The organism is Pseudomonas sp. Mb7 (assembly GCF_054790525.1).
The window spans coordinates 2802030-3263402 of sequence record NZ_CP186501.1; the positions used below are offsets into that span (position 1 = coordinate 2802030).

Annotated in this window: 377 protein-coding genes, 3 pseudogenes and 2 riboswitches (2 of these 382 running past the window's edge); of the genes and pseudogenes, 198 read left to right on the forward strand and 182 right to left on the reverse strand. The window is 60.0% G+C overall.

What is annotated here, in order from left to right; genetic code table 11:
* The 8 genes from ACOYXH_RS12795 to ACOYXH_RS12830 all read left to right on the forward strand — a co-directional run.
* Window positions 1–831, forward strand: partial view of an extracellular solute-binding protein gene (locus ACOYXH_RS12795; RefSeq protein WP_460064804.1) — the 3' portion only. 1038 nt of this gene lie to the left of the window's left edge; 831 of the gene's 1869 nt are visible here — the last part of the coding sequence; its start codon lies off the left edge, out of view; the stop codon is at window positions 829–831.
* The gene (locus ACOYXH_RS12800) at window positions 831–1892 is read left to right on the forward strand and encodes a microcin C ABC transporter permease YejB (RefSeq protein ID WP_034154280.1); all 1062 of its coding nucleotides are present in this window, start codon (window positions 831–833) and stop codon (window positions 1890–1892) included. Before ACOYXH_RS12795 ends, ACOYXH_RS12800 begins: the two co-directional genes overlap by 1 nt.
* Entirely contained in the window at window positions 1892–2914 is a 1023-nt protein-coding gene (locus tag ACOYXH_RS12805) for an ABC transporter permease (protein ID WP_095047801.1), read from the forward strand. The genes ACOYXH_RS12800 and ACOYXH_RS12805 overlap by 1 nt, the downstream gene beginning before the upstream one ends.
* Window positions 2915–2923: 9 nt before the next feature.
* Window positions 2924–4498: an ABC transporter ATP-binding protein gene (locus ACOYXH_RS12810; RefSeq protein ID WP_460064808.1), complete on the forward strand. Its 1575-nt coding sequence runs from the start codon at window positions 2924–2926 to the stop codon at window positions 4496–4498.
* A 169-nt stretch (window positions 4499–4667) separates the two neighbouring features.
* A complete protein-coding gene (locus ACOYXH_RS12815) occupies window positions 4668–6074 on the forward strand; it encodes a sigma-54 interaction domain-containing protein (protein ID WP_258708328.1) in 1407 nt (468 codons plus the stop codon).
* 296 nt (window positions 6075–6370) lie between these two features.
* Window positions 6371–7762 (forward strand): GntP family permease, encoded by a 1392-nt coding sequence (locus tag ACOYXH_RS12820; protein ID WP_007912313.1) that lies wholly within the window; start codon window positions 6371–6373, stop codon window positions 7760–7762.
* A 7-nt stretch (window positions 7763–7769) separates the two neighbouring features.
* A complete protein-coding gene (gene hbdH / locus ACOYXH_RS12825; protein ID WP_220556342.1) occupies window positions 7770–8543 on the forward strand; it encodes a 3-hydroxybutyrate dehydrogenase in 774 nt (257 codons plus the stop codon).
* 151 nt (window positions 8544–8694) lie between these two features.
* Window positions 8695–10650, forward strand: coding sequence for an acetoacetate--CoA ligase (locus ACOYXH_RS12830; protein ID WP_460064812.1), 1956 nt, complete (start codon window positions 8695–8697; stop codon window positions 10648–10650).
* Between the two features lie 48 nt (window positions 10651–10698).
* Here ACOYXH_RS12830 and ACOYXH_RS12835 read toward each other — a convergent pair whose 3' ends face one another.
* On the reverse strand, window positions 10699–14466 hold the full coding sequence (locus tag ACOYXH_RS12835) for a hypothetical protein (RefSeq protein WP_460064815.1): 3768 nt from the start codon (window positions 14464–14466) through the stop codon (window positions 10699–10701).
* 127 nt (window positions 14467–14593) lie between these two features.
* The gene (locus tag ACOYXH_RS12840) at window positions 14594–15703 is read right to left on the reverse strand and encodes a PilT/PilU family type 4a pilus ATPase (RefSeq protein ID WP_460064817.1); all 1110 of its coding nucleotides are present in this window, start codon (window positions 15701–15703) and stop codon (window positions 14594–14596) included.
* 113 nt (window positions 15704–15816) lie between these two features.
* On the opposite strand from ACOYXH_RS12840, the gene ACOYXH_RS12845 reads away from it, so the two are divergent.
* Both ACOYXH_RS12845 and ACOYXH_RS12850 read left to right on the forward strand, forming a co-directional pair.
* Window positions 15817–18354, forward strand: a complete 2538-nt coding sequence (locus ACOYXH_RS12845) for a PAS domain-containing hybrid sensor histidine kinase/response regulator (protein ID WP_095047808.1) — start codon at window positions 15817–15819, stop codon at window positions 18352–18354.
* A gap of 51 nt (window positions 18355–18405) precedes the next feature.
* On the forward strand, window positions 18406–18681 hold the full coding sequence (locus ACOYXH_RS12850) for a peptidylprolyl isomerase (RefSeq protein WP_007912322.1): 276 nt from the start codon (window positions 18406–18408) through the stop codon (window positions 18679–18681).
* A gap of 130 nt (window positions 18682–18811) precedes the next feature.
* Here the strand turns inward: ACOYXH_RS12850 and ACOYXH_RS12855 are convergent, their stop codons facing one another.
* The 8 genes from ACOYXH_RS12855 to ACOYXH_RS12890 form a co-directional block, all read right to left on the reverse strand.
* Complete coding sequence (locus tag ACOYXH_RS12855) at window positions 18812–19747, reverse strand: sugar kinase (RefSeq protein ID WP_258708330.1); 936 nt, start codon at window positions 19745–19747, stop codon at window positions 18812–18814.
* A 157-nt stretch (window positions 19748–19904) separates the two neighbouring features.
* Window positions 19905–21119 (reverse strand): amino acid deaminase, encoded by a 1215-nt coding sequence (locus ACOYXH_RS12860; RefSeq protein WP_095126362.1) that lies wholly within the window; start codon window positions 21117–21119, stop codon window positions 19905–19907.
* Window positions 21120–21158: 39 nt separating this feature from the next.
* On the reverse strand, window positions 21159–21923 hold the full coding sequence (locus ACOYXH_RS12865; RefSeq protein ID WP_095047811.1) for an IclR family transcriptional regulator: 765 nt from the start codon (window positions 21921–21923) through the stop codon (window positions 21159–21161).
* A gap of 129 nt (window positions 21924–22052) precedes the next feature.
* On the reverse strand, window positions 22053–22442 hold the full coding sequence (locus ACOYXH_RS12870) for a RidA family protein (protein WP_007912330.1): 390 nt from the start codon (window positions 22440–22442) through the stop codon (window positions 22053–22055).
* 30 nt (window positions 22443–22472) lie between these two features.
* Entirely contained in the window at window positions 22473–23264 is a 792-nt protein-coding gene (locus ACOYXH_RS12875; RefSeq protein ID WP_095047812.1) for an amino acid ABC transporter ATP-binding protein, read from the reverse strand.
* Window positions 23261–23923 (reverse strand): amino acid ABC transporter permease, encoded by a 663-nt coding sequence (locus ACOYXH_RS12880; RefSeq protein ID WP_095047813.1) that lies wholly within the window; start codon window positions 23921–23923, stop codon window positions 23261–23263. The genes ACOYXH_RS12875 and ACOYXH_RS12880 overlap by 4 nt, the downstream gene beginning before the upstream one ends.
* A 9-nt stretch (window positions 23924–23932) precedes the next feature.
* Window positions 23933–24595 (reverse strand): amino acid ABC transporter permease, encoded by a 663-nt coding sequence (locus ACOYXH_RS12885; RefSeq protein WP_003225455.1) that lies wholly within the window; start codon window positions 24593–24595, stop codon window positions 23933–23935.
* A gap of 51 nt (window positions 24596–24646) precedes the next feature.
* Entirely contained in the window at window positions 24647–25495 is an 849-nt protein-coding gene (locus tag ACOYXH_RS12890; protein ID WP_258708333.1) for a transporter substrate-binding domain-containing protein, read from the reverse strand.
* Window positions 25496–25919: 424 nt separating this feature from the next.
* Here ACOYXH_RS12890 and ACOYXH_RS12895 point away from each other — a divergent pair, with 424 nt between their 5' ends.
* Both ACOYXH_RS12895 and ACOYXH_RS12900 read left to right on the forward strand, forming a co-directional pair.
* A complete protein-coding gene (locus ACOYXH_RS12895; RefSeq protein WP_258708334.1) occupies window positions 25920–26327 on the forward strand; it encodes a hypothetical protein in 408 nt (135 codons plus the stop codon).
* 92 nt (window positions 26328–26419) lie between these two features.
* Complete coding sequence (locus ACOYXH_RS12900) at window positions 26420–26851, forward strand: thioredoxin family protein (RefSeq protein ID WP_258708335.1); 432 nt, start codon at window positions 26420–26422, stop codon at window positions 26849–26851.
* A 28-nt stretch (window positions 26852–26879) separates the two neighbouring features.
* Here the strand turns inward: ACOYXH_RS12900 and ACOYXH_RS12905 are convergent, their stop codons facing one another.
* The 8 genes from ACOYXH_RS12905 to cobW form a co-directional block, all read right to left on the reverse strand.
* Complete coding sequence (locus ACOYXH_RS12905; protein ID WP_150692275.1) at window positions 26880–27161, reverse strand: type II toxin-antitoxin system RelE family toxin; 282 nt, start codon at window positions 27159–27161, stop codon at window positions 26880–26882.
* Window positions 27151–27399, reverse strand: a complete 249-nt coding sequence (locus ACOYXH_RS12910; protein WP_038368375.1) for a type II toxin-antitoxin system Phd/YefM family antitoxin — start codon at window positions 27397–27399, stop codon at window positions 27151–27153. The genes ACOYXH_RS12905 and ACOYXH_RS12910 overlap by 11 nt, the downstream gene beginning before the upstream one ends.
* 295 nt (window positions 27400–27694) lie before the next feature.
* On the reverse strand, window positions 27695–29254 hold the full coding sequence (locus tag ACOYXH_RS12915; RefSeq protein WP_320413059.1) for a TerC family protein: 1560 nt from the start codon (window positions 29252–29254) through the stop codon (window positions 27695–27697).
* A gap of 391 nt (window positions 29255–29645) precedes the next feature.
* Window positions 29646–31292: a phospholipase D-like domain-containing protein gene (locus ACOYXH_RS12920; protein ID WP_460410780.1), complete on the reverse strand. Its 1647-nt coding sequence runs from the start codon at window positions 31290–31292 to the stop codon at window positions 29646–29648.
* A gap of 175 nt (window positions 31293–31467) precedes the next feature.
* A complete protein-coding gene (locus tag ACOYXH_RS12925; protein ID WP_408980844.1) occupies window positions 31468–32079 on the reverse strand; it encodes a vWA domain-containing protein in 612 nt (203 codons plus the stop codon).
* 53 nt (window positions 32080–32132) lie between these two features.
* The gene (locus ACOYXH_RS12930) at window positions 32133–33134 is read right to left on the reverse strand and encodes an ATP-binding protein (RefSeq protein WP_258708338.1); all 1002 of its coding nucleotides are present in this window, start codon (window positions 33132–33134) and stop codon (window positions 32133–32135) included.
* Between the two features lie 340 nt (window positions 33135–33474).
* Complete coding sequence (cobN, locus tag ACOYXH_RS12935) at window positions 33475–37323, reverse strand: cobaltochelatase subunit CobN (protein ID WP_460410781.1); 3849 nt, start codon at window positions 37321–37323, stop codon at window positions 33475–33477.
* 3 nt (window positions 37324–37326) lie between these two features.
* Entirely contained in the window at window positions 37327–38400 is a 1074-nt protein-coding gene (gene cobW / locus ACOYXH_RS12940; RefSeq protein WP_095126368.1) for a cobalamin biosynthesis protein CobW, read from the reverse strand.
* A gap of 99 nt (window positions 38401–38499) precedes the next feature.
* Window positions 38500–38711, reverse strand: a riboswitch (cobalamin riboswitch).
* A gap of 349 nt (window positions 38712–39060) precedes the next feature.
* On the opposite strand from cobW, the gene ACOYXH_RS12945 reads away from it, so the two are divergent.
* The 10 genes from ACOYXH_RS12945 to cobM all read left to right on the forward strand — a co-directional run bounded on the left by ACOYXH_RS12945 (window position 39061) and on the right by cobM (window position 47950).
* Window positions 39061–39813, forward strand: coding sequence for a 2OG-Fe dioxygenase family protein (locus tag ACOYXH_RS12945; RefSeq protein ID WP_176471339.1), 753 nt, complete (start codon window positions 39061–39063; stop codon window positions 39811–39813).
* On the forward strand, window positions 39813–41090 hold the full coding sequence (locus ACOYXH_RS12950; protein ID WP_095047823.1) for a hypothetical protein: 1278 nt from the start codon (window positions 39813–39815) through the stop codon (window positions 41088–41090). Before ACOYXH_RS12945 ends, ACOYXH_RS12950 begins: the two co-directional genes overlap by 1 nt.
* On the forward strand, window positions 41090–43510 hold the full coding sequence (locus tag ACOYXH_RS12955) for an ATP-grasp domain-containing protein (RefSeq protein WP_460410782.1): 2421 nt from the start codon (window positions 41090–41092) through the stop codon (window positions 43508–43510). Before ACOYXH_RS12950 ends, ACOYXH_RS12955 begins: the two co-directional genes overlap by 1 nt.
* Window positions 43507–44424 (forward strand): sugar phosphate isomerase/epimerase family protein, encoded by a 918-nt coding sequence (locus ACOYXH_RS12960; protein ID WP_095047825.1) that lies wholly within the window; start codon window positions 43507–43509, stop codon window positions 44422–44424. The genes ACOYXH_RS12955 and ACOYXH_RS12960 overlap by 4 nt, the downstream gene beginning before the upstream one ends.
* A complete protein-coding gene (locus ACOYXH_RS12965; RefSeq protein WP_093430896.1) occupies window positions 44414–45106 on the forward strand; it encodes an AzlC family ABC transporter permease in 693 nt (230 codons plus the stop codon). Before ACOYXH_RS12960 ends, ACOYXH_RS12965 begins: the two co-directional genes overlap by 11 nt.
* On the forward strand, window positions 45099–45425 hold the full coding sequence (locus ACOYXH_RS12970; protein WP_093430893.1) for a hypothetical protein: 327 nt from the start codon (window positions 45099–45101) through the stop codon (window positions 45423–45425). The genes ACOYXH_RS12965 and ACOYXH_RS12970 overlap by 8 nt, the downstream gene beginning before the upstream one ends.
* A 34-nt stretch (window positions 45426–45459) precedes the next feature.
* A riboswitch (cobalamin riboswitch) is annotated at window positions 45460–45681 on the forward strand.
* 123 nt (window positions 45682–45804) lie between these two features.
* Window positions 45805–46002, forward strand: coding sequence for a CbtB domain-containing protein (locus tag ACOYXH_RS12975; RefSeq protein WP_093430890.1), 198 nt, complete (start codon window positions 45805–45807; stop codon window positions 46000–46002).
* An 11-nt stretch (window positions 46003–46013) separates the two neighbouring features.
* Window positions 46014–46712, forward strand: coding sequence for a CbtA family protein (locus ACOYXH_RS12980; protein WP_095047826.1), 699 nt, complete (start codon window positions 46014–46016; stop codon window positions 46710–46712).
* Complete coding sequence (locus ACOYXH_RS12985) at window positions 46709–47122, forward strand: cobalamin biosynthesis protein (protein ID WP_003225490.1); 414 nt, start codon at window positions 46709–46711, stop codon at window positions 47120–47122. Before ACOYXH_RS12980 ends, ACOYXH_RS12985 begins: the two co-directional genes overlap by 4 nt.
* Before the next feature lie 81 nt (window positions 47123–47203).
* The gene (gene cobM, locus ACOYXH_RS12990; protein ID WP_095047827.1) at window positions 47204–47950 is read left to right on the forward strand and encodes a precorrin-4 C(11)-methyltransferase; all 747 of its coding nucleotides are present in this window, start codon (window positions 47204–47206) and stop codon (window positions 47948–47950) included.
* 200 nt (window positions 47951–48150) lie between these two features.
* On the opposite strand, the gene nfuA is transcribed toward cobM, so the two are convergent.
* The 3 genes from nfuA to ACOYXH_RS13005 all read right to left on the reverse strand — a co-directional run bounded on the left by nfuA (window position 48151) and on the right by ACOYXH_RS13005 (window position 52267).
* Window positions 48151–48735: a Fe-S biogenesis protein NfuA gene (nfuA, locus tag ACOYXH_RS12995; protein ID WP_007912592.1), complete on the reverse strand. Its 585-nt coding sequence runs from the start codon at window positions 48733–48735 to the stop codon at window positions 48151–48153.
* A 57-nt stretch (window positions 48736–48792) separates the two neighbouring features.
* Window positions 48793–49815, reverse strand: a complete 1023-nt coding sequence (locus ACOYXH_RS13000) for an acyltransferase family protein (protein WP_095047828.1) — start codon at window positions 49813–49815, stop codon at window positions 48793–48795.
* A gap of 169 nt (window positions 49816–49984) precedes the next feature.
* Window positions 49985–52267, reverse strand: coding sequence for a fatty acid cis/trans isomerase (locus tag ACOYXH_RS13005; protein WP_460410783.1), 2283 nt, complete (start codon window positions 52265–52267; stop codon window positions 49985–49987).
* Between the two features lie 155 nt (window positions 52268–52422).
* Here ACOYXH_RS13005 and metH point away from each other — a divergent pair, with 155 nt between their 5' ends.
* Window positions 52423–56133 (forward strand): methionine synthase, encoded by a 3711-nt coding sequence (gene metH / locus ACOYXH_RS13010; protein ID WP_095047830.1) that lies wholly within the window; start codon window positions 52423–52425, stop codon window positions 56131–56133.
* A gap of 45 nt (window positions 56134–56178) precedes the next feature.
* On the opposite strand, the gene ACOYXH_RS13015 is transcribed toward metH, so the two are convergent.
* The 3 genes from ACOYXH_RS13015 to ACOYXH_RS13025 all read right to left on the reverse strand — a co-directional run bounded on the left by ACOYXH_RS13015 (window position 56179) and on the right by ACOYXH_RS13025 (window position 70874).
* Window positions 56179–63525, reverse strand: a complete 7347-nt coding sequence (locus ACOYXH_RS13015; RefSeq protein ID WP_460410784.1) for an NEL-type E3 ubiquitin ligase domain-containing protein — start codon at window positions 63523–63525, stop codon at window positions 56179–56181.
* 138 nt (window positions 63526–63663) lie between these two features.
* A complete protein-coding gene (locus ACOYXH_RS13020) occupies window positions 63664–69615 on the reverse strand; it encodes an NEL-type E3 ubiquitin ligase domain-containing protein (RefSeq protein WP_460413255.1) in 5952 nt (1983 codons plus the stop codon).
* A gap of 8 nt (window positions 69616–69623) precedes the next feature.
* Window positions 69624–70874, reverse strand: coding sequence for a dermonecrotic toxin domain-containing protein (locus ACOYXH_RS13025; RefSeq protein ID WP_460413256.1), 1251 nt, complete (start codon window positions 70872–70874; stop codon window positions 69624–69626).
* 148 nt (window positions 70875–71022) lie between these two features.
* Between ACOYXH_RS13025 and ACOYXH_RS13030 the strand changes: the two genes are divergently transcribed.
* A complete protein-coding gene (locus ACOYXH_RS13030; protein ID WP_016983294.1) occupies window positions 71023–71241 on the forward strand; it encodes a DUF2970 domain-containing protein in 219 nt (72 codons plus the stop codon).
* 5 nt (window positions 71242–71246) lie between these two features.
* Here ACOYXH_RS13030 and ACOYXH_RS13035 read toward each other — a convergent pair whose 3' ends face one another.
* Complete coding sequence (locus ACOYXH_RS13035; RefSeq protein WP_095047833.1) at window positions 71247–72320, reverse strand: ABC transporter substrate-binding protein; 1074 nt, start codon at window positions 72318–72320, stop codon at window positions 71247–71249.
* 525 nt (window positions 72321–72845) lie between these two features.
* Between ACOYXH_RS13035 and ACOYXH_RS13040 the strand changes: the two genes are divergently transcribed.
* Complete coding sequence (locus ACOYXH_RS13040) at window positions 72846–74504, forward strand: nitrite/sulfite reductase (RefSeq protein WP_095126375.1); 1659 nt, start codon at window positions 72846–72848, stop codon at window positions 74502–74504.
* A complete protein-coding gene (locus ACOYXH_RS13045) occupies window positions 74488–74982 on the forward strand; it encodes a DUF934 domain-containing protein (RefSeq protein WP_093430863.1) in 495 nt (164 codons plus the stop codon). Before ACOYXH_RS13040 ends, ACOYXH_RS13045 begins: the two co-directional genes overlap by 17 nt.
* A gap of 62 nt (window positions 74983–75044) precedes the next feature.
* Here ACOYXH_RS13045 and sohB read toward each other — a convergent pair whose 3' ends face one another.
* Window positions 75045–76076, reverse strand: a complete 1032-nt coding sequence (sohB, locus tag ACOYXH_RS13050) for a protease SohB (RefSeq protein WP_095047835.1) — start codon at window positions 76074–76076, stop codon at window positions 75045–75047.
* A gap of 204 nt (window positions 76077–76280) precedes the next feature.
* Between sohB and ACOYXH_RS13055 the strand changes: the two genes are divergently transcribed.
* On the forward strand, window positions 76281–76991 hold the full coding sequence (locus tag ACOYXH_RS13055) for a histidine phosphatase family protein (RefSeq protein WP_095047836.1): 711 nt from the start codon (window positions 76281–76283) through the stop codon (window positions 76989–76991).
* 49 nt (window positions 76992–77040) lie between these two features.
* A complete protein-coding gene (locus ACOYXH_RS13060; protein ID WP_095126376.1) occupies window positions 77041–77358 on the forward strand; it encodes an SCP2 sterol-binding domain-containing protein in 318 nt (105 codons plus the stop codon).
* 157 nt (window positions 77359–77515) lie between these two features.
* Here the strand turns inward: ACOYXH_RS13060 and ACOYXH_RS13065 are convergent, their stop codons facing one another.
* From ACOYXH_RS13065 to ACOYXH_RS13110, 10 genes are all read right to left on the reverse strand, one after another.
* Entirely contained in the window at window positions 77516–79090 is a 1575-nt protein-coding gene (locus ACOYXH_RS13065; protein ID WP_320413069.1) for an ABC transporter ATP-binding protein, read from the reverse strand.
* Window position 79091: 1 nt separating this feature from the next.
* Entirely contained in the window at window positions 79092–80114 is a 1023-nt protein-coding gene (locus ACOYXH_RS13070; RefSeq protein WP_460064850.1) for an ABC transporter permease, read from the reverse strand.
* Window positions 80114–81178: a microcin C ABC transporter permease YejB gene (locus ACOYXH_RS13075; RefSeq protein WP_095047839.1), complete on the reverse strand. Its 1065-nt coding sequence runs from the start codon at window positions 81176–81178 to the stop codon at window positions 80114–80116. Before ACOYXH_RS13075 ends, ACOYXH_RS13070 begins: the two co-directional genes overlap by 1 nt.
* Entirely contained in the window at window positions 81165–83006 is a 1842-nt protein-coding gene (locus tag ACOYXH_RS13080; protein WP_095047840.1) for an extracellular solute-binding protein, read from the reverse strand. The genes ACOYXH_RS13075 and ACOYXH_RS13080 overlap by 14 nt, the downstream gene beginning before the upstream one ends.
* A 314-nt stretch (window positions 83007–83320) precedes the next feature.
* A complete protein-coding gene (locus ACOYXH_RS13085; RefSeq protein ID WP_095047841.1) occupies window positions 83321–85975 on the reverse strand; it encodes a TonB-dependent receptor in 2655 nt (884 codons plus the stop codon).
* Between the two features lie 119 nt (window positions 85976–86094).
* Window positions 86095–86598: an RES family NAD+ phosphorylase gene (locus ACOYXH_RS13090; protein ID WP_460064853.1), complete on the reverse strand. Its 504-nt coding sequence runs from the start codon at window positions 86596–86598 to the stop codon at window positions 86095–86097.
* Window positions 86595–87071 (reverse strand): antitoxin Xre/MbcA/ParS toxin-binding domain-containing protein, encoded by a 477-nt coding sequence (locus tag ACOYXH_RS13095; protein WP_460410875.1) that lies wholly within the window; start codon window positions 87069–87071, stop codon window positions 86595–86597. The genes ACOYXH_RS13090 and ACOYXH_RS13095 overlap by 4 nt, the downstream gene beginning before the upstream one ends.
* Before the next feature lie 270 nt (window positions 87072–87341).
* Window positions 87342–90251 (reverse strand): TonB-dependent receptor domain-containing protein, encoded by a 2910-nt coding sequence (locus ACOYXH_RS13100; protein ID WP_405123481.1) that lies wholly within the window; start codon window positions 90249–90251, stop codon window positions 87342–87344.
* Between the two features lie 91 nt (window positions 90252–90342).
* Window positions 90343–91290 (reverse strand): FecR domain-containing protein, encoded by a 948-nt coding sequence (locus tag ACOYXH_RS13105; RefSeq protein WP_460410785.1) that lies wholly within the window; start codon window positions 91288–91290, stop codon window positions 90343–90345.
* Window positions 91287–91793 (reverse strand): sigma-70 family RNA polymerase sigma factor, encoded by a 507-nt coding sequence (locus ACOYXH_RS13110; protein WP_034152323.1) that lies wholly within the window; start codon window positions 91791–91793, stop codon window positions 91287–91289. The genes ACOYXH_RS13105 and ACOYXH_RS13110 overlap by 4 nt, the downstream gene beginning before the upstream one ends.
* 297 nt (window positions 91794–92090) lie before the next feature.
* On the opposite strand from ACOYXH_RS13110, the gene ACOYXH_RS13115 reads away from it, so the two are divergent.
* From ACOYXH_RS13115 to ACOYXH_RS13140, 6 genes are all read left to right on the forward strand, one after another.
* Complete coding sequence (locus ACOYXH_RS13115) at window positions 92091–93809, forward strand: hydrogenase maturation protein (RefSeq protein ID WP_460064856.1); 1719 nt, start codon at window positions 92091–92093, stop codon at window positions 93807–93809.
* A 372-nt stretch (window positions 93810–94181) separates the two neighbouring features.
* A protein-coding gene (locus tag ACOYXH_RS13120) for an IS3 family transposase (protein WP_460063762.1) occupies window positions 94182–95335 on the forward strand; the annotation gives its coding sequence in 2 pieces (ribosomal slippage) (window positions 94182–94455 and window positions 94455–95335; 1155 coding nt in all).
* A gap of 119 nt (window positions 95336–95454) precedes the next feature.
* Entirely contained in the window at window positions 95455–96318 is an 864-nt protein-coding gene (locus ACOYXH_RS13125) for a LysR family transcriptional regulator (protein WP_095121024.1), read from the forward strand.
* 110 nt (window positions 96319–96428) lie between these two features.
* Window positions 96429–97574 carry a sterol desaturase/SRPBCC family protein gene (locus ACOYXH_RS13130; RefSeq protein ID WP_460410786.1) on the forward strand — a complete coding sequence of 382 codons (1146 nt, stop codon included), beginning with the start codon at window positions 96429–96431 and terminating at the stop codon, window positions 97572–97574.
* A complete protein-coding gene (locus ACOYXH_RS13135) occupies window positions 97571–98647 on the forward strand; it encodes an SMP-30/gluconolactonase/LRE family protein (RefSeq protein ID WP_095047848.1) in 1077 nt (358 codons plus the stop codon). The genes ACOYXH_RS13130 and ACOYXH_RS13135 overlap by 4 nt, the downstream gene beginning before the upstream one ends.
* A gap of 273 nt (window positions 98648–98920) precedes the next feature.
* Entirely contained in the window at window positions 98921–99862 is a 942-nt protein-coding gene (locus ACOYXH_RS13140; protein WP_220558825.1) for an IS110 family transposase, read from the forward strand.
* A gap of 121 nt (window positions 99863–99983) precedes the next feature.
* Here ACOYXH_RS13140 and ACOYXH_RS13145 read toward each other — a convergent pair whose 3' ends face one another.
* Together ACOYXH_RS13145 and ACOYXH_RS13150 are read right to left on the reverse strand one after the other, a co-directional pair.
* Window positions 99984–100148, reverse strand: a complete 165-nt coding sequence (locus ACOYXH_RS13145) for a hypothetical protein (RefSeq protein ID WP_007912545.1) — start codon at window positions 100146–100148, stop codon at window positions 99984–99986.
* 107 nt (window positions 100149–100255) lie between these two features.
* A complete protein-coding gene (locus ACOYXH_RS13150) occupies window positions 100256–100498 on the reverse strand; it encodes a YdcH family protein (protein WP_095047849.1) in 243 nt (80 codons plus the stop codon).
* On the opposite strand from ACOYXH_RS13150, the gene ACOYXH_RS13155 reads away from it, so the two are divergent.
* Both ACOYXH_RS13155 and ACOYXH_RS13160 read left to right on the forward strand, forming a co-directional pair.
* Window positions 100497–100673 carry a hypothetical protein gene (locus ACOYXH_RS13155; RefSeq protein WP_258708350.1) on the forward strand — a complete coding sequence of 59 codons (177 nt, stop codon included), beginning with the start codon at window positions 100497–100499 and terminating at the stop codon, window positions 100671–100673. The genes ACOYXH_RS13150 and ACOYXH_RS13155 overlap by 2 nt on opposite strands.
* Window positions 100674–100703: 30 nt before the next feature.
* On the forward strand, window positions 100704–101225 hold the full coding sequence (locus tag ACOYXH_RS13160) for a DUF4142 domain-containing protein (RefSeq protein WP_095047850.1): 522 nt from the start codon (window positions 100704–100706) through the stop codon (window positions 101223–101225).
* 383 nt (window positions 101226–101608) lie between these two features.
* Here ACOYXH_RS13160 and ACOYXH_RS13165 read toward each other — a convergent pair whose 3' ends face one another.
* The 12 genes from ACOYXH_RS13165 to ACOYXH_RS13220 form a co-directional block, all read right to left on the reverse strand.
* Window positions 101609–101875 carry a hypothetical protein gene (locus tag ACOYXH_RS13165; RefSeq protein ID WP_095047851.1) on the reverse strand — a complete coding sequence of 89 codons (267 nt, stop codon included), beginning with the start codon at window positions 101873–101875 and terminating at the stop codon, window positions 101609–101611.
* A gap of 123 nt (window positions 101876–101998) precedes the next feature.
* Window positions 101999–104632 (reverse strand): excinuclease ABC subunit UvrA, encoded by a 2634-nt coding sequence (locus tag ACOYXH_RS13170; protein WP_095126638.1) that lies wholly within the window; start codon window positions 104630–104632, stop codon window positions 101999–102001.
* Window positions 104633–104663: 31 nt separating this feature from the next.
* Complete coding sequence (locus ACOYXH_RS13175) at window positions 104664–106775, reverse strand: hybrid sensor histidine kinase/response regulator (RefSeq protein WP_258708352.1); 2112 nt, start codon at window positions 106773–106775, stop codon at window positions 104664–104666.
* A gap of 134 nt (window positions 106776–106909) precedes the next feature.
* Entirely contained in the window at window positions 106910–107599 is a 690-nt protein-coding gene (locus ACOYXH_RS13180) for a GntR family transcriptional regulator (RefSeq protein WP_095047854.1), read from the reverse strand.
* 229 nt (window positions 107600–107828) lie between these two features.
* Window positions 107829–108488: a DUF799 domain-containing protein gene (locus tag ACOYXH_RS13185; protein WP_460410787.1), complete on the reverse strand. Its 660-nt coding sequence runs from the start codon at window positions 108486–108488 to the stop codon at window positions 107829–107831.
* On the reverse strand, window positions 108485–108856 hold the full coding sequence (locus ACOYXH_RS13190) for a DUF4810 domain-containing protein (protein WP_093430820.1): 372 nt from the start codon (window positions 108854–108856) through the stop codon (window positions 108485–108487). Before ACOYXH_RS13190 ends, ACOYXH_RS13185 begins: the two co-directional genes overlap by 4 nt.
* Window positions 108857–108884: 28 nt before the next feature.
* Window positions 108885–109571 carry a CsgG/HfaB family protein gene (locus tag ACOYXH_RS13195; RefSeq protein ID WP_162483052.1) on the reverse strand — a complete coding sequence of 229 codons (687 nt, stop codon included), beginning with the start codon at window positions 109569–109571 and terminating at the stop codon, window positions 108885–108887.
* 259 nt (window positions 109572–109830) lie between these two features.
* Entirely contained in the window at window positions 109831–112929 is a 3099-nt protein-coding gene (locus ACOYXH_RS13200) for an error-prone DNA polymerase (protein WP_460410788.1), read from the reverse strand.
* Entirely contained in the window at window positions 112905–114320 is a 1416-nt protein-coding gene (locus tag ACOYXH_RS13205; protein WP_220556363.1) for a Y-family DNA polymerase, read from the reverse strand. The genes ACOYXH_RS13200 and ACOYXH_RS13205 overlap by 25 nt, the downstream gene beginning before the upstream one ends.
* 7 nt (window positions 114321–114327) lie before the next feature.
* Window positions 114328–114945 carry a translesion DNA synthesis-associated protein ImuA gene (gene imuA, locus ACOYXH_RS13210; RefSeq protein WP_093430813.1) on the reverse strand — a complete coding sequence of 206 codons (618 nt, stop codon included), beginning with the start codon at window positions 114943–114945 and terminating at the stop codon, window positions 114328–114330.
* Entirely contained in the window at window positions 114945–115562 is a 618-nt protein-coding gene (gene lexA, locus ACOYXH_RS13215; protein WP_093430810.1) for a transcriptional repressor LexA, read from the reverse strand. The genes imuA and lexA overlap by 1 nt, the downstream gene beginning before the upstream one ends.
* 108 nt (window positions 115563–115670) lie before the next feature.
* On the reverse strand, window positions 115671–116441 hold the full coding sequence (locus ACOYXH_RS13220) for a PAS domain-containing protein (RefSeq protein WP_460410789.1): 771 nt from the start codon (window positions 116439–116441) through the stop codon (window positions 115671–115673).
* 231 nt (window positions 116442–116672) lie between these two features.
* On the opposite strand from ACOYXH_RS13220, the gene ACOYXH_RS13225 reads away from it, so the two are divergent.
* From ACOYXH_RS13225 to ACOYXH_RS13255, 7 genes are all read left to right on the forward strand, one after another.
* Window positions 116673–118298 (forward strand): APC family permease, encoded by a 1626-nt coding sequence (locus ACOYXH_RS13225; protein ID WP_116254868.1) that lies wholly within the window; start codon window positions 116673–116675, stop codon window positions 118296–118298.
* Between the two features lie 22 nt (window positions 118299–118320).
* On the forward strand, window positions 118321–119247 hold the full coding sequence (locus tag ACOYXH_RS13230) for a 4-hydroxyproline epimerase (RefSeq protein WP_095048099.1): 927 nt from the start codon (window positions 118321–118323) through the stop codon (window positions 119245–119247).
* 55 nt (window positions 119248–119302) lie between these two features.
* A complete protein-coding gene (locus ACOYXH_RS13235; RefSeq protein ID WP_460410790.1) occupies window positions 119303–120250 on the forward strand; it encodes a dihydrodipicolinate synthase family protein in 948 nt (315 codons plus the stop codon).
* A 72-nt stretch (window positions 120251–120322) separates the two neighbouring features.
* Window positions 120323–121915: an aldehyde dehydrogenase (NADP(+)) gene (locus tag ACOYXH_RS13240; RefSeq protein WP_460410791.1), complete on the forward strand. Its 1593-nt coding sequence runs from the start codon at window positions 120323–120325 to the stop codon at window positions 121913–121915.
* Window positions 121905–123167 (forward strand): NAD(P)/FAD-dependent oxidoreductase, encoded by a 1263-nt coding sequence (locus tag ACOYXH_RS13245; RefSeq protein WP_095047861.1) that lies wholly within the window; start codon window positions 121905–121907, stop codon window positions 123165–123167. The genes ACOYXH_RS13240 and ACOYXH_RS13245 overlap by 11 nt, the downstream gene beginning before the upstream one ends.
* Window positions 123168–123339: 172 nt before the next feature.
* On the forward strand, window positions 123340–124173 hold the full coding sequence (locus tag ACOYXH_RS13250; RefSeq protein ID WP_460410792.1) for an oxidoreductase: 834 nt from the start codon (window positions 123340–123342) through the stop codon (window positions 124171–124173).
* An 11-nt stretch (window positions 124174–124184) separates the two neighbouring features.
* Window positions 124185–125123, forward strand: coding sequence for an AraC family transcriptional regulator (locus ACOYXH_RS13255; protein WP_095126633.1), 939 nt, complete (start codon window positions 124185–124187; stop codon window positions 125121–125123).
* 79 nt (window positions 125124–125202) lie between these two features.
* Here the strand turns inward: ACOYXH_RS13255 and ACOYXH_RS13260 are convergent, their stop codons facing one another.
* Window positions 125203–126129, reverse strand: a complete 927-nt coding sequence (locus ACOYXH_RS13260) for a Gfo/Idh/MocA family protein (protein WP_095047864.1) — start codon at window positions 126127–126129, stop codon at window positions 125203–125205.
* Between the two features lie 188 nt (window positions 126130–126317).
* On the opposite strand from ACOYXH_RS13260, the gene ACOYXH_RS13265 reads away from it, so the two are divergent.
* Window positions 126318–127367: an NAD(P)-dependent alcohol dehydrogenase gene (locus tag ACOYXH_RS13265; RefSeq protein WP_093431666.1), complete on the forward strand. Its 1050-nt coding sequence runs from the start codon at window positions 126318–126320 to the stop codon at window positions 127365–127367.
* 123 nt (window positions 127368–127490) lie between these two features.
* Window positions 127491–128186, forward strand: coding sequence for a tRNA (adenine(22)-N(1))-methyltransferase (locus ACOYXH_RS13270; RefSeq protein ID WP_460410876.1), 696 nt, complete (start codon window positions 127491–127493; stop codon window positions 128184–128186).
* A gap of 351 nt (window positions 128187–128537) precedes the next feature.
* On the opposite strand, the gene ACOYXH_RS13275 is transcribed toward ACOYXH_RS13270, so the two are convergent.
* The 5 genes from ACOYXH_RS13275 to ACOYXH_RS13295 all read right to left on the reverse strand — a co-directional run bounded on the left by ACOYXH_RS13275 (window position 128538) and on the right by ACOYXH_RS13295 (window position 137472).
* On the reverse strand, window positions 128538–128801 hold the full coding sequence (locus ACOYXH_RS13275) for a PAAR domain-containing protein (protein WP_011333757.1): 264 nt from the start codon (window positions 128799–128801) through the stop codon (window positions 128538–128540).
* Window positions 128802–128893: 92 nt separating this feature from the next.
* On the reverse strand, window positions 128894–129235 hold the full coding sequence (locus ACOYXH_RS13280) for an immunity protein Imm33 domain-containing protein (protein ID WP_095047867.1): 342 nt from the start codon (window positions 129233–129235) through the stop codon (window positions 128894–128896).
* 3 nt (window positions 129236–129238) lie between these two features.
* The gene (locus tag ACOYXH_RS13285; protein WP_160057527.1) at window positions 129239–133927 is read right to left on the reverse strand and encodes an RHS repeat-associated core domain-containing protein; all 4689 of its coding nucleotides are present in this window, start codon (window positions 133925–133927) and stop codon (window positions 129239–129241) included.
* On the reverse strand, window positions 133924–136830 hold the full coding sequence (locus tag ACOYXH_RS13290; protein ID WP_460410793.1) for a type VI secretion system Vgr family protein: 2907 nt from the start codon (window positions 136828–136830) through the stop codon (window positions 133924–133926). The genes ACOYXH_RS13285 and ACOYXH_RS13290 overlap by 4 nt, the downstream gene beginning before the upstream one ends.
* A gap of 126 nt (window positions 136831–136956) precedes the next feature.
* Complete coding sequence (locus ACOYXH_RS13295) at window positions 136957–137472, reverse strand: Hcp family type VI secretion system effector (protein ID WP_008084998.1); 516 nt, start codon at window positions 137470–137472, stop codon at window positions 136957–136959.
* A gap of 434 nt (window positions 137473–137906) precedes the next feature.
* Here ACOYXH_RS13295 and ACOYXH_RS13300 point away from each other — a divergent pair, with 434 nt between their 5' ends.
* From ACOYXH_RS13300 to ACOYXH_RS13325, 6 genes are all read left to right on the forward strand, one after another.
* Complete coding sequence (locus ACOYXH_RS13300; RefSeq protein ID WP_095047868.1) at window positions 137907–138122, forward strand: tautomerase family protein; 216 nt, start codon at window positions 137907–137909, stop codon at window positions 138120–138122.
* Window positions 138119–138775: a DsbA family oxidoreductase gene (locus ACOYXH_RS13305; protein ID WP_449122999.1), complete on the forward strand. Its 657-nt coding sequence runs from the start codon at window positions 138119–138121 to the stop codon at window positions 138773–138775. Before ACOYXH_RS13300 ends, ACOYXH_RS13305 begins: the two co-directional genes overlap by 4 nt.
* A gap of 49 nt (window positions 138776–138824) precedes the next feature.
* Window positions 138825–139535: an SDR family NAD(P)-dependent oxidoreductase gene (locus ACOYXH_RS13310; protein ID WP_095047870.1), complete on the forward strand. Its 711-nt coding sequence runs from the start codon at window positions 138825–138827 to the stop codon at window positions 139533–139535.
* Window positions 139536–139628: 93 nt separating this feature from the next.
* Window positions 139629–140552 carry a LysR family transcriptional regulator gene (locus ACOYXH_RS13315; protein WP_095126630.1) on the forward strand — a complete coding sequence of 308 codons (924 nt, stop codon included), beginning with the start codon at window positions 139629–139631 and terminating at the stop codon, window positions 140550–140552.
* Window positions 140553–140693: 141 nt separating this feature from the next.
* On the forward strand, window positions 140694–140957 hold the full coding sequence (locus tag ACOYXH_RS13320; RefSeq protein ID WP_095126629.1) for a hypothetical protein: 264 nt from the start codon (window positions 140694–140696) through the stop codon (window positions 140955–140957).
* Window positions 140954–141691, forward strand: coding sequence for a Fic family protein (locus ACOYXH_RS13325; protein WP_095126628.1), 738 nt, complete (start codon window positions 140954–140956; stop codon window positions 141689–141691). The genes ACOYXH_RS13320 and ACOYXH_RS13325 overlap by 4 nt, the downstream gene beginning before the upstream one ends.
* A gap of 99 nt (window positions 141692–141790) precedes the next feature.
* Here the strand turns inward: ACOYXH_RS13325 and ycaC (ACOYXH_RS13330) are convergent, their stop codons facing one another.
* From ycaC (ACOYXH_RS13330) to ACOYXH_RS13340, 3 genes are all read right to left on the reverse strand, one after another.
* A complete protein-coding gene (gene ycaC / locus ACOYXH_RS13330) occupies window positions 141791–142423 on the reverse strand; it encodes an isochorismate family cysteine hydrolase YcaC (RefSeq protein WP_007916011.1) in 633 nt (210 codons plus the stop codon).
* 632 nt (window positions 142424–143055) lie between these two features.
* On the reverse strand, window positions 143056–145182 hold the full coding sequence (locus ACOYXH_RS13335) for a TonB-dependent siderophore receptor (protein WP_460410794.1): 2127 nt from the start codon (window positions 145180–145182) through the stop codon (window positions 143056–143058).
* 164 nt (window positions 145183–145346) lie between these two features.
* Window positions 145347–145931 carry a TetR/AcrR family transcriptional regulator gene (locus ACOYXH_RS13340; RefSeq protein WP_095047873.1) on the reverse strand — a complete coding sequence of 195 codons (585 nt, stop codon included), beginning with the start codon at window positions 145929–145931 and terminating at the stop codon, window positions 145347–145349.
* Window positions 145932–146143: 212 nt separating this feature from the next.
* Here ACOYXH_RS13340 and ACOYXH_RS13345 point away from each other — a divergent pair, with 212 nt between their 5' ends.
* The 4 genes from ACOYXH_RS13345 (at window position 146144) to ACOYXH_RS13360 (ending at window position 152467) form a co-directional block, all read left to right on the forward strand.
* The gene (locus ACOYXH_RS13345; RefSeq protein ID WP_095047874.1) at window positions 146144–146821 is read left to right on the forward strand and encodes a type 1 glutamine amidotransferase domain-containing protein; all 678 of its coding nucleotides are present in this window, start codon (window positions 146144–146146) and stop codon (window positions 146819–146821) included.
* A 103-nt stretch (window positions 146822–146924) separates the two neighbouring features.
* On the forward strand, window positions 146925–148049 hold the full coding sequence (locus ACOYXH_RS13350) for an alkene reductase (protein ID WP_460410795.1): 1125 nt from the start codon (window positions 146925–146927) through the stop codon (window positions 148047–148049).
* Window positions 148050–148329: 280 nt separating this feature from the next.
* Window positions 148330–149868: a cryptochrome/photolyase family protein gene (locus ACOYXH_RS13355; RefSeq protein ID WP_095047876.1), complete on the forward strand. Its 1539-nt coding sequence runs from the start codon at window positions 148330–148332 to the stop codon at window positions 149866–149868.
* 136 nt (window positions 149869–150004) lie between these two features.
* Window positions 150005–152467, forward strand: a complete 2463-nt coding sequence (locus ACOYXH_RS13360; RefSeq protein WP_460410796.1) for a PAS domain-containing protein — start codon at window positions 150005–150007, stop codon at window positions 152465–152467.
* Here the strand turns inward: ACOYXH_RS13360 and ACOYXH_RS13365 are convergent.
* A complete protein-coding gene (locus ACOYXH_RS13365) occupies window positions 152429–153976 on the reverse strand; it encodes a sensor domain-containing diguanylate cyclase (RefSeq protein WP_095047878.1) in 1548 nt (515 codons plus the stop codon). The genes ACOYXH_RS13360 and ACOYXH_RS13365 overlap by 39 nt on opposite strands.
* 265 nt (window positions 153977–154241) lie before the next feature.
* On the opposite strand from ACOYXH_RS13365, the gene ACOYXH_RS13370 reads away from it, so the two are divergent.
* Window positions 154242–155498 (forward strand): MFS transporter, encoded by a 1257-nt coding sequence (locus ACOYXH_RS13370; protein WP_460410797.1) that lies wholly within the window; start codon window positions 154242–154244, stop codon window positions 155496–155498.
* Window positions 155499–155730: 232 nt separating this feature from the next.
* Window positions 155731–156702 (forward strand): alpha/beta hydrolase, encoded by a 972-nt coding sequence (locus ACOYXH_RS13375; protein WP_220558876.1) that lies wholly within the window; start codon window positions 155731–155733, stop codon window positions 156700–156702.
* An 87-nt stretch (window positions 156703–156789) separates the two neighbouring features.
* Here the strand turns inward: ACOYXH_RS13375 and ycaC (ACOYXH_RS13380) are convergent, their stop codons facing one another.
* Window positions 156790–157422, reverse strand: a complete 633-nt coding sequence (ycaC, locus tag ACOYXH_RS13380; RefSeq protein ID WP_007915995.1) for an isochorismate family cysteine hydrolase YcaC — start codon at window positions 157420–157422, stop codon at window positions 156790–156792.
* Between the two features lie 320 nt (window positions 157423–157742).
* On the opposite strand from ycaC (ACOYXH_RS13380), the gene ACOYXH_RS13385 reads away from it, so the two are divergent.
* Window positions 157743–158489: a response regulator transcription factor gene (locus ACOYXH_RS13385; RefSeq protein WP_099756486.1), complete on the forward strand. Its 747-nt coding sequence runs from the start codon at window positions 157743–157745 to the stop codon at window positions 158487–158489.
* A 202-nt stretch (window positions 158490–158691) separates the two neighbouring features.
* Here ACOYXH_RS13385 and ACOYXH_RS13390 read toward each other — a convergent pair whose 3' ends face one another.
* From ACOYXH_RS13390 to ACOYXH_RS13425, 8 genes and pseudogenes are all read right to left on the reverse strand, one after another.
* Window positions 158692–158973: a DUF6124 family protein gene (locus tag ACOYXH_RS13390; protein WP_460410798.1), complete on the reverse strand. Its 282-nt coding sequence runs from the start codon at window positions 158971–158973 to the stop codon at window positions 158692–158694.
* Window positions 158974–159032: 59 nt separating this feature from the next.
* On the reverse strand, window positions 159033–159398 hold the full coding sequence (locus ACOYXH_RS13395; protein ID WP_095047882.1) for a DUF6124 family protein: 366 nt from the start codon (window positions 159396–159398) through the stop codon (window positions 159033–159035).
* A gap of 570 nt (window positions 159399–159968) precedes the next feature.
* Window positions 159969–160055 (reverse strand): annotated as a pseudogene (locus ACOYXH_RS13400) (DUF6124 family protein); the annotation flags it as partial.
* Window positions 160056–160074: 19 nt separating this feature from the next.
* Entirely contained in the window at window positions 160075–162033 is a 1959-nt protein-coding gene (locus ACOYXH_RS13405) for a MacB family efflux pump subunit (RefSeq protein ID WP_095047883.1), read from the reverse strand.
* Between the two features lie 2 nt (window positions 162034–162035).
* The gene (gene macA, locus ACOYXH_RS13410) at window positions 162036–163184 is read right to left on the reverse strand and encodes a macrolide transporter subunit MacA (protein WP_460410799.1); all 1149 of its coding nucleotides are present in this window, start codon (window positions 163182–163184) and stop codon (window positions 162036–162038) included.
* 66 nt (window positions 163185–163250) lie between these two features.
* Window positions 163251–181094: a non-ribosomal peptide synthase/polyketide synthase gene (locus ACOYXH_RS13415; protein ID WP_460410800.1), complete on the reverse strand. Its 17844-nt coding sequence runs from the start codon at window positions 181092–181094 to the stop codon at window positions 163251–163253.
* Window positions 181091–194107 carry an amino acid adenylation domain-containing protein gene (locus ACOYXH_RS13420; protein ID WP_460410801.1) on the reverse strand — a complete coding sequence of 4339 codons (13017 nt, stop codon included), beginning with the start codon at window positions 194105–194107 and terminating at the stop codon, window positions 181091–181093. The genes ACOYXH_RS13415 and ACOYXH_RS13420 overlap by 4 nt, the downstream gene beginning before the upstream one ends.
* A gap of 257 nt (window positions 194108–194364) precedes the next feature.
* Window positions 194365–200775, reverse strand: a complete 6411-nt coding sequence (locus tag ACOYXH_RS13425; RefSeq protein ID WP_460410802.1) for an amino acid adenylation domain-containing protein — start codon at window positions 200773–200775, stop codon at window positions 194365–194367.
* Between the two features lie 486 nt (window positions 200776–201261).
* Between ACOYXH_RS13425 and ACOYXH_RS13430 the strand changes: the two genes are divergently transcribed.
* The 4 genes from ACOYXH_RS13430 (at window position 201262) to ACOYXH_RS13445 (ending at window position 204725) form a co-directional block, all read left to right on the forward strand.
* On the forward strand, window positions 201262–202056 hold the full coding sequence (locus ACOYXH_RS13430) for a helix-turn-helix transcriptional regulator (RefSeq protein WP_095047888.1): 795 nt from the start codon (window positions 201262–201264) through the stop codon (window positions 202054–202056).
* 33 nt (window positions 202057–202089) lie between these two features.
* Window positions 202090–203484: an efflux transporter outer membrane subunit gene (locus ACOYXH_RS13435; protein ID WP_460410803.1), complete on the forward strand. Its 1395-nt coding sequence runs from the start codon at window positions 202090–202092 to the stop codon at window positions 203482–203484.
* Window positions 203485–203640: 156 nt separating this feature from the next.
* Window positions 203641–204246, forward strand: coding sequence for an SCO family protein (locus ACOYXH_RS13440; protein ID WP_007915980.1), 606 nt, complete (start codon window positions 203641–203643; stop codon window positions 204244–204246).
* Window positions 204246–204725 (forward strand): copper chaperone PCu(A)C, encoded by a 480-nt coding sequence (locus ACOYXH_RS13445; protein ID WP_460410804.1) that lies wholly within the window; start codon window positions 204246–204248, stop codon window positions 204723–204725. The genes ACOYXH_RS13440 and ACOYXH_RS13445 overlap by 1 nt, the downstream gene beginning before the upstream one ends.
* A 78-nt stretch (window positions 204726–204803) precedes the next feature.
* Here the strand turns inward: ACOYXH_RS13445 and ACOYXH_RS13450 are convergent, their stop codons facing one another.
* Entirely contained in the window at window positions 204804–205301 is a 498-nt protein-coding gene (locus tag ACOYXH_RS13450; protein ID WP_095047891.1) for a hypothetical protein, read from the reverse strand.
* Window positions 205302–205533: 232 nt separating this feature from the next.
* Here ACOYXH_RS13450 and ACOYXH_RS13455 point away from each other — a divergent pair, with 232 nt between their 5' ends.
* From ACOYXH_RS13455 to ACOYXH_RS13465, 3 genes are all read left to right on the forward strand, one after another.
* On the forward strand, window positions 205534–205908 hold the full coding sequence (locus ACOYXH_RS13455; protein WP_095047892.1) for a hypothetical protein: 375 nt from the start codon (window positions 205534–205536) through the stop codon (window positions 205906–205908).
* Complete coding sequence (locus ACOYXH_RS13460) at window positions 205905–206102, forward strand: helix-turn-helix transcriptional regulator (RefSeq protein WP_093430734.1); 198 nt, start codon at window positions 205905–205907, stop codon at window positions 206100–206102. Before ACOYXH_RS13455 ends, ACOYXH_RS13460 begins: the two co-directional genes overlap by 4 nt.
* A gap of 61 nt (window positions 206103–206163) precedes the next feature.
* Complete coding sequence (locus ACOYXH_RS13465) at window positions 206164–207747, forward strand: alkaline phosphatase D family protein (RefSeq protein WP_460410805.1); 1584 nt, start codon at window positions 206164–206166, stop codon at window positions 207745–207747.
* Window positions 207748–207780: 33 nt separating this feature from the next.
* Here the strand turns inward: ACOYXH_RS13465 and ACOYXH_RS13470 are convergent, their stop codons facing one another.
* Window positions 207781–208797 carry an ABC transporter substrate-binding protein gene (locus ACOYXH_RS13470; RefSeq protein WP_095047894.1) on the reverse strand — a complete coding sequence of 339 codons (1017 nt, stop codon included), beginning with the start codon at window positions 208795–208797 and terminating at the stop codon, window positions 207781–207783.
* Between the two features lie 419 nt (window positions 208798–209216).
* Here ACOYXH_RS13470 and ACOYXH_RS13475 point away from each other — a divergent pair, with 419 nt between their 5' ends.
* A complete protein-coding gene (locus ACOYXH_RS13475) occupies window positions 209217–211427 on the forward strand; it encodes an LTA synthase family protein (protein WP_460410806.1) in 2211 nt (736 codons plus the stop codon).
* Between the two features lie 115 nt (window positions 211428–211542).
* Here the strand turns inward: ACOYXH_RS13475 and ACOYXH_RS13480 are convergent, their stop codons facing one another.
* Window positions 211543–213579, reverse strand: coding sequence for a TonB-dependent receptor (locus tag ACOYXH_RS13480; protein WP_460410807.1), 2037 nt, complete (start codon window positions 213577–213579; stop codon window positions 211543–211545).
* 334 nt (window positions 213580–213913) lie between these two features.
* On the opposite strand from ACOYXH_RS13480, the gene katG reads away from it, so the two are divergent.
* Window positions 213914–216184 (forward strand): catalase/peroxidase HPI, encoded by a 2271-nt coding sequence (gene katG / locus ACOYXH_RS13485; protein ID WP_320413097.1) that lies wholly within the window; start codon window positions 213914–213916, stop codon window positions 216182–216184.
* A 396-nt stretch (window positions 216185–216580) separates the two neighbouring features.
* On the opposite strand, the gene pepN is transcribed toward katG, so the two are convergent.
* Genes pepN through ACOYXH_RS13515 form a run of 6 tightly spaced genes read right to left on the reverse strand, consistent with a single transcriptional unit; the run spans window position 216581 to window position 223096 of the window.
* Complete coding sequence (pepN, locus tag ACOYXH_RS13490) at window positions 216581–219238, reverse strand: aminopeptidase N (protein ID WP_320413098.1); 2658 nt, start codon at window positions 219236–219238, stop codon at window positions 216581–216583.
* Window positions 219239–219248: 10 nt separating this feature from the next.
* Window positions 219249–220079, reverse strand: coding sequence for a DUF2797 domain-containing protein (locus ACOYXH_RS13495; protein ID WP_093430729.1), 831 nt, complete (start codon window positions 220077–220079; stop codon window positions 219249–219251).
* Window positions 220076–220336, reverse strand: coding sequence for a YeaC family protein (locus tag ACOYXH_RS13500; RefSeq protein ID WP_007919229.1), 261 nt, complete (start codon window positions 220334–220336; stop codon window positions 220076–220078). The genes ACOYXH_RS13495 and ACOYXH_RS13500 overlap by 4 nt, the downstream gene beginning before the upstream one ends.
* 32 nt (window positions 220337–220368) lie before the next feature.
* Window positions 220369–221238 carry a rhomboid family intramembrane serine protease gene (locus tag ACOYXH_RS13505; protein ID WP_095047900.1) on the reverse strand — a complete coding sequence of 290 codons (870 nt, stop codon included), beginning with the start codon at window positions 221236–221238 and terminating at the stop codon, window positions 220369–220371.
* On the reverse strand, window positions 221235–222206 hold the full coding sequence (locus tag ACOYXH_RS13510; RefSeq protein ID WP_007919225.1) for a metallophosphoesterase: 972 nt from the start codon (window positions 222204–222206) through the stop codon (window positions 221235–221237). Before ACOYXH_RS13510 ends, ACOYXH_RS13505 begins: the two co-directional genes overlap by 4 nt.
* Complete coding sequence (locus ACOYXH_RS13515; protein WP_003224174.1) at window positions 222206–223096, reverse strand: NAD(+) kinase; 891 nt, start codon at window positions 223094–223096, stop codon at window positions 222206–222208. Before ACOYXH_RS13515 ends, ACOYXH_RS13510 begins: the two co-directional genes overlap by 1 nt.
* Window positions 223097–223211: 115 nt before the next feature.
* Here ACOYXH_RS13515 and ACOYXH_RS13520 point away from each other — a divergent pair, with 115 nt between their 5' ends.
* Window positions 223212–224162 (forward strand): DUF1853 family protein, encoded by a 951-nt coding sequence (locus tag ACOYXH_RS13520; protein ID WP_460410808.1) that lies wholly within the window; start codon window positions 223212–223214, stop codon window positions 224160–224162.
* Between the two features lie 185 nt (window positions 224163–224347).
* Here the strand turns inward: ACOYXH_RS13520 and ACOYXH_RS13525 are convergent, their stop codons facing one another.
* Window positions 224348–225631 carry an arsenic transporter gene (locus ACOYXH_RS13525; RefSeq protein WP_460064920.1) on the reverse strand — a complete coding sequence of 428 codons (1284 nt, stop codon included), beginning with the start codon at window positions 225629–225631 and terminating at the stop codon, window positions 224348–224350.
* Window positions 225632–225784: 153 nt separating this feature from the next.
* Entirely contained in the window at window positions 225785–226342 is a 558-nt protein-coding gene (locus ACOYXH_RS13530) for an NADPH-dependent FMN reductase (RefSeq protein WP_038366013.1), read from the reverse strand.
* 185 nt (window positions 226343–226527) lie between these two features.
* On the opposite strand from ACOYXH_RS13530, the gene ACOYXH_RS13535 reads away from it, so the two are divergent.
* Window positions 226528–226758: a hypothetical protein gene (locus tag ACOYXH_RS13535; protein WP_093430724.1), complete on the forward strand. Its 231-nt coding sequence runs from the start codon at window positions 226528–226530 to the stop codon at window positions 226756–226758.
* 85 nt (window positions 226759–226843) lie between these two features.
* Window positions 226844–227737, forward strand: coding sequence for a LysR family transcriptional regulator (locus ACOYXH_RS13540; RefSeq protein ID WP_095047903.1), 894 nt, complete (start codon window positions 226844–226846; stop codon window positions 227735–227737).
* Here the strand turns inward: ACOYXH_RS13540 and ACOYXH_RS13545 are convergent.
* The 5 genes from ACOYXH_RS13545 to ACOYXH_RS13565 form a co-directional block, all read right to left on the reverse strand.
* The gene (locus ACOYXH_RS13545) at window positions 227703–228317 is read right to left on the reverse strand and encodes a GNAT family N-acetyltransferase (protein ID WP_095047904.1); all 615 of its coding nucleotides are present in this window, start codon (window positions 228315–228317) and stop codon (window positions 227703–227705) included. The genes ACOYXH_RS13540 and ACOYXH_RS13545 overlap by 35 nt on opposite strands.
* Before the next feature lie 14 nt (window positions 228318–228331).
* A complete protein-coding gene (locus ACOYXH_RS13550; RefSeq protein ID WP_220556389.1) occupies window positions 228332–230587 on the reverse strand; it encodes an Orn/Lys/Arg family decarboxylase in 2256 nt (751 codons plus the stop codon).
* A 133-nt stretch (window positions 230588–230720) separates the two neighbouring features.
* Window positions 230721–231479, reverse strand: a complete 759-nt coding sequence (gene dnaQ, locus ACOYXH_RS13555) for a DNA polymerase III subunit epsilon (RefSeq protein ID WP_093430720.1) — start codon at window positions 231477–231479, stop codon at window positions 230721–230723.
* A 190-nt stretch (window positions 231480–231669) separates the two neighbouring features.
* On the reverse strand, window positions 231670–232140 hold the full coding sequence (gene rnhA / locus ACOYXH_RS13560; protein WP_093430719.1) for a ribonuclease HI: 471 nt from the start codon (window positions 232138–232140) through the stop codon (window positions 231670–231672).
* Between the two features lie 90 nt (window positions 232141–232230).
* Window positions 232231–232989 (reverse strand): class I SAM-dependent methyltransferase, encoded by a 759-nt coding sequence (locus tag ACOYXH_RS13565; RefSeq protein WP_460064924.1) that lies wholly within the window; start codon window positions 232987–232989, stop codon window positions 232231–232233.
* A 66-nt stretch (window positions 232990–233055) separates the two neighbouring features.
* On the opposite strand from ACOYXH_RS13565, the gene gloB reads away from it, so the two are divergent.
* The 8 genes from gloB (at window position 233056) to fabI (ending at window position 243894) form a co-directional block, all read left to right on the forward strand.
* The gene (gene gloB, locus ACOYXH_RS13570) at window positions 233056–233823 is read left to right on the forward strand and encodes a hydroxyacylglutathione hydrolase (RefSeq protein WP_460064926.1); all 768 of its coding nucleotides are present in this window, start codon (window positions 233056–233058) and stop codon (window positions 233821–233823) included.
* Window positions 233824–233922: 99 nt separating this feature from the next.
* Entirely contained in the window at window positions 233923–235386 is a 1464-nt protein-coding gene (locus ACOYXH_RS13575) for a transglycosylase SLT domain-containing protein (RefSeq protein ID WP_093430717.1), read from the forward strand.
* Window positions 235387–235698: 312 nt separating this feature from the next.
* A complete protein-coding gene (locus tag ACOYXH_RS13580) occupies window positions 235699–237531 on the forward strand; it encodes an extracellular solute-binding protein (RefSeq protein WP_095047907.1) in 1833 nt (610 codons plus the stop codon).
* The gene (locus ACOYXH_RS13585) at window positions 237528–239369 is read left to right on the forward strand and encodes an extracellular solute-binding protein (protein ID WP_095047908.1); all 1842 of its coding nucleotides are present in this window, start codon (window positions 237528–237530) and stop codon (window positions 239367–239369) included. Before ACOYXH_RS13580 ends, ACOYXH_RS13585 begins: the two co-directional genes overlap by 4 nt.
* Before the next feature lie 4 nt (window positions 239370–239373).
* Window positions 239374–240447 (forward strand): microcin C ABC transporter permease YejB, encoded by a 1074-nt coding sequence (locus tag ACOYXH_RS13590; RefSeq protein ID WP_007910584.1) that lies wholly within the window; start codon window positions 239374–239376, stop codon window positions 240445–240447.
* 1 nt (window position 240448) lies between these two features.
* Window positions 240449–241468 carry an ABC transporter permease gene (locus ACOYXH_RS13595; RefSeq protein ID WP_095047909.1) on the forward strand — a complete coding sequence of 340 codons (1020 nt, stop codon included), beginning with the start codon at window positions 240449–240451 and terminating at the stop codon, window positions 241466–241468.
* A 1-nt stretch (window position 241469) separates the two neighbouring features.
* On the forward strand, window positions 241470–243080 hold the full coding sequence (locus ACOYXH_RS13600; protein ID WP_095047910.1) for an ABC transporter ATP-binding protein: 1611 nt from the start codon (window positions 241470–241472) through the stop codon (window positions 243078–243080).
* A gap of 19 nt (window positions 243081–243099) precedes the next feature.
* A complete protein-coding gene (gene fabI / locus ACOYXH_RS13605) occupies window positions 243100–243894 on the forward strand; it encodes an enoyl-ACP reductase FabI (RefSeq protein WP_007910591.1) in 795 nt (264 codons plus the stop codon).
* Window positions 243895–244052: 158 nt separating this feature from the next.
* Here fabI and ACOYXH_RS13610 read toward each other — a convergent pair whose 3' ends face one another.
* The 4 genes from ACOYXH_RS13610 to ACOYXH_RS13625 are packed head-to-tail and all read right to left on the reverse strand — an operon-like array spanning window position 244053 to window position 248294.
* Entirely contained in the window at window positions 244053–245018 is a 966-nt protein-coding gene (locus tag ACOYXH_RS13610) for a GGDEF domain-containing protein (protein WP_099756513.1), read from the reverse strand.
* 55 nt (window positions 245019–245073) lie between these two features.
* Window positions 245074–245652: a hypothetical protein gene (locus ACOYXH_RS13615; RefSeq protein ID WP_095047912.1), complete on the reverse strand. Its 579-nt coding sequence runs from the start codon at window positions 245650–245652 to the stop codon at window positions 245074–245076.
* A 1-nt stretch (window position 245653) separates the two neighbouring features.
* Window positions 245654–247816 (reverse strand): xanthine dehydrogenase family protein molybdopterin-binding subunit, encoded by a 2163-nt coding sequence (locus ACOYXH_RS13620; protein ID WP_095047913.1) that lies wholly within the window; start codon window positions 247814–247816, stop codon window positions 245654–245656.
* Window positions 247817–247838: 22 nt separating this feature from the next.
* Window positions 247839–248294, reverse strand: a complete 456-nt coding sequence (locus ACOYXH_RS13625; RefSeq protein ID WP_003224136.1) for a (2Fe-2S)-binding protein — start codon at window positions 248292–248294, stop codon at window positions 247839–247841.
* A 266-nt stretch (window positions 248295–248560) separates the two neighbouring features.
* Between ACOYXH_RS13625 and ACOYXH_RS13630 the strand changes: the two genes are divergently transcribed.
* Window positions 248561–249391 (forward strand): alpha/beta fold hydrolase, encoded by an 831-nt coding sequence (locus tag ACOYXH_RS13630; protein ID WP_460410809.1) that lies wholly within the window; start codon window positions 248561–248563, stop codon window positions 249389–249391.
* Window positions 249392–249534: 143 nt separating this feature from the next.
* Here the strand turns inward: ACOYXH_RS13630 and ACOYXH_RS13635 are convergent, their stop codons facing one another.
* Window positions 249535–249927 (reverse strand): GFA family protein, encoded by a 393-nt coding sequence (locus tag ACOYXH_RS13635; protein WP_095124604.1) that lies wholly within the window; start codon window positions 249925–249927, stop codon window positions 249535–249537.
* Window positions 249928–250553: 626 nt separating this feature from the next.
* Here ACOYXH_RS13635 and ACOYXH_RS13640 point away from each other — a divergent pair.
* The 3 genes from ACOYXH_RS13640 to ACOYXH_RS13650 all read left to right on the forward strand — a co-directional run bounded on the left by ACOYXH_RS13640 (window position 250554) and on the right by ACOYXH_RS13650 (window position 252774).
* Window positions 250554–250919, forward strand: coding sequence for a DUF6124 family protein (locus ACOYXH_RS13640; RefSeq protein WP_064119307.1), 366 nt, complete (start codon window positions 250554–250556; stop codon window positions 250917–250919).
* Between the two features lie 283 nt (window positions 250920–251202).
* Window positions 251203–251976, forward strand: a complete 774-nt coding sequence (locus ACOYXH_RS13645) for a carboxymuconolactone decarboxylase family protein (protein WP_460410877.1) — start codon at window positions 251203–251205, stop codon at window positions 251974–251976.
* A 129-nt stretch (window positions 251977–252105) separates the two neighbouring features.
* Window positions 252106–252774, forward strand: a complete 669-nt coding sequence (locus tag ACOYXH_RS13650) for a class I SAM-dependent methyltransferase (RefSeq protein ID WP_460064936.1) — start codon at window positions 252106–252108, stop codon at window positions 252772–252774.
* 212 nt (window positions 252775–252986) lie between these two features.
* On the opposite strand, the gene ACOYXH_RS13655 is transcribed toward ACOYXH_RS13650, so the two are convergent.
* Window positions 252987–253256, reverse strand: a complete 270-nt coding sequence (locus tag ACOYXH_RS13655) for a transmembrane sensor/regulator PpyR (RefSeq protein WP_460410811.1) — start codon at window positions 253254–253256, stop codon at window positions 252987–252989.
* 312 nt (window positions 253257–253568) lie between these two features.
* Here ACOYXH_RS13655 and ACOYXH_RS13660 point away from each other — a divergent pair, with 312 nt between their 5' ends.
* The 5 genes from ACOYXH_RS13660 to ACOYXH_RS13680 all read left to right on the forward strand — a co-directional run bounded on the left by ACOYXH_RS13660 (window position 253569) and on the right by ACOYXH_RS13680 (window position 256837).
* Window positions 253569–254072 carry a VOC family protein gene (locus ACOYXH_RS13660; RefSeq protein ID WP_095124601.1) on the forward strand — a complete coding sequence of 168 codons (504 nt, stop codon included), beginning with the start codon at window positions 253569–253571 and terminating at the stop codon, window positions 254070–254072.
* 35 nt (window positions 254073–254107) lie between these two features.
* On the forward strand, window positions 254108–254941 hold the full coding sequence (locus ACOYXH_RS13665; RefSeq protein ID WP_095124600.1) for an AraC family transcriptional regulator: 834 nt from the start codon (window positions 254108–254110) through the stop codon (window positions 254939–254941).
* Window positions 254942–255159: 218 nt separating this feature from the next.
* On the forward strand, window positions 255160–255462 hold the full coding sequence (locus ACOYXH_RS13670) for an ArsR/SmtB family transcription factor (RefSeq protein ID WP_077572353.1): 303 nt from the start codon (window positions 255160–255162) through the stop codon (window positions 255460–255462).
* Between the two features lie 61 nt (window positions 255463–255523).
* Window positions 255524–256507 (forward strand): zinc-dependent alcohol dehydrogenase family protein, encoded by a 984-nt coding sequence (locus ACOYXH_RS13675; RefSeq protein ID WP_258708394.1) that lies wholly within the window; start codon window positions 255524–255526, stop codon window positions 256505–256507.
* Window positions 256508–256528: 21 nt separating this feature from the next.
* Entirely contained in the window at window positions 256529–256837 is a 309-nt protein-coding gene (locus ACOYXH_RS13680; RefSeq protein ID WP_258708395.1) for an antibiotic biosynthesis monooxygenase family protein, read from the forward strand.
* A gap of 121 nt (window positions 256838–256958) precedes the next feature.
* On the opposite strand, the gene ACOYXH_RS13685 is transcribed toward ACOYXH_RS13680, so the two are convergent.
* From ACOYXH_RS13685 to ACOYXH_RS13695, 3 genes are all read right to left on the reverse strand, one after another.
* Window positions 256959–257546, reverse strand: coding sequence for a LysE family translocator (locus ACOYXH_RS13685; protein WP_095047924.1), 588 nt, complete (start codon window positions 257544–257546; stop codon window positions 256959–256961).
* 331 nt (window positions 257547–257877) lie between these two features.
* Entirely contained in the window at window positions 257878–260115 is a 2238-nt protein-coding gene (locus tag ACOYXH_RS13690) for an ATP-binding protein (protein ID WP_258708396.1), read from the reverse strand.
* On the reverse strand, window positions 260112–260726 hold the full coding sequence (locus ACOYXH_RS13695; protein WP_095124597.1) for a biliverdin-producing heme oxygenase: 615 nt from the start codon (window positions 260724–260726) through the stop codon (window positions 260112–260114). The genes ACOYXH_RS13690 and ACOYXH_RS13695 overlap by 4 nt, the downstream gene beginning before the upstream one ends.
* Before the next feature lie 275 nt (window positions 260727–261001).
* Between ACOYXH_RS13695 and ACOYXH_RS13700 the strand changes: the two genes are divergently transcribed.
* Window positions 261002–261622, forward strand: coding sequence for a LysE family translocator (locus ACOYXH_RS13700; protein WP_095124596.1), 621 nt, complete (start codon window positions 261002–261004; stop codon window positions 261620–261622).
* Here ACOYXH_RS13700 and ACOYXH_RS13705 read toward each other — a convergent pair.
* The gene (locus ACOYXH_RS13705) at window positions 261619–262032 is read right to left on the reverse strand and encodes a VOC family protein (protein ID WP_095047928.1); all 414 of its coding nucleotides are present in this window, start codon (window positions 262030–262032) and stop codon (window positions 261619–261621) included. The genes ACOYXH_RS13700 and ACOYXH_RS13705 overlap by 4 nt on opposite strands.
* A gap of 210 nt (window positions 262033–262242) precedes the next feature.
* Here ACOYXH_RS13705 and ACOYXH_RS13710 point away from each other — a divergent pair, with 210 nt between their 5' ends.
* From ACOYXH_RS13710 to ACOYXH_RS13725, 4 genes are all read left to right on the forward strand, one after another.
* Entirely contained in the window at window positions 262243–263325 is a 1083-nt protein-coding gene (locus tag ACOYXH_RS13710) for a bifunctional transcriptional activator/DNA repair enzyme AdaA (RefSeq protein WP_460410812.1), read from the forward strand.
* Window positions 263326–263357: 32 nt separating this feature from the next.
* On the forward strand, window positions 263358–264155 hold the full coding sequence (locus ACOYXH_RS13715; RefSeq protein WP_220556401.1) for an isocitrate lyase/PEP mutase family protein: 798 nt from the start codon (window positions 263358–263360) through the stop codon (window positions 264153–264155).
* Window positions 264156–264785 (forward strand): DNA-3-methyladenine glycosylase family protein, encoded by a 630-nt coding sequence (locus ACOYXH_RS13720; RefSeq protein ID WP_258708398.1) that lies wholly within the window; start codon window positions 264156–264158, stop codon window positions 264783–264785.
* A gap of 449 nt (window positions 264786–265234) precedes the next feature.
* Window positions 265235–265750 (forward strand): HvfX family Cu-binding RiPP maturation protein, encoded by a 516-nt coding sequence (locus tag ACOYXH_RS13725; RefSeq protein WP_257355407.1) that lies wholly within the window; start codon window positions 265235–265237, stop codon window positions 265748–265750.
* 3 nt (window positions 265751–265753) lie between these two features.
* On the opposite strand, the gene ACOYXH_RS13730 is transcribed toward ACOYXH_RS13725, so the two are convergent.
* On the reverse strand, window positions 265754–267370 hold the full coding sequence (locus ACOYXH_RS13730) for a L,D-transpeptidase family protein (protein WP_258708399.1): 1617 nt from the start codon (window positions 267368–267370) through the stop codon (window positions 265754–265756).
* A 151-nt stretch (window positions 267371–267521) separates the two neighbouring features.
* On the opposite strand from ACOYXH_RS13730, the gene ACOYXH_RS13735 reads away from it, so the two are divergent.
* The 4 genes from ACOYXH_RS13735 to ACOYXH_RS13750 all read left to right on the forward strand — a co-directional run bounded on the left by ACOYXH_RS13735 (window position 267522) and on the right by ACOYXH_RS13750 (window position 270837).
* Complete coding sequence (locus ACOYXH_RS13735) at window positions 267522–268232, forward strand: murein L,D-transpeptidase catalytic domain family protein (RefSeq protein ID WP_095047934.1); 711 nt, start codon at window positions 267522–267524, stop codon at window positions 268230–268232.
* A gap of 254 nt (window positions 268233–268486) precedes the next feature.
* Window positions 268487–268744 carry a DUF2790 domain-containing protein gene (locus ACOYXH_RS13740; RefSeq protein ID WP_064389346.1) on the forward strand — a complete coding sequence of 86 codons (258 nt, stop codon included), beginning with the start codon at window positions 268487–268489 and terminating at the stop codon, window positions 268742–268744.
* Window positions 268745–268753: 9 nt separating this feature from the next.
* Window positions 268754–269425 carry a heavy metal response regulator transcription factor gene (locus ACOYXH_RS13745; RefSeq protein WP_007918415.1) on the forward strand — a complete coding sequence of 224 codons (672 nt, stop codon included), beginning with the start codon at window positions 268754–268756 and terminating at the stop codon, window positions 269423–269425.
* The gene (locus ACOYXH_RS13750; protein WP_460410813.1) at window positions 269422–270837 is read left to right on the forward strand and encodes a heavy metal sensor histidine kinase; all 1416 of its coding nucleotides are present in this window, start codon (window positions 269422–269424) and stop codon (window positions 270835–270837) included. The genes ACOYXH_RS13745 and ACOYXH_RS13750 overlap by 4 nt, the downstream gene beginning before the upstream one ends.
* A 28-nt stretch (window positions 270838–270865) precedes the next feature.
* Here the strand turns inward: ACOYXH_RS13750 and ACOYXH_RS13755 are convergent, their stop codons facing one another.
* Entirely contained in the window at window positions 270866–272218 is a 1353-nt protein-coding gene (locus ACOYXH_RS13755) for an MFS transporter (protein ID WP_460411467.1), read from the reverse strand.
* Window positions 272219–272380: 162 nt separating this feature from the next.
* Here ACOYXH_RS13755 and ACOYXH_RS13760 point away from each other — a divergent pair, with 162 nt between their 5' ends.
* Complete coding sequence (locus ACOYXH_RS13760) at window positions 272381–273268, forward strand: LysR family transcriptional regulator (RefSeq protein ID WP_095124588.1); 888 nt, start codon at window positions 272381–272383, stop codon at window positions 273266–273268.
* Here ACOYXH_RS13760 and ACOYXH_RS13765 read toward each other — a convergent pair.
* Window positions 273265–273885 carry a cell wall hydrolase gene (locus ACOYXH_RS13765; protein WP_034155563.1) on the reverse strand — a complete coding sequence of 207 codons (621 nt, stop codon included), beginning with the start codon at window positions 273883–273885 and terminating at the stop codon, window positions 273265–273267. The two genes, ACOYXH_RS13760 and ACOYXH_RS13765, sit on opposite strands and share 4 nt — an antisense overlap.
* Window positions 273886–274083: 198 nt before the next feature.
* Here ACOYXH_RS13765 and ACOYXH_RS13770 point away from each other — a divergent pair, with 198 nt between their 5' ends.
* From ACOYXH_RS13770 to ACOYXH_RS13780, 3 genes are all read left to right on the forward strand, one after another.
* On the forward strand, window positions 274084–274935 hold the full coding sequence (locus ACOYXH_RS13770) for a CAP domain-containing protein (protein ID WP_460410814.1): 852 nt from the start codon (window positions 274084–274086) through the stop codon (window positions 274933–274935).
* Between the two features lie 323 nt (window positions 274936–275258).
* Window positions 275259–276257 (forward strand): GTP 3',8-cyclase MoaA, encoded by a 999-nt coding sequence (gene moaA / locus ACOYXH_RS13775; RefSeq protein WP_095047940.1) that lies wholly within the window; start codon window positions 275259–275261, stop codon window positions 276255–276257.
* 36 nt (window positions 276258–276293) lie between these two features.
* A complete protein-coding gene (locus ACOYXH_RS13780) occupies window positions 276294–277190 on the forward strand; it encodes a bestrophin family protein (protein ID WP_460410815.1) in 897 nt (298 codons plus the stop codon).
* A 670-nt stretch (window positions 277191–277860) separates the two neighbouring features.
* Here ACOYXH_RS13780 and ACOYXH_RS13785 read toward each other — a convergent pair.
* Window positions 277861–279066: a molybdopterin molybdotransferase MoeA gene (locus tag ACOYXH_RS13785; RefSeq protein ID WP_095047942.1), complete on the reverse strand. Its 1206-nt coding sequence runs from the start codon at window positions 279064–279066 to the stop codon at window positions 277861–277863.
* Window positions 279063–279602, reverse strand: coding sequence for a molybdenum cofactor biosynthesis protein B (gene moaB, locus ACOYXH_RS13790; RefSeq protein ID WP_095047943.1), 540 nt, complete (start codon window positions 279600–279602; stop codon window positions 279063–279065). The genes ACOYXH_RS13785 and moaB overlap by 4 nt, the downstream gene beginning before the upstream one ends.
* A gap of 289 nt (window positions 279603–279891) precedes the next feature.
* Between moaB and ACOYXH_RS13795 the strand changes: the two genes are divergently transcribed.
* The 4 genes from ACOYXH_RS13795 to ACOYXH_RS13810 all read left to right on the forward strand — a co-directional run bounded on the left by ACOYXH_RS13795 (window position 279892) and on the right by ACOYXH_RS13810 (window position 285832).
* Complete coding sequence (locus ACOYXH_RS13795; RefSeq protein ID WP_460410817.1) at window positions 279892–280791, forward strand: LysR family transcriptional regulator; 900 nt, start codon at window positions 279892–279894, stop codon at window positions 280789–280791.
* Between the two features lie 493 nt (window positions 280792–281284).
* Window positions 281285–282628 carry a chromate efflux transporter gene (gene chrA / locus ACOYXH_RS13800; protein ID WP_460410818.1) on the forward strand — a complete coding sequence of 448 codons (1344 nt, stop codon included), beginning with the start codon at window positions 281285–281287 and terminating at the stop codon, window positions 282626–282628.
* Window positions 282629–283036: 408 nt separating this feature from the next.
* Entirely contained in the window at window positions 283037–284401 is a 1365-nt protein-coding gene (locus tag ACOYXH_RS13805) for a glutamine synthetase family protein (protein WP_095047946.1), read from the forward strand.
* 147 nt (window positions 284402–284548) lie between these two features.
* Window positions 284549–285832 carry an NAD(P)/FAD-dependent oxidoreductase gene (locus ACOYXH_RS13810; protein WP_460410819.1) on the forward strand — a complete coding sequence of 428 codons (1284 nt, stop codon included), beginning with the start codon at window positions 284549–284551 and terminating at the stop codon, window positions 285830–285832.
* 140 nt (window positions 285833–285972) lie between these two features.
* Here ACOYXH_RS13810 and ACOYXH_RS13815 read toward each other — a convergent pair whose 3' ends face one another.
* Both ACOYXH_RS13815 and ACOYXH_RS13820 read right to left on the reverse strand, forming a co-directional pair.
* The gene (locus tag ACOYXH_RS13815; protein ID WP_095047948.1) at window positions 285973–286758 is read right to left on the reverse strand and encodes a DeoR/GlpR family DNA-binding transcription regulator; all 786 of its coding nucleotides are present in this window, start codon (window positions 286756–286758) and stop codon (window positions 285973–285975) included.
* A gap of 251 nt (window positions 286759–287009) precedes the next feature.
* Window positions 287010–287903, reverse strand: a complete 894-nt coding sequence (locus ACOYXH_RS13820; protein WP_460410820.1) for a LysR family transcriptional regulator — start codon at window positions 287901–287903, stop codon at window positions 287010–287012.
* A gap of 85 nt (window positions 287904–287988) precedes the next feature.
* Between ACOYXH_RS13820 and ACOYXH_RS13825 the strand changes: the two genes are divergently transcribed.
* Window positions 287989–288765: an NAD(P)H-dependent oxidoreductase gene (locus tag ACOYXH_RS13825; RefSeq protein ID WP_095124571.1), complete on the forward strand. Its 777-nt coding sequence runs from the start codon at window positions 287989–287991 to the stop codon at window positions 288763–288765.
* Between the two features lie 199 nt (window positions 288766–288964).
* On the opposite strand, the gene ACOYXH_RS13830 is transcribed toward ACOYXH_RS13825, so the two are convergent.
* The 3 genes from ACOYXH_RS13830 to ACOYXH_RS13840 form a co-directional block, all read right to left on the reverse strand.
* On the reverse strand, window positions 288965–289987 hold the full coding sequence (locus ACOYXH_RS13830; RefSeq protein WP_460410821.1) for an AbrB family transcriptional regulator: 1023 nt from the start codon (window positions 289985–289987) through the stop codon (window positions 288965–288967).
* 141 nt (window positions 289988–290128) lie between these two features.
* A complete protein-coding gene (locus ACOYXH_RS13835) occupies window positions 290129–290551 on the reverse strand; it encodes an HD domain-containing protein (protein WP_095124569.1) in 423 nt (140 codons plus the stop codon).
* 15 nt (window positions 290552–290566) lie between these two features.
* Entirely contained in the window at window positions 290567–290956 is a 390-nt protein-coding gene (locus ACOYXH_RS13840; RefSeq protein WP_095047953.1) for a hypothetical protein, read from the reverse strand.
* A 164-nt stretch (window positions 290957–291120) separates the two neighbouring features.
* Here ACOYXH_RS13840 and ACOYXH_RS13845 point away from each other — a divergent pair, with 164 nt between their 5' ends.
* Window positions 291121–291552, forward strand: coding sequence for a hypothetical protein (locus tag ACOYXH_RS13845; RefSeq protein ID WP_095047954.1), 432 nt, complete (start codon window positions 291121–291123; stop codon window positions 291550–291552).
* Between the two features lie 77 nt (window positions 291553–291629).
* Here the strand turns inward: ACOYXH_RS13845 and ACOYXH_RS13850 are convergent, their stop codons facing one another.
* A complete protein-coding gene (locus ACOYXH_RS13850) occupies window positions 291630–291929 on the reverse strand; it encodes a hypothetical protein (RefSeq protein WP_460410822.1) in 300 nt (99 codons plus the stop codon).
* Between the two features lie 579 nt (window positions 291930–292508).
* On the opposite strand from ACOYXH_RS13850, the gene ACOYXH_RS13855 reads away from it, so the two are divergent.
* Entirely contained in the window at window positions 292509–292802 is a 294-nt protein-coding gene (locus ACOYXH_RS13855; RefSeq protein WP_116029572.1) for a fructose-bisphosphate aldolase, read from the forward strand.
* 121 nt (window positions 292803–292923) lie between these two features.
* On the opposite strand, the gene ACOYXH_RS13860 is transcribed toward ACOYXH_RS13855, so the two are convergent.
* The 5 genes from ACOYXH_RS13860 to ACOYXH_RS13880 form a co-directional block, all read right to left on the reverse strand.
* Window positions 292924–294042 carry a hypothetical protein gene (locus ACOYXH_RS13860; RefSeq protein ID WP_095124566.1) on the reverse strand — a complete coding sequence of 373 codons (1119 nt, stop codon included), beginning with the start codon at window positions 294040–294042 and terminating at the stop codon, window positions 292924–292926.
* 305 nt (window positions 294043–294347) lie between these two features.
* Window positions 294348–294896 (reverse strand): cupin domain-containing protein, encoded by a 549-nt coding sequence (locus tag ACOYXH_RS13865; RefSeq protein ID WP_007950154.1) that lies wholly within the window; start codon window positions 294894–294896, stop codon window positions 294348–294350.
* Window positions 294897–295311: 415 nt separating this feature from the next.
* Window positions 295312–296595 carry an NAD(P)/FAD-dependent oxidoreductase gene (locus tag ACOYXH_RS13870; RefSeq protein ID WP_016987688.1) on the reverse strand — a complete coding sequence of 428 codons (1284 nt, stop codon included), beginning with the start codon at window positions 296593–296595 and terminating at the stop codon, window positions 295312–295314.
* A 49-nt stretch (window positions 296596–296644) separates the two neighbouring features.
* On the reverse strand, window positions 296645–298135 hold the full coding sequence (locus ACOYXH_RS13875; protein ID WP_460410823.1) for an aldehyde dehydrogenase: 1491 nt from the start codon (window positions 298133–298135) through the stop codon (window positions 296645–296647).
* A gap of 284 nt (window positions 298136–298419) precedes the next feature.
* The gene (locus tag ACOYXH_RS13880) at window positions 298420–299796 is read right to left on the reverse strand and encodes a glutamine synthetase family protein (RefSeq protein ID WP_007918694.1); all 1377 of its coding nucleotides are present in this window, start codon (window positions 299794–299796) and stop codon (window positions 298420–298422) included.
* A 282-nt stretch (window positions 299797–300078) separates the two neighbouring features.
* On the opposite strand from ACOYXH_RS13880, the gene ACOYXH_RS13885 reads away from it, so the two are divergent.
* The 5 genes from ACOYXH_RS13885 to ACOYXH_RS13905 all read left to right on the forward strand — a co-directional run bounded on the left by ACOYXH_RS13885 (window position 300079) and on the right by ACOYXH_RS13905 (window position 305417).
* A complete protein-coding gene (locus ACOYXH_RS13885) occupies window positions 300079–300840 on the forward strand; it encodes a gamma-glutamyl-gamma-aminobutyrate hydrolase family protein (protein ID WP_095047961.1) in 762 nt (253 codons plus the stop codon).
* Window positions 300841–301204: 364 nt separating this feature from the next.
* Window positions 301205–302347 (forward strand): ABC transporter ATP-binding protein, encoded by a 1143-nt coding sequence (locus ACOYXH_RS13890; RefSeq protein ID WP_007919249.1) that lies wholly within the window; start codon window positions 301205–301207, stop codon window positions 302345–302347.
* Window positions 302348–302376: 29 nt separating this feature from the next.
* Window positions 302377–303258, forward strand: a complete 882-nt coding sequence (locus ACOYXH_RS13895) for an ABC transporter permease subunit (RefSeq protein WP_371857722.1) — start codon at window positions 302377–302379, stop codon at window positions 303256–303258.
* Complete coding sequence (locus tag ACOYXH_RS13900; RefSeq protein ID WP_460410824.1) at window positions 303255–304130, forward strand: ABC transporter permease subunit; 876 nt, start codon at window positions 303255–303257, stop codon at window positions 304128–304130. The genes ACOYXH_RS13895 and ACOYXH_RS13900 overlap by 4 nt, the downstream gene beginning before the upstream one ends.
* 189 nt (window positions 304131–304319) lie before the next feature.
* Complete coding sequence (locus tag ACOYXH_RS13905) at window positions 304320–305417, forward strand: polyamine ABC transporter substrate-binding protein (protein ID WP_093440814.1); 1098 nt, start codon at window positions 304320–304322, stop codon at window positions 305415–305417.
* Window positions 305418–305652: 235 nt separating this feature from the next.
* Here the strand turns inward: ACOYXH_RS13905 and thpR are convergent, their stop codons facing one another.
* On the reverse strand, window positions 305653–306174 hold the full coding sequence (gene thpR, locus ACOYXH_RS13910) for an RNA 2',3'-cyclic phosphodiesterase (RefSeq protein WP_220556423.1): 522 nt from the start codon (window positions 306172–306174) through the stop codon (window positions 305653–305655).
* Window positions 306175–306281: 107 nt separating this feature from the next.
* Between thpR and ACOYXH_RS13915 the strand changes: the two genes are divergently transcribed.
* Window positions 306282–306473: a hypothetical protein gene (locus ACOYXH_RS13915; protein ID WP_095047965.1), complete on the forward strand. Its 192-nt coding sequence runs from the start codon at window positions 306282–306284 to the stop codon at window positions 306471–306473.
* 116 nt (window positions 306474–306589) lie between these two features.
* On the opposite strand, the gene ACOYXH_RS13920 is transcribed toward ACOYXH_RS13915, so the two are convergent.
* Window positions 306590–306943, reverse strand: a complete 354-nt coding sequence (locus ACOYXH_RS13920) for a DUF1428 domain-containing protein (RefSeq protein ID WP_460410825.1) — start codon at window positions 306941–306943, stop codon at window positions 306590–306592.
* 2 nt (window positions 306944–306945) lie between these two features.
* Window positions 306946–308028 carry a hypothetical protein gene (locus ACOYXH_RS13925; protein ID WP_095124558.1) on the reverse strand — a complete coding sequence of 361 codons (1083 nt, stop codon included), beginning with the start codon at window positions 308026–308028 and terminating at the stop codon, window positions 306946–306948.
* A 306-nt stretch (window positions 308029–308334) separates the two neighbouring features.
* On the opposite strand from ACOYXH_RS13925, the gene ACOYXH_RS13930 reads away from it, so the two are divergent.
* A complete protein-coding gene (locus tag ACOYXH_RS13930) occupies window positions 308335–308610 on the forward strand; it encodes a hypothetical protein (RefSeq protein WP_099756559.1) in 276 nt (91 codons plus the stop codon).
* A gap of 71 nt (window positions 308611–308681) precedes the next feature.
* Here ACOYXH_RS13930 and ACOYXH_RS13935 read toward each other — a convergent pair whose 3' ends face one another.
* Both ACOYXH_RS13935 and ACOYXH_RS13940 read right to left on the reverse strand, forming a co-directional pair.
* The gene (locus ACOYXH_RS13935; protein ID WP_095047968.1) at window positions 308682–309746 is read right to left on the reverse strand and encodes a hypothetical protein; all 1065 of its coding nucleotides are present in this window, start codon (window positions 309744–309746) and stop codon (window positions 308682–308684) included.
* 115 nt (window positions 309747–309861) lie between these two features.
* Window positions 309862–310065, reverse strand: coding sequence for a hypothetical protein (locus tag ACOYXH_RS13940; protein WP_095124556.1), 204 nt, complete (start codon window positions 310063–310065; stop codon window positions 309862–309864).
* A 243-nt stretch (window positions 310066–310308) separates the two neighbouring features.
* On the opposite strand from ACOYXH_RS13940, the gene ACOYXH_RS13945 reads away from it, so the two are divergent.
* The 4 genes from ACOYXH_RS13945 (at window position 310309) to paoC (ending at window position 316125) form a co-directional block, all read left to right on the forward strand.
* Window positions 310309–312063, forward strand: coding sequence for an L-lactate permease (locus tag ACOYXH_RS13945; protein WP_095047969.1), 1755 nt, complete (start codon window positions 310309–310311; stop codon window positions 312061–312063).
* Between the two features lie 290 nt (window positions 312064–312353).
* On the forward strand, window positions 312354–312977 hold the full coding sequence (gene paoA / locus ACOYXH_RS13950; protein ID WP_093440843.1) for an aldehyde dehydrogenase iron-sulfur subunit PaoA: 624 nt from the start codon (window positions 312354–312356) through the stop codon (window positions 312975–312977).
* On the forward strand, window positions 312974–313930 hold the full coding sequence (locus ACOYXH_RS13955; RefSeq protein ID WP_460410826.1) for an FAD binding domain-containing protein: 957 nt from the start codon (window positions 312974–312976) through the stop codon (window positions 313928–313930). The genes paoA and ACOYXH_RS13955 overlap by 4 nt, the downstream gene beginning before the upstream one ends.
* A complete protein-coding gene (paoC, locus tag ACOYXH_RS13960) occupies window positions 313927–316125 on the forward strand; it encodes an aldehyde oxidoreductase molybdenum-binding subunit PaoC (protein WP_220556428.1) in 2199 nt (732 codons plus the stop codon). Before ACOYXH_RS13955 ends, paoC begins: the two co-directional genes overlap by 4 nt.
* Window positions 316126–316570: 445 nt before the next feature.
* On the opposite strand, the gene ACOYXH_RS13965 is transcribed toward paoC, so the two are convergent.
* Window positions 316571–317047: a (R)-mandelonitrile lyase gene (locus ACOYXH_RS13965; protein ID WP_460410828.1), complete on the reverse strand. Its 477-nt coding sequence runs from the start codon at window positions 317045–317047 to the stop codon at window positions 316571–316573.
* Between the two features lie 97 nt (window positions 317048–317144).
* Here ACOYXH_RS13965 and ACOYXH_RS13970 point away from each other — a divergent pair, with 97 nt between their 5' ends.
* Window positions 317145–318038 (forward strand): LysR family transcriptional regulator, encoded by an 894-nt coding sequence (locus tag ACOYXH_RS13970; RefSeq protein ID WP_460410830.1) that lies wholly within the window; start codon window positions 317145–317147, stop codon window positions 318036–318038.
* A 19-nt stretch (window positions 318039–318057) separates the two neighbouring features.
* On the opposite strand, the gene ACOYXH_RS13975 is transcribed toward ACOYXH_RS13970, so the two are convergent.
* Window positions 318058–319005: an aldo/keto reductase gene (locus ACOYXH_RS13975; protein WP_460410831.1), complete on the reverse strand. Its 948-nt coding sequence runs from the start codon at window positions 319003–319005 to the stop codon at window positions 318058–318060.
* 112 nt (window positions 319006–319117) lie between these two features.
* Between ACOYXH_RS13975 and ACOYXH_RS13980 the strand changes: the two genes are divergently transcribed.
* Window positions 319118–319888, forward strand: coding sequence for an alpha/beta hydrolase (locus ACOYXH_RS13980; protein ID WP_320413122.1), 771 nt, complete (start codon window positions 319118–319120; stop codon window positions 319886–319888).
* 302 nt (window positions 319889–320190) lie between these two features.
* Window positions 320191–321057, forward strand: a complete 867-nt coding sequence (locus ACOYXH_RS13985) for a CAP domain-containing protein (RefSeq protein WP_095047976.1) — start codon at window positions 320191–320193, stop codon at window positions 321055–321057.
* Here the strand turns inward: ACOYXH_RS13985 and ACOYXH_RS13990 are convergent.
* The 3 genes from ACOYXH_RS13990 to ACOYXH_RS14000 form a co-directional block, all read right to left on the reverse strand.
* Window positions 321027–321968, reverse strand: a complete 942-nt coding sequence (locus tag ACOYXH_RS13990; protein WP_095124551.1) for a DHH family phosphoesterase — start codon at window positions 321966–321968, stop codon at window positions 321027–321029. The genes ACOYXH_RS13985 and ACOYXH_RS13990 overlap by 31 nt on opposite strands.
* Window positions 321969–322095: 127 nt before the next feature.
* Window positions 322096–323379, reverse strand: coding sequence for a Zn-dependent hydrolase (locus ACOYXH_RS13995; protein ID WP_095047978.1), 1284 nt, complete (start codon window positions 323377–323379; stop codon window positions 322096–322098).
* A gap of 158 nt (window positions 323380–323537) precedes the next feature.
* Window positions 323538–325022 (reverse strand): NCS1 family nucleobase:cation symporter-1, encoded by a 1485-nt coding sequence (locus tag ACOYXH_RS14000; protein WP_095047979.1) that lies wholly within the window; start codon window positions 325020–325022, stop codon window positions 323538–323540.
* 625 nt (window positions 325023–325647) lie between these two features.
* Here ACOYXH_RS14000 and hydA point away from each other — a divergent pair.
* The 3 genes from hydA to preA all read left to right on the forward strand — a co-directional run bounded on the left by hydA (window position 325648) and on the right by preA (window position 329894).
* On the forward strand, window positions 325648–327087 hold the full coding sequence (hydA, locus tag ACOYXH_RS14005; RefSeq protein WP_460410832.1) for a dihydropyrimidinase: 1440 nt from the start codon (window positions 325648–325650) through the stop codon (window positions 327085–327087).
* A 164-nt stretch (window positions 327088–327251) separates the two neighbouring features.
* A complete protein-coding gene (locus ACOYXH_RS14010) occupies window positions 327252–328619 on the forward strand; it encodes an NAD(P)-dependent oxidoreductase (RefSeq protein WP_460410833.1) in 1368 nt (455 codons plus the stop codon).
* Window positions 328620–329894 (forward strand): NAD-dependent dihydropyrimidine dehydrogenase subunit PreA, encoded by a 1275-nt coding sequence (gene preA, locus ACOYXH_RS14015; RefSeq protein WP_093440896.1) that lies wholly within the window; start codon window positions 328620–328622, stop codon window positions 329892–329894. It abuts the gene before it with no gap.
* Window positions 329895–330117: 223 nt separating this feature from the next.
* On the opposite strand, the gene ACOYXH_RS14020 is transcribed toward preA, so the two are convergent.
* Complete coding sequence (locus ACOYXH_RS14020) at window positions 330118–330738, reverse strand: TetR/AcrR family transcriptional regulator (RefSeq protein ID WP_007919317.1); 621 nt, start codon at window positions 330736–330738, stop codon at window positions 330118–330120.
* A gap of 139 nt (window positions 330739–330877) precedes the next feature.
* Between ACOYXH_RS14020 and copC the strand changes: the two genes are divergently transcribed.
* Both copC and copD read left to right on the forward strand, forming a co-directional pair.
* Window positions 330878–331240 (forward strand): copper homeostasis periplasmic binding protein CopC, encoded by a 363-nt coding sequence (copC, locus tag ACOYXH_RS14025; protein WP_258708422.1) that lies wholly within the window; start codon window positions 330878–330880, stop codon window positions 331238–331240.
* Window positions 331241–331243: 3 nt separating this feature from the next.
* Window positions 331244–332101, forward strand: coding sequence for a copper homeostasis membrane protein CopD (gene copD / locus ACOYXH_RS14030; protein WP_460410834.1), 858 nt, complete (start codon window positions 331244–331246; stop codon window positions 332099–332101).
* A gap of 116 nt (window positions 332102–332217) precedes the next feature.
* Here copD and ACOYXH_RS14035 read toward each other — a convergent pair whose 3' ends face one another.
* Both ACOYXH_RS14035 and ACOYXH_RS14040 read right to left on the reverse strand, forming a co-directional pair.
* Entirely contained in the window at window positions 332218–333360 is a 1143-nt protein-coding gene (locus ACOYXH_RS14035) for an HlyD family secretion protein (RefSeq protein WP_095124546.1), read from the reverse strand.
* The gene (locus ACOYXH_RS14040; RefSeq protein ID WP_095047985.1) at window positions 333357–335012 is read right to left on the reverse strand and encodes an MFS transporter; all 1656 of its coding nucleotides are present in this window, start codon (window positions 335010–335012) and stop codon (window positions 333357–333359) included. Before ACOYXH_RS14040 ends, ACOYXH_RS14035 begins: the two co-directional genes overlap by 4 nt.
* 314 nt (window positions 335013–335326) lie before the next feature.
* Between ACOYXH_RS14040 and ACOYXH_RS14045 the strand changes: the two genes are divergently transcribed.
* The 6 genes from ACOYXH_RS14045 to ACOYXH_RS14070 all read left to right on the forward strand — a co-directional run bounded on the left by ACOYXH_RS14045 (window position 335327) and on the right by ACOYXH_RS14070 (window position 341700).
* Window positions 335327–336622: an OprD family porin gene (locus tag ACOYXH_RS14045; protein ID WP_258708424.1), complete on the forward strand. Its 1296-nt coding sequence runs from the start codon at window positions 335327–335329 to the stop codon at window positions 336620–336622.
* Between the two features lie 413 nt (window positions 336623–337035).
* Entirely contained in the window at window positions 337036–337860 is an 825-nt protein-coding gene (locus ACOYXH_RS14050) for an NAD-dependent epimerase/dehydratase family protein (protein WP_258708425.1), read from the forward strand.
* A 30-nt stretch (window positions 337861–337890) separates the two neighbouring features.
* Window positions 337891–338784 (forward strand): SMP-30/gluconolactonase/LRE family protein, encoded by an 894-nt coding sequence (locus tag ACOYXH_RS14055; protein ID WP_258708426.1) that lies wholly within the window; start codon window positions 337891–337893, stop codon window positions 338782–338784.
* Between the two features lie 60 nt (window positions 338785–338844).
* On the forward strand, window positions 338845–339816 hold the full coding sequence (locus ACOYXH_RS14060; RefSeq protein WP_258708427.1) for a TRAP transporter substrate-binding protein: 972 nt from the start codon (window positions 338845–338847) through the stop codon (window positions 339814–339816).
* Window positions 339817–339892: 76 nt separating this feature from the next.
* Window positions 339893–340420, forward strand: coding sequence for a TRAP transporter small permease (locus ACOYXH_RS14065; RefSeq protein WP_038365548.1), 528 nt, complete (start codon window positions 339893–339895; stop codon window positions 340418–340420).
* Window positions 340420–341700, forward strand: coding sequence for a TRAP transporter large permease (locus ACOYXH_RS14070; RefSeq protein WP_099756578.1), 1281 nt, complete (start codon window positions 340420–340422; stop codon window positions 341698–341700). Before ACOYXH_RS14065 ends, ACOYXH_RS14070 begins: the two co-directional genes overlap by 1 nt.
* A 42-nt stretch (window positions 341701–341742) precedes the next feature.
* On the opposite strand, the gene ACOYXH_RS14075 is transcribed toward ACOYXH_RS14070, so the two are convergent.
* The 3 genes from ACOYXH_RS14075 to ACOYXH_RS14085 form a co-directional block, all read right to left on the reverse strand.
* Window positions 341743–342543, reverse strand: a complete 801-nt coding sequence (locus tag ACOYXH_RS14075) for a sulfite exporter TauE/SafE family protein (protein WP_095047991.1) — start codon at window positions 342541–342543, stop codon at window positions 341743–341745.
* Between the two features lie 9 nt (window positions 342544–342552).
* Window positions 342553–343797: an NAD(P)/FAD-dependent oxidoreductase gene (locus tag ACOYXH_RS14080; protein WP_095047992.1), complete on the reverse strand. Its 1245-nt coding sequence runs from the start codon at window positions 343795–343797 to the stop codon at window positions 342553–342555.
* Window positions 343798–343961: 164 nt separating this feature from the next.
* Window positions 343962–344303 (reverse strand): ArsR/SmtB family transcription factor, encoded by a 342-nt coding sequence (locus tag ACOYXH_RS14085; RefSeq protein ID WP_007915092.1) that lies wholly within the window; start codon window positions 344301–344303, stop codon window positions 343962–343964.
* 91 nt (window positions 344304–344394) lie between these two features.
* On the opposite strand from ACOYXH_RS14085, the gene ACOYXH_RS14090 reads away from it, so the two are divergent.
* On the forward strand, window positions 344395–345258 hold the full coding sequence (locus ACOYXH_RS14090; RefSeq protein ID WP_258708428.1) for an MBL fold metallo-hydrolase: 864 nt from the start codon (window positions 344395–344397) through the stop codon (window positions 345256–345258).
* 87 nt (window positions 345259–345345) lie between these two features.
* Here the strand turns inward: ACOYXH_RS14090 and bkdR are convergent, their stop codons facing one another.
* On the reverse strand, window positions 345346–345834 hold the full coding sequence (bkdR, locus tag ACOYXH_RS14095) for a Bkd operon transcriptional regulator BkdR (RefSeq protein ID WP_008059350.1): 489 nt from the start codon (window positions 345832–345834) through the stop codon (window positions 345346–345348).
* Between the two features lie 185 nt (window positions 345835–346019).
* Here bkdR and ACOYXH_RS14100 point away from each other — a divergent pair, with 185 nt between their 5' ends.
* From ACOYXH_RS14100 to ACOYXH_RS14120, 5 genes are all read left to right on the forward strand, one after another.
* A complete protein-coding gene (locus ACOYXH_RS14100) occupies window positions 346020–347255 on the forward strand; it encodes a 3-methyl-2-oxobutanoate dehydrogenase (2-methylpropanoyl-transferring) subunit alpha (RefSeq protein ID WP_016985244.1) in 1236 nt (411 codons plus the stop codon).
* A gap of 1 nt (window position 347256) precedes the next feature.
* Window positions 347257–348315: an alpha-ketoacid dehydrogenase subunit beta gene (locus ACOYXH_RS14105; RefSeq protein ID WP_003224000.1), complete on the forward strand. Its 1059-nt coding sequence runs from the start codon at window positions 347257–347259 to the stop codon at window positions 348313–348315.
* Complete coding sequence (locus tag ACOYXH_RS14110; protein ID WP_258708429.1) at window positions 348316–349584, forward strand: dihydrolipoamide acetyltransferase family protein; 1269 nt, start codon at window positions 348316–348318, stop codon at window positions 349582–349584. It abuts the gene before it with no gap.
* A 7-nt stretch (window positions 349585–349591) separates the two neighbouring features.
* Window positions 349592–350965 (forward strand): dihydrolipoyl dehydrogenase, encoded by a 1374-nt coding sequence (lpdA, locus tag ACOYXH_RS14115; RefSeq protein WP_258708430.1) that lies wholly within the window; start codon window positions 349592–349594, stop codon window positions 350963–350965.
* Between the two features lie 245 nt (window positions 350966–351210).
* A complete protein-coding gene (locus tag ACOYXH_RS14120) occupies window positions 351211–352230 on the forward strand; it encodes a branched-chain amino acid aminotransferase (RefSeq protein WP_007915073.1) in 1020 nt (339 codons plus the stop codon).
* A gap of 284 nt (window positions 352231–352514) precedes the next feature.
* Here ACOYXH_RS14120 and ACOYXH_RS14125 read toward each other — a convergent pair whose 3' ends face one another.
* The 3 genes from ACOYXH_RS14125 to ACOYXH_RS14135 all read right to left on the reverse strand — a co-directional run bounded on the left by ACOYXH_RS14125 (window position 352515) and on the right by ACOYXH_RS14135 (window position 355451).
* Complete coding sequence (locus ACOYXH_RS14125) at window positions 352515–353339, reverse strand: TIGR03915 family putative DNA repair protein (RefSeq protein ID WP_258708431.1); 825 nt, start codon at window positions 353337–353339, stop codon at window positions 352515–352517.
* Entirely contained in the window at window positions 353336–354556 is a 1221-nt protein-coding gene (locus ACOYXH_RS14130; RefSeq protein WP_093440974.1) for a putative DNA modification/repair radical SAM protein, read from the reverse strand. The genes ACOYXH_RS14125 and ACOYXH_RS14130 overlap by 4 nt, the downstream gene beginning before the upstream one ends.
* A gap of 121 nt (window positions 354557–354677) precedes the next feature.
* Window positions 354678–355451 carry an ArsR/SmtB family transcription factor gene (locus ACOYXH_RS14135; RefSeq protein WP_460410835.1) on the reverse strand — a complete coding sequence of 258 codons (774 nt, stop codon included), beginning with the start codon at window positions 355449–355451 and terminating at the stop codon, window positions 354678–354680.
* A 79-nt stretch (window positions 355452–355530) separates the two neighbouring features.
* On the opposite strand from ACOYXH_RS14135, the gene ACOYXH_RS14140 reads away from it, so the two are divergent.
* Complete coding sequence (locus ACOYXH_RS14140; protein WP_258708433.1) at window positions 355531–356634, forward strand: cytochrome P450; 1104 nt, start codon at window positions 355531–355533, stop codon at window positions 356632–356634.
* A gap of 128 nt (window positions 356635–356762) precedes the next feature.
* Here the strand turns inward: ACOYXH_RS14140 and ACOYXH_RS14145 are convergent, their stop codons facing one another.
* Window positions 356763–358082, reverse strand: coding sequence for an Nramp family divalent metal transporter (locus ACOYXH_RS14145; protein ID WP_258708434.1), 1320 nt, complete (start codon window positions 358080–358082; stop codon window positions 356763–356765).
* A gap of 72 nt (window positions 358083–358154) precedes the next feature.
* Window positions 358155–358691, reverse strand: a complete 537-nt coding sequence (locus ACOYXH_RS14150; protein ID WP_095048000.1) for a chalcone isomerase family protein — start codon at window positions 358689–358691, stop codon at window positions 358155–358157.
* 147 nt (window positions 358692–358838) lie between these two features.
* Here ACOYXH_RS14150 and ACOYXH_RS14155 point away from each other — a divergent pair, with 147 nt between their 5' ends.
* Both ACOYXH_RS14155 and ACOYXH_RS14160 read left to right on the forward strand, forming a co-directional pair.
* Window positions 358839–359612, forward strand: coding sequence for a hypothetical protein (locus ACOYXH_RS14155; protein ID WP_460410836.1), 774 nt, complete (start codon window positions 358839–358841; stop codon window positions 359610–359612).
* An 84-nt stretch (window positions 359613–359696) separates the two neighbouring features.
* On the forward strand, window positions 359697–360254 hold the full coding sequence (locus ACOYXH_RS14160; protein ID WP_186624566.1) for a DcrB/PsbP domain-containing protein: 558 nt from the start codon (window positions 359697–359699) through the stop codon (window positions 360252–360254).
* Here the strand turns inward: ACOYXH_RS14160 and ACOYXH_RS14165 are convergent.
* The 4 genes from ACOYXH_RS14165 to ACOYXH_RS14180 all read right to left on the reverse strand — a co-directional run bounded on the left by ACOYXH_RS14165 (window position 360244) and on the right by ACOYXH_RS14180 (window position 364013).
* On the reverse strand, window positions 360244–360960 hold the full coding sequence (locus ACOYXH_RS14165) for an alpha/beta hydrolase (RefSeq protein WP_460410837.1): 717 nt from the start codon (window positions 360958–360960) through the stop codon (window positions 360244–360246). The two genes, ACOYXH_RS14160 and ACOYXH_RS14165, sit on opposite strands and share 11 nt — an antisense overlap.
* Before the next feature lie 182 nt (window positions 360961–361142).
* Window positions 361143–362255 (reverse strand): M14 family metallopeptidase, encoded by a 1113-nt coding sequence (locus tag ACOYXH_RS14170; protein ID WP_460410838.1) that lies wholly within the window; start codon window positions 362253–362255, stop codon window positions 361143–361145.
* Between the two features lie 198 nt (window positions 362256–362453).
* Window positions 362454–363233 carry an ABC transporter substrate-binding protein gene (locus tag ACOYXH_RS14175; protein WP_016984244.1) on the reverse strand — a complete coding sequence of 260 codons (780 nt, stop codon included), beginning with the start codon at window positions 363231–363233 and terminating at the stop codon, window positions 362454–362456.
* A 351-nt stretch (window positions 363234–363584) separates the two neighbouring features.
* Window positions 363585–364013 (reverse strand): rhodanese-like domain-containing protein, encoded by a 429-nt coding sequence (locus tag ACOYXH_RS14180; protein WP_460410839.1) that lies wholly within the window; start codon window positions 364011–364013, stop codon window positions 363585–363587.
* A gap of 101 nt (window positions 364014–364114) precedes the next feature.
* On the opposite strand from ACOYXH_RS14180, the gene ftrA reads away from it, so the two are divergent.
* The 3 genes from ftrA (at window position 364115) to ACOYXH_RS14195 (ending at window position 366177) form a co-directional block, all read left to right on the forward strand.
* Complete coding sequence (gene ftrA, locus ACOYXH_RS14185; RefSeq protein WP_460410840.1) at window positions 364115–365089, forward strand: transcriptional regulator FtrA; 975 nt, start codon at window positions 364115–364117, stop codon at window positions 365087–365089.
* Window positions 365090–365524: 435 nt separating this feature from the next.
* On the forward strand, window positions 365525–365905 hold the full coding sequence (locus tag ACOYXH_RS14190; protein ID WP_095124534.1) for a DUF6124 family protein: 381 nt from the start codon (window positions 365525–365527) through the stop codon (window positions 365903–365905).
* 2 nt (window positions 365906–365907) lie between these two features.
* Window positions 365908–366177 carry a hypothetical protein gene (locus tag ACOYXH_RS14195; RefSeq protein ID WP_095048008.1) on the forward strand — a complete coding sequence of 90 codons (270 nt, stop codon included), beginning with the start codon at window positions 365908–365910 and terminating at the stop codon, window positions 366175–366177.
* A 140-nt stretch (window positions 366178–366317) separates the two neighbouring features.
* Here the strand turns inward: ACOYXH_RS14195 and ACOYXH_RS14200 are convergent, their stop codons facing one another.
* Complete coding sequence (locus ACOYXH_RS14200) at window positions 366318–366731, reverse strand: hypothetical protein (RefSeq protein WP_258708438.1); 414 nt, start codon at window positions 366729–366731, stop codon at window positions 366318–366320.
* A 34-nt stretch (window positions 366732–366765) separates the two neighbouring features.
* Window positions 366766–367104, reverse strand: a complete 339-nt coding sequence (locus ACOYXH_RS14205; RefSeq protein ID WP_150650374.1) for an FKBP-type peptidyl-prolyl cis-trans isomerase — start codon at window positions 367102–367104, stop codon at window positions 366766–366768.
* A gap of 163 nt (window positions 367105–367267) precedes the next feature.
* Between ACOYXH_RS14205 and ACOYXH_RS14210 the strand changes: the two genes are divergently transcribed.
* Window positions 367268–368344 carry a diguanylate cyclase domain-containing protein gene (locus tag ACOYXH_RS14210; RefSeq protein ID WP_460410841.1) on the forward strand — a complete coding sequence of 359 codons (1077 nt, stop codon included), beginning with the start codon at window positions 367268–367270 and terminating at the stop codon, window positions 368342–368344.
* 5 nt (window positions 368345–368349) lie between these two features.
* Here ACOYXH_RS14210 and ACOYXH_RS14215 read toward each other — a convergent pair whose 3' ends face one another.
* Together ACOYXH_RS14215 and ACOYXH_RS14220 are read right to left on the reverse strand one after the other, a co-directional pair.
* Window positions 368350–368814: a hypothetical protein gene (locus tag ACOYXH_RS14215; RefSeq protein WP_095048012.1), complete on the reverse strand. Its 465-nt coding sequence runs from the start codon at window positions 368812–368814 to the stop codon at window positions 368350–368352.
* Window positions 368815–368915: 101 nt separating this feature from the next.
* On the reverse strand, window positions 368916–369221 hold the full coding sequence (locus ACOYXH_RS14220) for an RcnB family protein (protein ID WP_258708440.1): 306 nt from the start codon (window positions 369219–369221) through the stop codon (window positions 368916–368918).
* A gap of 433 nt (window positions 369222–369654) precedes the next feature.
* Here ACOYXH_RS14220 and tcuC point away from each other — a divergent pair, with 433 nt between their 5' ends.
* Both tcuC and ACOYXH_RS14230 read left to right on the forward strand, forming a co-directional pair.
* Window positions 369655–370947 (forward strand): MFS transporter, encoded by a 1293-nt coding sequence (tcuC, locus tag ACOYXH_RS14225; RefSeq protein WP_095048013.1) that lies wholly within the window; start codon window positions 369655–369657, stop codon window positions 370945–370947.
* Window positions 370948–370959: 12 nt separating this feature from the next.
* On the forward strand, window positions 370960–371730 hold the full coding sequence (locus ACOYXH_RS14230) for a substrate-binding domain-containing protein (RefSeq protein ID WP_095048014.1): 771 nt from the start codon (window positions 370960–370962) through the stop codon (window positions 371728–371730).
* On the opposite strand, the gene ACOYXH_RS14235 is transcribed toward ACOYXH_RS14230, so the two are convergent.
* Complete coding sequence (locus tag ACOYXH_RS14235; RefSeq protein ID WP_220556457.1) at window positions 371720–372634, reverse strand: LysR family transcriptional regulator; 915 nt, start codon at window positions 372632–372634, stop codon at window positions 371720–371722. The genes ACOYXH_RS14230 and ACOYXH_RS14235 overlap by 11 nt on opposite strands.
* 262 nt (window positions 372635–372896) lie before the next feature.
* Here ACOYXH_RS14235 and ACOYXH_RS14240 point away from each other — a divergent pair, with 262 nt between their 5' ends.
* Window positions 372897–374705, forward strand: coding sequence for a monovalent cation:proton antiporter-2 (CPA2) family protein (locus tag ACOYXH_RS14240; RefSeq protein WP_095048016.1), 1809 nt, complete (start codon window positions 372897–372899; stop codon window positions 374703–374705).
* A 135-nt stretch (window positions 374706–374840) separates the two neighbouring features.
* On the opposite strand, the gene hcnC is transcribed toward ACOYXH_RS14240, so the two are convergent.
* The 4 genes from hcnC to ACOYXH_RS14260 all read right to left on the reverse strand — a co-directional run bounded on the left by hcnC (window position 374841) and on the right by ACOYXH_RS14260 (window position 378596).
* Window positions 374841–376100, reverse strand: a complete 1260-nt coding sequence (gene hcnC / locus ACOYXH_RS14245; protein WP_095048017.1) for a cyanide-forming glycine dehydrogenase subunit HcnC — start codon at window positions 376098–376100, stop codon at window positions 374841–374843.
* Window positions 376093–377502 (reverse strand): cyanide-forming glycine dehydrogenase subunit HcnB, encoded by a 1410-nt coding sequence (gene hcnB / locus ACOYXH_RS14250; RefSeq protein ID WP_460065054.1) that lies wholly within the window; start codon window positions 377500–377502, stop codon window positions 376093–376095. The genes hcnC and hcnB overlap by 8 nt, the downstream gene beginning before the upstream one ends.
* Window positions 377499–377816 (reverse strand): cyanide-forming glycine dehydrogenase subunit HcnA, encoded by a 318-nt coding sequence (gene hcnA, locus ACOYXH_RS14255; protein WP_194936307.1) that lies wholly within the window; start codon window positions 377814–377816, stop codon window positions 377499–377501. Before hcnA ends, hcnB begins: the two co-directional genes overlap by 4 nt.
* 240 nt (window positions 377817–378056) lie before the next feature.
* The gene (locus tag ACOYXH_RS14260; protein WP_007915001.1) at window positions 378057–378596 is read right to left on the reverse strand and encodes a hypothetical protein; all 540 of its coding nucleotides are present in this window, start codon (window positions 378594–378596) and stop codon (window positions 378057–378059) included.
* Here ACOYXH_RS14260 and ACOYXH_RS14265 point away from each other — a divergent pair.
* Complete coding sequence (locus ACOYXH_RS14265) at window positions 378589–378798, forward strand: hypothetical protein (protein ID WP_141231768.1); 210 nt, start codon at window positions 378589–378591, stop codon at window positions 378796–378798. The two genes, ACOYXH_RS14260 and ACOYXH_RS14265, sit on opposite strands and share 8 nt — an antisense overlap.
* 24 nt (window positions 378799–378822) lie before the next feature.
* Here the strand turns inward: ACOYXH_RS14265 and ACOYXH_RS14270 are convergent, their stop codons facing one another.
* Entirely contained in the window at window positions 378823–379752 is a 930-nt protein-coding gene (locus tag ACOYXH_RS14270; RefSeq protein WP_095048019.1) for a hypothetical protein, read from the reverse strand.
* Window positions 379753–380059: 307 nt separating this feature from the next.
* Between ACOYXH_RS14270 and ACOYXH_RS14275 the strand changes: the two genes are divergently transcribed.
* A complete protein-coding gene (locus tag ACOYXH_RS14275; protein ID WP_007914996.1) occupies window positions 380060–380743 on the forward strand; it encodes a response regulator transcription factor in 684 nt (227 codons plus the stop codon).
* Entirely contained in the window at window positions 380721–382115 is a 1395-nt protein-coding gene (locus tag ACOYXH_RS14280; RefSeq protein WP_220556461.1) for a sensor histidine kinase, read from the forward strand. The genes ACOYXH_RS14275 and ACOYXH_RS14280 overlap by 23 nt, the downstream gene beginning before the upstream one ends.
* Window positions 382116–382254: 139 nt before the next feature.
* On the opposite strand, the gene ACOYXH_RS14285 is transcribed toward ACOYXH_RS14280, so the two are convergent.
* The 3 genes from ACOYXH_RS14285 to ACOYXH_RS14295 are packed head-to-tail and all read right to left on the reverse strand — an operon-like array spanning window position 382255 to window position 384503.
* Window positions 382255–382665 carry an SRPBCC family protein gene (locus tag ACOYXH_RS14285; RefSeq protein WP_250604307.1) on the reverse strand — a complete coding sequence of 137 codons (411 nt, stop codon included), beginning with the start codon at window positions 382663–382665 and terminating at the stop codon, window positions 382255–382257.
* A gap of 21 nt (window positions 382666–382686) precedes the next feature.
* Window positions 382687–383484, reverse strand: coding sequence for an SDR family NAD(P)-dependent oxidoreductase (locus tag ACOYXH_RS14290; RefSeq protein ID WP_095048022.1), 798 nt, complete (start codon window positions 383482–383484; stop codon window positions 382687–382689).
* A complete protein-coding gene (locus tag ACOYXH_RS14295; protein ID WP_095124525.1) occupies window positions 383481–384503 on the reverse strand; it encodes an aldo/keto reductase in 1023 nt (340 codons plus the stop codon). The genes ACOYXH_RS14290 and ACOYXH_RS14295 overlap by 4 nt, the downstream gene beginning before the upstream one ends.
* Before the next feature lie 112 nt (window positions 384504–384615).
* On the opposite strand from ACOYXH_RS14295, the gene ACOYXH_RS14300 reads away from it, so the two are divergent.
* Together ACOYXH_RS14300 and ACOYXH_RS14305 are read left to right on the forward strand one after the other, a co-directional pair.
* On the forward strand, window positions 384616–385512 hold the full coding sequence (locus tag ACOYXH_RS14300) for a LysR substrate-binding domain-containing protein (protein ID WP_220556462.1): 897 nt from the start codon (window positions 384616–384618) through the stop codon (window positions 385510–385512).
* A gap of 148 nt (window positions 385513–385660) precedes the next feature.
* Complete coding sequence (locus tag ACOYXH_RS14305) at window positions 385661–386320, forward strand: methyltransferase family protein (protein WP_095124524.1); 660 nt, start codon at window positions 385661–385663, stop codon at window positions 386318–386320.
* Between the two features lie 124 nt (window positions 386321–386444).
* Here ACOYXH_RS14305 and ACOYXH_RS14310 read toward each other — a convergent pair whose 3' ends face one another.
* Window positions 386445–387113, reverse strand: a complete 669-nt coding sequence (locus ACOYXH_RS14310) for an HAD family hydrolase (RefSeq protein ID WP_095124523.1) — start codon at window positions 387111–387113, stop codon at window positions 386445–386447.
* A gap of 78 nt (window positions 387114–387191) precedes the next feature.
* On the reverse strand, window positions 387192–387605 hold the full coding sequence (locus tag ACOYXH_RS14315) for a response regulator (protein WP_095048027.1): 414 nt from the start codon (window positions 387603–387605) through the stop codon (window positions 387192–387194).
* A gap of 199 nt (window positions 387606–387804) precedes the next feature.
* Between ACOYXH_RS14315 and ACOYXH_RS14320 the strand changes: the two genes are divergently transcribed.
* A complete protein-coding gene (locus ACOYXH_RS14320) occupies window positions 387805–388746 on the forward strand; it encodes a class I SAM-dependent methyltransferase (RefSeq protein ID WP_095124522.1) in 942 nt (313 codons plus the stop codon).
* A 121-nt stretch (window positions 388747–388867) separates the two neighbouring features.
* Here the strand turns inward: ACOYXH_RS14320 and ACOYXH_RS14325 are convergent, their stop codons facing one another.
* The gene (locus ACOYXH_RS14325) at window positions 388868–389647 is read right to left on the reverse strand and encodes a helix-turn-helix transcriptional regulator (RefSeq protein WP_460410842.1); all 780 of its coding nucleotides are present in this window, start codon (window positions 389645–389647) and stop codon (window positions 388868–388870) included.
* A gap of 110 nt (window positions 389648–389757) precedes the next feature.
* On the opposite strand from ACOYXH_RS14325, the gene ACOYXH_RS14330 reads away from it, so the two are divergent.
* Both ACOYXH_RS14330 and ACOYXH_RS14335 read left to right on the forward strand, forming a co-directional pair.
* A complete protein-coding gene (locus ACOYXH_RS14330) occupies window positions 389758–390873 on the forward strand; it encodes an extracellular solute-binding protein (RefSeq protein WP_258708445.1) in 1116 nt (371 codons plus the stop codon).
* Between the two features lie 158 nt (window positions 390874–391031).
* On the forward strand, window positions 391032–392150 hold the full coding sequence (locus tag ACOYXH_RS14335) for a DmpA family aminopeptidase (RefSeq protein ID WP_460410843.1): 1119 nt from the start codon (window positions 391032–391034) through the stop codon (window positions 392148–392150).
* Window positions 392151–392496: 346 nt separating this feature from the next.
* Here the strand turns inward: ACOYXH_RS14335 and ACOYXH_RS14340 are convergent, their stop codons facing one another.
* Complete coding sequence (locus ACOYXH_RS14340) at window positions 392497–393129, reverse strand: TetR/AcrR family transcriptional regulator (protein ID WP_007908165.1); 633 nt, start codon at window positions 393127–393129, stop codon at window positions 392497–392499.
* 163 nt (window positions 393130–393292) lie between these two features.
* Here ACOYXH_RS14340 and ACOYXH_RS14345 point away from each other — a divergent pair, with 163 nt between their 5' ends.
* Window positions 393293–393733: a hotdog fold domain-containing protein gene (locus ACOYXH_RS14345; protein WP_034156174.1), complete on the forward strand. Its 441-nt coding sequence runs from the start codon at window positions 393293–393295 to the stop codon at window positions 393731–393733.
* A 64-nt stretch (window positions 393734–393797) separates the two neighbouring features.
* Here ACOYXH_RS14345 and ACOYXH_RS14350 read toward each other — a convergent pair whose 3' ends face one another.
* Complete coding sequence (locus ACOYXH_RS14350; RefSeq protein ID WP_186625276.1) at window positions 393798–394484, reverse strand: GNAT family N-acetyltransferase; 687 nt, start codon at window positions 394482–394484, stop codon at window positions 393798–393800.
* Between the two features lie 151 nt (window positions 394485–394635).
* Between ACOYXH_RS14350 and ACOYXH_RS14355 the strand changes: the two genes are divergently transcribed.
* From ACOYXH_RS14355 to ACOYXH_RS14365, 3 genes are all read left to right on the forward strand, one after another.
* A complete protein-coding gene (locus ACOYXH_RS14355; protein ID WP_093441138.1) occupies window positions 394636–395121 on the forward strand; it encodes a DUF3592 domain-containing protein in 486 nt (161 codons plus the stop codon).
* Window positions 395122–395302: 181 nt separating this feature from the next.
* The gene (locus ACOYXH_RS14360; protein WP_095048035.1) at window positions 395303–395626 is read left to right on the forward strand and encodes a YXWGXW repeat-containing protein; all 324 of its coding nucleotides are present in this window, start codon (window positions 395303–395305) and stop codon (window positions 395624–395626) included.
* Window positions 395627–395668: 42 nt separating this feature from the next.
* Window positions 395669–395881 (forward strand): YXWGXW repeat-containing protein, encoded by a 213-nt coding sequence (locus tag ACOYXH_RS14365; protein WP_007908149.1) that lies wholly within the window; start codon window positions 395669–395671, stop codon window positions 395879–395881.
* 15 nt (window positions 395882–395896) lie between these two features.
* On the opposite strand, the gene ACOYXH_RS14370 is transcribed toward ACOYXH_RS14365, so the two are convergent.
* A complete protein-coding gene (locus ACOYXH_RS14370; RefSeq protein ID WP_095048036.1) occupies window positions 395897–396460 on the reverse strand; it encodes a YceI family protein in 564 nt (187 codons plus the stop codon).
* A 74-nt stretch (window positions 396461–396534) separates the two neighbouring features.
* Entirely contained in the window at window positions 396535–397890 is a 1356-nt protein-coding gene (locus ACOYXH_RS14375; RefSeq protein WP_220556469.1) for an MATE family efflux transporter, read from the reverse strand.
* A 199-nt stretch (window positions 397891–398089) separates the two neighbouring features.
* On the opposite strand from ACOYXH_RS14375, the gene ACOYXH_RS14380 reads away from it, so the two are divergent.
* From ACOYXH_RS14380 to ACOYXH_RS14390, 3 genes are all read left to right on the forward strand, one after another.
* A complete protein-coding gene (locus ACOYXH_RS14380; protein WP_095048038.1) occupies window positions 398090–398653 on the forward strand; it encodes a chorismate mutase in 564 nt (187 codons plus the stop codon).
* A 164-nt stretch (window positions 398654–398817) separates the two neighbouring features.
* A complete protein-coding gene (locus tag ACOYXH_RS14385; RefSeq protein WP_460410844.1) occupies window positions 398818–399219 on the forward strand; it encodes a hypothetical protein in 402 nt (133 codons plus the stop codon).
* 147 nt (window positions 399220–399366) lie between these two features.
* A complete protein-coding gene (locus ACOYXH_RS14390; protein ID WP_460410845.1) occupies window positions 399367–401007 on the forward strand; it encodes a sensor domain-containing diguanylate cyclase in 1641 nt (546 codons plus the stop codon).
* On the opposite strand, the gene ACOYXH_RS14395 is transcribed toward ACOYXH_RS14390, so the two are convergent.
* The 4 genes from ACOYXH_RS14395 to ACOYXH_RS14410 all read right to left on the reverse strand — a co-directional run bounded on the left by ACOYXH_RS14395 (window position 401008) and on the right by ACOYXH_RS14410 (window position 404076).
* A complete protein-coding gene (locus ACOYXH_RS14395) occupies window positions 401008–401301 on the reverse strand; it encodes a hypothetical protein (protein ID WP_095048041.1) in 294 nt (97 codons plus the stop codon).
* A 112-nt stretch (window positions 401302–401413) separates the two neighbouring features.
* Complete coding sequence (locus tag ACOYXH_RS14400) at window positions 401414–402109, reverse strand: hypothetical protein (RefSeq protein ID WP_093441166.1); 696 nt, start codon at window positions 402107–402109, stop codon at window positions 401414–401416.
* Between the two features lie 196 nt (window positions 402110–402305).
* On the reverse strand, window positions 402306–402692 hold the full coding sequence (locus ACOYXH_RS14405; protein ID WP_460410846.1) for a c-type cytochrome: 387 nt from the start codon (window positions 402690–402692) through the stop codon (window positions 402306–402308).
* Between the two features lie 52 nt (window positions 402693–402744).
* Window positions 402745–404076: an aminotransferase-like domain-containing protein gene (locus tag ACOYXH_RS14410; RefSeq protein WP_220558877.1), complete on the reverse strand. Its 1332-nt coding sequence runs from the start codon at window positions 404074–404076 to the stop codon at window positions 402745–402747.
* Window positions 404077–404165: 89 nt separating this feature from the next.
* Between ACOYXH_RS14410 and ACOYXH_RS14415 the strand changes: the two genes are divergently transcribed.
* Window positions 404166–405059 carry a DMT family transporter gene (locus ACOYXH_RS14415; protein WP_095124515.1) on the forward strand — a complete coding sequence of 298 codons (894 nt, stop codon included), beginning with the start codon at window positions 404166–404168 and terminating at the stop codon, window positions 405057–405059.
* Window positions 405060–405062: 3 nt separating this feature from the next.
* On the opposite strand, the gene ACOYXH_RS14420 is transcribed toward ACOYXH_RS14415, so the two are convergent.
* Window positions 405063–405878, reverse strand: a complete 816-nt coding sequence (locus ACOYXH_RS14420) for an AraC family transcriptional regulator (protein ID WP_095124514.1) — start codon at window positions 405876–405878, stop codon at window positions 405063–405065.
* Window positions 405879–406009: 131 nt separating this feature from the next.
* On the opposite strand from ACOYXH_RS14420, the gene ACOYXH_RS14425 reads away from it, so the two are divergent.
* On the forward strand, window positions 406010–406522 hold the full coding sequence (locus ACOYXH_RS14425) for a carboxymuconolactone decarboxylase family protein (protein ID WP_093441201.1): 513 nt from the start codon (window positions 406010–406012) through the stop codon (window positions 406520–406522).
* A gap of 588 nt (window positions 406523–407110) precedes the next feature.
* Here the strand turns inward: ACOYXH_RS14425 and ACOYXH_RS14430 are convergent.
* Complete coding sequence (locus ACOYXH_RS14430; protein ID WP_258708452.1) at window positions 407111–408556, reverse strand: SulP family inorganic anion transporter; 1446 nt, start codon at window positions 408554–408556, stop codon at window positions 407111–407113.
* 157 nt (window positions 408557–408713) lie between these two features.
* Between ACOYXH_RS14430 and ACOYXH_RS14435 the strand changes: the two genes are divergently transcribed.
* A complete protein-coding gene (locus ACOYXH_RS14435) occupies window positions 408714–409031 on the forward strand; it encodes a DUF7693 family protein (RefSeq protein WP_220556471.1) in 318 nt (105 codons plus the stop codon).
* 53 nt (window positions 409032–409084) lie between these two features.
* The gene (locus ACOYXH_RS14440; RefSeq protein ID WP_258708453.1) at window positions 409085–409630 is read left to right on the forward strand and encodes a hypothetical protein; all 546 of its coding nucleotides are present in this window, start codon (window positions 409085–409087) and stop codon (window positions 409628–409630) included.
* A 40-nt stretch (window positions 409631–409670) separates the two neighbouring features.
* Here the strand turns inward: ACOYXH_RS14440 and ACOYXH_RS14445 are convergent, their stop codons facing one another.
* Together ACOYXH_RS14445 and ACOYXH_RS14450 are read right to left on the reverse strand one after the other, a co-directional pair.
* Complete coding sequence (locus ACOYXH_RS14445) at window positions 409671–410306, reverse strand: hypothetical protein (RefSeq protein WP_258708454.1); 636 nt, start codon at window positions 410304–410306, stop codon at window positions 409671–409673.
* Between the two features lie 128 nt (window positions 410307–410434).
* Complete coding sequence (locus tag ACOYXH_RS14450) at window positions 410435–410893, reverse strand: GNAT family N-acetyltransferase (RefSeq protein WP_258708455.1); 459 nt, start codon at window positions 410891–410893, stop codon at window positions 410435–410437.
* A 143-nt stretch (window positions 410894–411036) separates the two neighbouring features.
* Here ACOYXH_RS14450 and ACOYXH_RS14455 point away from each other — a divergent pair, with 143 nt between their 5' ends.
* Window positions 411037–411681 (forward strand): TetR/AcrR family transcriptional regulator, encoded by a 645-nt coding sequence (locus tag ACOYXH_RS14455; protein WP_093441219.1) that lies wholly within the window; start codon window positions 411037–411039, stop codon window positions 411679–411681.
* Between the two features lie 19 nt (window positions 411682–411700).
* Here the strand turns inward: ACOYXH_RS14455 and ACOYXH_RS14460 are convergent, their stop codons facing one another.
* From ACOYXH_RS14460 to ggt, 3 genes are all read right to left on the reverse strand, one after another.
* Complete coding sequence (locus ACOYXH_RS14460) at window positions 411701–412714, reverse strand: lysozyme inhibitor LprI family protein (RefSeq protein ID WP_220556473.1); 1014 nt, start codon at window positions 412712–412714, stop codon at window positions 411701–411703.
* Window positions 412715–412910: 196 nt separating this feature from the next.
* Window positions 412911–413444 carry a cysteine hydrolase family protein gene (locus ACOYXH_RS14465; protein ID WP_095048053.1) on the reverse strand — a complete coding sequence of 178 codons (534 nt, stop codon included), beginning with the start codon at window positions 413442–413444 and terminating at the stop codon, window positions 412911–412913.
* 66 nt (window positions 413445–413510) lie between these two features.
* Window positions 413511–415238, reverse strand: coding sequence for a gamma-glutamyltransferase (gene ggt / locus ACOYXH_RS14470; protein ID WP_093441230.1), 1728 nt, complete (start codon window positions 415236–415238; stop codon window positions 413511–413513).
* A 153-nt stretch (window positions 415239–415391) separates the two neighbouring features.
* Here ggt and ACOYXH_RS14475 point away from each other — a divergent pair, with 153 nt between their 5' ends.
* Window positions 415392–415907, forward strand: coding sequence for a methylated-DNA--[protein]-cysteine S-methyltransferase (locus ACOYXH_RS14475; protein WP_460410848.1), 516 nt, complete (start codon window positions 415392–415394; stop codon window positions 415905–415907).
* A 98-nt stretch (window positions 415908–416005) separates the two neighbouring features.
* Here ACOYXH_RS14475 and ACOYXH_RS14480 read toward each other — a convergent pair whose 3' ends face one another.
* A complete protein-coding gene (locus ACOYXH_RS14480) occupies window positions 416006–416593 on the reverse strand; it encodes an NUDIX domain-containing protein (protein ID WP_460410849.1) in 588 nt (195 codons plus the stop codon).
* Window positions 416594–416782: 189 nt separating this feature from the next.
* Between ACOYXH_RS14480 and ACOYXH_RS14485 the strand changes: the two genes are divergently transcribed.
* Complete coding sequence (locus ACOYXH_RS14485) at window positions 416783–421561, forward strand: RHS repeat-associated core domain-containing protein (protein ID WP_460410850.1); 4779 nt, start codon at window positions 416783–416785, stop codon at window positions 421559–421561.
* The gene (locus ACOYXH_RS14490; RefSeq protein ID WP_460410851.1) at window positions 421558–421977 is read left to right on the forward strand and encodes a DUF6896 domain-containing protein; all 420 of its coding nucleotides are present in this window, start codon (window positions 421558–421560) and stop codon (window positions 421975–421977) included. Before ACOYXH_RS14485 ends, ACOYXH_RS14490 begins: the two co-directional genes overlap by 4 nt.
* Window positions 421978–422103: 126 nt before the next feature.
* On the opposite strand, the pseudogene ACOYXH_RS14495 reads toward ACOYXH_RS14490, so the two are convergent.
* From ACOYXH_RS14495 to ACOYXH_RS14505, 3 genes and pseudogenes are all read right to left on the reverse strand, one after another.
* Window positions 422104–423105: pseudogene (locus ACOYXH_RS14495) on the reverse strand (chitinase); the annotation flags it as partial.
* Window positions 423106–423148: 43 nt separating this feature from the next.
* Window positions 423149–423784 carry a lytic polysaccharide monooxygenase auxiliary activity family 9 protein gene (locus tag ACOYXH_RS14500; RefSeq protein WP_258708460.1) on the reverse strand — a complete coding sequence of 212 codons (636 nt, stop codon included), beginning with the start codon at window positions 423782–423784 and terminating at the stop codon, window positions 423149–423151.
* 221 nt (window positions 423785–424005) lie between these two features.
* Complete coding sequence (locus ACOYXH_RS14505; protein ID WP_093434348.1) at window positions 424006–424443, reverse strand: hemerythrin domain-containing protein; 438 nt, start codon at window positions 424441–424443, stop codon at window positions 424006–424008.
* A gap of 147 nt (window positions 424444–424590) precedes the next feature.
* Here ACOYXH_RS14505 and ACOYXH_RS14510 point away from each other — a divergent pair, with 147 nt between their 5' ends.
* A complete protein-coding gene (locus ACOYXH_RS14510; RefSeq protein WP_095048058.1) occupies window positions 424591–425016 on the forward strand; it encodes a GNAT family N-acetyltransferase in 426 nt (141 codons plus the stop codon).
* Window positions 425017–425132: 116 nt separating this feature from the next.
* Here the strand turns inward: ACOYXH_RS14510 and ACOYXH_RS14515 are convergent, their stop codons facing one another.
* Window positions 425133–425483 carry a hypothetical protein gene (locus tag ACOYXH_RS14515; protein WP_093434342.1) on the reverse strand — a complete coding sequence of 117 codons (351 nt, stop codon included), beginning with the start codon at window positions 425481–425483 and terminating at the stop codon, window positions 425133–425135.
* Window positions 425484–425617: 134 nt separating this feature from the next.
* Here ACOYXH_RS14515 and ACOYXH_RS14520 point away from each other — a divergent pair, with 134 nt between their 5' ends.
* The 8 genes from ACOYXH_RS14520 to ACOYXH_RS14555 all read left to right on the forward strand — a co-directional run bounded on the left by ACOYXH_RS14520 (window position 425618) and on the right by ACOYXH_RS14555 (window position 430254).
* Window positions 425618–425947 carry a DUF6388 family protein gene (locus tag ACOYXH_RS14520; protein WP_258708461.1) on the forward strand — a complete coding sequence of 110 codons (330 nt, stop codon included), beginning with the start codon at window positions 425618–425620 and terminating at the stop codon, window positions 425945–425947.
* A 25-nt stretch (window positions 425948–425972) separates the two neighbouring features.
* Window positions 425973–426677 carry a YoaK family protein gene (locus ACOYXH_RS14525; protein ID WP_258708462.1) on the forward strand — a complete coding sequence of 235 codons (705 nt, stop codon included), beginning with the start codon at window positions 425973–425975 and terminating at the stop codon, window positions 426675–426677.
* 110 nt (window positions 426678–426787) lie between these two features.
* A complete protein-coding gene (tusD, locus tag ACOYXH_RS14530) occupies window positions 426788–427180 on the forward strand; it encodes a sulfurtransferase complex subunit TusD (protein ID WP_258708463.1) in 393 nt (130 codons plus the stop codon).
* Between the two features lies 1 nt (window position 427181).
* A complete protein-coding gene (gene tusC / locus ACOYXH_RS14535) occupies window positions 427182–427538 on the forward strand; it encodes a sulfurtransferase complex subunit TusC (protein WP_258708464.1) in 357 nt (118 codons plus the stop codon).
* Entirely contained in the window at window positions 427538–427831 is a 294-nt protein-coding gene (gene tusB / locus ACOYXH_RS14540) for a sulfurtransferase complex subunit TusB (protein WP_099756634.1), read from the forward strand. The genes tusC and tusB overlap by 1 nt, the downstream gene beginning before the upstream one ends.
* The gene (locus ACOYXH_RS14545; RefSeq protein ID WP_095124503.1) at window positions 427828–428163 is read left to right on the forward strand and encodes a TusE/DsrC/DsvC family sulfur relay protein; all 336 of its coding nucleotides are present in this window, start codon (window positions 427828–427830) and stop codon (window positions 428161–428163) included. Before tusB ends, ACOYXH_RS14545 begins: the two co-directional genes overlap by 4 nt.
* On the forward strand, window positions 428160–429161 hold the full coding sequence (locus ACOYXH_RS14550) for a glycosyl transferase family protein (RefSeq protein ID WP_095124502.1): 1002 nt from the start codon (window positions 428160–428162) through the stop codon (window positions 429159–429161). The genes ACOYXH_RS14545 and ACOYXH_RS14550 overlap by 4 nt, the downstream gene beginning before the upstream one ends.
* A 91-nt stretch (window positions 429162–429252) precedes the next feature.
* Window positions 429253–430254 (forward strand): glutathione S-transferase family protein, encoded by a 1002-nt coding sequence (locus tag ACOYXH_RS14555; RefSeq protein WP_258708465.1) that lies wholly within the window; start codon window positions 429253–429255, stop codon window positions 430252–430254.
* A 132-nt stretch (window positions 430255–430386) separates the two neighbouring features.
* Here the strand turns inward: ACOYXH_RS14555 and cysG are convergent, their stop codons facing one another.
* The 6 genes and pseudogenes from cysG to ACOYXH_RS14585 form a co-directional block, all read right to left on the reverse strand.
* Complete coding sequence (gene cysG / locus ACOYXH_RS14560; protein WP_095124500.1) at window positions 430387–431781, reverse strand: siroheme synthase CysG; 1395 nt, start codon at window positions 431779–431781, stop codon at window positions 430387–430389.
* A complete protein-coding gene (serS, locus tag ACOYXH_RS14565; RefSeq protein WP_007908080.1) occupies window positions 431782–433062 on the reverse strand; it encodes a serine--tRNA ligase in 1281 nt (426 codons plus the stop codon). It lies immediately after the preceding gene.
* Window positions 433063–433077: 15 nt separating this feature from the next.
* Window positions 433078–433452: a fluoride efflux transporter CrcB gene (crcB, locus tag ACOYXH_RS14570; protein ID WP_095048067.1), complete on the reverse strand. Its 375-nt coding sequence runs from the start codon at window positions 433450–433452 to the stop codon at window positions 433078–433080.
* Entirely contained in the window at window positions 433452–434774 is a 1323-nt protein-coding gene (locus ACOYXH_RS14575) for a replication-associated recombination protein A (protein ID WP_034155144.1), read from the reverse strand. The genes crcB and ACOYXH_RS14575 overlap by 1 nt, the downstream gene beginning before the upstream one ends.
* A 147-nt stretch (window positions 434775–434921) precedes the next feature.
* Window positions 434922–435542 carry an outer membrane lipoprotein chaperone LolA gene (lolA, locus tag ACOYXH_RS14580; RefSeq protein WP_220556478.1) on the reverse strand — a complete coding sequence of 207 codons (621 nt, stop codon included), beginning with the start codon at window positions 435540–435542 and terminating at the stop codon, window positions 434922–434924.
* 67 nt (window positions 435543–435609) lie between these two features.
* Window positions 435610–438017 (reverse strand): annotated as a pseudogene (locus ACOYXH_RS14585) (DNA translocase FtsK).
* A 297-nt stretch (window positions 438018–438314) separates the two neighbouring features.
* Here ACOYXH_RS14585 and trxB point away from each other — a divergent pair.
* From trxB to infA, 4 genes are all read left to right on the forward strand, one after another.
* A complete protein-coding gene (trxB, locus tag ACOYXH_RS14590; RefSeq protein WP_095048069.1) occupies window positions 438315–439274 on the forward strand; it encodes a thioredoxin-disulfide reductase in 960 nt (319 codons plus the stop codon).
* A 61-nt stretch (window positions 439275–439335) separates the two neighbouring features.
* Window positions 439336–440016, forward strand: coding sequence for a leucyl/phenylalanyl-tRNA--protein transferase (gene aat / locus ACOYXH_RS14595; RefSeq protein WP_093434297.1), 681 nt, complete (start codon window positions 439336–439338; stop codon window positions 440014–440016).
* Between the two features lie 57 nt (window positions 440017–440073).
* Window positions 440074–440781, forward strand: coding sequence for an arginyltransferase (locus ACOYXH_RS14600; RefSeq protein ID WP_460065103.1), 708 nt, complete (start codon window positions 440074–440076; stop codon window positions 440779–440781).
* 112 nt (window positions 440782–440893) lie between these two features.
* Window positions 440894–441112, forward strand: coding sequence for a translation initiation factor IF-1 (gene infA, locus ACOYXH_RS14605; RefSeq protein ID WP_002553999.1), 219 nt, complete (start codon window positions 440894–440896; stop codon window positions 441110–441112).
* 950 nt (window positions 441113–442062) lie between these two features.
* On the opposite strand, the gene clpA is transcribed toward infA, so the two are convergent.
* Window positions 442063–444333, reverse strand: coding sequence for an ATP-dependent Clp protease ATP-binding subunit ClpA (clpA, locus tag ACOYXH_RS14610; RefSeq protein WP_016987404.1), 2271 nt, complete (start codon window positions 444331–444333; stop codon window positions 442063–442065).
* A 30-nt stretch (window positions 444334–444363) separates the two neighbouring features.
* Window positions 444364–444747, reverse strand: a complete 384-nt coding sequence (gene clpS / locus ACOYXH_RS14615; protein ID WP_011334948.1) for an ATP-dependent Clp protease adapter ClpS — start codon at window positions 444745–444747, stop codon at window positions 444364–444366.
* 224 nt (window positions 444748–444971) lie between these two features.
* Here clpS and ACOYXH_RS14620 point away from each other — a divergent pair, with 224 nt between their 5' ends.
* Window positions 444972–445277, forward strand: coding sequence for a cold shock domain-containing protein (locus ACOYXH_RS14620; RefSeq protein WP_095124702.1), 306 nt, complete (start codon window positions 444972–444974; stop codon window positions 445275–445277).
* Between the two features lie 86 nt (window positions 445278–445363).
* Here the strand turns inward: ACOYXH_RS14620 and icd are convergent, their stop codons facing one another.
* Entirely contained in the window at window positions 445364–446620 is a 1257-nt protein-coding gene (gene icd, locus ACOYXH_RS14625; protein WP_007920207.1) for an NADP-dependent isocitrate dehydrogenase, read from the reverse strand.
* Between the two features lie 481 nt (window positions 446621–447101).
* Here icd and ACOYXH_RS14630 point away from each other — a divergent pair, with 481 nt between their 5' ends.
* The 13 genes from ACOYXH_RS14630 to nuoE form a co-directional block, all read left to right on the forward strand.
* The gene (locus tag ACOYXH_RS14630) at window positions 447102–449327 is read left to right on the forward strand and encodes an NADP-dependent isocitrate dehydrogenase (protein ID WP_095124498.1); all 2226 of its coding nucleotides are present in this window, start codon (window positions 447102–447104) and stop codon (window positions 449325–449327) included.
* 203 nt (window positions 449328–449530) lie between these two features.
* Window positions 449531–449977: an NUDIX hydrolase gene (locus ACOYXH_RS14635; protein WP_258708466.1), complete on the forward strand. Its 447-nt coding sequence runs from the start codon at window positions 449531–449533 to the stop codon at window positions 449975–449977.
* A 59-nt stretch (window positions 449978–450036) separates the two neighbouring features.
* On the forward strand, window positions 450037–451161 hold the full coding sequence (gene mnmA / locus ACOYXH_RS14640; protein WP_258708467.1) for a tRNA 2-thiouridine(34) synthase MnmA: 1125 nt from the start codon (window positions 450037–450039) through the stop codon (window positions 451159–451161).
* Window positions 451158–451781, forward strand: a complete 624-nt coding sequence (hflD, locus tag ACOYXH_RS14645) for a high frequency lysogenization protein HflD (protein ID WP_095048074.1) — start codon at window positions 451158–451160, stop codon at window positions 451779–451781. Before mnmA ends, hflD begins: the two co-directional genes overlap by 4 nt.
* A 127-nt stretch (window positions 451782–451908) precedes the next feature.
* Complete coding sequence (gene purB / locus ACOYXH_RS14650; protein ID WP_460409725.1) at window positions 451909–453279, forward strand: adenylosuccinate lyase; 1371 nt, start codon at window positions 451909–451911, stop codon at window positions 453277–453279.
* Window positions 453280–453365: 86 nt separating this feature from the next.
* Window positions 453366–454535, forward strand: coding sequence for a ribosomal protein uL16 3-hydroxylase (locus ACOYXH_RS14655; protein WP_095124496.1), 1170 nt, complete (start codon window positions 453366–453368; stop codon window positions 454533–454535).
* Entirely contained in the window at window positions 454528–454953 is a 426-nt protein-coding gene (locus tag ACOYXH_RS14660) for a GNAT family N-acetyltransferase (RefSeq protein ID WP_034155132.1), read from the forward strand. The genes ACOYXH_RS14655 and ACOYXH_RS14660 overlap by 8 nt, the downstream gene beginning before the upstream one ends.
* Before the next feature lie 153 nt (window positions 454954–455106).
* Window positions 455107–455868, forward strand: a complete 762-nt coding sequence (locus tag ACOYXH_RS14665; RefSeq protein ID WP_095048076.1) for a secretin N-terminal domain-containing protein — start codon at window positions 455107–455109, stop codon at window positions 455866–455868.
* A 473-nt stretch (window positions 455869–456341) separates the two neighbouring features.
* Entirely contained in the window at window positions 456342–457667 is a 1326-nt protein-coding gene (gene aceA, locus ACOYXH_RS14670; protein WP_007920195.1) for an isocitrate lyase, read from the forward strand.
* A gap of 638 nt (window positions 457668–458305) precedes the next feature.
* Window positions 458306–458719, forward strand: a complete 414-nt coding sequence (locus ACOYXH_RS14675; RefSeq protein ID WP_003223812.1) for an NADH-quinone oxidoreductase subunit A — start codon at window positions 458306–458308, stop codon at window positions 458717–458719.
* A 10-nt stretch (window positions 458720–458729) separates the two neighbouring features.
* Entirely contained in the window at window positions 458730–459404 is a 675-nt protein-coding gene (locus ACOYXH_RS14680; protein WP_003223809.1) for a NuoB/complex I 20 kDa subunit family protein, read from the forward strand.
* Window positions 459405–459477: 73 nt separating this feature from the next.
* Window positions 459478–461262 carry an NADH-quinone oxidoreductase subunit C/D gene (gene nuoC, locus ACOYXH_RS14685; RefSeq protein WP_093434270.1) on the forward strand — a complete coding sequence of 595 codons (1785 nt, stop codon included), beginning with the start codon at window positions 459478–459480 and terminating at the stop codon, window positions 461260–461262.
* Window positions 461263–461264: 2 nt separating this feature from the next.
* Window positions 461265–461373 carry the 5' portion of an NADH-quinone oxidoreductase subunit NuoE gene (nuoE, locus tag ACOYXH_RS14690; protein ID WP_007920186.1) on the forward strand. Its footprint extends 389 nt past the window's final position, so the window shows 109 of its 498 coding nt (coding positions 1–109); its start codon is at window positions 461265–461267; its stop codon lies beyond the right edge, outside the window.

Here is a 461373-nt window from a genome sequence, read left to right on the forward strand (position 1 = left end):
AACCGGCAGATGATGCGCGGTATGTATATCCGCCAGCAGAGCTACTTTTCCAACACACAACTGGCGGCAAGCGAACTGCCCGATGCGCAGGAACTGAAAATCCTCGAACCGCTGCGCGGCCAGGTTCCCGAAGAGGTTTTCACTAAAGTCTTCGAAGCGCCGAAAACCGATGGCAGCGGTGTCATCCGTGACAAACAGTTGCAGGCCCTCGAACTGCTCGAACAGGCGGGCTGGAAACCGGATGGCGATCAGTTGGTGAACGCCCAGGGCGAACCACTGAGCTTCACCTTCCTGGTCAGCCAGAACGGCATGGATCGCTTGTTGCTGCCGTACAAGCGCACGCTGAAACAGATCGGCATCGATCTGAACATTCGCCGTATCGACTCCTCGCAATACGTCAATCGCCTGATGAGCCGCGACTACGACATGATCGTCACCGGCTACCCGGTCAGCACCTCGCCGGGGGGCGAATTGCTCAATTACTTCGCCTCCGCGTCGGCCAACGACCCAGGCGCGAACAACTATATGGTGTTGAAAAATCCTGCCGTGGATACGTTGATCAACGGCCTGATCCGCGCCTCCACCCAGTCCGACATGCTGCATTACGCGCACGCCTTGGACCGGGTCCTGCAATGGAATTACTACTGGATTCCCAACTACTATCCACCGGGCACCTCGACCGTGTGGTGGAACCGCTTCGGCATACCGTCGGTGCAAGCCAGCAATGACGAAGCCATCGAGAGCTGGTGGGAAATCAGCAGCACACCGCTGACCAATCAGCAGATGACCGCGGAAAAAATTGTCCGTGGCAGACCCGGAGGGCCGCACTGATGTGGGGTTACATACTGCGGCGCCTGCTGCTGATCATCCCGACGCTGGTGATCATCCTGCTGGTCAATTTCGTGATTATCCAGGCCGCGCCCGGCGGTCCGGTGGAACAGGCCATCGCCCACCTGCAAGGGATCGGCGGCGCCAGTGTCGGCGGCGGTGCCAGCGAAACCATGAGCGGTACTTCCCGCGCCAGTCGCGGCCTCGATCCGCAACTGATCAAGGACATCGAAAAACAGTACGGCTTCGACAAACCGGCCCATGAGCGCCTGTGGCTGATGCTGAAGAACTACGCACAACTGGATTTCGGCAAAAGCTTTTTCCGTGGCGCGACGGTCACCGATCTGATCCTGGAAAAAATGCCGGTGACCATTTCCCTCGGGTTGTGGGCGACGCTGATCACCTATCTGGTGTCGATCCCGCTGGGGATCCGCAAGGCCGTGCACCATGGCAGTCATTTCGATATCTGGAGCAGCACGGCGATCATCATCGGCTACGCGATGCCGGCGTTTCTGTTTGCGATGTTCCTGATCGTGGTGTTTGCCGGCGGCACGTCATTGAACTGGTTTCCGGTGCGTGGCCTGGTGTCGGATAACTTCGAATCGCTGTCGACCCTCGGCAAGATTGCCGACTATTTCTGGCACTTGGTGCTACCGGTGACGGCACTGGTGATCGGCGGTTTCGCCACGCTGACGATCCTGACCAAGAACTCGTTTCTCAATGAAATCACCCGCCAGTATGTGGTGACCGCTCGCGCCAAAGGCCTGAGCGAGCGTCGCGTGCTGTACGGCCATGTGTTCCGCAACGCGATGCTGCTGGTGGTGTCCGGCATCCCGCAGGCGTTCATCAGTGTGTTCTTCGCCGGTTCCTTGCTGATCGAAGTGATCTTCTCCCTCGATGGTCTTGGGCGCATGAGTTACGAAGCAGCAGTTTCGCGGGATTATCCGGTGGTGTTCGGTTCGCTGTTCATCTTTACCCTCTTCGGCCTGCTGATAAAACTGGTGGGTGACCTGTGCTACACGCTGGTCGACCCGCGTATCGACTTCGCCGCGAGGAACGCCTGATGTTCAAGCTCTCCCCTCTAGGGCGTCGGCGCTTCGAGCGCTTCAAGAAAAACCGCCGTGGCTGGTGGTCGTTATGGCTGTTTATCGGCCTGTTTGTGCTGACACTGGGTGGTGAGTTGATCGCCAACGACAAGCCTCTGGTCGTCAGCTATCAGGACCAGTGGTACTTCCCAGTATTCAAGCGCCACACCGAGCAGGAGTTCGGCGGACAACTGCCATTCCAGGCGGATTACCGCAGCGACTATGTGCAGAACCTGATTCGCAAGGACGGCGGCTGGCTGCTGTTCCCGCCGATTCCGTTCAGTGACGACACACCGAACTACGACCTCACCAAACCGGCGCCGAGCCCGCCGACGTCGGTCAACTGGTTAGGCACAGACGATCAATCGCGGGATGTGCTCGCACGGGTGATTTTCGGCGCACGGGTGTCGATTCTGTTTGCCTTGATGCTGACCTTTGTCAGCGCTCTGATCGGCATCGCCGCCGGGGCATTGCAGGGCTACTACGGTGGCTGGGTCGATTTGCTCGGGCAGCGCGTGCTGGAAGTCTGGTCAGGGCTGCCAGTGTTGTACCTGCTGATCATCCTCTCCGGTTTCGTCGAGCCGAATTTCTGGTGGCTGCTGGGGATCATGGCGCTGTTCTCATGGCTGGCGCTGGTGGATGTGGTGCGCGCCGAGTTCCTGCGCGGACGTAATCTGGAGTACGTCAAAGCCGCCCGCGCGCTGGGCCTGAGCGATCGCAAGGTGATCTTCCGGCACATTCTGCCCAACGCCATGAATGCAACATTGAGCTACTTGCCGTTCATTCTGACCGGGGCGATTTCCACCCTCACCGCGCTGGATTTTCTCGGTTTCGGCATGCCCGCCGGCAGCGCCTCGCTGGGTGAGTTGATCGGCCAGGGCAAACAGAATCTGCAAGCACCGTGGCTCGGGTTGACGGCGTTTTTCACCCTGGCGCTGATTCTTTCTTTATTGGTGTTCATCGGCGAAGCGTTACGTGACGCCTTCGACCCTCGATCCTGAAGCGTGGCCATGACTGACAACCTGATTGAACTCCGTAACCTCAACGTTGCCTTCCATGACCAGACCGTGGTGCGCGACCTGTGCCTGGACATTCGCCCCGGTGAGTGTCTGGCCCTGGTTGGCGAGTCGGGCTCGGGCAAATCGGTGACCGCCCATTCGATTCTGCAGTTGCTGCCCGAAAGCGAAGCGCAAACCACTGGCAGCATTCGCTATCGCGGACAGGAACTGATCGGCGCCGATCCCAAAGTCTTGCGCGAACTGCGTGGCAACCGCATCGCCATGATTTTTCAGGAGCCGATGACCTCGCTGAATCCGCTGCACACCATCGAAAAACAGATCGGCGAAACCCTGCTGCTGCACCGTGGCCTCGGCGGTAAAGCGGCGCAGGCGCGGATCCTCGAACTGCTCGGACTGGTGGGCATCCAGAAACCCAAGGAACGCCTCAAGGCTTACCCGCATCAACTCTCCGGTGGACAACGACAACGGGTGATGATCGCCATGGCCCTGGCCTGCGAACCGGAGCTGTTGATCGCCGATGAACCGACCACCGCGCTCGACGTGACCGTGCAGCGCAAGATCCTGCTGCTGCTCAAATCCCTGCAACAGCGCCTGGGCATGTCGCTGCTGCTGATCAGCCATGACCTCAATCTGGTGCGCAGCATCGCGCAACGGGTGTGCGTGATGAAGGCCGGGGAAATCGTCGAGCAGGCGCCCTGCGAAACCCTGTTCACCGAACCGAAGCATCCTTATAGCTGCGTGCTGCTCAACGCCGAGCCCGAAGGCGAAGCACTGCCTCGGGATGAGCGCGAAAACGTACTGGAGGTCGACGATCTCAAGGTTGAGTTTGTCGTCGGTGGCGGTCTGTTCCAGCGCAAGCAGTACCTGCGTGCGGTGGATGGCATCAGCCTAAGCATCCAGCGTGGCAAGACGCTGGGCATCGTCGGCGAGTCTGGTTCCGGCAAATCGACGCTGGGTCAGGCGATCCTGCGTCTGCTCGACTCCGAAGGCAGTATCCGCTTTCAGGGCGAGGCACTCGACGGTCTCAATCAGAAGCAAATGCGCCCATGGCGCCGACAGATGCAGGTGGTGTTTCAGGATCCGTTCGGCAGCCTCAGCCCGCGCATGTCAGTCGCGCAGATCATCAGCGAAGGCCTGGAAGTGCATTGCGAGTCAAGCGCTGACGAGTGCGATGAACAAGTCATCCGCGTACTCAAAGAGGTCGGTCTCGACCCGCAAAGTCGCCATCGCTATCCCCACGAATTCTCCGGTGGCCAGCGCCAACGCATCGCTATCGCGCGGGCTCTGGTGCTGAAACCGGCGCTGATCCTGCTCGACGAGCCGACGTCGGCGCTGGATCGCACGGTACAGAAACAAGTGGTCGCGCTGCTCCGCCAGCTTCAGGAAAAACACGGTCTGACTTATCTGTTCATCAGCCATGACCTGGCGGTGGTGCGCGCGCTGGCCCACGACATGATCGTGATCAAGGACGGCAAAGTGGTCGAGCGTGGCGCCAGCCATGAGGTGTTTGCTGCACCGCAGCATCCGTACACCAAAGAGCTGTTGGCGGCGGCGCATTCGGGGTAGGCATAATTTCCGATCGACTTGAAATCGAGTTGCGGCCATCGCTGGCAAGCCAGCTCCCACAGGGGGCTGCGGTGTACACAACAAGTGTGAACGACCCAGAACCCTGTGGGAGCTGGCTTGCCAGCGAAGAGGCCCGCATCAACAACCCAAATTCCGGATCAACCGTCAGATGAACACCACCGAAAGCCTCAAGGACTACCAACGGGTGCGCACCCTGGCGATCCGTTCGCTGTTCGAGATCATCGAGCAATCCAGCGAGGGCACGGTGATTGTCGACCGCGATGCCAGTATCGTCTGGATGAACGAGCGTTATGCTCGGCGTTTCGGTCTTGAATCGGCTGCAGGCGCGATCGGCAAACCCTGTGAAAGCGTAATTCCCGGCAGCCTGTTGCGCGAAGTCGTGCGCACCGGTCGCCCTATTCTTCTGGACATGCAGGACACGCCGAAAGAGCCTTTGGTGGTGATGCGCCTACCAATCCACGACGACGCCGGCACGGTCATCGGCGCGATCGGTTTTGCCCTGTTCGACGAGTTGCGCACGTTGTCACCGATGCTCAAACGTTACTTGAGCATGCAGGAAGAACTGGCCTCGACCCGTTCTCTGCTGCGCGCCCGACAAACCAAATACAACTTCGCCCATTTCATCGGCACCAGCGCTGCCAGCCTTGAAGTCAAGCGCCGCGCCCGGCGCAGTGCCAGCGCCGAGTCGCCAGTGTTGCTGCTCGGCGAAACCGGCACTGGTAAAGAGTTGCTGGCTCAAGCCATTCACAGCGCCTCGCCACGGGCGCACAAAGCATTCGTCAGCATCAACAGCGCGGCAATTCCCGAGGCACTGCTGGAGGCGGAATTTTTCGGCACGGCACCGGGCGCGTTCACCGGCGCCGACCGCAAGGGTCGCACCGGCAAGTTGCAGATCGCTCAGGGCGGCACGTTATTCCTCGACGAGATCGGCGACATGCCGCTGCCCTTGCAGAGCAAACTGCTGCGCGTGTTGCAGGAAAAGGAGTTCGAACCGGTCGGCTCCAACGAGGTGATTCAGAGCGACGTGCGCGTGATTGCTGCCACCTCGACCGATCTGCAAGCGGCGATCAAGCGCGGCGAGTTCCGCGCCGATTTGTACTATCGCCTGAATGTGTTGCCGATTCAGGTGCCGCCATTGCGTGAACGCCTTGATGATTTACCGGCACTCAGTGAAGCGATTCTGGAAGAACTGCGCAGCCAACACGAACTGCACCGGGATGCGCTGGCGTTGCTCGGCCAGCATGCCTGGCCGGGGAACATTCGCGAACTGCGTAATGTGCTCGAACGGGCGGCGTTGCTCAGTGATGACTTGATGCTGACTGAGCAGGATATTCGTGCGGCGATTGGCACCTTGACGCCAGTTGAGCGTGCCTCGGTGCCGACGATGGAGACGCTGGCTGAAGAGACTTTTGCTCAGGCGCGGGAGCGGTTTGATCGGCAGTTGATTCAGGCAGCTCTTGCGAAATGTGCGGGGAACGTGCCGGAAGCGGCGGTACGATTGGGGCTTGGGCGGTCGACGTTGTACAAGAAGATGGTGGCGTTGGGGATTGCCTGAGTCTCCAAATAGAGACAATGATCTCTTTCTGTAGATCGATTGTTTGAAGATCAAAAGATCGCAGCCTTCGGCAGCTCCTACAGGGGAAATTCGCGTCCGCACTGTAGGAGCTGCCGAAGGCTGCGATCTTTTCGGCTTAACCCAGTCTCCAAAATGAGACAAAATACCTGAAAACCCCTCAAGCAAATCAATAAAATTCTTATATTTCAATTAGTTAGACATCTGGCACAGATCTCGCTATAGCCTCTCCCACACCCGTTCTACCCACAAAAATAACAATTCTGGAGAGACACACCATGAGTGTGATCATTGCTTTGGCAGCCCTGGCGCTGCTGATGCTGGCCGCCTACCGTGGCTACAGCGTTATCCTCTTCGCCCCGATTGCCGCCCTCGGCGCAGTTCTGCTCACCGACCCTTCCGCCGTCGCCCCTGCGTTCACCGGGGTGTTCATGGAGAAAATGGTCGGCTTCATCAAACTGTATTTCCCTGTATTCCTGCTTGGTGCCGTGTTCGGCAAGTTGATCGAACTGTCGGGCTTCTCCCGTTCGATTGTCGCGGCGGCCATTCGCTTGCTCGGCACCAAGCAAGCGATGCTGGTGATCGTGCTGGTCTGCGCTCTGCTTACTTACGGCGGCGTGTCGCTGTTCGTGGTGGTCTTCGCGGTCTATCCGTTTGCTGCCGAGATGTTCCGCCAGAGCAATATCCCCAAGCGGCTGATCCCGGCCACCATCGCTCTCGGCGCTTTCTCGTTCACCATGGACGCCCTGCCCGGCACGCCGCAGATCCAGAACATCATCCCCAGCACCTTTTTCAACACCACCGCATGGGCGGCGCCGTGGCTGGGCGTGATCGGCACGATTTTCGTGTTCTGCGCCGGCATGCTGTTTCTGCAGCGGCAACGCAACAAGGCGCAACGTGCTGGCGAAGGCTACGGCACTGAATTGCGCAACGAGCCGGAAACCGCTGAAGATCTGAAACTGCCAAACCCATGGCTTGCCCTGTCGCCATTGCTGGCGGTGGGCATCATGAACCTGCTCTTCACCCAATGGATTCCGCAGTGGTACGGCAAGACCCACAGCCTCGCGCTGCCGGGCATGGCGGCACCGGTGACCACCGAGATCGCCAAATTGACGGCGATCTGGGCCGTGCAGGCGGCTTTGCTGGTCGGCATTCTGATGGTGCTGGCGTTTGGCTTTCAGGCGATTCGCAGCAAGCTCGCCGAAGGCAGCAAAAGTGCCGTGAGCGGCGCATTACTGGCGGCGATGAACACCGCCTCGGAGTATGGCTTCGGCGCGGTGATCGCGTCGCTGCCAGGCTTTTTGGTGCTGGCGGACTGGCTCAAACAGATTCCCAATCCGCTGGTCAACGAAGCCATCACCGTGACCCTTTTGGCCGGTATCACCGGCTCCGCGTCGGGCGGCATGAGCATTGCGCTGGCGGCGATGTCCGAGCAGTTCATCAGTGCGGCCCACGCCGCGAACATTCCGCTGGAAGTGCTGCACCGCGTCGCCGCGATGGCCAGTGGCGGCATGGACACCCTGCCGCACAACGGCGCGGTCATCACCTTGCTCGCGGTGACGGGCCTGACCCACCGCGAAGCCTACAAAGACATTTTCTGTATTACGCTGATCAAGACCCTGGCGGTTTTCGTAGTGATCGGCACTTTCTACGCCACTGGCATTGTGTGAGGTATTCATGACGACTCTTTCCGGCAAGACCGCGCTGGTGACTGGTTCCACCAGCGGTATTGGTCTGGGCATCGCACTGAGCCTGGCCAAGGCTGGCGCGAATCTGATTCTCAATGGTTTTGGCGATGCGTCGAAAGTCATCGCCGAAGTCGCCCGGTTCGGCGGCAAGGTCGGCCATCATCCGGCCGATGTCAGTGACCCGACGCAGATCGCCGACATGATCAATTACGCCGAGCGCGAATTCGGCGGTGTCGACATTCTGGTCAACAACGCCGGCATCCAGCACGTCGCCGCCGTGGAGGATTTTCCCGTCGAGCGCTGGGACTCAATCATTGCCATCAACCTGTCTTCGGTGTTTCACAGCACGCGTCTGAGCTTGCCGGGAATGCGCGCAAAAGGCTGGGGGCGAATCATCAATATCGCCTCCGTGCATGGCCAGGTCGGCTCGACCGGCAAAGCGGCGTATGTCGCCGCCAAGCACGGCGTTATCGGCTTGACCAAAGTGGTCGGCCTGGAAACCGCGACCAGCAATGTCACCTGCAACGCGATCTGCCCGGGCTGGGTGCTCACGCCACTGGTGCAGAAGCAGATCGACGACCGTGCGGCCAAGGGGGTCGATCCGCAGCAGGCGCAGCATGATTTGCTGGCCGAGAAGCAACCATCGCTGGAATTCGTGACGCCGCAGCATCTGGGCGAACTGGTGTTGTTTTTGTGCAGCGAGGCTGGCAGCCAGGTGCGCGGCGCGGCGTGGAATATTGATGGTGGGTGGTTGGCGCAGTAATGCTGCGTCCCGGTAGGAGTGAGCCTGCTCGCGATAGCTTTGTGTCAGTTAAATTTTACCGTTCTGGCACACCGCTATCGCGAGCAGGCTCGCTCCCACAGGTGCTATGTGTGCGCTCGATCTTGTGCATGAATAAAACAAGAGGCAAACAATGTCCGACATCCTCTGGCAACCCGACGCCAACCGTATCGCCCAGTCGCGCATGGACACCTTCCGTCGTGCGGTCAATCAACGCCATTCACTGAAACTCGACGATTACCCTGCCCTGCACCAATGGAGCGTCGAGCAGCGCGCGGAATTCTGGCAGGCGATTGTCGATTTCTTCGATATCCGCTTCCACACGCAACCCGATGCCGTGCTGCGCGAAGGCTCGAAGATGCCCGACGCCGAGTGGTTTCCCGGCGCCACGCTGAACTTCGCCGAACACTTGCTGCGGCGGCGTGACGATGCCGTGGCGGTGATCAGCGTGGCGGAGAACGGTCAAAGCGAGCAGTTGACCTGGGCCGAACTCGCCGAGCATGTCGCCGGATTTCAAGCCGGTTTGCGCGCCGCCGGTGTTGGTCTTGGCGATCGCGTCGCCGCCTGCATGCCCAATACCTGGGAGACCCTGGTGGCGATGCTCGCCACCACCAGCCTCGGTGCAATCTGGTCGTGCTCCTCGCCGGATTTCGGCACCCATGGGGTGATCGATCGCTTCGGCCAGATCGAACCCAAGGTGCTGCTCACCTGCGCCGGTTATCGCTATGCCGGCAAAGTCATCGAGCAGACCGACAAGATCAACGGAATACTTGAGCAACTGCCAACGCTGAAGCAATTGATCATCGTGCCTTACGCTCAGCCGCAGGCCCGTGTCGAGGCATACAAGACTCACGCCGAAGTGACTTTGTGGGATGACTTTTATCAGGTCGGCGGCGAACCGGATTTTGTCCCGATGCCGTTCCATCATCCGCTGTACGTGCTGTATTCCAGCGGCACCACCGGCGTGCCGAAATGCATCGTCCACAGCACCGGCGGCGTGTTGCTGCAACATGTCAAGGAACACGGCCTGCATTGCGATCTCGGCCCCGGCGATCGACTTTTCTACTACACCACCTGCGGCTGGATGATGTGGAACTGGCTGGTCTCGGCGCTCGCGGTCGGCAGCGCGGTGGTGCTGTACGACGGCTCGCCGTTTCACCCGGACAACCAGCGTTTGCTCGACTTGATCGACGACGAGCGCATCAGTGTGTTCGGCACCAGCCCCAAGTTTCTCGCCACCCTGGAAAGCAGCGGCGCCAAGCCCCGGGAAAGTCATGATCTGGGCAGCCTGAAGACGCTGCTGTGCACGGGCTCAGCGTTATCGCCGCAAAGCTATGACTTCGTCTATCGCGACTTGAAAGCGGATGTATGCCTGGCGTCGATGTCGGGCGGCACTGATATCGTTTCGTGCTTCGTCAACGCCAATCCGCTGTCCTCGGTGCGGCGCGGCGAGATCATGGGCAAGAGCCTGGGCATGGCGGTCGAAGTCTGGAATGACGCCGGCCAACCGGTGCTCGGTGAAAAAGGTGAACTGGTCTGCACCCGGCATTTCCCGGCCATGCCGATTGGCCTGTGGAATGACCCGGACGGCGCAAAATTGCGGCAATCGTATTTCAGCCTGTTTCCCGGGGTCTGGGCACAGGGCGATTACGCCGAGCAACGGCCTCACGGCGGGATGCTGATCCATGGCCGCTCTGATGCAGTGCTCAACCCGGGTGGCGTGCGCATTGGCACAGCGGAGATCTATCGGCAGGTCGAGAAAGTCAGCGAAGTACTGGACAGCGTCGCTATCGGTCAGCAGTGGCAGGATGACGTGCGGGTTGTGCTGTTTGTGAAGTTGCGCGAAGGGCTGGCACTGGATGACGCATTGGAGCAACGCATCCGTCAGGAGATCCGCGCCAATACCACCCCAAGGCATGTACCGGCGAAGATCGTTGCGGTGACGGACATTCCGCGCACCATCAGCGGCAAGATTGTCGAACTTGCAGTGCGCGAGGTGGTGCACGGCAGGCCGGTGAAAAACACCGATGCGTTGGCCAATCCCGAAGCGCTGGAGCAGTTTCGGGATCGGCTGGAACTGAGCGTTTGAACCCGGCGCTGATACGCTTACGGCAAGCGTTGACGACGGTGCATGGCGTCAGAGGGGTTTGTTCAGCGTAATCACAACCGGCTGACCAATCGCTCTACCGCCACTGGCATCGAGTGCCCTGCGAATGATCGTCATGTTGCGGTCGAATGTCGTTTTGTCCGTAGCCATTTGACTCAGTAACGAAGTGGCAATTGCCAGCGAGTCGGCATTCTCAAAGGCCTTGGATACCGCATGATTGCCAGCGATCGAGTCCGCGACAGGGAGGTTGCCGGACGCAAGATTCAGCAGCTGCGCTACATCCAGTCGCTGCCCGCTGTGGCTTGCATGCTCTGTGTCCGTGGCGTAGCCGACATCCACGGTCTGCGCACTGCCATGAAACAGTTCGTGGATCAGGTCATCGGCCACCACGTCATGGTTGAAGCCCAGATTGACGAAGTGTTTGTTCAGGTTTTGAGTATAAATCTCGATAAACGCAATACCCGATGCGTCGTTGGAGCTGGCACTTTTCCAACGCTTGTAGTTGTTCACATCAAAAGAAGCGAGTGTCTCGTTATGCTTCACTGCATCGAGAAGCGTGTTGCTCACTGAGAAGCCAGCGAAATCAAAGCGAATCAAGCGCAGATAATTCACCAGTCGATCAGTCGCTACCTGCGACGTGTTACCGAACAGTGCCTTCATCAGCAGATCGCCGTCTCGCTTGAACTCATGTCGGCTGATCACAGCAATAGCGTTGTCAATCTTCGCCCGAGCGCGAGGTAGACTTGTTTCGATGAAGTTGCACGTGTAGCTCGCGGGAAGTGTCTTGGTTGAATACGGCAACTGCAAGGGTGTTTGATAGGCGAAGCCGCTCAGCGGTTGACCCCACAACTTGCCACGCCGGTTCAAGGCGTACCATTGGTTGCCGCTGCGGGCCGCCAGAACAGCAACAACGTTGCCAGGCGTGCCGCGAGGTTGCCAGTGACCCAACCCCAAATGGGTACTTTGCGACGCACCGAGCAAATCATAGGACTGCCGACGGCCACTGAGTTTGTGCAATTGGCTGTTGGCCCTGGCAACCAGTTCATGGCTGTTTTTGCTAAAACGCAACAAGCCCTTATTCACCAATTTTCCGCCCGCCTGAATGCCAGAGGGCACCCCATCCAGCGGGTTGAGAAGGGAAACGGCCGAGGTGAATGCCAATCGGGTAAAACGCGCCGCCCTGGATGTGGTTGAAATAGCCTTCGCCGAAATGCTCAAGACTTTGGAGGTGGCTCCTGCCACCGTGCCCACCAGGCCGATGCCATCCATCAGACATCCGTAAACTCCGTCGACGACCTTGTCATGTTCACCCGAGGCAATATCCTCGATGCATTTTTTGAAAGGCACCACCAGGTCGATGAAATAAGTCAGCAATCGCTCGCCCTCCTCCCTGGAAAGTTCAAGCGGAGTCGGTACGCGCACCAGTTCTCTCAGTTCGCTCTTGTTCAGATAAGGTCGATTTTTAACCAGAAACGTGGCGATACGTTCGATATTCGCGTCGTTGAATTTTTGATAGAACCCTGACTTTGGCGTCGACGATGCTTGCGGCGCGTTGAGCATGCCAAAATTATCGATGATGGCCATGCTGCTGGTGAGCGAAGAGTCCTCGGCAGCCGCATGGGTATAGCGTTTTACATCGAGCGGCAGGAGTTGCGTCGCGGTGATGCTCAGTGGAAACGTTAGATCCGCGCTGGCACTCATTCTTGAACGTTGTCGCAGTTTTCGCTCTCGCTTGATGAAAGCCGCCAAGGCGTCATTTTTTCGAGTCTCTGCGCGCGATGTGAACAGTTCGTAGCAGATGTCCGCATTCTCGTGAGACGCATACATCACAATGCCAAAACGTCCCGTGGCGGCATCTCTGCTTTGCATTGTTTCCTGGTCAAGATCAATTTTCAGGGGCCCGCCCAGGCCGCGCGATTTAAAATAAATGGCGGACTCGCGTACGGTCAGGAAGTGAATATCGGCATTCATGAAGACTTGCAAATCCGCCTCTGGCATCTGCGCCAAAGCCAGTTTCACGCTAGACAACATGGCGCTGTTCAAATCATTGAAATGCACAGCCAACTGACGATCCATCTCCTCGTCACAGGATCCTAGCTTCAACAAGTTCGGGTAACGCGCGTAAAGGCTGACACCGGACGGGTTGTAGTTGATGGCCGGCCTGAGGACACCGTTAGTGACCAGGCGCACGGTACGTCTATCCCACTGGCCAGTGACCAGATCACCTGATTGATGCAAGTCGACCATCGACATGACTTGCTGTCCGCCTTTCTCGGACAGTGCTTTTTCGTCCAGGCTGTCGCAACCAGGCGCGGCGACTTGCAAAGCGGATCGGGCAATCTTCGCTCTGTCGGGTAACGGCGTCGAAAATGCCTTGGCGATTTGAGCGAACGTTTCCGAGTGGCGCTCGAATGCATCAATTGCACGTCGGGTAGTGGTTTGCTCGGCCTGCTCAAGTTCAGCGGCGGTCACAATCTGGTTGATCAATGCCCAATCAACGATTGGGTCAATCATGGCCAGGTCACGCTTGTGTTTCTGCGACTCACTGACCGGTTCAAGTTCGCCATACGCCATGACCTGCGCATAGGTCATGCCACGCGTCGCACCGGTTTTCAGTGTCTCGACCAGCATGACGGCGCGACAGAAATTGATCCATCCAATCGAACCCAAGGTAACCGACGAAGGAATCTCCCTGACCAGAAACTCGGGTGCGTTGCGTGCCAACAGCAAGTGGGCAACCAACGGCTCCAGACCAGCCTCAAGCCATTGTCGGGTTCGCAGCACAGCCGTCAGCGCCTCAAGTATGACCGAGGGGTGACGAGCAACATTTTTCGGCGCATACAGATCAAGTCCGACCACACGATTACGTTGTATGCCGTGACCAATCGATGGATCAAGGTCGAGCAATATCGCCGTCATCAGCAATTGCCGAAGAATGTCATCGGAAGCCTGCTGTCCCTCGTTCACACCGAACCAGCCCAGTTCTTTCAGGTAGTCACCGGCGAGATTAAGAGCAATCGGATGATTGACGAGTTCAATGACCCGTTGAGCCGCACTCTCATGTGTGACGGCGGCGCGACCGGTAACATTGTAGAGGGCCGTGAGAAGTTTTCTGTTGGGCATCAACTTGGCAGTCGCATTACGAATAGCTGAAAACTGCTCCTCACTTAATACGACAAATGCCGGATCTTCGGTTTGAAAATACTCCCAGTAGTTGCCCGGCTCTGGCACTGGCGGATCAAACTTGAACAAATCGATCAAATTCCTGACCTTCGCCTTGTTGTCCGGCAAGTTTATGTCATGAAAGCGAAACCATTGATCGAGAGTTATATCGTTATCAGGCCATATATAACCACCGGCCACTGTTGCTATATCCGAAATCAACGTCAGTGCAGATTGTGTCGGAACACTGTATTCAAAGTGCCGCGCCGCGACCAGATCCACCCACCCCCTGACCGCACGGACTTCCATCTTGCCGTCGGGCGTAACGCGCAGAAGTCCGTCATGATCGCTTGCGCCTTCCCTGGCAATCGCACCGAATACCGGGCCGGTAGCAAGTAACTCATTAAGCAAAAGGCTGCCGGGATTGTAGATCTCGAACAACGACGATCCGGCTTGCAACTCTATTTCATGCCCATACCAATTGATCTTTTGATCATCCGTGTATTGGCTTAACGCCGCCTCTAGTTGAGTCAAAACCAATTGACGCTCAACGGCATCGGCTTCATCCCTGCTCTTCCATTCGGAAAGAGCAACAGCCGAAGACCAGAACGTTTTATTCCGGGCCTTATCATTCACACTAGAACCTCACCAAGTAATTAGCTGACAACTTCAGCGCGATGACGTTCTACTTTCTTTGATACGACCAATCCATCTAAAAAACATAAATAACTGTTTCCGCCCCCCACAAACAATCAAGAAAACATTAATCGATCAACCCCCATTCTTCGGACATTGTATCGTTACCAGCATTTGCCTCTTCAGAAAGTTTCATCCGCAACTTCAAATTATTCACCGAATCAGCATTCTTTAAAGCTTCCTGCGCACTGATTGCACCTTCAGCGACTAATGCGTACAGCGCCGCATCAAATGTCTGCATACCCAGTTCGGTGGATTTTTCCATTATCGGTTTCAGCTCCTCGAACTGTCCGCGCCGAACCAGATCTGCGATGGTTGGCGTGCCCAACAGCACCTCGACAGCTGCCCTGCGTTGCCCATCGACGGTGCGGACTAAGCGTTGCGAGATAAATGCTTTCAGGTTGTTTCCCAGCGTATGCAACAACTGCGGTCGCCGTTCTTCCGGGAACATATTGATAATTCGGTCCAGTGCCTGATTGGCGTTGTGCGCGTGCAACGTCGAGAGCACCAGATGCCCGGTATCGGCGAACGCCAGGGCATGTTCCATGGTTTCGCGGTCACGGATTTCGCCGATCAGCACCACGTCCGGTGCCTGGCGCAGGGTGTTTTTCAGGGCCGCGTGGAAGCTGCGTGTATCGACCCCGACTTCCCGTTGATTGATGATCGAGCGCTGGTGGCGATGGATGTACTCGATCGGGTCCTCGATGGTGATGATGTGCCCGCTGCTATGGCGGTTGCGGTGGTCGATCAGCGCGGCCAGCGAGGTCGACTTGCCCGAATCGGTGGCCCCGACAAAGAGGATCAACCCCTGCTTGAGCATGACGGTGTCAAGCAGTACTGCCGGCAATTTCAGATCGGCAAAACGCGGGATGTCGAGTTTGACATTGCGAATGACGATCGATACATCATTGCGCTGCTTAAAGATATTGACGCGAAAACGCCCGATGCCCGCTCGCGAAATCGCCAGGTTCATTTCCAGATCCCGGTCGAACTCCCGTCGTTGCTCGGCGTCCATCAGGGAGGCGCCGATGGCCGCGGTTTCACCGTTTTTGAACGGGCGTTCGCTCAACACTGTGAGCACGCCGTCAATGCGCGCACTGGGCGGTGCTCCCGTGGAGAGGAACAGGTCCGAACCGTTTTTATTGGACAAAATTGACAACAGCGCATCGATTTCCATGGCAAAAAGCACCCGCGAAGCATTCAATGAACAGACAACGGCCTGCGCCTGGCGCAGATCAACTGCAACAATGATAGACGTCGCCTCAACGAACCACGCTCAGGATTGATGTAATGAATGCTGTACCGAACACCGACGACGCACAGGCACTGATCGCCCGTACCGACTGGAGCCGCAGCCCCCTGGGCGCTGCCGGCAACTGGCCGCAGAGCCTGCGCACCGCGGTGGACATCGTGATTCACTCGCCGATGCCGATGCTGTTGTTGTGGGGGCCGCAGCTCACGCAGATCTACAACAACGGTTTCGCCCTGCTTGCCGGCCACAAGCATCCGCACGCTTTCGGACAGCCTGCGCACCAGATCTGGCCGGAACTTCGCGACTTTACCGACCCTATTTACAGCGCCGTCCTACAGGGCCAGGTTCGCACCTACAGCGAAAGACGCTTCACCCTGCAACGAGACGGCAGAGAATCCGACTTCTGGCTGGATCTGACCTATAGCCCGATTCGTGATGAGACCGCGCAAGTCGCCGGAATCCTCGTCACCGCGATCGAAACCAACGAACGCCGCCGCATCGCTCTGGAACTGCAGCGACGCTCGGAAGAAAGCCTCAAAGCCCAACGGGAAACCGAGGAGCGCCTGCAACTGGCCCTGGCTGCGACCGATGCTGTCGGCACCTGGGATTGGGACATCGGCGAAGACCGCTTTATCGCCGATGCGCATTTCGCCCAATTGCATGGCGTCGACCCCAGCCTCGCCGGTCGGTTGCCGATCAGCGATTACTTGCAAGGCGTGCACCCGGAAGACCGCGCCATGATTGCGCGCAGCATCAAGCACTGCATCACCCACGGCACCGAATACGCTGAGGAATATCGCTTGCAGCAAGGCGATGGCGAGGTGCGCTGGGTATTCGCCCGCGGGCGCTGCTACAAGGATCATCATGGCCGGCCCATGCGTTTTCTCGGCGCGGCGCTGGACCTGACCGAGCGCAAACACACCGAACAGGCGTTGCGCCAGAGCCAGACCGAACTGCAACTGATCATCAACGCCATGCCGATCCTGATCAGTTATGTCGACTGTGAAGAGCGCTTTCGCCTCAACAACGCGGCCTATCTGGATTGGTACGGCCTCACGCCACAGGAACTCTACGGGCGCACGATTCGCGAAGTCATCGGTGAAGAAGCGTATTTCCTGCGCCTGCCCTACATTGCCGAGGCGCTGGCCGGCAGACCGTGCTCATTCAGCCTGTATACCCCGCACCGCGATGGCAGCAATCGCCACGCGCTGATGAATTACCTGCCGCGTTACGCCGCCGACGGCGCGATCAGTGGTTTCTATATCTTTGTGATCGATGAGACCGAGCGCAAGAAAACCGAAGAAGCCTTGCGCAATCTCAACGAAACCCTGGAAGAACGGGTCAGCGCCCGCACCGAACAGTTGGCCCAGGCCAACCAGCGTTTGCAGAACGAGATGTTCGAACGCGAGCGCGCCGAAGATGCCTTGCGCCACGCGCAGAAGATGGAGGCTGTCGGCCAGCTCACCGGCGGTATCGCCCACGACTTCAACAACATGCTCACCGGCATTATCGGCAGCCTCGATTTGATGCAGCGCTACATCGCCAACGGCCGGGCTGACGAAATTGGCCGTTTTACCGAAGCCGCCGTGTCATCGGCCAACCGTGCGGCAGCGCTGACCCATCGATTGCTGGCGTTCTCGCGGCGCCAGTCGCTGGATCGCAAAACCCTCGACGCCAATGAACTGGTGCATTCGCTGGAAGATCTGATCCGCCGTACCAAGGGCGATCCGATCGAACTGACCCTGCGTCTGGCCGAGAACGTGTGGCCGGTCAGCACCGACGTCAGCCAACTGGAAAACGCCCTGCTCAACCTGGTCATCAATGCCCGTGATGCGATGCCCGATGGCGGTGAACTGGTGATCGAAACGGCCAACGTCTATCTCGACGGCAGCGACATCACCACGCTCGAACCGGTCAAGGCCGGCGATTACCTGATGCTGGCGGTCAGCGATAACGGCACCGGCATGACGCCCTCGGTGCGTTCCAAGGCCTTCGATCCATTCTTCACCACCAAGCCCATCGGCCAGGGCACCGGGCTGGGGCTGTCGATGATTTATGGGTTTGCCCAGCAGTCGGGTGGTCATGTCAGCCTCGACAGCCTGCCGGGCCAGGGCACTTGCGTGCGCTTGTACCTGCCGCGCTTGTATGGCGTCGAACCGGAACGGCCGGCCATCGTCGCCGTTGAACAACCGTCGGCGACGGCGACCGGTGAAACCGTGATGGTGGTTGAGGATGACCCAGCGGTGCGCATGCTGGTGCTCGATCTGCTCAGGGAGTTGGGTTATCAGGCCCACGAAGCCGAAGACGCCAAGACCGCCCTGCCCCTGCTGGAGTCCGATCTACGCGTGGATCTGCTGGTCACCGACGTCGGCCTGCCAGGCATGAACGGCCGGCAACTGGCGGAGATCGCCCGCCAGCATCGGCCGGGCCTCAAGGTGTTGTTCATGACCGGTTATGCGCAGAAAGCCGCCGAGCGTCAGGGCTTTCTTGAGGACGGTATGGACATGGTTGCCAAACCGTTTGCCATTGAGCTGCTGGCCAGCAAGATCCACACGATGATCAGCCAAACCCCGTGACTTGAGGCATAATCCGCGCCCCGCCGTCACCCCGTTATCAGGTATCGCACGATGAAAGCCCAAGCCCGCCACATTCTGGTGAAAACCGCCGAAGAGGCCGAACAGCTCAAACAACGCATCGCCAAGGGTGAAGCGTTCGATGTGCTGGCGAAGAAATTCTCGACCTGCCCGTCCGGCAAGCGTGGTGGCGATCTGGGTGAAGTGCGGCCGGGGCAGATGGTCGGGGCGATTGATGCGGTGATTTTCAAAAAGCCGCTGCGCACCGTGCATGGGCCGATCAAGAGCAAGTTTGGTTATCACCTAGTGCAGGTGTTTTACCGCGATTAAACACTGCAGCCCTGTAGGAGCTGTCGAGTGAAACGAGGCTACGATCTTTTGATCTTGTTTTTTAACATCAAGATCAAAAGATCGTCCGATCGCGGCCCGAGCCTTCGGCAGCTCCTACAGGTGTTGCATTTCAGGTTCTGGGAATCAATGCCCCCGGCACCTGAATCACCTTGCTGGCCAGCAGATGCCCGGCCTCGGCAGCCTCCACCGGACTGCCGCCCAGCAATCGACTGGCCAGATACGCCGCACTGAACGAATCCCCCGCCGCCGTGGTGTCCACCACCTTCTCGACCTTCTGCGCCGGCACTTCGAACGCTTCACCATCACACTGAATCAAACAAGCTTCGGCGCCACGCTTGAGCACCACTTCCGGCGTGCCGAACTGCGCATAAGCGGCAAACACTGCCGCGCAATCGGCAAAACCGAACAGTGCCTGTTCGTCATCCACCGTCAACAACGCCAGATCAACGTACGGCAATACGTTGCGATAAGCCGCCCGCGCGTCTTCTACCGAGGCCCAAAGGCGTGGCCGGTAGTTGTTATCGAAGACGATGCGCGCATCCCGCTGCCGCGCTTCGATCAAAGTCTGGATAAGTTTTTCCCGGCCCAACGCACCGAGCACAGCCAGGGTAATGCCGCTGAAATACAGCACATCGTAATCCGGCAACGCCGCCAGAATCGGCGCGGCGGCCGGGGTGGTGAAACAGTCGCGAACTGCCGCTTCGTTGCGCCAGTAGAGAAAACGCCGCTCGCCGCTGGCATCGGTCTGGATGCAATACAGGCCCGGCAGGCGACCCGGCAGACGTTGCACCAGATCCAGGCCGATGCCTTCGCTGGTCCAGATCTGGCACATGGCGTCGCTGAAACTGTCATCGCCCAGTGCGGTGACGTAATCGACCTGCGCCTTCTCGCCCATGGCGCGGGACAGATACACCGCCGTGTTCAGGGTGTCGCCGCCGAAGCTTTGTTGCAGGCTACCGTCGGCGCGTTGCTGCAGTTCGATCATGCATTCGCCGATCAGGGCGATGCGTGGAATGTTCGGGCCCAGGGGGCTGAGGGTGTTCATCTTGTGGTGTCTCTGTTGATTCGCGGGTGTCTGGGCGGGCCTCATCGCTGGCAAGCCAGCTCCCACAAGGATTCATGTCGCTCACAGATTTTGTAATCAACACTGAACCCTGTGGGAGCTGGCTTGCCAGCGATTGACCGCAACTCGGTCTGAAGCCTTAGAAACAAGTCTCCATGCTCTCGATCACCGACAACTGCTCATCCACCAACAACCCCACACGCCACTTGTCGAACGTCAGGCACGGGTGCGACGTACCAAAGGAAATGATGTCGCCCACGCGCAACTCAACGCCCGGCGCCACCGTCATGAACGCGTGCTGATCCATCACCGCCGTGACCTTGCACGCACCGACATCCTCGCCCAGCGCCGGCACTACGCCCGCCTTGTAGCGCAGCAACGGCACCGGCAAACCGGCATCGAACGCAACATCACGCTTGCCCAGCGCGATCACCGCAAAACCCGGCTCGGGCAGCGACTGCACGTGCGCCCAGACTTCCAGCGCCGGACGCAAACCTTCGTGCAGATCGCTGCGACGGTCGAGTACGCAGCACTGCGCCTCTTTGTAGATGCCATGGTCGTGGGCCACGTAGCTGCCCGGGCGCAACACGCTGAGGAAACGCCCAGCGGCGTTTTGCGCTTCAAACGACTCGGCAATCAGGTCATACCAGGCCGAACCCGAGGCGGTGATGATCGGCTTGCCGATGGCGAATGCGCCGCTGTCCTGCAACTGCACCGCCAGGCGCACCAGCGACGCGGCAAATTCACGAATGCCGCTGACGGCGTGATCGCCGTGGATCACCCCTTCGTAACCTTCGATGCCGGTCAGGGCCAGCGCCGGTTGCGCGCTGATTGCCTTGGCCAGCTCAATGACTTCCTGCTCGCTGCGGCAACCGCAACGCCCGCCGACCACGCCGTACTCGATCATCACGTTGAGCTTCACCCCGCGCGAGGCGAAGTACGCGCCGAGATCAGCGACGTTGTCCGGGTGATCGACCATGCAATAGAAATCGAATGACGGATCGGCGAGCAGGTCGGCAATCAACGCCATGTTCGGCGTGCCGACCAATTGGTTGGCCATCAGCACCCGACGCACGCCATGGGCATAAGCCGCCCGGGTCTGGGTCGCGCTGGCGAGGGTGATGCCCCACGCGCCGGCGTCGAGCTGACGCTTGAACAGTGCCGGGGTCATGCTGGTTTTGCCGTGGGGCGCCAGTTCCGCGCCGCTGTCGCTGACAAATTTCTGCATCCAGTGGATGTTGTGCTCCAGCGCTGCACGATGCAGCACCAGCGCCGGCAGGCTGACGTCACGTACCAGGTGCGCGCCGATGGCAGCGTCGCCCTTTTCTCCAGCAGTATTGATGGCAGTGGTCATGGTCGAACTCCTCACATTCGCGGCTGCAGCCAGCCGCCGTTATTCGTTGATGCGCCGGGCGAGGCTGTTGGCGCTCTCGATCAGCACCCGGCGATAGTCGTTGTAATTGTTTTTCGCATCGGCCCGTGGCGCGACGATGCACAAGGTGCAAATGGCCACGCCTTGCGGGTCTTTGACCGGCGCGGCGAAGCAATGGGTAAAGGTGTCGGCAACACTGTCGAAGGAGAAGAAACCATCGATGCCGGCCTGACGGATTTCCGCCAGAAAACGCTCCAGCGGCAGGCGCTCGCCGTCGGGCAGGATGAAGTCGTTTTCGTCGATCAGGTCGATGATTTGTTGATCGCTTAAATGCGCAAGCAACAGGCGCCCGGAAGCGGTCCACGGGATGGGGGCGTTTTCACCGATGTCGGAGGAAATGCGGAAATGCCGCTCGCCCTCCTTCATCAGTGCCACGGTGTATTTACGCCCGTTGAGCAGACACATCTGCGCGGTTTCACGGGTCTGGCTGACGATCTCCTGCAAGGCATGATCGGCCTCGCGGCTGAGGTCGAAATGACGCAAATGTGCCTGACCGAGGAAGTATAACTGCCGGCCCAGGTAGACATGACCGTCCTTGCCCACCGGCTCCAGAATCCGTCGTTCGAGTAATGAAGCGACCAGTTCGTAAACCGTGGATTTCGGGCTGCCGATGCCGTTGGCGATGTCGTTGGGGCGCAGCGGCTGGCCGATTTCCTTGAGGAAATCGAGAATATCGAACGCCCGGTCCAGACCGCGGGCCCGGCGTTTGATGGTGTCTTCGGTCATGTCATTACTCACTCAATATTCCCTGTAGGAGCTGCCGCAGGCTGCGATCTTTTGATCTTGCCTTTCTGGCGCATCCAAAAATGCCAAAAGATCGCAGCCTTCGGCAGCTCCTACAAGAGCCGCGGTGTATCAGGCCTTTTTCTTGTACGCGATGCAATCGATCTCGACCTTGCAATCAACCATCATGCTCGCCTGCACACAGGCGCGCGCCGGTGCGTGCTCAGGCTTGAAGTACTCGCCAAAGACCTTGTTGAAACTGCTGAAATCCCGCGGATCATCCAGCCACACGCCTGCGCGCACCACGTCTTCCAGGCCATACCCGGCCTCTTCGAGAATCGCGATCAGGTTTTTCATGGTCTGATGGGTCTGCTCGACGATACCGCCCACAATAATCTCGCCATCCACCGCCGGTACCTGGCCGGACACATGCAGCCAGCCATCCGCTTCAACGGCGCGAGCGAAGGGACGTGGCTGGCCGCCAGCGGCGGTGCTGCCGGTGCCGTAACGCGTAATGCTCATGGGTGTTTCTCCTGATGTGAAAACGTAAGATTAAAACCGCGTATTTTTCAGAAACTCAGCCAGACGCGGCGATTGCGGGCGTTCGAACAGTTCCTTGGGAGGCCCCTGCTCTTCGATCCGCCCCTGATTCATGAAAACGATCTTGTCCGAGACCTCGAAGGCGAAACGCATCTCGTGCGTCACCAGCAGCATGGTCATGCCGTCTTCGGCCAGGCCCTTGATCACGTTGAGGACTTCGCCAACCAGCTCCGGGTCGAGAGCCGAAGTGACCTCATCGAAGAGCATCAGGCTCGGGTTCATCGCAATCGCCCGGGCAATCGCCACGCGCTGTTGCTGACCGCCGGACAACTGACCGGGAAAGTGATTGCGCCGCTCCAGCAAGCCGACGCGCTCCAGCCATTTCTCGGCGAGCGCCACAGCTTCATCCTTATGCATTTTCTTCACCTTGAGCAGGCCCAGGGTGACGTTCTGCAATGCGGTCAAATGCGGGAACAGGTTGAATTGCTGGAACGCCATGCCGGTCATCGCACGATGGCGGGCGATGAGTTTTTCCGCATGCCGCACACGCTTGCCGTTGACCTCGTCATAGCCGATGGATTCGCCATCGAGCAGGATCTGCCCGCCCTGGAATTCTTCGAGCATGTTCACGCAACGCAGCAGCGTGGTTTTACCCGAGCCGCTGGAGCCGATCAGCGTCACCACGTTGCCGCGCTGCATGCTCAGATCGACACCTTTGAGCACTTCGACTGCGCCGTACTGTTTGTGCAGGCCGCGGATGTCCAGCAACGCCTGAGTCTGAGGGGAAACTTGAGCTTGAGTCATGGCAAGGCCACCCGCTTTTCAATGTGCCGGCCGAGTAATTCGATGCCGTAGTTGATGACGAAGAACAGAAAACCGGCGAACAGGTAGAACTCCAGGGTCATGAAGTTCCGGGCGATGATCTGTTGGGTGCTGAGGAGCAATTCGGCGACGCCGATCACCGAGAGCAAGGTCGACGCCTTGACGATTTCCGTGGACGAGTTGACCCAGGTCGGCAGGATCTGCCGCAGCGCCTGAGGCAATAGCACGTAGCCGAGCGATTGGTAGAACGTCAGGCCGATGGCCTTGCTCGCTTCCATCTGCCCGCGCGGCAAAGCTTGCAATGCACCGCGAACAATCTCGGCGACGTGGGAACCGCAAAACAGCGTCAGGCCCAAGGCCCCGGCCTGAAATGCGCTGATCTGCCAACCGAGTGCCGGCGCCATGTAGAAACAGGCCAGCACCAACACAAACACCGGCGTGCCACGAATCAGGTCGACGTAAAAACGAAACGGCGCGCGCATCCAGAATTTGCCGTAGGTCAGCACCAGACCGGTGACCACGCCGAGCATCGTGCCGAGCAGAATCGCCAGTGCCGACACTTGCACGCTGGTCAGAAAGCCCTGCCACAACGGCTCACGCGCGACCCACAATTCATGTAACCAACTGGGAGATTCGTACATCGCAGCCTCCTATCGGCGGATCGCCAGACGCTGCTCCAGGTATCGCAGCAGCATGGCAATGAGGTAACAGGCCGCGACATACAACGCCGTGGTCACCAGCCAGGTTTCGATTACCCGGTAGCTTTCGACGTTGATCTTGCGCGCGTAATAGGTCAGCTCCGGCACCGCAATCGCGGCGGCCAGCGAGGTGTCCTTGAACAGCGAAATGAAATTGTTCGACAGCGCCGGCAGCACATTGCGCAGCATTACCGGCACGGTGACGTAGGCCTTGACCTGCCATTCACCGAGTCCGATGGCCAGCCCGGCCTCGCGCTGGCCTTTGGGGATACTCAGCAAGCCACCACGGAACACTTCGGTCAGGTACGCCCCGGCATACAACGACAGCGTGATGATGAACGACGGAATCTTGTCCAGACGAATCCCGAGACTCGGCAACGCAAAGTAGATCAACAGAATCAACACCAGAATCGGCGTGTTACGCACCACCGTGACGTACACCGAAGCCAGCACCCGCAAGGCGCGATGCTTGGAGAGCAAGGCAAACGCCATCAGCAGGCCGATCACGCAGCCGATGGCGATCGACACCAAGGCCAGTTCAAGGCCCAGACCGAGCCCCGCCAGCAAGGTGTCGAAATCGCGCCACACGGCGGCAAAGTTCAACTGATAGTTCATGGTCAGCAGTACCTTGAGCGGGGCGACTTTAATCGCCCCACTCTCACGGGATCATTTGAATTCGACAGGGAAACCGATGGCGGGCGACGGCAGATCAATACCGAACCATTGTTTGAACGAGGCGGCGTAGGTCGGGAATTCAACGCCGGTCATCGCTTCATGCAGTGCGGTGTTAACGAAGTTCAGCCAATCCTGATCGCCTCGTTTGACTGCGCACGCGTAAGTCTGTGGGCTCCACGCATAGGTCGGGCTGCGGTAGCGGCCAGGATTCTGCACCATCAGGTATTTGACCGAGGACTGGTCAGTGGCGGCGGCATCGGCGCGGCCGGAGTTCACGGCCTGGTACATCAGGTCGACGCTGTCGTACTGATCGACCTTGGCTTTTGGCAATGCTTGATGCACCAGCTCTTCGGCGTAGACGTTTTGCAGCACCGCCACGGTGACGCTGTCGCCGGCGGCTTGCAGGTCTTCGATTTCCTTGTACTTGCTGTTGTTCGGCAGCAGCAGGCCGACGCCTTCGCGGTAGTACGGCAGCGTGAACGCCACTTGCTGCGCGCGGCTGGCGGTGACGGTGATGAACTGGCAGCTCATGTCGACCTTGTCGGTGAGCAGATTGGGAATCCGCGCATCGGACGACTGCACGACGAATTCGACCTTGCTCGGGTCGTTGAACAGACCTTTGGCCACCATCCTGGCGATGTCGATATCAAACCCCTGCAACTTGCCGTCCGCGCCCTGAAAGTGCCACGGCGCATTGGTGCTGCCGGTGCCCACGATCAACTTGCCACGGGCCAGAACACTGTCGAGCTTGCTGTCGGCTGCCTGGGCCATACCCATGACAGCGGACGAAGCCGCAAGAACAAGAACACACGCTTTGAACAACGAAGGACGGCGATGCATGGCAAGCACTCCAGAATTGTGTTTATTCCGTTATACCGGAACACGGTTTGTTACTACGGAATAGACAGCAGAAAGTGTGCCATAGCTTTGGCAATAAAACCCAGGTCTTCGGAAACATTAATCGGTTCAACAAGTTAGCCCGCGGATCTGCGCGCGACTATTGCCAGTAGAGGTTTGACCATTGCTACTGAGGGCAAAAAATTGGGAAGTAACGTCACATTCAAGGGCATGTGCGCGACCAATTGATGCACACATAGAGCAATGAATCGGACTTGAAAAATGGACTGAGCACAGGTAACCGTTCATCGGATTTGCGGCTCGACCTGTCAGAGTTGACAGTTGTTGACCGGTGAATTGATAGGCCTACTGGTTTGGACCGAACGGGTCAGGAATCGAATTCAAAATCTCAATAAGGACTTTTGAAATGGCCAATCTGATTGAAAATGGTGATTTTGCGAATCAAGGCGATCACTGGACCGCAACCAATCCAACAAACGTCAGTTATGTGAATGGTCACTGCATTATCGCCACACCTGACTCCATCAGTCAGGACGTTAAGCTGGGTAACGAAGGTGGCGGGCTATTTATGGTGTTTGCAAGAATGAAAACACTACGTGGTTATGCTGGCCGCATCACTGTTCAGCCCATTCCGACAGGAGATCCGGTTTACCTTGAGGTCGGCGGGCAACAGCAGGAATGGACACTCAAATGGCAAATCTTCACTGCGCCGCTTGCGACTCTCGCGTTCAAAGTCACAGCTGAATCCAATGATGGCACATTTGATCAACTCGGCTCTTACTTCGGCGATATCACGCTATCCAAGTTGCTCTGAGCCAACGCTATTAAAAGCGAGCGTTCTTTCACATCGTGACAGCTCGCTTTTTACCGTGAACGCACCAGCGCTGTATTCCGAGAGGAGTTTCAATGAACTCGACAATCCCTTTCGCAACCTTGCCGGCCACCTATCAAAAAACACTGAAAACCTGGCGTCCGGTCATCCTGTATTTCGCCAACGAACATTGCCCCGCCTGCGAATGGGCCGGGCCGATTTTTCGCCAGACGGCCGAGCCATACCGGCATCGCGCCAATATCTACATGCTCAATACCCGCGAGTCCCCGCGCCATCCGCTGGTCACCGGCACGCCCACCGTGCTGTTTTACAAGAACGGTAGACTGGTGAAAAAACTCAAAGGCATCGGCACCGAAGAAACCCTCGCACGGGATTTCGCCGAACATATCGGCAAGACCAAAGCGCCCGCAGCTCCGCATAAACGCTTGCATGATCTGTCTTGGCTGCGTCAGACACTTCGCACTTTGCGCACCGTTGCACGTGCGCGCTTGCGGAGTCAGTGCTGAACAGGCTGTAGGTTCCGAAGCACGTATTTCAACGCTTGGCAGCCTCTGTATATATTTGGCTTCGCTCTCGCTTGCCTACGGCTATCACCGTGACAACCAACACTTCATCCTTGACGCGATACACCAAGCGATATCCGGCGCTTCGCAGCTTTATTTTGTATGCGTTACCCAGGCCTTTTAGCCGATCCGCCGGTACATGTGGATTAAGCAGCCGCTCCGCTAGTTTTTTCTTGAACTGATCTCGTAGACCTGCGCCCAGCTTCTCCCATTCTTTCCAGGCCTTTTCAGAAAACTCCAGCTCATAGGTCATCTATTGAGACCTTGATGGTGGGGTCGTTTTCTCGCTCCTTGCAAAGCGCGATCAACTCCAGATCATCAAGACGCGTCATCATTGCCTCGTACTCTTTGGCAGGTACGCAATAAAACGCTGGTTCATTTCGGTTGAGAATTGCTACAGAGCGTCCACCTCCTGCAGCTACGGTGCCCATCGGATTTTTTTTCAATTCGGAAATACTCGCTACTACGTGAGAAAGAACGATGTGTGCCATTAAGGTGCTCCCTGAAGTACTTTTAACAGCACCTAAAATAGCACCCCTGAAGTTCTTAACTTCGATCCATTTGACGATACCACGTGATTTCCAACGACGTTTCTGCGTTGTCCGTCAGATATTTCTCGCACTTGGGTGGGAACAGGAAGGATCGCTAGACTCTTCATCAGTGAATACTGCGGTGCCTGAACCCAAGCATTCGCGAGCAGGCTCGCTACCACATTTGAAACGCGTTCCAGTGTGGGAGCGAGCCTGCTCGCGAAGTGGCCAGTACAGTCGCCAGAGAACTCAAGTGTTACGCGGCAGCACGCACCAACAACACCCGCGTCACCCGCCGCTCTTCCACCGCTTTGACCGTCATCTGCCAGCCCTCCAGCTCCAGACGGTCACCGATCACCGGCAATCGATCCAGCAGGCTCATCACCAATCCGGCCATGGTCTGATAATCCTCGGTCGGCTGCGCACCAAACCCGGTACGTTGTCGCACACGCGCAAGGTTCAACGCGCCGCTGACCACAAACCCGCCCTGCTCCTCAACCACGTCCGGGCCTTCGATTTCGCTGGCGTCCGGCAGCTCACCGGCAATCGATTCGAGAATGTCGGTCATGGTCAATACGCCGACGAAATCACCGAATTCGTTGACCACGAAGGCAATGTGAGTCGAAGCGGCGCGCATCTGCTCCAGCGCATTGAGGATCGAATAGCTTTCAAGCAAATTGATGGTCTTGCGTGCCAGGTGTTCCAGGTTCGGCTCGGTGCCGGCCAGGTATTCCTTGAGCAGTTCCTTCTTGTGCACGAAGCCCAAGGGCTCATCTACCGCACCGTTGCGAATCAACGGCAGACGCGAGTAGGACGAGTGCATCAAGCGGGTACGAATCGCCTCGCGATCATCGGCCAGATCAATCGTGTCGACATCGGCGCGCACGGTCATCAGCCCGCGAATCGGGCGCTCGGCCAGTTGCAATACGCCGCTGATCATCACCCGCTCGCGACGGTCGAACAGTTCCGCGCTTGGCGCATCACCGTCGTCAAGCAGGTCAGAGATCTCCTCGCCAACCTCTTCCGCCGCCAGTTTGCGTCCGCCCAGCAGGCGCATCACCGCATGAGCGGTGCGCTCGCGTATCGGTCGCAGCCCCTGCATCGAGCGCTTGCGGCGAGCCCGGGCGATCTGGTTGAACACCTCGATCAGAATCGAGAAACCGATGGCGGCGTACAGATAACCTTTCGGAATGTGGAAGCCCAAACCTTCGGCCGTCAGGGCAAAACCAATCATCATCAGGAAGCCCAGACACAGCATGATCACCGTCGGGTGCGCGTTGACGAAGCGCGTCAGCGGTTTGCTGGCGACAATCATCAAGCCGATCGAGATGATCACCGCGATCATCATCACCGCCAGTTCATCGACCATGCCCACGGCGGTGATCACCGCATCGAGGGAGAACACTGCATCGAGCACCACAATCTGCGCGACGATCGGCCAGAACAAGGCGTAAGCGGCGTTGGTCGTGCGCTCACCGATGTGGCCTTCAAGGCGTTCGTGCAATTCCATGGTGGCCTTGAACAGCAGGAACACACCACCGAACAACATGATCAGGTCGCGACCAGAGAAACTCTTGTCGAACACCTCGAACAATGGCTGCGTGAGGGTGACCAGCCAGGAAATACTCGCCAACAGGCCAAGGCGCATGATCAGCGCCAGCGACAGGCCAATAATCCGCGCGCGGTCACGCTGATGCGGTGGCAGCTTGTCTGCCAGAATTGCAATGAACACCAGGTTGTCGATACCCAGCACCAGTTCCAGCACGATCAAAGTCAACAAGCCTAACCAGGCCGTGGGATCCGCTAACCATTCCATAAAACGTCTCTATCTCTCTCGATGAATTCAGGCTGCCGGACACGGCAAAGCGCAACGCGAAGGCTTTAGGGCCGCGTTAGCAACGATAGTCGGATGTCGGAAAACCGGATGCTGCGAGTGCGTCAAGACCGCGCCATGGCGCGAGGGGAAGGTGCGACTGGGAGGCTCCGAGAGGGTGTTCATGCAAATCCTGAATGAAAAATGGCCTTGGAGCGTACAGGCTTTGGGAACATTTCCTACAGCGGCAAATCATTTCAAAATCTGTAATCCACACCGAAACCCACTGTAGGAGCTGCCGAAGGTTCGGGCCGCGATCGGACGATCCTTTGATCATGTTTTCTAATTCGAAAGTCAAAAGATCGCAGCCTTCGGCAGCTTCTACAGTACGGTGTCAGCGTCCGGCAAAACGCAGCCGGGACAACTGCCGCAAATCCCCTTCGATGTAATAGTCATTCGTCCAACGGTCATCCACCGCCAACGGACTCACTTGCTTCAACGCCAGTTTTTTCGCGAAATAGCGAAAGCGGTAATGCTCATAAAACCGCAGCAGCTCCAGCCCGTAACGATCCGCCAGATCGGTGTCGCCACGAATGATCAGGTAGTTTTCGTCGTTGCCATTGCTCGCTGAAGCGCTGAGGTTGTGGCTGCCGCTGATGATCGTTGGTGTGTCCGTGGTGAAGTCGGTGACCACGGCTTTGGTGTGCACCAGCAGATTGCCTTTCTGGCCTTTCATGTTCTCGCGCAGCCAGCCTTCCAGCCCGGTGTTGAGCAATGCGGTGGCGGCGAATTCGGCGCTGCGGTCGGCGTGAAAACCGGTGATTCGGCTGGCAGTGTTCTGCAGGCCATAACGCAAAATGTCGTCGTGGGGCTGGCCGAGTAACGCGTTAAGAATCGCGTCCGGCAGCGAGAACGCGGTGACGAACAGCACGTCCTTTTTCGCCGCGCTGATGATCTGCACGAACGCCTGCAGATCGGCCCCGCCGGTGCGCGGCGAGAACCCGGCGAACAAAGGTTGCTGCGGATTCATCGGGTTGTGTTCGGTAATCCAGTCACGGGTAACGCCGATATCATCCGGCTGCGCCCAGATCTGCTCGAACGTCTGCAGATAACTGGCGGCAATCGATGCATCGTCCAGCACATGCACCACGTTGGCCTGACGATAAATTCCGTTGGCGGTGAAATTGGTGCTGCCACATAAAACCGCTTCAGGCTGATGAGTGCCGCTGGCATCAACGCGGCTGAGGACCATGAATTTGTTGTGAAAGATATTGTGGGTCACTCGCCCGCGTTTGCTCGCGGGAGGCAGTGCCGCCAGGCTCGCTTCGTTGATCGTGGTGTCTTCATCATCGGGCCGGGCGTGATACAGCACCCGCACCTTTACGCCACGCATGAACGCCGCGTTCACCGCATCGACGATTGCCTGCAACTGATACTCGTAAATCGCGATATCCAGCGCCCACTGACCATCGACCGCACGCTCGATAAACCCGAGCAATCGTGTGAGCAAGCCGTTTTCCAACCATTGCCGCGGCGCATCGGGCCAGGCTTCGATGGGCATGTTTTTGTTGGCGCTGATCTGCGCGTCGAGATCGGGAAACTTGCGCTGGAATGCCTGACTGGCGGCGACCGCACGGTTGAATATCACGCTTTGATTGCTCGGATGACCGTCATCGGAGGTGATCGTCAGTTCCAACGACTCTCCCAACTGCACGGCATCCGCGGTGCCGTAGGCCAGATGCACGCGATAGTGAAGGGTCATGCCCGGATTGACCGCGTAATCGGCCCAGCGAAATTTCTGCAGCGGGGCTTTATCGCTTGGGGTGGCGTGGAACTGGGGGAAGGTATGCGCCTTGCCAGGGAAGGTCAGGCTGTTGAACAGGAACAACCAGGGTTTGGCGCCCTGCTGCTTTTCGATGGCGAAACCCAACAGGCCTTTGCGCCGGGATTCGGCCAGATCCATGGCCAGCAGCACGCCGTTGGTGCCGGCGTAGGCCTTTACACGGAAATCGTTCTGAGGGTTTTTGACCACAACGCGCATCGCTCACTCCTTGTGATTGGGGCTGGGTGCAGCATAGAGCAGTGATGCGGGTTTTGAGTGTTCGGCTCTAGACCGGGTCGATGCAATCGCGAGCAGGCTCACTCCTACATTTGGAATGCGTTCCCCTGTAGGAGTGAGCCTGCTCGCGATGAGGCCCGACCATACACAGAAAGTATCAGAGGGAAATCAATTCATCGATATGTCGATACTGCGCATCCAGCGCCGTCGCCAAATCCTTGGCCCGGCCCAACCGGATCGGCCCACGCTCGATATCGATCAGCAACCCCGGACACCCCAGCGCCGGTAATCCCGCCCACTGTTTCAGACGCCCATCGGTCACCACCAGCAAGCGTTGCTGCTCGGCAGGAAAGCGCTTGCGCCGCACCGTCAGCCACTGCCCGGCCTGCTCCAGCGCCGCCAGCAACGGCGTGCCACCGCCTGCACCCAAAGCTTCCAGCCACACCCGCAAGCCGCTGGACGCCTTCAATCCCTGCACCTGCCATTTCGGCACCGAGCCACTGGCCGTCAACAATGCGAGTCGCGCCCGTTGCCGGTAAGCATCATCGAACAATTGCGCGAGCAAACCTTTGGCATCGCTCAAGGCCTGATGGCGGCGGGTCGAGGCGGAGGCATCGACGATCACCAGCCACAATTCATGCGGTGAGCGCGTGCGCAGTTGGAACAGCAGATCTTCGCGCGTTCGAGGACGCCCGTTGAGTAACGAACCCGGCCAATTCACCGTACCGCTGCGCGCCTTATGGCGCTTGCCTTGGCGTCCGTTGTCCAGCCGACCGGTGCGGGGTCTGGCATTCGCCCCCGCGTCGGATCGGGGGCGAATGCCTAAAGCTTTTTTGGCCAGCTCGGCACTTCACGGCGGGTGCCGGTGGCGAGCGCAGGCGCCGGCATGTCGCCCCACTGGCCCTGCCCTTCACTCGGTGATGCCTGAGTCGTGGCCGGCGACTGGGCCGGTTGCGGCGGATTCGATGGCGCTTGCTCACGGCGCCGATGGCGCAGGGCAAACTCGGCGACAGCGTCGATATCCTCTGCGTCAATCACCTCAGCTCCGCGCCACGCTGCGTGGGCACGTGCGGCGCGCAACCAGACCAGGTCGGCACGCAGACCATCAACCCCGGCGGCGAAACAACGCTCGGTGATCTGCGCCAGTGCGGCATCATCCAGCGGAATATCGGCCAGGGCACGACGAGCGTTTTCGCAACGCGCACGCAAGGCTTGCTGCTCGGCTTGCCACTGTGCGCAGAACGCTTGCGGGTCGCTGTCGAAATCCAGTCGCCGACGGATGATCTGTCCGCGTTCGGTCGGTGCCGTGTGGCCACTGAGGGCGACGTTCAGGCCAAAGCGGTCGAGCAGTTGCGGACGCAACTCGCCCTCTTCCGGGTTCATCGTGCCGATCAGCACGAACTTCGCCGAATGCCGATGGGAAATGCCGTCGCGCTCGATCAAATTGGTGCCGCTGGCGGCAACGTCGAGCAGCAGATCAACGAGGTGATCGGGCAGCAGATTGACTTCATCGACGTAGAGTACGCCGCCGTCAGCCTTGGCCAGCACACCTGGTGAGAATTGTGCGCGGCCCTCGCTGAGAGCAGCGTCAAGGTCGAGAGTACCGACCAGACGTTCTTCGGTGGCGCCCAGCGGCAAGGTGACGAATTGACCGCTGGCGAGCAGATCGGCCAGGCCCCGGGCCAGGGTGGATTTGGCCATGCCGCGCGGGCCTTCGATCAGCACGCCGCCGATTTTCGGGTCGATGGCGGTGAGGCACAGGGCGAGCTTGAGGTCATCGGCGCCGACCACGGCGGAGAGCGGGAAATGCGGGGTGTCGGTCATTTGGGTTTTCTCTGTCGTGGTCTTGGGTGTGCTTGAGTGTTGTGGTGTGTCAGTCGGGGTGGTGGCCCTCACCCTAGCCCTCACCCAGGGGGAGAGGGAACTGATTGCGGTGTTCTTGCAAGTTGCGCCGACCTGAATTATCGAGTTGAACTCAGCCTCCAAAGCCAACACAAATCGGCTCCCTTACCCCCTTACTCCCTTGGGGAGAGGGAACTGACCTAGGTGTTCTTTCGAATTCCGTCGACCTGATACGTCGGGCCGAACTCAGACTTCGACAGCAACGCAAATCGGCTCCCTCTCCCTTCGTGAGAGGGCTGGGGTGAAGGTAGCTTTTGGCCGGTTACATATCTTCCTCAATATCCAGCAGCAGATTCTCCAGCGCTCCCTTATAAGCCCCAGGCTCCTGCCACATCCCCCGCTGCTGTGCCTCAAGCATCCGCTCGGTCATGTCCCGCAACGCATGCGGATTGTGCTCGCGAACAAATTCCCGCGTTGCCGGATCCACCAGATAAGCATCGGCCAGCAAAGCGTACTGGTGATCATCGATCAACTGCGTCGTCGCATCGAACGCGAACAGGTTATCAACCGTCGCGGCCATTTCGAACGCGCCTTTATAGCCGTGGCGCTTGACCCCGTCGATCCATTTCGGATTGACCGCTCGTGAGCGAATCACCCGGTTCAGCTCTTCTTTCAAGGTGCGAATCTTCGGCAGATCCGGTTGACTGTGATCGCCGTGATAACTCGCCGCCGCTTCGCCGCGCAAGCTTTCCACGGCAGCGAGCATGCCGCCCTGGAACTGGTAGTAATCATTGGAATCGAGCAGGTCGTGCTCGCGGTTGTCCTGATTCTGCAGCACCGCTTGTACCTGACTCAGGCGCTGAACGAACTGCTCGCGTGCAGCGGTGCCCTCATCAGCACCACCATAGGCGTACGCGCCCCAGTTCAGATAAACCTCAGCGAGATCTTCACGGCTCTGCCACAAGCGACCGTCGATGGCGCCCTGCACGCCTGCGCCGTACGCGCCGGGTTTGGCGCCGAAGATCCGCCATCCGGCCTGACGCCGCGCGGTGTCCTCATCGAGGCCCGATTGCCGCAGCGCCTCGCGCTCGGCACGCACTTTCGCGGCCAGCGGGTTGAGGTCGTCCGGCTCGTCCAGCGCTGCCACTGCTTGCACGGCGGCGTCGAACAGGCGAATCAGATTGGCGAAGGCATCCCGAAAAAAACCGGAAACTCGCAGCGTGACATCGACGCGCGGACGATCAAGCAGGCTCAGCGGCAGAATCTCGAAATCATCAACGCGCTGACTGCCAGTGGCCCACACCGGACGCACGCCCATCAGTGCCATGGCCTGGGCGATGTCGTCGCCACCAGTGCGCATGGTCGCGGTGCCCCACACGGACAATCCGAGCTGGCGCAGGTGATCGCCGTGGTCTTGCAGGTGCCGTTCCAGAATCAACGTCGCCGACTGGAAACCGATGCGCCACGCGGTGGTGGTCGGCAGGTTGCGCACGTCGACCGAGTAGAAGTTGCGGCCGGTGGGCAGCACGTCAAGGCGACCACGGCTGGGTGCACCGCTGGGGCCGGCGGGGACGAAGCGACCGCTGAGGGCGTCGAGCAGGCCGCGCATTTCGGCGGGGCCGCAGGCATCGAGGCGTGGGGCGACGACTTCGCGCAGATGGTCAAGGATTGCACTGACCTCCACCCAACGCGGTCCTTGTAGGAGTGAGCCTGCTCGCGATAGCGGTGTGTCAGTGGACTCAATGTTGGCTGACACACCGCCATCGCGAGCAGGCTTGCTCCCACAAGGGATTTGCAGGGACTCGGAGATCAACGCAGTGGCAAACAGTTCGAGGCGTTCGCGGGTGTCGCCGGCGGTGCGCCAGACTTCGTCGCCGATCGATTGCAATTGATCGGGGCGCGGGCCAGTCCAAGGGTCGGCCAGCGCGCAATCGAGCGGGTCGAAACCCAGTTCGAACGCTTTGGCCAATGCCCGCAATAAACTCGACTGCGCGCCTTTGCCATCGCCACGCGGTATACGCAGCAAAGCCAACAACGTATCAATGCGCAAACGCCCGCTCGGCGATTCACCAAAAATGTGCAAGCCATCGCGAATCTGCGATTCCTTCAGATCACACAAATAGGTATCCAGACGTGGCAGCCAGATCGCCGCATCCGCATCGCTGTCCAGCGCGGCATCGAGTTGCAGTTCGCGGTCGATCTGCGTCTCGCGGACCAATAGCAGAATGTCGCGCTGCAGTTCACGGGCGCGGCGCGGATCAAGCAGCTGCGCTTCGTAATACTCGTCGGCCAGCAGCTCCAGATTGCGCAACGGGCCGTAGGTTTCGGCGCGGGTCAGCGGCGGCATCAGGTGATCGATAATCACCGCTTGCGTGCGCCGTTTGGCCTGCGCGCCCTCTCCCGGATCGTTAACGATAAACGGATAGATATTTGGCAGCGGCCCGAGCAACGCATCCGGCCAGCAGTTCTCCGAAAGACCGACGCCTTTGCCCGGCAGCCATTCGAGGTTGCCGTGTTTGCCAACGTGGATCACGCCGTGGGCGCCGTAGGTGTTGCGCAACCAGAAATAGAACGCCAGATAAGCGTGCGGCGGCACCAGATCGGGGTCGTGATAGACCGCGCTCGGATCGACCTGATAACCGCGCGCCGGCTGAATACCGACGAAGGTCATGCCGAAGCGCAGACCGGCGATCATCATCCTCCCGTCGCGGCACATCGGGTCGTTTTGCGGCGTGCCCCAGCGTTCGATCACAGCGCTGCGATTAGCCTCGGGCAGCGCGTTGAACATCGTCAGATAAGCGTCCATGGCCAGGCTTTGCTGGCACGGACGCAGATCAATGGTGTCGAGATCGTTGCTGACGCCACCGAGCAATTGCTCGATCAACTCGGTGCCGCTATTCGGCAGTTCAGCGGTGAGCGGATATCCCTCAGCCTGCAATGCACGCAGGATGTTCAGCGCCGCCGCCGGCGTGTCGAGACCGACACCGTTGCCGATGCGCCCATCACGGGTCGGATAGTTGGCGAGGATCAATGCGATGCGTTTTTCGCCATTCGGCACCCGCGCCAGATCAATCCAGCGCCGCGCCAGTTCAGCGACAAAATCCATGCGCTCGGGCTGCGCGCGATAGCAGACGACATCGGACTGACTGCGCTCACTGCGCCAGGCCAGATCCTTGAAGCTGATCGGTCGGCTGATGATGCGTCCGTCGAGTTCCGGCAAGGCAATATGCATCGCCAGATCGCGCGGGCCGAGGCCCTGCTCGCTGTCACGCCAGCCGGGCTCGTTGTCCTGCGCGCAGATCGCCTGGATCACCGGAATGTTGCGGCGAAACGGCCGCAAGTGCGGGGCCTCAGGGCTGGATTGAGCGAACCCGGTGGTGTTGAGAATCACCCCGGCCTCAACCTCGTCCAGCCAGTCCTCGACCACCGTCAGGCAGCCGGGTTCTTTCAGACTGGCCACCGCGATCGGCAGCGGATTCAGCCCCGCCGCTTGCAGGCGCTGGCAGAACACATCGATGAATGCGGTGTTCGCCGCTTGTAAATGCGAGCGGTAAAACAACACCGCCGCGACCGGGCGTGCAGGCAGCCAATCGGCTTGCCAGTCACTCAGTGCGGCGCTGGTTTTATTCGGGTGGTAAATCGCCGTGCGCGGCAGCGCCTGCGGTTCTTCCCAGACGTAATCACGAGCCAGCCAACGGTTGGCGAGGCAGCGGAAAAAGTCCAGCGCATTGCCCAGGCCGCCCTGGCGCAGGAATTGCCAGAGGCGATCACGATCCACAGCGTTGACGGTGCTCAGGTCGCTGAGTTCCGGATCAGGACGGTCATCGCCCGGCACCAGAATCACCTGCACACCGCGCTCGGACAGTTCGATCAGACGCTCGACGCCGTAGCGCCAATAGGCGATGCCGCCGTGCAGCGAGATCAGGATCACCTTGGCGTGGCGCAGCACTTCGTCGACGTACAGATCGACCGAAGCATGGTTCTGCACCTGCATCGGGTTGGCCAGACGCAGGCTCGGGTAATCTTCCGGCAACTGCTGCGCGGCTTCGGCGAGCAGCGCGAGACTGGAGTCGCCGCTGCACAGGATCACCAGCTCGGCGGGGGTTTGGCCAAGGTCGGCAATGTTGTCATCCGAGACGAAACCGCCGGGCTGAGTCCTGAGCAGGTGCATGGCTTAAACGCTGAGCGCAGCGCGCAGTTGCGCTTCGAGTTGCGCGGCGTCGAGCGCCTGACCAATCAACACCAGTCGCGTGACGCGCGCTTCATCAGCGCCCCACTGACGGTCGAAATGCTTGTCAAAACGCGTACCCACGCCTTGGATCAGCAGACGCATTGGCTTGTTCGGAATGGCGGCGAAACCTTTGACGCGCAGGATGCCGTGCTTGACCACCAGTTGCGTCAGGGCGTCGAGCAGCAGGCTTTCGTCGGCTTGTGGCAGTTCGATGGAGATCGAATCGAAGGCGTCGTGATCGTGGTCATCGTGGTCGTCATCGCCTTCACCGTGGTGGTGATCATGATGGCTGTGGCGGCTGTCGATGTGCTCCTCGGAACCGGCGCCGAGGCCGATCAGCACGTCCAGCGGCAGACGGCCGTTGCTGGCTTCGATGATTTTCACCGCTGGCGGCAGTTCTTCGGCGACTTCAGCGCGGACACGAGCGAGATCTTCCGGGCTGGTCTGGTCGGCCTTGTTGAGGATCACCAGGTCGGCGCTGGCCAGTTGATCGGCGAACAGTTCGTGCAGTGGCGATTCATGGTCGAGGTTCGGGTCGAGTTTGCGCTGGGCATCAACCTGATCCGGGAACGCGGCGAAAGTGCCGGCGGCGACGGCCGGGCTGTCGACCACGGTGATCACCGCATCAACGGTGCAGGCGCTGCGGATTTCCGGCCACTGGAAGGCTTGTACCAGCGGTTTTGGCAGGGCCAGGCCCGAGGTTTCGATAAGGATATGGTCGAGATCGCCGCGACGGGCAACCAGTTCGCGCATCACCGGGAAGAACTCTTCCTGAACGGTGCAGCACAGGCAGCCGTTGGCCAGCTCGTAAACGCGGCCGGTGGCTTCTTCTTCGGTGCAACCGATGGTGCATTGCTTGAGGATTTCACCGTCAATGCCCAACTCGCCAAACTCGTTGACGATCACCGCGATACGACGGCCCTGAGCGTTGTCGAGCATGTGGCGCAGCAGCGTGGTCTTGCCCGAGCCGAGGAAGCCGGTGACGATGGTGACGGGGAGTTTGGCCAGTGTTTTCATCGGTATGCCCTTTGGCAAGCGGCGGGCATACGGGACGAGAACCGGCAACGCGCGTGCGTGCCTGGAGAGTTCGCCACCGGATCACCCCGCCCGGTTGTAGTGAGAATCTGTGACGAGGCAGGTCTCCTGGCTGACGGCGTTCAGGCGCTGGGCCTGGCGTTGGCTGCGCCTTCCCGCGGGCTCATAAGTTGAGCTGGCAGTGGCATGGCAGCGAACATCACCGTTCACAGTTGCGGGGGCAGCCGCGGCATTGACCGCGTTCCCTTCTTAGCTCCGACATACGCCGGAGAACCTCGAATGCGCAAGGCTACGCATGCACGGCAGGCGGGTCAACGCCTGGATCATTGTGGTTATAAGGGCAGCAACTTTTTCATCTAATGATCGCGAACACTTCTCACTTAAAAAGTAGTTGTAAGTTATGTCTTACATGTCCTATCCGTTACATAAAAAACTACCACCGCGTTAAACCCTGAAATAGAGCGGCTGCGCGCATTCGATTACATATCTTTACAAAAACCAAATTGATAAATCAATACAAGATATGAACGATGAGTTCGCACAAGGACTATGAGTCTCTCAAGAAAGGATTTCTTGCATGGCTGATTATTATCAGTATTTGATCCTGCCTGTTTCTTTCCTGCACCCATGGGTATCCACAACATGAGTGCCGGTAACGCGTTACGGCTTTCAAGTGATGCCGGACTAAAGGAACTTTCCGAACTACTGCGCAATTGCCACTATGCGCACAGTGTTCACTATCCAGCATTGGATGTTGCGCTGCTGGGACGCGAAGCATGCCGGGCATTCAATGCGACCTGGGATCATTTGCATACCGATGCGTATCTCAGCGCAGAGAACGGTCTTCGCGAACGACGCATCTGCAAGTTCCAGTATCGCCAACAGGAACGCCAATGGACGGCGCTGCAAGACTGCCACTTTTTTCAAGCCGAGACCGACAACCCGCTGTTGGGCGGAGTGCAGCGCACCTACACCCGCTGCGAGGCGACGTTCATTGACTCCCCGATTCTGCAGACACTGCTGGCCGCCGACCTGGCACTGCTGGACATGGCGCTGGGCCCGCGCGACTGGCTCGTGACCTGCCATCAGTTCCGTATCCTCTGCGATCAAGGCAATGCTGGCCAGGCCACCCCTGAGGGCCGACATCGCGACGGGCACGATTTTGTCTTTCAACACCTGATTCAACGTCAGCATGTCATCGGTGGCGAAAGCCGGATATTTGATGAAGAAGGTGGCCAAGTATTCAGTGCAACTTTGACTGACTATCTGGAAACCGTCGTCTTGAATGACCGAATACTTCTGCATGAAGTTTCCCCACTGCAAACATCGAGCATTAATTCGGATCGCGGCAGTCGCGATATGTTGATTATCGACTTCGACCTGGCGGACTACTAATGAATCATTCGACTCATGCACTTTCAGTCAGTACCCCCCTCGCGCATAACTTCATCATTGAACAGTTTCAACAGGCGTGCGCACGAAGAACTTCCACACTATCGCTGACCGCTAATGAAAACATATTGTCCGAGACTGCACGCACGCTAGGACAGAATCGCCATTACGAGCGTTACTTGTTCAATGCACAGGCCATTGACGGTCAATGCTATGCCGCCGAATTCAATGGTATGCAGGTCGAACACTTCCCCGAAGTCGAAACATTAAAGGCTTTGGCGACCCAAGCCGTGCAGGCAATGTTTAACGCGCCGTTCGTCGAATACCGCGTGCTCTCCGGCGTGCACTGCACGCTGAGCGTGCTGGCCGCCCTGACCGAGCCGGGCGACTGCGTATTATCACTGGCGCCCGAAAGCGGCGGGCATTTCGCAACCGGGCCTCTGGTGCAGAAGATGGGCCGGCACAGCGTCTTTTTGAAACTGACGGCTGACGGACAAATTGATCTCGGGGATGTTGATCGGCAACTCCAGGCGTGCGGTGTACAACCGGCAGCCGTACTGCTCGACCATGGTCTGACCACACGGGCAATCGCCCTTAAACCACTGCGCGCGCTGCTGAACCGCCGGGGCTTTGAGCGGACACTGATCATCTACGATGCGTCGCACACTCTGGGCCTCATCGCCGGGAAGGCCTTTCCCAACCCGCTTGACGAGGGGGCGGATATTCTTCAAGGCAACACCCACAAATCCCTGGCAGGTCCGCACCGGGCACTGATCGTCTGCCGGCGTGCCGATCTGGCCCAGCGGATTGAGCAAACGCTCAGCGGTGCGCTGGTGTCCTCGCCCAATCTGCCCGGTCTGCTGCAACTGTTCGTCAGCCTGCTGGAAACCCAGCGCTACGGCCAGGCCTACGCTCAACGCATGTGCGCCAATACTCGCCAGTTGCACGACGCACTCGCCGACCTGCCGGGCTGGACGCTGCACCCCTCCGACACGCACCTGCTGTTGCTCGAAGGCGAACTGGCCCGGCAAGCGGCGCAGCAGCTCAATGAACTGGGGATCCGGATCAACAATAAACAGATCAATGGCCGCGACTGCCTGCGCTTCGGTCTGCAGGAAATTACTCGTCTGGGCATCAGCAGCGAAGACCTGGATGCCTTGGCGCACATCATTCGCAATGTCTTGAGTGGTGGCGCCAACGGCGTGGACCGGATTCGTCTGGCTCACATTTGCCAGCGCCTGAACCGGGTCCACTACAGCTTCGATCAGGAGGTTGACTAATGAGTGCAGCGGCCTGCCTGATCATCGGCAATATTCGTGACGGAGAATACGAGGGCCTGATTGCCGAGGGCATCACCCCTTTGCTGATTGCCGATAGTCGCAAAACCAGCAAGATCGCCGATGCGAAACAGATCTCGCCGGTGGCGCTGTACGACTTTTCCAGAGGGCTGACCCCGGATCTGATCCAGCTGACGCAACAGTTGCTGGACGAGCACGGCTTCACCAGTGTCCTGAATTTCCGTGAAGGCTATGTCGCGATCACGGGGCGGCTGTGTGCGGCGCTGCCGGCGCTGGCCCACCTGCACCGTAACGTGGAAAACACGCTGGACAAGGTGCTGCAACGCCAATGCTTCGAACAGTCGCGTAACCTGGATCTGCACGTGGTCTCTCGCCAGGTTCGTATCGACGACCTGCTGGCGCGCCCGGGCGAGCTGCCCTACCCGTTCATCCTGAAACCAGCGAACCTTTACAGCAGCCTGTTCGTACGCTGCATCGACGATCAGCAGGATCTGCTCGACTACGCCCGTCATGAATGGCCGGCGCTGCAGCGCTATGTGGCGGGCAAAAGCCGCGAAACCGATCAACTGCTGCTGGAGGAATTTCTCCAGGGTTCCAACCATTCCATCGATTGCACGATTGCCGCCGACGGCACGATCAGCAGTTTTCCGATCGTCGATGTGATTGCCGGCGTCGATATCGATCGCGGCGACTTTCACCATTTCGCCCGCTACACGCCGTCGCTGCTGGAGCCCGACGCAGCGCTGAAGGAGCGTTGCCATCGTCTGGCCCATGACGCCGTGAAAGCGTTAGCGCTCAAAGGCACGTTTGCCCATGTCGAGTTCATTCTCACCCCCCGCGGGCCAAGAGTTCTCGAAGTCGGCGCACGCCCCGGCGGCAGCCGGATTCATGTGATTCGTCAAGCCTGGGGGCTGGCGCTGGATGCCTGCTACCACCGCGCGCTGTCCGCCGAGCCTCTGCCCAGCGCCAGCGAAGCGCCGGATGCGTTCGGCATCGCCACCCCTTTCGCCCGCACAGAACGGCTCTATGACGGACTGCACGGCGCCGACCGGATCTGCCGCTTGCCAGGTTTCCAGCGTTGGTACGCCTACGTCACTCCGGGCGAAGCCATCGGGCCGGTCAGCAACGGTTTTCAGAACTACCTGTACATCGAGTTCAGGCAACCCGACACCGCCCGCCTGCGACAATCCTTGCTCGCCGTCAGCGACATTGATGTCTATGGCGAGCAGCCCACGGCGGCGAACACCAAACACATTCTGCTCATCGGCGGGCGTGATTCGGGACTGGATTGGGATACTGCGCGGCAGTTTCGATTTACTCTCGTCCAGCAACCCGGCGAGTTATCTGACTATCAGCGCGAGCGCGCAACGCTAGTGCTGACGCCTGACATCGCCGATCTGCCGGCCTACAGCACGATGGTAGAACGGCTGCACCGGCAATCACCATTCGATGCCGTGGTTTCGTTTTCGGAACTGGGCCTGCTGCCCGCGTCACGCTTGGGCGAACGTCTGGGCATCGTCCACAACAACCTGCGCAGTGTGGAAGTCAGTCGCGACAAACTGCTGTTTCGCCAATTGCTCAAAGGCAGTCGCTACGAGTTGCCCACTGCCGCTATCAACCATGGTGCCGAGGCTCGCGCTTTCGTGCTGCGCCATGGCCCGGCCATCGTCAAACCCGTCAACGGTTCGGGCAGTCAGGGCGTCTATGCCATAGACAGGCCCGAGGATGTCGAACACCTCTCGCTGGAGGGAAACAATCTGATCGAGGCCTTCGCCAGCGGCGACGAATACAGCGTTGAATCCCTCAGCCTGGATGGCCAGCACCGGATTCTCGGCATCACGCGCAAATACACCAGCGGTGCCCCCGGTTATGTCGAAACCGGGCATGACTTTCCTGCCGGGCTCGACGAGAAAACCGCCGCGCAGATCGAAGAAGCGGTGCTGTGGCTGCTCGGGCGAATGGGCAACCGCTGGGGCCCGGCCCACACGGAAATCAAGCTGGACGGTTCACGCCTGCAATTCATCGAAACCCAGACCCGCTTCGGCGGTGACCAGATCTGGGAAATGGTCTGGAAAACCACGGGGGTGCATTTGGCAGCCAGCACCATCGCCGCGATGGCCGGCACGTCACTGCCGACGCCCGAGAAAACCTACGCCAAAATGGCGATCCGCTACATCGAGGCGGCCCCGACCGCCGATCCGCAACAGCTCCAGGCACGCCTGCTGCAACACCCGTTTGCATTACGCGTGAACCTCAACCCCGACAAGTTCGGCCAGAGCATCAGCCGTTCCGCAGACCGCCACGGCTACACGCTGCTGGGCTGCAGCGACGCCGACGACCCGGCGGACTTCAACGCCGCGATCACCCACCCAGAGTTCACTACGCAAGGACCAGCGCAATGACCCGTAAAGACCCGCTATATCACATCGAAGGCCCGATCAGCGCTCACTTCCCGATGATCTCCTTTTCCACCAATGTCTACGACAACCCTGCAGACATCCTGGGTTCGATCACCGATCTGGCCAGACATTTCCAAGCGGTCGAGTTCGAGATCGGCGAAGACGCCGAAAAAACCTTCTGGTCGTTGACCGCCGAAGACCGGTCTGAGCTTGCCGGGAAAATCCGCAGCTTCGCCGAACACAATGGCATCACGCTGACCGTCCACGCCGGATGGTGGGGTCGCCAGTACAACCTGTGTTCCCCGGATTTGACCGAACGTGCCCAAGCGGTGGACTGCCTGAGTGCCGCCGTGGAGTTTTCCCACGAGGCCGGCGCCACCAGCGTCACTTTTCATCCCGGCTACAAAGATCAACTGGAAAACGGCGAACTGCTGGACAACCTGATAGTAGCGATCAACGAGGTAACCAAGCGCTGCAACACCGATGGCATCGCCCTGTGCCTGGAGAACATGGGCGGTCAGCGGCCGAAATTCCCGGTCTTCACCGTCGAGGAACACCTGCGCTTTCACAAGGAGACCGGGTGCTTCGTGACCATCGACGTGACGCATCTGTGCTCACTGCTGCCGTATGGTGAAAGCCTGTTCAAAGCCATTGCCGATCTGGCGCCGGTTACCCGGCATCTGCACATTGCCGACCTCAACAACACCCACCATCAACATCTGCCGATTGGCGAAGGCAACTTGCGCCTGAGCGATGTGCTCAATCGCTTCGCGGTCAACGGCTATCGGGGTGTGGCCGTGGTGGAAGAGTTCATTCCGCGCTTCTCCACCGAGTACTACCTGGAAAAAGCCCTGGCCTATAAGAACGGCGTAGAGCAATTGCTGGCCGGCTCGCGGCACAGCACTCATGCTGGTTGAGTCGAACCTGGCAAAACCGGCGTCGCGCAGCGAGATCGCGACCGGTATCCGCGATGCGCTACCGTTCGTCTTCTCTCTGCTGCTGACCTTCACCCTGATCGGCATGCTCGGGCGCCGCCATGGTCTGGATCTTCCGGCCATGGTGGTTTTCAGCGGTACGGTAATGGCCTCGCCGTTGCAACTGACGCTGCTGGAAACCCCCGCGCACCTGCTTAACGCCTTTGGCGTGCTGGTCTCGGCGCTGAGTATCAACTTGCGTTTTCTGGTCTTCACACTGAGCCTGAAATCCAGCCTCCAGGGCCCGGTCAAAGCGTTCGTCCCCGCCCTGGCGGTGATGGCAAATGCGGCTTTCACGTTGATGTCGATCCGCAAGGATCAGCAACCGATCAGCCGCCCGTATGCCAACACCGTGTGCTTTCTGCTGTACGCCGCCGCCCTGCTTGGCACCGTGGTCGGGTATTGCTTCGCCAGCGTGGCCGACAACGCAGTGATGGATCACGTCAGTGTGGTGATCGCGATTTTCATCAGCGCTTCGCTTGGCAAGATGGCCCGCGACCGTCACAGCTTCCATGCGCAATGGATTGCCGGCCTGGCCACCGCCGCGAGCTTGCTGTGGCTGGGCGAGGTCAGCTTGCTGCTGGTGCTAGCCATCACCGTTCTGACGAGCTATGTCTATGATTGAACCTGGTACTTTCTGGCTGTACGTACTGATTTGCGCGCTGGTTTCGATCGTCTGCCGCTTGCTGCCGCTGGCCGTCGATGTCGAACGGCTTTCGGCAACTGCCCGCGCTTTCATCGATCGTCTGGGAAAATACACATCGGTGGCGATGCTCGTCAGCCTGCTGGCGGTCTCACTCTATCCTTTGGCCAGCCAGCACCTGGCGGCCATGCCATGGATCCTGCCGGTGGCGTTGGCGTGGCTGCTGAGCCTGACGCGAATCAAATCCTATTATGCGTTCCTGATGGCGCTGGGGGTGTACGTCCTGCTGATCATGCGCTAGGCGCCGATTGACTCAAATCCCCCGCCCATGCTCTCCTACACAACTTGTTACGGGTGCCCTTCACAGGGTGAAACGGGAAACCGGTGAATCATGTGCTTTACTCAAGCCCATGTCAGTCCGGTGCTGCCCCCGCAACGGTAAGCGAGCGAAGCGTCAAAACCACTGTGCCGATACGGTATGGGAAGGTGACGCTTGCAGGTCGGCCTGACGCCAACCCCTCGTGAGCCCGGAGACCGGCCCGCAACACACAGCCCGCATTTGTGCGGCGCTGCACATAACAAACCCGCGGTGGGCGGGCGCTGTTCGAACCTCTGCGAGCCCGACCCGCAGGGGTTTTCATGCGCTCTATTCACCCGCTGACACTCCAGAGGGAAGCGCCATGTCGATCATCAGCAGCACCGGCAGCAACACGGACAAAATCGCCAGCACCACCACCCTGAGCCAACGCCTGACCGCCGCGATCTTTGCATCGATCCTCGGCGCCAGTCTGGTTTACTTTGCCGGCTTCTCGCACATCGAAGCGGTGCACAACGCCGCCCACGATACCCGCCACAGCGCCGCGTTCCCGTGCCATTGAGACCTGCCGACATGATCAAGCGTATCGCGCAAACTGCAGGATTCTCTGGTCTGCTGGCCGCCCTGCTCCTCACTCTGCTGCAAAGCTTCTGGGTTTCGCCGCTGATTCTGCAGGCGGAAACCTTCGAGAAGTCCGAGCCGGTGGCGGTTCACGAACACGCCGCTGGCGTGGCTGCGCACACCCATGATGCCGAGGCCTGGGAGCCGGAAGACGGCTGGCAGCGCGTAGTCTCGACCACTGGCGGTAATCTGGTCGTAGCCGTCGGTTTCGCCCTGATGCTCGCCGGCCTCTACACCCTGCGCGCGCCGACCAAAACTTCGCAGGGCCTGCTCTGGGGCCTGGCCGGTTACGCGACGTTCGTGCTTGCTCCGACCTTGGGCCTGCCACCAGAACTGCCGGGCACCGCTGCGGCCGATCTGGCTTCGCGGCAGACGTGGTGGATCGGCACGGCCGCTTCGACGGCTGTAGGTCTGTCGCTGATCGCGTTCAGCCGTCACTGGCTGATGAAGGTCCTCGGTGTGGCCATCCTCGCTGTGCCCCACGTGATCGGCGCACCGCAACCGGAAGTGCATTCGATGCTCGCCCCCGAAGCACTCGAAGCTCAGTTCAAAATCGCTTCGCAGTTGACCAACGTGGCGTTCTGGCTGGCCCTGGGCCTGATCAGCGCCTGGTTGTTCCGCCGCAACAGCGCTGGTCAATACCACGCATGACCGATGACCGCGCAGCGCCGACCTTCGTGGTCGGCCTGGGCTGCCAGCGCGGCTGCCCGGCCAGTACGCTGCGCGCGTTACTCGATCAAGCGTTACAGGCGCATCGCATTGAGCTTGAGGCGGTGAAAGCGTTGGCCAGTATCGACTTGAAGCGCGACGAGCCCGGCCTGCAAGAACTTGCTGCACAACTGGCTCTGCCCCTGCTGTACTTCAGCAGTGACGAACTGGCCAGCTACCAACAGCGGCTCAGTCACCATTCACAGATTGCTTACGAACGCACCGGTTGCTACGGCGTCGCCGAAAGTGCCGCGCTTGCGCTCGCTGAACAGCTGATTCAAGCGCCGGCAAAACTGCTGATCTCCCGGCAAAAATATGCTCAGGCAACGCTGGCATTGGCCGGCGCGGCGTAAAATCCCGATAATCCCCGCCATTGATCATGAGCGTTGTTCATCTGCAACGCAGTCGTGCCCTCTTTTACTCAGGATTCAACGATGACCGTCTACTTCATCGGCGCCGGCCCCGGCGACCCGGAATTGATCACTGTCAAAGGCCAGCGGCTGATTCGCAGTTGCCCGGTGATTATCTACGCAGGTTCGCTAGTGCCGGCGGCGGTACTCGACGGCCATCAAGCCGAAACGGTGGTGAACAGCGCCGAATTACATCTGGAACAGATCATCGAATTGATCAAGACCGCGCATGCCAAGGGTCAGGATGTGGCGCGGGTGCATTCCGGCGATCCGAGTCTGTATGGCGCGATTGGCGAGCAGATCCGTTATCTTCGTGAGCTGGATATTCCGTTCGAGATCATTCCCGGCGTGACGGCCACCGCAGCCTGTGCGGCGCTGCTTGGCGCGGAATTGACGCTGCCGGACGTGTCGCAAAGCGTGATTCTGACTCGCTATGCCGACAAAACCGCGATGCCGGCAGGCGAAGAGCTTGGCAGTCTGGCGCAGCATGGCGCGACCATGGCGATTCATCTGGGCGTTAACCATTTGCCGAAGATTCTGGTGGAACTGCTGCCGCATTACGGCGCGGATTGCCCGATTGCGGTGATTCACCGGGCGACGTGGCCTGATCAGGATTGGGTGCTGGGGACGCTAGCGGATATTGCCGAAAAGGTTGAGGCCAAAGGGTTTCGGCGTACGGCGTTGATTCTGGTGGGCCGGGTGCTGGGCAGTGAGGTGTTCAGCGAGTCATCGTTGTATCGCGCTGGGCATGCTCACCTCTACAGACCATGAATTGGAACGCGGAGCGTCCCGGGCTGCATTCCCACGCAGAGCATGGGAACGATCAAAGGCCCTTTCGCGAGCAGGCTCGCTCCCACATTTGATCGCATTTCAAATGTGGGAGCGAGCCTGCTCGCGAATGCGTTCCTGAATGTCACCCATAAAAAAACGGCGCTCACGGGGCGCCGTTTTTCATCTCCGCAGCGAACACCTTAGTAGTAGGCGTTTTCTTTCTGCGTGTGGTCGGTCACGTCGCGAACGCCCTTCAGCTCAGGAATACGCTCGAGCAAGGTGCGCTCGATGCCTTCCTTCAAGGTTACGTCCGCCTGGCCGCAGCCCTGGCAACCGCCACCGAACTGCAAAACGGCGATGCCGTCTTCAACCACATCGATCAGGCTGACCTGACCGCCGTGGCTGGCCAGCCCCGGGTTGATTTCGGTTTGCAAGTAGTAGTTGATGCGCTCGTTGACCGGGCTGTCGGCGTTGACCATCGGTACTTTGGCGTTCGGCGCCTTGATGGTCAGCTGGCCGCCCATGCGGTCGGTGGCGTAGTCGACAACGGCGTCATCGAGAAACGCTTCGCTGAAGTGATCGATATAAGCAGTGAAGCTTTTCAGCCCCAGCGCGGTGTCTTCAGGTTTTTCTTCGCCCGGCTTGCAGTAGGCAATGCAGGTTTCAGCGTACTGGGTGCCAGGCTGGGTGATGAAGACGCGGATGCCGATGCCCGGGGTGTTCTGCTTGGAGAGCAGATCAGCCAGGTAATCGTGGGCGGCGTCGGTAATGGTAATAGCGGTCATGGAAACTCCTCGCAGGCTTGGGCGCAGTTTACGCCAATCATTGCGCCGGACAAAGTCCTAGTATTTTTGTCGGGAAAGATTCTCGTCCGGCTCCATGTCAACCCGCGCCTTGAGCCAATGGTAGCTGCGCTTTTCCACCCATTCGTAGCTCAACCACGAGCCAACGCCAATCGCCAGCGCGCACAGGGCAAACATCAAATACGGGTTGATCGCGTAGCGTTGCGCGATAAATCCCCCCGCCGACAGCACCAGCACGTGCATGAGATATACCGAATATGAGCAATCACCGAGCAGTTTGAGCACGCGACTGCGCTCGACATAACGCTCAAGTGAGATACACGCCATGACCAGCAATGAGCTCGGCACGCCCCAGTTGAGCATCCTCGGCGCCGGTGCCAAGTGATAGATCGTCAGCAACGCCGCGACGATAGCCACCAGCGGCAGCCACAGTCCCGCACCGATCCAGCCCCGCCGATAGAGCATGCCAATGCCGATCCCCAGCAGAAACTCATAAACGATGTCCGAGCGATAGAACGCGCTGACCCAGCCAAACCCGGTCCAGGCCTGACACACTGCAAACAACAGCGCCGCGACCACCAGCAGGCGCACCTGCAAACGAAACAGCAGCGCCCAGGCAAACAGCACGTAGAAAAGCATTTCGTAATTCAGTGTCCAGCCGACATTCAACGTCGGATAGATACCGTAGCCGCCAGGATTCTCGGTAGGAATGAACAGCAACGACAGAAGCAGATGGCCCCAGTCCACTGTCTGATCCGGCAGCAAAGGTTGGGCGAACACCACCAGCAGCGCCATCAGCAGCGTGTACAGCCAGTACGCCGGGACGATGCGAAACAGCCGGTACAGCAGGAAACGCGCGGGCGGCAGCGGTTTGTTTTCGGTCGAGAGGAAAATCACCAACCCGCTGATGACAAAGAAAATGTCGACGCCCACCGCGCCTTTGTCGATAAAGAACTGGCCGACCGGCCCGCGTGCCTTGAAGTCAAAAAAAATCTGCATGAAGTGGTGGCACACCACTGTCCACGCGGCAAGCGCACGCAGGGCTTGCACTGAAATCAACATCACCTGCTCCCGATCACAATTCCAAAAACACCATTTCACCCTGTGGGAGCGAAAGCGACGGCACATTCAATGTATTCGGTGCCTGACACTCCGCCTTCGCGAGCAGGCTCGCTCCTACAGGGGATTTGTGTGTTACCTGAAGCTGTGACAGTCGGCCTGTTTCAAACGATCAAAGATTCTCGTAGCGGTTCATGTCCAGCACGCCCTCTTCCACCGGATCGGTTTCGTGCAGGTATTGGCTCAGATCGTGGAAATAGAACCAGAATTGCGGGTGACTGCGCCGAATTCCCCAGCGTTCGACGATTTTCTCGAAACGGTTGGCGTCCTTGGCATTTTCCATTGCATCAACAAACTCGGGCACTTGATCGGCCGGAATGTTGAACATGAAGTTCGGATAACTGCTGAGCACGCCCGGAAAAATGGTGATCGTGTCCAGCCCGGGCTGATAGCGCAGCGACTCTCCGAGCAGGAACGCCACGTTGCTGTGCGCACGGTTGCGCAACAGGCTGTAGACCTCGCGTTTGCCGTTGGCGGTTTCAATGCGCAGCATGGTGGCTTCCGGCAGTTGGTCGATGACCTTCAAGCCGGCCGCCGGACGCGAGGTCAGGCGGCTCAGCGCCTGCTCGGCATTTTGCAGGGCCGGGTCAATATTCGGCCGCGAGCAGTAAGCCCCATCGCAGCGGTTGATTGGATCCGGGTGCGCATTGAGATCACCGTAACGCGCCAGTAATTGCATGGCGAAGTCGTATTTAGGGTCTTTCTCATCAAGTTTCAGTGCCGTCGGCTTGTCGTCGTCGATCGCTTCGTAATCGAGCCACATCTTGAACTGGCCGCTGTTCTGATACCAATCGTTGAGGTAATCCTCTCGGGAGTCGGCCGGCATCAGGCGCAGGAAGTTTTGCTCGGCGCCATTGCGGATCAAATCGAAATACAGACGGGTTTGCGCCTGATGGGAGACGTTGCCGAACACATCGAAATTGACTGCCAACTGGTAATAGGTGCGCTCCAGCAGCGGATAGTCGAACAGCCACATCGTCTGCGGCACCTCGCCGATCAGGCCTTTGGTCACCGAGGCGCTGTCGAAGTGGCGGAAAATGCTCAACAGCGCGTTGTCGTTGCCGGCCCACAGGGTCGACCAACTGGGCGCCGGCAAATCAGCGTAGCTGTCACGGCGCAAGGCTTCGTATTCGTTTCGTTTGTCACGGTAGTTGCGCCACAGGCTCAGTACGCTGCCGACGTCATCGTTCTGCCCGGGCATGGCCAGCAACGGCGTGGCCTGGCCGCGATAGTTCGGGTCAGTGATATAGAGGTCATGTTCCGGCGCTTGGAACAGCGCCCAGAAGTTGTCACGGATCACGTCGGTGGCGATCTGACCACGGCACACCGGGCCGCGAATAAACGTGCGGACGAAGTATTCGGCGTTATCGAGCATGAACTGATAACGCGCCTGCGCCGGGATCGCTTCAAATGTGGCGAACGGGTTGGCGCGGCTCTGCGGGCCGTAGCCCGGCAAGGCATTAACCTGCCAGTTACCGCTATAGAACAGACTTTTGACCCGCGCCATTTTCGCCGCGCTCAACGGATAGGTGATGTGGGTCTTGTGCACGATCACCCCTTGCACCGGCCACAAGCGGTAATACACCTGAGTGCCCGGATCATCGTTGGGGCGACGGGTGGCGATCAGGTCGATTGGCTGCCCAGTCGGCGTGCGCGAACGTACCCACTGGAAATAATGGCCCGGCTCGCCGTCCTTGAAATAGATATGCGCAAGGTACCAATGCTCGTACAACCAGCGACCGACCAGGCTTTGCCGCGCGCCGGGAGTGTTGAGCAGGTTTTCCCACTGGACGATCTGCAGCGCCTCTTTGGTGCTTGGCGCCAGGCTTTGTTCGTCAATCGGCGCACCCGAGGCCAGCCAGCGCTGCAGCGTCTGATATTGCTGATCGGTCAGCCCGGTCACCGCCAGCGGCATGCCTTCTTTCGGATGCGCGCCGGCGTAGCCTTCGAACTCGGCGGGCATCGCGCACAGGTTTTCGCGGTTCAGACCCAGGACGATGTCTTCCGGGAGCTTGGCATTCGGCGTCAGTGGCGTCTTGTGCCCAAGTTCGAGCATGCGCGCCATCAGCGCAGCCTGGCTGCCTTGGGCATCGAGCACCGAATAGAAGTCTTTTTGCTGCCAGGCACGTTTACCGAAGGCATCGTAAAACAGTCGAGTGGTGGGTGCCGCTTGTGTGCGCTCGCCATCGTAGACCGGCATTTTGCTCGCACCACGGGCCGCGCCCTCACCGCTGCCCAGATTCAACTGGCAGGCCGAGTCGTAGCAGGCGTGGCAGGCCACGCACTTCTCGGTGAAGATCGGTTGGATATCACGGCTATATGAGATCGTGGGTTCCTGCGCAACGGCGCCCCAGCTTAAAAGCAGCAATAAAATGCTGATGACGCGGTACGACATGCCCTTGATCCCGATCCTGAAAAAAACGCCGCGATTCTACAGTATGACGCTCGTACCAACATGAGCGATATTCATGAAAAAGCCCCACATGCTCTAAAAGCGCACAGGTTTGCTATGATCCCGCTCCTTCGTAATGGTCTTTCCGAGTAGTCCAAATGTCCGATCGCAGCGTCCGCCTTCAAGCTCTCAAGCAAGCTCTCAAAGAGCGCATCCTGATACTCGACGGCGGCATGGGCACGATGATCCAGAGCTACAAGCTCGAAGAACAGGACTATCGCGGCAAACGCTTCGCGGACTGGCCGAGTGACGTCAAGGGCAACAACGACCTGCTGGTGATCACCCGTCCGGACGTGATCGGCGGCATCGAGAAAGCCTATCTGGATGCCGGCGCCGACATCCTCGAAACCAACACCTTCAACGCCACGCGCATTTCCATGGCCGACTACGGCATGGAAGAACTGGCGTACGAGCTAAACGTAGAAGGCGCACGTCTGGCGCGCAAGGTCGCTGACGCCAAGACCGCCGAGAACCCGGCCAAGCCGCGCTTCGTCGCCGGCGTGCTCGGCCCGACCAGCCGCACCTGCTCGCTGTCGCCCGACGTCAACAACCCCGGCTACCGCAACGTCACCTTTGATGAACTGGTGGAAAACTACACCGAAGCCACCAAAGGCCTGATCGAGGGCGGCGCTGATCTGATCCTGATCGAAACCATTTTCGACACCCTCAACGCCAAAGCGGCGATCTTCGCCGTGCAAGGCGTGTTCGAAGAGCTGCACATCGAACTGCCGATCATGATTTCCGGCACGATCACTGACGCCTCCGGCCGGACCCTGTCGGGGCAAACCACAGAAGCGTTCTGGAACTCCGTGGCGCACGCCAAGCCAATCTCCGTTGGTCTCAACTGTGCGCTCGGTGCCAGTGAGCTGCGTCCGTACCTGGAAGAGCTGTCGAACAAGGCCAGCACCCACGTATCCGCGCACCCGAACGCCGGCCTGCCGAACGAGTTTGGCGAGTACGACGAACTGCCGTCGGAAACCGCCAAAGTCATCGAAGAATTCGCCCAAAGCGGCTTCCTCAACATCGTCGGCGGTTGCTGCGGCACCACCCCGGGGCACATCGAAGCCATCGCCAAAGCCGTCGCCGGTTACGCGCCGCGTCAGATTCCGGACATTCCGAAGGCTTGCCGCCTCTCGGGTCTGGAACCGTTCACTATCGATCGCAACTCGCTGTTCGTTAACGTTGGCGAGCGTACCAACATCACCGGCTCGGCCAAGTTCGCCCGCCTGATCCGTGAAGACAACTACACCGAAGCCCTCGAAGTCGCCCTGCAACAGGTCGAGGCCGGCGCGCAGGTGATCGACATCAACATGGACGAAGGGATGCTCGATTCGAAGAAGGCCATGGTGACCTTCCTCAATCTGATCGCCGGTGAACCGGACATCTCCCGCGTGCCGATCATGATCGACTCGTCGAAATGGGAAGTGATCGAAGCGGGCCTGAAGTGCATTCAGGGCAAGGGCATCGTCAACTCGATCAGCATGAAAGAAGGCGTCGAGCAGTTCATCCACCACGCCAAACTGTGCAAGCGCTATGGCGCCGCCGTTGTGGTGATGGCGTTCGACGAAGCCGGCCAGGCCGACACCGAAGCGCGCAAGAAAGAAATCTGCAAACGCTCCTACGACATTCTGGTCAACGAAGTCGGCTTCCCGCCAGAAGACATCATCTTCGACCCGAACATCTTCGCCGTCGCCACCGGTATTGAAGAACACAACAACTACGCGGTGGACTTCATCAACGCCTGCGCCTACATCCGCGACGAACTGCCGTATGCGCTGACCTCGGGCGGCGTGTCCAACGTGTCGTTCTCGTTCCGTGGCAACAACCCGGTGCGTGAGGCGATCCACTCGGTGTTCTTGCTGTACGCGATCCGCGCGGGCCTGACCATGGGCATCGTCAACGCCGGGCAGTTGGAGATCTACGATCAGATCCCGCAGGAACTGCGCGACGCCGTTGAAGACGTGATTCTCAACCGCACGCCGGAAGGCACCGACGCCCTCCTCGCCATCGCCGACAAGTACAAGGGCGACGGCAGCGTCAAGGAAGCCGAGACCGAAGAGTGGCGCAGCTGGGAGGTCAACAAGCGTCTGGAACATGCGCTGGTCAAAGGCATCACCACGCACATCGTAGAAGACACCGAAGAATCGCGTCAGTCGTTCGCGCGCCCGATCGAAGTGATCGAAGGCCCGCTGATGTCTGGCATGAACATCGTCGGCGACCTGTTCGGCGCCGGCAAAATGTTCCTCCCGCAAGTGGTGAAATCCGCGCGAGTGATGAAGCAGGCGGTGGCGCACTTGATCCCGTTCATCGAACTGGAAAAAGGCGACAAGCCGGAAGCCAAAGGCAAGATCCTCATGGCAACCGTGAAAGGCGACGTGCATGACATCGGCAAGAACATTGTCGGTGTGGTACTCGGTTGCAACGGCTATGACATCGTCGACCTCGGCGTAATGGTGCCGGCGGAGAAGATTCTGCAGGTCGCCAAAGAACAGAAGTGCGACATCATCGGCCTCTCCGGCCTGATCACGCCGTCGCTGGACGAAATGGTTCACGTTGCCCGTGAAATGCAGCGCCAGGACTTCCACCTGCCGCTGATGATCGGTGGCGCGACCACTTCCAAAGCGCACACGGCGGTGAAGATCGAGCCGAAGTACAGCAACGATGCCGTGGTCTACGTGACCGACGCCTCCCGTGCAGTTGGCGTGGCGACGCAGTTGCTGTCGAAAGAATTGAAGGCTGGTTTCGTCGAAAAGACGCGTCTGGAATACATCGATGTGCGCGAACGTACCTCGAACCGCAGCGCCCGCACCGAGCGCCTGAGCTACGCCGCCGCCATCGCCAAGAAGCCACAGTTCGACTGGGCCAATTATCAGCCGGTCAAACCGACCTTCACCGGCAGCAAGGTACTGGACAACATCGACCTCAAGGTCTTGGCCGAATACATCGACTGGACGCCGTTCTTCATTTCGTGGGACCTGGCTGGCAAGTTCCCGCGCATCCTTGAAGACGAAGTGGTCGGTGAGGCCGCCACCGCGTTGTACAAGGACGCGCAGGAGATGCTCGCCAAGCTGATCGACGAGAAGCTGATCAGCGCCCGTGCGGTGTTCGGCTTCTGGCCGGCCAATCAAGTACATGACGACGATATCGAACTGTACGGCGATGACGGCAAGCCATTGGCCAAGCTGCATCACCTGCGCCAGCAGATCATCAAGACCGACGGCAAACCAAACTTCTCCCTGGCCGACTTCGTAGCGCCGAAGGACAGTGAAGTGACCGACTACGTCGGTGGTTTCATCACCACCGCCGGCATCGGCGCCGAAGAAGTGGCCAAGGCTTATCAAGACGCTGGCGATGACTACAACTCGATCATGGTCAAAGCCCTGGCCGACCGTTTGGCCGAGGCCTGCGCCGAGTGGCTGCACCAGCAAGTGCGTAAAGAGCACTGGGGTTATGCCAAGGACGAAGTGCTCGACAACGACGCGCTGATCAAAGAGCAATACAGCGGCATCCGCCCTGCTCCGGGTTACCCGGCGTGCCCGGATCACACCGAGAAAGCGGCGCTGTTCGCCTTGCTCGATCCGCAAGCCGAAGAAATGCGCGCCGGTCGCAGTGGTGTGTTCCTCACCGAACACTACGCGATGTTCCCGGCGGCTGCGGTCAGCGGCTGGTACTTCGCCCACCCGCAAGCGCAGTACTTCGCCGTGGGCAAGGTCGACAAGGATCAGGTGCAAAGCTACACCTCGCGCAAAGGCCAGGAGCTGAGCGTGACCGAGCGCTGGCTGGCGCCGAATCTGGGTTACGACAGTTAAGTTGCGCAATGGACCTGAGAGCGCCCTGCTCTCAGGTCCACTCAATTACCTGTCACGGCGCCAGGAAGGGCCGGGTTGTGGTGAGGATGGGCCGGGTTGCAGCTCCGCCTCGCGAACTGTCGTCAGCGCAGCCAACTCCGTACGCGTCATTGCCTTCAGTGCATCGATGCGAGCTTCTGCCAGTTCGATCTGAAGTGAATCCACTGCTTCCAGATAAGCGCTGCTGTGTATGTCGGCAAATGTATCCTCCACCTCCTCCTGCCGCCTCCTGGCGTTGAGTTCGAGCGTTTCGAACACCTCGATGTGGCGATCGCGCAGGTAGCGGATCCAGTAATCGCGTGAAATCAGATTTTCCAGAAACATTTCGGATGCTTCATCCCTGAGCACCGACGTGCGCGCGTCGATCAACTGCTGCCCGCGAATCGGTGCGGCGTACAGCATGTGTTCCGGTTGCGCCGGCAAATCCAGCCCGTCCGGCCAGCCTCGGGTCATGCCGATCCGGTATTGCAGACGGATTTCCGCCCGATCCTTGTTCTTCGCCGCGGCTTCTGCCAGCCGGTCGACCCTTTCCAGGCGGAACAGACGCCGCGTCAGCTCAAGCAAGGCCCTGCCGCGTTGCTCCGGGCGGTGTCGTGGAATATCGCGCAGGGCGTTGTATTCATAGACGCGGGTTTCCAGTTCGCTGAATGACAGGATCCGGCCATCGCCGCAGGTGCCGTGGGTCTCGGCGTTGAGAAATAACAGCTCTCGCAGCTCGGCGTTTTCCGTGGCGGCCTCGATGACTTGCCAGACCCGATGGGTCAAATCAGCGCCGGACAACCGGAATTCAAGGGTATCGGGCAAGGTCGAGAGCAAATGAAAGAACGATTCATGGTTGTCCTGATCAGCCAATTGCAGCCATAGCGCCTGCCGCGCGGCACGCGCATCTGCATGTGTGTACGTCATCCAGATTGCCATCGCTGGCACTGCCGCATCCTGCACCGGATCGGCAATCACTTCCGCTGCCTCCACAACGGCATGCGTATCAACCCGCCGGGAACCGCCACCCCCACTGGGGCCATCGCTGTCGGAACCCGAATCCGAATCCGATCCCTGACCGGAGCCAGCATCCGAATCGCTGTCGGTCTCCAATTCGCGTTCGGCAATTTCACGCTGCAGAAAAGCCTGGGAATAACCCATGACATCACGGTCTGCGTTGGCCGCACTGTATTCCCGCAGTTGCTGCAGGCAATTGAGCGACAGGGAGTTTTCGGACAGGTCGGTGCCGTCCACCAGCGCTTGATGGTTGCCGTCCAACAGTCGGTCAGGAAAGACCATGATGTTGTTGCCCGACAGGTCCAGTCGTTGCAAATGCGCCAGATCGAGCACGCCGTCAGGCCAGAATTCCAGACCGTTCTGGCTGAGATTGAGCGTCTCCAGACGGACGAAGGCGATGGCGCTGAACTCCTCCAGCTGATTGTGGCTGAGGTCGAGCCAGCGCAGTTGCGTCCCGCCCACGTGCTGATACACGGTTTGTGCCACGGCCAGCCGATTACCGCTCAACTCCAGACGTTCCAGACGGTTCAAACGACCGACAGCTTCCGGCAGCCGTTCCAGGGCATTGCCGTTGAGTCTCAGGGTGGTCAACTCAGGGAACGCCGGGCAAAAGAGGTTGAAGCTATCAACTGAAAACTTGATCCCTGTCAGATCCAGTGTCCGCACATGGGCAAACACGTTTGACAGCGCGGGCAGATCGCTCATGGCCCCCGCTGAAAGGCTCAGCGTCTGTCCGGCGGACTCGGAAAGCGCAGTGAGCCCGTCCCGCCAGCAAGTGCGGATCCTCGTCGCGTCGAAGAACCTTGTGGACGATGACACGCTTTCACCAGGCCCTTGCGTCGCACCGAAAATCCAGCCGTTCAACTCACGCGTCAGCGTCTCGTCACTTGCTCGCCACTGGGTCAGCCTGTCCGCCATTTGCTCCGGGGACAGGCCTTCATCGCGCAATCGGGCAACGCTGGCTTGCGCTTGTTCAAGCGTCAGCGAGGGAAATATCTCCAGTACACGGGCATTCATGTCGAAACCGTCGCCGGGTGCAGAGACAGGCGGGAGTGCTAACAACTGACCGGCGCGCTCCAGTGCACTTTCCGGCGGGGTCCCGCTTGAATTGGCCGGCAATGACGCCGATTGCGCGTCGAATCGTTGCAAGGCGCCTTCCGGCAATCCAATGGACATTTCAATCCGGCGCTGCGCCGCCCGCATGTCCGCCTCGCCTGTAGTACTGAAGCGGTTGTTCTGCAGGCGGGTCTTCAGCAGCACAGCGTCGTTGACAAGCACCTGTTCGGGGAGCGACCCGATGGTGTTATGACGTAAATCCAGCGTTCGCAAATGCGGCAGGCTTTCCGCCCCAGTCGGCCATTGATTGAATCCATTGACGCTGAGGTTCAGCGTCTTGAGCCCGCTCAGGCGAGAAACGTCCAGTGTGTCCAGGCGATTGAGCCGGGCATTGAGATGTTCCAGTTTGTTCAGGGCATTGAGCTGGCTCTGAACCTCAGGGGTAACGGCTATAAGGTTGAGAGACAAATCCAGTTGCGTCAGGTGGGTTGCATCGGCTGGCCGGATCGGCAGTTCCGTCAATCCGCAGGCGGTGACTTGCAGACTCGTGGTGCCACTGAATGCCCGGAGAAAATCGCGAATCTGGTCGATCGGCACATTCAACCGATCCAGCCGCACACTCTGTACGTGAGCAAACGCACCGGTTGGCAATTGCGGCAGTTCACTGACCGACTCTTCGCCCTGTACCCATGCGGTGTCCACCAGTTCAAACACGCCGGCATCGTCGAGTTCGGTGCTTGATGCCCAGTTCGTCCCATTGAAAGGACGAACGTCGTCATTCAAGCGATAGCGCCTGCGTATGGCTGCACGCCAGTTCTTTTCCAGAGCACGTACCACCCGTGCATTGGGCTGCGCTTGCCAGCGGGCGGCGGGAATTGCATTACGCAATCCATCAGATGCGGTGGGCTCGTAGAACTGGCGGAAAATTGCGGTGTGCTCCACACGTAGAATCTCCACTGCCTTGAGTCGGGTTTCCGGGGTATTCCAGAGTGTCATGATGCGCTCGGGCAACGGATTGAGGCGGCCGGCCTCGCCCGTCAGGAACTGCAGTTCTCCGGCACAGTAGCGGCGAACCATCAAGTCCAGATCAACCAGATGTCGCCACTGCCCCATGTAGTTTTTCACATAGTCGTAAGCGGGTTTGAACGCTTCATGAGAGAACCTGGACCAGTCCAGCGACAAGCCTGCCCAGAGTTTTTCGTGTCCGACATAGAGCGATTGTGGAATGGATGTGATGGCGGTCTGCGTCAGGTCCAGTCGTTCCAGTTCAGGCAGTTGCTGCACATAGGCCGGCCATTGCGTCAGGCCCGACGCTTCGATCCTGAGTTTCTTCAGGCGTTTGAGGGGCGTCAGATCCAGGCCAGCGGCATGGCTCCGACCGTCGAAAAAATCAAGATGAAGTTCCTCAAGGGCAGTCAACGTCCTCAATTTTGTCGAAAGATCAGAAGCCATCACCCTGACTGACGTCCTGAACTTGAGCTTCTTCAGTGCAGACATCCGGGTCACAGTCAAAGGCAAGGTCGTCAGTGCCTGCTCTTGCGCCATGTAGGCGCCAAACAGACTGCCACGCTCCCCCAGCGACAGCTTTTGCACGTTGGCAAATCGCGCCAGAAAGGCGTCCGCATTGGCGTCGGTGATGCCATTGCCGCCAATTGAAAGTTTACGCACATGGGCAAAGTCTGCATTCAGCTCTGGCAGGGGGTCATAAGTGAATATCGAGAGTTCATCGGCACCTGAAACTCCAGCGGACAAGGCGTTGCGCCAGCAGGTTTTCAGCGCTTGCGCGGCGCGAAACTTGTGATCCGTTGCGGAACGTTCCCAAGGCGCCGCCGTGGATGTGCCTGCCCATTCATCCAGCGTCGTATTCAACTGCTGCCATTCATGGCGGCGTGATTGCAACAGCTGGAAAATCGCGTTGTCGTCTTTACCCGTCCGGTACTGCTCGAGAATGAAACCATTAGCCTGTTCGTAGGTAAGCTGCGGATAGACATCGCACACATGAGCGGTCAGGTTCATTTGCAACCCGGCGCCGCGTCCGCTCGCGGGGTAACCGATCAACGTAGCGTTCACACGCACGGGCGGCTTGATCCATTTGACCTGTGGCGCAAGCAGCGCAGGCGTATCTGCCTGATGCCGATCGGCATGATCGATGATCTTTTTCTGTAACCGGGCGGACTGCCCCACCTCGGGCACACCGAGGCTGCGGCGCGCGTCATCAGGCAAGGCATACATGATCGATGAGTAAAAGTTGTCGCCGTTGCGAGGCAGGCTGTTGAGTGCAAGACCACGTTCGTCGAACGCCTGAAACTGAGCGCCTTTCTTGATCAGGTATTTCTTCTCGCTGGCTGTTTCACTGCCGATGCTGTCAAGCAGCATGCCGGCGTCATTGCCCTCGCGAACTTCAATGCGAACGCTGTCGGCCCAACCCGGCAACTGCTCCAGCGTGTGCAACGCCAAGCGCCGGCTGTCCGCCGAAGCGACATTTTCACTGCGCAGACCGACATAGGCCGCGACTTGTCGGCTTTGACGCGCGTACCAGCGTGCCTCCTCCAGCAGGCGTAGCGGCACTCGATGGCCTGAGTCAAGTCGCTCCAGATCATCGGAGCGTCCATGGGCCAGCACCGTTTGTGCCGCGGGTTCGCTGAGTCCAGGGCAGGCCTTCTGCAAACGCGCAACCCGGGAATCGATGGGGTCGGTTCCCTTGTAGAGGCTGTCGTAGATCGCCGGCTGACGAGTGTCGGCGTAATCGGCGATCTGCTTGCCGAACTCTGCCGGCCGGGCATCGCGCACGCGTGCACCTTGCTCGCCCAGGAGCCGGGTGAGTTCTGACTCGTCCAGCGCCGCGAGGATGTGTGCTGGCAGGCCACCGCTGAGGATATCGGCCCGCGATATCTGAATCGGTGCCTTGACGCCGACGTCGCGAAACCGCCGCACGGAACCATACCTGACCGACTTGCCGGACAGTTGCTCGCCGTCGAATACTTCCAGCACCCGGTTCGCCGGCCAGCGCGGCATTTCGGTGATCAGCGGCAACGCAAAGAGATACAGTTCGTCGATCGGTTTTGTCCCGCGCAACTGTTCAACCACCAGTGCCGCGTTGCTATCCGCCTGCATCACGCGCATGGCCTGCGTCAGTTCCGGTGGCGGTAGCGCAGAATCGACGTGCATCTTGCGCAGAGTGGCGTCAGTGACACCGCTGATATCGGCAGCCTTGATCAACTGCGCGTCGGTGAAGGCTTCGGTTGCGTGGCCGATGCGCCGCAGCAGGGTCAGACGATCCCAATCCCGCGGCCGCTCCAGCGTGTGCCGCCAGGCACCGCGTCCGTTGCTCTCCAGCACCGGCTGCCAGGCGCTGGCATCGGTAGGGTGCTTGATGCGCCATTTGCTGATCGACTCATCGTAAAACTGCTCGTAGACCTTGCCGTCCTGGCGTATGAAGGTTTGACCTTCCAGCACATGCTGGCCGGCAGAGTTCGGGCCGGGGCTGTCTGGCAGCGTGACAGCGGACTCGTAAGCTCTAAGGTCGGCTCTCCACAGGCGAGTTTCGCCATTGGGCAATTTCACCGACTGCAGCCGCTCGATGATCGGCACGGCTCTGGCGCCGGAGATTTTCTGCACCCCGGCCCCCACTCCCGCCATCAACGCAATCTGCGCCAGATTCTCCGCGACATCGATCAGGTGATCCTTCGCCGCCCGACGATCACCCTCACTCCATTCAATCGCGCCTTCCAGGGTTTCAGTCAGCAACTGCCCGGCCATCACCACCATCATGACCTCGCCCAGCACCGGCACGAACATCGAGACAAGGTTCAGGCCAAGCATGCCGATCTGCAGCAGATGAGCGAGCTTGGCGTCACGGGCCTTCGCATCGACATCTGCCGCTGGCACGGCATGGCTTCGTGCGTCGGCCAATACCTTGGCACGGCTCTGGGTGTAAAGGTATTGCCAGAGATCCTCATTGGGCGCCCAAATCCCCCGTCCGCTGCGACCGAACGTCGATGGCGCAATGTAAGGATCAGGCACAGGATCCCACCTGATCTCACGCTCGGGTGGCAGTTCACGGATCCGGGTAAACACCGAACCGCCCGCCAACACCTGCGCCACAGCCAGCCATGGCGAGCGCCATATTGCCCATGCATCGCCCGGTGAATCGGCCGCTTTTTGTCTGAACTGGCTGAAATAATACGCACGCTGGTCATACGGCAGAAACTGGCTCAAAAAACGCTGGTACGCGGTCGGTTCCGCGCCTGGCGCTTGTGCGGGATCGCGGGCGGTGAGCAAGCGCTTGAACTCATCGCGCACCTGTTGGACGGTATAGCGCTTGAGCGGGTGCTCCGGATCGTGAGGGATGTAAAGGATCAGCTCGTCGCTGTAGCGGTACTTCTGGCAAATGACAAACACCACGCAGCCGGTCAGCCTTTTTTTCATCACGCCCAGGTCACTGAACCAGACCTGTTTCTCGCCCATCCACGGGTGCATGTTGCCGTGGATCACCGACACAATCATTGCGTGATCCGCCGGTTCAATGTCTTTTTGCAACAGCGCCTGATCGGCTGCGGCGCGCATCGTCGCCTTCTGGCTGGCAATGAAGCGCTCGCTGAGCACCGCCTCTGCCACAGCATCGGCCGGGTGGAAGAATGTCGTCAAATAGGTCTGATACTGCTTGCCGACATCCAGTTCTCGGCAAAGCGTCAGGAACTGCATCACCGTCAGGCCGATGCTCACGTACTCGAATGTACCAGGGGTGGAGGTTGCTACAACGAAACCTGACGTCGAGTGATAAGCGCCCTGCTTGCATTCGTCAGCTTCGAAGTTGTGCAGCGCTGCGTCCAGCATCGAAAGTTTGAGGACCTCGAAGGACGCCAGCTCGATCTTTTCAACGCCCAGTTCGACGGGACGCCGCAGGCACAGGAGCGTCTTGTCGACATCGATTTGTAATTGATGTTGGTCCTCGAGCGCTTTGAGCAGCAATGGCCTGGCAAATGTCTCGACGTCCTGAAGGGTCGCCATGGTTCTATCAAGATCGTTTTGGGCGACAACGCTGGCCTTCATGCTGTCGGCCAGCGTCTTGCGTTGTGCCGGCGTCGCGTCGAGGTACCACGCTGGCAGCGCAGTCGGAACGGTTTTGAGCGCTTCGCGCCGTTGCGGCGAAGCGCTGGACAGCCACGGCGGGATCGACTTTTCGAGAAAATCGCGGTGCAGGCTTTGCGTTGTATTGAGCGTTGTCGGCTGGCTGTCAGCGGCAGCTCGAGCGAGCGGCGCAGCTTGCGTCGTCTCTGGGTTGGAAGGGATAGCGATCATGATCACTCCTAGTTGATGGAGCGATCAGCAGACCATATCCCGTCAGCGGATTTGCGGTATCCGGTTATTGCCGGTCCGGCCGTGAGTAACCTGATATGTATCACTCACGGCGCAATCTTCAACGCCAGTCTGCCCCCGTCAAGGGCGGCTCGATGGTCCCGGTTTCGGCGTGACTCGATCACCTTCTTCGGCCTCATCGGCAAAACTCTGCAGATCGATGATCTCCCGACGTGTCAGCTCGAGCCGTTTCTGGGTGAGCAGCCGTTCCATCGCCTTGCCCAAATCTTCCAGTTCCCGATCGTACTGTCGCGCATCGATTTCACCCCGAGAAAGTCGATCATCCAACACACTCCAGCGCTCTTGGCGTTGCTGATCAACCGCGGAGTCTATCGCCTGCATCTCCAGCGGAAGGCGTTCCTCCAGATAGGTGATCCAGTAATCGCGGGCGATCATGCTCAGTGGCAGTGCGTCAGTTCGTTCCGCCTCGAGGATCGAGGCCCGGGTCTGATTCAGCAGTTCACCGCTGAGGGGTACGTCATAGAGCATGTATGTCGGCTGCCCGGGCAGATCCACCCCATCGCCCCAACCGCCGGTCAGACCGATGCGATATTTCAGGCGCACCTCGGCACGATCCCTGCCCCGCCCTGCGGCGTCAGCCAGCGTCTCGATCCTGTCCAGACGAAACAATTGCCGGGACAGACGCAATAACGCCCGGCCCCTTAGCGCCATCCGATGCACCGGGATGTCGTGCAGTGCCCGATACACCGACACCCGCACTTCCAGATCGCTGAATGTCAGAATCCGCCCGTCCGGGCACGTGCCATGGCTTTCAGCGCCGAGAAACAGCAACTGGCGCAATTCGCTGTTCTCCGTGGCTGCTTGCATGACATCCCACATTCTGCGCGTCAGGTCGGCCGGTACCAGCCGGAAGTCGTCCGTGTCGCGCAACAAACGCAGCAGCTGAAAAAAACGCTGGTGATCGGGTTCTCGCGCCAGTTGCCCCCAAATGTCCGCTCTGCGAGCCGCGAGCGTCACATCGCTGTGCTGGAGCCACGGATCTCTTGATCTCGGTGCCACATCGTTGACCGGATCCAGGACCTCTTCGACAGGCAGCACAGCGGCGTCAGGATCGTCCAAGTCCACATTGCCGGCGGCGTCTTCGGGAATGCCGACCGGTTCTGCGCCACCGAACAGATCGCCGAAAAGGTGTGTGTCGATCATCGTCTCAATGTTTCGGCGTGACATTCCCAGCACGTGCAACGCCGACTGCTCACGCGCATAGCGGCGCATGTCCTGCAAAGCAGAAAGGGACAAGCGTCGATTCTCGGAGAGATTGGTCCCCTGGATCAGACGCTCGTGTTCGCCGTTGAACAATTCCCCGGGAATGTGGGTGAGTTCGTTGCCGCTCAGGTCCAAGCTGTGCAACTGCGGCGCCTCGAATACACGGCCAGGCCATGCGGTCAGGTGGTTATAGCGCAAGTCCAGAGTCTGGACGGCGCCAAAGTCGGGCGGGTTGAATACCCGAAGTTCGTTGTAGCCGACATCCAGCCTGCGAAGGCGCGCACGGGCCATCAACGGGTAAAGGTCCGTCGCGTCCGCGAGATCGCAATACTGCATCTCCAGGCGTTCAAGATGCTGCATCCGCAGGACCGGCCCAGGCACCGACACCAGGGGATTGCCACTGATATACAAGATTTCGACGTGGGGAAAAGCCCTGAGAAACCCGTCCGAACCCCGTGTGGTCATGCCCACACCGCTCAGATCCAGCGTTCTGACTGCAGGGATCGGAACTGCCAGCTCCGGCAAATCACCGGTTTGCAGGCCTTGGAAATCCAGGTCCAGCCGGGCTCTGTCGACATGCTCTGTGAGTCCGTCCAGCCAGGCTTCGAAGAGGCGCCTCGCCGCGACCGATCGGTCTCGCGCATTGATCCTGTACGTGTCCGTGCGCACTTCGCGGGTATACAGCCAGTCATTCGCTCGACGGACCAATGCCTCGCAAAGGTGCTGCCATTCGGTGATCCGTGCTTCGATCTGCGCATCGCTCGCCCCCGACGCCCGCAGATTCTGCAAGTGAAGTCGCGCTTGCTCGACCGGCATGATGCGAGTCAAACGTTGCAACTGCGCCGAGGGCCCCGTTTGCCCTTGAAGCACCGTCGCGGCTTCTGGAAGCGATAACATCAGGTCGATAAACGACCAGCCTGTTTCCGCAGGAGGGAAAAGCTCCGGCACCGGTTCTGCAGCGAATCGTGCCAGCGTGCCCGGCCCCAGGCCCCTTTGCTGCTCGATTCGCTGCAGCGCCCCGTGCAGGCTTGCTTCACCCTCAGGACTGAATACGTTACCGGCCAGGTTGGCTCTCATCAGCGCGTCGGGATGGGTCAACACCGACGGTGGCAGTGACGAGATCCGGTTGTCTCGCAGGTCGAGCCACGCCAACCGAGGCAGGTTTTCGGCACCGGCGGGCCAGGCACGCAACTGCGTCGATCTCAGGCCCAGGGCACGCAATCGGCTCAACAGGCTGACATCGATGTTGCCCAGCGGGTTGTTACTCAGATTCAACCTACTGAGACGCTGCAACCCGTTGATCTGCCGCTGCACAACAGGCGTTACCTCAATCCTGTTGCCCGATGCATCCAGATGCGTCAGCGCTGACAGCTCATCCGCCGCAAAGGGCAGCTCGGTGAAGGTATTACCGCTGAATTCAAGTGATTCGACATGACTGAATGCGCGGAGAAAGTGCCGAGCCTGTTCAATGGGGACGTCCAGCCTCCCCAGGCGCAGTGTACGCACGTGGGAGAAACTGCCTGCCGGCAGTGGCGGCAACTCGGTGATCAAGTCTGCAGCCGTCAATACGGCTTGGCCTGATCGGGTAACCGGCAGTTCAAATGTCGCCACGTTGGCGGTCAGGCCGTACCGTTGGCGAACCGTGCCATACCAGTTGGTCTTGAGCGCGTTCACAACGTCGGCGTTGGGCCCCATGGACCATTGCCGCCGAAGGGCAGCATAGCGTGTTCCATGCCGCAAGGCAGGTGTGTAGAACGCAGCGAAAATGGCTTCATGCTCCGCCCGAAGCTGTTCGATGGCGGTAACTCTTGCCTGCGGTGTCACCCAGGTCGCGTTGAACGCTTCGGATAACGGGTCAGTGAAACTCGGCATTGGCGCCATCGTATCGAGCTCGGCGCGGCAGAACTCGCCGACCATCTGATGCAGATCGAGCAGGTGGCCCAGTGGGCCGGAATATTGGCTGACGTATTCGTAAGCGCGCCGGAAGGTCGCCGGGGTCACCCTCGACCAGTCGAGCGCCAGCCCGGCCCAAAGTTGCTCGTGATCGTGATACAGCGATTCGGACAGCGTCTCTATCAACGTATGCGTCAAATCCAGACGCTCAAGATGCTCAAGGCGCTCGACGTACGCGGGCCATCGCCACAAGGCACGGGGCGCGTCAATGCGCAGGCTGCGCAGGCGGGTCAAGGGCGTCAGGTCAAGTTCATGCAGGGTGGCTGAGTCGACTCCTGAATAATCGATGCGCAGCGCTTCCAGCCTGACAAGCGAGCTGAGCCGTTGAGAAAAGCCTGGCGCCAGTAACGCCGCATCGGTGGAAAAACGCAGCCGGGTCAGTCCGGGCATCCGGCCGACCGCCTCCGGCAGGGTCGTCAGCGCGCCGGCCACAGACGTGGGGCGATCAGTCTGTTGCCCCAGCTCGCCGATCGACAAATCCGTGACATTCGGGAAGGCCACCAGAAAACCGTCCGCATGGGTATCCGTTATGCCCAGCCCCGCCACGGACAGTTCATTGATATGGGCAAAACGTGTGGAGAGCGCAGGCAACGGCGTATCGCATACCAGCGAGAGACGCCCGGCTTCCACCACTTGCCCGGCCAACGGGCCATTGCGCCAGGCATTTCTGAGTGCCTGAGCAACTTGCGCCCTGTGCAGCGCAGCCCGACTCCCGGTCGGGCCGGCCTGCCATTGCTCAAGGGTGGTATCGAGTCTTTCCCAATCCAACCGACGGAATTCCAGTTCGCGGAAGATCTGTGCATTACTTCTGCCGCGTTGCTGGGTGAGGAACGCCTCGGCCTGCCGTGCCTCCGGATAGAGATGCGCCACCCGTGACTCCAGCGATGGCGCAAGGCTTGGGCCACGGCCACTGGCATAATAGCCCTTGAGCCTTGCGCTCACCCGCACCGGTGGTTTGAACGCTTTGGCTTGCGGCGCGAGAACGTGCGCAGCTTGACGCCGATGAGCATGGGCCGAGCCGATAATTTTATGTTGCAGTTCGCTGCCAGGGCTTCCTTCCGGCAAGTCAATGGCCAGGCGTATGTCATCGGGCAGCGCCTGCAGGAGCGAATGATAGAAACTGTCCTCTGCACCCGACATCCTGCTGAGCGCTTCTGCGCGATCACCAAAGGCCTGATAAGCAGGCCCATTCTTGACCAGATAGCGTTTGACCGGTGCTGCTGGCTCACCGACGCTGTCGAGCACTGCGCCGGTTGTGCTGCCCTCGCGAATTTCCAGGCGCAATGTCTGCGGCCATCCTGGCAACTGTTCCAGAGCAAACAGTGCCAGCCTTCGGCTGTCTGCTGAAGCCAGGGTCTCGCTGTGCAAACCGGCGAACGCACGAACCTGGCGGCCTTGGCGAGCATGCCAGCGGGCCTCTTCGAGCATTTTCAAGGGGGATCGCCCGTTAGCGTCCATTCGGGCCAGTTCCGCCGCCGTTGCATGATCGAGCACATCCTGTGCGGCCGCATCGCTGAGTCCGGGACATTCACGCTGCAGCATGCGCCCACGTATGCCGAGCGGTTCGCTGCCTCTGTAAAGACTGTCGAAAATGGCCGACTGACGTGTATGGGCATAATCGGCGAGCCTGCGACTGAATGCGTCTGGCCTCGCTGGACGAAACTGCGCGTCGGCCGGGCCCAGTAGCTGGCCTACTTCGTTTTCCTGCAGCGCTGCCAGAATTCGCGCAGGCATTTCTCCGTTCAATACCTGCGCACGGCTGATACGGATGACCGGTTTGGGATCAAACCCGGGCAGGGTTGTCTGCGCACCGTACCGAGTCGACGATCCTTCGCCCTCGGCACCGACGAAAAACTCCAGTATCCGATCGGCCGGCCAGTGTGGCATTTCGGTGACCAACGGCAGTGCGTACAGATACCCCTCATCAATGGGCCTCGCTCCGCGCAGTTGCTCGATCATTTGCCTGGCTCCCCTATCGGCGCGAAACAGACGCATCGCGTCGTGCAATTCGGGAGGTGGCGGCAGATGATCCATGTGCATTTTGCGCAAGGCGTTGTCACTGACGGCGCTGATATCGGCCAGCATCAGCAGGGATTCATCGCTGAAGTCATCGGTGATGTGCCCCATGCGCCGCAGCAGTGTCAGTCGCTCCCAGTTCATCGGCTGTTCCAGCGCCAGCCGCCAGGCGCCCTGACCGTTATGACTCAGGACGGGCTGGTAAGCGTCGGCATCTGTGGGATGTTTGAGCCGCCATTGAGCGGTTGACTCGTCGAGTATCTGCTCGTAGAACCTTCCGCCGTGGCGAAAACAGATTTTGCCGTCGATCCGGTACTGCCCCTGTGCATTCGGCCGCACTGATCCACTCAACGTAAGGTGCTGTTCATAGCCAGTGAAGTCGGGCTTCCACAATCGGGTTTCGCCGCTGGGCAAAGTCACGGGGTGCAGTTGCTCCATCAGCGGCTCCGCTTTTACCGCCGTCAGCCATCTGAAACCCGCGCCGGCAGCCGCCATTACACCGATCTGCGCGAGGTTTTCCGCCACATCCACCAAGTGCGCCTTGGCGGCGTGCCTGTCACCCTCGCTCCATTCGACCACGCCCTCGATGGTTTCGAACAACAACTGGCCAGCCATCACCACGAGCATGATCTCGCCCAACACCGGCACAAACATCGACGCCACATTCAGCGCCAGGAGTCCGAATTGCAGCAGGCCTGACAGTTTGGCGTTTCGTGCACTGGCGTCCGCGTCGGCGGTTGGAACCGCGTGGCAGCGGGCATCCGCGAAGACCTTCTCGCGGTGCTTTTCGTAGAGATAGGTCCAAAGGTCGGAATTGGCAGCCCAGGGAAAAGCCTGCACGTGAGGCCTCAACGTGGCGGCAATATAAGGATCGGCTCCGGCACCCTCTTCTCGTATTTGGGTGAGGTTTTCCAGATCTCGACAGCGGTCAGTGTGACTTCCAGTATTTTGCGCCAGGGCGACGTCAGCCAATCGGCCGCAGAGTCGGCAACCTTCACGAACTGGCTGAAATAGTAAGGACGTTTTTCGTAGGGCAAGAACTGGCTCAAAAACCGCTGGTAAGGCGTCGGACCGATGTCTGGCGACTGCCCTTGAACGCGAGCGGTAAGCAGCCGCTTGAAGGTGCTCTGCATTTGCGTGCCGGTATAGCGCTTCAGCGGATGTACGGGATCATTCGGCACGTAAAGAATCACTGCCTCGGTGGGGCGATTCCTTTCGGCGATCTTGAACGCAACACACCCCACCAACCTGTGCCTCATCAGGCCCAGGTCCTGAAACCAGACCTGATTGCGACCGATTCTGGGATGTCGCTCACCTCTGATGACAGAAATGATCATCGCGTGGTCTTCCGGCAGAATGTCCTTGGTCAACAAAGCTCGATCAGCCGCCGCGCGCATGGCTGATTTTTGGCTGGCAATGAACCGCCGGCGCAACCTCGCCTCGGCCTTGGGGTTTTTGGGATGGAAAAACGAATCGAGATAGGCCTGATACTTCGCACCGATATCCAGTTCACGGCACAGGCCAAGAAAGTTTCTGACCGACACGTTTACCGGCACAGCCGTGTGGACCTCCGTGGCAGGGTTCTGGATTGCAAACCCGGAGCTGTGGTGAAACGCCCCGTACCGACATTCGTCACTTTCAAAGTTGTGCAGCGCAGCCTGCAGCAAAGGGAGCGTCAAGGATTCGTAAGTTCCGATTTCCTCGCCGAGGATACCGGCGCGTATGGGTCGCCGGAGGCATAACAGGGTTTTGTCGACATCAACCTCGACCTGAAAACGGCTTTTCAGCGCCTGCATCAGCATGGGTCGGGCGAACGCATCAATGTCCTTGAACGCCGCCATGGTCTGGTCCAATCGCGTTTGCGTGCTGAAACTGTGTCTGTAGGTTTCATGCAAAATACGACGTTGTGCCGGTGCCATCGCGCTATACCAGTGCGGCAGGACGGTCCTCGCCTGTTTGAACTCGGCCTTTCTGAGGGCAGAAGCACCGATCAGCCATGGCGGCACCGCAGCCTCCAGAAAAGGCCCGTGCAGGCTCTCGGTAGCAGGCGGTGGTGCAGGCTTGTCCGTGGCTTGAGGAATAAGGAAATCGGGGGACATACATTGCTCCTATAAATGGAGCGACAGCACATCACTTGTATCGGTGGGTTGAGCGGTACAGGGTTATAGCAGTTGTAACGACGTGTCTGCGAACAGCCGAGCGCTATTTGACTATGCTTGAGAGGCACAACTTTCAGCGGAGGGATTTATGGACGATCCAGTCGACAACAAACCGCCGACCTTCTGGCAGATGCTGCACAGCGTGATGGCGGCGGCGTTCGGGGTGCAGAGCGGCAAGAACCGGGCAAGGGACTTCACCCATGGCAAACCCAGCCATTTCGTGATGCTGGGCATTCTGTTCACGGCGGTGTTTGCGCTGACGCTGTTTGCCATCGTCAAACTGGTGCTGCATTTCGCCGGGGTCTGACGCGGTCAGCGCATCAGGGTCTGCAAGGTGAACGGGTAGCGATACGACGCCGGTTGCCCCTTGGCCGAGAGCTTGCGGAAATTCACGCCGTAGTCAGGCGACGTGCCCATGGCCAGCATTTGCCGGGCGTGCGCTTTGTCGATCAATTGCAATAAGGGAATCTGCCGGTCACGGCCGCCGTAGTGATTCAAATCGACGCCTTGCTCAACATCATGCAACTCGACCAACGCCCAGCCGCCCAGGGTGAAATGCCCGCCGACCAGCGCGCTCAAACGCCCGTCAACCAACGCCTGCAAGGCCGCCGGTGAGGTATTGATTGCACTGAACAAGGCATCTTTGCCGGGGACTTTGCCGGTCTCGGCGTAAGCGCGCATCGCGCCGAAGGCCATCTCATCATTGGCCGACCACACCAGCGACACCTTCGGGTAACGGGCAAACAGCTGTTTGGCCTGCTCATAGGCGCGCTCTTGGGTCCAGCCGCTGTAGACCAATTGCCGCAGACGCATCTGTGGGTGTTCGGCCAACGCCCGCTGCATGCCGCGCTCGCGCAATTGTGCCGAGGGGGTGACCTTCAACCCGGAGAACGCCAACACTTCAATCGGCTCAGCAGCGGGCGTCGGCGGGTGCAGACGGATCAGTTCCTTCATCATCAGGTAACCGCCCTCCTCGTCGTTCGGCACCAGGCTGCCGATGCGGTCGTTCCGCTCACCGACCAGCGCTTGCTGGTCAGGTGTCAGCGCCGCGTTGACCATAAACAGCTTCACGCCGCTGTTCTCGGCCAGGCGCAGAATTTGCGGGGCGACGTATTGTTCGTTGACGAACACCAGGTACTCGGGACGATTCGGCCCCTGCAACGCAATGCGCGCCTGAGCCAGGGTCAGTTCGGGTTGGCGTTGGGAATAGAGAATTTGCAGATCGATGCCCAGATCATGAGCGGCCGCCTGCATGAATTGCGAATAGCTGACCCAGAACGCTTCCTGCGTCGAGCCCGGATTCAAAAACAGCACAGACTCTGCCCGCGCGCCGGTCTGAAACAGCGCGGCGAACAACAGAAGACTGATGTGGACAAACTTGAACATGAAGCATCCAGGCCCAAGGAAAAATGGCCGCGCATTATAGCCCGCGTTCCACCGGCTATTGATGCCTGATCCCGTTTTTTGTCCGACAATCTGTCGGAAGCGGGCCCGGATGGGTCGTTTACTGATGACTGACCCAGAATACCGCTGTCCCTACTACGAGAATGATCAGGAACAAAATGGCCCACGCATCGACACTGTTGTCGCTTTTTCTTGCCTTGGTCGGATTGCTCATTGCATCGCCTCTTGTCGGTTTTGTCGGTGATTGCAGAAAGACTCGACCACAGTTAAGACGATGATTGTCCGCACGACAAATGTGGGTTAGTTGACAGCCATTCTCGTTAGGCGATTTGGTTCTTTACATATACTCAAACATCACTTTTGCGCATAACTGCAAACGGGTATATTGCCCCGGCTCCGTTAGGGAGTGCGCGGCCGTGCGCGCAGAATTGCAGAGGCACAATCGGACTCCAGCAAGCGAAAACGCAGTGCTACTCCGAATGGCCCAAGCCTGAGAACAGGACTTATATGTACGTATACGACGAGTACGATCAGCGGATCATCGAGGACCGCGTCAAGCAGTTCCGTGATCAGACCCGACGCTATCTGGCAGGTGAGCTGAGCGAAGAAGAATTCCGCCCCCTGCGCCTGCAAAATGGCCTGTACATCCAGCGCTTCGCGCCGATGTTGCGTGTGGCGGTGCCTTACGGCCAGCTGACTTCGCGTCAGACGCGCATGATGGCCAAGATTGCCCGCGACTACGACAAGGGCTACGCCCACATCAGTACGCGGCAGAACGTGCAGTTCAACTGGCCGGCGGTGGAAGACATCCCGGACATTCTGGCTGAACTGGCCACCGTGCAGATGCACGCGATCCAGACCAGCGGCAACTGCCTGCGCAACGTCACCACCGACCAGTTCGCCGGTGTCGCTGCCGACGAAGTGATCGACCCGCGCCCATGGTGCGAGATCGTTCGTCAGTGGACCACGTTCCACCCGGAATTCGCCTACCTGCCGCGTAAGTTCAAGATCGCCGTCAACGGTTCGACCGCTGACCGTGCGGCCATTGAAGTTCACGACATCGGCCTTGAGCCGGTGCACAACGCCGCTGGTGAGCTGGGTTTCCGTGTGCTGGTCGGTGGCGGCCTCGGTCGTACTCCGGTGGTCGGCGCGTTCATCAACGAATTCCTGCCGTGGCAGGACCTGTTGAGCTACCTCGACGCGATCCTGCGCGTGTACAACCGCTACGGCCGTCGCGACAACAAATACAAGGCGCGGATCAAGATTCTCGTCAAAGCGCTCACGCCGGAAGTGTTCGCACAGAAAGTCGATGCGGAAATGGAACACCTGCGCGGTGGCCAGACCACTTTGACCGAGGCTGAACTGCATCGCGTCGCCAAGCACTTCGTCGACCCGGACTACAAGGCGCTGGACAACCAGACCGCGCAACTGGCCGAGCTGGACAAAGAACATCCAGGCTTCGCTCGCTGGCGCACCCGCAACACCCTGGCGCACAAAAAGCCGGGTTACGTGGCCGTGACCCTGTCGCTGAAACCAACCGGCGTTGCCCCGGGCGATATCACTGACAAACAGCTCGACGCCGTCGCCGATCTGGCCGACCGCTACAGCTTTGGTCAACTGCGCACCTCGCACGAGCAGAACATCATTCTTGCCGACGTCGAGCAAAGCCAGTTGTTTGCCCTGTGGGGTGAGCTGCGTGAAGGCGGTTTCGCCACGCCTAACATCGGCTTGCTGACCGACATCATCTGCTGCCCTGGCGGTGATTTCTGCTCGCTGGCCAACGCCAAGTCGATCCCGATTGCCGAGTCGATCCAGCGTCGCTTCGACGACCTCGACTACCTGTTCGACATCGGTGAACTGGACCTGAACATCTCCGGTTGCATGAACGCTTGTGGTCACCACCACGTCGGCCACATCGGCATCCTCGGGGTGGACAAGAAAGGCGAAGAGTTCTATCAGGTCTCCCTCGGCGGCAGTGCCAGCCGTGATGCGAGCCTGGGCAAGATCCTCGGCCCGTCCTTCGCCCAGGAAGCCATGCCGGACGTGATCTCGAAGCTGATCGACGTGTACGTTGAACAACGTACCGAAGACGAGCGCTTCATCGACACCTACCAGCGTATTGGCATCGACCTCTTCAAGGAACGCGTCTATGCAGCGAATCATTAAGAATAACGCGGTCGTCGACGAAACCTGGCACTTGCTGCCCAAGGATTTCAACATCGACGAGATCAGCAACTGCGACGACCTGATCGTGCCGCTGCAACTGTGGCGTGAACACAGTCGCATGCTCAAGGCTCGCGACGGTGGTCTGGGTGTGTGGCTGGACGCCGACGAAGAAGCCGAGGAAATCGGTGAAGACGTCGCCGAGTTTCAGGTGATTGCCTTGAACTTCCCGGCGTTCACCGACGGCCGCAACTACTCCAACGCCCGCCTGCTGCGCGACCGTTACGGTTTCAAAGGTGAACTGCGGGCGATTGGTGACGTGCTGCGCGATCAACTGTTCTACATGCACCGCTGTGGTTTCGACGCCTTTGCCGTGCGTGCGGACAAAGACCCGTACGAAGCTTTGGAAGGTCTCAAGGACTTTTCGGTGACCTATCAGGCCGCCACCGACGAACCGCTGCCGCTGTTCCGTCGCCGCTGAAGGTTTGCTGCGGACAAAAAAACGCCGGTCATGTGACCGGCGTTTTTTTATGCCTGCTCGAATTACCAGAAGCGCTGCTGGGTCAGCCGACTCCACCAGCTCAGCAGTACGCGGTCGACCGAGCCGCTGGCGGCCATGCCAATACGTTCCTGCAAGCTTTTGCGCTCGGCGTAGTGCAGGTGGTAGACCTCAGCCTTTTTCGCCCGGTCGGCCAGGTACTCATCACTGGTCTTTAGTTCATCGACCAGTTGTTTATCCAGCGCCGCGACGCCGAGCCAGACTTCACCGGTGGCCACATCATCGATGGCCAGTTGCGGGCGATAACGCGCAACAAAGTTCTTGAACAGTTGATGGGTGATGTCCAGATCTTCCTGGAACTTCTCCCGGCCCTTCTCGGTGTTTTCGCCAAACACGGTCAGGGTGCGTTTGTACTCGCCGGCGGTCAGTACTTCAAAGTCGATGTCGTGCTTCTTCAGCAAGCGGTTGACGTTGGGCAACTGTGCAACCACGCCGATCGAACCAAGAATCGCAAACGGCGCGCTGATGATCTTCTCGCCGATGCACGCCATCATGTAGCCGCCGCTGGCCGCGACCTTGTCGATGCACACGGTCAACGGCACGCCGGCTTCACGGATCCGCGCCAATTGCGAGGATGCCAGACCGTAGCTGTGAACCATGCCGCCACCGCTTTCCAGCCTCAGGACCACTTCGTCTTTTGGCGTGGCGAGCGTCAGCAGTGCGGTGATTTCATGGCGCAGGCTTTCGGTGGCCGAGGCCTTGATGTCGCCGTCGAAATCCAGCACGAACACACGCGATTTGGTGTCGGGTTGTTTCTTCTGCTTCTTCGCGTTTTTCTCGGATTTGGCCTCGCCTTTGCGCAAAGCCTTGAGCTGATCCTTGTCGAGCAACGTCTGCTCCAGGCGCTCACGCAGGCCCTTGTAGAAATCATTGAGTTTGCTGACCTGCAACTGACCGGCCGATTTGCGCCGCCCCTTGCTGCGCAATGCGGCAAAACTGGCAAGCACCACCAGAATGGCGACTACCAGGGTGACGGTCTTGGCCAGGAAGCTGGCGTATTCGGTGAAAAACTCCACAAAGACTCCTTAAACGATGCGCGGATGTGAGACACACGCGGGATGGCTCCAGCATACCCATGCGTCGGCTTGTCGGCCAGCCGTGAAACCTCTGGCAACACCCCTGTAACGGGCATTTCAAACAAGCGTATGTTTTTTCATTGACAGCTACCCGTCATCCTCATAACCTCGCCACAACCTTCAACGTACCGGGATGACGCGGACGTGGGCAGCATCTACTTGATACGACATGGCCAGGCCTCCTTTGGTGCAGACGACTATGACGTCCTGTCGCCGACCGGTGTGCGTCAGGCAGAAATCCTCGGTCAGCACCTCGCTGAACTGGGCATCAGCTTCGATCGCTGCCTCGCCGGTGACCTGCGTCGCCAACAGCACACGGCCACCAGCGCGCTGGCGCAATACGCCGCCAAAGGCCTGCCGGTGCCGACCCTGGAAACCGATTCTGCGTTCAACGAATTCGATGCCGACGCGGTCATTCGTGCGCTGCTCCCGGACATGCTGGCGGACGAGCCGGAAGCCCTCGACATCCTGCGCAACGCCGCACAGAACCGTGGCGAATTCCAACGGATTTTCGCCTTGATCATCGAGCGCTGGCTGGCCGGCACTTTTGACACCCCGGGGCTGGAAAGCTGGCTGGGTTTCGTCGAACGGGTTCAGGCCGGGTTACACCGAATCCTTGAACAGGCCGGCGACAAACAGAAAATCGCCGTGTTCACCTCCGGCGGCACCATCACCGCCCTGCTCCACCTCATTACGCAAATGCCTGCCAGACAGGCCTTTGAATTGAACTGGCAAATCGTCAACACCTCGCTCAACCAGCTGAAGTTCCGCGGTCGCGAGGTGGCTTTGGCCTCCTTCAACAGTCATGCACACCTGCAGCTGTTGAAGGCACCGGAACTCATCACTTTCCGCTGAGTCCGGTTAACTGTGAACCTTGCTGTAATCAACCCATAAGGATCGAACCATGACCTCCGTAGCCGATGCCGTAAAAGAAATGCAAGCCAAGTTCAACCCAGCCGCTGCTGCCGGTCTGGATCTGGTCTTCGGTTTCAACATCACTGACGAAGACAAGCAGTACTCGCTGATCGTCAAAGACGGCACCTGCGATATCCAGGAAGGCGAGAACCCGGACGCCAACTGCACGCTGGTACTGGATAGCGAAACCCTGAAAGGTATCGTCAGCGGCGAAACCGACGGCATGCAGGCTTTCATGGGCGGCAAACTGCGCGTTGAAGGCGACATGATGCTGTCGATGAAACTGTCCGAGCTGTTCCCGTCGTAATAGCGCGTTCAGTGACACAAGAATCCCGCCCCCAGTGGCGGGATTTTTGCGTTTCGGCCCTGTAGGAACTGCGGCACGCTGCGATCTTTTGATCTGGCTTTTTAGAACGCAAAGTCAAAAGATCGCAGCCTCGTTTCACTCGACAGCTCCTACAGGGTTACCCGGTGAACGAAGCGGCCAGCAACTCTCGGGTATACGGATGCTGCGCGGCATGAAACAGCGCATTCGTCTCGCCACGCTCCACCACCTCACCGTCCTTCATCACAATCAAGTCATGGGCCAACGCGCGCACCACCGCCAGGTCGTGGCTGATGAACAGATAGGTCAAGCCGTGTTCCGCCTGCAAACGCCGCAATAACGCGACAATCTGTTTTTGCACCGTGCGATCCAGTGCCGAGGTCGGCTCATCCAGCAGGATCAAGTCAGGCTTGAGCACCAGCGCCCGGGCAATGGCGATGCGTTGCCGCTGACCACCGGAAAACTCGTGGGGATAGCGATGGCGGGTGGCCGGATCAAGACCGACTTCACGCAGCACATCGATCACCGCCCTCTCACGCTCATCGGCGTTCAAATCACTGTGCACCTGTAAACCTTCGGCGATGATCTGCTCCACGCACAAACGTGGACTGAGGCTGCCGAACGGATCCTGAAACACCACTTGCAGACGTTTGCGCAGCGGCCTGAGTTGCTTGCCGCTCAAGTGCTCCAGCGCCTCGCCCTGAAAGCGGATGCTGCCCCGAGCATCCAGCAAACGCAGAATCGCTTGGCCCAGCGTCGACTTGCCGGAACCGGACTCGCCAACAATGCCCAGGGTTTTGCCGCGCTGAAGATTCAAATCAATGCCGCTGACCGCGTGCAACCAAGACTTCGCGCGCAGCCAGCCACCGCCCAAACGGAAGCGCACATTGAGATCGCGCACCTCCAGCAAATCCTCAGCGGGTTCCCGACACAACGCCTCGCCACCCGGCTCGGCGTTGAGCAACTCAATGCTGTAAGGATGCTGCGGCGTGCTGAACAACTGTTCACAAGGCGCCTGCTCGACGATCAATCCTCCACGCATGACTGCCACCCGCTGAGCGATATTGCGCACCAGATTCAGATCATGACTGATGATCAACAGCGCCATTCCCAGGCGCTCCTGCAGTTCTTTGAGCAGCAACAAAATCTTGCGTTGCACGGTCACGTCCAGCGCAGTGGTCGGCTCGTCGGCAATCAACAACTGTGGCTCGCAGGCCAGCGCCATGGCGATCATCACCCGTTGTCGCTGACCGCCCGACAATTGATGCGGATAAGCCTTGAGCCGTTCGCGCGGACGTTGAATGCCCACCAGTTCGAGCAATTGCACAATTCGCTGACGCGCCGCCGCCCCGGCCAGCCCCTTGTGCAGCGCGAGGCTTTCGCCCAGTTGCCGCTCAATCGTGTGCAAAGGGTTCAGTGAGCTCATCGGCTCCTGAAAAATCATCGCGATGCGGTTGCCACGCAATTGGCGCAAGTAGCGCTCATGTACGCCAAGCAACTCCTCGCCAACATAGCGGATGCTGCCATCAATCTGCGTGATGGCCGGGTCAAGCAATTGCAGAATGCTGTGCGCCGTCACCGATTTACCGGAGCCGGATTCCCCGACCAGCGCAAGACATTCGCCGGGGCGGATATCAAGGTCGATGCCGTGCACCACAGACTGGCCATTGAAGGCGACGCGCAGGTCGCGTATTTCGATCAGATGTTCGGGCATATCAAGTCCTCGGATCAAACGCATCGCGGCAGGCTTCGCCGATGAATACCAGCAGTGAAAGGATCAGCGCCAAGGCAAAGAACGCGGTCAGGCCAAGCCACGGTGCTTGCAGATTGCTTTTGCCCTGACCGATCAACTCGCCCAGCGAAGCGCTGCCGGCCGGCATGCCGAAACCGAGAAAATCCAACGCCGATAACGTCGCGATCGCCCCGGTAAGAATGAACGGCAGGTAGGTCAGCGTCGCGCTCATGGCATTGGGCAGGATGTGCCGAACGATCACCTGCGCATCGCCCACCCCCAGCGCGCGTGCCGCTTTCACATATTCCAGGCCACGGCTGCGCAGAAACTCGGCCCGCACCACATCGACCAGGCTCAACCAGGAAAACAGCACCATGATCCCCAGCAACCACCAGAAATTCGGCTCGACGAACCCGGACAGAATGATCAGCAGGTACAACACCGGCAGCCCCGACCAGACCTCCAGCAAGCGCTGACCGATCAGGTCGACCCACCCACCGTAGTAGCCCTGCAATGCCCCGGCGGCGATGCCGATCAGCGCACTCGCCGCGGTCAGCGCCAAGGCAAACAGCAGCGATACACGTGTGCCGAAAATCACCCGCGCCAGCACGTCGCGCGCCTGATCATCAGTGCCCAGCCAGTTGTCGCCACTGGGCGGACTCGGTGCCGGCTCCGTGAGGTCGTAATTGACCGTGTCGAACGCGAACGGGATCGGCGCAAACCACAACCGCCCGCCCTGCCCCTCGATCAATTGCCGCACCTGCGCGCTACGATAGTCCGGTTGAAACGGCAACTCGCCGCCGAAATCCTGCTCGGTGTAACGCTTGAACGCCGGGAAATACCATTCGCCCTGATACGTCACCAGCAGCGGTTTGTCATTGGCCACCAACTCACCGCCGAGGCTCAGGCCGAACAGCGCGAGAAACAGCCACAACGACCACCAACCACGGCGATGCGCCTTGAAGCGCGCCCAGCGGCGCTGGCCGATGGGAGATAATGTCAGCATCAGGCAGCCCTCGCGGTGAAGTCGATGCGCGGGTCGACCAGCGTGTAGCAAAGGTCGCCGAGCAGTTTTATCAGCAGGCCAAACAGGGTGAAGATAAACAGCGAGCCGAACACCACCGGATAATCGCGCGCGACTGCCGCTTCGTAACTGAGGCGGCCGAGACCATCGAGGGAAAAGATCACTTCGATCAGCAACGAGCCGCCGAAGAACACCGTCACCAACGCTTGCGGCAAACCGGCGACGACCAGAAGCATCGCGTTGCGAAACACATGGCCGTACAACACCTGCCTTTGGCTCAGCCCTTTGGCGCGCGCGGTCACCACGTACAGTCGCGAGATCTCGTTGAGAAAGCTGTTCTTGGTCAGGATCGTCAACGTGGCGAACCCCCCAATGACCAAGGCAATCACCGGCAGCACCAAATGCCAGAAATAGTCGGCCACTTTGGCCCACGGCGACAGCTCGGCGAAGTTGTCCGAGACCAGCCCGCGCACCGGAAACCAGTCCAGCGCCGTGCCACCGGCAAACACCACGATCAGCAGCAGAGCGAAAAGGAATCCCGGCAACGCATAGCCGATGATGATCGCCACGCTGCTCCAGACATCGAACGCCGAGCCGTTATGCACAGCCTTGCGAATGCCCAGCGGAATTGACACCAGATAGGTGATCAACGTCGCCCACAGGCCCAGCGACAAAGTCACCGGCAGCTTCTGCCAGATCAGTTCCGTGACGCTGGCACCGCGAAAGAAACTCTGCCCGAAATCCAGTCGCGCATAGCTTTTGAGCATCAGCCACAAGCGCTCGCTGGCGGGTTTGTCGAAGCCGTACTGACGCTCGATATCGGCCACCAGTTTCGGGTCCAGCCCCCGGGTGGCACGAGACTCGCCACCAACAGTTTCGACATGGCTGGAACCCACCGCCGCGCCGACGCCAATGCCCTGCAAGCGCGCGATGGCCTGCTCGACCGGGCCACCGGGCGCGGCTTGCACGATAACGAAATTGACCAACAGGATCGCGAGCAAGGTCGGCACGATCAGCAGCAGACGCCGCAGGCTATAGCCCCACATGGCTGTACTCCTTGGGCATCTGCGCTGATGTCAGTGCAGTCGGGCTGATTTCCCACCAGGTGTCGAGACCGGCGTCGTAGAGCGGGGCAATCGCCGGTCGGCCGAAGCGGTTCCACCACACTGTGGAAATTCCCGGCGGGTAATAGTTGGGTACCCAGTAATAGCCCCACTGCAACACCCGATCCAGTGCATGAGCGTGGCGCAGCAGACTCTGGCGATTGTCGGCCTGCACCAGCCCTTCGAGCAGTGCATCGACTGCCGGATCGCACAGCACCATGTAATTGTTCGAGCCGGGGTCAGCGGCGCCATCGGAGCCGAAGTAATTGAACATCTCGCGCCCTGGCGCCTGACTCACCGGGTAACCGGCGACGATCATGTCGTAGTCGCGATTGCGCACGCGGTTGGTGTATTGCGCGGTGTCGACCTGGCGGATATCAAAGCCGATGCCGATCTGCGCCAGGTTGCGTTTGAACGGCAATAACAGCCGTTCGAAACCTTTCTGGCCATTGAGAAAGGTAAAGTGCAGAGGTTCGCCATTGACGTTCACCAACTGATCGCCCTGAGGTTTCCAGCCAGCGGCTTCGAGTAGCTTCAGTGCCTGCAACTGTTCGCTGCGGACGTTGCCGCTGCCGTCGGTTTTCGGTGCTTCAAACACCGTGGTGAACACTTCATCGGGAATCTGTCCGCGCAACGGTTCCAGAATCTTCAGCTCTTCGGCATCCGGCAATGCAGTGGCCGCCAGCGCGCTGTGGGAGAAGTAGCTGCGCTGACGCAGGTACATGTTGCGCATCATCTGCCGGTTGCTCCATTCGAAATCCCAGAGCATGGCGATTGCCTGGCGCACGCGACGATCCTGAAACGGCGGTTTCTGCAGGTTGAACACAAAGCCCTGCGCGCCTTGCGCAGCACCGGGTGCGAGGTGTTCACGAAGCAATTTGCCTTGCTCGAGTGCAGCGCCCGCGTAGCCGATGGTGAAACTGGTGGCGGAAAACTCGCGGTTGTAATCGAAGCCGCCGGCCTTGAGCACCTGCCGTGACACGTCGGTGTCGGCGAAGAACTCCACACTCAGTTGATCGAAGTTGTAGAGGCCGCGAGTGATCGGCAGATCCTTGGCCCACCAATCCTGTACCCGTTGAAATTTCACGCTGCGCCCGGCATCTACCGCGCTGATGCGATACGGGCCACTGCCCGGCGGAATCTCGAAACCGCCGCCCTCGGCGAAATCACGTGTCCGCCACCAATGTTCGGGCAGCACCGGCAGTGTCGCCAGGTCCAGCGGCAAGGTGCGGCTGTCGTTGTTCTTGAAGAGGAAGCGCACTTGCGTCGGCGACTCGACGATGACCTCGGCGACATCGCGAAACTGCTGGCGGTATTTGAGGCTGCCCTGGGTGATGAACAGGTTGAAGGTGTAGCGCACGTCTTCGGCGGTGATCGGTGTACCGTCGTCGAAACGTGCCTTTGGGTTCAGGTAAAAACGCAGCCAGCGGCGATCCGGATCGAGCTCCATCTGCTGCGCCACCAGACCATAGACGCTGTAGGGTTCGTCCTTGCTGCGATAGGCCAGTGGCGCGTAGAGCCAGCCATCGATGTCGGCCACACCAGTGCCTTTGTCGGTGTAAGGAATCAGGTGATCGAACGGGCCGCTTTCCAGGGAAGACCGGCGCAGGCTGCCGCCCTTCGGTGCGTCGGGGTTGGCGTAGGCCAGGTGCTGGAAGTCGGGGGCGTATTTGGCGGCTTCGCCGTAGACGGTCAACGCCACTTGCGGGGCGGCCAAACTGAACGGCGTTAAAAGCGCACATGCGCTGAACAAAATAAGCCTTGAGAACATGGGCAGATCCTTTTACACGGTGCTGCTACTGGCCTCTTCGCGAGCAGGCTCACTCCTACAGGGTCTGCGGTGAACACAAATCCAATGTAGGAGTGAGCCTGCTCGCGATAGCACCAGAACAGTCAACACACATCCTGCCTACCTGTGATGTGCAACAGGCCGGCGATTTTTATAGAGCAGGCTTTAGATCAATAACTGACTAAAATCCGCACCAACTGCGAAAACCTGGTCTGTAGGAGCTCCCGAAGGCTGCGATTTTTTGCCGTTGGAAGATCATCAGATCGCAGCCTTCGGCAGCTCCTACAGGGCTCGATTCAGAACTTGTAACTGACCCGCGTGTACAGCGTCCGCCCAAACGGATCGCCATATTTGGGGTCGTAGCCGCTCTGGAACGTGTAGGTCTGATTGCTGAACGGTGGTTCGCGGTCAAACAGGTTTTTCGCGCCGAGGGTCACGCTTAAGGTCTTGCGCCAGGTGTAGGTGCCAGCCAGATCCCAGACGTTGTACGAGCCGACGTAATCGTGAGTGTCGCGATCGGAGTCGTGGTAACCGCTGGTGTAGCGGTTGGTCAGGGCCGCGCCGAATGGGCCGTAATTCCAGCTGCCGGTGAGGCTGTGCCGCCAGCGCGCCACGGCGCCCGCCGAAGCAAAGTCGCCGCCACGGAAATCACCCAGCTTGTCGATGTAATCGCCCTTGAGTTGTTGCTGGTAGTCATAGCGGGTGACGTAAGTGCCTTGCAGGCCAATGCCGAAATTACCGTACGGCGTGCTCGGCAAGCGATAGTCGAAGCTGACATCGACGCCATTGGTCTTGATCTTGCCGAGGTTGGCCAGGCCGGTGACGATATGATCGATGGAGCCATCCGGCTTGCGCACCAGGCGATCGGGGTACAGCTCAGGATTCTCGAACACCGCCGATTCCGGGAACTCGGCAATCTGGTTGGCGATGTCGATCCACCAGAAATCCAGCCCGGCAGTCAGGCGTTCGAACGGCTGGTAAACAAACCCAAGGGTGACGTTGCGCGCGGTTTCCGGGCTCAGGTCGGTATTGCCGCCGCTGGTGCGATTGAACTGCTGTGCGCAGTCGCGGTTGGCAATGCCGCCATTGCTCGGATTACCGCCCGCGCACAAACGCGGATCGTTGTAGTTGGCGTTGGTAAAACTGGTAAAGGTCGGGTTGTACAACTCATACAACGACGGTGCGCGGAACCCTTCGCTGTAGGCACCGCGCACTACCAATTCCTTGAATGGCTGGAAGCGGAACGAGTATTTCGGGTTGGTGGTGCTGCCGAAGTCGCTGTACTTGTCATGGCGTACGGCCGCAGACAATTCGAGGCTGTCGAGCACCGGCACGTTGACCTCGGCGTACTCGGCCGAGACGCTGCGATCCCCGGCGACGCTGCCATTCGGATCAACGCCGAGGCTTTGCACATCGCCGGCAAATGCTGCGAAATCCTGATGGAAGTCTTCCTTGCGATACTCGCCGCCCAGCGCCAACGCCGAAGGGCCGGCACCGAACCAGTCGCCGATTTCACGACTGATGCGCCCGTCGATGGCCTTCACCCGCCCTACCGCCGTGGCGTAATCGCCGTCCACCGCGTTGGCCGCCAACAGCGCCGAACCGGCAGCCGTCTGCGGGCCGAACGGGTTGATTACGCCATTGGCAATACCGGTGCTGACGGCACGGTCATTGACGTAGCCGTCCTGAATGCTGTTGATCACTTTGTTCTGATTGTATGAGGCGCCGAGGTTGTAATCCCAGCCGACCAGCGTGCCGTCAAAATTCAGCAGCAAGCGCTGACTGGTGTTGTCGTCTTCGTGCTGACGCGCGCCGACGGCGGTTTCGCGCCAGTTCACGTCGACCGGTTGCGTCGGATCGAGGGCGAAACCGTTCGGCCCGGGGGTGATGCCGTTACCTGGATAGAACGCCGTGCCGGGGTTGACCTGATTGCCCATCAACGTGCCGGGGCCGATTTGCGTGCGGTTTTCGTTACGCGCCCAAAAGTATTCGAGACTGACATTGTGATCGTCGGACAGCTTGCCGGTGGCTTTGGCGAAGGCCGAAGTCTTCTCCGTTTCCGGCACCAGATCGAGGTAATTCCACAGGCTCTGCCGGCAGATGCCGTTGCGCGTCAGCAATCCCGGTGCGTTGCAGCCGGAGCCTGCCAAAGGATTGGTAGCGTTACTGCCCTGACTCCAGTTGGCCGGCGAGGCGGTGCCGGAGGTGTAATCGAGTCCGCGGTTCGGCTGATAGTTGTAGGTGTAACCCCGGTCTTCAGCGGCCAGGCGTTGCTGTTTGTCATAACTGACCACGCCGAACACGTTGAAACGATCATCCTGCAAATCACCGAAGCCCCAACTGCCGCTGAAGTTACGACTTTCACCGCCACCCGAATGGGTTGGCGTGTCGTAGTTGGTGCTGATCTGCCCTTCGGTCAGGCTGGTCTTGGTGATGAAGTTGATCACCCCGCCAATCGCATCGGTGCCGTACAGCGCCGAGGCGCCATCACGCAGCACTTCCACGCGGTCAATGGCGGCGAACGGAATGGTGTTGAGGTCGACACCGGAGCCGTTGATCGCATTGGTGGCGTTGTTGCTCAGACGCCGGCCGTTGAGCAGCACCAAGGTCTTGTTCGCGCCGATGCCACGCAGATCGGCATAGGACGCCCCGCCACTGCTCGACCCCACCGAACGCCCCGAGCCAACCGAAGACTGGTTGGCAGAAATGCGACTGACCAGCTCCTCGGTGGTGGTGACGCCCTGCTCGCGCAGCTCTTCGACGCGCAGGATGGTCACCGGCACCGCCGTTTCTGCATCGACCCGGCGGATTGCCGTACCCGTGACTTCGACACGCTGCAGTTGAGTGGTCGGTTCGGTTGCCGTGCTATCGGCGGCGATGGCCGGCAGCGTATTGATTGCCAGCAGCAAGGCCAGGCTCAAAGGTGATTTGACGGGTGAAAACTGAATCATGAACAGCCATCCCTGCGTTTTGGTTTATGCAGGGATGTGCGATGACGAATAAGGATTTATAGAGGGCGATTTAGACTGTTGGGTGCTGAGGTTATGCAAAAAAAAGCCATGCCTCGATATCAAGCCGATGCCATGTCCCTCAGCAACCGTGTATCCAGACCAAAACGTTCTTGAGAGACCATTTTGAACTGCCCCTCTGCGAGGTCGCAGCTCACCAGCAGATTCCACGAGTGGCGAGTTGCAGCCGAGGGAATCAGGACAAACGGATGTTCATCCAGTAATGCGTCGGCAAACCGCTGTTGATTGGGCGACGGCCACGCGGGACTCAACCAGTACGGATTCGGCACCTCTTCGGGCTGAACGACTTTCACCCGTGCATCGCCGATGACCTCAAAGCACGTCAGCACATAAGGCTCTCTGTCCAGTGCATCAAAACTGGTATTGGCTGCCACCTCCAGAATGGCCGAGGACGGGTCGACAGATGCATAGACGACTCGCCGGCCAGGCGCATTCCATCGACCGCCCTTCAGTTTTGGACCCATCCCGCTGTCCCACGTGTCTCCGTAGGCCTCCTGATCCAGGCGCCAGCCATACCAATGTCCTTCCCAGGGCAAGGGATTCATGGGTAACCCCCGTACAGGACCCGACACAAGTATTGCTCGACCATCTGGAAGCCCAGTGGATGACGGGTCAATTCCAACGGTACGTAGCCGTTCAGGTAAGGGGTGGACTTCTGCATCCATATTTCCGCCTGTGGCAGCCCCCCGAACGCCCGAGTGGCCATCTCCAGCACCAGCGCATATTGGTAGGCGACGACACTCTGTTGCGAGTCAAGCCGCACCGATTTGCCTTCCTTCAACAGCCGCTGCACGGTTCTGACAGATTTGCCGGTGATGCGTTTGACCATGTCCTCGCACAGGTACATTTCGGAAGTTGAAAGCATGTTGACGACGTCGCTCAGCTCAAAGCCCTCCTCGGTAAGGCGGACAATCAGCATGGCGTCGTCACCGAGGTCCTGGCCATGCACGAGCAAATCGACAGGCTTGCCCGCGACCTTCTTCAGCCCCGTCAGCCGGGGCACTTTTGCTGTGGGCATCGCGACATCCTCCATGGGGCATCTGGCGCGATCGTCGATCCAGAAGTTGCGCAGGGAATAAACAGAGGTTTCATGCTCGATGTGTGGGGTACGCATAATCGATCCTTTATCTGGGAGCCTGAGCGTTCAAGCCACTCAGCGACTTCAATGTCAGGTCCGATGCTATAGATCGCGCTTCCGACGACCAACCTGAAAAAGTCGTCGGAAATATCCGCTGCTTGCCGCAAAACCTGCCATTTTCCGTAGGACGTAAACGCGAGATTCCTGCCCTCAGCCGCCGAAGTGATAACTCACATCCAGCCACCACTGCCGTCCGTACGGGTCATAGTTGCCGGTCGGGTAATACGGCCACCCCGCCGAGTCATCGTGTTTGACCTGATTGAGCACGTTGTTCACGGTCAGCCCGACACTCGCCCGGTCATTGAGCTTGTAACGCGCGCTGGCGTTGAACACCGTCCACGGTGACAGGCGACCGTCCCCCGCGCCGTTGGTGACCGAACCGTAACGAATGCCCACCAGAGTCGCCGTGGCTTTCTGGTAATCCCAGGTCAGGCTGGCGTTGACCTTGCTGCGCCAGTCGTAGTTGGTGCGTGAGGTGCGCCAGTCTTGCGTGGGTGCCTCTTCCGACTCCTTGTAGTAATGCGACAACACCAGGGTGTAACCCAGCGCAGAACTGAACGCGCCGTATTGCCCGGCGCCCCAGCGGATATTGCTCTTGAAATCCAGACCACTGACCCGCTCGCTGGCGGCGTTGATCGCATTGACCCGCACGCGCTGCAACTGGTTGGGGTCGACCGCGGCATTGCCGGCGTTGCGATCGATGCGTGCCAGGGTCGCTTGGCAGTTGGCCGAATTGATGTCCTGCGTGCCGTTGCGGCATTCGTTTTCCTGTTGCAGCAAACGGTTTTCATCGACAGTGGTCAGCAAATCATCGATCTCGACGCGCCAGAAATCCGTGGAGAAATCGAAGTTGCGCGACGGCGACCAGACAAACCCGTACGTCCACGATTTGCCACGTTCGGACTCCAGATTCGCTGTACCGCTCTGGGTGTAATCGACCCGCCCACGATCACAGGCACCCTCCACGCCCTGGCTGCAACCGTAGTAATCGATCTGCGCCGGGTAGTAGCCGTTGCTGTCGGACTGATAGATGTAATTCAGATCCGGCGCGCGGAAACTGGTGCCGTAACTGCCGCGCAGCAACAGGCTGGTGACCGGGCGCCATTCCAGTCCCAGGTTGTAGGTTTTCTGCTGTTCGGTGCGGCCGCTGAATTTGTATTGATCCCAGCGTCCGGCGGCGGTCGCCAGCAGCGTGTCAGTCAGCGGAATGCTGAACTCGCCACCCGCCGCGTAGCGTTTGCGCGAGCCACCGGAACTCTGCTGTGGGCTCACGCCGTAAAAAATGCCGTCATTGAGGCCATCGTCCGGGTCAACGCGGTATTCCTGCTTGCCCGCTTCCAGCACCCCGGCGAAGCCCACCGGACCCGCCGGCAAGTCGAACAGGTCACCATTGACCGAGGCGTTGTAACTGGTCGACACCGACTTGCTGCTCTGGGTGAGGTTGCCGCGAAACTGCTGCCACTCCTGCGGCGTCAGCGGCCGGTCGAGCCGTGAAGCATCCGGGGCGAATACTGGATAACCGCCGCTGACACCGAGTTGCGGGCCAAGGTAGAAATCCTGAATCGATGACAGTGGCGTGTAGCGCGTGGTCCTGACGCTGCGATATTCCGAGCGATTGGCTGCCAGATCGTAACTCCAGCCGGTGTCGGCGATCTTGTCCGAGAGCCCCAGGGTGCCGGTCCATGAGGTGTCGCGCCACTTGCTGTTGTTGCTGGTGCGGCCACCGATTTCCTCTTCGCCGAAGCGTCGATACCAGCGCTCCAGATTGCCGCTGTTCTGGTTGATGAAATCCGGTGAGGTGAAGGTCGGCCCGCGCGTGTTGTTCTGGATATGGTCGAGGCCGTACATCAAATCGGCGAAGACCTGGCCGCTGTCGCTGAAATGCCAGGTGCCACGGGTATAGCCGTCGTAGTTTTCCTTCTGGGTCTGCACGGTCCAGTAATCGTTGTACATCTGATCGGTGCGGCAGCGCCCGCCGCTGTTGACCAGTTTGTTGTCGAAGGTGCCCTGATAAGCACCGCAACCCGGTCCCCGATAACGATTGTTGCTCAGGTCGCGGCGGTAACCGACATCTGCCAGCGGGCCGTTTTGCATAAAGCCACGGTCATCGGCCCAGATCGGATCGCGGTTAGTCAGCTCCAGACCGAACAAGCCGTCAAAATCCCCCCAACTGCCGCCGCCGCTGATCTGCAAGCGCTGGTTGTCACCGCCGCCGCGCTCGCTGGTGCCGCCCTTGAGATTGACGTCGACACCGTTGATCTTGTCCTTGAGGATGATGTTGACCACCCCGGCGATCGCGTCCGAGCCGTAAATCGCCGAGGCGCCGCTGCTGAGGATTTCGATGCGTTCGATGACCGCCGACGGAATGTTCGCCAGGTTGGTGAAATTGACCTTGCCGTCGTACGGCGTTGGGTAGTCGGCGACGCGACGGCCATTGATCAACACCAGCGTATGGTTCGGGCCGAGGCCGCGCAGGTTGAGTGCGCTGGCCGCCGGTTGCCAGGTGTTGCCGTAATCTTCGCCTTGGGTCATTCCGGTGTTTTGCGTCTGCGTCGCCAGGGCGTCGTAGACGTTTTTGTAGCCGCGCGCTTCCATTTCTTCGTGGGTAATGACGTTGACCGGTGTGGCGCCATCGCTCTGCGCGCGGGCAATGCGCGAACCGGTCACGGTGACTTTTTCCATACGGTAATCGGCGCTGGTGACCGGCGCCACAGCGGTGACTTTCGCCGGCACATCAGCCGCGCGAACCGTTAAACCCTGGGTGCTTTGTTCGACTTGCAGACCGCTGCCAAGCAAGGCCTTTTCCACCGCCTGACGACCGCCCAATGCCCCACGCACCGCCGCGCTGTGTTTGCCTTTCACCAGTTCTTGGCTGAAAGAAATCGGTACACCGCTCTGCCGCGAGATGTCCAGCAACACTTCGTCGAGCGGTCCGCTGGCGATGTCGAAGGTGAACACCGCCGCTGCCGATTCCTGGGCCACCGCCGCCCATGGACTGATGCCCATCGCCAATGCAGCAGCAAGAGTCAATCGAGGTAATTTTTGTTTGATTGAGAACATCGAAGGGTTTCCCTGTTGGAGGCATCTGCAGGGAATGAGCAGCGGGCCGGCGCTTTTTATAGGGCGGCGATTAGGCCAAGAAGTTATGGGTTTATAACCGCGCGTCGATGCTGACCCAGTACGGGTTGTGCCAGGTGATGCGGATCGGCAGCGAGCGTTCCAGCAGTTGCAACGTGCGATCGCTGTCGTCAAGCGGATAGAGGCCGCTGAGGCGCAGGTCGGCGATTTCCGGGCTTAGATGCAAGATGCCGCGACGGTAGCGGCGCAGGCTGTCGATGACCTCGCGCAGAGGCCGGTCGCGCACCTCCAGACGACCTTGCACCCATGCACTTTCCTGGCCGTTGCTACGTTCCAGCGACAGCACTCCAGCGCCGTTGAACAACAGACTTTCGCCGGCATGCACCGCTTGCCGCGCACCGCCTGCGGTGACCACTTCGACCTGCGAATGGAGCATCACCAAGCGCGTCGCCTCTTCGCTGTACTGCACGAGAAACTTCGTCCCCAGCGCCCGCATGCGCCCGTGCTCGGTCTCGACCACAAAGGGCCGCGCCGGCTCTTTCGCCACATCCACCAACAACTCACCGCTGCGCAAGGCGAGCAGGCGCTGTTGGCTATCGAACAAAGGCACCACACGACTGCGCGCGTTGAGGGTCAGCGCACTGCCGTCGGCCAGGGTGAAGTCACGTCGCTCGCCGGTCCCGGTCGACAACTCCCCCGCCTCCGGCAGCCAGCCGTAACGCCGCCCGAGCAGCCCGGCCAACAGCCCGATGCCGAGCACACTCAGACTGCCGCTGATAAAGCGTCGCCGACTCGATGGCGCGTTAAGGCTGTGCAGCAGACTGCTGCGCGGCAAGGTGCGCAGGGTCGGGTTGCGTAGCAGATTGAGGCCGCCGCCCATTTGCTCGATGACCTGCTGATGCCGTGGGTCGGCAACGCGCCAAGCCTCGAATGCGGCCCGCTCAGCCATGCCCGCCTCGCCCGACTGCAACAACGCCAGCCATTGCGCGGCCTCATCGATCACCGCTTCGTCCGGCCTCATGCCTGCATCGCCTGATAGCAACGCTTGAACGCTTCGACCATGTATTGCTGCACGCGGCTGGTGGACACCCCGAGGCGCTCGCCGATCTCGCTGTAGGTCAAGCCGTCGAGTTGATGGTATAGAAACGCCGCTTTCGCCTTGGCCGACAACCCGTTGAGCAAACGATCGACCGCCAGCAGCGCTTCGATCACCAGTGCCCGCTCTTCCGGAGACGGGTGCACCGGCTCCGGCGCCAGCGCCAGGCTTTCCAGATAGGCGCGCTCAAGGTCCTGACGGCGCCAGCCTTCGTACACCAGTCGGCGGGCGATGGTGGTCAGCAGCGCGCGTGGCTCGCGAATGGCCGTGGGGTCTGGCAGTGCCAGCACCCGCAGAAAGGTTTCCGAGGCAATGTCTTGCGCACTGTGCGGGCAACCCAGCGTGCGACCAACGGCAGCGCACAGCCAGCGATAGTCCTTTTGGAACATCTGCCCAATGATCTGGTAATGCGGGTTGTACCCACCCATGTCTTGCTCCCTGAAACGGGTCCCACCCGCTGCGAAAAACCATCGTTCTGCCGGGATCGTCCGGCTCTGATCAGGCGCGACTGTGCAATAGCCTCGAAGACATTTGAAGTAATAAAAAATCAGCACAAGCAAACCATTGAGCATAAGGCGCTTGGTCGCCGCAGAAACATTGGCTGACAGAACGTTGACCTCGATCACTGGCGCGTGGGTGGTCACTGATTAATCTCGCGGCTCAATCGAAGGCCAGGGACGGCTCAGCGAGAGCCCACGGCCGAATCCACTCAAGGAAGAGCAAGCATGCGACCACTCAACATCATTCTGCTGTCGTCGGCCTTCAACGGCCTGACCCAACGCGCCTGGCTGGAACTGCGCGAGGCCGGGCACTCGCCCAGCGTCGTGCTGTTTACCGATGAACAGGCCGTGTGCGAACAGATCGAACACAGCGGCGCGGATCTGGTGATCTGCCCGTTCCTCAAGGACCGCGTGCCGCAGGCGCTGTGGAGCAACACCGAACGGCCGGTGGTGATCATCCATCCGGGTATCGTCGGCGATCGAGGCGCCAGTGCCCTCGACTGGGCGATTACCAACGAGCTGCCGAACTGGGGCGTCACTGCGCTACAAGCGGTCGAAGAAATGGACGCCGGCCCGGTGTGGGCCACCTGCGAATTCAACCTGCCGGCGGGCCTGCGCAAATCCGAGCTGTACAACGGCCAGGTCAGTGATGCGGCGATTCGTTGTATTCGCGAAGTGGTGGAGAAATTCATCGAAGGGTTTGAACCGGTTGTCCTCGACTATGCCGATACGAAAGTACGCGGACGCTTGCAGCCGAACATGAAGCAGGTCGACCGCAGCTTCAGCTGGCACGATTGCGCACGCTTCATCAAACGCTGCATCGATGCTGCCGACGGCCAGCCCGGCGTGTTGGCGAGCCTCGCTGGCGGTCAGTATTACGTCTACGACGCGCACCTGGATTCGCGCAGCGGCGTGCCCGGCGAGATTCTCGCGGTGCATGACGATGCGGTGCTGGTCGCCGCCGGTGATCAAAGCCTGTGGATCGGCGCGCTACGGCGCAAACCGCAACCTGGCGAGGAGACCTTCAAGCAACCGGCGCGGCACGTGCTGGCCGGGCAACTGGCCGAGGTGCCTGTGCTGGACTGGTCGATCGCCACGCAGCCGTTCAGTAACGAAGCCTATCAACCGATCCGCTACCGGGAATCCGGCATCGTCGGTGAGCTGACCTTCGAGTTCTACAACGGCGCCATGAGTACCGAGCAGTGCCAGCGCATGGTCGCCGCGCTGCGCTGGGCCAAATCCCGTGATACCCAGGTGTTGTTGATCAAGGGTGGGCGCGGCAGTTTTTCCAACGGCGTGCATTTGAACTTGATTCAGGCCGCGCAGGATCCTGGCGCCGAAGCCTGGGCGAATATTCAGGCAATCGACGATGTCTGCGCAGAACTGCTGACGGCCCGGCAACTGGTGGTCAGTGGCGTTACTGGCAACGCCGGCGCCGGTGGCGTGATGCTCGCACTGGCGGCCGACATCGTCTTTGCCCGCGCCGATGTCGTGCTCAATCCGCATTACAAGAGCATGGGCTTGTACGGCTCCGAATACTGGACCTACAGCCTGCCCCGCGCCGTCGGCCCGGCAATGGCCGAGCAATTGACCCAGGCTTGCCTGCCGGTAAGCGCGGTGCAGGCGTGGCAACTGGGCATGGTTCAGGAAATCGGCCCGCGCTGCCCGGACGAGTTTGCCCTGTGGTTGCTGCAACGGGCCAACAGCGTGGTGAGCGATCCGACTTACGCGGCGGTACGCGAGCGCAAGGTGCGGGTTGATCAGGTGTTGATCCAGCAGTGCCGTGAAACCGAGTTGCAGGAGATGCAGGAAGACATGCTGTACAACCGTAATCAGTTTGCCGAGAAGTGCCGAAATTTTGTCTTCAAACGCAAGGTGTGTGGCACGCCGGCGCGGTTGATTGAAGATTGGGCGCGGGTGCGGTTGACCGAGTTGGCCAGTTGATTTTGGCGGTGACTGCTTTCCCCTCACCCTAGCCCTCTCCCAAGGGAGAGGGAACTGATTGGGGGATGCTGTAGAGGTTCGCCGACATGAACGATCTCTACTGAATCCATAATCGACGCGATCTTTCAGGTCGATATATGACACCAGACACCTCGGTCAGTCCCCTCTCCCAAGGGAGAGGGAACCGAGCCGGGGATATTGGCGATCTTCACCGACCTGAGGGTCTTGCTCTGAATCCATAATCGCCTCGATCTTTCAGGTCGATGCATGACGCAAGACACCTCGGTCAGTCCCCTCTCCCTCCGGGAGAGGGTTAGTGATCTGGCTTAATGATTCTGGACACCCCTAAAGGGCGTTAATCTACGCCCAACGATGAGGTGTGATTTGACCAGACGATATTTTTCAACAGATTTCAAACGGGATGCGGCTTGCCTGGTTTTGGATAAAGACTATTCGGTGAGTGAAGCCTGTGAAGCAATGGGCGTGGGCCCTACAGCTCTGCGCCGCTGGGTTGAACAACTGCGTGCGGAGCGCAGCGGCAAGACGCCTGAGAAGTCCAAGGCCATGACCGTTGACCAACAACGCATCCAAGAACTGGAAGCAACAATTCGACGGATTGAGCGCGAGAAGGAAATTTTAAAAAAGGCTACAGCTCTCTTGATGTCGGATTCCCTCGATCGGTAAGGCTGGTCGAGGAGTTAAGCGAGCAATATCCAAGATCCGAGTTGTGTGGCGTGTTTGGCATCAACCGCAGCAGTTATTACGAGCGTCTGAAACAGCGGGCGAAAGTGCATGTCGGGCGCGATCGCCTAAAGATCAAGGCTGCCGAATTACATGAGCAAAGTCGCGGCTCAATGGGCGCGCGCAGCCTGTCAAAAGCGCTGTGTAACGAAAAAGAGTCGGTAGGTCGTTACATGGCTCGTAGCCTGATGCGCGAGCTCGGTTTGAAGAGCCAGCAACGGCGCAGGCATCGGTACAAACCCAGCGGTGCGGAGGCGCAATACGCCCCCAATCATTTGGAGCGTAAATTCAAAGTCGAGGCCCCCAATCGAGTGTGGTGTGGCGACGTGACTTACATTTGGGCCGGTACTTACTGGGTTTATCTGGCTGCTGTACTTGATCTGCATGCCCGCCGCATCGTCGGCTGGGCCATGTCCAGAAGTCCGGATTCAGCTCTGACCTGTCGAGCGTTAAAGATGGCTTTCGAGTCGCGAGGACGCCCTGAAAACCTAATGTTCCATTCGGATCAGGGCTGTCATTACAGCAGTAAAGTGTTTCGTGAAACGCTGGCGGACATGCGCATAAAACAAAGCATGAGTCGACGAGGAAACTGCTGGGACAACGCCCCGATGGAGCGTTTCTTTGGCAGTTTGAAATCTGAATGGATACCCAAGGCTGGCTACCGAAACGAAGATGAGGCCAGTACCGATGTATTGCGCTACCTGACCCATTATTACAATCGGATCAGGCTGCACAGTTACAACGGATATCGGACTCCGGTAGCAATGGAAGCCTTGGCAGCATGAGAAATGACCTAAACCCTATAACCGTGTCCAGTATCGTTTGACCAGATCATAGGCGGGCGGCGATCCGATGAGGGGCTTTTGCCTTTACAATGCCCGTCACCTCAAACACCGGCCCGCCCATGGACATCGATCTCGCTCGCACCTTTCTGGAAATCGTCCGTCACGGCAGTCTCGCCGCTGCCGCGCAGAAGCTGTTCGTCACGCAAACGGCGATCACCGCTCGCGTGCAGAAACTCGAAAGCCAGCTGGGCAGCACGCTGTTCGTGCGCAACCGCGCCGGGGCGAAACTGACGCCCAATGGCGAGGCTTTTGTGGTCTACGCCAATCAACTGGTGCAAACCTGGGAAGCCGCGCGCCGCGACCTGCCGCTGCCCGAGGGCTATCACAACGTGCTGCACATCGGCGGCGAAGTCAGCCTGTGCAACCCATTGATGCTCAGTTGGGCGGCGGAACTGCGCGAGAAGATTCCGGGGCATGCCCTGCGCATGGAAATTCGCGACGGCGAAAACCTCCTGCGCCAGCTCGAACTCGGTGTGCTCGACGCCGCGCTGGTCTACCAGCCGGAATACTGGCCGGGCTTGCAGGTCGAGCAAGTGCTGGAAGAAAAACTGATTCTGGTGCGCGCGCCCGAGCGCCCCGATCCCTACGTCTACATCGATTGGGGCCCGGACTTCCGCCGCCAGCATGACGCCGCCCTGCCGGAAAAAGCCAAAGCGGCGCTGAGTTTCAACCTCGGCCCGTTGGCCCTGCAATACATTCTCGAACATGGCGGCAGCGGCTACTTCCGCACCCGCGTGGTCCGCACGTATCTGGAAAGCGGCGCCCTGGAAGCGGTGACCAAAGCCCCGGAGTTCGGCTATCCGACTTACCTCGTCTACTCACGTGATCGCGATTCGGCGACGCTGCAGCAAGCCTTCCATCTGCTGCGCGAAGTGATCCGCACCGATGATGACTGGTCGCAACGCTGGAACCCGCTGAGCTGAAGCGGCGGCTTCACAGCCGATCATGGCGCATGTGCCATTGAGGTCCGGCCTGCACATACGGCCGGATCGGCTAATCTGCCGGGTACAACAACAATCCCGCAGGTGATGCAGTGAGGCAGACCACCGAGGCATTTCGCAGCCGCTATCGTGCGGCCATTCATCCGCTGTACAACCCGTGGCTGCACGGCGCCTTCGTGCTGCTGTTCGGTGTGTTGGCCGTTGGTGGTTTCTGGAGCAGCGTGCAGCAGGTCAGCCTGCTGGAATGGCTGACGGTGCCGTTAACCCTGCTGTTTTTCAATTTCGCCGTGTACATGGTCCATCGTCATCTCGGCCACCACAAAAAGACCTTCGCGAAAATGTTCTACGCCCGGCATGCCGGCGATCATCACAGTTTCTTCACCCCCGGCCACATGACCTACGACAGCGCCCGCGACTGGCGAGTGATTCTGTTCCCCGCGTGGCTGCTCTTGCTGCACACACTGCTGATCACCCTGCCGTTGTGGTGGCTGATCGCACAGGTAAACGCCAACGTGGCCGGGTTGTTTGGCGGCTGCATGGTCCTCGGTTATCTGACTTACGAGATATTCCACGCCTGCGAACACCTGCCGCCACACAACCCGCTGACCCGCCTGCCGTGGATCCGCCAGATGCGCCACTTGCACGAGCTGCATCACCGCCGCGAGCGCATGCAGGAGCGCAATTTCAACATCGTTTTGCCGTTGATGGACTACCTGTTCGGCACCCTTTACCGGGAGCCGGAAATCACCCCTTTGAGCGATTCGAAAATGCCCATGACCCACCTGCAACACCCGATCGATATCGCTGGTGAACCCATCGCCGTGCTGGCCTATGCCGCCAGTGTCAGTCGCTGGCCGGAGTGGCACCCCTCGTCGCTGAAAATCGACGGTGCGCAAGGCCCGTTGCATGCCGGCGCGCGCTTCGAAGAGGACATTCATGCCGGCGGGCGCGCGGGCCATTTGCGCTGGGAAGTCACCGAATACCTGCCCGGCCGGCGCTGGTGCGCGCGGGCGCAGGGCGATCATGGTTTGTCGCTGCTGCTGACCTATGAATGCAGCCCCGAGGGCAGCGGCACGCGTTTTGTGCGCACGCTGGATTATCGCTTCGACGGACTGGGCATGCGCATCGCCAATCGCTTGCTGCTCAAACGGCGCATCGAGCGCGAATCCGCCGCATCGATGCTGGCGCTGCGCGACATGGCCGCCCGCTACCTGGCCTCGGCGAGGGCCAGCGCGTGAAGCTGAGACATCTGCTGTTGTTGCTGGTCCTCATCGTCATCGGCTTTTTATTGTTGATGCCCACCAAGGTCGAACCCGTGGCCTGGACGCCGCCGCCAGCGCCATCGCTGACAGAAGGTCTCTACGCCGAGAACCAGAAACTCAAAGGCGCAGCGCAGGTCGGGCCGAGCGACATCGAAGGGCCGGAAGCCTTGCTGCTGGAAAGTGACTTCCTGATCACCGGGCTGCACGACGGCCGACTGATCCGCACCAGCCTCGACGGCCAGCAACGCAAAGTACTCGCCGACACCGGTGGCCGCCCGCTGGGCCTGGCCCGGCATCCGAACGGCATGCTGGTGATTGCCGACGCGGTCAAGGGTTTGCTGTCTCTTGATGCGCAGGGTCAGTTGGTGCCTTTGACCACGGCGGCCAATGGTCTGGCGTTCGGGTTCACCGATGACGTCGCCATCGACAAGTCCGGGCACTACGCCTATTTCAGCGATGCCTCCAGCCGCTGGGGCTACGGCCATGACGGCGAAGCAATCATCGAGCACGGCGGCGATGGACGCCTGCTGCGCTATGACTTCCAGAGCGGCAAAACCAGTGTCCTGCTAGACAAGCTGGAGTTCGCCAACGGCGTGACCCTCGGCCCGGATGACGCCTATGTGCTGGTCAACGAAACCGGCGCCTATCGCATCAGCCGCTATTGGCTGACCGGGCCGAAAGCCGGCACTCACGACCTGTTTATCGATAACTTGCCGGGGCTGCCGGACAACCTGGCGTTCAATGGCAGTAATCGGTTCTGGGTGGCGTTGTATGCGCCGCGCAATGCTCTGCTCGACGATACCGCCGGGCATCCGCTCGTGCGCAAGATGATCGTGCGGGCGTTGGCGGTTTTGCCTAAGCCGGTGGAGAAGCGCGGGTTTGTCCTGGGGCTGGATCTGGAGGGCAAGGTGATTGCCAATTTGCAGGATGCCAGCAGTGGCAATTACTCGCCGATTACCACGGTGCGTGAGTATGGGCCGTGGTTATATTTTGGCTCGTTGAAGGCGACGCATATGGCGCGGATGCCGTTGGATGTGGCCCTGAAGTGAATCTGGCAACTTTGTGGTGATTGCGCTGACGCCTTCGTCGGAACGCCGCCCGGAGCAGGCTCGCTTGTATGGTAGGACTTGAAGGGAGGAGGAGGGACAAGGCTCGATTCTGACTGTTGACGCAGCACAGACCGTGGGAGATTTCGCCCCTCCTCCTTTCACCCAAGCGCCGATAAAGAATGCATCTGGCTAGACCGACGATAGGAACAAGCCTGCGCCTCTGGGTGAGCCCTTCAAGTGCTCAAACCTTATCCCGGAGGAAATCCTGTGGCAATGCCGGTCGCTCTATCAAATCCGATCGTTGGCGTGGATGTCGCCAAAAATGAACTGGTGATTTATCAGGCCGATAGCGATCTGCTTGAAGCGATTCCCAACACCAAAACATCCATTAAGCAGTGGCTGAAGGCCTTGCTCGGCCCCGTGTCTATTGCCATTGAGGCAACCAACATCTACCACCTGGAATTCGCTGATTTGGCCTATGCGGCCGGTTGCACGATTTACATGGTGGGCGGCTATGAACTCAAACATTACCGCGAAGGCGTGAAGATCCGCGCGAAAACCGACGCCTTGGACGCCAAGTTGCTGGCCCGTTACCTGAAGAACGAAGCCGAGGAGTTGCGCCCCTGGACCCCGCCATCACCGCTGTACCGCCAGCTCCTGAGCCTTTTCCGCCGCCGCGCGGCTTTGGTCCAGGCAAGGGTCGGCCTGGTGCAGAGCTGGTCGAATGAGCCGCTATTGAAGGCAGCTTTTGCTGAACAAATAAAATCCATGCAGCGGCTTGAAACGATGATCGAAAAGACGATCAACGATCAGCTCAAACAAGCCGGTTTGCTCGGCCAATTGAAGCGTTGCCTGAAAGTTGAGGGCATTGGATTTCTGACCGGAGCGCGCCTGCTCACGGCGTTTCAGCGGGGGGAATTTAGCAACGCGGATGCGTTTATCGCCTTCCTGGGCATGGATTTAAGGGTATCGAAATCAGGGCAAAAGGACGGTCGCCGCAGCTTGACCAAGCGCGGAGACCCCGAGGCCCGCCGACTTTTGCACAACGCTGCGATGTCGGCTAGCCGTACGAAAGCCTGGAAAGGGTTTTACGAGGCCCAAAGAGCACGGGGTTTCAGCACCACGCAGGCGTTGGTGATGCTGGCTCGCAAACTTGCTCGGGTGGTATTCGCCTTGCTGAAAGGGCAAAGCGAATACCAGACAAAAGTCAGTTGAGGGCTTCCCCTCAACCATAGAATCTCCCACAGGGTTATTTGCTGACCACAGCATTTGGGCTCAACACAATCCACTGTGGGAGCGAGCCTGCTCCGGGCGGCGTTCCGACGAAGGCGGTCTGTCAGTTGCTGGACTTGTCGAACTTGTCCGGATCTTCGTCTTCGGGCAGATCCTCATCCGGCTCTTCGGGATTGGCCGTGGTATGTGCCGGGCTGTTCGGTTCGGGATGCGTGGGAACCGGGTCGAATGCGCCCTGCTCTTCACTGGGGAATTTGGGATCGTTCATAAGGCACCTCGCAATGAGTCGGATGGAAGACTCTGTACATTCGAGGTGCCGGTCGTGGCAGTCGTTCCCGTCAATCCGCAACCGCAGGTCGGCGGATCAATGGCGAATCAGGACGGCGCCTGCAAATGGCTGACGATTTCGTCTTTGACCTTCAGGCGCCTCTCTTTGAGCTTTTTCAATGCGTCGTCGGTGGGAGCATCTGAGGTGGCCGTTTCGGCTTTGACCACATCGGCGTCGGCTTGGGAATACTTGTTGATCAGTGAATCCAATCGTGGATCCTGGGTGCGTTTTTGCTGGATCTCTTCCTTCGTGTAACTCAAGTCCTGAAACAGGTCATGGGGAACCGGCATGGAACACCTCCGTCAGTTGATCGGCTGGCCAACGCGACCGATTGCGCTGGCCAGTTATCAGAATGGCCTCGGTTGCACGGTTCTGTCGACCACCTGTCAGACCAGCGGTGCCCGTTCGTCGCCCTGTCGCAAATGCGATCAAACCTTTGCTCGCCGTGCTCCCTCCATTGGTTAACACCAACAAAAACTGCGTGGAGATACACCAATGGACGGATTCAACCTGCGTCATCTGGTCCTGGCTGTCGCGTTGAGCAGCGGCATGGGCAGCGCTTTCGCTGCGACTGACAATGACTTCGTCGATAACGCCGCTGCCGGTGGTATTGCCGAAATCGAAACCAGCCGCCTCGCCCTGGAAAAAAGCCAATCGGCTGACATCAAGGCCTTCGCCAATATGATGATCACCGACCATGGCAAGGCCAACGATGAGCTGGCGACCATTGCCAAAGCTAACGACATCGAAGTCCCGGACACCACGACATTGGTCAAACAGGCCAAGGAAAAAATCCTCGAAGTGCGTGATGAGTCTTTCGACGCGGCGTACGCCAACAATCAGGTGAAGGCGCACGAAGAGACCATCGAGCTGTTCAAGAAACAAGCCAATACCGTGACCGATGACAAGGTCAAAGGTGCGACGGAACTGAAGGCGTTTGCGCAGAAAATGTTGCCGGCGCTGGAGAAACACCTCGCCGCCGCCAAAGAATTGCAGGCCAAGCATCCGAGCAAGTAAAAAGCTTTACCCTCACCCCAGCCCTCTCCCGGAGGGAGAGGGAGCCGGCCGAGGTGAATGTTCGAGTTACGCCGACCTGAAACTTCGGCTTCGAACTCAGGTACTGGAGTGCAACTCCGATTTTGAACTGCCCCCGATCGGCTCCCTTTCCCCTCGCCTTTCCGGAGAGCGAGACGGAGCCGATCGTGTTGAATGTTCGAGTCACACCGATCTGAAATCTAGAGTTGAACCTGGCTTTTGAAAGGCACCGAGATCGGCTCCCTTCCCCCTCTCCCCCCTGGGGGAGAGGGCTGGGGTGAGGGGGATCGATGTCAGCAACACCACCACATCCAAGCGAAAAAAGGCCGCATCCTAAGATGCGGCCTTGTCATATCCACCGAACATCAACCGCCATCCGTATCAATATCAGCATCCGTCTCCTCCCCCGGCTTCGCCCGATCCGGCTGCGGTTTGAAACCCGGGCTGAACTCGTTGTCGTTGTCCGTGTGCTTGTTCTTCTGATCCACTGCCGGGTCTGCGCTCTGCGCCTGACCATCCTCGCCCTGCTGCTGTGTCGGCGACGGTTGCCCCGGCACCTGCGGGTCAATCGCTGGATCATTGCGGTTAATCGGCTCGCCAGATTGGCTCTGCTGCTTCGTTTGCTCGTTCATGGCCACCTCGTTGGTCAAACACGCCCGACACACATCCGCCGGGTGTTAAAGATTCGAAGCCTGGCCCGCGCCAACGTTCAAAACTTCGCCGCCCGCTTGATGGTGCCAATCGGAACGCCGCAATTACCGGCTCAAGGCCCGAGCCAGAAACGGCGCGGTTTTGCTCTTCTTGCTCGCCGCAACCTTCTGCGGTGTACCCGCCACCACGATTCGACCGCCCTGATCCCCCGCGCCCGGCCCGATGTCGATCACCCAGTCACTCTGCGCGACCACGCGCATTTCGTGCTCAACGACAATCACCGTGTGCCCAGCCGTCACCAGCGTATCCAACTGCTCCAGCAACCGATCGACATCACGCGGATGCAGCCCGGTGGTCGGTTCGTCCAGCACGTACAAGGTCGCGCCGCGCTGGTTGCGTTGCAATTCGGTGGCCAGTTTGATCCGCTGCGCTTCGCCACCGGACAACTCCGTGGCCGGTTGCCCCAGGCGCAGATAACCCAGGCCAATATCGCGCAGCACTTCGAGTGACCGGCGAATCCCCGCTTGCTCGGCAAACACCGTCACCGCTTCCTCGACGGTCAATTGCAGCACCTGCGCAATGCTCAAACCCTCCCAGAGAATCGCCAGGGTCTGCGGGTTGTAGCGCGCGCCATGGCAGGTCGGGCACGGCGCATAAACACTCGGCATGAACAACAACTCGACACTGACAAAGCCTTCACCCTCGCAGGTGGCGCAACGGCCCTTGGCGACGTTGAAGGAAAACTGTCCGGCGTCGTAGCCGGCAGCCCGTGCCGCGTCGGTCGCGGCGTAGAGCTTGCGCACGTTGTCGAACAGCCCTGTGTAAGTGGCCAGATTGGAGCGTGGCGTGCGGCCGATGGGTTTCTGGTCGACCTGCACCAGTCGCTTGATCGACTCCAGCCCCGACGTCACCTGGCCGCTGCTGACCTGCGGCGCGGCGTCCTCGAGGCTGAGTTCTTCCGGCTCACTGTCTACCGTCGGCCGCCCTAACTGCGCGCCGACCAGTTCCAGCAAGGCCTGACTGACCAGACTCGATTTGCCCGAGCCAGACACGCCGGTCACCGAGGTAAAGCAGCCCAGCGGAAATTCAGCACTGAGATTATTCAGGTTATTGCGGGTGATCCCGTCGAGCTTCAGCCACGCCGTCGGTTTGCGCGCGGTGCGTGCCTGGCGCTGCGCTTCGGCAAACAGGTAGGCGCGAGTCTGCGATTGCTCGATCTCGGCCAGACCTGCCGGCGGGCCGCTGTACAGCACCTGCCCACCCTGCTCGCCCGCCGCCGGGCCGACGTCGATCAGCCAGTCGGCGCGGCGCATGGTTTCCACGTCGTGCTCGACCACAAACAGCGTGTTGCCGTCCGCCTTCAAGCGCTGCAACGCCTCGAACAACGCCTCGCCATCGGCCGGGTGCAAACCGGCGGAGGGTTCGTCGAGCACGTAGATCACCCCGAACAATTGCGAACCCAGTTGCGTCGCCAAGCGCAAGCGCTGCAACTCACCGGACGACAGCGTCGGGGTGCTGCGCTCCAGCGCCAGATAACCGAGGCCCAGATCGGTCAGGGTGCTGACCCGCTCCAGCAGATCCTCGGCAATGCGCTGCGCCGCCAGGCGCTTCTCCAGCGACAGGTTTGGCGTGTGGCGCACGTCTGGCGCGCTGCCGTGGCCGCTGGCACCGTGGGCCACGCGCTGCTGGCGCGCCTCGCGGGTTTGCGCGTGACTTAAGGTCTCGCCGGTTTCTTCAGCGTGTTCGAGGTAGCTGGCCGCCGCCACCGGCCGCAGCACCTCGGCCACTTGCAGCAACGGCATCTGCGACAGCTCGCCGATGTCATACCCGGCAAACGTCACCGACAACGCCTCACGTTTCAGGCGTTTGCCATCGCATAACGGGCAAGGGCTGCCGAGCATGAACTGCGAAACGCGCTTCTTCATCAGCGCACTTTGCGAGTGAGTAAACGTGTGCAAAATGTAGCGCCGGGCGCCGGTGAAGGTGCCCTGGTAACTCGGCTCCATCTTGCGTTTGAGGGCGACGCGGGTTTCTTCCGGGGTCAGCCCGGCGTACACCGGCACGGTCGGGGTTTCTTCGGTGAAGAGAATCCAGTCGCGCTGTTTTTTCGGCAGCTTCTTCCATGGAATGTCGACATCGATGCCCATGGTCACAAGGATGTCGCGCAGGTTCTGTCCCTGCCACGCCAGCGGCCAGGACGCCACCGCGCGCTGGCGGATGGTCAGGTTCGGGTCCGGCACCATCAGCGCTTCGGTGACCTCGTACACCCGGCCGAGGCCATGGCATTCGGGGCACGCGCCTTGCGGGGTGTTCGGCGAGAAGTCCTCGGCATACAACATCGGTTGCCCCGGCGGATAACTGCCGGCGCGCGAATAGAGCATGCGGATCAGGCTCGACAGCGTGGTCACGCTGCCCACTGACGAGCGCGTACTCGGCGTGCCGCGTTGCTGTTGCAGGGCCACGGCCGGCGGCAGGCCTTCAATGGAGTCGACATCCGGCACGCCGACCTGATCGATCAGCCGTCGCGCGTACGGCGCCACCGACTCAAAGTATCGGCGCTGGGCCTCGGCATACAAGGTCGAGAACGCCAGTGACGACTTGCCAGACCCGGACACCCCGGTGAACACCACCAGCGCATCGCGGGGAATGTCGACATCAACGTTCTTCAGGTTGTGTTCACGGGCGCCACGTACCCGGACCATGCCGGTGGGCGCTTTGGAGGTGCGTTTGGAAGTCATCGACCTGCCTTGGTGAAGGAATGTTCTACGTTCAGCTACCGAGCACCACCCGAATCATCTGCAACATGGCTTCCGGGCTGTACGGTTTGCCAAGCAAGTGCGTGTCAGGGCTTAACTGGTGATTGCGTGAAATGATGTCGCGGGTGTGCCCAGAGGTGAACAGCACGGCCACCGGCGGTGTCTGCACCTTGGCCCAAGCGAACAGGTCGGAGCTTTTGATCAGCCCCGGCATGACCACGTCAGTGAAGATCAGGTCCACCTCGACACCTTCGAGGAGCATTTGCATGGCCGCATCGCCATGACCGGCGGTCAGCACGCGATAACCCTCCTCGCGCAACAATTCGACCGCCGAAGCGCGCACGGCGTCATTGTCCTCGACCACCAGAATCGTTTCGTGGCCGCCGCTCTGCTGCCTTTGCAGGCTGGGCGCCTCATCAAGGATCGGCCGCAGACTGCGCGGGAAGTACAACTGCACCCGCGTGCCCTCGCCGAGGGTGCTGGTGATCTCGACATGCCCGCCGCTCTGTTTGACGAAGCCAAACACCATGCTCAAGCCCAGCCCGGTGCCCTGACCGTCAGCCTTGGTGGTGAAGAACGGCTCAAACACTTGCTCGAGAATCTCTGGCGGGATGCCGGCGCCGGAGTCACTGACCGCGACGCGGACAAACTCACCGGGAACGATGCCTTTACCGGCACAGAACTCGCGTTCGAGCCGCACGTTAGCAGCGCTGAGCGCAATGGTGCCCTCGCCCTTCATCGCATCGCGAGCATTGATCGCCAGGTTGAGAATGGCGTTTTCCAACTGGTTGCGGTCGACGTTGATGTGCCACGGCTTTTGCGGCAGTTGCACGTCGATCTGAATGGTTTCACCCAGCGCTCGCTGCAGCAATTCGCCGACACCTTCGAAAATCTGCTGCGGGTTGCACACCGCCGGCGACAAAGGCTGGCGCCGGGCGAACGCAAGCAATTGCGAGGACAGCTTGGCGCCGCGTTCGACCGCTGCCAGCGAGGCGCTGACGCGGCGCTGCACGTTGGCATTGTTCGGTTCATGGCGCGCGAGCAGATGCAGATTGCCGGCGATCACTTGCAACAGATTATTGAAATCGTGGGCGACGCCGCCGGTCAGACCACCAATCGCTTCGAGCTTCTGTGACTGGCGCAACTGCTCTTCAGCCGCCAGCCGCGCCTCGACTTCTTCGCCTACGCGCTGTTCGAGGTTGCGGGTAAATTTGAGCAGGGATTCTTCGGCAATCTTGCGTTCATGAATGTCGATCAGGACGCCGGGGAAGCGCAACGGCGCACCGTGTTCGTCGAACTCACAGGCGCCACTGGCCAACACCCAGGAATAACTGCCGTCACTGCGCCGCACGCGATATTCGGCGTTATACGGTTCACCGGTCTGCACGGAATGGACGACCCGCTCCTGCACCCAGGCGGCGTCATCGGGATGGATGCGCGACTCGGCGATGTCCTGCGGGAGGTCGCTAAGATCCTGATCCGGCGGATAGGAGAACGTGCGGGCGAATCGCTCGTCTGCCGACAACGTGTTGTTTTTCACGTCCCAGACAAACGAGCCGAGCAAGGCCCCGGCATTCAACGCCAGACGCACCCGCTCGTTGTCGGCGCGGTAAGCACTTTCGGCTTCCTGCCGCCGGCGTTCGGAGTGCATGAACTCGGTGGTTTCCACCACCATCGCCATCACTCCGGCCGGCTTGCCGTCATCATTGGCCACCGGGCTGTAATACAGGTCCATCCAGACGTCTTCGGGGACGCCATCGCGCAACAGCACCAACTCTTTATTGCGAAACGACAAGGTGCCGCCGGCCAGGCAGGTATCGACCACATGCCGGTTGAAATCGGCGACTTCCGGCCAGCCCAGCTCCACCGGCGCACCGAGTAGATACGGGTGCCGACCACCGGCAAATTTCGAATAGGCATCGTTGTAGATCATGTACCCGGCATAGCCCCAGAGCATGACCATCGGCAGCGGCGACGCCAGCATCAGTTGCACCGCGCTGCACAGGCTGGCCGGCCAGCTGTTCAGCGGACCGAGTTCAGTATGGCTCCAGTCGAACGCACTGATGCGCCCGGCCATTTCGCCTTTCCAGCCGTCACAACCATGGCTATCGGATAAAAACTGCATCGACTGACTCAGTGTCCTGTGGTGATTGCCCGATAAATCGCGACGCCATAACGACGCGACGCCCGTCTGTTTCGAGCGCCTCCAGTCGCATTGGTTTCATATGATATATAGCCGATTTCATCCCCTCCCGGAACCTAAACCCCGATCAGGTGCTTGAGCGGATGGTAGCCGGTTTTCATTTTGGCGGCGGCGTCGAGAATGGCCTTCTCGATGCCGTTCAGATGCGTGCAGGTCAGCTCGATGGCGGCGCTCTGATTGCCGGCCTCGATGTATTCGATCAGGCGCAGGTGTTCGTTGTCGCGGCAGACTTCATGGCTGTCGTCGTCCAGCGCTGCAGCGTACAGCGAAGCGCGGGAGATCAGTTTCTGGAACCAGTCGAGCAGCACCGGGTTATTCAGGCTGCACGCCAGTTTGATGTGGAACTCACCGAGCAGATGGATCAGCCGTTCGTGATCTCCCGCCGCGTGGGCTTCATCTTCCAGCAGCAGGTGTTCGCGCAAATCCTGCATCGCCGCGCTGTCCTTGCGCCGGCACAGTTCGGTAACGATGCCGATCTCGATCAGCCGGCGGGTTTCAAACAGCGAGCGGAGCTCTTCATTGCTCGGCAGCGACACCGATGCCCCTTTATTCGGCTCGGTGGTGACCAGTCCATCGGCCTCCAATTGCTTCAATGCCGCGCGCACCGACGTGCGGCTGACATTGAATAATTCGGCTAGCGAGGCCTCACCCAGTTTCATCCCCGGGCGCAACGAACGCTTGCTGATCGCCTCGTAAACCCCTTGGTAGACGCGGTCGACCGTGGTTTCCGGTTTCTTTTCGGTCATTTGGGCACTCCTTTAACGTCGAGCAACTGAGTGCCACGCAGGATATAGCCTTCGGCTTCGAGATGCAGGGTCTTGATTGCACGTTGAGTGCGGATCACCCATCGAGGCGGCGTCGCGCTACCTGCCTGCTCGTTGCAAGCAGGACACATGTGCCGGGAGGGGGCGGTGAGCAGGCTCACGCGTACATTTGATCTTTCCCACGCAGTGCGTGGGAAAGATCTTACTGGGTTCAGTCAGTGCCGTACTTCGGCGAGCGCGGGCCGTATAGCAGGCCTGCCCGGTGTCCGGCCGAGAGCAGACGATTGCTCGCCACACCGGCAATCGGGTAGCCGGCATCGGTGGAGCTGTTGATGATCTGCTTCACTGCCGCCGAGATCAGCATGCCGACGATACCGCCGGCATTGCTATTGCCGCCCTCTTCGCTCGACGCCCGGGCCGAACCGGTCCACAGCGTCGTGCCACTTTTCAGGTCGACCAGTTTCGCCGTCGCGGTCACTGCCGTTTCGCTGCTGATCACCATGTAGCGCGTACCGTATTCGGTCACGGTGATGTACAGCGCAGCGTCCGCACCGAAGATTTCCTTCAGTTTGCCTGGCGGTGCCTGATGGATGTCGTCCGGGGTGCTCAGACCATTCTGGCGGAACGTCTCATCAACCAGCGCAATCGGCAGCACGTAGTAACCGGCTTCGGCCAGTGGGAAGGTCACCTGCGACAACAGGCTGTAGGACGCCTTCACATCCGGCGAAGTGTTCAGCGGAGGCAGCACCAGAATGGTTTTCGGCCGCGCCTGTTTGTAGGCCGAGTAATCCACGGTCTTGGGCGCAACGCAGCCACCCAGCACGATCAGGGCCAGACCGGCGGCCAGCAGTTTCAAGGTGCGCGCGATCATTTCGCGTCTCCGGTCTTGGCGTTTTTGAGCAGGAAATCCATGTACGTCCCAGACTCGGGGAACAGGGTTTTCTCGGTTTTGAACTGCTGCACCATCTGGTCGTCCTTGCCCATGCTCAGATAGAGCAGGCCAAGGTGCGCGTGGTAACCCGGCGGTACAGCCTTGCCGGTGGAGCGGATTTTCTGCAGGTCACGTTCCAGCGCTTCGGCCTGGGCTTCTTTCGGCTCTTCGCCTTTGAAGTATTCGTAGACCTGGGGCTCGTAACCTTCCCACTGGTACAGGGTTTGCGGGCCGGAGGCACAACCGGCCAACAAGGCGCTGGCGGCCAGCGTCAGCGCCATCAGCGCGCGCGACAAAGTCAGATTCATGGGTGTTGCTCCTTGCAATGGGCGTCGATCAGTTGCCCGGTTTCCAGGCACCGGCGTTCATGCCATCGACCAGACGATTGATCGCCTCGCGCATGGCCAGATCCAGTACTTTGCCGTTGAGGGTGGAGTCGTAGGCAGCGGTGCCGCCGAAACCGATGATTTCGCGGTTGGACAAGGCGTATTCGCCGGCGCCCTGGGTCGAATAGACCACTTCGGAGGTACTGATATTGACGATATTCAGGTTGACCTTGGCGTAGGCCACCTGAGTCTTGCCACGGCCGAGGATGCCGAACAGTTGGTGATCGCCGGTCTCTTTGCGGCCGAACTCGGTGACGTCGCCGGTCACCACGTAATCAGCACCTTTCAGACGCTGAGCCTGGCCCTTGATCGCCGCTTCCTGCTGGATTTCGCCCATGTTGTCGCGATCCAGCACGCTGAAGCGGTTGGTCTGCTGCAAATGGGTGATCAGGATGGTCTTGGCCTGACCGCCGAGACGATCGACGCCGTCGGAGAAAATCCCGCGCATATAGCTGGAACGGTTGTCGAACTTGCCCACGGCCATTGGCACGCGAACGCCGGTCCAGACCTGGGAGGCGCTTTCAACCTTGGCCACCGGCAAGGCGCGCGAGCTTTCGGTCGCGCAACCTGAGAGTGTGCCAGCCATCGTGCCAAGCACAGCAATCGCGACGCCTGAGACCAGCATCCGGGAGATCATTCTCACTGAGTATTCCTTTGAAAAACGGGGATGTCCCGGCACGACAATGCGCAGCGGGAGCTGAAAAGGGGCGGCATTATGACAAAGTGCCATCATTCGTGACAGGTTTTTTTGACGCCAGTGAATTGGCTGTTCCGGACTTGATCGTTCCCACGCTCTGCGTGGGAATGCAGCCACGGACGCTCCGCGTCCGCTGTGACGCGGAGCGTCACGGGAGGCGTTACCACGCAGAGCGTGGGAACGATCAGATCAGGGCGCGCTAATGGAAATCGCGGCTCTGCACGCGGATGCCATTGAGCAGCGAGCTGAGGTCGCTCAGGCGGCCGGCGATCAGGTGGCGCACTTCGCCTTCGCGCTCCCAGCGGCCATCGACCTTGAGCAATTGCGAACCGACCAGTACTTGCCGCTGACGCTCGGCCAGATCACGCCAGACCACCACGTTGACGTTGCCGAATTCGTCTTCCAGGGTGACGAAGGTCACACCACTGGCGGTGCCCGGTCGTTGCCGTCCCGTCACCAGCCCGGCGATGCTCACCGGTCGGCCATGTTCGACTTCAAGCAACTCCTGCGAACTGCGGCAGCGCCGGGCTTTGAGTTCGCCGCGCAACAGTGCCAGCGGATGCGGCCCCAACGTGGTGCCGACGGTGCTGTAATCGGCGTGCAGATCCTCGCCAACGCTGGGTTTGGGTAGTACCACCTCCGGCTCCTCCTGACTCGGCAACCCGGCAAACAGACCCAACTGTTTCTGCACCCCGGCGACTTCCCAGCGCGCCCGATGCCGATGTCCGGCCAGGCCACGCAACGCCCCGGAATCGGCGAGCAACGCCTGCGCCCGACTGTCGAGCGCCGCCCGCTCGCCCAGGTCGGCGACATCGGCAAATGCCCCGCGCGCGCGCGCCGCTTCGATGCGCCGGGCATCGTCCTCGCGAAAGCCCTTGATCATCCGCAGACCCATGCGAATCGCCGGTTGCACCGTCGTGGTGGTTTCCAGGCTGCAATCCCAGTCACTGGCGCGCACGTCGACCGGGCGGATCTGCAACTGATGCCGGCGCGCATCCTGGAGGATCTGGTCCGGGCTGTAGAAGCCCATTGGCCAGCTATTGATCAACGCGCAGGCGAACGCCGCCGGTTCGTGGCACTTGAGCCAGCAACTGGCGTAAGTCAGCAAGGCAAAACTGGCGGCGTGGGACTCGGGAAAACCGTAGCTGCCGAAGCCTTTGATCTGTTCGAAAATCTGCGCGGCGAACTCCGGCGTGTAGCCGTTCTTCTTCATGCCGGCGGCGAGGCGTTCCTTGTGCGGTTCCAGTCCGCCGTGGCGTTTCCACGCAGCCATCGAGCGACGCAACTGATCAGCCTCGCCAGGGCTGTAATCGGCGGCGACGATGGCGATCTGCATCACCTGTTCCTGAAACAGCGGCACGCCGAGGGTTCTTTCCAGAACAACCTTGAGCTCTGGTGACGGGTAGGTTTCCTCTTCTTCCTTGTTCCGGCGACGCAGATACGGATGCACCATCCCGCCCTGAATCGGTCCCGGGCGGACGATGGCCACCTCAATCACCAGATCGTAGAACTTCGCCGGTCTCAGGCGCGGCAGCATCGACATCTGCGCCCGCGACTCGATCTGGAACACGCCGATGGTGTCGGCGCGGCTGATCATGTCGTAGGTCGGTTTGTCTTCGGCTGGAATCGTCGCCAGGCTCAGATCCAGATTGCGATGGTGGCGCAGCAGGTCGAAGCAGCGGCGAATCGCGCTGAGCATGCCGAGGGCGAGAATATCCACCTTGAGCAGGCCGACTGCATCGAGGTCATCCTTGTCCCACTGAATGATCGTGCGCTCGGCCATGGCGGCGTTTTCCACCGGCACCAGCGTGTCCAGCGGCTGCTCGGAAATCACAAAGCCGCCGGGATGCTGCGACAGGTGCCGGGGGAAGCCGATCAACTGCCCGGTCAGACTCAGCACCCGGCGCAGCACCGGGCTGTCCGGGTCGAAACCGCCTTCGAGCAAACGCGCGACCGGCGGTGTTTCATCGCTCCAGTGGCCGCAGCAATCAGCCAGTGCGTTGATCTGATCCGGCGGCAGGCCCAAGGCCTTGGCCACGTCGCGTACTGCGCCGGCAGCGTGGTAGGTGCTGACCACCGCCGTCAGCGCCGCACGACCACGGCCGTAACGGCGAAACACGTATTGCAGGACTTCTTCGCGGCGCTCGTGCTCGAAATCGACGTCGATGTCCGGCGGCTCGTTGCGCTCCTTGGACATGAAGCGTTCGAACAGCAGCGTGGTGCGATCCGGGTCGATTTCGGTGATGCCCAAGGCAAAACACACCGCCGAGTTGGCTGCCGAACCACGGCCCTGACACAGAATCTTCTGCTCGCGGGCGAAGTGCACCACATCGTGCACGGTGAGAAAGTAGCTTTCGTAACCGAGTTCGGCGATCAGCTTCAGTTCATCGTCGATCTGCTTGAGCACTTTGCCTTGCGGCCCCTGTGGCCAGCGCCAGGCGATGCCCTCTTCGGTCAGATGCCGTAGCCAGGAACTGGCGCTGTGCCCCTCCGGCACCAGTTCTTTCGGATACTGATAACGCAACTCGCCCAGGTCGAAGGTGCAGCGCCGGGCCAGGCTCATCGACTCATCCAGCAGAGCCTGCGGATACAACTCGCGCAACACTTCGACACTGCGTAAATGCCGTTCGCCATTGGGATGCAGGCGTAACCCCGCCTCGGCCACCGGCACGTGATGACGGATCGCAGTCATGGTGTCCTGCAAGGCACGCCGGCCACGGGCATGCATGTGCACATCGCCGCTGGCCACGGCAGGAATCTGCAACTCGGCGGCCAGCCCCAACATCGCCGCCAACCGCTGCTGATCGTCCTGGCCACGATGCAATTGCACCGCCAGCCACAACCGTTCGCCAAAGGTCTGCTGCAGCCATCGACCCTCCTCCACGTCATCAAGCGAGTCCGGCACCCACAACACCAGCAACCCCGGCAACGGCTCGGCGAAGTCTTCGCGCAGCACCTGATACTGGCCCTTCTGCGTGCGTCGTCGGGCGCGGGTGATCAGGCCGCACAGCGCTTGATAGCCCGCCAGACTCTCCACCAGCAGCACCAGTTTCGGGCCGTTTTCGATACGCACTTCGCTGCCGATGACCAGCGGTAGCTCCACCGATTTCGCCGCTTGCCAGGCCCGAACGATTCCGGCCAGCGTGCACTCATCGGTGATCGCCAGTGCCTGATAGCCGTGCTTTTTTGCGCGCTGGAACAGTTCCAGCGCACTGGACGCACCGCGCTGAAAACTGAAGTTCGACAGGCAGTGCAGTTCGGCATAACCGTCGTTCATGCAAACCAGCCTTGCAGCCACAGCGGACCGCCCTCACCCACCGCCCGATAAGCCCAGCCCTGCTGTCCGGCGCGATTCTGGATCAGGTAATAATCACGGCGCACGTCGTCACCGTCCCACCAGCCGGATTCGATGCGCTCCGGGCCCATGAGAATCCGCGCCGAACCTTCCGCCACGCTTTGTGGCTCGCCGAGCAACCAGCCCGGACGATGCACGTTCGGCAAGCCTGCGCAGCGTTGTTTATCAACGCCGTGCTGCCACGCGCACTCGGGACGATGATCGGCCTGAAAACGCAACCCCTGCACCGCGTCATCGCCCAAGCGCGCACGCAGGCGTTCGCGCAACTGCTCCCACGGCAAGGTCTGCTGCGGACGGTCGTCGAACAGTTGCTGAAACTGCGGCACGAAACTCGGCAGGTCCTCGGCGCGCAGACGAAAGCCGCGCACGGGCGCCTCGACTTGCACTTGTTCCAGCCGGCCACGGGCCAGTTCGAAGAGCATCGCCGGATCACGTTCGGCGCTGAGCAGGCCGACCTTGATGATGCTGTCCGGCAGCCCGGCGTGTTCCAGGTGCAGATCGAAACGCTGCACGCCGCTGTCACGCCCGCAGAGGAACGCCGACAGATCGCCGGTCAAACGGCGTAACGGGAACAACAGTGCCTGATGGGACTGCACGTCGAAATTCAGTTCGATGCGTACGTCGAAACGATCCGGCGGCAGGTAAAACGCCAGCGCCAATGGCCGCGCGCCGAACAGCGTGTCGAGATGCTTGAGCATCTGCGCTTCGAAGCGCCGGGCCAGCGCCTGACGCGGCAGGCTCTGCACCTGACTGAGATTGCGCAGGCCCATACGTGATAACGCCGTGGCCACTGCGGGTTCCAGACCGACGCGGTCGACGGGCAACTGACCGAGATGATGCTGCAAGGCCTCGCCGTCCGGCACCACCAAGCCGTCATAGGCGTTGGCCAGCACCCGCGCCGCCACGGGATTCGGTGCCGCGACGATGCGATGGCGGAAACCCAGATCAGTCAGTTCCCGGCGCAGTCGTGCTTCGAACTGCGCCCACGAACCGAACAGACCCAGGCTCGATTCGATCTCGAACACCACGGTGCGCGGGTAATGCACGCTGACCTGCGAGCTGAAACGGTAGGCCCACGCGGCGAGAAACTGCTGCCAGTGTTCGACCTCGGCGGCCTCGTAATCAGCCGTGGCAAAGCCTTTGCTCATGGCCTGGGCGGCGGTCATCGACTGGCCTGCGCGCAAACCAAGCTTGCGCGCCGCCGGATTGACCGCTTGCAACACCCGGCGCTGGGCCGGGCCGTTAAGCAGCACCAACGGTTCATCGGGATCGGGCCGCTGACGCAGCACGGCGTCCAGGGCCAATTGCGGAAACAGGATACACACCCAGCGCATGGTGACCTCAGTGCCCCACAGCAAAGGCAATCGGTGCCGTACGCGCCAGCCCGCCACGGCACTTGAGTACGCGCAACTGTGCAGGTCTGGCGTCGATGGCAATGCGTAACGCCGCCGGTGACGGGTTGATCGCTTCGCTCAACGGCCGCCAGGCAAACGCCAGGGTCTGACCGGTTTCCGCCGCCACCTGCAAACGGCGCAACGCGCGATCATCAGCCTTGTGCGGCCAGCACAGCACCGCGCCGCAACTGCCCGAACGTAAACATTGTTCCGCCGCCCACAAGGCATCGCGCTCGGTGGCCTGGATCACCGACAACTGGCGCAGATCGACCCCGGCGCTTGCCCACGCCTGCGGGTACGGCACGAACGGCGGCGCCACCAGCACGATGCGCTCGCCCGCCGCCGACAACCGCGCCAGCGTCGGCCAGACTAGCTGCAGTTCGCCGACACCGGGACCGGCCAGGAGGATTTCGCTCAACGCCGCTTCCGGCCAGCCACCGCTGGGCAGTGCCGCGTCCAGCGCGGCGTGGCCGGTCGGCTGCGGGCTGGCGGCCGGTGGCGCAGGGCGGCCTTTCCAGACCTGGCCGCCATTGAACAGCGTATCCAACGCAACGACGGCGCCCATCAGCCTTGCCTCACCAGACCGCAAAACACCCCTTCGATGGCCAGATCCTGATCGTCACGCACGACAATCGGCTGATACGCCGGGTTGCGCGGCAACAGGCGCACGGCATCGCCCAGCCGTTCGAAGCGTTTGATGGTGACTTCACCGTCGAGGCGCGCTACGACGATCTGGCCGTTGAGCGCCTCGGGATTGCGCTTCACGCCGACCAGATCGCCGTCGAGAATGCCGTCCTCGATCATCGAATCGCCCTGCACCCGCAGCATGTAATCGGGCGTGCGGGAGAACAGCGCCGGGTCGAGCAGCAAGCGGCTATGGATGTCGGCATCGGCGCCAATCGGCGCACCGGCAGCGACGCGGCCGAGCACGGGGATGTCGAGCAATTCCGGGCGTGCCGGCTGCCCGAGCAGGCGAATGCCCCGGGCCTGATGCGGATTGACCTCGATAAACCCGGCTTCGGTGAGCGCAAGCACATGCTTGCGCGCCACGCTGCGCGAGGCAAAACCAAAAGCCTCGCTGATTTCAGCGAGGCTTGGGGGCTGACCGTGTTCGGCGATTCGATCGCGGATAAAAGTCAGAATGGCAGTACGGCGGGGAGTCAGGTTCGTCATGGAGTACATTTGTACTCCTGTAGGATTTTCCTGACAAGCGCCGCAGGTCGGCCCAGGCCGACGCAGGAGTTGCCGAAGGTTCGGCAGCGCCTGCATTGATCTTCAATGGCCACTTGATCAGGGTGAAGTGGCCTGCCGATACTCGCGTGGCGTAAACCCGGTCGACGCCTTGAACTGGCGCGTGAACGCGCTGTGATCGGTGTAGCCGCATTGCAGCGCCACGTCCGTTATCGGCAGGTCGGTGTGCAGCAATCGATGCGCGTGTTCCAGGCGTACTTTCTGGATCATCTGCCGTGGCGTCAGGTGGAATACCCGTTTGCAGTAACGCTCCAGTTGCGCCACGGAAATGCCGGCGATGCGGGTCAGTTCACCGAGGGTCACACGGCGATTGAAATTCCCGCGAATATGCTCATCGACAGCCGCCAGCCGCTCGAATGCCGGGTGGGTTTCACTGGCCGATTGCAGGTCCACCGAAATCCCCGCCAGACCGATAATCACCCCGTCACGGTTATACAGTGGCTGCTTGTGCGTCAGGCACCACCCCGGTTCGCGGCTGCCGTACAGATGCAGTTCGAGCTGATCCTCCAGCACAAAACCCTCCTCCAGCACCTTGCGATCCTGCTCTGTGTAGCCCGGCCCGAGTTGCGCCGGAAACACCTGCGCGCTGGTCTTGCCCAGTAACGGACGCAAATCCTTCAAGCCACAGCGCTGCACCAGCGTGCGGTTGGCAAGCACGTAACGGGCCTGCACATCCTTGATGAAAATCGCCGCATTGGGGATCACATCAAGCATCGGCAACAACAGCGCCGCGCCGGCCAAGAGTTCCTCCAGTGTCTGCGGACGCTGGCCATTCATGCCTTGAGCCAGGATCGAAAACGCCTGCTGCATCAAAGATTCCCCTCGTAACGTGGACAGACCAAATGCCCGCCATGCGCCGTTCGCCCGCAGATTGCAGCATCGTTCGCGGCGTGTCGAGGGCCATGTTTTATCGGCGTCATTGTGCTGATTTCGTCATCGAAGCCAGCAAAAAACATCAATCGCCGCGAGGTCGATGAGTTCAAAGTCTGGCCGTCCCAGTGACACAACTGCCTATCCAATAACTCACAAGAAGGCGATGCCATGTCAGGCCAAGGCAAGTTCAAAAAACAGCTTTCACTGATCGACCTCACATTTATCGGGCTGGGGGCGATCTTCGGTTCCGGCTGGTTGTTCGCGGCCAGTCATGTGTCCGCCATTGCCGGCCCGGCGGGGATTTTTTCCTGGCTGCTGGGCGGCTTCGCCGTGTTGTTGCTGGGCATCGTTTACTGCGAACTGGGCGCCGCATTACCGCGCGCCGGCGGCGTGGTGCGTTATCCGGTTTACTCCCATGGGCCGCTGCTCGGCTACTTAATGGGTTTCATCACCCTGATTGCGTTTTCCAGTCTGGTCGCCATCGAAGTGGTCGCTTCGCGCCAATACGCAGCGGCGTGGTTTCCCGGCCTGTCCAAAGCTGGCACCGGCGATCCGACGATTCTCGGCTGGCTGGTGCAGTTCGGGCTGTTGTGCGTGTTCTTCCTGCTCAACTACCGCAGCGTGAAGACCTTCGCCAAGGCCAATAATCTGGTCAGCGTGTTCAAGTTCATCGTGCCGCTGCTGGTGATCGGGGTGCTGTTCACCTTCTTCAAACCGGCCAACTTCGAGGTGCAAGGCTTTGCCCCGTTTGGCCTGTCCGGCGTCGAGATGGCCGTGTCGGCGGGTGGCATCATTTTCGCGTATCTGGGCCTGACGCCGATCATCTCGGTGGCCAGTGAAGTGAAGAATCCGCAGCGCACCATTCCCATTGCGTTGATCCTCTCGGTGCTGCTGTCGACACTGATTTACGTGCTGCTGCAAATGGCCTTTCTCGGCAGCATCCCGACGGAAATGCTCGCCAACGGCTGGGCCGGAATCAGCAAGGAATTTGCCCTGCCGTATCGCGACATCGCACTGGCGCTGGGCGTGGGCTGGCTGGCGTATCTGGTGGTCGCCGATGCGGTGATCTCGCCGAGCGGCTGCGGCAACATCTACATGAACGCGACCCCGCGAGTGATCTATGGCTGGGCGCAGACCGGGACCTTCTTCAAGGTCTTCACCCACATCGATGAAAAGTCCGGCATCCCGCGCCCGGCGCTGTGGCTGACCTTCGCCCTGTCGGTGTTCTGGACCTTGCCGTTCCCGTCGTGGGAGGCGCTGATCAACGTGGTCTCCGCTGCGCTGGTGTTGAGCTACGCCGTGGCGCCGGTGTCGGTGGCTGCGCTGCGCCGCAATGCGCCGGACATGCCACGGCCGTTCCGGGTCAAGTGCATGGGCGTGCTCGGGCCGGTGTCGTTCATCATCGCCGCGCTGATCGTCTACTGGTCGGGCTGGAGCACCGTGTCGTGGCTGCTCGGCCTGCAGATCCTGATGTTCGTGGTCTACCTGCTCTGCGGTCGATTTGTGCCAACCGCTCACCTGAATCTGGCCAGCCAAGTGCGTTCCTCGGCGTGGCTGATCGCCTTCTACGCGGTGACCATCGTGCTGTCGAAACTCGGCACCTTCGGTGGCCTCGGCATCCTTGCCCATCCATTCGACACCCTTGTCGTCGCGGCGTGTGCCACCGGCATTTACTACTGGGGCGCGGCGACCGGTGTACCGGCGCATCTGCTGCGCCTGGAAGAGGACGACGAGGACAGCGAAATCGCTTCCCCCGCCTCGACCGTCTCTGCGCGCCCTGCCGGCGCCTACTGAAATCATCCAACGGGACATGTTCATGAAACGAGTACACGTGATTGATTCCCACACCGGCGGTGAACCGACGCGCCTGGTGATGAAAGGCTTCCCCGAGCTGCCCGGCAACAGCATGGTCGAGAAGCGCGATGCGCTGCGCACTCAACATGATCAATGGCGCCGCGCCTGCCTGCTGGAACCGCGCGGCAATGATGTGCTGGTCGGCGCGTTGTATTGCGAACCGGTCTCGGCGGACGCCACTTGCGGGGTGATCTTCTTCAACAACGCCGGCTACCTCGGCATGTGCGGCCACGGCACCATCGGCCTGATCAACTCGCTGCAGTACCTGGGGCAAATCGAACCGGGCGAGCACAAAATCGACACCCCGGTCGGCCCGGTCAGCGCCACGTTGCATGACGACGGAACCGTCACCCTGGGCAACGTCCCCGCTTATCGCCATCGCAAACAAGTGTCGGTGGATGTGCCGGGGTTCGGCCGCGTATTGGGCGACATCGCCTATGGCGGCAACTGGTTCTTCCTCGTTTCCGAGCACGGCCAGACGCTGACCATGGACAACGTCGAACACCTCACGGCGTACACCTGGGCGATGCTCAAGGCCCTCGAAGACCAAGGCATTTACGGCGAGGACGGCGCGGTGATCGATCACATCGAACTGTTCGCCGATGACGATCAGGCCGACAGCCGCAACTTCGTCATGTGCCCCGGCAAAGCCTACGACCGCTCCCCGTGCGGCACCGGCACCAGCGCCAAACTCGCCTGTCTGGCCGCCGACGACAAGCTGCAACCCGGCGCAACCTGGGTGCAGGCAAGCATCACCGGCAGCCAGTTCGAAGGTCGCTTCGAATGGCAAGGCGAACGCATCCGCCCGTACATCACCGGCCGCGCCTACATGACCGCCGACAGCACCTTGCTGATCGACGAAGCAGACCCGTTCGCGTGGGGCATCTGAACCGCCACGCTGACTTTTCACCTCAATTTGAATGATGTGCCAAGGAGTTAAAACAATGAGCGACAACATCTTCACCGGTTGCATGCCGGCCCTGATGACACCGTGCACCGCCCAGCGCAAACCGGACTTCGACGCGCTGGTGGCCAAGGGTCGCGAGCTGATCGACATCGGCATGAGCGCCGTGGTTTATTGCGGTTCGATGGGCGACTGGCCGCTGCTGACCGAGGCCGAGCGTCAGGAAGGCGTGGCGCGTCTGGTCGCGGCGGGTATTCCGACGATCGTGGGCACTGGCGCGGTGAACTCACGCGAAGCGGTTTCCCACGCGGCCCATGCGGCGAAAGTCGGCGCGCAGGGTTTGATGGTGATTCCCCGCGTGCTGTCTCGCGGCGCTTCGGTCACCGCGCAAAAGGCCCATTTCGCCGCGATTCTGCAAGCCGCGCCAAATTTGCCGGCGGTGATCTACAACAGCCCTTACTACGGCTTTGCCACCCGCGCGGATCTGTTCTTCGAACTGCGCCGCGAGCACCCGAACCTGATCGGCTTCAAGGAATTCGGCGGTGGCGCCGACCTGCGTTACGCCGCCGAAAACATCACCTCCAAGGACGATGATGTGACCCTGATGGTCGGTGTCGACACGCAAGTGGTGCACGGTTTCGTCAACTGCAACGCCACCGGCGCCATCACCGGCATCGGCAACGCCCTGCCCCGCGAGGTGCTGCAACTGGTCGCCCTGAGCAAGCAAGCGGCCAAAGGTGACGCCAAGGCCCGGCGTCAGGCGCGGGAACTGGAATCGGCGCTGGCGGTGCTGTCGTCGTTCGATGAAGGCTGCGACCTGGTGCTGTATTACAAACACCTGATGGTGCTCAACGGCGACAAGGAATACACCCTGCACTTCAACGAAACCGATGCGTTGAGCGACTCGCAGCGGCGGTATGCCGAGAAGCAGTATTCGCTGTTCCGTCACTGGTACGAGAACTGGTCGGCGGAACAGAACTTCGCCTGATCACGTCCCCCTCACCTGCCGCGAAGCCTTGTGATTCGCGGCAGGCCTCCCTCTTTTTATCAGGAAGACACCATGACTTTGACGGGCCACATGCTGATCGGGCAACACATGATTGCCGGCAATCGCAGCGCCATTCGCGGGATCAATCCGGCTACGAATGAAACGCTGGAACCGGCGTACGCCGGTGGAGCGGCCGAGCATGTCGAACAGGCCTGCGCGCTGGCCTGGGCAGCGTTCGATGTTTATCGCGAGACAACCCTGAATGTCCGCGCTGAATTCCTGCAATGCATTGCCGAAGAAATCGAAGGCCTCGGAGATGAACTGATCGACCGTGCCCACGCCGAAACCGGCCTGCCGCACGCGCGTCTGCTAGGTGAACGCGGGCGTACTTGCCAACAACTGAGAATGTTCGCTCGCACGGTCCGCGCCGGTGAATGGCTGGATGTGCGTGTCGATAGCGCGCAGCCGCAACGCCAGCCGTTGCCGCGCGCCGATCTGCGTCAACGGCAGATCGCGCTGGGGCCGGTCGCGGTGTTTGGCGCGAGCAATTTCCCCCTGGCGTTCTCCGTGGCCGGCGGTGACACCGCATCGGCGCTGGCCGCCGGTTGCCCGGTGATCGTCAAGGCGCACAGTGCGCATCCCGGCACCAGCGAACTGGTCGGCCGCGCAGTCGCTCGAGCGGTAAAAACCTGTGGTTTGCCGGAAGGCGTGTTCTCGTTGCTGTACGGTTCCGGCCGCGAAGTGGGCATTGCGCTGGTCACGGATCCACGGATTAAAGCAGTGGGTTTCACCGGCTCGCGTAGCGGTGGTCTGGCGCTGATGCAAGCGGCGCAAGCGCGGCCCGAGCCGATTCCGGTGTACGCGGAAATGAGTTCGATCAATCCGGTGCTGCTGTTTCCGGCGGCGCTGGGCAATCGCACGCAGGCGTTGGCTGAAGGGTTTGTGGCTTCGCTAACATTGGGCGCGGGCCAGTTTTGCACCAATCCGGGCTTGGTGATTGCCTTGAAAGGACCCGCGTTGGACAAGTTCATCGCCGCCACCGCCGAGCTGATTCAACGCAGCCCCGCGCAGACGATGCTGACACCCGGCATCTTCAGTGCTTACGAGTCTGCCGTGAATGCGCTGGCCGAAAATGCCAGTGCGAACATCACAGGTGTTGGTTTGAGCGCCAACGGCCCGAATCAATGCCAGGCCCATGTATTCGTGACCGAAGCCGCAGACTTTCTCGCCGATCAGCGCCTGCAAGCCGAAGCGTTCGGTGCGGCGGCGCTGATCGTGCAATGCGGCAGTGAAGCGGAAATTCGCCAGGTGACCGAACATCTGGAGGGCCAATTGACCGCGACACTGCATCTGGATGACCAAGACCTGCAACAGGCGCGTGCATTACTGCCGACGTTGGAGCGCAAGGCCGGCCGGTTGCTGGTCAACGGCTGGCCAACCGGCGTCGAGGTGTGTGACGCGATGGTGCATGGCGGGCCTTTCCCGGCCACCTCCAACGCCCGCACGACTTCGGTCGGTACCGCGGCGATCCTGCGTTTCCTGCGCCCGGTCTGCTATCAGGACTTCCCGGACAGCTTGCTGCCTACTGCACTGAAACAGGCCAATCCGCTGCAATTGCGCCGTCTGCTCGATGGCCAAAGGGAAGCGCAGCACCATGGCGAATAACGGCTCCCACGACATCGCCGTGGTCGGCGCCGGCATCATCGGCGTCGCCTGCGCGCTGCGTCTGGCTCGCCAAGGGTTGCGCGTGGTCGTGATCGATCAGCAGCAACCCGGCCACGGCGCCTCGTTCGGCAACGCCGGGCATCTGGCGACCGAGCAGGTGTTTCCAATTGCCGACGTGTCCATCCTCAAGCGCCTGCCGGCCATGCTGATGGACCCGATGGGGCCGTTGCGTCTGGACTGGAAATACCTGCCGCGCGCCCTGCCATGGTTCACCCGCCTGCTGCTGAATCTGCGCCCGACGCCTTTTCAGAACACCGTGGCGGGTTTGCGCGCGCTCAATGAAAACAGCCTGGACGCCTGGCAGCGCTTGCTCGCCGACATCCAGAGGCCGGACTTGCTGAAGATCGATGGTTCGCTGCTGGTGTTCGAATGCCCCGAATCGCGTCAGGCCATCCAGGCATTACAGGCTCGCCTGCATCAGCAGCAGGTACCGGTCGATTACTGGCAGGCCGGCGCCATCCGCGAAACCGCGCCGCAACTCAGTGAACAGATCCAGGGCGGTTTGTTCTTTCCACGCACCGGGCACTTTATCGATCCCTTCCGCGTGGTGTGCGAACTGGTCGAAGCGGCCAAGGCCAGCGGCGTGAGTTTTGTCCAGCAACAGGTTCAGGGCGGCTACGTGCAGGAGCACGGGGTTACGCTGACCACTGGCAATGGCGGCCTGACTGCAAGCCGCGTCCTGATCGCCTGCGGCGCACATTCAGCAAAACTCACCGCCGCCCTCACCGGCAAAAAAGTCCCACTGGACACCGAGCGCGGCTATCACCTGATGCTGCCGCAGGAACACGACCGACTGCCCTTCCCCGTGACCTCGCTGGAGCGCAAATTCATCATGACGCCAATGTCCGAAGGGTTGCGCCTGGCCGGCACGGTTGAATTCGCCGGACTGGAGAAACCACCCAGCATGGAGCGTGCGTGGCAATTGCACCGGTTGAGTCAGGGTTTGTTTCGCCAGGATCTGAATGCTGAAGCAGCGACGCCGTGGATGGGTTTTCGACCGTCATTGCCCGATTCATTACCGGTGATTGATCAGGTGTGTGGGGGCAAGGTGTTGCTTGCTTTTGGGCATCAGCATCTGGGGCTGACGCAGGCGGCGGTGACGGCGGAGATGGTGGTGCGAATGGCGGGCCTGTCCGCCTTTCCGGCAACGGCATTGCCGAGTGGCGAGCCCTATAGGTTGGCGCGTTTCTGACGGCACTGATCTGCAAGTTCGACGGTGAGCGAGCGTAGCTGCGTTGCCGCCGTTTTTTTTCAACATCAAGAGCGCCCGATAGGAATAGGCAATGCTCGAAGATAAACCGGCATAGGTGCCCCGTTTGCTGATCGCTACCATGGACTCAGACCTGACCCAATGGGAGCTCGACATGACTCACGCTAAAACCCTGTTCATCACCGGCGTCAGCAGCGGTTTCGGCCATGCGCTGGCCAAAGAAGCCATTGCCACGGGCCACCGTGTCATCGGCACTGTGCGCAATGAAACCGACCTGAAAAACTTCCAGGCACTGTCCCCGGACAACGCTTACGGGGTGGTGCTGGACGTCACTGATTTCGAGCGTATCGACAGCGTCGTTGCGCAAGTCGAAGCCACTCACGGTCCCGTCGACGTTTTGGTCAACAACGCCGGATATGGCCACGAAGGCATTTGCGAAGAATCACCGCTGCAAGACATGCATCGTCAATTCGACGTCAACGTGTTCGGCGCGGTGGCGGTGATCAAAGCGTTTCTGCCCTTCTTTCGCCAGCGTCGTGCGGGGCACATCCTCAATATCACCTCCATGGGTGGCACCATTACCATGCCGGGCATCGCTTACTACTGCGGTAGCAAATTTGCGCTCGAAGGGATCTCCGATACCCTGAGCAAGGAGCTGCAGCCGTTCAACATCTTCGTCACTGCCGTCGCACCGGGTTCGTTCCGCACGGATTGGGCGGGCCGTTCGATGCAACGCACCGCGCGCAGCATTGCCGACTATGACGCCAGTTTCGATCCGATCCGCAAAGCCCGCGAAGAGAAAAGCGGCAAGCAACTCGGCGACCCGCAAAAGGCTGCCCAAGCGATGCTGCAGATCATCGCCAGCCCGACACCACCGGCCCACTTGCTATTGGGCAGTGACGCCTTGCGTCTGGTCCGTGACAAACTGAAAAATGCAGCCAGCGAGATTGACCAATGGGAAGCGCTGAGCCGGTCCACCGATCATTGAGAGAGGATGTGATGACGCAGGTCGATGCAGGCACCGCGCGCATGGTGCAGCTCATGAAAGCCCTCGCACCGATCGAAGGCTACAATCTCAGCGCCCTCGAAGGCGTGCGCTTCCTGCGTTCGAATCGCCCCCTGACGCGCACCCCGGTGCTGTATGACCCCGGCATCGTGATTCTCTGCCAGGGCCGCAAACGCGGCTATCTGGGAGAGGACACCTACGTCTATGACGCCCAGCACTATCTGGTGGTCTCGGTGCCGATCCCCTTCACCATGGAGGCCGATGCCACTGAGGCCGAGCCGATGCTCGCGATCTACATGCACCTCGATTTCCAGTTGGCCAGCGAGTTGATGCTGCAAGTGGATGACGTGCATGGCCCAAGCGATGCCCCGCCCAAAGGTATGTATGCCTCGCCGATGGACGCTTCACTGCGGGCAACCACCCTGCGTTTTCTGGAAGCGATGAGCGTTGCCGGCGAAGCGCAAATCCTCGGGCCGTCCCTGCTGCGGGAAATCTATTACCGCATCCTGACCGGTGAGCAAGGTGGCTCCATGCGCGCCGCGCTCAACCGACAGGGACATTTCGGCAAAGTGACCCGTGCGATCCGCAAGATCCATAGTTGTTATCAGCAGCGACTCGACGTCGAGCAACTGGCCCATGAAGCGAGCATGAGCGTGCCGAACTTCCACCTGCACTTTCGCAGCGTGACCGACACCTCACCCATGCAGTATTTGAAGTCGACGCGTTTGCATCAGGCGCGCCTGTTGATGTTGCGCCAGGCCATGAGTGCCTCGGCAGCCGCCTTCAACGTTGGCTATGAAAGTGCTTCGCAATTCAGTCGTGAGTTCAAACGCTTCTTCGGCAGGACGCCACAGGCAGAGATTGAATGGATGAAGGCAACGTATGCACTGCCATTGCCGACCACAGCGTCGGAGTATGTTTCGTCGCATTGACGGTCACGCCACAAACGAAAAGCCTGCTTTTCAGGGCAGGCTTTTTTCGTTGTGTGTAGCGGTGAGCGCTGAAGGTGCACTAGTCGTAAAACGCCTCAACCAACACCCGACTGCCGACAAAGAAACTGTCCGCCACCAAGCGCAACGGCTGCACATCCAGGTCACTGGCCTTGTCGCCAATCAACTGCTGAAAATGCCGATACACCGCTGCGTACTCACCCTCCTCCGACACTGCTTGGCGCACACCGTCGATGCTCAACAGCGCGCCGCCGTTATCCAGGCGCAACACGCCTTCAGCGCAACGCACCTCGATGCTCCACAGCTCATCGTGCCCATGGTCAAAATCAAATTCCGCGCGCACATCGAGGCGGCGCGGGTCGGACATTTTGATCGACGCGGCAATTGGCGACTGGCAGTTGCTCGGTACGCGCAGTTCAGCCGATTCGACAAACAACGGCAGCGCCAGCAAATGAGTGACGATCGACAAGGCATTGATGCCCGGATCGAATACGCCGAGGCCGCCGGGTTGCCAGATCCAGGCCTGACCAGGGTGCCATTTGCGCACGTCTTCTTTCCAGTCGATCTGCACGCTTTGCAGGGTACGCGAGGCGAGCCAGTCGCGGGCAGCTTCGATGCCGGGCGCGTAGCGTGAGTGCCAGGCAAACAAGGCGCTGACGCCCTGCCCGGCAGCCTGATCGACCAGCGCCAGCGCCTCGCCCAAGGTGGCGCACGGCGGTTTTTCCACCAGCACGTGTTTGCCGGCGGCCAGTGCTTGCTGCACCAGCGCAAAACGACCTTGCGGCGGCGTGCAGAAGGCAATCGCATCCACCGGCGGACCGTTTTCCAGCAACTCGCTCAAGGACTGGAAGTTCTCCACGCCCGCGCAGGGTTTGCCTTGAGTGGCGACGGAGACCAAGTGGAAAGCGGGATTGGCGTTGATCGCCGGGACGTGTTGATCCTGGGCGATCTTGCCGTAGCCCACCAGACCGAGACGGATTGGTTGCATCAATGACTCCTGTTTTGATTTTGTTGTCGTCAGTGAACCGGGAGATTACCTGCAAACGCCACGAGCGTCTGTCCGCGCAATGTCACAACGACGCACAGGATCAGGCAAGGATTGCACAGGAATGCACTACTGCCCGCAGCGCTGAACAAGCAACAATGCCTTACGACAAACCGATTGAGGATGTTCCCATGCTTGTTCAAGCCTATGGTGCCCACGCTGGCGACAAACCCCTTGAGCCGATGCAGATCAACCGCCGCGCGCCGGCCGCCCATGATGTGCAGATCGACATCGCGTTCTGTGGCATCTGCCATTCCGACCTGCACCAGGTACGGGCGGAATGGGCCGGTACGCAGTTCCCGTGCGTACCGGGGCACGAAATTGTCGGTCGTGTTTCGGCTGTCGGCGCGCACGTCGCGGATTTCAAGGTCGGTGATCTGGTCGGCGTCGGTTGCATCGTCGACAGCTGCAAACATTGCGATGACTGCGAAAGCGGGCTGGAAAACTACTGCGACGGCATGATCGGCACCTACAACTTCCCGACCCCGGATGCACCGGGCTGGACGCTGGGCGGCTACTCGCAAAACATCGTCGTGCATGAACGCTACGTGCTGCGCATCCGTCATCCCGAAGCGCAACTGGCCGCCGTCGCACCGCTGCTGTGTGCCGGCATCACCACCTACTCGCCGTTGCGCCACTGGAACGCTGGCCCGGGCAAAAAAGTCGGTGTGGTCGGCATCGGCGGCCTTGGCCACATGGGCATCAAACTGGCCCACGCCCTGGGCGCCCACGTTGTGGCGTTCACCACCTCCGAATCCAAACGCGAAGCGGCCAAAGCGCTGGGTGCCGATGAAGTGGTGGTGTCGCGCAATGCCGAAGAAATGGCCGCCCACGCCAAGAGTTTCGACTTGATCCTCAACACAGTCGCCGCGCCGCACGATCTCGATGCATTCCTCGTGCTGCTCAAGCGAGATGGTGCGTTGACGCTGGTGGGTGCGCCGGCCACCTCGCACCCTTCGCCGAACGTGTTCAATCTGATCATGAAGCGCCGCACGATTGCCGGTTCGATGATCGGCGGCATCCCGGAAACCCAGGAGATGCTGGATTTCTGCGCCGAGCACGGCATCGTTTCCGACATCGAACTGATCCGCGCCGACCAGATCAACGACGCCTACGAGCGCATGCTCAAGGGTGACGTGAAGTATCGTTTCGTGATCGATAACGCAACGTTGGCCGGCTAAACCTCAGCGCCCATTGGCCATTAAGCGCGGCCAATGGGCCATTGAATTCCGTCGCCGGGATTTGACAGGCCCGGCGTTGCTCGCCAGAGTCGCACCCCTTTGCCTGCCATCAAGGGGTTGCCGTTGAACGAACAGACATTGTCCATGCGCCTCGAGCGGGTGGCTGCCCACGTACCTGCCGGTGCGCGACTGGCGGATATCGGCTCGGATCACGGCTATCTGCCGGTGGCGCTGATGCGTCGTGGTTTGATCACTGCGGCGGTGGCTGGCGAGGTTGCGGCGACGCCGTTCCAAGCGGCTGAACGCACCGTGCGCGAGAATGATCTGCAGCAGCGCATCAGCGTGCGCCGGGCGGATGGTCTGGCGGCGATCAAACCCGACGACGGCATCACCGCCGTCAGCATCTGCGGCATGGGCGGTGAAACCATCCGTGACATCCTCGACAACGGCAAGGCCCACCTCAGCGGCGAGGAACGTCTGATCCTGCAACCCAACGGCGGCGAGCAACCGTTGCGCCAATGGCTGATGGAAAACGGCTACCGCATCCTCAGCGAAGAGCTGCTGCGGGAGAACCGCTTCGACTACGAAATCATCGTGGCCGAACGCGCTGAACCAGTGACCTACACCGGTCAAGAACTGTACTTCGGCCCGCTACAGATGCAGGCACGCAGTCCGGAGTTTCTGGCCAAGTGGCAACGCATACTGAACGAAAAGCAAAAGACCCTCGGTCAGTTCGCCCGGGCGCAGCAGGCTTTGCCCGAGGCGAAGGTACGAGAGATCACGCGACAGGCTGAATGGATCGCGCAGTTGCTGGCTTGAGAAGCCGTGGCCGGCAGGTGCGCATGCGCCAATTCCGCGGGCAGGCTCGCTTCCAGATTCTGGTATTGACCTCACGTCAACACTTCGCCATTTCGTCCCTGGGCTTTGCTTTTGTCACCGTCACACTTGAACGGGAGTCCAAGTGTGACGGTGACGTGATGCTGCCCTCCCTTGAATTACAGTTGAGGGATAACGTTGTAAATCTCTGGCGGAGAGAGTTCTGAGTTCGCTTGAAAACCCTGACGTCATTGCCTTCCTCCGCAGCCGCTACCGCCCACTGCATTCAAATTACATTTCTTCACTAAGGTCAAACGCCACGCCGCTGGCTCTCCGTCAGCGGCATTACAGCACTCAGCTGACGACCGCACCCTTCGGGCCACTGGCAATCAGCGCAGCGCCACAGGCGGTTTTCATGCCATCGAGCGCGATGGGCGTGCCATCGACGGTGTAGGTGCTGCTGCCCTCGGCAATCGGGAATATCCCTTTGCACAACGGGCAACTGACCTTGTGACCGACACCGGCAATCGGCTTGCCATTGAGGTCAGTCCGGGAGAAGGCTTCGAGGACCTTGCCACCGTGAGTGGTGGAGTCGCCCAAGCGAATGGCGTCTTTCATGTTGTCACTCCTTTGACCAAGCCGCTGATATTCCAATTGATCCACGGGATCAATCAAACGCGAAACCGGTGGTGAACCGGCTTCAATACTCCTTACTCAGCCATCCAGACATCTTCATAGTCGGCTGTATCGATGATGAATTTTGCGCCAGTGGGCAGACAAAGATAATTCACAACCTGAGGCAACATTTCACTCAGGTGGTGAACATGGACAGGCTTGTAGAAGTCATCCGCGTCAGAGAACTCACCACAGTGAATAAACCAGCTGATATTGCCGTCTTCCGGCAATTGAACTCTTGTGCCATAAATCGGCGACTTGCCAAGCGAGTCAATAGCGATCGCGACCATCTCTTCGGGCGGTTGCACAGGCATTCCATACTTGCTACAGATTTCTGTTTGCGCCTGGTCCGGATAAACAGCGTCAGCCTTTTGCATAAATCAGATCCCCAGCTTGGTTTTCATACATTTTGAATACGATGATGCATGCCCACCCTGTTTTTTTGAGCAGACGGGGCAGTGTGACTGCACAGCCAACAACGAGGACTGATGCGTCACATCGTTAGTGCCCGTTCGATAATACTCCACCACCAAGGCATCTTTGTGATCAGCAACCATTTTAGGCGCCACGGTTCCACACACCACACAAGGTAGGCCCTGTACCGAGGCGGTTTGCGCCGTAGTAGGCCCACACGCCGAACTTCGAGCGTAAGGCTTTGTAATGCCAGGTTTTGGAGCAAATTGACTCTTGTCGGGAATACCCAGATTGTTCATCGGAACGGTTTTCCCCGTACCGTCTGGGGTATTCGTCAAGCCTAGAGGGTCAATCCAGCCTGTGGGGTTAGGCGCGTAAGCGTAGGTGTTCAAACCACCTGCATAACCTACCGGGTCCTTGCTTATGAATCGACCGACACCAGGGTCATAGTAGCGATGGCGGTTGTAATGCAGGCCGGTCTCGACATCGTGGTACTGCCCCTGGAAACGTATCGGGTTGGCCAACCCCAACTGCTGTGCTCGAGCGGAACGTTGCTCACGAACCTCTCCCCATGCCTTGTAGTGAGCACTCCAGGCAATCTCACCGTTCTCATCAGTGAGTTCTAATGGTGTCCCCATACGATCGCACTGGTACCAGGCAATCGCATCGAAACTTTGTACAGTCGGTTGGTGATTCCACAAGGGATCGTCGTCGAGCGTGTAGTCGCCAACATAATCGGGCAGTCCTGACAGTTGTATCGAGCCGTTGGAAACAGCCTGGGCTACCGGAATGTAAGTGCCTGGCTCAAAAACGTAATGAACCGTTCTCCCCGTTCCGTCATCTGCTTGAGCAGGACTGCTTTCCCACGCCAGGTTATCTCCGTCCCAGCCAAATAACGTGAAACCGCAGCCTAACTCTCTTTGTTTACGAGCATGTTCGTTGTGATTCCACTGAGACCCTGCCTCTGGACGCTCCTTGTAGTGAGCATTGGAGTTTTTGTACAGGCGCCGGCCCAACGCGTCATAAGCGAAATCGACACTCAAACGTGCATCGTCGAAATTCACCATTCGATCAAACAGATCCCAGCGCATACGGCTGTAACTTCCGTTGTGCCATCGCTGGATAAGATTGCCACGCTCGTCGTACTCATAGTGAGTACCGGCGTATTCACGCAGGAGGTTATCGAGCAACTTGCTGCGCGGCGTGTCCTGATCAAGCGGTCTTCGAACCTGCGTAACCGCGTCATCCAACAGATTACTGGCCGGATCGAATGCAAATGTTTCGGTGCCCAGTCGGCTGACGGCACTGATGAGACGGCCAACCGGGTCGTAGCGGTACGCCAATGGGCCCCGTCGAGTGTCGTTAATCTCGGTCAACTGGCCCACTGCATCGTACTTATACTCGCGCTTGAGTAGAGTCGATTTGTCGTCAGAGTGCCCCAGCAGTTGCTCCTGAAGCCGCCCAGCCGGGTCCCACTTCTGGGTTTGTAGTAGCCGATTACCTTGATGGCGTGCCACTTCACGGTGCAGATCGTCGCGCTCGTATGCAATCAGATCATGATCGTCCAGTCGTAACCCCAGAAGGTGGCCACTTCCGTAGGTCAACCAGCTCACCTTGTGCCCGTCTGGGCGAACCGTCGCTATGCGTAGATTGAGAACGTCGTATTCATGTTTCCAGACAGCGACAAGAGGCTTGTCGAGATCCAGATAGTGCTGGTGTTCACGAATAAGATTGCCGGCAGGATCATGAAACCAGTTCAGGCGACTGTTGCCGTTGCTGGCCATGACCAGACGACCATTTCCGTCATAGGCATACGCTTCACTTTGAGACTCACCGCCCAGATTTGCATGACGATCAGTCAGGCGCCCCATGGAGTCGAAGTTGAACTTGATGACACGCTGGCCATTGAACTTGCTATCCAGGCGCCCGGTTTCAGGATTGTATTGATAGCGAGTCGTGCGTCCGTCGAACCCCCTCTCCTCCAACAAGCGGCCAAGCGGATCGTAGTGAAAGTGGGCGCGTTGTTCGTTCTCGTTCTCCAAGGCAACCAGACGACCCAAACGGTCCCAGCTGTAACGCAGGCTCTGCTCGGCGGCATCTACACGCTCACTGACGAACCCGGCCGCGGTATAACTCCAAGTCGTGCATTGCCCCAATGCATCAACGTGCGCCAGCAGTCGCCCCTCTGCGTCCCGCTCAAAACGCTCTTCCGTTTTGTCAGGATGTTTGATCAGCACCAGCTGACCATTTCTGTATTCGTATTCAGTGCTTTGTCCGGCGGCGTCAGTGAAGCAGATCATCTGGCCACGCGCATCGTACGCCCATGCGCTGGCCTTGCCAGAACAGTCAACGTACTTGGTCAGTTGGCCGGCCTCGTTGTATTCGATCGCTTTTTCATTGCCGTTGGCATCTTTGATGGCAATTGGCAGTCCGGCCTTGTTATAGGCGTACTCCGTCTTGTTGCCTAAAGGATCTATCGCCTCAACAAGGTTGCCGCGGTCGTCATACCCTCTTTGCCACTGACCACCTTCTGCGTCACTGATTTTGATCAGTTGATCATGGTCGTCAAACGCGTAGTACTCGACGCTGTCATCCGGGCGGATGTGTTCAACCATGTTCCCGCGGGCGTCGTAGCTGAAGCGATCGGTACTTCCATCTGTATGAACATGACGAACCAGATTTTTGGCGTCGTCACGAAAGAACCATTCAGAGCGCTCATCCGGATGACGGATGCGATAGGTATAGCCAAGGATGTCGTAGTAATGCCAGGTCTCGTTGCCATACGCGTCCGTCACATAGGTCAAACGAATATTGTCATCCCACTCAAGACGCGTATCGAAGCTGCCATCGTCCGCCCATTCCCGAATAGCCTTTGCGTCGGCGCCACGCCCCTGCCATTCGATGTTCATGCCCCGGGCGGTTCGATCGGTATAGCGAGTGATCAAGTGATGCTCGTACTGATACGACCAAGCGGCTCCATTTTCATCCTGGGCCAGAATCAGATTGCCGAAGGTGTCGTATTGATAACTGCACAGTTGACGCTGAGGCACGCCATCCTTGATCTCCCACAAACCGGTGAGACGTCCGTGATCATCAATTAACGTGCCCAGATGCGAAAGCACTTGAGTGACTTCGTCCTGATAAGTCATCAAGTCCGACAGGATCGATTCGTCACCGTGACGATGCTCGTAATGAAGCATGATCCCGGCACCGTTACGAAGTACAACGCCAGCCAACAGATAGCGCCGACCATGACGGACGTAGGTTTCCTTGCGCTCAAAGCCGTGGCATAACAGCAACTGATCTTCTCTGCTGCGGATCAGCGTGACGTTCTCTATAGGGTCATAGTGAAACAGTCCGACCTTGGGGAGTGGGTAGTCGTGGCTTCTGCCATCGGAGCCAAAAAAGACCAGACCCTCTTCTCGGCAATCGAAGCGTGTGCTCAGTTCGGTTACCCAGCGTGCACCCAATGAGCCTTGGTCATAGGCATCCAGTCGAGAGTTATAGGTTCTCGACCACTCGATTGGAAAGGCACCGGGCAGACTGAAGTCGATATGACGAAGTAGCTCTGAGCCCAGCGAAAAACTAATACTGTGGCAGGTCCCCGTACAAGCGACGTTCTTGTTTGGATTGGCTGCACCTTTGGCCGGTGCTTGATGACTGGAGGCCTCTAATCGACCTTCCCCGGCCTTGCGTTGTGCCTTGCTGGTCGCATTGGGTTTGACGCTCGCGCTCTGACCATGCCCACGGCGCTTGCGCCACGTCAAAACAGCACCGCTGAGCATTTGCAATAACCAGCCGATCGAATGACGTGTACCTGGATCCCCCAACTTGCTCAGTTGGGTTTTTATCTCAGGCCCCATGGCTCGCAAGGTTCCGGTATGCGTCAACACCAGCTTCTTGGCTTGATCCGGAAGCAGATTCCTGGCTGCACTGTTGGCGACACCCTTACCTACTGCTTTGTAAGCACTGAAGGCGGCACCAAAAATGTTCCCGATGGCCGCTTTAGGATCACTGAGCAGTTGATTGCCCGCCGTGGTGATTTTCTGACTGGCCGCGCGTGCATCGCCTTTCGCGTCAAGCTTGCCGTTGACGACGGCCTCAAGCCCTTTGGCAATTTCGCTGACCGCGCTTTCGCCCAGTTTTCCAGCGTCAGCGAGTATCCCGGAAAGCTTTCCTTGGGCTTGTTTGACGAAGTCATCAATCGTGCCGACGATGGTTGCATTCAAATGACCGACCAATACTTCAATCATTGAATCGCCCAACAGCATTTTGACGCTGTTGCGCAGTTCCTGACGAACAAGAAACAGGGTCGGACGCAAGCTCATGCGCGCTGCAGCCATCGTGGGAGGCGCGGGCAAGACACCAATCAGGTTGATGCCCAGGCTCACCCAGTCGAGCAGTTCGCGCTGCTTACTTTTGGTGAGGGTCACGATATCGCCAAGCGCATCAACCAGCGCCATGATGTTGCCGACAACAGGCAGGGCTCCAGCTACACCCTTGATACGATCCAGCGTAACCACATCGCCACTGATAGATCGCAGCCAGGCATCAAATCGAGCCGCACCGCGCCCGACATCCTGCACATCCAGAGTGTTCAACGGTACAACGGCGACCTGTGGTTCACGTTTTTGCGCACCGGCTGCTTCAGTCATGACAGTACTTCTCCGGTCAGGAGGCTTGGAGTTTTAACAACAGATTTCGAAATCGTCGGCGCTGGCAGACTCGGCAATTTGCCCGCCTTGCTCGCCGCTCCAAGAAGACCCGAAGCACTCGGCAACGCCGCACTCGCCAATTTCGGCAACCCGGCCGCCCCGCCCTGCACCACACCTTTCACCTGCTGCGCCGTTTGCATCGCGCCTTGCGCCGTCTGCATCGCACTCATCCCTGTTTGCGCCATGTCCTTGCCCTTCTCCAACATGTCCCAACTCTTGCTCGGCAACACCTGCGCGACCATCGCCTGCACTTGGCTCGGCACGTCTTCGGCACCCGGCGGATTCAACGGCCATTCCGGCTTACCGATGTAACTACCATCGCTCCAGGTGTCCGCCGGATCCTTGCCGAACAGCACACGCGCCGGCCCCGGTGCGGCACCGGCGACGCTGGCAAAACCTTTGCCATCGAGCTTGCCCTTGATGCTTTTGCCCAGTGCATCGATGACTTCGTAATCGCCTTCCTTGATGCCCTGACGCCCGGCGTACTGGTTGAACAATTCCAGATTGCCTTTGCCCGGTTTCGGCGGTTCCGGGAACACCCCGGCGAGACTTTTCGCCCCGGTGTAGGCGAAGTTCGCCGCGTGCGCGGTGTACGGGCCGCTGGTGGCGTGGGTGATGCCGCCGGCGTTGTAGGTGGTGGCGCTGCCGCCGCCCTGGATCACCAGTTCGGTTTTCGCGGTGATGGTGATGCGGTCGGCATTGGCGGTGATGTTGAGTTTGGCCAGCAGGTTGATGCTGTCCTTCAGCGCTCGCACATCGATGTCGCCGGACGCTGCGACCAGCCGCCAGCCCATGCTCTGCACGAACAGGCGCATGCCGCGACTGGCGCTGGCCAGCAGGCGTTTGCCGATCGACAGGCTGGTGTGGCCGGTGCTGCTCAGGGCCAGGTGTTCGCCGGTGGCAATGTGGCTGGAGCGTGGCGTGGTCAGGGCGATGCCGGCCGGGCTGGCGAGGACCAGATGCGGTTCGGTGAACTCGGGGAATTCGTTGGCGGTGAGGTTGGCGGGGCCGCTGCCGAGTACGCCTTGGTGCTGGGCGTGCAGCGCTTTGGCAACGTCGTCCTGATCGCCGGCTTCCTGGGCCTGAAGCTCTTTGGCTTGAACGGCGAATCCGTCCTGCTGATCACTGGCCGTCGCGAGGCGTTCAGCGGTTTCCGGCAAGTCTTTGTGGTGCTTGGATTCGTTCGGACGCGGCTCAGTGGTGATCAAAAGACCCGCACCCGCACGCACCGCACCGTGGCGGTCGGTTCTTAATTCGAACCCTTCGCCGCGCGGCTGGCCACCGCTCGGGCGTGGATGCGTCAGATAACCGAGGTTGATCGCACTCGCGCCGTGGTCGCTGCGCAACGCGATGCTGATCTCGCTGGTGGTATCGTCGATGCGTAATTCGTTGGCGCGGCTGCCCTTGTATTCCTTGCTCTTGACCGTGGCCAGAGTCTTGAAGTCCGGCAGTTTGTAGGGCGGCAGATTCGCGCCGTGGTACAGGCAACCGGTGATCAGCGGCTGGTCGGGATCGCCTTCGAGGAAGGTGATCAACACCTCCATGCCGACCCGTGGAATGTTGATCGAACCGAAGGTTTCCGCGGCCCAACTCGACGCGACGCGCATCCAGCAACTGGTCATGTCGTCGTGTTTGCCTTCGCGGTCCCAGAAGAACTGCACTTTCACCCGGCCGTACTGGTCGCAGTAGATCTCTTCGCCTTCAGGGCCGCAGACCACCGCACTTTGCGTGCCGAGGACTTTCGGTTTCGGGTGATCGAGCGGCGGACGGTACGGCACGTCCCACGGGATCGCGCTGAAGCGGTTGCGGTAGCCTTGGTGGAAATCGTCCTTGAGATCGGTGGTGTCGCTGGTCACCGACTCTTCGAGCACTTGCGGCTGCTTGCCTTCGTGGAAGATTTCGGTGAGCAGCCACAAGTCATTCCAGGTCGGATTGGCGTGGTCGGTCAGGGCAAGGAAATGCCCGCTGACCAGGATCGGCTGATCGCTGTTGCCCTCGGCCAGACGATAGTCGCTGCGATGGCGTTCCAGCGCGCGATTGGCCAGGTGTTTACCGCGCTCGCGATCGACGAAACGGCCCGGGTAGTCGTAGTCTTCGAGGTCCGGCTGGGCGCTGCTTTTGGCGTCGCTTTCCAGCTCGATCTTCGGTTTGACGAAGTCGTAATCGCGCCGCGTGGTGCGACTGGTGCGGGTGGCCAGACGCAAGCCGAAACGCTTGACCACCGGTTTGTCGGCGACCAGTCCGGAGTCCTGCTGATAGGCCACTGGCGCGAGTTTCGGGAACACCGTCTGGTCATCGCCGAAGGTCAGTTTGTGGCCGCTGGACGTGTGCTGGAAGTGGTAGTGAATGCCCTCCTCTTCACACAGGCGCTGGATGAAATCCAGGTCCGACTCGTCGTACTGCACGCAGTAAATACGCTGGGGGTAAATCGCGCTGAGCTGGAAGTGGTAATCGCTGGCGAGGATGCCGTGTTCTTCCAGCACCTGGCTGATGATCTGCTGCACGGTCATCTGCTGGAAGATGCGCTGATTGACCCGGTGCGCGAGGTAGGCCAGTTGCGGGCGCAGGGAAATCTTGTAGCGGGTCAGGCGCTTGCCCGCCTCGCCTTGGGCGATGCTGTAGACCAGCCCGTGAATGCCCGTACCGGTTGGTGACAGCTGGAGAAACGCCAGTTTGTGCAGCACGCTTTCGAGGTTGATCGAGGCCTTTTCGCTGACCAGTTCCAGCTCGAATTCGAATGGCGTGTTGAGTGCCTCACGACCGGTAAACGACAGCACTTGGAAATCGCTGTCGACGCCATCGACGGTCAGATTGAAATGAGGCTGGTTGGCCGGTGAGAACATTCCCTTGTCCCTCGCGCAGTGCTGCGACGCGCCTCAGATTACAAGAATCTGACGCGATAAATTCTTTAAAAGTGAGTGCGCCCCGACCAGCGATGCCAGCCGGGGCGGTACAACCATCAGCCGTGATTAAACGACTGGAGCACGCCAGTCATCGGAACCCGAAGTACCGGAAACTTCGTGGGTCCAGGTGATTTTGCGGTAGGTGAACTGCACTTCTTCCAGGTGGGTGAAATGCGCGTTGCCTGGATCCTGGCAGTTGTGCATTTTGTTGTTGATGGCGACGATGATCGCGTCTTCCAGTTTGGTGGTGTAGTAGTGCTCTTGGGTGCCTTGCGCCGAAGTGCGGTACCACTGGATAACGATTTCGCTCATGCGCTCGCCGGAAGTCAGCGCAGCTTGCAGCAGAGGCGAAGCCTTGTCGTAGACCTTGGTGATGACCACTGGCTTGTGCACGCGCTGACCGGTTGGCTGACCGGATTGTGGGTCACGCGGGATGATCACGTCGTGGGTGAAAGCCTGCACCATGACCTGGTCTTCATGACCTTCCTGAAAGGTGTTGCCAACGGAATCGGCGGTGAACGCGCCGGCAGTGATCAGACCTTGTTTTTCGCCGGTAACCGACATGTACGCTGGTGTTGCCATGGGATGCTCTCCTTGCTTAAAACACACAACCGGACAGGCACCATTGCCTGTCCGGGCAGGCTTGAGCTGTCAAACTCCATGCCAGCTATCACAAAACCATTATTCTTCAGCGCCTTAAACAAACGACCCGTACGCCGACCTTTGAATAAACGAGATTAAACAAATAAAAGTGCGCAACTTTTTGCGCAGTGGTGTGCAAGAAGTTGCGCACTTGGCTGAAAGCCCCGGTTCATAAGGCCTGCACAGACTTTCCCGGATGAAAACAGGCCAGGTACTGCGCAACTTCTTGCGCACTTCACCGCACGCAGCCATTTGATACACCACATCACAAATGATGTACCTCAAGCCCCATTTATCAATTCCCGCCTGCCTCTTAAAGTCCTCTCCAACAGCCGCCCATCACTCCGACGGGCCAGCGACTGGAGATACCCCAAATGCCTTTCATCAGCGTACGTATCACCCGTGACGGCGTGACCCGGGAGCAGAAAGCCCAGGTCATCAAGGAAATCACCGAAACGATGGAGCGGGTGCTGCACAAGGATCCGAAACTCACCCACATCGTGATCGAAGAAGTCGACACCGATAACTGGGGTTATGCCGGCATCACCACCACCGAGTATCGCCAGCAGCTGTCGGACTCGCAGTCATGAGCCGGACCGTGAAAATCGATTTCGTCTCGGATGTCGTTTGCCCTTGGTGCGCGTTGGGCGCCACCGCTCTGGAGCAAGCGATCCGCAACCTGGCAGGCGAAGTCGACGTGGAGCTGACCTACAAACCGTTCGAACTGAACCCCGACATGCCCGCCGAAGGTGAACACGCCATCGAGCACATGATGCGCAAATACGGACGCAGCGCCGAGCAAGTGGCGGACCGTAACGCGATGATCATCGAACGCGGCGAGCAGATCGGTTTTCACTTCGACCTGGAAAAACGCAGCCATTTCCACAACACCTTCGACGCCCATCGACTGCTGTTCTGGGCCGCCACACAAGGACGTCAGCGTGAGTTGAAGCAGGCGCTGCTCAAGGCCTACTTCACTGACGGCAAGAACCCGAATGACCACGCCACGCTAGTGACACTGGCAGGCGCAGTCGGACTCGATGGCCAGCGTGCGCAAGAGCTTCTGGCCACCGCTGAGTTCAGCCAAGCAGTGCGCGAACTCGAACGGTTTTATCAGCAACGCGGCATCGATTCGGTTCCGGCCATGGTTCTTGATGACAAACAGGTCATCCCCGGTTCCCAGTCCGTCGCTTATTACGAGCAAGCGTTACGTCAGGCAGCACAGGTTGCGGCTCACGCCTGACCTTCGAAATCCGTTTATTCAAACCATCCAGATTGCATGAGGAAACATCATGAGCACGTCCAAGAAAGTTGTAGTGATTACCGGCGCCTCGCAAGGCATTGGCGCAGGCCTGGTCAAGGGATTCCGTGAGCGCGGCTATCAGGTTGTCGCGACATCCCGCTCGATCAAACCGTCCACTGACCCGGACATTCTCGCCGTCGCCGGTGACATCGCCGACCCGCAGACCGCCGAGCGCGTGATCCGTGAAGCCGTCGCACATTTCGGCCGTATCGATACGCTGGTCAACAACGCCGGGATCTTCGTCGCCAAACCCTTCACCGAATACAGCAAAGAAGACTACGCACAGGTCGTGGCGACCAACATGAGCGGCTTTTTCCACATCTCGCAATTGGCCATTGCCGAAATGGAGAAAAACGCCAGCGGCCATATCGTCAGCGTCACCACCAGCCTGGTCGACCACGCGATTGACGGCGTACCGTCGGTGCTCGCTTCGCTGACCAAGGGTGGCATCAACGCGGCGACCAAGTCTCTGGCCATCGAGTACGCCAAGCGTGGTATTCGGGTCAACGCGGTATCACCGGGCATCATCAAAACGCCGATGCACGGCGAAGAAACTCACGCCGCCCTCGGCAGCCTGCACCCGGTTGGGCATATGGGCGAGATCGATGACATCGTGCAGGCGATCCTGTACCTGGACGGCGCGAACTTCGTCACTGGCGAAATCCTCCATGTCGATGGTGGTCAAAGCGCTGGCCATTGATACCTCCCCGCAGCGCCGTCGGTGTGTACCGGCGGTGCCGCTTCATGAGATAAGCCTGAGAATGAACCGTCAGTTGATCCTCGGTGTACTCACATGAAGCGCCATTTTGATGACTTGCAATTGGGCAGTATCGAACTGTTTTGCCTCGCCGCTGAAGCCGGCAGTTTCACCGCCGCCGCGCAGCTCGCCGGTGTAACTCCGGCCGCCGTGAGCCGGTCAATTCTTCGCCTCGAAAAAAGATTGGGTTCACGCTTGTTTGCCCGCACCACGCGCAGCATTCGCTTGACCGAGGCCGGTAGAAACTTTTTCCTGCAGTGCAGCCAGGCGCTGACGCAATTGGTCGAGGCGCAACAAGAAGTCATGGGCGCACAGACCTCACCGTCCGGTCAGTTGCGCATCAGCCTTCCCACCACTTACGGCCATCACCGCATCCTGCCGCTGCTACCAAAATTCCGCGCGCTCTACCCTGACGTCACCGTCGACATCCACTTGGGCAACCGCAATATCGACTTTGTCGGCGAAGGCTACGATCTGGCGATCCGCGTCCGCGCCCAACCGGACTCGACCATGGTCGCGCGCCTGTTGGAGGATGCAAAACTGGTGGTGGTCGCGTCTCCCGACTATCTGAAAAAGGCTGGCACACCGCAGACGCTGGAAGACCTGGTGCAACACGAATGCATTCAGTTCGAACTGCCGAGCAGCGGACGGCGGATCTCCTGGCTGTTCGAGGAAAACGGCCACGACCGTGAAGTGTATTCCGACGGCGGCTACTCCTGTTCTGATGATGTGCTCGGTGGCGTGACCCTGGCCAAGCATGGCGCCGGGGTCTTTCAGACCTACAAATTCATTGTCGAAAAAGAACTGGCCGACGGCAGCCTCGTCGAGGTGCTCGAGCCGTACGCCGGCCGCTCGCGACCTTACACCTTGCTCTACCCGCATGGCCGCTATGTGCCGCAACGGGTCAGGGCGTTTGTCGATTTTCTGCTGCAGTTTCGTGATGAGTGGGCGCAGGCGTAACGCGGTACAAGGGTTAAATCGGTTGAAAGGCGTTCGCCATCAACCGGAAAAGGACTTGTTCGCGCTGACAGCCGGGCGCTGCTGGAAAATTTACAGGGCCGGCGCCATGCTATGCTTCGGAAGAGAAAACGAGGGGTTCATATGACGGGTTCAGCCACTGGCGGCGTTGCGAGCGAAGTCCGCAAACTCGCCCAAAAGCATAAGGTTACCGCTGAGCGTGACAGCATGAGCTGCATGGCCGCGACCATTACTCGTCTGGCAGGCGATGCTGTCGAGCTGGATGGGATTGAGCAATTGCTCGTCAATCTCAAACGTAAAGGTGTTCTCAACAAAGCAGAAATCATGGCCCTTCAAGGACGCTACCTCCAAGAGAAAAGGCGTTGCAAGAGGCAGCTTAGCGCATGACTTTTGACCCCTTCGGCGATTTCGAGACTGAAGGTTATCTTCAAAACTCGCTCAAACTGAAAGACCCTCTTGAAGTCAAAGAGTCCGAGCATCTCTCCTTCGAAGCCAGTATCGAAGATGCCCTTGCCTATCTCGCCAAGCAAAAACCCATCGACTACAAAGCGGTCCTCAAGACCCACGAAATCCTGTTCTCCGGTTTTTATCCGTGGGCAGGAAAAGACAGAAATGAACTGGTCCCCCACCTCGCAGTATTCAAAGGGTCGAAAGATGATCCGCATCACACGATATTCGAACGTCCTGACCTGATCAAAAGATCCGTGGAATACGCCTTTGAACTCGCAGCAAACAAAAAACGTTTTCGTCAGCGCCCCGGCGAAGTAATGGGCCAGTTGGCGTCCGCCCACCCGTTTTTGGATGGCAATGGCCGCACAATCCTGCTCATCTACATGGAGTTGTGCTATCGGACCCGGTTCGCTATCGACTGGTCGAGAACCAATAAAGACGACTACTTGCGAGCACTCGCCGACGAGATTCGAGACCCTTTCAAAGGCCATTTGGATGGTTATCTGACCCCCTTCGTCGTCGATATCTCCAGCCGCGATGAATGGCCAGCAATGATTGGCGGGATAAAGGGTCTGGACGGACTCGACAAGGAAGGGATTACGTATGAAAGCCTGGATGATCCGGAGGTCCAGCGACTTTATAAAACGTATCGAGCAACTTCTCTTGAATAATCCGCGCTCTCCGTGGTGTCGCGGTTGAATTCCGGGGTTTGACTTAACAATGACAAAAGCCTGCTTTTCAGGGCAGGCTTTCGTTTGGATCGCGCAGGCTTACTTCTGCTGAGCGGTGAGCGCCGAGTAGCTGTTCATCAGGTTGCGGTAGTTGGGAATCCGCTGCGACAGCAGATTACCCAAGCCTTCAATATCGTTGCGCCAGTCGCGGTGCAGCTCACAGGCCACCGAGAACCAGTTCATCATCTGCGCACCGGCCTGGGTCATGCGACTCCACGCGGCTTGTTGCACAGTGGTGTTGAAGGTGCCGGAAGCATCAGTTACCACAAACACGTCGAACCCTTCCGCCAGCGCCGACAAGGTCGGGAACGCTACACACACATCCGTTACCACACCGGCAATGATGATCTGCTTGCGGCCAGTGGCTTTGATCGCCTTGACGAAGTCTTCGTTGTCCCAGGCGTTGATCTGACCTGGACGAGCGATGTACGGCGCGTCCGGGAACATCTCTTTCAACTCCGGTACCAGCGGGCCGTTCGGGCCTTGTTCGAAACTGGTGGTGAGGATGGTTGGCAGTTCGAAGAACTTGGCCAGATCCGCCAGGGCCAGCACGTTGTTCTTGAACTCGTTTGGCGAGAAGTCCTGCACCAGGGAAATCAGGCCGGTCTGGTGGTCAACCAGCAGCACGATGGCGTCGTCTTTGTTGAGGCGGTTGTAGGTTGGAGTGGTCATGATTTGCTTCCCTTTTGAGTTTTTGAAGTTGTTGTTGCGTTCAAGTTGGGTACAGATTACTGACGCACAGGAACAGGATAAATCGGCTGAAAAGCGTTTATCCGTCAACTCAAAAAGGACAATCTCTAGCGACCACAATCGCGCCACCTCGCCCACCGAGCGCGTGCTGTTGAGCAGGAAATTGCGCGCCGCGTGCATCCTGCGTTCGAGCACCCGCTCACTAACGGGCATGTGCCGAAGCAGCCGCCCTCACCCTAGCCCTCTCCCTCAGGAGAGGGGACCGATTGGGGGATATTGGCGATGAACGCCGACGTGCAATAGCGCCGGTGAATCCAATACCGTCAAGCATTGCCGATGCCCGCGTAATCGACGCGATCTTTCAGGTCGATGCATAACGCAAGACACCTCGGTCGGTTCCCTCTCCCCGAGGAGAGGTGACCGATTGGGGGATATTGGCGATGAACGCCATGTGCAATAGCGCCGGTGAATTCAATACCGCCAAGCATCGCCGATGCCCGCGTAATCGACGCGATCTTTCAGGTCGATGCTTAACGCAAGACGCCTCGGTCGGCTCCCTCTCCCTCCGGGAGAGGGCTGGGGTGAGGGGCTGCCGTTGCAGCGTCGAGCTCGGCTTACAAGGTGTAGGAAATCCCCACCTGCACGGTTCTTGGTGAACCTGGATAGGCGTAGACGTTACCGAACGCGCCCTCTTCATAATCGCGGTCAAACAGGTTTTTCAGGTCAAGGTTGAGCCGCACTTTCTCGTTGACCTTGTAGAAGCCGAGCAGGTCGACAACGGTGTAACTGTCCATCGAGAACGCGGTATTGGCGGTTTGCCCGGCACGCTGGTCGACATACTTGAGTCCGGTGCCCAGGCCAAGGCCTTTTAGCGCACCGTCCTGAAACTCGTAGACGTTGAGCAGGCTGAAGCTGTTTTGCGGAATGTTCATCAGGCGCGTGCCAGAGCGGATCACATTGTCCTTGGTCACCTCGGCATCGACGTAGGCGTAGCCGCCGATCACTCGCCACTCGGGTGTCAGGTTGCCGGCGACGTTCAGGTCGAAACCACGGCTGCGCACTTCTCCGGCGGCGACGTTGAAGGTCGAGTCAACCGGGTCAGTGGTCAGCACATTGCGTTTTTCGATCTGGTAGATCGCCGCATCCACGCTCAACTGATGGTCCAGCGCTTCCCACTTGATGCCCATTTCGTAGGACTTGCCCTTCTCCGGTGCGAAGCCTCCGCCCGTACGACTCGCGCCGGTATTGGGTTTGAACGAGCGCGCCGTGTCGGCATAGATCGCCAGGGTCTCGGTCAGGTCGTAGGTCACGCCGAGGCGCGGGGTCACCGCGTTGTCACTGGCCTGCCAGTTTTTGCCGCCCGGCACATAGGTTTCATAGTCGTGCTCGAAACGCTCAAAACGTGCGCCGGCCAAGACCTTCAGACGCTCGGTCAACGCGACCTGATCCTGTACAAACGCGGCGTAAGTCTTGAGGTTTTCCTTGTCGTGGGTTGGCGTGCGCGTCAGTGCCGGACGCGGCTGGCCGTAGACCGGATCGAAGATGTCGATCGGGTAGGCGCCGACCGCACCGCTGGAGCGCTGAATGATCGACTTGTAGTCATAATCTTCATACTCAATGCCGGTCAACAAGGTGTGCTGCAAACCACCAGTGCTGAAATGCCCGGTCAGATTGAGCTGCGTGTCCTTGTCGGTCCACTCCAGTTTGCGATAGTTGAAGTTGCGCCCCAGGGTTCGACCGTCATCGGCAATGCCGTTGGCCTCGATCGCATTGCCCTGCAGCGAGCCGTCGAGCCACTGGAACCCACCGCCCAGCGTCCAGTCATCATTGAGCAGATGTTCGAAGCGCAGTTGCGCCATGTTGTTGTCGTTGTGCAATTTGCCGGCGTCTTTCTCGCCGAAGAATGTATCGCGCGAAGCGGTGCCGATCTGCTTGGGGTAACGCGTCACGCCGCGATCCAGCGGATGATTGTTGCGCATGAAATCGCCTTCGAAGATCACCCGGGTGGCATCGCTGGCCTGCCAGGTCAGAACCGGCGTGATGCCGTAGCGCTCGGTCTCGACGTGATCGCGGAAGGTATCGCCGCCCTCACCCACCACGTTGAGTCGATAGGCCAGGCGCCCCTCTTCATCCAGCGGGCCGGAGGCGTCCAGGGTGCCGCGCTTCATGCCTTGATCATTCAACTGACTGCCCAACGTGACCGTGCGCTCGGCCAACGGCTGCTTGGACACAACGTTGAAGGTGCCGCCGGGATCGCCACGGCCGTAGAGCATCGTCGCCGGCCCGCGCAGAACTTCCAGACGCTCGATGGTGTTGGCATCGGGCATGTTCGGGTAGCCGCGATTGATCGGGAAGCCGTTGCGGTAGAACTCGCCGGTGGTGAAACCGCGCACGGTGAACGTCGTCAGGCCCTGCCCGCCAAAATTGTTCGCCCGGCCCACACCACCGGCATAATCCAGCGCATCTTGCAGACGCGTGGCGCCGAGGTCTTCGACAGCATCCTTGGTGACCACGCTGATCGATTGCGGGGTTTCATGGATCGAGGTGTCGGTACGGGTGGCACTGGCAGAACGTGTGGCGCGGTAACCCTGCACCGGGCCGTCAGCCCGTTCGTAATCCGCTGTACCGACCACGTCGGTCGCCTCCAGCTCTAGCGCTGCGGGTGTTGAATCGGCCTGTTCGGCCCATGAGGAAGGGGACAACGCCTGCAGCACGCAAATTGAAAGCAGAGTACGACGCATGAAATGAAAACCTTACGAATAGGCCAGAACGAAGGGTAAAACCGCCAGCAAAACGCGGCGATGGTATACCAAGCGTTCCGTTATTGAAACTTATTCCCATTCGTATATCTAACCGATCGAGTGCCGACAGGTAGGCCACCCATTGCGTCGCACAAAAACCTTGGTCAAACGTGCAATAGTTGTTTCGTCATCGCCATCGAGGTCTGCAGCGACTGCCCGGTACGCTGCAATTTGTTCAGCAAACTGGCGCCCAACCACAGCTGATAAAGGGTTTCCGCCAGATGCCGGGCGTCGCCTGCGGGCAGGCTGTTTTCGGCCTGGCCCTGCTCGATGCACAGAGTGATGCGCGCCACCACTTGCTCGGCGCCATCGCGCAAGGTCAGGCGCATCGACTCCGACAGGTCGGCGACTTCGGCACTGAGTTTCACCACCAGACACTCATCTCCGTGGCCTTCGAGGGTGCAGCGGTTCTGCCAGCCCTGCCAGTAATCCATCAGCCGCTCATAGGCGCTCAGCCCCGGCAGCGTCAGGCGCCGTTCCATGTCAGCGAGGTAATCGACGAAGTAATCCGCCAGCAACGCCTGACCGTACAACTCTTTGGATTTGAAGTAGTGATAGAACGAGCCCTTGGGCACACCGGCGGTTTGCAGGATCTCGTTGAGGCCGACACTGGTGAAGCCCTTCTCAGCCATCATCCGGTGGCCGGTGTCGAGCAAGTGTTGGCGGGTGTCGTCGTAGGTCGGTTTCATTGGGCGCGAATTACCAGGCAATAGACCAGTCGTATTTTCGGAGGAACGGAAGTTTGCCATACCTGTCGATGAAAAACCGCAGGATAAAAAATTACTAGACGACTGGTCTAATTGGAATCTATGCTGCGCCCCGACAAACGTTTTCTGACCGGTGTGGCCGATGCGCGAATGTTTCGCCCAATCGAAGACGCCCAACCTACGCAAGGTGCTCTATGAAAATCTTGATGGTTCTGACTTCCCACGATCAACTCGGCGACACCGGCAAGAAAACCGGCTTCTGGCTGGAAGAATTCGCCGCGCCCTACTACGCCTTCAAGGACGCCGGCGCCGACGTCACCCTGGTTTCGCCAGCCGGTGGCCAGCCGCCGCTCGACCCGAAAAGCGATGAGCCTGATGCTCAAACCGCCGAGACCGATCGCTTCCGCCAGGACCTGGCCGCACAACAGGCACTGGCCAACACCGGCCGCTTGGCCGACGTCAACGCTGATGACTTTGATGCCGTGTTTTACCCGGGTGGCCATGGCCCGCTGTGGGATCTGGCCGAAGACAAGCAGTCAATCGCGTTGATCGAAGCGTTTGACCGCGCCAACAAACCCCACGGTTTCGTCTGCCATGCACCGGGTGTATTGCGTCATGTCCTTACCGCTGACGGCAAACCGCTGGTGCAGCATCGCCAGGTCACCGGCTTCACCAACGCCGAAGAAGAGGCAGTCGGCCTGACGGACGTGGTGCCGTTCCTGATCGAAGACGAGTTCCAGCGTCTCGGCGGTTATTACTCGAAAGTCGCTGACTGGCAGGTTCATGTGGTCGCCGACGGGCAACTGGTCACTGGCCAGAATCCGGCCAGTTCCGCCGCCGTCGCCGAGAAACTGCTGAAGATGCTCGGCTAAAACCTCGAACAACCCTTCCAAACGCCGGGTGCGTGTTGCCCGGCGTTATTTTTTCGCCCAGCCAATAGACGACTGGTCTAATAAACCACGAGCAAGGTCATTCATGAACCACAGCAGTTTCTTCACCCCCGCCAAACTGGGTCATCACACCCTGAAAAACCGTATCGTCCTGCCGCCTCTCACCCGCCAGCGCAGCACGCAACCGGGCAATATCGCCAACGAGCTGATGGCCGAGTATTACCAACAGCGCGCCGGCGCCGGTCTGCTGGTCACCGAAGGCACACAAATCGAACCTCGTGGCCAGGGTTATGCGTGGACGCCGGGCATTCATACGCCTGAGCAAATCGCCGGTTGGCGCAAAGTCACCGACGCCGTGCATGCCGTGGACGGGGTGATTTTCGCCCAGTTGTGGCACGTTGGCCGTGTCTCGCACACCGCGTTGCAGCCCAACGGCGCAGCTCCGGTTTCAGCCTCCGCCGTGGCCACCGACCGCGTCAGCGTGTTTATCGAAACCGCGCCCGGCGCCGGTGAACTGGTTCCACCGTCAGCACCTCGCGCACTGAGCACTGATGAAGTTCAGGAACTGGTGCAGCTGTATATCCAGGCTGCGCGCAACGCCATGGACGCGGGTTTCGATGGCATCGAATTGCACTGCGCCAACGGTTATCTGGTCAACCAGTTCATCTCGGCCCACAGCAATCTGCGCACCGATCAGTACGGCGGCTCGCTGGACAATCGCCTGCGTTTTCTGCGCGAAGTGGTGGCCGGTGTTGCCGAATGCATCGGCAAGGAAAAAGTCGGCGTGCGCTTCGCCCCGCTGTTCACCACCACTGATGAAGCGCGGACCTATTTGGGCATGGTCGAGGAAGACCCGCACACGACTTACATCGAAGCGATCAAAGTGCTGCAGGACGTGGGCATCGCCTATCTGTCGATCGCCGAAGCCGATTGGGACAACGCCCCGGCGATGCCGTTGACGTTTCGTCAGGCCGTGCGCGCAACCTTCAGCGGCGCGATCATTTACGCCGGGCGCTATACCGCCGAATCCGGGGCGCAACTGCTCGATTCCGGACTGGCAGACTTCGTCGCTTTCGGCCGCCCGTTCATGGCCAACCCCGATCTGCCGGCGCGGATTGCCAATGACTGGCCGTTGAACGCGCTGAACCCGGCGACGGTGTATGGCGGCACCGCCGAGGGCTATGTGGATTACCCCGTTTATCCCGGCTAACCCTTTCCACGCGGCGTCAAGCGCTCCCGCAACAGCGGGAGCGTTCATCCGAGTCGCAGTGAAAGCCCTTGTGGGAGCGAGCCTGCTCGCGAAAGCGGCGTGTCAGTCACTCACAATGTTGAATGTGACGACGCCTTCGCGAGCAGGCTCGCTCCCACAGGGGGGATGTGAATATTCACCGCACAAAAACCTATACACAGACCACAATCTGTACAACTATCTGGACTTAGCACTTAAACGTCCACGCGGCAGCCTGCTGCCCTTACGCTGAATTCGTGAAATGAACAAAACCCGTCGGCTGTGCCTGGTATTGGGTGACCAGTTATCGTTTGATCTGGCGTCATTGGCCGGTCTGGATAGCGAACACGACCGTGTGCTGATGGTCGAGGTTATGGAAGAAGCCACCCATGTCGCCCATCACCCGCAGAAGATCGCGCTGATTTTCAGTGCCATGCGTCACTTTGCTCAGGCGCTGGAGAAACAGGGCATCCAGGTGCATTACGTGGCCCTCGACGACCCGCAGAACAGCGGTTCGGTGCCCGGCGAGCTGAAGCGCTGGCAGACTTTGTTGCAGGCCAGCGAGTTGCACGTGACGGAGTGCGGAGACTGGCGTCTGGAGCAATCGCTCAAAGCGTGTGGTGTGCCGATCAACTGGCACGCGGACGGCCGCTTCCTGTGCAGCCGCGATGAGTTTCGCGCTTGGGCCGCAGGCAAAAAACAGTTGCGCATGGAGTTCTTCTACCGCGAGATGCGCCGCAAAAGTCGCCTGCTGCTCAACGGTGACGGCACGCCGGTCGGCGGCGCATGGAACTTTGACGCCGAGAATCGCAAAGCTTTGCCGAAAACCGTCAAGGCACCCTACCCGGCCGGTTTTGCCAACGATGCAATCACCGTCGAAGTCCTCGCCTTGGTAAAACACCGTTTCGCCAGTCATTACGGCAGTCTGGAGGACTTCAACTATCCGGTGACGCACGCCGATGCCCAGGCGCTCTGGGCGTACTTTCTCGACTACGCCCTGGCCGGCTTCGGCGACTATCAGGACGCCATGGCCAGCGACGAGCCGTTTCTGTTCCATGCGCGCATCAGCGCGGCGCTGAACATTGGCTTGCTCGACCTGCGCCAGCTCTGCGCTGATGTGGAGTCGGCCTATTGGTCCGGCAGCATCGCGCTGAATGCGGCCGAAGGTTTCATCCGCCAACTGATCGGCTGGCGCGAATATGTCCGAGGCGTTTACTGGCTGCACATGCCCGAGTACGCCGAAGGCAATGCATTTGCCAACCAGCGGCCATTGCCGGAGTTCTACTGGACCGCTGCAACCAAAATGAATTGCATGCGCCAGGCCATCGGCCAAAGCCTCAAACACGCCTACGCCCATCACATCCAGCGCCTGATGGTCACTGGCAATTTCGCCCTGCTCGCCGGCATCGCGCCGAAGCAGATCTGTGAATGGTATCTGGCGATTTACATGGACGCGTTCGATTGGGTCGAACTGCCTAACACCCTCGGCATGGTCATGCACGCCGATGGCGGTTACCTCGGTTCCAAGCCTTATTGCGCCAGCGGCCAGTACATCAACCGGATGTCCGACTACTGTCGCGACTGTGCTTACTCGGTGCGCGAAACCACGGCCGACAACGCCTGCCCGTTCAACGCCCTGTACTGGCATTTCCTGATGCGCCACGCCGACCTTCTACGGGGCAATCAGCGCATGGCGATGATGTACAAAAACCTCGACCGCATGCCGCCAGCCAAACAACAGGCACTGTGGCAACGCGGCCAACAGTTGCTCGACACGCTGGATAACGGCGACTCGTTATGAAAACGCACGCGCCCGTGCCCCGCGTGCAACTTAAACAGGGCGCCCCGGGTCAATGGCTCACAAAGCTTACGAAGCAACCTGGGTGTTCGCTTGAAACACGCCTATTGAACGCAGACCAATAATCAAGGCATGAGGGGTGGATATCCTGAAACAGCTTACTCGCGAGGAGCTTGAGTCCGAGGTCACGCGCCTGCGCCTGGCCGTCAAAGCGACCTGCGACGCCGTCTGGGACTGGGATCTGACAACCCATCAGATTGTCTGGAACGACGCGTTGGAACAGGCGTACGGCTACGCTCCCAGCGCCATCGAACCGACGTGTGACTGGCGCTTTGCGCAGATCCACCAGCAGGATCGCGCGCGGGTAGAGACTTCGATTCGGGCGGCGATGGCGGGCACAGGCACCACCTGGAGTGCCGAGTACCGCTTCCGCTGTCAGGACGGATCCTACGCCGAGGTGCTCGACCGCGGGCATCTGATCCGCAATGCCGACGGCAAAGCCGAACGCATGGTCGGGGCCATGCTCGACCTGACCCGTTCGCGCAGTGCCGAAACCGCACTGCGCAAAAGTGAAGAGCGCTTCAGCACCATTCTGGAAACCATCGAAGCCGCCTTCGCCATCGTCAAAGTCAAATTCGACGCCGACGACTACCCCATCGATTACTGCTTCGTTGAAGCCAACCCGGCGTTCGAGCGTCAGGCCGGGGTCAACCTGCGGGGCAAGTGGGTCACCGAGTTTGCGCCCAACCTGGAGAAATTCTGGTTCGAGACCTACGGCCACGTCGCCAAGACCGGCGAGCCGGCCAACTTCGAGAACTACGCCAACACCTTCGAACGCTGGTTCGACGTACGCGCCGTCCGTGTCGGTGACCCGGCCGATCGGCAGATTGCGATCTTCTTCAGCGACGTCACCGAGCGCCGCGACGCGCAGGAACGCTTGCGCGTCAGCGAGGCGATCGCTCGGGAAAACGTCGAACGGGTCCAACTCGCCTTGGCCGCCGGCGCCATTATCGGCACTTGGCACTGGCACTTGCCCACCGATCGTTTCTACGTCGACGAAGCTTTCGCCCGGGTCTTCAACCTTGACCCGGCACTGGGCCGTGACGGTCTGAGCCTGGAGCAAGTGGTAGTCACCGTGCACCCCGATGACCGCGAGGGGCTGACAGTGGCAATCAATGACGCCCTTGCCCGCGGTGGCGCCTATTCGCACCAGTACCGAGTGCGCGGCGGGGATGGCAAATACACTTGGATCGAAGCCAACGGACGCGTCGAATGCGCCGAGGACGGCACGCCTTTACGCTTTCCCGGCGTGCTGATCGATGTCGAAGACCGGCGCAATGTCGAAGACGAACGCGACCGGGTCACCGCCGCTTTAAAAGCGCTCAACGACACACTGGAACAACGGGTCTCGGCGCGCACCACAGAACTGATGCAGGCCGAAGAGAAGTTGCGCCAATCGCAGAAAATGGAAGCCGTCGGGCAACTCACCGGCGGTCTGGCCCATGACTTCAACAACCTGCTGGCGGGGATCTGTGCCTCTCTGGAGCTGATGGAAAAACGCATCGCCCAAGGTCGTCTGAAGGACATCGACAAATACATGCTGATCGCCCAGGACGCCGCCAAACGCGCGACCGCCCTGACCCATCGCCTGCTGGCGTTCTCCCGCCGGCAGACCCTCGATCCTCGGCCGACTGAAGTCAACGCGCTGATTGCCGGCATGACCGAACTGATCCAGCGCACCGTCGGCCCGAGCATTCGCCTGAAAACGGTCGTTGCCGCCGATCTGTGGCCGGCGCTGGTCGATGCCAGCCAACTGGAAAACGCTTTGCTCAACCTGTGCATCAACGCCCGTGATGCGATGCCCGATGGCGGCAGCATCACCGTCGAAACCGCCAATCGAACCTTGGATGCTGAATCAGCGCGCATACGGGAGATGCCCGAAGGGCAATACCTGTGCCTGTCGGTTGCAGACACCGGTACCGGTATGAGTGCGGAGGTCATGGCCAAGGCCTTCGACCCGTTTTTCACCACCAAACCACTGGGCCAGGGCACCGGGCTGGGGCTGTCGATGATCTACGGTTTCACCAAGCAATCCGGCGGGCAGGTGCGGGTGCAGTCGACCGTGGGGCAAGGCACCATCATCTGCATTTACCTGCCGCGCTACCGCGGCGAAACGCAGCGCAATCACGATGACACGCAAAACTCGGCAACCCTGCCGGCAAAGGCCGGTGAGACCATCCTGATTGTCGACGACGAACCCACCGTTCGAACGCTGCTCAAAGACGTGCTGAACGACCTCGGCTACAACCTGCTCGAAGCGGCCGACAGCGTTGAGGGACTGGAAGTATTGCGTTCCAGCGCGCACATCGATTTGCTCATCACCGATGTCGGCTTGCCGGGCGGCATGAACGGCCGGCAGATGGCCGATGCGGGCCGGGAAATCAGGCCGAGGCTGAAGACTTTGTTCATCACTGGGTACGCGGAAAATTCAGTGATCGGCAACGGTCAGCTCGGCCCGGGCATGCAGGTACTGACCAAACCGTTTGCCGTCGACACGCTGGTGTCACGAGTCGGTGGCCTGCTGTCCATCGACGTTGAGTGAGGGTTGCGCAGCGGATGTCATGAACCTGTTGCGCCCTGCCGTTTTCGCTTGATACAGCGCTTGGTCGGCGCACTCGATCAGAGCGCTCACCGGCTCCAGGTGCGGACCGTGCGCAACGGCGATGCCGATGCTCAGGCTCACACGAGCCACCGGACTGGTGGGGTGGGCAATGTTGGCTTGCTGCAGGCGCTCGATAATCAACTGCGCCACCACCGCAGCGCCGCCCATATCGGTGTCGGGCATGATCACGGCGAACTCTTCGCCGCCGTAGCGCGCCACCAGGTCCGACGGTCGCCGCACACACTCATCCAGCACGCTACCGACGGTTTGCAGACAAGCGTCGCCGGCAACATGCCCGAAGGCATCATTGAAGCGCTTGAAATAGTCGATATCGATCATCAGCAAGGCCAGTGACGAACCGTCGCGCTTTGCCCGACGCGCCTCTGTGGCCAGGGTCTGGTCGAAGCAGCGCCGATTCGCCAGCCCGGTCAGCGCATCCTTCATGGCCAACAACTCGAGTTGCCGATTGGAGCCGAGCAACTGCTGCTGAGCGATGCGCAGTTCGCCTTCAACCTGGGTCCGGCGCCGAATATCGAGGATCAAGAACCAACCGATCAGACCGGTGAGCCCCAACAGCCCTGCCACCACCACCGCCGACAGCAGTGCCTCGGTTCGCCACGCCTTGAGCGCTTCACGCTTGCCGATGGCGACCGTGGTGATCAGTGGCAACTTCTCACTTTTGCGGAAGGCGTAGAGGCGTTCGACGCCATCCAGGCTGGAGGTATAAGACGCGGTGCCGACCGATTGATCGACCAGGTACTTGGCGTAGATCGGCGACTTGGAAAAGTTGCGGCCCATGTCCTGCTCGCGGAAGGGATAGCGCACCAGCAACGTGCCGTCGGTATAGGACAAACCGATGGCACCGTCCTGGCCGATGTCGAGTTTGCCGAACAGGCGCAGAAAGTTTTCCACGCCCAGCGTCACGGCCACAACCCCGGCGAACTCGCCGCGATCATCATTGAAACGGCGGCTGACGGTGATCACCCACTCCTGATTGGAACGGCTGCGGATCGGTGGCCCGATAAAGGGTTCGCGGCTCGGATCGGCGCGATGATGAATGAAATAGGCTCGATCAATACTGCTAGCACCGACCGGAATCGGCCGGTTCGACGACATCAGCCAATGACCATCTCGGTCATAGATGGTGATACCGCTCATTTGTGGCATCAACGGTTGCTGGCGGTTGATCAGCGCACTCAGGCGCTGGATCTGCGTGGGGCCACTGCCTTCGGTTTCCAGGCGTTCGACCAGCCCGAGCAACAGCAGCGAACTTTGCCGGACAATGCCTTCGGAATAGGTCTCGAGTGCCTGGGTCAGGTTCAACCCGTGCACGTTGACTTCCTCCAGCGCGCGATCGCGCGAAGACAGCACTTTCCAGATGGTCAGCGACGCCAGGGAGCAGCCGATGACCAGCAGCAAGAGGATGACGAGGTGGGTATCACGCTTCACGAAAGTACCTAATGGAAAGTCCGGTTTCCGGTTCCGGCCGTTACTGATTCAAGGCAATAACAGCGGTCGTATGTCCTCGACCGGCGCAAGGATACAAGTAGCGCGTCGAACGTGCAGCAACCGTATGACGGAACGTCGTTTTCAGCCCCTTGGCGTTGTTTCGCAACGACACAGCCGTGGCCTGCAACTTATATTCACGGGCGCAGGTCATTAGGCTTGCTGAGGTTGAATCCATCCGCAAACCTCGAACATTGAAGACACCGCCGTGGCCGCTGACCTCGATCGCCGCAACAACCTGTCACTGGACAGCCTGAACTTTTTCCTCGCCGACGTGCGCGACGGCCTCGGCCCCTATCTGGCCATCTATCTGTTGGCGGTGCATCACTGGGAGCCGGCCAGCATTGGTCTGGTGATGACCATCGCCGGGGTCGCCGCGCTGATCACCCAGACACCCGCCGGTGCCTGGGTCGACAACAGCCGGCGCAAACGTGCGTTGATTGCGATCGCCGCGCTGGTGGTGACCGGAAGCTGCCTGGTGCTGCCGTTTGTGACGTCGTTCACTTGGGTGGCGCTGACGCAAACCTTGAGCGCAATGGCCGCCTCGATATTCGCCCCGGCCATTTGTGCGATTACCCTGGGCATGACCGGGCCACGGGCGTTCACTCGGCGAACCGGGCGCAACGAAACCTTCAATCATGCCGGCAATGCCTGCGCCGCACTGCTGGCCGGTATATTTGCCTACCTGTTCGGCCCGGTCGCAGTGTTCTATCTGATGGCGGCCATGGCTTTGGCCAGTGTCATTGCCATCACCTGCGTTTCGCCAGCAGCCATCGACCATGATCTGGCGCGCGGACTGGATCCAGCCGACGCCTTCCACCGCCAGCCTTCCGGTTTGTCGGTGCTGCTGAGCAACCGGCCGCTGTTGCTGTTCGCCATTTGCTGCGCACTGTTCCACCTCGCCAATGCGGCGATGTTGCCGTTGGTGAGTCAAAAACTCGCGCAAGCCAATTTGCAGATGGCCACCCCGTTGACTTCGGCCTGCATCGTGGCCGCGCAACTGGTGATGGTGCCGGCGGCATTACTGGTCGGGGCGAAAGCCGATCTATGGGGACGCAAGCCGCTGCTGCTGGCCGGATTCCTGATCCTGCCCTTGCGCGGCGTGCTTTATACGCTGTCGGACGACGCCTATTGGCTGGTCGCGGTGCAACTGCTCGACGGCGTCGGCGCCGGTCTGTTCGGCGCCTTGTTTCCGATCATGGTCAAAGACCTCACCCAGGGCACCGGCCACTTCAACGTCAGCCTCGGCGCACTGACCACGGTGTTCGGGCTGGGCGCGGCGCTGAGCAACGGCCTCGCCGGACTCGTCGTGCAAGAGGCCGGTTACAGCGCGGCGTTTCTGACCCTGGCCGCTATTGCGGCGGTGGCGGTTGTGTTGCTCGCGATCGGTGTTCCGGAAACTCAGCGCAGTGGCCGGCAAGCTGAAGCCGGATTGGTCGAGGCCAGCACTGAATCCTCAGCGTAATCCATATCCCGTCCCTGCCCTCTCATCGCCGCCAAATCGTGTTTGCGCGGCATTAAAAATCCAGGACTCAGTGGATCAGGCAAGCAATCCAGAGGAATGCACTTCGGCGCCGAGGCGCTGATCGAGAGAATGTTCGTGCACAGGCTCAGACGAATAAACCCTCAATCGCAAGGACATTCCAGTGAAAGGTTTTTGCTTGGCCTTCGGGCTGCTCTTCAGTACTTTTTCAGCCATGGGAGCCGATATGTCGAACGGCGCAGACAACTTCTACACCAGCGATAAAGTGACCGTGGAAAAGGTCACCTTCAAGAACCAGTACGGAATGAAGGTCGCAGGCAATCTGTTCAGCCTGAAGAACCTTGACCCACAGTCAAAAAATGCCGCGATCATCGTCGGCCACCCGATGGGCGCAGTTAAGGAGCAAAGTGCCAATCTCTACGCGACCAAAATGGCGGAACAGGGTTTCGTCACGCTGTCGTTCGACTTGTCCTTCTGGGGCGAAAGCGAAGGACTGCCACGCCAGTCGGTTGCGCCGGACATTTATGCCGAAGACTTCAGCGCGGCGGTGGACTTTCTCGGCACTCGCCCACTGGTCGATCGCGAACGTATCGGTGTTATCGGTATTTGCGGCAGCGGCAGCTTCGCCATCAGCGCCGCCAAGATCGACCCACGTTTGAAGGCGATTGCCACCGTCAGCATGTACGACATGGGCGCCGCCAACCGTAACGGCCTCAAGCATTCGCTCACGCCAGCGCAACGCCAATCGATCATTGAACAGGCGGCGCAGCAGCGTAACGCGCAGTTCTGGGGCGGCCCGGTGCGCTACACCGGCGGCACACCGCTCAAACTCACCGGCAACGCGGTGGGGGACGAGTTCTACGATTTCTACCGCACCCCGCGTGGCCAGGTCACTCCGGCCGGTGCTTCGCCGCAGACCACCACCATGCCGACGCTGATCAGCAATGTGAAGTTCATGAACTTCTACCCGTTCAATGACATCGAGAGCATCTCCCCGCGCCCGCTGCTGTTCATCGCCGGTGCTCAGGCGCACTCCCGCGAGTTCAGTGAAGACGCGTACCAGCGCGCGGCCGAACCCAAAGAGCTGCTGATCATTCCAGGGGCCGGCCATGTCGACTTGTACGACCGGGTCAACCTGATTCCCTTCGCCAAATTGACCACGTTTTTCAGCCAAAACCTGAAGTAACGCCATCGTAGCGCTGCCAGCGCTTTAAAGCGCAGACACGACAAAGCCTGCTTTTCAGGGCAGGCTTTTCGTTTGCAGCACGTCAGCTTACTTCTGCTGAGCCGTCAACGCCGAATAGCTGTTCATCAGGTTGCGGTAGTTGGGGATGCGCTGCGACAGCAGATTGCCCAACCCTTCAATGTCGTTGCGCCAGTCGCGGTGCAGCTCACACGCCACCGAAAACCAGTTCATCATCTGTGCGCCGGCCTGAGTCATGCGACTCCATGCAGCCTGTTGCACTGTGGTGTTGAAAGTGCCGGAAGCGTCGGTCACCACAAACACCTCAAACCCTTCTGCCAGCGCCGACAAGGTCGGGAACGCTACGCACACATCCGTCACCACACCGGCAATGATGATCTGCTTGCGGCCGGTGGCTTTGATCGCCTTGACGAAGTCTTCGTTGTCCCAGGCGTTGATCTGGCCTGGACGAGCGATGTACGGCGCGTCCGGGAACATCTCTTTCAGCTCTGGCACCAGCGGGCCGTTCGGGCCTTGTTCGAAACTGGTGGTGAGGATGGTCGGCAGCTCAAAGAACTTGGCCAAATCCGCCAGGGCCAGCACATTGTTCTTGAACTCGTTCGGCGAGAAGTCCTGCACCAGCGAAATCAGACCGGTCTGGTGGTCGACCAGCAGCACGATAGCGTCGTCTTTGTTCAGGCGGTTGTAGGTTGGAGTGGTCATGGTGTGCGTCCCTTTTCAATGTTGGAAAGTTGTTGTTGCGTTCAAGTTGTGTACAGGTTACTGACGCATCGGAAAGGGATAAATCGGTTGAAATGGGTTTCACCGTCAACCTGAACAGGACAATTCAACGACGGTGTTCTCTTCGTTCCCACGTTGAAGCCAGCAAATTCAGGGTTATTAGCTAATAACACCTTCATTAAACCGTCGCTCAAACGTTGTACTAGGATAGGATCCAAGTCTGCGGTTTTTCGTCGACCAAGGAGATCGTCGACAGGGCTGCAGACGTTTTTGAATTAACGCCTCTCAGGGATGACACGCATATGAATTCACACTTGTTCCCCCACATCGGCAAGGTCATCGCCAGCACCGGCAGCCGGCACTTTCCGCGCATGCTGCATGACCTGATCCTGACGCAACTGGCGGTCGACGCCACGCACATCCGGCAGATGCGTGTCGAACCGGTGAGCCGCGCGTCGAGCCGCAGTGAGCCGGAGCCGCTGAAAGAGCCGGCCCTGCTCGCCGAAACGGTGTTTTCCGAACACAGTGCGGCGGCTCACCATTTACAGAATCCGCCGGCCGCGACCAGCGCGGACGCTTCGCAACTGCACCTGACCCGACGCAAGGACGGCTACCGCTACGTGATTTCGGTGTACCGCAACGGCGAGTCGCAACGCTTTTCCGCGCAGGAGCGCAGCCTGTTGCAGGACATCTCCCCGGTGCTGCTGCCGATGGTGGAAAAACACATCAACGCCCTGCAACCGGCCACCCCTGATCCACAAATTCCGTCCGAAGCAGCCGAAGGCAGCGGCCTGGAAACCTTGCGCCTGCGCTTTGACGAGCGCTTGGAGCAACTGGGGCTGAGCCTGTCCAACCGCGAAACTGAAGTCTGCGTCGGCCTGCTCGCCGGCCGCACGGCGCCGGAACTGGCGGAGCAATTGGCGTTGAAGGTCAACACCGTAGAGAGTTATCTGAAACGCGCGGCGATCAAGTTGGGCATCAGCGGGCGGCATTCGTTGATGCGCTGGATGTATTCGCCGTTGGAGACGTTGGCGTCGAGTGCGGCTTGATACACCGGGATTAGCGAAGGCTTGGCTTTTTTGGTGGTGTCAGTGAGATTCCCCCCTCACCCCAGCCCTCTCCCCCCAAGGGGGGCGAGGGGGAAAGGGAGCCGATTTTTGTGGTTTTCAAAACCTGAGTTCGACTCGGTAGTTCACGTCGGTGCATCTTCAGCAAACACCGCGGTCAGTCCCCTCTCCCTCTGGGAGAGGGTTAGGGTGAGGGCAATCCCGCGACGTGCTCCAATGCCTGATTCACCGCCAACTCCCCCAACATCACCACTTGCGCAATACCCAACAAGGTCTGGCGATGCGGCCCCTCCAGCATCCCGGCAAAATTACACAACATGACCGAGGCCGAGGCCAGCGATTCACAGGCGTTTGCCAGCAGGGATTCGGTATCGGTTTGCGGGTTGACCCGGAACATAGCGTTGGGCGTATAGGGCGTGGCCATGATGTTGGCTGCAGTAACCGGCGGATCGGATGTCTTGGACATAAGCTCAAACTCCTTCTGCGCAGCGAGGGAGCAGGCTCCCTCCCGCGGCCGTTTCGCAATTAGTTGGGCAAGCGCTGGTTGTCGAGGACGCGACTCACCACCAATTCACTCAACATGATCACCTGCTGCAGGATCAGCATTTTCTTGCGGTGAGGGCTGTCGATCGAGTCGGCAAGGTCGCGGGCCATGTCACTGGCCGAGGACAGCGATTCGTAGGCTTCGACGAGCAGGGTTTCGTCGTCGACGGTGGGGTCAATCAGGTAGATCTTGCCGGTTTTGCGGGTGGGTTTTGAGGTTTTGAGCGCGGAAGGATTGAGGTAGAAATTGATCGCCCGTTCTGTGGCCTCTTTGATGTTTTGAGGTTCCAGTGCGGCGTCGTAGGGGATCGGGTCGGTGTCCGGAGGGTTCGGCGTAACTTTGAACATATTCATCTAATTCCTGAAATAGGGCCGCGACCGTTCTCTACTAAAAGAAGGGTGGCGGCTGTGCACAGGTTAGTAGACCGGTGGAATTAGCAAGACCGGCGCGCCCGAGGGCGCCCTGCGCACAACCACCATTGAGTGCAGGCAGAGACGCACCTGACTAAATGGAACTCATGCACTTACTAATACCAATCGGGCTACTAAACCCGACCACTGATAGGCAGTGGCAGGGAAACGATAGAGCCCATGGGATAAGCGCACAAGCCGGCGGATTCTGGCGTACGCGTAGGTAACGACGCAAGGTGTTGTAGGCGGTATGACGTAACGGTTCGTGTAATTTAAACGGGCAATCGGCGTTGTGTTTATTGATGGAAATTCTGGATGGCGGTGGTTCGAGGTTTTGCGGTGTGTCAGTGGGATTTACCCCCTCACCCCAGCCCTCTCCCCCAGGGGGGGCGAGGGGGAAAGGGAGCCGATCTTTGTGCTGTTCAAAACCTGAGTTTGGCTCGGTATCCCACGTCGGTGTACCTCGAAAGAACACCGAGATCAGTCCCCTCTCCCTCTGGGAGAGGGTTAGGGTGAGGGCAATCCCGCGACGTGCTCCAATGCCTGATTCACCGGTAATTCCCCCAACATCACGACCTGTGCAATGCCCAGCAGATTTGATGAGGGTCAGCCCTTAATCCCGCGCCAACGCCTCAATCGGATCAAGCCGCGAAGCATTCCGCGCCGGCACAAAGCCAAACACAATCCCGATCAACGTCGAACACACCACCGCCGTCAACACCGACCCCAGCGAGAACACCATCTCCCACTCCTTGATAAACACCGAAAACAAATGCCCGATGGCATACGACAAGGAAATGCCAATCGCCCCGCCCAACAAACAGACCATCACCGCCTCCACCAGAAACTGCTGACGAATGTCCGACTGCCGCGCCCCCACCGCCATCCGAATACCGATCTCGCGGGTCCGTTCGGTCACCGACACCAGCATGATGTTCATCACCCCGATACCGCCGACCACCAGGGAAATCACCGCAATCAGCGACAGCAGCAACGCCAGCGAGCGGCTGGTTTTCTGCACGGTCTGCAAGACGCTGTCGAGGTTGTTGGTGAAGAAATCCTTGGTGCCGTGGCGTTGCAGCAGCAGTTGGGTGACGTGTTCTTCCACCACTTTGCTCGGCTGGCCGTCCTTCATGCGCACGCTGATGCTGTCCAGATAACGCTGGCCCAACACCCGCCCGGCGGCGGTTTCGTAGGGCACCCAGACGTTGAGGGTCTTGCCCGAGGCAAACAGGCTTTTATCCTGCGCGGCCACGCCGATCACTGTGCACGGCAGGTTGCCGATCAAAATCACCTGGCCTAACGGGTCAACATCCTGCCCGAACAGACGCTGCCGGGTGTTGTGATCGATAACCACCACCTGCGCCTGCCGCCGCGCATCGCTTTCGCTGAACGGGATGCCGGCGGCCATTTTGATCCCGCGCACTTTGAAGTACTGATCGCTGACGCCGTTGACCTGCGCATCCAGATCGATATTGCGATAACGCAACAACAGACTGCGGCCAATCATCGGCGTGGCGCTGTCGACGTAGTACAACTGATTCAGCGCGGTGACGTCGGCCGGTGTCAGGGTTTCGATGGCCGCGGCACGTTTGTCGCCATAACTGCTGCCGGGATAGACATCGATGGTATTGCTGCCAATCGCCGCAATGTCCTTGAGCACGTAGTTCTTCGCGCCCTCCCCGACCGCCGAAATCGACACTACGGAAGTGATGCCAATGACGATGCCGAGCATGGTCAGTAAGGTGCGCATGCGATGGGAAATCAAAGCCACCCAGGCCATGGCGAACGCTTCTTTGAATAGCCCGAGACTGGCGACCAGGCGACGCGAAGCGGTGGCTTTCGGTGCCACCGGTTCTTCGCTGAGCAGGTGCGTGGTATCGCGTTCGTTGCTGCGGTCGCTGAGGATTTCGCCGTCGCTGACTTCGATGATGCGCTCGGCATTGGCCGCCACTTTCGGGTCGTGAGTGACCAGAATCACCGTGTGCCCCGCCGCGTGCAGCTCCAGCAGGATGCGCATGACCTCCTTGCCGCTGGCCGTGTCGAGGGCGCCGGTCGGTTCGTCGGCGAGGATCACTTCGCCGCCGTTCATCAAGGCGCGGGCGATACTCACGCGCTGTTGCTGACCGCCGGAGAGCTGGCTCGGCCGATGCGTCAAATGGCCTTCCAGACCCAGTCGCGCCAACAACTCACGGGCACGGGCATGGCGTTGAAGCTGTGGCGTACCGGCGTATATCGCCGGCATCTCGACGTTGTGCATCGCGCTCAAATGCGGCAGCAAGTGGTAACGCTGGAAGATGAAACCAAAGTAATCGCGGCGCAGCTCGGCCAGGGCCTGATTGTCCAGATCGCGGGTTTCCTGGCCGTTGATCCTGTAGCTGCCGGCGGTGGCGTAATCGAGGCAACCGAGGATGTTCATCAGCGTCGATTTGCCGGAACCGGAGGCACCAATGATCGCCACCATTTCCCCGGCATTGATCGTCAGATTGATGTTGTTCAGCGCGAGAAACTCGCGGTCGCCAGCGGTGAAACTGCGGGTGATGCCGGTCAGCTGTAGCAGTGGCTCAGTCATGCTCAGGCCCCCGCCACATTGTTCACCGGATCACCGATCACCACGCGGTCGCCTTCTGCCAGACCGGCGTTGATCTGCACTTTGACGTTGTTGTTGATCCCGGTCTGCACATTGCGCGATTGCGCGTGGCCCTTGGCGTCGAGCACCCGTACCGGAAAACTGCCATCGGCATTGCGCGGGCCGAGCGCCGCCACCGGCACGGTCAGCACCGACTTGGCGGTGTCGAGGATAATGCGCACCTGCGCGGTCATCGAGATGCGCAGGCGATGATCGGGATTGGGTACCTCGAACAACGCGTTGTAGAACACCGCGCTGCTTTGCTTAGGCGTGCCGGCGGGCGGTGTTTCAAGAAAGTTCTGCGGCGCCGGGTCCGTGCCGCGCAGTTTCGCGTAGTAGCGTTTGTCCTCGCCGAGAATGGTGAAATACACCTCTTGCCCCGGGGCGATGTGAATCACGTCGGCTTCGGACACCTGTGCCTTGACCGTCATGGTGTCCAGATCCGCCAGTTTCAGCAGGACCGGTGCCAATTGGCTGGCGATCACGGTCTGGCCTTCCTGAGTGACCACGCCGACCACATCGCCATCAATCGGCGCAACAATCCGTGTGTAGGCCAGATTGACCTTGGCCGTGTCGATCTGGATGTGCGCGCTTTTGATCTGCGCATCCAGCGACATCAGATTGGCCTGTTGCACCTGATAATCCGACTCGGCGGTTTCGAAGTCCTGGCGCGAGATCGACGCGTCGTCCTGCAAGTTCTTGTAGCGCTCGTAAATCGCTTTGGTCTGCCTGAGCTGAGCCTGGGTCGCGCGTTTTTGCGCTTGCAGGTTTTCTTCATCAACCTGGGCCTGGCGCAAAGTGTTCTGCAACACCAGCGGATCGATTTCCGCCAGCCACTGCCCTTTCTTCACCTTGTCGCCAACCTTGACCTTGAGCGACTTCAATTGCCCCGACACTTGCGCGCCGACGTCCACTTGCTTGATGCCTTCGAGCACCCCGGTGGCGAGCACCGCGTTTTCAATGTCACTGCGTTCCACCGGCGCGGTCAGGTACTGCGGCGCCTCGGCCGGTGCCTGCACCGCGTAGAACGCCAATCCCGCCACTGCCACTAACGCCAAACCCATACCGACTTTGCGCAACTTCGACTTTTCCATAAATGACCACAAGTCCGTTCAGGGGTGAACCCGGCCAGCGGCCGGGCTCTGGTAGATAAACAACAATCAGGAAACCACTTGGCCGGCCGGCACTTTCAGGCCGTCATGCCACCACGCCGCGAGACTGAAAACGTTGGGCGCCTTGAGAATCGTGAAGTGGTTGCCCGGCCCGTACCACACCGCCAGATCCGTCACCTGGCGTTGCCAGCCTTCAACCATCGCCGCTTGCTCGCGCTGATTGCCCCACGCATCCAGCGTCGGGTCATCGACCAGCGCCAGCCGCACCGGCCCGGTGTAGGCCAACTGCGGTTGATAGACCGTGCGCAAGGCTGTGGCGAAGGTGCGGACCGGGCCGTGCATGGCCTGCGCTGACGAACGCGCAGACAACACACCGGCGCGCACCATGCCCTCGTGCAACAGGCGCATTTGCGTGGTGTCGTCAGCCTCGGCGAACGCCAGCGGGTCGATGCCCAACGACTTGCCGCTGGACAGTTGCAGCGTCTCGATCAAGCGTTCCAGTGCGGCAGTCGTGGTGTACGGTTTGCCCGCCGTACCGTTGCCGCCGGGCGATTCGCTGTCGATCAGGGTCAATGACGCCACCTCACGCCCCGCCGCCTGCAACTGCGCGGCCATGGCATGCGCGACCCACCCGCCGAAGGAATGGCCGATCAGGTGCACCGCACCTTGCGGATACAACTGCTCGACAGCTTGCAGATAGCACTTCGCTGCCGCTTCAACCTGGCTGTGCGGCACGCCGCTGCCATCGAGCCCACGCGGTTGCAGGCCGATGATCGGCCACTCCGGGCCCAAGGCCTCGGTCAGGTGAATGAACCCGGTGACACTGTCGCCCGCCCCCGGCACGCAGAAGATCGGCGCATGCCCGGCGTGCCCGCTCTGAATGGTCAACAGCGGCTGATAGGCCTCTGGCTCCGGAGCCTGCGCAGCGGCCATAGCCTGACTCAAGGCCTGGCCGAGCGCCTGAATATCCGGAGCTTTCATCATGCTGCGGTGATCACCCGGGACATCGATGCAGCGCAGCAAACTTGTACTGATCTTGTTTTCCCAACCGCGGGTCGGACTCGGCTGCGCCTGCCCCGGCATCAGTGCCTGAGCGCGGAACAAGTGCACCGGCTGACTGGCCGGGCTGACCCGGTAATGCGCCAGCGCCAGGCCATGAGCGGCCTCACGATCGAAGTAACTCCAGGCATCCGCTGCACTCAGTGCGGCCAGTTCCGGGTCAGGCAATTGCTGTTCGCAGCAGCGCTGGAACAGCTCATCGAACGCAATGCGTTCGACTTCAGCCTCCAGCCGCTCGACCTCAGCCAACGCTGGCAGCCCTTCTGCACCGCGCATCTGCGAGCGCGCGCGGCAGTGCTCCAGCAACTGATGCTTGTCGCGATGCGCGCCGCTCCAGCGGGTTTTATCCTGACTGGCCGGATGCGGCGCGTAGGTATCGAGCAGACCGACAAACGCCACCGCCTCATCGAGGCCGAGCAACTGCTGAGCGATTTCATACGCCAGCAAGCCACCAAACGACCACCCGGCCAGACGATACGGTCCATGCGGTTGTACCGCCCGGATAATCCCGACCATCCGCGTGGCCATGCACTCAAGCGTGCGCAGCTGCGGCTGCCCCAACGGCACACCGGGCAAACCGTAAATCGGAAACTGCCCCTTGATGTGCATCGCCAATGCCGGGAAATACACCTCCCTGCCGCTGAACTCATGGATCAGGAACAGCGCATCGCCGCCCTCGCCCGGCCGTACCACGACCAGGCCCTCCGGCTGTTCGGGCACCGTGTTGCGCTGACAGAGCAGCGCGGCCAGCGACTCGACACTCGGACGCTGGAACAGCTCCGCCAGCGTCACCTGTTGCCCCGCACGCTGCAGCAGGTTGACCAGACGAATCGCCAGCAGCGAATGCCCGCCTAATTCGAAGAAGTTGTCGTGGCGTCCGACCTGCTCGACATTCAGCACCTCAGCCCAGACCCGCGCCAACACGGTTTCGACCTCGCCTTCAGGTGCTTCGTAATGTCGGCTGAGTACCGCGTCGAGGCCCGGCGCCGGCAGCGCCTGACGGTCGATCTTGCCGTTGGGACTCAGCGGCAAAACGTCGAGCGCAACAAACGCACCCGGCACCATGTACTCGGGTAACTGCTCAAGAATGAACGCGCGCAGCGTGTCGATAGCCGGTGCAGCACTGCCCTCGCGCAAAGTGAAATACGCGACCAGTCGTTCGTCGCGCATCAGCACGACCACCTCGCGCACACCCGGGTGCTGGATCAACCGCGCTTCGATTTCACCGAGTTCCAGGCGCAAACCATGCAGCTTGACCTGGAAATCATTGCGCCCGATGAATTCGAGGTTACCGTCCGCGCGGTAACGCACCAGATCGCCGGTGCGGTACAAGCGGTCACCGGGCACAAACGGACTGTCGATAAAGCGCTCGGCCTGCATCTGTGGCAGTCCCATATACCCTCGCGCCACGCCGATACCGCCGATGTGCAACTGGCCAATAACACCGAGCGGTACCGCTTGGTCATGCGCATCGAGCACGTACAAACGGGTGTTACAGATGGCCTTGCCAATCGGTAATTCGGTGGATGGCACGGGCATGTGCGGTTCCAGTGTCCACGCTGTGCTGTCGACCGTGGCTTCGGTCGGGCCATACACGTTATGCAGGCGCACCCACGGCAGTTGCTGGCGCACTTCGCGGGCCAGGGCCGCCGTGAGTTCGCCGCCACCGCAGAACACATCGGTGAGGCTGGTGCATTCACTGACGTCTTGCAGCTCGAGAAATTGCTGCAACAGCGCCGGCACGAACTTGACCACCGTGACCCGCTGTTGACGAATCACTTGCGCCAGATACGCCGGTTCCCGATGGCCGCCCGGCCGTGCCAGCACCAGACGCACACCGGCCGTCAGTGGCCAGAAGAATTCCCACACCGAACCATCGAAACTGAATGGGGCTTTCTGCAACAACGCGCCCTCTGGAGCTGGCGGGCAAATCTGCGAGCCCCAATGCACCAGATTGCACAAGCCACGATGTTCGAGCATCACGCCTTTTGGTGTGCCGGTCGAACCTGAGGTGTAGATCATGTACGCCAGGTTCGAAGGACTCAGGCATGGCACTTGCGGATTGCTTTCCGACTGGTCGTGCCAGGTGCATTGGTCAAGGTCGATCAGCATTGCCCCAGCCTCGGCAAACAGCGATCGCGTGGCCGTCTGCACCAGCACCGCCACCGGCGCGCAGTCCCTGAGCATAAAGTCCAGGCGCTCCGCCGGATAAGCCGGATCCAGCGGCACGTACGCGCCACCGGCCTTGAGAATGCCGAGCAACCCCACCACCAGATCGAGCCCCCGCTCGACGCACAGCGCCACCCGCGCATCCGGCCCAACGCCTTGCTCACGCAGGTGATGCGCGAGGCGGTTGGCACGCGCATTCAGCGCGCGATAGGTCAGGCTGTGTTCGCCCGACTGCACGGCGATGGCGTCCGGCTGACGCCGCACCTGTGCTTCGAACAGGCTCTGCACCGGTTGCTCGACCGGGCAATCAAGCGCCGTCGCGTTGAAGTCGCCGAGCAGGCGTCGCTGCTCATCCTCGGCAAGCAACTCGACTTGCGCCAAAACCGCCTGATCATCAATGACCAGCGCCGCCAGCAAGCGCTGGAGGTAACCGACAAAACGCTGCACGGTCGACTCATCGAACAGCGCGATGGCGTAGCGCAGCGAGCCACGCACCCCGTGCTGGCTTTCGCCCAGACTCAGCGACAGGTCGAACTTCACAAAGTGATTTTCCCCGGCCAGACCTTCCAGCGTCAGCTCGCCGAGTGCCAGGGCTGGCGCCACGCTGCTGTCCCAGCTCAGCAAAGTCTGGAACAACGGTGTGTGGGAAAGGCTGCGCAGCGGCCGGGTGATTTCCACCACGTGTTCAAACGGCAGATCCTGATGCGCCTGCGCGGCCAGCGTCTGCGCTTTGACCCGCGCCAACAACGCTGCCCCCGTCAGATCGCCCGAGGTATCGATGCGCAGCGCCAGGGTGTTGACGAACATGCCGATCAACCCTTCGATTTCGGCGCGGGTACGGTTGGCGACAGGCGAGCCGATGACCACATCGGACTGCCCGGACAGACGCGTAAGCAGCATCGCCCAGGCGCTCATGATCACCATGTACGGCGTCACGCTGTGGCGCTGACACAACGCCTTGAGACCGGCGCTGGTCTGCGCGTCCAGTACGATCTCGACACTGCCGCCGCGGTGATCCAGTTGCGTAGGCCGTGGACGATCAGTCGGCAGGCTCAGCAACGCCGGAGCGCCGGCCAGGGTCTGCTGCCAGTAATCACTCTGGCGCTGCAACACCTCGCCGCTCAGCCAGCGCCGTTGCCATACCGCGTAGTCGGTGTATTGCAAGGCCAGCGGTGGCAGCGGATCGGCCTCGCCGTGGCTGAACGCCTGATACAGCGCCATCAACTCATGGGTCAGCACGCCCATCGACCAACCGTCGGAGATGATGTGGTGCATCGTCAGCAACAGCACATGGTGCTCATCGGCCAACTGCACCAGCCGTCCACGGATCAATGGATCGTCCTGCAAATTGAATGGTCCGCGCGCTTCCGTATCGAGCAATGTGCGCAAGGCCTCCTCGGTCTGCGGCTGTTGTCGCCAGTCTTCCACAATCAGCGGCAGACCACTGTCGACCGGGGCAATCAGCACCTGTGCTTCGTCGTTCAGTTGGGTGAACCGACTGCGCAGGGTTTCGTGACGAGCGACGATTCGCGCCAATGCCCGTTGCAGTGCCACGGCGTCGAGTCGGCCACGCAGGTGCAAGCCCAGAGGAATGTTGTAGGCGGTGTTGCCGCCATCCATTTGCGCGAGGAACCACAAGCGTTGCTGGGCGAACGACAACGGCAGTGCCTGATCGCGCGGTGCCGGCAGAATCGGCGGCAAGCTGCTGCGTTCGGCCTGACTCAACACTTCGGCGACCGCCGCCAGTTCCGGGTTGGCAAACAGATCGGCCAGCGCCAGCTCCACGCCCAATTGCTGGCGCACCTGGGAGAGCATGCGCATGGCCAGCAATGAATGGCCGCCGAGCTCGAAGAAGTTGTCATAGCGACCGACCTGCCCGACCTGCAACACCTCGGCCCAGACCTGCGCCAGGCTTGCTTCCAGTGGATTGGCCGGTGCCTCGTAGGCCCGACTGAGCAGTGCCTCCTGCGTCGGTGCCGGCAGCGCCTTGCGATCGACCTTGCCGTTGTTGTTCAACGGCAATACATCGAGTTGCACCCACGCGGTGGGCACCATGTATTCCGGCAGTCGCGCGTGCATTTGCGCGTGCAGTTCAGCGCTGTCCAAGTGCTCATCGTGCGCCGTGTAGTACGCCACCAGACGCGGGGAGTCCTGTCCGTCGCGGCGCGCCAGCACCACCGCTTCCTTGATCCCCGGGCAATTCAGCAGGCGGTTTTCGATTTCTCCCAGTTCGATGCGGAAACCGCGAATCTTCACCTGATCGTCGTTGCGCCCGATGCAATCGAGTTGCCCCGGCGCCAGCCAGCGCGCGAGGTCGCCGGTGCGATAGAGCAACGCGCCCGGCATTTCGCTGAACGGATCGCAGAGGAATTTCTCGGCAGTCAGATCCGCCCGGTTCAGATACCCCAGCGCCACGCCCTGCCCGCCGATGTACAGCTCGCCGGTGACGCCCATCGGCACCGGCTGCTGATACGCATCGAGCACGTAAACCTGCGTGTTAGCAATCGGCCCGCCAATCGGCACGCTCTCGGCGTTTTCTGCCACTTCGCGCACTTCAAAGGTTGTGGCGTAGGTGGTGGTTTCAGTCGGGCCGTAGCAATGCACGATGCGCAGTGTTGGCGCCTCGGCCAACAGGCGACGAAACGCCGCCGGATCGCCCCGCTCACCGCCGCACAGCAGAATCCGCAGGCCCTTGAGCGCCTGCGGAATCAGTTGCACGTATTGATTGAACAGCGCGGTGGTGACGAACAGGATCGTTGCGCCACTGCTGCTCAGTTCACGGCCGAAGGCATGCGGATCGAGCAAGGTTTGATGGTCGATGATCACCACGCGACCGCCATTGAGCAGCGGCCCCCAGATGTCCATGGTGCTCGCATCGAACGCCGGGTTCGAGGCGAAGACCACACGATCCTGCGCATTGAAATCGGCGTAACCGTTGTTGAGCACCAAGCGGCCGATGCCCCGGTGCGGCACCATCACTCCTTTCGGCGTGCCGGTGGAGCCGGAGGTATACATGATGTACGCCAACGACTCGGATGACTGCAGCAGGTTCGGGTTATGCGTCGGCTGGCCGTTGAGGGTCAGCTTGTCGAGGTCGATACGCAGCGCGGCGTAGTCGATGACTTCGTCGCTCAAGGTCAACAACGCCACCGCGCGGCAATCCTCGACCATGAACGCCTGGCGCTCGCTCGGTGCATTGATGTCCAGCGGCACATAAGCGGCCGCGCATTTGGCAATGGCCAGTTGCGCGACCAGCAACTCCAGCGAACGCGGCAGCAGGATCGCCACGTGATCGCCCGGCTGCACGCCGTGCGCGATCAGGTGATGGGCCAGGCGGTTGGCTTGCGCGTTGAGTTCAAAGTAGCTCAGCGAATGCGCACCATGCACGGCCGCCACAGCTTTGGGATGCGCGGCTGCCTGCTGTTGGAAAACCCCGTGTACGGTCAGTGTTTGCGGGTAGCCTCGCGCCGTGGCGTTGAAGTCGTACAGCAAGCGCTGGCGCTCATCATTTGCCAGCAATGGCACACGTTCCAGCACCGTTTGATCATCGGCAATCATCGCTTCGAGCAGACGTTCGAAGTAGCCGATGTACCGCTTGATCGTCAGCGCATCGAACAGCGCCGTGGCGTAGTTCAGCGTGCCGCGAAGCACTCCGTTGACCTCGCCCAGTGTCAGCGTCAGGTCAAACTTGGCGACATTGCCGGTCCCGGCAACACCCTCCAGCGTCAGCTCGCCCAAGGCCAGTTGCGGGCCAACGCTGCCGTCCCAGCTTAACGTGGTCTGGAACAACGGGCTGTGCGCCAGGCTGCGCACCGGGCGGGCGATTTCCACCACTTGCTCGAACGGCAGATCCTGATGCGCCTGCGCTTCCAGTGTCCGCGCCTTGACCTGTGCCAGCAGCGCTTCGACGCTGGGCGCGCCCGAGGTGTCGATGCGCACGGCGAGCGTATTGACGAACATACCGATCAGGCCTTCGGTTTCAGCGCGGCTGCGGTTGGCCACCGGCGCGCCGATCACCACATCGGATTGCCCGGACAGCCGACTCATCAGCAACGCCCAGGCACTCATCAGGGTCATGAACAGGGTCGCGCCATGACGCTGGCTCAACGCTTTGAGGCCAGTACTCAGGCGCTCGTCCAGCAACACCTCGACGTTGCCGCCGGTGTAATCCTGCTGCGCCGGTCGCGGGCGATCGGTGGGCAGCGTCAACAAGGCCGGCGCACCGTCGAGGATCTGCTGCCAATATTGGCTTTGCTGCTGCAGCACTTCACCGCTGAGCCAGCGCCGTTGCCATAGGGCGTAGTCGCCGTATTGCAGCGTCAGTGCTGGCAGCGGATCCGGTTGGCCTTGGCTGAACGCCTGATACAACGCCATCAACTCGCCGGTCAGCACGCCCATCGACCAGCCGTCGGCAACGATGTGATGCACGGTCAACAGCAGCACATGATGATCGTCAGCCAAACGCACCAACCGTCCACGAATCAACGAATCGTTCTGCAAATCAAACGTTGTCGAGGCTTCCTGCGCCAGCAATATTTGCAAGGTGTGCTCGGCCCGCGGCTGTTGGCGCAGATCTTCTACGCGCAGCAGCAAACCGTTATCGACCGGGGCAATCGACACCTGCGCGCTGTCGTCGAGGCGGATGAAACGGCTGCGCAGGGTTTCGTGGCGGGCGACAATCCGCGCCAGCGCCGATTGCAGGGCATCGACGTCGAGGTAACCGCGCAGGCGCAAGCCGAGAGGAATGTTGTACGCCGAGTTGCCACCCGCCATTTGCGCAAGAAACCACAGGCGTTGTTGGGCGAAGGACATCGGTAGCGCCTGATCACGCGGTGCCGGCAAGATCTCCGGTAACGCGCTGCGCCCGGCGCAGTTCAATACTGCAGCGATTGCGCTCAATTGCGCATCGGCAAACAGATCACTCAGCGCCAGTTCGACGCCGAGGCGCTGACGGATCAGCGAGACCATGCGCATCGCCAACAGCGAATGACCGCCCAGTTCGAAGAAGTGATCGTGACGGCCGACCTGCCCGACTTGCAGCACTTCGGACCAGATCTGCGCCAGCGCGGTTTCCAGTTCACCTTGCGGTGCCACGTATTCGCGGGTCGGCAGCGCGGCCAGATCCGGTTTCGGCAATGCCTTGCGGTCGACCTTGCCATTGGCGGTCAGCGGCAAAACCTCGAGCCGGACAAACGCTGCCGGCACCATGTAGTCCGGCAACTGCGTCAGCAGATGCTCGCGCAACTCGCCCACTGCCAGTGGCTCGGCCCCCGCCTGTTCGGTGAAATAGGCCACCAGTCGCGGCTGGCCGGGTTGGTCCTCGCGGGCCAGCAACACCGCTTCGTTAATACCAGGGAGCTGATTGAGGCGAGTCTCGATTTCGCCCAATTCAATGCGCATGCCACGGATTTTCACCTGGTCGTCGTTACGCCCCAAGTAGTCGAGCGAGCCGTCTTCGCGCCAACGGGCAAGGTCACCGGTGCGGTACATGCGCGCATTCGGCAAGGGGCTGAACGGGTCGCGCAAGAAGCGCTCGGCAGTCAGGTCGGCGCGATTCAGATAACCCCGGGCCACGCCCGCGCCACCGACGTACAACTCGCCCATGACGCCCATTGGCACTGGCCGTTGCTGCTCGTCGAGCAAATAAACCGCCGCGTTCGCCACCGGTTTACCGATGTGCAACGCCGCGCCAACGTCGATACGCCCGGAAGTCGCGACCACGGTGGCCTCGGTCGGGCCGTAGTTGTTAATCACGGCGAAGCGCTGCTGACGGCTGAACTGGCGCAAGCGATCGCCACCGATCAGCAAGGTGCGCAAGGTCGGATGATCGAGGTTCTGACTGAACGCATATTCGGCGACCGGTGTTGGCAAAAAGCTCACGTCCAGCGGCTGCGCACGCCACCAGTCGAGCAACCCATCGATGTCTTCAGCGCCGTCATGGGATGGGGCCAGGTGCAGGGTCGCGCCCGCGCACAGGGCCGGCCAGACTTCCCACGCCATCGCATCGAAACCGAATCCGGCAAGGCTTGAGGTGTGGCTGCCGGCGCGTAAATCGAACGCTTCACAGTGCCAGTCGACCAGATTGGACAACGTTTGATGTTCGACCATGACCCCTTTGGGCAGACCGGTCGAACCCGAGGTGTAGATCACGTACGCCAGATGCGTAGCGCTCAGGCCCGGCACTGCAGGGTTGTGCTGCGCCTGCGCCGGCCATGCGCACAGATCGACATCAATCACTGGCACGCTCAACAGCGGCAGTCTCTGGTGCAGATCGCTTTGCGTGAGCACCGCGACCGGTGCGCTGTCGCTCAGCAAATAACTGATCCGCTCGGCAGGATGCGCCGGATCGATCGGCACATAGCCGGCGCCGGCCTTGAGGATGGCGACCAGCCCGACCAATGTATCCAGGCCCCGGCGGGCGACGATGGCCACGCGGTCATCGGCTTTCACCCCGATGGCGATCAAGTGATGCGCCAAGGCATTGGCCTGGCGATTGAGCTGCAAGTAAGTCAGTGGCTGTCCGGCAAACACCGCTGCAATAGCCTGCGGACGCTCGGTGACCTGCGATTCGAAGCGCTGGGCAATCGTCAGCCCACGCGGGTAGTCAGCCTCGGTCGCATTGAAATCCACCAGCAACTGTTCGCGCTCAGCTGCCGGCAGGATCGACAACCGGTCAAAGCCCACGTGCGGCGTGTGCTCCAGTGCCTCCAGCAACGTCATCAACGCTCCCTGCATGTACCCGCAGATACGCTGCGCATCAATGCCGGCCCCGGCCAATACCTTCAGGCGGAAGTCTTCACCGAGATCATCAACGCTGAGAGTCAGGCGATAGTTGGTGTGTTCCTCGGCAGCGAGCAATTGCATGCCGTGCCACGCCGCTTGCACCTCAGCGGATATCGGCCCGACCGGCACGCTGTGACGATAGTTGAGCAGCGTGCTGAACAGCGGCGTGCCCGCCGGCATGGCGCTGCATTGCTGCACCTGCGCCAGTTGCGCATGTTCATGGGCCAGCAACTGACTCAGGCGTTCGTGGGTCGCCAGTGCGGCGCCTTTGACGCTATGGGCGTTCAGCTCGATGCACAGCGGCAAGGTATTGATGAACACACCGAGTGCCCGCTCCGATCCTTCACCGCCCTGCAATCGCCCGAGCAACACCGTGCCAAACACCACGGCGTCGCGTCCGGACAATTGCCCCAGCACCTGTGCCCAGGCGAGGTGCATCAGGCTGGCGGCGCTGACCCCCAAACGCCGGGCCTGCTGACGGATGCTGTGGCTCAGCGCGTTTTCCAGGTCCAGTTGCGCCTCTTGTGCAGGGCCGTCGCTGGCCAGATTCTGCCCGTAAGGCAAGGTCGGCTCATCAACAGCGCCGAGCATCTCGCCGAAGAAACTGGCGTGCGCTTGCGCGGTCAGGCCGGAACGGGTGTGCGCCACGTAATTGCGGTACGGCACCGGTTCGCTCAGCAGCCCGTCGTTGCCCAGCAGAAACGCCTGCATCTCGTGCTGCAACACCTCCAGCGCCACGTGATCCATCACCAGGTGATGGAACAGCAGCAACGCCACCACGCGTTGATTGGCCTCATCGCGGCCGTGCACCACGCGCATCAGCGGCGCCTCGGTGACGGGCATGCGGTAGTTATCGATGGTGAAGCGTCTGCGCAACTGGCTCAGCGCATCGCCCGCTTCGGCGTCTAGCGGCAAGGCCTCGCAGCCCAGCGAAGCCTGACGCCAGACTACTTGCACCGGCTCTTCCAGCCCCTCCCAAAACAGCGACGTGCGCAGAATGTCATGGCGTTCGATTACCCGTTGCAGGGCATCAGTGAACACTTGCAAACGCTGTTCATCAGCGAAGGCAAACTGCGCCTGCAGCACATATGGATCGCCGTGCGCGGCCGACAGATGATGGAACAGGATGCCGGTTTGCAAAGGTGCCAGCGGGTAGATGTCCTGAACATTGCGCACACCGCCGGGGACGCTTGCAACGATACGGTCGATCGTCGCTTGGTCCAGCGCTACCAGCGGCAACAATTCGGGTGTGATGCGCGGGCAATCGGCCGCAATGAGGTTTGCCGGCACCGCCGCATCAGGTTCTCCGCCCACAGCCGCAGCGAGCGCGGCCAATGTCGGCTGGCCAAAGAGCACACGAATATCCGCCGACAGGCCGGCCCGACGCATGCGCGCAACCAGATTGACCGCCAGCAACGAGTGACCGCCCAGTTCGAAGAAATGATCGAAGCGCCCTACCCGCTCGACCTTCAGCAACTCGGCCCAAATCCCGGCAATCACGGTTTCGACTTCACCGATCGGGGCTTCGTATTCCCGGCTCAGCAGCGCAGTCTGGTCGGGAGCCGGCAAGGCCTGGCGATCCAGTTTGCCGTTGGGGCTCAGTGGCAAGGCCGGCAAATACACAAACACGGCAGGCACCATGTAGGCCGGCAGATGCTTGAGCAATTGGCTGCGTAGCTGATCTGTTTCGACGAGTTCGCCGCTGTAGTACGCGACCAGACGCTGATCGCCCGGCACGTCTTCACGGGCCAGCACCGCCGCTTCGCGGACACCGTCGACCTGCGCCAGATGCGCCTGAATCTCGCCCAGTTCGATGCGTAAACCACGGATTTTGACCTGATCGTCATTACGCCCCAGGTACTCGATATTGCCATCGGCCAGATACCGTGCGACGTCACCCGTGCAGTACAAACGTGCGCCGGGCTGATCACTGAACGGATCGTCGAGGAAACGTTCGGCGGTCAGCTCAGGCCGATTCAGATAACCCCGCGCCACCTGCACGCCGCCCAGATACATCTCGCCGACCACACCCCATGGCGTCGGTTGTTGGTGAGTATCAAGGATGTACACGCGGGTATTGCACAGCGGTTTGCCAATCGGTGGCGCGCCTTGCGGTACCGGCGAATTCGCCTCCAGCGTCCATACGGTGCTGTCGACGGTGGCTTCGGTCGGGCCATAAACGTTGTGCAGGCGTACCTGCGGCAGACGTTCACGCACGCTGCGTACCAACGCGGCCGTCAGCGCACCGCCACCACAGAACACATCGGTAAGGCTGCTGCACTCGCCCACCTCTGCCACTTCAAGGAATTGCTGCAACAGCGCCGGCACAAACTGAACGACGTTGACCTGTTGCTCACGAATCAGTTGCACCAGCGCGGCTGGATCGCGGTGGTCGTCCGGGCCCGCGAGGATCAGACGCATACCGCAGCTCAACGGCCAGAACAGCTCCCACACCGAGGCGTCGAAACTCAGCGGGGTTTTCTGCAACAGCGCGGCGCCGGTAGAAAGCGGACACAGGCTGGCGCTCCAGTGCAGCAGATTGCCCAGGTTGCGGTGCTCGACCATCACGCCCTTCGGCGTGCCGGTGGAGCCGGAGGTGTAAATCACGTAGGCCAGGTTCGCGGCGCTCAGGCCTGGCACCTGCGGATTACTTTGCGCAAGGTCTTGCCAGGTGCAATGGTCGAAATCGACCAACACACCGACCCACTCGCCGATCAGCGCACGCGTCGGCGCATGCACCAGCACCGCCACTGGTGCGCTGTCCTCAAGCATGTAGGCCAGACGCTCAGCAGGATACCCCGGGTCCAGCGGCACATAAGCGCCGCCGGCCTTGAGAATCGCCAACAGACCAACCAGCAACTCCGGCCCGCGCTCGACGCAGATCGCCACCCGCGAATCGCGGCCCACGCCGCACTGGCGCAGGTGATGGGCGAGCTGGTTGGCGCGACGGTTCAACTCGGCGTAACTCAAACGCAATTCACCGGCCACCACGGCATCCGCGTCTGGCGTGCGCAACACCTGCGTCTCGAAGCGAGCATGAACAGTCTGCTCAAGATCGTGGGTGACAGTGGTTGCGTTCAGATCGACCAGCAGATGCTGACGCTCATCGTCCGCCAACAACGTTACCTGCTCCAACACCGCTTGATCGTTGCTGACCATCGCCTGCAACAGGCGCTGGAAGTAGCCGACGTAACGTTGAATAGTCGACTCATCGAACAAGGCAACGGCGTACTCCAGCACACCGCGAATGCCGTCCGGCGCATCTGCCAGCGTCAGTGACAGATCAAATTTGGCAAAGTGGCTCGGTTCGGCAACGCTTTCCAGCGTCAGCTCGCCGAGACTCAGGCTGGCACCGTGGCCACTGTCCCAACTGAACATCGCTTGAAACAACGGGCTGTGCGCCATGCTGCGCGCAGGCTTGGTGATTTCCACCACTTGTTCGAACGGCAGGTCCTGATGCGCCTGCGCCTCCAGCGTTCGCGCCTTGACCCGCGCCAACAGCGCCTCGGTGCTCAACTCGCCCGAAGTATCGATACGCAGCGCCAGGGTGTTGACGAACATGCCGATCAGGCCTTCGATCTCGGCGCGGGTTCGGTTGGCCACCGGCGAACCGATGACCACTTCGGCTTGCCCGGACAAACGACTCAACAGGCTCGCCCATGCGCCGAGCATGAGCATGTACATCGTCACGCCGTGACGCTGGGCCAAAGCCTTGAGTCCGGCACTCAGGCGTTCGTCGAGCACCACCTCGACGGTGTTGCCGGCGTAATCCTGCTGCGCCGGGCGCACACGATCAGTCGGCAGCGTCAACAGTGCCGGAGCGCCCGCCAGGGTCTGTTGCCAGTATTCACTCTGGCGCTGCAACACCTCACCACTGAGCCAGCGCCGCTGCCACACTGCGTAGTCGGTGTATTGCAGCGCCAGCGGCGGCAGTGGATCTGGTTGACCGTGGCTGAACGCCTGATAAAGCGCCATCAGTTCACGGGTCAGAACCCCCATCGACCAGCCATCGGAGATGATGTGGTGCAGGGTCAGCAGCAGCACATGATGATCGTCGGCCAGCCGCACCAGGCGTCCGCGAATCAGCGCATCGTCTTGTAAGTCAAACGGCCCCGAGGCCTCGCCCTGAATCAGCGCCGCCAAGGTCTGGTCGGCTTGCGGATGCTGGCGCAGGTCTTCAACGCGCAGCAGCAGACCGCTGTCGACCGGGGCGATCAGCACTTGCGCATGGTCATTGAACTGGGCGAAACGGCTGCGCAGGGTTTCGTGACGCGCAACGATACGCGCCAAGGCTTGTTGCAGCGCATGCTCATTCAGTTGCCCACGCAGGCGCAGGCCGATGGGAATGTTGTACGCGGTGTTGGCGCCTTCCATTTGTGCGAGAAACCACAAGCGTTGCTGGGCGAACGACAGCGGCAACGCGCCGTCACGAGCCACCGCGACAATCTCCGGTTGCGTGCTGCGCCCGGCTTGCGCCACCGCCTCGGCAACCGCTGCCAGTTCGGCGTTGGCAAACAGATCGCCCAGCGCCAGCTCGACACCAAGACGCTGGCGAACCTGGGACACCATGCGCATGGCCAACAGCGAGTGACCACCGAGCTCAAAAAAATGATCCTGACGCCCGACTCGCTCGACTTGCAGCACCTGCGCCCAGATCTGCGCCAAGGCGCTTTCCAGTTCGTTGTGCGGCGCCTCGTATTCGTGGGTGAACAGCGCCGCTCGCTCGGGTTTCGGCAGGGCCTTGCGGTCGACCTTGCCATTGGCGGTCAACGGCAGCGCGTCGAGTCTGACGAAGGCCACCGGCACCATGTACTCCGGTAACTGGGTCAACAGGTGCGCGCGCAACTCGGCCACGGCCAACGGTTCGACCTGGCTCTGCTCGGTGAAATACGCCACCAGTCGCGGTTGGCCCGGCTCATCTTCACGCGCCAGCAGTACGGCTTCCTGAATACCGGGCAACTGATTGAGGCGGGTTTCGATCTCCCCGAGTTCGATACGCACGCCACGGATTTTCACCTGATCGTCGTTACGCCCCAGGTACTCGATCGTGCCGTCCGCGCGCCAGCGTGCGAGATCGCCGGTGCGATACATGCGCGCATTCGACAAGGGGTGGAACGGGTCGTGGAGGAAGCGCTCGGCGCTCAGGTCGGCACGGTTCAAATAGCCGCGAGCGACCCCGGCACCGCCAACATACAACTCGCCCATGACGCCAATCGGCACCGGACGCTGCTGTTCATCGAGCAGATACACCGTGGCATTAGTCACCGGTTTGCCGATGTGCAAGGCATCGCCTGCCTCGATGCGTCCAGAGGTCGCAACCACGGTGGCTTCGGTCGGGCCGTAGTTGTTGATCACGTCGAACTGCTGATTGCGGCTGAACTGGCGCAAGCGGTCGCCACCGATCAGCAATGTACGCAACGTCGGGTGTTCAAGGTTCTGGCTGAAGGCGTATTCGGCGACGGGTGTCGGCAGAAAACTCACGTCCAGTGGCTGCGCGCGCCACCACTCGAGCAACGCATCGATGTCCTCGGTGCCCTCGTGAGTCGGTGCCAGATGCAGGGTCGCGCCGGCACACAGCGCCGGCCAGACTTCCCAGGCCATGGCGTCGAAACCGAACCCGGCAAGGCTTGAAGTGTGGCGACCGGCGCACAGATCAAACGCTGTGCAATGCCAGTCGACCAGATTCGACAAGGTGCGGTGTTCGACCATCACGCCTTTGGGCAGGCCGGTGGAGCCGGAGGTGTAGATCACGTAGGCCAGTTGCGCGGCGGTCAGGCCCGGCACCTGCGGATCAAGGGTCTCGCTCAGCGGCCAGGTGCGCGGGTCAAGATCGATCACCGGCACCGCCAGCGTCGGCAAGCGCTCCCGCAGATTATTTTGGGTCAGCACTGCAACGGGGGCGCTGTCGCTGAGCAAGTAGTGCAGACGCTCGGCCGGGTGCGCCGGGTCGATCGGTACATAACCGGCACCGGCCTTGAGAATGGCGACCAGCCCGACCAGCGTATCGAGGCCACGGCGGGCGACGATGGCGACGCGATCATCGGGTTTCACACCCAGTGCGATCAGATGATGAGCCAAGGCGTTGGCATGCCGGTTGAGTTCGGCATAGCTCAGTTGCTCACCCAAGAACTGTGCTGCCACAGCTTCTGGCCGCTGCGCCACTTGGGCCTCGAAACGCTGGGCAATGGTCAACGTCGCGGGGAAATCGGCGTGACTGGCATTGAACGCCAGCAAAACCTGTTCGCGCTCGGCCGCCGGCAGAATCGGCAACTGGTTGAGCGCGGTGTCCGGCGCCTGCTCCAGCGCCAGCACCAGACTTTCCAGGGCGCAGTGCAAGTAATCGCAGATGCGCTGTGGATCGACCTCGGTGGTGGCCAGCAAGGTCAGGCTGAAGGTATCGCCGAAATCGTCGACGCTCAGGGTCAGCGGATAGTTGGTGCGTTCTTCGGAGCTGATCGTGCTGATGCCTTCCCAGGCCGCCAGGGTCTCGGCACTCGCCGTCGCCGCGTTGTGGCTGTGGCGGTAATTGAGCAAGGCACTGAACAACGGCGTCGGCGCGACCACGCCGCTGCAACGCTGGGCGAGTGCCAGTGGTGCGTGTTCGTGGCGCATCAGCGTGGTCAGGCGTTTGTGCGTCGCCTCCACCGCCGCACGCACGCCTTGTGCATCGACATCGACCCGCAACGGCAAGGTGTTGATGAAAATCCCCAGCGCCCGCTCGGTGGCTTCGGCGCCTTGCATACGGCCCATCAGCACCGTACCGAACACTACGTTTTGTTTGCCGGTGAGCACCGCCAGTACCTGCGCCCAGCCCAGATGAAACAGGCTCGCGACACTCACGCCGAGCTGCCGCGCCTGTGCGCGCAGACGCTGGCCGAGCAACGGATTGACCGGCAGGCTCAGCTCAGCGATACCGAGGCCGTCGCCCTGCACATCCTGCAAACCGTAGGGCAGCGTCGGCTCGGCTATGTCAGCGAGCATGTCGCGGAAAAAAACCTCGTGCTCAGCTTCGCTGATGCCCAGCCGCGCCTGCGCCACGTAATTGCGAAACGGCACCGGGCGTCCGAGCAATTCATCCTGGCCGGTGAGGCAGGCGAGCAGTTCGTGACGCACCACGTCGAGCGCCGAGTGGTCCAGGGCCATGTGATGGAACAGCAACGTCGCGACCACGCGCTGACCGTCCTCGTCCCACGCGTAGGCCAGGCGCATCATCGGCGCACACCGGACGTCCAGACGGAAATGCCGCGCATCGAAACGCTCGTGCAGTTGCTGCAGCGCAGCGCTTGCGCCGTCTGCCAGCACGACCTCTTCGATCGGCAACTGTGCCTGACGCCAGACCACTTGCAGCGGCACGTCCAGCCCCTCCCAATGCACCGCTGTGCGCAGGATGTCGTGGCGATCGATGACTTTTTGCAAGGCTTGAGCGAAGTCCTGCAGACGCTCATGACTGCTGAACGCGAAGTACGATTGCATGACGTAGGGATCGCCCTGCTCGTTGCTCGCGTGGTGATAGAGAATGCCTTCCTGCAACGGCGCCAATGGGTAGATGTCCTGCACGTTGGCGGCACCGCCCGGTACCTCGGCGAGCAAGCGGTCAAGGGTCGGCTGATCCACTTCGGCCAAGGTGACCATCGCCGGCGTGATGTGCGTGGTGCCGGGAAGAATGCCGTTGGCCGGCACATCGATCTGGCCAACGCGGGTGGCCGAGTATTGCCCGGCCTTGATCAGTTCGATCAGTGCCGGTTTGTGCTCGCGCAGCGCCGCCAGCAGCGCCGGATCGCTCAATGCCTGCTTGTTGCCATTGACGCGCAATTGATCGTCGGTCACCGCCAACTGAATGTCTTTTGTCTTCAGGGTTGCCAACAGTTCGAGCACATTCACAGGACGATCTCCATTCTTTCCGTAATTGCGGCGTAGCCGGCCAGGGTCGGTTGTTCGAACAACGCCCTGACATCGGCTTCCATGCCTTCCTGACGTAACCGGCCGATCAGACTGACCGCCAGTAATGAGTGACCACCCAGTTCAAAGAAATGGTCGTGACGCCCTACCCGTTCGACGTTGAGCAGCTCGGCCCAGAGCCGCGCGAGGGTGATTTCGACGTCGCCGACCGGGGCTTCGTATTCGCGGGTTTTCAGCGCTTGCCGGTCCGGCGCCGGCAGGGCCTTGCGGTCGAGTTTGCCGTTGGGGCTCAGCGGCAAAGCGTCGAGATGCACAAACACCGCAGGCACCATGTAATCCGGCAAATTTTCCAACAGTTGGGCGCGCAGCACGTCGATTTCCAGGCGTTCACCGGTGTAATACGCGACCAGGCGTTTGTCGCCGGGCACCTCTTCGCGAGCGACCACCACGGCTTCCTGCACACCTTCGATCTGGGCCAGGCGTGCCTGAATTTCGCCCAGTTCAATACGCAGGCCGCGGATCTTCACCTGATCATCGTTACGCCCCAGGTACTCGATATTGCCGTCCGGCCGACAGCGCGCGACGTCGCCAGTTCGGTACATGCGCCCGTGCGGATGAAACGGATCCTCGAGGAAGCGTTCGGCCGTCAACTGCGGTCGGTTCAGATACCCGCGCGCCACCTGCACGCCGGCGATGTACAACTCGCCGATCACGCCTTGCGGCACCGGTTGCTGCTGCGCATCGAGGATGTACAGGCGGGTGTTGGCAATCGGTTTGCCGATCGGTGTGTTGTCCGGGGTCTGCTCGATGGATCCGGTGCAGTCCCATGCGGTGACATCGACGGCGGCTTCGGTCGGGCCGTAGAGGTTGTGCAAACCACTGCCCGGCAATTGCAGTTTGAAACGTCGCACCAGACTGCCCGGCAACGCCTCGCCGCTGCACATCACCTGCCGCACGCTCTCGCAGCGTGTGGTGTCGCTGTTGGCGAGGAACACGTCGAGCATCGACGGCACAAAGTGCAGCGTGGTGATGTTTTCGGTTTCGATCACCTCAGTGAGGTATTGCGGATCCTTGTGTCCGCCGGGCCGCGCCATGACCAGTCGCGCGCCGGTCATCAGCGGCCAGAAGAACTCCCACACCGACACGTCGAAACTGAACGCGGTTTTCTGCAATACCGAATCGGCTGCGCTCAGGCGATAGGCGTCCTGCATCCACAGCAAGCGGTTGACTACACCAGCATGCTCGTTGACCACGCCTTTCGGTTGGCCGGTCGAGCCGGAGGTGTAGATCACGTAGGCGCTGTGTTGTGGCGTCAGCGCCGGGATCTGTGGATTTTCGGCAGACAAGGATTGCCAAGTGTTCTGGTCGAGGTCGATTACCGGTGCCGAGATATCTCCCAACAGCGCGCGGGTCGCGCCGTGCACCAGCACCACGGCCGGCGCGCTGTCCTCGAGCATGTAGGCCAGGCGCTCCGGCGGATAGGCCGGATCGAGCGGCACATAACCAGCGCCGGCCTTGTTGATCGCCAGCAGACCGATGACCATTTCCAGGCTGCGTTCAACGCAGATCGCCACCCGTGAATCCACTTGCACGCCAAGGCTGATCAAGTGCAGGGCCAAGCGATTGGCGCGTTCGTTCAGCTGCGTGTAGCTCAATGCGTGTTCGCCGGCGACGACGGCCACAGCCTCTGGCGTACGCTGCACCTGCGCCTCGAACAAGCCGTGCAGCGTCTGCTGCAAGTCGTAATCAACGTTGGTGTCGTTGAGGCCGAACAGCAACGCCTGCCGCTCCTCCTCCGGCAACACCATCAAGCGGTTCAACGGTTGCAGTGGTGTTTGTTCCAGCGCTGCAACCAGTGCGATCAGCGCGTTGTGCATGTACTGACCGACGCGTGCCGCACCAATGCGCGACGGCGTCATCACTGTCAGTTGGAAGCCACTGCCCAGATCGTCGACGTTGAGGGTCAACGGGTAATTGGTCCGTTCCTCGCCGGTCAGCGATTCGATGCCTTGCCAGGCCTCACGCTTGGTATTTTGCTGAGTTTCACTGTCGCTATGCCGGTAATTGAGCATCGCGCTAAACAGTGGTGACGGCGCTGCGACACCGCTGCAACGCTGGGCCAATGCCAGCGAAGCATGTTCGTGAGCCAACAGCGCACTGAGCCGCGCATGGGTCGCCTTGACCCCGGCGCGCACATCGGTTTCGTCGACATCCACGCGCAATGGCAAGGTGTTGATGAACATGCCCAGCCCGCGATCTGCGCCCGCCCCACCCTGCATGCGGCCCAGCAGCACCGTGCCGAAGACAACGCGCTCCTGAGCGGACGTTGCCGCCAGTACCCGCGCCCAGGCGAGATGGAACAGACTGGCGACACTGACGCCGAGCAAGCGCGCCTGGCTGCGCAAACGCTGCGCCACCGTGGCAGGCAGCGCTTGGCAGACTTCCTCGATGTCATTCCCGTCGCCGTGCACGTCCTGCAAACCGAATGGCAGCGTCGGTTCGTCGATGTCACCGAGCATCTCGCGGAAGAACACTTCGTGCTCTTGTTCGCTAACGCCGAGGCGGGTCTGCGCCACATAGTTGCGGTATGGCACGGCGGGCACAGGTAGTTGCTCATCACCGTGCAAAATCGCCTGCATTTCTGCGCTGACCACCGCCAACGCGGTGTGGTCCATGGCGATGTGGTGGAACAACAGCATGGCGACGACGCGCTGATTGTCCGGGTCGAGGGCATACACCAGGCGCAACAGCGGTGCCTGATCCAGGTCCATTCGCCAGTGCCGCGCATCGAAGCGCGCACGTAGTTGATCGATGGCTTCGCCCTGCGCCGGCTCCAGCGCCACAGCTTGAACCGGCAACTCCGCACGGCGCCAGACCACTTGCACCGGCGCCGCCAAGCCTTGCCAGACCACCGAAGTGCGCAGGATGTCGTGGCGCGTCATGACCTGACGCAACGCCGCCGCGAACCGTTGAAACCGTTCAATACTGTCGAACGCCAGACACGATTGCAGCAGGTACGGATCGCCCTGCGCGGCGCTGAGGTGGTGATACAGAATCCCTTCCTGCAACGGTGCCAGCGGATAAATATCCTGCACATTGGCCGCGCCGCCCGGCACCGTGGCGACGATGCGCTCGATACTGGCCTGATCCAGTTGCACCAGCGTCAGCATGTCCGCAGTGATGTGCGTGCAATCGGCAGGAATCAGATTGTCCGGCACGGCGACCTCGCGGCCACTGCCCACCGCCGCCGCCAGCGCGGCCAGGGTCGGTTGGCTGAACAGCACACGCACGTCGGTGCTCAGATCGACCTGACGCATGCGCTCGATCAGCGTCACCGCCAGTAATGAATGCCCGCCCAGTTCGAAGAAGTTGTCGTGACGGCCGATCTGTTCGACCTTGAGGACGTCCGACCAGATCTGCGCCAAGGCGATTTCCACCGAACCTTGTGGCGCGGCATATTCGCGGCTCAGCCACGCCATTTGATCCGGTTCTGGCAACGCCTTGCGATCGAGTTTGCCGTTGGCGGTCAGCGGCAGTGCTTGCAGGCGCACGTAAGCGGCAGGCACCAGGGCTTGCGGCAACTGTGCTTGCAAATGACTGCGCAATTCCTCGATCTCGACGTTCAGGCGTTCGGTAAACCAAGCCAGCAACTGGCCGTCGCGTACCAGCACCACGCAATCCTGCACGGCTTCGTGAGCGCTCAACGCCGCTTCGATTTCGCCCAATTCGATGCGCACGCCGCGCAGTTTGACCTGATCATCGTTGCGCCCCAGGTATTCGACGTTGCCGTCAGCCAGCCAGCGCGCGAGGTCGCCGGTGCGGTACATGCGCGCCTGCGGTTCATCGCTGAACGGGTCGTCGAGAAAGCGTTCGGCAGTCAGCTCGGGGCGATGCAGATAACCGCGCGCCACGCCGGCACCGCCGACATACAACTCGCCAGCAACGCCAACCGGTACGGGGCGCTGCTGGTCATCGAGCAGGTAAATCTTCGCGTTGGCCATCGGCCGACCGATATGCAGCACCTGCCCGGCCTCGACCGCGCCGCAGGTGGCAACCACCGTGGCTTCGGTCGGGCCGTAGTTGTTGATCACCGCGAACGTCTGCTGACGCGGGAACTGGCGCAATTTGTCGCCACCGATCAGCAACGTGCGCAAGGTCGGGTGGCCGAGGTCACGACTGAAGGCGTATTCGGCGACAGGCGTGGGCAGGAAACTCACCTGCAACGGCTGCGCGCGCCACCACGCCAGCAATTCGTCGAGGTGCTCGTTGCTCACCGATTGCGGTGGCAGATGCACGGTCGCGCCGATGCACAGCGCTGGCCAGACCTCCCACGCCATGGCATCGAAACCAAACCCGGCGACACTCGACGTGTGGCTGCCCGCGTGCAGGTCAAAGGCGCCGTTGTGCCAGTGCACGAGGTTTTCCAGCGTTGCGTGTTCGACCATCACGCCTTTCGGCTGGCCGGTGGAGCCCGAGGTGTAGATCACGTAGGCCAGATGCGCCGGGGTCAGCATCGGCACCTGCGGATTGCGGTCCGGCAGATGCGCCCAGTCAAGGCGATCGAGATCGATCACGCGCGCAGCACCGAGCAAATCACGCGTCGAGGCCTCGGCCAGAACCGCCAATGGAGCGCTGTCCTCCAGCAGGTAGGCAATGCGTTCCGCCGGGTAGGTGGGGTCGACCGGCACATAACCGGCGCCGGACTTGAGGATCGCCAGCAGCGCCACCAGCATCTGCGGGCTGCGCCGCACGCACACGGCGATGCGGTCGTCAGGCTGCACGCCAAGGCTGAGCAGATGGTGGGCCAGGCGGTTGGCGCGTTGATTGAGCTGGCCATAGGTCAACGCTTGCCCGCCCTGCACCACCGCCAGCGCATCCGCCCGTTGTGCCGCCTGAGCCTCGACCAGCGCATGAAGGGTTGCGCCACGGCGAAACGCGACGGCACTCCGATTGAAATCGACCAGCAGTCGCGCCTGCTCCGGCAGCGACAGAATCGGTAGCTGATCGAGTGGCGTCTGGGGCTGCTGCTCCAGCGCTTGCACCAGTTGCTCCAGTGCGGTGTGCATGTAACTGCAGATCCGCTGCGCACCGATCTCGGCGAGCGCCAGCACGTCCAAGGCAAAACCGTCGCCCAGATCATCCACCGACAGGGTCAGCGGATAGTTGCTGCGCTCCTCGCCACCGAGCATGCGCACGCCTTGCCAGATCCCCTGGCCGTCGCGCGGCTGTTGTGCGGCGGCGCTGTGCCGGTAATTGAGCAAGGCGCTGAACAGCGGCGCAGAACCCGGCGTGCCGCTGCAGCGTTGAGCCAGCGCCAGTGACGCGTGTTCATGAGCGAGCAGCGCCGTCAGCCGCGCGTGGGTGGTTTTCACCCCGGCGCGCACGCTCTCAGCGAGACCCACCCGCAGCGGAAGGGTATTGATAAAAACCCCCAACGTGCGGTCGGCGCCCTCACCGCCCTGCATACGCCCCATCAACACGGTGCCGAAGACCACGTCGCGACGGCCGGAAACGACGCCCAACACTTGCGCCCAGGCCATGTGCATCAGGCTCGCCGGGCTGACGCCCAACTGCCGGGCCTGTTCGCGCAGGCGCCGATTGAGCGCGACATCGACCGCTTGCAGCGCTTCTTCGATGCCCCGCCCATCGCCCTGAACATCCTGCAGACCGAAGGGCAAGGTCGGCTCGTCGATATCGCCGAGCATCTCGCGGAAGAACGCTTCATGTTCCTGCTCGTCGGCGCCCAGGCGGGCCTGCGCCACGTAGTTGCGGTACGGTATCGGCGGCGTCAGCGTGTCGATCTGATCGAACATCAATGCGTGCATTTCCCGACCGATCACGTCCATGGCGGTGTGGTCGAGAATCGAGTGATGGAACAGCACGGTGGCGACGACTTGCTGTTGCGCCGGATCCTCGGCGTAGACCATGCGAATCAGCGGTGCCTGATTGAGGTCGAGGCGGAAATGCCGGGCATCGAAACGCGCGTGCAACTGTTCGAGAATATCGCCGTCCTGTGCATCAAGTGACACTTGCTGGACGACCATCTGCGCCTCGCGCCACACCACTTGCTGTGGGTTGGGCAAGCCTTCCCAGACCACGCTGGTGCGCAGAATGTCGTGACGGGCGATGACCTGCTGCAAATGCGTGGCGAAGGTTTGTAAACGCTCGAGGCTGTCGAAGGCCAGACGTGATTGCAGCAGATACGGATCGCCCTGCTCGGCGCTGAGGTGGTGATAAAGAATGCCTTCCTGCAACGGCGCCAGTGGATAGATATCCTGCACATTGGCGGCGCCGCCCGGCACCGTGGCGACGATGCGTTCGATGCTGGCCTGATCGAGTGTGGTCAGGGTCAGCATGTCCGGTGTGATGTGCGTGCAACCGATCGGAATCAGATTGGCCGGCACCTCGATTTCCCGTCCACTGCCCAAGGCCCGTGCCAGCGCGGCCAGGTTCGGCTGATTGAACAGCACGCGCACATCGGCGCTCAGACCGACCTGACGCATGCGTTCGATCAGGCTAACCGCCAAAAGCGAATGGCCGCCCAGTTCGAAGAAATTGTCGTGGCGGCCGATCTGTTCGATGTTGAGTACGTCGGCCCAGATCTGCGCCAGCGCCATTTCGACCGGGCCTTGCGGCGCTTCATATTCATGGCTGAGCCACGCATCCTGATCCGGTTCGGGCAAGGCCTTACGGTCGAGTTTGCCGTGAGCCGTGAGCGGCAGGCTGTCCAGTCGCACGTAAGCGGCCGGGACCAAAGTGTCCGGCAGCCGCGCGTGCAGATACTGGTGCAAATCGCCGATCTCGACAGACTCGATTGCGGTAAACCAGGCGACCAGACGGCCGTCGCGCACCAGCACCACGCATTCGCGCACCGCGGCGTGAGCGCTCAGCGCCGCTTCGATTTCCCCGAGTTCTATACGCACGCCGCGCAGTTTTACCTGATCATCATTGCGCCCCAGGTATTCGATATTGCCGTCCGCCAGCCAGCGAGCGAGGTCGCCGGTGCGGTACATCCGCGCATGCGGTTCATCGCTGAACGGGTCGTCAAGGAATTGTGCTGAGGTCAGTTCCGGACGATTCAGATAGCCGCGCGCAACCCCGGCGCCGCCTACATACAACTCGCCTTGTACACCGGTCGGCACTGGTTGTTGCTGACGGTCCAGCAAATAGACTTTGGCATTGGCAATCGGCCGGCCAATGTGCAAAACCCGCCCGGGCTCGATGCGCCCGGACGTCGCCACCACCGTGGCTTCGGTCGGGCCATAGTTGTTGATCACATCGAACGTCTGATCTCGCGGGAACTGGCGCAATTTATCGCCACCGATCAGCAATGTGCGCAGGGTCGGATGGCCCAATTCACGACTGAAGGCATATTCGGCCACCGGGGTTGGCAGAAAGCTCACCTGCAACGGCTGCGCGCGCCACCATTCGAGCAGTTCATCAAGATGTTCGTTTTTGATCGAAGACAGTGGCAGATGCACGGTCGCGCCAACGCACAACGCCGGCCAGACTTCCCAGGCCATGGCATCGAAACCGCAACCGGCGACGCTGGCGGTGTGGCTGCCGGCATGCAGATCGAAGGCTTCGGCGTGCCAGTGCACGAGGTTTTCCAGGGTGCGGTGCTCGACCATCACGCCTTTCGGCTGCCCGGTGGAACCGGAGGTGTAAATCACGTAGGCCAGATTCGCCGGGGTCAACCTCGACAGCACTGGGTTGGTGTCAGGTAAGTGCTGCCAGTCGCCGGCATCCAGATCGATGACGGGAACAACGCCAAGCAGCTCGCGCGTCGACGCCTGCGCCAGCACCGCGATCGGGTCGCTGTCCTGCAACAGGTAGGCGATGCGCTCTGCCGGGTAATCCGCATCGATCGGCACGTAACCGGCGCCCGCCTTGAGAATCGCCAGCAGCGCGACGAGCATGTCCGGCCCGCGACGCAGGCACAGCGCAACACGGTCATCGACTTGCACGCCGAGACCGATCAAGTGATGGGCGAGACGATTGGCGCGCTGATTCAGTTCACGGTAGCTGAGCCGTTGCTCGCCCTGCACCACCGCCAGCGCTTCGGGATGTGCCGCCACTTGCGCTTCAAACAGGCGCGGCACGGTCTGCGCCGGCGGGAATTCACGACCGCTGATGTTGAAGCCGACCAGCACTCGCTGCCGCTCACTCGGCGACACGATCGACAGTTGCTGCAACGGCGCCGTTGGCGTGTACTCAAGTGCCGTGACCAGGCTGTGCAACGCGGTTTGCAAGAAATCGCAGACCCGCGCGCCATCCACTTGCGGCACGGCTTGCACGTTCAGGCGGAACCCGTCGCCGAGGTCGTCGACACTGACCACCAACGGATAGTTACTGCGCTCGCGGGAGCTGAGAATATGCACGCCGTCCCACGTTACAGCGGCCGACTCCGGCGCACTGTGGCGGTAGTTGAGCAAGGTGCTGAACAGCGCCTGCGATCCGGCGAGACCACTGCAACGCTGGGCCAGCGCCAACGAAGCCTGCTCATGGCCGAGCAACTGCGCCAGACGTGCATGGGTACCCCGCACGCCGCTCTCTACCGAATCAGCCCCGACGCTGACGCGCAGCGGCAAGGTGTTGATGAACATGCCCAACGCCCGATCTGCGCCTTCGCCGCCCTGCATGCGCCCGAGCAATACCGTGCCGAACACCACGTCCTGCTGGCCGGACACCTGCGCCAACACCTGAGCCCAGGCCTGATGCACCAGACTGGCCACACTGACACCGAGCCGCCGCGCCTGCTCACGCAGACGTTTACCGAGGTCGGCATCGAGCTCGGAATGACTGTCGAGAATGTCGCTGCCGTCGCCGTGCACGTCCTGCAGACCGAAGGCCACGGTCGGCTCGTCGATATCGCCAAGCATCTCGCGGAAGAACGCCTCATGGGCCTGATCATCAACGCCGAGCCGCGCCTGGGCGACAAAGTGGCGGTATTGCACCGGCGGCGGCAGATGCTCGCTGCGACCAAGCATGACGTCATTCATTTCCGCGACCAGCACGTCGAGGGCGGTGTGGTCGAGGACGATATGGTGCATCAGGAGAATGCCGATCCAGCGCTTGTGCGGCTGATCTTCGGTGTAGACAAAACGCATCAGCGGCGCGCGATTGAGGTCCAGACGATAGTGGCGTGGATCGAAACGCGCCTGCATCTGCTCGAGCACGTCGCCGTCGAGTTCGTCAGCATCGACGCGTTCCAGCGCCAGTGGCGCCTCGCGCCAGACCACTTGCACCGCCTCTTCAAGCCCTTCCCAGACGATGCCGGTGCGCAGAATGTCATGGCGCGCGATCACGCCGTTCAAGGCGCGAACGAAGGTTTTGATCTGCGCCAGACCGTCGAAGGCAAATTGCGCCTGCAACACATACGGATCACCGGCAGCGGTGGCCAGATGGTGATAGAGAATTCCCGCCTGCAAAGGCGCCAGGCCATAGATATCCTGCACATTGGCGATGTCGCCCGGCACGGTTGCAACGACACGGTCGATCGCGGCTTGATCGAGATTGGTCAGCGGCAACATGGCCGGGGTGATGCGCGTACAACCTGGCTTGATCAGGTTGTCGGGAACGACGATGCCGCGTTCGCTGCTCAAGGTCGCCGCCAGCGCGGCCACACTCGGCTGACCGTACAGCACGCGCACGTCACAGTGCAGATCCTGTTGGCGCATGCGTTCGATCAGCTTCACTGCCAGCAGCGAATGACCGCCGAGCTCGAAGAAATTGTCATGGCGGCCGACCTGCTCGACACCAAGCAATGTCTGCCAGAGACCAGCAATCAGATTCTCTACCGCTCCGACCGGCGCTTCGAAACCGCGCCGCGCGAATGCATCGCTGTCCGGTGCCGGCAAGGCTTTGCGGTCGAGCTTGCCGTTGGTGGTCAGCGGGAAGGCTTCCAGGCGCACGAAAGCGCTTGGCACCATGTAGTCAGCCAACCCCGCCAACAGATGATCACGCAATTGCGCCACATCCGGCGCAGCGCCTGCGTCGGCCAGCCAGTAGGCGACCAGACGCTGATCGCCGGGGCTGTCCTCACGAGCGATCACCACGGCTTCGCGCACGCCTTCGCAAGTAGACAGCCGCGCCTCGATCTCGCCCAACTCAATGCGGAAGCCGCGAATTTTCACTTGATCGTCATTGCGACCGAGGTATTCGAGGCTGCCGTCGGCGGCCCAGCGCGCGAGGTCGCCGGTTTTATACAGCCGCGCATCGACATTTTCAGTGAACGGATCATTGATAAAACGCTCGGCAGTCAATGCTTCACGATTCAGATAACCGCGCGCCACCCCGGCCCCGCCGACGTACAACTCGCCAATCACGCCGACCGGTACCGGTTCGCGCTGAGCATCGAGGATATACAGTTGCAGATCGGGAATACGCACGCCAATCGGGCTGACGCCGAGCAACTGCGCGTCGGCGGCTTGCAGCGGTCGATAGGTCACGTGCACGGTGGTTTCGGTGATGCCGTACATGTTCACCAGCCGCGTGCCGGCATTGCCGACCCGCGCATACCACGGCTTGAGCAAGCCCGGCTCCAGCGCTTCGCCGCCGAAAACCACTTCCCGCAACGAGTGTTGCAGCTGACTGCGGCCCTGCGCGGCGATCAGTTGGCGGAAGGCGCTCGGCGTCTGGTTGAGTACGGTCACGCCGGTCTGGCAGAGCAATGCATAGCAGTCGTCCGGCGAACGGCTGACGGCTTGCGGGACCAGCAGCAATTGCCCGCCGAACGCCAGCGCGGCCCAGATTTCCCAGACCGAGAAGTCGAACGCGAAGGAATGGAACAACACCCCGATGTCTTGCGGGTTGAACTGGAACCAATCGTGGGTGGCGGAAAACAACCGCGCCACGTTGCGGTGCTCGACCATCACGCCTTTGGGTAAACCGGTGGAACCGGAGGTGTAGATCACGTAAGCCAGATGCGCCGGGGTCAGCTCAGGGATCTGCGGATTGCTGTCGAGTTCGGCCTTGAGGTGAGCGCTGTCGAGGTCGATCTGCGGCACTTCGAGAGCGGCCACGCGCTCGCGCGTCGCCGTCTGCATCAGCACTGCTGCCGGGGCGCTGTCCTGCAAGGTGAAGCTGATTCTGTCGAGCGGATAGGCCGGATCGATCGGCACGTAACCGGCGCCGGCCTTGAGCACCCCAAGCAGGCCGATGATCATTGGCGCGCCACGCTCAACGCAGATCGCCACGCGGTCGTCGGGACGAATGTTCAGGGCCAGCAGATGATGCGCCACCTGGTTGGCGCGCCGGTTGAGTTCGCCGTAACTGAGGGTTTGTCCGTCGAACATCAGCGCCGTGGCCTCAGGCTGGGCCTGGGCATGGGTTTCGAATTGCTGGTGAATCAACAGGGTTTCCGGGAACTGTGCCAGCGGCGAATTGACGCCGTACAGCAAGTGTTCGCGTTCGCTCGCCGGGAGGATGCGCAGCGTTTGCAGCGGCACATCGGCGCTGGTTTGCAAGGCTGCGAGCAGACTCTCCAGCGCCGTGTTCAGGTACGCGGCCATGCGCTCGGCCCCCAGCGCTGCATCCGCCAGCGCGGTGATGCGCAAGTCGGCGCCGAGGTCATCGATGTTGATGGTCAGCGGATAGTTGGTGCGCTCGCGGGCACCCAACACCTGCACACCGGGGGCGATGTCGATCACCTCCGCCACTTCCTCAACGCTGCTGTGTCGGTAGTTGAGGATCGCGCTGAACAGCGGCGTCGGCACCGCAACGGCGCTGCAGCGTTGCGCCAGGGCTAGCGAAGCCTGCTCGTGCGCCAGCAGCGCGGTCAGGCGCCGATGGGTCGCCAGCACGCCGGCGCGCACGCTTTGCTCGCCAACATCAACGCGCAGCGGCAAAGTGTTGATGAACATGCCCAACGCTTGCTCGCCGCCCTCGCCCGCGTCCATCCGCCCCAGCAGCACGGTGCCGAACACCACCGCCGTGCGCCCGGACAATTGCCCGAGCACCCGCGCCAGGGCCAGATGCGTCAGGCTCGCGACGCTGACGCCGAGCTGCCGTGACTGCTCGCGCAACTGCCGGCTCAAGCGGCTGTCGAGCATCAGCGAGGCTTCCTCGATGGCGTGGCCATCGCCCTGCACATCCTGCAAACCACAGGGCAGCGTCGGCTCGTCGATATCCGCGAGCATGTCGCGGAAAAATGCTTCCTGCGCCTGCTCGTTACCGGCTTTGCGTGCCCTGGCCAAGTGATCGCGATACGGCACAGCGGCAGGCACTTGCGCGGTCTGCCCGAGCAGACAGGCCTGAATTTCCCGGCGCAGCACATCCAGCGCCACGTGATCCATGATCATGTGATGAAACAGCAACAGCGCGACCACGCGGCCCTGCGCGGCATCCTGCGCATACACCAGGCGCAGTAAAGGCGCTTGCTGCATGTCGAGACGGAAGTGTTGCGGGTCGTGGCGTGCGAGCAGTTGCGTGAGCACGTCGGCGGCACTGTCGACGGGGACTTCCTCACACACCAGCGGCGCCTCGCGCCAGACCACTTGCAGCGCTTCGTCGAGATATTCCCAGACGAACGAGGTGCGCAGGATGTCGTGACGTTTTACCACCCAGCGCAGCGCGTCGGCGAAGGCGTCCAGCCGTTCCTGGCTGTCGAATACGAAGCGCGCCTGCGAGATGTAAGGGTCACCGGCAGGGGCCGAGAGGTGGTGATAGAGCATGCCTTCCTGCAACGCGGACAACGGATAGATGTCCTGCACGTTGGCGGCGCCACCCGGCACCGTGGCGACGATGCGGTCGAGGGTTTCCTGATTCAGTTGCACCAGCGGCAGCATATCCGGGGTGATGCGAAAGGCCGGGCTCAGCCAGTCGCCGCCGTGTTGGGCGACCAGCTCCAGCAGTTGCGCCTTGTGCGCCGCGAGGCTGTCCCACAACGCGTCATCCAGCGCGTCGTCGCTGCCCAGAATGACCAGGTCTTCATCTTCCTGTTGAAGGCGGATCGCATGGGTGGAAATGGCAGCCATCAGTTCGCTGAAATGCATGAGGTAACCTGCTGTAAATTCGAAAAAAAATGAGCGCGCAGCAGCGAGTCCATGCAGGCGGCGCGCAGCCTGGAAAAACTAAAACATCGGGGCGTGGGTGTCTGACATGGGAAGCGGGGACAAGCTGCCAGCGTGAGCATCGCAAGTCCCCGTGGGAGCGAGCCTGCTCGCGAATGCGTTGGTTCAGTCAATGTTGATGGCGACTGACACAGCGCTTTCGCGAGCAGGCTCGCTCCCACAGGTTTCGTGTCCGACGATCAGAGCCGGCGTTTGCGGTTGAGGCTCGGGATGGTGGTCTGGGCGATTTCGACCTGCTTCGCCTGCCGCGAGGTCTGTGCCGCCAGCGCGGCCAGTGTCGGCTGACTGAACAGCGTGCGCGCGTCGACATGCAGGCCAGCCAGACGCATGCGCGCGACCAGACTGACCGCCAGCAACGAATGCCCGCCCAGCTCGAAGAAGTTGTCGTGCCGGCCCACCTGCTCGACCTTGAGCACCTGCGCCCAGATCTGCGCCAACGCGGTTTCCACGTCGCCTGCGGGGGCCTCGTAAGGACGACTGAGCAGCGCCTCCGCCCCCGGTTCCGGCAACGCCTTGCGGTCGATTTTGTCGTTTGGCGTCAAGGGCAACGCCGCCAACCTCACGTAGGCGCCAGGCACCATGAACTCCGGCAACTGCACCAACACATGCGCTCGCAATGCTTCCAGCGTCGGTGCAGCCAGTTCGGCGCGCAGGGTGTAATAAGCCACCAGCCGCTCATCGCGTACCAGCACCACCGCCTCGCGAATGGCCGGGTGTTCCAGCAGGCGGGCTTCAATCTCGCCCAGCTCAAGACGCACCCCGCGCAGCTTGACCTGAAAGTCGTTACGACCGAGGAATTCGAGGTTGCTATCGGCGCCATAACGCACCAGATCACCGGTGCGATACAAGCGATCACCAGGCACGAACGGACTGTCGATAAAGCGTTCGGCCTGCAATTGCGGCAGTCCCAGATAGCCCCGCGCCACGCCCACCCCGCCAATGTGCAAATGCCCACTGACGCCTGACGGCACTGGCTGATCAAAGGCATCAAGGACGTACAGCCGCGTGTTGCTCAGGGCCTTGCCGATCGGCACCAGTGTCTGAGGCACCGGCTCGCCGGGTTGCAGCGTCCAGCCACTGCTGTCGACCGTGGTTTCGGTCGGCCCGTAGACGTTGTGCAGGCGCACCCACGGCAGGCACTCGCGCACTTGCCGGGCCAGCGCGACGGTCAACTCGCCGCCACCGTTGAGCACATCGGTCAGGCTGGTGCACTGGCTGACATCGTCCTGTTCGAGGAACTGCTGCAACAAGGCCGGCACGAACTTGACCACGGTTATGTTTTGCTCACGAATCACTTGCGTGACATAAGCCGAATCGCGATTGCCATCGGCTCGCGCCAGGACCAGGCGCATGCCCGAGCACAGTGGCCAGAAGATCTCCCACACCGAACTGTCGAAACTGTACGGGGCCTTTTGCAGCAACGCCCCGTGTTCAGTCGGCGGCGACAACTGCGAACCCCAATGCACCATGTTGCAGGCGCTGCGGTGCTCGATCATCACGCCTTTCGGCGTGCCGGTGGAGCCGGAGGTGTAGATCATGTAGGCCAGATTCGCCGCGACGAGACCGGGCACCTGCGGATTCTCGTGCGGTTGGTCCCGCCATACACCGAGATCGAGATCGATCAGTGGCACGCCGGGTTCGCCGAGCAAATCACGCGTTGCGGCATGCACCAGCAGCGCGACCGGAGCGCTGTCCTGCAACATGTAGTTGAGCCGTTGCTGCGGATAATCCGGATCGAGCGGCACATAAGCACCGCCGGCCTTGAGAATGCCCAACAGACCGATCACCAGTTCAGGCCCGCGCTCGACGCAGATCGCGACCCGCGAATCCGGTTGCACGCCGAGCCCGCGCAGATAATGGGCCAGGCGGTTGGCCTGCTCGTTCAACTCGCGATAGCTCAGGCGTTGCTCGGCGAACTGCACGGCGATGGCATCCGGCTTGCGCTGTACCTGTTGTTCAAACAGTGCCTGAAGTGGCTGATCCAGCGGGCAGTCGACTGCCGTATCGTTGAACTCGATCAGCAGCCGTTGCAGTTCTTCCTGCGGTAACAACGGCAGTCTATTCAGCGGCCGCTGCGGCGTGTTCTCCAGCGCTTCGACCAACACGCTCAGCGCTGACTGCACATAACTGCAAATCCGCTGTGCGCCGATGCTCGACAGGGTTCGGGTGGTCAACCGCAAGCCTGTGCCGAGGTCATCGACACTCAGGGTAAACGGGTAATTGGTCCGCTCCTCGTTAGCCAGGGTCTCGATGCCCTGCCAGGTTTGCCGCGAGGTTTTTTGCTCGACATCATCGCTGTGCCGATAGTTGAGCAAGGCGCTGAACAGCGGTGCCGGCGCAGCAACGCCGCTGCAACGCTGGGCCAGCGCCAACGAAGCGTGTTCATGGGCAAGCAACGCGCTCAGGCGCGCATGGGTGGACTTCAGCGCTGCGCCCGCACCCTCGCCGACATCGACCCGCAGCGGCAAGGTGTTGATGAACACCCCGAGCGCCCGATCGGCACCCGCGCCACCCTGCATGCGGCCCATCAACACCGTGCCAAATACGACACTTTGCTGCGCGGAGGTCGCCGCCAATACTTGCGCCCAGGCGAGGTGGATCAGGCTGGCGATGCTCACGCCCGCCAGGCGCGCCTGCTGCTGCAGGCGCTGATAGAGAGCGCTGGCCAGCGCCTGCTCGGCTTCTTCGATGTTGCTGCCGTCCCCCTGCACGTTCAGCAAAGCGAACGGCAAGGTCGGCTCGTCGATGTCGCCGAGCATCTGCCGAAAGAACGCTTCATGCTCCTGCTCGCTGACACCCAGGCGCGTCTGCGCCACATAGTTGCGGTACGGCACCGGTGCTGCCAGCGGTTCGCCGTGCCCGGACAGGCTGGCGTGGATTTCTTCGCGCATCGCCTCCAGCGCAATGTGATCCATCGCCAGGTGATGGAACAACAAGATGCCAACCACCCGGTCGTGCGCGGGATCACGGGCATACATCAGGCGCAGCAGCGGCGCCTGACTGACATCGAGACGATAACGCCGCGCGTCGAAACGCTCGTGCAATTGATCGATGATCGCGCCACGGGCAGGATCAAATTCGACCTCCTGCACCGGCAAAATCGCCTCGCGCCAAACGACCTGAACCGGCGACGTCAGCCCTTCCCAAACCACCGCCGTACGCAGAATGTCGTGCCGCGCCATGACCTGACGCAGCGCAGCGGCAAAGGCCTCGACCCGCTCGAGGCTGTCGAACGCCAGCAGCGATTGCAGCAAATACGGATCGCCCTGCGCAGCGGTGATGTGGTGATAGAGAATGCCTTCCTGCAACGGGGCCAACGGGTAGATATCCTGCACATTGGCGGCACCGCCCGGCACGGTCGCGACGATACGCTCGATCATCGCCTGATCCAGTTCAACCAATGGCAACAAGTCCGGCGTGATGTACGTGCAATCGGGCGCAATGCGGTTAGCCGGCACCTCGACTTCGCGGCCGCTGCCCTCTGCCGCCGCTAACGCCGCCAGTGTCGGTTGGTTGAACAGCACGCGAACATCGCTGCTCATGCCAATCTGGCGCATGCGTTCGATCAGGCCCACGGCCAACAAGGAGTGGCCGCCCAGCTCGAAGAAATGGTCGTGACGCCCTACCCGGTCGACTTGCAAGACCTCGGCCCAGATCTGGGCGAGAGCGATTTCGACGTCACCTTGTGGCGCCTCGTATTGACGACGGATCAACGCGTCCGGCCCCGGTGCCGGCAACGCCTGGCGATCGAGCTTGCCGTTGGCGGTCAGCGGCAAACTCGCCAGGCGCATGTAAGCGGCCGGCAGCATCGTGGCCGGCAAGCGCGATGTCAGGTGCGCGTGCAGTTGCAGGATGTCCAGCGCTTCACGCTCGGTGAACCATGCCAACAGTTGACCGTCGCGCACCAGCACCACGGCTTCCTGCACCGCGTCATGGCTGGCCAGTGCGGCTTCGATCTCGCCGAGCTCGACACGCACCCCACGAACTTTCACCTGGTCATCGTTGCGACCGATGTACTCAAGATTGCCGTCGGCGCGCCACCGCGCGAGGTCGCCGGTGCGGTACATGCGCGCATCAGGCTGCGCACTGAACGGGTCGTCGAGAAAGCGTTCGGCCGTCAGGTCCGGACGGTTCAGATAACCCCGGGCAACCCCGGCGCCGCCAACATACAGCTCGCCAATGATGCCGATCGGCACCGGACGCTGCTGATCATCGAGCAGATAAGCCGTGGCATTGCTCACGGGTTTGCCGATGTGCAACGCCTGCCCCGGGCTGATCAGCCCCGAGGTGGCGACCACCGTGGCTTCGGTCGGGCCGTAGTTGTTGACCACCGCAAAACCTTGCGCTCGGCTGAACTGGCGCAGACGATCGCCGCCAATCAGCAAGGTGCGCAAGGTCGGATGATCGAGTTTTTGGCTGAAGGCGTATTCGGCAATCGGCGTCGGCAGAAAGCTGACATCCAGCGGCTGCGCACGCCACCAGGCAAGCAGCGCATCGATGTCTTCGCTGCTTTCGCTCGCGGGTGCAAAATTCAGCGTTGCCCCGGCACACAGCGCCGGCCACACCTCCCACGCCATTGCGTCAAAACCGAAGCCAGCCAGGCTTGAGGTGTGCTGCCCGGGGCCAAGTCCAAACGCCGCACAGTGCCAGTCGACCAGATTGCCCAGCGTGCGGTGCTCGACCATCACGCCTTTGGGCAACCCGGTGGAGCCAGAGGTGTAAATCACATAGGCGAGGTGGTGGGTGTTCAACCCCGTCACGTCGGGATCGGTCAAGTTGTCGAGCGGCCACTCGCGCCGATCCAGCTCGATCACCGGCAGCGTTGTGGCGGGCAGACGATCACGCAGATCGCTTTGCGTCAGCAGCGCCACCGGAGCACTGTCGCTGAGCAAGTAACTCAGGCGCTCGGGCGGATGCGCCGGATCAATCGGCACATAAGCAGCACCAGCCTTGAGAATCGCCAACAGCCCGACCAGCGTGTCCAGGCCACGGCGTGCAACGATTGCCACACGATCGTCAGGAAGCACGCCGAGGCCGATCAGATGGTGGGCCAACGCATTGGCTTGCCGATTCAGCTCGGCATAAGTAAGGGTTCGTCCCTGATACGTCGCGACCACCGCGTCCGGCTCTTCGGCCACTCGCGATTCGAAGCGCTGATGAATCAGTCGGCCTTGCGGATAACTGACCCGGGTGTCGTTCCACTCATTGAGCCGGGCCAGTTCTGCCGGGCTATTGAGGTTGAAATCGGCGATCGCCAGCGCCGGGCATTCCAGGCCTTGCTGCAGAATTAGCAGCAAGCGTTCAGTCAACGCCGCGATCTCGTCAGCCGTGAAATAGGCCGGTGAATACACCAGATGCAACCAAGCCTTGTCGGTGTAACGGTTGCTGCGCAGGTGAATGGCCAGCGGAGTCGCCTCGTGCTGGTTGGAGACCTTGACCGAGTGTCCCGAAGCCTCACCGTAACGGTAGTCATGGTCGTCCTGTTCGTAGGACAGCGACAGCTCGAACAGTTGCGTACGGTCTTCGCGCAACAGGCCCAGCGCGCGGTTCATCTCGCTCAGCGGGTAGCGTTGATGGCGGAAATCCTGCTTCAGGTCAGCGCCGATCGCCTTGATCAATTCAGCGAATGACAGCGCTCGCCCAAAGCCCATGCGCATTGCACTGACCTGGGTGAACAAGCCCAAGGTGCTTTTGAAGCGGGCACCGGAGCGATTGAGAATCGGCAAACCGATCACCCATTCATCACGTTGGGCGGTACGACTGAAATACACATGCAGCGCCGCCAGCAAGACATGAAACGCCGAGCCGCCCAGTGGCCGCGCGGTGTCTTTCATGCGTTCGTGCAACAGCGCTGGAAATGCCTTGACGTGGATCCGAGCGGGCGCCGCTTCAGCGTCGAGGGGTTCGCGATGACGAGGGGTCAACAAGGGTTCGGGAATACTGCGGTACTTGTCCAGCCAGTAGCGTTGGTCGCGCTCATAGCGAGGTGATTGATGGTAGCGCGCGTCATCTTCGATAAAGTCGACATAGGACGGTGTCGCCATGCGCGGGCGCTCGCCACGGCAAAACGTGCTGTAGATCTCGCCCACCGACTTGAACAGCAGCGCGAACGCCCAGCCATCGATGATCAAGTGATGGGCCTGGGCTGCCAGCCAGTGACGATGGCGATCGAGGCGAATCAGACTGAAGCGGAACAACGCGTGCCCGCTCAACACAAAGGCCTGCGCCATCTGTGCTTCAACCAGCGCCCGGGCCGCCGCCTGTGGATCGGCTTGCCCGCTGAGATCAAACAGCGGCATGGCCACCGGCAGCGCCTGCGCAAACCCTTGCAACGGCAGCCCGTCGTGACCCACGTCCGATCGCAGAACAATGCGCAAGGCATCATTCGCTTCCACCAGACACTCAAGCGCCGATTGCAGCAATGCCGGATCCAGTGGCCCGGTCAGCTCCACGTAACCGCCAATGTTGTACAGCGGCGAATCTCCGCGGCTCAATTGGTCCAGCCAGATATCCCGTTGGGCGGCAGTCAGCGCGAATGTCTCGACAGGCACGGACAGATCGTCCGCCACGTTGGCAGAAGTAGGCTGCATAAGATCCTTCTCATGAAATTTTGCCGGTATTCAAGCATCGGCCCCGGCGCCGACATGACACCTGAAACCCGGACAACCACCAGGCTCGTAAGCGCCTGTCTGACCTTGCGGGCGTGTTTACCGTAGGCACTGTCGAAAAGTTCGGAGAGGAAACACTGAAAAGCTTGTAGGAAAAAAACCACATAGCAGCGCCGCCATTTACCCGAACGCTGCCGATCAGAATTCCCCTTCGCCAGGTTTTCCGGGGCTTGAGCGTGACTGAACAGTCACACTCGCCGTTACACCGGCGTTTAACAGCGTCAGAACCCCGGCGCCAATATTCAGAAATAGTGGCACTTTGTGTCCCTGTTTTCCCCTACAGACGTAGGACAAATCCATAGGCTTAAATCCCGCTCCAGATCATGTTCAAGGAGAAATGACTGCGTGGGCGGCTTTTACAGAGACGGCAGACGATTCAGTGATGGCTCTGAACCAAGGATGAAGGATATGAATCTGACCGGCAGCATTCGTAATATGGAAAACCCACACTTCTACTGGCAACTGGGTGAGTTGATAGCAAGCACCGGCGATGATCACTTCGCCACGAACATGTTCCAGTTGGTCGACACCTTGGTGCCGGTCAACCGCGTGGATCTCAGTGAGTGGACGCTGGATGAGCGTCAGGCCAGCGTGGTCGACATCAAGCCGTTGGGCAGCGCCGGTTTGACGCAGACCTGTGCCGCGCCCGATCCGCTGGAAAGCCCCGACGATCATCCGCTGCTGCAGAAGATGATCGAGATGAACGACTCGCTGCTGATTCAACTGAAAGCCTCGCTCCAGCCTCGCCATCCGCAACACAGTGCCCATCAATGCAATCTGGTTTCGCGTACGTCCAACCGCCGTTGCGTGATTTCGTTTTACCGACCGCATACCCAACGGGTGTTTTCCCTGCCGGAGCTGTCGTTTCTCAAGAGCCTGTCCGACACCCTGCTGCCGCTGATCGAACGTCACGCGCAGATCAGTCGGCAAATCCTCGCCCGGCAACCGCGCCAACCGTTGGCCGAGCTGGATCAGGCGCCGCTGGCGCAGGTGTTCGATGAGCGCCTGGCATTAAGCGACATCGCCCTGTCGGTGCGCGAGAAAGAAGTCTGCCTCGGCCTGTTGACCGGCGGCACCGTGCCGCAAATGGCGGAAAAGCTGCGGGTCAAAAACAGCTCGATCGAGACTTACCTGAAACGCGCCACCGCCAAACTCGGCGTCAGTGGCCGCCATGGCCTGGCGAAATGGATGGCCGGGGCCTGAGCACAACGCTCTTTTCATGCATGAGGCAGTTCGATGTTGACGTTGCGACTTTCCCTGCTGTCCATCGCGGTGCTGATGGGCGGTTGTTCATTGATTCCCGAGTATCAGCGCCCCGCTTCCCCCACTGCCGCGCAGTATCCGACAGCAACGCAGCCAGCCACGAGGGCTGAGGACTGGCGCACGCTGTTCACGGATCCGGTGCTGCAACAACTGATCGAAAGCGCGCTGGTCAACAACCGCGACCTGCGCGTGGCGGCACTCAACGTCGAAGCCTTTCAGGCGCAATACCGCATTCAGCGCGCCGACCTGCTGCCGGCGGTGTCGGCCAATGCCAATGTATTGCGCCAGCGCATGCCGCCGAGCGTGACCCAAGGCAAAGCGCTGATCAATTCGACGTACTCGGTCAACCTCGGGATAAGCGCTTATGAGCTGGACTTCTTCGGCCGCGTGCGCAGCCTCAGCGAGCAAGCGCTGCAAACCTGGCTTGCGACTGAAGAAGCGCGGCGCAGCGCACAGTTGAGTCTGGTGGCCAACGTCGCCAACGCCTACCTGACCTGGCGCGCCGATCAGGAGTTGCTGGAACTGACCCGCGACACCCTTGCTGCCGATGAACAGAGCCTGCACCTGACCACCCGCAACCGTGAGGCCGGCAAATCGTCAGCGCTGGAGCAGGCGCAGGCCAGAACCAGCGTCGACAGTTCACGGGCCAATCTGGCGCGCTATCAGCGTCAGGTCGCCCAGGACTTGAACAGCCTGACCTTGCTGGTCGGCGCGCCCGTGCCCGAGTCACTGCCCGCCCGCCCACTGGCCAGCGAGCTGGTGCGGCAACTGCCCGCCGGCCTGCCCTCGGATCTGCTGCAACGGCGTCCGGACATCCTTCAGGCGGAGTACAAACTGAAAGCAGCCAACGCCAATATCGGTGCGGCACGGGCGGCGTTTTTCCCCAGTGTCAGCCTGACGGCGAATGCCGGGACGTCGAGCCGCGATCTGTCCGGGCTGTTCGGCGGTGGCTCTGGCGCCTGGACCTTTCAGCCGCAGATCAGCCTGCCGATTTTTAACGCCGGCAGCCTGCGCGCCAGCCTGGATTATTCGAAGCTACAGAAAGATGTGGCGGTGGCCGAATACGAAAAATCGATTCAAACCGCATTTCAGGAAGTCGCCGACGGCCTCGCTGCGCGCAGCACTTATCAGCAGCAATTGCAGGCGCAGCGCGATCTGGTCGCGGCCACACAGACTTACTACAACCTGGCGCAAAACCGTTATCAAAACGGCGTCGACAGCAGCCTGACATTCCTCGATGCGCAGCGTTCGCTGTTCAGCTCGCAGCAAGGCCTGATCACCGATCGCCTCGCGCAACTGGTCGCCGAGGTCAATCTGTACACCGCGCTGGGCGGGGGCTGGAGCGCCGATGAGTCACGCGCGCAGTAAGCCACAGTCACTTTTCCTTACACCTTTTGTCGCGCGATCCTGCGCCGTGCGGCGATCCGTGGCCGGCGTCTGCCTGCAGTTTGGTATCATGCGCCGCTTTTACGGTTAACCCCCCGCCAGTCCTGCTGACTGACGGGCTGCAAAAGGCGGTATTAGATGACGGCTTTGTTGACTCGCCGCAAGGTGCTTGCGGGAATGGGCGTACTCGGGCTCGGCCTGCTCGCCGGCTGCGACACCCGCGGCCAACTGTCGTACAAGTACGGCAAGGATCTGAGTAACAAGATCATGGGGCGCACCTTCAAACTGAAGAACACCGATGGCGAAACCATGACGCTGTCGAGCTTTCGCGGCATGATGCCGATGGTGTTCTTCGGCTTCACCCAGTGCCCGGCAGTCTGCCCGACCACCCTCGCCCGCGCGGCGAAAATCAAGAAACTGATGGGCGCCGATGGCGATCGTTTGCAGGTGATCTTCATCACCCTCGATCCCGAGCGCGATACCCCGGAAATCCTCGACGCCTACATGAAAGCCTTCGACCCGACGTTCGTTGCGCTGTACGGCACACTCGAGGAAACCGCGGCCACCGCCAAGGAATTCGACGTGTTCTACGAGAAAGTCCCGGCCGGCGACACCTATACCATCTCGCACACTGCCACCAGTTACGTTTACGACTCCAACGGCGGCTTGCGCCTGGGTCTGTCCACCTCGCTTTCGGCAGAACAATGCACGGAAGATTTGCTTACTGTTATGGAGGTTTGCTGATGCAACCTGTTCTGAACCACATCAAACGCGCTGTCATCGGTCTGTCTCTGCTGGGCCTGGCGTTCCAGGTGTCCGCGCAGACCAAAGTCGACGACGCCTGGGTCCGTGCCACCGTGCCGACCCAGTCCGCCAGCGGCGCGTTCATGACCCTCACCGCCGACAGCGACAGCAAGTTACTCAGCGTCACCACGCCAGCGGCCAAAGACGTGCAGATCCATGAAATGACCATGAAGAATGACGTCATGAGCATGGGCCCGGTGAAGTTCGTCGAGCTGCCGGCCGGCAAAGCGGTCAAGCTTGATCCGAACGGCTACCACGTGATGCTGATGGGCCTGACCGCTCAGTTGAAAGAAGGCGAGAGCGTGCCGCTGACCCTGATCGTGGAAAACTCCAAGGGCGAAAAAGAAACAATCGAAGTGAAGGCACCGGTTCGTGCGCTGACCAACATGGAAGGTCACGATCACAGCAAGATGCATTGATCTGACTGAGCGGCAATAAAAAGGGGCGGCCTGATCGATGATCAGGCCGCCCCTTTTTTGTATTTGATCTGCGCAGTATTAACGCTTGCGGGCCAACGCCTTGCGCACGCTTTCCCGTGACATTCCCGAACCGGAACGGGGCACGGCCTTATCTACGGGCGCCTTGGCCAACTGTTCCTTGCGCTTTTCCACCTCACGCCACTGATAACCGAGATATCCGCCTGCCGCCACAATCCCCAGCCAACCGAACACCGAACTGACGAAGAACCACAGCCCGAGGGTGATCCACACGGTTTTCGAGGTGAATAACTTCAAGCTGTCATCGGCAGGCACCGGTTCAGCCGGTTCAACCACTGCCTGCGTCACCGGTACTCTGTGCACCCCATCCAGATCAATGCGCCAAGCGAAGTCCGCCCCGGCCACCGGAATGTTTAGCTGATTACCTTCAGCACGATGCACCCGAATGTCGCCATCGACGAGCGACATGGAGCTGAAACTGATCTGGGTTTCATAGTGAATCTCGCCGTTGACCTGGGTCACGACCGTTCGTTTTTGGTCAGTGGGGGTGTCGCGCATGCCGATTCCTTGAGCGTTCCACGTCGGACGACGTGCGATGGGATAATCCGTTGGAGTCGAATGCTACTGAGTGGGTATTACGCTGTCCAGAAAACGTGCCCCTAAGCTGCAGACCTACGCGAAATCCTCCGGCATGAGTCTGTTCGAGGTTAACGGCTGGATGGAAAGCGTGCTTTACATCGAATAAATCTTCGGCGACCATGTAAAGGGTCTTTTACATAGGAAGTGAAGAATGAACCGGTACTACCTCGAATTGGGCGCAGCATTAATCATCTACATTCTGGTGCTGACAGCATCATTGATTGCCTCGCAATACCTGATGGACGCCCCCATCGTGATGCGCTCGGCCGTCGCAGTGACGCCAGTCATTCCGGCGGGACTGATGTGCTGGGCCATCGTGCGCAATATGCGGCGCATGGACGAAATGCATCTGCGCATCCAGTTTGAAGCGTTGGGGTTTGCCTTCGCCGCCTCGGCACTGTTGACCTTCAGCTACGGTTTCCTGGAAAACGTCGGCGCCCCGCATATTCCGTGGACGTGTGTATGGCCGGTGATGGGGCTGATGTGGATTGTCGGCCTGCAAATTGCGCGACGCCGCTACCAATGAAAAACCGTCTCAAGGAATTGCGCGCCGAGCGCAAATGGTCGCAGGTCGATCTGGCTGAACGCCTGAGCGTGTCGCGTCAGACGATTAACGCTATAGAAAACGAACGCTACGACCCGAGTCTGCCACTGGCCTTTCAGATTGCTCGGGCGTTCGAGTTATCAATCGAAAGCATTTTTGATGATGGCATGAACTGAAACGCTCCCCTCGCGTCCTCGCTACTTGCAAAAACGGACTACGCTCGGAGACACCACGGCATTGCGTGGCATCCGTTTTTCTATTGTCAGCGAGGACGACAACATGAGTCCCTTTGGCCCGGTTTTGAGCTTTCGCGGTATTCAGAATCAGAAATACTGTGTATCTGCCCTGCTGGTGCAAGACCTCAACGCACCGGCACCCACTACGCAGGTCGCGCAGGCACACAATCCGACGATCAAACGGATTGCCCGGATTCCTTTGATCAAACCGCGCATGGCCGTCTGGCGACTGGACATGCAGATCCAGCAAAGTAAAACGCAGTTGAAGATTGACTATGACTTGGGAGACGTATCGGGCTCATTTCACGTCCCGCCTCTGGATCAGGCTCCCCGCATCGCTTACACCTCGTGCAACGGTGTGTCGGACGTCAAATACCTGAATTCGCTGGCAGATCGCTATGCCGAACGCTGGAGTCATCTCGCGCAGACCCACAAGCAAGCCGAGTACCATCTGTTGGTCATGGGAGGCGATCAGATTTACAGCGATGAACTGTTACAGACTCAAGGCCCCTTGAATGAATGGTACAAACAGTTCTCCTGGAATCGTGATGACACTCTGTGGACTGAAGAAATGGAAGTTCAGGCAGACGAGTTTTTCGCCAGTGTTTACCCGCGATACTGGGCCAGACCACAGATACTGAAAATGCTCAGTTGCGTTCCGACCCTGATGATGTGGGACGATCACGACATCATTGACGGTTGGGGATCCTATCCCCAGGCCCTGCATGAAAGTCCCGTACACCAGGGGCTGTTCCGCATTGCCAGTTATTATTTTCGTCTCTACCAATTACAGGTTGACGAAACCGAGAGCCGCCCGGGAGCGATTACTCGTCAAGGGCATACCTTCGCTTTTGAAGGCCTCGGTGGCCTCGCCATTGTCGTTCCCGACCTCAGGTCTGAACGTGCGCCCGACATCAAAGGCAGAAACGGCCAGCTCAAACAGCCCACGCAAATCATGTCGCAAAAAAGCATCTCGCAGATGTTTACCTGGATCAAAAGCCTGACGGTCAGCAAACCTTCACACCTGCTGTTCATCTCCAGCGTTCCGGTATCGTTCGTCAACCTTGCGCTGCTTGAGGCCCTGATCGGATGGATTCCGGGAGAGATCGGACCGGAGGATGATTTCCGCGACCACTGGCGCCATCAGCCGCACAAAAACGAGCGCAAGCAACTGATCAATGGATTGCTCGATTTCGCCAAGTTGGCGAAATGCAAAGTCACCATTGTCTCCGGGGATGTGCATGTAGCGGCCGCCAGCGTCATTCGTTCGGCCAACCCCCGGCATATCGACAATGGTGCAGAAGTCATCCATCAGCTGATTTCAACCGGCATCGTCCATCCTCCTCTGCCTGTGCTGACGATCAGAAGCCTGGAAACGATCACCGCTACCCGGGAAAAGATCGACACCGACCTTACTGCCGAGATGCAAGCCATTGGGTACGACGGAAATTGCCTGATTGCCAGTCGTAACTGGCTGTCCATCGAGCCAGACAAAAGTTCCGACGGGCGCAATCGGTTGTGGGTGAAATGGCACGTCGAGGGGCACGCTCACCCCATTACGCGACTGATCGAGCCTGCCGGTTGAGTTCCGGAAATCCCCTGCACCGGGCCGGGTTCTTCAGCTACCGGCCCCACCATGCGCCTCTTCAAAGAAGTAATCCTTCCAGCTGTCGGCCTTGTTCTTCAGCACACCCAGTTCCTGCAACTTCTCGGCATAGATAAAGGTGCGCTGCGGCACCACCGTGAAGTCGATTTCCGGGTCTTTGACGATTTGCTCAACCAGGGCCAGCGGCAACTTCGACTGTTCGACACGAATGTACGCCTGAGCCGCCGCCGGCTTGTCAGCCTTGATGATTTTCTCGGCTTCGGCCAAAGCGTCGTAGAACGCCTTGTAGGTTTTCGGGTTTTCGTCGTGGAATTTTTCTGTGGTGTAGAGCACGTTGAACGTTGCCTGACCGCCGAGCACGTCATAGGAGCTCAGCACTTTGTGCACGTTGGGATTCTGCAAAGCCTGGTACTGGAACGGCGGGCTGGAGAAATGCGAGTTGATCTCGGAGCCGCCGGCGATCAGCGCGGCGGTCGCATCGGGGTGCGGCAGGCTGACTGAAATATCGTCGAATTTCTTGTACTGCCCGTCACCGAATTCCTTGGCGGTTTCGATCTGCAAGGTGCGTGACTGGAAGCCCACGCCGGCAGCCGGCACGGCAATCCGGTCCTTGTCGGTGAAGTCCTTGAGCGTTTTGATGTTCGGGTTGTTGGTCAGCAGATAGTTGGGCATCGAACCCAGCGCGGCGATGGCTTTGACGTTCTGTTTGCCTTTGGTGCGATCCCACACGGTGAGCATCGGCGGCACACCGGCGGACACCACGTCGAGGGATCCGGTAAGTAATGCTTCGTTCATCGCGGTGGCCCCGGAGATGCTGTTCCAGTCGACCTTGATGTCGAGGCCCTGCTCCTTGCCGTGTTTTTCGATGAGATTCTGGTCGCGCACTACATCGAGAATCAGGTAACCGATGCCGAATTGCTGGGCGATGCTGATCTTGCCTTCGGCCTGGGCGCCGGTGCTGAACAACGCACTCGCGGCCAGGGAGGCGGCCAACAGAGTCAGTGCAGAACGTTTGAACGGTGTGGCCATGACAACCTCGCAGCATGGGGGTGGTGTGCTGAAAGGCCTGACTTTATCGCTATAAAAAATAGAAATTAAATATCTTTATCGCATATCGATAGCACGGGTTGTCGAGCGAACGGAGGCTGCAATCTTGTGATGCCGGGTTTCGATAACAAGATCAAAAGATCGCAGCGTGCCGCAGCGCCTACATTGGAATCCGGTGGCGGCTCGACGGGTTAAACAGTCTGAAACAATAAATCCACCAGCCTCAATATCGTCGATTGCTGTGCCACGCGAAGGCCGGTCAGGCCTGCAGACACTCCATCACCTTCAGAGGCCACCGCACCAGCACATCAGTTGAGGGTTTAAAAGGGCGATCAGACAGTCCACCCTTGGTATCATCGCGCACACTTTTATGACGATTTAATGGCTGGAAGGTCTTTTTTGTGAGCGCTCTTTTTAACCGGTTGCGGCAGCCGCATGCCCGCCTCTTTTCCCTGATTGTCCTGGTGCTGGTGGTGCCGCTGTGCCTGCGTGCGGCGCTGGGTTGGACGGCACCGCTGGGCTATTTGTCGGATCTGGCCATCGGCAGCCTGTTGGTGGTGTTGCTGCATCGCCGGGCGTGGTGGCTGGCCTTGCCGGTGTTGCTGTTCTGGGGATTGCTGGCTGTAGCGACTGCTGAACTGGTCAGCGCGGTTGGTCGGCTGCCGACGCCTTCGGACATTCATTACCTGATCGATCCGCAGTTCGTGGAAAACTCCAGTGGTGGCGGCCTGGCCCATCCTGCACTGGGCATCACTTTGCTATTGGCCCTGCTGTTCTGGCTGCTGACCCGGTTTGCCAACCGCGACCTGCCACGTCCGCCCCTGCCCCGCGCTGCCTGGAGCGCACCGTTGGTGTTGTTCGCCGCCCACTGGGGCGCGCAGAACCTGTGGCCAAACGAAGCGGATCCGTGGCGTCAGTACAACCTGCCGCACCAATTGCTGGCCAGCGAGGTCGCCGATCTGCAGATCCAGGCCGAGGAATGGCTGGACGGTGATGTCGAAGAACCCGCGCCGGCGATGGCCGGTCTCACCGACGTCGACCTCAACGGGCAGAAACTGCTGGCCGCGCCGGGACAAGCACGCAACGTGCTGATCATCGCGCTGGAAGGCATTCCCGGGGCTTACATCCGCGCCAACCGCGAGGCGATCGGCAGCCATTATCAGGAAGACCTGATGCCCAACCTCAGCCGCTGGGCCGAGCGCGGCATGAACACCCCGGACTACGTGCTGCATACGCACCAGACCATTCGCGGTCTGTACGCGATGCTCTGCGGCGATTACGACAAACTCAACAACGGCACGCCCAAAGGCGTGGAAATGCTCACCCTCAACGAGCGCAATCAGGCCTGCCTGCCGGCGCAGCTGCGCGAACACGGCTTCAGCACGCACTATCTACAGGGCGCCGGGCTGCGCTTCATGGCCAAAGACAAGATCATGCCGCACATTGGTTTCGATGCGACGCACGGTCTGGAATGGTTCAGCAACAGCAATTATCTGGAATTCCCGTGGGGCAAGGATGACAAGGCGTTTTTTGAAGGCGCGCTGGATTATGTCGGCCAACTGAAAAAGCAGAAACAGCCGTGGATGCTGACGCTGCTGACCGTCGGCACCCATCAGCCCTACTCCGCGCCCGAGGAATACCTGGAGCGCTACGAAACGCCGAAACAGGCCGCCGTCGGGTATCTCGACGATGCGCTGGAGCAATTCCTCAGCGGCCTCGAGCGCCAGGGCGTCCTGAAAGATACGCTGGTGGTGATCACCTCGGACGAATCCCATGGCATTGACGGCGTGCGCCTGGCCTCTTCATGGGGCTTCAACCTGACCCTGGCGCCGGAGCATGAACAACTGCCAAGGCTCAACAAAGGCGTGTATGGCCACGTCGATCTGAGCACTTCCATACTCGACTACTTCGACTTGCCGGTGCCTTCCGCGCTGAGTGGCCGCTCGCTGTTTCGCGACTACGACAGCGGCCGCGAAATCATGTCGTTCACCAACGGCAAGCTGCGCTATCACAACGGTCAGGGGATTTTTTCCGAGTGCGACATGCCGCGCCGCTGCCGCTACTACGAAAGCGCCGGTTTCATCGCCGAGAGCGCCACGTACAAAGGCAACTACAGCGGTCATCCGGCCCGGCAGATCGCCGCTCGCGCCAATGCTCTCGACCTGTCGCTGCTGCGCACGCCGCTCAATCATCGCTATCAGTTCGGCAGCACCAACGTCATCCCGCTGCAAGCGCAAATCAAGGATGACTGGGCCGACAACCTGATCGGCGCGCAGTACCTGGAAATGCCCAAAGGCTCGCACACCCGCGTGCGCCTGACCGTGCGCTCAGTCGATCCGCAACAAGCGGCGTACATTCAGCTCAAGGCCAAAGAGTTTGAACAGGACGTGCAGATCGGTCTGCCGCAGGAGATGGTGGCAACCGCCGAGCAGCCACTGGAAATGAACTTCAGCTTCGACAACCCGCAAGAGCGCAAAGCGTTTTCTTTCCATTTGCTGGGGTATGGCTTGGGCGCGGTTGAGGTGACGGATTTCAGTGTGATTACCGAGTTGCCGGGGCAAGAGGACATCCTTGACGACGTGCCGGAGGACGACACGGCTCAATCCACCTGATCACGCCCGTGTAGGAGCTGCCGCAGGCTCGGGCCGCGATCGGACGATCTTTTGCTTTTAAAATAGAGATCAAAAGATCGCAGCCTGCGGCAGCTCCAGTGGGAATCAGTGATTATCAGAACGTTGTGCGCAACCCGACCTGAATGCTGCGCCCTTCTGCCGGCGCAATGTCGCGCAGAATCGAACTGGCGTAACGCACGGTTTGATTGGTCAGGTTCTCGGCATTGACGAAGGCCAGCCATTGGCTCTGACCGACATCGAAGTGATACCCGACATTGGCGCCCAGCGTGGTGTAGCCGTCAGTGCTGCTTTCATTGTCCGGCACGCGATGCTGTGAACTGGCGTGTTCAACATCAATGCGCGCCTGCCACTTGTCCAGTTCCCACAGCAGCCCGGTGCTCAACCGCAGCGGCGCGATGCGTGGCAAGTCTTCGCCGGTATCGAGGTTCTTCGCGCGGGTGTAATCGCCGGACAACTCCAGCGCAAACTTGCCGTATGCGCTCTCGCCGAGCTTCCAGTGATCCTGCGCTTCAAAGCCGCTGAAGCGCGCGCGCACACCGGAATAGGTGTATTCGGGAATACCGTCGGCGTCCTCTTCGCCCTCGTCATTCAACCTTCGGCCCGTACCGAGCAAGCCGATGTAGTTGGAGAAGTGGCTGTAAAACACACCGACACTGCCCTTGTGCGTACCATTGTCGAAGCGCAGCGCAAGGTCACTGGACACGGCTTTTTCTTTCGACAGCCCGGCATCGCCGACTTCATAAGTGCCGGTCGCGACGTGGGCACCGTTGGCGTAAAGCTCATAGAACGTCGGGGCGCGCTCGGTGTAGCCCAGCGTCGCGGCCACCGACCAGATCGGCGTCAGCGTGTACACCGCACCGGACGACAGACTGCCAGCGGTGAAACTGCTGGATCGATCGGCGTTGGCAAAGCGCTCGTTACCCTTGGCGTCCGGGTCGACCGTGGTGTGCTCAAGGCGTCCGCCGAGGGTGAACAGCAGCCGGTCGGTGGCTTGCAACTCTTCAAGAATGAACAGCGCAGCGGCATCGGTATCGGTCTGCGGTACAAACGCTTCTTCGCCGAGTGCCGAGAACTCGTTGCGGCTGACCTGCGCACCGATTACGCCGTTGAACGGCCCCAACGGCTGGTGCCGCGCCTCGACACGCGCCTCGTAACCTTTGTTCTTGAACGTCGTGCCGACCTCGCCACCTTCGATTTCGCGATGCTCGTAATCGGTGTAACCCGCATCCAGCTTGATCGAACTGAACGGCCCATCGAGATTGCGGATCTCCGAGGCGAACGCGTAGTGCTCCTGTTGCATGCGGATGCGCACGTCTTGTTCAGCGGGCGAACCGTAGTTGGAGTCGTAGTTGCTGTAGGACAGGCCAGCGTATCCGTCATCCCAAGTGTAAGAGCCGCCGACCGCGCCGCCGTCCTGCCGACCATCGCTGTTGGCCAGGCGATGCTTTTTCGAGTCGCCGTCGTCGTTCGCGCGCTCGCGGCTGGTTTTCGCGTAACCGGGGATTTTCAGATCATTAAACTCGCGGGCACTGGCGTCCAGATGCAGGGCGAATTGACCGTTACCGGCCTCGAGTTTGCCGGCGCTGCTACGCGTGGTGTCGGCACCGCCGTAGCGCAACTCACCGGCGCCATGGATTCCGTCGATAGCCTCGGTCGGAATGCGGTTATCAAAAGTGTTGACCACCCCGCCAATGGCACTGCCGCCGTACAGCAGCGCTGCCGGACCACGGACGATTTCAACGCGTTCGACGTTGACCGGGTCCAGCGGCACCGCGTGATCGTAAGACAGCGACGAGGCATCCAGCGCGCCGACACCGTTGCGCAGAATACGGATGCGGTCACCGTCCTGGCCGCGAATGATCGGCCGGCTCGCGCCCGGGCCGAAGTACGACGAAGACACCCCGGGCTGCTTGTTCAGGGTTTCACCGAGGCTACCCTTCTGTTGAAACGTGAGGTCGTCGCCGCTGAGCACGGTCGATGGCGAAGCGAGTGTCTGGCTGCCGAGCGGATTGCCGGTGATGACTTGCGGTTGCAGTTCGAGGGTGTCAGCGGCGAACACCGGGGATGCAAAAAACAGCGCGGCGGCCAACGGATTGAGGCGTCGTTGCAGGGGTTTAGAACGGGCAGGCATTGCAGAATTTCCATGCGCTGAAAAGTGAGGATCGCTGCCAGCGTTTTTCTTTAACGCTGGTAGAAACAGAATGAAACGAATTTTATGTTATACAATAACATTTCTTCCTGTCATCCCGATTTTCACTTTTTGTTTTTTGCAGAGGCTCAACAACGCATGTTTCCAGCAGGTAGCCGCTATCGGCTGATCCGTGAAGCGCTCCGAAAAACGCTGAAAGACTTTGCCTATCAGCACCCAATAGTCGGCCTATTAGCTGACTTCCCCAGTCGGGTCTAGCCTTACTAGTCCGAAGTCGGCACGAGCCGGCCGTAGCAGACCTGATAAGGACCCGAACATGGCAAACGAATCGAAATGCCCGTTCAACCACGCCGCCGGTGGTGGCACGACGAACCGTGACTGGTGGCCGAATCAACTCAACCTGAAAATCCTCAGTCAGCATTCGCCAAAGTCCGATCCGTTGGGCAAGGACTTCGACTACGCCAAAGCTTTCAAAAGCCTCGACTTTCAAGCCCTGAAACAAGATCTCAATGCGCTGATGACCGACTCTCAGGACTGGTGGCCAGCCGACTTTGGCCACTACGGCCCCCTCTTCATCCGCATGGCCTGGCACAGCGCTGGCACTTATCGCACCGCCGATGGCCGTGGTGGCGCCGGCTCCGGGCAACAACGCTTTGCACCACTGAACAGCTGGCCAGACAATGTCAGCCTCGACAAGGCCCGCCGCCTTCTGTGGCCGATCAAGCAGAAATATGGCCGCAATATTTCCTGGGCCGACCTGATCGTTCTCACTGGGAACGTCGCGCTGGAATCCATGGGTTTCAAAACCTTCGGTTTCTCCGGTGGCCGCCCCGATGTGTGGGAGCCGGACGAAGACGTCTACTGGGGTTCGGAACACGAATGGCTGGGCGGCGACAGCCGTTACGGCAAGGACAAGTCCGCCATGCAGGAACCCGGTGACGGTACGTTGGTCGCCGAGCCGGATTTGCATGGCAAAGAAGAGAGCCGCACCGATCAGGGCGAACGCAATCTGGAAAACCCGCTCGCCGCCGTGCAAATGGGCCTGATCTACGTGAACCCCGAAGGTCCGGAAGGCAATCCAGACCCCGTCGCTTCAGCCCACGACATTCGCGAAACCTTCGGCCGCATGGCCATGAACGATGAAGAAACCGTCGCGTTGATCGCTGGCGGTCACGCCTTTGGTAAAACCCACGGCGCCGGCCCAGCCGATAACGTCGGGCCTGAGCCGGAAGCGGCCGGCCTCGAAGAACAAGGCCTCGGTTGGCGCAACGCGTTCGGTACCGGCAAGGGTGGCGACACCATTACCAGCGGTCTGGAAGTGACCTGGACCACCACACCGACGAAGTGGAGCAACAACTACCTGGAAAACCTGTTCGGCTTCGAGTGGGAGCTGAGCAAAAGCCCGGCCGGTGCGCATCAGTGGATTCCGAAGAACGGCGCCGGTGCCGGTACCGTTCCCCACGCCCATGATCCGAGCAAAAAGCTTTCGCCGACCATGCTCACCTCCGACCTGGCGCTGCGTTTCGACCCGGCTTACGAGCAGATCTCGCGGCGCTTCCTCGCCAACCCGGATCAGTTGGCCGATGCCTTCGCCCGCGCTTGGTACAAACTGATCCACCGCGACATGGGCCCGCTGTCTCGCTACCTCGGCCCGGAACTGCCGAATGAAGAACTGTTGTGGCAGGATCCGATCCCCGCTGTCACTCATCCGCTGATCGACGACAGCGACGCGGCTGCGCTGAAAGGCAAAATCCTCGCGTCAGGCCTTTCGGTGTCGCAACTGGTCTCGACCGCATGGGCCGCTGCCTCGACGTTCCGTGGCTCCGACAAGCGCGGCGGCGCCAACGGTGGTCGCCTGCGTCTGGCACCGCAAAAATTCTGGCAGGCCAATCAGCCTGAGCAACTGGCCAAAGTGCTGCAAACCCTTGAGGGCATTCAGAACGACTTCAACAGCGGCGCTGCTGGCAAGAAAGTCTCGCTGGCAGACCTGATCGTATTGGCCGGGAATGCCGGGGTCGAGCAAGCAGCGAAAAACGCTGGCCACTCGGTCACGGTGCCGTTCACACCGGGACGTACGGACGCCTCGCAAGAGCAAACCGACGTTGATTCCTTCGGTTTCCTTGAACCGATTGCCGATGGCTTCCGCAACTACAGCAAAGGCAAATACACCGTTTCGGCCGAGGCGTTGCTGATCGACAAGGCGCAATTGCTGACACTGACCGCACCGGAGATGACTGTGCTGCTGGGTGGTCTGCGGGTATTGAACACCAACGTCGGGCAAACCCGGCATGGTGTGTTCACTTCGCAGACGGAAGCACTGACCAATGACTTCTTCACCAACCTGCTGGACATGGGGGTGGAGTGGAAGCCGACTTCGAGGGATGCGGATGAGTTCGAGGGGCGTGACCGTAAAACCGGCAGCGTGAAGTGGACGGCGACGCGGGTTGATCTGGTATTCGGCTCGAATGCGCAACTGCGGGCATTGGCTGAGGTGTATGCCAGTTCGGATGCCAAGGAGCAGTTCGTCAAAGACTTCGTTGCGGCCTGGACGAAGGTGACGAATCTGGATCGGTTTGATTTGAAGTAATTTTTCGGAAAATAAAAACGCCGCATTGTTTCAATGCGGCGTTTTTTTGTGTGTACGGCTTGGGTTTTGTGGTGATGCGTGAATCCTGCCCCCTCACCCCAGCCCTCTCCCCCCAGGGGGGCGAGGGGGAAAGGGAGCAGATCTTCGTGCTTTTCAAGTCCTGAGTTCGGCTCCGGACTTTCAGATGTGAAACTCGTACATCCACCTCGGTCAGTCCCCTCTCCCACTATGAAAGAGGGAAAGGGAGCAGATCGGGGGCCGTTCAAAGTCTGAGTTCGACTCCGGACCTTCAGGTCGGTGTCACTCGACCATACAACCCGGTCAGTCCCCTCTCCCTCTGGGAGAGGGTTAGGGTGAGGGCCGGTCCAACGCTGGAACACCGACGCCAACACACCATCAAGCCAGGCTCTTGCTCACCACCTCATACACATCACTCGACAACTGCCCCGACGCCCGAATCCGCTCCAGCTCGCCCTTCATCAAAGCCTGACGCGCATCGTCATATTTGCGCCAGCGCGTCAGCGGCGCCAGTTGGCGCGAAGCGATCTGCGGGTTGAAGCCGTTCAGCTCGATCACCAGATCCGCGAGAAAGCGATAACCTGAGCCATCGGCCGCGTGGAAGTTGATCAGGTTCTGCCCGGCAAACGCACCGACCAGTGCACGCACCTTGTTCGGGTTCTTGATGTTGAACGCCGGGTGTTGCATCAACGCTTTAACCCGTTCCAGACCGCCCGGCAAGGTGCTGCCGGCCTGCACGCTGAACCACTGATCCATGACCAGAGGATTGTCCTTGAAGTGCTCGGCGAAACTCGCCAGCGCCAAGGCTTTCTGCTCTTCAAATGGCGAGTTGACCAACACGGCCAGCGCAGTCAGGCGTTCGGTCATGTTGTCGGCCGCTTCGAATTGCTCCAGCGCCGCCGCCAATACTTCCGGCTTACCGCTGAGCATCAAGTACGACAATGCAATGTTCTGCAGCGCGCGACGAGCAAAGTGCTCGGCCTCGGCCACATACGGGGTCTTTTTCGACAGATCACGATTGGCTTGATAACGCAGCCACAGAGCTTCGAACAAACCTTCCGCCAGTTGCTGACGCGCGAACTCACGGGCGATATGAATGGCATCGACATCCGCCACTTCGCTGATTTCAGTGAGGTACGCCTCACCCGGCAACGAGAGCATTTCGGCGACCATGGCCTGATCGAGCGACTCCTCCGACAGCACCGTACGCAGCGCCGACACCAGACGCGGATCGAGTTTCAGGCTTTCGCCTTTCTGTTGCTGGCCAATCAATTCCTGCAGGACTTGCACCGACAGTTGCTGACCGGCATCCCAGCGGTTGAAGCCGTCGCTGTCGTGCTGCATCAGGAACATCAGTTGATCGCGGTTGTACGGGAAGCTCAGTTTCACCGGCGCGGAGAAGCCGCGCAGCAGCGATGGCAGCGGCTGTTCAGCGATATCAACGAAGGTGAAAGTCTGCTCGGCTTCGGTGACCGAGATCACGCGGGTGGTGCCTTGCGCCGATGCCTCGCCGCTCAGACGCAAAGCAATCTCGTTACCTTGGCTGTCGAGCAGGCCGAGTTCGACCGGAATCACGAACGGCAGTTTTTCAACTTTGTCCGGGGTTTCCGGGCAGCTCTGGCGGAAGGTCAGGCTGTAGCTTTTCGCGGCGGCGTCGTACGACTCGCTCACCGCCAGACGCGGCGTGCCGGCCTGGCTGTACCAGCGTTTGAACTGGCTCAGGTCGACACCGTTGGCGTCTTCCATCGCTTTGATGAAGTCGTCGCAGGTTACCGCTTGGCCGTCATGGCGTTCGAAGTACAGATCGCTGCCCTTACGGAAGCCTTCGGCGCCGAGCAAGGTGTGGATCATGCCAACCACTTCCGAACCCTTCTCGTATACGGTCAGGGTGTAGAAGTTGGAGATTTCGATAAAGCTGTCCGGGCGCACAGCGTGAGCCATCGGGCCGGCATCTTCGGCGAACTGGTGGGTGCGCAGATAAGCCACGTCCTGAATTCGCTTGACCGTGGCCGAGTTCATGTCGGCAGAGAAGCCGGAATCACGGAATACGGTGAAGCCTTCTTTCAGCGACAGCTGGAACCAGTCGCGGCAGGTCACGCGGTTGCCCGACCAGTTGTGGAAATACTCGTGGGCGACGATTGCTTCAACGCGCTGGTGTGCGGCGTCGGTCGCGGTTTCGGCGCGGGCCAGTACGGCGCTGGAGTTGAAGATGTTGAGGCCTTTGTTCTCCATTGCGCCCATGTTGAAGTCGTTGACGGCGACGATCATGAAGATGTCCAGATCGTACTCGCGACCGTAAACCTCTTCGTCCCAGCGCATCGACTTCTTCAGGCTATTCATCGCGTGCTGGCACTTGTCGATGTTTTCCGGCTCGACGTAAATGCGCAGTGCAACATCGCGGTTGGTCATGGTGGTGAAGCTGTCTTCAACGCACCACAAATCACCGGCCACCAGCGCAAACAGGTACGCCGGTTTCATGAACGGGTCTTCCCAGGTTGCCCAGTGCCGGCCGTCTTCGCCCGGGCCCGAGGCAATCGGGTTGCCGTTGGAGAGCAGCACCGGATAGCTGTGCTGTTCCGCGACCACGGTGGTGGTGAACTTGCTCATCACGTCCGGGCGGTCGAGGTAATAAGTGATCTTGCGGAAACCTTCGGCCTCGCACTGAGTGCAGAACATCGTGCCGGACTTGTACAGGCCTTCCAGCGCGGTGTTGGTTTCCGGATGGATCTTCACGCTGGTGTCGACCGTGAAAGTTTCGCTGGCCGGTTGCAGGGTCAGGTGGTTTTCCGTGAGCTGGTATTGGCCGTCAGACAGTTCCTGATCCGCCAGCGTTACCGAGAGCAGCTCCAACTGCTGGCCATCGAGCACCAGCGGCGGCAGGCCCGGGCCACGCGCCGGGTTGCGGCGCATGACCAACTGCGCGTGCACCAGGCTGTGATCCTCGAACAACTCGAAGGTCAGGTGTGTTTCGTCGATCAGGTACTCGGGCGCCTGATAGTCCTTCAGGTAAATCATCTTCGGTTGTTCGGTGCGCATGCTGGCGTCCTTATTGATGCACGGCGAGCTGATAAGCCGTGTACTTGCGAATGTTGATCACGCCGGTGTCGAAGATCAGGTACTGGCCCTTGATCCCCAGCAGCGTGCCTTCGGCAATCGGGTTCTTGTCCAGGTTGAAGCTGACGATTTTGGCCGGGTATTGCTCGACCGGATAGCGGATTTCCAGCGGTTCTACATCGGCAATCGTCTGAATAGCCTGTAGGCCGAATCGCTCCTGCAAACCTTGCAGGCCTTCGGCGCAGCTTTCGAATAACTGGTCACGTACCTGCGCCAGATCGACCGCCGCCGCATCGCCCTTGAGCAGCGCGCGCCAGTTGGTTTTATCCGCGACCTGACTGCGGAACAGGTCTTCAACGAAGCCCGATTGCTGCCGTGTCGAGACGCGCATGATCGGCAATGCCTGACATGCGCCCTGATCGATCCAGCGAGTCGGCAGTTGCGTAGCACGAGTGATGCCAACCTTGATCCCCGACGAATTGGACAGGTAAACCACGTGGTCGGTCATGCAGAATTTTTCGCCCCACTCCGGCTCGCGGCAGGTGCCGGCGTCATAGTGGCAGCGCTCCGGGCTCATGATGCACAGGTCGCACTGCGCCAGTTTGGTCATGCACGGGTAGCAGTAACCCTGACTGAAACTGGTTTTGGTCTTGCGCCCGCAATGGGTGCAGTGGATCGCCCCCAGGTATTCCAGACGCACCGTACTGCCAATCAACGGATTGACCGGGACCTCGACGTCATCCAGACGAAACGCGTATTGCACGTTCGGCCCGTCCAGGCGCGCCGACATTTTGCTGATTGCACCGCGGCCAATCTCGATCAATGGATGGCATCCGATTTGAACAGAATGTTCGGCACTTCGATCGACTTCGATGCACATTCCTGCGGGCCCATGTAACCGGTGCGCTGGTCTTCAGGCAGGTTCTGGATTTCCCAGGCGATCATCGCCTGCAGCGACAGCTCGCGCTGTTCGGCGGTGAGTTTGCCACCGTCGGACCACTTGCCGATTTCCACGGCCAGTTTCAGGCTCTCGTAGATGTCCGGGGTGATGTTGTTGATCATGTCGTTAAAAGAGGACATCAGGGTCTCCGTGCTCTTTATCTACTGAAATTTTAGGCGGCCAGTTTACGGCGGTTATACAAACCGCCCAACAAACCGGTGAAGCATCCGATGAGTAACCCGCCGACGTGGGCGGCGTTGGCGATTTCGCCGAAACCGATCATCGAGATCAGCCCGGACATGCACACCAGCAACCACACCAGCATCATCACCAGCACGCCACGCGGCAGGCGATAGGCTGGGTTCGGCGCCAGCAGTTGGAAGATCCAGCAATGCCCAAGCAAGCCGTAAAGCACGCCGGACAGACCGCCGAACAACGTCGCGCCGCTCCAGACAAACTGCGCGTAGTTGGAAACCAGGCTGAACAGCAGCGTCAGGCCGATCAGGTTGATACTGCCCTGGCGCGACTCGATACGCCGCCCCAGCTCCCAGTACCACATGCCGTTCATGGCCAGATGGAGGATGCCGAAGTGGATCAGCATCGGCGTGACCAGACGCCACCACTGCCCTGCCGCCAGGCTGTCAGCCAATGGCGTGAAATGGATGTACTCGCCCACAACTTGAAAATCGAGAAAGGTCAACCAGCGCAGCGTTTGCAGGTTTTCGCCGAGGTACGTCAGCCCGCCAACGATCAGGCACAACAACAGGATGAACCCGGTGGCCTTGGCGTATTTCAGTTGCTCGGCGAAGCTCGGCCGCTTGAAGGTTGGCGCGACGGGAATGTCCATTTGCTGGTCGGGATCACCCGCCGGAAAGCGCTCGTACAAGGAGCGCACGTCTTCGCTGATTTCCGCCGGTGCCCACAGCACTTGTTCGCCGGCCTCTTCGCTGACCCTATGCGGGACCTGCATGCGTTGCAGCAGTTTGACGAAACCACTCAAGTCCACCGCCAACGGCAGACGCAATACCGCTACCGCACTCATTGCAGCACCTCCGGCCGCTCGACATCGACCCAGACAAATTTATGCGGATCCAGACGTGTTTCCTGATCCAGACGATAGGCGACCAGTTTGCCGTAAAGCACCGCGCTGTAATCCAGGCACGCGAGGTTCGGGCGGATCGGTGCTGGTTTGCCACTGCGCCAGTAATGGCCGACGAACAGCAGTGGCTCGTCGACGCCGTAGCGCAGCAGGTTGTTTTTTTCGCTGGACGTCAGCGGCTTCTGCGCCACCGGATCTGGCAGTGCATCAGGCTGGAAAACGATATCGCCGTAAGTCTTCGGATCGTCTTCCCAGAACTTGGTGCGGAAGAACGACCGCACCAGACCATCGCCGCTGGTCATGGTCAGACCATCCGGCAGGCGCATGTCGGTGCCGCGCAACAGACGGTCGAACACGGTGCAGGCGAAGCTGTCCGGCACGGCCGAGGCCTGGAGGAAGTGTTCATCGATGCAGCCATTGGGGAACAGCGCGCGCAACGGCTCGATCAGGCCGGCATCCCAACAGGCATGCACGACGCGGAAGCGGCCGGCGTCGACAAACAGCGGCAACTCATAGAACCAGCGTTGGAAATCGTGCCAGTCACCGGGATGGTCTTCGAACTGGGTCAGGGTTTCGTGCAGCAGACGCGCGTGGCGCGGCGTGTGTTCGCGAACGAACTGCTTGCCGCTGCCCGGTAGCGCCGGGGTGCTCCAGCCCAGAGCATTGAATTCGTGGTTGCCCATGATGCACAAGGCCTGACCTGCCTCGACCATGTCGTGGACGATGTGCAGCGCCTCGCGAATGCGCGGGCCACGGTCGATGATGTCGCCGACGAACACGGCCATGCGCGATGGATGCCGCCAGACCCCGCCCTGCTTGTGATAACCGAGGCGGTCAAGCAAGTGTTCGAGAGTCAGGGCGCATCCGTGCACGTCACCGATCAGGTCATAACTGCGCGCGGGATCGAGCATCAGTCGCCTCCACCGCCCAGCTTGCTGCCCCAGCCGAGCTTGGTGCGGCAGACTTCGTAGTAGTTGTGGTCGAGCGGATGAATCAGCCGCAGCTTCTGTGCTTTCTTGCTGACGGTGATGGTGTCGCCCGGCGCGCAAGTGAAGTGGTTCTGCCCATCGCAGGAGACTTGCGGGTAAATCTGCATGTTTTTCGACACGACGATTTTCAGCTCACTGTTGCCATCGACCACAATTGGCCTGCTCGACAACATATGGGGGTACATCGGCACAATCACAATGGCATCGAGCTTGGGATGCATGATCGGCCCGCCGGCAGACAGCGCATACGCGGTGGAACCGGTCGGCGTCGCGACGATCAGGCCGTCGGCCTTCTGGCTGCAGACGAACTGACCGTCGATATACAGCTCGAACTCGATCATCCGGGTCGATTTGCCGGGGTGCAGCACCACGTCGTTGAGCGCATCGCCCTGGCCGATGGCCTCGGCGTGGCGGCGCACTTCGGCTTGCAGCAGGAAGCGGTTTTCCACCAGATAGTGACCGTCGAGCACCTTGGCGACTTCGACTTCCAGCTCATCCGGACGAATGTCGGTGAGGAAACCGAGGCTGCCACGGTTGATCCCCAGCACCGGAATATTGTGTTTGGCCAGCGCTCGCGCGGCGCCGAGCAGGCTGCCGTCACCGCCGACAACGATGACCATGTCGCAGACTTCGCCGAGCATCTTGCGCGACGAGGTTTGCAGGCCGTGGCCCGGCAGGACCTCGGCGATGGTGTCTTCGAGGATCACATGCAGGTGACGATCGAGCAGAAACCGTTTCAGTCGGCGGACGGTATCCAGCACCTGGGAACTGCCCAGGCGACCGATGATGCCGATATTACGAAATTGCTCCATGGGACCTCTGCGGACAATCGAAAACGCGAAAAGCACGATTATGGGCGAAAGCGTCGGTTAGACAAAATCCTTTCAGCCTCAAGGGTGCGCTCATGTTTCAGGCTATGCTCGCAAGATGATCCTGTTTCCCGATTTGCTTCAGTTGCCCCACCAATTACGCCACCCGGAAGTGCGGGATCTGGCGTGGGTGATCCTCGCCCCGCCGATGCTCGCCACCACGCCATGGCCGCAGCGTCATCCGCTGGCGGGCAGCGATTGGGTGCATGACCCGCAGCGACTGGAGCACTGGTTGCGCCAGCTCGACCGCGACAGTTATGGCTTGTTGCATTGGCTGTCGCAGGCGCGCACGCGGCGTCTGGGCTTGTATTACGAGCGCTTGTGGCAATTTGCAGTTCAGCATGCGCCGGGGATCGAACTGATTGCCGCCAACCTGCCGATCCGCCGTGAGGGCCACACCCTCGGCGAACTGGATATGCTGCTGCGTGACCGCGATGGCGTGCATCACCTGGAACTGGCGATCAAGCTTTATCTCGGCCCGCAGAATGGCGACGGTCGTGATCCGGCGCAGTGGCTGGGGCCGGGGTGTCATGATCGGCTGGATCGCAAACTGGCGCATCTGGCCGAGCATCAACTTCCGATCTCGGCGCGCCCGGAAAGCCGCGAAGTGCTGGCGGCGCTGGATATCGAGGTGTTCAGCGCGCAGCTGTGGCTCGGTGGTTATTTGCTGTACCCGTGGCCCGGGCAAGCTGAATCACCGAGCGGTGCGCACCCGCAGCATTTGCGCGGCAGTTGGTTGCATCAGAAGGATTGGCTGGCATTCGTCGCTCAACGTCCGGCGGGACGCTGGCAACCCCTGCCCCGCCACGCCTGGCTGGCACCGGCGCATTATCCGGCGGATCAGACATGGGCTTTGGAACACCTACGGATGTGGCTGGAGGATCTGGAACCGCTGGCGCCGGCGCAGTTGCTGGTGCGCCTGATCGAGAATGCGCGGGGGGAATGGGAAGAGGCGGAGCGGTTGTTTCTGGTCTCCGACCTTTGGCCGAATGTCCCCGGCCAGGCCTGATTTTTTTGTGTCGCCCGTACCGGCCCCATCGCTGGCAAGCCAGCTCCCACAGGTTTTGTGGTGTGGTCCAGGTAGTGAGCACACCACAAAGTTAGTAGGAACTGGCTTTGTGGTGTGACTCAGGTAGTGAGCACACAGAAGATCCCTGTGGGAGCTGGCTTGCCAGCGATTGCGGCCGACTCGGTCTAAATGGACAGCCGCACAGCCAAAGCCGCCAACGTCACCAACAACACCGGCACCGTCAACACAATCCCGACCCGGAAGTAATAGCCCCAGCCAATGTGAATGCCCTTGCGCTCCAGCACATGCAGCCACAACAACGTGGCCAGGCTGCCAATCGGCGTGATCTTCGGCCCTAGGTCACTGCCAATCACGTTGGCATAGATCATCGCTTCCTTGACCACTCCGCTGGCCTGACTGGCATCAATCGACAACAAACCAATCAACACCGTCGGCAAATTGTTCATGATCGATGACAGCAACGCGGTCAGCACACCCGTGCCCATTGCCGCGCCCCAAACGCCATGACCGGCAAAGACATCCAGCCAACCGGCCAGATACACGGTCAGCCCGGCATTGCGCAGGCCATACACCACCAGATACATGCCCAACGAGAAAATCACGATCTGCCACGGTGCCTCTTTCATCACCTTGCGCGTGGAAATCTTGTGGCCACGGGCGGCGATGCCCAGCAACAGCGCGGCACACACGGCAGATATCGCACTGATCGGAATGCCCAGCGGCTCCAGCGCAAAGCAGCCGATCAGCAGAATCACCAACACCGCCCAACCGGCGTAAAACGTGGCTTTATCGTGGATCGCGGTTTCCGGATGCTCGAGTTGCTCAGGGTCATACGTCGATGGAATGTCGCGACGGAAAAACCACAACAGCATGCCCAGCGTCGCCGCCACGCTGACGAAGTTGACCGGCACCATCACCGCTGCGTAGCGGTTGAAGCCGATGTGGAAGAAGTCTGCCGAAACAATGTTGACCAGGTTCGATACCACCAGCGGCAGGCTCGCCGTGTCGGCAATAAAACCCGCGCCCATGACGAACGCCAACGTCGCCGCCGGGGAAAACCGTAGGGCCAGCAACATCGAAATCACGATCGGCGTGAGGATCAGCGCTGCACCGTCATTGGCAAACAACGCCGACACCAATGCGCCGAGCAGCACCATAAAAGCAAACAGCTTGCGCCCACTGCCCCGCCCCCAACGCGCCACGTGCAATGCCGCCCAGTTGAAGAACCCGGCTTCGTCGAGCAGCAGGCTGATGATTATCAGCGCGACAAAGGTGCCGGTGGCGTTCCAGATGATCTGCCACACCAGCGGAATGTCGCTGAGGTGAACGACGCCGAAGATCAGCGCCAGCACCGCGCCAAGCGTCGCACTCCAGCCGACGCCAAGGCCTTTGGGTTGCCAGATGACAAGGGTAATGGTCAGCAGGAAAATCAGTGACGCAGCGAGCATCCGCAACAGCCTTAAATTGAAATGGGGTTATGAAGCCAACACAAAACCTGTAGGAGTGAGCCTGCTCGCGATAGCGGACTGTCAGTTACCAATTGGTCGACTGACACACCGCTATCGCGAGCAGGCTCACTCCTACGTTGTTCCGTGTACAGGTTACTTTTTGTGTTGCTCTACGAATTGTCCGTAGGCATTGATAAAGCTTTGCAGAAAAGGTTTCACCGACTCGCTCAACTTGCCCGCCTCGTCAAACGCCGAACCCGCGCCGCCCAGATACGCTTCCGGTTGCTGCATGCACGGCACGTTGAGAAACACGAACGACTGGCGCAGATGCTGATTCGCGCCGAAACCACCGATCGCACCCGGCGATACGCTGATCACCGCCCCCGGTTTGCCACTCCAGACAGCCTTGCCATAAGGCCGCGAGCCGACGTCGATGGCATTCTTCAATGGCGCCGGCACCGAACGGTTGTACTCGGGCGTGACAAACAGCACCGCGTCGGAAGAACCCACTTTTTGCCTGAAAGTGCTGTAGGCTGCCGGCGGTGAGTCGCCGTCGATGTCTTCGTTATACAGTGGCAGATCGCCAATTTCGACAATCTCAAGCTTGAGGTTAGCCGGGGCCAGCTCCGCCAGTGCCAGGGCGACTTTGCGATTGATCGAAGCTTTGCGCAGGCTACCGACCACTACAGCGACGTTGTAGACATTGCTCATGGAAGAACTCTCGATGGTCCGTGGGAGGAGCCCGTAGTTATAGATGATCCGGTGACGACTCCACCAGCACACAATGGGAAATTCCCGCGCGCTGATTATTTTTTTCCTGTAGGAAAACTTACAGGCCTTGATAGCGGTCTACCAAGCCGCAAATCAAGCGTTTTATCTCCAGAGGTTCTAAGCAGATGGCAGCAGTACTGGTCGGTCAGTTCCATGCAAGAGATGCGGAAGGCCGCGTTTATTCCGTGCATGAGTTCCAGGAATCCAACCCGTCGGCAGACGGTTCCACTGGCTCGGAGCCGATTTACAAACTGGCCATTGGCGATCGCGTCAACAAGGTCAACGACAACGAGTTTCTCCTGGTTCAGTCAGGCATCACCCTGACCCGTGAGCCTGAGACCACCGTCGCTTCATAACTGGCCGTTATGAGCAGAAGTCATATGCGCAGAGTTGGGGTAGGATTCAGCCACTGACCCCACCTGCTGAACATGGACTTCACGCATGCGTTTACGTCATATCGAAGTGATTCAGGCGCTCTTGCAGACCGGTCACCTGGGCACCGCCGCCGAATGGTTGCAGTTGCCGGTGGCCGAGGTCGAAGAGCGTTTGCGCGAAGCCGAGAGTCAGTTGGGGTTCATGCTGTTCGCCAGCGTACGCGGGCGCCTGCAATCGACGCCCGAAGCGCGGGCATTGCAGGTCGAAATCGCCCACGTTTATGAAGCGCTGGAGCCAGTGCAGCGTCTGGCCAGCAGCCTCAAACAATACCTCGCCCCGCCCCTGCGTATCATCGGCACCCCGCCGCTGGCGCAACAATTACTGCCACAAAGCCTTGCCGCCCTGCGCCGACGCCTGCCCGATGCACCGTGCAGCCTGCTCAGCGCGCCAACCCGCGATATCGTCCGCAGCCTGCTATTACGTGAAAGCGATCTCGGCTTGAGCCTGCACGATCCCGAACACCCCGACATTGATTGCCGGCCATTGGCCCAGGGCAAGCTGCAACTGCTCGCCCCCCATGGCTGGCTGCAACCAAAACAGAAATACATTTCCCTGCAAGATCTCGCTGGCCAGGCCATGGTCGGCCTCGAAGGCCAGGACCCGCTGAGCCCGGCGCTGGAAAACAAACTCCAGGCGTTGCGCCCGGCACCGAGCATCCAGACCCGCGTACAAACCCATCAGATGATGCGCAGCATGGTCGAGGCCGGCGAAGGCCTGGCCATCGTCGATCCGTTCACCGCACTGGGTGCGCGCGCCGCCGGACTCGACGTGTGCCCGCTGTCGCCGGCCGTGCCGATCAGCCTCTATGCCCTAACGTTCAAGCACATCGCGCCGGCATCGGCGATTCAGACGCTACTGGCGATCATCACGGAACAAGCCGAGGCGATGCTGGCGAGCTGACAGGGTTTTCCAGCGGGTTATCGAACAATCGATACCAGAACAGCGCCACTTCGGCGGTGTTCGGATCGATGCCGCGATAGCGCAACTGGTCGATGCCACCCATTACATAGCCGCAACGCTCATACAGCCGACAAGCGCCGAGGTTGTTGTTCTGGGTTTCGAGCATGATCCCCGGCAGTTTTTTCTTGCGACTCCAGAACTGCGCGACATCGAGCAACGCCTTGGCCACGCCATGGCGCCGCGCCGGCGCATGCACCGCCAGCTCATCGATATGGGCGAAGCCGTTCCAGTTGGTACTGATCACCAGATGGCCGACCGGCTGATCATCCAGATATGCCATGAAAATCGCGCTATCCGGCGCGTTATGAAAGGCGCTGAACTCTTCCGGATCGATGCCGTAGCACTTGCGGTACGGCACGATCGGCGTCACCCGCCATTGCTCGACAGGCTGGCCGATCACGGCAGCGCCATAGGCGGCGACCTCAAAACTGAAGTCGCTGCCCCAGATATACGGCGCAAAGCCTTCATCGGCGACGCGCACCGACAGCCCTGGGTATTTCGGATTCATGACCGGTTGCATACTGGGAAAAGTCCTCATTCCTTGACGCAATCGACGGTGTATTGCCGCCCATTGCCTTCATCTTCGTGCTGCAATCCATGCACATCCGCGACAAAACCGGGGAAGCTGCTATCGAACGTGCGAGCAAATTTCAGGTAATCAATGATCGAGCGCGTCGACTCGGTAAAGCGTTCGCCGGGCATGATCAGCGGAATCCCCGGCGGATACGGCACCAGCATCACCGCGGCGATGCGTCCTTCCAGATCATCGATCGGCACCGCCTCGACTTCGCCACGCACCAGATGATCGTAGGCGTGCGCCGGTTTCATGGCAATTTCCGGCAACACGGTGTACATGCGTTTGAGGTGTTTGGCCGTGGCATTGCTGCGGTAACAGGCGTGCAGTTGATCACACAAATCCCGCAGGCCCATGCCGCGATAACGCACGGTGTCTTGCTGGGCAACACACGGCAGGCAGGTGTCGAGGCGCACATTGGCGTCGTAGCTGCGTTTGAATTCCAGCAACTCGGTGAGCAGCGTGCTCCATTTGCCTTTGGTAATGCCCATGGAGAACAGCACCAGAAATGAATACAGACCGGTCTTCTCCACCACCAGCCCCCGCTCCCAGAGGAATTTACTGACCACCGCCGCCGGGATGCCCTTCTCGCTCAGCGCGCCGCCGGCGTTCAATCCCGGCATGACCAGCGTGACTTTGATCGGATCGAGCAACACGTAATCGTCGCTGACCTCCCCAAAACCATGCCACTCGGCATCCGGTTGCAATAACCAGTCTTCGGTCTGCACGCGGTCGATGCCCTCGACACCCGGCGGCTGCCAGATCGAAAACCACCAGTCATCGGCGGCGATGTGCTGCCGCAGATTGGCCAGCGCGCGACGGAAGCTCAGCGCTTCGTCAAAGGTTTCCTGCAACAGCGAACGCCCGGCCGGGCCTTCCATCATTGCCGAGGCAACGTCGAGCGAGGCGATGATGCTGTACTGCGGTGAAGTCGAGATGTGCATCATGAACGCTTCATTGAAACGGTCACGGTCCAGTTGCCGCGCACCGCCGTCCTGCACATGAATCATCGAGGCCTGACTGAAGGCAGCGAGCAGCTTGTGCGTGGAATGCGTAGTGAATACCAGCGGGCTGTCTTCGCTGCGCGAGGTGGCCATGCCGTAGCGCCCGGCGAAGAATTCGTGAAACGCCGCATAGGCGTACCAGGCCTCGTCGAAATGCAGCACCTCGACGCTGTTGCCGAGACTTTGCTTGATCAGCTCGGCGTTGTAACAGAGGCCGTCGTAAGTCGAATTGGTGACCACGGCGAGTTTGACTTTCGGCGCGCGGCCCTTGGTCAGCGGGCTGGCGTCGATCTTGGCCTGAATCGACTCGCGGCTGAATTCGCTCAGCGGGATCGGGCCGATGATCCCCAGCTCATTACGCTCAGGGCACAGGTACAGCGGGATCGCCCCGGTCATGATGATCGCGTGCAAAACAGACTTGTGGCAGTTGCGATCGACCAGCACCAGATCGTCGCGCGCGACCATCGAATGCCAGACAATCTTGTTGGCGGTCGAGGTGCCATTGATCACGAAAAAGGTGTGATCGGCGCCGAAATTGCGCGCGGCGCGCGCTTCGGCTTCGGCGAGCGGTCCGGTGTGATCGAGCAGCGAACCGAGCTCCGGCACCGACACCGACAAATCCGAACGCAGCGTGTTTTCACCGAAAAACTGGTGAAACGCCTGCCCGACCGGACTCTTGTGATACGCCACACCTCCGCCATGGCCGGGGGTATGCCAGGAATAATTGGAGTCGGCGGTGTGCTGCACCAGCGCCTTGAAAAACGGCGGCAACAAGCCATCGAGGTACTTGCGCGCCGCACGGGCCACTTGCCGGGCGAGGAACGGTACGGTGTCTTCGAACAGATAGAGAATGCCGCGCAGTTGATTGAGCTCGGCCATGGCATCGGCCGGCGCATTTTCCAGGGTGACTTGCTCGCCCAGGGCAAAGATCGGCAGATCCGGTGCACGCACCCGCGCCAGCCCGATCAATTCGGCCATGTTCTGTAAAAGATGCGAGTTCGTACTGGCGTCCTCGGCGGCAATCAGCATGCACGCCAGACCATGATGGGTCGACGCGACCAGCCGCCCTTCGGCGTAGTCGGTGGCCGACACGATACTGAAACCTTCCTGCTCCAACTCTTGGGCGATGCCACGGATACGGTCACCGGCGACCGTGTCGGCCTTGATGTCGCGATGAACGATCAACACCGGAAACTTCAAATCTTTGTACATGAGGCTCAGTGTCCTGAGGCGGCCGAATTGAATCGGCCAATGCACTCAAGGGTAGAGGGTTGCAGCGAATGTGGCGAGGGTGGCCAGTTGGCTTCATGCCGCCAAAAGCAAAGATCGTCCGATCCGTTGATCTTCAAGCCTGGGCGTCAGCTTCCGCGATCTGCGTCCACATCGCCGGGCCACCCGCAGACTTGGCAATAATTTCCAGCCGCACCAGATGCGCCGCCAGTTCTTCTTCCGTCGCACGAATGATCCGCGCAGGCTGACGATCAGCCGGCAAGCGCCGAATTTCGGTCGCCGAGTTGTCCGCGCCCTCGCCCGTGCCATTGCCGTCGGAAGCGTTGCCGGCGAGCGACAGGCTGGTCTGGCCACCGGTCATGGTCAGGTAGACGTCGGCGAGAATCTCCGAGTCGAGCAAGGCGCCGTGCAGTTCACGGCCGGAGTTGTCGACGCCATAACGTTTGCACAACGCATCGAGGCTGTTGCGCTGCCCCGGGTGACGTTCCCGAGCCATCATCAGGGTGTCGAGGATTGAGCAGTGCTGGGTAATGTCAGCGCGATCGTGCTGGCCCATCAGGGCGAATTCGTTGTTGATGAAGCCAACGTCGAACGCCGCGTTGTGGATGATCAGCTGCGCGCCTTTGATGAACTCGAAGAACTCATCGGCCACTTCGGCAAAGCGCGGCTTGCCGACGAGGAATTCGTTGGTGATGCCGTGGACGCCGATGGCGCCTTCATCACTCTCGCGATCCGGCTGCAGGTAAACGTGAAAATGCCGGCCCGTCAGGCGCCGACCGATCAGTTCGACACAACCGATTTCAATGATCCGGTGACCATCGGTCACCGGCATGCCGGTGGTTTCGGTATCGAGTACAACGGATCTGGTGGCCATCAGTGTTCAGCTCTCAACGGGTCGATCTTGCAAAAAACGCGGATGTTAACACGCTCGGCGGGGTGTTTCAGTCAGACCGTGGCGCGCCCTTCGCGAGCAGGCTCGCTCCCACATTGAATGTGTTGTGAGCACGATCCAGTGTGGGAGCGGGCCTGCTCGCGAATGGCCACACCACGGTTCAGAAGCGAAATCAGCTCTGCTTGTAACCGCGAACCTCATCCACCCCACGGTTAGCCAGCTGGTCAGCCCGCTCGTTACCGTGATGGCCAATGTGCCCACGCACCCACTTCCAGGTAACCTTGTGGCGGTTGACCTGCTCGTCCAGCTCTTTCCACAGATCAGCGTTTTTCACCGGCTCCTTCGCTGCGGTTTTCCAGCCGCGCTTCTTCCAGTTGGCCATCCACTCGTTGATGCCCTTCATCACGTACTGCGAGTCGGTCACCAGCAATACTTCACACGGCCGCTTCAAGGCTTCGAGGCCACGGATCGCGCCGAGCAGCTCCATGCGGTTATTGGTGGTGTTGGTTTCGCCACCCCACAGTTCCTTTTCGACGCCCTTGCACACCAGCAAGGCGCCCCAGCCGCCGGGGCCGGGGTTGCCTTTGCAGGCGCCGTCAGTGAACAGCTCTACGGTGTCGACGCTTTCAACGCTTTCGCTCATGCCAATCTATCCAGAAAAATGCCTGTCCTGCCGATCACGGATCGACAATGACCGAGGCCGGGACACACCCGGCCACAAATAAAAGAAGGTTTACGGTTCGATACGACGGCGGTTGACCTTGGCCATCGGCAGCGGAATCAGCTTGCCCATCGGCTCGCGCCGCTCCTGACGCAACGGTCGCAGTCCGACCACAATCTTGCGCGCGACCAGTAAATAGAAGCCGCCACCCGACAATTGCCAGTCACCGGCCTTGCGTTCCCAGCCGGCCAGACGGGCCTGCCACTTGGGTGACGCGAGCGGCGGACGATAGCACCCGAAGCGGCGTTTCTCCAGCGCGAAGCCCAGCAGATTGAGCCAGTCGGCGACCCGCGACGGCGAGATGCAGCGCGCCTGGCGCAAGGCGTCGTGGGCGAACACATGGCGCAGCCCCCAGGTGCTCCAGGGGTTGATGCCGATGATCAGCAAATGCCCACCGGGACGCACGCTGCTCGCTGCTTCACGCAGCAAACCGTGGGGCGACAGGCAGAAATCCAGACCGTGCTGCATCACCACCACATCGGCGGCATGCTCGCTCAGCGGCCAGGCCTGCTCCTCGCAGACGATCTCGACCCCGGGCAACGGTGCACCGAGACGCACATTGCGCTGCACTTGCGGTGCCGACGGCGGGGTTTCGGCCGATGGCCCGTAGTGCACCAGATAACCGCCAAAGAAACGGCCCAACTCGTCTTCGAGCATGCGCCGCTCTTCATCGAGCAGAAATTGCCCGAGCGGGCCGGACAGCCATTCACGGGCTGCACCGATCAGGGCCAGCCAGTCAGGATCAGCCTGTGCGAACGCTTTATCAATCATCGCATTCTCCAAAGCGCCAGGAACTACTAAGATGCGCCAATGTTTTCCGCTTGGCGAATTCCGACGATGATACAGATCAGTGCCCTGCCCGCGTTCACCGACAACTACATCTGGTTGTTACAGGATCACCGCACCCAGCGCTGCGCCGTGGTCGACCCGGGCGATGCCGCGCCGGTTCAGGCGTGGCTTGCAGCGCATCCGGGCTGGGTGTTGAGCGATATCCTGATCACCCACCACCATCATGATCACGTCGGCGGCGTCGAACGCCTGAAAGCGCTGAGCGGCGCAAAAGTCTACGGCCCGGCCAGCGAAAGCATCCCGGGGCGCAACGTGGCGCTCGAGGACAACGATACGGTCAGCGTGCTCGGCTGGGACTTCGACGTCTATGCGGTGCCCGGTCACACCTTGGGGCACATTGCCTATTACCACCACGGCCTGCTGTTTTGCGGCGACACCCTATTCGCCGCCGGTTGCGGTCGCCTGTTCGAGGGCACGCCGGAGCAAATGCACCACTCGCTCAGCCGCCTCGCTGCTCTACCGGAAGATACCCTGGTCTACTGCACCCATGAATACACCCTGAGCAATCTGAAGTTTGCCGCCGCCGTCGAGCCGGGCAATCCGGACATCGCCGCCCGTCTGGAAAAAGTCACTCAGCAGCGGCAAAACGGCGTCATGACCCTGCCTTCGACCCTGGCACTGGAAAAGCTCACAAATCCGTTCTTGCGTACCTCTGAAACATTAGTTACACAAAAAGTGGACGAACGGGCAGGCGCTCAAAACCGGGCGCCGAGTGAGGTATTTGCGGCTCTGCGGGCTTGGAAAGATAAGTTCTAAGCCCCCCACCACTTGGTACAAAAATTCTGAATGGTTGACCGCAGGGGGTGCGCTTTCTAGAATCGCCCGACATTTTTGCCCGGAACTTACTTCCAGCCAATGTCGTCATCCATACGTAAGTCCGTCAATTCAGACGCATTGACCCGCCTGGCGCAAGCCATCGCGGTGGCTGTGTCCGCCACGCTGGCGGGCTGTTCCAGCCATGCTCCGCAGACTGAAGCGACCCATACGCCGAACATTGCTGCGCGAGCCAAGCAGAAGCCTATCTGGCTGTCCGAAAAGCCCAGCCCACAGGTTCCCCAGGACATCTGGGAACGGATGCGCCAGGGCTTTCAGCTGCAGGAAGGTCTCGGCGTCAACCCGCGCATCGAGCAACAGCGCCTGTGGTTCGCCAGCAATCCCTCTTTCCTCGAGAACGCCGGCGAACGCGGCAGTCTCTATATTCACTACATCGTCGAACGCCTCGAAGAACGCAACATGCCGCTGGAACTGGCCCTGCTGCCAGTGATTGAAAGCGCCTACAACCCGATGGCCTATTCCCGGGCCGATGCAGTCGGGTTGTGGCAATTCATTCCGTCCACAGGGCGTTATTTCAATCTGCGTCAGACGCGCTTCTACGATGGCCGTCGCGACATCACCGCCTCGACCACGGCAGCGATGGATTACCTGACCCGCCTGCACGACATGTTCAACGGCGACTGGTTGCTGGCCCTGGCGGCGTACAACGCCGGTGAAGGCACGGTCAGCCGCGCCATCGAACGTAACGAAAAGCTCGGCCTGCCCACCGACTACTGGAACCTGCCGTTGCCGGCGGAAACCCAGGCCTACGTGCCGAAGCTGCTGGCGCTGTCGCAAGTGGTGCTGGCGCCGGAAGCCTACGGCGTGAACCTCAACCCGATCGCCAACGAACCGTACTTCCAGGTCGTCGAAATCAACCAGCGCATGGACCTGTCCAAGGTCGCTGCGGTGGCCAACATCGACGAAGACGAACTGTTCCAGCTCAACCCGGCCTTCAAGCAACGCACCACCATCGACGGCCCTCAGCATTTGCTGGTGCCGACGTCGAAGGCGCAATTGCTGACGGCCAGTTTGCAGACCATGCGTCCGGAAGAGCTGATCAGCCCGCGTTCGCTGAAACCAGTCTTCGAAGGCGCCGATCCGTCGGAAGTGGCGCAGCTCAAGCGTGCCTATCGGGTGAAGCGTGGCGACAACCTCGGTTCCATCGCCAAGGCCAACAAGGTCGAAGTCAAAGACCTGCAGCGCTGGAACAAGCTGACCGGCAAGAACCTCAAGGTTGGTCAGACCCTGGTGATGCAAGACACCACCAAGCGCGCGCCGGCACGCAAATCCGGCCGGGTCAACACGGTGATTGCGGCCAACAGCAAGAGCAAAGGCAAGGACGACAGCGCGCAGCAAACCCAGTACAAGGTCAAACGCGGCGACACGCTGTACGTCGTGGCCAAGCGCTTCAACGTTGAGATGCAGCATCTCAAGCGCTGGAATCCGGGTGCGGGTAAAGCACTGAAGCCGGGGCAGATGCTCACGGTTTATCAGCCGCACTGACAGAAGAGCCCCTGAGTTTTCAGGGGCTTTTTTTGATCACGTTTTTGAGGTGTGCATTAGATCCATCCCCCTCACCCCAGCCCTCTCCCCCAAGGGGGCGAGGGGGAAAGGGAGCCGATCTCCGTGCTGTTCAACATCCGAGTTCGGCGCGGTATCGCACGTCGGCGCAGCTCTCGCAAACACCACAGTCAGTCCCCTCTCCCCCCGGGAGAGGGTTAGGGTGAGGGGCTCTTTAACCCACATCTTTTTCCTGTCCAGACAAGCTGTTACTGTACGGCCCACTAAGCCCAAGCCGCCTGGATCGGATCTGACTTGAAGCGTCCCCTCCTCCTGCTCCTGATCAGCCTGGCCTTGAGCTCAACCGCAAGCGCGACGATTACCGAAAGTCACGGTTATGCGCAGTTCGGCACGCTCAAGTACCCGGCCAGATTTACCCACTTCGACTGGGTCAACCCGCAAGCGCCTAAGGGCGGTACGTTGCGGGTAATGGCGTTCGGCACCTTCGATACGGTCAATCCGTACACGTTCAAAGGCACCAGCCCGGTCACCACCGCGAATTTCCTCCAGTACGGCATCAATGAACTGAACGAGCCGCTGATGGTTGGCACCGGCCAGTATTCGCCGTCCGGTGACGAGCCGGCGTCGAGCTATGGTTTGATCGCGCAATCGGTGGAGTACAGCGAAGATCGCAGCTGGGTAGTCTTCAACCTGCGCCCGGAAGCGCGTTTCCACGACGGCACGCCGATCACCGCTTATGACGTCGCCTTCTCCTATCGAACGCTGCTCAAGGACGGCCATCCGCTGTACCGTACCGCGTTGCAGGAAGTGCTGCGGGTCGACATTCTCAACAAGCAGCGCATTCGCTTCGTGCTCAAGCGCTCGGGCAATCCGCTACTGATCCTGCGCCTTGGCGAATTGCCGGTGCTGCCGCAGCACTACTGGAAAGACCGCGACTTCAAGGCCACTACCTTCGAACCGCCACTGGGCAGCGGCCCCTATCGCATCACTTCGGTGACGCCGGGCCGGCAGTTGATCTTCGAGCGGGTCAAGGATTACTGGGGCAAGGACTTGCCGGTCAATCGCGGCAAGTACAACTTCGATCGCATGGAAGTCGAGTTCTACCGCGACAGCGATGTCGCCTTCGAAGCATTCAAGGCTGGCGAATTCGACATTTACATCGAGCATCAGGCGAAGAACTGGGCCAACGGCTACAACTTCCCGGCCATACGCCGTGGCGATGTGATCAAGGCACAGATCCCGCATCAGATCCCGACCCAGAGTCAGGGCCTGTTCATGAACACCCGCCGTGCGACGTTCTCGGACGTTAAGACCCGTGAAGCGCTGGGCCTGATGTTCGACTTCGAGTGGACCAACCGCGCACTGTTCAGCGATGCCTACAAACGCACCACCAGTTATTACCCCAACAGCGAGTTCACCACCTCCGGCCTGCCGGTCGGGCATGAATGGCTGATGCTCAAGCCGTACAAGGAACAACTGCCGGCCAAGCTGTTCACCGAGCCGTTCACCCTGCCAAAAACCGATGGACGCGGCATTCCCCGGGAAACCATGCGCAAGGCATTGGCATTGCTCGCCGAAGCCGGCTGGAAGCTCAACGGTCAGCGCCTGCAAAACGCTGACGGCCAACCGCTGCGGTTCGAGCTGCTGCTGGTCAATCCGAACCTGGAGCGCCTCTACCAGCCCTATATCGAGAACCTCAACAGCATCGGCATCGACGCGCGCCTGCGCACCGTGGATCGGGCGCAGTACAAACAGCGCCTCGATCAATTTGATTTTGACATGATCTCGATGACGCTCAACCAGACCCTCAGCCCGGGCCTGGAGCAGTGGCAGTACTTCCACTCCAGTCAGGTCGGGGTCAAGGGCAGCAAGAATTACGCAGGCATTGCCAACCCGGTAGTGGATCACCTGCTCGAACAATTGCTCGCCGCGCGCACCCGCGACGAGCAGGTTGCCGCCGGCAAGGCGCTCGACCGCGTGCTGCTCTGGCAGCACTACAGCATTCCCAATTGGTACCTCAATTATCACCGTCTGGCCTACCGCAACCGGTTGGCCCACGTCACCACGCCGCCCTACACTCTGGGCCTGAGCGCGTGGTGGCTGAAGTCTTCGGAGAAAGATCAATGAAACCGATCCGCGCCCTGCTCGTCCAGGCCAGCGGTTTGCTGTTCGCCGGGCTGGCCTTTGCCGCTCCGCAACACGCCGTGACCCTGTACAACGAGCCGCCGAAATACCCAGCCGATTTCAAGCATTTCGATTATGTGAACCCCGACGCGCCCAAGGGCGGCATCTTCCGTCAGGCCGGTTTCGGCGGCTTCGACAGCCTCAACCCGTTTATCAGCAAAGGCGTGCCGGCCGACGATGTCGGGCAGATCTACGACACCTTGACCAAACACAGCCTCGACGAACCGTTCACCGAATACGGCCTGATCGCCCGGCAGATCGAAAGAGCCCCGGACAACAGCTGGGTGCGTTTCTACCTGCGCCCCGAAGCGCGCTTCCACGACGGCCACCCGGTACGCGCCGAGGACGTGGTGTTCAGCTTCAACACGCTGACCAAGGAAGGCTCACCGCTGTTTCGCGGCTACTACAGCGACGTTTCCGAAGTGATCGCCGAAGATCCGCTGAAAGTGCTCTTCAAGTTCAAGCACACCAATAACCGTGAACTACCGCTGATCCTCGGCCAGTTACCGGTGCTGCCCAAGCACTGGTGGGCCGATCGCGACTTCACCAAGGGCAACCTGGAAATTCCGCTGGGCAGCGGCCCTTACAAGGTTGCCGAAGTGAAGGCCGGACGTTCAGTGCGTTACGAGCGGGTCAAGGATTACTGGGGCAAGGACCTGCCGGTCAACCGTGGCTTCTACAACTTCGACACGATGACCACCGATTACTACCGCGACAACACCGTCGCGCTCGAAGCGCTGAAGGCCGGACAATTCGATTACTGGCTGGAAATGACCGCAAAGAACTGGGCCAACGCCTACAACATCCCGGCGGTTACCGAAGGCCGCTTGATCAAGGAACAGATCGCCAACAGCAACCCGACCGGCATGCAGGGCTTCGTCTTCAACCTGCGTCGCCCGGTGTTTCAGGATGTGCGGGTGCGTCAGGCACTCGGTCTGCTGTTCGATTTCGAGTGGACCAACAAACAACTGTTCAACAGCGCCTACTTCCGCACCCGCAGCTATTTCGAAAACTCGGAAATGGCCGCCACCGGCCTGCCCGACGCCGATCAAGTGGCGATCCTCGAGCCGTTCCGCAGCAAACTGCCGGCGCAGGTGTTCAGCGAAGCGTTCGAGAATCCGAAGACCGATGCCAGCGGCATGATCCGCGCGCAGCAGCGCGAGGCCTACCAACTGCTGCAAGAAGCTGGCTGGAAGATCGTCGACGACAAAATGGTCGACGCCACGGGCAAACCGGTGGTGATCGAGTTCCTGCTCGCGCAGACCGAATTCGAACGCGTACTGCTGCCGTTCAAGCGCAACCTCAGCGACCTTGGCATCGATCTGGTAATCCGCCGCGTCGACGTTTCGCAGTACATCAACCGCGTGCGTTCGCGGGACTTCGACATGATGGTCGGCAGCTTCCCGCAGTCCAACTCACCGGGTAACGAACAGCGCGAATTCTGGATGAGCGCCGCTGCCGACAAACCGAGCAGCCGCAACACCATTGGCCTGAAGGATCCGATTGTCGATCAACTGGTCGAAAACCTGATCAACGCCGACTCACGCAAAAGCCTGGTGGCCCACGCCCGCGCACTGGATCGCGTGCTGCAATGGGGTTACTACGTGGTGCCGAACTGGCACATCAAGACCTGGCGCGTGGCGTACTGGAACCACATCGGTCACCCGAAAGTCTCGCCCAAGTACGACATCGGGATTAACACCTGGTGGGTCAAGCCCGACGCAAAACCGGCAGTAGAAGTCGAAACCAAACTGCAAGCCGACCCTGTGGGCACGGAGTAATCAGATGCTGGCGTATATTTTTCGGCGACTGCTGCTGATCATCCCGACCCTGTTCGGCATTCTGCTGATCAACTTCGTGATCATCCAGGCCGCGCCCGGTGGCCCGGTGGAACAGATGATCGCCAAGCTCGAAGGCTTCGAAGGCGCCACCAGCCGGATTGCCGGCGGCGGTGCCGAGGTGTCGGTGGCCGGCTCCTCCTATCGCGGCGCACAGGGTCTGGACCCGGCGCTGATCAAGGAAATCGAGCACATGTACGGGTTCGACAAATCGGCCCCGGAACGTCTGTGGATCATGGTCAAGAACTACGCGCAGCTGGATTTCGGCGACAGTTTCTTCCGCGACGCCAAGGTGATCGACCTGATCAAGGAAAAGATGCCGGTGTCGATCTCGCTGGGGCTGTGGAGCACGCTGATCATGTACCTGGTGTCGATCCCGCTGGGGATCGCCAAGGCCACGCGGCACGGCAGCCATTTCGACGTCTGGACCAGTTCGGCGATCATCGTCGGCTATGCGATCCCGGCGTTTCTCTTTGCGATCCTGCTGATCGTGGTGTTTGCCGGCGGCAGTTATCTCGACTGGTTCCCGCTAAGGGGCCTGACCTCAAACAACTTCGATGAACTGAGCTTCGGCGGCAAGATCCTCGATTACTTCTGGCACCTGGCGCTGCCGGTGACCGCACTGGTGATCGGTAACTTCGCAACCATGACCCTGCTGACCAAAAACAGCTTTCTCGACGAAATCAACAAGCAATACGTGGTCACCGCCAAGGCCAAAGGCCTGACCCGCCATCGCGTGTTGTACGGCCATGTGTTCCGCAACGCCATGCTGCTGGTGATTGCCGGATTCCCGTCGGCGTTCATCGGCATCTTCTTCACAGGATCCTTGCTGGTGGAAGTGATTTTCTCCCTCGACGGTCTCGGCCTGATGAGCTTTGAAGCGGCGATCAACCGCGATTACCCGGTGGTGTTCGGTACCCTGTTCATCTTCACCCTGCTGGGGCTGGTGGTGAAACTGATCGGCGACCTCACCTACACCTTGGTCGATCCGCGCATCGACTTCGAAAGCCGGGAGCATTGAGATGAACCTGTCCCCTCTCAACCGCCGCCGCTTCGAACTGTTCAAAGCCAACAAACGTGGCTGGTGGTCGCTGTGGCTGTTTCTGGTGCTGTTCGGCCTGAGCCTGGGCGCCGAGCTGATCGCCAACGACAAGCCGTTGGTGGTGCATTACGACAACAATTGGTACTTCCCGGCGATCAAGCGCTACCCGGAAACTGCGTTCGGCGGCGAATTCCCGCTGGAAGCCAACTACAAGAGCCCGTACATCCGCGAACTGCTCAAGGCCAAGGATGCGTGGGTGCTGTGGGCGCCGATTCCCTACAGCTACCAGAGCATCAACTACGACCTGAAAGTCCCGGCCCCGGCGCCGCCGTCGGCGGACAACCTGCTCGGCACTGACGATCAGGGCCGCGATGTGCTGGCGCGGGTGATCTACGGTTTCCGCATTTCGGTGCTGTTCGCGCTGACGTTGACCGTGCTGAGTTCGATCATCGGCGTGATTGCCGGTGCTTTGCAGGGCTTCTATGGCGGCTGGGTCGATCTGGCCGGGCAGCGTTTTCTGGAGATCTGGTCGGGGCTGCCGGTGCTGTATCTGCTGATCATCCTCGCCAGTTTCGTCCAGCCGAATTTCTGGTGGCTGCTGGGGATCATGCTGCTGTTCTCGTGGATGAGCCTGGTCGACGTGGTGCGCGCTGAGTTCCTCCGTGGCCGCAACCTTGAATACGTGCGCGCAGCAAGAGCGCTGGGCATGCAGAACGGTGCGATCATGTTCCGCCACATCCTGCCCAACGCGATGGTCTCGACCATGACGTTTATGCCGTTCATCCTCACCGGCGCCATCGGCACCCTCACCGCTTTGGACTTCCTCGGTTTCGGCTTGCCGGCCGGCAGTCCGTCGCTGGGTGAACTGGTCGCCCAGGGCAAATCCAACCTGCAAGCGCCGTGGCTGGGCATGAGTGCCTTCGCCGTGCTGGCGTTGATGCTGAGTTTGCTGGTGTTTATCGGCGAGTCCGCTCGCGACGCCTTCGACCCGAGGAAGTGAAATGAATCAGGACAATCTGATCGAAGTGCGTGACCTCGCCGTCGAATTCGGTTTCGGCGAGCGCGTGCACCGGGTCGTCGAAGGCGTGAGTTTCGACATCAAACGCGGCGAAACCCTGGCGCTGGTCGGCGAATCCGGCTCGGGCAAATCGGTCACCGCGCATTCGATCCTGCGCCTGCTGCCCTACCCGATGGCCCGCCATCCGGCCGGCAGCATCAACTATGCCGGGCAAAACCTGCTGGGGCTCAGTGAGAAAACCATCCGCCACATCCGTGGCAACCGCATCGCGATGATCTTTCAGGAGCCGATGACTTCGCTGAATCCGCTGCACTCGATCGAGAAGCAGATCAACGAAGTCCTCGGCATCCACAAGGGTCTGACCGGCAAAGTCGCGACCAAGCGTACGCTGGAGCTGCTGGACATGGTCGGCATCCCCGAGCCGCACAAGCGTCTCAAGGCCTTGCCCCACGAGTTGTCCGGTGGCCAGCGCCAGCGTGTAATGATCGCCATGGCCCTGGCCAACGAGCCGGAATTGCTGATTGCCGACGAACCGACCACGGCGCTGGACGTGACCGTTCAGCTGAAAATCCTCGATTTGCTCAAGGAATTGCAGGCTCGATTGGGCATGTCGTTGTTACTGATCAGTCACGATTTGAACCTGGTGCGAAGAATTGCGCATCGTGTATGTGTCATGCAGCGCGGTTGCATCGTCGAACAGGCATCGTGCGCAGAGCTGTTCCGTTCGCCGCAGCATCCGTACACTCGGGAATTGCTCGGCGCGGAGCCCAGCGGAGGCCCGGCGAGCAATAAAATCGGCGCGCCGCTGCTTGAAGTCGAGGACTTGAAAGTCTGGTTCCCGATCAAGAAAGGCCTGCTCAAGCGCACGGTGGATCACGTCAAGGCAGTGGACGGCATCAATTTCAGCCTACCGCAGGGTCAGACCCTGGGGATCGTGGGAGAAAGCGGCTCCGGTAAATCCACCCTGGGTCTGGCGATTTTGCGGCTGATCGGCAGCAAAGGCGCGATCCGCTTTGAAGGCAAGCAGCTAGACTGCCTGACGCAGAACGAGGTTCGCCCGTTGCGTCGGGAGATGCAGGTGGTGTTTCAGGACCCGTTTGGCAGCCTGAGCCCGCGCATGTGTGTCAGCGATATCGTTGGCGAAGGCCTGCGGATTCACAAGATGGGCACCGCTGAGGAACAAGAGGCGGCGATTATTGCGGCATTGAAGGAGGTAGGTCTGGATCCGGAAACCCGGCACCGCTACCCCCACGAATTTTCCGGTGGGCAACGGCAACGAATCGCCATTGCCCGGGCTTTGGTGCTGAAACCGGCGCTGATCCTGCTGGACGAGCCGACGTCGGCGCTCGACCGCACGGTGCAGCGGCAAGTGGTGGAGCTGTTGCGTTCACTGCAAGCCAAGTACAACCTGACGTATTTGTTTATCAGCCATGATCTGGCTGTCGTCAAAGCGCTGAGCCACCAGTTGATGGTGGTCAAGCATGGCCAAGTGGTCGAACAGGGAGACGCGCAAAGTATTTTTGCCGCCCCCCAACATCCGTATACACAGCAGTTGCTGGAAGCCGCTTTTTTGGCACCAGCCACTGCGCAATAACCTGAAAGAGGAGCAACACATGGGTTTTCTCGCCGGTAAGCGCGTACTGATCGTCGGTGTCGCCAGCAAGCTGTCCATCGCATCCGGCATCGCTGCCGCCATGCATCGCGAGGGCGCTGAGCTTGCCTTCACTTATCAGAACGACAAACTGAAAGGTCGTGTTGAAGAATTCGCCCAAGGCTGGGGTTCGAGCCCTGAGCTGTGCTTCCCGTGCGACGTGGCCAGCGATGAAGAAATCGCCAAGGTCTTCGAAGCACTGAGCAAGAAGTGGGACGGCCTGGACTGCATCGTCCACTCCGTTGGCTTCGCCCCGGGCGACCAACTGGACGGCGACTTCACCGAAGCCACCACCCGTGACGGTTTCCGCATCGCGCACGACATCAGCGCCTACAGCTTCGTGGCCCTGGCCAAAGCCGGTCGCGAAATGATGAAAGGCCGCAACGGCAGCCTGCTGACCCTGTCGTACCTGGGCGCCGAGCGCACCATGCCTAACTACAACGTAATGGGCATGGCCAAGGCTTCGCTGGAAGCTGGCGTACGTTACCTGGCCGGCTCTCTGGGCCCGGATGGCACCCGCGTCAACTGCGTATCGGCTGGCCCGATCCGTACCCTGGCAGCCTCGGGCATCAAGAACTTCCGCAAGATGCTGGCCGCCAACGAAGCGCAAACCCCGCTGCGTCGCAACGTCACCATCGACGAAGTCGGCAACGCCGGCGCCTTCCTGTGCTCCGACCTGGCGTCGGGCATCAGCGGCGAAATCATGTACGTCGACGGCGGCTTCAACACCACCGCCATGGGCAACATCGAAGAGTGATCTTCGGTTAGCCAATAAAAAAACCCGCCGATCTGGCGGGTTTTTTTATGCCTGCAACACTGTCCCCTGTGGGAGCGCTGTGTCAGGCAATGAAGAGGTTGATGGCCGGACGCCATCGCGAGCAGGCTCACTCCTACAAGCGATCTGCGGTGCATTCGCTAACAACGCTTCAAGGCCTGCTTGTGCACATACATCGCGCTATCGGCATCCGCCAGCAGCCGATCCACGGTCTCATGGCGCTTGGCGTCATATTCGATCTGGCCCACGCTAAAGCGAATCGCATAGCCCCGATGCAACGTGGCATTGCGCTCTTCGAGAATATCCTTGAGCCGCGCCATGATCGCCGTCGTTTCAATATGGCTGGAGCCGGTCAGCAACGCGACGAACTCATCCCCGCCCAGGCGCCCGACCACATCACTCTCGCGAAAGGCGATGCGCAGCACGTCGGCAAAGGTTTTCAGCGCACTGTCACCCTCGGCATGCCCATACAGATCGTTGATCTGCTTGAAGTCATTGAGGTCGAAAAACAGCAAGGTTGCCGGCCGTTCCAGCCGTGCGCAGGCGTCCAGTGCATGCTGCGCCAGTTGTTTGAAACCACGGCGATTGGACAGCAACGTCAACTCATCCATGCTCGCGATCTGCACAGCGGCCAACTCTTGCTCGGCCATTTCCGCCAGATCACGCAACAACGCGCGCTCTTCCTCGTCGAGGTCGCGGGGCTTGGTGTCGATCAGGCACAGCGTGCCCATTTTATTGCCATTGGGCACGGTCAGCGGGTAACCGGCGTAGAAGCGAATGTTCGGCGCGCCTGTCACCAACGGGTTGTCATGGAAGCGCACATCCTCGCGGGCGTCCGGCACCAACAGCAGGCCGTCGTTAAGAATCGCATGGCCGCAGAACGAGACATCCCTCGGTGTCTCGCTGACATCCAGGCCCACGCACGACTTGAACCACTGCCGATTGGTGTCGACCAACGTCACCAGTGCAATCGGCACATTGAACAGGCGTTTCGCCAACCGTGTCAGTCGGTCGAAACGTTCTTCAGGGGCGGAATCGAGCAGCTCAAGACCGTGCAACGCTTGAACGCGCGCCGTTTCATTCGCAGGTTTTCCTGGAACCAGCATCAGCACACTCCATTGGCAACAATGCTTCCAAGCGTAGCGCTAATTTGGCAATGGCTCACATTTGCGCCACCGGGCATGGCCCGCCCGCATCGGCCCAGAGCTTGAATTGCGTGACAAAAATATCGTGCGGCACTGGCACCGGCGCGCGCCCTGCCCCGGGATTCCAGCCCCACAGCACCAATTTGTCTTCGCTGACATGCTTGATCAGCGCAGCAAAGTCGCGATCGCCATTGCTCGAACGGTCCTTGATCATCGCGCAGAGCTTGTCCGGTGGCAGGCCGATCCAGGCCATTTTGTGCGCTGCCGGCGGCAGGCTCCAGTGCGGCGCCCCCGGTGGCGCATGCGGGCCGTAACTGGCCGGCGGATTGTTTTCCGCGTGGCAGGTCGCGCAAGGCAAACCGGCGGCGCCCTTGCCGTCCATGCCGCGCACCACGTTCATCGCATGGGGAATGCCGGCGTCGAACTGCAACGGCGAATCACCGGGAATGTGACAGTTCTGGCAGCGCGGACTCTGGAAGACTTTCTGTACCGTGGTGAAGGCTTTCAAGGCTTCCTGATCATCGGCAAACAGGTCCGAGGCATAACCGCCCAGCCCCAGTAGAACCACCGTGCCCAACACTAGATGTCGTTTCATCTCACACCCCCGACAGTTGCAGCGGCAACTCGCGCAGGCGTTGCCCGGTCAGGGCGAACACCGCGTTGGCCACGGCTGGCGCGGTCGGCGGCACACCGGCCTCGCCGATGCCACCGGGTTTGTCGCTGCTGGGCACGATGTGCACTTCCACCACCGGCATCTCGTTGAGCCGCAGCACCTGATAATCGTGATAGTTGGATTGCACGACCGCGCCGTCCTTGAGCGTCAGTTTGCTGTGCAGCGCCATGCCCAGACCGAAGGTGATGCACGATTCCATCTGCGCCGCGATACTCTGCGGATTCACCGCAATCCCGCAGTCCACCGCACAGACCACGCGATGCACGCGAATCGCCAAATTGTCCTGCGACACCTCCGCCACCTGCGCAACGTAGCTACCGAACGACTCGTGCACTGCCACGCCCAACGCATGGCCATCCGGCAATGGTGCTTTCCAGTTAGCCTTTTCCACCGCCAGATTGAGCACGCCCAAATGCCGAGGATGATCCTTGAGCAAGGTTCGTCGGTACTCGACCGGATCCTTGCCCGCCGCCGTGGCCATTTCATCGATCAGCGATTCCATGACAAAACCGGTATGGCTATGGCCAACCGAGCGCAGCCACAACACATTGATGCCCGTTTGCGGCGAATGCAGATCGACCTGATGATTGGCCAGGCCTTTAACGTAAGGACTGTCGGAAACGCCTTCGACCGAGGTCGGGTCGATGCCGTTTTTGACCATCGTCGCCTCCATCAGCGTGCCGGTCATGATCGACTGCCCGACCAGCACGTGCTGCCAGCTCGACGGCAAACCATCAGCGCCCAAGCCGATCTTCGCCTGATGCAAGAACATCGAGCGGTAGTAACCGCCACGAATATCGTCTTCCCGCGACCACACGGTTTTCACCGGCATCGCGGCGGCTTTCGCCACGTGCACGGCTTCGGCGACAAAGTCAGACGTTGGATTGGCCCGACGCCCGAAACCGCCACCCAAAAACTCAGTGTGGATCTCGACCTGATCAGGCTTCAGCCCGGTGATCTTGCCAGCGACCATTTGATCCAGCGTCTGGAATTGTGTGCCGGTCCAGATTTCGCATTTTTCCGCACTGATTTTCACCGTGCAGTTGAGCGGCTCCATCGGCGCATGAGCCAGATAAGGCACGCTGTATTCGACATCGATCTTCTTCGCCGCTTTGCCAAAACTGCCCTTGGCATCACCGGCCTGACTCGCCGACGTGCCTTGCGTCGCGGCCAGTTTGCGGAAACTCGCCAGCAGTTTTTCGCTGCTCAGGTCCGCATGCGGGCCCAGATCCCAATCGACCTTCAGCGCATCACGGCCCAATTTAGCCGCCCAGTAATGCTCGGCAATCACCGCCACGCCCGTCGGCACCTGCACCACTTTGTGTACGCCCGGCACCGCCAGCGCTTCAGCGCCTTCGAATGATTTAACAGTGGCACCGAATACCGGTGGGCGCGCGACCATTGCGGTCATCAAGCCTTCAAACTGCACGTCCATGCCGAACTTGGCGCGGCCGGTGATTTTCTCCGGTGTGTCGAGGCGTTTGGTCGGTTTGCCAATGACCTTCCAGTCCTTGGCTTCCTTGAAGGTAATCGACTTCGGATCAGGCACCGGCAATTGCCCGGCGGCATCTGCCAGCTCGCCATAAGTTGCACGCTTGTCACCGGCAATCACCACGCCCGATTCAGTGCGAATGGCCGACGGTGCCACCTCGAAGCGTTTCGCCGCCGCCTCCACCAGCATCTGCCGCGCGGTCGCGCCTGCCAGTCGATAGCGGTCAAACTCCATCCACGTCGACGTCGAGCCGCCGGTAATCTGCATGCCGCCAAAACCGGGCATGCCGTAATCCGCCGCCGACGCGGGCGAGTGCTCGACGCGGATCTTCGACCAATCGGCATCCAGCTCCTCGGCAATCAACATGGTCAGGCCGGTCCAGATGCCCTGGCCCATCTCCGAATGCCCGAGCAACACGGTGACGCTGTTGTCCGCCGCGATGCGCAAAAACGCATTGGGCGCGAACACCTTGCCTTCATTCTCGGCCGCATAGGCAAACTTGTGGCCGCCAGGGACGACAAACGCCACCACCAGACCGCCGCCCAACAGGGCGCTGCCTTTGAGAAAACTCCGACGCGATACAGGACTGTTCATCGCCTATCTCCCACAGATTGAATCAGCCGATTTCCGATGCACGCTTAACCGCTGCGCGAATGCGGGGATAGGTGCCGCAACGGCAGATATTGCCGGAGAGCGCCTGATCGATATCGCTGTCGGTGGGTTTGGGGATTTTCGCCAGCAGCGCGGCAGCAGACATGATCTGCCCCGACTGGCAGTAACCGCACTGCACCACGTCAAGTTCGGCCCAGGCTTGCTGCACCGGGTGCGAACCGTCGGTGGACAGCCCTTCGATGGTGAGAATTTTCTGGCCATGGGCCACGGCGGTCGCGGGCGTAATGCAGGCGCGCAACGGCGCCCCGTCAACGTGCACGGTGCAGGCCCCGCACTGGGCCATGCCGCAACCAAATTTGGTACCGGTCAAGTGCGCGACATCGCGCAGGACCCAGAGCAACGGCATGTCCGCGGGGACATCGAGCTCCTGATCCTTGCCATTGATATTCAAGGTCAGCATCGGGGAATTTCCTCAGACTCACGGTGTTCTGAAGGAGCGCCGCTGTGGCCATCAAAGCCTACGCGCGCCTCGGCTTATCCCTTTCAGCAAAGCCTAATTTGCGCACGAAGCCAGACGTTGCGACCACCGGTCATGCAGATGTCGACTTTAATCCTACAGTTGATAACGGCTCGCACTGAGCCATCGCAGTGGAAAACTCGTCATGAGCGAAACCGGTCCGCGCTGACCGCGCGGGTTATCCATCAGATTGGTCTGGAGTAGCGAATATGGGATTTGTCACCAGCAAAGACGGCGTCGAGATTTTCTACAAAGACTGGGGCCCGAAAGACGCGCCGGTGATCCACTTCCACCACGGCTGGCCGCTCAGCTCGGACGATTGGGACGCACAGATGCTGTTCTTCCTCGGCAAAGGCTTCCGGGTGGTTGCCCATGATCGCCGTGGGCATGGACGTTCGAGTCAGGTCTGGGACGGGCACGACATGGATCATTACGCCGACGATACGCTGGCTGTGGTTAATCATCTGGGCCTGAAGAATGTCGTGCATGTCGGTCACTCGACCGGTGGCAGTGAGGTGATTCATTACATTGCCCGGCATGGTCAGGACAACGTTGCCAAAGGTGTGCTGATCAGCGCGGTGCCACCGTTGATGGTGCAGACCGAGAGCAATCCGGGTGGGCTGCCGAAATCGGTATTCGATGACTTTCAGGCGCAACTGGCGGCGAATCGCGCGCAGTTTTATCGCGATATTCCGACCGGGCCGTTTTATGGCTACAACCGGCCCGGGGCCACGCCATCGGAAGGGATTATTGCCAACTGGTGGCGTCAGGGCATGATCGGTGGGGCGAAGGCGCATTACGACGGGATCGTCGCGTTCTCGCAGACGGACTTCACCGAGGACTTGAAAAAGGTCACGGTGCCGGTGCTGGTGATGCATGGCGAGGATGATCAGATTGTGCCGTATGCGGATTCAGGGCCGTTGTCGGCGAAGTTGCTGCCCAATGGCACGCTGAAGTCGTATCCGGGGTTCCCCCACGGGATGCCGACGACGGAGGCCGAGACGATCAACGCGGATCTGCTGGCGTTTATTCGCGGCTGAGATCATTGGCAGCCATACACTTCCCCCTGTGGGAGCGAGCCTGCTCGCGAATGCGATCTTTCAGTTGAACTTGAGCTGAATGACCCACCGCTTTCGCGAGCAGGCTCGCTCCCAGAAGGGGGATGTGATTGGGCTCACGTCCATTATTCCTCTGTGCGCCCCGTGCTTTCACGATCACGCTCGTAGTGGTGAGCCAGTGGCAGCGCCGGCAACCATGATTCACGCCGAATGGTCCAGAGTTCGTAAGTAGGTTTGAACTGATTAGGCTCATCGAGCGATCCGATGTTGACCTCTACTTCATCTGCCGAACGTGTGAACACAGGTGAGCCGCAACGCGGGCAGAAAAAGCGCCCGTTGTAGTCGCGGGTTTCGCCGGTGACCTTCAACGCATCCTCGGGAAATATGGCCGAGGTGTGAAAGAGCGTGCCGTGGCGTTTGCGGCAGTCGAGGCAGTGGCAGATGCCGACTCGGTAGGGCTGACCTGTCACTTCGAAACGGACATCGCCGCACAGGCAACTGCCGGTCAATAGATTCATGTCGCACCTCCTCTTCAGAATTTAAAATTAGCGACAGCCCTCACCCTAACCCTCTCCCAGAGGTAGAGGGAACTGACCGCGCTGAATGTGCAAGTTGCACCGACTTGAAATACCGAGTCGAACTCAGGCCTGGAAGTACATGGAGATCTGCTCCCTTTCCCCCTCGCCCCCCTGGGGGAGAGGGCTGGGGTGAGGGGGAAAAATCTCCCAGACTCACGCAAAACAGAAAGCCGCCACCAACCGACATTGCCCATGTGTAAACGTCATCCAGTGATCACGTTTAAAGCACACAAACCGTTACGCCATCCTCCCTACAACACCTTGCGTCGTTACCTACGCGTACGCCAGAATCCGCCGGCTTACACGGCTATGTGCGGGGCTATATCGTTTGCCTGTCACTGCAAAACAGTGATCGGGTTTGGTAGCCCGCGTCGGTACCGCCGTATGGCGCCACCTTATTCAGTCTCTTTATTCGCGGCTGTGTTTTATATGGTGGACATGCGTGGGGCTCATTCGTGAGCGCCGGGTTTCCGTATCGACCGGTCTACCAACCCGCGCATGGCCGCCACCCTTCGTTTGGTAGCGAGAGTGATGGCTCCTATTTATATCGATACGAGACTTCATCTATGTTCAAAATTACGCCCAACCCACCACAAACCGATCCAATTCCCCACGATCCGTCACTTGACCCGCAAAAGGTCAAAGAGGCCACCGACCGCGCCCTCGACTACTACCTCCGGCCCGAAGCACTAGGGGCGCCGCCAAGCTCACCCAAGTTTCGCCCGGTCTATTTGGTCGACCCCACGCTGGATGAAGAAACCCTACTGGTCGAAGCCTGTGAGTCGCTTTCCTACGCCCACTCCATGGCCGGTAACATCGCCAACTCGATAGGCGGCCCGGAGCGCAAACCGCTGCTGGCGCTGCAACAGGTGATCATGCTGAACGAGCTGCTGGTCAATCGCCTGCTGGACAAGCTGCGCGTGCCACAGTAGTCACCCAAAGGATGAGTGCAGGGTTACCCCTTCACTCATTCCGTGGATTGATGAGCAGAATTCATCAAGCCATCCCGATTTAGCCGTCTAGTGCCCCCCCCGTCACCTCGCTTACTGTGCTCCCCACGCCCAACGGGAGATCGACATGCACAAGCGCACACGCGGCAACCGTTCACTCGAAGTATCCGCCCTCGGCGTTGGCTGCATGGACCTGAGCTATGGCTATGGCTCGACCACAGCTACTCAGGACATCGCAGAACCGCAAAGGATGGAGCCTTTCACGATGGCCACTGACACACGCAGCAGCGCTGCCCTTCCCGCACTTATGGCGTTCTGCCTGAGCGTTGGGTCGATGTTCAGCGCTACCACTCAAGCAGCCGAGACACCGCAATCCATGACTACTCCGCAAACCACAGCACGAGCCCTGTCGGGTAAACAACAGACGATTCCACTGATTGCCGCGTTCATGGCGACCAGCGACATGCGCAACCTCAACTCGGCGCTCAACCAGGCACTCGACGCCGGCCTGACCATCAGCGAAACCCGGGAAATTCTCGTGCAGCTCTACGCTTACGTCGGGTTCCCGCGCAGCCTCAATGCCTTGAACGAGCTGATGACGGTGGTGCAGGTACGCAAACAACGCGGCATCGAAGATGCGCCGGGGCGTGAGCCGGGCCGGGCGATTCCAGTTGGGGATGAACTGCTGGCCAGCGGCACCGCGAATCAAACGAAAATTTCGGGCGCCCCGGTCAAAGGCCCGGTGTTCGAGTTCGCCCCGGTTATCAACCAGTTCCTGCAAACCCACCTGTTCGGCGACATCTTCGAGCGCGACAACCTTGACTGGCAAAGCCGTGAACTGGCGACCGTCGGGGCGCTGGCTGCAACGCCGGGCGTAGAATCGCAACTGCGCGCGCATATGGCGGCGAGCCTGCGCGTCGGGCTCAGCGCGGCACAGTTGGCCGAGGTCACTGAGCTGCTGAAAAAGCACGGTGATGCGCAAACCGCCGAACGTGCAAATGCAGCGCTCAAAGAGGCTTTGGCGGCTTCGAAAAAATGACCGAAAAATGGACCTGATATCGATTTCTCAAAAATATCGGCGTTCGGAGTTGTGTGGGTGCGCTGATCTACAAACCCTGGCTTGCGATCAGCGTCCATACTGTGGTTTTTCAGAAGTCGGGACTCCGCCATGCCCTCCCCCGAATCCAGCCTTTTGCAGAGCTGGCACGACAACGCTGATGTCTGGATCGAGGTGATCCGCAGCGGCGCCATCGAAAGCCGTCAGCAGGTTACCGATCAAGCGATTTTGTTGGCGATCATGGGCCGGCAGCCGCAGCGTGTGCTCGACCTCGGCTGCGGTGAAGGCTGGCTGTTGCGGGCGCTGGCGGATCGGGGGATTGATGCCGTCGGGGTGGATGGCGATGCGCGGCTGGTCGAAGCGGCGCGTCTGGCGGGGGCGGCGCGGGTGCATGTTGCGAGTTACGAAGCGCTGGTCGATGGCAAGGTCGATATCGGTCGTAACTACAACCTGGTGTGCGCGAATTTCTCGCTACTGCATCAAGACATAATTCCGCTGCTTGCCGCGATGAATGCCTTGCTTGTTCCCACAGGTGTTGTGGTCATTCAGACACTGCATCCATGGTCTGTCGCGGCAGGCGATTATCAGGATGGCTGGCGCGAAGAATCGTTCGCGGGATTCAAAGGTCAGTGGCAGCCGATGCCGTGGTATTTCCGCACGTTGTCGAGTTGGCTGAATGCGCTGGACATGGCCGGGTTCCAATTGGCCGGTTTGCAGGAGCCACAGCATCCGCAAAGTCCAGTGCCGCAGTCCTTGCTGATGGTTGCCGAGCGCCGCTGAGATTTCAGAAACACCATCAATCATTGTGGGAGCTGGCTTGCCAGCGATGGCGTCGGGTCAGTCAACATTGATGTTGAAGGTGCTGGCCTCATCGCTGGCAAGCCAGCTCCCACAGTGGTTTGGGTGTGCCAGGAATTTGTGACCACCATACAAACCTGTGGGAGTGAGCCTGCTCGCGATGACGGTATTTCAGGCGACATCAATGTTGAATATCAGACCGCAATCGCTTGCAGGCAAGCTCCCACAGTGGTTTCGGGACCACGGATGCGGTACTGCGCCAGCAGGCGCATGACGTAGCCAATCTTGATCAGGGTCGGGCCGAGGATGGTCAGCGAATGCATCGCCACCAGCAGCGCAATCGGCATGTGGCCGTTGTAGATATACGCGCCGTATATGCCAGCGAGCAGCATGAGCAGACCAGCGACGAGGATTTTGCTCGACAGGTGCAGAACGTTCAGCGGGCTTTCAAAGAAAGTGAGCATGGTGTCGTACTCCTGAGCGGTTCGTTTAGGTAAGTTGAGTACATCAAGTCTCGTGCCCGATTTTCAATTCAATAAAATCAGTTTGTTGCACGATAACGAGTCAATTTGACACAAGCCGGACGCAGTCAATTCGACCTGAAACCTTGTCATTACGACTACATAAAGACACGGTAAGAAAATCCGGTCTGCGGCTCGGTGTCTCCGTCGTCAGGATTTCCAATGCTCGGCAATTGTCGATCTACGGCACCGGCAATCGACCAAGGACTGACTACGCTGTAAATCCAGCTGTCTAACCTGCCGAGGATGACTGCCATGCAACGCTTTCAAAAACTCACCCCTTGCCTTTGGTTCGACGATCAGGCCGAAGCCGCTGCGAAGTTTTACTGCTCAATCTTCGATCACGCAAAAATCACCGGCCTGACCCACTACAGCAAGGTCGGTCAGGAATTTCACGGCAAACCGGAAGGTGCGGTGATGACCGTCAGTTTCGAACTCGATGGCCAGACCTTCACCGGCCTTAACGGTGGGCCGATGTTCAAGTTCAGCGAGGCGATCTCGTTTCAGGTCAATTGCCAGAATCAGGAAGAAGTCGACCATTTCTGGGGCAATCTGTCCGAGGGTGGCCCCGTCGAAGCCCAGCAATGCGGCTGGCTGAAAGACAAGTTCGGCGTGTCGTGGCAGATCGTGCCGGTGGCGTTCATGCACATGATGCTGGATGCCGACACCAGCAAATCGCAGCGAGCGATGCAGGCCATGTTCACGATGAAAAAACTCGACATCGCCGAACTCGAACGGGCCTTTGCCGGCCAGAGCTAATACACTGGCGCCCTGGCCTGCCGGGAATAACAACGATGAAACACGCTGCCGCCAAACACCCTGAAAAAGCCCCGCGCTTCTGGCGCGACGCGGCGCTGCCGTTCATTGAAGCGCGGGCCATCGCCGATGGGCGCGAAGTCTGCTACGCGCGGCATTCCCATGCGCACTTTTCCATTGGCGCGATCACCGCCGGTCGCAGCACCTATGTGCATGAGCAGGCGCAGTTCGAGGTCGCGGCGGGCACTGTGGTGCTGATGAACCCCGGCGATGTGCATGCGTGCAATCCGATCGATGATCAGCCGTGGTCGTATGTGATGCTGTACGTGGAAACGCCCTGGCTGACGGATTTGCAGCATCAGTTGGGCTTTGCCGGTGATCTTGAGTTTCGGCGTTTTTCCACCACACACCTTGATGACACTGCGCTGTTCAACGAACTGAACGGGCTGTATCAAACGTTAGTAGACCCGCAACAGGATGTGCTGCGCAAGCAAAGCGCGGCGGTGGAGTTTTTCAGCGACCTGCAACTGCGTTTGAACCCCGCCGGCCCCTCTCTGCGCGAGCCAAATTTCAAACTGGAACGCGCTGCCGATTTCATCCGCGAGCACTGCACCGAAGTGCTCAACCTCGACGACATCTGCGCCGCTGCACAGCTTTCACCGTCGTACCTGATCCGCGCCTTCAAACAGCATTACGGCATGACGCCCCACGCATTTTTGGTCAACCAGCGCATCCAGTTCGCCCGCGAGCGTTTGCGCAGCGGGGAGTTGATTGCGGATGTGGCGCTTGAGGCCGGGTTTGCCGACCAGGCGCATTTTCAACGAGCGTTCAAGCAGCATCTGGCGGCAACGCCCGGCCAATATCGCGGCTGACACCTCATCTGAAAATCAACACTTCCCCCCGTGGGAGCGAGCTTGTTTGATCGTTCCCACGCTCTGCGTGGGAACGCAGCCCGGGACGCTCCGCGTCCCTTCCAGAGCCGAACGCAGAGCGTCCGTTGAGGCATTCCCACGCGGAGCATGGGAACGATCAATCGCTGGCCAACACATTCAGATATTGACATATCGGTAAATTCCGATATCGTCGCGGCATGGAACTACTCGAAATCTTCAAAGCCCTCTCGAACCGCACACGCCTGGAAATCCTCAAAGGCTTGAAGGATCCCGAGAAACACTTTCCTCCCCAGGACGAAGGTGACGTGCATACGGTGGGTGTTTGCGTCAGCAGTATTCAGGAAGGCGTCGGGCTGTCGCAGTCGACGGTGTCCGATTACCTGGCGACGCTGCAACGCGCCGGCCTGGTCGAAGTCAGGCGTATTGGGCAGTGGACCTATTACAAACGCAACGAAGCAGCGATCAGCGCGCTGGCCGAGATCATCGGCAGCGAGCTGTAATTTTTTGCCCCACGATATCGAGAATTCCCGATATCCCTTTTTACCGAAACGAGGAAATGCAATGAAAGCGATGATCCTTACTTCATTTGGCGGCGCGCAATCGTTCGAACTTTGTGAGGTACCCAAGCCAGTGCCACAAGCGGGCGAAGTCCTGGTACGGGTGCACGCTACCTCCATCAACCCGCTGGATTATCAGGTTCGCCGTGGCGACTATGCCGATCTGGTGCCCCTCCCCGCCATTACCGGGCACGACGTCTCCGGCGTTGTCGAAGCCGTCGGGCCGGGGGTGACGGCGTTCGGGCCGGGTGACGAAGTCTGGTACACCCCGCAGATTTTCGACGGCCCAGGCAGTTATGCCGAATACCACGTGGCGGCCGAAAGCATTATCGGCAAGAAGCCGCCCGCACTGAGCCACCTTGAAGCGGCAAGCCTGAGTCTGGTTGGCGGCACGGCGTGGGAAGCGCTCGTCGTGCGGGCGGCGCTCAGAGTCGGCGAGAGCATTCTGATCCATGGCGGCGCGGGTGGCGTCGGTCATGTCGCAATCCAGCTGGCCAAAGCCATCGGCGCGAAAGTCTTCACTACCGTGCGTGAAGGCAATTTCGAGTTCGCCAGGCAGATGGGCGCCGATGTGCTGATCGATTACGAAAAGGAAGATTACGTCGAGGCGATCCTGCGCGAAACCGCTGGCCGCGGCGTCGATGTGGTGTTCGACACCATTGGCGGCAACACCCTGGCACGCAGTCCCGACGCCCTCGCACAGCTTGGCCGCGTGGTGTCGATCGTCGACCTTGCCCAGCCGCAAAACCTGATTCAGGCCTGGGGCAAGAACGCCAGCTACCACTTCGTTTTCACCCGACAGAATCGCGGCAAACTCGATGAGTTGAGCGCATTGATCGCCAACGGTCAGTTGCGCCCGCACGTTGGCGCGGTCTATGCGCTGGCCGACATCGGCCTGGCCCATGCCCGGCTGGAGACGCCCAACAACGGCCTCCAAGGGAAGATCGCGATTGCTGTCGTGCCGTCGTCCGAACTCGCCAATCGCTGAACTCAGTGCAAGGAGAACACCATGATTTATGAGATCGCTTTACTGCCCGTTCACACAGAACAAACTGCGGCGTTTCGGCATGCGTTTACCGAGGTCGAGCCTTTGCTCAAACGGGCAAAGGGTTACGGCGGCCACCTGCTCGCGCCAGGAATCGAAACGCCTGAGGTGTTCAATTTGATTGTGCGCTGGCAATCCCTTGAGGATCACACGCCGGGGTTTGAAGCGAGTGAAGACCATCGGCTGTTCATGCTGGGCCTGGAGGAGTATTTTTCGGACGAGCCGAAGGTCTGGCACATCGAAGGTGGCGCGTTTCAGCAGCCATTCAACTAATCAATCTCTCGGCTACCCGTGATCCATTGTAGGAGTGAGCCTGCTCGCGATAGCGGTCTATCAATCGACATTTATATTGACTGATACACCGCTATCGCGAGCAGGCTCACTCCTACAGGGTTTACGGTAGCAGCAGGTATATCGCGCTGACGGCCAACAACCCCGCCATCACCCGATTGAACCAACGCATTCCCGCCGCATTGCTCAAATACCCACGCAAAAACGTCCCGGCATACGCCCAGCAGCCGACCGACAGATAACAAATCACCAGATACACCGCCGCAAACTGCCACACCAGCCGCGCCTCGCCATCAGCGACAAACGCGCCCATACCCGCGACGCATGCCAGCCAGGCTTTCGGGTTGAGCCATTGCATCACCGCGCCATACAGCATCGATGGCGCCCGCCCTGACTCACCGGCATTCAACTGTCCGTCATCCATGGCCAGTTTCCACGCCATGAACAGCAGAAACGCCACGCCGGCCAGTTGCACCACACGGGTCATGAACGGCCAGAGCTTCAACACCTCATGCAGGCCCAATCCCATCAACACCAGCAACAGCACAAACCCCAGCGTCGCTCCGGCAACATGCCGCTGACTGGCGCGAAAACCGAACTGCGCCCCGGAACTCAACGCCACGATATTCACCGGCCCCGGCGTGATCGACGCAGCCAACGCAAACGCCGCCATGGAAACAATCAGACTCATCGCACACCTGCTTCAAATCGAGGAACAAGGTGCTCACGGTAGCGAGCACCCGGTCCTCGGTATTGAAGAAAATGCCCCTGTGATCCTGATCGTTCCCACGCTCTGCGTGGGAATGTAGCCCGGGACGCTCCGCGTCCCTCCCAGAGCCGAACGCAGAGCGTCCGTTGAGGCATTCCCACGCAGAGCGTGGGAACGATCAAACGACACAAATCCCCTGTGGGAGCGAGCCTGCTCCGGGCGGCGTTCCGACGAATGCGGTGGGTCATTCAGCACTGCATTGCCAGGACGACCCCATTCGCGAGCAGGCTCGCTCCCACACATAAAAAGACGATCAGTCCAAACGCGGCACGGTGAAGCGGAACTCGCTGCCCTGCCCCGGTTCACTCTCGGCGAAGATCCGCCCGCCATGGGCTTCGACGATACCTTGGGTGATGTATAACCCCAGACCGGTGCCGGTCGGATTGCCCTCTTTCACCGTCCAGTAACGGTCAAAGACGTGCGGCAGATGTTCCTTGGGAATGCCCTCGCCGCTGTCGCGCACAGTGAAAACGATATCATCGCCGACCGACGTGGCATGCACGCCCACCGTGCCCAGGCGCGGGGTGAACTTGATCGCGTTGCCGACCAGATTAGACAGCACCTGAAACAGCCGCTCGGGGTCGGCATGGATACGCAGATCGGGGTCGGCGGCGAAGGAAATGCTGATGTCCTTGTCCAACGCCAGCGGCGCGAGCAACGCCTGCGCCTCCTCGAACATCTGCCCGACATCGAGTTTCTGCGGGGTGATGGAGTAGCGCCCGGCGTCGATTTTCGAGGTGTCGAGCAGGTCCTCCAACAGCGTATTCATGCGCCCGGCGGCCTGCTGCATGGTGTCGATGGCCGTGGAGATCCTGCGCGAAGTGTGCGGGCCGTCGGAGCTGAAAGCCTTCTGCATCATGCCGCAGAGCATCGAGATCACGGTCATCGGGTTACGCAGATCGTGCGACACCACCGCCACCAATTCATCGCGGGCGCGCACCGCTTCCTGCTCACGGCGGACCTGCCGGGCCAGATCGTTTTCCAGTGCCGAACGGCGCAGATCATTGGCGGCGAACAAATCACCGTGGCTCCACTTGGTGGAGATCCCGGCCATCTCTACTTTCCAGATTTCGAACGAGGTACGCGGGCGCAAACGCAGGCCGGCGCCGGAGTTTTCCAGGTCCAGCGGCTTGCGCGGATCGCCGCTCCAATTGATGTTCTCCTTGACCTCGGGACGGAACCAGAACACGCCGTTGTCCACCGGTTTCGGCAGGCTCATGGCAAGCACGCCGCTGGCCACCTGCTGATATTGCGCGGCCGGCGGGTAGACGCTGGCCAGGTGATGACTGGCAAACACTGGCTCGCCGCTGTCCTGCAGCCACTTGTGCAAGGCGCGAATGTCTTCCGGTTCCGGGCAGTTGCCGTAACGGTGCAGTTGTTTGTCTTCGATGATCGCGATGCCGCCGGCATTGGTCAGCGCCATCAACGTCTGCGGTTGATTGGCCAGACCGTCGAAGACATTCTGCGGCGAGTCGATCATCGCCTGATTGAGCAGCGCCAAGGCTTCGACTTTTTCTTCACGCTGACGGCTGATCTCCAGCGCTTCCATGGCGCTAATCTGCAACGACAGTACCTGGCCGATGGTCTGGCACGCCGCACGCAACTCATGCGGCACGTGCAGTGGCTGACGATTGCCGCAACTGATCAGGCCCCAAAGCTTGTCACCCTTGAGCAGGGAAATGCTCATCGACGACAACACGCCCATGTTTTTCATGTACTGGCAGTGGATCGGCGACACACTGCGCAGGGTGGCGAAACTCAGGTCCAGCGGCGTGTTCGTGTCCGGGCGCAGCTTAGGCACCAGCGGCACCGGTTGGTAGTCGGCATTGGGGATAATCCGCAGCCAATTGGTGCGATACAGCTCGCGCGCCTGTTCGGGAATGTCCGACGCTGGGAAAAACAGGCCATTGAATACTTCCATCGACGGGTCGGAGGCTTCGGCGATCACCTGACCGTGGCCCTCCTCCTCGAAACGATAGATCAACACCCGGTCGTAACCGGTCATGGCCTGAATTTCCTTGACGCTGATGTCATACAGCGCCTGCAACGTGGTGGCCCCTTGCAGACGCTGGAGCATGCGCCCCAGATGCGTTTGATTGCCGGCGACATTGCGCGGCTGGAAATTTTCCACGTGGATTTCCAGCTCCAGAATCAGCACACCTTGATGGCGGTGCAGCAAACCCTCGAATGCCGTGCCGTTGAGCCTGAAGCGCAGCGGCTGCACATCGGACAGCGACGGTTGCAGTAAAGCTTCGCGCACTTGCGCCGCTTCGGCGTCGCCGATCAGGCTTTCCAGTGGCTGGCCGATCAGGCTTTGCGGCACCCGGGCCAGCAGGCTTTCGACGTTGGCGCTGACCTGAATGATCGCCAATGCAGGTTCGCTCAGGGTCAACAGCAAGCCGTGGGGCTGGATCGCACCGGGGAAACGAATCGGCTCGTCGGCACAGTTGGCCAGCAGTTCTTCAAAGGCTTCTTTGTCTTGCGGGTTCATGCCAGTACCTCCCGGCTTTCGAGCCAGCGCTCGAAACAGCTGAATGTGGTTTGTGCGGCGGTGACGACAGCGCCGCGCTCGGCGGCGCTCATTGGCCGACTGCCGAGGTATTCGATAAAGTCACGCCAGCGCCGGCCCGTGGCGGCGCCGTAGATATCGAGAAAAGCCGCGCCGTTATCGGCTTCCAGGCCTAACCGCGTCGAGATTTCCCGGCGCAGAATCTGCCCGCCCAGCGTCGCCCCCTCGAGGACGTAGAGCACGCCAAGGCAGGCAGCGCTTGAGTCGATGACCGGCAACTGCTCGCACTGCGGCAGGTTTTGCAGCGCTTCGGCAGATACGCCCAGCGCGTGCAGATCAGTGCGCAAGGTTGGCGCTTTGAGTCGAGGCGTCAGATCAAAATCGGCAGGAATTGCATCACTGCGGAGCAAGGCGTTTTCCAGCGGCAGATAGAAGCCGTAATAAGCCTGCATCAACCGCACAAAAGCCTGGGTATCGAGGGTATCGGAGAAAAAAGGAAGGCGTTTTTCCAGTGCGATGTGCAGTTCGGCAGTGCCGGCTCGCAGATCTTGCAGCACCGGTGGCACATAAACTTCACGGGCCTTTGCTTGCATGTAGATCGCTCTTGGTGGGGCCGCCAGGGGCCAAACGGGGTGAATGCAACGTCGGTGAAATTTTACACGGCTATCGCGGTTTCTGACCGGCCGGATAGATATTTCTGCCGAAACCATCACCCTCTGAGTCATTCAGAGTGAAGGCATCTGCAAAAAGTTCGACCGCGTTGCCCAACGGCACCGGGCGCTGTACCGCGACAGCGCCGCGTGACTGTATGGGTCTGAGCGCCCGGAGGCTGTGCTAAAAATATCGCTCTCGTTTCTGGAGTGCCGTCATGGATCTCGCCACGCTCATCCTGTTTCTTCCGGCCTGCTTCGCCCTGAATATGGCCCCCGGGCCAAACAATCTGCTGTCGGTCAGCAACGCCACGCGTTATGGCTTTCGCCGCGCCTGCACGGCGGGCATCGGACGGATTCTGGCGTTCGCCGGGATGATCGCACTGGCCGGTGCCGGTCTCTCAGTGGTGTTGCAGACTTCGGAATGGTTGTTCCATGCGATCAAGATCGTCGGCGCGGCGTATCTGTTGTACCTGGCCTGGCAGTTGTGGCGGGCCAATCCCGAGGCCGAGCAGCAAGTAACAGGCGGGACCGTTGGCTTCTTTGCTTTAGCACGACAGGAGTTTCTGGTGGCGGCGGGCAATCCGAAGGCGATTTTGCTGTTCACCGCGTTTCTGCCGCAATTCGTCGACCCGGCGCGCCCGGTGGCGGCGCAATTCGCCGTACTCGGCGTGCTGTTCCTTTTATTGGAGTGGATCGCCATCAGCGCCTACGCCTGGATGGGCCTGCACATGCGCCGCTGGTTCGCCGAGCCGCGCGGCAAACGAATCTTCAATCGTTGCTGCGCAGGCCTGCTGTCGGCGGCGGCTTCGGTGCTGTTGATGGCCAAACGCGCTTAAGCCTCGGACGGGCCTTTGAGTTCGACCTGATTGCCGTCCGGGTCGAAGCAGTACAGCGACAGCCCTTTGCCCTCGGCGCCGAAGCGTGACTCGGCTTTGGCCACGCTCAAGCCGAAGGATTGCAAGTGCGCGCGCAGTGCTTCTTCGTCGAACGGCTCGATGCGCAGGCAGAAGTGATCGACGTTACGCCGTTCGCTGCCGGCCGCCCCGCCGCCCTTGCGGCCGAGTTCGCCTTGCAGGTCGACGAGGTCGATCATCGACGTGCCGGCGCGCAGGTGTATCAGGCCCAACGGTTCGTTGCGCTTGACCACTTCGGCACCGAACACCTGGCTGTAGAAGTCGATGCTGCGCGGCAGGTCCGCGACGCGCAGGACGATGTGATCGATATGCTGGATGGAAAACGGATGCATCGGACACACCTCAACAAACGGTAGGAGCTGCCGATAGCGGCGATCTGGGATTTTGGGACGCGGAGCGTCCCGGGCTGCATTCCCACGCAGAGCGTGGGAACGATCAAGATCGCAGCCTGTGGCAGCTCCTACACGGTAGTTCAGAGGGGTTGAAAATTCACTGTCGATTTTTCGGTGGAGCCATCGACAAACTGGTTTTACTCTCAGCCCATGAACATACAAACCGCTGTCCTGCCGCCCCACGCCGAGATGGTTCGCGCCATGCTCGAACGCGACACTGCCTACGAGGGCGTGTTCTTCACGGCCGTGAAAACCACCGGGATCTTCTGCCGCCCCAGTTGCACGGCGCGCAAACCGAAACCGGAGAACGTCGAGTTCTTCGCCCACGCCGACGACTGCCTGTCGGCGGGCTATCGCGCCTGCCTGCGCTGCAAACCACTGGATGCCGCAGCCATCGCCCCGGACTGGGTGCAACGGCTGCTCAACGCCGTGGGCGCCGATCCGGAGGTGCGCTGGAGCGACGCACAATTGCTCGCTGAAGGCATCGAGCCGCTGAAGCTGCGGCGCTGGTTCAAGCAGCATTTCGGCATGACCTTCCATGCGTGGCTGCGCACGCGCCGCTTGGGCATGGCGCTGGGCGGGATCAAGCAAGGCATCTCGATTGATCACGCCGCGTTTGATTCGGGTTATGAATCGCTCAGCGGTTTTCGCGATGCCTTTCAGAAGTCCTTCCACATCACCCCGGGCCGCGCCGGACACAGCGAGCCGCTGCTGTTCACCCGGTTGACCACGCCGCTGGGGCCGATGATTGCCATGGCCGAACGCCGTGGCCTGGTGTTGCTGGAGTTTCTTGATCGCCCGGTACTGACCCGCGAAGTCGAGGAATTGCAGAACCGCTACGGTTACGCGGTGGCGCCGGGGCACAACGCGCATTTGCAGCAGATCGAGGCGCAACTGGCGCAGTATTTCGCCGGCCAGCTGAATACCTTTACCGTGCCATTGCACCTGCCCGGCAGCGAGTTCGCCCGGCAGGTCTGGTCGGCGCTGCTGCAAATCCCTTACGGCCACACCAGCACCTACGGCGCCATCGCCGCCGGTTTGGGCAAACCCGGCGCCAGTCGCGCGGTCGGCCTGGCCAACGGGCACAATCGGCTGTCGATTGTGGTGCCTTGTCATCGCGTGATCGGCGCGGATGGCTCGCTGACCGGCTATGGTGGTGGGCAGCCGCGCAAAGCGTTTCTGCTGCGACTGGAAAACGCCGCCGTGCAGCTCACGCAACCCCTGGCATTCTGACGAATCGAATCAACTGACAAGAAGGATTTTTGATGAACGCGCTCGCTACGCAGTTTCACCAGTTGCACCAGCAAGGCCTGTTGATGCTGACCAACGTCGGCGACGCCACCGGCGCGCGACTGGTCGAGCACCTGGGCGGTAAAGCCGTGGCCACCAGCAGCGCCGCAGTGGCCTGGGCCCACGGCTACCCGGACGGCAACGCTCTGCCCCTCGAACGGCTGGTGTCGACGGTAGAAGCCATCGCCCGGGTGATCAGCGTGCCGTTGACCGTGGACGTCGAGGCCGGTTATTCCGACGACCTCGGGCGCGTGGCGGAAGTGTTGGATGCGGTGATTGCGGCGGGTGCTGTTGGCATCAATATCGAGGACGGTTCTGCGGATCCGGAGTTGCTCGCGCGCAAGATCGAAGTGGCACGTCAGGTGGCCAACAAGCGCGAGGTGCAGCTGTTCATCAATGCGCGCACCGACGTCTATCTGAAAAGCCTGGTTCCGGCCGAAGATCGCGTCGCCGAAACCCTGCGTCGCGCTGCGTTATATCAAGCGGCCGGTGCCGATGGCCTGTTCGCGGCGGGCGTCACGAGTGCCTATGAAATCGAGGCAATCTGCAAGGGCACGGCGCTGCCGGTCAACGTGCTTGGCTTCGCGTGTTTGCCGTCGCCTGAAGAGCTGCTGGCGCTGGGCGTACGCCGCTTGAGCGCCGGCTCCGGCATTGCCGAATTCCTCTATGGCGCGATGGGCGGGCTGGTGAAAAGCTTTCTGGCCAGCGGCAAACTCGACAGCCATGAACTCAAGGCGTTCACCTACGGCGAAGTCAACGGCTTGCTGAAATAAATGGCTGACGACTATCAAGCGGCCAGCGCGTTTCTGGCCGCGCTTGATCCGCACTGGCGGCGCCATATCGAAGCGATCGGCCCGTGCCTGCATCAACCGCATCCGGCGCGCGATCCTTATGAGTCATTGGTGCGGGCGATTGCTTATCAGCAGCTGCATGCCAAGGCCGGCGATGCGATTGTCGGGCGCTTGGTGGGACTGTTTCCGGGGCAGTCATTTCCGCGTCCCGAGCAGATTCTTGCGACTGATTTCGAACGCATGCGCGGTTGCGGGTTTTCGGCGAGCAAGATTGCGACGATTCAGGGGATTGCTCAGGCGACGCTGGCGGGTGTGGTGCCGGATTACGCTACGGCGCTGGCGATGGATGACGAGGCGTTGATCGAGCGTTTGGTCAGTTTGCGCGGGGTCGGTCGCTGGACGGTGGAGATGTTGCTGATCTACAGCCTGGAGCGCATGGATATTTTGCCGGCGGATGACTTTGGTGTGCGTGAGGGGTATCGGCGATTGAAGGGGCTCGAGGTGCAGCCGACGCGCAGACAGATGGTCGAGATTGGTTTGGCGTGGCGGCCGTATCGGACGGTGGCGGCGTGGTATTTGTGGCGGGTGCCGAAACTGCAGCCCTCACCCTAGCCCTCTCCCAGAGGTAGAGGGGACTGATTGGGGGATATTGGAGATTTACACCGACCTGAAATAGCATCTGTGAATCCACGATCGACAAGACTTCTCAAACCTATAATCGACTGCCCTCACTAGCTCTCTCCCAGAGGCAAAGAGGACTGATTGGGGGAGATGGGAGATTTTACGCCGACCTGAAATAGCGTCTGTGAATCCATGATCGCCAAAACTTAGATCCATAATCGACCGGATTTCTCAGGTCGATGGATGACGCAAGACAACTCGGTCAGCCCCCTCTCCCCCCGGGAGAGGGCTGGGGTGAGGGGCCTTTGACTGTATCGCACTGTATATCCCGAAGCCGCAGACACACCAAAAGCACAATCCCCACACCGTCGACACACACCCGATACACCCCAACGCTGAAATGCCCCGGTCGATTTCACTCAACTCACCGGAGCTGCATCATGACCGCCACCCTTTCAACCGCCATCAAAGCCCTGCACCTGAACCTCGACCGCGCCGGCACCTGGCTCGCCCCTCTGACGCTGCGCCTGTTCATCGCCTGGGAATTCTTCGAATCCGGGCTGGAGAAACTCAACGGGCAGAACTGGTTCGAAGACATCCAGGACAGATTCCCCTTCCCATTCGATCAACTGCCGGCAACGCTGAACTGGGAACTGTCGATGTGGGCCGAACTGATCTGCGCACTGGCGATTCTGCTTGGCTTCGGCACGCGCATTTCGGCGGTTTCGCTGATCGTGGTCACCGTCGTGGCGACCGCCGCCGTGCACTGGCCCGCAGACTGGTCGTCACTGAGCGAACTGGCGCAGGGGTATGCGATCACCAACAAAGGCTTCGGCAACTTCAAGCTGCCGGCGATTTACCTGGCCGCGCTACTGCCGCTGGTGTTCGCCGGGGCGGGCAAGTTGAGTGTCGATGCGTGGCTGGCGCGGGTGTTCTGGAACCGAAGCACCCGCTGAGGCTCAGTGCGCTCGATCAAGCCCCACCAGCAACGCGCTATCGCGACTGTAGATGTCCGGTGAGTAGCGCACGCGGCCGCTGCTGTCGACCTGGGCCGTCCAGTAGGTCATCAGGATCGGCACCGGTGCCGACAAGCGAAATTCGTGAGTGGTGCCGGTGGCCAGCAAGGTTTCGGTGCGGGCCTTTTCCGCCGGGGTGAGCAGCAGATCACGCAGTTGCATTGGGTGTTCGACCCGCACGCAACCGGAGCTGAAAGCGCGTGGTCCTTTTTCGAACAGCGCCTTGCTTGGCGTGTCGTGCAGGTACACCGAGAACGGGTTGGGGAAGCGGATGACCATTTGCCCCAACGGATTACGCGGCCCGGCGTCCTGACGCAGCATGATGTTGCCGGGGTTGTCCCAATCGATGTCCGCCGCCGCCAGCGGCTGCCCGTTGGCGTCGAGCACTTGCAGGTTCTGCCGGCTGAGGAAGGTCTGGTCCTTGCGGATTTCCGGCAGCTTGTCTTCTTTCCAGATGGTCGGCGGCACGGTCCAGGTCGGGTTCAGGGTCAGGCGTGTCACCCGCGATTTCAGCAGCGGCGTCTGGCGTTCGGCGCGGCCCACCTGAGTGCGCGTCTGCCACACCGGTACGCCGCCCTGATACAGCGTCAGTTCCGCGGCGGCGACGTTGACCAGCAAGCCATCGGGCTCCATGTCCTGAGCCATCCAGCGGAAACGTTCGAGGTTGACCCGCAACTGCTCGCGACGGGTCAGCGGACTGATGTTGAGTTCGGCAATCGTGCCCGGCCCGACTACACCGTCAGCCTGCAGCGAATGGTTGGCCTGAAAACTCTTCACGGCGTCGACCAGCACGCCGTCATAAGCATTGCCGGGCGTACCAACGACCTGAGTCAGATAACCTTCGTTGTAAAGACGCTGGGCCAGTTCCGGCACGCGTTTGTCTTCCATGGCCGGGCGCAACAGCGGCCCGCTGCCCACCGACTGCCATTGCGGCAAGGCTTTGAGCCGTTGCGCAGCGTAGAGCTGACGCAGGTCCTGATATTGCGCCAGGCGCGGTCGGGCCAGTTCGAACGCGGCGGGAATGTCGTGCATGCCCGGTACCGCGATGGCCAACAATTCCGCCTGACGGTCGCGTGGGGTGGCGTCGGCATGCCACAGCGGTTCGAAGTGTGATTGCAGCAAGCTTCCGTAATGCAGATCCTGCAGGGCCTGGAGGTAGTTGCGGCTGATGTCGATGTCGGCACACAACTCGCCATCCTGCGGCGCTGTGGTCGCGATCGGATAGCGTTTTGGATTGAGGCCATCATCGGCCAAAAACTGTAATTGCGCCTGCAACATCGGCAATCGCGCAGATTCACTCGCCCACACCGGCATCCAGTCCTGCTGCTGATAGAAGGCCTGCAATTGCGTCAGCGCCGGGCCATTGAGATGTGCGGCAATCGCCGGGCATGACTGCGCCAGACTGATCAAAACTGCCTGCAAGGGACTTTGCGGCTCGACCGGCATTTCTGCCGGTGGCGTCGGCAGTGTTTCCAGCGGCGGCAGCGGCTCATCGGCACAAGCGACAAACGGCGCAGCGAGCAAACAAATGCTCAAGTAGCATGCGTACTTTTTGAACAACTGCTTTACTCCAATCCATGGCCGTCCAGATGATGGCCAACCTTACATCAGGTGCGCTTGAGAGTCAGGCTCGATCGACGGGCTTGCGGGTATTGACTGGGAGTCAGGAGCCAAAGTGCCAAATAAGTAGCAAGTGAGGACACTTTATAAAATGTTGACGTTTTTGCGCCGACTTCTGTTGACTGCCACCGCTCTCGTCGTGACCAGTCCAGTTTTTGCCGCCGGCAAACCATCGCCGGTTCTCTACACCAGCCTCGCGCACGCCGCGCCAGAACTCAATCCCCAAGCGCTGAAAGGTGCGTTGAACGCCATGCAGTGCGCGGTCAACAACGGTGCGAAACCGTCCCGCCATCTGGCGATCATCGACTATTCGCAGCCATCCACCGAACGCCGTCTGTGGATCTTCGACCTCAACAAAAAGAAACTGGTGCTGCGCGATCTGGTTGCCCACGGCTCCAACTCCGGGGAAAACTTCGCTACGCAGTTTTCCAATGTCGAAGGCAGTTACCAGTCGAGCCTTGGCCTGTTCCGCACGCAGGAAAGCTACAGCGGCACCCACGGTTATTCGCTGCGCATGGACGGTCTGGAGCCGGGTTTCAATGACATGGCCCGCGATCGCGCGATCGTCATTCACGCCGCCAGTTATGTGAATCCGTTGTGGAGCAAGAAACAGGGGCGCATCGGCCGCAGCCAGGGCTGCCCAGCGGTTCGGCCACAGATCGCCAAGCAGGTGATCGACCGGTTGAAGAATGGCCAGTTCATGTTTTCGTGGTACCCGGATCAGCGCTGGCTGAAGTCGTCGCCGTACCTGAACTGCCAGCCGCAGCAGGTGGCGAGCATCCTCAACACCCACGCGAGCTGACGGCACAACCTGTAACCCTGTGGGAGCTGGCTTGCCAGCGATAGCGGTGGATCAGTCAATGAAATTTTGACTGTGCAGGCCTCATCGCTGGCAAGCCAGCTCCCACAAGGATTTGAGTTGAGTCTGGAAAATCTTCGTACACCGTTTCATTACAACTTTGTCATTCAGCTGTCGGTTTGCCGTGCGGATCGCTCGGTAGCCTGAAGTTGTCCCGGCGCCAATGCCGATCAACTCCGACCACTGAGTGACTGACCATGAAAACCCTTCTGCTCGCCTTCACCGCCCTCCTCGCCACCGGCAGCGCGTTCGCCGCGAACATGCCCGACACCGCCGTGATTCATGACAAATCCGGTTTCTACGTCAATCTGGATGTCGACAAAGTCCTGTCCAGCACCGATATTTCACAAGCGTGTGGCGTGGTCCCGGCGCAATTGAATTACCTCGACCATCAGGGCCGCGAACATGTGCTGGACTATCAGGTACAAGGCAGCGGTTGCATCAATGACCATTGAGACTGATCGATGAATATTCTGGTTGTCGAAGACGAACCCAAGGCCGGCAATTACCTGCTCAACGGTTTGCAGGAACTGGGTTACAGCGTCAGCCTCGCCCGTGACGGCGCCGACGGCCTGCACCTGGCGCTGGAACACAGTTTCGATGTGATCGTGCTCGATGTGATGATGCCGAAAATGGATGGCTGGGAAGTCCTGCGCCGGCTGCGCAAGGAAGCTGATACGCCGGTGCTGTTCCTCACCGCCCGCGACGATATCGCTGACCGCGTCAAAGGCCTCGAACTAGGTGCTGATGATTACCTGATCAAGCCGTTTTCCTTCGCCGAACTGGTGGCGCGCCTGCGCACCCTGACGCGGCGCGGGCCGATCCATGAAGACGAACAATTGCAAGTCGCCGACCTGCAGATCGACGTGCTCAAACGCCGCGTAAGCCGCGCCGGGGTGCGCATCACCCTGACCAACAAAGAGTTCGCGTTGCTGCAGTTGTTCGCCACTCATACCGGCCAGGTTCTCGCCCGTTCGCTGATTGCTTCACGGGTGTGGGACATGAATTTCGACAGCGACACCAACGTCGTCGATGTCGCCGTGCGCCGCTTGCGGGCGAAGATCGATGACCCGTTCCAGCTCAAGCTGATCCATAGCGTGCGTGGCATCGGCTATCGCTTCGATACGCAACCATGAGCGCCCATCGCCCGTATTCCCTGACACTGCGCCTGGCGCTGGTGTTTGCCCTGCTCGCGTTCGCCTCGCTGGCCGGCCTCGGCGCCGCGCTGTACGGCGAACTCGAAGCGCAACTGATTCGCCGCGACGACATCTCACTGGTCAGCCGCGTCGATCAGTTGCGCACCTTTCTCAATGACAGCAACACCCTCGAATTGATCAAGAACAAACCGGCGTTGTTCCAGAACATGCTTGGTAATCGCGAAGCGTTGCTGACCATTAGCTCGCCGGGGCAACCGCCGCTGCTGGTGGTCAATCCGGGCAATCTGAGCACGCCTACGTTGCCGCCGGTGCCCAGCGACCAGCCGATGACGCTCAAGGACGTGCAGCACTTGCCGAGCGTCGACGGCGTGCCGTTTTCGGCGGTGGCGGCGAGTATCGATTCCGGTGAACTGGGCAACTTGCAAGTCACCACCGGGCGTTTGATGAGCGAGCGCACGGCGATGCTCGCCAACTACCGATTGAGTGTTTATGGCCTTGCCTCACTGGCGGCACTGTTGCTGGCGGTGGTGGGCTGTTTGCTGGTGTATCGCGGTTTGCTGCCGTTGCGACGACTGGCGAAACACGCGCATGGCATTGGTGTCGGCAACCTTGGCGAACGCCTTGCCAGCAGCGGTGCACCACGAGAATTGCAGCCGATGATCGAAGCCTTCAATGCCATGCTCGACCGCCTCGCCAAGGGCTTTACGCAGTTGAGTCAGGTGTCCACCGACATGGCCCATGAGTTGCGCACGCCGATCAACAACCTACTCGGCGAAACCCAGGTTGCGCTGCAGCAGAACCGCAGCATGGAGGCCTATCAACAGTTGCTCGCCTCCAACGTCGAAGAGCTGGAGCGCCTGACGCGGATGCTCGACAACATGCTGTTCCTCGCCCGCACCGATCCGGCCAGTGCGCTGAGCCAGCGCCAGGAGCTGGACGCGGCGGATGAGATGCAGCGCATTGCCGATTATTTTGAAGGATTGGCGGCTGATGTCGGGGTGTACATTGAGGCTCGTGGTAGCGGTGTGATCTGGGCCGAACCGATGCTGCTACGCCGTGCGCTGGCCAACCTGTGCGCCAATGCGATCAAGTACGGTGCGGCGGATTCGACGGTGCAGGTGGAAGCGATTGCCGAGTTGGATGGCAGTTATCTGCGGGTACGCAATCAGGGCACAACCATTGCCCCTGAACATTTGGCGCGGCTGTTCGAGCGTTTTTACCGCGTCGATCAGTCACGCGAGCGCTCAGCGCAATCCAATGGTTTGGGCTTGTCAATCGTCGCGACCATCATGCAGTTGCATCAGGGCCGCTATAGCGTCAGCAGTGCCGATGGCATCACCTGCTTCGAACTGTTCTTCCCCGCCCGGCAAGACAGCACAAATCCCCTGTAGGAGTGAGCCTGCTCGCGATAGCGGTGGTTCAGCCAACATCCTCATTAACTGACACACCGCTATCGCGAGCAGGCTCACTCCTACAGTTGAACTGCGCTCGGCTTATGATCAAAGCCATAGCCATCAATGCCACCGCGACGCCAAAAGTGATGTGCAAGCCGCTGGCAATGGCGGTTGCAGGGGCCTGAGTCGGATCGCCCGCCGCCAGCGCAAACACTGCACCCATCACAGCCGCCCCGGTGATCAACCCCAGATTACGTGCCAATCCAAGCATCGCCGAAACCACACCGCGTTGCTCCTGACGAACTCCGGCCATCAACCCGGTGTTGTTCGCCGCCTGAAACAGCGCATAGCCGACGGCGACCACTGCAATCGACAGCAAATAGGCGGGCAACCCCAGACTCATCGGCAACAGCGCCAACAAGCCACAACCGCAGGCCATGGCGAGTAACGCGCCCGGCACGATGCGCCGCGCGCCGAAGCGGTCCACCAGACGCCCGGCCGGCACACCGCCAAACGCAGACAACAACGGCCCGAGCGATAACGCTAAGCCGACCACTGCACTGCTGAGGCCCAATCCGCGACTCAGGTAAAACGGTCCCACCACCAGCGTGGTCATCATCACGGTCGTCACCAGCAAGGTCAGCGCCAGGCTGCTGCTCAATCGCCGGTCAGCGAACAGTGACAAGCGTATCAGCGGCGCCTTGGCCTTCTTCTCGATCATGAAGAACAAGCCCGCGCCGCCCAAGCTGGCCAGCAGCAACGGCAACATGAAACCTTCCTGCGTCATTGCCAGCGCATAGGCCGCCAGCGTGAAGACCAGCACCGCGCTGCCAGAATAATCGAACGTCACTCGCGGCCCTGCTGCGCGATCCACCGGCAGAAAGCGATACACCAGCCAGACATTGAGCAAGCCCAGCGGCACGTTGAGCAGGAAAATCGCCTGCCAGCCGACATGCGTCATCAACAACCCACCCAGCGACGGCCCAAGACTGGTGCCCGTCGCCGACATCGTCGCCAGCAAGCCCATCGCACTGCCTGCCCGCGTCTGCGGCACCGCATCGGCCACCAACGCCACTGTCAAAGCGAACATGATCGCCGCGCCGACGCCTTGCACCGCCCGTGCGCCGATCAGCCAACCCAGTCCGGGAGCCAGCGCACAGGCCAACGAAGCGCTGGTGAAAATGCCGATCCCGATCAACAGCAGTCGACGTCGACCAAAACCATCGCCCAGACGCCCGACGCTGACGATCAACGTGGTGATCGCCAACAGGTAAGCGAGCACGATCCATTGCACCTGTTGAAACGTCGCCTCGAACGCCGTCGCGAGGATCGGCAAGCCGGCGTTGGCGATGCTGGTGTCCAGGGAAGGCATCAACATCGACAAGGCCAGACTGGTCAGCGCCCAGCGGGCGGGAGGCTCAGAGGTTCTTGGGGCATAGCAGGCTCACAGTGCAAAGGTGATGCGTCAAAGCCTGAGCCTCGACAACACACGGCGCAAGACGCATGCTTTGCACTCAATACCTGCATGGAACGCCATGTTATGACCACCCCGGATCTGAACCTGCTGATCACCCTCGACGTGTTACTGCGCGAAGGCAGCGTCGCCCGCGCCGCCAAATGCCTGCGGTTGAGCCCGTCGGCCATGAGTCGCGCCCTCGCCCGTTTGCGCGAAACCACCGGGGATCCCTTGCTGGTGCGAGCAGGTCGTGGCCTGGTGCCAACGCCGCGCGCACTCGAATTGCGCGAGCGGGTCAGTCATCTGGTGCAGGAAGCCGAGGCGGTTTTACGCCCTGCCGAGGTGCTCGACCCGCGCCGCTTGCAACGCACCTTCACCCTGCGCAACACCGACGGCTTTGTTGAAACCTTCGCCGCTGCCCTGCTCGCGCGTATCGCTGCAGAAGCGCCCGATGTACGCCTGCGCTTTGTGCAAAAAGCCGACAAGGACAGCACGCCGCTGCGCGAAGGCCGCGTCGATCTGGAAACCGGCGTGGTCGATGACAGCACCGACCCGACACTGCACAGCCGCATCCTGTTTCAGGATCAATGGATCGGTGTGGTTCGAGAGGGGCATGCCTTGCGTTCGGGAAAAATCACCAGCAGGCGCTTTGCCGGCGGCGAGCACATTCTCATTTCACGACGCGGGCGCAGCAGCGGACCAGTAGACGAAGCGTTACTCGCGCTCGGTCTGACGCGGGACATCGTCACCTCGTTCGGTGGATTCTCGGCGGCGCTGACGCTGGTGCGTGAGTCAGACCTGATCGCCACGGTCCCGCAGCGTCATACCAGCAAACTGCGCACGGGCCTGCACAGTTTCGCCCTGCCCTTCGCGATGCCGGACATCAGCGTGTCGATGCTCTGGCACCCGCGCATGGACGCTGACCCGGCGCATCGCTGGTTGCGTGATTGTGTGCGGCAGGTCTGCGCTTAGCGCGCGTCGCCACCGGCAGGTTTGTAGAAGAGAAATTTTTTCGTTTCAGCGGTCTTGCGATATTCCTTGGCCCAGCTCGGATGCACATTGCGGTCGTGGAAATACAGCGCGCCGTTGGTGCGATCCTTGAGCTGGCGGTTCAGCGCTTTGCGGGCGATATCCTTGGCCAGCGTGTATTCGGCATCTTCCTTGACCTGATCCGGACGCCCGTCGCACCACCAGGAAAACTGGCAGCTCTTGGTTTCCGAACCTTGTTTGACGACAGCGCACACCGTGTCGGGGAAACCTTCGTGGCCGAGGCGATTCATCACCACACTGGCCACCGCTTCCATTTCCGGCGTGTCTTTGCCTTTGGCTTCCCAATAGATACTGCGCGCCAGGCAAGTGATCGGATCGTCCAGCGGCGCCGCGCCGGCCGGGTCGACCGCTTGCACTTCGGTCGGGGTGATGGCTTCGGCTTTCGGTGCCGGTGCGGCGCTAACCTTGTCCGCCGCTTTCTCTTCCAGCACTTGGGCTTTTTCTTCAGCCTTCGCTTTGATCGGGGCCTGATCGGTGGCCCATGCAGAGCCTGCCAACAGGGTGAATACGAGACAACCCGCCCAGCCTTTCAATCCCATGTCTGTTCTTCCGGCAGCGCCCGAGTCGGGCAGGTGTTACGTCGGGGAGACACCCGTATCCCGGGGTCTTCGGTGAGTGTAGACGGCAAACCCAGAGACAAAGTTGCGCAGAAAAACCGCTGAATGAAGAAAAAAGACATTGCACTCACCGGGGGCCTTTCGCGCATCATGGGCGCATTCAGCTCAAGGGAGATTTCCATGCGCTTCATGCCATTCGTTCTGCGTCTTGCCGCTTTGTCCGTCGGCGTTATGTTTGCCATTCCGGCGCTGGCTGGCGATGAGTCGCAATTGATCGAGTCGATCAACAGCTACCGCAGCCAGCCACAGCGTTGCGGGTCGCAGGCATCGAATGAACTGCCACCGCTGTCGGCTGATCCCCGGCTGAGATTACGCGCCAGCGGTGCTGTCGATCTGCAACAAGCCATGGCCAGCGCCAGTTACCCGATGGTCAATGTGCAGGCGATCACGCTCAACGGCCCGCGTGATGCGGCGTCGGCGATGCAGGCGATCAAGGAAAGTTTCTGTCAGGTGGTGCTTGATCCGCAGTTTGTCGATGTCGGTGTCAGCCGCGACGACCGCGACTGGCGAATTGTGCTGGCGCGGCCGCTGCTGACAGCCAGGCTCGGTGATGCGCAAAGTGAGGGGCAGAAATTGCTCAGTGAACTCAACGTCGCCCGCAGTCAGGCGCGTCAGTGTGGCGGTCAGGCGTTCGCCGCTGCCGCACCGCTGGCCTGGAACGCGACACTGGGCACTATCGCCCAGGATCACAGCCGCGACATGGCCAACAACAATTACTTCGACCACAAGGACCGCGACGGCCGCACCCCGGGCGATCGCGCGGAACTCGCCGGGTACAGCGGCCAACAGGTCGGCGAAAACATCGCCGCCGGGCAAGACACCGTGCACAAAGTCGTCGAAGGCTGGCTCGCCAGCCCCGGCCATTGCGCCAACCTGATGAACCCGCAATACCAGGAACTCGGCGCCGCCTACGCGACCGACCCGAAAAGCAGCGCCGGCATTTACTGGACCGCGATGTTCGGCGCCCAGTAACCCGCTCTCAAGTTCATCAATCTACCCTGTGGGAGCGAGCTTGCTCGCGAAGAGGCCATTACATTCAACATCAATGTTGTCTGTCCTGACGCCTTCGCGAGCAGGCTCGCTCCCACAGTGATCGGTGCAATCCCCGTCATTCTCGGCCAACACAGCTCCCTCAGTGCTAAGCGGTGTATCCATGATCTGTGATACTCAAAACTCGGGTCATCGATGGCGTCAATCGATCAGTCACTAACAGTGATTGGACGCCATGGAACGCTGCCCATAACCTACGTTACCCCCACTCTTTCCACAGCGGTTTTCATTCCTGCGAGGCTTCCTTGTCAGAGCGTGTCTTGATCGATGGTTACAACCGCCGCGTCGACTATCTGCGCATGTCGGTGACCGACCGCTGCGATTTCCGCTGCGTCTATTGCATGGCCGAAGACATGCAGTTTCTGCCACGCCAGCAAGTGCTGACGCTGGAAGAGATCTATCAACTGGCGCAGAGCTTCGTTGTCCTCGGCACACGCAAGATTCGTCTCACTGGTGGTGAGCCGCTGATCCGTCCGGGCGTGGTCAAGCTGTGCGAGCAGATCGCCGCCCTGCCCGGCCTGCGCGAGTTGTGCATGACCACCAACGGTTCACAACTGGGCAAACTCGCCGCGCCGCTGTTCGACGCTGGGGTCAAGCGCCTGAACATCAGCCTCGACAGCCTCGATCCGCAGCGCTTTAAACAGATGACCCGCACGGGCGATCTGGCGCAGGTGATCAACGGCATCGATGCCGCGCGCAAGGCCGGTTTTACCCGCACTAAACTCAACGTCGTGGTGATGCAGGGCCGTAACGATGAGGAGATCAACGATCTGGTCAGCTTCGCCATTGATCGTCAGCTCGACGTCTCTTTCATCGAAGAGATGCCGCTGGGGATCATCAGTGAACACAGTCGCGCAGAGTCGTTTTTCTCCAGCGCGCAGGTGCGCGAAAAAATCGCCGAGCGCTACACCCTGATCGACTCGGCAGAATCGACTCAAGGCCCGTCGCGCTACTGGCGGCTGGCCGAGGCACCGGAGATTCGCCTGGGTTTTATCTCACCGCACAGCCACAACTTTTGTGGCACCTGCAACCGTGTGCGCCTCACCGTCGAAGGGCGCCTGCTACTGTGTCTGGGTAACGAGCATTCGGTGGATCTGAAAGCGGTGCTGCGTGCGCATCCGGGGCAACCGCAGCGGCTGGAGAAAGCCATCATCGAGGCGATGAAGCTCAAGCCGTATCGGCATAATTTCGAAGTGAACGACGATGTTCAGGTCGTGCGTTTCATGAACATGACCGGCGGCTGATCCCGCCAGTTTCATCGGTTATCGGAACCGCACAGCATGATCATCAGACCCAAGATCAACCAGTTCGCCATTCTCTTCACCCTCAAGGGTTCGATTGCCAAGCGCATCGCCATGCGCACGCTGATGGTCACCCTGCTCGCCTCGGCCATCGTCCTGGTGGAAATCCTCCATCCGAGCAACTTCACCAAGGTCAATGCCACGCCGTTTACCTTGCTCGGTTTGTCGCTGTCGATCTTCATGAGTTTTCGCAACAACGCCTGCTATGACCGTTGGTATGAAGCTCGTAAAGCCTGGGGCGAGGTGATCGTGCACATTCGCTCGGTGATTCGCGAAACCCATGTGATTCGTGAATCGGCTGAACGCAAGCCGTTGCTGCTTAATCTGTGTGGCTTTGCTCATGCGTTGAATGCGCGGCTGCGTAAAGAAAGCGAAGCGGACGCCAGCAGCCAATGGATCATTCCCAAACCTGATCCGCAGACGCCGGATTACAGCGGGCGCATTTTGCAAACGGTCGGCCAGCAGTGTTCCGATCTGCATCAGAACGGTGAACTGACTGAGTGGCGCTACATGCTGCTGGCCAATCACCTGACCAGCCTGACCCAGGCGCAAGCGGTGTGCGAAAGGATCAAGACCACGCCGCTGCCGTTTCCTTACACGCTGTTGCTACACCGGACGATTTACTTGTTCTGCATCCTGCTGCCGTTCGCCATGGCCGAACCGCTGGGCTGGCTGACACCGTTGTTCACGGCGATTGTCAGCTACACGTTCTTTGGCCTGGATGCGATTGCCGATGAACTGGAAGACCCCTTCGGCCGCGATGAAAACGACCTGCCGACCGATGCGCTGGTGCGCACCATCGAACGCGATATCCTCGCTGAGCTTGGCGCAGAAGTCCCCCCGGCGCTGAAGCCTGTGGACTATGTGCTGAGCTGATCCTTAGCTCTCCAGACACCTCAAAACCCTGTGGGAGCGAGCCTGCTCGCGAAGAGGCCGTATCAGCCAACATCAACGCCAACTGACCTGCCGCCATCGCTGGCAAGCCAGCTCCCACAGGTTCTGTGTACATCCTCAACATCAAGCATCACCTCAAATCATTGTGGGAGCTGGCTTGCCAGCGATGAGGCCGTATCAGCCAACATCAACGCCAACTGACCTGCCGCCATCGCTGGCAAGCCAGCTCCCACAGGTTCTGTGTACATCCTCAACATCAAGCATCACCTCAAATCATTGTGGGAGCTGGCTTGCCAGCGAAGAGGCCGTATCAGCCAACGTCAATGCCAACTGACCTGCCGCCATCGCTGGCAAGCCAGCTCCCACAGGTTCTGTGTACATCCTCAACATCAAGCATCACCTCAAATCATTGTGGGAGCTGGCTTGCCAGCGATGAGGCCTTATCAGCCAACATCAACGCCAACTGACCTGCCGCCATCGCTGGCAAGCCAGCTCCCACAGGTTCTGTGTACATCCTCAACATCAAGCATCACCTCAAATCATTGTGGGAGCTGGCTTGCCAGCGATGAGGCCGTATCAGCCAACATCAACGCCAACTGACCTGCCACCATCGCTGGCAAGCCAGCTCCCACAGTTTTGATTGGTGTTGAGGTCAGAACAGTTCGTTGAAGGGAATAAAGCGCAGCGGGTCGCCGAGGTTGTGCGTGCTGTTCTCGGGGATTTCCACCAGGCCATCGGCCCAGGTCGCGCCGAGCAGGACGCCGGAGCTTTGATTCGGATAGAGCACCGCTCGCCCCGCTTCCAGCTTCACCCGCAGGTATTCACGACGGCCGCCAGCCTTGTGCCAATCGAAACCCGCGTTGACTGTGAAGCTCAGCGGCATGAGATCTTCCACGCCTTGTATGCGCAGCAGATACGGCCGTGCCAACAACCCGAACGTCACCAGCGCCGAGGTCGGGTTGCCCGGCAAACCTATTACCGGCACCGTGCCGAAATGCCCGACCGTCAGCGGTTTGCCAGGCTTGATCGCCAGTTTCCACAACAGCGGTTTGCCGTTGTCGCGTAGTACCTGTCCGAGGCAATCGGCATCACCGGCAGACACGCCACCCGTAGTCAGAATCAGATCAGCGCTCACTTGCAGTTGCTCAAGTTTGAGCCGCGTCTGCGCCGGTCGATCCGGGAGGATGCCGGCGTCGATCACTTCGCAGCCCAGCTCCCGCAACCAGTGGCCGAGCAATACGCGGTTGCTGTTGTAGATACTGCCGGGGCGCAACGGCTGACCCGGCTCGACCAGTTCATCACCGGTCGACAGCAGCGCCACACGCGGGCGACGCACCACGTGCAGTTGCGCCAGCCCTTGCCCGGCGGCGACCGCCAGTTCGAACGGTCCAAGGCGTTTGCCGGCGCGCAGCAGGATGTCGCCGACGCGATTTTCCTGACCTTGCGCGCGGATGTTCTGCCCCGCTTTCAGTGGCTGCAAGAAGCACACGCGGCTGTCCTCCAGCACTTCGACGTTCTCCTGCATCTCGACGCAGGTAGCGCCAGGCGGCAGCGGTGCGCCGGTAAAAATCCGTGCGCAGGTGCCGGGCAGCAACGTGTCCGGCGCCTGCCCGGCGTAAACCTTTTGCGAGACCTTCAGCGGCTGTCGGTGCAGATCGGTGAGATTGAGCGCGTAACCGTCCATGGCGCTGTTCGGCCACGGCGGCAAGTCGAGTGTCGCCACCAGATCACTGGCCAGCACCCGCCCACGCGCATCGTCGAGCGCCAGCAGTTCGCTGTCGGCCAGACGTTGCTCATTGGCCATGCCGAGCAATTGGTCGAGAGCGTCCTCGACCGGCATCAGCGGTGCCTTGCTCATCCGCGTGGCCCACAGGCTTGCACGGCTTTCAGGTGCGGGACGAAGTTGCACGGGCGATGACGGTTATCCAGTTGTTCGGCAAGAATGCCTTCCCACGCGGTGCGACAGGCGCCGGTCGAACCGGGCAGGCAGCACACCAACGTGCCGTTCGACAGCCCGGCCAGCGCACGGCTTTGCACGGTGGACGTACCGATATCCAGAATCGAAATCGCCCGGAACAGTTCGCCGAAGCCGTCAATGTGTTTATCGAACAGACAGGCCACCGCTTCCGGCGTGCTGTCGCGACCGGTAAATCCGGTGCCACCAGTGATCAGCACGACCTGAATACCTTCGTCGGCGATCCACTGGGCGACCTGCGCGCGGATCTTGTACAGATCATCCTTGAGCAAGTTGCGCTCGCTCAAGGTGTGCCCGGCTTCCAGCAAACGACTGACGAGCAACTGGCCGGAGGTATCGCTGGCGTAATCGCGAGTATCGCTGACCGTCAGCACGGCAATATTCAGGGGGACAAACAGGGCATCGGCTTTTGCGCTCATGGCAGTTCTCCGGCAGCATTTAATCAACATTGCCGAGCAGCCTAAGTGCCACTTATGAGCAGTGTCTAATCACTCCGGCCAACCACATTATCGACCGCCTCTATCGGTGCCTTTCACGTTGTTGCATGCCAGTAAAACCGGGCCTTATAGAGCTGATCGATAGTCCTTCAAGCACTTCTGATTGGACGAACAACTGTTCAGATGAGATCGTCGCAACCTGCGCTTTTCGTGCGCCCCGCGCATCTGCGTCACTACTCAATCAAAAAATCCCCATCAAGCAGGTGCCATCGTGGACATCAAACAACTCAAGTTCCTGATCGCGCTGGACGAAACCCGACACTTCGGCCAGGCCGCCGCCCGCTGCCACATCACCCAACCGACGTTGTCGATGCGCCTGCGCAATCTGGAAGACGAGCTGGATCTGGTGCTGGTCAACCGTGGCCAGCGTTTTGAAGATTTCACCCAGGCCGGCGAGCGCGTATTGGCGTGGGCACGCACCTTGCTCGCGGCCCATGACGGTTTGTTCGCCGAAGCGGCGGCGTGTCGCGGGCAACTGGTGGGTAGCTTGCGTCTGGGCCTGGTGCCGCTGAGCAGCTTCAACCCGGTCAATTACATTCAGGGTTTGTCGGGGACGTATCCGGAGTTGAAGTTCAGTCTATCGTCGCTCAGTTCTGACGAGATCATCGCCCGGCTGGGCAACAATCAGCTCGATCTGGGCGTGTGCTATTTGGATCACGTCAACCCGAACTATTTCGAGTTTTTCGAGATCGGCGAAACCCGTGTCGGTCTGCTCTACGACAACCGCCACTTCCAGTTCGAAGGCTCGCAAATGAGCTGGGAAGACGCCGCCGAACTGCCGCTGGGGATGATCACCGCCGGCATGCATTACCGTAAATCCATCGACTTGAGCTTCCGCAGCCGTGGACTCAGTCCGCAGCCGATCATGGAAAGCGACTCAACCTATCAGCTATTGCAGGCGATTCACCAAGGCTTCTGCTGCGCGATCATGCCGCTGGACAGTGGCCTGGAAGAGCCGATCGAGCACCTGTCGTTCATGCAGTTGCCGGATGCCAGCGTGCTCGCGCCGCTGGGCCTGGTGATGCGCAAGACCGAACCGCGCTCGGCGATTGCCGAGAAGTGTTTTGCCGAGGCGCGGAAGTTGTTTGGGGTAGAGGTTTCTACCGAATAAATGGTGTTGAATGTCAGGCCGTCTTCGCGAGCAGGCTCGCGAAGACGGCCGCTGTTAGGACTGCAGATTGTGCATCGGGTCGAGGCGCGCGCGAGTGATCGAGGTGCGGCGTTGCGCAGGAGTCTGGCGCACGCCTGAAAAGCAAAAGCCCCTCACCCTAGCCCTCTCCCCAAGGGAGAGGGGACTGATTGGGGGATATTGCAGAAGTACGCCGACGTGAAGGAATTGTGGTGAATCCATGACCGACCAAACCTTTCAAGGTCGATGTGAAACGCAAATTACCTCGGTACGCTATCTCTCTCTGAGTAGCTGGCCGGCCGCTCGCCCTCAGGCGTCTGGCTGAAGACCCAATCCATAATCGACTCGATCTTCCAGGTCGATGGATAACACCAGACACCTCGGTCGGCTCCCTCTCCCTTCGGGAGAGGGCTGGGGTGAGGGTTGAAAGTCTGATTAGATAGCCGCTCCGCCAGGATTCAACCCGGAGTCTCGCTTGAGCACAGCGCCGAACAACCTGCCCCGCCCCGATCCCGTCACCCTGCGCCAGGCCTGGCGCTTCTGGCTGAAACTCGGCTGCATCGGTTTCGGCGGCCCGGCCGGGCAGATCGCGATCATGCATCAGGAGTTGGTCGAGCGCCGACGCTGGATCTCTGAAAAGCGTTTTCTGCACGCGCTCAACTACTGCATGTTGCTGCCTGGCCCCGAGGCTCAGCAATTGGCGACGTACATCGGCTGGCTGCTGCATCGCACCTGGGGCGGTGTCATCGCCGGTGCGTTGTTTGTGCTGCCGTCGTTGTTCATTCTGATTGGCTTGTCGTGGCTGTACGTCGCGTTCGGTGACGTGCCGGCGGTGGCCGGAGTGTTTTACGGGATCAAACCGGCAATCACCGCAATTGTGTTGCACGCTGCGCATCGCATCGGCTCGCGCGCCCTGAAGAATGCCTGGCTATGGGCGATTGCCGGGGCGTCGTTTGTGGCGATTTTCGCCTTCAATGTGCCCTTCCCTTTGATCGTCCTCGGGGCCGCGCTGATCGGCTATCTGGGCGGACGATTCGCGCCGCAACGATTCAGCAACGGCGGCGCGCGCAACAGCGAGAAATCCTTCGGCCCGGCGTTGATCGACGACGATACACCGGCCCCCGAACATGCCCGTTTCAGCCTTGCGAGGTTGCTGCGGCTGCTGTCGGTCGGCGCCGCGCTGTGGTGTTTGCCCATGGCGATACTGACTGCACTATTTGACTGGGACGGCACGTTCACGCAAATGGCCTGGTTCTTCACCAAAGCTGCGCTGCTTACCTTTGGCGGCGCTTACGCGGTGCTGCCTTACGTCTATCAGGGCGCCGTCGGGCATTACGGCTGGTTGACGGCAACGCAGATGATCGACGGCCTCGCCCTCGGCGAAACCACCCCGGGCCCGCTGATCATGGTGGTGGCGTTTGTCGGTTTCGTCGGTGCCTACGTGCAACCGGCGTTCGGCCCCGAACATGCCTTTGCCGCCGGGGCGCTGGCGGCAACGTTGGTGACCTGGTTCACCTTCCTGCCCTCGTTTCTGTTCATCCTCGCCGGCGGGCCGTTGGTGGAATCGACGCACAACGAACTGAAGTTCACCGCACCGCTGACGGCGATCACCGCTGCCGTGGTCGGGGTGATTGTCAATCTGGCGTGTTTTTTCGCCTATCACGTGTTGTGGCCAAACGGTTTTGCTGGGGCGCTGGATGTGTTTTCGCTGATGCTGGCGGTGGCGGCAGCATTGGCTTTGTTCGTTTTCAAACGCGGCGTGATCAGTGTGTTGATCGTTTGCGCCCTCGCCGGGCTGGGCTTTCACCTGATGCGCTGAACTTTGGCCCGCGAATCTCCCGTTTACACGCCCGCGAATTCCCCCTTACTATCCGGGCACACCGGTCGGCGGCTCAGCCCGCCACCGACGTTTTCCGCCAACGGAAACACGCGTTATGAGTACGTCACTACAACAACCAGAATCGTTGAACGTCTCTACCCTGCGCGCCCTCTCTCACAGGGGCGGCGTATGAATCGTATCGTCAATCTCCCCATGGCCCTGCGCCGTTCCAAGCTGCGTCACTCCGCACGCCCGCCGGATATCGCCCGGTCTGTCTGATCGCGTCCGTTAAAGAACCGCGACAGTCCCCTACTTCTTGATATCCCTGCCAGGACACCTACGCCTTTTTGTCGCGTCGTGCCCGGCCCGAATCTGCGCGCCTGTGCGGCGCCATCGTGAGTGATCGTTATGAAATTCGCAGCTATTGAAGACGCACGCCTGTTCCTTGAACAGAACCCCGATATCGACATGATCGAGCTGTTTATCCTCGACGCCAACGGCGTGCCGCGCGGCAAGCTGTTGCACCGCGAAGAACTGCTTGCCGTGTACCAAAGCGGTCGGCCGCTACCCAGCACCATCCTCGGCCTGACCGTACAGGGTGAAGACGTCGAAAACTCCGGCCTGGTCTGGGATGTCGGCGACATCGACTGCCGTGCCTATCCGCTGGAAGGCAGTCTGGTACGCCTGCCATGGCGCAAGATTCCGACCGCCGCCGTGCAGGTCAGCATGCATCCGACCGAGGGCATGCCCGCGAGCATCGCCGACCCGCGACACTTGCTGATCAAGGTTATCGACGGGCTCAAGGCCGAGGGTTATCACCCGGTGATGGCCTGCGAACTGGAGTTCTACTTGCTCGATGCCAAACGCGATCACAACGGCCGCCCGCAACCGGCACTGGACGCGGACGGCGGTCGACCGCGACACACCCAAGTCTACGGTTTGCGCGAACTGGAGCAGATCGAACCGTTCCTCGCCGACCTCTACAGCGCCTGCAAACTGCACGGCATTCCGGCGCGCACGGCGATCTCCGAATACGCGCCGGGTCAGGTGGAAATCACCCTTGAACATGGCGATGCGCTGGAGGCGATGGACCAAGCCGTGCGCTACAAACGTCTGGTCAAAGCCATCGCCCATAAGCACGGCATGCAGGCAACGTTCATGGCCAAGCCGTTCGATGATCTGGCCGGCACCGGCATGCACATGCATGTGAGTCTGGCCGATGGCGAGGGACGTAACCTCTTTGCCTCGGAAGACCCGGCCGGCACCCCGCTGCTGCGTACGGCGATTGGCGGCATGCTCGCCTCGCTACTCGATTCGTTGCTGCTGTTCTGCCCGAACGCCAACTCGTACCGGCGCTTCCAGGCCAATAGCTATGCACCGTTGGCGCCAACCTGGGGCGTCGACAACCGCACCGTCAGCCTGCGTGTTCCCGGCGGCCCGGCCAATACCCGGCACATCGAACACCGCATCTGCGGCGCCGATGCCAACCCGTATCTGGCGGCAGCGGCGATCCTTGCCGGGATTCATCGCGGCATTCGTGAAGACCTTGATCCGGGTGCACCGGTTGAAGGCAATGGCTATGCGCAGGCGAAGGAATTGCTGCCGACGGATTGGCTGACGTCGCTGCAGGCGCTGGAGAATTCGGTGTGGGCACGGGATGCCTTGGGGCAGGAATTTCTCGGGGTGTATCTGGCGGTGAAACGTGCCGAATACCGGCAGTTCATGGCCGAGGTGGGTGAGCAGGATTGGCGCTGGTATCTCACCGAGGCCTGAAGACTCACCCCTACCCCCTGTAGGAGTGAGCCTGCTCGCGATAGCGGTGTGTCATTCAGCAATAATGTGTCTGACATGGCCTCATCGCGAGCAGGCTCACTCCTACAGGGGAGCGCGTACAACCTAAGAATTCGTGTGGACACTGACATGACCGAACGCTGCAATTCCTACTACACCGCCACCCTTAACCAAGACACCAACTACCCGACCCTGCAAGGCCGGCACAAGGTCGACGTGGTGATCATCGGCGGCGGCTTCACCGGCGTCGCCACCGCTGTCGAACTCGCCGAAAAAGGCCTGAAAGTCGCCATCGTCGAAAGCCACAAGATCGGCTGGGGCGCCACCGGGCGCAACGGCGGACAAGTCACCGGCAGCCTTTCCGGCGATGGTGCGATGCGCAAACAGATGCGCGCGAAACTCGGCGGCGAGGTCGATGATTTCATCTGGCACCTGCGCTGGCGCGGACATGAAATCATCCAGCAACGCGTCGACAAGTACGGCATTCAATGCGATCTCAAACACGGCCACTTACACGCTGCGTACAAACCCAGCCACATGACTGATTTGCGTAAGGATTATGAAGAAGCCGTGCGTCGCGGATTGGGCGATGAGGTCAGCCTGCTCGACCGCAGTCAGGTACGTGATCTGCTGCAAAGCGACCTGTACCACGGCGCAATCAAGAACACCCGCAACATGCATCTGCACCCGCTCAACCTGTGCATCGGTGAAGCGCGGGCGGCGGAAAGTCTCGGGGCACTGATCTTCGAAAACAGCGAAGTGCTGGAGATCATTCACGGCGCTTCGCCTGGCGTAAGAACCGCCCACGGCCAGATCGACGCCAAGCAGGTGATGCTCGCCGGCGACGTCTATCACAAGCTCGAACCGGGGCAGCTCAAGGGCAAGATTTTCCCGGCCATGGGCGGCATCGTCACCACCGCGCCACTGGGCGATCTGGCAAAACAGATCAACCCCGAAGACCTCGCAGTGTACGACTGCCGTTTCGTGCTCGACTACTACCGCCTCACCGCCGACGGCCGCTTGCTGTTCGGTGGCGGTGCAAACTACAGCGGCAAGGATTCACGGGACATCGCCGCCGAACTGCGCCCGTGCATCGAGCAAACCTTCCCGGCGCTCAAAGGCGTGCAGATCGATTACCAGTGGAGCTGCGCGATGGGCATCGTGATCAACCGCATTCCGCAACTGGGCAAGCTCTCGGACAACGTCTGGTACTGCCAGGGCTACTCGGGGCACGGCATCGCGACGACGCACATCATGGGCGAAATCATGAGCCGGGCGATCACTGGGCAGATGGAGCAGTTCGACACGTTTGCCCAGTGCCAGCACATTCGCGTGCCGATGGGGGATTTGTTGGGTAACCCGTTGCTGGCGGCGGGGATGTGGTATTACCAGATGCTTGAGCGACTTCGCTAAGCCTGTGTTGATCCTGCTGACCCCATCGCTGGCAAGCCAGCTCCCACAGTGTCCGTGGCGTACCCAAATTTCATGTACACCGCAAAAACCTGTGGGAGCTGGCTTGCCAGCGATGAGGCCATCAGCCCCACTACAAAACTTCAATCCGCCAACTGCTCGACCACAATCCCCAACCGCCGGTAATCCTCGACACTCCCCGACGCCACATGCCGCTCGGTAATCAGCGTATGCAGGCGCGTACACGGCGCCACCACAAACGGCTCCACCGCTCCCAACTTGTCCGCCGAAGTCACCGCAATCACCCGGGTCGCGCCCTCCAGCATCGCCTGCTTCACCGGCACTTCATCGAAATGCAGCGAGGTAATCCCCATCTCCGGATGAATCGCGCACACCCCGGTAATCGCCAGATCTGCCTTGATCCCCGCCAGCAGCCGCAGCGCCTCATGCCCTCCCGCCGCCATCGTCCGCGGGTTCAACTGGCCGCCGGCGAGAATCACCTTCACCCCCTTGAATTCCGAGAGCGCAATCGCCGTCATCGGTGAAGCCGTCACTGCCGTGATACTGATATCTGCACGCAACGAGCGCGCCACCTGCAACGTGGTCGAGCCGGAATCGAACAGCACAATCTGCCCGTCTTCAATCTCCTGCGCCGCCCGTTGCGCCAGGCGGATTTTCACCTCATCCGTCTCGTCCAGCCGGGTGAAATAGTCCTTGCCGGAGTCTTTCGGACGCGGCAGCGCCCCGCCGTGCACGCGTTGCACCAGCCCGGCGTTGTCCAGTTCGGCGAGGTCGCGGCGGATGGTGTCTTCGGAGACTGCGAAGTGCTGACTCAACTCGGACGCCATAACTTTACCGTCACGTTCGAGGAGCAAGAGGATTTTCTGCCGGCGCAGGGATGGTAGTTCAGCCGCGGAATGATCGTGCATGGTTGTGCCTGTTTGTGCTTGTAATTGCAGGTTTCGCGAGATTAGCGAAAGCCTTGCACGAACACAAACCGACGGGGTATCAATTGTTTCGATCATTGGAATCAACAAGGCGAATTTTTTCTTTACTTTCAACCTGTTCAGAATGGCCCCACTCTAAAAGGCTCAGGATGAACACCTCATGAATCTCAATTTTGCGTTTGCGTGCATGATCGTCGTGTCATTTGCGATTGCCCTGGGTCACGCCTAAGGCCTCAGACCGAAGCCAGCAATTGCTCGCGCAACCATTTGTGCGCCGGATCGCGGTGCGAACGCTCGCCCCAGAACATCGCCATCTCGTAACCGGGTACTTCCAGCGGCGCGTCGACCACTTGCAAGGCCGGGTTGCCACGCACCAGGCGTGACGGCAGCATCGCCACCAGATCGGTGCTGGCCAACACCGACATCGCCATCAGAAAGTGCGGCACCGACAACACCACTTTGCGCATCAGCCCGACATCGGCCAACGCCCGATCGGTCACCCCGAAAAAGCCCCCGCCCTCGCGCGACACCATGACGTGTTCCAGCGCGCAGAATTGCTTGCGTGTGGGTGCAGACTTCAATCCCGGATGGCCGATACGGCCGGCCAACACATAACGCTCAGTGAACAGTGGTCGCCGATACAACTCCGGCGGAGCGTCTTCGCTGATGTGCAGCGCCAGATCAAATACACCCTGCTCGGCCTGTTTGACCAAATGCGCCGGGGTCAGATCGACCACCGCCAGCCGCGTGCCCGGCGCCTGTACGCGCAAGCCGTTCAGCGCCGGCAGCACCACCGTCGTCTCGCCGTAATCGGTCGCGGCGATTTTCCAGGTGTGCGTCGCCTGCGCCGGGTCGAACGCACTGGCCGGCGCCACCGCCCTCGCCAACGCCTCCAACGCTTCGCGCAACGGTTCACGCAGTTCATCGGCGCGCGCCGTCGGGCGCATACCACGCGGCCCGGGCAACAGCAGCGGATCACCAAAGATGTCGCGCAACTTGGCCAGATGCACGCTCACAGACGGCTGCGACAGGTTCAGCCGTTGTGCCGCGCGGGTGACGTTGTGCTCCGACAGCAACACATCGAGGGTCAGCAGTAGATTGATATCCAGTCGTCTCAAATTATTCATGGCTATACCAGACATATCAGACATTCATTTCCAATATACCTGTTGAACGCCGATCCTGCTGTTACTCAGCTAACGGAGCTTCAACATGAATGTCTTACTCGTTTACGCGCACCCAGAACCGACGTCCCTCAACGGCTCGCTGCGCGACTTCAGCGTCCAGCGCCTGCAAGCCGCCGGCCACACCGTGCAGGTCTCCGACCTCTACGCGATGAACTGGAAGGCCACCCTCGACGCCGACGACGCCCCGCAGCGCGACGCGACGAAACCGTTCCACGCCTCCCTCGACTCGAAAGTCGCCTACGCCGAAGGCACTCAGGCTGCCGACATCGCCCGTGAGCAGGAGAAACTGCTATGGGCTGACGCGCTGATCCTGCAGTTTCCATTGTGGTGGTTCACCATGCCGGCGATTCTCAAAGGCTGGGTCGATCGGGTGTACGCCTACGGTTTTGCCTACGGTGTTGGCGAACACTCCGACAGTCGTTGGGGCGAGCGTTATGGCGAAGGGAAAATGCAAGGCAAACGGGCGATGTTGATGGTCACCACCGGTGGCTGGGAATCGCACTACGCACCGCGCGGGATTAACGGGCCGATTGATGATTTGTTGTTTCCGATTCAACACGGGATTTTGTACTACCCCGGTTTTGAAGTAGTGCCACCGTTTGTGGTGTATCGGACTAGTCGGATGGATGCGGCGCGGTATGCCGAGACTTGTGATGAGCTGGGGCGGCGGCTGGATGAGTTGTGGAGTGCACGGCCGATTGGGTTTCGGCAGCAGAATGGCGGCGAATACGAAATTCCTGCTTTGACGTTGAAGAGCGATATCGCACCGGATAGCGAAGGCTTCCAATCACACATCCGCTAGCGCCGCCCTCTCCCAGAGGGAGAGGGGACTGACCGAGTTGTTTTTTCGAGCTACGCCGACCTGGTATATCGAGCCGAACTCAAGTTTTGAACAGCCCACAATCGGCTCCCTTCCCCCTCGCCCCCTTGGGGGAGAGGGCTGGGGTGAGGGGGACGGATCTAACTGACACACCGCAACATGCAGGCATCAGTGGCTCCGGTCAGGCTTCTTCGCGCGCCCGACGCACCTGCACCAACAACGCCGGCGCGAAATGCAGCAACACCATCCGGCTCAGATGGTGAGTCAGAATAAACACCACATTCAGCCCGCCACCAAACGCGACAATCGCAATCGTCTCAATCGCCCCCGGCATATACGCCAGCCATAGCGACAGCGGATCGCTGCCCAACCAGCGTGCCGCGACTTCAGCAAACACCGCCGCGACCACGATCATCAAACCAACCGAGACCAACGCGGTGCGGCCGTGACGCGTCAGCTCCGCGAAGCCGAGACCTTGAAACCGTGAGCCGATCCGCACGCCGAGAATCAGCGCCGCAAGATTCAAACTCCAGTCTGGCATGTGAAACCCGTGCAACCATCCCGATTTCACAAACACCGCCGTAATGATGATCGCCGTGAGCATGAACGGCGCCGGTACACCGATCACCAGCAGTAAGCGCCCGAGCAGCACGCTCAACGCGATCACCGAAAACGCGGTCAGTGCCATGCCTGTCGTTAAAGGATCACCATCGGCAACCGCCACGGCAGCGGCTTGACCGGGAATCAAGAAACTCACCAACACCGTGATGAGCAGCAAGCGCATCAGATGCACGATGATGACCTTGCTCGACGCCTTTTCCGACTCGAGTAGATCGAACACTGCGGCCAGCGCACCGGGATAAACCGCCAACAGCGCATCAGTGCGGTTCCAGCCTGCACCGCGCGTCAGCCACCATCCGGCCAATGCGATCTGCACTGCCAGGCAAATCAGCAACACGCCGAGGCTCGGCAACATCGTCGAGGCCGTCTCGCGGTCCCACGCTTCGAACATCAGCCCGGTGGCGATGCCCAGCGTGACCTGGATGTAGCCCAGTCCATAAGGAGTTGCCGGCGCGATACCAGTTTTGCTGGCAAACAATGCGGTAACGACAATCGAACCCAACAGCAGGCCATGGGGTACGCCTTCGAACTGCAACAGCGCGCCGAAACCGGCAGCCATCAACAAACAGAGAATGGATTTCATAGTCGCCTTCCTGGCTTTTTACCTGACACACCACAACCCGTGTAGGAGCTGCCGAAGGCTGCGATCTTTTGACTTTTGTTTTTAAAAGCAAGATCAAAAGATCGCAGCCTTCGGCAGCTCCTACAGGGGATGTATTCGTTTTCAGCCGCGCAACCGGCCAATCGCCCGGCGGTATTTTTCGATTCGTTCGAGGTCCTCCCAACTCGGCGAGGCAATCCGCGACAGGTCGCTGTTCTCTTCCAGATCCGCCAATTTCACCACCCGACCGATCGGGTTCTGCGCGGCGCGGTCGACGAAGTCTTCATAGGACTCGCCCGGCACTTTGGTCACGGATTCGATAGCGCTCAAAACTTCCTCGCTGAAACCTTCCTTGCGCAAGTCATCGAGACTGATACCGCAATCCTCAACCACATCGTGCAGCACGGCGACGATGCGTTCTTCCTGCGTGCTCATGCGCAACATGACTTTCAACGGATGCAGAATGTACGGTGCACCGCCCTTGTCGACCTGCCCGGCATGAGCCGTGGCGGCAATGGCGATAGCGCGTTCGAGGGTCTGGGTCATGGGAGTCTCCGAGGGTTAGACGCCGTAGCGGCCGCCGACATGGATGTTGCGTTTGAGCCAGTTGCCGATTGCTTTCAATCGTCCGACTGGCTCCGCAGGCCCGGAATGACGCTGAAGAATCAACGACACCAAGGTAGCCTGATCGGCTTTCGGATGAGCATCGATCAATTCGGCAACCCAGGCACAATCAGCCTTGTTCAGATGCTCACGCCAATCGCCGGGCCAGGCGTCCAGCTCATCCAGCGCCAACCATCGCGCACCGCCCTGCTCGGCATGCCCGCCACCTATTGACTGCTCGAAACACAAAGGCGTGGCCGGCCGGGACAGGTCGATGCTGAAAATGTAGACGTCGTGGGTTTTGTGTTGCGTCGTGGGAGCGTTGTTGCGGCTACCGATGACCATCATGGTGATGCTCCATTCCTTGGGCGCTAATGTTTCTGATTGTTTCGCAGTGTACGCGACGGGAGCAAATCAAAAACCCGATGGAACCTCCCTCCTCCACAGAATCTCGAATCTGTATTAGCGCCAAATCACCGATCAGACACGGCGCCATTGAAGAGGAAACCCCGATGAACATTCGCTTCCTGCTTCTGATCGCCACCTTCGCCATCATCCCCACCTGCGTCATGGCCGAAGGCTGCGACGTCCAGACCCAATCCTCCAGCGCCTCGGTACCAGCGGTGGAAACCCACAGTTGTTATGAATACGAAGGCATGCCCGTCAACTCCATCGACTGGTCGTGCAGCAACGAAAGCAAAGACATGCTCAACAGCACAAAAACCAAGGTTGAACATTGCGCCGATCACTACCAGGCCACGTGTATCGCCACGATCACCCAGGAATCCCTGGCCAACCCGCACTCAACCAGCAAAGACAAAAACGCCAAAGCCCTAAACATCCCCGACAACGCACAAGTGACCACGTATTACTACGACGTGGAACATTTGGCGCAGGCGCGGATTGATTGTGAGAATGGCGGCGGGCATTGGAAAACGAAGTAAACGACTGATATCCACGCTTGCGACAGACAAAGAAAAGCCCGGCTTAAAAAACCGGGCTTTTTAGTGCGCGATTTCCGTTAACCACCGCCATTACCACCACTGCTGCTACCGGACGGTTGACCCGCAGGGCTGGGTTTGGAGGCAGAAGGCACCGGCCCATTGTCGGTCTTGCCACCATCACCACCCTTGGGCAGCGAATCGGCATCCGGGTCGGCATTGGTGGCTGGAGACGCCGGTTCACGAGTCTGGCTGTTGCCGTCGTTCGCTGTCGGAGTCGGCGTTTCGCCAGCCGCGATCGCGTACAGCGAACTGCCGGACAGCAACGCCGCGAGGGTAAACACCGCGAGGGTAAACACCGCGATTTTATGGTTCTGCATGGTGCCTCTTCCTTTGTGTGGGGAGTTACAGCATTGGAAGAAGGTGTGCGGCGAAGGTGCGGTGTGGCGGACGAATGGTTATCGCCCAAAAGGCTCGCGCAATTTCGACGTCTGAAAACTTCGTAGGAAAACACCCCGTGTGGCGAGAGAGCTTGCTCCCGCTGGGCTGCGAAGCTGCGCCAAAACCGGATAGTCCGTTTCTCTCAGATATACCGCACGCCCCGGATTACGACGGATGTGTCGCCGAGCGGGAGCAAGCGCCCTCGCCACGGGTACGGATTTTACGTCCTACAGGTTGGTTGTGGCTGGTGAAATTGATGCCTAGAGTGGGGTTGTCGCTGAGCAAATTCAGCACCAGGGTTTCGCAGCCCTGACGATACGTGTAGTAACCTAGCGCCCCCTAAAAGCGGTGGCGGTCGCACTAGCGCCCGAAATCCGCTCAATGGTGGCTGTGTGTGGGAGACCTTCGGGTCTGCCGGGTTCCTCGTATCCTCGGTCTGCGAACCCGCACATGGCTACCACCCTTCGACTCGCAGCGAATGGCAGTAGCTTCTCTCCCAGGTACGAGGAAGTTTACTTATGACAAGTGATAAACCGCTTCACCACTACGCAGAAATGTCCCACCCCGCCACCGACCACCCCGTCCTCCTTATCGACGCCAACGCTCCACTACGCGACCTTCACGCCTGCGCCGCCGAACGCCTCAACGCCGTCCTCAAATACCTCGACCTCATGGCCTGCATCCGCCTCCCCGACCATGCCGAGCAGGACATAAACACCGTGACCAACATCGCCAGGATTATGGTGCAGGATGTGAGTGATGTGTTTCGGGTGATTGAGCAGCGGGGGTTTGATGCAGGTCTAATGACGTAAGAAACAAGAATAAAAAACGCACATGAGTGTTATCTAGAATGGCTCTAATTTCTCAAGGGCTGCATTAACCGCACTTGCGCGTTAAAAACAGCCCTTGGAAATTTCCAACTCCGAAAAACTGTTACGGCTTCTCTTGCTTTTTCAGGATCAGCTCCACAATTTTTACCAACTCTGGCGATGTTCCCTCAACCGAAAAGTCTGCAGCTCCAGACTGTAATAGTGATTTGTGAAACCCATTAACTGTATCATCACTCAACTTCGACTTACTGAGGGCCACATAAGTCTTAATTGCAGTCAATTTCGCATATGCTTCACTTTCAAGATTCAGATTAGTCATCATCAGCTTTAGGATAACTCTTAGCACCCATACACCTACGGACCCCAAAAGAACGGCAAGAGCAACAAGATAATGATCTGGCAGAGTAATGTTCAAAAAATCAACTTTCTCAACCTTATCTGATGAATAAGTCATATGAAGGAGGACACCTAACAAGGAAACCACCGACACTATCAAAACACCAGCCCCTCCTGAAAACATCAACGCCCTGAACCGGTGATGCTTTCTTTTTTCATCCCAAAACCTTACAGGCTCATTTGAGATAACGCTATCGGTAACTGTACTTGCATAATTTTCTATTTCTTCGACAGCGGCGATTTTAGCATTTTCCGCAGTCTCACGAATCAACTTAACCTTCGCATCCCCATCCTCTTTAATTGCCTTGAGATACATATCAGATTGATCGTTTACAGACTTTTGGTAATTATTCAACTCGGAAAATGTTGACTCCTTGGTTGATTTTATTTCATCTGCCAGACTACTCTTCCAACTTTTATAAAAGTCTTCCAAAGCGACAGCTGAGGCACTCATCGATGACCTATAAACGAATAGACCCATTTTGAGTGCTTCGCCACTTACTACTGCGGACTTAAAGTCGCCAGACAAAACCTCATCAAAACAAGGCAATCTTCGAGTCACATTAGCCTCTTTAATCCTGTGGCCAAGAACCTTTAGACTGCCGTTGGCTGCATCCAGATCCTCCCTGATCCTATGCAAGTCGTGTAAGTACTCAACAATCTCTGGAACATCAGCCTGCGCGACACCACCACCAGGATAAGCACGAGAAGTTACGTCTTTCCAAAAATCAATTTCATTAATCAACCAATCTGCGACAGGTTCCTTTGACTCTGTAAAAAGCGCCATGTCTAACGCTACAAAATCTTTTATAAAACTCCCTTTCATACATGACCTCAACCATTCCATTAATTAGATAAAACTTAATCAGGCTACAACCTAAACGCTCGACTAGCATTCGAAACCCGTTAACACCAGGCAAAAATGCGTAGCTGCCAAATGCTAAAACCGGCGAAAACGTCAAGACTCATTCAACACACGCTAGATCCGCCGAACCGAATGATGGCACAAAAACATCACCTGAAAAACACCCTAGCGAATTAGAGACACAAAAATAAAAGGCACAAAAAAACCGCATTGTCTGCGGTTTTTCTCGGTATCAGCTGTTCCGAATGTCGAACAAAATCCTCATTTCAAAAATTCGCCGGCGTATTCGCACTAATTATCTCAGCCTCATCCGCCCCGATATTCCGAAACTTATGCGGCAACGTCGTCGGAAAGTAATACCCATCCCCCGCATTCAACACACTCACCGACCCATCCACGGTCAACTCAACCGTGCCCCGCGTCACCAACCCACACTCCTCGCCCTCAGCATGCACAATCGGCTCTTCCCCGGAACTCGCGCCCGGTGCGTATTGCTCGCGCAGCAGGCGCATCTGGCGGCTGGGTACGGAGGCGCCGATCAGCAGCAGGCGCAGGCCGTGGCGGCCGAGGTCGGGTTGTTCGTTGGCGCGGAAGACGTATTGGTGTTCGCGCGGGGGTTGGTCGAAGGTGAAGAAGTCGGCCAGGGACATCGGTATGCCTTCGAGCAGCTTTTTCAGTGAGCTGACGGAGGGGCTGACGCGATTCTGTTCGATCAGGGAGATGGTGGCATTGGTCACGCCGCTACGCCGGGCCAGCTCACGCTGGGAGAGTTTGTAGCTTTCGCGTACTAGTTTGAGTCGAGAACCCGTATCCATGACTGCCTTATGTGAGAACGACTTAAGGGCGATGGGGGTGGGTGGCGGGTGACGCGCCGAGGGCGCGGATCACGTTGCTCCCGTGTCCCGGAACCGTGAAAGGCGGCTATTAAATCACGTTTGCCGGTGTTGCTCAGCAGGTTCGATGGACGGAGGGATAAAAGTCCCTCTGGCCTTGGTAATACGGACCTGTAGGAGTGAGCCTGCTCGCGATTGGGCGGCACATTCACCATTATTTTTGACTGGATAACCGCCTTCGCGAGCAAGCTCGCTCACACAGGGTTTGTGGTGTTTCTGTGGGAGGGATGGTGGCTGGGCTGGCCTCATCGCGAGCAGGCTCACTCCTACATTTTGATATTTGGTGTATCAGGTAAAAAACCGGCGGGGTCTTGGGGGCCGCCGCCGGGGAGGTAACTTAGATGCCGAAACGGTCGCGCAGTGAGTAGTAGACAGCACCGAGGGCGGTCAGTGGCGCGGAGAAGGTGCGGCCGCCGAGCATTGGCATGTGCGGCAAGGACGCGAAAGCGTCGAAACGTTCGGCGTCGCCACGGATCATTTCCGAGATCAGTTTGCCGGCCAGGTGCGAGCAGGTGACGCCGTGGCCGCTGTAGCCTTGCATGTAGTAGGCGTTCTTTTCGATGCGGCCGAATTGCGGCATGCGTGACATGGTCAGCAGGAAGTTGCCGGTCCAGCGGTAGTCGATCTTGACGTCTTTGAGCTGCGGGAAGGTCTTGAGGATCTTCGGGCGGATCAGTTGTTCGATGTCGTCCGGTTCCCGCGCGCCGTAAACCACACCGCCGCCGTAAAGCAGACGGTTGTCGGCGGTGAGGCGGTAGTAATCCAGCAGATAGTTACAGTCTTCGACGCAGTAGTTGTTGGTGATCAGGCTGCGCGCCTGCTTTTCGGTCAACGGCTCGGTGACGACGATCTGCGAACCGCACGGCATGCTTTTCGCGGTCACGCGGTTGTCGAGACCTTGCGGCAGATAAGCGTTGCCGGCGATCAGCAGGTACTTGGCGCGGACCTGGCCTTTGGCGGTGCGCACGACGTTAGGCTCGCCGTATTTGATTTCTACAGCCGCTGATTGCTCGTAAATCTTGCCGCCCAAACGCGTGATCGCAGCCGCTTCACCGAGCGCCAGATTCAGCGGATGCACGTGGCCGCCCTGCATATCGAGCAGACCACCGACGTAAGCATCGGAGCCGACTTCACGACGAATCTCAGCCGCGTCGAGCATCTTCAGATTGCGGTTGCCATAACGCTCCCAGCCGCGCTTCTGCTCGGCCAGACCGTTGAGTTGTTTCTTGTTCATCGCTGCGAAGATACCGCCCGGGCGGTAGTCGCATTGGATGTCGTATTCCTTGATGCGCGAACGGATGATGTCGGCGCCTTCGAAGATCATGCTGCCGAGAATTTCTGCAGTCTTGTCGCCGTAGCGCTCTTCGATCACGTCGACGTCGCGGCTGTAGGAGTTGACCAGTTGACCGCCGTTGCGACCGCTCGCGCCGTAGCCGACTTTCGCCGCTTCCAGCACCGTCACTTTGTAGCCGGCTTCGGTGAGGAACAGCGCCGAAGACAGGCCGGTGTAGCCAGCGCCGATGATGCAGACGTCGCACTCGACCGACTCTTCCAGAACCGGAAAGTCGATGACTTCATTGCGAGTGGCGGCGTAGTAGCTGTTTACGTGTTGCTGTTTCATACGTTTCTCCGAGGGCCGCCAATCAAAGGCGACCACCGCTGTAATAGAGTCAGAGCTTGATCCAGGTCGCTTTCAGCTCGGTGTACTTGTCGAACGCGTGCAGCGATTTATCGCGACCGTTGCCCGACTGCTTGAAACCACCGAACGGTGCGGTCATGTCGCCGCCGTCGTACTGGTTGACCCAGACGCTGCCGGCACGCAGGCCACGGGCGAAGGTATGCGCCTTGCTCAGGTTGCTGGTCCACACGCCGGCGGCGAGGCCGAAGATGCTGTCGTTGGCGATCCGCAGCGCTTCTTCGGCGGTGTCGAAGGTGATCAGCGACAGCACTGGGCCGAAGATTTCTTCCTGGGCGATGGTCATCGCGTTGGTCACGCCGTCGAACAGCGCCGGTTGCACATAGAGGCCGCCAGTTTCTTCAAGGGTGCGTTGACCGCCAGCAATCAGCTCGGCGCCCTGCTCGCGACCGATGCTGATGTAGCGCAGCACGTTGTCGAGTTGACGCTGATCGACCACGGCACCGACGGTGGTGGCAGGATCCAGTGAATGACCCGGTTTCCACGCTTGCAGCGCTTCCACCAACAGCGGAATGAACTGCTCGCGGATCGAACGCTCGACCAGCAAGCGCGAACCGGCGGTGCAAACTTCGCCCTGGTTGAAGGCAATGGCGCCGGCCGCTGCTTGTGCTGCCGCGCGCAAGTCCGGTGCGTCGGCAAACACCACGTTCGGGCTCTTGCCCCCGGCTTCGAGCCAGACGCGTTTCATGTTGCTTTGCCCGGCATAAATCATCAGTTGCTTGGCAATCGCCGTCGAGCCAGTGAAGGCCAGCACGTCGACGTCCATGTGCAACGCCAGCGCCTTGCCGACAGTGTGGCCGAAGCCTGGCAGCACGTTGAACACGCCTTTCGGAATGCCGGCATCCAGCGCAAGCTGAGCAATGCGGATCGCCGTCAGCGGCGATTTTTCCGAAGGCTTGAGGATGAACGAGTTGCCTGCTGCCAGTGCCGGCGCGAACTTCCAACTGGCCATGATCAGCGGGAAGTTCCACGGCACGATCGCCGCAACGACGCCCGACGGCTCGCGAGTGACGAGGCCGAGTTGGTCGTGGGGTGTGGCGGCGACTTCGTCGTAGATCTTGTCGATGGCTTCGGCGCTCCAGCGGATCGCGTTGGCGGTCGCCGGGATGTCGATGCTCATCGAATCGCTGATCGGTTTACCCATGTCGAGGGTTTCCAGCAGCGCCAGCTCTTCCTGGTTCTGCAGGATCAGATCGGCGAAGCGAATCAGGATGCGCTTGCGCTCGGCCGGGGCTTTTTTCGCCCACGCGCCGGATTCAAAAGACTGACGCGCGACTTCAACGGCGAGGTTGGCGTCGGCTTCATCGGTGCTGGCCACGGAGGCGAGGTAACGCCCGTCGACGGGGCTCAGGCATTCAAACGTGTCGCCACTGATGGCCGGGCGGTATTCACCGTTGATGAACGCGCGGGCTTCGATGGTCAGGGACTGGAAGCGTTGTTCCCAGTCGTTGCGGGTCGTTGTCATTGTTGTGGCTCGACAAGGGGGGGATTGGGGGTGTCGGGGTGTTGTGTCTGGTTTGAGATGGCTGCCCTCACCCTAGCCCTCTCCCGGGGGTAGAGGGGACCGACCGAGTTGTCTTGGGAGATACACCGACCTGAACGACCGAGTCGAATATAGATTCGGCAAAAATCGTTCAGGTCGGCGGATTCCCCGAGCATCCCCGAATCAGTCCCCTCTCCCTCCGGGCGGTCCGACGTTTCGGGAGGGTTAGGGTGAGGGGCTCTTCAGCTTTTGAGGGCCTCAGCCAATCACACCGTATGCAGATACCAGTTGTACTCAAGGTCAGAAATCGAGTTCTCAAACTCGGCCAGCTCACTTTCCTTGCACGCAACAAACACGTCGATGTACATCGGGTCGATGTAGCGGGCCATGACTTCGCTGTCGTCCAGTTCGCGCAGTGCGTCGCGCAGGTTGTTCGGCAGGCTCTGTTCGTTCTGCTCGTAGCTGTTGCCTTCCACCGGGGCGCCCGGCTCGATCTGATTGGTCAGACCGTGGTGAATACCGGCCAGCACCGAAGCCATCAGCAAGTACGGGTTGGCGTCAGCACCGGCGACGCGATGCTCGATACGCACAGCATCGGCCGACCCGGTTGGCACACGAACCGCAACGGTGCGGTTATCGATACCCCAACTCGGCGAGTTCGGTACGTAGAACTGCGCGCCGAAGCGGCGGTACGAGTTGACGTTCGGGCAGAGGAACGCCATTTGCGCAGGCAGGGTCTCCAGCACACCGCCGATCGCGTGGCGCAGCGCGGCGTTCTGCTCGGGATCCTCGCTGGCAAAGATGTTGTTGCCCTCTTTGTCCAGGATCGAAATGTGCACGTGCAGACCATTGCCCGCCTGGCCCGGATACGGCTTGGCCATGAAGGTGGTGTCCATCTCATGGTCGTAGGCGATGTTCTTCACCAGACGCTTGAGCAGGACGGCGTAGTCGCACGCCTTGATCGGGTCGGAGACGTGATGCAGGTTGACTTCGAACTGCGCCGGGGCGCTTTCCTTGACGATCGCGTCAGCCGGGATGCCCTGCTCTTTCGCGCCTTCGAGGATGTCTTGCAGGCAATCGACGTATTCGTCGAGGTCGTCGATCAGGTACACCTGAGTCGACACCGGACGCTTGCCGGACACCGGCGAACGTGGCGATTGCGGACGACCGTTCACGTTGTCCTGGTCGATCAGATAGAACTCGAGTTCGAATGCCGCGCAGATGGTCAGGCCGAGGTCGTCGAATTTGCGCACGACGTTGGCCAGCACTTCACGCGGGTCGGCGAAGAACGGCTGGCCTTCGATCTCGTGCATGGTCATTAGAAGTTGTGCGGTTGGGCGCTTCTGCCACGGCTCGATACTCAGGGTGCCGGGGATCGGGTAGCAGATGCGGTCAGCGTCGCCGATATCCAGACCCAGACCGGTGCTTTCCACCGTGGAGCCGTTGATGTCGAGCGCGAAAAGCGAGGCCGGCAGGTTGATGCCTTTCTCGTAAACCTTATGAAGACTGGTGCGTTCGATACGCTTGCCGCGCACCACACCGTTCATATCCGCAATCAGAAGGTCGACGTACAAAACCTCAGGATATTTCTTAAGGAATGCGTTTGCTTCGTTGAGTTGAACGGTACGCAGAGGGACCGACATGATGCACCTATTTAGCTGTTAATTATTATGTTCACTGCTGTTTCGCCGAGCCAGTCAACCCGAACGGCAAAGTGAAGTCAATAGCGAACAGATGGCCGTTCAGGGTTTATTTTTCGGGCTTTTTTTAACACTTGCGTGCCAATACAGGCGCCACAGGCCCGAGAATCATGAAGATTTGATGAACGGCGTTTAGAATTTTTTACATGGCAGTTGTTAATTAAAATCAACGAGGCTAAGCTCCGGAAAAGCTCGTTCAAGTGTCAAACTTCGAGGTGAATAAAAATGGCATTCAAGCCATTGATCGGCGTTACTGCCTGCGTCAAACAGATTGGCCTGCACCCCTATCACATCAGCGGCGACAAGTACGTACGTGCTGTCAGCGTTGGCGCTAACGGGCTGCCAGTGGTCATTCCTTCCCTTGGCAAGCTGACTGAAATCGAAGACCTGCTCGGTCAACTCGACGGTCTGCTGCTGACCGGCTCGCCCTCGAACGTGGAGCCCTTCCACTATCAAGGCCCGGCCAGCGAACCCGGCACGGATCATGATCCGGCGCGGGATGCCACCACCCTTCCTTTATTACGTGCAGCCATCGCGGCGGGCGTTCCGGTGCTCGGCATTTGCCGGGGCTTCCAGGAAATGAACGTGGCGTTCGGCGGCAGCCTGCATCAGAAGGTGCATGAGCTGCCAGGCATGCTTGATCACCGTGAAGCCGATAGCCCTGATGTGGCCGTGCAATACGCGCCGGCTCACGCGGTGACCGTGCTTGCTGGCGGCGTGTTCGAGGCGCTGGGATTGCCCGGCGAGTTCCAGGTCAACTCGATTCACAGCCAGGGCATTGATCGCCTCGCTCCCGGCTTGCGTGCCGAAGCGGTGGCGCCGGACGGCTTGATCGAGGCGATCTCGGTCGAGCACAGCCCGACCTTCGCCCTCGGCGTGCAATGGCACCCGGAATGGCAAGTGCTCGATAACCCGAACTACCTGAAGATTTTCCAGGCATTCGGCGCGGCTTGTCGGCAACGGGCGGCGCGGCGCAACCAGCGCTGACACACCCCAAAGGTCACAACGATTTACTGCCCCCACGGACGTCGGGTGTGCCTTTGCGCATCCGTCATTCGTGAACAACAACACCCGTAATAACAACAAGTACGACCCAGGCAGCCAGGACGGCGGCGCCGAACAAGCCCTCGGCAGTGCAAGGTCAGTCAGGCATGCGCAATTCCCCTGTAGGAGTGAGCCTGCTCGCGATAGCAATAGACCAGTCAACAGAGATGTCGACTGACATGGCCTCATCGCGAGCAGGCTCACTCCTACAGGGGATGTGTAATGACTGAGATTGCGCTTACAGGCTTGCAATCCACTTAAGCCCGGCCACATTGGCCCGGCGAACGAAACCTGTTGGGAGTTTCACATGGCAAACGCCTCCAGCACTTACAGGAAGGCACTTGAAGGTCATCAGCAACCGAAAAAGGTGCTGGTGAAAGTCGATCGTGTCACCAAGAAGTTCGACGAAACCGTGGCAGTGGACGATGTGTCCCTGGAGATCCATCAGGGCGAAATCTTCGCCTTGCTCGGCGGCTCCGGTTCGGGCAAATCGACCCTGCTGCGCATGCTCGCCGGTTTCGAGCGGCCGACCGAAGGGCGGATTCTGCTCGACGGCGTGGACATCACTGACATGCCGCCGTACGAGCGGCCGATCAACATGATGTTCCAGTCCTACGCGCTGTTCCCACACATGACCGTCGCGCAGAACATCGCCTTCGGCCTCAAGCAGGACCGTTTGCCGGCCAGTGAAATCGATGCCCGTGTCGATGAAATGCTGCGTCTGGTGCATATGACTCAATACGCCAAACGCCGCCCGCACCAGTTGTCCGGCGGTCAGCGTCAGCGCGTCGCCCTCGCCCGCTCGCTGGCCAAGCGTCCGAAGCTGTTGCTGCTCGACGAGCCAATGGGTGCGCTGGACAAAAAGCTGCGTTCGCAGATGCAACTGGAACTGGTGCAGATCATCGAACGCGTCGGCGTGACCTGCGTGATGGTCACCCACGACCAGGAAGAGGCCATGACCATGGCTGAGCGCATCGCGATCATGCACCTGGGCTGGATCGCGCAAATCGGCAGCCCCGTCGACATCTACGAAGCCCCGGTCAGCCGCATGGTCTGCGAATTCATCGGCAACGTGAACGCCTTCGATGGCACCGTGGTGGAAGACCTTGAAGGTCACGCGATCATCCACAGCCCGGACTTGCAGCAGAAGATCTACGTCGGTCACGGCGTCAGCACTTCAGTGCAGGACAAGTCGGTCACCTACGCGATCCGTCCGGAAAAAATGCTCGTCAGCACCACCCAACCCGAGTTCCGCTACAACTGGTCCGAAGGCAAGGTGCATGACATCGCCTACCTCGGCGGTCACTCGGTGTTCTACGTCGAATTGCCCGGCGGCAAAATCGTCCAGTCGTTCATGGCCAACGCCGAACGCCGTGGCGCGCGCCCGACCTGGGACGACAAGGTCTACGTCTGGTGGGAAGACGACAGCGGCGTGGTACTGCGCTCATGAAAACCTTCAATCAGCAATTCCTGCGCCTGGTGCCCAGCGGGCGAAAACTGGTGATCGGCATTCCGTTCATCTGGCTGTTCCTGTTCTTCATGTTGCCGTTCTTCCTGGTGATGAAGATCAGTTTCTCGGAAGCCGCGCTGTCGATCCCGCCGTACTCGGAGATCTACACCTACGCCGAACAGAAATTCCAGCTGATGCTCAACATCGGCAACTACACCATGCTCGGCGAAGACGAGCTGTACCTGTCGGCCTACCTCGGTTCGCTGAAGGTCGCGGCGCTGAGCACGCTGATGTGTCTGCTGATCGGTTTCCCGATGGCCTACGCGATCACCAAGACCGGCAAGGAAACGCAAAACGTCCTGCTGCTGTTGATCATGATGCCTACTTGGACCGCGATCCTGATCCGCGTTTACGCATGGATGGGCATCCTCAGCAACAACGGTTTGCTCAACGGGTTTCTGATGTGGACGGGGCTCACCGACCACCCGATCGAGATCCTCAACACCAACACGGCCGTGTATATCGGCGTGGTCTACGCCTACCTGCCGTTCATGGTGTTGCCGCTGTACGCCAACCTGGTGAAGCACGACGGCAGCTTGCTGGAAGCCGCGCAGGACCTGGGTTCGAGCAACTTCAACAACTTCTGGAAAATCACCGTGCCGCTGGCCAAGAACGGGATTATTGCCGGCTGCATGCTGGTGTTCATTCCGGTGGTCGGTGAGTTCGTGATTCCCGAACTGTTGGGTGGCCCGGAGACCCTGATGATCGGTCGCGTGCTGTGGCAAGAGTTCTTCAATAACCGCGACTGGCCCGTGGCGTCTGCGCTGGCGGTGGTGATGCTGTTGATCCTGATTGTGCCGATTCTGCTGTTCAACCGCAGCCAGGCCAAAGAGATGGAGGCACGGGGATGAAACGCTTCGGTTTTTCCAAGTTCATGCTGATCTTCGGCCTGCTGTTCATTTATCTGCCGATGCTGATTCTGGTGATCTACTCGTTCAACGCCTCGAAACTGGTGACGGTATGGGGCGGCTGGTCGGTGAAGTGGTACGTCGGCCTGCTCGACAACACGCAACTGATGGGCTCGGTGGTGCGCTCGCTGGAAATCGCCTGCTACACCGCGATTGCTGCCGTGGCGCTGGGCACCCTCGCCGCTTTCGTGCTGACCCGCGTCACGCGCTTCAAGGGTCGCACGCTGTTCGGTGGTCTGGTCACCGCGCCGTTGGTGATGCCTGAAGTGATCACCGGTCTGTCGCTGTTGCTGCTGTTCGTGGCCATGGCGCAGTTGATCGGCTGGCCGCAGGAGCGTGGCATCGTCACGATCTGGATCGCCCACACCACGTTTTGTGCCGCTTATGTCGCGGTGGTAGTCTCCGCGCGCTTGCGGGAACTGGATCTGTCGATCGAAGAAGCGGCGATGGATCTCGGCGCGAAACCGTTCAAGGTGTTTTTCCTGATCACCATTCCAATGATCGCGCCGTCGCTGGCGGCGGGCGGCATGATGTCGTTCGCCTTGTCGCTGGATGACCTGGTGTTGGCGAGCTTCGTTTCCGGCCCGGGTTCGACCACGTTGCCGATGGAAGTGTTCTCGGCGGTGCGTCTGGGCGTGAAGCCTGAGATCAACGCCGTGGCCAGCCTGATTCTGCTGGCGGTGTCGCTGGTGACCTTCCTGGTCTGGTACTTCGGCCGCAAGGCAGAAGCCAATCGCAAGCGGGCAATTCAGGAAGCGATGGATCAGACCGCAAACGAGTCGTGGCAGCAACCGCAACAAGCCGCCACCGCATAACCCTGTAGGAGCTGCGGCACGCTGCGATCTTCTGATCTTGATGTGAAAGATCAAAAGATCGCAGCCTCGTTTCACTCGACAGCTCCTACACAAATGTAGTCAGCCCCTCGGTCAGCCCCTCTCCCCCTGGGAGAGGGTTAGGGTGAGGGGGCTTTGCGTAACGTGAATAAAAAGAATGGAGTTGTACCGATGAAAATGTTTGGCAGGACTCTGCTGACACTGTCCTTAATGGGCGCAATGGTCATGGGCGCCCAGGCCAACGACAAGGTGCTGCGTGTTTACAACTGGTCTGATTACATCGCGCCGGACACCGTCAAGAAGTTCGAGGACGAGACCGGCATCCGCGTGACCTACGACGTCTTCGACAGCAACGAAACCCTCGAGGCGCGTTTGCTGGCGGGCAAATCCGGCTACGACCTGGTCGTGCCGTCGAACAGTTTCCTGGCCAAGCAGATCAAGGCCGGCGTCTATCAGACGCTGGACAAATCCAAGCTGCCGAACTGGAAGAATCTCAACCCGGTGCTGCTGAAAAACGCCGCCGCCAGTGATCCGGACAACGCCCACGCGTTCCCTTATATGTGGGGCTCGATCGGCATCGGCTTCAATCCGGCCAAGGTCAAGGAAGTGCTCGGCGCCAACGCCCCGACCAATTCATGGGATTTGTTGTTCAAACCGGAAAACGCTGAAAAACTCAAAGCCTGCGGCATCAGTTTCCTCGATTCGCCGACCGAAATGATCCCGGCCGCCCTGCACTACCTGGGCTACCCGGTGAACGACAAGGACACCGCGCACATCAAGGAAGCCGAGGCGCTGTTCATGAAGATCCGCCCGAACGTGGCGTACTTCCACTCCTCGAAATACATCTCGGATCTGGCCAACGGCAACATCTGCGTGGCGGTCGGTTACTCCGGCGACGTGCTGCAGGCCAAGGCTCGCGCGGTGGAATCGGGCAACAACGTGGTGATCGACTACAGCATTCCCAAAGAAGGCGCCGGCAGCTTCTACGACATGGTCGCGATCCCCCGCGATGCGGCGAACGTCGAGAACGCCTACCTGTTCATGGACTTCCTGATGCGCCCGGAGATCATCGCCGAGATCACCAACAGCAACGGCTACAGCAACGCCAATGCGGCGGCGACGCCATTGGTGGATGAAGCGATCCGCAACGACCCGGGTTCGTACCCGTCGCAAGCGGTGATGGCGACGCTGTATGCGGTGCCGGATCAGCCGATTGCCACCCAGCGGATCATGACCCGTGGCTGGACCCGGGTGAAACTCGGTAAGTGAGCCGATGATCGTTCCCACGCTCCGCGTGGGTACGCAGTCCGGGACGCTCTGCGTCCCAAAGCGTGACGCGGAGCGTCACAAGAGGCATTCCCACGCAGAGCGTGGGAACGATCAGTGTAAAAATTTCCCGTTCACGCAGCGCCTTACCACCGCTGCACCCTGCAATGAACGGCCTCACCTGGCTTCCTCGGTCAAGGTGAATTTCAGGCGCCCTCGGGCGCCTTTTTTTGTGCGCTCAAATCAGCGGCCAATCCTGCAGGATGCGATAGCGACCCTTGTGCGATTCGAACAAGGCAAAGCGTTCGGCATGCAAGAAAAACTCCGGCGGCGTGGCGGATTCCGGCTCTGGCGCACGGTAGTCTCGGGCGAGGGTCAGATGCGGACGAAACTCGCGGGGCGTCTCTTCAAAACCAAAAGGCAACATCGCCTGCTCCAATGCGTAGACCAGCCGCAGCAGCGCCTGCGGGGCCTGCTCGGGGGCGAGCGACAACACCCCGGCGCGATGCCAGACCTGCAGTCGATCAAGCGGAATTCTCAAGGCCTCTCCCGGCGTACGCACTTGTCCGGCGGCCTCGCAGACTTCGTTGATCTGCGCCAAGGGCACGGCGCCGAGAAACAGCAGCGTCAGGTGGAAATTGTCCGCCGGCACCGGCTTACCGGTTCGCAAACCCAACTCCCCGCGCCAATGAGCAATTGCCTTGCGTTGCACCGCCGGGCAATCGAGGGCGAAAAACAGTCGCTTCGCTTCTTCGGTCATGGCCCTGCTCCCCTGTTCAAAGTGATCCGCCGGATTCTACACAGCCTGATCTGACGACTCGTGACAGGAAGCTATAGTTCAAGGATTGCCATCAACCGGAGGCCACCATGCGCGAGATCCTCAGCAAAGAACCGTGGTGGGCCCGGCCGCCCAATCCTGGGCAGGATGAAAGCGAACTGGAATGGGGCTGGCTGGTGCATTACAGCGAGGGCGAGCCGCGCTTCGAATTCGTCCGTGAACGCCCGACGGACGAGCAGATCCGCAACCGTAAAAGCTGCAGAATCACTCCCTCGGAGTGAACACAATACCTGTAGGAGTGAGCCTGCTCGCGATGGCGTTCGCACATTCAATGCTTCATTGACAGACCCACCGTGATCGCGAGCAGGCTCACTCGTACAAAAGATTTACGTTGGTTTCAGGGTTCGAGGATATTTTTAAAGCCACCAAAAATCATGCGCTGGCCATCAAACCCCATCGGATTGACGTCCGGTTGCATGCGCGGATCTTCCATAATTTTGCCCATGCCGGCGTCCCGAGTGGCCTTGTCGGGCCAGATCAGCCAGCCGGATGAAACCGTCTCGCCCTCCTTGAGTTTGACCGCCATCGGAAATGACGTGACCTTGCCCTCCGGCACGTCATCGCCCCAGCACTGCATCACATCCTGTGCACCGTATTCTTTAAACAGTTTCGCCGCGATTTCACAGTGCTTTTTGTACTGCTCACGATTGGCGGTCGGCACCGGCGCTACGAAAATATCGATGTAAGCCATGATCACTCTCCTTGCACGTTGGGTTCGATCTGCTGATTGGTCGATTGCGGCGGCTGCCATTCGACACGATTCCCCCCCAAGCCGACCGACGGTTCATCAACCCTATCCAGATTGCGCTCGACCTGCCCGGCCAGGTGCAACGTGCCGGCCATAACGCCAGTCGTCGGGCTCTGCACCAGTTTCAGCCAGGCTTTGTCGAAGGTGCTACCCAGACTGGTGCGAATCAGCGCTTCGCTGTCGGGTCGGTCATTGGCCTGGAGGATGGCGCGAATGCCGGCGACACCGACCGAGATCAGCCCTCCAGCCAGTTTCCCCGCCGCGGCCGCTACAGCACTGGCGGCCCCGCGCGGGGCCATTTCCGCTTCCATCCGCTGACTGGCGCGCTTGGCCACCGGGGCCATGCCAGCATCGGTCGAGGCAATGCCCTTGGCGCCGCCGTCAGTGTGGATCTTGTCGATCAACGCGGCATAGGCCGGCAAGGTGTTCAACGGTTCCGTGCTGATCACTTGAAACAACGAAGCATCGCGCGCTGGCGGCGGGCCCAGTGCAATGGCGGGGATTTTCTGCAAACGCCCGTTGAGCTGAGCGACAGGCACACCATGACGCTGGGCGATGAGCGGCATCTGCTGCGCCATCAACTGCGCATAGAACGCCGTCGCCTGCCCCAGAATCGCATCCGGATCGATCTCCACCGCAACCGGCGCCAGCACCCTTTCCTGATATTGCTCAAGCAGATACGCCGCCAGCCGCTTGGCTGACGCATCTTGCTCACCGCCGGCATTGATCGTGTACCAACTGACTTTCATCGACAGCCATTCCTGGGTCCAGTAGCTGCTGAACCACGGAATGAAATTTTCTTCAGTTTGCTGATAGACGCGAGTGCGCCAATGTTCCATCGAACCGCGGGCAAAGACTTTAACTTGCTCGGTGGACTGCTGCGAAGCGCTGACAATTTCCCGGTCGATCTGCTGCCAGGTGGCCGGCGAGACAAACACGGCTTGCGGCGCTGACACCGGCGCCCGCGCCGAAGTGGCGCAGCCGGCCAGCAACAACAGTGCGGCGACGAGCAGCGCACGCGAGTTCACGGTGGCGGTGTCCTTGAGATGAGTGGGATGCAGATTTGAGTATAGGTGTGTCAATTGAGCCTGATTTTGGATGTACCGGCCTCATCGCTGGCAAGCCAGCTCCCACAAGGATTTCCAGCAGCCGCAGATTTTGTGATCGCCTCAGAACCTGTGGGAGCTGGCTTGCCAGCGATAAGGCCATCAGCAACACCCCAAAAACTCTAACCATCACTGCCATCGATATTCACCATCGCCACGATTGCCTTCCGCCCACCGCCCATCAAAGGCACGATTGACCCATCCGAAACACAACGAGGAGTTCACAACATGATTCACACCCACGTCACACTCTCCGTGAGTTTCCCGGTGTTCGGCAGCAACTATTACGACCAGCACGCCGTGTCGCATAAGGCTCAAGCGCTGGTGTTCAACAAAGATTTCGAAGATCTGCTGATGCCCGCCGCCACGAATCATTTCAACAATGAAGTGGTCGGCATCAACGATCAGTTCCGTTTTCTGAGCGACATTCTCGCCACCCATTTGCTGGACATCGAGGCCTCTGTGCCTGCGCGATCCAGCGTCCGGGCGAGCGCTCATTTTTAATTGCAACAGGCACAAAAAAGCCCACTGGCCGTATCGGCGCAGCGGGCTTTTTCACATCAGGATTGCGCCGTTCAGCGCTTCCAGCACTCGGCGTAACGCGAGCAGACGTTGTACTGCGCATCCATTTTGGCCATACGGTCGAGATGGCGTATGACGGTTTCGCCCATGACCTCCTTGGACGACTGGAAGTAGTACGTGATCATGCCGGTTTCCATGTCGGCCTGCACCGCATTGCCACGCTTGCCGGAAGTACCATCGACGGCAGACCATTCTTTCAAGCGCTTGTCGTCGATACTGCGCAGACGTTTGCGATACTCGTCGCTGGAACGGGTGATCGCCTCGCTGGGAATCGCGGAACCCTCAATGTTGAAGGCGTCTAGATTCTGACGGTACAGCGCCCAGTAATCGTCTGGCAGTTCAAAGCCCATTTTCGCCTTGCGCTCGCTGACCAGCGAATCGAGTTTTTCCGGCGTAAACGTCGTCGCGGCGCGCGTCTTCGCGTCGGACTTCAACACCACGAAGAGGCTGCCATTGACGATGCGGTCGATCATGACCGTCCGCTCCGGCGTATCCGGCAGCAGCACTGGCGGCTTGGGAAAGATCGGGTTGCGCCCGGCACAGGCCGCCAGCCCCTCGCGTTTCATCGGGAGCGGCGTGCGTACGTCCTTGCCATCGATGCGCTGCACGCGCTGCATCAGCGTCGAACACTGGCGGCCCTTGAGGTCGAAGGTCAGCTCATATTCTGTATCGCGCTGAGGTTTGAAGCTGAAACCCGACCCGCACACGGCATAACCGGTCTGGGTGTTGACCTTCAGGTACATTTCCTTGTCGGGCGGCAGCTTGATTTCCAGGTAGCTCTTGGCCTTTTCCGGGGGCGCCACGCTCATGCCCACCCGGCGCGCACTGTCGACGATGAACAGGTTGTTGAGCAAGCCGGTGGTCTGGCCATCGCAATGCTCTGCATCGTAATAATCCACCGACGCGTTATCGGTGCTGGCGACAAAGCGCAGCTTAGCGGCATCAGGTGCGACCGAATCCTGATAGGTTCCCAACTGGGTGCACCCCGACAGCAGCAGGCCCGACAGAACTGCACTGATAACAACGGGTATACGGCGCGACAGCAAAGCCACAGACATGATCATCCTTGGGGGAGAAGGGGAAAAAAAACGGCGATGCTACTGAATTGCCATCATTGCGTCCACTCCCCCGCGTCTGCGCGACTGTTCTACTAATGGGGCGCGCAGAACTCAGTCAATCATCATCCCGATCGCGGTAGTAGCGACGCCCGTCGCGACGATCATCGCGGTCGTCCCAGCGCCGGTCGTGGTCGTAATTGCGGCCATGATCGCGGTCGTAATGCCGGCCATGGCGGTGGTCATCATCAAAATCCGCGACACAGCCGCCGAGCAATACGGCGGCGGTCACGGTCAGCAGTATTGTTGTTGCACGCTTCATTCAACACTTCCCTAAAACCAAGGTCTTGACGACGGAATCGGCGACGCTGCCCGCGCCTTCAGGACGCGGTGCGCGCAGCCGCAGATACGACCGGGCAAAACGCCTTTGATTCAGTGGCCACTATCGACCGTTTGTCGCCCAGCCCGCGCTGACCGAGCGGCGGCGAAACGCCACCTATACTCCTTGCAACCAAGCACCACGCAATGGATCTGCGCCCTCAATAACAACAAGCAGAGGTGGACCATGGTCTGGCAGCAAATTTACGACCCGTTCGGCAACCCGGTGATCTCCACGCTCATGGCCGCCGTACCGGTGGTGGTGATGCTTGCGGCGCTGGCGTTCTTCCACGTCAAGGCGCATCTCGCGGCGCTGCTGGCGCTGGCGTCCGCCCTGCTGATTTCGATTTTTGCCTTCGGCATGCCGGCGAGCATGGCCGGTTCTGCGGCGTTGTTCGGTGCGGCGAATGGCTTGCTGCCAATCGGCTGGATCGTCCTCAACATCATCTTTCTGCACCGTCTGACCACCGAGAACGGCTCGTTCAAAGTGCTGCAGGATTCCCTTGCGCGGATCACCGATGACCGCCGTTTGCAGTTGTTGCTGATCGCGTTCTGCTTCGGTGCGTTTTTCGAAGGTGCGGCGGGGTTCGGCACGCCGGTAGCGGTGACCGGGGCGATTCTGATCGGGCTGGGGTTTTCGCCGTTGGCCGCGTCAGGTCTGGCGCTGATCGCCAACACCGCGCCGGTGGCATTCGGCGCACTCGGTACGCCGATCATCACGCTGGCCAAAGTTACCGGGCTGGATGAAATGGAACTGTCGATGATGGTTGGTCGGCAGTTGCCGTTTTTCTCGGTGCTAGTGCCGTTCTGGCTGATCTGGGCCTTCGCCGGGTGGCGCAAGATGCTGGAGATCTGGCCGGCGATTCTGGTGGCCGGCGTCAGCTTCGCGATCCCGCAATTTCTGGTGTCGAACTACCACGGCCCAATGTTGGTGGACGTGATCGCCGCGCTGATTTCCATGGCCTGTCTGACGCTGTTTTTGAAGGTATGGAAACCGGCGACCATTCACACCTCGGCAGCGCTTTCGGGGCGCGTCGACAATTCCAAAGTCGAGGAAGAAAAAATCACTGCCAGCGCCGCGTTCAGCGATCAGGCGCGCCCGGCGGTGATGCGCGCGTGGATGCCGTGGATCATCCTCACCGTATTCGTTTTTGCCTGGGGCACTCAAGGCTTCAAGAATATGTTCGACACCCGGCCCGCGATTGATCCGGTCACCCAGTCGGCCAAGCTTGATCCCGCTGGCAAACCGCTGCGCGAGGCCAACCCGATTTTCGCCCCGGCGGTGACGTTCACCAGCCTGCACCTGCAAATCGAAAAAGTCCCGCCCGTGGTTGCCGCGCCGAAAGCGGAAGAAGCGGTGTACAAATTCACTTGGCTGACCGCCACCGGCAGCGGGATTCTGCTGGCAGCAATTGTCGGCGGTTTGCTGATGGGCTATTCCATCCCGCAACTGATCAAGCAGTACCTGCGCACGTTGTGGGTGGTGCGGTTTTCGTTGATCACCATTGCGGCGATGCTGGCGCTGGGGTTTCTCACGCGCTACTCGGGACTCGACGCGACCATGGGTCTGGCGTTTGCGGCGACGGGGATTTTCTATCCGATGTTTGGCACGTTGCTCGGTTGGCTGGGTGTAGCGTTGACCGGTTCGGATACCGCGTCAAACGTGTTGTTTGGCGGCTTGCAGCGGGTAACGTCGGAACAGCTCGGGATCAGTCCGATCCTGATGGCGGCGGCGAACAGCTCCGGCGGGGTGATGGGCAAAATGGTCGATGCGCAATCGATCGTGGTCGCCTCCACCGCGACCCGTTGGTACGGGCATGAAGGCGAGATTCTGCGCTATGTGTTCTTCCACTCGATTGTGTTGGCAATTCTTGTCGGCGGGCTGGTGACGTTGCAGGCGTATGTGGCGCCGTTTACCTCGATGGTGGTGGGCGGGCATTAGTCCGGCCGAACACATTTCAAATGTGGGAGCGAGCCTGCTCGCGAAAGCGGCCGGTCAGGCAATGAAGATTTTGGCTGGGCCGACCTCTTCGCGAGCAGGCTCGCTCCCACAGGGATGTATGTAAGGCAGAAGATTGATGAGCTGTGCGCATAACTCTATAGCGCAAATCCGACAAAACCTTTTCCTCTTTCCGGCAGTCACTCCTTAACGAGACCGGCGATGACGCTGGCTGCCCGCTTGGGCCATTCACGACCCTGCTGCCCTGATGAAGAGAGAAAAGGAATCGAACCATGACGATTTCCCGACGCGGATTTCTGATCCTCGGCGCCGTGACCGCCACTGCCTTCGCGATGCCGCCGTTTATCAGCCTCAAGGCCTATGCGGCCAACCTGGAGCAACCGGCCATGAGCAAAGTGACGATCAACGTCAACGGCAAGCCGCGTGCGCTTGACGTCGACACCCGCACGACCCTGCTCGATGCCTTGCGCGAGCACCTGCACCTGAGCGGCACCAAAAAAGGCTGCGACCACGGCCAGTGCGGCGCCTGCACGGTGATCGCCGATGGTCGACGCATCAACTCTTGCCTGACCCTGGCGGTAATGCACGAAGGCAGCGAGATCACCACCATCGAAGGCCTCGGCATGCCGGACAATCTGCACCCGATGCAGGCCGCATTCATCAAGCACGACGGCTATCAGTGCGGCTATTGCACACCGGGGCAGATTTGCTCGGCGGTGTCAGTGATCAAGGAAATCCGCGACGGTATCCCCAGCCACGTCAGTGAGAGCCTCACCGAGGCGCCGCAGTTGATCGCCAGAGAGTTTCAGGAGCGCATGAGCGGCAATATCTGCCGCTGCGGTGCCTACTCGAACATCATAGAAGCCATTACCGAAGTCGCGGAGGTACCGGCATGAGACCGTTCAATTACAGCCGCGCCGACTCCCCCGCCGCTGCCGCTGCGCAAGCCGCACAGGTCGAAGGCGCACGCTTCATCGCTGGCGGCACCAACCTGCTGGACTTGATGAAACTCGACATCGAAACCCCGCTGCACCTGATCGACGTCAACCACCTCGGCCTGGATCAGATCGAAGCCACGCCCGAGGGCGGCTTGCGCATCGGCGCACTGGTGCGCAACACCGATCTGGCGGCCGATATGCGCGTGCGGAAAGACTACGCCCTCCTCTCGCGCGCCTTGCTCGCCGGGGCTTCCGGACAGTTGCGCAACATGGCGAGCACCGCCGGCAACCTGCTGCAACGCACGCGCTGCCCGTATTTCTACGACACCCATCAAGCCTGCAACAAACACAATCCCGGCAGCGGTTGCGCGGCGATTGGCGGGGTCAGTCGGCAACTCGGCATCATCGGCGTCAGCGACGCGTGCATCGCCACGCACCCGAGTGACATGGCAATTGCCATGCGTGCCCTCGATGCGCAGATTGACACGGTGAAACCCGACGGCAGCACCCGCAGCATCGCCATGGCCGACTTTCACCAGTTGCCCGGTACCACGCCGAACATCGAAACCAGCCTGACGCCCGGCGAGTTCATCACCTCGGTGACACTGCCCGCGCCCGTCGGCGGCACCCACATTTATCACAAGGTGCGTGATCGTTCGTCCTACGCATTCGCGCTGGTCTCGGTCGGCCTGATCCTGCAAAAAGACGGCAGCGGCCGCGTTGCGGTCGGCGGTATCGCGCCGAAACCGTGGCGGGTTGAAGCGGCCGAAGCGCTGCTGCCAAAAGGCGCCAAAGCCGTCAGCGAACGCCTGCTCGACGGCGCCACGCCGACCCACGACAACCAGTTCAAACTGACCCTGGTCGAGCGCACGCTCGGCTCGGTGTTGGCGCAAGCGAGGGATGAAGCATGAAATTCGACACGCCCGCCACCACCAACCCAATCGACCAGTTGAAGGTCATCGGCCAACCCACCGAGCGCATCGAAGGGCCGTTGAAAACCTGCGGCCAGGCCACGTATGCCTACGAGCAGCATGAAGCGGCCGCCAATCAGGCCTACGGTGTCATGGTCGATGCGGCCATCGCCAAAGGGCGGATCAAAGCCATTCATCTGGACGCGGCGAAAGCCGCGCCGGGCGTGCTGGCGATTGTCACCGCCGCGAATGCCGGCAAGCTCGACAAGGGTCAATACAACGCCGCCCACCTGCTCGCCGGTCCCGAAGTGCAGCATTATCAGCAAGCCGTCGCGCTGGTCGTCGCTGAGACCTTCGAACAGGCCCGCGCCGCCGCGCAACGGGTCAAGGTCGATTATGAAACCACCGAAGGCAAATTCGATCTGGCCAGCGTGAAAGACTTGGGCGTCGAGCCGAAAGACGAGTTGCCCGACGTCAATCATGGTGACTTCGACAAGGCCTTTGCCGCCGCGCCAGTGCAGTTCGATCAGACTTACACCACCCCGGACCAGTCCCACGCGATGATGGAACCCCACGCGACATTGGCAGCGTGGAAAGGCGATCAACTGACGTTGTGGACCTCCAACCAGATGGTCGCGTGGAGTGTCGGCGACATTGCGAAAACTCTCGGCCTACCGAAGGAAAAAGTTCGTTTGGTTTCGCCGTATATCGGTGGCGGTTTCGGCGGCAAGCTGTTCATCCGCGCCGACGCGATTCTTGCCGCCCTCGGTGCGCGCATGGCTGGCCGACCGGTGAAGGTGGCCCTCGCCCGCCCGCAGATGGCCAACAACACCACGCACCGTCCGGCGACAATTCAGCGCATCCGCATGGGCGCCACGGCGGACGGCAAGCTCACCGCCATCGCTCACGAAGGCTGGTCGGGCAACCTTGCCGACGGCAAGGTCGAACTCGCCGCACAACCGAGCCAGTTGCTGTACGCCGCCGAAAACCGTCGCGTGAGCATGCGCCTCGCGCCGCTCGATTTGCCCGAAGGCAACGCCATGCGTGCGCCGGGTGAAGCACCGGGGTTGATGGTGCTGGAAATCGCCATGGACGAGATGGCCGAGCAACTGAAGATGGACCCGGTGCAATTCCGCATTCTCAACGATACGCAGGTCGATCCTGTGAAGACCGAACGGCCGTTTTCCCAGCGGCAATTGATCAAGTGCCTGCAGACCGGGGCCGAGAAATTTGGCTGGGATCAGCGCAAGGCTCAACCGGGCAGCCGTCGTGAAGGTCGCTGGCTGATCGGCATGGGCGTGGCGGCGGCGTTTCGCAACAACCTGCTGGTCAAGTCCGGCGCCCGCGTTCATTTGGAGCGTGACGGCAAGATTGTTGTGGAAACCGACATGACCGATATCGGCACCGGCAGCTATACGATCATCGCGCAGACTGCCGCCGAGATGATGGGCGTTGGCCTCGACGCGGTGGTGGTGCGGCTGGGTGACTCGAACTTCCCCGTGTCGGCCGGCTCCGGCGGCCAGTTCGGCGGTAACTGCTCGACCTCCGGGGTCTATGCCGCGTGCGTAAAACTGCGCGAAGCAGTGGCGAGCAAACTGGGGCTGGCGGCGGACCAGGCCAAATTCATCGACGGTCAGGTGCGCGTCGGCAGCAAGAGCGTGCCATTGCGCAACGCGGCTGAAGGCGGCGCGCTGGTCGGCGAGGACAGCATCGAGTTCGGTGATCTGGCCGAGAAGTATCAGCAGTCGACCTTCGGCGCACATTTCGTCGAAGTCGCCGTCGACGCGGCCACCGGTGAAGTACGCGTGCGACGCATGCTCGCGGTGTGCGCGGCGGGACGGATTCTCAACCCCACTTCGGCGCGCAGTCAGGTGATCGGTGCGATGACCATGGGCGTCGGTGCAGCGTTGATGGAAGAGTTGGCGGTGGACAAGAAACTTGGGTTTTTCGTCAACCATGATCTGGCCGGGTACGAGGTGCCGGTGCATGCCGACATTCCGCATCAGGAGGTGATTTTCCTCGATGAGACCGATCCGCTGTCTTCGCCGATGAAGGCCAAGGGTGTCGGTGAGTTGGGGATTTGCGGGGTCAGTGCGGCGGTGGCGAATGCTATTTACAATGCTACGGGGGCTAGGGTGCGGGAGTATCCAATCACCCTCGATAAAATCCTCTCTTCACTGCCGGAGATGATCTAAACGCCTGAAAAGAGCCCCTCACCCTAGCCCTCTCCCAGAGGGAGAGGGGACCGATCCGGGGATATTTGAGGGCTGCACCGACGTGAACGTCTTGCTGTGAATCCATAATCGACACGGCACTTTCAGGTCGGAGTGCTGTGAATCCGTAATCGACACGGCACTTTCAGGTCGGAGTGCTGTGAATCCGTAATCGACACGGCACTTTCAGGTCGAAGTGCTGTGAATCCGTAATCGACACGGCACTTTCAGGTCGAAGTGCTGTGAACCCGTAATCGACACGGCACTTTCAGGTCGAAGTGCTGTGAACCCATAATCGACTCGGTCTCTCAGGTCGATGTATGGCGCAAGACACCTCGGTCGGCCCCCTCTCCCTCCGGGAGAGGGCTGGGGTGAGGGAAATCAGGTGGCGCACCAGCATGGGGTGCTAGTGCGCTACCAACAGCTTTCAGTCAGCTCGCGGATATTGCTCATCAATCACCTGCTCCATCCAATCCGCGACTTTGCCATCGAGCACTTCAGCAATCGCGATATGAGTCATCGCCGTGCCGGGCGCCGCACCGTGCCAATGCTTGGCCCCCGGCGCAATCCACACGGTATCCCCTGGACGAATCTCACGAACCGGCTGCCCCCACTCCTGCACAAACCCGGAACCGGCCGTGACGATCAAGGTCTGTCCCAACGGATGTGTATGCCACGCGGTGCGCGCGCCCGGCTCAAACGTCACCGTCGCACCACTGACCCGCGCTGCTTCGGTGCCTTTGAACGGCGCATCGACCCGCACAGTGCCGGTGAACCAGTCCGTTGGGCCCTTGGCCGAAGGTTGCGAACCATTCGGTGTGACGGTCACTCGTGGTGTTTCATTGGCCTGCACCTCACCCGCTAACAGGGAAAGGGTCAATGCAGAAGCGGCAATCGGGTTCATGGCGGTTCCTCCGGATAAACAATGTCAGCACTCTACCGGCGTCAACTCTTCAGATAATCGACTAGAATTCGAAAAAACTTATGCAGGACACTCATCAATGCTTCGAGAAAACGCCACCGACCTGCTCGCCTTCCTCGCCGTGGCCCGCGAGCGCAGTTTCACCAAGGCCGCGGCCAAGCTCGGTGTCTCGCAGTCCGCGTTGAGCCATACCATCCGCGCACTCGAAGCCCGTTTGGGCCTGCGTCTGCTGACCCGTACCACCCGCAGCGTCTCGCCCACCGAGGCTGGCGAGCACCTGTTGCAAACCATCGGCCCGCGCTTCGAAGAGATCGAAGTGGAACTGGCGGCACTGAGCAATCTACGTGACACCCCGGCGGGCAAGATCCGCCTCAACGCCACCGATCATTCGCTGGACTGGCTGCTGCGCCCGGTGCTCAAATCCTTTCTGCCGCAGTACCCGGACATCAGCGTCGAGGTGAGCTGCGACTATGGTTTCGTCGACATCGCCGGCCAGGGTTTCGACGCCGGCGTGCGCCTGGGCGAAGACGTCGCGCAAGGCATGATCGCCACCCGCATCGGCCCCGACATGCGCATGGCGGTGGTCGGTTCACCGGCCTATTTTGCCAAACGCACCAAGCCGCAAACGCCCCGCGACCTGACCGACCACGCCTGCAACAACCTGCGTCTGCCGACCAATGGCGGGTTGTACAGCTGGGAGTTCGAGAAGGATGGCGAAAGCCTGAAAGTGCGGGTCTCCGGGCAAATCACCTTGAACGGTGTCTACCCGTTGCTCGACGCTGCGCTGGACGGTTTCGGCCTGAGTTACATCCCGGAAAACATCGTTGCGCCGTATCTGGCCGACGGTCGTTTGCGGCAAGTGCTGGAGGATTGGTGCCCGACATTTTCCGGTTATCACCTGTATTACCCGAGCCGGCGTCAGGCTGCGCCGGCGTTTGCGTTGTTGCTGGAGGCGTTGCGCTATCGCGGCTGAGCGCCGTCTACGAGATCGATTATCCCGCTGCTAACGCAATCAACTGATGCCGCTGCGCATCGGTGAGCATCGGCCCGAACCCGGCCTTGGCGTTATCGGCCATATAGCGCGGATTGCCCGTGCCCGGGATCACGCAAGTCACCGCCGAATGCGAGAGCAGAAACTTCAACGCCAATTGTGGCCAACTGTTGACCTGCACATCCGACACCCAGCCCGGCAGCGATTTGCCTTTGAGCCGGGCCAGCAGTCCCCCGCCACCGAACGGCCGATTACAGATCACCGCGACGCCACGTTCGCGGCACAAAGGCAAAATACGTTTCTCCACGCCTCGGTCATCGAGGGCGTAGTTGATTTGCAGAAAATCCAGTGGCTCGGACTTCAGCACCGCTTCGACTTCGTCGTAGGCCGAGGGTGTGTAATGGGTGATGCCGATGTAACGGATGCGCCCCTGGGCTTTCCATTCACGTAGGGTCGGCAGGTGGGTTTGCCAGTCGAGCAGGTTGTGGATCTGCATCAGGTCGATGCGTTCGGTGCGCAGCAGGCTGAACGACTGCTCCATCTGCGCGATGCCTTCCTTGCGCCCGCGCGTCCACACCTTGGTCGCCAGAAATGCTGGCGAACGCGGTTCGTGGATCGATAGCAGTTCACCGGCAGTCTGTTCGGCGCGGCCATACATCGGTGAACTGTCGATCAGCGTGCCGCCCTTTTTGAACAGCTCATCGAGCACCGCCGGCAATTGCCGATAGGCCGGGTCACCGGGCGCGACGTCAAAGCCGCGATAGGTACCCAGGCCCACGATTGGCAGCGACTCGGCACTGGACGGGATGGCACGGGTCTGCATGGTTTGGCCTCCGGTGGTCGCGGACGTGGTGGTTGTGGCCAGCGCCCGATCAAAGGTGAAGACCGCCGAAACCCCGGCAGCCAGCGTGAGCAATCGGCGACGGGAGTAACCCTCAGTGTGGCTCATGCTGGTTCCCCTGTTGCGTTGATCTGTTGCATGTTGTGTGTGCGAGCGGCCCGGTTGCAGGGCTGAACTACACTGCGACAGCGATCCTTCACACACCGTTAAAAGTAGCCGAATGTCCCGAACCCTGATGTCACTCGTCGCATTGATCGTTGCCGTGTACCTGGTGCTGTGCGCGGCGCTGTTCTTTTTTCAGCGCTCGCTGATCTATTTTCCGCAGCCCAATGCCGTCAGCGGCAGCGACTCACAACTGATCCTGTCGATGCCGGACGCGCGGGTTTCAGTGATCACCCGCGAGCGCGTCGGGCCACGGGCGCTGATCTATTTCGGCGGCAATGCCGAGGACGTGTCGCGCAATCTGCCGGAGTTTGCCGAGGCGTTTCCCGATTACGCGGTGTATCTGCTCAACTACCGCGGTTTCGGTGGCAGCGGCGGTTCACCGTCGGAAGCGGCGATTGCCGAGGATGCCTTGGCACTTTTTGATCAGGTGTACGCCAGCCACCCGCAGGTTTCGCTCATTGGCCGCAGCCTGGGATCGGGCGTCGCGGTGCGTCTGGCCAGTCAGCGGCCGCTGCAACATTTGATTCTGGTGACGCCTTACAACAGCCTTGAAGAAATCGCGGCGCGGCAATACCCGTGGGTGCCGGTGAAGTGGTTGCTCAAGGAGCGATTTGAGTCCGGCAAGTACGCCGCGCATATCCGCGTGCCGACGTTGCTGCTGGCAGCCAGTGACGACGAGGTGATCCCTCGCGCCAGCACCCAGCGTTTGCTGGAAAGTTTCCCGCAAGGCGTGGCGATGCTCAGAGTGGTACCGGAGTCAGGGCATAACTCGATTTCCGACCGTGCGCAGTATTTGCAGTGGATGGGGGATCTGTTGAATCGCTAATGAGGATTCACCCGTGCTTTTTGTGTTGGCTGGGCGAACGCTATCGCTGGCAAGCCAGCTCCCACAGTTTTTGCGGTGAACACAATTTTTGTGTACGGCTCCGTCCCCTGTGGGAGCTGGCTTGCCAGCGATGAGGCCAGTCCAACCACGCTTAATCTTCCTGAAACATGCAGCAAGTCGTCGCCCCACAATAAACCCCCTCCCCGCCCCTTGAACCAAGTCGAAAAAGACCAGTCCTACTCGCGCCGCTTTCTGCGGTTCACTCAACTTTTGCGCTGTCCTCCTTCAGAGCTGCCCGTCTCATGCGCCACGCCGTTCGTTCGTCTCGCTTCGTTTCGCTGTGCCTGCTGATCCTTTCACCGCTGTTCGCTGAAACCGCCCATGCCGGTGCGGAGCGACAACTGGTGGCTGCCATCAACGACTATCGTGCCCATCCGCAGCGCTGCGATCGACGCCCGGCGCAACGTCTGGCGCCGTTGGTGCTGAAGTCGAACCTGGCCTTGCCGATCGGTTATCGCTACGCCGGTGGCATGCGTGAAGCGCTGAAGTCGTCCGGGTATTCCGCCATCGCGGTGCGCAGTATTCGCGTGATTGGGGCCGAGGACGCCGAAGAGGCCTTCGACTTGCTGCAAGACGAACACTGCGCCGCGCTGCTGGATGCGAGCTACGCCGACATCGGTGTCAGTCGTTCGCGTAATGAATGGCAAGTGGTGTTGGCGCAACCGGTGCTCGACAGCCGTGTCGGCGATAACCGCAGCGTCGGCAAGGCCTTGCTCGCTGAGGTAAACGCCGCGCGCGCCCGGCCACGGATGTGCGGACGCCAGCGCTTCGCCGCCGCCCGGCCGTTGAGCTGGAACGCAGCACTGGGCGCAGCCGCGCAGGGGCACAGCAAAGCCATGGCTTACGGCAACTACTTCGCCCACCGCGATCCGGACGGCGACCTGCCTGCCGACCGCGCCCGGGCGGCCGGCTATCGCGGTCGGCAGATCGGCGAAAACATTGCTGCCGGACAGAGTTCACCGGGCAAGGCCATGGCTGGATGGCTGGCCAGCCCTGGGCACTGCGCCAATCTGATGAATCCGATGTTTACCCAGGTCGGCGCCGGGTTTGCCAGTGAGACGCGCAGTGACGAAGGGGTTTACTGGACGATGGTGTTTGGCGCGCAGTGACTGGCAGCGTCCAGTGCCAATTTCAATAGTTCCTTGCGCAGCATTGAGGGTGCCCGCACGGCCAATCCGCCCTGCCAGTCGAGTGGCAACAAGCGATTGAGCTTTTGCTGGCTGACCTCGGCTGGCGCCAGAAAGCAGCTTTCGCGGTCGCGGATACTGATCACATTCAGCAGCCAGTCATCGCCCTGCTCTGCCATCCAGCAATTGATCATCGGCCGGTGCTTTTGCAGCAAGGTGTCGGCATCCCAAACAGTCATTTGCGCGAAAAAGCATGGCAGGTTGCTCTCGGGTTTCATCCGTTTCGAGTCGGCTGCCAATGCAGCGGCAAGGTTCGACTCGATGTTGGCCTGGCACTCGAGAAAATATTGCCGAGGCCAGTCTGCCGGCAGTTTTGCCCGTGAAGCGAGGTCGGCGTAAGCCTCGATGTCCGCTGGCGTGGTCATCTGTCCGGTGAAATTCTGCGTGTTGTCGAGAATCGCGGTGGCCAGCAAAGCGGCACTTTGCACGCTGATCTGCAGCAGCACACCGGCCGCCTGCCAGCGCTGAAAAACCTGAGTTGCCGCCGCGCCGATCGGGCGAATATCGGCAGCAGACCCAAGCTTCTGCGCCCAGTAATGCTCGTACCCCGGATGATGATCGATGACTTCCACCACCCGTTCGAGCACCACCAACGGGTCGAAATGGTGATAGTCCGAGACATCGACCAGGACAAACTCATCGTCCAGCGTCGGCTGGCAATCGTCAAAAGCAGCAGCCCAGCCGAGCACGGTGTGCGAAACGCTGGCGTTGGGTTGTGCGCTGCTCATGGCGCGGGCGGGAATGCCTCGCAGATTGAGCAGTTCTGCATAAGCGATGCAGCAGGCGTAGGCGTCGATGTCCAGATAGGACGCGCCGGAGGTGATGATTTTCATGGGCCGGCAAAATCGCACATTTTCATGACGTTGTGGTGACAGCGAAAAGATCGCAGCCTCCGGCAGCTCCTACACAGGATTTATGGTTTCCCTGTAGGAGTTGCCGAAGGCTGCGATCTTTTCATCTTCAAGCCGCCCGCTGCCCTCCCGCGACCATCGCCGAAGCCGCCAGCATCGCCCGCAACAACACCGCACACCCGGCCGCCAGATCATCCGGCGCGGCGTTCTCGATTTCGTTGTGGCTGATGCCGCCTTCGCACGGCACGAAGATCATCCCGGCCGGGCCGAGTTCGGCGAGAAAAATCGCGTCATGGCCGGCGCCGCTGACGATGTCCATATTCGACAAGCCAAGCCCTTTTGCTGCGCTGCGCACCGCTTCCACACAGCCTTTTTCGAAGTACAGCGGCGGGAAGTCCGCGGTCGGGGTCAGTTCATAAGTCAGGCCGTGTTCTTCGCAGGTGGCGTTGATGACTTGCTTTACTTCAGCGATCATCGAGTCCAGACGCGCCGGTTCCAGATGACGGAAGTCGAGGGTCATGCGCACTTCGCCAGGAATGACGTTGCGCGAACCGGGATAGGCTTGCAGGCAGCCGACGGTGCCGCAGGCATGCGGCTGGTGGCCGAGGGCGGCGCGGTTGACGGCGCCGACGATCACCGAAGCGCCGACCAGTGCATCTTTGCGCAGGTGCATCGGCGTCGGGCCGGCATGCGCTTCGACGCCGCGAAGTTTGAGGTCGAACCACTTCTGCCCCAGAGCACCGAGCACCACGCCGATGGTTTTCTGTTCGTCTTCGAGGATCGGGCCTTGTTCGATGTGCGCCTCGAAATAGGCGCCGACCTTATGCCCGCTGACCTTGCGCGGGCCAGCGTAGCCGATCGCGTTGAGCGCTTCGCCAACGGTGACGCCGTCGGCATCGACTTTGGCGAGGGTTTCTTCGAGGGTGAATTTCTCGGCGAACACACCGGAGCCCATCATGCATGGGGCGAAGCGTGAGCCTTCTTCGTTGGTCCAGACCACCACTTCCAGCGGCGCTTCGGTTTCCACACCGAGGTCGTTGAGCGTGCGCAGGACTTCAACACCGGCGAGCACACCGAAGCATCCGTCGAACTTGCCGCCGGTGGGCTGGGTGTCGATGTGGCTGCCGGTCATTACCGGCGGCAGGTTGGGATTGCGCCCCGGGCGGCGGGCAAAGATGTTGCCGACGGCATCGACCGTGACGCTGCATCCGGCGTCCTTGCACCATTGCACGAAGAGGTCGCGGGCCTGGCGGTCGAGATCGGTCAGGGCCAGGCGACAGACACCGCCCTTGACCGTGGCGCCGAGCTTGGCCAGCTCCATGAGCGACGCCCATAAGCGGTCGCGGTTGATGTGCTGATGGGTTGATTGCAGAACGTCTACGGCTGCGTTCATGGGGATCTCCTCAGGCTGCTTTTCCTATGGATACTGCTGTGGTGTCTGTCAGGCCGACATCGCTGGCAAGCCAGCTCCCACAGGTTTTGGGTTGAACACACAATTTGTGTACGACTCAATCCTTGTGGGAGCTGGCTTGCCAGCGATGGGGCCCTCACTTACACCGCTGATTTAACGACCGAAGGCTGCGCACGCATCACGCACAACCCGTAATAAATAATCCCGCCCAGCGCCGAGCCGGTGAACCAGCCATAGCTGTAGAACCAGCTGAACGCATCGCTACCCAGCGACAGCAAGGTCAGCACCACCGGCACACCGAACGCGAGAAACCCGGCCCAGTTCCACGCCGGATAGACGTCGTCGCGGTATAAACCGGCCAGGTCCAGTTGCTGTTTCTTGATCAGGAAATAGTCCACCACCATGATCCCGGCGATCGGCCCGAGCAGGCTCGAATAACCCAGCAGCCAGTTGGAATACACGGTTTCCAGGCTGACATCGGAGACGATCAAACCGAGTTTTTTCAGCAATTCATGACCCATCAGCAACAGTCCGACAAACCCGGTCAGCAACACCGCTTTGGTGCGGTTGATGACCTTCGGTGCGATGTTCTGGAAGTCGTTGGTCGGTGAGACGATGTTCGCGGCAGTGTTGGTCGACAACGTGGCGATAATGATCAGCGCCATGGCCACCGCGACCCACACTGGGCTCTGGATATGACCGATCAGAGTGACCGGATCGGAGACGGTGACACCGACCAGTTTCACCGAAGCGGCGGTCATGATCACGCCCAGCGATGCAAACAAAAACATCGTCAGCGGCAGGCCGAAAATCTGCCCGAGGATCTGATCCTTCTGGCTCTTGGCATAACGGCTGAAGTCAGGAATGTTCAGCGACAACGTGGCCCAGAAACCGACCATTGCGGTCAGCCCGGCGGCGAAGTAACTGACCACACTGGCGCCCTCCGGACGTTTAGCCGGAATCGCCAGCAGCTCGGTCATCGACACATTGGGCATCGCCCACACCAGCAGCCCGATGCCGACCGCCACCAACAGCGGCGCCGACAAGGTTTCCAGCCACTTGATCGACTCGGCACCGCGAATCACCACCCACAGATTCAACGCCCAGAACACCATGAAGCCAATCACCTCCCCCGTGCCGCCGAGGGATTTCCAGCCCTCGAACACCGAGCCGAGAAACAGGTGAATCGCCAGCCCGCCAAACATCGTCTGAATGCCGAACCAGCCACACGCCACCAGTGCGCGAATCAGGCACGGCACGTTGGAGCCGAGAATGCCGAACGACGAGCGCAGCAACACCGGAAACGGGATGCCGTACTTGGTGCCGGGGAAAGCGTTAAGTGTCAGCGGAATCAGCACGATGACGTTGGCGAACAGAATCGCCAGCAGCGCTTCACCGACGCTCAAGCCGAAGTACGCCGTGAGCACGCCACCGAGGGTATAAGTCGGCACACAGATCGACATGCCGACCCATAGCGCGGTGATGTGCCACTTGTTCCAGGTACGTTCGCGCACCTTGGTCGGTGCCATGTCGTGGTTGTAACGGGGACTGTCGAGGACGTCGCTGCCGGCTTCAAGCTCGAACAAGCCGTCGCGCTCGGTCACTTGCGATCTGATCTGTTGCATGGCCGCTCCACTGTTCTTCTGATTATTTTTTTGCTCATCAGGCGGCTGCACCCGAGGGTACGAACCGGACGATGGCCGGAGGAACTGACAACTTTCGTGCACCGGCCATGGTGTCAGCGGCGGCATCAATAAACGTGCCGGGTGCCCCGCTTACGCATCGGGCGGTGTTTCAAACGCTTTGCAACTTTCTGATATTCATCAGTTTTAATTATTCACCGGATGAGTTCGCGGAAACTTGTCTGGGTGCTCAGGCTAAACACTTGGCAAGTTGTCCGAACAGACAGGACTCAATCTGGTGCACTGCATTTATTTTCACCGTGAGCGAGCAACCGCAGCTCAACTTCAAGCGGCTGATTTCACATAGGAAATCTTGCTCATATTTCCATCCTGTCAAGTGCGTCAAAATGGTGAACGGCCTCACCATTTTGGTGATTTATAGTTTTTATTCTTATTTTTCATACACTTAAAACAGTCATAAGCTTATAAAAAATAATCTTGATCTATTGCAAATCTGCGACTAGCTTCTATTCCTGACAGCGCTGACAGGAATACGACCTGCAACGCTGTACATCAATAAAACATCTAGAACCGGCACAAGTCGGTCAATGCCTGCGAGGAACTCGGAATGTCTCTGTTGATCCGTGGCGCCACCGTTGTTACCCATGATGAAAGTTATCGCGCCGACGTCTATTGTGCCGACGGCGTGATCAAAGCCATCGGTGAAAACCTTGATGTTCCCGCCGGCGCCGAAGTCCTCGACGGCAGCGGGCAATACCTGATGCCTGGCGGCATAGATCCGCACACGCACATGCAACTACCGTTCATGGGCACCGTGGCCAGCGAAGATTTCTATAGCGGCACGGCGGCCGGTCTGGCCGGCGGCACCACGTCGATCATCGATTTTGTGATTCCCAATCCGCAGCAGTCGCTGATGGAAGCCTTTCATCAGTGGCGCGGCTGGGCGGAAAAGTCGGCTTCCGACTATGGCTTCCACGTCGCAATCACCTGGTGGAGCGAGCAGGTGCGTGAGGAAATGGCCGAGCTGGTCAGCCATCACGGGATCAACAGCTTCAAGCATTTCATGGCTTACAAGAACGCAATCATGGCCGCCGACGACACGCTGGTGGCGAGTTTCGAGCGCTGCCTGGAACTCGGCGCGGTGCCGACCGTGCACGCGGAAAACGGCGAGCTGGTTTATCACTTGCAACGCAAGTTGATGGCCCAGGGCATCACCGGGCCGGAGGCGCATCCGCTGTCGCGGCCCTCGCAGGTTGAAGGTGAAGCGGCGAGCCGGGCGATTCGTATTGCTGAAACCATCGGCACGCCGTTGTATCTGGTGCACGTTTCGACCAAGGAAGCCCTCGACGAAATCACTTATGCGCGCAGCAAGGGCCAACCGGTTTATGGCGAAGTCCTCGCCGGGCATTTGCTGCTCGACGACAGCGTCTATCAACACCCGGACTGGCAGACCGCTGCCGGTTACGTGATGAGCCCGCCGTTCCGTCCGCGGGGTCATCAAGAGGCGCTGTGGCACGGACTGCAAAATGGCAATCTGCACACCACCGCGACTGACCATTGCTGCTTCTGCGCCGAGCAAAAAGCCGCCGGGCGCGATGACTTCAGCAAGATTCCCAACGGTACGGCGGGTATCGAAGATCGCATGGCAGTGCTTTGGGATGAGGGGGTTAACTCCGGGCGTTTGTCGATGCAGGATTTCGTCGCCCTCACCTCCACCAACACCGCGAAGATCTTCAACCTGTATCCACGCAAAGGCGCGATTCGTGTGGGTGCCGATGCCGACTTGGTGCTGTGGGATCCGCAAGGCACCCGGACCATTTCCGCCAAGACCCACCATCAGCAGGTGGACTTCAACATCTTCGAAGGCAAGACCGTGCGCGGTGTGCCGAGCCATACCGTCAGCCAGGGCCGGGTGGTCTGGGCCGATGGCGACCTGCGCGCCGAGCGCGGGGCCGGGCGGTACATCGAACGGCCGGCGTATCCGGCGGTGTTTGATTTGCTGAGCAAGCGGGCTGAGCGGCACAAGCCGACTGCTGTGAAACGCTGAAAGCGGCCTTCGGCCTATCGCTGGCAAGCCAGCTCCCACAGGGATCTGTGGTGCTCACAAAACCTTGTGGGAGCTGGCTTGCCAGCGATGAGGCCATCCCGAACGCCACAAAAACCACTGCCCGATAGAGGCAGAGAACCTCAATAACCGTGAGGCACAAAACCGTGATCGAGACCCTGAACCATCTCCCCCACCCGCACGAAAGCGCGGCCGCCCTCGCCGGGCATTTCACCGATTTAGCGCCGCCGCTCAATGCCCGGCAGGCGCATCTGGAAGCCTCGCGCTGCCTGTATTGCTACGACGCGCCGTGCGTCAACGCGTGCCCCAGCGAGATCAACATCCCGTCGTTCATACGCAACATTCATCAGGACAACGTCCCCGGTGCTGCGCAGAAAATCCTCTCGGCGAACATCCTCGGTGGCAGTTGCGCGAGGGTGTGTCCGACGGAAATCCTTTGCCAGCAAGCCTGCGTGCGCAACAACGCTCAGGAATGCGCGCCGGTGCTGATCGGCCTGCTGCAACGCTACGCCGTGGACAACGCGCACTTCAGCGAGCACCCGTTCCAGCGCGCGGCTGCCAGCGGCAAACGCATCGCCGTGGTCGGTGCCGGGCCGGCCGGTTTGTCCTGTGCGCATCGCAGCGCCATGCACGGCCATGACGTGGTGATTTTCGAAGCTCGGGAAAAGGCTGGCGGCCTCAATGAATACGGAATCGCCAAGTACAAACTGGTCGACGACTACGCGCAGAAGGAACTGGATTTCCTTCTGCAGATCGGCGGCATCGAGATTCGTCACGGGCACAAGCTCGGCGAGAATCTGACGCTGAGTGAACTGCATCAGCAGTTCGACGCGGTGTTCCTCGGCCTCGGCCTCAACGCAAGCAAGCAACTCGGTTTGGCCCACGAAGATGCCCCCGGCCTGCTCGCTGCCACCGACTACATTCGCGAATTGCGCCAGGCCGATGACCTCACGCAACTGCCACTGGCCGAACGCTGCATCGTCCTTGGCGCCGGTAACACCGCGATCGACATGGCCGTGCAAATGGCCCGCCTCGGTGCCCGCGACGTCAATCTGGTGTATCGCCGTGGCGCCGCCGACATGGGCGCCACCGGTCATGAACAGGACATCGCCAAAGCCAACCAAGTACGTCTGCTGACCTGGGCGCAACCGGAAGAGGTGCTGCTCGACGCTCAGGGCCAGGTGCGCGGCATGCGTTTCGCCCGCACCGATCTTGTCGACGGTCGCCTGCAAACCACCGGCGAAACTTTCGAGCTGGCCGCTGATGCGATCTTCAAAGCCATCGGTCAGGCCTTCGACGGCAGCGCCCTCGCCGACCCGTTGGCCCGTGAACTCAAGCGTCAGGGCGAACGCATCTACGTCGATGAAAACCTGCGCACCAGCATCCCCGGCGTGTATGCCGGCGGCGACTGCACCAGCCTCGATCAGGACCTCACCGTGCAAGCCGTGCAGCACGGCAAACGCGCCGCCGAGGCGATCAATGCTCAACTGATGCTTAACGTGGAGGCTGCGTAAATGGCCGATCTGTCGATTGTCTTCGCTGGCATCAAAGCGCCGAATCCTTTCTGGCTGGCCTCTGCGCCACCGACCGACAAAGCTTACAACGTGGTCCGCGCCTTCGAAGCGGGCTGGGGTGGCGTGGTCTGGAAAACCCTCGGAGAGGATCCGGCGGCGGTCAACGTGTCGTCGCGTTACTCGGCGCACTACGGCAATAACCGTGAAGTGCTGGGCATCAACAACATCGAGCTGATCACCGACCGTTCGCTGGAAATCAACCTGCGCGAAATCACTCAGGTGAAGAAGGACTGGCCGGATCGCGCGCTGATCGTTTCGCTGATGGTGCCGTGCGTGGAGGAATCGTGGAAACACATTCTGCCGCTGGTGGAAGCCACCGGCGCTGACGGTATCGAGCTGAATTTCGGCTGCCCGCACGGCATGCCCGAGCGTGGCATGGGGGCGGCGGTCGGTCAGGTGCCGGAGTACGTCGAACAGGTCACGCGCTGGTGCAAGACCTATTGCTCGCTGCCGGTGATCGTCAAACTGACGCCGAACATCACCGACATCCGCGTCGCCGCCCGCGCCGCCCATCGCGGCGGTGCCGATGCAGTGTCGCTGATCAATACGATCAACTCGATCACCAGCGTCGACCTGGAACACATGGTCGCCCTGCCCACCGTCGGCAGCAAAAGCACCCACGGCGGTTATTGCGGCTCGGCCGTGAAGCCGATTGCGCTGAACATGGTCGCCGAAATCGCCCGCGATCCGCAGACCCAGGGCTTGCCGATCTGCGGGATTGGCGGCATCGGCAGTTGGCGCGATGCCGCGGAATTCATGGCGCTGGGCAGCGGCGCAGTGCAGGTGTGCACGGCGGCGATGCTGCATGGTTTCCGCATTGTCGAAGAGATGAAGGATGGGTTGTCGCGGTGGATGGACAGTCAGGGTTACGCCAGCATCGCCGAGTTTTCCGGGCGCGCGGTGGGCAATACCACGGACTGGAAGTACCTCGATATCAACTATCAGGTGATCGCCAAGATTGATCAGGACGCGTGCATTGGTTGCGGGCGTTGCCACATTGCTTGTGAGGACACTTCACACCAGGCGATCAGCAGTCTGAAGCAGGCGGACGGCACGCATAAATATGAAGTGATTGATGAGGAGTGTGTGGGCTGCAATCTGTGCCAGATCACGTGTCCGGTGGCGGACTGTATCGAGATGGTGCCGATGGAGACTGGGAAGCCGTTTCTGGACTGGAATCATGATCCGCGGAATCCGTATCACGTTGCGGTCTAGCCCCTCACCCTAACCCTCTCCCAAAGGGAGAGGGGACTGATTGGGGGATGCTTCAGAAATCCACCGACGTGAACGATTTGCTTTGAATCCATAGTCGAAACAGCCACAGGCTCGGACGGCTTTGAATCCGCAATCGACTCGGTTCTTCAGGTCGATGTAACTCGAAAGACACCTCGGTCGGCCCCCTCTCCCTCCGGGAGAGGGCTGGGGTGAGGGTCTGCTTCTAGGGCTCCAGCCCGATCCCACGCAATATCACACTGGTAACGGTCTGCACCGCCCGCTCAAACTGCATATCCGACAACGGCTGATGCTCATTCAGAATATTCACCTGATGATCAAAGTCGGCATAGTGCTGCGTCGACGCCCAGATCATGTACAGCAAACTCGACGGTTCCACCGGCAGAATCCGCTTGTCCTCGACCCACTGACGAATCTTCGCTTCCTTCATTTTCGCCCAGTCATACAGGCTGACATCCAGCGCCTCGCCCAACGTTGGCGCGCCGTGGATGATCTCGTTGGCCCAGACTTTCGAGCCGTACGGTCGGCTGCGCGAGTGGTTCATCTTGGCGCGGATGTAGCTGCTCAGCACCACGCGCGGATCGTCGAACATCTCAAAGCACAGCGCATCCTGTTTCCATACTTCCAGCAGATCGAACAGCACCGCGCTGTACAGCTCGCTCTTGGTGCTGAAGTAGTAATGCAGGTTGGAGCGCGGCAGTTGCACTTCAGCCGCGATGTCGGCCATGGCCGTGCCGCCGAAGCCTTTTTCGGCGAAGACTTTTTCCGCCGCGAGGAGAATTTTCTCGACGTTGTTGCGACGAATCTCGATCTTGTGATTGCCCATGAGGGCTCCCTGACAACAGCGTTGCCCAAGACTAGCATCCGCTCTGGTCCGCGGGCGACCGCTGCAAACAAAACTTCGTACTGGCGTGAGCGGATGGCTAAACTGACGCTTCTTCACTCCTGCCTCAGAGGTATTCGCGATGCTGTTCAAGAACGTCCTGACCACCACTGCCCTGCTCGCTTCACTGTTCGCCGCATCTTCCGTATTTGCCCACGCCCACCTGAAAAGCCAGATCCCGGCCGCCGATAGCACAGTCGCAGCTCCCGCCGATTTGCGCCTGACCTTTTCCGAAGGTGTCGAGGCCAGTTTCACCAAAGTCACGTTGACTCGCGATGGCGCACCGGTCGCGGTCAAACCGCTGACCACCGAGGGCGACAAGAAAACCCTGATCGTTACCCCCGCAGCTCCTTTGAGCGCCGGCGAGTACAAAGTCGAATGGCACGCAGTGTCTGTCGACACGCACACAAGCGAAGGCGCCTACCAGTTCAAGGTGAGTCAGTAATTCATGAGTGAAGCGCTGGTGCTGTGCCGCTTTGTGCATTTCATCGTGGTGTTGATGCTGTTCGGGGCCTGGTTGTTCAGGCCGTTGCTGCTCAAGGATGAAGCGCCGCAAGTGGACCGGCACCTGGCGCGACTGGCGCGTTGGCTGGCGACTGTGGCACTGCTCAGCGGAATTGCCTGGGCGCTGTTGATCACCGCGAGCATGGCCGGTTCGGCAGCGGCGGCGTTTGACCCAGACACGGTTGCGCTGGTGCTGGGTCATACGTTTTTTGGTCAGGTATGGCGCTGGCATCTGCTGATCAATGCCGCGCTGTTGGCGCTGTTGTTCACGCCTTGGCGTTCGAGCATGCCGTTGCGTTTGGGCTTGAGCGCATTGTTGCTCGCGACCCTGGCACCGGTCGGGCATGGTGCGATGCTCGATGGTTTGAGCGGGCAATTGCTGATTCTCAACCAGATCGTTCATCTGACCTGCGTGGCGGCGTGGTTGGGCGGGTTGTTGATGCTGGTGCTGATTCTGCGTCAGCCGACGGAGCCGATGCGTGAAATTTTGCGGCGCTTCAGCGGGATCGGTTATGCCTTGGTCGCGGGGTTGCTGATTACGGGTTTGATTAACGTCCGCGTGCTGACCGGCCAGTGGTGGCCGACGCCATTGTTCAGCGGGTTTGCGTTGATTCTGCTGATCAAGGCGCTGCTGGTGTTGGCCATGCTCGGATTGGCGCTGTTCAACCGCTTGCGGGTTGAGGATTGCGAACAGCGGATGGGCGCGCTCAAGCGCAGTGTGATGCTGGAATGGTTACTCGGCATTGGTGCCGTAGCCGCCGTATCCCTGCTCGGCACGCTACCGCCGATGATCACAACCTGAAACACGATCCCCCTGTGGGAGCTGGCTTGCCAGCGATGTCGGTGTGTCAGGAACAGATATTTCGGATATGCCGACGTCATCGCTGGCAAGCCAGCTCCCACAGGGTTATCTGTTGATCAGTGAGGTTGGGTGTCGCCCGCTGCGGTGTCGATGCTGACCACCACCGACATCCCCGGCCGCAAACGCTCCTCTTCCTGCTGATCCGGATCGATGGTGATCCGCACCGGCACCCGCTGGGCAATTTTGACGAAATTGCCGGTGGCGTTGTCCGCCTGCAACAGGGCAAATTCCGAGCCCGTCCCCGGCGAAATATGCTGCACATGCCCGGTGAATCGGCGGTGATTCAGCGCATCGACGGTGAAGCGCACCGGTTGCCCGACGCGCACGTTATCCATCTGGGTTTCTTTCATGTTGGCGATCACCCATTTCTGGTTTGGCACCAACGCCATCAACTGCGCTCCGGAGTTGACGTAGGCACCGAGGCGCACGCCGATCTGCCCGAGCTGGCCGTCACGCGGGGCGACGATGCGCGTATTCGACAGATCAATCCGTGCCAGTTGCACCGCCGCTTCGGCGCTGGCCACGGCCGCCTCCAGCGAGCCACGATTGACGATCACCGTTTGCAGATCCTGACGGGCGATTTCCAGATTGGCCTTGGCTTGCGCGACCGCCGCAATGCTTTGCGCATTCGCCGCCAGCGCGACGTCCATCTCGCGCTTCGACACCGAACCGTCGCGTACCAATTCCTGATTCCGGCGCAGATCCGCTTCACTCTTGCGCAACTGCGCTTCGCTGTCGGCCTGCGCCGCCTGACGCAATTTGATCGTCGCCTCGGCGCTGTTGCGTTGCTGCACCACATTGGCCAACGCGGCTTTCTGCACCGCCAGTTGCGCCAGTGACTGGTCGAGTCGCTGCTGATAGATGCGGTCGTCCAGACGCACCAGCAAATCCCCGGCCTTCACGTACTGGAAATCCTGCACCGGCACCTCGTAAACATAACCGGCGAGTTGCGGGCCGATGATCGTCACCTGCCCGCGCACCAACGCGTTTTCGGTAGTCTCAACCGCACTGCTGAACGGCGGCAATTGCCAGGCATACAAAACGATCAACACGCCGACGATGGCAATCGCGGCAAAGCCCAGCGAAGAAATGATCCGCACGCGCAGCGAGCGCGGCTCGGTGTTCGGCGATGACGGCGGTGCCACACCCTCGGGCGTGGCGGCAATGGCATTGGTGGTTGTGGTGGTCGGTTCGGTCATGAAGAAGTGGCACCGCTCGAAGGTGTGGAAGGCGCGGGGGCGACGGCTTTGGTGGTGCTCATCAGCCACAGCGCACGAATGGACAGCCAGATCATGGTCAGCACAGCAATCACAGCGATCAACATGAACACATCGTTGTAGGCCAGTACATTGGCCTCTCGGGTCGCGGCATTGGACAGGCTGCGAATACCCGCCAGATTGCGCAAACTCGGGTCGGCCAACAGCGAGCCATACGCCGAACCGCCGCTCTGCACACGCGCAGCCACCAAAGGGTCAGACAGCGTCAGGTGCTCAACGATTTGACTGGAATGAAATTTTTCCCGGACGATCTGAAAAGTGCCCAGAAGCGCCGCACCGAGCAGGCCACCGAGGTTGTTGCAGATCCCGAACAGCACGGAAAAACTCACCAGATTGCGCGGATTGGTCAGCACGTTGCGCGTACCGAAAACCATGGTCGGGCCGAGGAAAAACGTGCTGCCGAAGGCCAGCAGAAACTGGCTGAAGTAGAGGTTTTCCGGGCGGGTCAGGTTGTTGGAAAAGCTGTCCATCACCGACCCGGTGGCCATCAGTGCCAGCGAGATAATCAGCGGCATCAGCAGGTGTTTGGGGTCGATGGTCAGCGCACTGGTCAACAATCCCGCGACACTGCCGATCAGCATCACCACGTACAGGCTGTGCAGTTGCTCGTAGCCCATGTTCAGGTTCTGCATGAAACCGACCGCACCGGTGGACTGCTCCGAGGTGACCATGCGAATCAGGGTCACCGCCAGCGCCAGGCGGATCATCGTCCCGCTGCCAAGCCAGCGGGTCATCAGCAGCGGGTTGCTGCGGTTATGTTCGATGGCCAGACCGGCGAGGATCAAAGCAATCGAGGCAGCCAGCGCGTAGCCGATCCAGTTGGCCTCCAGCCACCAGTCAATCCGCCCCAGCGACAACACCGCACACAGCAGCGCCACGCCAGTGGCGAGAATGGCGAAGGTGAGAAAGTCGAGTTTTTCGAAGGTTTTGAAGCGGTCGCCCGGTGGCAACTTGAGCATCAATACGCAGCCCAGCGACAGCAGTGCCATGCCTAGTTCGAACAGATACAAGCCGCGCCATTCGGCGATCTGCAGCAAGTCTTCGGAAAATAATCGCGCCAATGGCAAGGCCAGTTGCGAGGTGCCGAGGCCGAGTACCAGCGCCTTCAGCCGCCACTTCGCCGGGAACGCCTGGACCATGTAATACAGGCCCAGCGAACTCAGCGCCGCGCCCACCATGCCGTGGGCCGCGCGCACCGCCACCGCGGAATTCAGGTCGTTGACGAACAGATGGCCGAAAGTCACCAGCGCATACAGCACCAGAAACACTTCGGTGAATGCACGCAAACCGAACTGCTGACGAAACTTCACCAGCAACAGGTTCATCGACACGTTGGTCATTACGTACGCCGCCGGTAACCAGGCCATTTCCGCCGTGGTCGCGCCGAGTGCGCCTTGCAGATAAGGCAGGTTGGCCACCACCAGCGAGTTGCCCAAGCCACCGGTCACCGCCACCAGTAAACCGACCAGCGCATAGGCCAGGCGCTTGGGGTTGGAGTGCAACGGCGTCGAGGGGGAACCGGGCAGACTGGGTTTTTCGTGGGGCTGCCAGTTGCGCGGGGCGTATTGATCCATGGAAAGGCCTTGTGCGGAACGTGGGTGAAGTTTGCCGCAAATTCACCGGCAACACACATCCCATGGACAACACAAATCTTTGTAGGAGCTGTCGAGTGAAACGAGGCTGCGATCTTTTGATCCTGTTTTTTAAAAAGCCAGATCAAAAGATCGCAGCGTGCCGCAGCTCCTACAAAGTGATCTGCGTCGCGACGGCAAGTCATCGTATAACTTGCTGTTGACATTCCCGGAAAACCGAGGAAATATCCGCAACCATGTTGTACGACGACGTATGACAAATAATAAAAACAACAAACGCAACAGGGAGCGTCACAGTGAGTACACTCGTCTGCAGTTCCGTCCGCCCTTCCCGCTTTGCCACGCTTCGCCCGCGTTCCACCATCGGCCTGATCGGCTGCAGCAGCCTCGCCCTTGCCTTACCGATGAGCGCCGATGCCGAAGGCTTTCTCGAAGACAGCAAAGCCACGCTGAACCTGCGCAATGCCTACTTCAACCGCAACTTCGTCAACCCGGCCAACCCGCAGGGCAAGGCTGAAGAGTGGACGCAGAACTTCATTCTCGATGCCAAATCCGGCTTCACCCAAGGCACGGTCGGCTTCGGGCTCGACATCCTTGGCATGTACTCGCAGAAGCTCGATGGCGGCAAAGGTACGGGCGGTACGCAACTGTTGCCGATCCACGATGACGGGCGTCCGGCCGACAATTTCGGACGGCTCGGCGTGGCGTTGAAGGCCAAAGTCTCCAAGACTGAATTGAAGGTCGGCGAATGGATGCCGGTGCTGCCGATCCTGCGTTCCGACGATGGCCGCTCGCTGCCGCAGACCTTTCGCGGCGGCCAGATCACCTCCACCGAGATCAATGGCCTGACTGTCTACGGTGGCCAGTTCCGTGGCAACAGCCCGCGCAATGACGCGAGCATGGAAGACATGTCGATGAACGGCCGCGGCGCGTTCACTTCCGACCGCTTCAACTTCGGCGGCGGCGAATACACCTTCAACGACAAGCGTACCCTCGTCGGCGTGTGGTACGCCGAACTCAGCGACATCTACCAGCAGCAGTATTTCAACCTCAGCCACAGCCAGCCGTTGGGCGACTGGACCCTCGGCGCCAACCTCGGTTTCTTCACCGGCAAGGAAGACGGCAGCGCCCAAGCTGGCGACCTCGACAACAAAACCGCGTTCGCCCTGCTTTCGGCCCGCTACGGCGGCAACACCTTCTATGTCGGTCTGCAAAAGCTCAGTGGCGACGACGCGTGGATGCGGGTCAACGGCACCAGCGGCGGCACCCTCGCCAACGACAGTTACAACGCCAGTTATGACAACGCCAAGGAACGCTCCTGGCAGTTGCGCCACGACTACAACTTCGTCGCCCTCGGTGTTCCGGGCCTGACCCTGATGAACCGCTACATCAGCGGCGACAACGTGCACACCGCCACCACCAATGACGGCAAGGAATGGGGCCGCGAGTCGGAACTGGCCTACACCGTGCAAAGCGGCCCGCTGAAGAATCTCAACGTGAAATGGCGCAACGCGACGATACGGCGGGACTTCAGCACCAACGAGTTTGACGAGAACCGGATCTTTATCAGTTATCCGATTTCGTTGTTGTAAAGCCAGTCGTCACACCGAGTTTCCCTGTGGGAGCGAGCCTGCTCGCGAAGGCGGCGTGTCAGTCGATACAAGAGTTGCCTGGACCGGCCTCATCGCTGGCAAGCCAGCTCCCACAGGATTTTGTGGTGAATGCAGTAATTGAAAACAACGCTGATACCTGTGGGAGCTGGCTTGCCAGCGGTGGCGGCGGCAGATTCACCATCGATGTTAATTGACACACCGCTTTCGCGAGCAGGCTCGCTCCCACATGGGATTGCATTGCAAATACAGAACTGTGGTGATTGAAAAGAGGCCAGGCCTTCCGTCATCTACACCAAAAGTCGCGTTGACAAGTTCCGGAAACCCTACCGATACTTCAGCGCAGTCATACGACAACCTACAACAAACCTAATAACAACGTGTAAGGGCTTGCCATGACGTCTACCTCTACTCCCCACGCCCCGTTCAACCGTCTGCTGCTGACCGGCGCTGCCGGGGGCCTGGGCAAAGTCCTCCGCGAACGTATGCGCCCTTATGCCAATGTCCTGCGCCTGTCGGACATTGCCGCCATTGCCGCGGCCGTCGATGATCGCGAAGAAATCGTCCCTTGCGATCTGGCCGACAAACACGCCGTGCATCAACTGGTCGAAGGTGTCGATGCGATCCTGCATTTCGGCGGCGTCTCCGTCGAGCGGCCCTTCGAAGAAATCCTCGGCGCCAATATCTGCGGCGTGTTTCACATCTACGAAGCGGCGCGCCGGCATGGCGTGAAGCGAGTGATCTTCGCCAGTTCCAACCACGTCATCGGCTTCTACAAACAGGACGAACCGCTCGACGCCAGCTCCGCGCGCCGCCCGGATGGCTACTACGGCTTGTCCAAGTCCTACGGCGAAGACATGGCCAGTTTCTACTTCGATCGCTACGGCATCGAGACCGTCAGTATCCGCATCGGCTCCTCGTTTCCCGAGCCGCAAAACCGCCGAATGATGCACACCTGGCTGAGTTTCGACGACCTCACGCAATTGCTCGAACGCGCGCTGTACACGCCGAACGTCGGCCACACCGTGGTCTACGGCATGTCCGCCAACAAGGACGTCTGGTGGGACAACCGCTTCGCCAGCCACCTCGGCTTTGAGGCGAAGGACAGCTCCGAAGTGTTCCGCGAAAAAGTCGAGGCGCAACCGATGCCGGCCGCCGATGACCCGGCGCGGATCTATCAGGGCGGCGCGTTTGTCGCCGCAGGTCCGTTCGGCGACTGATCACCCTGACAACGACGCGAAGGAATGAGTATGCAAGCCGAATTGATCGTCGATGCCCGCAACGCCGTGGGCGAAAGCCCGGTCTGGGTGCCGCAGGAAAACGCGCTGTATTGGGTGGATATTGCCAACGGCGGGCTGCAACGCTGGAGCGCCGACACCGGCCACGTGCATGCCTGGAAAACCCCGGAAATGCTCGCCTGCATCGCCCACCATAGCGGTGGCGGCTGGGTCGCCGGCATGGAGAGCGGCTTTTTTCATCTGCACCCGCACAGCGACGGCAGCCTCGACAGCGAACGGCTGGCCAGCGTCGAGCACAGTCGCGCAGACATGCGCCTCAACGATGGTCGCTGCGACCGACAGGGCCGTTTCTGGGCCGGCAGCATGGTGTTGAACATGGGGCTGAGTGCGCCCGAAGGTCGGCTCTATCGCTACGGCGCCGGGCAGTCTGGCGTGATCGCAGCGCAGCTCGACGGTTTCATCGTGCCCAACGGCCTCGGCTTCAGCCCTGACGGCAAGACGATGTACCTGTCCGATTCGCACCCCGACGTGCAACTGATCTGGGCGTTCGATTACGACACCGATACCGGCACGCCGTCGAACCGTCGTGTGTTCGTCGACATGAACCACTTCCCCGGGCGGCCAGATGGCGCTGCCGTGGATGCTGAAGGTTTCTACTGGATCTGCGCCAACGACGCCGGCCTGATTCACCGCTTCGCGCCGGACGGTCGTCTTGATTTCTCACTGGAGGTGCCGGTGAAAAAACCGACCATGTGTGCCTTCGGCGGCAGCCGCATGGACACTTTGTTCGTCACCTCGATTCGTCCCGGCGACGACCACGATCCGCACTCTCTGGCCGGTGGCGTATTCGCCCTGAACCCCAATGTCAAAGGCCTTGCGGAACCCTTGTTCAACGATTTGCTTTAAACCCTCTGCTGCACCGCTGCGCCTTGAACACAACAATAACAAGACTGGAGACTCACCCCCATGTACTTCAAACGCACCTTGCTGGCCGCTGCACTCCCGCTGATGTTTACCTTCACTGGCGCCGCTCAGGCCCTGCAACTCAAATTCGCTGACATTCATCCCGCCGGTTATCCAACCGTGGTGGCCGAAGAAAACATGGGCAAGACCCTGACCAAGGAAACCAACGGCGAGCTGACCTTTCAGTACTTCCCCGGCGGTGTGCTGGGTTCCGAAAAGGAAGTCATCGAGCAGATGCAAGTCGGCGCCGTACAGCTGTCTCGCGTCAGCCTGGGTATCGTCGGCCCGGTGGTACCGGACGTGAACGTGTTCAACATGCCGTTCATCTTCCGCGACCATCAACACATGCGTAACGTCATCGACGGCCCGGTGGGCGACGAAATCCTCGACAAAATCACCAACTCCGAATTCGGCTTGGTGGCCCTGGCCTGGATGGACGGCGGCACGCGCAACGTCTACACCAAGAAACCGGTGCGCAAGCTCGAAGACCTCAAGGGCATGAAAATCCGCGTGCAAGGCAACCCGATGTTCATCGACATGATGAACGCCATGGGCGGCAACGGCATCGCCATGGACACCGGAGAGATCTTCAGCGCCCTGCAGACCGGCGTAATCGACGGCGCGGAAAACAACCCGCCAACCCTGCTCGAACACAACCACTTCCAGAATGCGAAGTACTACAGCCTCACCGGTCACCTGATCCTGCCAGAGCCGATCGTGATGTCGAAAATCACTTGGGAAAAACTGACCCCGGATCAGCAGACGCTGGTCAAGACCGCCGCCAAGGCTGCCCAAGCCGAAGAGCGCGTGCTGTGGGACAAGAAGTCCGCTGCCAGTGAAGAAAAACTCAAGGCCGCCGGCGTCGAGTTCATCGAGGTCGACAAGAAACCCTTCTACGACGCCACCGCTCCGGTGCGGGAAAAGTACGGCGCGAAGTACGCCGACCTGATCAAGAAAATCGAAGCCGTTCAGTAACGTCTCCCGCTCCGTCCTCATGAACAAGGCCCGGTGCGCCCGATGACTGCGGCGCGCCCGGTTACGGTGGAACCCGATGAAGAATCTACTGCTGCGTATCAACGACAAGATCTACATGACGTGCATCTGGGTCGCCGGTCTTTCCGTTCTGGCGATCTCCCTGATGATTCCCTGGGGCGTGTTCGCCCGCTACGTGCTGGGCACCGGCTCGAGCTGGCCCGAGCCCACGGCGATCCTGCTGATGATGGTGTTTACCTTCATCGGCGCCGCCGCCAGTTACCGCGCCGGTGCGCACATGGCCGTGGCCATGCTCACCGATCGCATGCCTCCACAACTGAGATCTGCAGCGGCGATATTTTCACAACTGCTCATGGCGGCGATCTGCATCTTCATGACGATCTGGGGCGCCAAACTGTGCATGTCCACTTGGAATCAGTTCATGGCTGCTCTGCCCGATCTGCGGGTTGGCGTGACCTACTTGCCCATTCCCGTGGGCGGTTTGCTGACGCTGATTTTCGTGTTGGAAAAACTCTTGCTCGGTGATCAGAGCAAACGACGCGTCGTGCAGTTCGACCTGGTTGAAGAAAGTGAAGGTGCCGCTTAATGGACGCTCTGATACTGCTGGGTAGCTTTATCGTATTGATCCTGATCGGCATGCCGGTCGCCTACGCGCTCGGCGCGGCCGCGCTGATCGGTGCATGGTGGATCGACATTCCGTTCCAGGCGGTGATGATTCAGGTCGCCTCGGGGGTGAACAAATTCTCGCTGCTGGCCATTCCGTTCTTCGTGCTGGCTGGTGCGATCATGGCCGAGGGCGGCATGTCTCGCCGGTTGGTGGCGTGTGCCGGGGTGCTGGTGGGGTTTGTCCGCGGCGGTCTGTCACTGGTCAACATTGTCGCCTCGACCTTTTTCGGCGCGATCTCCGGGTCGTCAGTGGCCGACACCGCGTCGGTGGGTTCGGTGCTGATTCCGGAAATGGAACGCAAGGGCTATCCACGGGATTTCTCCACCGCCGTGACCGTCAGCGGCTCGGTGCAAGCCCTGCTGACTCCGCCAAGCCATAACTCGGTGCTCTACTCCCTGGCCGCCGGTGGTACGGTTTCGATTGCCTCGCTATTCATGGCCGGCATAGTGCCGGGCCTGATGATGAGCGCCTGCCTGATGGTGCTGTGCCTGATCTTCGCGAAAAAGCGCAACTACCCCAAAGGTGAAGTCATCCCGATGCGCCAGGCGTTGAAAATCGTCGGCGAGGCCCTCTGGGGCATGATGGCGATGGTGATCATCCTCGGCGGCATCCTCTCGGGGATCTTCACCGCGACCGAATCGGCGGCGATTGCCGTGCTGTGGTCATTCTTCGTCACCATGTTCATTTACCGCGACTACAAATGGAGTGAACTGCCGAAACTGATGCACCGCACCGTGCGGACGATTTCGATCGTGATGATCCTGATCGGTTTCGCCGCGAGCTTCGGCTACATCATGACCCTGATGCAGATCCCGGCAAAGATCACCACGCTGTTCCTGACCCTGTCGGACAACCGCTACGTGATCCTGATGTGCATCAACGTCATGCTGCTGTTGCTCGGCACGGTGATGGACATGGCGCCGCTGATCCTGATCCTGACGCCGATCCTGATGCCGGTGATTCTCGGTATCGGTGTGGATCCGGTGCAGTTCGGCATGATCATGCTGGTCAACCTCGGGATCGGGCTGATAACACCGCCGGTAGGCGCGGTGCTGTTTGTCGGTTCGGCGGTGGGCAAGGTCAGCATCGAGAGCACTGTGAAAGCGCTGCTGCCGTTTTACGCGGTGCTGTTCCTGGTGTTGATGCTGGTGACCTACATTCCGGCGATTTCGCTGTGGTTGCCACATCTGGTGTTGTAAGCGGTTAATGGATCGCAGCCCTCACGGGCTGCGATTTTTGCTTTACGCCCGCAACAACATATACCCCGCCACCACCAGACAGACACTGGCAAATCCCACCTGCAACGCCCGCGCCGGCACCCGCGCACAGAGCTTACGGCCGATGATCATGCCGACAATGCTGGCGACGATAAACGCCGCGCCCTGCGCATCAATCCGCACACCGGCGTGAAACGAGCCGATCACCCCGATCGCCGAAATCAGACTGATCACCATCAACGACGTCGCGACAATCCCGCGCATCTGCACGTCAGTCAGTTGCTTGAACGCCGGCACGATCAAGAAGCCGCCACCGACCCCAAGCAAACCGGACACCACCCCGGTAATCGCGCCCAACGCCGCCAGCGTTGCGGTGCATTTGGCGGTCCAGTCGAAGCGCCCGGTTTCTTCATTGAGCATGCAATTCTTCTGACCCCAACTGGCATGGCCATGATCACTCGGCCCTTCCTGCTGACGCTCGCGGCGCAGCATGCGCCAGGCCACCATGACCATAAGCAGACTGAACAGGATCATCAGGATTTTCTCCGGCAACTGGTGCGCGAAGTAAATGCCCAACGGCGAAAACACCGCGCCGAGCGCGGCAATCAACAACGCCGCACGATAGCGCACCAGGCCATGACGCAGGCCATCGATCGCACCGACCGCCGCCGCACTGCCCACCGCAAACAACGCCACCGGCGCTGCCTGAGTCATCGTCCAGCCGAGGCCGAGGACCAGCGCCGGCACCGCGAGAATCCCACCGCCGGCCCCGGTCAAACCGAGCACCAACCCCATCACCACACCAAACAGGCTTGCCAGCAACATAGGATGTTCTCAGTCGACTTTGGACAGGCCGGTCAGCCACTCGCGCCCTTTGAGCATACCGTTCCAGTAGAACCACGGCAGCAGCGTCGCCTTGAGCAACCACGCCGAGCGCCGCGCCACGGTCGGGTCCAACGGGAAGGTCGGCAGCAACTTACCGGCATAACCGAACTCGGCGAGGATCACCTTGCCCTTCTCCACCGTCAGCGGGCAGGAACCGTAACCGTCGTACTTCAGCGGCAGCGATTGTTGCTTGCGCAGAGCCAGCAGGTTTTCCGCGACCACCACCACTTGTTTACGCACTGCTGCGGCGGTTTTCGCGTTGCTGGTGCCGCAGATATCACCCAGCGCGAACACGTCTGGATAACGCGGATGCTGCAGGCTGTGCGGATTGACTTCACACCAGCCGGCCGCGTCGGCCAAGGGACTTTGCGCGATGAAGTCCGGCGACACCTGCGGCGGCACCACGTGCAACAGATCGAAGGTTTTCGCTACGCGGCTGACGTTGCCGTCGGCGTCCTTGATCTCGAACCAGGCGGTTTTCGCCGGGCCGTCGACCTTGACCAGATTCGAATTGAACGCCAGTTGCGCGTTGTACTTTTCGATGTACTTCATCAACGGCGGCACAAACGTCGCCACGCCGAACAGTGCGGCGCCAGCGAGATTGAATTCGACATGGATGTTGTTCAACACGGCGGTTTTACGCCAGTGATCGCAGGACAGGTACAGCGCCTTTTGCGGCGCGCCGGCGCATTTGATCGGCATCGCCGGCTGGGTGAACAGCGCTTTGCCGCCGCGCAGTTTCTGCACCTGATCCCAGGTGTACTGCGCGTGCTGATAGCTGTAATTGGAGGTGACGCCGTGCTGGCCGAGGCTCTCTTGCAAGCCTTCGATCTTCTCCCAGGCCAGACGCAGGCCGGGGCAGACGATCAGGTTTTGATAGCTGACTGTGCGTTGATCGTTGAGGGTGAGCTGGCGCTTGTCCGGGTCGATCGCGGTGACTGCCGCTTGCAACCAGTTCGCTTGCTTGGGCATGACCTTGTTCATCGGCCGGGCGGTGTCTTTGACGTCGTAGGCACCACCGCCGACCAGCGTCCATGCCGGTTGATAGTAATGCTGGGCGCTCGGTTCAATCACGGTGATTTTCAGCGCCGGATCACGCTTGAGCAGGCTGGCGACAAAACCGATACCGGCCGTACCGCCGCCGATGACCACGATGTCTGCACTGATGGATGGGCCCCAGTGTTGATCGTTCATTGCTTGTTCCTTTTGCTGCACGCAAGGATTTCTCAGCCTTCACACAAATCCATTGTAGGAGTGAGCCTGCTCGCGATAGCGGTGGGTCAGCCATATCTTTATTGACTGATACACCGCTATCGCGAGCAGGCTCACTCCTACAGGGGTTGTGTGTTGGCTGGCATTTATTGATGGCCGAGACTTTTCAGCACGGCGCCGCAATACAACCCGGAAAGCGTTTTCATGACCTGGATGACTTCCGGACTGGCAAGGCCGTAAAAAATGTATTTGCCTTCACGACGGGTCGCGACCAGTCCCTCATCACGCAGGATGCCCAGTTGCTGGGACAGCGTCGGCTGGCGCACACCGGTCATTTTTTCCAGTTCGCCGACGTTGCGCTCACCCTGAGTCAGTTGACAGAGGATCAACAGGCGATCCTCATTGGCCATGGCCTTGAGCAACGCACAGGCCTTGGAGGCCGAGGCGCGCAGTTGGGCGACTTCACATTCGGTCAGACTGGATTGCATTTGCACGATGCCTTCAAGGTCACTTAAGCTGCGAACATTATGTTTTTAGATAAAGTGTTGCAACCCATTTTCCTCGTTCAGGTTGGTGTCCATGCCCGCGCAGATTGAAGCTTTCCTCGACCCCGCCTCTTCGACCTACAGCTATGTGGTCTATGAAACCGATGGCGGGCAATGTGCAATCGTCGATCCGGTGCTCGATTACGACGGCGCCGCCGGGCGCACCTGCACCGCACAGGCCGATAAAATCATCGCCTTCGTCCGCGCGCACAATCTGCAAGTGCAGTGGCTGCTGGAAACCCATGCCCACGCCGATCACCTGTCCGCCGCGCCTTATCTGCGCCGGGAGCTGGGCGGGAAAATCGCCATTGGTGAATCGATCAGCAAAGTGCAGAACGTGTTCAAGGCGCTGTTCAATCTGGAGCCGGAGTTCTGCGTCGACGGCTCGCAGTTCGATCACCTGTTTGCGCCGAACGAATCATTCCGGATCGGCAATCTCAAGGCTACGGCCCTGCATGTGCCCGGGCATACGCCGGCGGACATGGCCTACTTGATCGACGGCGAACAGATTCTGGTGGGCGACACCCTGTTCATGCCTGATGTCGGCACCGCGCGTTGCGACTTTCCCGGTGGCAATGCCCATCAGTTGTTCAACTCGATTCATAAACTGCTGGCCTTTCCGGCCAGCGTGAAACTCTACGTTTGCCACGATTACCCGCCCGAGGGCCGCGCCGCGCAGTGCCAGACCACGGTCGGTGAGCAGCGCAAAAGCAATATTCATGTGCATGACGGGATCGATGAAGCGGCGTTCGTCGAGATGCGTACAAAACGTGATGCCGGGCTGGGCATGCCGACATTGTTGCTGCCGGCGATTCAGGTCAATGTGCGGGCCGGGAATCTGCCAGCGGCTGAGGACAATGGCGTCGTGTATCTGAAGATCCCGATCAACAAGCTTTAACATCAAAAGATCGCAGCCTGCGGCAGCTCCTACAGTTGGAACGCGTTTTCCCTGTAGGAGCTGCCGCAGGCTGCGATCTTTTGATCTTCACGTCCCCAACGTCAAACCGTTCGCCGGCAGCGGCAATGCAGTTTTGTATCTCACCTGCTTCAGCGCAAAACTCGACCGGATATTTGCCACACCCGGCACTTTGGTCAGGAAGTCCATCATGAAACGCTCAAGTGACTGAATGGTCGGCACCAGGACCCGGATGAGGTAATCCGGGTCTCCGGCCATCAGGTAGCACTCCATCACCTCCGGACGATCGGAAATCGCTTCCTCGAAATGCTGCAACGCCTCCTCCACCTGTTTCTCCAGGCTGACATGGATGAACACGTTCACATGCAGCCCCAGCAGGTCAGCATCCAGCAGCGTCACCTGCTCGCGAATCAGCCCTAATTCCTCCATCGCCTTGACCCGGTTGAAGCACGGTGTCGGCGACAGATTGACCGAGCGTGCGAGGTCGGCGTTGGTGATGCGCGCATTCTCCTGAAGGCTGTTGAGAATGCCGATGTCGGTACGGTCCAGTTTGCGCATGAGACAAAACCACCTGCTTTTTATGTTTATGCAGAATTTCTATCTGCAAATCATCTCCAGCGCAACGAAACAGAGATAAATATTCTTCTTGCCCGGGCCTATGATTGTTGTAGGACAAGATTTCTTCTACCGAAGAATGACTGCCAGCTCACTACAAGAAATTCACAAGATCGAGCGTAGAAGCCATGACCCAAGCGTATGAACCGCTGCGTCTGCACGTCCCTGAACCCTCGGGCCGTCCAGGCTGCAAAACCGACTTTTCCTACCTGCATCTGACCGATGCCGGTACGGTGCGCAAACCTTCCATTGATGTCGAACCTGCCGACACCGCCGACCTGGCGCGTGGGCTGATTCGCGTGCTCGACGATCAGGGCAACGCCCTCGGCCCCTGGGCCGAAAACGTCCCGGTCGAGATCCTTCGCAAGGGCATGCGCGCCATGCTCAAGACGCGGATCTACGACAACCGCATGGTGGTCGCCCAGCGTCAGAAAAAAATGTCGTTCTACATGCAGAGCCTCGGCGAAGAAGCCATCGGCAGTGCTCAGGCATTGGCCTTGAACATCGACGACATGTGCTTCCCGACTTATCGCCAGCAAAGCATTCTGATGGCACGCGAAGTGCCGCTGGTCGACCTGATCTGCCAACTGCTGTCCAACGAGCGCGATCCGCTCAAGGGCCGTCAGTTGCCGATCATGTACTCGGTCAAGGACGCCGGTTTCTTCACCATCTCCGGCAACCTCGCCACCCAGTTCATTCAGGCCGTCGGCTGGGGCATGGCTTCGGCGATCAAGGGCGACACGAAAATCGCTTCGGCGTGGATCGGTGACGGCGCTACCGCCGAATCGGACTTCCACACCGCCCTCACCTTCGCCCACGTTTATCGCGCGCCGGTGATCCTCAACGTGGTGAATAACCAGTGGGCGATCTCGACCTTCCAGGCCATCGCCGGTGGTGAAGCCACCACCTTCGCCGGACGCGGCGTCGGTTGCGGCATCGCCTCGCTGCGCGTGGATGGCAACGACTTCTACGCGGTGTACGCCGCTTCTGCCTGGGCTGCCGAACGCGCCCGCCGCAACCTCGGCCCGACCATGATCGAGTGGGTCACCTACCGCGCGGGCCCGCACTCGACTTCCGACGATCCATCCAAATACCGCCCTGCCGATGACTGGAGCCACTTCCCGCTCGGCGACCCGATCGCCCGTCTCAAACAGCACCTGATCAAGGTCGGCCACTGGTCAGACGAAGAGCACGCCGCCGTCAGCGCCGAGCTTGAAGCCGAAGTGATTGCCGCGCAGAAACAGGCCGAACAGTACGGCACCCTTGCCGGCGGCCAGATTCCAAGCGCCGCGACCATGTTCGAAGACGTTTACAAAGAGATGCCGGAGCACTTGAAGCGCCAGCGTCAGCAGTTGGGGATCTGACATGAACGATCACAACAACAATATTCAGTTGGAAACCGCCATGACCACGACCACCATGACCATGATCCAGGCCCTGCGCTCGGCCATGGATGTGATGCTTGAGCGTGACGACAATGTGGTGGTGTTCGGTCAAGACGTCGGCTACTTCGGCGGCGTGTTCCGTTGCACCGAAGGCCTGCAGACCAAGTACGGCACCTCGCGCGTATTCGACGCCCCGATCTCCGAAAGCGGCATCGTCGGCGTGGCCGTGGGCATGGGCGCTTACGGTCTGCGTCCGGTCGCCGAGATTCAGTTCGCCGACTACGTCTACCCCGCCTCCGACCAGATCATTTCCGAAGCGGCGCGCCTGCGTTATCGCTCGGCCGGCGAGTTCACCGCGCCGATGACCCTGCGCATGCCTTGCGGCGGCGGCATCTACGGCGGCCAGACCCACAGCCAGAGCATCGAGGCGATGTTCACTCAGGTTTGCGGTCTGCGCACGGTCATGCCATCCAACCCGTATGACGCCAAAGGCTTGCTGATCGCCTCCATCGAAAACGATGACCCGGTGATCTTCCTTGAGCCGAAACGTCTGTACAACGGCCCGTTCGACGGCCACCACGATCGCCCGGTAACGCCGTGGTCGAAACACCCGCAAGCCCAGGTGCCGGACGGCTACTACACCGTGCCGCTGGACGTCGCCGCGATCACCCGTCCGGGCAAGGACGTGACCGTGCTGACCTACGGCACCACCGTCTACGTCTCGCAAGTCGCGGCCGAAGAATCCGGCGTTGATGCCGAAGTCATCGACCTGCGCAGCCTGTGGCCGCTGGACCTGGAAACCATCGTCAAGTCGGTGAAGAAAACCGGCCGCTGCGTGGTGGTTCACGAAGCCACCCGCACCTGCGGTTTCGGCGCCGAACTGGTGTCGCTGGTGCAAGAGCATTGCTTCCATCACCTGGAAGCGCCGATCGAACGCGTCACCGGTTGGGACACCCCCTACCCGCACGCGCAAGAGTGGGCGTATTTCCCAGGGCCGTCCCGAGTGGGCGCAGCGCTGAAACGGGTTATGGAGGTCTGAATGGGCACGCACGTTATCAAGATGCCGGACATCGGCGAAGGCATCGCAGAAGTAGAACTGTCGCAGTGGCACGTCAAGGTTGGCGATCTGGTCGTTGAGGATCAGGTGCTGGCGGACGTGATGACCGACAAGGCGATGGTCGATATTCCATCGCCGGTACACGGCAAGGTAATTGCCCTCGGTGGTCAGCCGGGTGAAGTGATGGCGGTTGGCAGTGTGCTGATCAGCATTGAAGTTGAGGGTGCTGGCAACCTGAAAGAGTCCGCCGCTCCTGTTGTTACGAAAGAGCCTGTTGCGCCGAAAGTTGAAGCGGTTGTTGAGAGCAAACCTGCTCCAGCCGCCCCACGTCCGACTCCTGTTTGCCAAGGCCCGATGGTTGCCCGCGAAGCGGATGAGCGCCCACTGGCCTCCCCGGCCGTGCGCAAACATGCGCTGGATCTGGGCATTCAACTGCGTCTGGTGCACGGTTCCGGCCCGGCCGGTCGTGTGCTGCACGAAGACCTTGAAGCCTATCTGGCGCAAGATCAGTCCAACGCTTCGGCACCAGTGGCCGCCGCTTACGCCCAGCGTAACGACGAAGAACAGATTCAAGTCATCGGCATGCGCCGCAAGATCGCCCAGCGCATGCAGGACGCCACTCAGCGTGCCGCGCATTTCAGCTACGTCGAAGAAATCGACGTCACCGCGATTGAAGAACTGCGCGCACATCTCAATGAAAAACATGGCGCCAGCCGTGGCAAGTTGACCTTGCTGCCGTTCCTCGTTCGCGCTCTGGTCGTTGCCCTGCGCGACTTCCCGCAGATGAACGCACGTTACGATGACGAAGCCCAGGTCATCACCCGTCTCGGCGCGGTGCATGTCGGCGTCGCCACACAAAGCGATGTTGGCCTGATGGTGCCGGTGGTGCGTCACGCCGAGGCGCGCAGCCTGTGGGACAGTGCTACAGAAATCTCGCGTTTGGCCAACGCCGCGCGTAATGGCAAGGCCAGCCGTGATGAACTGTCCGGCTCGACCATCACCCTGACCAGCCTCGGTGCGCTGGGCGGCATCGTCAGCACGCCGGTGCTGAATCTGCCGGAAGTAGCGATCGTCGGCGTGAACAAAATCGTCGAACGGCCAATGGTCGTCAAAGGCCAGGTGGTGATCCGCAAGATGATGAACCTCTCCAGCTCGTTCGATCACCGCGTGGTCGACGGCATGGACGCGGCGCTCTTCATCCAGGCCATTCGTGGCTTGATCGAACAACCCGCCACTTTGTTTGTGGAGTAAGGCGCGCATGCAATCTCTGAACACTACGCTGCTGATCATTGGCGGCGGCCCCGGCGGCTATGTAACGGCGATCCGCGCCGGACAACTGGGCATCCCGACCATTTTGGTTGAAGGCCAATCGTTGGGCGGCACCTGCCTGAACATCGGCTGCATCCCGTCGAAAGCGCTGATTCATGTGGCTGAGCAGTTTCACCAGACCCGGCATCACAGCCAGCATTCGGCGCTGGGCATCAGCGTTTCGGCGCCGACGCTCGACATCAGCAAAAGCGTCGAGTGGAAGGACGGCATCGTTGATCGCCTGACCACCGGCGTCGCTGCACTGTTGAAGAAGAACAAGGTTCAGGTCATCAACGGCTGGGCCAAAGTCATCGACGGTAAAACCGTGGATGTCGGCGACACGCGCATCCAGTGCGAGCATCTAGTGCTGGCCACTGGTTCGACCAGCGTCAATCTGCCGATCCTGCCGATTGGCGGGCCGATCATCTCCTCCACCGAAGCGTTGGCGCCGAAATCCGTGCCGAAACGTCTGGTCGTGGTCGGCGGTGGTTACATTGGTCTGGAACTGGGCATCGCTTATCGCAAGCTCGGTGCCGAGGTCAGCGTGGTTGAAGCGCAGGATCGAATCCTGCCGGCATATGACGCTGAACTGACGCAACCGGTGCATGACGCGCTGAAGCAACTGGGCGTGAAGCTGTACCTCAAACACAGCGTGCTGGGTTTCGATGGCACCTTGCAGGTGCGCGATCCGGAAGGCGAAACCCTGAACCTGGAAACCGATCAGGTGCTGGTCGCCGTCGGCCGCAAACCGAATACCCAAGGCTGGAACCTCGAAGCGCTGAACCTGGATATGAACGGTTCGGCGATCAAGATCGACAGTCGCTGCCAGACCAGCATGCGCAACGTCTACGCCATCGGCGATCTGAGCGGCGAGCCGATGCTGGCCCACCGCGCCATGGCTCAGGGCGAGATGGTTGCCGAGTTGATCAGCGGCAAAACCCGTGAATTCAACCCGACTGCGATTGCTGCCGTGTGCTTCACCGACCCGGAACTGGTAGTGGTCGGCAAGACGCCGGACGAGGCCAAGGCTGCGGGGCTGGACTGCATTGTTTCGAGTTTCCCGTTCGCCGCCAATGGCCGGGCGATGACGCTGGAGTCAAAAAGCGGCTTCGTGCGCGTGGTCGCTCGTCGGGACAACCATGTGATTGTCGGTTGGCAAGCGGTGGGCGTTGGCGTGTCGGAGTTGTCGACAGCGTTTGCGCAAAGCCTGGAAATGGGCGCGCGGCTGGAAGACATCGGCGGCACGATCCATGCGCATCCAACCCTGGGTGAAGCGGTGCAGGAAGCGGCGTTGCGTGCCCTGGGGCATGCGTTGCACCTGTAGCTGCGTTGATCGTTCCCACGCTCTGCGTGGGAATGCAGCCGGGGACGCTCTGCGTCCCAAAAGCCGAACGCGGAGCGTCCGATGAGGCATTCCCACGCAGAGCGTAGGAACGATCAAGCGTGGGAACGATCAGTGGAGCGAATTCCGGCTGCGAAACCGCTCAAGAATGAAGTATTGTTGTGCCCATCCAAAAAACGTCAGAAGCCTTGAACCGTTTCGGCGGTTGTTCAGTGATAGAGGGTGTCATGGGTAACGAAAGCATCAATTGGGACAAGCTGGGTTTTGATTACATCAAGACCGACAAACGCTATCTGTCGTACTTTCGCGATGGCGAGTGGGACAAAGGCACCCTGACCGAAGATAACGTGCTGCACATCAGCGAAGGCTCGACGGCCCTTCACTATGGCCAGCAATGCTTCGAAGGCATGAAGGCCTATCGTTGCAAGGACGGCTCGATCAATCTGTTCCGCCCGGACCAGAACGCCCTGCGCATGCAACGCAGCTGCGCGCGTCTGCTGATGCCGACGGTCGACACCGAGCAGTTCATCGAAGCCTGCAAAGCCGTGGTTCGCGCCAACGAACGCTTCATTCCGCCATACGGCACCGGCGGCGCGCTGTACCTGCGTCCGTTCGTGATCGGCGTGGGTGACAACATCGGCGTGCGCACGGCACCCGAGTTCATCTTCTCGATCTTCTGCATCCCGGTCGGCGCCTACTTCAAGGGCGGCCTGACCCCACACAACTTCCAGATCTCCAGCTACGACCGCGCCGCCCCACAAGGCACCGGCGCAGCCAAGGTCGGCGGCAACTACGCGGCCAGCCTGATGCCGGGCTCGAAAGCCAAGAAAGCCAACTTCGCCGACGCGATCTATCTGGACCCGATGACCCACACCAAGATCGAAGAAGTCGGTTCGGCCAACTTCTTCGGGATCACCCACGACAACAAGTTCATCACCCCGAACTCGCCGTCGGTTCTGCCAGGCATCACCCGCCTGTCGTTGATCGAACTGGCCAAGACCCGTCTGGGCCTGGAAGTGGTTGAAGGTGATGTGCTGATCGACAAGCTGTCGGACTTCAAGGAAGCCGGCGCTTGCGGTACGGCTGCGGTGATCACCCCGATCGGTGGTATCAGCTACAACGACCATCTGCACGTGTTCCACAGTGAAACCGAAGTCGGCCCGGTGACCCAGAAGCTCTACAAAGAGCTGACTGGCGTGCAGACCGGCGACATCGAAGCGCCAGCGGGCTGGATCGTCAAGGTTTGATCTGACGGCAATTGATGTAGAAAAGCCCTCCACCGAGTGATTGGTGGGGGGCTTTTTTATGGCGTTTGGCGGGGATTGTTGTGTAGGGCTTGAGATCTTTTCCCCCTCACCCCAGCCCTCTCCCCCAGGGGGGCGAGGGGGAAAGGGAGCCGATCTATGTGGTATTCAAAATCTGAGTTCGACGCGGACTTTCAGGTCGATGGATCAAGTCCAAACACCTCGGTCGGCCCCCTCTCCCTACGGGCGGTCCGACGTTTCGGGAGGGCTGGGGCGAGGGTATGCTTTTAGCTCTTCAAGGCAATCCGTTTGCCTGCACGGTTGGCAATCCCACTCGCCTGCCCATTCTGCTGCTTCCCCATCCGCGCCTGCGTAATCAACCCGGGAATCAACTCCCCCTCCGGCAGATTCTTCCAGAACCGCGCCGGCAAATGCCCCTGCATGACCTTCTCGTTCAACCGCGCTGGATTAAAGATGTGGCTGTAATACGTCAGCCACAAATCCCCATGAGGATCGTCGACGTTCTGCGCCAACTGCTGCCATTCCAGCGGGCATTGACGCTGATGAATCAGTTGCTCGCCATCGTAGTAAACCCCGTCACGCGGCGTGGCGATCAACCAGCGATGGCGGCCCATTCGCCCGATGAAATGCTCACTGGCGTTGTGCAGAATGTCGTGGGCCGGCTCATGCCAAGCCACATATTGCGGACCCGCGCTGGATGAAGGCCGCTCGATGAAACGCACAAACGCATGCAGATGATGAGCTTCCCGATGCACTTGTTTGATCCGTCGCTGCAACTCGCTGCCGAGTTTGTCCCCGGCCATCATCGCGGTACGGTCGCCGTGGCTGACGCGCCACAGCACTTCATACAGCAAACTCCAGCGTTGATCACCGCGATAACGCGAGGCCTGTTCCAGGGTGTCGAGCAGCGCTCGCGGAATACGTGCCTGAAATGGCCCCTGCCCTTCAGGCACCGGCTCATCACTGGCAAACAGATCACCCACACCTTGCGAGGCCCAGCTCACCAGACTCGGATCGACTTCATGGCTCAGCAGCCAGCGCGCCTGCTGGCGCCAGGTGTCGAACAGGTCGTCGCAATCGAGATTGATCATCCCCACAACCCCATCTGCTGCGGCATCGGCCGGTCACGCAATTGCTGATAAAGCATATGGCTGGTGACCTCGGCCTGCTGCGGGTGATAGTCGCTGGTGATGATGAACGGCTTGGCCTTGGCCAGGACGCAGCGCATGCGCGCGACGTCTTCGTAACGGATGCGCCGCTGGCGGCGCAGCTCGACTAGACGTTCGGTGGTGCGCAAGCCAATACCGGGAATACGCGCAATCAGGGAAGCTTCGGCACGGTTCAGATCGAGCGGGAACACTTCGCGGTTCTGCAACGCCCAGGCCAGTTTCGGGTCGATGTCCAGCGCCAGATTACCCGGTCCCTTGAGCAATTCATCAGCACTGTAGCCGTAGCTGCGCAGGAGAAAATCGGCCTGATACAAACGGTGTTCGCGCATCAGCGGCGGCGCGGCCAGCGGCACGCTTTTCGGGCTGTCGGGAATCGGGCTGAAGGCCGAATAGTAGACCCGGCGCAGACGGAAATTGCCGTACAAGGCCTGTGCGCTGTGAAGGATGGTGCTGTCATCGGTGTCGTCGGCGCCGACAATCAACTGTGTGCTCTGCCCGGCCGGGGCGAACTTCGCCGAGCGCGGTTCGTTCAACACGGTCTGCACGCCAGTGTAGATGGTGTTCATCGCCTGTTTGATCGAAGTGATGTCCTTCTCCGGCGCCAGCACTTGCAGGCTGGCATCGGTGGGCAGTTCGATATTGACGCTCAGGCGATCGGCGTAGCGGCCAGCCTCTTCAATCAATGCCGGATCGGCTTCGGGAATGGTCTTGAGATGGATGTACCCGCGAAACTCATGCTCTTCACGCAGCAGCTTCGCCACCCGCACCAGTTGCTCCATGGTGTAGTCCGCCGAACGAATGATGCCGGAACTGAGAAACAGCCCGCTGACGCAGTTACGCCGGTAGAAATCCATGGTCAGCGCCACGACTTCCTCGGGGGTGAAACGAGCGCGCGGAACATCGCTGGAGCGGCGGTTGACGCAGTATTGGCAATCGTAAAGGCAGAAATTGGTCAGCAGAATCTTCAACAACGACACGCAGCGCCCGTCCGGCGTGTAGCTGTGGCAGATGCCCATGCCATCTGTCGAGCCCAGCCCGCTCTTGCCTTCGGAGCTGCGCTTGGGCGCGCCGCTGCTCGCGCAGGAGGCGTCGTACTTGGCGGCGTCGGCGAGGATGCTCAGCTTGTCGATGATTTGCATGGCGCGGGCTCTATACTGTTTGTATATACAGTATAGGGTCGACAGCGGTGATACAAGGTGGCAGATGCGCCCCTCGTCGGTCAGAAGCTGAAAATCAAAAGATCGCAGCCTTCGGCAGCTCCTACAGGGATTCGGGACGGTCGGAATTTATCGGGTGGGCACGCTTTACGGCTGGCTGCGATCTTTTGATCTGCCCGTCTACCGGTAACTCAACGCCAAACCGCGCACCGATCTCCTTGCGCCCCGCCGCCGTCAACGCCAGCGCCCGACTGTCCAGATCCTGGGTCACCCACTTGCGCTTCAACGCGGTCTGCAACAGCGCCGCCCCCAGCGAACCACCGAGATGCGGCCGGCGCATGCTCCAGTCCAGGCACCGACAGGCAAACTTGCGGCGCAGGCTGGTCAAATCCTGCACGTCTATTCCCAAACCAAGAAACAACGCCTCGCCGGTGTCACTCAAACGATACGCCTGCTCGTCGCTTGCCACCAACCAACCGCCCTCGATCAAACGGTCATGCAGCAACACCGCCAGCGTCCCGGCCATGTGGTCGTAGCAAGTGCGGGCGAATTGCAGGCGATCCGGTGTGTGCGCCTTGAACGTCGGCGCGGCGTTCTGGCCAATCACCATCAACGCTTCCAGCGCCTGCGCCACGCGCTGATCGGCGAGGCTGTAATAGCGATGACGGCCCTGAACATGCAGGCGCAGCAGTGCCAGGTCCTTGAGTTTCGCCAAGTGCACACTGGCGGTCGAGGCGCTGACTTCGGCGATCGTCGCCAATTCAGTGCTGGTGCGGGCGTGGCCGTCCATCAGCGAACAGAGGATTTTCGTTCGCGCCGGCTCGGCGATGGCGGCAGCCACTTGGGAAACGCCGATGTCTTGATGCTCTGCGTGCATAGTTCGCTCCCGGACGAATCATCGTCGTTGCGCAGTGGAGATAGTAGCAACACTTTCCCCGCCGACAAGGATGCAAACCATGAACCCGATCAGCGCCGCAACGCACGCCGATCCTTATCCCTACTACGCCGAACTGCGCGCAGCAGGTGGACTGACGTTTCATCCAAAGCTGAAACTGTGGGTCGCCAGCAGCGCCCGGGCGGTGTGTGCGGTGTTGGCCCACGCCGATTGCCGGGTGCGTCCGGCGCAGGAGCCGGTGCCCAAAGCAATTGCCGAAAGCATGGCAGGCAAAGTCTTTGGCCAACTGATGCGCATGAATGACGGCGAACGCCAGCGCTGCCCACGCGCTGCCATTGAGCCTGAGTTGGCCTCGCTCGACCTTGAGGCCGTCGACAGACTGGTCGCCGCGCGGCTGATCACCGCGGACGCCGACGGGGTGTACAAGGCAATGCTTCGTGGCCCGGTGTGCGTGGTCGCGGCGCTGCTGGGGTTCACCCCGGCGCAAGCGCGGGCGATCAGTGAATTGACGGCGGATTTCGTTGCCTGCCTGTCGCCGTTGAGCAATGACCAGCAACTGGCCGCAGCAGAGGCGGCGGCTGAACAACTGCGCGGTGACTTCATCGAATTGCTCGCCGAGCCAGCCAGCCCGTTGCTCAGTGCAATCCAGCAGCGCTTCACCGGCGATGAGGAAACCTTGATCGCCAACCTGATCGGCCTCTGTTCACAGACGTTCGAAGCCTGCGCCGGCCTGATCGGCAATACGCTGCTGGCGCTACGTCGGCAGCCAGCGTTGCGCGGCGAATCCATCGAAGCACTGCTCAGCGAAGTCCAGCGCTTCGACCCGCCCGTGCAGAACACCCGGCGCTTTGTCGCCGCGTCCTGTGAGATTGCTGGAGTACGTGTCGAAACGGGCGATGTGATTCTAGTGCTGCTGGCCTCGGCCAATCGAGATCCGGCGCTCAACGAACAGCCGGAGCAGTTTCTGCCACAGCGCGCCAACCGCCGCAGTTTCAGTTTTGGCAGTGGCCGGCATCAGTGTCCGGGGCAAGCGTTGGCGATGAGTATTGCCGGGGCGACGGTGAGGGAAATACTTGGGCGTGGCATCGATCTGAATCGCTTGAACTGGCACTACCGGCCTTCGCTCAATGGGCGCGTTCCAATGTTTAGCGATGTCGGCGCCTGAAACTCCGCATTCGCGAGCAGGCTCGCTCCCACAAGGTTACGAGGTGTACACACTGTTGAAATCACCTTGGAAACTGTGGGAGCGAGCCTGCTCGCGAAGAGGCCAGCCCAATCACTGCAAAATATGGCTCAAGCCGCCCACTGCAAAATCAACCAGCTGTTAGCGCCGCTGATCACCACAAACAAGCCCCACGCCAACACCCGGGTTGGCCAGCGGTTCACAAAGGGTCCCATCAGCTTTTTATCATTGGTCATGCGAATCAATGGGTACAAGGCAAACGGCAACTGCAGACTCAACACCACCTGACTCAGCACCAGCAATTTGCCGATCGCGTTATCGCCCATCAGCCACACGCCAATAAACGCCGGAATCAACGCCAGTCCGCGAGTGATCAAACGTCGCTGCCAGCACGGAATCCGCAGGTTCAGGTAACCCTCCATGATCACTTGGCCGGCGATGGTACCGGTGAAGGTCGAACTCTGCCCCGATGCCAGCAGCGCGACGCCGAACAACACGCTGGCCAGCGCGCCGCCCACCAGCGGGTCTAGTAAGTGGTAGGCGTCCTGAATATCCACCACCTCGGTGTGCCCGGACTGGTGAAAAGCCGCCGCAGCGAGAATCAGGATCGCCGCATTGACCAGCAACGCCAGGGCCAGCGAACCAATGGTGTCGATGCGCGCCAGTTTCACCGCGTCCTGCTTGCTTGCGAGGTCCTTGCCGATCATCCGCGTCTGCACGATCGAGGTATGCAGATAGAGGTTATGCGGCATCACCGTCGCGCCGAGAATACCGATGGCCAGGTACAACGGCGCCGCCTCGCTGATCGCCGCCAGCGACGGTTTGAAACCTTGGGCGACGTCCGGCCAGTAGGGTTTGATCAACAGCAGTTCGACGAAGAAACACACGCCAATGGTCGCGACCAATACCAGCATGATTGCTTCCAGACGGCGGAAGCCGCGATTTTGCAGGGCCAGCACCAGCAAGGTGTCGAACGCCGTCAGGGCAATGCCGAAGGTCAGCGAACAGCCGAGCAGCAAATGGAACGCCAGCGCACACCCAAGCACTTCGGCCAGATCGGTGGCGATAATCGAGATTTCCGCCAACACCCACTGCAAGCGCGCAGTCGGCGTGCTGTAGCGCTCGCGGGACAGTTGCGCCAGATCGCGCCCGGTGGCGATGCCGAACCGCGAACACAGGCATTGCACGACCATGCCCGCCAGACTCGCCAGCAACACCACAAACAACAGGCTGTAACCGAAGCGTGAACCGGCCTCGATGGCGGTGGCCCAGTTGCCCGGATCCATGTAACCGATAGACACCAGCAACCCGGGGCCGGCGAAACGCAGCACGCGTTTGAAGAACGAGGCATTGGGATCTACCGCGACACTGCCAGCCACTTCCGGCGGGCAAAACGGCGCGGTGGCGATTTTGGGCAAGCTGAATTTCACGCACACATCCAGAAACAAATCGGAAAGACGCAGCTTAGACGTTTCAGCCGAAGCCTAGAAGATCAAAAAAATCTATCGACTCACACCCAACAACTGCTCACGCAACTCGGGATTGCGCGTACGCGGATCGAGCCAGATATCAAAAAACGCCCGGGCAAACAGCGGGTCATCGATCTCATGCTGTAATTGCTGGCCGACAAAAAACCGCGCGCCCTGCCCTGGCAGATAGACCCCAGTAATCCGCGTGCCAGCCTGCACATCGACGAACGATTGCTGCATCTGTACCTGCCAACCGGCCAATTGCGTCGGGCTGACGCTACTCCCTGACAGTCGTTTGATTTCATCGACGCTGGCCTTGACCAGGTCGTCGCGAGAAATCTTGCGACGGTAAATCAACTCCAGCGCAAACGGCTGGTCGTCGTCCAAGGGCCGCGCGGCGCTCCACAGGCGTGCGTTGTAGACATCGAACCCGAACACGCTGAAATCACCGGTGCCGATGATCTGCGCGCCGGGCACGGCGTCCTGCCAATTGGCCCAGGTCGGCGTCAGCAACAACGCCCACAAGCCGATGCCGCAGCATCCTCGCACCAGCTTCGGTGTTCTTCTCATCGCGGCATCGACTCCGGTAAACCCTGATACACACAGCATAGCCGGGTATCGCCCTCGATAGTTTGTATACAAAAACTGCGCACATAGGCAGCAATCGCCGATCGACAATGCTACCGTGGCCTACCCTCAACGGACGGAGACACCTGCGTGCTGATCCTCAAACTGCTGCTGATTCCCGGTTTTCTGCTGCTGATTTCCCTGGCAGGCAAACGCTGGGGGCCGAGCGTAGCCGGGTGGCTGTCGGGATTGCCGGTGGTGGTCGGGCCGATTCTGTTTTTCCTCGCCATCGAGCAGGGTCCGGCGTTTGCCGCGCAATCAGCGGTGGCGGCGTTATCGGCGATGTTCGCGATGATTGCGTTCTGCATCACCTATGCGCAGGTCGCGCAACGGGCGAACTGGCCGTTGGCGCTGACGGCGTCGCTGTCGGTGTGGGCCGTCATCGCGGGGGTGTTGTCACTGATCCCGGCGTCGCTGCCGTTTTCCGTGGCGGTGGCGGCAATTGCGCTGCTGGCATCGCCGTATCTGTTCCCTACGGTGCAACCGGTGTTGAACGGCCCGGCGCCGAAGTCGGACAAACTGATCTGGCGAATGGTCGCCGGCGCCGCGTTGACACTGGTGGTGACGATGCTCGCCAGCACCGTCGGCGAGCGCTGGAGCGGTTTGCTCGCGGTGTTCCCGGTACTCGGCAGTGTGATGGCGGTGTTCTCGCAACAAACGCGCGGCCCGGCATTTACCGCCGCATTGTTACGGGCGACGGCGACCGGCATGTATTCGTTTTCGGCGTTTTGTCTGGTCTCGGCGCTGACCTTGCCAAGCATGGGGCTGAGTGGATTCGCCGTCGGTGTCGCGGTGTCGGTGGCCATGCTCGGCATAACCAAACGCCTGTTGGCCCGTCCGTTGGCGAAAGCGCAGGCGCAGTAACCGCTCAGACGATTCGCGCTGGAACGCCCGCCCTCCTCCGTGGGATGATCGCCCGCCTCGCGCGACCATCCACCGGAGATTCACATGTCATTGTTGAGCAAAAAAGCCGTCGTCCTGCTGGTGGCGGCCCTCGCCGGTTTCGGCGCCCTTCACGCGCAAGCGGCCAAGGAAAAAGCCAGCGCCGAGAAAGTCTCGATGCTCGATGGCAAGTTCACTTTTGTGCTGCCTAAAGGTTTCATCGCCGACCCGCTGCCGGCCAGCCCGAGCGGGACCAAGGGCACGATGTACACCAACGAGGCCACAAAAACCGTGGTCATTACCGCTGAAAACCAAATCCCCGAAGGCCAGCACGTCAAGGACAACGACGGCCAGTTCCTCGACAGCACCGTCTCGAGCTTCATCGACGACCAACGCAAGGCCCTGCCGGACTTCAACAAACTCAGCGAAAAAAGCCTGACCCAGAAAGGCACCGGCCTTGGCCTGCGTCAGGTCGACAGCACCGCGACCCAGGGCGGTGGCCAGACCCTCAACACCACGCTGATGGCCGGCTCCGGCACGAAGATGGCGTTGGTGCAGGTGATCTCCCGCGCCAGCGACAAGAAAGGTCACGATGCTTTGGTGAAAACCATCCTCAAGGATTGAGCTGCTGCAGCCAGCCACTCAAGTCGCGCAGCTCGGCCGCACTGATACTGTGGCCGACGCCGGGATAGGCATGGAACTGCGGCTTGTAACCGAGTTTATGTAGTTGCGTGTTGGCCTCGGTGCCGTTTTTATACGGCACCGGATCATCGGCGGTGCCGTGGCCGATAAAGATACTCAGCGGCAACGGCTGCTGCTCGCCTTTGAGTTCAGCTTTCAACACTGGCAATAAACGCCCGCTCAACGCAGCGATCCCGCCGACAGCGACTGGCGGCCGCAGCCCCACTTCGTAGGTCATCATCGCGCCCTGGCTGAAACCGATCAGGTACACCTTGCTCGGGGTGGTGTGATATTTCTGCGCCGCTTGCGCGACAAAATCGCGCAGTTTCTGGCCACTGACCTTCAGATCATCGGTCTCGCCGTTGTAGGCACCTTCGCCTTTCTTGCGAAACCACTGGAAACGTCCTTCGCCCAACGACAACGGCGCCTGCACCGACAGGTAGTTGTATTGCGCCGGGAGCTGGAATTTCATGCCGATCAGATCGGCTTCGTTACTACCGTAGCCGTGAAGAAAAATCACCAACGGACGCGCCTCGGCGTCGGCGTGCACCTGTTCGATGTACTTGAGTGGCAGATCGGATTGCAGCGTGGTTTGCGCCTGCACGGCGCTGGACGCCAGCAGGGTCAAGAGAGAAAAGACCTTCAACATAGAGCCTTCCTTTCACAGAGTGTCGGGTTCGGGGGGGAGCCTAACATCCTGCGGCGTGGATCCAAATTCGGTGGTGCTGCTGATGCCGCCATCGCGAGCAGGCTCACTCCTACATTTGGAATGCGTTCCCCTGTAGGAGTGAGCCTGCTCGCGATGAGGCCATTAGCCCCAACGAAGATCCGTCAGTCGTTCGTCAACTTACCCGTCCGAAACGCCACCCGCCCCGCCACTTTCGCCTGCCAGATCCCCGGCTCGGTATAGCGCCCGCGATCCAGCGCAAACAACACGCCACTGGTGCCCGCGCGCACGGTGGTGACGCGATCCTGCAACGGATCCACCACCTCAAACAACGCATCGCCCTGCTCCACCCATTCGCCGGCATTGCGCAGAAAACTGACCACGCCATGATGCGGCGCGAACAGGTATTCGGTGCCCTCGAACGGCAGGCCTTCACAGCACTCGCTCGGCGCTGCCGGCCACTCGCCGCTGATGAAACCCTGCTCCGCGAGGAAGCCGAGAATCGCCTCACAATTGGCTTGAGCCTGATCGACCCGGGTATCGCCCATGCTACCCAGTTCCAGCGTGGTCGCCAGATTCGCCGCAGGAATCGCGGCATTCGGGAATGCCCGCGCCAGACGCAGCCAAGGCGTCGAGCAGGATTCATCGAACGAGCTGCCACCGGAATCTTCACACAGCAGCGCCACGCCGGCCTTCAAGCGCGCCGCCAGCGATTGCCACTGTGGCCAGTGCTGCGGCAGCGCGTACAAGTGAATCGCCGCGTCGAAATCGCAATGCAGATCGAGGGTGATGTCGGCATCACAGGCATGGCGCAACAGCAAGCGATGCAACGCTTCCAGTTGCGAGGCCGGGGCCGGCAGGTCTTCGAACACTTGACCCATGGCTTGGCGGATCAGCGCAACGTTGGCCTCGGCATCCGCGCCCAGACGCTCACCGATCAACGTCCCGACCGGTGCGCTGAGTTCGACGAAGGCGCGGTTGAAATTCTTGCCGCTGCCCAGCTCGAAGCGGCCCATGTGCGCGCCTTGCAGGTGTTGATCGAGGCCGATCGGGTTGGCCACCGGTACCAGTTCGATCACGCCCTGCAAACGGTCTTGCTGTTCGAGCTCATTGAGGCGTTGCTTGAGTTCCCAGGCGGTGCGCATGCCCGGCAGTTCATCGGCGTGCAGGCTGGCCTGGATGTAAACCTTGCGGGTGCCCGCGCCGTAGCGAAACACGCTGAGCGAGCGCTCGCTGCCCAAGTGGCTCCAGGGCAGAACATGGTCGATGCGTTGCATGGGTAACTCCTCAATATCTGGATCACAAAGATCCCCTGTAGGAGTGAGCCTGCTCGCGATAGCGGTGGGTCAGCCAACACATTCATTGAATGACACACCGCTATCGCGAGCAGGCTCACTCCTACAAGGGTCTCATCACAATTAGAGCGCAAAAAAAGTGGCCACCGCGCAAACGGGGCCACTTTTTTCTACGGCGTATTAATGGCCGTACACATCAAAGTCGAAGTACTTGTCCTGGACTTTCTTGTACTCGCCATTGGCGCGGATTTCGGTGATGGCTTTGTTGAATTGCTCGGCCAGCGCGGTATCGCCCTTGCGCACTGCAATGCCGGCGCCGCCACCGAAGTACTTGGCGTCTTCGTAGGTTGGGCCAACGAATTCAAAACCTTTACCCGCGTCGGTTTTCAGGAAACCGTCGCTGAGGTTGACCGAGTCAGCCAGCATCGCGTCGATACGCCCGGAAACCATGTCGAGGTTGGCTTCCTGTTGCGAGCCGTAACGCACCAGGTCGATCCCGGCTGGCACCAGCACTTCGGTGGCGTAACGGTCGTGGGTGCTGGCACGCAGCACACCGACTTTCTTGCCCTTGAGCTCGGTCAGCGGGTCTTTGACACCGGAGCCTTCCTTCATCACGAAGCGCGCCGGGGTGTGGTAGTACTTGATGGTGAAATCGACGTTTTTCTTGCGGTCGTCGGTGATGGTCATCGACGACAGAATCGCGTCGATCTTCTTCACTTTCAACGCCGGGATCAGGCCATCGAATTCCTGCTCGACCCAAGTGCATTTGACTTTCATCTGCGCGCACAGCGCATCGCCGATATCGACGTCGAAACCGGCGAGTTTGCCGTCAGGGGTTTTCATCGAGAATGGTGGGTAACCGGCTTCGATACCGATGCGGATCGGCTTGGCGTCTTCGGCCACGGCGGTCAGGGACAACATCGACAGTGCCAGGGCACCGAACATCACTAGCTTCTTCATTTATAACTCCTGTGTGCGGAGGCTTTTATTGGCAGCTTTCGATTCAGCGTTCGGTCATGGCCAATTGGCTACAAACACCGAAGTGGCCGGCAGTCTATGGCGGCGCGCACAGGGTAAATTGTGTTTAAGCGACAAATACTTATGAAAGATCGGCGCACCGATTGACCGGGGTCAACGGGTGCGCCGTCGTGGTGCAAAGGCTGTAGGACAAGCGCATTTCCAGCGCAGAAAAACGCTGACTTCCCTGTAGGAGCTGCCGCAGGCTGCGATCTTTTGATCTGGCTTTTTAAACATCAAGATCAAAAGATCGTCCGAACGCGGCCCGAGCCTGCGGCAGCTCCTACAAGGGGATCAGCATTCGCAGCCGATGGCGGTTTTGACGACTGGCTCAACGCTCAGTTGAAAGCCTTCATCCAGCCATCCGGTAACCCCGCCGATCATCTCCTTGACCGGATACCCCAGCGCTGCCAGTTTCACCGCTGCCTTGTTCGCGCCATTGCAGTGCGGGCCGGCGCAATAGACCACGAACAGCGTGGTTTTCGGGTAGCTGGCCAGTTCCGCGGCCGTCAGCAAACGGTTCGGAATATTGATCGCACCCGGCACGTGCCCGCGCTCAAAGGCCAGCGGCCCACGGACATCGACCAGGACAAAATCAATCTCGCCAGCCTCTTGGCTACTGAACACGTCGGAACAATCGGTTTCGAAAGTCAGACGACTACTGAAGTGCATCAGGGCGATCGCCGACGGCGCCGCAGGGATGTCGCGAACCAGACTGACCATGGGTGTTGCTCCTTTATCTGAACGGGTGTGAACAGACTTTATCGAGCGGCCGCTTGCGGCTACAGTGGCGCACAAGACACTCACCGGGAATTTTCCGCCAAATGCCGACATCACCAGGTTTGGTCGCAATTCTGGCCTACGACGGCCTCTGCACATTCGAGTTCGGCATCGCCGTGGAGGTCTTCGGCCTGACCCGGCCGGAGTTCGATTTCCCGTGGTACACCCACGCCATTGCGGCGGTCGATCAAGGCCCGATGCGCGCCTTGGGCGGCATTCAGGTGCTGGCCGATGGCGGCCTGGAATTGTTGGCCGAGGCGCGCACCATCATCATTCCCGGCTGGCGCGACCGCAACGCGGCGGTGCCTCCAGCATTGATCGACGCGTTGCGTCAGGCCCATGCCCGGGGCGCGCGCTTGCTGTCGATCTGCTCCGGTGTATTTGTGCTGGCGGCCACCGGCCTGCTCGACGGCCACGGCGCCACCACGCATTGGCGTTACACGGCGGAACTGGCGCAGCGCTTCCCGGCGATTGCTGTCGATGCCGATGTGCTTTACGTCGATTCCGGTCAGTTGATCACCTCGGCCGGCAGCGCTGCCGGGATCGATGCCTGCCTGCATCTGGTGGCGCGGGACTTCGGCACGCAAGTCGCCAACTCGGTGGCGCGGCGACTGGTGATGTCGCCGCAACGCACCGGCGGCCAGGCGCAGTTCATTCCGACCCCGGTCAGCCTGACGCCGCGCAATGATCTGTCGCGGGTGATGCAGTGGGCGCGCGAGCGTTTGCATGAACCGCTGGAGGTGCGTGATCTGGCCAGTGAAGCGGCGATGAGTGAGCGCACGTTTCTGCGGCGGTTTACCGAGGCCAGCGGGCAGTCGCCGAAGGCGTGGTTGCAGCACGAACGGTTGGCGCGGGCGCGGGAGTTGTTGGAGAGTACGCCGCATAACACCGAGCAGATTGCCGAGCGTTGCGGTTATCGGTCGGTGGAGAGTTTTCGTGTGGCGTTTCGCGGCGTGGTAGGTGTGCCGCCGTCGGTGTATCGGGAGCGGTTTGGGCGGGGCGTGAGGGTTGAATCCTGAGGTGATTTTGAAGGCGCCTTCGCGAGCAGGCTCGCTCCCACAGTTTGGAATGCGTTCCCCCTGTGGGAGCGAGCCTGCTCGCGAAGGCGCCCAGTCAAACGCAGCATCATTTAGACATCAGCCACAAGGCTACAGCGCCTTGCGCCTTTGCCTACAACTACGCCAGAATCCGCCGGCTTGTGCGGCTTGGGGGCTGCCGGTAACTTGGTTCGCGTCACTGAATGTTCAGTGATCGGGTTTAGTCGCTCGGTTTCATCTCTAGCTTGCAAGCAGTTATTCAGTCTGGCATTTCCATGCCTGCACTCAATGGCGGCTATGCGTAGGGCGCTTTCGAGCGCGCCGGTTTAGCTAGGAGTCCGGTCGACTAACCTGCGTATAGCTGCCACCCAATGTTTAGTCGCAAACGGTGTCAGCCTCATTGAGGTTTCCTAGCATATGTTCAAAATCACGCCAAATCCGCCCGAAACAGACGCGGAAATCGATCCAAATCCAACGTCCCCCTACTCCACACCAGGTTCCAGAAAACTCCACGAAGCCGCCGAACGCGCCCTCGACCACTACTTGAAACCCACACCGCCTTCACCACCACGCAAACCCAGCACCATGTTCCTCGTCGACCCGAACACCGGCGCCGAAGACCTCATGGCCCATGCCTGCGAATCCATGGCCTCGGCCAGCATCATGCTCAGCGACTTCGCCGCCCTGCTCGACTCGCCCTACCGCAACACCGTGCTCGGCATCCAGCAAGTGGTCATGCTCGGCGAACTCGCGGTCAACCGCGCCCTCGACAAAATCGACCCCGCCCTGAGGCAATAAACATGTCCAACAAAACCGATGCACAAGTCGTCGCGGCACTGGTGGCCATGGGCTTCAACGAACGCGACGGACGCTGGGCACAGAACGCCTGCCTGGTGCTCTTCGAAAGCGAACGCGAATCCATCGTCGCCTCCGCCGTCACCGCCCTTCCCCAACTCGATGAACTGGAAATCGACGCCGTCTTGCCCGCACTGCGCCGCGTAACCCGCCGGTTCCCCTCACTGCAAAAAACCGTGGCCGACACACTGGCCGAAATGGCCCACGCAGCCTGATTGACCGTGTAATCGTTCTTCGCGAGCAGGCTCGTTCCCACACTAGATCTGCGGTGGCTCATGGAATTTGAGTACGCCGCCGATCCAATGTGGGACCGAGCCTGCTCGCGAAAGCGTTCTTTCTGCATCGGACGCGTGAGTCACGAAGCTCGAAAATCCGCGAGGATAAAGGGTGTGTGGTCACGCAAGTAAACGTCGACATCGTCCAGCGAGTGCAACGCTTCACTGGATGACTCCACGCGCTCTTCATCGTCATGACGAATGACCGTGACGAAAAAGGTTTCTTCCTGTCGGACCAACGTCGCAGTGCGTTTGACCGGCCGCCCATCTTCCTGAGCAAAGGACATCGCACGTACCGTTTCATTTTGCAAAGCTTCAGACACGTCTGCTTTGAGGGCCTTGCGCTTGGCGAGCAGTTCTTTCGCGACTATCCAGCTGCCGACTGCAACGGCAGCGGAAACGAAATACATGTAGTTGTAATTCGATCCTCTGCGCGAGGCATGCCTCTCCACCAGCCAATCGGCAACTTGTGAAACCCACTGCCACACATCCATCGCATTTATTCCCAAGCGTAAAAAAGACCCGGTTTCAATCCTCCCGCGTCAGCACTTCCAACAACTCAATCTCAAACACCAGATTCGAATTCGGCGGGATCTTGCCCATCGTCCGTTCGCCGTACCCCAAATGCGCCGGCACCAGCAATTTGCGCTTGCCCCCCACTTGCATCCCCATCAAGCCCTGATCCCAACCCTTGATCACCCGCCCGGTGCCAATCACGCACTGAAAAGGTTTGCCACGGCTGTAGGAAGAATCGAACTCGCTGCCGTCTTCCAGCCATCCGGTGTATTGGGTGGTGATCAGCGCGCCTTTGACAGCGGCTTTGCCTTCGCCGATCTGAAGATCGATTACCTGCAGTTCATCATTCATAACATTCACTCTATTGTTCAGCCGGCCGCCGTTTTCCCAGAAATGCCGGGGATTGGCAACCTGCCAGCGCAGATCAACATGGTATCCGAACCGAGTAATGAAGCATTAACATAGCCAACCGCCACTACCCCACGGATCGACTCGCCATGCTGGCAGCGCCCGAATGACTCTGTTCTGGATCAGCCTTGCCGTGGGCGCGATCATGCTCGCCGTCATCGCCCTGCTGCTGTGGCGCGAACGCGGTTTGCGCAGGCAGCTCGCGCAGTACCGTGATCTGCTGAGACGGGCCGCCGATGGCCAACACATTCAGCAGGACGGCGACGTCGAGCGTTTCAAGCGTAGCCAGTACTTTGCGCGTATCGGCACTTGGGATTGGGAAGTCGACACGGATCGGCTGTACTGGTCAGATGCGATTTACGGCATGTTCGGCTTCAAGATCGGCGAAATCACCCCGTCCTATGCGCTGTTCTGTTCCTGCGTCCATCCGGACGACCGCACCAAGGTGCGCGAAGGCGAACTGCGCTGCCTGGAGACTGGCGAAAACCACGATGAGGAGTACCGCGTGGTCTGGCCCGACGGCACGATTCGCTGGCTGCGGGAAACCGGCAACGTTGTACGCAACGACCACGACGCGGTGGTGAAAATGATGGGCGTGGTACGCGACATCACCGAAGAAAAAGCCTCGGCCAGTTACCTGCAACACCTCGCCCACTTCGATCCGCTGACCGGCCTGCCCAATCGCCTGGTGCTGGAACAACGCTTGTCGGAAGCGCTGGATCACGCGCGGCAGTCCGAGACACGCGTCGCACTGGTGTTCGTCGACCTCAACGGTTTCAAAACCATCAACGACCGCTACGGCCATGCCGCTGGCGACCGGGTGCTGATCACCATGGCCACGCGGCTGAAACGCATCCTGCGCGCTACCGATACCGTCGCGCGCATTGGCGGCGATGAGTTCGTGGTGATCCTACAAGACCTGGCGCCGAGCCTGAGTTTGCATGACGAAGCGCGCAGCATCTGCCAGAAAATCTTCATCGAACTGTCGCCCCCGATCAGCATCGGCAACGACCAGCGCCACATCGGCACCAGCCTCGGGGTGGCGGTGTTTCCGGACCATGCGACGGCGATGGATCGCTTGCTGCACGTCGCAGATCTGGCGATGTATGAGGCCAAGCGCAGTGGCAATAATCAGTATCGGTTGGGGGGTGGGCAGGTGATGAATCACGTTCGGGTCGAGTAGCTCGATCAGTCCGCAGGCAGGCCAAACGGAACGCCATTGAAGGTATGCGTGCAGCAACGGCAATGAGGCTTCATCTCTTCGACACTCAGCTGCGGATTGACGATTTGCAGCTGCTTTTGCTCATCGACGAAGAGGCCGTTGAAGTAGGCCGACTCGCCCAGTCGCACAATGTCCTTGCGATCGTCTTCGTGGATGGCAACCATCCAGAAAACCGGTTCTGGCCGATCAAGGCGAGATACCGCTTCGCTGAAAATCTCATCCCAATGACCGCCGACGCGGGATAACAGAAAACGAAACAACGGCGTGTAGTCGTAGCCGTGGTGTTTGATGCCATGCATAGAGCCGCGCGTGGCCTCGCTGTGGCTTTGCGCTTTGGTGTTTCGTTGATCACGGTAGTGCCCGCCTGGGTTGTTGCGCCAGACGTTATGGGCGGTGGTGTTTTCTTTGCGATACAGCGGTTTCTTTTCCAACCTGTTGCTCCTGACTTCCCGACATCCAAAACGCCCCAAGGGTTTTACCCGAACGGCGCTCGATTGCAATCAACCGTCCATGGCTGATTATTGCCGGAGATTTAACGCGGGACCGGCTTCATCTCGACAATCGTCCCGTTGGTGATCATCACCATGACGTACTGGTCATTGATCTGTACCCATTGCGCCTGATCAACAGGTTTTTTCAGGCCCTTGGTTTTCCAGTCGATGGCTTTTTCACTGCGCTGATAAATATCCGGGGCGCGGTCGTTGACCTTCAATTCGCGGTCGCTGACCGGGGATTGCACGGCTTGTTCATTTGAGGTTTGCGCCGCTTGAACAAGTGGGCTGATCCCGGCAATGCCGGCGATGAGGGCCAGGCTGGCGATTAGGGTTTTGCTGTTCATCGGTGAACCTCCTGAATTGTGTAGTACCTCAACTCCGACTGCGTGGGGCGGGAATCATTCCTTTTTTGCCAGGGGTGGGTGCTAGAGGAAATCAAGAGCCCCTCACCCTAGCCCTCTCCCGGAGGGAGAGGGGACTGACCGAGGTGTTTGGCAGAAGTGTGCCGACGTGCGATACCGAGTCGAATGCAAGTTTCAAAACCAACCGAAATCGGCTCCCTCTCCCTCGGGAGAGGGCTGGGGTGGCGAAACCATAAACAGCCGTTACAGCAGCAATGGATTTGTACCCAAAAAACCCCATTGATCCACTTTGCACATCAATCCATGCCAATAATGCAATTAACATCCGGTTACACCTGCGCCACCATCCACCTCAATAAAAACCGTGCGCCGCCCTCCCGTCGCGCACGTCATAAAAGCGGTGGAGTACTTTTCTATGACAGCCTCAATCCCACACAACGGCTCGCGGGCCGGTGCCATTTTCCGGGTGACCTCGGGCAACTTCCTCGAACAATTCGACTTCTTCCTCTTCGGCTTCTACGCCACGCAGATCGCGGCGGTGTTCTTTCCGGCGAGCAGTGAGTTCGCCTCCCTGATGATGACCTTTGCGGTGTTCGGCGCAGGCTTTTTGATGCGTCCGCTGGGCGCCATCGTGCTCGGTGCGTACATCGATGACGTAGGTCGGCGCAAAGGGTTGATCGTCACGCTGTCGATCATGGCCAGCGGCACGATCCTGATTGTGCTGGTGCCCGGATACGAAAGCATCGGCCTGTTTGCGCCGGCACTGGTGTTGATCGGGCGCTTGCTGCAAGGCTTCTCGGCCGGGGCGGAATTGGGCGGTGTGTCGGTGTATCTCGCCGAGATCGCCACGCCGGGCCGCAAAGGTTTCTTCACCGCTTGGCAGTCGGCCAGTCAGCAAGTGGCGATCATCGTCGCCGCCGCTTTGGGCTACGCCTTGAACGCATGGATGGCGCCGGATGTGGTGGCCGATTGGGGCTGGCGGATTCCGTTTTTCGTCGGCTGCATGATCGTCCCGTTCATCTTTTTCCTGCGCCGTAACCTGGCGGAAACCGAAGAGTTCGCCGCACGCAAACACCGCCCAAGCATGGGCGAAGTGTTCCGCACCCTCGGCCAGAACTGGGGCGTGGTACTCGGCGGCATGTTGATGGTCGCGCTGACCACTACCGCGTTTTACCTGATCACCGTGTACGCGCCGACCTTCGGTAAAACCGTGCTGCACCTGAGCACGTCCGACGCGCTGTTGGTGACGCTGCTGGTCGGTGTGTCGAACTTCTTCTGGTTGCCGATTGGCGGCCTGTTGTCCGACCGTATCGGCCGTCGCCCGGTGCTGATTGCCATGTCGCTGCTGGCCCTGGCCACGACTTATCCGGCGCTGTCGTACCTGGTGCAGGCGCCGAGCTTCAGCCACATGCTGCTGTCACTGTTGTGGCTGTCGTTTATCTACGGCTTGTACAACGGCGCAATGATTCCGGCGCTCACCGAGATCATGCCGGTGGAAGTGCGGGTTGCCGGTTTCTCCCTCGCGTATAGCCTGGCCACGGCAATTTTCGGCGGTTTCACCCCGGCGATGTCGACCTTCCTGATTCAGTACACCGGCGACAAAGCCGCGCCGGGTTACTGGATGAGCATCGGTGCGCTATGTGCCTTGTGCGCCACTCTTTATCTGTACCGCCGTGCCGGTGGTCGTCTGCAACCTGTCGCGGCCTGAGGAAAACTCGCCATGAAAAAACTGTTTACTGTCACCGCCCTGCTCGCCGGTCTCGCGTTCAACCTCGCGGCCCAGGCCGAAGAATTGAGCGTGATGACCTCCGGCGGCTTCACCGCCGCCTACAAAATCCTCGGCCCGAAATTCGCCGCCGCCTCCGGCAACACACTGACCACCAGCCTCGGTCCGTCGATGGGCAAAGCACCCGAGGCGATCCCCAATCGCCTCGCGCGCGGTGAACACGCCGACGTGGTGATCATGGTCGGCTATGCCCTCGATGACTTGATCAAGCAAGGCAAGGTCGACCCAGCCTCGCGCGTTGAACTGGCGGATTCGCGGATCGGCCTGGTGGTGCGCGAAGGCGCGCCGAAACCGGACATCAGCAGTGTCGACGGCCTTAAGAAAACCCTGCTCGACGCACAATCGGTGGCCTACTCAGACAGCGCCAGCGGCGTCTACATCGAGCAGCAGTTGTTCAAGAAACTGGGCATCGAAGATCAGCTGAAACCGAAGGCCAAGATGATTGCGAAAATCCCCGTGGGTTCAGTGGTTGCCACCGGCGACTATCAACTGGGCTTCCAGCAGGTCAGCGAATTGCTGCCGGTGCCGGGTGTGAGTTTCGTCGCGAAGATTCCGGAATCGGTGCAGTCGGTGACGCGTTTTGCCGCAGGGATTCCGGTCGGCGCACAGCATCCGCAAGAAGCCAAAGCGCTGCTCGCTTACCTCGCCGCGCCGGCCGCGCAAGCAGACGTGCAGGCCACCGGACTGGATTCGGTCAAGCGCTGACAATCGGCGGCTGGACCTTCATTTCCACCACCAGCCGCTCCAGTTCCAATGCCGCCGGGGTCAACGTGCGACCCCGGCGCTTGATGATGCCGACACTGCGCATCACTTGCGGATCGGTCAGCGGCACCCGCGTCAGGATCGGATGATCCGGCCCAGGCATCGCCATCAGCGGCACCGCCGCCACCCCCAACCCCGCCTCCACCAGACCGATCATCGTTGTCACATGCCGGGTTTCGCAGACGCTCGAGCGCTGCGGCACCACCGTGCTCAACGCCTGGTCGAGCAGAAAGCGGTTGCCGGAGGTCTTGTCCAGCGAGATGTAATCCTGCTGATAAAACTCATCCCACGTCACGCTACTGCGCCCGGCCAACGGATGATCGCGGCGACAAGCGACGACGTAGCACTCCTGCACAAGCGGTTCGAACTCGACTTTGGCATCCTGCGTGCCGAGAAAACTCAAGCCGAAATCCGCCTCGCCATTGACCACCGCACTCAAGACATCGTGCGCACTGGAGTCGAGCACTTTGACTTTGATCCGTGGAAACTGCTGGTGATAGCGCGCGATCACGCGGGGCATGAAGTAGTACGCCGCCGAAGGCACACAAGCAACGGTGACATGGCCCAAACGGGTCGATGCGACTTCGCTGATGCCCAATAACGCAACGTCGAGATCATCGAGCAAACGCTCGACACTGGGCATGAATCCGCGCCCGGCCTGGGTCAGGCTGACCTTGCGTGTGGTGCGTTCGAAGAGTTTTACGCCGAGGGCGTCTTCAAGCTTTTCGATGCGCCGGCTCAAGGCCGGTTGCGAGAGGCGCACGGTGTCGGCGGCCTTGCGGAAACTGCCCTGCTCGACCACGGCGCGAAAAGCTTGCAGGTCGTTGAGGTCGAAGTTGATGGCCATGGCGGGACTCGGGAGATTGATTCGCTTAGGCTATAAATGTAACCAATTGATGCAATTTATTACAGACCACATGAAGATCCCCTGTAGGAGCTGCCGCAGGCTGCGATCTTTTGATCTTGATTCTTCGAAGGCAAAAGCAAGATCAAAAGATCGCAGCCTCGTTGCACTCGACAGCTCCTACAGGGGATCTTCGGTGGATGAAAAGTCGCTGTAGCCCTTATCCTTGTCACCCCCGCCGTACCGTTGTCAGGAGTAACCCCCCATGCCCCATGAAGGCAATCTGTTGCAAGCCGCTGTCGTCTTTCTGTTCGCGGCCGTGCTCACCGTGCCTTTGGCCAAACGTCTGCAACTAGGCGCCGTGCTCGGTTATCTGTTTGCCGGGGTGATCATCGGTCCTTCGGTGCTGGGCCTGATCGGCAACCCGCAAAGCGTCGCGCATATTTCCGAACTGGGCGTGGTGTTGCTGTTGTTCATCATCGGCCTTGAGCTGTCGCCGCGACGTTTGTGGGTGATGCGCAAATCGGTGTTCGGCGTTGGTCTGGCGCAGGTGTTGCTGACGGCTTCGGTGATCGGCGTGCTGGCGCTGTCGGTGTTTGGCCAACCGCTGAACAGTGCGATCGTGCTCGGCCTTGGCCTGGCCCTTTCCTCGACGGCATTCGGTCTGCAAAGTCTGGCCGAGCGCAAAGAACTAACCAGCCCCCATGGGCGGTTGGCGTTTGCGATTCTGTTGTTTCAGGACATCGCCGCGATCCCGTTGATCGCACTGGTGCCGATGCTGGCGGGTGGTGCTCACGACACCAGTAACGCGGAAAGCCTGAACCATGCGTTGCAGGTGCTCGGCGGTATTGCCGTGGTCGTAGTTGGTGGGCGTTATCTGTTGCGTCCGGTGTTCCGCGTGGTGGCGAAAACCGGTTTGCCGGAAGTGTCGACGGCCACGGCGTTGCTGGTGGTGATCGGCACGGCGTGGTTGATGGATCTGGTCGGTGTGTCGATGGCGCTGGGCGCGTTTCTTGCCGGTTTGCTGTTGGCGGATTCGGAATATCGCCATGAACTGGAAGCGCAGATCGAGCCGTTCAAAGGTTTGCTGCTCGGGCTGTTTTTCATCAGCGTCGGCATGGGCGCCAACCTCAGCCTGCTGCTGAGTGCGCCGATCACCGTGCTGGGGCTGACGCTGCTGTTGATCGGGCTGAAATTGCCGCTGCTGTTCGTCGTCGGGCGTCTGGCTGGTGGCTTGAACAAGGTCAGTGCGATTCGCCTCGGTATCGTCTTGGCGGCCGGTGGTGAATTCGCTTTTGTGGTGTTCAAGATCGGTCGCGACCAGGGCCTGTTCGAACCGCGTTTGTATGACTTGCTGGTGTTGACCATCACCCTGTCGATGGCGGTGACGCCGTTGTTGCTGCTGATCTGCGCGCGGCTGGTCAGCCCAAAAGTGCAGCCGGTGGAAGTGCCGGAAAAATACCGTGAGATCGACACTGACACGCCACGCGTGGTGATCGCCGGCATGGGCCGGATGGGCCAGATCGTCGCGCGGATTCTGCGTGCGCAGAACATCAAATTCGTCGCGCTGGACACCTCGGTGGAAACCATTGAACTGTCGCGCAGTTTTGGCGGTGTGCCGGTGTTCTACGGCGACCCGATGCGCCCGGAAATCCTCAATGCGGCCAAGGTCGGTGAGGCGGAATATTTCGTGATTGCCACGGATGATCCGGAGACCAATATCAAGACCGCCGAGGTGGTGCGCAAGCTGTATCCGCACATGAAGATCATCGCCCGGGCGCGTAACCGTCAGCACGTGCACCGTTTGGTCGATGTTGGCGCGGAGGCGATTCGTGAGACGTATTACTCAAGTCTGGAGATGAGTCGGCGCACGTTGGTCGGGCTCGGTCTCACCCAGGCTCAGGCCGATGCGCGGATCAAGCGCTTCAAGCACCACGACGAACAGGTGCTGGAGGCGCAGCACGCGATCTACGACGACGCGGCGAAAGTCCTGCAAACCGCCCAGGAAGCTCGGGCGGAACTGGCGCGGTTGTTCGAATCGGACCAGCTAGAAGAAGAATCCCGCAACACCTGAGCCACACCCGATTGTTCCCACGCTCCGCGTGGGAATACAGCCCGGGACGCTCTGCGTTCCAATTCGCAAGCTGGAACGCGGAGCGTCCCTTGAGGCATTCCCACGCGGAGCGTGGGAACGATCATCTTGCCAAGGTCAGGCCAGTTCCAGTTCCAACGCTTGCTTGACCGGCGCGACTTCAAAGCGGTCCGCCAGAAACGGCGTGATATCCAGCGGCAACGGCTCATCGTTGACCAGTTTGTCCAGCAGCACACCGGTAATCGCCGAGGTCAGAATGCCGGTGCGGAAGTGTCCGCAGGCATTCAAATACCCTTCCACCCCACGCATGGGTCCGAGAATCGGCAACTCATCCGGCGAGCCCGGACGCAAACCCGCCCAGGTGCGTTTCAGATTGACGTCCTTGAGTTCCGGCAGGCAGCGCACCGCGCCCTGCACCAGCCCGGCGATTTCCGGGTAGGTGGTGGTGACGTCGAAGCCCTTATCTTCGGTGGTGCTGCCGATCAGGATCTCGCCGTTGTCCTTCTGCGCCACGTAGCAGTCGCTGGTGGTCAGGCAGCCGTTAAGGATTTTCGGCATGCGCTCGGTCAGCAGAATCTGGCCCTTTACCGGTTTCACCGGGATACGAATACCCGTCGCCCATTCACTCAAGTCCGCCGCCCAGGCACCACCGGCGTTGATCAGCGTCTTGCAGTGGAACACGCCCTCCTCGGCCGTCTGCACACCGGTGACGCGACTGCCGTGATGCAACACACCGGTGACGTTGGTGTTGACGAAGATGTCGACGCCGTTCTGCCGTGCACCTTCCATGTAGGCATCGGCGAGGCGGAACGGGCTGACCTGGTGATCGCAGAGAAACTCCAGTGCCCCGCGTGCTTCGTGGCTGACGCTCGGTTCAGACTCGCGTAGCGCCGCTTGGTCGAGCCAGCGCACCTGATCGGCCAGGTGCGGAATGCAGCCGACGATGTGCTCGGCGTAGAGCCGGTCTTCATCGTCGTAAATGACGAATTTCAACCCGGTCTTTTCGAACTTGAAATCCATGCCGTGGTTGTCTTTCAGCTCACGGTGCAGCGCCGGGTACAGCGCGTTGGACTGCAGGGCGAAATCGAAGAATGACTCCGGCAGAATGTGCGGCGTGCTTGCGTCCACTGCCACCGCCGCGCCCTGGGTTTCGCGCTTGCGGTTGGCCGACATCATGCGGAAGAAAATCACCCCGCAGCCGAGGCCGACCGACTCACCGATCGCCCACAAACCGCCGGCCGACGCACGGGTGGCGTTGCCCGGGCGCTTGGCATCGATCAGCGCCACTTTGAGGTTTTTGCGCTTGGACAATTGATAGGCGCAAGACGCCCCGATCACGCCGCCGCCGGCAATGATCACGTCGTAGAACTTACTCATGGGCAGCGGCCTCCGTGCCAACGGACTGGAACGCGGAAAAAGGAATCGGATCAATCGGAAAACGCGGACGCAACCAACCGACGTCCTTGCGCCCGGTAGCCTGACGCAAGCGATCGCTGCAGTAGCCGACGCACATGCGCCCCTGGCAATCGCCCATGCTTACGCGGGTGCGCATTTTCAGGCTGGCGATGTCTTGCACGCCTTGCTCCAGCGCCAGGTCGATGTCAGCGCGGGTCGCGTGTTCGCAACGGCAGATCACCGTGTCAGCGGCAGGCAATGCGGTCTGGCCGACGCCGCGTTCGGTGTAGCGATCCACAGCAGCGCGAAAGCGCACGATGGCTTTGAGTTTGCTCAAGTAACGGTCGCGGCGCACACGCGCCAATTCCTCTTCGAGCACGCCGCGTTGCAGGAGAATCGAGGTTGCGGCGATCTTGCCGGCGAGCATCGCCGCTTCTCCACCGCGAATCCCGCCCATGTCACCGGCCAGGTGCACGTGGGGTTCGTTACTTTGCTGCCAGACGTTCGCGTTGGCGCGCAGATAACCGTCATCGCTGAAGCCGTGATCCAGGCCCATCTGCTGGCTCAGTTGGGTGCGCGGAATAAAGCCATAACCGACCGCGAGGGTCTTGGCTTCGAAACGCTCGACGCGGCTCATGTCCGGTTCCCACGTGGCCGAGTACGGCGCGACGCTGACGCTTTTCAGCTCGCCCTCACCATGCGCCTCGACCACGCCCCAGCCGTAGTTCATCGGGATGCCGTGCAGTTTCAGGTAGGCGAGCATGCTCAAACCATCGAGAAACAATTGCGGCTTGTTCAGCAGCGCCAGACTTTCGCGGGCAATCTTGCCGAACGCGCAAGCCTCATACACGCCCGCGACGCTGACGCCCGACGCATGCAACTGCGTCGCCACCAGCGGCAGCAACGGCCCGGTGCCGGCGATGATCACCGGCCCTTGCGGCTTGACCACGCCACTTTTGATTTGCAGTTGCAGACCGCCGAGCATGATCACCCCCGGCAACGTCCAGCCCGGAAACGGCACGCTGCGTTCGTGGCAACCGGCAGCCAGGAGCAATTGCGGATACTCGATCTCGTGCAATTGCTCATCGCCATCCAGCACTACCAATGCACGAGTACCTTCGGCGCCGACCACACGATGGTTGAGGCGTACATCGATCAGCCCGGCCTGTTCCTGAAAATCACCGTGCAGTTTGCCCAGCGCTTCGGAGTAGCGCGGGCCGAGATAATCCAGCTGCACGCCGTCACGCAGCGGCCCGCGATAGACCACACCGCCAAGGCGTGAAGCTTCTTCGAGCAAGGTGCAGCGCACCCCGTGGCGCGCCAGTTCGATGGCCGCCGCCATCCCCGCCGGGCCGCCGCCGACGATGACCGGTTGCGGGCTCATACGATCACCTCCTGCGTGGTGATGCGGTTGACCTGGGTTTCGATCTGCATGCCGTCACGCACCACAGTCTGGCAGGCACGGCGTTTGTGCCGGCCGTTGATTTTCACCAGGCAGCACTGGCACACGCCCATGCCGCAATAGGCGCCGGTGATCTGGTCGTGATCGTTACGGGCAATCTGGCGAACGCCGAGGGACTGGATAACACTGAGGACGGTTTCGCCGATGGCGGCGGTGACCGCTTGACCGTTGATGTGGACGGTCATGTCCGCCTGCGCCAACGGCTGGATATCGAAGGTTCTTTCTTGGCAGTGCATTGCTATGTTCATCCGTGAGAGTTCGGTTGAGGTGGTGTCAGCTCCTTGCTGCACTACACCGGGTCGACGCGTTTATTGTGGCTGTGAGGGGCGTCGACGCAGCTACTTCGTCAGCGCAACAAGGTGCGCGTGAAGCACTGTAGTTCATGCCTCAGCAAAGGCCTGGATCATTTACGTTAGGCGATATCGCCCGGCGAAATATTGATCCAGGCCAGTGAAAGCGGCTGGATTGTCCAACGATCAATTGGAGAAGACGTACTGCCCTTTGATCTTCCTTGTACCGACCAAAGCGAGGTCCGGAAACAGCAGCGATTTGACCCAGGCGGCGTAGAACACCATGGCCAGAATGAACGCCACGCCGAGCAGAGTCGACACGGGTTCTTCACTGAAGCCGTAGAATTCACGAGGAATCTGGCTGATCGTGAAGGTGACATAGATTGTGTAAATCACCGCGATGCCCTTGTAAAAGCCCCACGCAAACAAGAGCGGAATCACGCCAATAATCAAGACCATGGTCAATGCCATAGCGATGCCACCGTCATTGATTTGAAGCAGCCCGGCTATCGCCCCGAGAAGTCCCCAGATACCCATCAGTGCGACCAGAATGTTGACTTTAACGGCGTGTCGTTTTCTCAGGGCGGGATCCGGATGCGCCCCGATCCAGCCCGCCAGCACTCGATCCTTGACCTTGCCACCCGAAAACGCCTTGAAGGTTTCGGCCCTGGAATGCCCGCTATCGAGCATTTCGACGACTTTTCGTTTGATTGCTTGCTTGTTCAACGTATTCATCCTTAAACGTGCGCGCAACGGCCGCCCCGTTGCCGACGCGGATTTTCCCCTTGTTGCCCGTCAGAAAGCAAAAAGCCGCTTCCACCCGAAGGTGGAAACGGCCGAGGCATGGGCCTCAATGGAGCAATCAGTGCACGAACAGGGCGATCAGGATGATGATCGGGATCGGTACGCCGAGGAAAAACAGCAGTAATGAGCGCATGGTGATGCTCCTTGTTTAACGGACTGGAGTGGTCGTGGTGTAGGTGTCGACTTCTACGTACTCGACGGCATCCCGACGACGACCGCCGTAAGTAGCCGCGAGGCTGGCGAAGAACGCACCGGCCAACAGCGAAATGAACATCCACAGCGAGGTCAAGGCAGCGACTTTCGCAGCGGTGTCGGCGGCTTGTTGAGCTTTGACTTTGGCGTCGGCGAGGGCTTTCTGAGTGCGCGCATAAATCTCGTCAACGCGACGTTCGGCATCGGCCTGAGTCAGGTTGGTACGTTGCGCGACCAGTTGTGCGAGGTAAGTACGGTCTTCAGCACTCAGCTGACCGTTGGCCAGGCTTTGCGCAAAGATGCGGGCCACAGCGCCATGAGCGGCGTCATCGCTGACAGAGGCCGGACGGTCATCGCGGAACAGGCTGTCGATGTAGTAGCCGTACTGGTTGCTGTCGGTGTTGGCCGCCGCAGAACCGGCTGCTTGAGTCATGGCGCTGGCAGCACCGCCAGCCACACTGGCACCGGCCTGCACACCACCACTGATCACGCTGCTGACCGAGCCGACCACCAGAACTGCAGTGACCAATGTAGCCACACACCAGGCCAGGAAGCCGTGCGCGGTGTCGCGGAAATACACCTCGTCACCGTGCATGTTCGCCCACTTCACCCGCAAGCGACCGGCGATATAACCGCCCATGCCGGAAGCGATGATTTGCGTCAGCGCCAGCCAGACAATCGTTGAAATGCCCAGGCCCTTGGCGCTGACGCCCTCTCCGGCCCACGGTGAAACGGCAGAGAAACCCAAACCGAACCCGAGCAGGACCAAAATCATCGACAGGGCAGCGGCAGCCGCGGCACCTGCGAAAATCGCGCCCCAGGACACGCCCGAAACGCTGCTCGACTCTTCAACGGCAGGATAAAACCCATCAGAAGATCTATTCATTGTTGTTCTGCTCCAGGCATGAAAAATGGTGTTACAACTCGTCAGCAGAGGAATTGCAGTGACCGTGCCATTCGCGAAAATTAAATAAAATTTTTAATTTCAATAAGTTAGAAAGAATGAACTTACGCAAACCTTGCAAATTGCAATAATTGCCGGATAACAGCGGGTTTTATGCATTGGCCTCAAGTATCAATAGCGCTCCAAATCTGCGTTTGTGACAGGTCAACATGAAAGTTAATTTAAAGCGCCAGCGGATTTTCTTGGCAAAATGCTGCCATTCCGTTTGAACCGATCAGCAGGCCTGCCTATGACTCGTATCTTGACCATCGAAGACGACGCCGTGACCGCTCGGGAAATCGTCGCCGAACTGAGCAGCCACGGGCTGGAAGTCGACTGGGTCGACAATGGCCGCGAAGGGCTCGACCGCGCCGTGAGCGGCAACTACGACCTGATCACCCTCGACCGCATGCTGCCCGAACTCGATGGCCTGGCCATCGTCACCACGCTGCGTACCATGGGCGTGGCCACGCCGATTCTGATGATCAGCGCCCTCTCCGATGTCGACGAGCGCGTACGCGGCTTGCGCGCTGGCGGTGATGATTACCTGACCAAACCGTTTGCCACCGATGAAATGGCCGCGCGGGTGGAAGTGTTGCTGCGTCGGCAGAACAGCGGCGCCACTCAGGCAACGACGTTGCAGGTGGCCGACCTCGAACTTGATTTGATCAGCCATGAAGCGCGCCGCGCCGAACAAGTGCTGACGCTGCTGCCGACCGAATACAAGCTGCTCGAATTCCTCATGCGCAACAGCGGCCAGATCCTTTCGCGGATGATGATTTTCGAAGAGGTCTGGGGTTATCACTTCGACCCCGGGACCAACCTGATCGACGTGCACATCGGCCGTCTGCGCAAGAAGATCGACGCCGCCGGCCATGTGCCGCTGATCCGCACGGTACGGGGCTCGGGTTATGTCATTGCCGAACCCGTCTGACGGCTGGCGCTCCTCCAGCAGCCGATTGCTGGCGCTGTACAGTTCGCTGTTCGTGGCCTGGAGCGCGATCCTCATGGGGGTCATGTATTACGAGGTCTCCGGCTACCTCGACAACCTCGCCAAACACTCGTTGATGCAACGTCAGCACCTGTTTTCGCACTTTCGCGGCGAACAACTGGAAGACGCCCTCGCCGCCAGCATGACCTTCGACATTCGCGGCATCGACGCCTATGGCCTGTTCGACGCCAACGGCGTTTACCTCGGTGGAGCGCTCCAGCAGATCCCCGAAGGCCTGCCGCTGGACGGCAAGATCCACATGCTTGCCGAATGCGCCGACTCCGATGACCCGACCCTGCCCAATGACAGCTGCGATGCGGTGGCCACACAAACCCGCGATGGGCGCTGGCTGGTGTTGCTGCGCGACAACGGCTCGCTGTTCGCCGTCACGCGGATCATTTTGCATGCGTTGTTCTGGGGCGTGTCGCTGACGATTCTGCCGGGCATTGCCGGTTGGCATTTACTGCGGCGTCGGCCGTTGCGGCGCATCCGGGCGATTCAGGCCAGCGCTCAGGCGATTGTTGCCGGCGACCTGACCCGGCGCCTGCCCCTGTCCAATCGCCGCGATGAACTGGACATGCTCGCGGCCATCGTCAATGCGATGCTGGAGCGCATCGAGCGCTTGATGAATGAAGTCAAAGGCGTCTGCGACAACATCGCCCATGATCTGCGCACGCCACTGACGCGCCTGCGCGCGCAGTTGTATCGCATGCAGCAGCAGGCTGGTGAAGGTTCGCAGGAAGCGGCGCAACTGGATCTGGTGCTCGCCGAAGCGGACACGCTGATGGCGCGGTTTCGCGGGTTGTTGCGGATTTCCGAGCTTGAGGATCGCCAGCGCCGTTCAGGTTTTGTCGAGCTCGATCCAGTGCAATTGCTGGAAGAACTGCACGAGTTTTATTTGCCATTGGCCGAGGAAGGCGAGCTGCGTTTCGAGCTGAACATGCCGGAGACCCTGCCGCCGCTCAATGGTGATCGGGCGTTGCTGTTCGAGGCCTTGGCCAATCTGCTGAGCAACTCGATCAAGTTCACGCCACCGGGCGGCACGGTGATGTTGCGTGGGGTGAACGCCGGTGGGCAGACGCGGATTGAGGTGCACGACTCAGGGCCGGGGATTCCCGAGGCTGAGCGTGAGGCGGTGTTCCAGCGCTTCTATCGCGCCGAGGGTGGGCAGCCGCAGGGTGGCTTTGGCCTCGGATTGTCGATTGTGGCGGCGATTGTCAGCTTGCATGGCTTCAGTCTTGAAGTCGGCAGCAGTGATCTGGGCGGGGCGAAACTGCTGCTCGATTGCCGGCAGAGCCTGATCGAAAATTCCTGACTCTGCCGACACTCCAAATCGACGCGGTCCCTGTGGGAGCTGGCTTGCCAGCGATGGGGGCCGGTCAGCCGCCGTATAAGGTGACTGAACCACCGCAATCGCTGGCAAGCCAGCTCCCACAGGTCTTTTTGTTTGATGATTAAGCGGGGTAATTGGCACGGAGTGCCTCGAGGCCACCCTGATAGATGCCGTTAAACAACGCCACCACTTCCTCATCACTCACGCCTTTGGCGTTGAAACGACCCGACCACGTCACCCGTGCACCCTGCCCTTGGGCTTCAACCTTGATCGTCGCCAAGTAATCAGTCGCCGGGAACGGTGCCTGTTCGATCGAATAGCTGTAAGTCTTCGCGGCGTTATCGAACGCTTGCAGTCGCTCGATTACCACAGCGCCGTCAGCGGTCTGCAAGGTGCGCACACGGCCACCGTCGCTCAGCTCACTGTTGGGAATAAAGGGCAGCCAATCGGGCAGCGTGTTGAAGCCGCCGATCAATTGCCAGACCTGATCGGCCGAGGCCGGAATGTCGATGGTTGCGGATGCTGTTGGCATAAATAAACGTCTCTCCAGAATTCAGATAGTCAGGCTGTCGACCACGCCGCCATCGACGCGCAACGCGGCGCCGGTGGTGGCCGAGGACAGCGGCGAAGCAATGTAGGTCACCAGATGCGCGACCTCTTCGACATCCGCCACGCGCTGGATGATCGAGGTCGGGCGGGCCTTGCGCACAAAGGCGTCGGCTTCATCGCGCAGGTTGCGCCCGGATTCGGCGGCAGCCTCCTTGAGCATGTCTTCCAGGCCGTCGGTGAAGGTCGGCCCCGGCAGGATCGCATTGACCGTCACCCCGGTGCCAGCCAGACGTTTGGCCAGACCGTGGGACACCGCCAGATTGGCGCTTTTGGTGACGCCGTAGTTGATCATGTCGGCTGGCGTGGCCACGCCGGATTCCGAGGAAAGAAAGATCACCCGGCCCCAGCCCTGCTCGACCATCGCCGGCACGTAGTGCCGCGCCAAGCGCACGCCGGAAATCACATTGACCTCATAGAAGCGCGTCCACTCGCTGTCCGGCGTATCGAAGAAATCCACGTCATTAAAGATGCCGAGATTGTTCACCAGAATGTCCGCGCGCGGCTCAGCGGCGAAGAGTTTTTGCGCGCCCTCGGCCGTGCCCAGATCCGCAGTCAAACCACGCAACTGCGCCCCCGGCACTTTCTGCCGAATGCTCGCCAGCGCCTGCTCGACCTTGGCCGTGTCGCGGCCGATCACCACCACGGTGGCGCCGGATTCGGCCAGCGACTGGCTGATGCCCAGACCAATGCCGGCGGTGCTGCCGCTGACGATGGCCAGTTTTCCACTCAGATCAATCTTCATGCCTTCACCTCATCGATTGGCAATGGTGCACGTTCAGAAACCAGTCTGGCGTCGCGCATCGCCTGCCAGAAACCGGCAGGAATGATCGCCGACAACGCCGCGACATCTTCGGCGATACGACCGGGTTTGCTCGCGCCGGGAATCACTGCAGCGACCGTCGGATTGGCCAGCGAAAACTGTAGCGCGGCGGCTTTGATATCAACGTTGTAAGCGGCGGCGATGCGTTTGATCTGCTCGACCTTGGCGATGACTTCAGGGCTGGCCTGCTGGTATTCGAAGTGCGAGCCGCCGGCGAGAATGCCTGAGCTGTAAGGGCCACCGACAACGATTTCAACGTTCTGCGCCCGAGCCGCATCCATCAAGCGCTGCAGCGGGCGTTCGTGATCGAGCAGCGTGTAGCGACCGGCCAACAGGAAACCGTCCGGCTGCGCTTCGCTGAGATCAAGGGTCAGTTCGCACGGCTCGACTTTGTTCACGCCCAGGCCCCAGCCTTTGATTACGCCTTCTTCGCGCAAGCGGGTGAGCACTTTGAATGCGCCAGTGCGGGCCTGATTGAAGTACTCCAGCCATTGATCGCCGTAAAAATCCTGAGCGATGTCGTGCACCCAGACGATGTCGAGGCGATCGGTTTGCAGACGCTTGAGGCTGTCTTCGATCGAACGCATAGTCGCGTCGGCGCTGTAGTCGTTGACGATCTTGTTCGGCCGACCGTGCTCGAACACCCCGCTCTTCTCGCCGAGATCGCGGGCGGCGGCGTCTTCGATTTCATCGAGAATCACCCGGCCGACCTTGCTGCTCAGCACGTAGTCGTCGCGTTTGTACTGCTTCAGTGCTTCGCCGAGGCGGATCTCCGAAAGACCGGAGCCGTAGAACGGCGCGGTATCGAAGTAGCGCACGCCGGCATCCCACGCGGCGTGCACGGTGGCCTGCGCTTCTTCTTCGGGGATGGCGCGGAACATGTTGCCCAGTGGCGCGGTGCCGAAGCCCAGTTGACCGGGAAGTTTGTCTTTCAAGCTCATTGGATTGTCCTCATACGTTCTTGGTCGGCGTGACCGTTGAGCAGATCCTAGATTGCGACACCGAGACCGTCCAAGACATAATCTGCAGCACTTGAGTCCCTATAGGTCTGACATGATCGACATCCGCCAATTGCGCTACTTCGTTGTAGTCGCCGAGGAAGAACACGTCGGCCGCGCCGCCGAACGGCTGCATATTTCCCAGTCGCCGCTGAGCCGGCAGATCGCCCAGCTCGAAGAACGCCTGGGCCTGACGCTGTTCGAGCGCAGTCAGCAACGCATTCGCCTGACCCGTGATGGCCAGACCTTCCTCGCCGAAACCCGCGCCCTGCTCACCCACGCCAATCGCCTGGAATCCCTCGGCAAACGCCTGGGTCGTGGCGAAGAAGGCGGTTTGTGCATCGGCTATATCGAAAATGCTATGCACGCCGGCGTCTTGCCCAATGCCTTGCGCGTGTTACGCGCGGATCGTCCCAACGTACACGTCGCGTTGTACAACCTCAGCTCCGCCGAGCAATTGGAGGGCTTGCGACAGCGTAGTCTCGATATCGCGTTGGTGAGCGAGCCGCCGACCGATGACGATCCGGATCTGCTGAGTTTCCAGGTGCTCGATGACCCGATGCTGCTGGCGTTGCCGGAGCAGCATCGTTTGGCGCAGCAAGCGGCGTTGAGTCCCGAGGATCTGGCCAATCAGGAATGGATCGGCGTGCAGCCGCGTCAGGATGCCAAAGATGAGTTTGCCAGCGCCTGCATTCGCGCCGGCTTCACCCCGGATGTGCGCATGCAGGCGACCGAACCGTTTACCGCGCTGGGTCTGGTGGCGTCGGGGCTGGGGATTGCGATGATTCAAAAAGGCCTGAGCCATAACGCACCGCCGGGTGTGGTGCTGCGCGAACTGCCGTGGCTGACGTTGACCACGCCGTTGTGGGCGGCGTGGCACCGGATCAATCTGCGGCCATTGGTGGAAACCTTCAGGAAAGTCCTGACTGACGGTGAGATAGCCGCTGACTGACAGGGCCTCTTCGCGAGCCTGCTCGCGAAGGGGCCGGCACATCCAACATCGAATGTGACTGACCCAAAGCCTTCGCGAGCAGGCTCGCTCCCACAGGTTTTGCGGTGGATCTACACTCATCAGATCAGCATCCAGCCGTGAGTTGACCATGAGAATGTCCGCACAAATGACCGTCGTCGCGGTACTCGCTACCCTCGCCTACCTCGGCCTGGCGGTGTGGGGCATTGGTGGTGTGGCGATGTTCTTTTCCCACGGTTCGCTGGTGATCGTCGCATTGGCGACGGTGGCGATGGTGATTGCTTCGCTGTTCAGTGAGGTCAACCTGAGCACTGGCGAGCGCGAAGACCGCGCCAATCGCTGGGTGATTCCGGCGTTCGGTGTGATCGGGCTGCTCAGTGGTTTTCTGCCGGCTTACTGCGACCGGGTGAATTTCTGGACGCTGGGCGGTGAAGGCGTGCGCTGGCTCGGCGCATTGCTGTTTATCGTCGGCGGCGTGCTGCGGTTGTGGCCGGTGTTTGTGCTGGGACGGCGTTTCAGCGGACTGGTGGCGATTCAACCGGGGCATCGGTTAGTCACCGATGGCATTTATCAACGGCTGCGCAATCCGAGTTATCTGGGGTTGTTGATCAATGCCGTGGGCTGGGCATTGGCGTTTCGTTCGGTGGTCGGGTTGATGCTGGCGGCGCTGACGTTGATCCCGTTGATTGCCCGGATTCACTCGGAAGAAGCCCTGCTGCGGGCGCAGTTTGGCACGGAGTACGACGCTTATTGCGCACGGAGCTGGCGGTTGGTGCCGGGGGTTTACTGACCACAGGGCAACACTTAACCCTGTGGGAGCTGGCTTGCCAGCGATAGCGGTAGTTCAGTCAAATTTATAGTGACTGACAGGGCCTCATCGCTGGCAAGCCAGCTCCCACAGGGACTGTGTTGTGTCAGTTTTTTTGCAGGTGAAGTTTGCCGTCGTTGTCGACCTTGACCTGCACCGCAGCATAACTGGCCAGCGTCGCATGGGCCGTTTCCAGCGGATGCTGATGCGTCGTGGTGATGATCATCAGCGGTGCACCGGCCGCTTCGGCAGCCTGAATACCGACGGTGGCGTCTTCAAAGATCAGGCAATCATGCGGCTCCAGGCCCAGTCGTTGGGCCGCCAGTAAATAGCCGGCCGGGTCGGGTTTACCCGCTTTGACGTCCTCAGCGGTAATCATCACCGCAGGCGTTGGAATCCCCGCCGCCGCCATGCGCCGCAACGCCAGATCCCGTGGCGCCGACGTCACCATCGCCCAGCGATCTTTGGGCAGGCTATTGAGAAATCTCGCCGCGCCGGGTATCTCGACAATGCCTTCGACGTCTTCGATTTCCGCCTCGGTGATGAACGCCGCTTGCGCCTCGGCATCCACCCCCGGCAGGTTCAGCCGGGTGATGGTGTCGATCGCGCGCACACCATGAATGGTCGGCAAAAACGTTTCCACATCGACGCCATGGCGCACGGCCCAGGCTGCCCAGATCCGCTCGGCGGCGGCGATGGAGTTAAGGACGGTGCCGTCCATGTCGAACAGAAACGCGCCGAACGCGCGATCGAAGACGTTATCGTGAGCAGACAAAAGATCGCATCCTTTGACAAGACTGGGCGGATTGGCCGGGCAATGTAGCATTTTTGCCCGGCGATTCGTCCCGGCATCTCAGTGCAGGCGCGGAGCCTTGGACTTGAACGCGCTATCCACGCAGTCGAGTAACTGGCCGATGGCCCACGGCTTCTTGATGAACGCCACCGGGTGTTTGACCCCCGACGTCTCCGGGGTTTCATAGCCGGACATGACCATGACCGGCTTGTCCGGCCAGCGTTCGCCGACCAGATTGGCCAACCCGGCGCCATTGATTTCGCCGGGCATGGTGATGTCGGTCAGCAGCAAGGCCACTTCCGGCGCGTGCTCTTCCAGATACAGCTTGGCGTCATCCGCGCTGGTACGTGGCTCGACTTTGAAACCTTCCTCCTGAAGAATTTCGCAGAGAAACTCCAGAATCAACGGATCATCCTCAACCACCAGAATCAATCCGTCAGGAAGGTGCGCGCTCGCCGTAGGTATTGGGCACATGGAACTGCACTCCCTGAATTGCATTAACGATTTAGCGGCTTGAATCCGCTGCTTAACTGGTATGAGCAGCGGGCTCTGCAGAAATTCACTTTTGATACAGGTCTTTTGCGAAACGGCGTTTTTGCCCGTCAGCGGCAATCGTTCGCGACGGTGTATTTGTGGTTAAAATGCCGGCCCTTTTGCTTGCCGATTCTGACCGATGAACCCTGAAGCCCTCGCCACCCTCCACGCCCATCTGCTGCCGGCCCTCGCGGCTGCACCGAGCGAAACCCGTCGCCTGTTCCACGGGCGCGGTCGCTGCTGGGCCGGGCTGGAGCAGTTGACCGTGGACTGGCTGCAAGGCGTGGTGCTGGTGTCGCTGTTCAAGGAACCGGCGCCTGAGCAACTGGACAATCTCAAAGCGTTGCTGCTGGGTCTCACAGATTCCGCCGAATGGAAACAGTCTGGCGCGCACACGTTGCTGATCCAGCATCGCTACTTGCCACAGAGCACTGCCGAATGGTTGCTGGGCGATGAAATCGAAGAAATGAGCATCGTCGAGGGCGGCTTGCAGTACCGCGTCGACCTGGGGCGCAAACAGAACGCCGGGCTGTTTCTCGACATGCGTTACGGGCGCAACTGGGTGCGCGAGCAGGCCAACGGCAAACGTGTGCTCAATCTGTTTGCCTACACCTGCGGTTTTTCCGTGGCGGCTATCGAGGGCGGCGCCAGTCATGTGGTCAACCTGGACATGTCCCGCGCGGCCCTGAGCCGTGGCCGCGACAATCATCGCTTGAACGGCCATGATCTGAGCAAAGTCAGTTTCCTCGGCCACGACCTGTTCAAGTCGTGGGGCAAGGTGATCAACAGCGGCCCGTATGACTTGGTGATCATCGACCCGCCGTCGTTCCAGAAAGGCAGCTTCCTGCTGACCAAGGATTACCAGCGCGTGCTGCGCCGCTTGCCGGAATTGCTCACGGCGCAAGGCACAGTGCTGGCGTGCATGAACGACCCGGCATTCGGTTCGGACTTTCTGATTGATGGCGTGACTCAGGAAGCACCGAGTCTGCGCTTTGTAGAGCGACTGGAGAATCCGCCGGAGTTTCCGGACATTGATCCTGAAAGCGGTCTCAAGGCCCTGATCTTCCAGCGCACTATCTGACACCCCGAAGATCCCTTGTAGGAGTGAGCCTGCTCGCGATAGCGGTCTATCAGTCAAATAGGTGATATCTGACACACCGCTATCGCGAGCAGGCTCACTCCTACAGGGGGATTGTGTTGGGTCAGGGAGTTGGTGGGCGCAGCACCAGCGCAAACAACTCTCCATGCCCGGTGACATTGAGCTTGTGATAAAGATTGCGCCGATGCACCTTGACCGTCTCCGGCGAAATGCCCATCTGCTGGGCCATTGCCTTGCTGGAGAAGCCCTGCAAAATCAGCCGCGCCGTATCGACCTCACGCACCGTCAGCCGCGCGTCGAAGCGGTCAAGCAACGTTGCCAGATCACCGACTGGCGTTTCCGCCACCGCGCCCTGCGGCGGCAACAACTGCACATGCCGACGCATCGCCGCCAGCACCCAATCGCGCACGCACAGCAACCTGCCTTGCTCGGCCATGTCGAACGGCGTCGAACGGCCCAATGACAAGCCGAGCACGCCGCCCTCGACGTTGATCATGAACTGCAACTCGTCCTCGCCCACCACCGAACGAAAGTAGCTCAGGTAATACTCGCTGTGCAGAAACTGGTCCGGCGCCACCGAGGCGAGGCTGTGCAAGCCGTCGGCAATACCGGTCGAGGCGGTTTGATAGAACGGATCGAGCAGGTACATCCCGGCGCTGTAACCGGCCAGTTCTTCCTGCTCGTCGGCGCGGCCCTTGCTGTCGAAGTCGATCAGCAATTGCGGCGCCTGCCCGGCTTTCATCAACGCCACCAGCGCGTTGTCCAGCGGCACCAGCAGCCGCAACGTGTCCACCAGCGCACGCCAGAAACCGTCCTGACCGACACCGGCAAATACCCGCGCCAGGCTCTGATGCACTGGCAGTTCCTGCAGCAACGCGTCCACGCACTACCCCTTTTGAGTAACCCATGATGGGAATGGGTCAGGCGTGACCGGCCCGATAGGCTGACCACTCCTGTTCATCACCGGCCTGCACAGGCCAGGAGTGCCGCATCATGCGTGGTCACCGTGGCTGTATCAACCTCAGCATTCAACTGGGCCTGCTGGCCGGTATTGGCGCCAGCTCGATCGCCATGGCCGCTGACGCGCCGAGCGTGCACGTCTACAACTGGTACGACTACATCGGCCCGAACACCCTCCACGACTTCCAGCGCGACAGCGGTATCCAGCCGGTCTACGACACCTTCGACAGTGCCGAAGTCCTCGAAGGCAAATTGATGACCAGTCGCAGCGGCTACGATGTGGTGGTGGCAAGCAACTTCAGCCTGCCGACGCTGATCAAGGCCGGCGCGCTGGCCCCGCTGCCACGCGAGCAACTGCCGGGCTGGAAGAATCTTGATGCCGATTTGTTGGCAAAACTGGCCAACAACGATCCCGGCAATCAATACGCCGTGCCGTATCTGTGGGGCACCAACGGCATCGGTTACAACGTCGACAAGGTGCGCGCAGCGCTAGGCGACAAGGCACCGGTGGATTCGTGGGATCTGGTGTTCAACGAAGCCAACCTCGCCAAACTCGGCCAGTGCGGCGTGGCGATGCTCGATTCGCCGTCGGAGATGCTGCCGGTCGCCCTGCACTATCTCGGCTTGCCCCCCAACAGCACCGATCCCGAAGACTATAAAAAAGCCGAAGCGCTACTGCTTAAACTGCGCCCGCACATCGCCTATTTCAACTCGTCGAAATTCATCAGCGACCTGTCCAACGGCAACATTTGCGTGGCGGTCGGTTGGTCCGGGGCGATGCTCGAGGCCAAGACCAATGCCGAGCAGGCCAACAACGGCGTGAAGATCGCCTACAGCCTGCCCAAGGAAGGCGCGCCGGTGTGGTTCGACACGTTGGTGCTGCTCAAGGACGCGCCGAATCGGCCCCAAGGGCTGGCGTTTATCGACTATCTGCTGCGCCCCGAAGTGATCGCGCCGGTCAGTGATCATCTGTCGTACCCCAATGGCAATCGCGCCGCGACAGCGCTGGTGGCCGCCGCCACGCGGGACAACCCGGCGGTTTATCCATCGGCCACGGCGATGGCCACGCTGTACACCCTTGAACCCCTGCCCAAAGCCACCGAACGGGTGCGCACGCGGGTGTGGAGCAAGGTCAAGAACGGCCAGTAACCCCTTTTGAACATTTCACCAAACCCTGTGGGAGCGAGCCTGCTCGCGAAAGCGGTGGGTCAGGCACTGATGTGTTGAAAGTGCCGACGCCTTCGCGAGCAGGCTCGCTCCCACAGGGGCGGTGAACAACCCTGCATTTTTTAGAGAGACAGAAATCAATGAAACCTCGTGCCCGTGACCTCAACATCCGCATCGGTCAACTGCATCCTGGCCCGCTCAACGCCATCACTGATGTACCCGGCGTACGCGTCGGCCACGGCAATGTGCGCGGACGCAGCAGCGCCGGACGGGATATCTGCACCGGCGTGACGCTGATCGAACCGCGTCCGGGTTCGACCAATCAGCAACCGTGTTTTGCTGGCGTGCATGTGCTCAACGGCAATGGTGACGCCACCGGGCTTGAATGGATTCGCGAGGCGGGTCTGCTGACCAGCCCGATTGCCTTCACCAACACCCACAGCCTCGGTGTGGTGCGCGATGCCTTGGTTGTCCTGGATCGTCAGCAGCAACCCGACGACGGCCGTCTCTACTGGAACATGCCAGTGGTGCTGGAAACCTTTGACGGCTTGCTCAACGATATCAACGGTTTTCACGTGCAGCCCGCGCATGTGGCTGAAGCCCTGAAAAATGCGGTCAACGGCCCAGTGGTGGAAGGCGCCGTCGGCGGTGGCAGCGGCATGATCTGCCATGAATTCAAGGGTGGCATCGGCACCTCGTCGCGGCGCTTGAGCGCTGCGCAGGGCGGCTGGACCGTCGGCGCGATCGTCCAGGCCAACCACGGCATTCGCAGCGAACTGCGGGTCGATGGCTACCCGGTCGGGCGCTACATGGAACAGAAAGATTCGCCGTTCTTGCGGGCATCGTTGCCACATCCGGGCATGGGTTCGATCGTCGTCTGTCTGGCCACAGATGCGCCGCTGTTGCCTCATCAATGCACGCGTCTGGCGCAGCGTGCGAGCCTCGGTCTGGCGCGCACCGGCGGCGGCAACGAGGATCATAGCGGCGACATCTTCATCGCCTTCGCCACCGGCAACGCTCATGTGCCACCGGCGGCGTACGAAGGCAAAGGCGCGCCGACCTGTGACGGCTTGCGCATGGTCAACAATGACCATATCAGCGAGTTGTTCCTGGCCGCGACCGAGGCGGTTGAGGAAGCGATCATCAACGCCTTGCTGGCCAGTGACAGCACCGAAGGCAACGGTCACTCGGTGCCGGGACTGGATGCCGAAACCCTGCTCGCTGCCCTCGAAAAATCAGGCTGGCCTGGCGCCCGCTGACAGCGCAAAAACACTGTAGGAGCTGCCGGAGGCTGCGATCTTTTGATTTTGCTTTTAAAAGACAAGATCAAAAGATCGCAGCCTTCGGCAGCTCCTACAGGGAGTCTGTGAGCATTCATGAAAGAGGCCAGCGTCTAGTTGCCCGGGCGACTGGCGGTACTTGAGCCGCCACTTGCACACTCCTACGATGGAATCACGCAGTAGCTCCGTTCTTCGAGCACTGCGTAGGCACGGGTGCTCTGAACCCCAATCAAGCCCGTGCCTTGCTTCATGCGCACCTTGAGCCTCACGGGCTCCACTTCCTCCCCATCAAAGAGCTTTGAGGCTCTTTTTTTGTCTGCGTAAATCAGCAGTCCGGCGGCGCGTCGGCGCAAATCGAGCGCCAGGCCGCTTGTGCCAGCAACTCGCGATAGTCCGCCGGGCTGCCCTTCACTCGTCCGGCCAACCAGGCGCGGCAGTAACTGTCGGCCTGGCCGATGATCAACGACGGCAACAGTTCGGCGGGGAGCGCCTTGAGTTCGGCAGCGCGTCCCGATTCGGCCAGCCAGTCGCGCAGACGCAGATTGCGGGTCTTGTTGCGCTCGGTCAGTTCGTCTTTGAACGGCCCTTTGGTCACGGCAAATCGTGCGTGGTACTGGAAGCGCGCCCACTGCGGTTGACGTTCGACCCAATCGACGTAGCTGAACACCAGCGCCTGCACACCTTCCTCGGTGGTTTTCGCAGCCTCCAGATAGGCATCGCGCAGGCGCGCCTGATCCTCCAGCGCGGTGAAAAACAATGCGGCGACCAAGCCCTCCTTGTTACCGAAATGGTGATAGATCGCCCCGACGCTGGTGTCGCACTCGGCGCGAATCATGTCGATGGTGGTGGCCTCGATCCCCTGTTCATTGAACAGGCTCAGCGCCTTGCGAAAGATATCGCGCTTGAGTTCGGCGCGACGGCCGGGGTAACTGCGTTCCAGTAGATCTGCGGTGTCCATGCGGCTGACTGCCTGAAAATCGGATTGAAAGGCACACGTCGTGCCCATGAAAAAAACACGCACAGGTTGACAGATTTCCCGCAGACCGAATACCGTTCCGTTACAGAATATTATTCTGCAACGGAACATCATTCTGCAAATTCACTTTTCGCGAGGCGTTTCCATGAGTCAGTTTCTCAGCATGTTCAACAGCGCAGGTCCGCAAGCCTTCAGCCAGATGGCCTGCCAGGTCGCGCCGTACTTCAGCACCATCAACCCGCTGGTGACCGAGTTGCGCGCCAATGCGGCGACGGTGCAAGTGCCGTTCCGTCGAGAGATCACCAATCACCTCGGCACCGTGCATGCCATTGCCATGTGCAACGCCGCAGAACTCGCCGCCGGGATGATGACCGATGTATCGATCCCGGCCGGCGCACGCTGGATCCCCAAAGGCATGACCGTGGAGTACCTGGCCAAGGCGAAAACCGATGTGACGGCAGTGGCCAGTGGTGAAGGTGTGGATTGGCAAAGCGAGGGCGACAAGATCGTCACCGTGGATATTCGCGACACCGAGGGCAAGCACGTGTTCACGGCGCGGATCACCATGAACGTCAAACTCGGCTGAATGACGCGCACAAAAAAGCCCTTGCTGTGCGATTCACAGCAAGGGCTTTTTCGCCGAAGCGAGGTCAGTGCACGGTCAGGCGCTGGCGGACAAACTCCTCGACATGGCGAGTGGTCTGATCGAGGTGCCGGTCGCGCTGTTTCTCGGCATCGAGCATCGCCCGTTTGCCATTTTTCTGCAGCAGGTAGGTGTGGATCTGCTGCACTTCCAGCGAGCGGTAAATCGGCGTGGTGTCGATAAATCCGCGCAAGCCATTGCTGCGGTAATGCCGGGTGCTCATCAACACCTGGGTTTCACGCTGGCCAATCACCTCAAAGCCCAACGCTTCGAAGTACGGGACTTTGCCGATCGTGCAGGCCAGCTCCGCATGGGGATAACGCCCGACCATCTCACCGATCATCGCCCGCGCCACGCCCTGGCGCCGATGCCCTTCGCGCACCGCCATGTAGGCCACGCTGCAGGCTTCCCAGTCGCCCTGCACCGGCAGGTACAACAGAAAACCGATCACTTGCTCCGGATCATCCTCGTCGGTGGCCACCAGCAACTCCACGTCGATACCCTTCTCGCCATTCAACGCTTCGAGATACAGATGCACCTCATAGCCAACTGCGTACTGATAGACGTTGTACAGCAGGTTGCTCGGGCCGAGGCCGACCGCGCTGATGTCGGTCAGGTAGTCGACGACCATCTGCAGGATCTGGCTGTTGACGGCCTCGGGGCATGGGGATTTGTAGTGGGTGATGCGTGGCATGACGAACTCCGACGGTAAAAAGCGTTGCCGACCGCCGCAGCGGTCGACGAGCCGCGACATCATACCGTGACGCACACGCTCGACGTCTAAAGTTCCTGTTCCGAGCGCCGATGTAACGGTCTCCTACAAATGTCACCACCAGGGATCGGCCATGTACTACCCGCGCGAAGCTGCCAAGGATCACCTTTACAACCGTATCGTCATGCTGACCGTTGCTTGCTGCGTGGTTTTGCTGCTCGCTGCAATGGCGCACAAGTCGGGCATGCTTTATGGGGCGCTGAGTTTCAACGGTGTGGAAACCCGCGGCAGCGTCACGGCACTGGAAAAGATTCCAATGAACGCCAATGGCAAGGTCATTCACTATCAATACACCGATGCCCAAGGCCAGACCCATGAAGGGCAACACGCCGACGAACGCTACGTCGAGCATACCCAATATGAAGTCGACGGCCCCATCACCCTGCTGGTGTCGCCGTGGATGCCGGATAAAAGCTGTATCGCCAGCCAGTTGCAGAGTTACCGTACGAGCTTCTACATCATGACCGGCGGTGTGTTGCTCGCACTGCTGTTTCTGCTGATCTCGGGCAGGACGTTCTGGCAGATTCAGGCAATGAAAGAACAAGACCGGTTTTATTGAGTCCAGCCTCACAGGCAACAACCATCACGCGCGCCGGGCGTCTTGCTGCGGCGCCATCCTGACGTTCTCGCATCGCCCTCCCTGAAAAAAATTTCATCCACCTCAGACGGGATCTTTCGCAAATCAGGCATCCAATTCTGCAGCTGCGTTCACTTTTCAACGCAGGCCTTGAGGAGTTGTCATGAGCGTTTTGCGTTCCCTGTCCAAATGGCGAAAAACCCTGCTGCTGGTGTCGTTGACGCTGGCGGCGCTGAGCAGTGCCCCGGTGTTTGCGCAACCGGTGGTGATCGTCCAGCAAGCTCCACCGCCGATGCGCATGGAAGTGATGCCCGGCGCACGTCCCGGTTATGTCTGGGATCAAGGTCATTGGCGCTGGCAAGGACGCGGTTACGTGTGGATACCCGGCCACTGGCAACCGGTGAGGTACGGCGCGCGCTGGAAACCCGGGCACTGGCAGGCACGCGGACCAAACTGGTTCTGGGTCGAGGGGCATTGGGTGCGATGAATGCGCGACAGCCTGACCATCACTTCTTGCGAGAACACCTCCATGTCGAAGACCGTTAAAGCATTGCTGGCCGCCACGCTGGTGGCCGTTACGTTGTCCGGTTGCGTCGTCGAGCCGGCCCGTCCGCATCGGCCTCCGCCGCTGGTCGAAGTCGTTCCGGTGATGCCGGCGCCGGGTTATCACTGGGTTGCCGGGCACTATCGCTGGGGCGGCAACCAATGGCGCTGGGTGCCGGGGCACTGGCGGGCCTATTGATTGCAACGGCGGGCGTCACTGCTGTGGCGCCACCACTTTGAATTTGATGGCGATGTCCTTGGACACCACGGTGTCCGCCCACTCCCCCGCGCCGAGGCCGAACTCGTCACGGTTGAGCACCAGCTCACCGTCGAAAACGCCGATGGCGTTGTCCGGTTTCAATTCCACCGGTACCTGAACCTCACGGGTGATGCCTTTGAGGGTGAGCTGGCCGTAGATCAAGTAAAGATTTTTGATTTTTGGATCTTGGGTAAAACGCTTGGATTCGAACACCGCCACGGGGAATTTTTCAGTGTCGAACCACGCCGGTTTCACCAGTTCGGTGTTGGCGTCTTCGCTGCCGGCATCAATGCTGGTGAGGTCGATATGCAACGAGGTGTGGGCGTCGGCGAGGTTGTCGGTGTCAAAGTCCAGCGTCGCCTCGAACTTGCCGAAGGTGCCGTAAACCCGCGAGCCCATCTGGTTGTAGGTGAAGCTGATCTGGCTGGCGGTGGTGTTGACCCGCGTGTATTCGTCAGCCTGCGCGGCACAGACGACGCACAGCGAACTCGCGGCAGCCAGCAGTATTCGGATCGACATCGGATTCTCCAGGCGGGGCTTGCCGTCGAGGGCCTCGATTGAATTAAGCAAACATCCGACTGTTACGCCAGCGCCTACACCAGCCGCTCGATCTTCTGATGCTGCCAGACCAGTTTGTAATAAAGGGTCTGCAACACCAGCATGCCCAGATAGGCCACCGGAAACGCCATCCACACGCCCTGCAAACCATATTGGCCGTCCAGCCAGTACGCCGCCGGCAGTTGCACACCGACAACGCAAATGATCGCAATGATCACCGGCACCAACACTGTGCCGCTGGCGCGCATGATCCCGCCGATGATGGCCTGGAAGCCAAAGACCAACAGGCTCCACAGCATGATGTGCAGCAGATGCTCAGCCATTGCCCGGGTCGAATCCTCGGTCAGGAACAGCCCCAGCAGCCAGTGCGACAACAGGTAGCCGAGCACGATCAAGCCGCCGGTCAGGCACACGTTGATCAACAGCCCGGTGCGCAGAATCGGCCCCATGCGCTCCAGTCGCCCGGCGCCGATGGCCTGTGCACCGAGAATCGACGCGGTGATCGCAATCGACAACGCCGGGAACTGCACATAATTGACGATCTGCGTCACTGCGCCATACGCCGCCGTCGCTTGCGAGCCGTGCTGGTTGACCAGCGCCAGAATCACCAGCTCCGACAGCGACAGCACAATCATCTGCACGCCGGTCGGCAGGCCGATGCGCAAGACCTTGCCGAGAATCGCCCCGTCAAGGCGCAGCGCGGTGAAGAACTCCCGATCCGGCGCCAACGGGTGCCCCTTGCGAATCAGGCGCCACGCCAGCCACGCCATCGCCGCCAGGTTACCGGCCAGCCCGGCGTACGCCGCACTCTGAATACCCAATTGCGGCAAGCCGAACCAGCCGCGAATCAGCGCCGGGGTCAAGGCCAGCCCGACGCAGGTCGAGACCATCAGCGCCAGCAACGGCGACAGCGTATCGCTGACCCCGCGCAACAGCTGGGTGAACAACACAAACACCAGCAGCGACGGCAAGATCCACATCATCACATGGGCATACGCCACCGCATCGTCGAGCACATCCGCCGGCGTCCCCAGCCCCGCCAGCGCCTGCCGCGCGAACACGCTGCCCAACACCGCCGCCACCAGACCGATCAACACCCCGAGCAGCAGCGTTGCCCCGGCAATCGCCTTGACCATGTGCGGCTCACGCGCGCCCCACGCCTGACCGATCAACACACCGGCGCCCGCGCCGAGGCCGATCACCAGTGCGATAAAGAAGAACACGATGGGAAACATCCCCGACACCGCCGCCAACGCCTGGGTGCCGAGCATCTGGCCGATGTAGATGCTGTTGACCGTGCCCGACATCGATTGCAGAAAGTTGGACAGCACCATCGGCGCGAGGAACAGCAGGTAGGTGTGCCAGAGTGGGCGTTGGGCGACGGCTTGCATTGAATAGAGGTCCATCTCGACGGCGGGAGGGCTGATGGAGGATAGCTTCGGTGAGTTGCACGCGGGGCGCAATTAACATTTCAATTGGGTGTTTATGACCGGTGACCGCGCCTGTGTAACGGACACGGTTCTGTAGGTGCAAGTTCAGAGCTGTGGTAAACAACTGCCCACTTTCACTTCTCTCATTGAGGCTCTGTTCATGCCGCGCTTTGCCCATCTGCTGACCGCCACCCTCCTCGCCGTGCTCACCACCAGCGCTCACGCCGCCGCGCCCGCCGAAACGTTGAAGCCGTTGCTGGAAACACTCAACGAACGCCTGAACATTGGCGACCTCGTCGCGCTGACCAAATGGGACAGCGGCAAGCCAATTCAGGACAGCCCTCGTGAGGCGCAGGTCATCGCCAACGCGCGAACGCTGGCCACCGAGCGCCAGCTCGACGCGGAAGACGTGGCGCAACTGATCGCCGCGCAAATGGAGGCGAATAAACTGGTGCAGTACGGTTTGCTCGCACAATGGCAAGCGTCCGGCGCCGCGCCGGACACCCCGCGCCCCGACCTGGGAAAACAGATTCGCCCGCGTCTGGATGAACTGCAAACCCGCCTGCTGCAGCAATACGCCGATTTCGCGCCGTATCGCCATGATGCGAATTGCCCGGCGTGGCTGGCCAAGGCGCGCAGCGGCCTGACCCACGACGCGCTGCATGAACTGGCCCTGACACGGGCGACCGGTGAGTTGTGTGTGCGGGCGGCGAACTCGCGCTGAGAAACGGCCAGATCAAAAGATCGCAGCCTGCGGCAGCTCCTACAAGGGATTGGTGAACCATCATTGCGGTCGATGTTCACCATCACGGCAATGAAGTTCTCATAAAAATTCCACGGCGTAACATCAGCTCCATACCAACCAACAACACCCCGGAGCACACGATCATGAAACGCCAGACCCTTCTCAGCATCGCTTTCTCGGTTTTCGCCATTAACGCTTTTGCCGCCACCCCGGCACACACCCAAGTCGCAGAAGGCGGCTCGGACAAGTTGATTGAAAGTCGTGTTGCTGAGGGCGGTTCTGATCGCCTGATCGAACGTCGTGTTGCTGAAGGTGGCGCTGATCGCCTGATCGAACGCCGTGTTGCTGAAGGTGGCGCTGATCGCCTGATCGAACGTCGTGTTGCTGAAGGTGGCGCTGATCGCCTGATCGAACGTCGTGTTGCTGAAGGTGGCGCTGATCGCCTGATCGAACGTCGTGTTGCTGAAGGTGGCGCTGATCGCCTGATCGAACGTCGTGTTGCTGAAGGTGGCGCTGATCGCCTGATCGAACGCCGCGTCGCATAACTCTGCGGCTTCATCGCAATCACAATGAAAGCCCGGCCTGATCAGCCGGGCTTTTTCACGTCCGGCGCCATCCATCTCCCGACTGGCCACCCACCGCCCATTGCGCATACCATGCGGCCACAACTCCAAAACAGACCTCGACTGCCCATGCTCAAAGCCAGTCTGCGTAGCCACCTCACCCTTTGGTTTGCCGGTTTATCCCTGCTGACGCTGCTGAGCGTGGGCTTCTATGTCGGCCATATCGCCACGGAACAAATGAAGCAAGCCAGCGGCAATGCGTTGCTCAACACCGCGCGCTCGGCCGCATCGTTGTTGGGTGAACGACTGCGCGAACGCCAGTTGGAGGTGTATCTGCTCAGCCGTGCGCCGCATCTGGAGCGTGGTGATCTGGATAACCCGGCGATTCTGAAATCGATGCAACTGCGCACCCAGGCCCGCACCGAGTATGCGTGGATGGGCGTCACCGATGCCGAGGGCAAGGTGCATCAGGCGGTGAACGACTTGCTGGTCGGCCAATCGGTGCAGCAACGGCCCTGGTTCCAGGCCGGGTTGCGCGGCGAGTACACCGGCGATCCTCATGAGGCGGTGTTGCTGGCGAAAATGCTGCCGGCCCTGCCGAACGGTGAACCGCTGCGCTTCATCGATTTCGCCGCACCGATCCGCAACGCAGACGGCCAGGTGATTGGTGTTCTTGGCGCCCACGCACACTGGAGCTGGGTGACGCGCATTGTTGAGTCGGCGGCGCTTTCGCATAAAAACTCAACGCCGGATATCGAAGCGTTGATCATCGATCACGATGGCAAAGTGCTCTACCCGGAAGCGCTGATGGGTCAGCAACTGGCAATTGACACCAAAAGGCAAGGCTGGACGGCGGGCAACGGATTCCTCACCAGCGTGGTCATCGTACCGACGCCATCGAGTACGGTGCTGTCATGGTCGATTGCCGTGCGCCAGCCATTGGAAACCGCACTGCAACCGGCGCGCCTGCTGATGTACAAATTGCTGATTCTGGGTGTGGTCGCGGCGGTGCTGTTCGGCTTGGTGGCTTACTACCTGGCGCTGTACCTGAGCCGACCGATCGAACAGCTCGCGCGCTCGGCGCGGCAGGTGCAAAACCAACAACCCGGTGCGCAATTCCCGCTGCAGCACCCGGTGCTGGAAATTGCCCAGCTCGGCCAGTCCATTGATGCCATGACGCAATCGCTGCTCGGCAAAGAGCGCGAGCTGCAAGAGGCCAATGCCTCGCTGGAAGCAACCGTCGCGCAACGCACCGCTGCGCTGACGCAGGCCAATGCCGAATTGCTCAGCTTGGCGACCCACGACAGTTTGTCCGGCGTTTACAACCGTCGCCGTTTCGACGAGAAACTCACCGAATACACACTGCTGTTCCGCCGCACCGGACGTCCGTTCTCCCTGCTGCTGATCGATGCCGATCACTTCAAGCGCATCAATGATTCCCACGGCCACGCAGTGGGTGATGATGTGCTGCAACAATTGGCGCAGTTGATTCAGAGCAGCTTGCGCACCACCGATTTCGTCGCCCGTTACGGCGGCGAAGAGTTCGCTGTGCTGTTGCCGGAAATCGCCAAACCCGACACTCCGGAAGTCGTCGCCGAGAAGATCCGCGTGGCGGTCGCCGAAGCTCACTTCCCGGTGATCGGGCAAGTGACGGTCAGCATCGGCATCGGCCTGGCGGACCCGGCCGATAACAACCACAACGCACTGATCAAACGCGCCGATCAGCAGTTGTATCAGGCCAAGGCGGCAGGTCGTAATCAGGTGGCGTGATCAGCCCTTCTTCACTTCGCAAATCCCGTTGGCCCGGTTCTTCCCGGTGTACGACACCGCAGGCGAACCGTCGGGATTGATGCTCAGGGAAATGGTCACGCCCGCGCCTTTGGCTTCGAAGTAGTTCTCATTGAACTTCTTCAACTGGCCTTCCTTGCCATTGATGTAGATCGGCCCGCCTTCATCGGCGTGCACTTCGATCTTGCCCGGGCACGTCGCGTTGAGCATAGGGATGCCGGCATGGGCGATTGCGCTGACAAGCAACAGCGGGGCTGCCAGTAGCAGAGATTTCATGGTGAGCTCCTTGAGTGCAACGGTGTGCCGGACGATAGGGAAATACCGCACAAGTACCCTATCGACCCGTGACCGACCGCAGCGTTCCGCGAACACGATCGCCTTGTGCCGATTACTGTTTCAAGTGATCGACCAGCTTGTTGACCACCAGATCGGACACATGGCTGAACGCTTTGCGCAACGCCTCGGGATCCGTGGCGTACTGCTCCGGTGTATAGGCGATGGTGTTGGCATCGTTGGATACAGAGATCGTGTCGAAATTACGCCATACCGCTGAGCCGTTGCGCTTGATTTGCGCCGTGGCACCGATGACGGGATACAACACGGTGCTGAAGTTCTTCAGGCAGAGGCCCCATTGCGAGACCAGAATTTCGACCTCGGCATCGGCTCGCTCACCCTCGCCCACCACGGTAAACAGATGCTCCTGCTGTACGCGTTTTTCGAAGCTTTGCCGGATCAACTGGCTCAGGTCGATGCCATTGGCCTTCATGTTGTTGCGAATCGCCAGAGTGATATCGCCGGTGGCCACGTCCGCCGCTTTCGTCCCTGCCACAGAGCCCGCCCCCGTTAACGCACCGGCGCCAGAAGTCGAAGCACCTGAGGCCATACCTGCCGCTGCGCCGGCTCCAGCACCCAGGCCGGCGCCCCAGGCCTGCGTCATGCTGGTGTATTGAAAGTTATCGACGGCAACAAACACCGGCAGCACTTTCACGGTTTTGATCTGCTGGCGGTCTTCAACGCTGAGATCTTTGGTCACGCAACCCGTCAGCAAAACGAGGGCAGCAACAGCGACGAGTAGCTTTTTCATGTCATTTTTCAATCAGGGACTTGGGTGTCCGGCATATCGCCCGAACACCGCAATACTTGAGTCGCGAAGAAGACGTGGTGGTGACGGTCATGACCCTGGCGGCGGAATCAATCGAGCGTGATGGAGGGGGTGCCACAGAGAGCATCAACCGACATCGCTGCACCTCAAAAACACGCACGCCCTGTAGGAGCTGCCGTTATTGCGTGAAGGTCTGGAGGTACGCCAGCAAATTGTCGAGTTTTTCTTCGTCGCTCAAGCCCCAGAAAATCATCCGCGTACCGGGCACCACGCCTTTCGGATCCTTCAGATAGGCGACCAGCGTTTCGCGATCCCAGGTCACTCCCGAGTTCTTCATCGCATCTGAATACACGTAATTCGCTGACGTACCGGCGGGCCGACCGATGATGCCATTGAGTTGCGGACCGAATCCGGGGCGGGCCGATTCGCCGACCTGATGGCAGCCGCCGCACAGACGCGGAAAAATTTTCGCGCCGGCTTCGGGGTCGCCTGCGGCGAGGGTGAACGTACTGGACAGGCCAGTGGCGAGCATCAGGGCGAGTGACAGTGCAGCGGTGTTTTTCATCGAGAGTTCCGGATCGGTCTGCATCGGGCGACGCAAGGGTAGCATTATGTTTTTACAGGTAAGCGCCAATGATCTTTCTGACTTTGCTCAACGCCTGACGCAACACGTCCATCTCTACCGAGCCCAACGCCAAGCGAATCGCATGTGGCACATGACCCGCCACCGAAAACGGTTCAGCCGTGGTGACGGAAATCTGCTCGTGCATCAGCTCGACGACAATCTGATCGGCGCGCACGTCTTCCGGCAGCGGTAGCCACAGGAAATACGACGCCGGATGGCCAATGCTCGGCAGTCCTTTCAACACTTCGGTGGCCAGTGCCTGCCGCACCTTGGCGTCGTTGCGCTTCTGTTCCTCAAGCACCGTCACCGTGCCGTCGTCGAGCCAGCCACAGGCGATGGCAGTCATGACGCCTGGGGTGTTCCAGGTCGTGGCGCGGATGATGCGTTCCAGTGCTGGCACCACGTCGGTCGGGGCGGCGATGAAACCGACACGCAGGCCTGTGGCGATGTTTTTCGACAGGCCCGACACGTACACCGTGCGCTCCGGCGCCAGATCGATCAGCGTACGCGGTGGGTTTTCAACCAAAAAGGCGTAGGCCGCGTCTTCGATTATTGTCAGATCATGTCGCCGGGCAATAGCCACCAACTGCTCGCGCTGCGCCAGCGGCATCACCGAACCCAACGGGTTGTGCAACGTCGGCATGCTGTACACGGCGCGCACCGAGCGGCTGCGACAGAGTTTCTCCAGCGCGACGAGATCCGGCCCTTGATCACCGAGCGGAATGGCTACGACTTCCAGATGCAGCGCTTCGGCCAGCACCTTGAACCCGGAATAGGTCAGCGCGTCGGCGGCAATCACATCGCCGGGTTTGAGCAGCGCCATCAGCGTCACTGCGAGGCCTTGCTGGGCGCCGTTGACGATCAGCACTTGCTCGGCCTCGACCCTCACCCCGCGCGTCAGCAGGTGCCGCGCGACCGACGCGCGCTCGTGGCCGCGCCCGGCGTGCGGTTGATAACGCAGCAACGCCTCCAGATCGCCGGACAACGCCAATTGGCGCAGCGCAGTGCGCAACAAATCCGCCTGACCGGGCAACGACGGATAATTGAAATTGAGGTCGATCATGCCGACCGCCACTTGTTTCTGATCGATGCCCTGCCCCGGCGACAGCGAGGTTTCGCGGACAAACGTGCCGCGCCCGGTCTCGCCGCTGATCAGGCCCATGGCCTCCAGCTCCGCGTACACCCGCGAAGCCGTGACCAGCGCCAACCCTTCCTGAGCCGCCAATTGCCGATGGGTCGGCAACCGTGTACCTGGCGGCAACATCCCCGAGCGGATGTCCGCCGCGTAGGCGTCAACCAGTGTCTTGTAGCGCGAACGTGGCATGCCGGATGTATCCATGACAATTCTTTGATTGTGCTGATTCTCGGCTCTAGCATGGCTGCAATGCAACCCACTTCCGAGCGTGAACGGTGATGGAAAGGACTTCGAATCTGACGACCCCGGCACTGGAAAAAACCAGTGGCTGGATCAACGGTTTTATCGGCGTGGTGATCTTCAGCGGTTCGCTGCCGGCCACGCGTATGGCGGTGCTGGAGTTCGATCCGGTGTTTCTCACGGTGGTTCGCGCCGCCATCGCCGGGGTGTTGGCGGTGGCGCTGTTGTGGCTGTTTCGCGAGCGGCGCCCGGCGCGCAATCAGTGGTTGTCGCTGTTGATTGTCGCGCTGGGCGTGGTGCTTGGTTTTCCGCTGTTGACCGCCCTGGCGCTGCAACATGTGACGTCGGCGCATTCGATTGTGTTTGTCGGCTTGCTGCCACTGGCCACAGCGATTTTTGCTGTGCTGCGCGGCGGTGAGCGGCCGCGACCGGTGTTCTGGATTTTCTCGATGCTCGGCAGCGCGCTGGTGGTCGGCTTCGCGCTGGCACAAGGTCTGACTGCCTCGCCCACTGGCGATCTGCTGATGCTCGCGGCGATTCTGGCCTGCGGTCTCGGTTACGCCGAAGGCGCGAAGTTGTCGCGCACTCTCGGCGGCTGGCAGGTGATTTGCTGGGCGCTGGTGCTTTCGCTGCCACTCATGGCGGTGTTGAGTGTGTGGCTGGCGCCCGCCTCGTTCAACACAATCAGTCTGTCGGCGTGGCTATGCCTGGGTTACGTGTCGCTGTTCAGCATGCTGATCGGTTTTGTGTTCTGGTATCGCGGCCTGGCTCAGGGCGGGATTGCCGCGGTCGGTCAGTTGCAATTACTGCAGCCGTTTTTCGGTCTGGCGCTGGCGGCGACCCTGCTACATGAACAGGTCAGCCTCGGCATGCTCGCCGTGACGTTTGGCGTGATCCTGTGTGTCGCCGGGGCGAAGAAGTTCGCCAAATGATCTTCAGGCACCCGCCTTCCACTCGCGTGGGCTGAGCCCGGTCTTGCGCCGAAACGCCCGGGCCAGCGCCGAAGGACTTTCGTAACCGACCTCTTCGGCAATCAGCGCAATCGGTCTGCCTTCGCGCAGGCGTTTCTGCACCAGGCTGACGCGCCAACTCAGCAGATAATCGGCCGGCGTTTGCCCGACAACCCGGCGAAACTGCTCGGCAAACCCGGCGCGGGACAGGTTGGCGACAGCGGCCAGATCCGCCACGCTCCACGGTTTTTGCGGTTGCTCGTGCATCAGGTTCAAGGCACGGGACAGGCGTGGATCGGCCAGCCCGGCGATCATCCCCGGTTGTTGTTCGCGACTGCTGATCAAGTGCCGCAGCAACAGAATCACCAGCAGTTCGAACAGGCGATCCATCACCGCCACCCGCCCGCAATGACCTTCGAACGCTTCCTTGAACAGCCATTCCACGGTGTTACCCAACTCCGGGATGTCCGTCAGTTTCAGCACCAGATAATCCGGCAGCGCCGCCGCCAGGGCATTGCCGGAGCCGCCATCAAACGTCAGCGTGGCGCAGACCAATCGGGTGTCCATGGCTTCATCGGCAAACATGCGATGGGTAAAGGGTCGGGGGAAGAAGATCAGCGACGGTTCGCTCAGGCGAATCTCACGCTCGTTGCCCGGTTTGAGCAGCAATTCACCGGCCTGCAAAAGATGCACATGCCCCACCGGCTCGTTGTCATGAACGCTGACGCCGCAAAACGCGCCGCTGTGGAACGTACCGGCATTCACGCCGAAATGGCTGAGCAATGTTGAAAGGCGATCCATGGACGACTCCGAGGGCATATCTGGACGATCTGCCGCATATCCTCGACGATTTGCCGCCAATCCACCAGCCTCACTGCATAACATGACCTCCATCCCCGGCGCACTTCGCACCGGACTTTCGGAGAATCAACATGAGCCGCATCCACGCTATCAGCCTCGAAACCGCCGCCGACGCCAGCCGCCCTGTGCTGGAAGGCGTGAAAAAGAAAATCGGTTTCCTGCCCAACGTCTTCACCACCCTGGCCAAAGCACCGGTGGCCCTCGAAACTTACGTACAAGCCTCGGCCATCCTCGGCAAGACCTCGCTGAACGCCCAGGAAAAAGAAGCGGTGTACCTCGCCACCTCACAGGTCAACGGTTGCGACTACTGCCTGGCGGCACACACCTTGTTTGCCGGCAAAGCCGGGCTCTCGGCGCAGGACATCGTCGCCGCACGCCAGGGCGAGCTCAACGCCTACGCAACCCTCGCCCGCCAATTGACTGAAAGCCGTGGCCACTTGAGTGATGAACAAATCGCCGCCGCCCGCGCTGCCGGCATCGACGACGTGAAGATCATTGAAGTGATTGCACTGGTGGCCGTGCAGAGCCTGACCAACTACCTGAACAATGCGGCGCTGACCGATATCGACTTCCCGGCCATCTGAAGTCTGGCCACACAACAACACCAGTGGGAGCGAATCTGCAAGCGCTAGCGGCGTGTCATTCAAAGCATCTTTGACCGACCCGACGCCATCGCGAGCAGGCTCACTCCTACAATTGGATCGCCTACAACCCGCCAGAAACAGGTCGGCTGTCAGGCCGCCTTCGCGAGCAGGCTCGCTCCCACAGTTTTAACGTGCGTACAACCCCAGCGGCAAAGCCGCCCCACTCAACAGGATGAGCGTTAGCTCGGCTGCAGCTCTTGATCTTGATCTTGATCCACGGGCGACGTCGGAAGGCTGAGTGGAGGGATTCATCCGGGCGTTGGAGCGCAGCGACCGTTTGGCGCAGCCAAACACAGCGAGAGGAGGTGCAGCGAAGCAAACCGTAGGCGATGCGCCCGGATGGATCCCGGAGCGAAGGAACCCCGAGCCCCAGCGAGCGGGCCGCACGTAGGAGCAAGCCTTTTTGGTTACTTTTTCGGCGTCTGGAAAAAGTGACCCGCCGTAAGGGCGGAACCCTAAGTGGCCGTTACCGCAGCAACGGATATGTACTCAGTAATCCAGACAACCATAGCCAACGCCCACGACTGATCAGTGATGCTCCTCCCCCGCCCGCTTAAGCAACTTCTTGCACCGCTCAGACAAATGAAACACCTGCAAATGCTTACCCGCCTTGGCATAGCGCTCGCGCAGAGTCTTCAACGCCGCAATCGCCGAATAATCGACAAAACTCAAATGCCGACAATCCAAAGTCACCCGAGCCGGATCATTAGCCGGATCAAACTGATTGAGAAACGGCGTAGTCGAAGCAAAAAACAACGTGCCATGCAAACGATAAAGCTTGCTGCCGTCAGCCTCCAGATGCTCATCGGCATACAGCTCACGAGCCTGCTGCCAGGCAAAGTTGAGCGCAGCGATGATGATGCCGCACAACACCGCAGTGGCCAGATCAGTGAACACAGTGATGGTAGTCACAGCAATGATCACCAGCACATCATTGAGCGGTACTTTGTTCACCACCCGCAACGACGCCCAGGCAAAAGTCTGCTGCGACACCACAAACATCACACCCACCAGCGCCGCCAGCGGAATACGCTCGATCAGCGGCGACAGAAACAGAATGAACAACAGAATCAGCACCCCAGCGACAACGCCAGACAAGCGCCCGCGCCCACCGGAACTGAGGTTGATCACGGTCTGGCCGATCATCGCGCAACCGCCCATGCCACCGAATGCGCCCGAGACCATATTGGCCGCACCGAGCGCCACGCACTCGCGATCCGGATAGCCACGGGTTTCGGTGATTTCATCGGTCAGGTTCAACGTCAGCAGGGTTTCCAGCAGACCGACCAGCGCCATCAGAATCGCGTAAGGCGCGATGATGCGCAGGGTTTCAAGATTCCACGGGATGTCCGGCAAAGCGAACGTCGGCAAGCCGCCGGCAATGTGCGCCATGTCGCCGAGGGTGCGGGTCGGCAGGCCGAACAGATAGACCAGCAGACCGACGCCGAGGATTGCCACCAGTGCTGGCGGCACTGCACGGGTCAGGCGCGGCAGGATATAGACGATGGCCATGGTCAGCGCCACCAGCCCGGCCATCAGGTACAACGGCGTGCCGCTGAGCCAGTCCTCACCGCTCTTGAAATGTTCCAGTTGCGCCAGCGCAATGATGATCGCCAGGCCGTTGACGAAGCCGAGCATCACCGGGTGCGGCACCATGCGCACCAGTTTGCCCAAGCGCAGCAAGCCGAACGCCATCATGATCAAACCACCAAGCAACACCGTCGCCAGCAAATACTGCACACCGTGCTGCACCACCAGCGCAACGATGACCACGGCCATCGAACCGGCCGCGCCGGAGACCATGCCCGGCCGCCCGCCGAACAACGCCGTCAGCGTGCAAATGATGAACGCGCCATACAGGCCCATCAGCGGATTGAGGTGCGCCACCAGTGCGAACGCAATGCATTCGGGCAACAGGGCAAACGAGGTGGTGAGTCCGGCCAGGACATCGGCGCGCAGACGAATCGGTTTCATGGCTTACCTGATTGAGCGGCCGCCGAGTGCGGCTGCAGGTGTTCGGGAAAAAGAGGGTTGCGGATGTTACGGAATTGTCGCGGATCGGGCCAGTGAACGCTGACACTTGTCGACTCGGGCTTTATGCTGGCCCGCTCCTCTGGTCATTGAGTTCGACATGTCTGCATTTCTGAGCGCCCGCGAGGTGTCTCAGCGTCTGCGTGAAGCGGCGCTGGGTGTGCTCGCTTTCAACATCTGCGATGTGCCCACCGCAGCCGGACTGGTTGCGGTCGATATCGAGGGCTGGCGCCTGCTGCTGGATGTTGAAGGTGGGCGGTTACACCACTGTGAATTTGCCCGCAGCGACGATGGGCAAGAAGGTGCGCTGGAGAGCTGGCAGCGTTACGGCACCGATCCGGTGAGTTTGCTCAGTACCTGGGAATTGGCGCAGATAGAGCAAATGCTCAACGCGCAAACGAACGAGGTTGCTCAATGATGGCACTCTGCCCATAATTCGCGCCCTCCTCTATTCCCACGCAAGGAACTGCCGTGAAGAAGTCGCTGTTGTTGATCCCGATGCTGGCCCTGCTCCTGCAAGGCTGTGGCATGACCATGACCCGTTACGAGCCAAGCTTCGAGAACGTGCAAAAGCTCAAACAATCCCCGCCGCTGCACGCGATCAGCAATCCTCAGGTCACGGCCGAATCCGGTGAAGGTTCGCTGGTGGTCCGTGCCAACCCGGTTCGCTCGCCGTCCGGCAGCATCCCGGCACACATTCAGGATGCGATCACCGAAGAACTGCGCAAGGCCGGTCTGCTCGATCCGCAGGCTCAGCGTCAGTTGAAAGTGCTGGTGGTGAAGAACGAACTGTCCGCCGGCATGGGCACGGGCGACGGCAAACTTGCTGCACGTTTCACCCTGCTCAACGGCAACAATGTGGTGTACGACGCGACCAAGAATGTCAGCAGCCAATGGAGCAGCAGCTTCTTCGGCTTCATTGCGATCCCGAACGCAGTCAACGCTTACAACCCGATGGTGCGTGACTTGCTCAAGGAACTCTACAGCGATCCACAGTTCATTCAGGCCCTGAAGTAAGGGTAAAAAAAGAGCCGCGATTGCGGCTCTTTTTTTCGCTTCAGCCCCGTGGAATGCGGGTTTCGAGTGCCGAGTACTTCAGGTTCTTGCTATCAACCATCTGCTTGAGCAGCGCGTTGACCTGACGGGTGAAGGTGTCATTCACCGCGTCTTTCGGTGTGTTGGCCATCAGTGGAATGAACCAGATACCAATCCAGGTGCCGACCGCATCGTGGTTGCTCGCGGTGGTCAGGGCCTGACCTTGTCCATCCATGCCTTCCAGGCTCATGGTGTACTGATCGGTGCCGTACGCCGGGATCACCCCCAGGCTGAAACCACTGATGAAGCCCAGCACCATCGAGCCGGCATTCGGCGGATGGTTGTACATTTTCAGACGCAGGCTGTAATCGCCCGGCTGCTTCTGGAACTCGTCCAGGGTGACACGGCCGAACAAACCCGAGTCAGTGAGAATTTTTTGCAGCTGTGGTTTCAGTTGATCGCGCGCTTGCGGCACTTCCACGGCGGAGCCGCTTTTCGGTTCGCCCTGGTAGAAGTCGAAATCGACGTAGACGTTTGGCTTGTTGGTGTAGCTGGCCATCGACGGCATGGTCACCGGCGCCACTTCGTCTTTGGTGAAACTGGCACAACCGCCCAGCGCAAGTACCAGCCCCAGCGCCAGAATTTTCCCGAATTGCATGATGTCCGTCCCTATGTGTACAAGACCAAATGATGGCATTGCGCCTTCATTGTGAAGGCCGGGCGGATTCTAGAGAGAGCGGCCTTCGGGCGAAAGCCTGAATTGAGGAAATCAGCAAAAAATTTTGCTCAGCCCTGCCGCAAGTCGAGGTTGTAGGTGTAATAACCGCTGTCACGCACGTAGCCGAGGGATTCGTACAAGCCTTGAGCCGTGAAGTTGTCGGTTGCGGTTTCCAGTACCAGCCCTTTGGCACCGGTCGCCAAGGCAAAGTCGCGTGCAGTGTTCATCAACAATCGGCCAACCCCACGCCCACGGGCGGCGGGCGTGGTGAACAGGTCGCTGAGTAGCCAGGTGCGGTGGGCATCGATGGACGAGAACGTCGGATACAACTGCACGAAACCCAGCGCCTCGCCCTTTTCATCCTGAACCAGAAAAATCGCGGACTCATCGTCGGCCATGCGCGCGGCGATGAAGGTTCGTGATTGCTCAAGGTTCGACGGCTGCAGGTAAAAGCCTCGGTAAGCGTCGAACAACTGCGCCACCGCATCCAGGTGTGTCGCGTCGGCCCGCAGTGCCTGAAGGGTCATGTGCCCGCTCCGTTTCCAGTCAATGATCGAACCAGCATAGCGCCGCCCTTCGAGTGTGCTGGCTTCATCGCTATATAGTTTTGTATATTGCGAAACCGAAATCGCCAGAATCTTTCCATGCCGTCCAGCCAACCTGTATTGCCATGAGTGCCATCCGCGTACGCAACGAGCAGTTGATCCTCGCCGCTGCCAGCGAGGAATTCGCCGCCAACGGCTTCAACGCCACCCAGACCCGCGATATCGCGGCGCGTGCCGGGGTGCCCAAAGCCAATCTGTATTACTACTTCCAGAGCAAGGAAAACCTCTACAGCAAAGTGCTGCTGGGATTTGTCGAGCCGCTGCTGGAAGCCTCGGCGGTGCTGCGTGAAAGTGATGATCCGCTGACGGGACTGCGCGCCTACGTGGCCGCACGCATTCGCATCGCCCGCGAACATCCGGCGATTGCCAAGGTATTCAGTGGCGAGTTGCTATTGGGCGGTCGCCAGTTGCCGGATGAGTGCCGCGATCTTTTGCAGGCCGAAGCGCGGCGCAACGTTGAATGTCTGCGCAGCTGGATCGAGCGCGGTTTGCTCGCTCCGGTGGATCCGGAGCATTTGATGCTGTTCATCTGGTCGGCGACGCGCACGTACACCAATATCGGTTGGCAGATGGGCCGGATCATGGGGCGCGAAGTGCCGCAGGACGAGGATTATCAAACGGCGGCACAGACGATCACGCGCATGGTGCTGGAGGGCGTGGTCGTAGCGCCGCGGGTGGGCGAGATTCGTGGGGTGTTGTTTGCGACGTGATGGCGCAGTGCTGCGCCGATCAGGGCATGAAGTCTACGGGGAGTTCCAGATGATCTTTCATGCGCTCGTTCCAGTCGTGCAAGGCGCCAGGTAGACGTTTTTTCCATTTCGCAACATCGGTGTAATAGCGCAGCCGCGAGTGTCCGGTGTTGTCGTAGGTAACCAACAAGACCCAGAAATGGCCATCGGCTGACCGCATCACGATGCCGGTGCCACCCAGGCCGCGCATCCACATCTCCCAGACCTGACTACCCGGCACATCAGCGGAAGGTTCAGCGGTCATCAACGAACCGGACTTTTCCACCAGCGTCTGATAATCAGTCTTGAGCAACGTGTGCAGTGCCTGGTTTTCTTCCGGTGTTTGCGCCAGGCCCAGGCTGAGCATGTCGTAATCCAGCGTCAGCGGTTGCTGCGAAGCGACAAAACGACCGGTGTAGTAGACGCCCAACCCGGCACTGCAATATCCGCCTGCACCGACGATAGAAATATCCAGCACACCATTGATGGGGGTGAACAACAGGGTGCACTGGTCTTCCGAGTAAACGGCTTTACCGTCCTTGAGTGTGGCAACGCCATCCAGATCACCGGAGTTGGCGCCCTCAGCCGCCGTGATGTCGATGCTGATGTGCGTGGGATCGCGGCGCTGGGTTATGACTGTCGCCGAGGTTGCGGTCCCTGGCGGAATGAGCTGCCAGGTCGCGTCCCAACTGAAGGGCTGGGTGGCGTGTTCAAGTTCGGTCAGGCGCATTAAATACTGCCGACGCAAACAGGCTGTCTGATCGCCACAGGCGTTGCGGTTTTTCAGCCACTGTCGCTGGTCTGCCTTGAGGGCTTTGGCGTCGGGGACATCAGCCGATGTCGAGTGCCAGAGCTTGCCCAGCTTCTCATCGAGTTGCGAGATCTGCGGGTCGCCACAAATGGCTTTTTCAGTTTTGCTGGCGGCACTGGTGCAATCAAAACTGCTGGCGTGGGTGATAGAGGCAAACGCAAGGCACATGAGCGCCAAGGCATGACGCAGGGAGATAGCGAACATCGAGAGATTCCATTCTTCGGACGGCGCGCAGTATGCCAGTGCTGCCAGCGGAAATCCCTGATGTACATAGCAATCAGGATTTCGCAATCACTGTAGGAGTGAGCCTGCTCGCGATAGCGTTCGGTCAGACGATGTTGCATCAAATGCCACACCGCTATCGCGAGCAGGCTCACTCCTACAGGTTTTGTGTGGATGGTCAGAACGTGATGCTGGCTGCGGGTTTGACGTCGATACGCGCGACCGAGCCAGTCAGATGCGCCAGATCCTTGTTGTGCTCGGCGATGATGTCTTCGGCGCTCATATTGCCGTTGTCGACGGTGGAATGCGCGTCGGCGGCAAGCACTACGTCATAACCCAGCTCATGGGCCCGGCGTACGGTCGCATTGACACAGTAATCGGTTTGCAGACCGCAAATAACCAGTCGTTCGAAGTCTTCGCTTGGCAAAAATTTACCCAGGTCAGTCTGGTAAAACGAGTCCCGGGTGGTCTTGCGTACGCGCAAGTCACTGGCGACGGTTAACAGTTCATCAGCCAGTTGCCAGCCTTCGGCACCATGGGCCAACGGGCTGTCCTCTTCTTCATGCTGGATCAGCACCACGCGCACGCCAGCCTTGCGTGCGCGAGCACTGAGACCGTTGATGGTGTCGATCACACGCTGAATGTCGTAGCACTGATATTCGCCCGAGCAGAGGGCGCGCTGGACGTCGATGATCAGTAATGCGGTGGTCATGATGAGCCTTCCTTGATCAGTCCTTGAGACAGGGGCGGACGTAAGCCCGCCCCCTTTTTACGCTCCTCAGTAACCCAGTGACAAGCCCGTGTTGCGGCGTGGATCGTTGGCGCCGTAGAAACGGTTTTTGCCGACCGGCTTACCGCCCAGGGAAGGTGCACCCACCAGAATCGCGGCGATGTGGTTGGCGTCCTGCGGACCGGCGAACTTGTGACCCCAGCTCTCGAGGAGCTTCTTCGTGTCGGGGCTGGCGGCGAAGTCTTCGAGGTTGGTTTCCTCCGGCATCCACTGCTGGTGGAAGCGTGGCGCATCGACCGCTTCCTGCAGGCCCATGCCGTAGTCGATGACGTTGAGCATGGTCAGCAAAGTCGCCGTGATAATACGGCTGCCGCCCGGTGTACCGACCACCATCACCACTTTGCCATCCTTGGTGACAATGGTCGGGCTCATCGACGACAGCGGTGCCTTGCCCGGAGCAATCGCATTGGCTTCGCCCTGCACCAGGCCGTACATGTTCGGCACACCGACCTTGGAGGTGAAGTCGTCCATTTCATCGTTGAGAATCACCCCGGTCTTGCTCGCCATCACGCCCGCGCCGAACCAGTCATTGAGGGTGTAAGTGACCGACACCGCATTGCCCCACTTGTCGACGATCGAGTAGTGAGTGGTGTTGCTGCCTTCATGGGGGGCTACGCCGGGTTTGAGTTCAGCCGACACGCCGGCCTTTTGCGGCTGGATGGCGTCGCGCAGTTTGGTCGCGTAGTTCTTGTCCAGCAGATGCTCAATCGGATTTTTGACGAAATCCGGATCGCCCAGGTAGCTGTTGCGATCAACATAGGCGTGGCGCATGGCTTCGATCTGATAATGCATGCCCTGGGCCGAATGGAAGCCCAGATCCTTCATCGGATAGCCTTCGAGGATGTTCATGATCTGGCAGATCACTACCCCGCCAGAGCTTGGCGGCGGCGCCGAGACCACGTGATAACCACGGTAGTCGCATTCCACCGGAGCCAGTTCGCGGGTCTTGTATTTATCGAGGTCAGCCTGGGTGATGATGCCTTTGTTGGCCTGGCTGGAGGTGACGATGGCGTCGGCAACCCAGCCTTTATAGAAGCCGTCGGCGCCTTTTTCGGAAATGGTCCGCAGGGTTTTGCCGAGATCCTTCTGCACCAGTTTCTGCCCGACCTGCATCGGCTCGCCGTTATGCAGGAAGATCGAACCGGAGTCGCGCATGTCCTTCTTGAACACGTCGGTGGCGTACTCCAGTAACTCGACGTCACCCTGCTCCAGCGCAAAACCGTCTTCCGCCAGTTTGATCGCCGGCGCAATCATTTCCTTGCGCGGTTTGGTCCCGTATTTGCTCAGCGCCAACTCCATGCCGGACACGGTGCCCGGCACGCCCACCGCCAGGTGGCCACGGGTACTCAAGTCGGGAATGACGTTGCCTTCCTTGTCGAGGTACATGTTGGCAGTGGCCGCCAGTGGTGCTTTCTCACGAAAATCGAGGAAGGTCTTGCGCCCGTCTGCCAGTTGAATGGTCATGAAGCCGCCTCCGCCCAGGTTGCCTGCTGCGGGATAGACCACCGCCAGCGCGTAACCCACGGCGACCGCCGCATCGACGGCATTACCGCCACTTTTCAATACGTCGACGCCGACATGGGTGGCCAGATGTTGCGCGGTGACCACCATGCCGTTTTCTGCGGCAACCGGTGCCACCGACGCCGCGTGAGCCATGAGACAGCTGAGTGCCAGTGAGGTCGCTATTAGCGATTTGGCCAAAGGTTCGTACTTCATGAGTCGATCTCTTTTTTGTTTTCAGGGTCTGTGCAGAACAGAGGGGGGAACGCTGCAAAAGCACCAAGCAGTATGGTCGGCTTTGCGTATTGCGCCTCCCCGATCAGGCAGTATGCTGGGCGCTGTAGCCGCACTGCTCCGGAGTCTGCCGTCATGTCTTATACGTTCATCACCGTGCCATCGCCCGTCGGCGAGCTGAAGCTGGTCGCGAACGGCTCACGACTGGCGGCCATCCTCTGGGAAAACGATAAACCCGACCGCGTGCGCCTCGGGCCGATGACGCAAGCACCCGACAATCCGGTCCTGCAGAAAACCGCCCGGCAACTCGGAGAATATTTTTCCGGGACGCGGGACTGTTTTGACCTGGAACTGGATTTCGCCGGCACCGATTTTCAGAAAAAGGTCTGGGCGGCGCTGCTGACCATTCCCTTCGGCCAGACGCGCACCTACAGCCAGATTGCCAGACAGATTGGCAATCCCGCTGCTGTGCGGGCAGTAGGCGCCGCCAACGGACGCAACCCGATTTCCATTGTGGCGCCTTGTCATCGGGTGATCGGCGCCTCGGGGAAGCTCACCGGGTTCGCCGGGGGGCTAGAGGCGAAAGAGCACTTGCTGACCCTGGAGGGTGGCGACTGGTCGACGGTTGGCAAAACCGGGGATTTGTTTTAGTCAGTTAACACAGATCAAGAGATCGCAGCCTTCGGCAGCTCCTACCCTGGAATGCGTTTTCCTGTAGAAGCTGCCGAAGGCTGCGATCTTTTGATTTATCAGGTAAACACGTTATTCATCGCCGCGTACTGCAACAGCATGATGGTCTTGGCGTCGCAGATCTCGCCGCGCTGAAACGCCGCCAGCGCTTCGTCGAAGCTCCACTCCAGCACTTCAAGTTCTTCAGTCTCTTCTTCCAGACCACCACCTTCGCTGACCTTCGATGCCGCGTCGTATTCGGCAATGAAAAAGTGCAGCTTCTCGGTCACTGAACCCGGACTCATGTAGGCCTCGAATACCTTCTTCACATCGTGCACGCGATAACCGGTTTCCTCTTCGGCTTCATCGCGAATCCGCTGCTCCGGCGCAGCGCCCTCGAGCAAGCCTGCAGCCACCTCGATCAACAAACCATCATGACCATTGACGAATACCGGCAAACGAAACTGCCGGGTCAGTACCACCGTGCGCTGCTCGCGGTTGAACAGCAAAATCGCTGCACCGTTGCCTCGGTCATAGACTTCACGGGTCTGACGCTGCCACTCGCCGTTGTTGCGGTGATAGTCGAAGGTGATTTTCTTCAGCAGATACCAGTCATGGGACAACACCTGAGTGTCGACGATGTTGACCCGCTCGGCTGTGTTGGACATGACGCTTGATCCTTTTGTCATTGAAGGCACCCGGGTAGGTGCTTTTTTGTGAACGAAAATACGAAACCCTATACCGCCCTACAAACCATGTCGAAACATCCTACAGATATCGCCTACTCGCCCGACTTCTTTCCTGATTGATCCCCCGCAAAGTCCCCGCACCTTTTTGATGTGCGCGAGAGACTGCGAATGCTTCCAACCGATCGGCTGCTGGCCCTGAACAACAGCATCGGCCTGCTCGTTGTTGCTGCTTTGAATCCCGACGAGCCGGACTTCGAACACCTGATCCGCGAATTCCGCCTGTGCCTGAACCACTACGACGCCTGGGCCGAGCAGTTCTGGACAGGCACCGCGCTGGATGTCGAGCAGGTCTTCACCGCCGGCAACGACGTGCGCCTCAGTGCGCCGATCAAGTCACGCCAGCCGCTCAGTTCATCGGTGGTCATGTGCTCGGCCAGCGGGTCGCTGACGCTGGTGCATATGTTCGAGGCCGCGCGGTTTGTGCCGATCGGCAACACCCCGGTAACCCTTGAACCGGTGATTGCCGATGTCGGCGGTGTGCTGACTTTCGGCGAACCGCTGCACCACACCATCGGCCCCAGCGGCATTCTGCAAGTGACCGACTGCGATCGGGGCCAGCGTTATCGCATCACCTTCTTTCCCGATGTGTCCACCGACCATGTACGTGCTCTGTATGCCTCTTATGAGGGTGTCATTGCAGGCCTGGAAGGCTGGCTGCGCGGGGAATGGCGCGAATTCCAGCCGCAGTGGACGGAGTTTTCCAACGCCGGGTTTCTTGACCGGTACGGTCAGTTGCAGCAGGCCGACTGGCGTGGATTCGAGAAAGCACTGAATGGCGTTTGGGACGACATCAAACAAGTATTCGCCCTCCTCGCCGACCTGCAGGCCAACAGCGAAAAACTGCTTGAGTACCTCAGCGAGGCTGAACTTGAAGCGCTCCTGCAAGCGTCCAGCGAGGCCATCGCCAACGGTCTGCTGATCCTCAGTGACGAACCGCTGCTGTTCATTCATCTGGCCGCGTTTACCAGTTGGCTGAAGATGCTGCCGCCGCAATACCTGGCCGAAGTGGTGGCCGAGGTTCGGGCCGAGCTGCTGGTCAGTTTTCTGCTGGTGGGGTTGTCGGGTGGCATCGGCGTGCCGGTGCGCCTGAGCAGCAAAGTGCTGGCGAAGGTCAAGTCACCACGCGCGCGGGAATGGCTGGCGGCGTCGGCGTTGCGGCTGGCGGAATTAACGTCAGCGCCGGAACTGAACAAACACGCGGGCGCGTTGAAGCCGCTGATGTTTCACGCGCGTGACGTTGAGTTGAAACCGACACCGTCGATACCGCTGAACATTCGTCAGGCCGACTCGCTGGTGTTGACGGTGCCGAATCCGGCGCCTGTTGTGCGGGACAAGTCTGGCGCTTCGAGCCGGTTGCAACGGCATGAGCCGCATGACGACTCGCCGGATCAGGCGAAAAACCCTAACGGCGACAGCGCTGATTGCGTGCCCTTCACCTGCACCAACGGTTGTCCGGTGTCGATGGTCACTGGCGAAGAACTGCTGACCCTGAGCGATGCGGTGCTTGATGGCGTGTTGCCGTTTGAGTTTGCGCGGTTGTATCGCTCCAGCGCCGCCGAAATCGATATCGGGCTCGGGTTTGGCTGGAGCCATTCGCTGGCGCATCGGCTGGAGTTTTTCGCTGATGAGGTGGTTTGGGTCGATCACGAAAACCGTCGTACCCGTTTTCCGTTGCCGAGCGTTGAACGACTGGCGATTCACAACAGCCTGTCGCGGTCGGCGATTTTCCTTGGCGATGAACCGGAAGAACTGATCCTCGCGCTGGCCGGGGAAACGGCGCGGTTTTATCACTTTCGCGCGGGACGGCTGACAGCGATCAGCGATGCCTATGGCAATCGTCTGACGGTGCAGCGCGATCGGTCTGACCGGGTGCAGCGCCTGGACAACGGCGCCGGGCGTTCGCTGTTGTTGCGCTATGACCGCGCGCAGTTGCTCGGTGTGGATTACCAGGTGTTTCGCGACGGTGCCTGGGGCACCGAACAGGCACTGATCAGTTACCGCTACGACGCTTATCAACACCTGATCGAGGCCACTAACGCCGTCGGTGACAGCGAGCGTTACGACTACGACGACGCTCACGTAATCCTGCAGCGGCAGCTGGCTGGCGGGGCGAGTTTCTTCTGGGAGTGGGAGCGGTTGGGGAAAGCCGCTAGGTGTGTCAGGCACTGGGCATCGTTCTCGCAGATGGACACGCGCTACGTCTGGAATGACGACGGCAGTGTCGCGGTGCATTACGTCGATGGCACCGAAGAGACTTACGTCCACGATGATCGTGCGCGGCTGGTGCGCAAGGTCGAGGCGGACGGTGGTGAACAGCTCAAGGCCTATGACTCATCGGGTCGCTTGATCGCCGAGCAGGATGCGTTAGGCGCGGTCACCGAATACCGCTATGACGAGGTCGGACGGCTGATCGCGCTGATTCCGCCGGCTGACGCGCCAACGTCCTACGAGTATCGCAACGGTTTCCTGTACCGGCGTTCACGCGGCGAGGCGGTGTGGATCTACCGGCGCAATGCCGAGGGTGACGTCACCGAGGCAGTCGATCCCGACGGTCAGGTCACCCATTACTACTACGACACCCGTGGCCAGTTGCTGTCGATCCGTTATCCGGACAGCAGCCGGCATCGCTTGGTCTGGAACAGCCTCGGCCAGTTGACCGAGGAAACCCTGCCCGACGGTGGCGTACGGCGTTTTTCCTACGACGCGCTGGGGCGGCGGACCACGACTGCGGACGAACACGGTGCGGTCACCCGGCAACATTGGGATGCGGTTGGCCGACTGATTCAGACGACGTTTCCTACCGGCAGCACCCGCGCCTACAGCTACGGCGCCTACGGCCAGGTCACTGCCGAGCGCGATGAGCTGGGGCGCATCACCCGCTACGAATACGACGACGACCTGCACCTGGTCTCGCGGCGGATCAACCCCGACGGCACGCGGGTGCAGTACCGCTACGACCATGCGCAGTTATTGCTCACCGAGATCGAAAACGAATCCGGGGAAAAGTATCGGCTGGACTACACGCCGACCGGGCTGATTCGTCAGGAGGTCGGTTTTGACGGCCGGCGCACGGCGTACGCCTATGACCTCAACGGCCATCTGCTGGAGAAGACCGAGTTCGGTGACGACGGCTCGCAACTGGTCACCGCTTATGAGCGCGATGCTGCCGGGCGTCTTCTGGCCAAAACCCTGCCCGACGGCCTCAAGGTCACCTACCAATACGACCGCCTCGGCCGTCTGACTGGTGTCGACGACGGCCAGCAACACCCGCTGGCCTTCGAGTACGACCGCCAGAACCGCTTGATCACCGAGCATCAGGGCTGGGGCACCCTGCGTTACCGCTACGACGCCTGCGGCCAGCTCAAGCGCATGCGTCTGCCGGACAACAGCGTGCTCGACTACCACCACGCCAAGGGTGGCGCGCTGAGCGGCATCGACCTCAACGGCGCGCCGCTGACCCGTCACGTCTACCAGTCCGGTCGCGAACGGCAACGTCAGCAAGGCCTGCTGCTCAGCGAATACTCCTACGACGATCAGGGACGATTACTCGCCCACGCCGTAGGCCATCAGCGCGATGCGTTGTACCGCCGCGATTATGCCTACAACGCCAACGGCAATCTCGCGCACATCGCCGACAGCCGCCACGGCCAGCGTACCTACGGCTACGACGGCCTCGACCGGCTGATCCGCGTCCGTCACTCGCGCGACGAACTGCCGGAAAGCTTCGCCCACGACCCGGCCGGCAACCTGCTGATGCAGGACCGCCCCGGCCCGAGTCAGATCAAAGGCAACCGCTTGCTGATGCAGGGCGACCGCCACTACGACTACGACGCCTTCGGCAACCTGATCCGCGAACGTCGCGGCAGCGGACAAAAACTCGTCACCGAATACCGCTACGACTGCCAGCACCGCCTGATCGGCCTGACCCGCCCGGATGGCCAGACCGCGTCTTACAAGTACGACGCCTTCGGCCGACGCATCCGCAAAACCGTCGACGGCGAGACCACCGAGTTCTTCTGGCAAGGCGACCACCTCGTCGCCGAAAGCAGCGAACGCGAATACCGCAGCTACGTCTACGAACCCGGCACCTTCCGCCCCCTCGCGCTGCTCGACGGCAAAGGCCCGCAAAAAGCCTGTCCCTTCTACTACCAACTCGACCACCTCGGCACCCCGCAGGAACTCACCGACTACAGCGGCGACATCGTTTGGTCCGCGCAATACGACGCCTACGGCAAAGTCGCCGCACTGACCCTGGCCGGCGACGACTACCTGAACCAGCCGCTGCGCTTTCAGGGGCAGTACTTCGATGGCGAAAGCGGGCTGCATTACAACCGGCATCGGTATTACGACCCGAGGCTGGGGCGGTATCTGACACCGGATCCGATCAAGTTGGCTGGTGGATTGAATCAGTACCAGTACGTGCCGAATCCGACGGGGTGGGTGGATCCGTTGGGGTTGAACTCCAATTGTCCGCCGCCGAATAAACCTGGGTGTGAGGTGCCGGGTGGGGTTGGTGGGGCTAAGGTTGATGAGGGTGATCCACAATTACCGGACTTGATTCATGGCGTTGACCCACATTCAGTGAAGCGAACGCATGCAATTATGGGAAAAAATTCAACTAAACGCGTCGAAAAAATAAGAGATCAGATGCGAGCAGGTGGCTACGATGTCAGCTATCCCATAGACGTAGCAGAACATCAGGGCACCTTCTATATTCTAGATGGACATCACCGTGCAGCAGCTGCAAAACAAACAGCAACGCCAATAACTATAAATTTGATCACGAACATCAGAGAGCACAAAGGACAACTTAATACGATCGAAGAAGTCATTGAATCAGCTAACAATGTCGGACACGACCGATTGGAGCATCACAGAAGAAGATGAAAATAGCCGATAAAAATCTTGAGGACCTAATAACTGACTTTCTTTCAAAAGTTGAAAGTGGAACAGAATTACTACAAAAAAAATTTGGCACTCGGAATATTTTAAGACTCTGGCGGAGCAAGCAAATCGAACGCTGCGGTGAAATAACTGATGAAATTCAATATGAACTGCACGGCGTAGGGTGCGCCATTCATTTCCCATCAGAATCAGTGGACTTCGATTACGGCTCGAACAGCAGAATCGACGGCTTTGACGTATGGCGCCTTTACATTTACGCTTTGGACAGGCCGCTTACATATGAAAAATACTGCGACAAGAAAACACTCGAAAAAGAATTCAAAGAGCTTATCTCTTTAAACAGAATCGAAAAGATGTCGATCAATGACAATCTTTATGTCCTGGTTAAAACCGAATAAAAACATACCCACACGCATTCCAAACCAACAAAGAAGCCCGGCAGCGCTACCGGGCTTCTTTATTTGCAACTAACGAGCGATGAGCGAACGCGTGTCATCGATATCCTGCTCGGCGAAAGAGACCCCGTGAATCAACGGCCCATAACGCCGGCTGAACTCCCAGTTGTACGGCAAGCCATCCTTGCTGATGCCGTTGTCCCAGTTCACCGACCAAGTCATCAAGCCTTTGATCGGCAGCCCCTTGATAGCCAGACGCTTAAGAACGTTACCGACCACGGTTTTGTCGATCACATAACCGGTGGCCGCCGCATCGTTGTTGGCCGGCAGGCCGATGACGAACTTGTCCGCCGGAATTCTGGTGAAGCCGCGAGTACCGGTCACCAGGCTTTCAGTCAGGTAGTAAAGGAAATCCTCCTTCAGCGGGTCGTTGTTCTGCGCAATCCACGCACCTGCACCGTCGTTGGCTTCCTGCACCCAGACACCGTCGCCACCCTGGTTGTAGAACTGTGGGGCGATGAAGTCGTAGTAGCCTTCCAGTGCCTGCAGGTAGCTCACGTATTTGCCGGTGCTGGTCAGATAAGGAAACTCTGGGGCCATGCTGATGATGAAGTGCTTGCCTTGGCCTGCGTAGTGATCCTTGACCAGTTTCAGTGCGGCCGGCAGGACGGTCTTGTTGGCCGCGAAATCAATCGCGCTCTGTTCAAGATCAATATCCAGGCCGTCGAAGCCGTAGGTTTCCACCAGACGGATGATTTCATTGGCCAGCGGTTGTTCCTGACCGCTGCGCAACTCGATGTGCGCATCGGCGCCACCGAGGGAGATCAACACGGCCCGCCCTTGGCTGTTGAGCACGCCGACCTGACGGCGGAACTCGGCATCGGAAACGTTGAACGGCTTGAAGGTCGGAATCCCGCTGCCCTTCATAAAGGCCACCGCGACCACGTTGTACTCCTTGGGCACTTGCTCCAGCGACAGGCTGGCGAAGCGGCCCTGACGATAACCATCGCTCGGGCCTGCGGGCCAGTTGTGCCAGAAGCCCATGAGGATCTTTTTGCCGGCAATGCTCGGCATCAGCGAGGCGGCATCGCTCGCGGCGTTTTGCACTAAAGAGAAATCGATTTTTGACATGTTCTAATCCTTCAGAACGTGTGGGTTTGGCGACGCAGCGCCGTTATTTGAAGTCGACGTCGAAGGCCTGATAGAAAGCGTTGCCGGTGTTGGCGACGATCCACATCAGCACGATCACGTGATGGCCTTTTTTGTTGGCCGGCAGTTTCACCGCGTGATTGACCTTGGCCTTCAGCTCATTCGGGTAGCTGTAATACGGCACCTGAGTGTAGAAGTCCTCGAAGAACGGTTGGCTTTCCAGTTGCGCACGGGTGATGCGCTGTTTCGGGTCCCAGCCGTCCTTGGTGATCAGCCAGCGATAGCCGCGAGTGGTGTGCGGCGCGGTGTATTCCCACTTGATTTCGAGGGTTTGTCCCGGGGTGACATTGAGCAGCGGCCAGGTGAATGGACGACCGAGTTTCTTGCTCATTTCTTCATGGGTGAAGTTAACGCAGTCGCGGCCATCACTCTTACCACCGCTGAGAATGTAGCCGTCGGCCGGTGGCGTGACACTGTCCGAGTCGCTCTGGAATGGCGCCGGAAACGGCCCCGCTGCCAGCGCCGGGAAATTTTTCCCGCCTTCCATTTCATTGACCTGCCAGGCACCGAGCAGTCCTTGCTCAATGGCCACCGCACCGCGGCTGGCAGGAGAGATGACGCGACCATGTCGCAGTTGGGTTTGTGCTTGTGGTTGATTCATGTTTTTCACTCCGTTGATTTAAGAACTCTCCTTTCCGAGGAGAGGCCTTCAAGCTAACGGAGGCGAATTTTTTGTCCATCGGCGGTTTTGTCGCAGTCAGCGGATGAAGGCCAGCAAAACACTGCAAATACTGGATGCATATCCAGTCATTTACGATAATACCCACCCGAGATGACGCCAAAAGATTACACGCCGATGCTGCAAAAACTGCCATTCAGTACTCACGGCAACTGTGCCTTGAACTCCTTTTCGTACTGCCCGGCGAGTTGTACTTTCTGTTTCTCGTTGAGCAATTTGCCGGCCATCTGGAAGAACTTCTGCTCTTCTTCCTTCAAATGATGATGAACCTTGTCCGACAGCTTCTTCGCGGTTGCCAACCACGCGGGACTGGACATCTCGGTCTCGTCGAGTTCTTCCATCATCTCGTCCATTTCATGGTGTTCAGCGATGGCATGGCGGCTCAGATCGACACCCTCGTCTAGCTCCATCAACGGAATGTAGAAATGGCGTTCTTCGGCGGTTTCGTGGGCTTGGAGTTCGGCTTTGAGTTGTTTGTACGCCTCGACCCGCTCCGGGGTGTCGCCGCTGGTTTCGATCAGGGTTTTGGCGTAGCTACGCTGGCGCTCATGGCTTTCGCGAAGGGCTTCGAAAATATTCATGGGGGATCCTCATCAACCGCGTGCTGGAATGACGCTGTAAAAGCTAGACCCCGGCGCGTGAGCGGCAGTTCCACCGGGTTGAGAGGGGCTTGGAAGATCACCGCCGGGCAGGATAGGCTGCGGGTTCAAACCACAAGGAAGTCAGGCATGAACTTGCGCATCGAGTTGTCACAACATTCCACAGAAGAAGAACGCCAAGCGATTCTCGCCCCCCTGCATGCCTATAACGTGGCCAAGGCCGGGATCGCGGTATCCGAACCGCTCACCCTGCTGGTGCGTGACGATCACGATCAGATTCTGGGTGGACTCTATGGCCGGCTGGTCTGCCAGTGGTTGTTCATCGATTTGCTGTCAGTGCCTGAAGCAGGCCGGGGCCAGGGTATTGGCTCGAAACTGATGCGCATGGCCGAAGAGCTGGCGCGGGAGAAAGGCTGCATCGGCGCATGGCTCGACACGTTCGACTTTCAGGCACCGGAGTTCTACAAGAAACTCGGGTACAGCCAGTTTGGTGAGATTGTCGATTATCCGCCGGGGCACAAGCGGCATTTTTTCCAGAAGCGACTTGTAGGTTGAATGTACCGACCCCTTCGCGAGCAGGCTCGCTCCCACATTTGGAATGCATTCCACGGTAGGATTGAGCCTGCTCCGGGCGGCGTTCCGACGATGCCGACAGCCACGTCAACGCATGATCAGAGGCAAGTCGCCAACGCGGCCAACCGGCGCTTGGCGACAAAATCATCCTTCTGCGCGTAGTAATTCAGCGTCGTACCCGATGCTTCGGTGAGCACATCGACAAAAGACTCTGCCGAACGGGTATACACCGTCGTACCGCCCGATTTACGCGGTTCCAGATACGCCGCCGCATCCACGCCAAACACCGCTTCGTCCTGCCAGCCGAACTGCACACAACGCGCCACGTCTTTTTCGGCTTTGTCCGACGTCAATACCTTGTACGGGGTTTTCGTGCGAGCATCGTCCATCACCGAGCCTGCGCAACCGGCCAGCAGTGTCGCGGCCAGCGCTACCATCAGAATTCGCATTGCATTCGCTCATTCAGAAAAAAGCGGACTGTATCATCGCAGCAGCAGGAATCGTTCTGCTTTACTGCATTTATAGCGCGACAGGCGCAGGCCGCTGCGGCAACCTAAGGTCATCAGCCTCACAAGGAAAACACATGGCGCCTACCGACCAGCGACATGAACATGCCCTGAAAGTATTTCTCGACGCGCGTCCCGAACTGCGCGAATCCCTCGACCACCTCAACCCGCTACTGGCTCAGGCCAAAGGCGAAACGCAGGCGCAGTATCGTGAAGAGCGACTGCATGAAGCATTTGAGGCCGAGGCGGAAGAACAAGGTCTGTTTGCCTGGGAGCTGACACTGCTACTGACGGCCGCAACGCCTGAGGAATATCAAGCGCAGCGCCTTGAGGTGCATCGTGAAGTCGCAGAAATGGCTCATATGGGCTGGCTGGAATATTGCGATCTGTATGGCATAGAACCATAACCGCCGACCAAGGACACTTCTACCGATGCTGCCATCCGCCTCGACTCACCGCGCCAGCCCCGGGCATCTGCACACTCAGAAGTGGCGCGGGCGGATTGGTCTGGCGCTGGTGGCCAGCCTCTCGGTACTGGCCGGCATGACCGACGCCATCGGCTTTATGGCCAGCGGCGACTTCGTCTCGTTCATGAGCGGCAACACCACCCGACTTGCCGTGGCGATCAGCGATGGTGATATCGGGCTGACCCTGCGTTTGTTGATCCTCGTCGCCACTTTTATAGCCGGGAACGCCTTGGGCGTTATCGTTGCCCGTTTCGGTGGCCGCCGGGCGCTGCCGCTGCTGCTGTGTATCGCCACCCTGCTGTGTGCGGCGGCCGCCTGGCCATTCGACACCCAACTGCCGGCGCTGATGGCGGCGATCATTGCGATGGGCATGCTCAACGCGTCGGTTGAAGAGGTGAACGGCTTGCCGGTCGGACTGACTTACGTGACTGGCGCATTGTCGCGGTTCGGCCGTGGTTTGGGACGCTGGATGCTTGGCGAACGGCGCAGCGGCTGGCGGGTGCAACTGGTGCCGTGGAGCGGGATGTTTATCGGCGCGATTCTGGGGGCGGTGCTGGAACATCATTTGGGACTGAAGGCGATGTTTGTCAGCGGTTTGCTGGCTGCAATCATCGGGCTGTTCTCCCTGAAAATCCCGCGCCGCTGGCAACTGGGCTACATGCCCCGCTAACGGATTCCTCAACCAACGCTCATGTAGGAGCTGTCGAGTAAAACGAGGCTGCGATCCTTTGCGGTCTGCAATGCTTTATCATGGCCGCAGTTTTGCTGATCGAGTCCGTTATGAAGTTCGCCATTGCGCTGTTTTCCGCCGCCCATGCGCCCTCCTCGCGCCGTGCCCTGCTGTTTGCACAAGCCGCGCTGGCCGGTGGGCATGAAATTGTCCGGCTGTTTTTCTATCAGGACGGCGTTTACAACGCTTCGGACGCGCTGGTCACCCCGCAGGACGAACTGGACCTGCCCAAACAATGGCGCACCTTCATCACCGAACAAAAGCTCGACGGCGTGGTGTGCATCGCCGCCGCCCTGCGCCGTGGCGTGCTGGACGCTGAAGAAGCCAAGCGCTATCAGCGTGACGCCGTTTCCGTCAGCGCGCCGTGGGAATTGTCCGGCCTCGGTCAGTTGCATGACGCGATTCAAGACGCTGACCGTTTGATCTGCTTTGGAGGTGCGTGAGATGGCTAAATCCCTGTTGATCATCAGCCGTCAATCGCCATGGTCTGGCCCCGCGGCCCGCGAAGCGCTGGACATCGTGCTGGCCGGTGGCGCCTTCGATCTGCCCATTGGCTTGCTGTTTCTCGATGATGGCGTGCTGCAACTCGCCGCCGGGCAGAACGCCAAGGCCCTGCAACAGAAAGACTTGAGCGCTAACCTGCAAGCGCTACCGATGTTTGGTGTCGAAGAGTTGTTCTACTGCGCAGAGAGCGCCAGCACTCGTGGCCTCGGGACTCTGTCGCTGGACGAAGCGCAGCCGCTGGCCGCCGAGCAAATCACCGCCCTTATTGACCGTTACGACCAGGTGATCACCCTCTGATGTCGACTTTGCATGTGTTGTCTCATTCCCCGTTTGGCGACGATCGCCTGACCAGTTGCCTGCGCCTGATCGGCAGCGCTGATGCTGTGTTGCTGTCCGGCGACGCGGTCTATGCTCTGCAACCGGGCACCGCGCCGTTCACCGCACTGCAAAGCCGCCAGATCAAATTGTTGGTTCTGGCCGAAGATGCACAGGCTCGCGCCATCGAAGTCCCGGACTGGGCTGAGGCCATTGATTACCCGGCCTTCGTCGAGCTGTCGATCCATCACGACAAGGTCAACAGCTGGTTATGAATGCCATGACCGTCGGCGCCCGCGCCATCGAACTGGACAAGGACGGATTCCTGGTCGACCTCAGCGACTGGTCGGCAGACGTCGCGAGCGCCCTCGCTGCCGCAGAAGAAATCGAGTTGACGCCCGAACACTGGGAAGTCCTCGAACTGCTGCGCAGCTTCTATGCCGAATTCCAGCTGTCCCCGGCCACCCGGCCATTGATCAAGTACACCGCACTGAAACTCGGCCCGGACAAAGGCAACAGCCTGCACCTCAACCGACTGTTCAAAGGCACCCCTGCCAAACTCGCCGCGAAACTGGCGGGCCTGCCCAAACCGACGAATTGCTTATGACCGACTTTCCAGCGCTGACCCTCGAAACGCCTGCCGAACACCCGTTCGCCCAATTCGTGCGGATTCTCGGCAAGGGCAAACGCGGTGCGCGCGACCTGACGCGCGAAGAAGCCCGCGAAGCCATGGGCATGGTGCTCGACGACAAGGTTGAAGACACCCAGCTCGGCGCGTTCCTGATGTTGCTGCGGCACAAGGAAGAAAGCGCCGAGGAGATGGCCGGCTTCACCGAAGCCCTGCGCGAGCGCTTGCAGGCGCCGGCGCTGAACGTCGATCTGGACTGGCCGACTTACGCTGGCAAGAAGCGTCATCTGCCGTGGTATCTGCTGGCGGCCAAGTGCCTGGCACAGAACGGCGTGCGCATTTTCATGCACGGCGGCGGCGCACACACCGCCGGGCGTCTGTACAGCGAGCAATTGCTTGGTGAATTGAACATTCCGCTGTGCCGCACTTGGCAGCAGGTCGGCACGGCGCTGGATAACGGTGGCCTGGCCTTCATGCCGCTGGTGGACTGGGCGCCGCAATTGCAAAAGATGATCGATTTGCGCAACACCCTGGGCCTACGCTCACCGATTCATTCCCTGGCGCGGATTCTCAATCCACTGGGCGCGCGTTGCGGCCTGCAAAGCATTTTCCATCCTGGGTATCAAGCAGTGCATCGCGATGCCAGTGGTTTGCTTGGCGACACGGCGATTGTGGTCAAAGGCGATGGCGGCGAAATCGAGATCAACCCGGATGCCGACAGCCACCTCTACGGCACCACCGGCGGCGAGAGCTGGGACGAGGAATGGCCGCAATTGTCGGCGCAACGCCACGTCAAACCGGCGACCCTGGACGTCGAACACCTGAAAGCCGTATGGCGTGGCGAGGTGGTCGACAGTTACCCGCAAATGGCGTTGATTGCGACCATGGCGCTGGCCTTGCGCGGCCTCGGTCAAAGCCGTGAGCAAGCCTTCGCAACCGCCGAGCACTACTGGGCCGCGCGGAACAAATCGATTTAACCGATCATTCGCGCCCGATCTTTGCGCTTTTTTTTCGAACTCATCGGAATAGACTCGACTCCAACGATTATTGGTTTACGGAGTCTTGATCATGGGTTTACTCGTCGATGGCCACTGGCAGGACAAGTGGTACGAAAGCAGCAAGGACGGCGCCTTCCAGCGCGAACAGGCCAAGCGCCGCAACTGGGTAACCGCCAACGGCGAACCCGGCCCCAGCGGTGAAGGCGGTTTTGCCGCGGAGGCCGGGCGCTATCACCTCTATGTTTCGCTCGCCTGTCCGTGGGCGCATCGCACGCTAATCCTGCGCAAACTCAAAGGGCTGGAGAGTCTCATCGACGTCTCGGTGGTCAGTTGGTTGATGCTGGAAAATGGCTGGACCTTCGACACGGCGCTCGGCTCAACCGGCGATAAGCTCGATGGTTTTGAATTCATGCATCAGCGCTATACCGCCGACACTGCCGATTACACCGGCCGCGTCACCGTGCCGGTGCTGTGGGACAAAAAGCTCAAGCGCATCGTCAGCAACGAATCAGCGGAGATCATCCGCATGTTCAACAGCGCGTTTGATGGTTTGACCGGCAATGATCTGGATCTCTACCCGGCGCCATTACGCGGCGAGATCGATGCGCTGAACGAGCGGATTTATCCGGCGGTGAACAACGGCGTGTATCGCGCAGGTTTTGCGACGTCGCAACAGGCTTATGAAGAAGCGTTCGATGAGGTGTTTGCCGAGCTGGATCAGTTGGACCGGCTGCTGGGTGCCAATCGCTACTTGTCGGGTGAGTACCTGACGGAAGCGGACATCCGTTTGTTCACCACGATGATTCGTTTTGACGCGGTGTACCACGGCCACTTCAAGTGCAACCTGCGGCGGATTGCCGATTACCCGAATCTGTCGAACTGGCTGCGTGAGCTGTATCAGTGGCCGGGGATCGCCGAGACGGTGGATTTCCAGCACATCAAGAACCACTACTACGGCAGTCACAAGACCATTAACCCGACAGGGGTTGTGCCGAAAGGGCCGGAGCAGGATTTCAACGTGGCCCATGATCGGGCGCGTTTGAGCGGCAAAGGGGTTTGGTACCGGGGCTGAGATTTGTATTGTTTTTGAGGGCCCCATCGCTGGCAAGCCAGCTCCCACAGGGATTTTGGTGATACTGAAGATTGCAGCTTCAACACAAAACCTGTGGGAGCTGGCTTGCCAGCGATGGGGTCAACTCGGTTTTCAGACCTGCGCCTGAGCCCCTTCGAACCACGCCAGCTTCTCGCGCAGTTGCACCACTTCACCGACGATGACCAATGTCGGCGCATGCACTTCATGCTCCGCCACCAGTCGCGGCAGGTCAGCCAGCGTGCCGGTGAAGACGCGCTGATTGACCGTGGTGCCCTGCTGAATCAATGCCGCCGGGGTATCGGCTGAACGACCATGTTTGATCAGTTGTTCGCAGATGACCGGCAACCCGACCAGGCCCATGTAGAACACCAGCGTCTGCGCCGGCGCGACAAGGTCGGCCCAAGGCAGATCGGTGGAGCCGTCCTTCAGATGGCCGGTAACAAAGCGCACCGACTGCGCGTGATCACGATGCGTCAGCGGAATCCCGGCATATGCCGCGCAACCACTGGCCGCCGTGATACCCGGCACAACCTGAAACGGAATGCCGTGAGCGGCCAGTTCTTCGATCTCTTCGCCGCCCCGGCCGAAGATAAACGGATCACCGCCCTTCAACCGCACCACACGCTTGCCGGCCTTGGCCAGGTCGACCAGTTGCTGGTTGATCTGATCCTGTGGCACGGCGTGATCAGACCGACGTTTGCCGACGTAGACCCGCTCGGCATCACGACGGCACAGCTCAAGAATCGCTGGCGCCACCAAGCGGTCGTACAGCACCACGTCGGCTTGCTGCATCAGACGCAACGCCTTGAAGGTCAGCAGGTCTGGATCGCCCGGGCCTGCCCCGACCAGATACACCTCACCGGTCGTGACCATGGCTTCACCATCGATCTTGGCTTGCAGCAGACGCTCGGCTTCGGCGCCCTGCCCGGCCAGTTGCCGGTCGGCAATCGGCCCCTGAAACACGTCTTCCCAGAAACCACGACGCTGCTGCACATCCGGAAACAGGCTTTTCACCTGATTGCGGAAACGCGCGGCGAGCCCGGCCAATTGGCCGTAGGTCGATGGAATCCAGGTTTCGATCTTGGCGCGGATCAAACGCGCCAGCACCGGCGCATCGCCGCCGCTGGACACGGCTATGATCAGCGGCGAACGGTCGACGATCGCCGGGAAGATCACACTGCACAAGGCAGGCGCGTCGACCACGTTGACCGGCACGCAGCGCTTGTGCGCATCGGTGGAGACTTGGGCGTTCAGCGTCTCATCGTCGGTGGCGGCAATAATCAGCCCGCAACCATCGAGATCCGCCTCGACGTAACCGCGCAACAGGCATTCACCGCCAGAAGCGGCGACCAGTTCACGCAGTTGCGTTTCGATTTCAGGTGCGACCACCCGCAGCAGCGCACCGGCATCGGCCAGCAGGCGGGATTTGCGCAAGGCAATTTCCCCCCCACCGACGACCAACACACGACTGCCGCGCAGGTTGTGAAACAGCGGCAGATATTTCATTTAGCCGATGACCTCAAGGCCACCCATGTACGGCTTGAGTACGTCCGGTACACGGATCGAGCCGTCGGCCTGCTGGTAGTTTTCCAGCACGGCAACCAGCGTACGACCAACCGCCAGACCGGAACCGTTCAGGGTGTGCACCAGCTCAGGCTTGCCAGTTTCCGGGTTGCGGAAACGCGCTTGCATACGACGGGCCTGGAAGTCGCCGCAGTTCGAGCACGAGGAGATTTCGCGGTACTTGTCCTGGCTCGGGATCCACACTTCGAGGTCATAAGTCTTGACCGCGCTGAAGCCCATGTCGCCGGTGCACAGCGCCAAGGTGCGGTAAGGCAGACCGAGCAATTGCAGGACTTTTTCAGCGTTGGCGGTCAGGCCTTCCAGCGCTTCCATCGAAGTCGATGGCTCAACGATCTGGACCATTTCGACTTTGTCGAACTGGTGCTGACGGATCATGCCGCGGGTGTCACGGCCCGATGCACCGGCTTCACTGCGGAAGCACGGAGTGTGCGCGACGAACTTGATCGGCAGCAGTTTCGAATCGACGATTTCGCCCGCAACGATGTTGGTCAGCGACACTTCAGCGGTCGGGATCAGATACAGATCGGCTTCGCCTTCGCGAGCGATCTTGAACAGGTCTTCTTCGAACTTCGGCAGTTGACCGGTGCCTTGCAGCGCCGGCGCCTGAACCAGATAAGGCGTGTAAGCCTCTTCGTAGCCGTGCTCGTTGACGTGCAGGTTGATCATGAACTGCGCCAGGGCGCGGTGCAGACGCGCGATCGGGCCACGCAGCAGGGCGAAACGCGCACCGGACAGCTTGGCGGCGGTTTCGAAATCCAGCCAGCCGAACTTCTCGCCCAGGGCAACGTGATCTTTCACTTCGAAGTCGAACGCGGTCGGCGTGCCCCAGCGGCGCACTTCAACGTTGTCGTCTTCGTCTTTGCCGACCGGCACGGATTCGTGCGGCAGGTTGGGGATACCGAGCAGGATCGAGTCCAGTTCGGTCTGGATCGCGTCCAGCTCGACTTTACCGGCACTCAGTTCGCCCGCCATGCGCTCGACGTCCGCCATCAACGGCGCGATGTCTTCGCCGCGCTGCTTGGCCTGACCGATGGATTTGGAACGCGCGTTACGCTCAGCCTGCAGTGCTTCGGTGCGGGTCTGGACGGTCTTACGCTGTTCTTCCAGCGCTTCGATGCGCGCGGTATCCAGGGCAAAGCCACGGGAAGCCAGGCGGTCCGCTACGTCCTGAAGGTTGCTACGTAACAGTTTGGAATCGAGCATGTCGGTTTCTCGTTATCAAAGTTTGGTCAAAGACAGGCCAGCCCACGTCGCGAGCAGCCCGCCGAATACGCTGAGTGCCGCATAGCCCAGGGCCAGCGGCACTTGCCCGCTTTCCAGCAGGCGCACCGTATCCAGTGAAAAGGATGAAAATGTCGTCAGCCCCCCAAGGAAGCCGACCATCAACCCGGCGCGTACCTCGATCGGCACTTCCGGGCGTATCAAAAACAGGCCGTACAACACGCCAATCAGCAGACAGCCCACGATATTAACGGCCAGCGTCGCGGTATAGAAGTGCCGCGGCCAATTGGCGTTGACCCAATTACCGGTGGCGAAGCGCAACAAGGTGCCGGCAACCCCGCCGGCGGAGACCGCAATGATCAATGGAAACACTATTTTCTCCGCTGCCGAGGGCTTAAACGATCGAGTTGGGCGAGGTGGTTGAGCTTCTCGCCGATCTTCAATTCCAGGCCACGCGGCACCGGTTGGTAGAACGGGATGGGATCAAGCTCTTCCGGGAAATAGTCTTCGCCAGCGGCATAAGCGTCCGGCTCGTCGTGGGCATAGCGGTATTCGTCACCGTAGCCCAATTGTTTCATCAGTTTGGTCGGTGCGTTGCGCAGGTGCAACGGCACTTCCAGCGAACCGTTTTCAGCGGCGGCACGCAGCGCGGTTTTGAAGCCCATGTACACCGCGTTGCTTTTCGGCGCACAGGCCAGATAGGTGATGGCCTGGGCCACGGCCAACTCGCCTTCCGGACTGCCGAGACGTTCCTGCACCTCCCACGCCGCCAAGCACAGGCTGAGGGCGCGCGGGTCGGCGTTGCCGATGTCTTCACTGGCCATGCGCACCACACGGCGGGCCAGGTACAGCGGATCGCAACCACCGTCGATCATCCGCGCAAACCAATACAGCGCGCCGTCGGGGTTGGAGCCGCGCACGGACTTGTGCAGCGCCGATATCTGGTCGTAGAACGCCTCGCCGCCCTTGTCGAAACGCCGACGCGTATCGCCGAGCAGGCTCTGCAGCAACTCGGTGCCGATTTCGCTGTTGTCTTCAGCCAGGTCCGAGGCGTTTTCCAGCAGATTGAGCAGACGCCGGCCATCGCCATCGGCGGCGGACAGCAGCATCTGGAAGCCTTCATCGTTGAGCGTCAGGTTGCGCTTGCCCAGCCCACGCTCTTCAGTGAGTGCGCGATGCACCAGTTTGCGCAGCGCCGCTTCGTCGAGGCTTTTCAGCACGTAGACGCGGGCACGCGACAGCAGAGCATTGTTGAGTTCGAAGGAAGGGTTTTCGGTGGTGGCGCCGATGAAGATCAGCGTGCCGTCTTCAACGTACGGCAGAAACGCATCCTGCTGGGATTTGTTGAAACGGTGCACTTCATCGACGAACAGAATCGTGCGCTTGCCGTACTGGCCGGCCTGCTGCTTGGCGATTTCAACAGCCTGACGGATCTCTTTGACCCCGGCGAGCACTGCCGAGACCGTTTCGAAGTGCGCATCGGAGACTTCCGCGAGCAACCGCGCCAAAGTGGTTTTACCCACTCCGGGCGGCCCCCAGAAGATCATCGAATGCAGGGCACCCTGCTCCAGCGCCTCACGCAGAGGCTTGCCGCGAGCGAGCACGTGCTCCTGACCGACGTACTCATCCAGATTGGTCGCACGCAAACGCGCGGCCAGTGGCTGGGCAATCGGTGCACTGCGAAACAGATCCATCACGTAGCGTTGAAACCTCTATTTGATCAGGTCGATCTTTGCCCTTGTGGGAGCGAGCCTGCTCGCGAAAGCGGTGTATCAGCCACTATTAATGCTGGATGAAATATCGCTTTCGCGAGCAGGCTCGCTCCCACAGGGTTTACGTGTTTATTCCTGGATCACGTCGGCACCCTTGGGGATGTCGAACTTGAACTTCGATGCCGATACCGGCTCGTTGGCCTTAACGCCGGTAAACAGGATGTTGGTGCGCTGGCCGACGCTGTCGATCAGTTGCATATCGTTGAGCAGACCGTTGCGGAACGACAGACGCAGGTTATCGAACAGAGTGTCTTTGGTTTTCGGCTTGAGGGTGAAGTCGATCACGCCGCCCGCCTCTTTCGCGCTGATATCAAAACTCTGGCTGATCTTCGACACATCACCGGACAGCAGCAGCGCCGGGGTCTGGGTCAGACGCTCGTCGAGCTTCTTGATGGTCGCCTGTTCCAGATCCGGGTCCCACAGGGTAACTTTCTTGCCGTCGGAAACCATGGTCTGCTCGTTTGGCGCATTGGTGTGCCAGTAGAACAGGCCCGGACGCTGCAGGGTCATGTTGCCGGTGGTTTCCTGCAACTGCGTGCCGCTGCCGTCGAGGGTCAGCTGCGAGAAGTTCGCGCTCAGGGTCTTGGATGTTTCCAGCAATTGGGTCAGACGCGCCACGTCCTTTTGATCGGCGTGGGCCGTGAGAGTGGTCAGCGCCAGTACTGGCAGCAGCATGCGGATAAGACGCATGGGAGTCCTCTTGAATACTCGTTGGGAGAGCGGCGGCACATCATTGTCCCGCCTCTTGCGTTTGCAATCAGTCGCGTACCGGGCCTGGGGCCAGGACTTCACGGGAACCGTTGGTGTTCATCGAGGTGACGACCCCGGCCATTTCCATGGCTTCGATCATCCGTGCGGCGCGGTTGTAGCCGATCTTCAGCTTGCGCTGTACAGCGGAAATCGAGGCACGACGGCTTTCCAGTACAAACTGTACAGCTTCATCGTACAGCGCGTCGGCTTCCGGATCATCGCCGTCACCGCCACCGCTGCTGCCTTCAAAACCGCTGCCGGCTTCTTCGACACCGTTGAGGATGTCATCGTTGTATTCCGGAGCGCCGCGCAGTTTCCACGCTTCGACCACACGGTGTACTTCATCGTCGGATACGAACGCACCGTGAACCCGGATCGGCAGGCTGGTGCCCGGCGGCATGTAGAGCATGTCACCGTGACCGAGCAGCTGTTCGGCGCCACCCTGATCGATGATGGTGCGGGAGTCGATCTTGCTCGACACCTGGAACGCCATACGCGTCGGAATGTTGGCCTTGATCAGACCGGTGATCACGTCCACCGATGGCCGCTGGGTGGCGAGGATCAAGTGAATACCGGCAGCACGGGCCTTCTGCGCGATACGGGCGATCAGTTCTTCAACCTTCTTGCCGACGATCATCATCATGTCGGCGAATTCGTCGACCACCACGACGATGGTCGGCAGTTTCTGCAGCAGCGGCGCTTCGTCGTGAATGCTTTCACGCTTGTACAGCGGATCGCTCAACGGTTCGCCGGCATCCTGCGCTTCCTTGACCTTGGCGTTGAAGCCGGACAGGTTGCGCACGCCCATTTTCGCCATCAGCTTGTAGCGGCGCTCCATCTCGGCAACGCTCCAGCGCAAGGCGTTGGCGGCGTCCTTCATGTCGGTAACGACCGGGCACAGCAAGTGCGGAATGCCTTCGTAGATCGACAGTTCCAACATTTTCGGGTCGATCATGATCAGCTTGGCGTCTTCCGGGCCGGACTTGAACAGGATCGACAGGATCATCGCGTTCACACCCACCGACTTACCGGAACCGGTCGTACCGGCCACCAGCAAGTGCGGCATCTTCGCCAGGTCAGTAATGACCGGCTTACCGCCGATGTCGTGACCCAGCGCCAGGGTGACCGGCGATTTGAAATTGTCGTATTCAGGCGTCGACAGCACTTCGGAGAAGCGCACGATCTGCCGGTCTTCGTTGGGAATCTCGATACCGACGGTGGTCTTGCCCGGAATCACCTCGACCACACGTACGCTGGTCACGGCCAGCGAACGCGCGAGGTCTTTGGCGAGGTTGGCGATGCGGCTGACTTTCACGCCGGCGGCAGGCTGAATTTCGTAACGGGTAATCACCGGACCCGGGTGGATCGAATCCACCGTGACCTCGACACCGAACTCCTTGAGCTTGATCTCCAGCAAATGGCCGACCGCCGCCAGGGATTCCGGTGAGTAATTGAGTTGTTTCTTTTCCGCCGGATCAAGAATCGAAATCGGCGGCAAAGTGCCTTCCACGGCGCTGTCGACGAACAACGGCACCTGTTTCTCTTTCTGCACGCGCTTGCTTGGCTCGGGCGCCTTGGCCGGGGCCGGGGCGATAACCGGCGGCACTTGTTTCTCGCGGTCGGACATGTGCTTGCTCAGGGCTTGCTCACGTTCGATCAGGCGTTCTTTGACTTTGGCTTGTTCGCGCTTGTCAGTGACCGTCGGCGCGACCACGTCATGCACGCGATCGTCGACTTCACGCAATTGCGCAACCAACTGCTTGCGCTCGGTACGGGCCGACCACCAGCGATTGAGCGCGCCTTGAAACAGTTCGAACAGATCAAGGGTGATCTTGCCAGTGATATCCATCACCTTGAACCACGACAGATCAGTGAACACCGTCAGACCGAACAGGAACAACGCAATAAACAACAGGGTGCTGCCCTGAATATTCAGTGCATTCTTCGCCAGATTGCCGAGGCTTTCGCCCAGCGCGCCACCAGCTCCCGCCGGCAGGCCCGAGGCCGCGTGAAAGTGCAGATGCGCCAGCGCAGCGCCAGACAGCACCAGAAACACCAGACCGATCAGACGCCAGGAGAACAGCCAGCCGCTCCACTGCCACGGCTCGTGGCGCTGGCGGAAAATCTGGTACGCCTTGATCGCCAGCAGCAACGGGAAGATATAGGCGAAGTAACCCAGCACCATGAACAGGATGTCGGCGCTGTAGGGCCCGCCGGGCCGCCGAAATTCTGTACGTCATCGATCTTGCTGTTGTGGCTCCAGCCTGGATCGTCCTTGCCGTAGGTCAGCAAAGCCATCATCAGGAACAGGCACAAGGCGCCGATGGCGATCAATGCACCTTCCTTGAGCCGGTAGTGCAACTGTTGGCGCCAGAGCGGGACGACTGTTTTTGGTGCTTCGGTGGATTTCTTCAAAACGCTTCTTTTCCTGCGCCCAAGGCGCGTCCATCTATTGAATGACGATAAAAAACTGCCCAATCCAGGCAGGTAAAAAAGTGAACGAGCGCAACTGAGACTACTTTTAACACTGTGCTGCCGCTTTTATAAATACAGCACACGGCGAACATTCTGTAACAGCCCGGCATTGTACGGGTTTGTGCGTCCGATGCCATGCTTCAAGCCCCAGGATTGAGCATAGTCAAGCACACAGAGGCCGCGACTCAATTTGAGCATGCATTACCTTTTGTGACAAAGGCTTATGAGGTCTATTTGATGAACGTAGCGAAGCATTCACGCCTGATCATCCTTGGCTCCGGCCCGGCCGGTTACAGCGCTGCCGTGTATGCCGCCCGCGCCAACCTCAAACCCGTGGTCATCACCGGCCTGCAGGCCGGTGGCCAGCTCACCACCACCGTCGAGGTCGACAACTGGCCCGGTGACGTCGAAGGCCTCACCGGCCCGGCGCTGATGGAACGTATGCAAAAACACGCCGAACGCTTTGCCACAGAGATCGTTTACGACCACATCCACACCGCCAAGTTGCAGCAGCGCCCGTTCGAGCTTATCGGCGACAGCGGCACTTACACCTGCGACGCACTGATCATTGCCACCGGCGCCTCGGCGCAGTATCTCGGCTTGCCCTCGGAAGAAGCCTTCGCCGGCAAAGGCGTTTCCGCCTGTGCGACCTGTGACGGCTTCTTCTATCGCAATCAGGTGGTCGCCGTAGTCGGCGGCGGCAATACGGCGGTTGAGGAGGCACTTTATCTGTCGAACATCGCCAGGGAGGTGCACCTGATCCATCGTCGCGACAAGCTGCGTTCGGAGAAAATCCTTCAGGACAAACTGTTCGAGAAAGCTGCGAACGGCAACGTGCGCCTGCACTGGAACCAGAATCTCGACGAAGTGCTCGGCGATGCCAGCGGCGTCACCGGCGCGCGACTGCGGGACAGTCATACGGGCGAAACCCGCGAACTGGCGTTGGCCGGCGTATTCATTGCCATTGGTCACAAGCCCAACACCGACCTGTTCCAAGGCCAGTTGCCGATGCGCGACGGCTACTTGCGGGTCAAGGGCGGCAGCGACGGCGACGCCACCGCCACCGAGATTCCCGGGGTATTTGCCGCCGGTGACGTGGCTGACCACGTTTACCGCCAGGCGGTAACATCAGCCGGTGCCGGGTGTATGGCCGCACTGGATGCCGAGAAGTATCTGGACGACATTCCTGTCATTTAACGGCACACTTTATCGCGGGCCAGACGCCCCACCGCCCTCCCCTTCTGTAAGCCTGGATGCCATGCTGACTTGGTTACAACGTAATTCCCTGACTTTTCCGCCACTGGAAAAGGCCATGCGCGACCCCAACGGATTGCTGGCTGCGGGTGGCGATTTGTCGGCCGACCGGCTGATTCAAGCTTATCGCCATGGCTGCTTTCCATGGTTTTCCGAGGGTCAGCCGATTCTCTGGTGGTCGCCGGATCCGCGCACGGTATTGTTTCCCGACGAACTGCATGTCTCGCGCAGCCTCGGCAAACTGCTGCGTCAGGAACGCTATCAAGTGACCTTCGATCAGGATTTCGATGCCGTGATCCGCGCCTGTGCCGCACCACGGGATTACGCCGATGGCACCTGGATCACCGAGGCGATGCAGGACGCCTATGTCGAACTGCATCGTCGCGGCTTCGCGCATTCGGTGGAGGTCTGGGATCAGGGCGAACTGGTCGGTGGCCTGTACGGCCTGGCGATGGGCCAATTGTTTTTTGGTGAATCGATGTTCAGCCGCGCCGACAATGCCTCGAAATTCGGCTTTGCCACCCTTGTGCGGCACCTGAAAGACTCGGGATTCGTGCTGATCGATTGCCAGATGCCGACCGATCATCTGCACAGCCTCGGCGCCAGAGCCATTCCCCGCCAGGAATTCGCCGACTATCTGGCCCGCCATCTGGACCAACCCAATCGTGCCACCTGGGTTTGCTGAGCGACTTTTGCGCGCGTGGCTTACACTTAATTCACCAGCTTATCCCGAGGGTTGATCATGACCGAGTTGGCGCGATTGAAGTTCTATGCCACTCAGCCTCACTCTTGCAGTTATCTGCCCGAGGAGCAGGCCACGACCCTGTTTCTCGATCCGAGTCAGCCCATGGATGTGCATGTCTACGCAGACCTGTCGGAAATGGGCTTTCGTCGCAGCGGCGATCATCTGTACCGGCCGCATTGCCAGAACTGCAATGCGTGCGTACCTGCGCGCATTCCCGTGGCGCAGTTCATGCCCAATCGTCAGCAGAAGCGGATTCTCAAGCGCAATACGGATTTGCAGGTGCGCCCGGCCAAACCGCAATTCAGCGAAGAATATTTCGATCTGTATCAGCGTTACATCGAACAGCGTCACGCAGACGGCGACATGTACCCGCCGAGCCGTGATCAGTTCGCGACGTTTCTGGTCCGCGACTTGCCGTTCTCGCGCTTTTACGAGTTCCGACTCGACGGACGGTTGCTCGCCGTGGCGGTCACCGATTTACTGCCGAACGGTTTGTCAGCGGTGTACACCTTTTACGAACCCACCGAAGAACGCCGCAGCCTTGGCCGATTTGCCATCCTCTGGCAAATCGCCGAGAGCCAGCGCCTCGGGCTTGAGGCGGTGTACCTCGGTTACTGGATCAAGAACTGCAAAAAGATGAACTACAAGACGCAATATCGCCCCATCGAACTGCTGATTAATCAGCGCTGGGTGATCCTCAACTAAACCCAAGCCGTAAACCCCTTGGCGTAAACCCCATTTTTCGGGCACAATGCACGCCGCTTTTGCCTGGCGCAGTTGCACCGGGCCATTCATTGGATACCGAGGGCTTTACTGCATGTCGAAAGAAGACAGCTTCGAAATGGAAGGCACTGTCGTCGACACCCTGCCCAACACCATGTTTCGTGTGGAGTTGGAAAATGGGCACGTCGTAACCGCGCATATTTCCGGCAAGATGCGCAAGAACTACATTCGTATTCTTACCGGTGACAAAGTGCGCGTCGAGCTGACGCCCTATGACTTGAGCAAAGGGCGCATCACTTACCGCGCTCGTTAATCAAGTCAATACAGAACGCCCGGTTTATGCCGGGCGTTTTTGTTTGTCTGCGTTTTGGGGTTTGGGGTTTGGGGGCATATCCGTTTTTTCGGGTGCGGCCGCTGGCGGTTTCGCTCTTACAGCGAGTCCCTTTTTCAAACGCCAAAAAGGAACCAAAAGGCTTTGCCCCTGGCGTACGGCACTTCGCCTAGGCTCAGCGTTCCCTCGCTACGGTGTCCATCCGGGGGCATCGCCTACGGTTTGCTTCGCTGCACCTCCTCTCGATGTATGCGGCTACGCCGCACGGCGCTGCGCGCCTACCCCCGGATGAACACCTTCGCTCGGCCTGCCGATGGGGCAAAAGATCAAAAGCCAAAGCTAGATCAAGAGCCAGATCAAGAGCCCCTCACCCTAGCCCTCTCCCGGAGGGAGAGGGGACTGACCGAGGTGTTTGGGTGACGTACGCCGACATGAAATACCGAGTTGAACTCAGACTTTGAAATGCTCACAAATCGGCTCCCTCTCCCTCGTGAGAGGGCTGGGGTGAGGGGCAGCAACAACCCAAATCAAAAGCCGAACACCCGCGCTCTTGACCACTCAATAGGCCGAGTGTCAGCTCGCCTGCTCTTGATCTTGATCTGCAAGGCGACGTCGGAAGGCTGAGTGGAGGGATTGATCCGGGCGTGGGAGCGCAGCGACCGTTTGGCGAAGCCAAACACAGCGAGAGGAGGTGCAGCGAAGCAAACCGTAGGCGCTGCGCCCGGATCGATCCCGGAGCGAAGGAACCCCGAGCCCCGGCGAGCGGGCCGCACGTAGGAGCAAGCCTTTTTGGTTACTTTTTCGGCGTCTGGAAAAAGTGACCCGCCGTAAGGGCGGAACCCTAATCAGCCATCACCGCAGCAACGGATATACACACAAAAACACCAGACAACAAAAAAGGCGCCCGAAGGCGCCCTCTTGATCCAAGGCCGTCAGGCCATTTCTGCAGTGGTCTCGAAGTCAAACGTCAACTCACCATCCTTGATGTCGATGTGCACCACACCGCCATGCTCGGCCAGCTCGCCAAACAGAATCTCCTCCGCCAACGGACGCTTGATCTTGTCCTGGATCAGACGTGCCATCGGACGCGCACCCATCGCCGAGTCATAACCACCCGCCGCCAGCCAACTACGCGCAGCATCAGTGACCTCAAGCAACACACGCTTGTCTTCCAACTGCGCCTGAAGCTCGGTGAGGAACTTGTCCACCACACTTTTGATGACCTCATGGCTGAGGCGACCAAACTGGATAATGGTGTCCAGACGGTTACGGAACTCCGGCGTAAAGCTCTTCTTGATCACTTCCATCGCATCAGACGAGTGGTCCTGATGGGTGAAACCGATCGAAGCACGCGCCGCCGTTTCGGCACCGGCGTTGGTGGTCATGATCACAATCACGTTGCGGAAGTCCGCCTTGCGCCCGTTGTTGTCGGTCAGCGTACCGTGGTCCATCACCTGCAACAGCAGGTTGAAGACTTCCGGATGTGCCTTCTCGATCTCATCGAGGAGCAATACGCAATGCGGTTGCTTGGTGATCGCTTCGGTCAACAGACCGCCTTGATCAAAGCCGACATAGCCCGGAGGCGCACCGATCAGGCGCGATACGGTGTGACGCTCCATGTACTCGGACATGTCGAAGCGAACCAGCTCGATCCCCAACGCCTTGGCCAATTGCCGCGCAGCCTCGGTTTTACCAACACCGGTCGGGCCTGCGAACAGGAACGAACCGACTGGTTTGTCAGGCGACTTGAGGCCTGCACGGGACAGCTTGATCGCAGTCGACAGCGAATCGATCGCCGCGTCTTGGCCAAACACCGTCAGTTTCAGGTCACGCTCCAGGTTACGCAGCAGCTCCTTGTCGGAACTGGTGACGTGCTTAGGCGGAATCCGCGCGATTTTCGCGACGATATCTTCAACCTGCGGCACCTCGATGCGCTTCACGCGTTTTTCGACCGGTTGCAGACGCTGATAGGCGCCCGCCTCGTCGATCACGTCGATGGCCTTGTCCGGCATATGCCGGTCATTGATGTAGCGCGACGCGAGTTCTGCCGCAGCACGCAATGACTCATCGCTGTATTCGATGTTGTGGTGCTGCTCGAAACGCCCTTTCAGGCCGCGCAGGATACCGATGGTGTCTTCCACCGATGGCTCGACGACATCGACCTTCTGGAAGCGACGCGCCAAGGCACGATCCTTCTCGAAGATGCCGCGGAATTCCTGGAACGTGGTCGAACCGATGCAACGGATGTCGCCAGACGACAGCAACGGTTTGAGCAGGTTCGAGGCGTCCATCACGCCACCAGACGCAGCGCCGGCACCGATGATGGTGTGGATCTCATCGATAAACAGAATCGCCTGCGGACGTTTTTTCAGTTCGTTGAGCAGCGCCTTGAAGCGCTTCTCGAAATCACCGCGATACTTGGTGCCCGCGAGCAGAGCGCCAAGGTCGAGCGAGTAAACAACGCTATTGGCCAGCAGGTCCGGCACCTGATTATCAACAATGCGCTTGGCCAGGCCTTCGGCAATCGCAGTTTTACCCACGCCCGCCTCGCCCACCAGCAGCGGATTGTTTTTGCGCCGACGCGCGAGAATCTGCGCGACACGCTCGACTTCCGACTCACGGCCGACCAGCGGGTCGATGCGACCCTGACGCGCGAGTTCGTTGAGGTTGCTGGCATAAGCATCCAGAGGATTGCCTGAAGAAGAAGACTCACCGCCCTCGTCGTCCTGCATATCTTGTTCACCTTCAGAGTGATCGCCATGCCCCGGCACTTTGGAAATGCCGTGTGCGATGTAATTGACGACATCGATGCGCGCAACGCTCTGCTGTTTCAGCAGGAACACTGCCTGACTCTCTTGCTCACTGAAGATGGCAACCAGCACGTTGGCGCCGGTTACTTCGCGTTTGCCCGAGCTCTGTACGTGGAAAACAGCACGTTGCAGTACACGCTGGAAGCCCAGGGTTGGCTGGGTTTCGCGATCTTCGTCATGAACGGGGATCAATGGCGTGGTGGAGTCGATGAACTCCTGCAGGTCATGCTTGAGTTTGTCGAGGTTTGCGCCGCAGGCACGCAAAACGGTGGCGGCAGCCTCATTGTCCAATAGGGCCAGCAAAAGGTGTTCGACGGTCATGAATTCATGACGTTTCGAACGAGCCTCCTTGAAGGCTAGATTGAGGGTGACTTCGAGCTCGCGGTTTAACATAGCTTCACCTCATACCCAAGTGGTCGGCGATTAACCGTCCTTCTCGATTTCACAGAGTAGCGGATGCTGGCTTTCCCTGGCGTACTGGTTGACCTGCATGGCCTTTGTCTCGGCGATGTCGCGGGTAAACACTCCACATACTGCCCGTCCTTCTGTGTGAACGGCCAGCATGACCTTGGTCGCCAGCTCGCGATTCAGGTTAAAAAACACCTCGAGCACTTCGACGACGAAATCCATCGGTGTGTAGTCATCATTAAACAAAACCACCTTGTACATCGGCGGCGCCTGTAACGCAGGCTTTGCTTCCTGAACAGCAACGCCTGCCGAATCGTCGTCGTGCTCCTGTGGAAGATCCTTTTGGAGAAGCGGGCGATCCTGATTGAATGTTAGTCGAATCTGGCTGATTGCATGCATGGAAAGAAAGGTTCGTCAGTTGTGCAAATACAGTGGTGGGGGCGGTTGTCCACGTTTTCAACTCCGACTGCCCGGTCACCTTGACTATCGGGAAAACGGTGTTACAACCAATAGAGCCCACAGTGGGTAAAAAAGATCCGCGGAGTCAATCCTTTTAACGGATTAGATTGCGGATGAATTGGATGATACTCCAGCGATGGAGTCTGTTGCAGAGGGATTTGAGCATGGCTGTCGGCAAGGTGAAATGGTTCAACAATGCCAAGGGATTCGGCTTTATCAATACCGACGCCCGCGAAGGCCGCGATGAAGACGGAAAAGAGATTGATTTCTTTGCGCACTACTCCGCTATTGAGATGGAGGGGTATAAAACGCTAAAGGCCGGACAACTGGTGAGTTTTGAGATTGTTCAAGGCCCCAAGGGGCTGCATGCCCTAAAAATCACAAACGTCATCATTGAACCATCCAGCCCCGCTGAGAGTGCTGCTTTTGGCGCTGCCGCTGCTGCTGCCGCCGCAACTGCCAAAGCGTGAGCTGACTGATCTTCACCTGAATATCCCAAGCAATAAAAAACCGCCTGACTCAATGAAGAGTCAGGTGGTTTTTATGTGCCCGCGTTTTACATATGCGAAATCAGCGCATCGCCGAAACCCGAAGACGAAACCAATTTGGCTCCGTCCATCAGACGCTCAAAGTCATAGGTCACAGTCTTGGCCGAAATAGCACCGTTGGTGCCCTTGATGATCAGATCCGCCGCTTCGGTCCAGCCCATGTGGCGCAGCATCATCTCTGCAGAGAGAATCAGCGAACCCGGGTTGACCTGATCCTTGCCGGCATACTTCGGCGCAGTACCGTGGGTCGCTTCGAACATCGCCACGGTGTCGGACAGGTTGGCGCCCGGTGCAATACCGATACCGCCCACTTCCGCCGCCAGGGCGTCGGAGAGGTAGTCGCCGTTGAGGTTGAGGGTCGCGATCACATCGTATTCGGCCGGGCGCAGCAGGATCTGCTGGAGCATGGCGTCGGCGATGGCATCTTTGACCACAACGTTCTTGCCGGTTTTCGGGTTTTTGAACTGCATCCACGGTCCGCCGTCGAGCAGGGTCGCGCCGAATTCTTCAGCGGCCACTTCGTAGGCCCACTCTTTGAAGGCACCTTCGGTGAACTTCATGATGTTGCCTTTGTGCACGATGGTCAGCGAATCGCGGTCGTTATCGACCACATATTGCAGGGCCTTGCGCGCCAGACGCTTGGTGCCTTCCAGCGAAACCGGCTTGACGCCGATGCCGCAGTTTTCGTCGAAACGGATCTTGGTGACGCCCATTTCTTCTTTAAGGAATTTGATGACCTTGGTGGCTTCCGGCGAACCGGCCTTCCACTCAATGCCCGCATAGATGTCTTCGGAGTTCTCGCGAAAAATGGTCATGTCGACGTCGCCGGGCTTTTTCACCGGGCTTGGTACGCCTTCGAACCAGCGCACCGGGCGCAGGCAGACGTACAGGTCGAGTTGCTGACGCAGGGCCACGTTCAGCGAGCGGATGCCGCCACCGACCGGGGTGGTCAGCGGGCCTTTGATGGAAACCACGTAATCCTTGACGGCATCGAGAGTTTCCTGAGGCAACCAGGTGTCCTGATCGTAAACCTGAGTGGCTTTTTCCCCGGCGTAGACTTCCATCCAGGAAATCTTGCGTTTACCGCCGTATGCCTTTTGAACTGCAGCATCGACAACCTTGATCATCACCGGGCTGATGTCGACACCAATGCCGTCACCTTCGATGAAGGGGATGATCGGGTTATCAGGAACATTGAGAGAATGGTCTGCATTGACGGTGATTTTGTCGCCGACGGCTGGAACCTGAATCTTCTTGTAACCCATGCTGAACTCCATTGTTTGGATTGAACATCTGGCTTGGTTCGAGCGTAACCCAGTTAAATCAACACGCAAACCCTCTGTTCGTGGCGCGGCTACATCTCGTTTCGTACAAGCCTGAAAGCAAAGGGAAAAGCGCCAAACTCAAGCATTCGCGACGACTCTACGCCCCACCCCGCCCTGCGACCTTTAGACCAATGGACGAGAATCGTTGCATATGAACCATCGGCAGATTGCCAGCTACCTATGTATAATGCCGCCCGCTGACCACAGGGTCACGACGGCTGGCCTCTCTAGCACGAGACTTTCCGCCTGATTGGTCGGGTTGTTACCGCAGTCCGACTGCTTGACGCTCTACTGATGCACCCAACATCACCGCGAAGAATCTCGACATTCGGTTCATGGATGACTTTGAACGAACGCGCTTACCCGGCGCCCCTCGAGTTTCTGCGCACGCTTTAGCAAAGAAGAGAGAGTTAATCCGAATATGCCCACCCGCTCGAAGATCATCTATACCTTCACCGACGAAGCTCCAGCCCTCGCCACCTATTCCCTGCTGCCGATCATCGAGGCTTACACCGCCTCGGCCGATATCGCCGTGGAAACCCGCGATATCTCTCTTGCAGCACGTATTCTGGCCAGCTTCCCCGAGCAACTGGGCGACAAAGCCGTAGCCGACCACCTCGCCGAACTGGGCGACCTGGCCGTTACGCCTGAAGCCAACATCATCAAGCTGCCGAACATCAGCGCTTCGGTGCCACAGCTGCAAGCCGCGATCAAAGAGCTGCAAGCTCAGGGTTACAACCTGCCGGACTATCCGGAAACCGTGACCAGCGACGCCGACAAAGACGCCAAGGCGCGTTACGACAAGGTCAAGGGCAGCGCCGTGAACCCGGTACTGCGTGAAGGCAACTCCGACCGTCGCGCACCGCTGTCGGTGAAGAACTACGCGCGCAAGCACCCGCACAAAATGGGCGCCTGGGCCAAAGACTCCAAATCCCACGTCGCTCACATGAGCACCGGCGATTTCTACGGCAGCGAAAAAGCTGCCCTGATCGACGCCGCTGACGCCGTGAAGATCGAGCTGATCGCCAAAGACGGTACCGCTACCGTTCTGAAAGAAAAAACCACCGTTCAGGCCGGCGAGATCCTCGACTGCGCCGTAATGAGCAAAAACGCCCTGCGCGCGTTCATCGCTGCTGAAATCGAAAGCGCCAAGGCCCAAGGCGTGCTGCTTTCGGTTCACTTGAAAGCAACCATGATGAAGGTCTCCGACCCGATCATGTTCGGCCAGATCGTTGCCGAGTTCTATAAAGACGCCCTGACCAAGCACGCTGACGTGCTGGCCGAGATCGGCTTCAACCTGAACAACGGCATCGGCGATCTGTACGCGCGCATCAAGGCCCTGCCGGCCGAGCAGCAAGCTCAGATCGAAGCTGACATGGCCGCGGTCTACGCTGCTCGTCCATCGCTGGCGATGGTCAACTCCGACAAAGGCATCACCAACCTGCACGTGCCGAGCGACGTTATCGTCGACGCCTCGATGCCAGCGATGATCCGTGACTCCGGCAAGATGTGGGGCACCGACGGTCAGCTGCACGACACCAAGGCGGTGATCCCGGATCGTTGCTACGCGACCATCTACCAGGCTGTGATCGAAGATTGCAAAGCCAATGGCGCTTTCGACCCAACCACCATGGGCAGCGTGCCAAACGTTGGCCTGATGGCGAAGAAAGCCGAAGAGTACGGCTCGCACGACAAGACTTTCCAGATCAAGGCTGACGGCGTGGTTCGCGTCACCGACAGCAAGGGCAACCTGCTGATGGAACAGGCTGTTGAAGCCGGCGACATCTTCCGCATGTGCCAGACCAAAGACGCGCCGATCCAGGACTGGGTCAAACTGGCCGTCAACCGCGCTCGCGCGAGCAGCACTCCAGCGATCTTCTGGCTGGACCCGATGCGCGCTCACGATGGCGTAGTGATCGAGAAAGTTCAGGCTTACCTGAAAGATCACGACACCACCGGTCTGGACATCCAGATCATGGCGCCGGTCGACGCCATGAAGTACACCCTGCAGCGCACCCGCGAAGGCAAGGACACCATTTCGGTGACCGGCAACGTACTGCGCGACTACCTGACCGACCTGTTCCCGATCATGGAACTGGGCACCAGCGCCAAGATGCTGTCGATCGTGCCGCTGATGAACGGCGGTGGCCTGTTCGAAACCGGCGCCGGCGGTTCGGCACCGAAGCACGTGCAGCAACTGGTTGAAGAGAACTTCCTGCGCTGGGATTCGCTGGGCGAGTTCCTCGCTCTGGCAGCCTCCCTTGAGCACCTGGGCGTGAACTACAACAACCCGAAAGCCCTGGTGCTGTCGAAAACCCTGGATCAGGCCACCGGCCAGTTCCTCGACAACAACAAGTCGCCATCGCGCAAAGTCGGCAACATCGACAACCGCGGCAGCCACTTCTATCTGGCGATGTACTGGGCTCAGGCCCTGGCTGCCCAGACTGAAGACGCTGCACTGCAAGCGCAGTTCGCGACTCTGGCCAAGACTCTGACCGAGAACGAAGCAACCATCGTTGCCGAGCTCAACGCCGTTCAGGGCAAGCCAGTCGACATCGGCGGTTACTACCACGCCAATGCCGAGCTGATCAGCAAGGCCATGCGCCCAAGCGCAACCCTCAACGCGGCGATTGCTGCGCTGGTTTAAGGTTGTAGCGCTGTAAACGAACCCCGGCCCTGTGCCGGGGTTTGTGTTTCCGGGCTTTATGACCACCACAAAACCCTGTGGGAGCTGGCTTGCCAGCGATAGCGGTGGATCAGTCACCTTCAATGCTGAATGATAGGCCGCCATCGCTGGCAAGCCAGCTCCCACAGGGATCGGGTTCCAATATTCAGAAACGAGGACACCGTATGGAATGGCTCCCCCACATCACCGTCGCCACCATCGTCGAGGACAACGGCCGCTTCCTGATGGTCGAGGAACACAAGGCCGGGCGTAACGTGCTCAACCAGCCCGCCGGCCATCTCGACCCGGACGAAACCCTGATCGACGCCGCCGTGCGCGAAACCCTCGAAGAAACCGGCTGGGACGTCGAACCTACCGGCGTGATCGGCATTTACCTGTACACCGCACCGAGCAATGGTGTGACCTACCAGCGCGTGTGCTTCAGCGCCAAAGCCGTGCAACACCACCCCGATTACCAACTCGACGACGGCATCGTCGGCGCCAAGTGGCTGACCCGCGACGAATTAATCGCCCAGCACGATAACTGGCGCAGCGAGCTGATCATCCGTTGCATCGACGATTATCTGGCCGGCCATCACTTCAGCCTCGAACTGATCCGCCCTTCTCTTTAGCCTTGAGGCCGCGAGCCTGCTAGAATCGCGTCCTTTTTCAAGACACTCATTGAATCCCTATGCGTGATCCAGCCCCTTCTGACACATCCAAGAAGCGCGTCATTGTCGGCATGTCCGGCGGCGTGGACTCTTCCGTTTCCGCTCTCCTGCTGATCGAGCAGGGTTACGAGGTGGAAGGCCTGTTCATGAAGAACTGGGAAGAAGACGACGGAACGGAATACTGCACCGCCATGGACGACCTGGCGGATGCTCAGGCTGTCTGCGACAAGATCGGCATCAAGCTGCACACCGCCAACTTCGCTGCTGAATACTGGGACAACGTGTTCGAGCACTTCCTGGCCGAATACAAGGCCGGCCGTACGCCGAACCCGGACATCCTGTGTAACCGCGAGATCAAGTTCAAGGCGTTCCTCGACTACGCCATGATGCTCGGCGCCGACCTGATTGCCACCGGCCACTACGTGCGCCGCCGCGACATTGATGGTCGTACCGAACTGCTCAAAGGCCTCGATCCGAACAAGGATCAGAGCTATTTCCTGCACGCCGTTGGCGGCGAACAGATTGCCAAGACCCTGTTCCCGGTCGGCGAACTGGAAAAGCCGGAAGTGCGCGCCATTGCCGAGAAATACGAGCTGGCCACCGCCAAGAAGAAGGATTCCACCGGGATCTGCTTCATCGGCGAGCGTCGCTTCAGCGATTTCCTCAAGCAATACCTGCCAGCGCAACCGGGCGAGATTAAGACCACCGAAGGCGAAGTCATCGGCCGTCATCACGGCTTGATGTACCACACCATCGGTCAGCGCCAAGGCCTTGGCATTGGTGGTTTGAAAGACGCCGGCGATGAGCCGTGGTACGTGCTGCGCAAGGATCTCGACACCAACGAACTGATCGTCGGCCAGGGCAACAACCATCCGTGGCTGTTTTCCAGCGCCCTGCTCGCTTCGGAAATCTATTGGGTCAACCCGATCGACCTGAGCCAGCCGCTGCGCCTGACCGCGAAAGTGCGTTATCGCCAGAGCGACCAGACCTGCACCCTGGAAAAAACCGCCAGTGGCTACCGCGCCATGTTCGACGAGCCGCAACGCGCGGTGACGCCGGGTCAATCGGTGGTGTTCTACGACGGTGAAATCTGCCTCGGCGGCGGCGTGATCGAAGTGGCCGAGCCGTGGAGCGGCCAGGCATGAGCCCGACTCAGGAGCAACTGACGGCGCTCGGCGGCGTGTTTCTCGCCGCCGTGCTGGTCGACCGGATCGCCAAGACCGGCCAGACCAACGAAGCCGGCCTGAGCTGCATGCTCGGCAGCCTGCTCGTGCGCGACCCGAAGGACACGCTGGACGTGTACGGCGGCGACGACATCAATTTGCGCGAAGGTTACCGTGCACTGATCGGCGCCCTCGAGCGCGACCCAAGCACATTGCAGCGCGAGCCACTGCGTTATGCCCTGTCGATGCTCGGCCTGGAACGTCAACTGGCCAAGCGCAACGACATGCTCGACATCATCGGCAAGCGCTTGCCGCAGATCCAGTCGCAGGTCGAGCATTTCGGCCCGGCCCACGAAAACGTGGTCGCGGCTTGCGGCGCGCTGTACCAGGACACCCTGAGCACCTTGCGCCAACGCATTCAGGTGCATGGCGACATGCGCAATCTGCAGCAGCCGAGCAATGCCTCGAAAATTCGCGCTCTGTTGCTTGCCGGCATTCGTTCGGCGCGCCTGTGGCGGCAGCTCGGCGGCCATCGCTGGCAGTTGGTGATCAGCCGGCGCAAGCTGCTCAAAGAGCTGTATCCGTTGATGCGCAGCGAGTAAATCGCCCTGCAATAAAAGCTTTGTAGTCTGTAACGCGTAATACGCCGGTCAGTTGGCAACGGACCGGCGGATTTTTTCATGTATGATACGCGCCCCATTTCGTTGCCCGACTGTCCGAGAACACCCCATGCAGCTTTCTTCGCTCACTGCGGTTTCCCCTGTTGACGGCCGCTACGCCGGCAAAACCCAGGCCCTGCGCCCGATTTTCAGCGAGTACGGCCTGATCCGTGCCCGAGTTCTGGTTGAAGTACGCTGGCTCCAGCGCCTGGCCGCCCACGCTGGCATTCCTGAAGTACCAGCCTTCTCCGCCGAGGCCAACGCCGCTCTCAATGAACTGGCTGAAAACTTCTCGCTGGAGCACGCCGAGCGCGTCAAAGAGATCGAGCGCACCACCAACCACGACGTCAAAGCGATCGAATACCTGCTCAAAGAGCAGGCGGCCAAGCTGCCGGAGCTGGCCAAGGTCAGCGAGTTCATCCACTTTGCCTGCACCAGCGAAGACATCAACAACCTGTCCCACGCCCTGATGCTGCGCGAAGGCCGTGACGACGTGATGCTGCCGCTGATGCGCCAGACCGCCAACGCCATCCGCGAACTGGCCATCCGTTTCGCTGACGTGCCGATGCTGTCGCGCACCCACGGTCAACCAGCCTCGCCAACCACTCTTGGTAAAGAGCTGGCGAACGTGGTTTACCGTCTCGAGCGTCAGATCGCTCAAGTCGCTGCCGTGCCGCTGCTGGGCAAGATCAACGGCGCTGTCGGCAACTACAACGCCCACCTGTCGGCCTACCCGCAGATCGACTGGGAAGCCAACGCCCGCGCCTTCATCGAAGACGAGCTGGGCCTGGGCTTCAACCCGTACACCACGCAGATCGAACCGCACGACTACATCGCCGAGCTGTTCGACGCAATTGCGCGCTTCAATACCATCCTGATCGACTTCGACCGTGACATCTGGGGCTACATCTCCCTGGGTTATTTCAAGCAGCGCACCATCGCTGGCGAAATCGGTTCGTCGACCATGCCGCACAAGGTCAACCCGATCGACTTCGAAAACTCCGAAGGCAACCTGGGCATCGCCAACGCACTGTTCCAGCACCTGGCGAGCAAACTGCCGATTTCCCGCTGGCAGCGCGACCTGACCGACTCCACCGTACTGCGTAATCTCGGTGTCGGCTTCGCCCACAGCGTGATCGCCTACGAAGCCAGCCTCAAAGGCATCAGCAAACTGGAGCTCAACGAGCAGAAGATTGCCGCTGACCTCGACGCTTGCTGGGAAGTATTGGCTGAGCCGATCCAGACCGTGATGCGCCGCTACAACATCGAAAACCCGTACGAGAAGCTGAAAGAACTGACCCGCGGCAAGGGCATCAGCCCTGAAGCGTTGCAGACTTTCATCGACGGCCTGGACATGCCAGCGCAAGCGAAAGCCGAGCTCAAGCAACTGACTCCGGCCAACTACATCGGCAACGCTGTAGCGCAAGCCAAACGCATCTGATCGACCGCTTGATCCGTTTGAGACGCCCGGCCGCGCCGGGCGTTTTTATTCCCGTCTGAAAAGTGCTTTTTTTCAATAGGTTACATATGAATTCCGATATTCCTCTTCAACTTCTGGGCGGCCTCACAGCACGCGAATTCCTGCGCGACTACTGGCAGAAAAAGCCACTGTTGATCCGTCAGGCGATTCCTGACTTCGAAAGCCCGATCGACGCCGACGAACTGGCCGGCCTGGCCCTGGAAGAAGAAGTCGAATCGCGCCTGGTGATCGAGCATGGCGAGCGCCCATGGGAACTGCGTCGCGGCCCGTTCGCTGAAGACGAATTCAGCAAGCTGCCGGAAAAAGAGTGGACCCTGCTGGTTCAAGCGGTCGACCAATTCGTCCCGGAAGTCAGCGAACTGCTGGAAAACTTCCGTTTCCTGCCGAGCTGGCGGGTCGATGACGTGATGATCAGCTTCGCCGCCCCGGGTGGCAGCGTTGGTCCGCACTTCGACAACTACGACGTATTCCTGCTGCAAGGCCACGGCAAGCGCAACTGGAAAATCGGCCAGATGTGCGATTCCGAGAGCCCGCTGCTGCAACACGCGGACCTGCGCATCCTCGCTGAATTCCACGAGACCGAAGAATGGGTACTGGAACCGGGCGACATGCTCTACCTGCCACCGCGCCTGGCTCACTGTGGCGTCGCGGTCGATAACTGCATGACCTACTCGGTCGGTTTCCGCGCACCAAGCGCTTCCGAAGTGCTGACTCACTTCACCGACTTCCTCAGCCAGTTCCTGACTGACGAAGAGCGCTACACCGATGCCGATGCGCAGCCGGCCAGCGATCCACACCAGATTCAACACGATGCACTGGATCGCCTGAAAGCCCTGCTCGCCGAGCACATGAGCGACGAACGCCTGCTGCTGACCTGGTTCGGCCAGTACATGACCGAGCCACGCTATCCGGAACTGGTGGCCGGCCCGGAAGAAATCGAAGAAGAAGACTTCCTCGCCGCCCTACAGGATGGCGCCATTCTGATCCGCAACCCGAGTGCGCGCCTGGCCTGGTCGGAAGTCGATGACGACCTGCTGCTGTTCGCCAGCGGCCAGAGCCGTTACCTGCCGGGCAAGCTACGCGAACTGTTGAAGCTGATCTGCGCCGCTGACGCCCTGCACACTGACAACCTCGGTGAGTGGCTGAACGACGAAGACGCTTGCGGCCTGCTGTGCCAGTTGGTCAAGCAAGGGAGCCTGGGGTTCGCTGATGAATAAAATTCGCGTTCGTGTCGCAGACTGGCAGAAGGACATCGCCGAGATCCGGCGCATTCGTGAAACGGTGTTCATCGCCGAACAATCGGTGCCACCTGAGCTGGAATGGGACGCGGATGACGCGACCGCCGTGCATTTTCTGGCATTTGAAGGCGACTTTCCGATTGGTACTGCGCGCCTGTTGCCTGATGGGCACATTGGCCGGGTTTCAGTGCTGAAAGACTGGCGCGGCATGAAAGTCGGTGATGCGCTGATGCAAGCGGTGATTGCTGAAGCTGAAGAACGTGGATTGAAGCAGCAAATGCTCAGCGCGCAGGTTCAGGCCACCGCGTTCTATGAGCGCTTAGGCTTCAGCTTGGTCAGCGAGGAATTCCTCGAAGCCGGGATTCCGCATGTCGACATGGTTCGGCATTCGGCCTGAGCTCTGCCCTGATCATTCCCACGCTCTGCGTGGGAACGATTACGCCCCGACATCAACCGATGCCGGGGCGTTTTGCTGTCTACGATTCAACTTGCCCCACCCAAGGCCGACAAACTGGCAATATCAAGCCTTTCGAAAGCGGAGATAACGGACATGTCCCTACGCACCCTGCTCACCACCCTGCTGCTCGGTTGCAGTTTTTCGGTGATGGCAGCCACAGAAATCGTGCCTCTCAATTACCGCACCAGCACTGACATGCTGCCGATGGCGCAAGACTTCCTCGGCAAGGACGGTCAGGTCAGCGCCTATGGCAACCAACTGATCATCAAGGCCGAGCCGGACAAGATTCAGGAACTCAAGGCGCTGATCACCCAACTCGACACTGCGCCCAAGCGTCTACTGATCACCGTCGACACCAACGAAAACAATGGCCGTGGGGACGAAGGCTATTCAGTCAACGGCTCTCAACCAAACCAGACCCGCATCATCAGCCGCAGCACCGCCAGCCGTGAGGGCGGCGTCCAGCAAGTTCAGGCCACCGATGGCATGCCGGCGCTGATTCAGGTTGGCCAGAGCGTTCCGATCACCAATGTTCAGAGCGATTCCTACGGCGGTTACAACAGCCAGACGCAATACCGCAACGTCACCCAGGGTTTCTATGTCACCGCCAGCGTCACCGGCGACATCGTTCACTTGGCGATCAGTACCAACCGTGACCGCATGAGCCAGGAACGTCCCGATGTAGTGAACGTGCAAAGCACCGACACAACTGTCAGCGGGCGCCTCGGCGAGTGGATCACCCTCGCCGGCGTCAATCGCCAGACCCAGGCCGACAAACAGGGCCTGACCCGCAGCTACTCGACTCAAGGCCGGGATGACATGACCTTGCGGGTGAAAGTCGACGCCCTGGACTAAAGCACCGAAAACTGACTGATTAGTCGTATTAGACGAAAGATGTAGTGCTTGAAAAAAAGCACTACAAAACGTTTGACGGGGTAAAAAAGCGAAGGCATGATGGCCTCGCTCCCGCTAATCAGAGGCCCTGGCAAGGGCCTTCGAAGCGATGTTCGCACCTACCCCGCGAACCGCTTCGTGTCTGTACCGCCCACAAGGTGTGTTTGACGAGGTTGCCGACTGGAACGAAGTTGTCCCGAGGGACGGAAGCGTAATTAGGTAACCCGGCTTCACACTGTAGACCGTATAAAGGCCCACGACGCCCGAATGCGCCCGCAGTCCGCCACTACCTGCTCACTTCCCCTCGAGCCTATCGTTCATCCCGTCGCCTACCCCGCCGAATCCGACTTGACCACCTAAGCTTCTGGTCAGCGAGCGCAGGAATTTTCCACCGCAGAACAACTTTTCATAAAGACGCGACGAGGTTTATCTCCATGGCACTGACACGCGAACAGCAAATTGCAGCCCTCGAAAAAGACTGGGCTGAAAACCCGCGCTGGAAAGGCGTGACTCGCACTTACTCCGCTGCTGACGTCGTCCGTCTGCGTGGCTCGGTTCAACCTGAGCACACCTTTGCAAAAATGGGCGCCGACAAGCTGTGGAACCTGGTCACCCAGGGTGCCAAGCCTTCCTTCCGTCCTGAGAAAGATTTCGTCAACTGCATGGGCGCTTTGACTGGCGGCCAGGCTGTTCAACAGGTCAAAGCCGGTATCCAGGCGATCTACCTGTCGGGCTGGCAAGTGGCTGCGGACAACAACTCCGCAGAATCCATGTACCCGGATCAGTCGCTGTACCCGGTGGATTCGGTTCCAACCGTGGTCAAGCGCATCAACAACTCGTTCCGTCGTGCTGACCAGATCCAGTGGAAAGCCGGCAAGAACCCGGGCGACGACGGCTACATCGACTACTTCGCGCCGATCGTGGCTGACGCTGAAGCCGGTTTCGGCGGCGTACTGAACGCCTATGAGCTGATGAAGAGCATGATCGAAGCAGGCGCCGCTGGCGTTCACTTCGAAGACCAACTGGCTTCCGTGAAGAAGTGCGGTCACATGGGCGGCAAAGTACTGGTTCCGACTCAGGAAGCCGTACAGAAGCTGACCGCTGCACGTCTGGCTGCCGACGTTGCCGGTACTCCGACCATCATCCTGGCCCGTACCGACGCTAACGCTGCTGACCTGCTGACTTCCGACTGCGACCCGTACGACCAGCCGTTCGTAACTGGCGAGCGCACTCAGGAAGGCTTCTACAAGGTTCGCGCCGGCCTCGATCAAGCCATCGCCCGTGGCCTGGCTTATGCGCCGTACGCCGACCTGATCTGGTGCGAAACTGCCAAGCCGGATCTGGACGAGGCTCGTCGTTTCGCTGAAGCGATCAAAAAGGAATACCCGGACCAACTGCTGTCGTACAACTGCTCGCCGTCCTTCAACTGGAAGAAAAACCTGGACGACGCGACCATCGCCAAATTCCAGCGCGAACTGTCCGCCATGGGTTATAAGCACCAGTTCATCACCCTGGCCGGCATTCACAACATGTGGCACAGCATGTTCAACCTGGCGCACGACTACGCCCGCAACGACATGACTGCCTACGTGAAGCTGCAGGAGCAGGAATTCGCTGACGCCGCCAAGGGTTACACCTTCGTGGCTCACCAGCAGGAAGTGGGCACCGGCTACTTCGACGACATGACCACTGTGATTCAAGGTGGCTCGTCCTCGGTAACCGCACTGACCGGTTCGACTGAAGAAGAACAGTTCCACTGATCCTGCTTCGCTGAGCAAACGGCCTTTGCGGATCGTATAGAAAGCTAACCGCAGAGCCGCAAAACTGACGCCCCGACTGGTTCGGGGCGTTTTTTTTGCCCCGATTTAATGAACACCACAAATCCCTGTAGGAGTGAGCCTGCTCGCGATAGCGGTGTGTCAGCTTGCGCATACGGTGACTGACCCACCGCCATCGCGAGCAGGCTCACTCCTACAGGGATCGGTGTCGTTCGGAGAAAACATTGATCCAGAGCGGTACAACCGTCAGAAAAATCCGCTAAAACGGGCGCCGTCGCTAATTGCAGTAACGTGCAAGTAAGACAACTTCCCGACTGACATCCCGTTAAACAGTTACAAAACACCCTCAAACGATATTAATTATCATTTAGCCACAACTATGTTCGTTACATTCCCTACAAAACATTATTTGCATAAACCCGCCTAATGCCCGCAACGCATGGGCTGCAGGGCATTGGAGATGCGCTATGTCCTTATTCCAATAAATAATTTCGCTATAGGAATTTTACTTGCAGGGTGTTTAGCCATAAAATCAGCGCGATTGATTGCTGCGACATATCGTCACTGCCTATTTCTTTATCAAGCTCAGAGACCTTTGCTCTCTGTTAAGGATTACCAGCATGCCCGAAGCGACAGGACTCATGGCCCACAATTGGGGCTTTGCCATTTTCCTTCTGGGTGTCGTCGGCCTGTGTGCCTTCATGCTTGGCGTCTCCAGCCTCCTCGGGTCAAAAGCCTGGGGTCGCAGCAAAAACGAACCGTTCGAGTCGGGCATGCTACCTACCGGTGGCGCCCGCTTGCGGCTCTCAGCCAAATTCTATCTGGTCGCGATGCTCTTCGTGATCTTCGATATCGAAGCCCTCTTTCTCTTTGCATGGTCTGTGTCCGTCCGCGAAAGCGGCTGGACCGGATTCGTCGAAGCTCTCGTTTTCATAGCAATTCTGTTGGCAGGTCTTGTCTACCTGTTCCGAGTGGGCGCCCTTGACTGGGCTCCGGAAGCTCGTCGCAAGCGGCAGGCGAAGCTGAAACAATGAGGCTTTGGCAATGCAATACAATCTCACCAGGATCGACCCCGATGCTCCTAACGAGCAATATCCGATTGGCGAACGGGAAACCGTTTCCGATCCGTTAGAAGATCAAGTCCACAAAAACATTTTCATGGGCAAGCTGGAAGACGTGCTGAGTGGCGCGGTCAACTGGGGACGTAAAAACTCCCTGTGGCCGTACAACTTCGGCCTGTCGTGCTGCTACGTGGAAATGACCACCGCCTTCACGGCGCCCCACGACATCGCGCGCTTTGGCGCCGAAGTTATCCGGGCATCGCCGCGTCAGGCCGACTTCATGGTTATCGCCGGCACCTGCTTCATCAAGATGGCGCCGATCATCCAGCGTCTCTACGAGCAAATGCTCGAGCCGAAGTGGGTTATCTCCATGGGTTCGTGCGCTAACTCCGGTGGCATGTACGACATCTACTCTGTGGTTCAAGGGGTGGACAAGTTCTTGCCCGTGGACGTCTACGTACCTGGCTGCCCGCCCCGTCCGGAAGCATTTCTGCAAGGCTTGATGCTGCTGCAGGAATCGATTGGACAGGAGCGTCGTCCGCTTTCCTGGGTCGTTGGTGATCAAGGCGTGTATCGCGCCGACATGCCTTCGCAGAAGGAACAGCGCCGCGAACAGCGAATCGCAGTCACCAACCTGCGCAGCCCTGACGAAGTCTGATCCAGATCTGTTCTGAAATAGAAACGAGAAGCTGGCTTCATTCTTTACGTTGACCGAAAGCGAAAAAATAACCATGACTACAGGCAGCGCTCTGTACATCCCGCCTTATAAGGCAGACGACCAGGATGTGGTCGTTGAATTGAACAACCGTTTTGGCCCGGAGGCGTTCACCGCCCAGCCGACCCGCACCGGCATGCCGGTGCTGTGGGTGGCGCGTGCCAGACTCGTCGAAGTCCTGACTTTCCTGCGCAACCTGCCCAAGCCGTACGTCATGCTCTATGACCTGCACGGCGTGGACGAGCGTCTGCGCACCAAGCGTCAAGGGCTGCCGAGCGACGCCGAGTTCACCGTGTTCTATCACCTCATGTCGCTGGAGCGTAATAGTGACGTGATGATCAAGGTCGCCTTGTCCGAGAGCGACCTCAGCTTGCCGACCGTCACCAGCATCTGGCCGAACGCCAACTGGTACGAGCGTGAAGTCTGGGACATGTTCGGTATCGACTTCAAAGGTCACCCGCACCTGTCGCGCATCATGATGCCGCCGACCTGGGAAGGTCACCCGCTGCGCAAGGACTTCCCGGCGCGCGCCACCGAATTCGATCCGTACAGCCTCAACCTCGCCAAGCAACAGCTTGAGGAAGAAGCCGCGCGTTTCCGTCCGGAAGACTGGGGCATGAAGCGTTCCGGTCCGAACGAGGACTACATGTTCCTCAACCTCGGCCCGAACCACCCTTCTGCGCACGGTGCGTTCCGCATCATCCTGCAACTGGACGGTGAAGAGATCGTCGACTGCGTGCCGGACATCGGTTACCACCACCGTGGCGCCGAGAAGATGGCCGAGCGTCAGTCGTGGCACAGTTTCATCCCGTACACCGACCGTATCGACTACCTCGGCGGCGTGATGAACAACCTGCCGTACGTGCTCTCGGTCGAGAAGCTGGCCGGCATCAAGGTGCCTGAGAAGGTCGACGTCATCCGCATCATGATGGCCGAGTTCTTCCGGATCACCAGCCACCTGCTGTTCCTCGGGACTTACATCCAGGACGTCGGCGCCATGACTCCGGTGTTCTTCACCTTCACCGACCGCCAGAAGGCGTACACGGTGATCGAAGCCATTACCGGTTTCCGTCTGCACCCGGCCTGGTACCGCATCGGTGGCGTCGCGCACGACCTGCCACGCGGCTGGGAAAAACTGGTGAAGGACTTCGTTGAATGGCTGCCAAAACGCCTCGACGAATACACCAAGGCTGCCCTGCAGAACAGCATCCTCAAGGGCCGTACCATCGGCGTCGCCCAGTACAACACCAAAGAAGCCCTGGAATGGGGCGTCACCGGTGCTGGTCTGCGTTCGACCGGGTGCGACTTCGACCTGCGTAAAGCGCGTCCGTACTCCGGCTACGAGAACTTCGAGTTCGAAGTACCGCTGGCTGCCAACGGCGATGCCTACGACCGCTGCATGGTTCGCGTCGAAGAGATGCGCCAGAGCATCAAGATCATCGACCAGTGCATGCGCAACATGCCGGAAGGCCCGTACAAGGCGGATCACCCGCTGACCACGCCGCCGCCGAAAGAGCGCACGCTGCAGCACATCGAAACCCTGATCACGCACTTCCTGCAAGTTTCGTGGGGCCCGGTGATGCCGGCCAACGAATCCTTCCAGATGATCGAAGCGACCAAGGGTATCAACAGTTATTACCTGACGAGCGACGGCGGCACCATGAGCTACCGTACCCGGATCCGCACTCCAAGCTTCCCGCATCTGCAACAGATCCCTTCGGTGATCAAAGGCAGCATGGTCGCGGACATGATTGCGTACCTGGGTAGTATCGATTTCGTTATGGCCGACGTGGACCGCTAAGCATGAACAGCACGCTTATCCAGACAGACCGTTTCACCCTCAGTGAAACCGAGCGCTCGGCCATCGAGCACGAGCTGCATCACTACGAAGACCCGCGCGCGGCGTCGATCG

Bases quoted from the DNA above. Each gene is read 5' to 3' on its own strand.
- ACOYXH_RS14450 (WP_258708455.1), bottom strand. From the start codon at position 410,893: ATGACCCTTCAGGCACTGCGGGCCGACGCGACACACCTGGATGCGGTG.
- ACOYXH_RS13180 (WP_095047854.1), bottom strand. From the start codon at position 107,599: ATGACCGAAAAGAAACCGGAAACCACGGTCGACCGCGTCTACCAAGGG.
- ACOYXH_RS13770 (WP_460410814.1), top strand. From the start codon at position 274,084: ATGCGCTTCATGCCATTCGTTCTGCGTCTTGCCGCTTTGTCCGTCGGC.
- lolA (WP_220556478.1), bottom strand. From the start codon at position 435,542: ATGCGTCTTATCCGCATGCTGCTGCCAGTACTGGCGCTGACCACTCTC.
- ACOYXH_RS14435 (WP_220556471.1), top strand. From the start codon at position 408,714: ATGTCTGCATTTCTGAGCGCCCGCGAGGTGTCTCAGCGTCTGCGTGAA.
- ACOYXH_RS13885 (WP_095047961.1), top strand. From the start codon at position 300,079: ATGGCATTCAAGCCATTGATCGGCGTTACTGCCTGCGTCAAACAGATT.
- ACOYXH_RS12910 (WP_038368375.1), bottom strand. From the start codon at position 27,399: ATGGCACACATCGTTCTTTCTCACGTAGTAGCGAGTATTTCCGAATTG.
- ACOYXH_RS13585 (WP_095047908.1), top strand. From the start codon at position 237,528: ATGAAACCGATCCGCGCCCTGCTCGTCCAGGCCAGCGGTTTGCTGTTC.
- ACOYXH_RS14135 (WP_460410835.1), bottom strand. From the start codon at position 355,451: ATGCACGCAGAGCATCAAGACATCGGCGTTTCCCAAGTGGCTGCCGCC.
- paoA (WP_093440843.1), top strand. From the start codon at position 312,354: ATGACGATTTCCCGACGCGGATTTCTGATCCTCGGCGCCGTGACCGCC.
- ACOYXH_RS13525 (WP_460064920.1), bottom strand. From the start codon at position 225,631: ATGCTCGCTGCGTCACTGATTTTCCTGCTGACCATTACCCTTGTCATC.
- ycaC (WP_007915995.1), bottom strand. From the start codon at position 157,422: ATGACCACTCCAACCTACAACCGCCTGAACAAAGACGACGCTATCGTG.
- ACOYXH_RS13460 (WP_093430734.1), top strand. From the start codon at position 205,905: ATGAAAAACCGTCTCAAGGAATTGCGCGCCGAGCGCAAATGGTCGCAG.
- metH (WP_095047830.1), top strand. From the start codon at position 52,423: ATGTCCGATCGCAGCGTCCGCCTTCAAGCTCTCAAGCAAGCTCTCAAA.
- ACOYXH_RS14195 (WP_095048008.1), top strand. From the start codon at position 365,908: ATGTCCAACAAAACCGATGCACAAGTCGTCGCGGCACTGGTGGCCATG.
- copD (WP_460410834.1), top strand. From the start codon at position 331,244: ATGAGTGAAGCGCTGGTGCTGTGCCGCTTTGTGCATTTCATCGTGGTG.
- ACOYXH_RS14675 (WP_003223812.1), top strand. From the start codon at position 458,306: ATGCCCGAAGCGACAGGACTCATGGCCCACAATTGGGGCTTTGCCATT.
- ACOYXH_RS13810 (WP_460410819.1), top strand. From the start codon at position 284,549: ATGACCGAACGCTGCAATTCCTACTACACCGCCACCCTTAACCAAGAC.
- ACOYXH_RS13450 (WP_095047891.1), bottom strand. From the start codon at position 205,301: ATGCGCGACACCCCCACTGACCAAAAACGAACGGTCGTGACCCAGGTC.
- ACOYXH_RS14105 (WP_003224000.1), top strand. From the start codon at position 347,257: ATGAACGATCACAACAACAATATTCAGTTGGAAACCGCCATGACCACG.
- ACOYXH_RS13250 (WP_460410792.1), top strand. From the start codon at position 123,340: ATGACTCACGCTAAAACCCTGTTCATCACCGGCGTCAGCAGCGGTTTC.
- ACOYXH_RS13865 (WP_007950154.1), bottom strand. From the start codon at position 294,896: ATGGATACGGGTTCTCGACTCAAACTAGTACGCGAAAGCTACAAACTC.
- ACOYXH_RS12805 (WP_095047801.1), top strand. From the start codon at position 1,892: ATGTTCAAGCTCTCCCCTCTAGGGCGTCGGCGCTTCGAGCGCTTCAAG.
- ACOYXH_RS13420 (WP_460410801.1), bottom strand. From the start codon at position 194,107: ATGCATTTCAGCGAACTGATGGCTGCCATTTCCACCCATGCGATCCGC.
- ACOYXH_RS13780 (WP_460410815.1), top strand. From the start codon at position 276,294: ATGATCATCAGACCCAAGATCAACCAGTTCGCCATTCTCTTCACCCTC.
- infA (WP_002553999.1), top strand. From the start codon at position 440,894: ATGTCGAAAGAAGACAGCTTCGAAATGGAAGGCACTGTCGTCGACACC.
- ACOYXH_RS13610 (WP_099756513.1), bottom strand. From the start codon at position 245,018: ATGCTGGTTCCAGGAAAACCTGCGAATGAAACGGCGCGCGTTCAAGCG.
- ACOYXH_RS12810 (WP_460064808.1), top strand. From the start codon at position 2,924: ATGACTGACAACCTGATTGAACTCCGTAACCTCAACGTTGCCTTCCAT.
- ACOYXH_RS13860 (WP_095124566.1), bottom strand. From the start codon at position 294,042: ATGAAAGGGAGTTTTATAAAAGATTTTGTAGCGTTAGACATGGCGCTT.
- ACOYXH_RS13725 (WP_257355407.1), top strand. From the start codon at position 265,235: ATGACCGCCACCCTTTCAACCGCCATCAAAGCCCTGCACCTGAACCTC.
- ACOYXH_RS13195 (WP_162483052.1), bottom strand. From the start codon at position 109,571: ATGATCTCCCGGATGCTGGTCTCAGGCGTCGCGATTGCTGTGCTTGGC.
- ACOYXH_RS14370 (WP_095048036.1), bottom strand. From the start codon at position 396,460: ATGTCGATCCGAATACTGCTGGCTGCCGCGAGTTCGCTGTGCGTCGTC.
- ACOYXH_RS12960 (WP_095047825.1), top strand. From the start codon at position 43,507: ATGACCCGTAAAGACCCGCTATATCACATCGAAGGCCCGATCAGCGCT.
- ACOYXH_RS14660 (WP_034155132.1), top strand. From the start codon at position 454,528: ATGAATAAAATTCGCGTTCGTGTCGCAGACTGGCAGAAGGACATCGCC.
- ACOYXH_RS14055 (WP_258708426.1), top strand. From the start codon at position 337,891: ATGCAAGCCGAATTGATCGTCGATGCCCGCAACGCCGTGGGCGAAAGC.
- ACOYXH_RS13065 (WP_320413069.1), bottom strand. From the start codon at position 79,090: ATGCCCGAACATCTGATCGAAATACGCGACCTGCGCGTCGCCTTCAAT.
- tusB (WP_099756634.1), top strand. From the start codon at position 427,538: ATGTCGACTTTGCATGTGTTGTCTCATTCCCCGTTTGGCGACGATCGC.
- ACOYXH_RS14490 (WP_460410851.1), top strand. From the start codon at position 421,558: ATGAAAATAGCCGATAAAAATCTTGAGGACCTAATAACTGACTTTCTT.
- ACOYXH_RS12930 (WP_258708338.1), bottom strand. From the start codon at position 33,134: ATGACCGACACCCCGCATTTCCCGCTCTCCGCCGTGGTCGGCGCCGAT.
- ACOYXH_RS13260 (WP_095047864.1), bottom strand. From the start codon at position 126,129: ATGCAACCAATCCGTCTCGGTCTGGTGGGCTACGGCAAGATCGCCCAG.
- ACOYXH_RS13325 (WP_095126628.1), top strand. From the start codon at position 140,954: ATGACTTTTGACCCCTTCGGCGATTTCGAGACTGAAGGTTATCTTCAA.
- ACOYXH_RS13965 (WP_460410828.1), bottom strand. From the start codon at position 317,047: ATGAACCCGATTGCCGCTTCTGCATTGACCCTTTCCCTGTTAGCGGGT.
- ACOYXH_RS14100 (WP_016985244.1), top strand. From the start codon at position 346,020: ATGACCCAAGCGTATGAACCGCTGCGTCTGCACGTCCCTGAACCCTCG.
- ACOYXH_RS13625 (WP_003224136.1), bottom strand. From the start codon at position 248,294: ATGCTGACCTTGAATATCAATGGCAAGGATCAGGAGCTCGATGTCCCC.
- ACOYXH_RS13100 (WP_405123481.1), bottom strand. From the start codon at position 90,251: ATGTTCTCAATCAAACAAAAATTACCTCGATTGACTCTTGCTGCTGCA.
- ACOYXH_RS13675 (WP_258708394.1), top strand. From the start codon at position 255,524: ATGAAAGCGATGATCCTTACTTCATTTGGCGGCGCGCAATCGTTCGAA.
- ACOYXH_RS13760 (WP_095124588.1), top strand. From the start codon at position 272,381: ATGACCACCCCGGATCTGAACCTGCTGATCACCCTCGACGTGTTACTG.
- copC (WP_258708422.1), top strand. From the start codon at position 330,878: ATGCTGTTCAAGAACGTCCTGACCACCACTGCCCTGCTCGCTTCACTG.
- ACOYXH_RS13870 (WP_016987688.1), bottom strand. From the start codon at position 296,595: ATGAAACAGCAACACGTAAACAGCTACTACGCCGCCACTCGCAATGAA.
- ACOYXH_RS13170 (WP_095126638.1), bottom strand. From the start codon at position 104,632: ATGACTTCCAAACGCACCTCCAAAGCGCCCACCGGCATGGTCCGGGTA.
- ACOYXH_RS13075 (WP_095047839.1), bottom strand. From the start codon at position 81,178: ATGTGGGGCTATAGCCTGCGGCGTCTGCTGCTGATCGTGCCGACCTTG.
- ACOYXH_RS14020 (WP_007919317.1), bottom strand. From the start codon at position 330,738: ATGGGCAATCACAAGATCGAGATTCGTCGCAACAACGTCGAGAAAATT.
- ACOYXH_RS13070 (WP_460064850.1), bottom strand. From the start codon at position 80,114: ATGCTGACATTATCTCCCATCGGCCAGCGCCGCTGGGCGCGCTTCAAG.
- ACOYXH_RS13710 (WP_460410812.1), top strand. From the start codon at position 262,243: ATGAACATACAAACCGCTGTCCTGCCGCCCCACGCCGAGATGGTTCGC.
- ACOYXH_RS13890 (WP_007919249.1), top strand. From the start codon at position 301,205: ATGGCAAACGCCTCCAGCACTTACAGGAAGGCACTTGAAGGTCATCAG.
- ACOYXH_RS13620 (WP_095047913.1), bottom strand. From the start codon at position 247,816: ATGAACAGTCCTGTATCGCGTCGGAGTTTTCTCAAAGGCAGCGCCCTG.
- ACOYXH_RS13305 (WP_449122999.1), top strand. From the start codon at position 138,119: ATGAGCCGGACCGTGAAAATCGATTTCGTCTCGGATGTCGTTTGCCCT.
- ACOYXH_RS13045 (WP_093430863.1), top strand. From the start codon at position 74,488: ATGCAGCGAATCATTAAGAATAACGCGGTCGTCGACGAAACCTGGCAC.
- aat (WP_093434297.1), top strand. From the start codon at position 439,336: ATGCTGACTTGGTTACAACGTAATTCCCTGACTTTTCCGCCACTGGAA.
- ACOYXH_RS13430 (WP_095047888.1), top strand. From the start codon at position 201,262: ATGAATCTGACCGGCAGCATTCGTAATATGGAAAACCCACACTTCTAC.
- hflD (WP_095048074.1), top strand. From the start codon at position 451,158: ATGAGCCCGACTCAGGAGCAACTGACGGCGCTCGGCGGCGTGTTTCTC.
- ACOYXH_RS14300 (WP_220556462.1), top strand. From the start codon at position 384,616: ATGATCGACATCCGCCAATTGCGCTACTTCGTTGTAGTCGCCGAGGAA.
- ACOYXH_RS13435 (WP_460410803.1), top strand. From the start codon at position 202,090: ATGTTGACGTTGCGACTTTCCCTGCTGTCCATCGCGGTGCTGATGGGC.
- ACOYXH_RS13000 (WP_095047828.1), bottom strand. From the start codon at position 49,815: ATGTTGATTTCAGTGCAAGCCCTGCGTGCGCTTGCCGCGTGGACAGTG.
- ACOYXH_RS13140 (WP_220558825.1), top strand. From the start codon at position 98,921: ATGCCGGTCGCTCTATCAAATCCGATCGTTGGCGTGGATGTCGCCAAA.
- ACOYXH_RS13600 (WP_095047910.1), top strand. From the start codon at position 241,470: ATGAATCAGGACAATCTGATCGAAGTGCGTGACCTCGCCGTCGAATTC.
- ACOYXH_RS12860 (WP_095126362.1), bottom strand. From the start codon at position 21,119: ATGACCACTGCCATCAATACTGCTGGAGAAAAGGGCGACGCTGCCATC.
- cobM (WP_095047827.1), top strand. From the start codon at position 47,204: ATGACCGTCTACTTCATCGGCGCCGGCCCCGGCGACCCGGAATTGATC.
- ACOYXH_RS14270 (WP_095048019.1), bottom strand. From the start codon at position 379,752: ATGAATAGATCTTCTGATGGGTTTTATCCTGCCGTTGAAGAGTCGAGC.
- ACOYXH_RS13425 (WP_460410802.1), bottom strand. From the start codon at position 200,775: ATGCAGCCTACTTCTGCCAACGTGGCGGACGATCTGTCCGTGCCTGTC.
- ACOYXH_RS13690 (WP_258708396.1), bottom strand. From the start codon at position 260,115: ATGAACCCGCAAGACAAAGAAGCCTTTGAAGAACTGCTGGCCAACTGT.
- ACOYXH_RS13840 (WP_095047953.1), bottom strand. From the start codon at position 290,956: ATGATGGTCATCGGTAGCCGCAACAACGCTCCCACGACGCAACACAAA.
- ACOYXH_RS13025 (WP_460413256.1), bottom strand. From the start codon at position 70,874: ATGTCCCCCGATTTCCTTATTCCTCAAGCCACGGACAAGCCTGCACCA.
- ACOYXH_RS12820 (WP_007912313.1), top strand. From the start codon at position 6,371: ATGAGTGTGATCATTGCTTTGGCAGCCCTGGCGCTGCTGATGCTGGCC.
- ACOYXH_RS13505 (WP_095047900.1), bottom strand. From the start codon at position 221,238: ATGAGTGCGGTAGCGGTATTGCGTCTGCCGTTGGCGGTGGACTTGAGT.
- ACOYXH_RS14235 (WP_220556457.1), bottom strand. From the start codon at position 372,634: ATGGCCATCAACTTCGACCTCAACGACCTGCAAGCTTTTCGCGCCGTG.
- ACOYXH_RS14635 (WP_258708466.1), top strand. From the start codon at position 449,531: ATGGAATGGCTCCCCCACATCACCGTCGCCACCATCGTCGAGGACAAC.
- ACOYXH_RS14375 (WP_220556469.1), bottom strand. From the start codon at position 397,890: ATGCAAGCCGTCGCCCAACGCCCACTCTGGCACACCTACCTGCTGTTC.
- ACOYXH_RS14525 (WP_258708462.1), top strand. From the start codon at position 425,973: ATGCTGCCATCCGCCTCGACTCACCGCGCCAGCCCCGGGCATCTGCAC.
- ACOYXH_RS12970 (WP_093430893.1), top strand. From the start codon at position 45,099: ATGATTGAACCTGGTACTTTCTGGCTGTACGTACTGATTTGCGCGCTG.
- ACOYXH_RS13550 (WP_220556389.1), bottom strand. From the start codon at position 230,587: ATGTACAAAGATTTGAAGTTTCCGGTGTTGATCGTTCATCGCGACATC.
- ACOYXH_RS13535 (WP_093430724.1), top strand. From the start codon at position 226,528: ATGGCAGCAGTACTGGTCGGTCAGTTCCATGCAAGAGATGCGGAAGGC.
- ACOYXH_RS14415 (WP_095124515.1), top strand. From the start codon at position 404,166: ATGGAAAGGACTTCGAATCTGACGACCCCGGCACTGGAAAAAACCAGT.
- ACOYXH_RS13520 (WP_460410808.1), top strand. From the start codon at position 223,212: ATGATCCTGTTTCCCGATTTGCTTCAGTTGCCCCACCAATTACGCCAC.
- ACOYXH_RS13740 (WP_064389346.1), top strand. From the start codon at position 268,487: ATGAAAACCCTTCTGCTCGCCTTCACCGCCCTCCTCGCCACCGGCAGC.
- ACOYXH_RS13515 (WP_003224174.1), bottom strand. From the start codon at position 223,096: ATGGAGCAATTTCGTAATATCGGCATCATCGGTCGCCTGGGCAGTTCC.
- ACOYXH_RS12985 (WP_003225490.1), top strand. From the start codon at position 46,709: ATGACCGATGACCGCGCAGCGCCGACCTTCGTGGTCGGCCTGGGCTGC.
- mnmA (WP_258708467.1), top strand. From the start codon at position 450,037: ATGCGTGATCCAGCCCCTTCTGACACATCCAAGAAGCGCGTCATTGTC.
- ACOYXH_RS12920 (WP_460410780.1), bottom strand. From the start codon at position 31,292: ATGCGCGTTGTGGTCAAAAACCCTCAGAACGATTTCCGTGTAAAGGCC.
- ACOYXH_RS13880 (WP_007918694.1), bottom strand. From the start codon at position 299,796: ATGTCGGTCCCTCTGCGTACCGTTCAACTCAACGAAGCAAACGCATTC.
- ACOYXH_RS13820 (WP_460410820.1), bottom strand. From the start codon at position 287,903: ATGAATAATTTGAGACGACTGGATATCAATCTACTGCTGACCCTCGAT.
- bkdR (WP_008059350.1), bottom strand. From the start codon at position 345,834: ATGCGCAAACTGGACCGTACCGACATCGGCATTCTCAACAGCCTTCAG.
- ACOYXH_RS13470 (WP_095047894.1), bottom strand. From the start codon at position 208,797: ATGGCCACACCGTTCAAACGTTCTGCACTGACTCTGTTGGCCGCCTCC.
- ACOYXH_RS13565 (WP_460064924.1), bottom strand. From the start codon at position 232,989: ATGATTGATAAAGCGTTCGCACAGGCTGATCCTGACTGGCTGGCCCTG.
- ACOYXH_RS13590 (WP_007910584.1), top strand. From the start codon at position 239,374: ATGCTGGCGTATATTTTTCGGCGACTGCTGCTGATCATCCCGACCCTG.
- ACOYXH_RS13595 (WP_095047909.1), top strand. From the start codon at position 240,449: ATGAACCTGTCCCCTCTCAACCGCCGCCGCTTCGAACTGTTCAAAGCC.
- ACOYXH_RS14040 (WP_095047985.1), bottom strand. From the start codon at position 335,012: ATGGATCAATACGCCCCGCGCAACTGGCAGCCCCACGAAAAACCCAGT.
- ACOYXH_RS14000 (WP_095047979.1), bottom strand. From the start codon at position 325,022: ATGCAACAGATCAGATCGCAAGTGACCGAGCGCGACGGCTTGTTCGAG.
- ACOYXH_RS14390 (WP_460410845.1), top strand. From the start codon at position 399,367: ATGCTCAAAGCCAGTCTGCGTAGCCACCTCACCCTTTGGTTTGCCGGT.
- ACOYXH_RS14090 (WP_258708428.1), top strand. From the start codon at position 344,395: ATGCCCGCGCAGATTGAAGCTTTCCTCGACCCCGCCTCTTCGACCTAC.
- hcnB (WP_460065054.1), bottom strand. From the start codon at position 377,502: ATGAGCCCGCAACCGGTCATCGTCGGCGGCGGCCCGGCGGGGATGGCG.
- ACOYXH_RS14465 (WP_095048053.1), bottom strand. From the start codon at position 413,444: ATGACCACCGCATTACTGATCATCGACGTCCAGCGCGCCCTCTGCTCG.
- ACOYXH_RS14420 (WP_095124514.1), bottom strand. From the start codon at position 405,878: ATGGATCGCCTTTCAACATTGCTCAGCCATTTCGGCGTGAATGCCGGT.
- ACOYXH_RS13665 (WP_095124600.1), top strand. From the start codon at position 254,108: ATGAAACACGCTGCCGCCAAACACCCTGAAAAAGCCCCGCGCTTCTGG.
- ACOYXH_RS13785 (WP_095047942.1), bottom strand. From the start codon at position 279,066: ATGAGCAAGGCACCGCTGATGCCGGTCGAGGACGCTCTCGACCAATTG.
- ACOYXH_RS14315 (WP_095048027.1), bottom strand. From the start codon at position 387,605: ATGTGCCCAATACCTACGGCGAGCGCGCACCTTCCTGACGGATTGATT.
- ACOYXH_RS12870 (WP_007912330.1), bottom strand. From the start codon at position 22,442: ATGAGCATTACGCGTTACGGCACCGGCAGCACCGCCGCTGGCGGCCAG.
- ACOYXH_RS13750 (WP_460410813.1), top strand. From the start codon at position 269,422: ATGAGCGCCCATCGCCCGTATTCCCTGACACTGCGCCTGGCGCTGGTG.
- ACOYXH_RS13695 (WP_095124597.1), bottom strand. From the start codon at position 260,726: ATGCAAGCAAAGGCCCGTGAAGTTTATGTGCCACCGGTGCTGCAAGAT.
- ACOYXH_RS14400 (WP_093441166.1), bottom strand. From the start codon at position 402,109: ATGAAAAAGCTACTCGTCGCTGTTGCTGCCCTCGTTTTGCTGACGGGT.
- ACOYXH_RS13155 (WP_258708350.1), top strand. From the start codon at position 100,497: ATGGAACACCTCCGTCAGTTGATCGGCTGGCCAACGCGACCGATTGCG.
- ACOYXH_RS13240 (WP_460410791.1), top strand. From the start codon at position 120,323: ATGACTTTGACGGGCCACATGCTGATCGGGCAACACATGATTGCCGGC.
- ACOYXH_RS12800 (WP_034154280.1), top strand. From the start codon at position 831: ATGTGGGGTTACATACTGCGGCGCCTGCTGCTGATCATCCCGACGCTG.
- ACOYXH_RS13900 (WP_460410824.1), top strand. From the start codon at position 303,255: ATGAAACGCTTCGGTTTTTCCAAGTTCATGCTGATCTTCGGCCTGCTG.
- ACOYXH_RS14480 (WP_460410849.1), bottom strand. From the start codon at position 416,593: ATGTCCAACACAGCCGAGCGGGTCAACATCGTCGACACTCAGGTGTTG.
- ACOYXH_RS13090 (WP_460064853.1), bottom strand. From the start codon at position 86,598: ATGAATCCCTTGCCCTGGGAAGGACATTGGTATGGCTGGCGCCTGGAT.
- ACOYXH_RS13845 (WP_095047954.1), top strand. From the start codon at position 291,121: ATGAACATTCGCTTCCTGCTTCTGATCGCCACCTTCGCCATCATCCCC.
- ACOYXH_RS13160 (WP_095047850.1), top strand. From the start codon at position 100,704: ATGGACGGATTCAACCTGCGTCATCTGGTCCTGGCTGTCGCGTTGAGC.
- moaB (WP_095047943.1), bottom strand. From the start codon at position 279,602: ATGAGCGCAAAAGCCGATGCCCTGTTTGTCCCCCTGAATATTGCCGTG.
- ACOYXH_RS14180 (WP_460410839.1), bottom strand. From the start codon at position 364,013: ATGGTCAGTCTGGTTCGCGACATCCCTGCGGCGCCGTCGGCGATCGCC.
- ACOYXH_RS13040 (WP_095126375.1), top strand. From the start codon at position 72,846: ATGTACGTATACGACGAGTACGATCAGCGGATCATCGAGGACCGCGTC.
- pepN (WP_320413098.1), bottom strand. From the start codon at position 219,238: ATGCGCACCGAACAACCGAAGATGATTTACCTGAAGGACTATCAGGCG.
- imuA (WP_093430813.1), bottom strand. From the start codon at position 114,945: ATGGGCGCCGTCGTTGCGTTGGATACGCTGTTCAATGGCGGCCAGGTC.
- ACOYXH_RS14085 (WP_007915092.1), bottom strand. From the start codon at position 344,303: ATGCAATCCAGTCTGACCGAATGTGAAGTCGCCCAACTGCGCGCCTCG.
- ACOYXH_RS12840 (WP_460064817.1), bottom strand. From the start codon at position 15,703: ATGGAAATCGATGCGCTGTTGTCAATTTTGTCCAATAAAAACGGTTCG.
- ACOYXH_RS13835 (WP_095124569.1), bottom strand. From the start codon at position 290,551: ATGACCCAGACCCTCGAACGCGCTATCGCCATTGCCGCCACGGCTCAT.
- ACOYXH_RS13340 (WP_095047873.1), bottom strand. From the start codon at position 145,931: ATGAAACCGACCTACGACGACACCCGCCAACACTTGCTCGACACCGGC.
- ACOYXH_RS14360 (WP_095048035.1), top strand. From the start codon at position 395,303: ATGAGCGTTTTGCGTTCCCTGTCCAAATGGCGAAAAACCCTGCTGCTG.
- ACOYXH_RS13350 (WP_460410795.1), top strand. From the start codon at position 146,925: ATGAACCACAGCAGTTTCTTCACCCCCGCCAAACTGGGTCATCACACC.
- ACOYXH_RS13645 (WP_460410877.1), top strand. From the start codon at position 251,203: ATGGCCACTGACACACGCAGCAGCGCTGCCCTTCCCGCACTTATGGCG.
- ACOYXH_RS13850 (WP_460410822.1), bottom strand. From the start codon at position 291,929: ATGCAGAACCATAAAATCGCGGTGTTTACCCTCGCGGTGTTTACCCTC.
- ACOYXH_RS14290 (WP_095048022.1), bottom strand. From the start codon at position 383,484: ATGAAGATTGATCTGAGTGGAAAACTGGCCATCGTCAGCGGCAGCACC.
- ftrA (WP_460410840.1), top strand. From the start codon at position 364,115: ATGCCGACATCACCAGGTTTGGTCGCAATTCTGGCCTACGACGGCCTC.
- serS (WP_007908080.1), bottom strand. From the start codon at position 433,062: ATGCTCGATTCCAAACTGTTACGTAGCAACCTTCAGGACGTAGCGGAC.
- ACOYXH_RS14060 (WP_258708427.1), top strand. From the start codon at position 338,845: ATGTACTTCAAACGCACCTTGCTGGCCGCTGCACTCCCGCTGATGTTT.
- tcuC (WP_095048013.1), top strand. From the start codon at position 369,655: ATGACAGCCTCAATCCCACACAACGGCTCGCGGGCCGGTGCCATTTTC.
- ACOYXH_RS13875 (WP_460410823.1), bottom strand. From the start codon at position 298,135: ATGACAACGACCCGCAACGACTGGGAACAACGCTTCCAGTCCCTGACC.
- ACOYXH_RS13320 (WP_095126629.1), top strand. From the start codon at position 140,694: ATGACGGGTTCAGCCACTGGCGGCGTTGCGAGCGAAGTCCGCAAACTC.
- ACOYXH_RS13635 (WP_095124604.1), bottom strand. From the start codon at position 249,927: ATGAATCTATTGACCGGCAGTTGCCTGTGCGGCGATGTCCGTTTCGAA.
- ACOYXH_RS14550 (WP_095124502.1), top strand. From the start codon at position 428,160: ATGACCGACTTTCCAGCGCTGACCCTCGAAACGCCTGCCGAACACCCG.
- ACOYXH_RS14680 (WP_003223809.1), top strand. From the start codon at position 458,730: ATGCAATACAATCTCACCAGGATCGACCCCGATGCTCCTAACGAGCAA.
- ACOYXH_RS14520 (WP_258708461.1), top strand. From the start codon at position 425,618: ATGGCGCCTACCGACCAGCGACATGAACATGCCCTGAAAGTATTTCTC.
- ACOYXH_RS12855 (WP_258708330.1), bottom strand. From the start codon at position 19,747: ATGAACACCCTCAGCCCCCTGGGCCCGAACATTCCACGCATCGCCCTG.
- ACOYXH_RS13005 (WP_460410783.1), bottom strand. From the start codon at position 52,267: ATGTCGTACCGCGTCATCAGCATTTTATTGCTGCTTTTAAGCTGGGGC.
- ACOYXH_RS13530 (WP_038366013.1), bottom strand. From the start codon at position 226,342: ATGAGCAATGTCTACAACGTCGCTGTAGTGGTCGGTAGCCTGCGCAAA.
- ACOYXH_RS14140 (WP_258708433.1), top strand. From the start codon at position 355,531: ATGAACCCGATCAGCGCCGCAACGCACGCCGATCCTTATCCCTACTAC.
- ACOYXH_RS14120 (WP_007915073.1), top strand. From the start codon at position 351,211: ATGGGTAACGAAAGCATCAATTGGGACAAGCTGGGTTTTGATTACATC.
- ACOYXH_RS14110 (WP_258708429.1), top strand. From the start codon at position 348,316: ATGGGCACGCACGTTATCAAGATGCCGGACATCGGCGAAGGCATCGCA.
- ACOYXH_RS13315 (WP_095126630.1), top strand. From the start codon at position 139,629: ATGAAGCGCCATTTTGATGACTTGCAATTGGGCAGTATCGAACTGTTT.
- ACOYXH_RS12955 (WP_460410782.1), top strand. From the start codon at position 41,090: ATGAGTGCAGCGGCCTGCCTGATCATCGGCAATATTCGTGACGGAGAA.
- ACOYXH_RS13095 (WP_460410875.1), bottom strand. From the start codon at position 87,071: ATGCCCACAGCAAAAGTGCCCCGGCTGACGGGGCTGAAGAAGGTCGCG.
- ACOYXH_RS14285 (WP_250604307.1), bottom strand. From the start codon at position 382,665: ATGCCAACAGCATCCGCAACCATCGACATTCCGGCCTCGGCCGATCAG.
- ACOYXH_RS14320 (WP_095124522.1), top strand. From the start codon at position 387,805: ATGAACCCTGAAGCCCTCGCCACCCTCCACGCCCATCTGCTGCCGGCC.
- ACOYXH_RS14350 (WP_186625276.1), bottom strand. From the start codon at position 394,484: ATGCCACGCATCACCCACTACAAATCCCCATGCCCCGAGGCCGTCAAC.
- ACOYXH_RS13440 (WP_007915980.1), top strand. From the start codon at position 203,641: ATGACGGCTTTGTTGACTCGCCGCAAGGTGCTTGCGGGAATGGGCGTA.
- ACOYXH_RS13455 (WP_095047892.1), top strand. From the start codon at position 205,534: ATGAACCGGTACTACCTCGAATTGGGCGCAGCATTAATCATCTACATT.
- ACOYXH_RS13615 (WP_095047912.1), bottom strand. From the start codon at position 245,652: ATGAAACGACATCTAGTGTTGGGCACGGTGGTTCTACTGGGGCTGGGC.
- ACOYXH_RS14070 (WP_099756578.1), top strand. From the start codon at position 340,420: ATGGACGCTCTGATACTGCTGGGTAGCTTTATCGTATTGATCCTGATC.
- ACOYXH_RS14500 (WP_258708460.1), bottom strand. From the start codon at position 423,784: ATGAATCAACCACAAGCACAAACCCAACTGCGACATGGTCGCGTCATC.
- thpR (WP_220556423.1), bottom strand. From the start codon at position 306,174: ATGACCGAAGAAGCGAAGCGACTGTTTTTCGCCCTCGATTGCCCGGCG.
- ACOYXH_RS13030 (WP_016983294.1), top strand. From the start codon at position 71,023: ATGGACGATCCAGTCGACAACAAACCGCCGACCTTCTGGCAGATGCTG.
- ACOYXH_RS12830 (WP_460064812.1), top strand. From the start codon at position 8,695: ATGTCCGACATCCTCTGGCAACCCGACGCCAACCGTATCGCCCAGTCG.
- ACOYXH_RS13905 (WP_093440814.1), top strand. From the start codon at position 304,320: ATGAAAATGTTTGGCAGGACTCTGCTGACACTGTCCTTAATGGGCGCA.
- ACOYXH_RS13080 (WP_095047840.1), bottom strand. From the start codon at position 83,006: ATGTTCTCAAGGCTTATTTTGTTCAGCGCATGTGCGCTTTTAACGCCG.
- ACOYXH_RS13310 (WP_095047870.1), top strand. From the start codon at position 138,825: ATGAGCACGTCCAAGAAAGTTGTAGTGATTACCGGCGCCTCGCAAGGC.
- ACOYXH_RS12890 (WP_258708333.1), bottom strand. From the start codon at position 25,495: ATGCATCGCCGTCCTTCGTTGTTCAAAGCGTGTGTTCTTGTTCTTGCG.
- ACOYXH_RS13115 (WP_460064856.1), top strand. From the start codon at position 92,091: ATGCGACCACTCAACATCATTCTGCTGTCGTCGGCCTTCAACGGCCTG.
- ACOYXH_RS13685 (WP_095047924.1), bottom strand. From the start codon at position 257,546: ATGAGTCTGATTGTTTCCATGGCGGCGTTTGCGTTGGCTGCGTCGATC.
- ACOYXH_RS14075 (WP_095047991.1), bottom strand. From the start codon at position 342,543: ATGTTGCTGGCAAGCCTGTTTGGTGTGGTGATGGGGTTGGTGCTCGGT.
- ACOYXH_RS14230 (WP_095048014.1), top strand. From the start codon at position 370,960: ATGAAAAAACTGTTTACTGTCACCGCCCTGCTCGCCGGTCTCGCGTTC.
- ACOYXH_RS13395 (WP_095047882.1), bottom strand. From the start codon at position 159,398: ATGTTCAAAGTTACGCCGAACCCTCCGGACACCGACCCGATCCCCTAC.
- ACOYXH_RS13175 (WP_258708352.1), bottom strand. From the start codon at position 106,775: ATGCAGTTTTTATCCGATAGCCATGGTTGTGACGGCTGGAAAGGCGAA.
- ACOYXH_RS13275 (WP_011333757.1), bottom strand. From the start codon at position 128,801: ATGAAAGACGCCATTCGCTTGGGCGACTCCACCACTCACGGTGGCAAG.
- ACOYXH_RS14575 (WP_034155144.1), bottom strand. From the start codon at position 434,774: ATGGATCTGTTTCGCAGTGCACCGATTGCCCAGCCACTGGCCGCGCGT.
- ACOYXH_RS12965 (WP_093430896.1), top strand. From the start codon at position 44,414: ATGCTGGTTGAGTCGAACCTGGCAAAACCGGCGTCGCGCAGCGAGATC.
- ACOYXH_RS13235 (WP_460410790.1), top strand. From the start codon at position 119,303: ATGAGCGACAACATCTTCACCGGTTGCATGCCGGCCCTGATGACACCG.
- ACOYXH_RS13085 (WP_095047841.1), bottom strand. From the start codon at position 85,975: ATGATTCAGTTTTCACCCGTCAAATCACCTTTGAGCCTGGCCTTGCTG.
- ACOYXH_RS13700 (WP_095124596.1), top strand. From the start codon at position 261,002: ATGGATCTCGCCACGCTCATCCTGTTTCTTCCGGCCTGCTTCGCCCTG.
- ACOYXH_RS13375 (WP_220558876.1), top strand. From the start codon at position 155,731: ATGGGAGCCGATATGTCGAACGGCGCAGACAACTTCTACACCAGCGAT.
- ACOYXH_RS13655 (WP_460410811.1), bottom strand. From the start codon at position 253,256: ATGCTCACTTTCTTTGAAAGCCCGCTGAACGTTCTGCACCTGTCGAGC.
- ACOYXH_RS14275 (WP_007914996.1), top strand. From the start codon at position 380,060: ATGACTCGTATCTTGACCATCGAAGACGACGCCGTGACCGCTCGGGAA.
- ACOYXH_RS13300 (WP_095047868.1), top strand. From the start codon at position 137,907: ATGCCTTTCATCAGCGTACGTATCACCCGTGACGGCGTGACCCGGGAG.
- ACOYXH_RS13150 (WP_095047849.1), bottom strand. From the start codon at position 100,498: ATGCCGGTTCCCCATGACCTGTTTCAGGACTTGAGTTACACGAAGGAA.
- ACOYXH_RS13125 (WP_095121024.1), top strand. From the start codon at position 95,455: ATGGACATCGATCTCGCTCGCACCTTTCTGGAAATCGTCCGTCACGGC.
- tusC (WP_258708464.1), top strand. From the start codon at position 427,182: ATGGCTAAATCCCTGTTGATCATCAGCCGTCAATCGCCATGGTCTGGC.
- ACOYXH_RS13630 (WP_460410809.1), top strand. From the start codon at position 248,561: ATGGGATTTGTCACCAGCAAAGACGGCGTCGAGATTTTCTACAAAGAC.
- purB (WP_460409725.1), top strand. From the start codon at position 451,909: ATGCAGCTTTCTTCGCTCACTGCGGTTTCCCCTGTTGACGGCCGCTAC.
- ACOYXH_RS13680 (WP_258708395.1), top strand. From the start codon at position 256,529: ATGATTTATGAGATCGCTTTACTGCCCGTTCACACAGAACAAACTGCG.
- ACOYXH_RS13660 (WP_095124601.1), top strand. From the start codon at position 253,569: ATGCAACGCTTTCAAAAACTCACCCCTTGCCTTTGGTTCGACGATCAG.
- ACOYXH_RS12875 (WP_095047812.1), bottom strand. From the start codon at position 23,264: ATGACTCAAGCTCAAGTTTCCCCTCAGACTCAGGCGTTGCTGGACATC.
- ACOYXH_RS13290 (WP_460410793.1), bottom strand. From the start codon at position 136,830: ATGTTCTCACCGGCCAACCAGCCTCATTTCAATCTGACCGTCGATGGC.
- ACOYXH_RS12885 (WP_003225455.1), bottom strand. From the start codon at position 24,595: ATGAACTATCAGTTGAACTTTGCCGCCGTGTGGCGCGATTTCGACACC.
- ACOYXH_RS13955 (WP_460410826.1), top strand. From the start codon at position 312,974: ATGAGACCGTTCAATTACAGCCGCGCCGACTCCCCCGCCGCTGCCGCT.
- katG (WP_320413097.1), top strand. From the start codon at position 213,914: ATGGCAAACGAATCGAAATGCCCGTTCAACCACGCCGCCGGTGGTGGC.
- ACOYXH_RS12850 (WP_007912322.1), top strand. From the start codon at position 18,406: ATGAAAGCCCAAGCCCGCCACATTCTGGTGAAAACCGCCGAAGAGGCC.
- clpA (WP_016987404.1), bottom strand. From the start codon at position 444,333: ATGTTAAACCGCGAGCTCGAAGTCACCCTCAATCTAGCCTTCAAGGAG.
- ACOYXH_RS14220 (WP_258708440.1), bottom strand. From the start codon at position 369,221: ATGAACAGCAAAACCCTAATCGCCAGCCTGGCCCTCATCGCCGGCATT.
- ACOYXH_RS13670 (WP_077572353.1), top strand. From the start codon at position 255,160: ATGGAACTACTCGAAATCTTCAAAGCCCTCTCGAACCGCACACGCCTG.
- ACOYXH_RS14335 (WP_460410843.1), top strand. From the start codon at position 391,032: ATGAAACCTCGTGCCCGTGACCTCAACATCCGCATCGGTCAACTGCAT.
- ACOYXH_RS14125 (WP_258708431.1), bottom strand. From the start codon at position 353,339: ATGATCAATCTCGATTGCGACGACCTGTTCGACACCTGGCGCCAGCAG.
- ACOYXH_RS14665 (WP_095048076.1), top strand. From the start codon at position 455,107: ATGTCCCTACGCACCCTGCTCACCACCCTGCTGCTCGGTTGCAGTTTT.
- ACOYXH_RS13940 (WP_095124556.1), bottom strand. From the start codon at position 310,065: ATGAAGCGTGCAACAACAATACTGCTGACCGTGACCGCCGCCGTATTG.
- ACOYXH_RS13975 (WP_460410831.1), bottom strand. From the start codon at position 319,005: ATGAGCCACACTGAGGGTTACTCCCGTCGCCGATTGCTCACGCTGGCT.
- ACOYXH_RS13540 (WP_095047903.1), top strand. From the start codon at position 226,844: ATGCGTTTACGTCATATCGAAGTGATTCAGGCGCTCTTGCAGACCGGT.
- aceA (WP_007920195.1), top strand. From the start codon at position 456,342: ATGGCACTGACACGCGAACAGCAAATTGCAGCCCTCGAAAAAGACTGG.
- ACOYXH_RS13510 (WP_007919225.1), bottom strand. From the start codon at position 222,206: ATGCTCGATCCCGCGCGCAGTTATGACCTGATCGGTGACGTGCACGGA.
- ACOYXH_RS13545 (WP_095047904.1), bottom strand. From the start codon at position 228,317: ATGCAACCGGTCATGAATCCGAAATACCCAGGGCTGTCGGTGCGCGTC.
- ACOYXH_RS13445 (WP_460410804.1), top strand. From the start codon at position 204,246: ATGCAACCTGTTCTGAACCACATCAAACGCGCTGTCATCGGTCTGTCT.
- ACOYXH_RS13145 (WP_007912545.1), bottom strand. From the start codon at position 100,148: ATGAACGATCCCAAATTCCCCAGTGAAGAGCAGGGCGCATTCGACCCG.
- ACOYXH_RS13995 (WP_095047978.1), bottom strand. From the start codon at position 323,379: ATGAACGCAGCCGTAGACGTTCTGCAATCAACCCATCAGCACATCAAC.
- ACOYXH_RS14425 (WP_093441201.1), top strand. From the start codon at position 406,010: ATGAGCCGCATCCACGCTATCAGCCTCGAAACCGCCGCCGACGCCAGC.
- ACOYXH_RS13745 (WP_007918415.1), top strand. From the start codon at position 268,754: ATGAATATTCTGGTTGTCGAAGACGAACCCAAGGCCGGCAATTACCTG.
- ACOYXH_RS13575 (WP_093430717.1), top strand. From the start codon at position 233,923: ATGTCGTCATCCATACGTAAGTCCGTCAATTCAGACGCATTGACCCGC.
- ACOYXH_RS12895 (WP_258708334.1), top strand. From the start codon at position 25,920: ATGGCCAATCTGATTGAAAATGGTGATTTTGCGAATCAAGGCGATCAC.
- ACOYXH_RS13480 (WP_460410807.1), bottom strand. From the start codon at position 213,579: ATGCCTGCCCGTTCTAAACCCCTGCAACGACGCCTCAATCCGTTGGCC.
- ACOYXH_RS13190 (WP_093430820.1), bottom strand. From the start codon at position 108,856: ATGAATCTGACTTTGTCGCGCGCGCTGATGGCGCTGACGCTGGCCGCC.
- ACOYXH_RS12905 (WP_150692275.1), bottom strand. From the start codon at position 27,161: ATGACCTATGAGCTGGAGTTTTCTGAAAAGGCCTGGAAAGAATGGGAG.
- ycaC (WP_007916011.1), bottom strand. From the start codon at position 142,423: ATGACCACTCCAACCTACAACCGCCTCAACAAAGACGACGCCATCGTG.
- ACOYXH_RS14210 (WP_460410841.1), top strand. From the start codon at position 367,268: ATGACTCTGTTCTGGATCAGCCTTGCCGTGGGCGCGATCATGCTCGCC.
- ACOYXH_RS14410 (WP_220558877.1), bottom strand. From the start codon at position 404,076: ATGCCACGTTCGCGCTACAAGACACTGGTTGACGCCTACGCGGCGGAC.
- ACOYXH_RS13985 (WP_095047976.1), top strand. From the start codon at position 320,191: ATGCGCCACGCCGTTCGTTCGTCTCGCTTCGTTTCGCTGTGCCTGCTG.
- ACOYXH_RS13185 (WP_460410787.1), bottom strand. From the start codon at position 108,488: ATGATCGCGCGCACCTTGAAACTGCTGGCCGCCGGTCTGGCCCTGATC.
- ACOYXH_RS12950 (WP_095047823.1), top strand. From the start codon at position 39,813: ATGAATCATTCGACTCATGCACTTTCAGTCAGTACCCCCCTCGCGCAT.
- ACOYXH_RS13970 (WP_460410830.1), top strand. From the start codon at position 317,145: ATGCTTCGAGAAAACGCCACCGACCTGCTCGCCTTCCTCGCCGTGGCC.
- ACOYXH_RS14655 (WP_095124496.1), top strand. From the start codon at position 453,366: ATGAATTCCGATATTCCTCTTCAACTTCTGGGCGGCCTCACAGCACGC.
- ACOYXH_RS14555 (WP_258708465.1), top strand. From the start codon at position 429,253: ATGGGTTTACTCGTCGATGGCCACTGGCAGGACAAGTGGTACGAAAGC.
- ACOYXH_RS14130 (WP_093440974.1), bottom strand. From the start codon at position 354,556: ATGCAAATCATCGACAAGCTGAGCATCCTCGCCGACGCCGCCAAGTAC.
- ACOYXH_RS14050 (WP_258708425.1), top strand. From the start codon at position 337,036: ATGACGTCTACCTCTACTCCCCACGCCCCGTTCAACCGTCTGCTGCTG.
- hcnC (WP_095048017.1), bottom strand. From the start codon at position 376,100: ATGAGTAAGTTCTACGACGTGATCATTGCCGGCGGCGGCGTGATCGGG.
- ACOYXH_RS14200 (WP_258708438.1), bottom strand. From the start codon at position 366,731: ATGGATGTGTGGCAGTGGGTTTCACAAGTTGCCGATTGGCTGGTGGAG.
- ACOYXH_RS14445 (WP_258708454.1), bottom strand. From the start codon at position 410,306: ATGCAATTCGGGAAAATTCTGGCGCTGGGGCTGGTACTTGCGCTGGGC.
- ACOYXH_RS14510 (WP_095048058.1), top strand. From the start codon at position 424,591: ATGAACTTGCGCATCGAGTTGTCACAACATTCCACAGAAGAAGAACGC.
- cobW (WP_095126368.1), bottom strand. From the start codon at position 38,400: ATGAAAACACTGGCCAAACTCCCCGTCACCATCGTCACCGGCTTCCTC.
- ACOYXH_RS13720 (WP_258708398.1), top strand. From the start codon at position 264,156: ATGGCTGACGACTATCAAGCGGCCAGCGCGTTTCTGGCCGCGCTTGAT.
- ACOYXH_RS13705 (WP_095047928.1), bottom strand. From the start codon at position 262,032: ATGCATCCGTTTTCCATCCAGCATATCGATCACATCGTCCTGCGCGTC.
- clpS (WP_011334948.1), bottom strand. From the start codon at position 444,747: ATGCATGCAATCAGCCAGATTCGACTAACATTCAATCAGGATCGCCCG.
- ACOYXH_RS14620 (WP_095124702.1), top strand. From the start codon at position 444,972: ATGGCTGTCGGCAAGGTGAAATGGTTCAACAATGCCAAGGGATTCGGC.
- ACOYXH_RS14460 (WP_220556473.1), bottom strand. From the start codon at position 412,714: ATGTTCGCTATCTCCCTGCGTCATGCCTTGGCGCTCATGTGCCTTGCG.
- ACOYXH_RS13285 (WP_160057527.1), bottom strand. From the start codon at position 133,927: ATGACTGAAGCAGCCGGTGCGCAAAAACGTGAACCACAGGTCGCCGTT.
- icd (WP_007920207.1), bottom strand. From the start codon at position 446,620: ATGGGTTACAAGAAGATTCAGGTTCCAGCCGTCGGCGACAAAATCACC.
- ACOYXH_RS13920 (WP_460410825.1), bottom strand. From the start codon at position 306,943: ATGGCTTACATCGATATTTTCGTAGCGCCGGTGCCGACCGCCAATCGT.
- ACOYXH_RS13335 (WP_460410794.1), bottom strand. From the start codon at position 145,182: ATGCGTCGTACTCTGCTTTCAATTTGCGTGCTGCAGGCGTTGTCCCCT.
- ACOYXH_RS13060 (WP_095126376.1), top strand. From the start codon at position 77,041: ATGACCTCCGTAGCCGATGCCGTAAAAGAAATGCAAGCCAAGTTCAAC.
- ACOYXH_RS14305 (WP_095124524.1), top strand. From the start codon at position 385,661: ATGAGAATGTCCGCACAAATGACCGTCGTCGCGGTACTCGCTACCCTC.
- nfuA (WP_007912592.1), bottom strand. From the start codon at position 48,735: ATGACCGCTATTACCATTACCGACGCCGCCCACGATTACCTGGCTGAT.
- preA (WP_093440896.1), top strand. From the start codon at position 328,620: ATGGCCGATCTGTCGATTGTCTTCGCTGGCATCAAAGCGCCGAATCCT.
- ACOYXH_RS13755 (WP_460411467.1), bottom strand. From the start codon at position 272,218: ATGTTGATGCCTTCCCTGGACACCAGCATCGCCAACGCCGGCTTGCCG.
- ACOYXH_RS14505 (WP_093434348.1), bottom strand. From the start codon at position 424,443: ATGAATATTTTCGAAGCCCTTCGCGAAAGCCATGAGCGCCAGCGTAGC.
- ACOYXH_RS13825 (WP_095124571.1), top strand. From the start codon at position 287,989: ATGAATGTCTTACTCGTTTACGCGCACCCAGAACCGACGTCCCTCAAC.
- cysG (WP_095124500.1), bottom strand. From the start codon at position 431,781: ATGAAATATCTGCCGCTGTTTCACAACCTGCGCGGCAGTCGTGTGTTG.
- ACOYXH_RS13765 (WP_034155563.1), bottom strand. From the start codon at position 273,885: ATGGGATTGAAAGGCTGGGCGGGTTGTCTCGTATTCACCCTGTTGGCA.
- ACOYXH_RS12980 (WP_095047826.1), top strand. From the start codon at position 46,014: ATGATCAAGCGTATCGCGCAAACTGCAGGATTCTCTGGTCTGCTGGCC.
- ACOYXH_RS13110 (WP_034152323.1), bottom strand. From the start codon at position 91,793: ATGGGTGGGTACAACCCGCATTACCAGATCATTGGGCAGATGTTCCAA.
- ACOYXH_RS14600 (WP_460065103.1), top strand. From the start codon at position 440,074: ATGACCGAGTTGGCGCGATTGAAGTTCTATGCCACTCAGCCTCACTCT.
- hbdH (WP_220556342.1), top strand. From the start codon at position 7,770: ATGACGACTCTTTCCGGCAAGACCGCGCTGGTGACTGGTTCCACCAGC.
- ACOYXH_RS13405 (WP_095047883.1), bottom strand. From the start codon at position 162,033: ATGACTGAGCCACTGCTACAGCTGACCGGCATCACCCGCAGTTTCACC.
- dnaQ (WP_093430720.1), bottom strand. From the start codon at position 231,479: ATGGCCACCAGATCCGTTGTACTCGATACCGAAACCACCGGCATGCCG.
- ACOYXH_RS14160 (WP_186624566.1), top strand. From the start codon at position 359,697: ATGTCATTGTTGAGCAAAAAAGCCGTCGTCCTGCTGGTGGCGGCCCTC.
- ACOYXH_RS13640 (WP_064119307.1), top strand. From the start codon at position 250,554: ATGTTCAAAATTACGCCCAACCCACCACAAACCGATCCAATTCCCCAC.
- ACOYXH_RS13805 (WP_095047946.1), top strand. From the start codon at position 283,037: ATGAAATTCGCAGCTATTGAAGACGCACGCCTGTTCCTTGAACAGAAC.
- ACOYXH_RS14065 (WP_038365548.1), top strand. From the start codon at position 339,893: ATGAAGAATCTACTGCTGCGTATCAACGACAAGATCTACATGACGTGC.
- ACOYXH_RS13915 (WP_095047965.1), top strand. From the start codon at position 306,282: ATGCGCGAGATCCTCAGCAAAGAACCGTGGTGGGCCCGGCCGCCCAAT.
- ACOYXH_RS14035 (WP_095124546.1), bottom strand. From the start codon at position 333,360: ATGACCGAACCGACCACCACAACCACCAATGCCATTGCCGCCACGCCC.
- ACOYXH_RS14455 (WP_093441219.1), top strand. From the start codon at position 411,037: ATGAGTGCCATCCGCGTACGCAACGAGCAGTTGATCCTCGCCGCTGCC.
- ACOYXH_RS12915 (WP_320413059.1), bottom strand. From the start codon at position 29,254: ATGGAATGGTTAGCGGATCCCACGGCCTGGTTAGGCTTGTTGACTTTG.
- rnhA (WP_093430719.1), bottom strand. From the start codon at position 232,140: ATGAGCGAAAGCGTTGAAAGCGTCGACACCGTAGAGCTGTTCACTGAC.
- ACOYXH_RS14240 (WP_095048016.1), top strand. From the start codon at position 372,897: ATGCCCCATGAAGGCAATCTGTTGCAAGCCGCTGTCGTCTTTCTGTTC.
- ACOYXH_RS14295 (WP_095124525.1), bottom strand. From the start codon at position 384,503: ATGAGCTTGAAAGACAAACTTCCCGGTCAACTGGGCTTCGGCACCGCG.
- hydA (WP_460410832.1), top strand. From the start codon at position 325,648: ATGTCTCTGTTGATCCGTGGCGCCACCGTTGTTACCCATGATGAAAGT.
- ACOYXH_RS13650 (WP_460064936.1), top strand. From the start codon at position 252,106: ATGCCCTCCCCCGAATCCAGCCTTTTGCAGAGCTGGCACGACAACGCT.
- cobN (WP_460410781.1), bottom strand. From the start codon at position 37,323: ATGCACCTGCTCAGGACTCAGCCCGGCGGTTTCGTCTCGGATGACAAC.
- ACOYXH_RS12865 (WP_095047811.1), bottom strand. From the start codon at position 21,923: ATGACCGAAGACACCATCAAACGCCGGGCCCGCGGTCTGGACCGGGCG.
- paoC (WP_220556428.1), top strand. From the start codon at position 313,927: ATGAAATTCGACACGCCCGCCACCACCAACCCAATCGACCAGTTGAAG.
- ACOYXH_RS13345 (WP_095047874.1), top strand. From the start codon at position 146,144: ATGAAAATCTTGATGGTTCTGACTTCCCACGATCAACTCGGCGACACC.
- ACOYXH_RS14365 (WP_007908149.1), top strand. From the start codon at position 395,669: ATGTCGAAGACCGTTAAAGCATTGCTGGCCGCCACGCTGGTGGCCGTT.
- ACOYXH_RS14330 (WP_258708445.1), top strand. From the start codon at position 389,758: ATGCGTGGTCACCGTGGCTGTATCAACCTCAGCATTCAACTGGGCCTG.
- ACOYXH_RS13220 (WP_460410789.1), bottom strand. From the start codon at position 116,441: ATGCAGCAGGCGTTTTCGATCCTGGCTCAAGGCATGAATGGCCAGCGT.
- lpdA (WP_258708430.1), top strand. From the start codon at position 349,592: ATGCAATCTCTGAACACTACGCTGCTGATCATTGGCGGCGGCCCCGGC.
- ACOYXH_RS13735 (WP_095047934.1), top strand. From the start codon at position 267,522: ATGTTGACGTTTTTGCGCCGACTTCTGTTGACTGCCACCGCTCTCGTC.
- lexA (WP_093430810.1), bottom strand. From the start codon at position 115,562: ATGTACTCCATGACGAACCTGACTCCCCGCCGTACTGCCATTCTGACT.
- ACOYXH_RS14515 (WP_093434342.1), bottom strand. From the start codon at position 425,483: ATGCGAATTCTGATGGTAGCGCTGGCCGCGACACTGCTGGCCGGTTGC.
- ggt (WP_093441230.1), bottom strand. From the start codon at position 415,238: ATGAAGTACGAACCTTTGGCCAAATCGCTAATAGCGACCTCACTGGCA.
- ACOYXH_RS13980 (WP_320413122.1), top strand. From the start codon at position 319,118: ATGTCCCGAACCCTGATGTCACTCGTCGCATTGATCGTTGCCGTGTAC.
- ACOYXH_RS13930 (WP_099756559.1), top strand. From the start codon at position 308,335: ATGATTCACACCCACGTCACACTCTCCGTGAGTTTCCCGGTGTTCGGC.
- ACOYXH_RS14165 (WP_460410837.1), bottom strand. From the start codon at position 360,960: ATGTTGAAGGTCTTTTCTCTCTTGACCCTGCTGGCGTCCAGCGCCGTG.
- ACOYXH_RS14475 (WP_460410848.1), top strand. From the start codon at position 415,392: ATGTCTTATACGTTCATCACCGTGCCATCGCCCGTCGGCGAGCTGAAG.
- ACOYXH_RS14380 (WP_095048038.1), top strand. From the start codon at position 398,090: ATGCCGCGCTTTGCCCATCTGCTGACCGCCACCCTCCTCGCCGTGCTC.
- ACOYXH_RS14205 (WP_150650374.1), bottom strand. From the start codon at position 367,104: ATGAATGATGAACTGCAGGTAATCGATCTTCAGATCGGCGAAGGCAAA.
- tusD (WP_258708463.1), top strand. From the start codon at position 426,788: ATGAAGTTCGCCATTGCGCTGTTTTCCGCCGCCCATGCGCCCTCCTCG.
- fabI (WP_007910591.1), top strand. From the start codon at position 243,100: ATGGGTTTTCTCGCCGGTAAGCGCGTACTGATCGTCGGTGTCGCCAGC.
- ACOYXH_RS14080 (WP_095047992.1), bottom strand. From the start codon at position 343,797: ATGAACGATCAACACTGGGGCCCATCCATCAGTGCAGACATCGTGGTC.
- macA (WP_460410799.1), bottom strand. From the start codon at position 163,184: ATGGAAAAGTCGAAGTTGCGCAAAGTCGGTATGGGTTTGGCGTTAGTG.
- ACOYXH_RS14385 (WP_460410844.1), top strand. From the start codon at position 398,818: ATGAAACGCCAGACCCTTCTCAGCATCGCTTTCTCGGTTTTCGCCATT.
- ACOYXH_RS13265 (WP_093431666.1), top strand. From the start codon at position 126,318: ATGCTTGTTCAAGCCTATGGTGCCCACGCTGGCGACAAACCCCTTGAG.
- ACOYXH_RS14170 (WP_460410838.1), bottom strand. From the start codon at position 362,255: ATGCAACGCATCGACCATGTTCTGCCCTGGAGCCACTTGGGCAGCGAG.
- ACOYXH_RS13390 (WP_460410798.1), bottom strand. From the start codon at position 158,973: ATGTCCAAGACATCCGATCCGCCGGTTACTGCAGCCAACATCATGGCC.
- ACOYXH_RS14545 (WP_095124503.1), top strand. From the start codon at position 427,828: ATGAATGCCATGACCGTCGGCGCCCGCGCCATCGAACTGGACAAGGAC.
- nuoC (WP_093434270.1), top strand. From the start codon at position 459,478: ATGACTACAGGCAGCGCTCTGTACATCCCGCCTTATAAGGCAGACGAC.
- ACOYXH_RS13105 (WP_460410785.1), bottom strand. From the start codon at position 91,290: ATGAGGCCGGACGAAGCGGTGATCGATGAGGCCGCGCAATGGCTGGCG.
- ACOYXH_RS13385 (WP_099756486.1), top strand. From the start codon at position 157,743: ATGAATTCACACTTGTTCCCCCACATCGGCAAGGTCATCGCCAGCACC.
- ACOYXH_RS14345 (WP_034156174.1), top strand. From the start codon at position 393,293: ATGAGTCAGTTTCTCAGCATGTTCAACAGCGCAGGTCCGCAAGCCTTC.
- ACOYXH_RS13015 (WP_460410784.1), bottom strand. From the start codon at position 63,525: ATGATCGCTATCCCTTCCAACCCAGAGACGACGCAAGCTGCGCCGCTC.
- ACOYXH_RS13945 (WP_095047969.1), top strand. From the start codon at position 310,309: ATGGTCTGGCAGCAAATTTACGACCCGTTCGGCAACCCGGTGATCTCC.
- ACOYXH_RS14630 (WP_095124498.1), top strand. From the start codon at position 447,102: ATGCCCACCCGCTCGAAGATCATCTATACCTTCACCGACGAAGCTCCA.
- ACOYXH_RS13280 (WP_095047867.1), bottom strand. From the start codon at position 129,235: ATGCAAAAGGCTGACGCTGTTTATCCGGACCAGGCGCAAACAGAAATC.
- ACOYXH_RS13035 (WP_095047833.1), bottom strand. From the start codon at position 72,320: ATGTTCAAGTTTGTCCACATCAGTCTTCTGTTGTTCGCCGCGCTGTTT.
- ACOYXH_RS12815 (WP_258708328.1), top strand. From the start codon at position 4,668: ATGAACACCACCGAAAGCCTCAAGGACTACCAACGGGTGCGCACCCTG.
- ACOYXH_RS14485 (WP_460410850.1), top strand. From the start codon at position 416,783: ATGCTTCCAACCGATCGGCTGCTGGCCCTGAACAACAGCATCGGCCTG.
- gloB (WP_460064926.1), top strand. From the start codon at position 233,056: ATGATACAGATCAGTGCCCTGCCCGCGTTCACCGACAACTACATCTGG.
- ACOYXH_RS13165 (WP_095047851.1), bottom strand. From the start codon at position 101,875: ATGAACGAGCAAACGAAGCAGCAGAGCCAATCTGGCGAGCCGATTAAC.
- ACOYXH_RS13295 (WP_008084998.1), bottom strand. From the start codon at position 137,472: ATGGCAACACCAGCGTACATGTCGGTTACCGGCGAAAAACAAGGTCTG.
- ACOYXH_RS13500 (WP_007919229.1), bottom strand. From the start codon at position 220,336: ATGTCCTCTTTTAACGACATGATCAACAACATCACCCCGGACATCTAC.
- ACOYXH_RS14355 (WP_093441138.1), top strand. From the start codon at position 394,636: ATGTACTACCCGCGCGAAGCTGCCAAGGATCACCTTTACAACCGTATC.
- ACOYXH_RS12945 (WP_176471339.1), top strand. From the start codon at position 39,061: ATGAGTGCCGGTAACGCGTTACGGCTTTCAAGTGATGCCGGACTAAAG.
- ACOYXH_RS13245 (WP_095047861.1), top strand. From the start codon at position 121,905: ATGGCGAATAACGGCTCCCACGACATCGCCGTGGTCGGCGCCGGCATC.
- ACOYXH_RS13830 (WP_460410821.1), bottom strand. From the start codon at position 289,987: ATGAAATCCATTCTCTGTTTGTTGATGGCTGCCGGTTTCGGCGCGCTG.
- ACOYXH_RS12845 (WP_095047808.1), top strand. From the start codon at position 15,817: ATGAATGCTGTACCGAACACCGACGACGCACAGGCACTGATCGCCCGT.
- ACOYXH_RS14340 (WP_007908165.1), bottom strand. From the start codon at position 393,129: ATGGACACCGCAGATCTACTGGAACGCAGTTACCCCGGCCGTCGCGCC.
- ACOYXH_RS13935 (WP_095047968.1), bottom strand. From the start codon at position 309,746: ATGTCTGTGGCTTTGCTGTCGCGCCGTATACCCGTTGTTATCAGTGCA.
- ACOYXH_RS13255 (WP_095126633.1), top strand. From the start codon at position 124,185: ATGACGCAGGTCGATGCAGGCACCGCGCGCATGGTGCAGCTCATGAAA.
- ACOYXH_RS12880 (WP_095047813.1), bottom strand. From the start codon at position 23,923: ATGTACGAATCTCCCAGTTGGTTACATGAATTGTGGGTCGCGCGTGAG.
- ACOYXH_RS14190 (WP_095124534.1), top strand. From the start codon at position 365,525: ATGTTCAAAATCACGCCAAATCCGCCCGAAACAGACGCGGAAATCGAT.
- ACOYXH_RS13855 (WP_116029572.1), top strand. From the start codon at position 292,509: ATGACAAGTGATAAACCGCTTCACCACTACGCAGAAATGTCCCACCCC.
- ACOYXH_RS13205 (WP_220556363.1), bottom strand. From the start codon at position 114,320: ATGCGCTGGGTGTGTATCCTGTTTCCGCAATTGGCCCTGGACGCCGTG.
- ACOYXH_RS14150 (WP_095048000.1), bottom strand. From the start codon at position 358,691: ATGAGAAGAACACCGAAGCTGGTGCGAGGATGCTGCGGCATCGGCTTG.
- ACOYXH_RS14430 (WP_258708452.1), bottom strand. From the start codon at position 408,556: ATGAAACCGATTCGTCTGCGCGCCGATGTCCTGGCCGGACTCACCACC.
- ACOYXH_RS13355 (WP_095047876.1), top strand. From the start codon at position 148,330: ATGAACAAAACCCGTCGGCTGTGCCTGGTATTGGGTGACCAGTTATCG.
- ACOYXH_RS13715 (WP_220556401.1), top strand. From the start codon at position 263,358: ATGAACGCGCTCGCTACGCAGTTTCACCAGTTGCACCAGCAAGGCCTG.
- ACOYXH_RS14175 (WP_016984244.1), bottom strand. From the start codon at position 363,233: ATGAAGAAGCTAGTGATGTTCGGTGCCCTGGCACTGTCGATGTTGTCC.
- hcnA (WP_194936307.1), bottom strand. From the start codon at position 377,816: ATGCACTGCCAAGAAAGAACCTTCGATATCCAGCCGTTGGCGCAGGCG.
- ACOYXH_RS12975 (WP_093430890.1), top strand. From the start codon at position 45,805: ATGTCGATCATCAGCAGCACCGGCAGCAACACGGACAAAATCGCCAGC.
- trxB (WP_095048069.1), top strand. From the start codon at position 438,315: ATGAACGTAGCGAAGCATTCACGCCTGATCATCCTTGGCTCCGGCCCG.
- ACOYXH_RS12900 (WP_258708335.1), top strand. From the start codon at position 26,420: ATGAACTCGACAATCCCTTTCGCAACCTTGCCGGCCACCTATCAAAAA.
- ACOYXH_RS13815 (WP_095047948.1), bottom strand. From the start codon at position 286,758: ATGCACGATCATTCCGCGGCTGAACTACCATCCCTGCGCCGGCAGAAA.
- ACOYXH_RS14405 (WP_460410846.1), bottom strand. From the start codon at position 402,692: ATGAAAAACACCGCTGCACTGTCACTCGCCCTGATGCTCGCCACTGGC.
- ACOYXH_RS14280 (WP_220556461.1), top strand. From the start codon at position 380,721: ATGTCATTGCCGAACCCGTCTGACGGCTGGCGCTCCTCCAGCAGCCGA.
- ACOYXH_RS14395 (WP_095048041.1), bottom strand. From the start codon at position 401,301: ATGAAATCTCTGCTACTGGCAGCCCCGCTGTTGCTTGTCAGCGCAATC.
- ACOYXH_RS13225 (WP_116254868.1), top strand. From the start codon at position 116,673: ATGTCAGGCCAAGGCAAGTTCAAAAAACAGCTTTCACTGATCGACCTC.
- ACOYXH_RS13230 (WP_095048099.1), top strand. From the start codon at position 118,321: ATGAAACGAGTACACGTGATTGATTCCCACACCGGCGGTGAACCGACG.
- ACOYXH_RS13990 (WP_095124551.1), bottom strand. From the start codon at position 321,968: ATGAAAATCATCACCTCCGGCGCGTCCTATCTGGACATCGACGCCTAC.